At 43.3% G+C, this 439425-nt stretch carries 417 protein-coding genes, 1 tRNA gene and 1 other RNA gene (1 of these 419 only partly in view); 204 read left to right on the top strand and 215 right to left on the bottom strand.

The window, feature by feature from the left end:
* The first annotated feature begins 158 nt into the window (after window positions 1-158).
* Window positions 159-452 carry a GIY-YIG nuclease family protein gene (locus tag EO130_RS13475; RefSeq protein WP_127142020.1) on the top strand — a complete coding sequence of 98 codons (294 nt, stop codon included), beginning with the start codon at window positions 159-161 and terminating at the stop codon, window positions 450-452.
* Between the two features lie 221 nt (window positions 453-673).
* Here the strand turns inward: EO130_RS13475 and EO130_RS13470 are convergent, their stop codons facing one another.
* Window positions 674-1000 carry a YbaB/EbfC family nucleoid-associated protein gene (locus EO130_RS13470; protein WP_127142019.1) on the bottom strand — a complete coding sequence of 109 codons (327 nt, stop codon included), beginning with the start codon at window positions 998-1000 and terminating at the stop codon, window positions 674-676.
* A 168-nt stretch (window positions 1001-1168) separates the two neighbouring features.
* Between EO130_RS13470 and EO130_RS13465 the strand changes: the two genes are divergently transcribed.
* The 3 genes from EO130_RS13465 to EO130_RS13455 all read left to right on the top strand — a co-directional run bounded on the left by EO130_RS13465 (window position 1169) and on the right by EO130_RS13455 (window position 5805).
* Complete coding sequence (locus EO130_RS13465) at window positions 1169-3307, top strand: S9 family peptidase (protein WP_127142018.1); 2139 nt, start codon at window positions 1169-1171, stop codon at window positions 3305-3307.
* 72 nt (window positions 3308-3379) lie between these two features.
* Window positions 3380-4420: a cysteate synthase gene (locus tag EO130_RS13460; RefSeq protein WP_127142017.1), complete on the top strand. Its 1041-nt coding sequence runs from the start codon at window positions 3380-3382 to the stop codon at window positions 4418-4420.
* A 125-nt stretch (window positions 4421-4545) separates the two neighbouring features.
* A complete protein-coding gene (locus tag EO130_RS13455) occupies window positions 4546-5805 on the top strand; it encodes a cysteate-C-fatty acyltransferase (protein ID WP_127142016.1) in 1260 nt (419 codons plus the stop codon).
* Window positions 5806-5831: 26 nt separating this feature from the next.
* Here EO130_RS13455 and EO130_RS13450 read toward each other — a convergent pair whose 3' ends face one another.
* The 6 genes from EO130_RS13450 to EO130_RS13425 form a co-directional block, all read right to left on the bottom strand.
* Complete coding sequence (locus tag EO130_RS13450; protein ID WP_127142015.1) at window positions 5832-6656, bottom strand: hypothetical protein; 825 nt, start codon at window positions 6654-6656, stop codon at window positions 5832-5834.
* Window positions 6657-6768: 112 nt separating this feature from the next.
* Complete coding sequence (locus EO130_RS13445; RefSeq protein ID WP_127142014.1) at window positions 6769-7695, bottom strand: YitT family protein; 927 nt, start codon at window positions 7693-7695, stop codon at window positions 6769-6771.
* A gap of 567 nt (window positions 7696-8262) precedes the next feature.
* Complete coding sequence (locus tag EO130_RS13440) at window positions 8263-9480, bottom strand: permease (RefSeq protein WP_127142013.1); 1218 nt, start codon at window positions 9478-9480, stop codon at window positions 8263-8265.
* 212 nt (window positions 9481-9692) lie between these two features.
* Window positions 9693-10103: a hypothetical protein gene (locus EO130_RS13435; protein WP_127142012.1), complete on the bottom strand. Its 411-nt coding sequence runs from the start codon at window positions 10101-10103 to the stop codon at window positions 9693-9695.
* Between the two features lie 78 nt (window positions 10104-10181).
* On the bottom strand, window positions 10182-10934 hold the full coding sequence (locus tag EO130_RS13430; RefSeq protein ID WP_127142011.1) for an NYN domain-containing protein: 753 nt from the start codon (window positions 10932-10934) through the stop codon (window positions 10182-10184).
* A 389-nt stretch (window positions 10935-11323) separates the two neighbouring features.
* Window positions 11324-11809, bottom strand: coding sequence for a YybH family protein (locus EO130_RS13425; RefSeq protein WP_206513152.1), 486 nt, complete (start codon window positions 11807-11809; stop codon window positions 11324-11326).
* A gap of 241 nt (window positions 11810-12050) precedes the next feature.
* Between EO130_RS13425 and EO130_RS13420 the strand changes: the two genes are divergently transcribed.
* Window positions 12051-12983 (top strand): peptidylprolyl isomerase, encoded by a 933-nt coding sequence (locus EO130_RS13420; protein ID WP_127142009.1) that lies wholly within the window; start codon window positions 12051-12053, stop codon window positions 12981-12983.
* 441 nt (window positions 12984-13424) lie between these two features.
* Here EO130_RS13420 and EO130_RS13415 read toward each other — a convergent pair whose 3' ends face one another.
* Window positions 13425-13619, bottom strand: a complete 195-nt coding sequence (locus EO130_RS13415) for a cold-shock protein (RefSeq protein ID WP_127142008.1) — start codon at window positions 13617-13619, stop codon at window positions 13425-13427.
* Between the two features lie 82 nt (window positions 13620-13701).
* Window positions 13702-14340, bottom strand: a complete 639-nt coding sequence (locus tag EO130_RS13410) for a peroxiredoxin (protein ID WP_127142007.1) — start codon at window positions 14338-14340, stop codon at window positions 13702-13704.
* A 146-nt stretch (window positions 14341-14486) separates the two neighbouring features.
* On the opposite strand from EO130_RS13410, the gene EO130_RS13405 reads away from it, so the two are divergent.
* Window positions 14487-15029, top strand: coding sequence for a YfiT family bacillithiol transferase (locus EO130_RS13405; RefSeq protein ID WP_127142006.1), 543 nt, complete (start codon window positions 14487-14489; stop codon window positions 15027-15029).
* 1 nt (window position 15030) lies between these two features.
* Here EO130_RS13405 and EO130_RS13400 read toward each other — a convergent pair whose 3' ends face one another.
* The 4 genes from EO130_RS13400 to EO130_RS13385 form a co-directional block, all read right to left on the bottom strand.
* Entirely contained in the window at window positions 15031-15573 is a 543-nt protein-coding gene (locus EO130_RS13400) for a GNAT family N-acetyltransferase (RefSeq protein WP_127142005.1), read from the bottom strand.
* A gap of 10 nt (window positions 15574-15583) precedes the next feature.
* Entirely contained in the window at window positions 15584-16144 is a 561-nt protein-coding gene (locus tag EO130_RS13395; protein ID WP_127142004.1) for a thioredoxin family protein, read from the bottom strand.
* A 98-nt stretch (window positions 16145-16242) separates the two neighbouring features.
* A complete protein-coding gene (locus EO130_RS13390) occupies window positions 16243-16617 on the bottom strand; it encodes a PUR family DNA/RNA-binding protein (RefSeq protein ID WP_127142003.1) in 375 nt (124 codons plus the stop codon).
* 76 nt (window positions 16618-16693) lie between these two features.
* Complete coding sequence (locus tag EO130_RS13385; protein ID WP_127142002.1) at window positions 16694-18448, bottom strand: ABC transporter ATP-binding protein; 1755 nt, start codon at window positions 18446-18448, stop codon at window positions 16694-16696.
* A 179-nt stretch (window positions 18449-18627) separates the two neighbouring features.
* Here EO130_RS13385 and nusB point away from each other — a divergent pair, with 179 nt between their 5' ends.
* From nusB to EO130_RS13360, 5 genes are all read left to right on the top strand, one after another.
* Window positions 18628-19575 (top strand): transcription antitermination factor NusB, encoded by a 948-nt coding sequence (gene nusB, locus EO130_RS13380; RefSeq protein WP_127142001.1) that lies wholly within the window; start codon window positions 18628-18630, stop codon window positions 19573-19575.
* Between the two features lie 38 nt (window positions 19576-19613).
* On the top strand, window positions 19614-20090 hold the full coding sequence (locus EO130_RS13375) for a DUF1573 domain-containing protein (protein WP_127142000.1): 477 nt from the start codon (window positions 19614-19616) through the stop codon (window positions 20088-20090).
* Between the two features lie 13 nt (window positions 20091-20103).
* Window positions 20104-20394, top strand: coding sequence for a preprotein translocase subunit YajC (gene yajC / locus EO130_RS13370; protein ID WP_127141999.1), 291 nt, complete (start codon window positions 20104-20106; stop codon window positions 20392-20394).
* A gap of 91 nt (window positions 20395-20485) precedes the next feature.
* Window positions 20486-21835, top strand: a complete 1350-nt coding sequence (locus EO130_RS13365; protein WP_127141998.1) for a Gfo/Idh/MocA family protein — start codon at window positions 20486-20488, stop codon at window positions 21833-21835.
* Window positions 21836-22002: 167 nt separating this feature from the next.
* Window positions 22003-23043, top strand: coding sequence for a Kelch repeat-containing protein (locus tag EO130_RS13360; RefSeq protein ID WP_127141997.1), 1041 nt, complete (start codon window positions 22003-22005; stop codon window positions 23041-23043).
* Between the two features lie 31 nt (window positions 23044-23074).
* Here the strand turns inward: EO130_RS13360 and EO130_RS13355 are convergent, their stop codons facing one another.
* The 6 genes from EO130_RS13355 to EO130_RS13330 all read right to left on the bottom strand — a co-directional run bounded on the left by EO130_RS13355 (window position 23075) and on the right by EO130_RS13330 (window position 27981).
* A complete protein-coding gene (locus EO130_RS13355; RefSeq protein ID WP_127141996.1) occupies window positions 23075-23584 on the bottom strand; it encodes a hypothetical protein in 510 nt (169 codons plus the stop codon).
* A 138-nt stretch (window positions 23585-23722) separates the two neighbouring features.
* Window positions 23723-24106: a nuclear transport factor 2 family protein gene (locus EO130_RS13350; protein WP_127141995.1), complete on the bottom strand. Its 384-nt coding sequence runs from the start codon at window positions 24104-24106 to the stop codon at window positions 23723-23725.
* A 159-nt stretch (window positions 24107-24265) separates the two neighbouring features.
* Window positions 24266-25108 (bottom strand): HAEPLYID family protein, encoded by an 843-nt coding sequence (locus EO130_RS13345; RefSeq protein WP_417935517.1) that lies wholly within the window; start codon window positions 25106-25108, stop codon window positions 24266-24268.
* Window positions 25109-25202: 94 nt separating this feature from the next.
* On the bottom strand, window positions 25203-25538 hold the full coding sequence (locus tag EO130_RS13340; protein ID WP_127141993.1) for a hypothetical protein: 336 nt from the start codon (window positions 25536-25538) through the stop codon (window positions 25203-25205).
* Between the two features lie 275 nt (window positions 25539-25813).
* Window positions 25814-26932, bottom strand: a complete 1119-nt coding sequence (locus EO130_RS13335; RefSeq protein ID WP_127141992.1) for a GNAT family N-acetyltransferase — start codon at window positions 26930-26932, stop codon at window positions 25814-25816.
* Window positions 26933-26997: 65 nt separating this feature from the next.
* Window positions 26998-27981: a transporter gene (locus tag EO130_RS13330; RefSeq protein WP_127141991.1), complete on the bottom strand. Its 984-nt coding sequence runs from the start codon at window positions 27979-27981 to the stop codon at window positions 26998-27000.
* 87 nt (window positions 27982-28068) lie between these two features.
* On the opposite strand from EO130_RS13330, the gene EO130_RS13325 reads away from it, so the two are divergent.
* From EO130_RS13325 to EO130_RS13310, 4 genes are read left to right on the top strand one after another with little or no spacing between them, the layout of a single operon-like run.
* Window positions 28069-28329, top strand: a complete 261-nt coding sequence (locus tag EO130_RS13325) for a DUF4834 family protein (protein WP_127141990.1) — start codon at window positions 28069-28071, stop codon at window positions 28327-28329.
* Between the two features lie 24 nt (window positions 28330-28353).
* Window positions 28354-30939 (top strand): YfhO family protein, encoded by a 2586-nt coding sequence (locus EO130_RS15625; protein ID WP_241244358.1) that lies wholly within the window; start codon window positions 28354-28356, stop codon window positions 30937-30939.
* Entirely contained in the window at window positions 30932-32200 is a 1269-nt protein-coding gene (locus EO130_RS13315) for a glycosyltransferase family 4 protein (protein WP_127141989.1), read from the top strand. The genes EO130_RS15625 and EO130_RS13315 overlap by 8 nt, the downstream gene beginning before the upstream one ends.
* Complete coding sequence (locus EO130_RS13310; protein WP_127141988.1) at window positions 32200-33660, top strand: lipopolysaccharide biosynthesis protein; 1461 nt, start codon at window positions 32200-32202, stop codon at window positions 33658-33660. Before EO130_RS13315 ends, EO130_RS13310 begins: the two co-directional genes overlap by 1 nt.
* 52 nt (window positions 33661-33712) lie before the next feature.
* On the opposite strand, the gene EO130_RS13305 is transcribed toward EO130_RS13310, so the two are convergent.
* The 5 genes from EO130_RS13305 to uvrA (EO130_RS13285) all read right to left on the bottom strand — a co-directional run bounded on the left by EO130_RS13305 (window position 33713) and on the right by uvrA (EO130_RS13285) (window position 45610).
* Entirely contained in the window at window positions 33713-34927 is a 1215-nt protein-coding gene (locus EO130_RS13305; RefSeq protein WP_127141987.1) for a hypothetical protein, read from the bottom strand.
* A gap of 118 nt (window positions 34928-35045) precedes the next feature.
* Window positions 35046-36962: an OmpA family protein gene (locus EO130_RS13300; RefSeq protein ID WP_127141986.1), complete on the bottom strand. Its 1917-nt coding sequence runs from the start codon at window positions 36960-36962 to the stop codon at window positions 35046-35048.
* A gap of 10 nt (window positions 36963-36972) precedes the next feature.
* Window positions 36973-37893 carry a PorP/SprF family type IX secretion system membrane protein gene (locus EO130_RS13295; RefSeq protein WP_241244357.1) on the bottom strand — a complete coding sequence of 307 codons (921 nt, stop codon included), beginning with the start codon at window positions 37891-37893 and terminating at the stop codon, window positions 36973-36975.
* An 80-nt stretch (window positions 37894-37973) separates the two neighbouring features.
* Entirely contained in the window at window positions 37974-42449 is a 4476-nt protein-coding gene (locus EO130_RS13290; RefSeq protein ID WP_164732938.1) for a gliding motility-associated C-terminal domain-containing protein, read from the bottom strand.
* A gap of 383 nt (window positions 42450-42832) precedes the next feature.
* Window positions 42833-45610: an excinuclease ABC subunit UvrA gene (gene uvrA, locus EO130_RS13285; protein WP_127141983.1), complete on the bottom strand. Its 2778-nt coding sequence runs from the start codon at window positions 45608-45610 to the stop codon at window positions 42833-42835.
* Between the two features lie 252 nt (window positions 45611-45862).
* Here uvrA (EO130_RS13285) and EO130_RS13280 point away from each other — a divergent pair, with 252 nt between their 5' ends.
* Window positions 45863-46447 (top strand): RNA polymerase sigma factor, encoded by a 585-nt coding sequence (locus EO130_RS13280; RefSeq protein WP_014034330.1) that lies wholly within the window; start codon window positions 45863-45865, stop codon window positions 46445-46447.
* 253 nt (window positions 46448-46700) lie between these two features.
* Here the strand turns inward: EO130_RS13280 and EO130_RS13275 are convergent, their stop codons facing one another.
* Window positions 46701-47363: an endonuclease III domain-containing protein gene (locus EO130_RS13275; protein WP_127141982.1), complete on the bottom strand. Its 663-nt coding sequence runs from the start codon at window positions 47361-47363 to the stop codon at window positions 46701-46703.
* Window positions 47364-47418: 55 nt separating this feature from the next.
* Here EO130_RS13275 and bcp point away from each other — a divergent pair, with 55 nt between their 5' ends.
* Window positions 47419-47871 (top strand): thioredoxin-dependent thiol peroxidase, encoded by a 453-nt coding sequence (gene bcp, locus EO130_RS13270; RefSeq protein ID WP_127141981.1) that lies wholly within the window; start codon window positions 47419-47421, stop codon window positions 47869-47871.
* Window positions 47872-47934: 63 nt separating this feature from the next.
* On the opposite strand, the gene EO130_RS13265 is transcribed toward bcp, so the two are convergent.
* Window positions 47935-49386, bottom strand: a complete 1452-nt coding sequence (locus tag EO130_RS13265; protein ID WP_127141980.1) for a TonB-dependent receptor — start codon at window positions 49384-49386, stop codon at window positions 47935-47937.
* Window positions 49387-49476: 90 nt separating this feature from the next.
* On the opposite strand from EO130_RS13265, the gene EO130_RS13260 reads away from it, so the two are divergent.
* Together EO130_RS13260 and EO130_RS13255 are read left to right on the top strand one after the other, a co-directional pair.
* Window positions 49477-50241, top strand: a complete 765-nt coding sequence (locus tag EO130_RS13260; RefSeq protein ID WP_127142099.1) for an MBL fold metallo-hydrolase — start codon at window positions 49477-49479, stop codon at window positions 50239-50241.
* A 4-nt stretch (window positions 50242-50245) separates the two neighbouring features.
* The gene (locus tag EO130_RS13255; RefSeq protein WP_127141979.1) at window positions 50246-50743 is read left to right on the top strand and encodes a hydrolase; all 498 of its coding nucleotides are present in this window, start codon (window positions 50246-50248) and stop codon (window positions 50741-50743) included.
* A 49-nt stretch (window positions 50744-50792) separates the two neighbouring features.
* Here EO130_RS13255 and EO130_RS13250 read toward each other — a convergent pair whose 3' ends face one another.
* From EO130_RS13250 to EO130_RS13220, 7 genes are all read right to left on the bottom strand, one after another.
* On the bottom strand, window positions 50793-51452 hold the full coding sequence (locus EO130_RS13250; protein ID WP_127141978.1) for an alpha/beta hydrolase: 660 nt from the start codon (window positions 51450-51452) through the stop codon (window positions 50793-50795).
* 9 nt (window positions 51453-51461) lie between these two features.
* A complete protein-coding gene (locus EO130_RS13245; RefSeq protein WP_127141977.1) occupies window positions 51462-51785 on the bottom strand; it encodes a hypothetical protein in 324 nt (107 codons plus the stop codon).
* On the bottom strand, window positions 51785-53038 hold the full coding sequence (locus EO130_RS13240; protein ID WP_127141976.1) for a dihydroorotase: 1254 nt from the start codon (window positions 53036-53038) through the stop codon (window positions 51785-51787). The genes EO130_RS13245 and EO130_RS13240 overlap by 1 nt, the downstream gene beginning before the upstream one ends.
* Entirely contained in the window at window positions 53035-54957 is a 1923-nt protein-coding gene (locus EO130_RS13235; RefSeq protein ID WP_241244356.1) for a BatA domain-containing protein, read from the bottom strand. The genes EO130_RS13240 and EO130_RS13235 overlap by 4 nt, the downstream gene beginning before the upstream one ends.
* Before the next feature lie 127 nt (window positions 54958-55084).
* The gene (locus tag EO130_RS13230; RefSeq protein WP_127142098.1) at window positions 55085-56092 is read right to left on the bottom strand and encodes a glycosyltransferase family 2 protein; all 1008 of its coding nucleotides are present in this window, start codon (window positions 56090-56092) and stop codon (window positions 55085-55087) included.
* Window positions 56093-56142: 50 nt separating this feature from the next.
* A complete protein-coding gene (locus EO130_RS13225; protein WP_241244355.1) occupies window positions 56143-56838 on the bottom strand; it encodes an SGNH/GDSL hydrolase family protein in 696 nt (231 codons plus the stop codon).
* A gap of 108 nt (window positions 56839-56946) precedes the next feature.
* Window positions 56947-58431: a S10 family peptidase gene (locus EO130_RS13220; protein ID WP_127141974.1), complete on the bottom strand. Its 1485-nt coding sequence runs from the start codon at window positions 58429-58431 to the stop codon at window positions 56947-56949.
* Window positions 58432-58559: 128 nt separating this feature from the next.
* Between EO130_RS13220 and EO130_RS13215 the strand changes: the two genes are divergently transcribed.
* Window positions 58560-59699, top strand: coding sequence for a Gfo/Idh/MocA family protein (locus EO130_RS13215; RefSeq protein WP_127141973.1), 1140 nt, complete (start codon window positions 58560-58562; stop codon window positions 59697-59699).
* A 15-nt stretch (window positions 59700-59714) separates the two neighbouring features.
* Here EO130_RS13215 and EO130_RS13210 read toward each other — a convergent pair whose 3' ends face one another.
* Window positions 59715-60002 (bottom strand): type II toxin-antitoxin system RelE/ParE family toxin, encoded by a 288-nt coding sequence (locus EO130_RS13210; protein WP_127141972.1) that lies wholly within the window; start codon window positions 60000-60002, stop codon window positions 59715-59717.
* Complete coding sequence (locus EO130_RS13205) at window positions 59989-60234, bottom strand: ribbon-helix-helix domain-containing protein (protein ID WP_127141971.1); 246 nt, start codon at window positions 60232-60234, stop codon at window positions 59989-59991. Before EO130_RS13205 ends, EO130_RS13210 begins: the two co-directional genes overlap by 14 nt.
* A 243-nt stretch (window positions 60235-60477) precedes the next feature.
* On the opposite strand from EO130_RS13205, the gene EO130_RS13200 reads away from it, so the two are divergent.
* Window positions 60478-61305, top strand: a complete 828-nt coding sequence (locus tag EO130_RS13200) for a hypothetical protein (protein WP_127141970.1) — start codon at window positions 60478-60480, stop codon at window positions 61303-61305.
* 48 nt (window positions 61306-61353) lie between these two features.
* On the opposite strand, the gene EO130_RS13195 is transcribed toward EO130_RS13200, so the two are convergent.
* Both EO130_RS13195 and EO130_RS13190 read right to left on the bottom strand, forming a co-directional pair.
* Window positions 61354-62118, bottom strand: coding sequence for a TIGR02757 family protein (locus tag EO130_RS13195; RefSeq protein ID WP_127141969.1), 765 nt, complete (start codon window positions 62116-62118; stop codon window positions 61354-61356).
* 1 nt (window position 62119) lies between these two features.
* The gene (locus EO130_RS13190; RefSeq protein WP_127141968.1) at window positions 62120-62788 is read right to left on the bottom strand and encodes an ABC transporter ATP-binding protein; all 669 of its coding nucleotides are present in this window, start codon (window positions 62786-62788) and stop codon (window positions 62120-62122) included.
* Window positions 62789-63101: 313 nt separating this feature from the next.
* Between EO130_RS13190 and msrA the strand changes: the two genes are divergently transcribed.
* The 3 genes from msrA to EO130_RS13175 are packed head-to-tail and all read left to right on the top strand — an operon-like array spanning window position 63102 to window position 64582.
* The gene (msrA, locus tag EO130_RS13185; protein WP_127141967.1) at window positions 63102-63665 is read left to right on the top strand and encodes a peptide-methionine (S)-S-oxide reductase MsrA; all 564 of its coding nucleotides are present in this window, start codon (window positions 63102-63104) and stop codon (window positions 63663-63665) included.
* The gene (gene folE / locus EO130_RS13180) at window positions 63652-64251 is read left to right on the top strand and encodes a GTP cyclohydrolase I FolE (RefSeq protein ID WP_127141966.1); all 600 of its coding nucleotides are present in this window, start codon (window positions 63652-63654) and stop codon (window positions 64249-64251) included. Before msrA ends, folE begins: the two co-directional genes overlap by 14 nt.
* Window positions 64252-64291: 40 nt before the next feature.
* Window positions 64292-64582, top strand: a complete 291-nt coding sequence (locus EO130_RS13175; RefSeq protein WP_127141965.1) for a hypothetical protein — start codon at window positions 64292-64294, stop codon at window positions 64580-64582.
* Between the two features lie 42 nt (window positions 64583-64624).
* On the opposite strand, the gene EO130_RS13170 is transcribed toward EO130_RS13175, so the two are convergent.
* The 8 genes from EO130_RS13170 to EO130_RS13135 all read right to left on the bottom strand — a co-directional run bounded on the left by EO130_RS13170 (window position 64625) and on the right by EO130_RS13135 (window position 72994).
* Complete coding sequence (locus tag EO130_RS13170; protein ID WP_313781450.1) at window positions 64625-65065, bottom strand: type 1 periplasmic binding fold superfamily protein; 441 nt, start codon at window positions 65063-65065, stop codon at window positions 64625-64627.
* Window positions 65066-65194: 129 nt separating this feature from the next.
* On the bottom strand, window positions 65195-67606 hold the full coding sequence (locus tag EO130_RS13165) for a TonB-dependent receptor (protein ID WP_241244354.1): 2412 nt from the start codon (window positions 67604-67606) through the stop codon (window positions 65195-65197).
* A 451-nt stretch (window positions 67607-68057) separates the two neighbouring features.
* Entirely contained in the window at window positions 68058-68573 is a 516-nt protein-coding gene (locus EO130_RS13160) for a DUF6787 family protein (RefSeq protein WP_127141963.1), read from the bottom strand.
* Window positions 68574-68605: 32 nt separating this feature from the next.
* Window positions 68606-69064, bottom strand: a complete 459-nt coding sequence (locus EO130_RS13155; RefSeq protein ID WP_164732937.1) for a DUF6146 family protein — start codon at window positions 69062-69064, stop codon at window positions 68606-68608.
* A 70-nt stretch (window positions 69065-69134) separates the two neighbouring features.
* On the bottom strand, window positions 69135-69776 hold the full coding sequence (locus EO130_RS13150) for a DUF937 domain-containing protein (RefSeq protein WP_127141962.1): 642 nt from the start codon (window positions 69774-69776) through the stop codon (window positions 69135-69137).
* Window positions 69777-69852: 76 nt separating this feature from the next.
* Window positions 69853-70803 (bottom strand): D-2-hydroxyacid dehydrogenase, encoded by a 951-nt coding sequence (locus EO130_RS13145; protein WP_127142094.1) that lies wholly within the window; start codon window positions 70801-70803, stop codon window positions 69853-69855.
* A gap of 8 nt (window positions 70804-70811) precedes the next feature.
* Entirely contained in the window at window positions 70812-71876 is a 1065-nt protein-coding gene (gene serC, locus EO130_RS13140; protein WP_127141961.1) for a 3-phosphoserine/phosphohydroxythreonine transaminase, read from the bottom strand.
* Between the two features lie 71 nt (window positions 71877-71947).
* Complete coding sequence (locus EO130_RS13135) at window positions 71948-72994, bottom strand: acyl-CoA reductase (RefSeq protein WP_127141960.1); 1047 nt, start codon at window positions 72992-72994, stop codon at window positions 71948-71950.
* Window positions 72995-73079: 85 nt separating this feature from the next.
* Between EO130_RS13135 and EO130_RS13130 the strand changes: the two genes are divergently transcribed.
* The 7 genes from EO130_RS13130 (at window position 73080) to EO130_RS13105 (ending at window position 81375) form a co-directional block, all read left to right on the top strand.
* Window positions 73080-73433, top strand: a complete 354-nt coding sequence (locus tag EO130_RS13130; protein WP_127141959.1) for a 4Fe-4S dicluster domain-containing protein — start codon at window positions 73080-73082, stop codon at window positions 73431-73433.
* 50 nt (window positions 73434-73483) lie between these two features.
* Window positions 73484-73612 carry a hypothetical protein gene (locus tag EO130_RS15650; RefSeq protein ID WP_262707328.1) on the top strand — a complete coding sequence of 43 codons (129 nt, stop codon included), beginning with the start codon at window positions 73484-73486 and terminating at the stop codon, window positions 73610-73612.
* A gap of 57 nt (window positions 73613-73669) precedes the next feature.
* Window positions 73670-74764, top strand: a complete 1095-nt coding sequence (gene ychF / locus EO130_RS13125; protein WP_127141958.1) for a redox-regulated ATPase YchF — start codon at window positions 73670-73672, stop codon at window positions 74762-74764.
* Window positions 74765-74831: 67 nt separating this feature from the next.
* On the top strand, window positions 74832-75734 hold the full coding sequence (locus tag EO130_RS13120) for a DMT family transporter (RefSeq protein WP_127141957.1): 903 nt from the start codon (window positions 74832-74834) through the stop codon (window positions 75732-75734).
* Between the two features lie 102 nt (window positions 75735-75836).
* Window positions 75837-77705 (top strand): DNA topoisomerase IV subunit B, encoded by a 1869-nt coding sequence (locus EO130_RS13115; RefSeq protein WP_127141956.1) that lies wholly within the window; start codon window positions 75837-75839, stop codon window positions 77703-77705.
* Between the two features lie 15 nt (window positions 77706-77720).
* Window positions 77721-80348, top strand: a complete 2628-nt coding sequence (locus EO130_RS13110) for a DNA gyrase/topoisomerase IV subunit A (protein WP_127141955.1) — start codon at window positions 77721-77723, stop codon at window positions 80346-80348.
* Window positions 80349-80418: 70 nt separating this feature from the next.
* The gene (locus tag EO130_RS13105; protein WP_127141954.1) at window positions 80419-81375 is read left to right on the top strand and encodes a sterol desaturase family protein; all 957 of its coding nucleotides are present in this window, start codon (window positions 80419-80421) and stop codon (window positions 81373-81375) included.
* 36 nt (window positions 81376-81411) lie between these two features.
* On the opposite strand, the gene EO130_RS13100 is transcribed toward EO130_RS13105, so the two are convergent.
* Window positions 81412-81792, bottom strand: a complete 381-nt coding sequence (locus EO130_RS13100; RefSeq protein WP_127142093.1) for a DNA topoisomerase IV — start codon at window positions 81790-81792, stop codon at window positions 81412-81414.
* A gap of 32 nt (window positions 81793-81824) precedes the next feature.
* Window positions 81825-82235 (bottom strand): helix-turn-helix transcriptional regulator, encoded by a 411-nt coding sequence (locus tag EO130_RS13095; RefSeq protein ID WP_127141953.1) that lies wholly within the window; start codon window positions 82233-82235, stop codon window positions 81825-81827.
* Between the two features lie 284 nt (window positions 82236-82519).
* Between EO130_RS13095 and EO130_RS13090 the strand changes: the two genes are divergently transcribed.
* The 3 genes from EO130_RS13090 to EO130_RS13080 all read left to right on the top strand — a co-directional run bounded on the left by EO130_RS13090 (window position 82520) and on the right by EO130_RS13080 (window position 84732).
* Entirely contained in the window at window positions 82520-83623 is a 1104-nt protein-coding gene (locus EO130_RS13090; protein ID WP_127141952.1) for a M14 family metallopeptidase, read from the top strand.
* A gap of 99 nt (window positions 83624-83722) precedes the next feature.
* Window positions 83723-84202 (top strand): Lrp/AsnC family transcriptional regulator, encoded by a 480-nt coding sequence (locus tag EO130_RS13085; protein WP_127141951.1) that lies wholly within the window; start codon window positions 83723-83725, stop codon window positions 84200-84202.
* A 14-nt stretch (window positions 84203-84216) separates the two neighbouring features.
* Window positions 84217-84732 (top strand): DinB family protein, encoded by a 516-nt coding sequence (locus EO130_RS13080; RefSeq protein WP_127141950.1) that lies wholly within the window; start codon window positions 84217-84219, stop codon window positions 84730-84732.
* Window position 84733: 1 nt separating this feature from the next.
* Here EO130_RS13080 and EO130_RS13075 read toward each other — a convergent pair whose 3' ends face one another.
* Entirely contained in the window at window positions 84734-85060 is a 327-nt protein-coding gene (locus EO130_RS13075; protein WP_127141949.1) for a hypothetical protein, read from the bottom strand.
* 93 nt (window positions 85061-85153) lie between these two features.
* The gene (gene aroB / locus EO130_RS13070; RefSeq protein WP_127141948.1) at window positions 85154-86209 is read right to left on the bottom strand and encodes a 3-dehydroquinate synthase; all 1056 of its coding nucleotides are present in this window, start codon (window positions 86207-86209) and stop codon (window positions 85154-85156) included.
* 91 nt (window positions 86210-86300) lie between these two features.
* Between aroB and EO130_RS13065 the strand changes: the two genes are divergently transcribed.
* Window positions 86301-87473 (top strand): proline dehydrogenase family protein, encoded by a 1173-nt coding sequence (locus tag EO130_RS13065; protein WP_127141947.1) that lies wholly within the window; start codon window positions 86301-86303, stop codon window positions 87471-87473.
* On the opposite strand, the gene EO130_RS13060 is transcribed toward EO130_RS13065, so the two are convergent.
* From EO130_RS13060 to porX, 6 genes are all read right to left on the bottom strand, one after another.
* Window positions 87470-87844, bottom strand: coding sequence for a DUF4258 domain-containing protein (locus EO130_RS13060; RefSeq protein ID WP_127141946.1), 375 nt, complete (start codon window positions 87842-87844; stop codon window positions 87470-87472). The two genes, EO130_RS13065 and EO130_RS13060, sit on opposite strands and share 4 nt — an antisense overlap.
* Before the next feature lie 5 nt (window positions 87845-87849).
* A complete protein-coding gene (locus EO130_RS13055; protein ID WP_127141945.1) occupies window positions 87850-89049 on the bottom strand; it encodes an alanine dehydrogenase in 1200 nt (399 codons plus the stop codon).
* Window positions 89050-89093: 44 nt separating this feature from the next.
* Window positions 89094-89639, bottom strand: a complete 546-nt coding sequence (locus tag EO130_RS13050) for a hypothetical protein (RefSeq protein ID WP_127141944.1) — start codon at window positions 89637-89639, stop codon at window positions 89094-89096.
* A 93-nt stretch (window positions 89640-89732) separates the two neighbouring features.
* Window positions 89733-89867 (bottom strand): hypothetical protein, encoded by a 135-nt coding sequence (locus EO130_RS15645; RefSeq protein WP_262707327.1) that lies wholly within the window; start codon window positions 89865-89867, stop codon window positions 89733-89735.
* 175 nt (window positions 89868-90042) lie between these two features.
* Window positions 90043-90459, bottom strand: a complete 417-nt coding sequence (gene tsaE, locus EO130_RS13045) for a tRNA (adenosine(37)-N6)-threonylcarbamoyltransferase complex ATPase subunit type 1 TsaE (RefSeq protein WP_127141943.1) — start codon at window positions 90457-90459, stop codon at window positions 90043-90045.
* Window positions 90460-90466: 7 nt separating this feature from the next.
* The gene (gene porX, locus EO130_RS13040; RefSeq protein WP_127141942.1) at window positions 90467-92011 is read right to left on the bottom strand and encodes a T9SS response regulator signal transducer PorX; all 1545 of its coding nucleotides are present in this window, start codon (window positions 92009-92011) and stop codon (window positions 90467-90469) included.
* A gap of 37 nt (window positions 92012-92048) precedes the next feature.
* Here porX and EO130_RS13035 point away from each other — a divergent pair, with 37 nt between their 5' ends.
* The 23 genes from EO130_RS13035 (at window position 92049) to EO130_RS12925 (ending at window position 114478) form a co-directional block, all read left to right on the top strand.
* The gene (locus EO130_RS13035) at window positions 92049-93272 is read left to right on the top strand and encodes an HD domain-containing protein (protein WP_127141941.1); all 1224 of its coding nucleotides are present in this window, start codon (window positions 92049-92051) and stop codon (window positions 93270-93272) included.
* A gap of 23 nt (window positions 93273-93295) precedes the next feature.
* Entirely contained in the window at window positions 93296-94333 is a 1038-nt protein-coding gene (lpxD, locus tag EO130_RS13030; protein WP_127141940.1) for a UDP-3-O-(3-hydroxymyristoyl)glucosamine N-acyltransferase, read from the top strand.
* Entirely contained in the window at window positions 94314-95726 is a 1413-nt protein-coding gene (locus tag EO130_RS13025; RefSeq protein ID WP_127141939.1) for a bifunctional UDP-3-O-[3-hydroxymyristoyl] N-acetylglucosamine deacetylase/3-hydroxyacyl-ACP dehydratase, read from the top strand. The genes lpxD and EO130_RS13025 overlap by 20 nt, the downstream gene beginning before the upstream one ends.
* Complete coding sequence (gene lpxA, locus EO130_RS13020) at window positions 95727-96512, top strand: acyl-ACP--UDP-N-acetylglucosamine O-acyltransferase (RefSeq protein WP_127141938.1); 786 nt, start codon at window positions 95727-95729, stop codon at window positions 96510-96512.
* Between the two features lie 4 nt (window positions 96513-96516).
* Window positions 96517-97083, top strand: a complete 567-nt coding sequence (efp, locus tag EO130_RS13015) for an elongation factor P (RefSeq protein ID WP_127141937.1) — start codon at window positions 96517-96519, stop codon at window positions 97081-97083.
* A 5-nt stretch (window positions 97084-97088) separates the two neighbouring features.
* Window positions 97089-98024 carry a UDP-3-O-(3-hydroxymyristoyl)glucosamine N-acyltransferase gene (locus EO130_RS13010; protein ID WP_127141936.1) on the top strand — a complete coding sequence of 312 codons (936 nt, stop codon included), beginning with the start codon at window positions 97089-97091 and terminating at the stop codon, window positions 98022-98024.
* Window positions 98025-98086: 62 nt separating this feature from the next.
* Entirely contained in the window at window positions 98087-98959 is an 873-nt protein-coding gene (sucD, locus tag EO130_RS13005) for a succinate--CoA ligase subunit alpha (protein ID WP_127141935.1), read from the top strand.
* A gap of 383 nt (window positions 98960-99342) precedes the next feature.
* A complete protein-coding gene (gene fabG, locus EO130_RS13000; RefSeq protein WP_127141934.1) occupies window positions 99343-100092 on the top strand; it encodes a 3-oxoacyl-[acyl-carrier-protein] reductase in 750 nt (249 codons plus the stop codon).
* 4 nt (window positions 100093-100096) lie between these two features.
* Window positions 100097-102130, top strand: a complete 2034-nt coding sequence (locus EO130_RS12995) for a vWA domain-containing protein (protein WP_127141933.1) — start codon at window positions 100097-100099, stop codon at window positions 102128-102130.
* Between the two features lie 12 nt (window positions 102131-102142).
* Complete coding sequence (locus tag EO130_RS12990; protein ID WP_127141932.1) at window positions 102143-102958, top strand: prohibitin family protein; 816 nt, start codon at window positions 102143-102145, stop codon at window positions 102956-102958.
* A gap of 199 nt (window positions 102959-103157) precedes the next feature.
* Window positions 103158-104015, top strand: a complete 858-nt coding sequence (gene hisG / locus EO130_RS12985) for an ATP phosphoribosyltransferase (RefSeq protein ID WP_127141931.1) — start codon at window positions 103158-103160, stop codon at window positions 104013-104015.
* The gene (hisD, locus tag EO130_RS12980) at window positions 104015-105298 is read left to right on the top strand and encodes a histidinol dehydrogenase (protein ID WP_127141930.1); all 1284 of its coding nucleotides are present in this window, start codon (window positions 104015-104017) and stop codon (window positions 105296-105298) included. The genes hisG and hisD overlap by 1 nt, the downstream gene beginning before the upstream one ends.
* A complete protein-coding gene (gene hisC, locus EO130_RS12975; RefSeq protein ID WP_127141929.1) occupies window positions 105298-106344 on the top strand; it encodes a histidinol-phosphate transaminase in 1047 nt (348 codons plus the stop codon). Before hisD ends, hisC begins: the two co-directional genes overlap by 1 nt.
* On the top strand, window positions 106344-107480 hold the full coding sequence (gene hisB / locus EO130_RS12970; RefSeq protein WP_127141928.1) for a bifunctional histidinol-phosphatase/imidazoleglycerol-phosphate dehydratase HisB: 1137 nt from the start codon (window positions 106344-106346) through the stop codon (window positions 107478-107480). Before hisC ends, hisB begins: the two co-directional genes overlap by 1 nt.
* On the top strand, window positions 107481-108065 hold the full coding sequence (gene hisH, locus EO130_RS12965; protein ID WP_127141927.1) for an imidazole glycerol phosphate synthase subunit HisH: 585 nt from the start codon (window positions 107481-107483) through the stop codon (window positions 108063-108065).
* A 2-nt stretch (window positions 108066-108067) separates the two neighbouring features.
* The gene (locus tag EO130_RS12960; RefSeq protein WP_127141926.1) at window positions 108068-108484 is read left to right on the top strand and encodes a GNAT family N-acetyltransferase; all 417 of its coding nucleotides are present in this window, start codon (window positions 108068-108070) and stop codon (window positions 108482-108484) included.
* Between the two features lie 3 nt (window positions 108485-108487).
* Window positions 108488-109219, top strand: a complete 732-nt coding sequence (hisA, locus tag EO130_RS12955; RefSeq protein ID WP_127141925.1) for a 1-(5-phosphoribosyl)-5-[(5-phosphoribosylamino)methylideneamino]imidazole-4-carboxamide isomerase — start codon at window positions 108488-108490, stop codon at window positions 109217-109219.
* A complete protein-coding gene (locus EO130_RS12950) occupies window positions 109212-109739 on the top strand; it encodes a DinB family protein (protein ID WP_127141924.1) in 528 nt (175 codons plus the stop codon). Before hisA ends, EO130_RS12950 begins: the two co-directional genes overlap by 8 nt.
* A 245-nt stretch (window positions 109740-109984) precedes the next feature.
* Window positions 109985-110266, top strand: a complete 282-nt coding sequence (locus EO130_RS12945; RefSeq protein WP_127141923.1) for a GIY-YIG nuclease family protein — start codon at window positions 109985-109987, stop codon at window positions 110264-110266.
* Window positions 110267-110371: 105 nt separating this feature from the next.
* A complete protein-coding gene (gene hisF / locus EO130_RS12940) occupies window positions 110372-111127 on the top strand; it encodes an imidazole glycerol phosphate synthase subunit HisF (RefSeq protein WP_127141922.1) in 756 nt (251 codons plus the stop codon).
* Between the two features lie 49 nt (window positions 111128-111176).
* Window positions 111177-111773, top strand: coding sequence for a bifunctional phosphoribosyl-AMP cyclohydrolase/phosphoribosyl-ATP diphosphatase HisIE (hisIE, locus tag EO130_RS12935; RefSeq protein WP_127141921.1), 597 nt, complete (start codon window positions 111177-111179; stop codon window positions 111771-111773).
* 63 nt (window positions 111774-111836) lie between these two features.
* On the top strand, window positions 111837-113000 hold the full coding sequence (locus EO130_RS12930; RefSeq protein WP_127141920.1) for a vWA domain-containing protein: 1164 nt from the start codon (window positions 111837-111839) through the stop codon (window positions 112998-113000).
* Between the two features lie 8 nt (window positions 113001-113008).
* Complete coding sequence (locus tag EO130_RS12925; RefSeq protein WP_127141919.1) at window positions 113009-114478, top strand: magnesium chelatase; 1470 nt, start codon at window positions 113009-113011, stop codon at window positions 114476-114478.
* A 1-nt stretch (window position 114479) separates the two neighbouring features.
* Here the strand turns inward: EO130_RS12925 and EO130_RS12920 are convergent, their stop codons facing one another.
* The 3 genes from EO130_RS12920 to epsC form a co-directional block, all read right to left on the bottom strand.
* Window positions 114480-114962, bottom strand: coding sequence for a hypothetical protein (locus tag EO130_RS12920; RefSeq protein WP_127141918.1), 483 nt, complete (start codon window positions 114960-114962; stop codon window positions 114480-114482).
* A 152-nt stretch (window positions 114963-115114) separates the two neighbouring features.
* Window positions 115115-115999, bottom strand: coding sequence for a cysteine synthase CysM (cysM, locus tag EO130_RS12915; RefSeq protein ID WP_127141917.1), 885 nt, complete (start codon window positions 115997-115999; stop codon window positions 115115-115117).
* Entirely contained in the window at window positions 115992-116783 is a 792-nt protein-coding gene (gene epsC / locus EO130_RS12910) for a serine O-acetyltransferase EpsC (protein ID WP_127141916.1), read from the bottom strand. Before epsC ends, cysM begins: the two co-directional genes overlap by 8 nt.
* 91 nt (window positions 116784-116874) lie before the next feature.
* Here epsC and EO130_RS12905 point away from each other — a divergent pair, with 91 nt between their 5' ends.
* The gene (locus EO130_RS12905; RefSeq protein ID WP_127141915.1) at window positions 116875-117558 is read left to right on the top strand and encodes a DUF2461 domain-containing protein; all 684 of its coding nucleotides are present in this window, start codon (window positions 116875-116877) and stop codon (window positions 117556-117558) included.
* Here the strand turns inward: EO130_RS12905 and EO130_RS12900 are convergent.
* Window positions 117544-117957: a glyoxalase gene (locus EO130_RS12900; RefSeq protein ID WP_127141914.1), complete on the bottom strand. Its 414-nt coding sequence runs from the start codon at window positions 117955-117957 to the stop codon at window positions 117544-117546. The two genes, EO130_RS12905 and EO130_RS12900, sit on opposite strands and share 15 nt — an antisense overlap.
* A 337-nt stretch (window positions 117958-118294) precedes the next feature.
* Between EO130_RS12900 and EO130_RS12895 the strand changes: the two genes are divergently transcribed.
* From EO130_RS12895 to EO130_RS12880, 4 genes are all read left to right on the top strand, one after another.
* Complete coding sequence (locus EO130_RS12895; RefSeq protein ID WP_127141913.1) at window positions 118295-118516, top strand: hypothetical protein; 222 nt, start codon at window positions 118295-118297, stop codon at window positions 118514-118516.
* Window positions 118517-118518: 2 nt separating this feature from the next.
* Window positions 118519-118821, top strand: coding sequence for a type II toxin-antitoxin system RelE/ParE family toxin (locus EO130_RS12890; RefSeq protein WP_127141912.1), 303 nt, complete (start codon window positions 118519-118521; stop codon window positions 118819-118821).
* A gap of 42 nt (window positions 118822-118863) precedes the next feature.
* Window positions 118864-119763, top strand: coding sequence for a DUF72 domain-containing protein (locus EO130_RS12885; protein ID WP_127141911.1), 900 nt, complete (start codon window positions 118864-118866; stop codon window positions 119761-119763).
* A gap of 172 nt (window positions 119764-119935) precedes the next feature.
* The gene (locus tag EO130_RS12880; RefSeq protein ID WP_127141910.1) at window positions 119936-120355 is read left to right on the top strand and encodes an acyl-CoA thioesterase; all 420 of its coding nucleotides are present in this window, start codon (window positions 119936-119938) and stop codon (window positions 120353-120355) included.
* Here the strand turns inward: EO130_RS12880 and EO130_RS12875 are convergent.
* Window positions 120352-121635 (bottom strand): dipeptidase, encoded by a 1284-nt coding sequence (locus EO130_RS12875; protein ID WP_127141909.1) that lies wholly within the window; start codon window positions 121633-121635, stop codon window positions 120352-120354. The genes EO130_RS12880 and EO130_RS12875 overlap by 4 nt on opposite strands.
* Before the next feature lie 129 nt (window positions 121636-121764).
* On the opposite strand from EO130_RS12875, the gene EO130_RS12870 reads away from it, so the two are divergent.
* Complete coding sequence (locus EO130_RS12870) at window positions 121765-122538, top strand: hypothetical protein (protein ID WP_127141908.1); 774 nt, start codon at window positions 121765-121767, stop codon at window positions 122536-122538.
* 14 nt (window positions 122539-122552) lie between these two features.
* The gene (locus tag EO130_RS12865; RefSeq protein WP_127141907.1) at window positions 122553-122906 is read left to right on the top strand and encodes a hypothetical protein; all 354 of its coding nucleotides are present in this window, start codon (window positions 122553-122555) and stop codon (window positions 122904-122906) included.
* A 418-nt stretch (window positions 122907-123324) separates the two neighbouring features.
* Here the strand turns inward: EO130_RS12865 and EO130_RS12860 are convergent, their stop codons facing one another.
* Window positions 123325-124188, bottom strand: a complete 864-nt coding sequence (locus tag EO130_RS12860) for a sigma-70 family RNA polymerase sigma factor (RefSeq protein WP_100818963.1) — start codon at window positions 124186-124188, stop codon at window positions 123325-123327.
* Between the two features lie 244 nt (window positions 124189-124432).
* Here EO130_RS12860 and EO130_RS12855 point away from each other — a divergent pair, with 244 nt between their 5' ends.
* The 3 genes from EO130_RS12855 to EO130_RS12845 all read left to right on the top strand — a co-directional run bounded on the left by EO130_RS12855 (window position 124433) and on the right by EO130_RS12845 (window position 128098).
* Window positions 124433-125944, top strand: a complete 1512-nt coding sequence (locus EO130_RS12855; protein ID WP_127141906.1) for a DEAD/DEAH box helicase — start codon at window positions 124433-124435, stop codon at window positions 125942-125944.
* Between the two features lie 162 nt (window positions 125945-126106).
* On the top strand, window positions 126107-127345 hold the full coding sequence (locus tag EO130_RS12850) for a glycosyltransferase (protein ID WP_127141905.1): 1239 nt from the start codon (window positions 126107-126109) through the stop codon (window positions 127343-127345).
* A gap of 132 nt (window positions 127346-127477) precedes the next feature.
* Complete coding sequence (locus EO130_RS12845; protein ID WP_127141904.1) at window positions 127478-128098, top strand: SDR family oxidoreductase; 621 nt, start codon at window positions 127478-127480, stop codon at window positions 128096-128098.
* A gap of 113 nt (window positions 128099-128211) precedes the next feature.
* Here EO130_RS12845 and EO130_RS12840 read toward each other — a convergent pair whose 3' ends face one another.
* The 3 genes from EO130_RS12840 to EO130_RS12830 form a co-directional block, all read right to left on the bottom strand.
* Entirely contained in the window at window positions 128212-128601 is a 390-nt protein-coding gene (locus EO130_RS12840) for a hypothetical protein (RefSeq protein ID WP_127141903.1), read from the bottom strand.
* Between the two features lie 53 nt (window positions 128602-128654).
* Window positions 128655-130031: a serine hydrolase domain-containing protein gene (locus tag EO130_RS12835; protein WP_241244353.1), complete on the bottom strand. Its 1377-nt coding sequence runs from the start codon at window positions 130029-130031 to the stop codon at window positions 128655-128657.
* Between the two features lie 65 nt (window positions 130032-130096).
* Window positions 130097-130813 carry an NUDIX hydrolase gene (locus tag EO130_RS12830; protein ID WP_127141902.1) on the bottom strand — a complete coding sequence of 239 codons (717 nt, stop codon included), beginning with the start codon at window positions 130811-130813 and terminating at the stop codon, window positions 130097-130099.
* An 83-nt stretch (window positions 130814-130896) separates the two neighbouring features.
* Between EO130_RS12830 and EO130_RS12825 the strand changes: the two genes are divergently transcribed.
* Window positions 130897-133308 (top strand): glycoside hydrolase family 3 C-terminal domain-containing protein, encoded by a 2412-nt coding sequence (locus EO130_RS12825; RefSeq protein ID WP_127141901.1) that lies wholly within the window; start codon window positions 130897-130899, stop codon window positions 133306-133308.
* A gap of 97 nt (window positions 133309-133405) precedes the next feature.
* Here the strand turns inward: EO130_RS12825 and EO130_RS12820 are convergent, their stop codons facing one another.
* Both EO130_RS12820 and EO130_RS12815 read right to left on the bottom strand, forming a co-directional pair.
* On the bottom strand, window positions 133406-134029 hold the full coding sequence (locus EO130_RS12820) for a class I SAM-dependent methyltransferase (protein ID WP_127141900.1): 624 nt from the start codon (window positions 134027-134029) through the stop codon (window positions 133406-133408).
* Between the two features lie 60 nt (window positions 134030-134089).
* On the bottom strand, window positions 134090-134674 hold the full coding sequence (locus EO130_RS12815) for a hypothetical protein (RefSeq protein ID WP_127141899.1): 585 nt from the start codon (window positions 134672-134674) through the stop codon (window positions 134090-134092).
* 230 nt (window positions 134675-134904) lie between these two features.
* Here EO130_RS12815 and EO130_RS12810 point away from each other — a divergent pair, with 230 nt between their 5' ends.
* Complete coding sequence (locus EO130_RS12810; protein ID WP_127141898.1) at window positions 134905-135747, top strand: 1,4-dihydroxy-2-naphthoyl-CoA synthase; 843 nt, start codon at window positions 134905-134907, stop codon at window positions 135745-135747.
* A gap of 561 nt (window positions 135748-136308) precedes the next feature.
* Here the strand turns inward: EO130_RS12810 and EO130_RS12805 are convergent.
* Window positions 136309-137643, bottom strand: coding sequence for a serine hydrolase domain-containing protein (locus tag EO130_RS12805; protein ID WP_127141897.1), 1335 nt, complete (start codon window positions 137641-137643; stop codon window positions 136309-136311).
* Between the two features lie 52 nt (window positions 137644-137695).
* Here EO130_RS12805 and EO130_RS12800 point away from each other — a divergent pair, with 52 nt between their 5' ends.
* The 6 genes from EO130_RS12800 (at window position 137696) to EO130_RS12775 (ending at window position 143271) form a co-directional block, all read left to right on the top strand.
* Entirely contained in the window at window positions 137696-138568 is an 873-nt protein-coding gene (locus EO130_RS12800; RefSeq protein ID WP_127141896.1) for a pirin family protein, read from the top strand.
* Between the two features lie 71 nt (window positions 138569-138639).
* Complete coding sequence (locus EO130_RS12795) at window positions 138640-140088, top strand: FG-GAP repeat domain-containing protein (RefSeq protein ID WP_164732936.1); 1449 nt, start codon at window positions 138640-138642, stop codon at window positions 140086-140088.
* 32 nt (window positions 140089-140120) lie between these two features.
* Window positions 140121-140525, top strand: coding sequence for a 3D domain-containing protein (locus EO130_RS12790; protein WP_127142091.1), 405 nt, complete (start codon window positions 140121-140123; stop codon window positions 140523-140525).
* Window positions 140512-141174, top strand: coding sequence for a peptidoglycan recognition protein family protein (locus tag EO130_RS12785; RefSeq protein ID WP_127141894.1), 663 nt, complete (start codon window positions 140512-140514; stop codon window positions 141172-141174). The genes EO130_RS12790 and EO130_RS12785 overlap by 14 nt, the downstream gene beginning before the upstream one ends.
* A 5-nt stretch (window positions 141175-141179) precedes the next feature.
* Window positions 141180-142631 carry a M14 family zinc carboxypeptidase gene (locus tag EO130_RS12780; RefSeq protein WP_127141893.1) on the top strand — a complete coding sequence of 484 codons (1452 nt, stop codon included), beginning with the start codon at window positions 141180-141182 and terminating at the stop codon, window positions 142629-142631.
* A 40-nt stretch (window positions 142632-142671) separates the two neighbouring features.
* Window positions 142672-143271 (top strand): 3-keto-disaccharide hydrolase, encoded by a 600-nt coding sequence (locus EO130_RS12775; protein WP_127141892.1) that lies wholly within the window; start codon window positions 142672-142674, stop codon window positions 143269-143271.
* A gap of 216 nt (window positions 143272-143487) precedes the next feature.
* On the opposite strand, the gene EO130_RS12770 is transcribed toward EO130_RS12775, so the two are convergent.
* Complete coding sequence (locus EO130_RS12770; protein WP_127141891.1) at window positions 143488-144435, bottom strand: 3-keto-disaccharide hydrolase; 948 nt, start codon at window positions 144433-144435, stop codon at window positions 143488-143490.
* 55 nt (window positions 144436-144490) lie between these two features.
* Window positions 144491-145573 carry a vWA domain-containing protein gene (locus EO130_RS12765; RefSeq protein ID WP_127141890.1) on the bottom strand — a complete coding sequence of 361 codons (1083 nt, stop codon included), beginning with the start codon at window positions 145571-145573 and terminating at the stop codon, window positions 144491-144493.
* Window positions 145574-145787: 214 nt separating this feature from the next.
* Here EO130_RS12765 and EO130_RS12760 point away from each other — a divergent pair, with 214 nt between their 5' ends.
* Both EO130_RS12760 and EO130_RS12755 read left to right on the top strand, forming a co-directional pair.
* Window positions 145788-146039 (top strand): MoaD/ThiS family protein, encoded by a 252-nt coding sequence (locus EO130_RS12760; RefSeq protein ID WP_127141889.1) that lies wholly within the window; start codon window positions 145788-145790, stop codon window positions 146037-146039.
* Window positions 146040-146051: 12 nt separating this feature from the next.
* Window positions 146052-146678, top strand: coding sequence for an NTP transferase domain-containing protein (locus EO130_RS12755; RefSeq protein ID WP_127141888.1), 627 nt, complete (start codon window positions 146052-146054; stop codon window positions 146676-146678).
* Here EO130_RS12755 and EO130_RS15500 read toward each other — a convergent pair.
* On the bottom strand, window positions 146675-146821 hold the full coding sequence (locus EO130_RS15500; RefSeq protein WP_164732935.1) for a hypothetical protein: 147 nt from the start codon (window positions 146819-146821) through the stop codon (window positions 146675-146677). The two genes, EO130_RS12755 and EO130_RS15500, sit on opposite strands and share 4 nt — an antisense overlap.
* A 57-nt stretch (window positions 146822-146878) precedes the next feature.
* A complete protein-coding gene (locus EO130_RS12750) occupies window positions 146879-147505 on the bottom strand; it encodes a GntR family transcriptional regulator (RefSeq protein WP_127141887.1) in 627 nt (208 codons plus the stop codon).
* Between the two features lie 87 nt (window positions 147506-147592).
* Between EO130_RS12750 and treF the strand changes: the two genes are divergently transcribed.
* A complete protein-coding gene (gene treF / locus EO130_RS12745) occupies window positions 147593-149179 on the top strand; it encodes an alpha,alpha-trehalase TreF (RefSeq protein ID WP_164732933.1) in 1587 nt (528 codons plus the stop codon).
* Window positions 149180-149186: 7 nt separating this feature from the next.
* On the opposite strand, the gene EO130_RS12740 is transcribed toward treF, so the two are convergent.
* Window positions 149187-149657, bottom strand: coding sequence for a DUF5004 domain-containing protein (locus EO130_RS12740; protein ID WP_127141886.1), 471 nt, complete (start codon window positions 149655-149657; stop codon window positions 149187-149189).
* Window positions 149658-149800: 143 nt separating this feature from the next.
* Between EO130_RS12740 and EO130_RS12735 the strand changes: the two genes are divergently transcribed.
* The 4 genes from EO130_RS12735 to EO130_RS12720 all read left to right on the top strand — a co-directional run bounded on the left by EO130_RS12735 (window position 149801) and on the right by EO130_RS12720 (window position 154249).
* Complete coding sequence (locus EO130_RS12735) at window positions 149801-150592, top strand: hypothetical protein (RefSeq protein ID WP_127141885.1); 792 nt, start codon at window positions 149801-149803, stop codon at window positions 150590-150592.
* 174 nt (window positions 150593-150766) lie between these two features.
* Window positions 150767-152137, top strand: a complete 1371-nt coding sequence (locus EO130_RS12730; protein WP_127141884.1) for an aldehyde dehydrogenase — start codon at window positions 150767-150769, stop codon at window positions 152135-152137.
* A gap of 584 nt (window positions 152138-152721) precedes the next feature.
* Window positions 152722-153582: a sigma-70 family RNA polymerase sigma factor gene (locus tag EO130_RS12725; RefSeq protein WP_127141883.1), complete on the top strand. Its 861-nt coding sequence runs from the start codon at window positions 152722-152724 to the stop codon at window positions 153580-153582.
* A gap of 304 nt (window positions 153583-153886) precedes the next feature.
* A complete protein-coding gene (locus EO130_RS12720; RefSeq protein WP_127141882.1) occupies window positions 153887-154249 on the top strand; it encodes a DoxX family protein in 363 nt (120 codons plus the stop codon).
* Here EO130_RS12720 and EO130_RS12715 read toward each other — a convergent pair.
* The 12 genes from EO130_RS12715 to EO130_RS12660 all read right to left on the bottom strand — a co-directional run bounded on the left by EO130_RS12715 (window position 154244) and on the right by EO130_RS12660 (window position 164184).
* Entirely contained in the window at window positions 154244-154612 is a 369-nt protein-coding gene (locus EO130_RS12715) for a DoxX family protein (RefSeq protein WP_127141881.1), read from the bottom strand. The genes EO130_RS12720 and EO130_RS12715 overlap by 6 nt on opposite strands.
* Before the next feature lie 37 nt (window positions 154613-154649).
* Window positions 154650-155186 (bottom strand): CIA30 family protein, encoded by a 537-nt coding sequence (locus EO130_RS12710; RefSeq protein ID WP_241244352.1) that lies wholly within the window; start codon window positions 155184-155186, stop codon window positions 154650-154652.
* A 170-nt stretch (window positions 155187-155356) separates the two neighbouring features.
* Window positions 155357-156028: a ferredoxin reductase domain-containing protein gene (locus EO130_RS12705; protein ID WP_127141880.1), complete on the bottom strand. Its 672-nt coding sequence runs from the start codon at window positions 156026-156028 to the stop codon at window positions 155357-155359.
* Between the two features lie 71 nt (window positions 156029-156099).
* Entirely contained in the window at window positions 156100-156522 is a 423-nt protein-coding gene (locus EO130_RS12700) for an OsmC family protein (protein ID WP_127141879.1), read from the bottom strand.
* A gap of 204 nt (window positions 156523-156726) precedes the next feature.
* Entirely contained in the window at window positions 156727-157827 is a 1101-nt protein-coding gene (locus tag EO130_RS12695) for an alkene reductase (RefSeq protein ID WP_127141878.1), read from the bottom strand.
* A 64-nt stretch (window positions 157828-157891) separates the two neighbouring features.
* Window positions 157892-158482 (bottom strand): Crp/Fnr family transcriptional regulator, encoded by a 591-nt coding sequence (locus tag EO130_RS12690; RefSeq protein ID WP_127141877.1) that lies wholly within the window; start codon window positions 158480-158482, stop codon window positions 157892-157894.
* An 85-nt stretch (window positions 158483-158567) separates the two neighbouring features.
* Window positions 158568-159290, bottom strand: coding sequence for a class I SAM-dependent methyltransferase (locus EO130_RS12685; RefSeq protein ID WP_127141876.1), 723 nt, complete (start codon window positions 159288-159290; stop codon window positions 158568-158570).
* A 9-nt stretch (window positions 159291-159299) separates the two neighbouring features.
* Window positions 159300-160997 carry a gamma-glutamyltransferase gene (ggt, locus tag EO130_RS12680; protein ID WP_127141875.1) on the bottom strand — a complete coding sequence of 566 codons (1698 nt, stop codon included), beginning with the start codon at window positions 160995-160997 and terminating at the stop codon, window positions 159300-159302.
* Between the two features lie 187 nt (window positions 160998-161184).
* Window positions 161185-161697 (bottom strand): hypothetical protein, encoded by a 513-nt coding sequence (locus EO130_RS12675; protein WP_127141874.1) that lies wholly within the window; start codon window positions 161695-161697, stop codon window positions 161185-161187.
* A gap of 247 nt (window positions 161698-161944) precedes the next feature.
* Window positions 161945-162373 carry an FKBP-type peptidyl-prolyl cis-trans isomerase gene (locus tag EO130_RS12670; protein WP_127141873.1) on the bottom strand — a complete coding sequence of 143 codons (429 nt, stop codon included), beginning with the start codon at window positions 162371-162373 and terminating at the stop codon, window positions 161945-161947.
* A 110-nt stretch (window positions 162374-162483) separates the two neighbouring features.
* Window positions 162484-163575 (bottom strand): acyltransferase family protein, encoded by a 1092-nt coding sequence (locus tag EO130_RS12665; RefSeq protein ID WP_127141872.1) that lies wholly within the window; start codon window positions 163573-163575, stop codon window positions 162484-162486.
* A gap of 21 nt (window positions 163576-163596) precedes the next feature.
* On the bottom strand, window positions 163597-164184 hold the full coding sequence (locus EO130_RS12660) for an ankyrin repeat domain-containing protein (protein WP_127141871.1): 588 nt from the start codon (window positions 164182-164184) through the stop codon (window positions 163597-163599).
* A gap of 224 nt (window positions 164185-164408) precedes the next feature.
* On the opposite strand from EO130_RS12660, the gene EO130_RS12655 reads away from it, so the two are divergent.
* Together EO130_RS12655 and EO130_RS12650 are read left to right on the top strand one after the other, a co-directional pair.
* The gene (locus tag EO130_RS12655) at window positions 164409-166472 is read left to right on the top strand and encodes a helix-turn-helix domain-containing protein (protein ID WP_127141870.1); all 2064 of its coding nucleotides are present in this window, start codon (window positions 164409-164411) and stop codon (window positions 166470-166472) included.
* Between the two features lie 116 nt (window positions 166473-166588).
* Complete coding sequence (locus EO130_RS12650) at window positions 166589-166912, top strand: hypothetical protein (RefSeq protein ID WP_127141869.1); 324 nt, start codon at window positions 166589-166591, stop codon at window positions 166910-166912.
* A 91-nt stretch (window positions 166913-167003) separates the two neighbouring features.
* Here EO130_RS12650 and EO130_RS12645 read toward each other — a convergent pair whose 3' ends face one another.
* From EO130_RS12645 to EO130_RS12635, 3 genes are read right to left on the bottom strand one after another with little or no spacing between them, the layout of a single operon-like run.
* Complete coding sequence (locus EO130_RS12645) at window positions 167004-167852, bottom strand: MORN repeat-containing protein (protein ID WP_127141868.1); 849 nt, start codon at window positions 167850-167852, stop codon at window positions 167004-167006.
* Between the two features lie 32 nt (window positions 167853-167884).
* Window positions 167885-168715 (bottom strand): DUF2490 domain-containing protein, encoded by an 831-nt coding sequence (locus EO130_RS12640; RefSeq protein ID WP_127141867.1) that lies wholly within the window; start codon window positions 168713-168715, stop codon window positions 167885-167887.
* Between the two features lie 2 nt (window positions 168716-168717).
* A complete protein-coding gene (locus EO130_RS12635) occupies window positions 168718-170649 on the bottom strand; it encodes a hypothetical protein (RefSeq protein WP_164732932.1) in 1932 nt (643 codons plus the stop codon).
* A 242-nt stretch (window positions 170650-170891) separates the two neighbouring features.
* Here EO130_RS12635 and EO130_RS12630 point away from each other — a divergent pair, with 242 nt between their 5' ends.
* On the top strand, window positions 170892-174284 hold the full coding sequence (locus tag EO130_RS12630; RefSeq protein ID WP_127141865.1) for an amidohydrolase family protein: 3393 nt from the start codon (window positions 170892-170894) through the stop codon (window positions 174282-174284).
* Between the two features lie 115 nt (window positions 174285-174399).
* On the opposite strand, the gene EO130_RS12625 is transcribed toward EO130_RS12630, so the two are convergent.
* Window positions 174400-175455 (bottom strand): NAD(P)-dependent alcohol dehydrogenase, encoded by a 1056-nt coding sequence (locus tag EO130_RS12625; RefSeq protein ID WP_127141864.1) that lies wholly within the window; start codon window positions 175453-175455, stop codon window positions 174400-174402.
* A 168-nt stretch (window positions 175456-175623) separates the two neighbouring features.
* Here EO130_RS12625 and EO130_RS12620 point away from each other — a divergent pair, with 168 nt between their 5' ends.
* Window positions 175624-176244: a JAB domain-containing protein gene (locus tag EO130_RS12620; protein WP_127141863.1), complete on the top strand. Its 621-nt coding sequence runs from the start codon at window positions 175624-175626 to the stop codon at window positions 176242-176244.
* Between the two features lie 141 nt (window positions 176245-176385).
* Here EO130_RS12620 and drt3b read toward each other — a convergent pair whose 3' ends face one another.
* From drt3b to EO130_RS12580, 9 genes are all read right to left on the bottom strand, one after another.
* Window positions 176386-178380: an antiviral reverse transcriptase Drt3b gene (drt3b, locus tag EO130_RS12615; protein ID WP_127141862.1), complete on the bottom strand. Its 1995-nt coding sequence runs from the start codon at window positions 178378-178380 to the stop codon at window positions 176386-176388.
* On the bottom strand, window positions 178373-179620 hold the full coding sequence (gene drt3a / locus EO130_RS12610) for an antiviral reverse transcriptase Drt3a (RefSeq protein WP_127141861.1): 1248 nt from the start codon (window positions 179618-179620) through the stop codon (window positions 178373-178375). The genes drt3b and drt3a overlap by 8 nt, the downstream gene beginning before the upstream one ends.
* Window positions 179621-179748: 128 nt before the next feature.
* Window positions 179749-180126, bottom strand: coding sequence for a DUF302 domain-containing protein (locus EO130_RS12605; RefSeq protein WP_127141860.1), 378 nt, complete (start codon window positions 180124-180126; stop codon window positions 179749-179751).
* Window positions 180127-180138: 12 nt separating this feature from the next.
* Window positions 180139-181020 (bottom strand): helix-turn-helix domain-containing protein, encoded by an 882-nt coding sequence (locus EO130_RS12600; RefSeq protein ID WP_127141859.1) that lies wholly within the window; start codon window positions 181018-181020, stop codon window positions 180139-180141.
* Between the two features lie 246 nt (window positions 181021-181266).
* Window positions 181267-181440 carry a hypothetical protein gene (locus tag EO130_RS15495; RefSeq protein WP_164732931.1) on the bottom strand — a complete coding sequence of 58 codons (174 nt, stop codon included), beginning with the start codon at window positions 181438-181440 and terminating at the stop codon, window positions 181267-181269.
* Window positions 181441-181605: 165 nt separating this feature from the next.
* Window positions 181606-182022: a nuclear transport factor 2 family protein gene (locus EO130_RS12595; RefSeq protein WP_206513150.1), complete on the bottom strand. Its 417-nt coding sequence runs from the start codon at window positions 182020-182022 to the stop codon at window positions 181606-181608.
* A 75-nt stretch (window positions 182023-182097) separates the two neighbouring features.
* Window positions 182098-182565: a YHS domain-containing (seleno)protein gene (locus EO130_RS12590; protein WP_127141858.1), complete on the bottom strand. Its 468-nt coding sequence runs from the start codon at window positions 182563-182565 to the stop codon at window positions 182098-182100.
* Between the two features lie 25 nt (window positions 182566-182590).
* Entirely contained in the window at window positions 182591-183136 is a 546-nt protein-coding gene (locus EO130_RS12585; RefSeq protein ID WP_127141857.1) for a carboxymuconolactone decarboxylase family protein, read from the bottom strand.
* A gap of 569 nt (window positions 183137-183705) precedes the next feature.
* Entirely contained in the window at window positions 183706-184428 is a 723-nt protein-coding gene (locus EO130_RS12580) for a cysteine hydrolase family protein (RefSeq protein WP_241244351.1), read from the bottom strand.
* 474 nt (window positions 184429-184902) lie between these two features.
* Between EO130_RS12580 and EO130_RS12575 the strand changes: the two genes are divergently transcribed.
* The gene (locus tag EO130_RS12575) at window positions 184903-185223 is read left to right on the top strand and encodes a hypothetical protein (RefSeq protein WP_127141855.1); all 321 of its coding nucleotides are present in this window, start codon (window positions 184903-184905) and stop codon (window positions 185221-185223) included.
* Window positions 185224-185236: 13 nt separating this feature from the next.
* Here the strand turns inward: EO130_RS12575 and EO130_RS12570 are convergent, their stop codons facing one another.
* The 7 genes from EO130_RS12570 to EO130_RS12540 all read right to left on the bottom strand — a co-directional run bounded on the left by EO130_RS12570 (window position 185237) and on the right by EO130_RS12540 (window position 191957).
* A complete protein-coding gene (locus EO130_RS12570) occupies window positions 185237-186430 on the bottom strand; it encodes a PQQ-dependent sugar dehydrogenase (protein WP_127141854.1) in 1194 nt (397 codons plus the stop codon).
* Window positions 186431-186576: 146 nt separating this feature from the next.
* Window positions 186577-187137, bottom strand: coding sequence for a DUF4251 domain-containing protein (locus EO130_RS12565; protein ID WP_127141853.1), 561 nt, complete (start codon window positions 187135-187137; stop codon window positions 186577-186579).
* 65 nt (window positions 187138-187202) lie between these two features.
* Window positions 187203-188120: an EamA family transporter gene (locus EO130_RS12560; RefSeq protein ID WP_127141852.1), complete on the bottom strand. Its 918-nt coding sequence runs from the start codon at window positions 188118-188120 to the stop codon at window positions 187203-187205.
* 93 nt (window positions 188121-188213) lie between these two features.
* Window positions 188214-188546 (bottom strand): hypothetical protein, encoded by a 333-nt coding sequence (locus tag EO130_RS12555; protein ID WP_127141851.1) that lies wholly within the window; start codon window positions 188544-188546, stop codon window positions 188214-188216.
* 163 nt (window positions 188547-188709) lie between these two features.
* Window positions 188710-189402, bottom strand: coding sequence for a YiaD family glycine zipper/OmpA-like lipoprotein (locus EO130_RS12550; protein WP_127141850.1), 693 nt, complete (start codon window positions 189400-189402; stop codon window positions 188710-188712).
* A gap of 4 nt (window positions 189403-189406) precedes the next feature.
* The gene (locus EO130_RS12545) at window positions 189407-189892 is read right to left on the bottom strand and encodes a lipocalin-like domain-containing protein (protein WP_127141849.1); all 486 of its coding nucleotides are present in this window, start codon (window positions 189890-189892) and stop codon (window positions 189407-189409) included.
* 85 nt (window positions 189893-189977) lie between these two features.
* Window positions 189978-191957, bottom strand: a complete 1980-nt coding sequence (locus EO130_RS12540) for an alpha-ketoacid dehydrogenase subunit alpha/beta (protein WP_127141848.1) — start codon at window positions 191955-191957, stop codon at window positions 189978-189980.
* Window positions 191958-192068: 111 nt separating this feature from the next.
* On the opposite strand from EO130_RS12540, the gene EO130_RS12535 reads away from it, so the two are divergent.
* The 5 genes from EO130_RS12535 (at window position 192069) to EO130_RS12515 (ending at window position 196238) form a co-directional block, all read left to right on the top strand.
* Window positions 192069-193019 (top strand): isopenicillin N synthase family dioxygenase, encoded by a 951-nt coding sequence (locus EO130_RS12535; protein ID WP_127141847.1) that lies wholly within the window; start codon window positions 192069-192071, stop codon window positions 193017-193019.
* A gap of 2 nt (window positions 193020-193021) precedes the next feature.
* A complete protein-coding gene (locus EO130_RS12530; protein WP_127141846.1) occupies window positions 193022-193351 on the top strand; it encodes a translation initiation factor in 330 nt (109 codons plus the stop codon).
* A gap of 144 nt (window positions 193352-193495) precedes the next feature.
* Entirely contained in the window at window positions 193496-194428 is a 933-nt protein-coding gene (locus EO130_RS12525; protein WP_127141845.1) for a DUF1835 domain-containing protein, read from the top strand.
* Between the two features lie 3 nt (window positions 194429-194431).
* Window positions 194432-195319, top strand: a complete 888-nt coding sequence (locus EO130_RS12520) for a nucleoside phosphorylase (RefSeq protein WP_127141844.1) — start codon at window positions 194432-194434, stop codon at window positions 195317-195319.
* A gap of 70 nt (window positions 195320-195389) precedes the next feature.
* On the top strand, window positions 195390-196238 hold the full coding sequence (locus EO130_RS12515; RefSeq protein WP_127141843.1) for a substrate-binding domain-containing protein: 849 nt from the start codon (window positions 195390-195392) through the stop codon (window positions 196236-196238).
* A gap of 209 nt (window positions 196239-196447) precedes the next feature.
* Here EO130_RS12515 and EO130_RS12510 read toward each other — a convergent pair whose 3' ends face one another.
* Together EO130_RS12510 and EO130_RS15490 are read right to left on the bottom strand one after the other, a co-directional pair.
* Window positions 196448-197113, bottom strand: coding sequence for a uracil-DNA glycosylase (locus EO130_RS12510; RefSeq protein WP_127141842.1), 666 nt, complete (start codon window positions 197111-197113; stop codon window positions 196448-196450).
* An 8-nt stretch (window positions 197114-197121) separates the two neighbouring features.
* On the bottom strand, window positions 197122-197265 hold the full coding sequence (locus tag EO130_RS15490; protein ID WP_164732912.1) for a hypothetical protein: 144 nt from the start codon (window positions 197263-197265) through the stop codon (window positions 197122-197124).
* A gap of 84 nt (window positions 197266-197349) precedes the next feature.
* Here EO130_RS15490 and EO130_RS12505 point away from each other — a divergent pair, with 84 nt between their 5' ends.
* Window positions 197350-199521, top strand: a complete 2172-nt coding sequence (locus EO130_RS12505) for an endonuclease MutS2 (protein ID WP_127141841.1) — start codon at window positions 197350-197352, stop codon at window positions 199519-199521.
* Between the two features lie 145 nt (window positions 199522-199666).
* Here EO130_RS12505 and EO130_RS12500 read toward each other — a convergent pair whose 3' ends face one another.
* Window positions 199667-201253, bottom strand: a complete 1587-nt coding sequence (locus tag EO130_RS12500) for a thiol-activated cytolysin family protein (RefSeq protein WP_127141840.1) — start codon at window positions 201251-201253, stop codon at window positions 199667-199669.
* 312 nt (window positions 201254-201565) lie between these two features.
* Here EO130_RS12500 and EO130_RS12495 point away from each other — a divergent pair, with 312 nt between their 5' ends.
* From EO130_RS12495 to EO130_RS12465, 8 genes are all read left to right on the top strand, one after another.
* Window positions 201566-203467: a tetratricopeptide repeat protein gene (locus EO130_RS12495; protein ID WP_127141839.1), complete on the top strand. Its 1902-nt coding sequence runs from the start codon at window positions 201566-201568 to the stop codon at window positions 203465-203467.
* A gap of 82 nt (window positions 203468-203549) precedes the next feature.
* On the top strand, window positions 203550-205226 hold the full coding sequence (locus tag EO130_RS12490) for a DUF885 domain-containing protein (RefSeq protein ID WP_127141838.1): 1677 nt from the start codon (window positions 203550-203552) through the stop codon (window positions 205224-205226).
* Window positions 205227-205417: 191 nt separating this feature from the next.
* Window positions 205418-205903 carry a hypothetical protein gene (locus EO130_RS12485; RefSeq protein ID WP_127141837.1) on the top strand — a complete coding sequence of 162 codons (486 nt, stop codon included), beginning with the start codon at window positions 205418-205420 and terminating at the stop codon, window positions 205901-205903.
* Window positions 205904-206019: 116 nt separating this feature from the next.
* Window positions 206020-207387, top strand: a complete 1368-nt coding sequence (locus EO130_RS12480; protein ID WP_127141836.1) for a hypothetical protein — start codon at window positions 206020-206022, stop codon at window positions 207385-207387.
* Window positions 207388-207545: 158 nt separating this feature from the next.
* A complete protein-coding gene (locus tag EO130_RS12475; RefSeq protein ID WP_127141835.1) occupies window positions 207546-208028 on the top strand; it encodes a hypothetical protein in 483 nt (160 codons plus the stop codon).
* A 175-nt stretch (window positions 208029-208203) separates the two neighbouring features.
* Window positions 208204-208455: a hypothetical protein gene (locus EO130_RS12470; protein WP_127141834.1), complete on the top strand. Its 252-nt coding sequence runs from the start codon at window positions 208204-208206 to the stop codon at window positions 208453-208455.
* Between the two features lie 44 nt (window positions 208456-208499).
* Complete coding sequence (locus EO130_RS15485) at window positions 208500-208646, top strand: hypothetical protein (protein WP_206513149.1); 147 nt, start codon at window positions 208500-208502, stop codon at window positions 208644-208646.
* An 81-nt stretch (window positions 208647-208727) separates the two neighbouring features.
* On the top strand, window positions 208728-209132 hold the full coding sequence (locus EO130_RS12465) for a thiol-disulfide oxidoreductase DCC family protein (protein WP_127141833.1): 405 nt from the start codon (window positions 208728-208730) through the stop codon (window positions 209130-209132).
* On the opposite strand, the gene EO130_RS12460 is transcribed toward EO130_RS12465, so the two are convergent.
* Together EO130_RS12460 and aroC are read right to left on the bottom strand one after the other, a co-directional pair.
* Window positions 209129-210442: a dicarboxylate/amino acid:cation symporter gene (locus EO130_RS12460; RefSeq protein ID WP_127141832.1), complete on the bottom strand. Its 1314-nt coding sequence runs from the start codon at window positions 210440-210442 to the stop codon at window positions 209129-209131. The genes EO130_RS12465 and EO130_RS12460 overlap by 4 nt on opposite strands.
* A gap of 57 nt (window positions 210443-210499) precedes the next feature.
* Window positions 210500-211564 (bottom strand): chorismate synthase, encoded by a 1065-nt coding sequence (gene aroC, locus EO130_RS12455; protein WP_127141831.1) that lies wholly within the window; start codon window positions 211562-211564, stop codon window positions 210500-210502.
* Between the two features lie 193 nt (window positions 211565-211757).
* Here aroC and EO130_RS12450 point away from each other — a divergent pair, with 193 nt between their 5' ends.
* Window positions 211758-212675 carry a UDP-2,3-diacylglucosamine diphosphatase gene (locus EO130_RS12450; protein ID WP_127141830.1) on the top strand — a complete coding sequence of 306 codons (918 nt, stop codon included), beginning with the start codon at window positions 211758-211760 and terminating at the stop codon, window positions 212673-212675.
* Here EO130_RS12450 and EO130_RS12445 read toward each other — a convergent pair.
* On the bottom strand, window positions 212646-215561 hold the full coding sequence (locus EO130_RS12445) for an FAD-binding and (Fe-S)-binding domain-containing protein (RefSeq protein ID WP_127141829.1): 2916 nt from the start codon (window positions 215559-215561) through the stop codon (window positions 212646-212648). The genes EO130_RS12450 and EO130_RS12445 overlap by 30 nt on opposite strands.
* Window positions 215562-215649: 88 nt before the next feature.
* Here EO130_RS12445 and EO130_RS12440 point away from each other — a divergent pair, with 88 nt between their 5' ends.
* Window positions 215650-216150 (top strand): hypothetical protein, encoded by a 501-nt coding sequence (locus EO130_RS12440; RefSeq protein WP_127141828.1) that lies wholly within the window; start codon window positions 215650-215652, stop codon window positions 216148-216150.
* A gap of 99 nt (window positions 216151-216249) precedes the next feature.
* Window positions 216250-217371: a DUF4369 domain-containing protein gene (locus tag EO130_RS12435; protein WP_127141827.1), complete on the top strand. Its 1122-nt coding sequence runs from the start codon at window positions 216250-216252 to the stop codon at window positions 217369-217371.
* A gap of 258 nt (window positions 217372-217629) precedes the next feature.
* On the opposite strand, the gene EO130_RS12430 is transcribed toward EO130_RS12435, so the two are convergent.
* Window positions 217630-218280, bottom strand: a complete 651-nt coding sequence (locus EO130_RS12430) for a rhomboid family intramembrane serine protease (protein ID WP_127141826.1) — start codon at window positions 218278-218280, stop codon at window positions 217630-217632.
* Window positions 218281-218333: 53 nt separating this feature from the next.
* Here EO130_RS12430 and EO130_RS12425 point away from each other — a divergent pair, with 53 nt between their 5' ends.
* Entirely contained in the window at window positions 218334-219251 is a 918-nt protein-coding gene (locus EO130_RS12425) for a lysophospholipid acyltransferase family protein (RefSeq protein WP_127141825.1), read from the top strand.
* On the opposite strand, the gene glmM is transcribed toward EO130_RS12425, so the two are convergent.
* Window positions 219248-220636 (bottom strand): phosphoglucosamine mutase, encoded by a 1389-nt coding sequence (gene glmM, locus EO130_RS12420; RefSeq protein WP_127141824.1) that lies wholly within the window; start codon window positions 220634-220636, stop codon window positions 219248-219250. The two genes, EO130_RS12425 and glmM, sit on opposite strands and share 4 nt — an antisense overlap.
* A 91-nt stretch (window positions 220637-220727) precedes the next feature.
* Between glmM and EO130_RS12415 the strand changes: the two genes are divergently transcribed.
* Genes EO130_RS12415 through EO130_RS12400 form a run of 4 tightly spaced genes read left to right on the top strand, consistent with a single transcriptional unit; the run spans window position 220728 to window position 224970 of the window.
* The gene (locus EO130_RS12415) at window positions 220728-221321 is read left to right on the top strand and encodes an acyl carrier protein phosphodiesterase (RefSeq protein WP_127141823.1); all 594 of its coding nucleotides are present in this window, start codon (window positions 220728-220730) and stop codon (window positions 221319-221321) included.
* A complete protein-coding gene (gene ggt, locus EO130_RS12410; protein ID WP_127141822.1) occupies window positions 221309-222991 on the top strand; it encodes a gamma-glutamyltransferase in 1683 nt (560 codons plus the stop codon). The genes EO130_RS12415 and ggt (EO130_RS12410) overlap by 13 nt, the downstream gene beginning before the upstream one ends.
* 11 nt (window positions 222992-223002) lie before the next feature.
* Window positions 223003-223929 carry an ATP-grasp domain-containing protein gene (locus tag EO130_RS12405; RefSeq protein WP_127141821.1) on the top strand — a complete coding sequence of 309 codons (927 nt, stop codon included), beginning with the start codon at window positions 223003-223005 and terminating at the stop codon, window positions 223927-223929.
* Window positions 223930-223974: 45 nt separating this feature from the next.
* Window positions 223975-224970: an SMP-30/gluconolactonase/LRE family protein gene (locus EO130_RS12400; protein ID WP_127141820.1), complete on the top strand. Its 996-nt coding sequence runs from the start codon at window positions 223975-223977 to the stop codon at window positions 224968-224970.
* Between the two features lie 3 nt (window positions 224971-224973).
* On the opposite strand, the gene EO130_RS12395 is transcribed toward EO130_RS12400, so the two are convergent.
* Window positions 224974-225726, bottom strand: coding sequence for an XRE family transcriptional regulator (locus EO130_RS12395; RefSeq protein ID WP_127142087.1), 753 nt, complete (start codon window positions 225724-225726; stop codon window positions 224974-224976).
* A 183-nt stretch (window positions 225727-225909) separates the two neighbouring features.
* Between EO130_RS12395 and EO130_RS12390 the strand changes: the two genes are divergently transcribed.
* Window positions 225910-227172 (top strand): putative DNA modification/repair radical SAM protein, encoded by a 1263-nt coding sequence (locus EO130_RS12390; RefSeq protein ID WP_127141819.1) that lies wholly within the window; start codon window positions 225910-225912, stop codon window positions 227170-227172.
* Between the two features lie 74 nt (window positions 227173-227246).
* Window positions 227247-228023: a TIGR03915 family putative DNA repair protein gene (locus tag EO130_RS12385; protein WP_127141818.1), complete on the top strand. Its 777-nt coding sequence runs from the start codon at window positions 227247-227249 to the stop codon at window positions 228021-228023.
* On the opposite strand, the gene EO130_RS12380 is transcribed toward EO130_RS12385, so the two are convergent.
* Window positions 228024-228551 (bottom strand): hypothetical protein, encoded by a 528-nt coding sequence (locus EO130_RS12380; RefSeq protein WP_127141817.1) that lies wholly within the window; start codon window positions 228549-228551, stop codon window positions 228024-228026.
* A gap of 83 nt (window positions 228552-228634) precedes the next feature.
* Here EO130_RS12380 and EO130_RS12375 point away from each other — a divergent pair, with 83 nt between their 5' ends.
* On the top strand, window positions 228635-230383 hold the full coding sequence (locus tag EO130_RS12375; RefSeq protein ID WP_127141816.1) for an APC family permease: 1749 nt from the start codon (window positions 228635-228637) through the stop codon (window positions 230381-230383).
* Here EO130_RS12375 and EO130_RS12370 read toward each other — a convergent pair.
* Window positions 230372-231322 carry a nucleoside hydrolase gene (locus EO130_RS12370; protein ID WP_127141815.1) on the bottom strand — a complete coding sequence of 317 codons (951 nt, stop codon included), beginning with the start codon at window positions 231320-231322 and terminating at the stop codon, window positions 230372-230374. The genes EO130_RS12375 and EO130_RS12370 overlap by 12 nt on opposite strands.
* A gap of 110 nt (window positions 231323-231432) precedes the next feature.
* Here EO130_RS12370 and uvrA (EO130_RS12365) point away from each other — a divergent pair, with 110 nt between their 5' ends.
* The 5 genes from uvrA (EO130_RS12365) to EO130_RS12345 all read left to right on the top strand — a co-directional run bounded on the left by uvrA (EO130_RS12365) (window position 231433) and on the right by EO130_RS12345 (window position 240891).
* Window positions 231433-234294, top strand: a complete 2862-nt coding sequence (uvrA, locus tag EO130_RS12365; protein ID WP_127141814.1) for an excinuclease ABC subunit UvrA — start codon at window positions 231433-231435, stop codon at window positions 234292-234294.
* Between the two features lie 20 nt (window positions 234295-234314).
* Window positions 234315-235001, top strand: coding sequence for an LOG family protein (locus tag EO130_RS12360; protein WP_127141813.1), 687 nt, complete (start codon window positions 234315-234317; stop codon window positions 234999-235001).
* Window positions 235002-235016: 15 nt separating this feature from the next.
* Complete coding sequence (locus tag EO130_RS12355) at window positions 235017-237848, top strand: gluzincin family metallopeptidase (RefSeq protein ID WP_241244350.1); 2832 nt, start codon at window positions 235017-235019, stop codon at window positions 237846-237848.
* A 157-nt stretch (window positions 237849-238005) separates the two neighbouring features.
* Window positions 238006-240417, top strand: coding sequence for an alpha-ketoacid dehydrogenase subunit alpha/beta (locus tag EO130_RS12350; RefSeq protein WP_127141812.1), 2412 nt, complete (start codon window positions 238006-238008; stop codon window positions 240415-240417).
* Between the two features lie 96 nt (window positions 240418-240513).
* The gene (locus tag EO130_RS12345; protein ID WP_127141811.1) at window positions 240514-240891 is read left to right on the top strand and encodes a DoxX family protein; all 378 of its coding nucleotides are present in this window, start codon (window positions 240514-240516) and stop codon (window positions 240889-240891) included.
* Between the two features lie 2 nt (window positions 240892-240893).
* Here EO130_RS12345 and holA read toward each other — a convergent pair whose 3' ends face one another.
* Window positions 240894-241895 (bottom strand): DNA polymerase III subunit delta, encoded by a 1002-nt coding sequence (gene holA / locus EO130_RS12340; RefSeq protein WP_127141810.1) that lies wholly within the window; start codon window positions 241893-241895, stop codon window positions 240894-240896.
* A gap of 26 nt (window positions 241896-241921) precedes the next feature.
* Here holA and EO130_RS12335 point away from each other — a divergent pair, with 26 nt between their 5' ends.
* From EO130_RS12335 to EO130_RS12325, 3 genes are all read left to right on the top strand, one after another.
* Window positions 241922-242368, top strand: a complete 447-nt coding sequence (locus EO130_RS12335; protein ID WP_127141809.1) for a type I restriction enzyme HsdR N-terminal domain-containing protein — start codon at window positions 241922-241924, stop codon at window positions 242366-242368.
* 12 nt (window positions 242369-242380) lie between these two features.
* A complete protein-coding gene (locus EO130_RS12330) occupies window positions 242381-243382 on the top strand; it encodes a glycosyltransferase family 2 protein (protein WP_127141808.1) in 1002 nt (333 codons plus the stop codon).
* Window positions 243383-243477: 95 nt separating this feature from the next.
* Window positions 243478-244350, top strand: a complete 873-nt coding sequence (locus EO130_RS12325; protein WP_127141807.1) for an OmpA family protein — start codon at window positions 243478-243480, stop codon at window positions 244348-244350.
* Window positions 244351-244410: 60 nt separating this feature from the next.
* Here EO130_RS12325 and EO130_RS12320 read toward each other — a convergent pair whose 3' ends face one another.
* Window positions 244411-245031, bottom strand: a complete 621-nt coding sequence (locus EO130_RS12320) for an L-threonylcarbamoyladenylate synthase (RefSeq protein ID WP_127141806.1) — start codon at window positions 245029-245031, stop codon at window positions 244411-244413.
* A gap of 227 nt (window positions 245032-245258) precedes the next feature.
* On the opposite strand from EO130_RS12320, the gene EO130_RS12315 reads away from it, so the two are divergent.
* Window positions 245259-245858: a hypothetical protein gene (locus EO130_RS12315; RefSeq protein ID WP_127141805.1), complete on the top strand. Its 600-nt coding sequence runs from the start codon at window positions 245259-245261 to the stop codon at window positions 245856-245858.
* A 2-nt stretch (window positions 245859-245860) separates the two neighbouring features.
* On the opposite strand, the gene EO130_RS12310 is transcribed toward EO130_RS12315, so the two are convergent.
* On the bottom strand, window positions 245861-248086 hold the full coding sequence (locus EO130_RS12310; protein WP_127141804.1) for an alpha/beta hydrolase: 2226 nt from the start codon (window positions 248084-248086) through the stop codon (window positions 245861-245863).
* Between the two features lie 140 nt (window positions 248087-248226).
* Window positions 248227-250557, bottom strand: coding sequence for an ATP-dependent helicase (locus tag EO130_RS12305; protein WP_127141803.1), 2331 nt, complete (start codon window positions 250555-250557; stop codon window positions 248227-248229).
* Between the two features lie 139 nt (window positions 250558-250696).
* Here EO130_RS12305 and EO130_RS12300 point away from each other — a divergent pair, with 139 nt between their 5' ends.
* The 4 genes from EO130_RS12300 (at window position 250697) to EO130_RS12285 (ending at window position 254232) form a co-directional block, all read left to right on the top strand.
* Window positions 250697-251236 carry a DsrE family protein gene (locus tag EO130_RS12300; protein WP_127141802.1) on the top strand — a complete coding sequence of 180 codons (540 nt, stop codon included), beginning with the start codon at window positions 250697-250699 and terminating at the stop codon, window positions 251234-251236.
* Window positions 251237-251248: 12 nt separating this feature from the next.
* Window positions 251249-252535: an amidohydrolase gene (locus tag EO130_RS12295; protein ID WP_127141801.1), complete on the top strand. Its 1287-nt coding sequence runs from the start codon at window positions 251249-251251 to the stop codon at window positions 252533-252535.
* Window positions 252536-252859: 324 nt separating this feature from the next.
* Window positions 252860-253633 (top strand): hypothetical protein, encoded by a 774-nt coding sequence (locus EO130_RS12290; protein WP_127141800.1) that lies wholly within the window; start codon window positions 252860-252862, stop codon window positions 253631-253633.
* A 77-nt stretch (window positions 253634-253710) separates the two neighbouring features.
* Window positions 253711-254232: a DUF7935 family protein gene (locus EO130_RS12285; protein ID WP_127141799.1), complete on the top strand. Its 522-nt coding sequence runs from the start codon at window positions 253711-253713 to the stop codon at window positions 254230-254232.
* A gap of 4 nt (window positions 254233-254236) precedes the next feature.
* On the opposite strand, the gene EO130_RS12280 is transcribed toward EO130_RS12285, so the two are convergent.
* Together EO130_RS12280 and EO130_RS12275 are read right to left on the bottom strand one after the other, a co-directional pair.
* Window positions 254237-255151, bottom strand: coding sequence for a patatin-like phospholipase family protein (locus EO130_RS12280; RefSeq protein WP_127141798.1), 915 nt, complete (start codon window positions 255149-255151; stop codon window positions 254237-254239).
* Window positions 255148-257169, bottom strand: coding sequence for a M1 family metallopeptidase (locus EO130_RS12275; RefSeq protein WP_241244349.1), 2022 nt, complete (start codon window positions 257167-257169; stop codon window positions 255148-255150). Before EO130_RS12275 ends, EO130_RS12280 begins: the two co-directional genes overlap by 4 nt.
* A gap of 115 nt (window positions 257170-257284) precedes the next feature.
* Between EO130_RS12275 and EO130_RS12270 the strand changes: the two genes are divergently transcribed.
* The 5 genes from EO130_RS12270 (at window position 257285) to leuB (EO130_RS12250) (ending at window position 264758) form a co-directional block, all read left to right on the top strand.
* Window positions 257285-259825, top strand: a complete 2541-nt coding sequence (locus EO130_RS12270; RefSeq protein WP_127141796.1) for a DUF559 domain-containing protein — start codon at window positions 257285-257287, stop codon at window positions 259823-259825.
* 201 nt (window positions 259826-260026) lie between these two features.
* On the top strand, window positions 260027-261439 hold the full coding sequence (gene leuC, locus EO130_RS12265) for a 3-isopropylmalate dehydratase large subunit (protein WP_127141795.1): 1413 nt from the start codon (window positions 260027-260029) through the stop codon (window positions 261437-261439).
* 74 nt (window positions 261440-261513) lie between these two features.
* Window positions 261514-262110: a 3-isopropylmalate dehydratase small subunit gene (gene leuD / locus EO130_RS12260; RefSeq protein WP_127141794.1), complete on the top strand. Its 597-nt coding sequence runs from the start codon at window positions 261514-261516 to the stop codon at window positions 262108-262110.
* 29 nt (window positions 262111-262139) lie between these two features.
* Window positions 262140-263657 (top strand): alpha-isopropylmalate synthase regulatory domain-containing protein, encoded by a 1518-nt coding sequence (locus tag EO130_RS12255; RefSeq protein ID WP_127141793.1) that lies wholly within the window; start codon window positions 262140-262142, stop codon window positions 263655-263657.
* Window positions 263658-263699: 42 nt separating this feature from the next.
* The gene (gene leuB / locus EO130_RS12250) at window positions 263700-264758 is read left to right on the top strand and encodes a 3-isopropylmalate dehydrogenase (RefSeq protein WP_127141792.1); all 1059 of its coding nucleotides are present in this window, start codon (window positions 263700-263702) and stop codon (window positions 264756-264758) included.
* A 282-nt stretch (window positions 264759-265040) separates the two neighbouring features.
* Here the strand turns inward: leuB (EO130_RS12250) and EO130_RS12245 are convergent, their stop codons facing one another.
* The 10 genes from EO130_RS12245 to EO130_RS12200 all read right to left on the bottom strand — a co-directional run bounded on the left by EO130_RS12245 (window position 265041) and on the right by EO130_RS12200 (window position 277485).
* A complete protein-coding gene (locus EO130_RS12245; protein ID WP_127141791.1) occupies window positions 265041-266633 on the bottom strand; it encodes an NADP-dependent glyceraldehyde-3-phosphate dehydrogenase in 1593 nt (530 codons plus the stop codon).
* A gap of 160 nt (window positions 266634-266793) precedes the next feature.
* Window positions 266794-268059: a threonine ammonia-lyase gene (gene ilvA / locus EO130_RS12240; protein WP_127141790.1), complete on the bottom strand. Its 1266-nt coding sequence runs from the start codon at window positions 268057-268059 to the stop codon at window positions 266794-266796.
* A 16-nt stretch (window positions 268060-268075) separates the two neighbouring features.
* Window positions 268076-269551 (bottom strand): ketol-acid reductoisomerase, encoded by a 1476-nt coding sequence (gene ilvC / locus EO130_RS12235; RefSeq protein WP_127141789.1) that lies wholly within the window; start codon window positions 269549-269551, stop codon window positions 268076-268078.
* A 24-nt stretch (window positions 269552-269575) separates the two neighbouring features.
* Window positions 269576-270103, bottom strand: coding sequence for an acetolactate synthase small subunit (gene ilvN, locus EO130_RS12230; protein WP_127141788.1), 528 nt, complete (start codon window positions 270101-270103; stop codon window positions 269576-269578).
* A 74-nt stretch (window positions 270104-270177) separates the two neighbouring features.
* The gene (gene ilvB / locus EO130_RS12225) at window positions 270178-271911 is read right to left on the bottom strand and encodes a biosynthetic-type acetolactate synthase large subunit (protein WP_127141787.1); all 1734 of its coding nucleotides are present in this window, start codon (window positions 271909-271911) and stop codon (window positions 270178-270180) included.
* 36 nt (window positions 271912-271947) lie between these two features.
* Window positions 271948-273624, bottom strand: a complete 1677-nt coding sequence (ilvD, locus tag EO130_RS12220; RefSeq protein WP_127141786.1) for a dihydroxy-acid dehydratase — start codon at window positions 273622-273624, stop codon at window positions 271948-271950.
* A 357-nt stretch (window positions 273625-273981) separates the two neighbouring features.
* Window positions 273982-274821: a 5-oxoprolinase subunit C family protein gene (locus tag EO130_RS12215; RefSeq protein ID WP_127141785.1), complete on the bottom strand. Its 840-nt coding sequence runs from the start codon at window positions 274819-274821 to the stop codon at window positions 273982-273984.
* Window positions 274814-275548: a 5-oxoprolinase subunit PxpB gene (gene pxpB / locus EO130_RS12210; RefSeq protein ID WP_127141784.1), complete on the bottom strand. Its 735-nt coding sequence runs from the start codon at window positions 275546-275548 to the stop codon at window positions 274814-274816. The genes EO130_RS12215 and pxpB overlap by 8 nt, the downstream gene beginning before the upstream one ends.
* Window positions 275545-276288 (bottom strand): 5-oxoprolinase subunit PxpA, encoded by a 744-nt coding sequence (pxpA, locus tag EO130_RS12205; RefSeq protein WP_127141783.1) that lies wholly within the window; start codon window positions 276286-276288, stop codon window positions 275545-275547. The genes pxpB and pxpA overlap by 4 nt, the downstream gene beginning before the upstream one ends.
* On the bottom strand, window positions 276289-277485 hold the full coding sequence (locus EO130_RS12200; protein ID WP_127141782.1) for an Nramp family divalent metal transporter: 1197 nt from the start codon (window positions 277483-277485) through the stop codon (window positions 276289-276291).
* 181 nt (window positions 277486-277666) lie between these two features.
* Here EO130_RS12200 and EO130_RS12195 point away from each other — a divergent pair, with 181 nt between their 5' ends.
* A complete protein-coding gene (locus tag EO130_RS12195) occupies window positions 277667-278110 on the top strand; it encodes a hypothetical protein (RefSeq protein WP_127141781.1) in 444 nt (147 codons plus the stop codon).
* Here the strand turns inward: EO130_RS12195 and EO130_RS12190 are convergent.
* The 7 genes from EO130_RS12190 to EO130_RS12160 all read right to left on the bottom strand — a co-directional run bounded on the left by EO130_RS12190 (window position 278107) and on the right by EO130_RS12160 (window position 287952).
* Window positions 278107-278517 carry a hypothetical protein gene (locus EO130_RS12190; protein ID WP_127141780.1) on the bottom strand — a complete coding sequence of 137 codons (411 nt, stop codon included), beginning with the start codon at window positions 278515-278517 and terminating at the stop codon, window positions 278107-278109. The genes EO130_RS12195 and EO130_RS12190 overlap by 4 nt on opposite strands.
* Window positions 278518-278708: 191 nt before the next feature.
* Window positions 278709-280244: a YifB family Mg chelatase-like AAA ATPase gene (locus EO130_RS12185; protein ID WP_127141779.1), complete on the bottom strand. Its 1536-nt coding sequence runs from the start codon at window positions 280242-280244 to the stop codon at window positions 278709-278711.
* Between the two features lie 106 nt (window positions 280245-280350).
* The gene (locus EO130_RS12180) at window positions 280351-282738 is read right to left on the bottom strand and encodes a penicillin acylase family protein (RefSeq protein WP_127141778.1); all 2388 of its coding nucleotides are present in this window, start codon (window positions 282736-282738) and stop codon (window positions 280351-280353) included.
* An 81-nt stretch (window positions 282739-282819) separates the two neighbouring features.
* A complete protein-coding gene (locus EO130_RS12175; protein ID WP_127141777.1) occupies window positions 282820-284802 on the bottom strand; it encodes a protein-disulfide reductase DsbD family protein in 1983 nt (660 codons plus the stop codon).
* The gene (tilS, locus tag EO130_RS12170; RefSeq protein WP_127141776.1) at window positions 284799-286106 is read right to left on the bottom strand and encodes a tRNA lysidine(34) synthetase TilS; all 1308 of its coding nucleotides are present in this window, start codon (window positions 286104-286106) and stop codon (window positions 284799-284801) included. The genes EO130_RS12175 and tilS overlap by 4 nt, the downstream gene beginning before the upstream one ends.
* A gap of 22 nt (window positions 286107-286128) precedes the next feature.
* Window positions 286129-287412, bottom strand: coding sequence for an anthranilate synthase component I family protein (locus tag EO130_RS12165; RefSeq protein WP_127141775.1), 1284 nt, complete (start codon window positions 287410-287412; stop codon window positions 286129-286131).
* A gap of 6 nt (window positions 287413-287418) precedes the next feature.
* Window positions 287419-287952: an NADPH-dependent FMN reductase gene (locus EO130_RS12160; RefSeq protein ID WP_127141774.1), complete on the bottom strand. Its 534-nt coding sequence runs from the start codon at window positions 287950-287952 to the stop codon at window positions 287419-287421.
* 130 nt (window positions 287953-288082) lie between these two features.
* On the opposite strand from EO130_RS12160, the gene EO130_RS12155 reads away from it, so the two are divergent.
* Window positions 288083-289279 (top strand): heparan-alpha-glucosaminide N-acetyltransferase domain-containing protein, encoded by a 1197-nt coding sequence (locus EO130_RS12155; RefSeq protein WP_127141773.1) that lies wholly within the window; start codon window positions 288083-288085, stop codon window positions 289277-289279.
* A gap of 155 nt (window positions 289280-289434) precedes the next feature.
* Here EO130_RS12155 and lpdA read toward each other — a convergent pair whose 3' ends face one another.
* The 11 genes from lpdA to EO130_RS12100 all read right to left on the bottom strand — a co-directional run bounded on the left by lpdA (window position 289435) and on the right by EO130_RS12100 (window position 304637).
* Window positions 289435-290838 carry a dihydrolipoyl dehydrogenase gene (gene lpdA / locus EO130_RS12150; RefSeq protein WP_127141772.1) on the bottom strand — a complete coding sequence of 468 codons (1404 nt, stop codon included), beginning with the start codon at window positions 290836-290838 and terminating at the stop codon, window positions 289435-289437.
* A 386-nt stretch (window positions 290839-291224) separates the two neighbouring features.
* Window positions 291225-292616, bottom strand: a complete 1392-nt coding sequence (locus tag EO130_RS12145; RefSeq protein ID WP_127141771.1) for a BspA family leucine-rich repeat surface protein — start codon at window positions 292614-292616, stop codon at window positions 291225-291227.
* A 57-nt stretch (window positions 292617-292673) separates the two neighbouring features.
* Window positions 292674-294692, bottom strand: coding sequence for a BspA family leucine-rich repeat surface protein (locus tag EO130_RS12140; RefSeq protein ID WP_127141770.1), 2019 nt, complete (start codon window positions 294690-294692; stop codon window positions 292674-292676).
* A gap of 395 nt (window positions 294693-295087) precedes the next feature.
* A complete protein-coding gene (ribB, locus tag EO130_RS12135) occupies window positions 295088-296227 on the bottom strand; it encodes a 3,4-dihydroxy-2-butanone-4-phosphate synthase (RefSeq protein ID WP_127141769.1) in 1140 nt (379 codons plus the stop codon).
* Window positions 296224-297711: an LptF/LptG family permease gene (locus EO130_RS12130; RefSeq protein WP_127141768.1), complete on the bottom strand. Its 1488-nt coding sequence runs from the start codon at window positions 297709-297711 to the stop codon at window positions 296224-296226. Before EO130_RS12130 ends, ribB begins: the two co-directional genes overlap by 4 nt.
* A 3-nt stretch (window positions 297712-297714) precedes the next feature.
* A complete protein-coding gene (lolA1, locus tag EO130_RS12125) occupies window positions 297715-298362 on the bottom strand; it encodes an outer membrane lipoprotein periplasmic chaperone LolA1 (protein ID WP_127142085.1) in 648 nt (215 codons plus the stop codon).
* Window positions 298363-298366: 4 nt separating this feature from the next.
* Window positions 298367-300757, bottom strand: coding sequence for a DNA translocase FtsK (locus EO130_RS12120; RefSeq protein ID WP_127141767.1), 2391 nt, complete (start codon window positions 300755-300757; stop codon window positions 298367-298369).
* Between the two features lie 62 nt (window positions 300758-300819).
* Window positions 300820-301185 (bottom strand): diacylglycerol kinase family protein, encoded by a 366-nt coding sequence (locus EO130_RS12115; protein WP_127141766.1) that lies wholly within the window; start codon window positions 301183-301185, stop codon window positions 300820-300822.
* Complete coding sequence (gene tpx / locus EO130_RS12110) at window positions 301178-301684, bottom strand: thiol peroxidase (RefSeq protein WP_127141765.1); 507 nt, start codon at window positions 301682-301684, stop codon at window positions 301178-301180. The genes EO130_RS12115 and tpx overlap by 8 nt, the downstream gene beginning before the upstream one ends.
* Window positions 301685-301852: 168 nt before the next feature.
* Window positions 301853-303343 carry a Na+/H+ antiporter NhaC gene (nhaC, locus tag EO130_RS12105; RefSeq protein WP_127141764.1) on the bottom strand — a complete coding sequence of 497 codons (1491 nt, stop codon included), beginning with the start codon at window positions 303341-303343 and terminating at the stop codon, window positions 301853-301855.
* 73 nt (window positions 303344-303416) lie between these two features.
* The gene (locus tag EO130_RS12100) at window positions 303417-304637 is read right to left on the bottom strand and encodes an aminotransferase class I/II-fold pyridoxal phosphate-dependent enzyme (RefSeq protein ID WP_127141763.1); all 1221 of its coding nucleotides are present in this window, start codon (window positions 304635-304637) and stop codon (window positions 303417-303419) included.
* Window positions 304638-304787: 150 nt separating this feature from the next.
* Here EO130_RS12100 and EO130_RS12095 point away from each other — a divergent pair, with 150 nt between their 5' ends.
* Window positions 304788-305246 (top strand): Lrp/AsnC family transcriptional regulator, encoded by a 459-nt coding sequence (locus EO130_RS12095; RefSeq protein WP_127141762.1) that lies wholly within the window; start codon window positions 304788-304790, stop codon window positions 305244-305246.
* Between the two features lie 111 nt (window positions 305247-305357).
* On the opposite strand, the gene EO130_RS12090 is transcribed toward EO130_RS12095, so the two are convergent.
* Together EO130_RS12090 and EO130_RS12085 are read right to left on the bottom strand one after the other, a co-directional pair.
* Window positions 305358-306551, bottom strand: a complete 1194-nt coding sequence (locus EO130_RS12090; protein ID WP_127141761.1) for a DegT/DnrJ/EryC1/StrS family aminotransferase — start codon at window positions 306549-306551, stop codon at window positions 305358-305360.
* A 14-nt stretch (window positions 306552-306565) separates the two neighbouring features.
* Window positions 306566-307318, bottom strand: a complete 753-nt coding sequence (locus EO130_RS12085; RefSeq protein WP_127142084.1) for a sulfite exporter TauE/SafE family protein — start codon at window positions 307316-307318, stop codon at window positions 306566-306568.
* A 154-nt stretch (window positions 307319-307472) separates the two neighbouring features.
* Between EO130_RS12085 and EO130_RS12080 the strand changes: the two genes are divergently transcribed.
* Window positions 307473-307557: transfer RNA gene (locus EO130_RS12080), tRNA-Ser, on the top strand.
* 166 nt (window positions 307558-307723) lie between these two features.
* On the opposite strand, the gene EO130_RS12075 is transcribed toward EO130_RS12080, so the two are convergent.
* The 3 genes from EO130_RS12075 to EO130_RS12065 form a co-directional block, all read right to left on the bottom strand.
* Window positions 307724-308554: a ferritin-like domain-containing protein gene (locus EO130_RS12075; protein ID WP_127141760.1), complete on the bottom strand. Its 831-nt coding sequence runs from the start codon at window positions 308552-308554 to the stop codon at window positions 307724-307726.
* Window positions 308555-308575: 21 nt separating this feature from the next.
* Window positions 308576-309319 carry a ferritin-like domain-containing protein gene (locus tag EO130_RS12070; protein WP_127141759.1) on the bottom strand — a complete coding sequence of 248 codons (744 nt, stop codon included), beginning with the start codon at window positions 309317-309319 and terminating at the stop codon, window positions 308576-308578.
* Window positions 309320-309656: 337 nt separating this feature from the next.
* Window positions 309657-309881, bottom strand: a complete 225-nt coding sequence (locus EO130_RS12065) for a hypothetical protein (protein ID WP_127141758.1) — start codon at window positions 309879-309881, stop codon at window positions 309657-309659.
* Window positions 309882-309996: 115 nt separating this feature from the next.
* Between EO130_RS12065 and EO130_RS12060 the strand changes: the two genes are divergently transcribed.
* From EO130_RS12060 to EO130_RS12035, 5 genes are all read left to right on the top strand, one after another.
* A complete protein-coding gene (locus EO130_RS12060; protein WP_127141757.1) occupies window positions 309997-310161 on the top strand; it encodes a Lacal_2735 family protein in 165 nt (54 codons plus the stop codon).
* Window positions 310162-310405: 244 nt separating this feature from the next.
* A complete protein-coding gene (locus tag EO130_RS12055) occupies window positions 310406-311209 on the top strand; it encodes a hypothetical protein (protein WP_127141756.1) in 804 nt (267 codons plus the stop codon).
* Between the two features lie 667 nt (window positions 311210-311876).
* Window positions 311877-312356 carry a hypothetical protein gene (locus tag EO130_RS12045; protein ID WP_127141754.1) on the top strand — a complete coding sequence of 160 codons (480 nt, stop codon included), beginning with the start codon at window positions 311877-311879 and terminating at the stop codon, window positions 312354-312356.
* Between the two features lie 59 nt (window positions 312357-312415).
* On the top strand, window positions 312416-313090 hold the full coding sequence (locus tag EO130_RS12040; protein ID WP_127141753.1) for a DUF6624 domain-containing protein: 675 nt from the start codon (window positions 312416-312418) through the stop codon (window positions 313088-313090).
* Window positions 313080-313427, top strand: a complete 348-nt coding sequence (locus tag EO130_RS12035; protein WP_127141752.1) for a winged helix-turn-helix domain-containing protein — start codon at window positions 313080-313082, stop codon at window positions 313425-313427. The genes EO130_RS12040 and EO130_RS12035 overlap by 11 nt, the downstream gene beginning before the upstream one ends.
* On the opposite strand, the gene EO130_RS12030 is transcribed toward EO130_RS12035, so the two are convergent.
* From EO130_RS12030 to EO130_RS11985, 10 genes are read right to left on the bottom strand one after another with little or no spacing between them, the layout of a single operon-like run.
* Window positions 313424-314179: a sulfite exporter TauE/SafE family protein gene (locus EO130_RS12030; RefSeq protein WP_127141751.1), complete on the bottom strand. Its 756-nt coding sequence runs from the start codon at window positions 314177-314179 to the stop codon at window positions 313424-313426. The two genes, EO130_RS12035 and EO130_RS12030, sit on opposite strands and share 4 nt — an antisense overlap.
* A 3-nt stretch (window positions 314180-314182) precedes the next feature.
* Complete coding sequence (locus tag EO130_RS12025) at window positions 314183-315349, bottom strand: molybdopterin molybdotransferase MoeA (RefSeq protein ID WP_127141750.1); 1167 nt, start codon at window positions 315347-315349, stop codon at window positions 314183-314185.
* Window positions 315349-316341 carry a GTP 3',8-cyclase MoaA gene (gene moaA / locus EO130_RS12020; protein ID WP_127141749.1) on the bottom strand — a complete coding sequence of 331 codons (993 nt, stop codon included), beginning with the start codon at window positions 316339-316341 and terminating at the stop codon, window positions 315349-315351. The genes EO130_RS12025 and moaA overlap by 1 nt, the downstream gene beginning before the upstream one ends.
* Complete coding sequence (moaCB, locus tag EO130_RS12015; protein ID WP_127141748.1) at window positions 316334-317230, bottom strand: bifunctional molybdenum cofactor biosynthesis protein MoaC/MoaB; 897 nt, start codon at window positions 317228-317230, stop codon at window positions 316334-316336. The genes moaA and moaCB overlap by 8 nt, the downstream gene beginning before the upstream one ends.
* On the bottom strand, window positions 317231-317674 hold the full coding sequence (locus tag EO130_RS12010; protein WP_127141747.1) for a molybdenum cofactor biosynthesis protein MoaE: 444 nt from the start codon (window positions 317672-317674) through the stop codon (window positions 317231-317233).
* Window positions 317667-318680: a HesA/MoeB/ThiF family protein gene (locus tag EO130_RS12005; RefSeq protein WP_127141746.1), complete on the bottom strand. Its 1014-nt coding sequence runs from the start codon at window positions 318678-318680 to the stop codon at window positions 317667-317669. Before EO130_RS12005 ends, EO130_RS12010 begins: the two co-directional genes overlap by 8 nt.
* On the bottom strand, window positions 318677-318913 hold the full coding sequence (locus EO130_RS12000) for a MoaD/ThiS family protein (RefSeq protein WP_127141745.1): 237 nt from the start codon (window positions 318911-318913) through the stop codon (window positions 318677-318679). Before EO130_RS12000 ends, EO130_RS12005 begins: the two co-directional genes overlap by 4 nt.
* Window positions 318910-319512: a nucleotidyltransferase family protein gene (locus tag EO130_RS11995; RefSeq protein ID WP_127141744.1), complete on the bottom strand. Its 603-nt coding sequence runs from the start codon at window positions 319510-319512 to the stop codon at window positions 318910-318912. Before EO130_RS11995 ends, EO130_RS12000 begins: the two co-directional genes overlap by 4 nt.
* Complete coding sequence (locus tag EO130_RS11990; protein WP_127141743.1) at window positions 319509-320663, bottom strand: XdhC family protein; 1155 nt, start codon at window positions 320661-320663, stop codon at window positions 319509-319511. The genes EO130_RS11995 and EO130_RS11990 overlap by 4 nt, the downstream gene beginning before the upstream one ends.
* On the bottom strand, window positions 320660-321838 hold the full coding sequence (locus tag EO130_RS11985) for a cysteine desulfurase family protein (protein WP_241244348.1): 1179 nt from the start codon (window positions 321836-321838) through the stop codon (window positions 320660-320662). The genes EO130_RS11990 and EO130_RS11985 overlap by 4 nt, the downstream gene beginning before the upstream one ends.
* A gap of 125 nt (window positions 321839-321963) precedes the next feature.
* On the opposite strand from EO130_RS11985, the gene EO130_RS11980 reads away from it, so the two are divergent.
* The 5 genes from EO130_RS11980 (at window position 321964) to EO130_RS11960 (ending at window position 325507) form a co-directional block, all read left to right on the top strand.
* Window positions 321964-322293, top strand: a complete 330-nt coding sequence (locus EO130_RS11980; RefSeq protein WP_127141742.1) for an ArsR/SmtB family transcription factor — start codon at window positions 321964-321966, stop codon at window positions 322291-322293.
* 44 nt (window positions 322294-322337) lie between these two features.
* On the top strand, window positions 322338-322802 hold the full coding sequence (locus EO130_RS11975; protein ID WP_127141741.1) for a DUF6428 family protein: 465 nt from the start codon (window positions 322338-322340) through the stop codon (window positions 322800-322802).
* Between the two features lie 15 nt (window positions 322803-322817).
* Window positions 322818-323435 (top strand): arsenate-mycothiol transferase ArsC, encoded by a 618-nt coding sequence (locus EO130_RS11970; protein ID WP_127141740.1) that lies wholly within the window; start codon window positions 322818-322820, stop codon window positions 323433-323435.
* A complete protein-coding gene (arsB, locus tag EO130_RS11965; RefSeq protein ID WP_127141739.1) occupies window positions 323435-324487 on the top strand; it encodes an ACR3 family arsenite efflux transporter in 1053 nt (350 codons plus the stop codon). Before EO130_RS11970 ends, arsB begins: the two co-directional genes overlap by 1 nt.
* A 72-nt stretch (window positions 324488-324559) precedes the next feature.
* Window positions 324560-325507 (top strand): TolB family protein, encoded by a 948-nt coding sequence (locus EO130_RS11960; protein ID WP_127141738.1) that lies wholly within the window; start codon window positions 324560-324562, stop codon window positions 325505-325507.
* A gap of 499 nt (window positions 325508-326006) precedes the next feature.
* On the opposite strand, the gene EO130_RS11955 is transcribed toward EO130_RS11960, so the two are convergent.
* Window positions 326007-327197: a TlpA family protein disulfide reductase gene (locus EO130_RS11955; RefSeq protein WP_164732928.1), complete on the bottom strand. Its 1191-nt coding sequence runs from the start codon at window positions 327195-327197 to the stop codon at window positions 326007-326009.
* A gap of 153 nt (window positions 327198-327350) precedes the next feature.
* On the opposite strand from EO130_RS11955, the gene EO130_RS11950 reads away from it, so the two are divergent.
* The 3 genes from EO130_RS11950 to EO130_RS11940 all read left to right on the top strand — a co-directional run bounded on the left by EO130_RS11950 (window position 327351) and on the right by EO130_RS11940 (window position 330095).
* Window positions 327351-327743: a DoxX family membrane protein gene (locus EO130_RS11950; RefSeq protein ID WP_127141736.1), complete on the top strand. Its 393-nt coding sequence runs from the start codon at window positions 327351-327353 to the stop codon at window positions 327741-327743.
* Window positions 327744-327918: 175 nt separating this feature from the next.
* Window positions 327919-328761: a TolB-like translocation protein gene (locus EO130_RS11945; RefSeq protein WP_127141735.1), complete on the top strand. Its 843-nt coding sequence runs from the start codon at window positions 327919-327921 to the stop codon at window positions 328759-328761.
* 689 nt (window positions 328762-329450) lie between these two features.
* A complete protein-coding gene (locus tag EO130_RS11940; RefSeq protein ID WP_127141734.1) occupies window positions 329451-330095 on the top strand; it encodes a response regulator transcription factor in 645 nt (214 codons plus the stop codon).
* 187 nt (window positions 330096-330282) lie between these two features.
* Here the strand turns inward: EO130_RS11940 and EO130_RS11935 are convergent, their stop codons facing one another.
* Complete coding sequence (locus tag EO130_RS11935; protein ID WP_164732927.1) at window positions 330283-332646, bottom strand: TonB-dependent receptor; 2364 nt, start codon at window positions 332644-332646, stop codon at window positions 330283-330285.
* Between the two features lie 242 nt (window positions 332647-332888).
* Window positions 332889-334808, bottom strand: a complete 1920-nt coding sequence (gene dnaK, locus EO130_RS11930) for a molecular chaperone DnaK (RefSeq protein ID WP_127141732.1) — start codon at window positions 334806-334808, stop codon at window positions 332889-332891.
* 231 nt (window positions 334809-335039) lie between these two features.
* Between dnaK and EO130_RS11925 the strand changes: the two genes are divergently transcribed.
* Window positions 335040-336464, top strand: a complete 1425-nt coding sequence (locus EO130_RS11925) for an L-serine ammonia-lyase (protein WP_127141731.1) — start codon at window positions 335040-335042, stop codon at window positions 336462-336464.
* Here the strand turns inward: EO130_RS11925 and EO130_RS11920 are convergent.
* Window positions 336461-336940, bottom strand: a complete 480-nt coding sequence (locus EO130_RS11920; RefSeq protein ID WP_127141730.1) for a nuclear transport factor 2 family protein — start codon at window positions 336938-336940, stop codon at window positions 336461-336463. The genes EO130_RS11925 and EO130_RS11920 overlap by 4 nt on opposite strands.
* Window positions 336941-337010: 70 nt before the next feature.
* Between EO130_RS11920 and panB the strand changes: the two genes are divergently transcribed.
* Entirely contained in the window at window positions 337011-337829 is an 819-nt protein-coding gene (gene panB, locus EO130_RS11915) for a 3-methyl-2-oxobutanoate hydroxymethyltransferase (protein WP_127141729.1), read from the top strand.
* 14 nt (window positions 337830-337843) lie between these two features.
* The gene (locus tag EO130_RS11910; protein WP_127141728.1) at window positions 337844-338554 is read left to right on the top strand and encodes an RluA family pseudouridine synthase; all 711 of its coding nucleotides are present in this window, start codon (window positions 337844-337846) and stop codon (window positions 338552-338554) included.
* Here EO130_RS11910 and EO130_RS11905 read toward each other — a convergent pair.
* Window positions 338544-340088: a hypothetical protein gene (locus EO130_RS11905; RefSeq protein ID WP_127141727.1), complete on the bottom strand. Its 1545-nt coding sequence runs from the start codon at window positions 340086-340088 to the stop codon at window positions 338544-338546. The two genes, EO130_RS11910 and EO130_RS11905, sit on opposite strands and share 11 nt — an antisense overlap.
* A 147-nt stretch (window positions 340089-340235) precedes the next feature.
* Between EO130_RS11905 and EO130_RS11900 the strand changes: the two genes are divergently transcribed.
* Both EO130_RS11900 and leuB (EO130_RS11895) read left to right on the top strand, forming a co-directional pair.
* Window positions 340236-341408 (top strand): 2-isopropylmalate synthase, encoded by a 1173-nt coding sequence (locus tag EO130_RS11900; RefSeq protein ID WP_127141726.1) that lies wholly within the window; start codon window positions 340236-340238, stop codon window positions 341406-341408.
* A 14-nt stretch (window positions 341409-341422) separates the two neighbouring features.
* A complete protein-coding gene (gene leuB, locus EO130_RS11895; RefSeq protein WP_127141725.1) occupies window positions 341423-342541 on the top strand; it encodes a 3-isopropylmalate dehydrogenase in 1119 nt (372 codons plus the stop codon).
* Window positions 342542-342554: 13 nt separating this feature from the next.
* Here the strand turns inward: leuB (EO130_RS11895) and EO130_RS11890 are convergent, their stop codons facing one another.
* On the bottom strand, window positions 342555-343787 hold the full coding sequence (locus tag EO130_RS11890) for a peroxiredoxin family protein (protein ID WP_127141724.1): 1233 nt from the start codon (window positions 343785-343787) through the stop codon (window positions 342555-342557).
* Between the two features lie 129 nt (window positions 343788-343916).
* On the opposite strand from EO130_RS11890, the gene pheT reads away from it, so the two are divergent.
* A complete protein-coding gene (gene pheT, locus EO130_RS11885) occupies window positions 343917-346328 on the top strand; it encodes a phenylalanine--tRNA ligase subunit beta (protein ID WP_127141723.1) in 2412 nt (803 codons plus the stop codon).
* Here pheT and EO130_RS11880 read toward each other — a convergent pair whose 3' ends face one another.
* On the bottom strand, window positions 346329-346856 hold the full coding sequence (locus EO130_RS11880) for a fasciclin domain-containing protein (RefSeq protein WP_127141722.1): 528 nt from the start codon (window positions 346854-346856) through the stop codon (window positions 346329-346331).
* A 216-nt stretch (window positions 346857-347072) separates the two neighbouring features.
* Between EO130_RS11880 and EO130_RS11875 the strand changes: the two genes are divergently transcribed.
* Window positions 347073-347792 (top strand): hypothetical protein, encoded by a 720-nt coding sequence (locus EO130_RS11875; protein WP_164732926.1) that lies wholly within the window; start codon window positions 347073-347075, stop codon window positions 347790-347792.
* Here EO130_RS11875 and EO130_RS11870 read toward each other — a convergent pair.
* Window positions 347789-349417, bottom strand: coding sequence for an ABC-F family ATP-binding cassette domain-containing protein (locus tag EO130_RS11870; protein WP_127141721.1), 1629 nt, complete (start codon window positions 349415-349417; stop codon window positions 347789-347791). The two genes, EO130_RS11875 and EO130_RS11870, sit on opposite strands and share 4 nt — an antisense overlap.
* A 172-nt stretch (window positions 349418-349589) precedes the next feature.
* Between EO130_RS11870 and EO130_RS11865 the strand changes: the two genes are divergently transcribed.
* Entirely contained in the window at window positions 349590-350978 is a 1389-nt protein-coding gene (locus tag EO130_RS11865) for a TlpA family protein disulfide reductase (protein WP_127141720.1), read from the top strand.
* Between the two features lie 58 nt (window positions 350979-351036).
* Here EO130_RS11865 and fsa read toward each other — a convergent pair whose 3' ends face one another.
* The 3 genes from fsa to ffs all read right to left on the bottom strand — a co-directional run bounded on the left by fsa (window position 351037) and on the right by ffs (window position 352664).
* Window positions 351037-351693: a fructose-6-phosphate aldolase gene (fsa, locus tag EO130_RS11860; protein ID WP_127141719.1), complete on the bottom strand. Its 657-nt coding sequence runs from the start codon at window positions 351691-351693 to the stop codon at window positions 351037-351039.
* A 38-nt stretch (window positions 351694-351731) separates the two neighbouring features.
* The gene (locus EO130_RS11855) at window positions 351732-352541 is read right to left on the bottom strand and encodes an SDR family oxidoreductase (protein WP_127141718.1); all 810 of its coding nucleotides are present in this window, start codon (window positions 352539-352541) and stop codon (window positions 351732-351734) included.
* A 24-nt stretch (window positions 352542-352565) separates the two neighbouring features.
* Window positions 352566-352664, bottom strand: an RNA gene (gene ffs / locus EO130_RS11850) — signal recognition particle sRNA small type.
* Window positions 352665-352763: 99 nt separating this feature from the next.
* Here ffs and EO130_RS11845 point away from each other — a divergent pair.
* From EO130_RS11845 to EO130_RS11820, 7 genes are all read left to right on the top strand, one after another.
* Window positions 352764-353810 carry a glutaminyl-peptide cyclotransferase gene (locus tag EO130_RS11845; protein WP_127141717.1) on the top strand — a complete coding sequence of 349 codons (1047 nt, stop codon included), beginning with the start codon at window positions 352764-352766 and terminating at the stop codon, window positions 353808-353810.
* Window positions 353807-354199: an acyl-CoA thioesterase gene (locus tag EO130_RS11840; RefSeq protein ID WP_127141716.1), complete on the top strand. Its 393-nt coding sequence runs from the start codon at window positions 353807-353809 to the stop codon at window positions 354197-354199. Before EO130_RS11845 ends, EO130_RS11840 begins: the two co-directional genes overlap by 4 nt.
* Before the next feature lie 432 nt (window positions 354200-354631).
* The gene (locus EO130_RS11835) at window positions 354632-355366 is read left to right on the top strand and encodes a LytR/AlgR family response regulator transcription factor (protein ID WP_127141715.1); all 735 of its coding nucleotides are present in this window, start codon (window positions 354632-354634) and stop codon (window positions 355364-355366) included.
* Between the two features lie 144 nt (window positions 355367-355510).
* Window positions 355511-355681, top strand: a complete 171-nt coding sequence (locus tag EO130_RS15480) for a hypothetical protein (protein WP_164732925.1) — start codon at window positions 355511-355513, stop codon at window positions 355679-355681.
* Between the two features lie 329 nt (window positions 355682-356010).
* Window positions 356011-358095: a tetratricopeptide repeat-containing sensor histidine kinase gene (locus tag EO130_RS11830; RefSeq protein WP_127141714.1), complete on the top strand. Its 2085-nt coding sequence runs from the start codon at window positions 356011-356013 to the stop codon at window positions 358093-358095.
* Window positions 358096-358127: 32 nt separating this feature from the next.
* The gene (locus EO130_RS11825) at window positions 358128-358796 is read left to right on the top strand and encodes a response regulator (protein WP_127141713.1); all 669 of its coding nucleotides are present in this window, start codon (window positions 358128-358130) and stop codon (window positions 358794-358796) included.
* Window positions 358797-358978: 182 nt separating this feature from the next.
* Window positions 358979-359632: a hypothetical protein gene (locus tag EO130_RS11820; protein WP_127141712.1), complete on the top strand. Its 654-nt coding sequence runs from the start codon at window positions 358979-358981 to the stop codon at window positions 359630-359632.
* An 18-nt stretch (window positions 359633-359650) separates the two neighbouring features.
* Here the strand turns inward: EO130_RS11820 and glyA are convergent, their stop codons facing one another.
* Window positions 359651-360925, bottom strand: coding sequence for a serine hydroxymethyltransferase (glyA, locus tag EO130_RS11815; RefSeq protein WP_127141711.1), 1275 nt, complete (start codon window positions 360923-360925; stop codon window positions 359651-359653).
* Between the two features lie 250 nt (window positions 360926-361175).
* On the opposite strand from glyA, the gene EO130_RS11810 reads away from it, so the two are divergent.
* Entirely contained in the window at window positions 361176-362360 is a 1185-nt protein-coding gene (locus tag EO130_RS11810; protein ID WP_127141710.1) for a hypothetical protein, read from the top strand.
* A 68-nt stretch (window positions 362361-362428) separates the two neighbouring features.
* Here EO130_RS11810 and ytxJ read toward each other — a convergent pair whose 3' ends face one another.
* Complete coding sequence (gene ytxJ, locus EO130_RS11805; protein ID WP_127141709.1) at window positions 362429-362818, bottom strand: bacillithiol system redox-active protein YtxJ; 390 nt, start codon at window positions 362816-362818, stop codon at window positions 362429-362431.
* Between the two features lie 142 nt (window positions 362819-362960).
* Between ytxJ and clpB the strand changes: the two genes are divergently transcribed.
* Both clpB and EO130_RS11795 read left to right on the top strand, forming a co-directional pair.
* Window positions 362961-365561: an ATP-dependent chaperone ClpB gene (gene clpB / locus EO130_RS11800; RefSeq protein WP_127141708.1), complete on the top strand. Its 2601-nt coding sequence runs from the start codon at window positions 362961-362963 to the stop codon at window positions 365559-365561.
* 118 nt (window positions 365562-365679) lie between these two features.
* Window positions 365680-366276, top strand: coding sequence for a TetR/AcrR family transcriptional regulator (locus EO130_RS11795; protein WP_127141707.1), 597 nt, complete (start codon window positions 365680-365682; stop codon window positions 366274-366276).
* A gap of 122 nt (window positions 366277-366398) precedes the next feature.
* On the opposite strand, the gene EO130_RS11790 is transcribed toward EO130_RS11795, so the two are convergent.
* Window positions 366399-367841, bottom strand: coding sequence for a PorP/SprF family type IX secretion system membrane protein (locus EO130_RS11790; RefSeq protein ID WP_127141706.1), 1443 nt, complete (start codon window positions 367839-367841; stop codon window positions 366399-366401).
* A 72-nt stretch (window positions 367842-367913) separates the two neighbouring features.
* Here EO130_RS11790 and EO130_RS11785 point away from each other — a divergent pair, with 72 nt between their 5' ends.
* Window positions 367914-368438: a SixA phosphatase family protein gene (locus tag EO130_RS11785; RefSeq protein WP_127141705.1), complete on the top strand. Its 525-nt coding sequence runs from the start codon at window positions 367914-367916 to the stop codon at window positions 368436-368438.
* Window positions 368439-368440: 2 nt separating this feature from the next.
* Here the strand turns inward: EO130_RS11785 and EO130_RS11780 are convergent, their stop codons facing one another.
* On the bottom strand, window positions 368441-369178 hold the full coding sequence (locus EO130_RS11780; RefSeq protein WP_127141704.1) for a DUF6503 family protein: 738 nt from the start codon (window positions 369176-369178) through the stop codon (window positions 368441-368443).
* 80 nt (window positions 369179-369258) lie between these two features.
* Here EO130_RS11780 and smpB point away from each other — a divergent pair, with 80 nt between their 5' ends.
* Window positions 369259-369720 carry an SsrA-binding protein SmpB gene (gene smpB / locus EO130_RS11775; RefSeq protein ID WP_127141703.1) on the top strand — a complete coding sequence of 154 codons (462 nt, stop codon included), beginning with the start codon at window positions 369259-369261 and terminating at the stop codon, window positions 369718-369720.
* Here smpB and EO130_RS11770 read toward each other — a convergent pair.
* Entirely contained in the window at window positions 369717-370358 is a 642-nt protein-coding gene (locus tag EO130_RS11770) for a protein-L-isoaspartate(D-aspartate) O-methyltransferase (protein WP_127141702.1), read from the bottom strand. The two genes, smpB and EO130_RS11770, sit on opposite strands and share 4 nt — an antisense overlap.
* A gap of 115 nt (window positions 370359-370473) precedes the next feature.
* Between EO130_RS11770 and EO130_RS11765 the strand changes: the two genes are divergently transcribed.
* The 9 genes from EO130_RS11765 (at window position 370474) to EO130_RS11725 (ending at window position 379300) form a co-directional block, all read left to right on the top strand.
* Window positions 370474-371439, top strand: coding sequence for a Gfo/Idh/MocA family protein (locus EO130_RS11765; protein WP_127141701.1), 966 nt, complete (start codon window positions 370474-370476; stop codon window positions 371437-371439).
* Between the two features lie 53 nt (window positions 371440-371492).
* The gene (locus EO130_RS11760) at window positions 371493-372380 is read left to right on the top strand and encodes a 3-hydroxyacyl-CoA dehydrogenase family protein (protein WP_127141700.1); all 888 of its coding nucleotides are present in this window, start codon (window positions 371493-371495) and stop codon (window positions 372378-372380) included.
* 6 nt (window positions 372381-372386) lie between these two features.
* Entirely contained in the window at window positions 372387-373622 is a 1236-nt protein-coding gene (locus EO130_RS11755; RefSeq protein WP_127141699.1) for a DUF1015 domain-containing protein, read from the top strand.
* Window positions 373623-373700: 78 nt separating this feature from the next.
* Window positions 373701-374360, top strand: coding sequence for a YggS family pyridoxal phosphate-dependent enzyme (locus EO130_RS11750; RefSeq protein WP_127141698.1), 660 nt, complete (start codon window positions 373701-373703; stop codon window positions 374358-374360).
* A 14-nt stretch (window positions 374361-374374) separates the two neighbouring features.
* On the top strand, window positions 374375-375703 hold the full coding sequence (locus tag EO130_RS11745) for an exonuclease domain-containing protein (protein ID WP_127141697.1): 1329 nt from the start codon (window positions 374375-374377) through the stop codon (window positions 375701-375703).
* A gap of 3 nt (window positions 375704-375706) precedes the next feature.
* Window positions 375707-376558, top strand: coding sequence for an ion transporter (locus EO130_RS11740; protein ID WP_127141696.1), 852 nt, complete (start codon window positions 375707-375709; stop codon window positions 376556-376558).
* On the top strand, window positions 376555-377478 hold the full coding sequence (miaA, locus tag EO130_RS11735; protein ID WP_127141695.1) for a tRNA (adenosine(37)-N6)-dimethylallyltransferase MiaA: 924 nt from the start codon (window positions 376555-376557) through the stop codon (window positions 377476-377478). The genes EO130_RS11740 and miaA overlap by 4 nt, the downstream gene beginning before the upstream one ends.
* The gene (locus EO130_RS11730; RefSeq protein WP_127141694.1) at window positions 377471-377962 is read left to right on the top strand and encodes a gluconokinase; all 492 of its coding nucleotides are present in this window, start codon (window positions 377471-377473) and stop codon (window positions 377960-377962) included. The genes miaA and EO130_RS11730 overlap by 8 nt, the downstream gene beginning before the upstream one ends.
* Before the next feature lie 3 nt (window positions 377963-377965).
* Window positions 377966-379300, top strand: a complete 1335-nt coding sequence (locus EO130_RS11725; RefSeq protein ID WP_127141693.1) for a GntP family permease — start codon at window positions 377966-377968, stop codon at window positions 379298-379300.
* 43 nt (window positions 379301-379343) lie between these two features.
* On the opposite strand, the gene EO130_RS11720 is transcribed toward EO130_RS11725, so the two are convergent.
* The 13 genes from EO130_RS11720 to EO130_RS11660 all read right to left on the bottom strand — a co-directional run bounded on the left by EO130_RS11720 (window position 379344) and on the right by EO130_RS11660 (window position 391836).
* A complete protein-coding gene (locus EO130_RS11720) occupies window positions 379344-380060 on the bottom strand; it encodes a response regulator transcription factor (protein WP_127141692.1) in 717 nt (238 codons plus the stop codon).
* A gap of 9 nt (window positions 380061-380069) precedes the next feature.
* Window positions 380070-381656, bottom strand: a complete 1587-nt coding sequence (locus tag EO130_RS11715; protein WP_127141691.1) for a sensor histidine kinase — start codon at window positions 381654-381656, stop codon at window positions 380070-380072.
* A gap of 64 nt (window positions 381657-381720) precedes the next feature.
* Window positions 381721-382314: a dephospho-CoA kinase gene (coaE, locus tag EO130_RS11710; protein WP_127141690.1), complete on the bottom strand. Its 594-nt coding sequence runs from the start codon at window positions 382312-382314 to the stop codon at window positions 381721-381723.
* The gene (locus EO130_RS11705) at window positions 382311-383228 is read right to left on the bottom strand and encodes a CdaR family protein (RefSeq protein WP_127141689.1); all 918 of its coding nucleotides are present in this window, start codon (window positions 383226-383228) and stop codon (window positions 382311-382313) included. The genes coaE and EO130_RS11705 overlap by 4 nt, the downstream gene beginning before the upstream one ends.
* 41 nt (window positions 383229-383269) lie before the next feature.
* Window positions 383270-384277 (bottom strand): glycosyltransferase family 2 protein, encoded by a 1008-nt coding sequence (locus EO130_RS11700; RefSeq protein ID WP_127141688.1) that lies wholly within the window; start codon window positions 384275-384277, stop codon window positions 383270-383272.
* Between the two features lie 165 nt (window positions 384278-384442).
* Window positions 384443-385255, bottom strand: coding sequence for an enoyl-ACP reductase FabI (locus EO130_RS11695; protein WP_127141687.1), 813 nt, complete (start codon window positions 385253-385255; stop codon window positions 384443-384445).
* 72 nt (window positions 385256-385327) lie between these two features.
* Complete coding sequence (gene recN, locus EO130_RS11690) at window positions 385328-386980, bottom strand: DNA repair protein RecN (RefSeq protein ID WP_127141686.1); 1653 nt, start codon at window positions 386978-386980, stop codon at window positions 385328-385330.
* 46 nt (window positions 386981-387026) lie between these two features.
* Window positions 387027-387917, bottom strand: a complete 891-nt coding sequence (porD, locus tag EO130_RS11685; RefSeq protein ID WP_127141685.1) for a type IX secretion system protein PorD — start codon at window positions 387915-387917, stop codon at window positions 387027-387029.
* A complete protein-coding gene (gene coaBC, locus EO130_RS11680) occupies window positions 387910-389115 on the bottom strand; it encodes a bifunctional phosphopantothenoylcysteine decarboxylase/phosphopantothenate--cysteine ligase CoaBC (RefSeq protein WP_127141684.1) in 1206 nt (401 codons plus the stop codon). The genes porD and coaBC overlap by 8 nt, the downstream gene beginning before the upstream one ends.
* Window positions 389116-389118: 3 nt before the next feature.
* A complete protein-coding gene (locus EO130_RS11675; protein WP_127141683.1) occupies window positions 389119-389445 on the bottom strand; it encodes a DNA-directed RNA polymerase subunit omega in 327 nt (108 codons plus the stop codon).
* A 21-nt stretch (window positions 389446-389466) separates the two neighbouring features.
* Complete coding sequence (locus tag EO130_RS11670; protein WP_127141682.1) at window positions 389467-390300, bottom strand: outer membrane protein assembly factor BamD; 834 nt, start codon at window positions 390298-390300, stop codon at window positions 389467-389469.
* Window positions 390301-390407: 107 nt separating this feature from the next.
* Window positions 390408-391298, bottom strand: coding sequence for a 4-hydroxy-tetrahydrodipicolinate synthase (dapA, locus tag EO130_RS11665; RefSeq protein ID WP_127141681.1), 891 nt, complete (start codon window positions 391296-391298; stop codon window positions 390408-390410).
* A 4-nt stretch (window positions 391299-391302) separates the two neighbouring features.
* Window positions 391303-391836: a DUF6913 domain-containing protein gene (locus EO130_RS11660; protein ID WP_127141680.1), complete on the bottom strand. Its 534-nt coding sequence runs from the start codon at window positions 391834-391836 to the stop codon at window positions 391303-391305.
* A 115-nt stretch (window positions 391837-391951) separates the two neighbouring features.
* On the opposite strand from EO130_RS11660, the gene EO130_RS11655 reads away from it, so the two are divergent.
* Both EO130_RS11655 and EO130_RS11650 read left to right on the top strand, forming a co-directional pair.
* Window positions 391952-392665: a 5'-nucleotidase C-terminal domain-containing protein gene (locus EO130_RS11655; RefSeq protein ID WP_241244347.1), complete on the top strand. Its 714-nt coding sequence runs from the start codon at window positions 391952-391954 to the stop codon at window positions 392663-392665.
* Between the two features lie 3 nt (window positions 392666-392668).
* Window positions 392669-393580, top strand: coding sequence for a metallophosphatase (locus tag EO130_RS11650; RefSeq protein WP_127141678.1), 912 nt, complete (start codon window positions 392669-392671; stop codon window positions 393578-393580).
* 467 nt (window positions 393581-394047) lie between these two features.
* On the opposite strand, the gene EO130_RS11645 is transcribed toward EO130_RS11650, so the two are convergent.
* From EO130_RS11645 to EO130_RS11630, 4 genes are read right to left on the bottom strand one after another with little or no spacing between them, the layout of a single operon-like run.
* Window positions 394048-394341: a hypothetical protein gene (locus EO130_RS11645; protein ID WP_127141677.1), complete on the bottom strand. Its 294-nt coding sequence runs from the start codon at window positions 394339-394341 to the stop codon at window positions 394048-394050.
* Window positions 394338-396338, bottom strand: coding sequence for an NAD-dependent DNA ligase LigA (gene ligA / locus EO130_RS11640; RefSeq protein ID WP_127141676.1), 2001 nt, complete (start codon window positions 396336-396338; stop codon window positions 394338-394340). Before ligA ends, EO130_RS11645 begins: the two co-directional genes overlap by 4 nt.
* Window positions 396335-397198 (bottom strand): peptide chain release factor N(5)-glutamine methyltransferase, encoded by an 864-nt coding sequence (prmC, locus tag EO130_RS11635; protein WP_127141675.1) that lies wholly within the window; start codon window positions 397196-397198, stop codon window positions 396335-396337. The genes ligA and prmC overlap by 4 nt, the downstream gene beginning before the upstream one ends.
* Window positions 397198-397683: a GNAT family N-acetyltransferase gene (locus tag EO130_RS11630; RefSeq protein WP_127141674.1), complete on the bottom strand. Its 486-nt coding sequence runs from the start codon at window positions 397681-397683 to the stop codon at window positions 397198-397200. Before EO130_RS11630 ends, prmC begins: the two co-directional genes overlap by 1 nt.
* Here EO130_RS11630 and ribD point away from each other — a divergent pair.
* Genes ribD through EO130_RS11610 form a run of 4 tightly spaced genes read left to right on the top strand, consistent with a single transcriptional unit; the run spans window position 397667 to window position 400840 of the window.
* A complete protein-coding gene (gene ribD / locus EO130_RS11625; protein ID WP_127141673.1) occupies window positions 397667-398767 on the top strand; it encodes a bifunctional diaminohydroxyphosphoribosylaminopyrimidine deaminase/5-amino-6-(5-phosphoribosylamino)uracil reductase RibD in 1101 nt (366 codons plus the stop codon). The two genes, EO130_RS11630 and ribD, sit on opposite strands and share 17 nt — an antisense overlap.
* The gene (locus EO130_RS11620; RefSeq protein ID WP_127141672.1) at window positions 398760-399362 is read left to right on the top strand and encodes an HAD family hydrolase; all 603 of its coding nucleotides are present in this window, start codon (window positions 398760-398762) and stop codon (window positions 399360-399362) included. Before ribD ends, EO130_RS11620 begins: the two co-directional genes overlap by 8 nt.
* Window positions 399363-400226 (top strand): DMT family transporter, encoded by an 864-nt coding sequence (locus EO130_RS11615; protein WP_127141671.1) that lies wholly within the window; start codon window positions 399363-399365, stop codon window positions 400224-400226.
* The gene (locus EO130_RS11610) at window positions 400226-400840 is read left to right on the top strand and encodes an IMPACT family protein (RefSeq protein ID WP_127141670.1); all 615 of its coding nucleotides are present in this window, start codon (window positions 400226-400228) and stop codon (window positions 400838-400840) included. Before EO130_RS11615 ends, EO130_RS11610 begins: the two co-directional genes overlap by 1 nt.
* Before the next feature lie 82 nt (window positions 400841-400922).
* On the opposite strand, the gene EO130_RS11605 is transcribed toward EO130_RS11610, so the two are convergent.
* Window positions 400923-401321: an acyl-CoA thioesterase gene (locus EO130_RS11605; RefSeq protein ID WP_127141669.1), complete on the bottom strand. Its 399-nt coding sequence runs from the start codon at window positions 401319-401321 to the stop codon at window positions 400923-400925.
* 202 nt (window positions 401322-401523) lie between these two features.
* Here EO130_RS11605 and dnaA point away from each other — a divergent pair, with 202 nt between their 5' ends.
* Genes dnaA through EO130_RS11590 form a run of 3 tightly spaced genes read left to right on the top strand, consistent with a single transcriptional unit; the run spans window position 401524 to window position 404154 of the window.
* Entirely contained in the window at window positions 401524-402948 is a 1425-nt protein-coding gene (dnaA, locus tag EO130_RS11600) for a chromosomal replication initiator protein DnaA (protein WP_127141668.1), read from the top strand.
* 20 nt (window positions 402949-402968) lie between these two features.
* A complete protein-coding gene (locus EO130_RS11595; RefSeq protein WP_127141667.1) occupies window positions 402969-403421 on the top strand; it encodes a low molecular weight protein-tyrosine-phosphatase in 453 nt (150 codons plus the stop codon).
* Between the two features lie 4 nt (window positions 403422-403425).
* Window positions 403426-404154, top strand: a complete 729-nt coding sequence (locus tag EO130_RS11590) for an SAM-dependent methyltransferase (RefSeq protein ID WP_127141666.1) — start codon at window positions 403426-403428, stop codon at window positions 404152-404154.
* Between the two features lie 48 nt (window positions 404155-404202).
* Here EO130_RS11590 and EO130_RS11585 read toward each other — a convergent pair whose 3' ends face one another.
* From EO130_RS11585 to dapF, 4 genes are all read right to left on the bottom strand, one after another.
* Window positions 404203-404847, bottom strand: coding sequence for a lysozyme family protein (locus EO130_RS11585; protein WP_127141665.1), 645 nt, complete (start codon window positions 404845-404847; stop codon window positions 404203-404205).
* Window positions 404848-405007: 160 nt separating this feature from the next.
* Window positions 405008-406051, bottom strand: a complete 1044-nt coding sequence (gene mltG / locus EO130_RS11580; protein ID WP_127141664.1) for an endolytic transglycosylase MltG — start codon at window positions 406049-406051, stop codon at window positions 405008-405010.
* Window positions 406041-406574, bottom strand: a complete 534-nt coding sequence (locus EO130_RS11575) for a GNAT family N-acetyltransferase (RefSeq protein WP_127141663.1) — start codon at window positions 406572-406574, stop codon at window positions 406041-406043. The genes mltG and EO130_RS11575 overlap by 11 nt, the downstream gene beginning before the upstream one ends.
* The gene (dapF, locus tag EO130_RS11570; RefSeq protein WP_127141662.1) at window positions 406562-407344 is read right to left on the bottom strand and encodes a diaminopimelate epimerase; all 783 of its coding nucleotides are present in this window, start codon (window positions 407342-407344) and stop codon (window positions 406562-406564) included. The genes EO130_RS11575 and dapF overlap by 13 nt, the downstream gene beginning before the upstream one ends.
* 134 nt (window positions 407345-407478) lie before the next feature.
* Here dapF and EO130_RS11565 point away from each other — a divergent pair, with 134 nt between their 5' ends.
* The 8 genes from EO130_RS11565 (at window position 407479) to EO130_RS11530 (ending at window position 418801) form a co-directional block, all read left to right on the top strand.
* Window positions 407479-408876 (top strand): S1C family serine protease, encoded by a 1398-nt coding sequence (locus tag EO130_RS11565; protein ID WP_127141661.1) that lies wholly within the window; start codon window positions 407479-407481, stop codon window positions 408874-408876.
* A 130-nt stretch (window positions 408877-409006) separates the two neighbouring features.
* The gene (locus tag EO130_RS11560) at window positions 409007-410455 is read left to right on the top strand and encodes a glyceraldehyde-3-phosphate dehydrogenase (RefSeq protein WP_127141660.1); all 1449 of its coding nucleotides are present in this window, start codon (window positions 409007-409009) and stop codon (window positions 410453-410455) included.
* Between the two features lie 108 nt (window positions 410456-410563).
* Window positions 410564-411163, top strand: a complete 600-nt coding sequence (locus EO130_RS11555) for a tRNA (guanine-N1)-methyltransferase (protein ID WP_127141659.1) — start codon at window positions 410564-410566, stop codon at window positions 411161-411163.
* A 97-nt stretch (window positions 411164-411260) separates the two neighbouring features.
* Entirely contained in the window at window positions 411261-411947 is a 687-nt protein-coding gene (gene trmD / locus EO130_RS11550) for a tRNA (guanosine(37)-N1)-methyltransferase TrmD (RefSeq protein WP_127141658.1), read from the top strand.
* 116 nt (window positions 411948-412063) lie between these two features.
* Window positions 412064-412414: a 50S ribosomal protein L19 gene (rplS, locus tag EO130_RS11545; protein WP_127142081.1), complete on the top strand. Its 351-nt coding sequence runs from the start codon at window positions 412064-412066 to the stop codon at window positions 412412-412414.
* Window positions 412415-413034: 620 nt separating this feature from the next.
* Window positions 413035-415254, top strand: a complete 2220-nt coding sequence (locus EO130_RS11540) for an NADP-dependent isocitrate dehydrogenase (protein ID WP_127141657.1) — start codon at window positions 413035-413037, stop codon at window positions 415252-415254.
* 252 nt (window positions 415255-415506) lie between these two features.
* A complete protein-coding gene (locus EO130_RS11535; RefSeq protein WP_127141656.1) occupies window positions 415507-417906 on the top strand; it encodes a TonB-dependent receptor in 2400 nt (799 codons plus the stop codon).
* Window positions 417907-417910: 4 nt separating this feature from the next.
* Window positions 417911-418801, top strand: a complete 891-nt coding sequence (locus EO130_RS11530) for a DUF4249 family protein (protein WP_127141655.1) — start codon at window positions 417911-417913, stop codon at window positions 418799-418801.
* 6 nt (window positions 418802-418807) lie between these two features.
* Here EO130_RS11530 and EO130_RS11525 read toward each other — a convergent pair whose 3' ends face one another.
* Window positions 418808-420127 carry a GntP family permease gene (locus EO130_RS11525; protein WP_127141654.1) on the bottom strand — a complete coding sequence of 440 codons (1320 nt, stop codon included), beginning with the start codon at window positions 420125-420127 and terminating at the stop codon, window positions 418808-418810.
* A 57-nt stretch (window positions 420128-420184) separates the two neighbouring features.
* On the opposite strand from EO130_RS11525, the gene EO130_RS11520 reads away from it, so the two are divergent.
* On the top strand, window positions 420185-420421 hold the full coding sequence (locus tag EO130_RS11520) for a DUF6095 family protein (protein WP_127141653.1): 237 nt from the start codon (window positions 420185-420187) through the stop codon (window positions 420419-420421).
* Here the strand turns inward: EO130_RS11520 and EO130_RS11515 are convergent.
* Window positions 420418-421137, bottom strand: a complete 720-nt coding sequence (locus EO130_RS11515) for a DUF4294 domain-containing protein (RefSeq protein ID WP_127141652.1) — start codon at window positions 421135-421137, stop codon at window positions 420418-420420. The genes EO130_RS11520 and EO130_RS11515 overlap by 4 nt on opposite strands.
* 102 nt (window positions 421138-421239) lie before the next feature.
* Between EO130_RS11515 and EO130_RS11510 the strand changes: the two genes are divergently transcribed.
* Together EO130_RS11510 and EO130_RS11505 are read left to right on the top strand one after the other, a co-directional pair.
* Window positions 421240-422328 (top strand): M42 family metallopeptidase, encoded by a 1089-nt coding sequence (locus tag EO130_RS11510; RefSeq protein WP_127141651.1) that lies wholly within the window; start codon window positions 421240-421242, stop codon window positions 422326-422328.
* An 83-nt stretch (window positions 422329-422411) separates the two neighbouring features.
* Window positions 422412-422960: an NUDIX hydrolase gene (locus EO130_RS11505; RefSeq protein ID WP_127141650.1), complete on the top strand. Its 549-nt coding sequence runs from the start codon at window positions 422412-422414 to the stop codon at window positions 422958-422960.
* Here EO130_RS11505 and hisS read toward each other — a convergent pair.
* Both hisS and EO130_RS11495 read right to left on the bottom strand, forming a co-directional pair.
* Window positions 422944-424332: a histidine--tRNA ligase gene (gene hisS / locus EO130_RS11500; RefSeq protein ID WP_127141649.1), complete on the bottom strand. Its 1389-nt coding sequence runs from the start codon at window positions 424330-424332 to the stop codon at window positions 422944-422946. The two genes, EO130_RS11505 and hisS, sit on opposite strands and share 17 nt — an antisense overlap.
* A 138-nt stretch (window positions 424333-424470) precedes the next feature.
* Window positions 424471-424944: a DUF6495 family protein gene (locus EO130_RS11495; protein ID WP_127141648.1), complete on the bottom strand. Its 474-nt coding sequence runs from the start codon at window positions 424942-424944 to the stop codon at window positions 424471-424473.
* 170 nt (window positions 424945-425114) lie between these two features.
* Here EO130_RS11495 and EO130_RS11490 point away from each other — a divergent pair, with 170 nt between their 5' ends.
* Window positions 425115-425579, top strand: coding sequence for a DUF4168 domain-containing protein (locus EO130_RS11490; protein ID WP_127141647.1), 465 nt, complete (start codon window positions 425115-425117; stop codon window positions 425577-425579).
* Between the two features lie 74 nt (window positions 425580-425653).
* Here EO130_RS11490 and rplI read toward each other — a convergent pair whose 3' ends face one another.
* The 3 genes from rplI to rpsF are packed head-to-tail and all read right to left on the bottom strand — an operon-like array spanning window position 425654 to window position 426759.
* Window positions 425654-426106 (bottom strand): 50S ribosomal protein L9, encoded by a 453-nt coding sequence (rplI, locus tag EO130_RS11485; protein WP_127141646.1) that lies wholly within the window; start codon window positions 426104-426106, stop codon window positions 425654-425656.
* A 13-nt stretch (window positions 426107-426119) separates the two neighbouring features.
* Window positions 426120-426416, bottom strand: coding sequence for a 30S ribosomal protein S18 (rpsR, locus tag EO130_RS11480; RefSeq protein ID WP_014031368.1), 297 nt, complete (start codon window positions 426414-426416; stop codon window positions 426120-426122).
* 4 nt (window positions 426417-426420) lie between these two features.
* On the bottom strand, window positions 426421-426759 hold the full coding sequence (gene rpsF / locus EO130_RS11475; protein ID WP_014031369.1) for a 30S ribosomal protein S6: 339 nt from the start codon (window positions 426757-426759) through the stop codon (window positions 426421-426423).
* Between the two features lie 236 nt (window positions 426760-426995).
* Here rpsF and EO130_RS11470 point away from each other — a divergent pair, with 236 nt between their 5' ends.
* Entirely contained in the window at window positions 426996-427688 is a 693-nt protein-coding gene (locus tag EO130_RS11470) for a LytR/AlgR family response regulator transcription factor (RefSeq protein WP_100818563.1), read from the top strand.
* Here the strand turns inward: EO130_RS11470 and priA are convergent, their stop codons facing one another.
* From priA to nadC, 4 genes are read right to left on the bottom strand one after another with little or no spacing between them, the layout of a single operon-like run.
* Window positions 427689-430145, bottom strand: a complete 2457-nt coding sequence (gene priA / locus EO130_RS11465) for a replication restart helicase PriA (protein WP_127141645.1) — start codon at window positions 430143-430145, stop codon at window positions 427689-427691. It lies immediately after the preceding gene.
* 3 nt (window positions 430146-430148) lie between these two features.
* Window positions 430149-430547 (bottom strand): DUF2147 domain-containing protein, encoded by a 399-nt coding sequence (locus tag EO130_RS11460; protein ID WP_241244346.1) that lies wholly within the window; start codon window positions 430545-430547, stop codon window positions 430149-430151.
* A 25-nt stretch (window positions 430548-430572) separates the two neighbouring features.
* Window positions 430573-431553, bottom strand: coding sequence for a YihY/virulence factor BrkB family protein (locus EO130_RS11455; RefSeq protein WP_127141643.1), 981 nt, complete (start codon window positions 431551-431553; stop codon window positions 430573-430575).
* Window positions 431554-432411, bottom strand: a complete 858-nt coding sequence (gene nadC / locus EO130_RS11450) for a carboxylating nicotinate-nucleotide diphosphorylase (RefSeq protein WP_127142080.1) — start codon at window positions 432409-432411, stop codon at window positions 431554-431556.
* 92 nt (window positions 432412-432503) lie between these two features.
* On the opposite strand from nadC, the gene rlmH reads away from it, so the two are divergent.
* Window positions 432504-432977 carry a 23S rRNA (pseudouridine(1915)-N(3))-methyltransferase RlmH gene (gene rlmH, locus EO130_RS11445; protein ID WP_127141642.1) on the top strand — a complete coding sequence of 158 codons (474 nt, stop codon included), beginning with the start codon at window positions 432504-432506 and terminating at the stop codon, window positions 432975-432977.
* Between the two features lie 82 nt (window positions 432978-433059).
* On the opposite strand, the gene serA is transcribed toward rlmH, so the two are convergent.
* Complete coding sequence (gene serA / locus EO130_RS11440) at window positions 433060-434952, bottom strand: phosphoglycerate dehydrogenase (RefSeq protein WP_127141641.1); 1893 nt, start codon at window positions 434950-434952, stop codon at window positions 433060-433062.
* A 346-nt stretch (window positions 434953-435298) separates the two neighbouring features.
* Window positions 435299-435751 (bottom strand): methyltransferase family protein, encoded by a 453-nt coding sequence (locus EO130_RS11435; RefSeq protein WP_127141640.1) that lies wholly within the window; start codon window positions 435749-435751, stop codon window positions 435299-435301.
* A gap of 59 nt (window positions 435752-435810) precedes the next feature.
* On the opposite strand from EO130_RS11435, the gene EO130_RS11430 reads away from it, so the two are divergent.
* From EO130_RS11430 to EO130_RS11415, 4 genes are all read left to right on the top strand, one after another.
* Window positions 435811-436389 (top strand): non-canonical purine NTP diphosphatase, encoded by a 579-nt coding sequence (locus EO130_RS11430; protein WP_127141639.1) that lies wholly within the window; start codon window positions 435811-435813, stop codon window positions 436387-436389.
* Window positions 436390-436537: 148 nt separating this feature from the next.
* Complete coding sequence (locus EO130_RS11425) at window positions 436538-438295, top strand: DEAD/DEAH box helicase (RefSeq protein ID WP_127141638.1); 1758 nt, start codon at window positions 436538-436540, stop codon at window positions 438293-438295.
* A gap of 75 nt (window positions 438296-438370) precedes the next feature.
* The gene (locus tag EO130_RS11420; RefSeq protein ID WP_127141637.1) at window positions 438371-439153 is read left to right on the top strand and encodes a carboxypeptidase-like regulatory domain-containing protein; all 783 of its coding nucleotides are present in this window, start codon (window positions 438371-438373) and stop codon (window positions 439151-439153) included.
* 98 nt (window positions 439154-439251) lie between these two features.
* Window positions 439252-439425, top strand: the 5' end (the start) of a protein-coding gene (locus EO130_RS11415; RefSeq protein ID WP_127141636.1) for an alpha-amylase family glycosyl hydrolase. Its footprint extends 1512 nt past the window's final position; only the first 174 of its 1686 coding nucleotides appear in the window; the start codon lies at window positions 439252-439254; its stop codon lies beyond the right edge, outside the window.

Genomic DNA, 439425 nt, shown 5'->3' with positions numbered 1-439425 from the left:
CGAGAAGTGTATTTGTTTCCTTGGGATCAAAAAAGTGTTGCATTAAAGGATTCTCGATACGTTTCCTTTTGAAACACTCGAACTGACACGATTCCTCGGAATGATTATTTTAACTATTTTAGAAAATCCCAAGTTCTATCGAGAAATTAACAACCACAATGACAACCTACTTTGTGTATATCTTGAAATGCTCAGACAATACGTTTTATACTGGAATAACTTCAGATTTAACAGGTAGGTTGGAATCTCATCAAAAAGGGAAGTATAAAAATAGTTATACATATTCAAGAAGACCTTTGGAGTTGGTTTATTATTGTGAATTCACAGATCCAAACAAAGCTATTTTAGTTGAAAAGCAGATCAAAAAGTGGTCTAAAAGCAAAAAAGAAGCCTTGATTGCAGGCGAATTTGACAAACTTCCGAATTTATCTAAGAAAGATTTCAAGAAATAAAAAGTTCTCGATACGTTTCCTCCGTAAACACTCGAACTGACTGCATATTACCACGATGTCACTTCGAGTGGTTTTGGCGGAGCCAAAATTGTATCGAGAAGTGTATTTGTTTCCTTGTGATCAAAAAAGTGTTGCGGTAAAGGGTTCTCGATACGTTTCCTCCGTAAACACTCGAACTGACCTTTCCAAAAAGAATTGTATAATGAAACGTTAGGGGTATTTTACTTCAAAAAACCCTCCATTCCAGGAATGTTGGGCATACCTTCCTTGGCTACAGCCGCCAATTCAGCTTCATTAATTTTAGTAGCTTTTTCAATGGCTTTATTTAGCGTTAACACCAAATAATCCTCCAGTTGTTCCTTGTCTTCCAATAAAGAATCGTCAATACTGATGGATTTAATCTCACGATTCGCCGTTAAGGTCACCTTGAGCAATCCGTCCGAGGATGCTTCATCAATCATCACAGTGTTCAATCGCTCTTTCGTAGCTTCCACTTTCTTTTGGGTTTCTTTGATTTTACCCATCATTCCCATTAAATCTCCAAACATATCTTCAAATTTTACATGTAATTGTCCGTAGGTTGATCATTGTCTAACAAGTTAAATGGAGTCCAGACATTTTTTCAACGCCTGGACTAGGGACATTATAACTTTTTCGAACAAACAATATTTTCCAAACATAAAATCAAAAGTAGTAAATTGGCTAAAATACTTTCCATGAAACAAATGATTTCAAGATTATCTATTCTGGTATTATGCCTTATTTTTGCCACCGCTTGCAAAAACAACAAAGACGAATCCATGAATATTACTCCCCCTGTAGCTCCAAAGCATCCTACCAAGCTCGAAAAACACGGTGATGTTAGAATCGATGACTACTATTGGATGAACAATAGGGAAGACCAACAGGTGCTCGACTACCTGAATGCGGAAAACGAGTATTTCCAAAAGATGACGGCCCATACCCATAAATTCCAAGAGGAACTTTTTGAAGAAATGAAAGGAAGAATCAAGGAAGATGATGAATCCGTCCCCTACCAATTGGATGGTTATTGGTACATCACCCGCTACGAAGAAGGTAAAGAGTATCCAATTTATTCCAGAAAAAAAGGGAGCTTGGATGCCGAGGAGGAGTTGTTGTTCGATTGCAACCAAATGGCGGAGGGCCACGAATACTTTAACCTTCGGGGAGTTTCCATTAGCCCTGATAATAAATTGGCTTCCTTTGGAATGGATACGATTTCACGACGGCAGTACAACATTCAAATAAAAAACCTGGAATCGGGTGAAATATTCCCTGATATCATTGAGAACACTACGGGAAGTTCTGTTTGGGCCAACGATAACAAAACGCTTTTCTATACCAAAAAAGACCCAGTGACCCTGCGGTCGGATAAAATCTTCAAGCATGTTTTGGGCACCTCAGCTGAGGAGGATGAACTGGTTTTCCACGAAAAGGACTCAACCTACAATACTTTCGTGTACAAAACTAAATCCCGGGATTATATCGTGATCGGTTCCAGCAGCACCCTTACCTCCGAATATCGCTTTTTGGATGCTGATGACCCCAATGGAAAATTCAAGGTATTCTCGCCACGTGAAAAAGGGGTGGAATATTCCATTTCCCATTTTGAGGGCGATTTTTATGTATTGACCAATAAAGACGCCGCGACCAACTTTAAATTGATGAAAACAAGCGAAAACAATACATCATCGGATAACTGGGAGGAATTTATTCCGCATCAGGAAGATGTTTTGTTGGAAGACGTGGAGATTTTTAGGGACTATTATGTAGTAACTGAACGCAAAAACGGTCTCAGCCAAATGAAAATAGCCAAATGGGATGGTTCCGATACTTATTATTTGCCTTTTGATAGTGAAACCTATGTGGCCGGTCCCTCTGTAAATTTGGATTTTGACACTAAAATACTCCGGTACTACTATAATGAGATGGGCGAACCTTACGCCATTATTGATTTTGACATGGAAACCCGAACCAAAACTGTCATGAAGCAGCAAGAGGTATTGGGTGGCAAATTTGACAAGAACAACTACAAAACCGAGCGTTTGTGGGCCACGGCAAGGGATGGCAAAAAAGTTCCTGTCTCTCTTATTTATCGGAAGGATACCCCTTTGGATGGTACCAGTCCCTTGTTGCAATATGGGTATGGTTCTTATGGAGCTACAATGGACCCATATTTTTCATCTATACGATTGAGCTTGCTAGATCGCGGGTTTATCTATGCCATTGCACATGTGAGGGGTGGTGAATATTTGGGAAGGCCTTGGTACGAGGATGGAAAATTGTTACAGAAAAAGAATACATTCACTGATTTTATCGATGTCAGTAAATTTTTGATAGAAAAAAAATATACCAGCTCCGAGCATTTGTACGCCATGGGCGGCTCTGCCGGGGGACTTTTGATGGGAGCCATCATAAATATGGAACCTCAATTGTACCATGGTATCATCGCAGCCGTACCCTTTGTGGATGTGGTCACCACCATGTTGGACGATACGATTCCGCTTACCACCGGTGAGTACGACGAATGGGGCAATCCGAACGAAAAGGAGTATTATGATTACATGAAATCCTATTCACCGTATGATAATGTGGAGGCCAAGGCGTATCCGCATATGTACGTGTCCACAGGTCTACATGATTCGCAGGTGCAGTATTGGGAGCCTGCCAAATGGGTGGCCAAATTGCGAGAGTACAAAACGGATGATAACCTGTTGTTTTTGGATACCAATATGGATGCAGGACACGGCGGGGCATCGGGCCGTTTTGAGGCTTTGAAGGAAACGGCAAAGGAATATGCGTTCATTTTGGACTTGGAAGGAAAAGCCCTTTAAAAATAAAATGTTACATTTGCACCGAACAAATGCCTTATCTTTAAAGGTGTTGTTCCCTACCTAATACCAGTTATGAAGAAACAGATAAATGCGCACAGCAATATCCTAGACCTAATTGGAAGTACCCCCTTAGTTAAGCTAAACAGAATTACTGCCCCCCTTACCGGAAACTTCTATGCCAAATTGGAATGTTTCAATCCTGGACATTCTGCAAAAGATAGAATTGCGGTCCATATTATCGAGGAAGCAGAGCGAAAAGGCATTTTAAAGCCCGGTAGTACCATTATTGAAACTACCTCGGGCAATACAGGCTTTAGCTTGGCTATGGTAAGTATCGTAAAAGGTTACAAGTGTATTTTGGCTGTAAGTTCAAAATCCTCTCCGGATAAAATCGATATGCTGCGCTCTATGGGAGCAAACGTATATGTATGTCCGGCCCACGTGAGTGCAGATGACCCACGCTCGTATTATGAGGTGGCTAAACGTTTGCACAGTGAAACACCGAATTCCATTTATATTAATCAATATTTCAATGAGCTGAATATTGACGCCCATTATTCCAGTACAGGTCCTGAAATTTGGGAACAAACTAACGGTTTGATTACACATTTGGTAGCATGTAGTGGAACGGGAGGAACCATTTCAGGGATAGCGCGCTATCTAAAGGAGCAGAATCCAGATATTAAAGTTTTGGGTGTTGATGCGTATGGTTCTGTGTTAAAAAAATATCATGAAACCGGGGAATTCGATCACAACGAAGTATATCCGTACCGAATTGAAGGCTTAGGCAAAAACTTGATACCCGCCGCCACCGATTTCAATGCCATTGACAGATATGTAAAGGTAACTGACGGTGAAAGTGCCCATATGGCGCGCAAATTGGCTCATACAGAGGGGATTTTCGCAGGTTATACAAGTGGAGCCGCCACGCAGGCCTTGTACCAATTGAATACCGAAGGAGAATTTACCGAGGATAGCAATGTGGTCGTGGTTTTCCCAGACCATGGTTCTAGGTACATGAGTAAAGTATACAGTAATGAGTGGATGGAGAATCAGGGTTTCTTTGATATCCAAAACGCAGAAGTACCAGAAGAAATCAAGTATATTAAATAAACCAGTACCCTGCAATACCTCAACAACGGCGATGAAATTTCATCGCCGTTTTTTTTATGTGAAAATTTCGTTATGCAAGGTTCGTAAAAATCTATACTTTTGCAGATGAATTAATATTAAGGTAGATGAGAGATTTATTCGATAGAATCATTGAGAACAAAGGACCTTTAGGAAAATGGGCCTCACAGGCTGAAGGCTATTTTGTTTTTCCCAAGTTGGAAGGACCAATTTCCAACAGAATGAAGTTTCAAGGAAAGGACGTTATAACGTGGAGTATCAATGACTATCTAGGTTTGGCCAACCTACCTGAAATCAAGAAAGTAGACGGTGAAGCTGCTTTGGAACACGGATCTGCTTATCCTATGGGCGCCCGTATGATGAGCGGTCATACTGATTATCACGAACAACTGGAAAAAGAATTGGCGGAGTTCGTGAACAAAGAAGCTGCCTACCTGTTAAATTTTGGATATCAAGGCTTTATGTCTGTTGTGGACGCTTTGGTTTCCAAAGACGACATCATTGTGTACGATGTGGATTGCCATGCGTGTATCATCGATGGTGTTCGTTTGCACATGGGGAAACGCTTTACCTTTAAGCACAATGATGCTGAAAGCTTGGAGAAGAACTTGGAACGTGCCACCAAGTTGGCCAGCGAGACCGGTGGTGGCATCTTGGTAATTTCCGAAGGAGTTTTTGGAATGCGAGGTGAGCAAGGCATCCTTAAGGAGATTGTAGCACTTAAGAAAAAGTTCAAGTTCCGATTGTTGGTAGATGATGCGCACGGATTCGGAACCTTGGGAAAAACTGGTGCTGGGGCAGGAGAGGAGCAAGGCATACAAGATGATATTGACGTTTATTTGGCCACCTTTGCCAAGTCGATGGCAGGAATCGGAGCTTTTGTTGCCGCCCAAAAGGAAATCATAGAATATTTAAAATATAACTTGCGTTCGCAAATGTTTGCCAAATCATTGCCCATGGTATATGTAAAAGGTGCCCTTAAGAGGCTGGACATGTTGCGTACCATGCCAGAGCTTAAGGCAAAGCTGTGGGAAAATGTGAATGCGCTTCAAAATGGATTAAAAGAGAGAGGCTTTGATATCGGTACAACCACCAGTTGTGTTACCCCTGTGTACTTGAACGGTAGTATCCCCGAAGCAATGGCCCTAGTGAAGGATCTCCGTGAGAACCATGGAATATTCTGCTCCATTGTGGTATATCCTGTGATTCCAAAGGGATTGATTCTGCTTCGTTTGATTCCAACAGCAACACATACAATGCAAGATATTGAGGAAACCTTGGACGCTTTCTCTGCCATTAGGGAACGCTTACAGAATGGAACCTACAAAAGACTTTCTGCTGCCGTAGCGGCGGCCATGGGAGAGTAATTTCTTTATTTACTTACTTTAAATTTTTAATTGCAGCGGACTTTGTTCCGCTGCAATGCATATTGGGTGTTACCACGTCGCCATCTTCCTTGCCTCACCTCGTTTTCATTAAAAGGATTTAAGCTGGTGTCACCGTTGTAGTATTGAAGATAAACCGCAGGTGCCCCTTGGTACGACACCAGTTGCCAAGTACCTGAACTATTTCCGTAGGAAACACCTTGGGCATTTCCGCCATAATCGCCTTCCACACTGAATGAACCATCCGTATTCATGGAAAAAGTACCATTGGCGCAAAAATTCACGTACGTAATGGAACTGGCCATGCTATCGTTTACATAAGAAGTACGCTGATAAAATACCAATTGACTCCCAGAAATGATGTTCAACAACCCTTGGTTGTCAAGTTCAGGGTATTGACCGTCGGTATTTACAGGTGATGGTGGATTTGGTGTGCCATTCATGCTATTTCCCGCAACGCCACTATTGTCTTTCATATAGGGGGTCAAATCAAAACTGCCCAAATTGTGAAGGTCGGAATACTTGTAAAAGGGTTCATTGTATCCGGTGGCGCGCACGCTCATTTGTAATCCAGAGAGATTGGCTTCAAAAACAACAGGCCCATCCAGCCCGAAAATCTGACCATTCAGGCGAGTGTCGGTACCCGTGGCCCGTATGGCAAAACTTGCACCTACCGCGGCCAGCATTCCGTGGTATTCGTCGCCTACCCTTTTAAACTGGATAGAAACACTTTCCGATGTGTTTATAAAAGTTCCAACAAAATTGGAACTCTGCCCAAAAGCGGTGAATATGGATAGGACAAGGGCATAAAAAATCAGAGTACTCTTTTTCATAGGCAGCAATAATAGTTTTAAAGCTATCAAAAAGATGGTTATCCCACAATTAAATTAGATGTTTGACCTCTTTAGGGACCTAAAAAAGTGGAAGATGCTAAAATGGCTTGTTTTAAAGAGGTTTCTTATGCTTTTCCAAAACTTCTGGACTGTAAAGGTCTGGTGCCAAGGTTCTTGTCTTCTCCCGACTCAGATATTTCCTCAGGACGCCTCCTTTCACGCTGTTCACTTCAAACTCAATAATAAAAGCATCCTCATCAATGGTATCCACTATCCGATACACTTTTTTGGAGTCAATTCGGTTGAGTACCGTTTGTATCACTTCTACATTATTGATTTCACCCCGACTACCAAATCCACGTACGCCCCCGTAGATGGTCATTCCCAGTCCTACTTGGTTCAAGAGTTCATCTTGGATTTCTTTTTGTTTGTGGCTTACGATCAATAACCCAATATAGTCCTCAAAGCCTTCGAAGACAAAGTCGATTACCTTTCCAGTGATGATAAAGGTCAATATGGAATAAAGGGCGATTTCAATGGATATGAGCCATGCCGTTATGGCAAACAGAACGGTGTTGAACAACAAGATGATGGTACCAATGGGAATCCCAAATTGATCGTGTAGGTAAATGCCCAATATTTCCGAGCCATCCAATACGGCACCATTTTTTATGGCCAATCCAATGCCGGCTCCTAGGGAAATTCCTCCAAAGATGGCAATGAGCAGTTTCTCTTCGGTCACTGCTTCAAAATTCTCAAAATGGATAACCACTGCAAGCGCCAAAACCGAAATTACCGATTTGATCATCACCCTTTTGGTCAAAGTGAGCCAGCCCAGAATAAAGAAAGGGATGGAAATGATAGGGAGAATATAGGAGATTTCAATGGGAATAAATTCGCCCAACAAGATGGCAATACCGGTTACCCCACCATCCAAAAAGCCATTAGGAAGCAGAAAAGCTTTCAACCCAATACTGGCCAATAAAATGGCCAAGGCTATTTGTAGGTATTCAAATGTGAGGCTACGGATTTTTTTCATTTGGCAACCATTTCTTGCTATGGTCAAGATACAACCTTAGTTTTATTTACGTCTCTTTTTATTAAAATTCACTTAGTGGGCTTTATAAAAGTCAACAAACAATTCACTAGCAAGTTGGTTTATGGGTTTAACGGTGCCTTCAGCCCATCAGAAAGTGATAAAAGGACCAAAATGATGCACAAAAGGCCCAAGAGCAGATTCAACCATCGAAGCAGTTGTGTGGCGATTCGGTATTGCCGTTTTGCATTACCTTCATGAATTGTGATGGGATAATTAAAAATCCAAGGATACTGGTTGAGTTTAAAGATGCCAAAAGCTAGCAAACCTAATATAATGGGGCCAGCCCAAAGAACATCTTTCGAGCAAAAACCGTTCTGATCTTTGGTAGGCCAATTAAAGTAGATTGGAATTTTTTGGGGAAGCTGGGAAAAAAATATGGAAATGAGGATTATAGAGACCAAAATGAGAAAAAAGGTCAGCAATTCGATTGACTTGTCCAATCGTGTTTTTTTGAGGATTATTTTAGGGCGATTCATATTTTAAGTTCTAGGTAACTCAAAGCTAACACTATAGCGTAAATTTTAGAAGCATACCTACCACTAACCAGAAGTAGCAAATTAGTGCAGTCCATTTTAAGGTTTTTTCAAGAACAGGGATTTTCGGGGCCATCTCTTTGTGGTGTTTCACTTTATCACCTTTTACAAAACCAAAATAAATGAGAAGTCCTGTAAGCATAAGAAATATCAAGTTGAGCCAAAAGGTATAATTGATTTCAAAAGGATTCTTTTCCGTGATGTCTTTGCTGGCTCCGTCAGGAATCAATTGCAAAAAGTCAAACCCATAATGCAGGATAAGGGATGCTCCAATCAATGAATTAAACAGCAGGAAAAGGATAAAGAGGGACATTTTCCAACCGTAGTACTTGGCATTGATTCGAAGAACAGGGAAAACTATAAGATCGCTAAAGATAAATGCCATAACCCCGGCAAAGCTTACGCCTTTTCCAAACAATAGCGCTGCCAAAGGAATGTTGCCCATAGAGCCTATAAAAGTGAGGAAAGCGGCCACAGGCCCCATAACAACGTGTTCCAGTAAGGTTAGAAAAGTAAATGTCTGGTGTCCTTCGCCAGTGTTGATAAAAAGTGTCTGAAAAAATGAATCTGGGACAAAAGCGGCAACAATTCCCGCAATGGTAAAACCCACGGTTACATCTTTCCAGACCATTTTCCATTCCATGGCATACTGCTTGCCTACCTTGGCCCAACTTTCCTGGGACCGAAGTTTTTCTGTTAAGGGCTTATCGGACATGGAGGACGAACTGGATGCCTCCAGATGTTCCCTAGCTTTTTTGATGAGTTTTTTGGGGTTGATCAATCGAATGAGCAACCAACTGAAGAGAATCAGTAAAATTCCGCCCACGTATTCGCCTACCACAAATTGCCAGCCCAGAAAAATGGAAATAATGATTCCCAGTTCAATTACCAGATTAGTGGAAGCTAAAAGAAAAGCTATTGAAGACACAAAGCTCGCTCCTTTTTGAAACAGCGATTTGGAAGTAGCCAAGGCTGAAAAACTGCACGAACTGCTTATAAAACCAAAGAATGTTCCCAAGAGCACACTTTTTCCGCCACCACCTCCCATAGTTTGCTGCATGCGCTTTTCCGTTAAAAATATTTGAATAAGGGAACTTATGGCGTATCCTAAAATGAAAGCCCATAAGGCCATCCAAAAAAAGCCAATGCTGGTATACGCTGCTTCGCCCCATTGTTGTAAAAATCCGTTCATTACAGTCTTTTTTACCTATTCCAAAAGACATCTTGGTTCAGTGTGTAGGGTGGATTCAGGAAATAATCCATGGCATAGGTGTTGTTTTGGACAAAAATTGCCTGATTCCCTTGATTTTAAGGTAACAAATACTTGGGAAAGAGAAAACGCATTTGGAAATAATCTGATGAATGTTGAATTAAACCTATCTTGTTTTAAATTCAACTACCAAGTCATTTCTTGTGGTATTGCCCAGTTTTAAACCCGATAAATGCTAAGAGAACCAACAATGCTATCTGAATATAAAAAAAGACTGCGGATAGGGTGTTCAGTAGTAAGGATTCCAGAATAAAATGAATGCCATTTACCATTACTATCAACACTATGGTGGCAATAATCAATATCAGATTTACGGTTTTATTTTTAAAACCCCTGCGCAGGATACGCCCCAGATATACCACGAAAAAGAACAGAGATACCAGTAATAAAAAGATGTTGTAGCTTGGAAATATCAGGTAGGTGTCATGCACGTTTATGTCGATCGTTCCATCCATCACAAAACCTTGCTTTCCAAATAGCAGGAACTGCGTTAATATCACCGCAGTGACTGTGCCCAGAATCCAAAATAATTCTCTTTTTTTCATCACATAAAGCCTTTTTAGTTGCTTTTGAGCTTTTACAGCGCTTTCGGGCAGCAACTTACAAATTTTCTACAGCCTTCCTTATTTTTTGGCTTTCGTGGCGCGTTTTTTATTTTTTACAAAAATGAGCTTGTGTCTGCTTTTTGGGTTTTCCCTTTGCTCAATTTCAAACTGATTGGTAGACTTTATCAAAGGGGTTAGCTTTTCATACCCATAGTTTCTAGAATCGAAGTTCGGCTGCTTTTTCTGAATCAAACTTCCAACATCGCCAAGAAAAGCCCATCCGTCGTCTTCGGATAAGTCGTTTATAGTGGACCTTATTAAGTTGATTTCCTTTTCTGTTATTTTATCAATGGTAGATTCTGAAGAACGCTTTTCTTCGATTTTGTTCAAGCTTTGATTTTTAAGTATTTCAATATAGATGAACTTATCGCAAGCGACAATGAACGGATTTGGGGTTTTCTTTTCACCAATGCCTATCACTTGCATGCCTGCCTCCCTCAATCTGGTGGCCAGCCGTGTGAAATCACTATCGCTCGAAACAAGGCAAAAACCATCTACTTTTGCCGTGTACAGGATGTCCATGGCATCAATTATCATGGCAGAATCCGTAGCATTTTTACCCGTTGTATAGCCATATTGCTGGATAGGGGTAATGGCATTTTCCAATAATAGGTTTTTCCATTTGGTTAAACCAGGTCTGGTCCAGTCTCCATAGATTCTTTTAATGGTTGGATTACCATATTTGGCAATTTCCTCCATCATTTCCTTGACATTGGCAGAGGGTATGTTGTCACCATCAATAAGGACGGCCATGTTTATATTTTGACTCATTTAATTGCTTTTAGTTGAGGAAAACGGCTCAGGGCTGACTCCGTTTTTTAAATTACCGGAAAGATAGTCATTTGCGATGGATTCCTATCGGGACCAGCATATCGAGTTCTGATCACGCAGGCTATTTGGCCGTTAACAACATCGCACTTTACGGTATCATGGTTTCCCTCTTTTTTTTGACAGGACAAATTAAGGTTGATTCATTTACCTCGGAAAAGGTACAGGAGACAAATGCATGCAGCTTTCATTAAAATTGGGAAACAATGGCTTCATTAATACCCTGTGTCAGCTCTCTGTCAAAAGGTTATTTTACAAATAAGTAGTGTGTTTAATCACTCATTATTATGTATGGGTAGCCGGTTGGGCTATAGGCGTGGTTGGCTTACTTTTTAATCAATGGAATTTATGGAGGGGTCAGCATTACTGATGTCGACTACATTTTTCCAATTGCCATCAGATTGCTTTTTCCAAATCTCGACACCTTTATTAAATACAGTTCTAGTATTGCCCATAGTATCAATGGGCATGGTCATATAATTCTTAAAAATAACATATCCGAGGTCACCACTTTTTGAAACATACGCTTCTTGCGGATTCCAGTTGATCTCGAATCCTGGTATTTTTATTGAGCGTTCTACCATGGCTCTGAGAGAGTCAATTCCAATTACCGCGGGCTCATTGGGCGACATCAAAATTGCATCGTCAGCCCAGTATGACAACATTTCATCTACATTTTTGTTTTTTACGGAATTCGCCCAAGCTTTGGAAATTTCCATTAATTTATCGGCTTCGGCATTTTGATCTATAGCTTTTTCTGTACATCCAGTAAGAAGGGATAAAACTAAACCGGTAATAATGAGTCTATAATTTTTCATAAGAAATTGATTAGTGTTCCATATTATCAAATGATGCTTGGCAATGGTCATCTATCTAAAATAATGTTTTTGAATATATTATCCCAGTATTTCCTGATTTTGGCGTAAATGGCGTAAATGGCTTACATCCAAGTCTTTGGAGTTAAATGGTATAACTTTCCAGCTTCAGTATAATCATCTATCTTTGCAGCTTTGGAATTCTACCAACACATCATTTTATAAACCGATTAACAATCATATCATGCAAGACGGAATCTATGCAAAATTCAACACCACTAAAGGTGACATATTGGTAAAACTCACCCACGACAAAACCCCTGGTACTGTAGGGAATTTTGTGGCCTTGGCCGAAGGGGATATGGAAAATAGTGTAAAGCCTCAGGGAAAACCATATTACGATGGCCTAAAATTTCATAGGGTCATTTCCGATTTTATGATTCAGGGCGGATGCCCAACAGGTACGGGGACAGGGGACCCCGGCTATAAATTTGATGATGAGTTCCACCCGGATTTAGTACACGATGCACCCGGAGTACTGTCCATGGCCAATGCAGGGCCGGGAACTAACGGCAGCCAGTTTTTTATTACCCATGTGGCCACACCTTGGCTCGATAACAAGCATACCGTATTTGGACATGTGCAGGAAGGACAGGATGTGGTTGATGCCATTGCGCAGGGCGATAGCATAGATACGTTGGAAATTGTTCGCGTAGGGGAAGAAGCAAAAAATTGGAATGCCATTGAAGCTTTCAGGAAATTCGAAGGAGCCCGTGAAAAAAGGATTGCAGAGCAGAAGGCGAGGGCAGAAGCTGAAATGGACGAATTGGCCGCCGGTTTTGAAAAAACGACTAGTGGATTGCGATATAAAATCATCCAGAAGGGGAACGGAACCAAAGCCGAAAAAGGCAAAACCGTATCCGTACACTACGAAGGGGCCCTGGCTAATGGTCAGGTTTTTGACTCTTCTTATAAAAGAAAACAGCCCATCGATTTTGTACTGGGCATTGGGCAGGTGATTCCAGGTTGGGAAGAAGGTATTGGTTTATTGAAAGTGGGCGACAAGGCCCGTTTTGTCATTCCATCGCACCTCGCCTACGGAAGCACAGGGGCCGGCGGTGTGATACCGCCTAACGCAACTTTGATTTTTGATGTGGAATTGATGAATGTGAAATAAGAAAATTACACAATGATAAATAAAAGAAGCCTTCGTTTCTGAAGGCTTTTTTTATTTAGCTCGGTTAACGCTCAAAAACAAAAGACAAGCGTTAAGGGCGAGTAGGGTAATAAGAATGCTTAAAAAAGTGGTCATGGTCGCTATGTGTTTATTACGTAACAATCCAACGCAAAAAAACCCTACCTATTGCCTTGGTTCTTGTTTAAAACTATTTTTTGGAACCGTTTACGCTCCAAACCAGTAGCATGGCGTTAACGATCAATAAAAACGAAAGTACTCCAAAAAAGGTGTTCATTTATGCGGTTTTAATGGTTATGGGGAAACAGTGTTCACTTGGTAGATAACCAAAAAACGAAAGGGTTGCGTGGCAGGTAAAAAAAATGGGCACAAAAAAACCCGAGCAACAGCTCGGGCTTACCTAGAAAAAAAAGTCTATATTGTTTATTCCGCAACTTGTACGTTAACGGCATTCAATCCTTTTTTACCTTGTTGTAGTTCGAATTCTACAACGTCACCTTCCCTGATTTCATCAATCAAACCAGAAATGTGTACGAAGTGATCTGTGTTTGAACCATCTTCAGTGATAAATCCGTAACCTTTAGAATCATTGAAGAATTTTACTGTTCCTTTACTCATAATATAAATTAAAAAAATTAAATTGACCACAAAGGTACGTTTAATTTATTGGGAATCAGTTTTTTTCTTCAAAATAAAATGATTATGCCGTCGGATCGGGCGTTAATCGTAGGTACGGTTTGATTTCTTCCACACCTTTTGTAAAGATGCCTTTCGCCTCCTCTGTAGGAATGGCAGGGCTTACCACCACTTTTTCCCCATTTTTCCAGTTGGCGGGCGTGGCTACTTTATGGTTTGCCGTCAATTGCAACGAATCGATGACACGCAACAATTCGAAGAAATTACGTCCTGTAGAGGCCGGGTAGGTTAGGGTAAGCTTTATTTTTTTGTTTGGGTCGATAATAAAAACGGAACGCACGGTAAGTGTATCATCGGCGTTCGGATGAATCATATCGTATAGGTCGGAGACTTTGCGCTCCACGTCTGCCACAATCGGAAAATTGACCTCCGTTCCCTGTGTTTCGTTGATATCCTTGATCCACTCTGCGTGAGAGTCAGCACCATCAACACTTAGGGCCATCATCTTTACATTTCGCTTATCAAATTCGTCCTTAAACTTTGCCGCAGTTCCTAATTCCGTTGTGCATACTGGGGTAAAATCTGCAGGGTGGGAAAATAGGATTCCCCAACTATCGCCAAGATATTCGTAAAAATTCAAAGTGCCTTCCGAAGTCACTGCTGTAAAGTCGGGAGCGGTATCTCCCAATCGTAAAGTTGCCATATATGTTCTGATTTTTAGGTTTGAAATTATTACCCTACAAAATTACTAGATTATTTGGTTAATTATGGGAAAATCAGTTAAAAGTGTATTAAAAATACAGTAGGTAAGACCGACGGCTTGTAATTAAAACTTGTTACTTTTAGCTTATGGAAAAAGATACTATGGAACAATTGCGATACCCTATTGGAAGGTTTGAACTTCCCAAGAAGATCACTAAGGAGGATATTGATGCTTGGATATTTGTTTTGGAACAGCTGCCCGAACGACTATCCCGAATGGTGGGACCACTGACCGATGCGCAACTAAACACACCCTATCGACCCCAAGGTTGGACCGTACGACAGTTGGTTCACCACATTTCCGACAGTCATCACAATAGTTACATTCGCTTTAAATGGGCACTTACGGAAGATACTCCTACCATAAAAGCCTATAATGAGAAGGCGTGGGCTGAACTTTTTGATACACGTACGGCACCCATTCAGCTATCGTTGGACCATTTAAGTGCAGTCCATGCCAAACTGGTTTATTTGCTAAAAGGTCTTTCCGAAGAGCAACTACAGCGAGGTTTTATCCATCCGGACGGAAACCAAGAAACTACAGTAAAGGAGAATATCGCACGGTATGCCTGGCACAGTAACCATCATTTCGCGCATATCGAAAATTTGTTGAAACGGGAAGGATGGTAGTTTAGAGGGTCTTGGTCAAGATCCACATCGCCTTCTCACTTGGTCGGACGTGGGGCAGGGTTACCTCACTCTCCCGTTTTATGGTAAAACCGTTCCTTTGATAAAAATGTACAGGTTTTCCCTTTTGCATCGCATCCAACCAAATGGTTTTTTTGTTGAGTTCCCGAGCTTTCGCCTCCACAAATTGGAGCACGGCTTTCCCAATGCCCTTTCCTGCATATTCCTTTAAAAGATAGATTTTTTCTGCCTTTAGGGTGTCGTGGTCGGATAGCTCATCAATCCCGCAATGCTGCACCAACTTTAGGATACCGACCGTATTGTTTTCCCATTGTACTACATAGTGAAGCGCATTGGGATTTTTTAGTTCTGGCTCTACCACTTCCTTCGTGAGCCCATTCGAAATATACGGGTGTGGGTCGTTGTTTTCCCATAAATGCAGGTAGTGTTGGCAGTAGGACCGTACACCGACCGTTAAATAGGTGTCCAAATTCGATTCGGTAACCGGTTCCAAAACAAGCGTGGGATTGGGCAAAGTCGTATTCATCAAAAACGGGTTAATTGGCTTTCCATTTTATATTACATCCAAGACTTGGTTTTTGGTCGTTGTTGACCTCTTTGCCTTTCAAAACGGCATCCATGGCATTTTTGAGGTCTGTGCCGGTAAGCGGTACTCCGTTCCCTGGCCTAGAATCATCCAATTGGCCACGGTATACCAGTTCCATTTGCTCATCAAAAAGATAAAAATCCGGGGTGCAAGCTGCATCGTATGCCTTGGCCACAGCTTGGGTTTCGTCGTACAGATAGGGAAATGTGTAGCCTTCCTCTTTGGCTTTTTCCTTCATTAAATGTGGTGCATCCTGCGGATAATTTTCCACATCGTTGCTCGATATGGCCACAAAACCGATTCCTTTGGCCTGGTATTCCTTGGCAAGCTTTACGATCATGGGGTTGACATGGATTACAAAGGGGCAGTGGTTGCAAATAAACATGATTACAGTGCCCCTTTCGCCCTTCAGTTCTTGTAAGGTCGAAGTGTTGTCCGAAATCGTGTCCAATAGTTCAAAATCTGGTGCCTTGGTGCCCAAGGGAAGCATATTACTCGGTGTCCTCGCCATTTTTACGCTTTTTTAGGGTTGTTATCGACCAAAGGATAAAAATAAAAAACGGCCTGCAAAAATACAGGCCGTTTATATTTTTTTAAAGAGAGGACTCGTTAGATGTCATCAAAACTAACATCGGTAAAACTGCTGTCGGATGTAGTTCCGTTCTCACTAAAGGTATCCTCCTCCTTCTTAAAGTCCTTTTGATGGCGCTCAGAAATCACTTCACTTCCTTTTTCGTCGATGATATAGTCCATCATTTCTTCCATAATTTCCCGGAAGGCGCTAAAATCTTCTTTGTACAGATAAATTTTATGCTTTTTGTAATGGAAAGACCCATCATCGTGGGTGAATTTTTTGCTTTCGGTGATAGTTAGGTAATAATCTCCGGCCTTGGTGCTCCTTACGTCAAAAAAGTAGGTTCTTCTTCCCGCTCTTAAGACTTTCGAATAAATCTCTTCCTGATCCATTGTATCTTTCTGGCCCATATGGTATAGTGTATTTGGTGCTAATGATGAATTATGTCACCAAAAATGTAAAAAAAAAGCTAATTCAGCAACTTTTTTATGATTCTTTACCCGAAAGCTGATTGATGTAGAGCTCCTTGTAATACCCATCGGTATTGTTCAATTCTTCATGGGTACCTTCTTGGATGATTTTGCCCTCTTCCAGCACAATAATTTTGTCCGCATTCTTGGCCGAAGAAACCCTATGGCTCACAATCAAAGTGGTTTTGCTTTCGGAGAGTTGCTTTAGGTTGTTCAAAATTTCTTCCTCTGTCTCCGTATCCACCGCGGAAAGGCAATCGTCGAACAAATATATTTTAGGGTCTTTCAATAGTGCCCTTGCAATGGAAACCCGTTGCTTTTGCCCACCACTCAGGGTGATTCCACGTTCTCCCAGAATTGTATTGTACTTTTTGGCAAAGCCTTCAATGTTCTTATGCACCACTGCTTTTTTGGCGGCCTCCACAATTTCTTCATGGGTGGCATTCTCGTTGCCCAAACGGATATTGTTTTCAATGGTATCGGAAAAAAGGAAGGCATCCTGTGGCACAGCACCAATGGAGCTTCTAAGACTATCCAGATTAAGTTGTTGTACCGGGACACCATCCACCAACACCTCTCCCGAGGTGGTATCGTACAAACGCGCTACCAAATCCAAAATGGTCGATTTTCCGGACCCTGTCTTGCCCAAAATGGCAACGGTTTGTCCAGCTTCCACGGTAAAGGATACATTTTTTAGTGCCGTAATGTTGGTATCCTCGTAGGTGAAGGTCACGTCCCTGAATTCAATATTTCCTTCGATGGGTGTCGATTCCTTTACTTGGTTTTGGATAGAAGGCTCTTCCTTTAAAAATTCATTGATGCGTTTCTGGGAAGCTTCGGCACGTTGTACGATGGAAGTTAACCAACCCACCACGGCAACGGGCCATGTGAGCATATTCACATACAGGATAAACTCTGCAATAATACCAATGGTCTCAATCTCTCCATTAATATATTGACGCCCACCGATATAAATCACAAATACGTTGCTGATGCCTATCAATAGGAGCATTAAGGGAAAAAACCAAGCATTTACCTTGGCGAGGGACATACTAGTATCTTTGCCTTCTTGAGCCAGTGTTCGCAACTCGTTGTTTATCCTGGGCTCAATGCTGTAGGCCTTGATGACCGAAATCCCGGAAAACGATTCTTGCGTGAAAGTGGATAGTGTGGATAAAAACTCCTGCACTTCGGTGCTTCTTTTGTGGATGATTTTACTGATCTGATAAATCAAAACCGACAAAATAGGCAGAGGCAACAAGGTGTAGGCCGCAAGGGTAGGGGCCTTAATAAACATCAAAGGAACCAAACACACGAACAGCGTTAAGGTCTGTATCCCGTACATAATCGCCGGACCGCCATACATGCGTACTTGATTGACATCCTCACTGATACGGTTCATCAAATCACCAATCCTGTTCTTTTTATAGAAGTTAAGGCTTAAAAGTTGATAATGGTCAAAGACCTCATTTTTTAAATCGTACTCAATATAGCGGGATACGTTGATGATGGTCTGCCGCATCAGAAAGGTGAAAAGTCCCGATAACAAAGCGGCTCCAATAATGATCAAAATGTATTGGAGCAACAACCCTTTGGCATCGGACAGGGTAATCACATCGGACATAAAATCCTCTACGGCCTGTATGGATTTGTTGACATACGAAGGCATTACCAACGAGAAAACCCGGGCAATAATGGTGATCAATATGCCCAAGAAGAGCTTGAGCCAGTATTTTTTGAAGTATTTATTTAGGTGTTTCAGTTCCTTCATAAAAAGGTAAAAAGGTGGTTTAGCTACGATGTAAGCGGACAATCCCGCAAATATATACCATACCCAACAAAGTAAATGTTATAAAACTGATAAGAAAGCAAGTTTGGTAGGTAAGAATCAAATATAAGATTACTTTTGCGGTGTGAAAGCCAAACAATGACTTTAAAAGTTCTTTAAACATGTTAACCAGAAGGCACATTAGGGTAAAAGTAATGCAGTGTATTTATGCATTGGTGCAATCCAAGGACGATTCCTTGCAAAAACAGGAGAAATTCCTGAGGGTAAGTATAGAAAACATGTATGTACTGTACCTTCTAATTTTAAGCCTTTTGGCAGAACTCCACCGTTTAGCGGAAAAACATGTAAGCCACTCCTCCAAAAAGTATGTGGCCACGGAAGAGGATAAATATCCCAATCCCGAAAAATTTATCAAAAACCGTTTGTTGCTACAATTGGTGAACAACCAAGCCTTAAAAGATGAACTTTCTAAGCGAAAGTTGGACAATTGGTACTTGAACGATGAATATGTCAAGATTATTCACAAGGCCATGATATCCAGTGATATTTACAAAGAGTACATGTCCACAGCCGATGGAAGTTATGCAGAAGACCGCGATATGGTCATCCAGCTCTTTAAGGAAATCATAGCTCCCAACGAAAAGATATATGATTACTTCGAGGACGATAAATTGACCTGGGTAGATGATTTCCCTATTGTAAACACCTTTTTGGTCAAGCGCCTCAAAAAGGCCAAGCCCGATTCTGGCGACCGTTTCTTTTTGCCGGCACTGCTCAAGGACCAGCAGGATATGGATTTTGCCAACCAATTGTTGACAAAGACCTTGCTCAATGATGCCAAATGGGAAAAGGAAATTGAGGGCAAAACACCCAATTGGGACAACGACCGTATCGCCGAAATTGATTCCATTGTCTTGAAAATGGCCATTTGTGAGCTACTCAACTTCCCCTCGATTCCAGAAAAAGTAACCTTGAACGAATATTTGGAGATTGCAAAGGAATACTCCACGCCCAAGAGCAGCATCTTTATCAATGGGGTGTTGGACAAGTTGGCGAAGGAGTATAAAGCCGACGGAAGACTTCAAAAAATAGGAAGGGGTTTGCAATAAACAATTATTCCGTAATTTTGGGAAAACAAATTTTAATCATGAAAAGAATAACAACAATTTTAAGTTTGATCATGGTAGTTGCCATTATGGGCGTATCATGCAAGGACAAAGCATCTGAAAAGATAGTTGCTGACAATGTTGAAACTGCGGTAAACAGGGATGAAGCCGCCAAAATGGTACCTGTAATGACTTTTGATAAAGTCGAGCACGATTTTGGAACCATTCAAAGAGGTGAAGCGCAAGAAACTACCTTTTCCTTTACCAATACCGGTAATGCACCTTTGATCATTACCGATGCTAAAAGTAGCTGTGGTTGTACCGTGCCAAACCCTCCAAAAGATCCTATCGCACCAGGAGAAAAAGGAGAATTGTTGGTAAAATTCAATGGTTCTGGACAAAACCAAGTTACCAAAACGATTACCGTTAACGCAAATACCGCCAAAGGTTCCGAAATTTTGAGAATCAAGGCATTTGTGCAAGCACCAGGAGCTACACCAGCAGGTCCTGTAAAATAACTAAAAGACCTCAATGGAAAACTTAGGACAATTTTTACCGCTGATTTTGATTTTCGCCGTGGCGTACTTCTTTATGATTCGCCCGCAGATCAAACGTCAGAAGGATGAGAAAAAATTCGCTTCAGAATTGAAAAAAGGTGATAAGATCATCACCAAGAGTGGGCTTCACGGCAAAATCGTGGAATTGAACGATAATGATTTTTCGTGCATTATCGAAACCATGGCAGGCCGTTTAAAGTTTGATCGCTCGGCCATTTCCATGGAAATGAGCCAGAAATTGAACGCACCCGCTGCAAAGAAGTAAGCGTTTACCAAAATTATAATTTTATAAGACGTCCCTTGGAGTGATTATTTCAAGGGACGTTTTTTTGTATCTTATCCCAAATTTCAACAAGATGGGAACAAGAAGACAATTTGTAAAGCGAAGTGGTTTGTATGTTGCAGGTATGGGAGCCTCCATGGTATTCCCTACCGAGATGTTGGCCGCCATTCGAAAAACCATAAGCCCGAACGATAGAATACAGGTTGGATTGATTGGTTGCAAAGGCATGGGCTTTACAGATTTGACATCCTTGTTGAAAAACAGCGAGGTCGATGTGGTCGCTCTCTGTGATGTGGACGAAAATGTACTTCGCGAAAGAACCTCGGATTTAGAAAAGGCAGGCATCAAAAAGCCGAAATGGCACTCAGATTATAGAAAATTATTGGAGGATACCGATATCGACATTGTCATTATTGGTACACCGGACCATTGGCACTGTCTCCAGCTCACCGATGCCATTGATGCCGGAAAGGATGTGTATTGCGAAAAGCCGATTGCCAATTCTGTGGCAGAGAGCCAGGCCATGCTTTCCAAGGTGAACGGTAGTGACAGAATGGTACAGATAGGGCAGTGGCAACGTAGCGAACCCCATTTTGTGGATGCCATCAACTATGTGCACTCTGGAAAGTTGGGACAGATTCGTTTGGTGAAAACCTGGGCCTATCAAGGTTGGATGCAGTCTGTGCCCGTGTTGCCGAATAGCCCCGTACCCAGTGGCGTGGACTACAATATGTGGTTGGGCCCCGCAGAAAATCGGCCTTTCAATAAAAATAGGTTTCATTTTAGTTTTAGATGGTTTTGGGATTATGCCGGCGGTTTAATGACCGATTGGGGCGTACATTTGATTGATTACGCACTTTTCGGAATGAAAGCTTCCGCTCCCAAATCCGTAATGGCCATGGGAGGCAAGTTTGCCTACCCCAACGATGCGGCCGAAACACCTGATACCCTGCAAACGGTGTATGATTTTGGAGAATTTTCCCTGTTATGGGAGCATGCCACCGGAATAGATGGCGGTAACTACGGACGAAATCACGGTATTGCCTTTATTGGAAATAACGGTACCTTGGTGTTAGATCGTGGGGGATGGGAAGTAATCCCAGAGCGTGACCGTCCCAATTGGGACCAAGATTTAGGGCCAAAAATTGAGGCTGTTCCCTTGCAAACAGGCGGGGGCAATGGCTTGGACCTTCATACCCAGAACTTCTTGGAAGCTGTTAAAAATCGCGATAAATCCATCTTAAAAGCTCCTATCAAAGTGGGTTATGATGCCGCCATGGTAAGCCATTTGGGCAATATTGCCTACAAAACCGGGGAACGCTTGTTTTGGGATGCAGCGAATAACAGATTCAACCAAACCGAAGCAGATGCCTTACTGGTGCCCCGATATCATAATGGTTGGGAATTTCCGAAGATGGGATAAGCTATATTTAAGTTAAACCAAGGAAATTAATGTAGGTGCGTACTTTTTGATTAAGTCCATTTTTTAGGCGTATCAACGGAATTATTTCATTACAAAAAGCCGAGCAGCTTATTATTACAAAATCGAATCCGATTTACCCCATAGTTCGTAAATCCAATAACTTAATTATGACCCTATTTAAAAATTGTTCATACTATGCACTTGTTGTATTGTTCATAGGGTGTTCAAGTGGTGACAGCAATGAAATACTAAATCCGGATGCAGCTGAAGAAGAGACAGAGTCCCCAATAGAGAATCCAAACCCAAGCAACGAAGGTGTACTTGATCTGGTGAGCGTTCAGTACGTAGCCGATACTCCAAAGTTAGCTATGGATTTACACTTGGTCTTAGGTAATTCATTGTATTCCATTAAAGGGCAAGACACCTATGTTTTTAATTTCGATACAACGGTTTGGACCTATTTAGGCTCTGATCCAGATTTACCCAATTTTATTGCATCCGGTATCAGTTTTCTGAGAAATGGACTATGGACCATTTTCACATCAAGAGGTTTATACGAGTTCGATTTTAGTCTTCAAGATTGGAAGGCCATTGATGTATTTCCACTAAATGAGAATTTTTATATTTCTGCCTTTTACATTGAAGAACAGGATGCCATTTATTATGTTGACCCAGCCAACGGAAATCGAACCATTTATAAATACCTTTTGGATACCAATGAGTCAATCGCCCAAGGAGGTTATGGCCTCAATGGTAATTTCAGCTTGGTAAGTCCCAATACCTTTGTTCACAACAATGGATATTATATCACATATGTTACAGACGAAGAGGTCTTTGAAGTGCATAAGTTCAGTAGTGATTTTACCAAACTCGAAATGGTAAACAGCTACAATGTTGGCCATTCTTTGGACAATGGTGTTGCTATGCTATTTGAAGACTATATTATTTTTGGATTGGGAGGGGTTTCCAATTTAAACGAAGACCTATCAGTCACTTTTTTGAGGTCCGACCGAAGATTTTATTTCTACGATTTGGTCAATGATAAATTTTTGGATATTCCATCCTATTTTTATGAAGGTCGTATGAATGCTAGCTTGGTAACTTACAATAATGAGTTTTACTTGATTAATGGTTTCACTATAGAAAACAATCAAAACGAGCCTAAACTGTCCATGGAGAAACTAAAGTTTAACCACGTAACGAATTAAACATCTTATTATGGACTCCCATAGCTCCAATTTAGTCTAGCTCAGTCTTTACTTGAAATATTTTGTTCTGACTGTAGATGGTAGTTCCAAAAAGTTTCCATTGTAAATTACCGTTGACACACCAAACAGTGCCACTATCACCCTCTATCCCAACGCCATCGACAGATAGGAGCTCCCAGTCATATCCGCTGACAAATCCACTTAAAAAACTGCTACTTTTAAGCGGAATATATTTATTTCCTTGAACTGAATACTCCAAAAGGAAATGGATGTTCATTGTCCAATTGTCCTCCACCATATGATGTACCATTTTGGAACTATTAAAATTCGCATGGTCGTCCTTTAGATAGATGTTTTGATTTGCCTTATCCGTACTGGATGCTACAATAATCTGTGTGACTCCAATGACCAAAAAGAGAATCTGAAAGGTCTTATACTTGGGGTTAAAAAACCGCTTTCCTTTAGCAAGAAAGCTGAAAAGCAAATAGAAAAAATAGAGAGGTAAGAAAACATTGATCAAGGACCATAACAGATAAATCATAGAACTTTTTTTGATGACATACTGATTTCATGCCTAATTTACAAAATATAGGTAAAATCTGACATGAATATGGAAGACATTAATGGTAGTTCTGTTAAATAAGGGCTGCGATAGAACCAAAGTGATAATCTGTAAAAGTCAATTTTGAGTTTTCTGAATTACATATGAGGTAATAGCTTTCACTTTGATCCCTTTGGCACTGGTAAACCCATAAAAATCCGCAAATCCAAAAACGCCGCCATCTTCCATGGTCATTTCACCGTGAACCGCTGCTTCTTTGCCGTGGGTAACAATACCATTTATGGTGAGCTTTGCCACTTTATTCCCGCTCATATTTTCCAATGCTGATTTAAACGCCGCTTTTCCGGATATAGGGGTATTGCCAACCAAGGTCCAACTGATGTTATCGTCCAAGAATTGAAACACCTGATTAAGTTCGTAGGCTGCGAAATGGACGGTGAGATTTTTTACCAATTCGCTTTTGGGTGAGTTTCCGCAGTTTTTGGGTAATTTTAGTTCCATGACAAACAGTTTATTGAAAATTAAAATTTTGTTTGTAAAAAGTCTGGTTTGGGATTGTGGTGCAGTGACCAAATGTACCATTCCCTTTACCAGACTCTAAACATGCGTCAATTTAATCAATTTGTCCTATGGCTATTAATTTGAGGGCTTTTCAAAAAATTATCTTTTATGATGTCCAGGTTCCCAAATAAGCCGAACAAAAGAACTCAATCTTTCGTTGTCCCTACTGACCGGGATACCCGCAACAATTCCAATCAAAAGGTTGTCCGCAATACCTAAACGCATTTGTGGTCTCATGGTCATATCGAACTTACCGTAGTCTAGGGTTTTATTAAATTCAATCCCGATAAAGTTACGTGTACCCGAAATCATATAATGAAAGCTTGTATTCATGTCATAAATTGTATGAATCGTATTAGAAACAAAATGCTGTTCCACCTTTGGTCCCGTATAGAGCAGGGAGTGAAAGTTATTGCCCCAGCGTTTGGCAACGACCAAAAATGGGTTGTACACGTTTCCACTGATCAGAGGCTTGCCAAAATTTCCAAAGTCGGAAAGCTCAAACTCGTTGATATACCCGATTGCCATCGAGGTGGCCATGGGTTCGTTGACAAAGAACGACCACTGGGCGGCAATTTTAAGACTATTCAAGCTGTTGGAAGGAATCGTGTTGTTGCCAGCACCACTTACCGGAGCATAAAATGTAAAGGGTAGTTCTACTTCCAAGCCCAATCGGTCTACAGGAGCCCATTCATATTCGATAAGAGCCTCATAGGAATCAAATCTTAAATTATCTGTAATTCCCAAACCTATGTTCCACTCTTTTTCTCCTTTTCTTGCCCCTAAATCCCGTATGAGGTCAATATATAAGGGTTCTGCGTGCAAGACCTTATCAGGTTCTTTATGATCTTCCACTTGTTCAATAAATAGGCTGTCCTTTTCAGCATTGGTAATTTGCGCAGCGGTATAACTGCTGAATGCCAATAATAACAGTAATGGCATCAATGATTTTTTGATATGCATTTGATTTGTTTTAAAAGCGTTAAATGTTTCCCATGACCTTTAGGTCATAGGTGATAAACGTCGAGGTAACAAATCAAACTTTTGGAGGTGGACTCTCTAAATCATAAAAACCCATTGTTAGGCGGGCACCATGGTCGAGATATAATTTTTTCTTGAGATTCAATGAATACTTAAGTCCTTCACTGCTCTGGGTTGAATACACCAGTAAATCAATCTTAACATTCTTTTTCTTGTTGTGCTCTTCCGAATCTGGATCATCATATTCCACAAAGGCGTCTTCAAACCCTAAAAATTGCTCAACGATGATTTCAACAATACTTTCTTGGTCATTAAAGGATAGGTCTTCGGGGATGTACTCAGGATTAGGGTCTGCGGTATCCACACAAATATTGAGTAGATAAAGTCCCATTAATCCGCAAAGGTATTTGGTGAGTCTGCTATTTCGTATCCGGCCTATCATACGTAACTTGAAACGCGGATTCGTTTAATTTCTTGTAACGGAATGAAATTTTCTTTGGTCGAAAGTCATTTTAAAGCATCTTTTAATCGACCAATTCTTTAGAGAAATAGATTCTTTTTTTTGACTATTGGAAAACAATGGGTTGGCTATCATTTTTAAACCTGATTGCTGACTTAATCTGCACTACAATGACTTTAGGCTAACATGAAAAGGTTGAGTGTTTGCTAAATATCCTTTACATAGGTCCTGCGTCGCTTAATGACCTTAGGGTCAAAATGCTTCCACATTCGCTGTATGGCAATGTTATCCTCCAATTCCGGGGTACGGATACAGTTCACCACGCCACGCTTTTCAAAGGTGTGATAAAACTCATTAAAAATAATGGAGGTCACGCCTTTGTTTTGGTATTTGGGGTGGATACCGATTAGGTAGAAAATAGCATCCTTGCTGTGTTTTCGGGCGTGAAGCAAGTGAAAAATCCCAAAGGGGAATAGCTTTCCATTGGCTTTTTGCAAGGCTTCGGAAAACGAGGGCATCACAATGGCAAAAGCTACAAGATTATCTTCTTCATCCACCACAAATTTGATGTACTCCGGATTGATAAAGCTGATGTACTTCTTTTTAAAATACTCCTTTTGTATATCGGTAATCTTTACAAAGGAGGACAGTTTGGCGTAGCTCTCGTTGAAGAGGTCGAACATTTTATCCACCCAAGGCATGATATCCGCACTTTTTTCAAAGTTCATTTCGCGAAGTCCGTATCGCTTTTTGATCAACAGATTTGCCTTGGCAAACAGTTTAGGGTCGGCGTTGGCGGCAGGGAATTTACTCTCACGATATTCCTTTTCCTTGGTAAAACCGTGCTGTTCGTAATGCGATTGGTAGTACGGATGGTTGTACCAGGTAACCATAGTGCCTATGTGGTCAAAACCTTCGGTTAGCACACCCACTTTGTCCAAATTGGAGAAGCCCACAGGCCCTTCCATGTACTCCAGATTGTTGGCTTGGCCAATTTCCTTGACTTTGTCCAATAGGGCTTTGGAAACCTCTAGATCGTCTACAAAATCGAACCATCCAAAACGCATCTTTTTAAGTCCTTGTTCTTTGACTTCCAGCCAATTAATGATGGCCGCTACGCGCCCAACGATTTTATTGTCCCTATACGCCAAAAAGAACTGAGCCTCGGCCGTTTTAAAAACAGGGTTGACATCCTTGTCAAAGGAGGCCATCTCATCTTTGATGATGGGCGGTACCCAATACGGAGACCCTTTATATAGGGTAAACGGAAATTTTACGAAGCGCTTAAGGTCGGATTTGGACTGAACCTGCTGAACGGTAACCATAGTTGCAAATTAATCCCAATATTATGAATATTAGTTGCAGTAGAAAAATGAAGTTGTGACAAAACTTAAAAATCGATGGGTCCGTTGCGGTTTTTTCTACGCTTTTTTGATTTTCGCTTGTTGGCGTTCTTTTTAATCTTGCCGTTCATTCCGGATTGCTGTTCAATCACCGGGATAAGTTCATCCTTATGAAAATCCAAACGGTAAGAAAATCCAAGTACCACAAAAATTCTAGAAGGGTCGTTGTTAAAGCCAGAACCCAAATGAAAATCAGCCTGGAAATTAGGATTAATAAGGCGAGCTACTCCCGTTCTTAAAATAATATCCGAATAGCGTTCTCCGGAAATCCCTTGGCCTTCAAAGAAAACACTCCACCGCGGGTCGCGAAAAGCGTGGGTGACCGATAGGGCGTAGCGCCATTCGGGGAAATCGGTGGTGATGCGATCATAAGCGATGTTCGAAATCAAAACGAACCTAGGGGAAAGCCTGCTTTGTGTTTGAATGCCTCCTCGGTAGGAAATTGTGGGTTCGCCTGGATAAAACGGATTGTCACCCACCACAAAATTGGCTCCACCGTACACCGAAACGGCAGGAATCAGGTTTTTCCACTGAAATACATTGTTGGCCCTCCAACTATATAAATTGGGTTTGTTTCGTTCTGGATTTTTAAAGGGATCATAAACCAGATACTTAAGACCCACACGGTTTCTGGAAAAATTAGTCAGTGTTCCCTCGATTCCCAAATCGGGATAGAGAATGTTCTGGGTAATAAAAGAACCTTCGGCAATCACTTCCAATTCCTCAAAAAGCAAACCGTATCTAAAGGCGTAATCGGCCCCAAAAATATTGGAATCCGAGTTAAGGTCGGCATTGTCCTGCTGTTCATAGAGCATACCAATCTCTGCCTGAATTACATTTTTTCCCACAGCGTAGGCACTGGCGGCCCTACCAGGTCGGTTGGAATTGATGACATCGGTATATTGGGCAGATGAAAAAAAGGGTAACAGAACGAAAAGGAATACTGACTTTTTGATCATGGAAAGGTCCATATAACTGGGTTTTTAATACTATTTTAAGATACGTTTTATGGGTTTACGGGACTAACAATGTAACTTTGATTCGATAACTGAGGTTATATGGTTTTATTACAAACGATTTTAATCGTCATATTAGTATACTACGGGCTTAAATTCCTGTTGAAGTGGTTGGCGCCAAAACTCTTGAATTATGCGGTAAAAAAGACCAACGAACGCTTCAATGAGCAGTTTGGCAACCGGCAAGATTTTGATTCTGCGGAGACTAAGGAAGGGGAGACCATCATATCCAAAAAACCGCCCCGACGCTCCAACTCCTCAAAAAAAGTTGGAGAATACATAGATTTTGAGGAAATTGATTAATATTTGCCGAATCAAAACCTATCCATGACTCTTTCTCCAAAAGCCATTATCACCCACATTTGTGTTATTGCTTTGTTCATCCTTGCCTCGCTGGTCTATTTCTATCCGGTATTGCAAGGAAAAGCCATTTTCCAGTCCGATATTGCCCAGTACAAGGGCATGGCCCAAGAACGGGATGCTTATAAAGATTTGACAGGGGAGGAGTCCTATTGGACCAACAGCGCTTTTGGTGGCATGCCAACCTATCAGTTGGGTGCAAATTATCCACATAATTATATTAAGGAGCTGGACCGTTTGATTCGGTTTTTGCCACGACCAGCCGATTACCTTTTTTTGTATTTAATTGGATTTTATATCCTGCTGCTGTGCTTGAAGGTCGATTTCCGATTGGCCGCTCTAGGAGCCGTGGCCTTTGGCTTTTCCACTTACCTGATTATCATTCTTGGTGTGGGCCACAATGCCAAGGCCCATGCACTTGGCTATATTCCCATGGTTTTAGGGGGAATTATCCTTGTTTTTCGAAAAAAGTACATACTGGGCTTCATTTTGACGGCCTTGGCCATGGCGTTGGAAATTAGTGCCAACCACTACCAAATGACCTATTATTTTATGCTCTTGGTATTGGTGATGGGCCTTGTTTATTTGATTTATGCCATTAAAGAAAAGGAATTAAAACACTTTTTTGTCTCCGTGGGCATTTTGATACTGGCCGTGGCCCTGTCTATTTTTACAAATGCCACCAGTCTGATAGCAACCAAAGAATATGCCGATTGGAGTACGCGCGGCAAATCTGAATTGACCATTAACCCCGATGGGAGCGAAAAAGCAATTTCTACGGGCTTGGATTACGAATACATCACCCAATATAGCTACGGAATTGCCGAATCCCTCAACCTATTTGCGCCGAGATTGTTTGGAGGGTCGGGCAACGAGGATTTAGGCAGGGATTCCAAGGCTTACGAATATTTGACCGACCAAGGATTGTCGCCCACCAAAGCCCTGGAGTTTTCCAGCGGACTGCCGTTATATTGGGGTGACCAGCCCATCGTGGCAGCACCAGCCTATGTGGGTGCCATTGTATTTTTCCTGTTTGTTTTGGGTGCTTTTTTGGTCGATGGAAAAAAGAAATGGTGGTTGTTATCTGGCGCCATATTGTCCTTAGTGCTTTCTTGGGGAAAGAATTTTCCAGATTTTTCTAATTATTCGATCATTGGGCATATCCTTTTCGTTCTTTTTGTAGCTGCTATATTTTTTATAAAAAAGAAAGAGTGGAAACCATGGCTGTTATTTGGTGCCATCTTTGCCTTTGTGGTATCACTGAGTCGATACTTTGGCACATTGACTGAATTTATGATCGACTACTTTCCACTGTACAACAAATTCAGGGCGGTTTCCTCAATTCAAGTGGTATTGGAGCTTTGTTTGCCTGTGTTGGGAATTCTAGGAATTCGCGAATTGTTCAAATCATCGGTGGACCAAAAGGAAAAACTAAAAGCTTTAAAGCTAAGTTTCTTTATTTCTTTGGGACTCGGTATCCTGATTTTCTTGCTCAAAGGGTTCTTTGATTTTGAAGGACTCCGTGACGAAACCTATCGCGGATACTTTGGTGATGAATTGATGACCATGATACAGCGTGATCGCGAAGCGGTATACATCAACGACACCATCCGTTCCATTATTTATGTGACTTTGGCCGCGGCTGTGCTTTGGTTCTTCGTCAAGGATAAAATCAATAAAAACATGCTGGTTTTTGCCATGGGTACCTTGATTCTGTTTGATTTGGTAGGTGTTGACCTTAGATATGTCAATGCGGGGGATTTTGTACGTCAGCGACAGGTCAACCAACCGTTTCAGGCCAATCAAATCGACCAAATGATACAGCAGGATGATTCCATCTACCGGGTGTTCGACCCTCAAGAGGGTATCAATGGGGCACGAACGTCCTATTTCCATAAATCCATAGGCGGTTACCATGCGGCAAAACCTAGGGCACTTCAGAATTTGTTTGAATACCATCTGTACCAAAACAACCTACAGGTCTTGAACATGCTGAACGTCAAATATATTATTCAGCAAGACGAGGAGGGAAATAGCTATCCTGCCGTCAACCCCGATGCCAACGGCAATGCGTGGTTTGTGGACCAGTTGCTGCCCGTTTCTTCCGCCAATGAAGAAATTTTAAAGCTCAAGGATTTCAATTCCAAAACGCAGGCGGTTGTGAATACTTCGGAATATCCGGCGTTGACCAAACTACGGTATTCTGTAGATTCGTTGGCACGCATCGATTTAGTGGATTATCGCCCGAATAGCATTACTTACACCGCCAACAATCCAAATGATGGTTTTGCGGTCTTTTCCGAGATGCATTATCCCTCGGGTTGGCATGCGTTTATCGATGGTGAGCCACAAGAGCATTATCGAGTGGACTACGCACTTCGCGGGATGAAAGTCCCATCGGGGCAGCACAAAATCGAGTTCAGGTTTGAGCCTGAGGTTGTGGAAACCGGAAGTCAGATTACGTTGGCCTCCAATATTCTGTTGGGGTTGATTATCGTAGGAGGTCTTGGTTTTACCCTGTTCCGCAGAAAAAAGGAAGAATCCCATGCGTAAAGTCTTGGTCATAGCGTACTATTGGCCTCCCGCAGGGGGACCAGGAGTACAGCGTTGGCTCAAGTTCGTAAAATACCTGCCCGATTTTGGATTTGAACCCATAGTATACGTCCCCGAAAACCCAAGTTATCCGATAGTGGACGAAAACTTGCTTAAAGAAGTACCTTCATCCATCAAAATCCTCAAAAAACCTATCAAAGAACCGTATGGCTGGGCTTCGCTTTTATCTAAAAAGCAGACCAAGACCATCAGTTCGGGAATCATCAAGGAAAAGGATCCTTCCTTTATGGAGAAAGTTCTTTTGTGGATTCGAGGAAATTTTTTCATACCCGACGCACGGAAACTTTGGGTAAATCCATCCATTTCCTATTTGGCAAAGGTGATTGCGGACGAGGGTATCGGGACCATCATCACCACTGGACCACCGCATAGTCTACATTTGATTGGTCTAGGACTCAAAAAAAAATATAATGTTCAGTGGATCGCTGATTTTCGCGATCCTTGGACTTCCATCGGATATCACAAAAAATTACGGTTGACCGAGTCGTCCCGCTTGAAACATGAAGCTTTGGAAAGGGCGGTATTGGTGAAAGCAGATAAAATTGTCGTGACAAGCCATACGACCAAATCAGAATTTAAGACGATTACGCCCAAACCCATCAAGGTAATCACCAATGGCTTTGATGATGAATTGCAACCGTTGGAACTGGATGCCGATTTCACCGTTTCCCATATAGGTTCGTTGTTGACCGGTAGAAACCCCTTCGGATTGTGGCAAGCGTTGCAGGAATTGATTGCTGAAAACGAAGACTTCAAAAAGTCGCTCAAGATACAATTGGCTGGAGTAGTGGGGGAAGAAGTGCTGCAATCCATTGAAGATTTTGGACTCATGGATTGCGTACAACAGATGGGGTATCTTTCGCATGATAAGGTTTTGGAAGCACAGCAAAAATCACAATTATTATTGCTTTTGGAAATCGATTCCGAAGAGACCCGGGGCATTATTCCTGGCAAGTTATTTGAATATTTGAACGCCAAGCGTCCTATTTTGGCCATCGGACCGCATGAGTGGGAAGCAGGCAGTATGGTGGAGCAACACCAAGCGGGGCATATGTGCCTGCACAAGGATGTAGCGTCTTTAAAAAGTGTACTTTTAGAGGCATTTCACAATTATCAAGAAGGAAATTTGAACTGTACTTCGGAAGGGGTGGAGCAGTACCACAGAAGGGCATTAACGGAATCTTTGGCTAAATTTATCTAATGGGCGTCGTTCTAAAGCAATCCATACAAAATACGGTGGTCACCTATTTGGGTTTCCTTTTTGGGGCTATTAACACCTTGTTCTTGTACACGAAAATCCTACCGGATGAATACTATGGGCTGGTTACCTTCATTTTGGCATCGGGCGCTATTTTGATGCCTTTGATGGCTTTTGGGGTGCACAACACCATGGTGAAGTATTACAGTAATCATCTCGAAACGGAAAAGGATGGGTTCTTCACATTGATGTTGTTGATTCCATTGTTGGGAATAGTTCCTGTAGCCCTAATTGGCCTAATATGGTACGAACCTATCGGGAATTGGGTGTCCCAAGTAAACCCCATGGTGAAGGATTACCTTTGGTATGTTTTCTTTGTGGGGCTGGCGATGGGCTATTTTGAGGTATTTTATTCGTGGGCCAAGGTACATCTCAAATCGGTTTTCGGGAATTTCATGAAGGAGGTATTTGCCCGTATTGGAGTTTCTATACTATTGATCCTTTTCTATTTTGAATTGATTTCGCTCGACTTGTTTTTTAAATGTTTGGTGGGAATATATCTGTTGCGTACGGTTATCATCAAACTATATGCGTTCCGACTGAGAATGCCCCGATTGGTTTTTACATTTCCACCGTACACCAAAGAAATTTTATCCTATTCTTTCCTGATCATTTTAGGAGGCTCGGCCGCCTTGATTTTGTTGGAAATCGATAAGGTGATGCTCAATCAGTTTATCAGTATTGAAAATGTGGCCTATTACGGGGTATCGGTATACATTGCTACGGTGATTATTGTGCCTTCACGGGCCATGCATCAGATCACTTATCCGCTTACCGCCGAATTGCTCAACGCTCAAAACACCTTGGGATTGGATCATTTGTACAAAAAAACATCCTTGACGCTTTTTATTGCATCGGGCATTTTGTTTGTACTCATCATTTTAAACCTGAACGATTTGTATTTGATGCTGCCCGAAAATTATCGAAACGGGTTTACCATCGTGTTTTTGATTGGGCTGGCCAAGGTGATGGACTCCCTGTTGGGCAACATCAATTCTATTTTATATAATTCGCAGTATTACAAAACCGTATTGGTCTTTGGTGTCTGTTTAGCTGCATTGACGATTTTTCTAAATTATCTGTTGATTCCCAAATGGGGTTTGGAGGGTGCTGCTGCCGCCAGTTTTATATCCATTTTTATTTTTAATGTGGTGAAGGTGGTTTTTGTGAATATGAAATTTGGGATATTGCCTTTTACCTCGGCTACCTTTAAGGTTTTTGCCACATTGATTCTATTGGCCGTATTGTTTGATTTGGTCCAGTTCCAGTTTCATCCGATTATCAATATTGCGTTGAAGTCCTTCCTAGTGGTGCTGATGTACGTGGGGATTTTGTACCGTTTTAATATTTCGGAGGATGTTACAGGTATTTTATCCAAATGGCTTAAAAAAAATACCCCGTAGTGGATAAATCCGACTACGGGGTAAAACAACTAACCAACCTAAAAAAATCTATTTAATTATTTCTTCGGGAAGAACCTCTGGAGCTTGATGTTCTTGCGCTGCTTTTGCGAGCGTTGGAGCTTCTGCTCACGGTTGCTCTGGAACTTTCTTTTCGGCTTACGGTACTTTTTCTAGTACTTGGCCTTGAACTTCTGGCAACTTCCTTTCTCGAAGAGTTGTCCCTGCTCACCGCTGACCTGTTGTTTGATCTCGATGTGGCCTTCGGCTTTCTATAACTGCTCTGTTCGGAACGTTTGATGGTTCTTCCCGTGGCAGCTGGACTCACTTTTCTGGAGTTGGAACTTCTCTCGTACGAGGTGCGGTTCGCTCTACTGTTGGAAGCCGTTGCTCTTCCCGGTCTATTTACATTATTATTTGACTTTCTATAAGAATTGCTTCTATCATTTCGAGATTCAACTCTTTGTCTTTGTACCGAATTGCTGGAGCGGTTTGCCATGTTATTTCCTCTGCGGGAATCATTTCTGGACACCCTTGCATTGCTTCGGCCATAATCAGCTCTTCTTACGTTATTATCTCTAACGGATACTCTTCTGTCATTACGATAGATATGCTCTCTTCTATATCTATTATCGTTTCGATACACCCTACCCAAGCTGGCATATGCCCTTCTTGTGTTGTGTCGGTAAGGAGCGTAGTACGTATACCTTACAGGTGTGTAATATCTTCTATAGGGTCTTGCAAATACGTTACAGAAACCTACTGCTGGTCTAACAAAGAACCTGTGGAAGGGTCTATACACATATCTTCTATTGTATATATTGATAAATCCTGTATAGTGACTGAAAACGCCTCCGTTATAGTACACATGCAGTCCACCAATTCTACGAACCCTACCGTTGTTGTACCAAATGTCCACATTTCCGATTTGGGAGACACGTCCATAGTAATCGTAAAATATGGGAATGTTCTCTATTTGGATTACAGCTCCATAGTCGTCATATTGTACAAATGGGTTATAATTGAATCCAGAGTTGAAAGTAACCCCAACATTACCTATTTGCGCACCTACGCCTACATTTACTCTATTATCCATGTAGAAGTCGAACTCACCATCGGGGTAAACGGAGAACGTTACACCACCTTCCACAAAAATGAATGAATTTCCATGTCTAAAGTTTGTTGTGGTAGCTACATGGTTGATTGTTTCGGCTTGGATACTCGGTATTCCAAGAACAACCGCTGCTAAAAGGAGTACTAACTTTTTCATACTACAAGGTTTTAAGTTCTAGATGCAACTATTTACATCCACCTTGTGTAATACAATCAGCGTGCCACAAATTGTAAAACGCTGATTTTCAGTAATAATGACTACAAAAAATTACCGTCTATTTTATTATGAACATGGACCTTCGGTTTAATTGGTGTTCCTCTTGGGAGCAATTTACTCCATTTGAACAGTTGTTGATCAATTGCGACTCACCATAGCCTTTTGCAGACAATCTATTTCTATCAATTCCTTTGTTCACCAACCATTCCAGTGTAGATTTAGCCCTTCTTTCGGACAATTGCATATTGTAGTCATCGTTTCCTCTGGAATCGGTATGGGATTCAATATGAATATTTAATTGTGGATACTCTTCCATTGCGTTCAAGATTTTAGCCAGCTCCACTTCTGCATCTGGTCGGATGTTGTGCTTATCAAAATCAAAATAGATAGGCTGTAAGGATAGTCGACATCCCAAATCGTCCACAGGGCAGTCAGGAGGCGTAAGCTGTAAGTTGACCTCCATACTGTCCGTACCGCTTTTGGTTTGCACCACTGTTTCGGACGGTTCGTATTCCTTTTCTGTAAATGATGCCCGAACGGCATATTGATCATTGCAATCCGCCAAGGGGCCAAAGTCGTAACGTCCGTTGACATCAACAATTTTTTGTGCGACCACATCGCTATTGTTATCTAGCAATAGCACTTGGGCGCCTTGTAAGGGTGCGCCGGTCTTAGCGTCCGTTACCATCCCTTGAATGGTCACCTTACAATCCGCAGTAAATGCGAGGATATCATCGGAACTACTTCCTTGTCCACCAAATCGGTTAGAGGAAATGTAACCCATTTTACCGGTTTCATCCATTACATATCCAAAATCATCCAAATTACTATTGATTGGTTTTTTAAGGTTCGTTACAGTAGGGTAGGAGCCTTTTTCGTCTAAGGAAACCACAAAAATGTCCAGTCCTCCAAGCCCAGTATGTCCATCACTTGAAAAGTATAGATCTCCATTCTTACTGATAAATGGGAATGATTCGCGCTGTTTAGTATTTACTTGGTCACCAAGATTTACAGGTTCGCTGTAATTACCATTGGGCAAAATATCCACATACCAAATATCCGAAGCTCCCAAACTACCATTTCTATTGGAAGAGAAATATAAGCGGTTTTCTTCGGGGTTGAGGGCTGGATGTGCGGTTGAATAGGAGTCTTCATTAAATGGAAGTTCCATAACATTGCCCCATGTGCCATCTTCCTGCAAACTTGCTTTATAGATTTTAAGACCTATCAATCGTTGTTTGCCACGTTTCTTTTTACCATTGATGTAATTGTTTCTTGTAAAATAGATGGTTTTACCGTCTTTGGTGAACACTGCGGAAGATTCGTGATATGGGGAATTGATATCTCCCTCCAACTTTTTGATATTTTTTAGGGTGCCGTCTTCCCCAATTTCTGCTTGGAAAAGATCTAAATAAGGAAGACCGTTCCAATCGTGTATTTTGCTTCCTTCCGTGTCGATTGAAGAAGAAGAGAACACAATTTTATCGCCATAGTAAGAGGGACCAAAGTCTGACCCATTCATCCCATCGGTGATATTTTGTACTTGATATTGGTTGTTTGGGGTACTTGCCAGGTATTGAAAAGTGTCCCAATTGGTATAAGTTGAACCTGATGCGGCGATATATGTTTCCATAAGAGATTTGGATTCCTCTAATTGTCCGATGGATTTCAAACTTTGCGCAGCACGATAATAGTATTCCGGTTCGATTTCGTTGGGATAGCTTTTTACCAATTTTTCATACCAATTTGCGGCGTCCGCATATTCACTGTTGAAATAATAGGTGTCCCCGAGTTTTTTATACACCTGGGCAGAGGAATAGCCGTCTTCCACAACGCTGAGGTATATTTTCCTTGCATCGATGTAATCGTAACTATCAAACTCCTCATTGGCTTTTTTTATCTTGCTTTCTTGGGCAAACAAGTTACCGACCATTAAAATTACGGTAAACAGCTGAATACTAATTCTTCTCTTCATATTGATTGGTTTAAAAGAATCTAGGGGTTATTATCCTATCTGATTTTCTGAAAATGTCGAAGCGAAGAAACACTTCATAGGAACCGTTGCTATATTGTTCTAGATCTGTGGACTGATAATCGTAGGCTAAACCCGCAAAGAAGTTGGGTGTTATTTGGAATCCTGCCAGGGCACTTATGGCAGCACTCCAACGATAGGATGCTCCTAACGTAAGCTTTTCATTGATCAAGAAGTTGGCGGAAAGGTCCCATTGCAATGGTGCGCCACTAACGGATTTCACCAATGTTGCAGGCTTAAATTTCAAGTCTTCATTTAGGTCAAATACATAACCTGTAATGAAAAAGTAGTGCAATCGTTCGATTGCAATATCATTGGTATTGGCATTTTGCAGGGAGCTTTCATCAAAGTGTGTGGTGTTCAAAAAATTAGGGACTGACAACCCTGCATAGAACCTATCGGAATTTAAGTAAAGCCCTGCACCAACTTGGGGCCTAAGCCTATTGTCCACATTTGATTGAAAAAAGGGGTCAGACTGTTCGGATAATCTAAGCCTTGTATAATCGATATCCAAAACATCCATACCCGCTTTTAAACCAAAAGCCAATTTATAATTATATGACAGATTGATTGAATAGGAGTAATCTACAGTTACATTGGATTCCATGGCTGGACCGATTTTATCATAAACTATGGAAAGGCCGAGTCCCATATTGTCATACAAGCCGATTGGGGAGTTTACCGTAAAAGTTCCTGTTTCTGGGGAACCCTCCAATCCTACCCATTGTGTCCTGCCCAATAAGCCAAAACTCAGTACTTCTCTCGAGCCTGCATAGGCCGGATTGATTACCTGTGTATTATACATATACTGGGTAAATTGCGGGTCTTGCTGACCGTAGGAGGTTATTATAGCGGAGAGAAACATCAATGCCATTATGCAGTGGTTCCTATTTATTTTAAGATTCGTCATCCTCATTACTATTCTTGGTTCTTTATTGTGATTTTGTTTTTGTCCTAATCGCGATTGATATAGAGATATCCTGTATAACTTTCTTCGCCGGGGTTTTCTGTGCCGGTAAAGGTTAGGATATAGAAGTAGGTTCCACTTGGGAGTTCTCTATCCTGCTGCAAAGTGGCCCTTCCCTCAGAAATTCCGTAGAACAGGTTATTTCCTTGTCCATAACCGTCGGTTTCATACACCTTTACACCCCATCTGTTGAAAATCTTCACATTATTGTTGGGATAGTTTTCGATACCTAAGATTCTGAAGAAATCATTAAAGCCATCTCCGTTGGGTGTAATGCCATTGAAGATTTGGAACCCGATAGCTCCAGCATCCACACAGGCATTGTTTGGAATGGTGATTTCAGTTGGTTCATCCTCGTCATAGGCATCATTGTCTGATAGGTCCTGAAGTTGGAAATCAAAACCGACAAGATCACCGACTACGGTAGCCTGATTGATAAATACACCCGCGTCAACATCAGTTTGCGTTAGGCTATAGGAGAATTCATAGGTCCAAGTTTCTCCCGAAGAAAGGATTCCATCTTCATTCTCATCACTATTTTCTGTAGGACCCGAAATAACACCACCCAATAATGCATCGGTGAGCACCACATTTTCTATATTTCCAATACTACCGTTCAAAACGGTGAAGGTGAATCCGATGGTGTCAACGCAGTTATCGTTGTTACTATCCAATAATGTAGCTTGCTTTATAATACCAATACCATTAAGGCCATCACCAGCACCATCACCTCCATCTCCTCCGTTACTACCATCGGTGCAGGCATTGTTAGGCACAGTAATTTCTGTAGGTTCATTTTCCAAAAAGCTATCGTCATCGGAAAAATCAAATACTTCAAAGTCAAAGCCCAATGGTTCGGCAGTTACTGTAGCTTGGTTGAGAACAGCTCCATTGTCAATATCCTGTTGGGTAATAGCGTACAAAGCTTGGTAAGTCCACGTTTCTCCCACGGAAAGTATACCATCATTATTGATATCGGTATCATTAACTGGGCCACTTATTTCACCTTCGATCAGAGGGTCTGCCAATACCACAGTATCTACATCTGCACCACCATTATTGGTAACGGTAAAAGTGTACAATATACTTTCTACACAGTCATCTTCATTGATATCGGCCAAAACTCCTTCCTTGATCAAACCAATACTTGCACCTCCTTCGGCACAGGCATCTTCAGGCACAGGAGTTCTCGTAGGGTCATCTTCCAACAAATTATCATCATCTGAAAAGTCGGATACTTCAAGTTCAAAATTGATTCGTTCTGCCGTTACTGTGGCTTGATTGATGACAGCTCCATTATCAATGTCATTCTGAGTAATGGCATACACTGCTTGGTATGTCCATGTCTCTCCTATGGATAGGATACTGTCGTTGTTCTCATCTGTACCATCTACTGGTCCTGGTATCGAACCTCCGAACAAGGGATCTTCCAAGCTTACTTCGTCAAGGTCGAATGCTCCGTTGTTAGTAATGGTAAAGGTGTAGAGAATACTTTCCAAACAACCGTCACCATTAATATCAATCAAAACACCTTCCTTTATCATGGCGATACTGGCCACAGCATCGGTACAGGCATCTTCAGGCACAGGGGTTCTGGTAGGCTCGTTCTCCAGTAAATTGTCATCATCGGACAAATCAAACACCTGAAGGTCAAAATTGATTCGTTCTGCCGTTACTGTGGCCTGATTGACGACAGCCCCATTATCAATGTCATTTTGTGTAATGGCATATATGGCTTCGTAGGTCCATGTTTCGCCAACAGAAAGGATATTGTCGTTGTTCTCATCCGTACCATCTACTGGTCCTGGTATCGGACCTCCGAACAGTGGATCTTCCAAACTGACTTCGTCAAGGTCGAAAGCTCCGTTATTGGTCACAGTAAAGGTGTAGAGAATACTATCTATACAACCATCACCAGTAGCATCTATCAAAACTCCTTCTTTGATCAATCCTATGCTTGCTGTTCCATCAGTACAGGCATCATCGGGGACAGGTGTCCTAGTGGGCTCATTTTCTATAAGAGTATCGTCATCGGACAGGTCAAAAACTTGGCTATCGAAGCCTACCGGCTCTGCAATTACAGTAGCTTGATTAATTACGGCCGCATTGTCAATATCTTCTTGGGTGATGCCGTATAGGGCTTCGTAGGTCCAAGTTTCGCCGACAGAAAGAATGCCATCATCATTTGTATCAGTTCCCGCCAATGGTCCTGGTATCGGACCTCCGAACAAGGGATCTTCCAAGCTTACTTCGTCCAGGTCGATACCTCCTGTATTGGTTACCGTGAAGGTGTAGAGAATACTTTCTATGCAACCGTCACCATTATTATCTACCAATGTACCCTGCTTGATCAGTCCAATCACTGCACCGTCCGTGCAAGCGTCGTCAGGAACCGGGGTTCTTGTAGGTTCGTCCTCAAAGAGGTTGTCATCGTCCGAAAGGTCTTGCACCATGGCATCTGCTGCAGTATACCCTGTTACGGTAGCTTGATTTACTACTGCCGCGTTGTCAATATCCTGTTGGGTGATGGCGTACAAGGCTTCATAGGTCCAAGATTCATTGACAGAAAGTATTCCATCATTATTGACATCCGAACCATCTACTGGCCCAGGAATATTACCACCGAACAAGGGATCTTCCAAGGTAATCTCGTCAAGGTCTGCGTTTCCGGTATTGGTTACTGTAAAGGTGTATAAAATGCTTTCTAAACAGCCATCTTCATTGACGTCAACAAGCACACCTTCTTTAATGAGTCCTATATTTGGTACTTGGCATTGGGTCAAGTTGACTATCGTAGGGTCGTCCTCCACAAGGCTATCGTCATCAGAAAGATCTGTAAGGATTACATCTGGTTCGTTTAATACGGTTGCACTAACTTCGGCTTGATTTATTACAGAACCGTTGGCAATATCCGATGGTTGGATTGGATATGCGCTGGTAAATAGCCAGACTTCATCGGATTCCATTTGGTTATTAACATTATCATCACCAGCAACCAAGTCTATGGGAATACCTTCCAATAAGGGATCCGTAATGGTAACATTTTCTAGAGTTTCACCACTAACATTGGTAACGGAAAAAGTGTACAGCACAAAATTACATCCTGCACCAGCATCAACATCGTTTACCGCAAAACCAGTTTTGATAAGGGCAATACCAAAATTTGCTTGACAATCGGCAAGGCTTATGATTGTTGGGTCGTCCTCCAATATGCTATCATCATCAGATAAATCAGATACGGTGTTTAGAGGTTCGCCTTCCACGTGGGCTGTTACCTCGGCTTGGTTAACAACTTGACCATTTAGAACATCGGATGCCGTAATATCGTAGATGGCAAAATAGGACCAGCTTTCATCTGTATCCAAAACATCATTATTGTTGTTATCGCCCGATAGATAGGTTGGAACATCTCCATTTAATAAAGGGTCAGCTATGGCAACATTTTGAAGTGGTTGCTCTCCTACATTGGTTACCGTAAAAGAATAGAGCACGTAGTTACAACCTGCTCCTGCATCAATATCTTCAATGGCCAGTCCCGTTTTGATTAATGCAATGTCGCCCTGACACTGAGTTAGTTCGATTACGGTTGCTTCATCTTCAGCATAGCTGTCATTATCCGATAAATCGGAAATCGATGTGCCAAAACCTTGTACATCGGCCGTGACTTCGGCTTGGTTTACCACCTGGCCATTGTTTATATCTTCTGGCGTAATGTCGTATAGGACGGAGTACTGCCAGACTTCATCGGTATCCAATAAGGTATTCCCATTCGTATCCCCGGCGATGGGGCCTGCTATAGGGTCAACTCCAATAAGTGGATCGATCAGTTCCACATTTTCCAATACTTGACCACCCTCATTGCTGACCAAAAACGTGTATAATATAAAGTTACAACCTGGACCAGCGTCAATTCCCGCAATGGCTATGCCCGTTTTTATAAGTCCAATATTGCCTTGGCAGAAGCTAAGGTCCGTTACCGTTTCATCACTATCATTTATGCCATCGTCATCCGAAAGATCAGATACCGTTACCCCTGGCTGTCCCAAAACATCAGCAACCACGTTGGCTTGGTTTGTAACAGACCCATTGACGATATCCGTTTGTTGAATGACGTAATTGGCCCGATAGATCCAGATTTCCCCAGGTTCCATTTCGCCAATAACGTTAACATCGCCTTCAGCAGGACCTGCCACAAGTCCTCCCAATAAAGGGTCGGTAAGCTGAACTCCAGTGAGTATCTCCCCATTGGTACTGGTATTGGTTACCGTAAAAGTATACTCAATAATGGCGCAACCACTATCAGCTCCGGTGGCATCGCGAGCAACACCTGTTTTAATAAGTAGAATTGAAGGTACGTAAAGATCTTCGTTGGCATTATGGCGGCTAGCCACTGTCATGCCGCTTGCAACGAACACAAACACTAAGGTTGCCGCAACAATGGTGTTACGTTTGATTATTGACACAAGTAGGTTTTTTGAATCATGGTTTTTCATGGGTAGAACTTTTGAGCATGCAGAACAAAATGATTTGATTTAGCAGTTGGAAATTTTCAAACTTTGAACCCGTCCGATTACTAAGGGTGTAAGTATTTCAATTTCCGGCACAAAAGAATGAAAACCATGGTTTTTTGAGGGCACCAATTGACGGATGCCCCTTTTGGATCAACGAATGCCCCTTCCGATCTGACGGATGCATATTACGGCATCCACATTGTAAGAATATTGAGACAAATAAATGGCACTATCAATAACCATTAACAGCCTAACTAAAAATTAAATAAGAAAATTCGGATTAGATGTAAACCTTACAACCCATTTGGACGTTTGGTAATTTCCAAATCATAAGATTAGAGCTTCTCCTTTAGGTAAGATGCGGTATATGACTCTTCACAATCCACAATTTCCTCAGGTGTACCTTCCGCCACCAAATGGCCGCCCATGGCACCACCTTCCGGCCCTAAATCGATAATGTAATCCGCGCATTTTACCAATTCCATATTGTGTTCGATAACGATGATGGAATGTCCTTTGGAAATGAGCTCGTCAAAGGACTTGAGTAGTTTTTTGATATCGTGAAAGTGCAATCCCGTTGTGGGTTCGTCAAAGATGAAAAGTGCTTTTTCCTTTGTGTTTCCCTTTACCAAAAAGGAGGCCAGCTTAATACGCTGTGCCTCGCCACCAGAAAGGGTAGAGGAGGACTGTCCCAAGGCTACATAGCCCAAACCAACATCTTGCAAGGGCTTCAACTTGGCAACGATTTTATCTTGCTTATAGGTAGAAAAATGCGCAATGGCTTCATCAATGGTCAAATTCAGGATGTCATCAATATTCTTTCCTTCAAACTGGACTTCCAAAATATCTTTTTTGAAACGTTTTCCACCGCAGGCATCACACTCTAAATGTACATCGGCCATAAATTGCATTTCTACGGTGATTTCCCCTTCGCCCTTGCACTTTTCACATCGACCACCATCTACGTTGAATGAAAAATGTTTGGCCTGATATCCCCTAAGTTTGCTCAATTTTTGTGCAGCAAAGAGACTACGGATATCATCATAGGCTTTAATATAGGTAACAGGGTTGGAGCGCGATGAACGCCCGATGGGGTTTTGGTCTACAAACTCCACATGTTTGATATGGCTGTACTTGCCTTCCATGGCCGTAAATTGCCCCGCCTTTTCACCATATCCTCCAATTTCTTTTAATATGGATGGATAAACTATCTTTTTCACCAAGGTACTTTTACCACTTCCTGATACACCCGTAACCACCGTCAACATATTTAACGGAAAGGTTACATCGATATTCTTGAGGTTGTTCTCCCTCGCCCCCTTGATTTGAATGTAGTGTTTTGACGTCCTACGTTCAGCAGGAACAGGAATTTCCATCTGTCCACTCAAGTACTGTGCTGTCAATGAATCCGAAATCAGAATACTTTCCCAATTGCCTGTGGCGACCACTTTTCCACCTAAAGTCCCAGCTTCGGGGCCAATATCAATAATTTCGTCAGCAGCCTGCATAATGTCCTCGTCGTGCTCTACCACAATGACGGTATTACCCAAATCACGAAGTGATTTTAAAACACCGATCAAATTTTCGGTATCTTTTGGATGTAGGCCAATACTGGGTTCGTCCAAAATATACATGGAACCGACCAAGCTGCTCCCTAAGGAGGTGGCCAAATTGATACGCTGACTTTCCCCACCGGATAACGTATTCGATTTTCGGTTGAGGGTCAGATAGCTTAAGCCTACTTTATCCAAAAAATCCAAACGGGTAGTGATTTCCTTCAGCAATCTGCTGGCAACGGCTGTGTCGTGTTCCGATAACTGAAGTTCTTCAAAAAAAGGCATTAATTGTTTGATGGGCAGTTCGATGAGTTCCGAAATGGATTTTCCGCCCACTTTTACGTAGTCGGCCTCTCTTCGGAGCCGTTTTCCTTTACAAACGGAACACCTTGTTTTTCCGCGGTAGCGCGATAGCATAACCCGGTTCTGGATTTTATAGCTTTTTTCCTCCAGTTGCTCAAAAAACTTGTGGATACCAATAAAATGGTCGTTTCCGTCCCACACCAATTGTTTTTGTTCTTCGGAAAGTTGAAACCAAGGCTTGTGGATGGGAAAATCGAATTTGTAAGCAGCATTAACCAATTGATCGCGATACCAGCCCATACTTTCCCCACGCCATGGGAAAACCGCATTTTCGTAAACAGATAAGGCGGTATTGGGAATCACCAAATCTTCGTCGATCCCGATAACATCTCCATAGCCTTCACATTTGGGACATGCACCATAAGGGTTGTTAAAACTGAACAGGTGCACGTTTGGTTCCAGAAACTTCATCCCATCCAACTCAAACTGGTTACTAAAGGTCTTGGTTTCTCCCGTTTGAAGATTCTCTATGGCACATTCGCCCTTGCCTTCAAAAAAGGCGTTATCCACCGCATTGGCCAATCGGTTGTAAAAATCTTCATCATCTTTCACAATGATACGGTCCACGACCAAATGAAAAGTTCTGCCAATGTCCTTGGGTGCTTCGTCAATTCGAATGACCTCTCCCTGGTATTTGATTCTGGCATAACCTTGTTTGGAAAAAAGTTCAAGGGACTTGAGGGTTTCCCTATCTTCTGAAATGGTAATGGGGGCCAGTAGAAGCAGTTTGTCCCTTTCGTTCAACCCTTTTATGTAGTTAATCACATCGGTTACCGTATGCTTTTTCACCTCTTTGCCAGAAATGGGGGAGATGGTCTTTCCGATGCGGGCATACAACAATTTCAGGTAATCATAAATCTCTGTTGTGGTACCCACCGTAGATCTAGGGTTGGTGGAATTTACTTTTTGCTCTATGGCAATGGCAGGGGCTATACCTTTAATATAGTCCACTTTGGGCTTGTCCAACTTTCCCAAAAATTGTCGGGCGTAGGATGAAAGACTTTCCACATACCTTCGCTGTCCTTCGGCATAAAGCGTATCAAACGCTAAACTTGACTTTCCCGAACCGGATAACCCAGTGATTACCACCAATTTATTACGGGGGATAACCACATCAATATCTTTTAGGTTATGAAGTTTGGCACCTTTTATGATAATATTTTGTTTGGGATCGACGTTTATATTGACTGCCATTTGTTAAAATTAGGGTTTCAAAGATACGATACACTGCACTTAATACGTATATTGCACCAGTTAACATATAAAAATCGTCAACTCACAACATAGATTTTTAGATCGCCTATCTATTGATCTATATTTGAAGTGTAATTAAAATCCTGATAGGCCTATACAGAATAATTACTTTTTTAAAGCTTAAAACTGAATAACCACTGTCTTCCTTGATTTAGGGAGGGCTGTGATTTTAACCCAAAAAAAGTAATTTGTATGGAACAGCTACAGATTAAAGACTCGATTTTAGTAAAGAATTACATCGACGGAGACGAAAAGGCTCTTGAGATTCTTATCAACAGGCACAACCAAAGAATCACCAGCTTTATTTACAGCAAAGTTTTGGACAGGGATGTTGCAGAGGACATCTTCCAGGACACTTTTATTAAGGTAATCAAAACCTTGAAAAAAGGGAGATACAGCGAAGAAGGCAAATTTCTGCCCTGGGTGATGCGCATTGCACACAATTTGGTTATCGATCACTTCCGTAAGAACAAGCGAATGCCCAAATTCGAGGGGAGTGATGATTTCAACATCTTTTCCGTAATCCACGATGAAAAATTGAATGCTGAGAAGCAAATCATTAAAGATCAAATAGAAAGCGATTTGACTTTATTGATCGATGAGCTTCCAGACGATCAAAGAGAAGTGCTCATCATGCGTATTTACAAGGATATGAGCTTTAAGGAGATATCCGAAAACACCAACGTTAGCATCAACACGGCTTTGGGAAGAATGCGCTACGCGCTTATCAATTTGAGAAAAATCGTTGAAAGAAAGAATATCGTTTTAACGAATTAATCGAGCAATACGTCGAAGCCTGCAATAATTCAATTCTAGCGTCGTTATATAATGGAAACAATTACTTACGCTAGAATATGGAAAACATTTACTCTGAAGAACAAAAATCCGTAAAAACGGTAAAAGCGAGTCAGAAAACTGTTGATTTCTTACTTAGCTTTTCGAAATCGATTCATGTAGTTGACTACAAAAAACACCAGTTTGAAGTAACATTGAATTAATTTAAGGATCAAACTGACGAAAAGAGCCGCAATTAGCGGCTCTTTTTGTTTTTATAATAGTCGTTGATCACCGATTTCCGACCAATCGTTTTGGTAATGACATCCTTTTCCAAGTCCCAGCCCCTAGCCGGCGAATATTCCCGACCATACCAAATGATTTGGAGATGCAGGCGATTCCAGATTTCTTCAGGAAAGAGGCGTTTGGCATCGCGTTCGGTCTGTACCACATTTTTGCCATTGCTAAAGCCCCATCGGTACATGAGTCGGTGAATATGGGTGTCAACGGGAAATGCTGGAATGCCAAAAGCTTGGGAAACTACAACACTTGCGGTTTTGTGGCCCACCGCAGGCAGTTCTTCCAATAGAGCAATGTCGCGAGGAACTTCGCCATTGTATTTTTCGATCAGTATTTTGGAAAGGCCGTAGATTCCTTTCGATTTCATAGGCGAAAGACCTACAGGTTTTATGATTTCCCGAATCTCCTCCTCCGAAAGTTTTACCATATCAAACGGGTTGTCCGCTTTTTCAAATAAGAGTGGGGTAATCTGGTTTACCCTTACATCCGTACTCTGGGCAGACAATAATACGGCAATCAACAAGGTATATGGGTCCTTGTGGTCCAACGGAATTGGGATGGTAGGGTAGAGTTCGTCCAAGGTTTTGATGGTGAAATCAACCTTTTCTTGTTTGGTCATATTTGTTTAACTTTGATTGCGTAAATATTAAACAATAAACTTAATAACAACGCACATGAATATGTTAAAAGTAGGAGATAAAGTACCTGATTTTTCCGCAAAAGACCAAGACGGGAACACAATTAATCTAAGCGATTACAAAGGGAAAAAGCTTGTGGTGTTTTTCTATCCCAAAGCAAATACCCCTGGTTGCACCGCAGAAGCCTGCAATCTACGCGACAATTACAAGGAACTGCAAGCTCAGGGTTACGAATTACTCGGCGTGAGTGCCGATTCGGAGAAAAAACAATCCAATTTTAAGGAGAAGTACGATTTCCCATTTCCTTTATTGGCAGATGAAGACCACACTGTGATAAACACCTTTGGTGTTTGGGGACCAAAAAAGTTTATGGGCAAGGAGTATGATGGTATCCACCGAACCACATTTATTGTGGATGGTAACGGTGTTGTGGAAAATGTGATTGATAAAGTAAAGACCAAGGACCACGCGACACAGATTTTGGCATAGGCTTTTATCGTATACTCAGAAAAATAGCTAAAAAAAGGCGCTACAATCAGCGCCTTTTTTATCTTATTCCTTCTCTTCCAAAACCTTTCGGGTGAACAGGTCCTTTTCCTTTATAATTTCCGCAATACCTTCTGGGAGTTCTTTTTCCCAGCCCTCATCTTTATTGATAATTTTTTTGAGGACATCCCTAGAGAAAATATGAAGTACATCTGGATCATAATCAATAATGTCCATCACTTTACCATTGTATTTGAAGAACTTGTACAACTCTTTCATTCGGGGGTGTACCTTCACGTTGTTGCTGGTAAGGATTTGACCTGTTTCGGGATCTTTCATGGGGTATAAATACACCTTCAAATCCTTGAAGAACAATTTACCAAAGGCTTCCAAAATACCGCCGCTCAAGTGTCGGTAATATTTTTCGTCAAATACATCCACCAAGTTGTTCACGCCCATGGTCAAACCAATCTTCGCCTTGGTGTAATTATTAAAGTATTCCACCAATTTATAGTATTCCTGGAACTTGGATATCAACACCGTATGCCCGAGGGAACAAAGTAGCTCTGCTCGGTCCATAAAATCCTGCTCATCAATTTCGCCAGAAGCTTTTAGGTTGGACAGGGTTATCTCAAAAACAACGATGGCATTTTCCATTTCCACTGTCTGTTCCCGGATAAATATATCGTATGATTTTTGGAACATATCCATATTCACCTTGGTCACCGGCCTGAAGCTACCACGAAGTGCCAAAATATTTTTCTTGTAGAGCACTGCAGCTGGCAATAGGTTGTTTCCATCTGGACCAAACATAACGGCATCCGTCATATCATTTTTAATGAGCTGAAGGCTCATCAAGCGGTTATCGACATCGGTAAAGTTAGGTCCGGTAAAATTGATCATATCAATTTCCAGAGTGTCGTGGTCGATATGATCGTAGAGATATTTTAAAAGCTTTTTGGGCTTGTGGAACTTGAAAAACGCACCATAAATTAGGTTGACTCCCAGAATTCCAAGGGTTTCTTGCTGTAACCTTGCTTCGTTTTGTTTAAAACGGATATGCAAAACGATTTCGTCATATTCTTTTTGGTCCGGATCTAACTGAAACCGAAGGCCTACCCATCCATGTCCCTTATATCGTTTTGAAAAATCGATGGTGGCCACGGTATTGGCATAAGTAAAGAATAAATAGTTGGGATTACTGTCTCTGCTGATACGCTCTTCGACCAATCGCATTTCGTGGTCCAGCATCTTTTTTAACCGCGATTGGGTCACGTATCTTCCATCTTCTTCTATGCCATAAATGGCATCACTGAACGACTTGTCGTAAGCGCTCATCGCCTTAGCAATGGTTCCTGAAGCTCCTCCGGCCCTAAAAAAGTGTCTGGCTGTTTCCTGTCCTGCGCCAATCTCGGCAAAAGTTCCATAAATGTCCCTGTTCAAGTTGATGCGTAGAGTTTTTGCCTTTATGGACGGTATGTTTTCAAAAGCATTTTCGTTGCTTGGTACGCTAGGCATATCCTATATTTTATGTATATGGCAAAGTTACACTCTTCGTGCAATCTATTAAATAAATAAGTTATAATTTTGATTTTAATGGACGACAAGATGACCGTTACTTTTTTGGGTACAGGAACTTCGCAGGGAATCCCTATCATTGGAAGCAAACATCCGGTTTGCCTGAGCCCAAACCCCAAAGACAAACGATTGCGGGTTTCCGTGCTCGTTTCTTGGAGCGATTACAATTTTGTGGTTGACTGCGGTCCGGATTTTAGGCAACAGATGCTTACAAATCCAATAGACAAGTTGGATGGTATCCTTTTTACCCACGAACATGCGGACCATACGGCAGGCATCGACGATATTCGCCCCTTTTTCTTTAGGCAGGGAGATATTCCCATTTATGCACATCAACGGGTAATCGACTCCCTAAAGCGACGATTTGATTATATTTTCGCTGACGAGGACCGATATCCAGGGGCTCCAGCAGTACAAGTATACCCGGTTGAAAAGGATAAAAACATTCCTTTGGGCGGCTTAAATGTGATACCTATTGAAGCGTACCATAACAGGCTCAAGGTATTTGGCTATCGTTTTGGAGAGTTTGTTTACATGACCGATGTGAAAAGGGTGGAAGCAGAGGAAGTGAAAAAAATGAAAGGAGCCAAAGTGTTGGTAGTGAACGCGCTGCGTACAGATCCGCACCATTCCCATTTTAATCTGGAGGAAGCCATTGCCTTTGCCGAAGAAGTCGGGGCCGATAAAACCTATTTTACACATATTAGCCATTTGTTAGGGTTTCATGAAGAGGTGGAAAAAAGTCTTCCCGCTAACATACATTTGGCCTACGATAACCTACAAATTAAGATTTAAATCCATGAAGAGCAGAATTTTTCTTTATCTATTTGTTTTTGCCGCACTATTGGCGCTGTTTCAATATGTGACAGGAAATAATATGCAAAAGGCCTTGAGTTCGGATGTTGAACAGCTCAGAAATGAGGTGACAACATTGGAAGACTCCCTACAGACCATGCATTTAAAGGTACTGGACATGCAATATTTCACCTTGGAAAACAATGATGATGCCTTGGCCTATTATGATCATCTGAATTTGGAAAATCCTTCGCTGTACATTCAGGATAAGTTGCTGGAAACCAATGAGCAAAAAGGGGATAATCCGCTGATTCCTTACGAAGGGATGGAAAGTGACTTTAAAATCAACAAAATTAAAGTGTTGAACCATAAATGGATTTTGGCTGACTTTTCCGATGGTAAATATTGGGGTGACCTTATTATAAAATATGAGCTAAAGGACGACCTAAGTGTAGACTTTACCTTGGCCCAGCATTTACTGTATGCGCCTCAGGAATATTAGATCTTGAATCCTTTTTCCACTGCGCTCAACGTCCAAATTGGCCAAAAACTTAAATTCGTTCCTGCAGCCACTTTTTAAAGGAGAAAAAGTTTTGCTGGGAAACGCCATGGCCTACCGGGAATTCGTGATAGGTGGTGTCAATGTTCAAATTTTTCAGGAATTCAGGTGCCTTTTCTGCCCACTCCAAAGGAATAACTTGGTCCACTTGTCCGTGGGAAACATAAAAGTTGAGTTTGCTGTGGTCCTTCTTTTTGTAGTCACCCACCAGAATCCGCTCGTTGATATACCCGCTTAGGGCAACTACGTTTTTTATCTTTTCCGGGTAGGATAACGCTACGGCATAGCTCAAAATGGTACCTTGGCTAAAGCCTAAAAGTGTAATATTGTTTTCGTCCAGATGATAGGCTTCGATGGCTTCATCTATAAAATTGACGATTTTTTCCCTTGATTCCCTGGCTTGTTCATCATCACTCCATTTTCCCTGTTCTGCATCAAAATTTATGGCATACCACGCATGTCCAAAAGGTTCAAGATCATAGGGAGCCTTTACTGAAATGACCATTAACTCACCAGGTAATTCAGAAGCAAATGAGAACAAATCTTCTTCATTGCTGCCGTAACCGTGAAACATAAAAATGGCCGGTATTTTACCAGAAACTATGGATGAAGGGCGCACTAAGTGTGTAAGAGAAAGTGATTTTGGGAACATTGTTCTATTTTAGGATATGAAGGTAAACCATTTTTGAAAGAATGGACCAAGAACCGGCAATGGTTTTGTCTTTTCATTCAATACTTGTAAAAATCCAAAAACCCATATCACAAGATAAAAGACATATATAAAAACGGACAAATAAGCAATGCCCGAATAGGTGAGCAGAATGGCCAAGGCGTGAAACAGGATATGAATTCCAAAAGCCTGCCGTATATGGAAGCGGGCAAAGGTATTTTTAGGTTCAATGTTCATGGTAATGGCGATTAAACAGCCAATAATGGTGATGTAGGCTACAATTGCCGTAGTTTTTCCGGGGGTGGAATTACTCATTATAATGTAGTTAAATCGTTATGGATAATACCGTACACTTTTCCCTTTAAGGATGCGCCCACGAACATGCTGTTTTTTGAAGTAGAGAGGATATCTTTTGCTTCAAATTCATGTTCACCATCAGGATTGAAGAGGGTAAGGCAAGCTTTGGCGCCTTCTTCCAGCTTTGGTTTTTCAATTTGATATCGACTACGGCCTTTGGTCAATAGGTTAATGGTTTCATCCAAATCAAAGAGCGTGTTCAAGGCACCGAAGGCTGTTTCTAGGCCCAAACTTCCGTTTTTGGCGTTATCAAACTCTACACGTTTATGCTCAACATCCATGGGAACATGGTCCGAGGTCACAAAATCAATCGTTCCGTTTTTTACTCCCTTGATCAACGCCTTACAGTCGGATTTTGTACGTAAGGGAGGGGAAACCTTAAAATTGGTATCAAAACCGACTAACGTTTCATCGGAAAAGAAGAGGTTATGAATGGCAACACTACAGCTTACGTCCAAGCCTTTTTTCTTGGCTTCGGCAATCAGTTTTACCGAACCGGAGGTAGAAATTGTGGGAATGTGAAGTTTTCCACCAGCGTACTCCAACACAAACAAATCCCTTGCAATCTGTAACTCTTCGGCCAAGGCTGGAATACCCTTTAACCCAAGTTTTGTGGAAATCTCTCCTTCGTTGACCACTCCATTTCCTTTGATATGGCCATCTTGTGGAAAAGAATAGACCAAACCATCAAAATTCTGGGCGTATAACAAGGCTATCTTGAGCAAATTAGGATTGGAAATCTGTCTTTTGAAGTCATAGAAGGCAACAGCACCCGCATTTTTCATGTCATACAGCTCCGCAAGGTCGATACCGTCGGCATTCTTGGTCAGTGTGCCCAAGGGATGGATTTTAGTGGGTTTTCCCAGTCCACGTTCCTTTAGGAACACTACATCGGAACTGGTATCCGGCACAGGATAGGTGTTTGGGTTGAGCACAATATCGGTGAACCCGCTTTTGCCGGCCGTTAAAAGTCCGTTGGCAATTGTCTCCCGCTCTTCAAAGCCCGGTTCGCCAAAGCACACACTGCTATCGAACCATCCCAAGGATACATGAAGGTTGTCTTTTTCCACAGTTTTTACCTGGGAAGGAGCTTCCACTGATACACCGATTTTTTCGATAATCCCTTTTTTGATAAGAATATCACGCTTTTTCAAGTGAAGTTCCTTGTTCTCCGGGCATATAATTTTTGCAGACTTCAGCAGAATGTTCATGAAACAAATTTTTGAATGAGTACCTCGACGAGCGCCAGAAGCAACGCTAAAATAACAAACCATTTCCAATAAGCGGCAATGTCGTTTTCCGCTTTTAGATATTCGAAGAGCCCAGGAATGGAGTCCATAGTGTTCACATTTTCCAATGTCCCAAGGTCCAAATATTTGAGCCGACTCTCCGTTCGTGGATAATTAAAACTTATGTTTAGGAGTGTTTTTTGGTTCTGAACGATTTCGTAAATCCCGTCTTCTGTAGGGTTTTGGTCAAACGTTAACCGTACCCGATTGGGATAGGTTTGCTGAAGGGGAATGAACTCATATTCCTCCTTGAAGACCTTTAGAATTTCGTCATTGCCCAGTTCTGCCGGGACATCTACTACTGTGGGTTCACCAATGGTTTGATAGGGTTTGGATTGTTGTAAACTCGATTGGGCCATGTTGTAGAAGGTAGGAACGATCAACGGTGAGTTGATAAAGTTGGAGTTCTCCAATTCCAATGGAACGGTAAAGACATATAAACCGTTGTCACCAATCAAAAACGGATTTCCTCCATCCATGGACAATGCTATAGGTAGACTGGTCTGTACATTAAAATATTCCTTAACAAATGGATATTGGAAATTGGTGACCCGTTGTTCAAAAACATCGCGGTACAACGGATGGTCAAAGGTAATTTTTGTCAATCGCGTTTCTGTCGTCACTTTTTCAGTGAATCGGATAGCAGGCCAAGCGGATAGGAATGTATCGTAGGACACCAAATCGGTATTGATTGCCGGTACAACAATCAGCGAGCCACCTTCATCCTTAAAGGTGCGCAATATATTTTGAAGGCTATTGGGAATGGAAGGTAAGTTATCCAACACCACTACATTTTGGTCATCCAGAACGCTGTAATCCAATTGGGCCAATCGATACTTTTGAAATTCGAACTCATCGTCACGGAACAGGCGGTCCAAATAGTCACTATCCGATTCACTAATCGCCAAGACCTTTACCTTTTTCGTGTCGTTGATGTTGAAATAAAACCGATTATCGTACCCCAAGGCATTGTCCATAATGCTCAGTCGTCCATTCAAAGCTTGGTTTGATGGTATGGTAAATTCCACTCTTGCTGTGCCATCAGGATTAAATTTCGCTGCAGTTTTGGCAATCAGCTCATTCCCATTAAAGAGTGAAATTGGAAGAGGGTCGTCCGTATTGCCCCCGGTAAGGAATACGCTCAAAGCATTTTGATCATTCAATCCCTCGTCCACAAAAACAGAATCGATGGAAACATTTGTAATTTCCTTTGGTTCCATAGGAACGAAGTGGGTCCTAATGGTGGTGTCCAATTCGATATTTCCCTCGGAAATTCTTTCCTGAAAATCAGAGATAATGATCAGGTTTTTAACAGTGCCGTCATTGGATGAAAATAGGCTATTTGCCTTTAGGCCAATTTCGTCCAAATTCAACTGCTTGTAGGAGTAGGGCAGGGACAGCAAAGTGTTTTGCACATCCGACAACTTCACATTGGCAAAGGTTCTTTCATTGGTAAATAGGCTGAACGTACCCTCCTCATCCATGTTTTTTACAACATCTTGAATCGCTTTTTCCAAAAGTGAAATACCATTGGTTTTTGCCTGCATACTAAAGGAGTCATCCAAATACACCACCGTTTCCTTTTGCTGGAGTGCTGTGCTTGAAGAAGTAAAAGGCTGTGCAAAGGCAATGATGATGGCCGCCAATAACAATATACGGGTGATCAACAACAACCATTTTTTAAGGGTGTTGCTCTTTCTTGACTCCGAAACCACTTTTTGCAGCATGGCCACATTGGTAAAAGGGGTTTTGGTAAAACGACGTAATTGGAATAAATGGATTAAAATGGGTATGATTAGAAGAAAAAGTGCCCAAAGAATTTCTGGATGTTTAAACTGCATTCCCATCATTGCTTGGTCAAAGATAGGCATTAAAACATTCCAAATTCAAACTTCATTTATGATTAACGGATTTACAATTTAAAGTTCACTATCATTCTGAGCAAAGCGAAGAACCGCTTTTTAAATCTCAACAAAAAAAGAAATAATCCAGCATCGGGGATTGTCCTAAGTCAGAAAAATAGGTCCGAATCTCTTTTTGGGCTTCTTCGTTTGCCACTGTGATGATGCTCTGCGGGTTATTCAGTTCCTGCAATGCCTCAAAATGAACCAATTGTTTACCATAGATTTTCTTACCTATTTTCTTTGGGTTATCGCACAACCAAATAAAGTCCAGATTTCTTTTCTTTAGTCCTCTGGCAATTTTTTTTCCCTTAAATCCCGCACCCCATATCACTAAGGGTCGTTTTGGGTCATAATTGAGTTTTAAAAAGTAGTGTAGTTTAATGTCCAAAAAGTAATTCTGGGCGTAGTGTTCATGGGTGCGCGAGGTTCGAGTGTCGTAATCGCGCCATAGATGTAGCACTTGGTCGCAGGGAATGATGGTTAAGCCATGTTCATAAAGACGGAAGGTGAGGTCGTAATCTTCAGGGTATCGGTTGGGCTCAAAACCTTGACATTTTTCAAAATCTTCACGGTAGGTCATCCAACAGGGCGAAGGGATTACGCATTCCTTGTAGAGTTCATCAAAATTGGTCCCGGTAGCGGTCAAACGGTTCAACCATGCTTCATAACGTTCGTAACCGTTGCTTATGCCCCTATCTGAAAAGTATTTCACTTGTCCCACAGCAACATGACCTGTTCCGTGTTTTAGTAAAGAAATTACCATGACCTCCAAACGATGGGGTTTCATGATATCATCCGAATCCATGCGGGTTACAAAGTTTCCTTGGCACTGGGCATAGCCTGTTTGTAGTGCTGGAATGATGCCATGTCCTTGATTTTGAAAGATCTTGATACGCTCATCCTGTTGGGCATATGAGGTAAGGATGTCAAAACTTTTATCCGTAGAATGGTCGTTGACCGCTAATACTTCCCAATCTCTATAAGTTTGGTTACGAATGGAATCCAAACATTCGGGAAGGTACTGGGCCGTGTTTTTGAAGGGAATTATGATGCTGACCTTGCCATTTTCCATGTTCAAAGCTAACTAAATTCCCATGCGTATTTGTTTGAATTGAATTTCGATTAGTTTTGATGCAGTGTTTTATCAATGGCATCTTTCACCATGCGCTCCATAATCTCATATCCTGCTTTGGTAACATGTACTTCATCGGTCGTCAATTTGGACGGAAGTCCGTTTCTATCATCCGCCATTTCAGAGAAATAATCCACATACATGACATTTTGTGACTCGGCCATGGCTTTGAGCATAGTATTGAGCTTTGGTATTTTGATATTGGGCTCTTTACCTGGCCTCCATGGATAATCAACGGCAGGCAGTACTGAACAAACAATGGGCTTGATACTATTGGCCTTGGCCAATTCCACCATGGATAGGATATTGTCATGGATTTGCTCCAAGGTCATGGGGCCTGTATTGCCCGCAATGTCATTGGTGCCAGCCAAAATCACTACGACTTTTGGATGTAGGTCAATAACATCTTGGCGAAAACGCAGCAGCATTTGGGGTGTGGTTTGGCCACCAATCCCTCGATTTACATACGGATTCTCCTTAAAAAAATCGGGGTTGGCATCCTTCCACATTTCGGTTATGGAATTGCCCATAAAAACTACACGGTCCTCTCCGTCTGTGGCAGCAGGAAGTTCGGCATTTGCTGTTTGATACTTTTCCAAATTGGGCCAATCTTGCGCGTTGATTTTTGAGCCGCTCGACAATCCTAAGAATGATAACATGATAAAGAGTAGCGTGTTTTTTTTCACGGGATAAGGTTTTTTTAAAAATAGAGAATTTCAATCAAACTCATTCAAATAAAAAAAGCGGCGTGAAAGTATGTCACACCGCTTGTATCAGTTTTACTTTGGTTTGGATTAATATTTCGCGCTCTTTCCGTTGGCTTGGGTACGCAAAATAAACGCCCTAATGTCCTCATTGGCCGTTTTCAAATCCTCTTTTCTCAAATACATCATGTGTCCGGAACGATAGCCTTTAAACTCAAATCGGTCTTTCATTCTGCCACTAGGGTCTACCTGAGACATGGTGTATTTGGCGGCAAAATAGGTGCAGGCGCCATCATAATAACCCGATTGTACCAAAACGTTCAAGTAAGGGTTCTGGGCCATTGCTTGGCGCAAATTGTCCCGAACATTGTCATTACTGTCATCCCAAGGACGTACTGGGCCAAACATATTGTATTTGATGTCTGTTTTAAACCCTAACTCTTCTTGCAAATAATAGTTGATGGCCGGGGTGAAGCTATGCAACCAAGACGTCAATTCTGGAGAATAATCCGGACTTGTGCCCGCCAGTGTTTTGTCGATACCCAAATAGCGGCTATCTAAACGTCCCACGGTGTAACCACCCTTATCCCGCATTAAAGCCTTCCAGAAAAATTGTGTGGGTACATCCAAGTTGTGGTCAATAATATCTTTTGAGTTTAATCCAGAATATCTGGCCATTTTGTCGGCGATGGCTTTACGTTCCGAATCCGGTATAAAGCCACCTTTGGCAATGGCCGGCAATAATTCGTTAATAGTGAATTCTTCCACCTCTGGCAGTACTTCAAGAAGGTCCTTGCTTTGCAAATCGGACGGTAGGGCTTTGTGGTGCCAGGCTGCAGCTGCAAAATAAGGAAGGTTCAAGGCGCTGGAAACCGGGTCGTTGTCACGGAATACTTTGTAATCGGCAGGAGAAACCATGATCACCCCGTTCAAATATATCCACTGTTGGTTTTGTAGCGCCAAGGAAAGCCCCATCACACGGGTACCACCGTAGCTTTCTCCCACAATATATTTAGGTGAACGCCACCTGTTGTTTCGAGTCACAAAAGTATTGAGCCATTCGGCCAAGTATTTCGTATCCGCATTGATTCCGAAGAATTTTTCACGGTCCACCTCTTTCCCTGTTTCAGGAATGGTTCGCGAATACCCTGTATTTGCAGGATTTACGTAAACAATATCGGTAACATCCAAAACGGAATAGGGATTTTCCTTTACTCCGTAGGGCTGCACGGGATAACCTTCGTCATCGATTTTAAGGATACGCGGACCAGTATAGGCCAAGTGCATCCAAACCGAACCGGAGCCTGGCCCACCGTTAAACGAAATCAATAAAGGTCGTGATGCCCTGTCCCGAACATCATTTTTGGTGTAATAGGTATAATGTAGTGCAGCAATGGGTTTTCCCATTTCGTCCCAAACAGGTTGGGTACCAGTAGTAGCCGTGTAATCGATGCGCGCACCATTAATGGTCACGGAATGCTGTGTGGTAATCGCTGTGTCGACAGGAATCTTTCTTTCTTGTGCAAAGGCCATCGATGTGCAAAGCACAAGGCCCAATAGTAAGCATTTTTTCATATGAATTGGTTGAATTAATCTAGTTCATAAAAATAGGGAATTTGATAGTTTTTCCCTTGTTAAAAGAATAGTAATTAAGAATTAGCTCATTATGCTTAATTTTAGGTGAAACCTGAAAACCACATTGCATGAAACCCCTTACCCGAAGAAATTTTAACAGTCTCACCGCAAAAGGAATTGGCGGAGCCGCTTTGCTATCATCTGCTCCCTTTGCCTGTGCCATGGGTGCCAATCAGAATAAGGAAAAACTGGGCATAGCACTGGTTGGATTGGGAAGTTATAGCACTTATCAATTGGCACCTGCCCTGCAGGATACCCAACATTGTTATTTGGCAGGAATTGTAACTGGAACCTCGACCAAGGAACAGATGTGGGCCGATAAATATGGTATACCGGAAAAGAATATCTACAACTATCAGAATTTTGACGACATCGCCAATAATGAGGATATCGATGTGGTATATGTGGTGCTTCCGAATAGTATGCACGCAGAATTCAGCATACGGGCGGCCAAGGCCGGTAAGCATGTCATTTGTGAAAAACCCATGGGTATCAGTGTTGCCGAATGTGATGCGATTATCGATGCGTGCAAGGAAGCGGGTGTAAAACTGGGTATGGGCTATCGTCTGCATTCCGAACCCTACACCCAACAGGTCAAGGAATTTGTTCGTAAAAAGACCTTTGGCGATGTGTTATTTGTTTCGGCTGATGCCGCATACCGCTCTACGGGCAATCCTGACCAATGGCGATTGGACCGTTCACTTTCCGGTGGTGGCGCTCTGGTCAACATGGGTGTTTATGCCATCCAGAGCACGATTTATGGTACGGGGGAGAACCCAATATCGGTTGCAGCACAAGAGTTTAGTACGCGTCCTGATTATTTCAAGGATACCGATGAAACCATAACCGCCCAGTTGAAATTCCCGAGTGGGGCAGTGGGTAACATTACTACCTCGCATAATTTTAACGCAAATGCCATGTATGTTTCAGGTTCTTCGGGATGGTTTCGTTTGCAGCCGGCCAATAACTACGGTCCCTTGAGTGGTGAAACGTCGAGGGGGGACGTCTTAAATTTTCCGCACGAAAGTCAGCAAAAATTGCAAATGGACGATTTTGCACGCCACGTGTTGTTTGGTGAGCCCAACAAAGCTCCTGGTGAAATGGGAAAACGCGATATGATGATTGTTGAGGCCATATACCAATCCATTGCGAATGGAGGAGAAACAATCATGTTGGATTTTGAGCCTGATTATGGGTTTGGGGGTTGAAAAACTATAGCTCTATTACAAAATATCGGTCACATCTTGTCGTCCAACAATAGCCATTATTTCTACAATGTCGCCATTGATTCTATAATAAATACTGTCAGAGCCACAAACACAGCGCTTATAACCTTTTTTGATATGGTCTACAGATTCAAAAGAATAAGGGTTTTGGGCGATAATGTCGAAATAGTTAAAAAAGTTCTCAAAATAGTTATCAGCTTGGGTCACCCCGAACTTTTGAACCCCAAACCGATGAATTCTAATTAAGTCTTCTTTTGCGGTATTACTTAACCTATATTTCGTCATTCAAATTTAACTTGGATTCGTTCAGGATATCTTCCTTGCTATCATTGGTGAACCCACTCTTTTCAGCTTTTTCCAATTTAGCCTTTATCCAATCGATTTGTGCTTGTTGCCTTCTAGCTTGGCGTATCAAATCGTTGACAAGCTCACTTTTACTGGAATATTCTTCACTTTCTACTTGCGATTTAAGCCATTCATCGTTGGGTTTGGTAAAAGAAATACTTTGACGAGCCATGATTTGATTATTTGATGTGATGTAAAAATACACCAAAATAGCATCAACCACAAGAATAATTGATTATGAAGTTGGATATTTAATTTAAATACATGGATTCTTTCAATTAATAAAAGTTTTGAAAACAGTATTATGTAGGTCTTAAACAATTCAATACCAACGTTTAACATAAAAAATAAAAGGGATTTTAACATGACGATCAGTTGAATTTTGTTTTTTTTGTAATAACAAATCTTAGACATTATGAAAAAACTTATCCTACCTACTTTGGTTCTTCTTCTTATGGGATGTGACAAGGAAGATGCTATCCCGAATAACGCACCAGATACCACATCAGACGCTGCCATCAATGCTCTAACGGAGTACGTGCTGGTCAACAAAATTTTCCAGGATGTGGGTAACAGTAATGGAGATGCTATTTTGGGCGCTGAGAACAATACAGCAGGTTCAGCAGGGAAAACTACTTTAAACATGACATCACAAGTGGAAATTACCGTTTCCCCGGCCGATTTTGTGAATTTCCCCAAAACAATTACGGTCGATTTTAAAGATGGTATGTTGGGGCAAGATGGTGTTCTTCGCAAGGGAGTGGTGACCGTTGTTTCCACCAACTGGTATGGACAACCGGAAAGTACCCATACGGCAACTTTTCAAGATTACTACCATAACGACTACAAGGTGGAAGGCACCCACATTGTAGAAAATTTGGGTGCAAACGAGGATGGACATCTGGAATACAGCGTGGAAATCAATGATGGAAAAATAACCACTAAAGTTGGGGACGTCATTCAATATCAAGAAGATTCAAAACGAACTTGGATTTCAGGGAGCGAAACGCCACTGAACATTTGGGATGATGAGTATTTGTTGGATGGGCTGCAAACGGGAATCAGTTCCGCTGGATTGGATTATTCCTTGAGCACCATTGAACCTTTACACTTTGTTTTAGTACCACGGGGCATCAAATCTGGGGTTTTGAGCGTAGACCTAGGCGATATCAAAGATATCGAATTGAATTATACCAATTCCACCATAACGATTTTAGGCACCACGTACCCGTTTACCAAATAACATGCATGGTTTTAAGATCTGCCACTGAAGTTGAGCTGGTATACTAGACTAGAACCTTTCAAAAACCCCCAGCCCAAATAGTGCGAAGTCATATTTTACGGGGTCTCCGGGGTCTAGTTTTCGGAGGTTTTTATCCAGCTCCAACAAGGCTTTGGCATCGTTCTGTTTGCGTTTGAGCAATTTTAGTTTGCGCGCTACATTGCCCGAATGCACATCTAAGGGACAGGAGAGCTTGGAAGGGTCAATATCCTTCCATACTCCAAAATCCACGCCTGTACTGTTGTCCCGTACCATCCAACGCAAAAACATATTGATGCGCTTGGCGGCAGAACCTTTATTTGGGTCGGAAACGTGCTTTTGGGTCCGATGTCGATGGGGCAGCTCAAAAAATACTTCCTTAAACTTAGAAATGGCAGGTTGCATGGAATTCTTGGTCTGGTGGTTGGTAAAAATGGTTTCCAATCCACCGTGATTCATATAGATATGGTGCAAACTGGTTACAAAGTAACCAAGGTCGATACCATTGAACGTGCGGTGAACGAAAGGGGAGAGGCGCTCCAAATCATCTTCGGAATGGTTCATCACAAAATCATAGGGCGTATGGCCCATCAACTCCATCAATCTTGTGGCATTGTTGATAATACTTTTGCGGTTCCCCCAAGCAATGGTGGCCGTCAAAAAAGCACTGATTTCGATATCCTCCTTTTGTGTAAAGCGATGCGGAATTTGTAAAGGATCATCATCCAAAAATCGAGGATGGTTGTATTCCTCAACTTTGGCATCCAAAAATTCCTTGAGCTCCGCTTTGGTCATATCAATCTTTGGAAACTATCAATCCGTCCACCATGGTGAGCTTTCGGTCGGCCATATCGGCCAATTCCATATTATGGGTCACCAATACAAAGGTTTGCCCAAACTCATCCCGCAGTTTAAAAAATAGCTGGTGCAGATTGTCTGCGCTTTCAGAATCCAGATTTCCACTGGGTTCATCTGCCAACACTACCGAAGGATTGTTCATTAACGAACGGGCTACGGCTACGCGCTGCTGCTCTCCACCCGATAAAGCATTGGGCTTATGGTGATAACGGTCTTTTAATCCTAAAAAATCCAGTAATTCCTTCGCACGATTTTCCGCCTCGGCTTTCGGCGTTTTTTTGATAAAGGCTGGGATACAGACATTTTCAAGTGCTGTAAATTCGGGCAATAATTGGTGAAATTGGAAGATAAACCCGATATGTTCATTGCGAAACTGGGCCAAAGACTTGTCGTTGAGTTGGTTCACATCGGTATCGTTGATCAATAAGGTGCTTTCCCCTTTGTTGGTCGGCGTGTCCAAGGTGCCTAAAATTTGTAGCAAAGTGGTTTTTCCTGCACCGGAGGCCCCAACAATGGAAACCACCTCTCCTTTTTGTATGTCCAGATTTACCCCCTGCAATACCTTGAGGTCTCCGTAACTTTTTTGAATATTTGTGGCCTTTATCATAAGTACAACTTCTCTGGTCGAAGATAAGGATTACTGTTGTACCGCAAAGATTGCATTTTCAGCGTACAAATTTGTCGGTTTAAAGGATTTTTGACAAAAATGAATCACAATTTAACGTGAATTAGCTTTTGATATAGGAAGCTTATGTTATCGACCTATCCGTTGGCGGGCAGCTACTATACTTTTAGATTAATATGGGCTGATATTCATTTTATTAAAAGTTAAGGTGTTATCGACAAATTCGACAAATCATTCCATAAATATTTGTTAGAATGTATTATCACCCATAAATATTGTTTAACTTTGAATCAAAATGAATGAACAAAATAATTTAAACTTGGAAATTGCCATTTTTGCCGGAGGTTGTTTTTGGTGCACCGAAGCTGTTTTTCAGCGGTTGAATGGAGTAGAGGAAGTAGTTTCCGGATATACGGGTGGAACAATTAAAAATCCGGCCTATCGAGAAATTTGTACTGGCCGCACTGGACATGCCGAGGGGGTAAAAATCACCTTCAACCCTGAAAAAATATCTTATCCTGAACTTTTGGAGGTTTTTTTTGCTACGCATGACCCAACTACGTTGAACAGACAGGGCAATGATGTGGGTACCCAATATCGTAGTGAAATTTTTTACACAACTCCGGAACAAAAACAATTGGCGGAAGAGTTTATCCAAGTATTGGAAAAGGAAAACGTATTTTCATCACCCATAGTCACGGCCGTATCCGAAGCAAAACCATTTTATTTGGCCGAGGAAGAGCATCATAATTATTATAACGAAAACCGGCAACAGCCCTATTGTCAATTTATAATTGATCCAAAGATCAAAAAACTGAACAACCATTTTTCAAAAAAGCTAAAACATGGCACCTTATAGGAACCTCGAAGAGTACAATATTCAAATTACCAATGAGGTAAAGGAACATTTTACCAAAATAGTGGAAGACATCGGGGAGGATGTCACCCGGGAAGGATTGCTCAAAACCCCTGAGCGTGCGGCAAAAGCTATGCTTTTTTTGACCCAAGGATACAAGCAGGACCCACAGGAAATTCTTAAAGGCGCCATGTTTGCCGAAGATTACGACGACATGGTCATTATTAAAGATATTGAACTGTATTCCCTCTGTGAGCACCATATGCTGCCATTTTTTGGCAAGGCTCATATAGCCTACATTCCCAATGGACATATTGTAGGATTGAGTAAAATTCCCCGCATTGTGGATGTGTTCGCCCGAAGGCTCCAAGTGCAGGAACGTTTAACACACGATATCCTGGAATGTATCAACACTACCCTTAAACCCAAAGGTGTGGCAGTGGTCATTGAGGCTTCGCATATGTGCATGATGATGCGCGGTGTGCAAAAACAAAATTCGGTAACAACTACCTCTGGATTTCGTGGTCAATTTGAAAAAATTGAGACCAGAAACGAATTTTTGAAGCTGGTAAGCTCCGATTTGTCCTAAACAACTTTTTCAATTAAGCGGGAATTGCTATTTTTCCCCTATGGCTGAAGAAAAGGATAATAAGTACCGTAACTTACTTTTGGGCTTGCTGTTTGATGCTATCGGGATGCTATCCTTCGTCATTCCGGGGATAGGGGAGTTTTCCGATGTCATTTGGGCACCAGTTGCCGGGTGGCTTATGACCCGATTGTACAAGGGAGGGGTAGGACAGGCTGCCGGTTTGATTACTTTCGCCGAAGAGCTGGTTCCCGGCATGGATATTATCCCCACGTTTACGCTGACCTGGATATACACCTATCTATTGAGCAAAAAAAAGAGTGCCAAAACTTAATTTGGCACCCTAATCTCCTTAAAATATAAAAGTTGAAGTTATTTATTCGACAGTAATGGCGTAGGTGTCTGTAAAATCTGTTTCACCACCGGCATCGGTCAAGGTCCCATCATTAGGCTTCTTGGGCTCATGCACCAAGCTTACTTCCAAAGTCGCGTTTCCAGCTGCACCGGTCTCCAATGTAAAGGCTAATCCCAATGGATTCCCATTACCGTCTTGGTCATTATAAGTAATACTGCTAATACTTCCGGAAGGGATATAAAACACCTGGTGTTCATCATCTTCTTCCTCAACTTCCTCCGTGATGTCTTCGGCTGGAGATTCGGTTTCATTTAAAAACACTATAGAACCTGTGTAAGTGGTATTCGCCGTCAAATTACCAGAGATGTCGCGAACAGGAGTATTGGGTCCATCACCATCTAGGTCTTGGGTCTGGATAGTAATGTTGGTACCACCTCCTTCAGGAACAAGAGTAATCCTCATAGTTGTGATTGTCTCTTCTTCGTTGACTGGCGCTGGAGCATTATCATCATCAGAACAGGCTACGAATGAAAGTCCGATAAAAGCTAATAATAGAATTGATTTGATTGTTTTCATGATTATTTTAAAATTTTAATAATTGAGTTTTAGTTGTAAAGTAAAGTTTCGCCCCAAATCGTCGGCGAAAAATCGCTGACGGTTCAGGTAGTCCCTGTAATTTGTGTTTAAAAGATTACTTACGGCCAAAGTGGTGGTCAACTTGGTTTTGTTGGAAAACGGAAATTCCATTTTTGATCGAAAACCCAGCAAATGATAAGCGTCTGGAGCCGTATTGATTTCCAAAACCACATCTTCTTGTTGTTGTGGCGAAAACACCATGATGTTATCTGGTGTCTCGTTTTGGCGAAATACATACTGACTTTCCAACGAGGCTTCAAAACCATTCCATTCCGGCTTGGAAAACGTTACCGAGTTTCTCCAGTTGGCAGCAGGAATATTGATTAAGGCAATATCGGTATCCGTATCCTGTCCCTTCACCAAGGAAAATTTATGCTCCGTAATCCAATGATCGGTCCAATTGGAATATGCCGAAAAGTCAACTCCCAAAAGCCGAGCATTGGTCTGACGGTATTCCCAAACTGGAAATGAGCCACGAACCGTAAACTCAACACCGGTGGGCTCCAAAACAATAAAGTTTTGCACCCAATTGGCGTAGGGTTCCAAGAGAATTCCCCAAGTTGAAAAATCCTTTTCCAACGTGGTGGTTATCTTGTGTGATGTTTCGTTTTCGATACGCAAATCACCGAGCTCTATCCTCGCGGCGGAGTGATGCAACCCATCGCTAAAAAGTTCGGATGGATTGGGTGCCCGCTGTGCCAAAGCATAGTTCAGCTTAAGCTGTAGGCCATTCGTGGTGATGTATTTTCCGCCAACCGTTGCTGAGAAATTATGGTAATCCAAAACTGGATTGACCAATAATTGCGTGTCTAAATCCTCAACAATCAAATCCTGAAAGTCGTTATCATATCCACGTTCTTCCCAACGGGAGGTGCGATAAAACTTTTGGGCATCTATCTTGTTGTAATCGTATCGGATTCCAGCATCCAGCAATAACTGATTGGTGACCCTATACTCTCCAATCAAAAAGCTACCAAAGTCAATTTTTTCGTAATCCGGAATCAACCGGCGAACGCCAGTATCAGGATTGGCAAAATTGTCTTGATACCTTCCCATAAGACCCACAAGAATATTGATGTCGTCCTTGGTGTCCCACTTAAAATCAGTGGAAACGGTATGGGTGGTCAGCTCCAAATCGATGGACGGAATATTGTCCCTCTCGCCTCTACGGATATCGTATTCAAACCGTCGGTTACTTTGAAAATCGTACTGTACGTTCAACTTTCCTAAACCCTCAAAACGTTTGTAAAACTTAAGCTTCCCCAAATGATGGGTCACTTCTTGTCTAGGGTTTTGAAGGTCATAGGTAAAAGGTCTTATAATCGACGGTTCACCACTGTTGATGCTTCGTATCAAATCGTCCACGTTTCCGATATGTGATGCTCTTAAAATGGCAATCTCCGTATTGAAATAAGAATACCTAGCATCCCATCCCCAAGTAAAATGATGCTTACCTAGTTGCAAGGAAGCCGCAATTTCTTGGACACCCGTATTGGAAAGGACATAATCGGGCGCTTCGTGATCTCCCAAACGTTTGTAGGAACCTTGCCCTTTGATGAACCAACCGCTCTCGTAGGATTTGGTCAGCTCGGTTACGATATTTCCACCCCTTCCGTTGGATACACCGCTAAGAATCGTTTTTCCATAGATGCTATCTCGGCGCGGAATTCTGGCTTGCTCTGCTACAATGACACCGCCGATGGCATCACCTCCGTATTGAAGGGCCGAAGCTCCTTTGATTACGGAAACCGAACCTGCAGAATTAATATCTAGGGTAGGAGCGTGTTCTGCTCCCCATTCCATATCCTGCATCCGAACACCATCGTTCAGTACCAAAACACGGCTGCCATTTAACCCATGGATTGCCGGCTTCACAATGTTTGCCCCAGTATTGAGAGAAGAAACTCCCCCCAGTTCTTTTAAGGCATCGCCCAAATTGCCGGCACTATAATTTTCCAAGGTATTTAGGTTCAGGGTTTCCTCTTGTGCTGAATTGGTCTTGTCTCGAATAATGTTTCCCACCACTTTGACTTCATCCAATTCTTCCAAGTGATGTTCCAATTTTACTTCAATCTCCGTATCCCCATCGACCCTAACGTTCATCATTATGGTCGAACATTCTGGATGTGACACCTCTAGGGTATAGGTTCCAGAGCAGAGATTGGAAAATGTATATACACCATTGACTGTGGTAATCGACTCCATTTTGGTTTCAAGGATTAAAACCGTGGCACCCTCCAAGGGTGTTTTCTGATGATAATCCATAACCTGTCCGGACAGTGTGTATTCGCACTGTTGGGAATTGCCAAAAATGGGGAAAAACGAAATAAATGCAATGATAATCACTGCCTTGTTGCTAAATACCAATGGAATGTAATTTAGTAAGATTGAATTTTCTCCTGAGAGAATTGAATAACGACGATGGTCTAAGTTGCCACCGGTGGAGCCCTTAAGCTTTGAAATGATGCTTTAATAGGCTTGTAGACATATGCATAATACGCCGTTACATAAGTTAAGTCGGGCGTATTTACTGGTGTGTAGTTGAATGAAGAATTGAATAGAACTTTATTGACAAGCGTAAAATCATGAAAGTCACAATCTAAATGACCGTCATGAATATGATTGGTGCCATAATCAATACATTTCTTTTCATTATGATGCTCATATAAAGTATGCCCCAATTTAATGAACGAAGGAGCTAGAACAGCCACGGTCATTAACAGGGAACCAATGATAAGAATGTGTTTATGAGGTTTCATAACGATACGGCACAAAGTAAACAAGGTGAATCCTCTTTATATGTTAAAAAAACTATAAACTATGAGAGGAAAAAGCCTAATCCCATACGTTTCAACATCTTTTTCTCAAAATTCCAGAAAAATTCATATTGTCCAAATAACCAACCCACGCAGACCAACAAAATCTGGTAGATGGGAAATATCAAAAGTATACGTAATGTCCAATAGATAGCCGAATGTACATTTTCACTATCCAAACCAATCCAATGCACCAATGGGCCTGCCAGTTTTCCGGAAAGACTCCCCGTAATCGCAAAGACGATAAATATGACAATCATTTCCCATTTATAGGTCACCTTCCACTTGTTTTCCAGTTTTTTGAAGCACCAGAGGAAAAATTTTATCGAGACGAAATAGCCAATTAAGGTGACCCCTAGCGTAAACAACCATTCGTAAGCTGTATTATTAAGCCCAAATGCGTGCAACAGGCTTCGAGCAATAAGGTAAGCGGTAAGGAAGACTAAGGAGGCACCTAAGATGGGAAAGAGTACTTGCCAGGTTTTCTGGATTTCCCAACGCTGCTTTAGTTTTTGCATTGTCTCAATAAATTGAGTACAAAAATAAGAATTTATATTCTGGGGAGGAAGGGCCCTAGTCTTTGATTGTACTTTCTTTGAAAATAGATAAAGTAGTTGTACAGCTTATAATTCACCTCATACCCATAGTCAATACTGGGATCGTAATCGATGGGTAACTCATAAAGATTCGGATTCCATAATTGGGGTTGTACCACCCTTTGGTTCCAGTTCATCACCATAACCGCATTTCGGGTTTCCAAGAAAGTTTGCGAATAATATCCTTCCGGTCTGGCAATGGAATTTAGCCAAGTATAAAAACCGGGTTCAATGATGATGATTTCGTATTCGGTCTTATCATCTGAAATTTCCACAGGTTCTTCGTCGGTGGAGTCGAACACGGCTTTTTCTTCTTCAGATACGTCCAACGCCACTTTTTGGGAACCACAAGACATAAGACTAATACAAAGCATCGATAGGCTGAATAGCGCAATGGGAATATTCTTTTTCATACCCCTTAAAATACAAAAAAAGCCACTTGAACTTTCAAATGGCTTTGTTAATTATCGTTAAGCTTGGGCCTTATTTCCCAAAAAGACCGCCCAATACGCCGCCTAGCCCGCTTTTTTTCTGGTTTCCTCCATTAAGTACCATTCCGGCCAGATCATCGATAACGCTGCCATCTCCGTCACTGTCCAAAAAGGTTTCGATAAGGGATTGCTGCTTGGCGGCTGTTTTATTGCCTCCCATCAATCCTCCCAGTAATCCGTTCAAGCCTTCGGGGCTGCTTACATTTTGCTGACGGGTCTGTTTTCCCAAATAACCCAATAAAATTGGGGCCGCAATTTTTAAGATTTGAGAAATCGCACCAGCATCAAGTCCTGATTTACTGCTTAGGGCATTTTCTACTTGAGGCTGCTTGGAACCGAGCACATGGCCCAATATTCCTGCTCCGTCGTCCATCACGTGTTGGTCGACACCGCCTCCAAAGAGACCGCCCAAATCGTCCAAAATACCGCCATCGTGTTTGGAAGAAAGCGCATCCATAAGTCCTTGCGCCCCTCCCGGGGTGGCTGCATTTTTCTTCATGGCTCCCATTAAAAGGGGCATTGCCATGCTCAATACTTCTGCTGTTTTATTTTCGGGTTGCCCTGTTTGTCTGGCAACGCCGCTGACCAATTGTTTGCCCATGGGGCTATTGATCAATTCCAATAATCCTGACATTGTGTTAGTGTTAAGGTTAGAGTGACAATGTACAAAAAAGTGGGGTTTGGACAGATATTTTCCATCCGCAAACCTTTCATTTTTGCAATTTGATAAGTTTTTGCGCCAATTCCATACCAATTCGTTGCTGGGCTTCCATAGTAGATCCTCCAATATGTGGACTCAGGGATATCTTTGGGTTCATCAAAATCTTGATTTCAGGGTTGGGCTCAGATTCAAAAACATCCAAACCTGCGAAGGCCAAATGGTCATTCTCCAGTGCTTCAACCAATGCCACTTCGTCCAACACACCGCCCCTTGAGGTATTAATGATTCCAGATCCTGGTTTCATTAATCCCAATTCTTTCTTCCCGATAACATAGTTTTCTTGGGAGGGCACGTGCAAACTCACAAAATCGGATTGGGAAAGCACTTCTTTCAACTCGATGCTTTGCAATTTGAATTCAATAGACCTTCCATCAAAAAAAGGAATGGATATGGTCGCTTCCTTTGTAGTGTGGTCCGTAAAAAGAACTTCCATACCAAGGGCCAAGGCCATTCTGGCTGTTGCTTGACCGATTCTACCAAAACCTACTATACCCAGGGTTTTCCCTCTTAGTTCAACGCCTGCCGCATAGCTCTTTTTCAGTTGCTTGAACTGACTATCGCCTTCCAAGGGCATGTGCCTATTAGCGTCGTGCAAAAAGCGGACTCCGTTGAGTAGGTGCGCAAATACAAGTTCTGCAACAGATTCAGAAGAGGCCTCTGGGGTGTTAAAAACGGTTATCCCTTTGGATTCGGCATGGGCCACATCTATATTGTCCAAACCTACACCTCCGCGCCCGATTACTTTTAAATCGGGGCAATCGTCCATAAGTTTTTTATCTACTTTGGTGGCACTGCGGACCAAAAGGCCTGTTATTTTATTGCTGTTGATGTAATTGGCCAACTGCTCTTGGGCCACGTGTGTTGTTTTTACCTCAAACCCTTCCTTTTCCAAAAGGTCGATTCCCTCCTGGGCCATTCCGTCGTTTGCTAAAATTTTCACCATTTAGACTATCCTTTCTTTTCCAATTCACTCATAATGTCTACTAGAACTCCTACACTTTCCATAGGCAATGCGTTGTACATGGAAGCCCTGTAACCACCTACAGATCGGTGACCGTTGATCCCACTTATTCCGGCTTCCTTGCACATATCATCAAAAACGTCCTTGAGTTCATCATCGGTAATATTAAAGGTGGCGTTCATAATCGAGCGGTCTTCTTTGGCCGCAATTCCGTAGAAAACTGGGTTGAGTTCAATTTCGGAATAAATAAGATTGGCCTTACGCTCGTTGATTTCTTCGATTGCGGCTATTCCGCCCAAGTCTTTCAGCCATTGCATGGTTAGCATAGAGACGTATACCGCGAAAACGGGAGGGGTATTGAACATGCTTTCCTTGGCCACATGCACGGAATAATCCATCATGGATGGGATTTTGCGGGATACCTTGCCCAGAATATCTTCTTTCACTACGACTAGGGTGGTTCCGGCAGGACCCATATTTTTCTGTGCTCCTGCATAGATTAAATCAAACTGGGAAAAATCCAATTGTCTGGAAAAGATGTCGGAGCTCATATCGCACACCAAAGGCACATCGGTTTTAGGGAATTCCTTGATTTGCGTTCCATAAATGGTATTGTTGGAGGTCAAATGCAAATAATCAAGATCTGATGGGATATCATATCCCTTTGGGATATACTTAAAATTATCTTCCTGTGAGGAGGCCACTTCAACCACTTCACCGAACAGACGAGCTTCCTTTATCGCTTTTTGGCTCCACGTTCCTGTATTCACGTAGCCTGCCTTGGTATCCAAAAGGTTATAGGCAGCCATTAAAAACTGCATGCTTGCACCACCTTGCAGAAACAGTGCCTGATACCCCTTGCCTTCAAGGCCTAAGAGTTCCAGTGCCAAAGCACGAGCCTTTTCCATAATGGCGACAAACTCTTTGCTGCGGTGAGAGATTTCTATAAGAGAAAGTCCAATGCCATCCAGTTCCAAAACGGCTTCGGAAGCTTTTTGCATCACCTCTGCGGGCAAAATGCAGGGACCTGCGCTAAAATTATGCTTTTTCATTTCCTTGGTTTAGGGGTTAAAGGTCTAAAAAAATGTTGGATAAAGGAACGTTTTCCAAGCTTAGGATTTGATTAAAGTTGAAGCAGAAACTCCATCGTGTCGATTCCGTCCGCATAGTCGGTCAAACTTGGCTTTTGGGTCTCACCAAATCCGACATGGTCGTCATGTAAGCCTTTGGAGACCATACATTGGATTTGTTCTTCCATTCCACCCAATTGTTCCATCAATTTGGACTCGTTGTCATAATAGGAATAAAACAACACTGAGATAGGAGAGGCCAAGGCTTCGTCTTCCTTCAAAATCAAAAAGCCGTTGTCCAGAATGTTGAATTCGCTCATCAGATAAACCGCCTTATTGTAGTCGTAATTATTGGCATATTTATGCTGGTTGATGATGTCCTTGTAGGGGTATAGGGCCTTGAACAATACATCAAAATCGTAACCTTTGGGCACAAAGATCTTGGATACATTGCGGCAACCGAGACCATAATATCGAAAAATATCTGCTCCCAAGGCGTTCAATTGCTCCTGACTTTCCCTTCCGGTCAATACAGCTATCGAATTTCTATTTTTTCGGATGATGTTCGGTTTTTTTCCAAAATAGTATTCAAAATAACGGCTGGTATTGTTGCTTCCCGTGGCAATCACAGCGTCAAAATCTTTGAGTTTATCGTCCACAAAGCTGATCTTATCGGAAAAGGAAGGCTCCTGTTCCACTAAGAACCTTACCAGGTAGGGCAGGAGTAGCTTATCGTTGGAGGATTGTTTGGCCAAGACCCTATTGCCCGATAACACTACGCACAAAAAATCATGAAAACCGACTAGAGGGATGTTTCCGGCCATCACAATACCGATGTTTTTCGGCTGCTTGTCTGGATTGAACGAATAGCGGGACATCCAGTCCATGATGTTTTTTTCGGTGAGCAAAGTGCCCCATTGTTGTAGGGCAAACAACAGGTTATCTTCCGTAAACCAGCCATTTTGATGCCCTGCCGTCACAATGACCTCTTTTAGTTCGGCATTGGTTTCCTGCTTGTTGCGGTAATAAGTATCACAAAAATCCGTTAGGAATTCTCCAAGTTTAACAAAAGGTTTTATGGTATTTGTATCTGGTGCCATTAAATTTGTACACTAATTTACTAGGGTTTATTTTTGTCAAAAGTAAGCATGCTGATAAAAATCAGCCCTAAAGGAAAAGAAAATTATGGCAATTATTATAACAGATGAGTGCATCAATTGCGGTGCCTGCGAGCCAGAATGCCCAAACACCGCTATTTACGAAGGTGCAGATGAATGGAGATATAGTGAGGGAACCTCGCTGAAGGGCGATGTTGTACTTCCAAACGGGAAAGAAGTAAATGCCGACGAAGTCCAAGAGCCAGTTAGTGATGAGATTTATTATATAGTTCCTGACAAATGCACGGAATGTCAAGGCTTTCACGAAGAACCACAATGCGCGGCGGTATGCCCAGTGGATTGTTGCGTTCCCGATGAAGACCATGTGGAAACAGAAGAAGAACTGTTGGGCAAGCAAAAATTTATGCATCCCGATGGTTAAGCCATAAAAAACATTAATTTTAGCCCTGAACCTTAGTTCGGGGTTTTTTTATGCAAGAAAAAGAAAAGGAATATAACGGAATTTGGAAACAATTGGGCTGCATTCTGTCCTTGGTGGCCATCTTGGGCATCATGGCGGTATTCATAGTGAGTTTCTATCTATTGCTCCGAAATTACTAATGGCCGGTACCAAAACTTCACCTTATATTTGCAGCCTTAAAAATACAACGTAATTAGATGAAAGCAGGTATCGTAGGATTGCCCAACGTCGGAAAGTCGACTCTTTTTAACTGTTTGTCCAACGCAAAGGCACAGAGCGCCAATTTCCCTTTTTGTACCATTGAGCCCAACATTGGGGTGGTGAATGTGCCCGACCAGCGGTTGGAGAAACTGGAGGAATTGGTAAATCCAGAACGAGTGGTGCCTGCCACTGTGGAGATTGTGGATATTGCCGGTTTGGTAAAAGGGGCCAGCAAAGGCGAAGGACTGGGAAACCAATTTTTGGGAAATATTCGCGAAACCGACGCCATTCTTCACGTACTTCGTTGCTTTGACAACGATAATGTAGTACACGTGGATGGTTCCGTAGACCCTATTCGGGACAAGGAAACCATCGATATGGAACTTCAATTGAAGGATTTGGAGAGCGTTGAGAAAAAACTCGATAAAGTAAAGCGTGCTGCCAAAACCGGCAACAAGGAGGCTCAAAAAGAAGAGACAGTGCTGATGGCCCTAAAGGAAGGCTTGGAGGCCGGTACGTCTGTTCGTGCCATTACCTTAAGTGAGGATGACTGGGAAGAATTTGTAAAGCCGATGCAGTTGATTACCGACAAACCTGTAATGTACGTCTGTAATGTAGATGAAGAATCCGCCACAAAGGGTAACGCGTATGTGGAAAAAGTAAAGGCGGCCGTGGCCAATGAAAATGCAGAGGTCATTTTTCTTGCTGTGGGCACCGAGGCTGACATTACTGAATTGGAAACTTACGAAGAGCGCCAAATGTTTTTGGAGGATTTGGGACTTTCAGAGCCAGGTTCTGCCAAACTTATACGCGGCGCCTATAAACTGCTCAATTTGGAAACCTATTTTACAGCAGGCGTCAAAGAAGTCCGCGCCTGGACCATTCCCGTTGGTGCAACCGCTCCACAAGCTGCTGGGGTCATTCACACTGATTTTGAAAAAGGCTTTATCCGTGCAGAGGTCATCTCGTACGACGATTATGTGAAATACGGTAGCGAAGCCAAGGTCAAAGAAGCCGGCCGCATGAGGGTAGAGGGCAAAGAATACATCGTAAAAGACGGTGATGTGATGCACTTTAGGTTCAATGTGTAGTCCTTGAACATTGTAATCCATCCATTTTTCAGTTTTTCAAGTTTCGGACAAGGTCTAGATTTGTGGCATGTCCAATAAAAGTTTAGGCGTTTTGTACGGGGTTTTGGGAGTGGTGTTGTTTTCTTCCAAGGCCGTGATGGTAAAGCTGGCCTATGGTTACGATGTAGATACGTTGGACCTGCTCCTATTTCGCATGATCTTCTCCTTGCCGTTTTATATTTTCATTCTCTTTTTGATTCGGAAAAAGACAGCTAATATGATCATCGGCACAAAAGATTATGTATGGCTCTTTTTGTTTGGCTTTGTGGGCTATTATTTGGCCAGCTACTTCGATTTTTTGGGATTGAATTACATCAAGGCGGGACTAGAGCGCATCATCTTGTTCGTGTACCCCACCATTGTCGTGTTTTTGAGTTGGCTCGCCTTCAAACAAAAAATAACCAAAGTCCAGACCATTGCCATATTGATTACCTATTTGGGTGTGCTCATCACCTTTTGGGACGAACTGGATGTTGGCGGAAACGAAGTTTTGGTAGGCGGTTTTCTGGTACTGCTCAGCGCCATCACCTACGCTTCCTATTTGGTGGGCAGTGGTTGGTTGATTCCCAAATTTGGCGTGCTCCGTTTTACTTGTTACGCTATGATCGTTTCCACCTTTTGCATTGTGATACATTATCTGTTTGCTGGTGACTGGGGATTTATGGAGTATCCTTGGCAAGTTTATGCTTATGGACTGGCCATGGCCATTTTTGCCACGTTGATTCCCTCGTTTCTGGTATCCGCGGCCATTGAGCGCTTGGGCGCCTCCAATTTTTCAATTTTAGGAAGTTTGGGGCCAGTTTCCACCATTTTGTTGGCCTATGTATTTTTGGATGAAAAACTGACCTATTGGCAATTAGCCGGAATGTCCATTGTGATTTTTGGAGTAACCTACCTCTCCGTTCAAAGTAAAAAGCGTGCTAAAGCCTGATTTATATTAACAATATCCATTTTTTATTGTTGATTACTTTCTGTGTCGTACCCTTTTATTTTTGCTCCGAAATTTTATATTGCAAGGATTAACCCTTTACTAATGGCAGACACCCAATATACTGAGGATAATATCCGTTCGCTCGATTGGAAGGAGCATATTCGCATGCGTCCCGGGATGTACATTGGAAAATTGGGAGATGGTTCCTCTGCGGACGACGGTATTTACATTCTTCTCAAAGAGGTCATCGATAACTGTATCGATGAATTTGTGATGGGAGCTGGAAAGACCATCGAAATCAATATTAAAGATAACACCGTCCACGTTCGTGATTATGGCCGGGGCATTCCTTTAGGAAAGGTGGTGGACGTGGTCTCCAAAATGAATACAGGGGGCAAGTACGATACCCGAGCATTTAAAAAGTCCGTAGGATTGAACGGGGTAGGGACCAAGGCCGTAAATGCACTTTCCGCATATTTTCGTGTAGAATCCTATAGGGAAGGAAAATCCAAGTCGGCCGAATTTGAAACGGGAAACCTGATCAATGAAGAATTTTTGGAAGAATCATCCAGAAGAAAGGGAACCAAGGTCAGTTTTACGCCCGACGAAACCATCTTCAAAAAATACAAATACCGAAACGAGTATGTGGAACGCATGCTCAGAAACTACGTTTATCTCAATCCAGGCCTCACCATCGTTTTCAATGGTGAAAAATTCTATTCAGAAAATGGCCTTAAGGATTTGTTGGAGGACAACAATAACGAGGATGACTTTCTGTACCCTATCATTCACTTAAAAGGGGATGATATTGAGGTGGCCATGACCCACAGCAAGACCCAGTACAGCGAGGAGTATCATTCCTTTGTGAATGGACAGCACACCACCCAAGGAGGAACGCACCAATCTGCATTTCGAGAAGCCGTGGTTAAGACCATCCGTGACTTTTATGGTAAAAATTACGACGCTTCGGATGTGAGGAAATCCATTATATCCGCAGTTTCCATCAAAGTAATGGAGCCCGTTTTTGAAAGTCAGACCAAGACCAAATTGGGTTCTACCGATATGGGAGGGGACTTACCTACCGTAAGAACCTTCATCAACGACTTTGTTGGTACCCAATTGGACAATTATCTGCACAAGAATCCGCAAACGGCGGAAGCTCTTCAAAAGAAAATAGTGCAGGCCGAAAAGGAACGCAAGGAACTTTCGGGCATTCGTAAATTGGCCCGGGAACGAGCCAAAAAGGCCAGTCTCCACAATAAAAAACTGCGTGATTGCCGCATTCACCTGCAGGATATGAAAAAGGACAGGCGGTTGGAGACTACACTCTTCATTACCGAGGGTGACTCTGCATCCGGTTCCATCACCAAATCACGGGATGTAAATACGCAGGCTGTGTTCAGTCTTCGCGGAAAGCCCTTGAACTCCTACGGGATGTCCAAAAAAATCGTGTACGAGAACGAAGAGTTCAATCTATTGCAAGCAGCGTTGAACATTGAAGATTCCATGGAAGACCTTCGTTACAATAATATTGTGATTGCTACGGATGCCGATGTGGACGGAATGCACATCCGTTTGCTCTTGATTACTTTCTTTTTACAATTTTTCCCTGAGTTGATCAAGGAAAACCACTTATATATCCTCCAAACCCCATTGTTTAGGGTCCGAAATAAAAAAGAGACCATTTACTGTTACAGTGAAGAGGAAAGAAGACAGGCCATTGAGAAACTCTCCGGAAAACCAGAAATTACCCGATTTAAGGGATTGGGCGAAATTTCCCCGGACGAGTTCAAAAACTTTATTGGTGATGATATCCGTTTGGAACCTGTAATGCTCGACAAGGCCATGAGCATTGACGCCCTGCTGAAATTTTACATGGGCAAAAATACGCCGGATAGACAAGATTTCATCATAAACAATCTTAAAGTGGAACTTGACCTCGTTGAAGAAAACCAACTACAACCCAAATAAATGCCGCCTTTCTAAATGGAAGAGAACGAAGAACTGAACGATGAAAGTTTAGAAAACCAAGACGAGTCGCAAGATAGCCTGGTGAAGGTCACCGGGATGTACAAAGATTGGTTTTTGGATTACGCTTCCTACGTAATCTTGGAACGTGCCGTACCAGCCATCGAAGATGGATTCAAGCCCGTTCAACGCCGCATCATGCATGCCCTCAAGGAGTTGGATGACGGACGCTACAACAAAGTGGCCAACGTGGTAGGTCATACCATGCAATATCACCCACATGGGGATGCCAGTATCGCCGACGCTATGGTGCAATTGGGCCAAAAAGACCTCCTTATCGACACCCAAGGGAACTGGGGAAACATATTAACAGGGGATGGGGCAGCAGCCTCTCGTTACATAGAGGCCAGATTATCAAAATTTGCCCTCGAAGTGGTGTACAGCCCAAAGATTACGGATTGGCAGCTTTCGTATGACGGTCGAAAAAAAGAACCTGTTCATCTTCCCGTTAAATTCCCGCTTCTGCTAGCACAAGGAGCAGAAGGAATTGCCGTTGGTCTATCTACCAAAATATTGCCGCACAATTTCATCGAGCTCATCGATGCTTCCATTAAACATCTGAAAGGGAAGCGATTCACTTTAGTGCCCGATTTTCCTACGGCGGGCATCATTGATGTCACCAACTATAATGATGGGATGCGTGGTGGAAAAATTAGGGTTCGTGCCAAAATATCCACGCTGGACAAGAACACCTTGGTCATCAACGAAATACCCTACGGCACCAATACATCCTCTTTAATTGATTCCATCCTAAAGGCTAACGATAAGGGGAAAATCAAAATCAAAAGGATAGAGGACAACACTGCAGCCGAAGTAGAGATTTTAGTGCATTTGCCCAATGGAATCTCTCCGGACAAGACGATAGATGCACTCTACGCCTTCACGGCTTGCGAAAGTTCCATTTCGCCATTGGGCTGTGTCATAGAAGATAACAAGCCTTTATTTATAGGAGTCAAGGAAATGCTGGAGCGTTCAACGGACAACACCGTTGAACTACTTAAAGCAGAACTTGAAATACAATTGAACGAACTTGAGGAACAATGGCATTTTGCTTCCTTGGAGCGCATTTTTATCGAAAATAGGATTTATCGGGACATTGAGGAGGAGGAAACCTGGGAAGGCGTTATAGCTGCCATCGACAAAGGGTTGAAGCCACATATTTCCCATTTAAAACGAGAAGTCACCAGAGACGATATTGTTCGGTTGACCGAAATCCGCATCAAACGGATCTCAAAGTTCGATCTGGAGAAAGCACAACAGCTTATCGATAGTCTGGAAGAAAGAATTGCCGAGACCAAGCATCATTTGGAACATTTGGTAGACTATGCCATTGCTTATTTCAAGGAGCTTAAAAAGAAATACGGCGAGGGTAGGGAACGCAAATCCGAGATTAGAATATTTGATGATATCGAAGCCACTAAAGTGGTTATTCGAAACACCAAATTATACGTGAACAGGGAAGAGGGCTTTATTGGAACTTCCTTAAAACGTGACGAATATGTAACGGATTGTAGTGATATTGATGATATTATCGTCTTTACCCAAAAAGGGGAAATGATGGTAACCAAGGTGGATTCCAAGGTGTTTGTGGGGAAAAATATCATCCACGTAGCCGTGTTTAAAAAGAAGGACAAGCGGACTACCTACAATATGATTTACAAAAGTATGAAGGGCGGACCGAGTTATGTGAAACGATTCAACGTTACGAGTATGACACGGGACAAGATATACGAGCTTGCCGGGGACAAACCCACTTCCGAAGTCCTCTACTTTTCGGCCAATCCCAATGGCGAAGCAGAAGTAGTGACCGTGATGCTGCGTCAGTCGGGAAGCATCAAAAAATTGAAATGGGACCTTGACTTCTCCGATGTGTTGATCAAAGGGCGAAGCTCCAAAGGGAATTTGGTTACGAAATACGCCATAAAGCGCATCGAACTCAAAGAAAAGGGCGTTTCGACCCTTAAACCAAGAAAAATTTGGTTTGATGATGTGGTCAACCGCTTGAATGTGGACGGAAGGGGCGAACTGCTTGGGGAGTTTAAAGGAGATGACCTTCTGTTGGTCGTAGATCAAAAAGGCATGGTCAAGACCATTCCACCAGATTTGCTTACCCGATTTAACGATGACATGATCATACTGGAGAAATGGAACCCCCAAAAACCTATTTCTGTGGTGCATTATGTAGGGGACAAGGAACGTTTTTACCTCAAACGATTCTTAATCGAAAACCCCAACAAGGAGGAATTGGTCATCGATGAGGACCCAAAGTCCTATTTAGAGTTGGTATCCACGGATTGGAGGCCCATGCTCGAGATCGAGTTCATAAAACCGAGGGGGAAAGACCCCAAACCCAATTTGGAAGTAAATGTAGAGGAGTTTATAACTGTAAAAGGAATAAAAGCCATTGGTAATCAGCTGACTCCTGAAAAGGTAAAAAGTATTAATATTCTAAACCCGCTACCATATGAAGAACCCGAAGAAACTAGGGCAGAGGATATGGAAGTAGTGGACGAAGAACAAATAGACAATGATGATAGCGATATTGATACAAAGAATGACGGTTCCGATCAAACTACTTTGTTTTAAAGCTTTTTATGGTTAATTTGCTCGTTTAGAATTACACATGTCAAAAGCACACATTGCTTAAAATTTCTTTATGGACTTTACAAACCCCCTGGTCTATGGCGTGCCAGTATTCATTGCCTTTATATTACTGGAATTAACTTATAGCAAAACTCACGATCACGACGAACTTTATAATTGGAAAGATCTCGCTGCGAGTGGTTTTATGGGAATAGGTTCCGCGATTTTGGGGCCCTTGTTCAAGGTTGCCTTTGCCATACTGCTTTTTGAAGGGACGTATGAAATTTTTAATCCCGTGGTTGATGGGGTACGTACCAACATTATGGGCTATGCTTCTTTTGGGTATGCCTGGTACGTTTGGATTTTGTGCCAATTGGCAGACGATTTCACCTACTATTGGTTCCATCGAGCCAACCACGAAGTCCGCATTTTGTGGGCCGCTCATATTGTTCACCATTCCTCGGATAATTTTAATTTGGGAACTGCCATTCGCAACGGCTGGTTCACCATTTTGTACAAGCCCTTCTTTTATATTTGGATGCCTGCCATCGGTTTTCCCCCAGAAATGGTTTTGGTGTGCCTTGGAATAGAGGCTTTGTGGCAGTTTCAATTACATACCGTTTATGTTCCTAAACTTGGATTTTTGGAAAAAATCTTCAACACCCACACCATGCACCAAGTACATCATGCCCAGAATGTGGAGTATTTGGATAAAAACCATGGAGGGTTCTTGAATATATTTGACAAAATATTTGGAACTTGGAAAGAGTTGGATGATGATATTGATGTGAAATATGGGGTCATCCATGCGCCCAACTCTTATAATCCTGTGGTGATTTTGACGCATGAATTCAAAGATATTTGGAACGATGTCAAAAAATCCAAAAAACTATCCCACAAGCTCATGTATATTTTTGGCCCTCCCGGATGGAGCCATGATGGAAGCACGCTTACCGTTAAACAGCAACAAAGATTGTTTGAAAAACACAAAGAATCCAGTCCAGATTTGGCTTACCAACGGCCTAATTAGCATGTGCTGAGAGCAAATCGGGGAAAAGGCAGCGCCCTAATCTTCGATTTTTTCCGCGGTACCCTTAAATTTTTTATTCTCGCCTACAATGTTGTACTCAAAGGTGTAGGAGGAATCAGAGGTGGTGAGTATTTTGATATGGATAGGTCTCTCCTCGGCCTTGTTCTTTGGGTTCAGATTTTTCAGGATATATTCACAATCGTTGATCCAACGGATGGACGAAGAATCTATCTTACCTTCAAACTCATCTATTTCCATTTTTTCCGTCCTCCGAAACACTGTTTCCTTTTCTTCTCCATTGATATTGGCCTTAAAGGAGAAGGAGCCGGTCTTAAAATCTTTACAATTCCGCTCAGGAGGCTGGCCACATGCGAACATGAATACAATAACTAGGGAAGAAAATAGACGTCTTATCATGAGTACAAAGTAACGGAAAGAACGTGAAACCATCAATCCTTTTTTGCGCGAAACGTCTTAAAAGTTCCGTCAGGATAGAAAAACACGATTTTGTTAGGCTCTCCCGCTACAACGGTTTTTTTGGAAGGAGAAGGGAAATCTAGTTCTGGGTTATCAGGAATCAATTTTTCTGGAAAAATATCTTCTCTCTGTTCATTTTTTGATTTCTCGGGACTAGACTCGTCTTTTGGAAAATTTCCTTCTCCTTTCAACAACCAATATAAATCTACCTCAGGGTAGGTGGTTACCAGTTTCATGATGAAATCCAAACTAGGCTTGTTTCTGCCATTGAGCAAATGAGAGATACTGGACCGCTGTACACCAATCTCATCGGCAAAGGCTGAAACGGACAGTTCTAAATAGTCAATAACCTGTTCTATTCTGGCAACAATATCTTTGTTCACAAATGTAAATTTATATACTTCAAAGATAATCGAATTGTTTGAAATGGCTTATATGGTTTACTAATAACAACATCAATAAATAAACTATTAGTTTAATTAACAACAATTAATACGTTGAAAAGTAGTATTTTATATCATTTAAAGTAAATTCTGTTTACATATGTGTAATAGATGGTTGCAGCACAGCTCGGAACTGATACAAATGTATTTTGATTGTTCACATTTTTGTTTACAATTGTAAAAATAGGGATGGTTACTTTTGTAAACTTTAATTCAAACGATACATGCAAGAACATTCCCTTTATAAAGAAAAGTCCATAAAAGGCCGATATATCAATGCTGATTCCATTCAAGGATGTTTTGAAAAAGTGCGCTCACCACTGATTCCAATCGGAAATTCAGTTAAGGGAATAGCACTGCACGCTTTTACACTGGGTAAGGGACCAAAAAAAATACTCATGTGGTCGCAAATGCACGGGAATGAATCCACTACCACCAAAGCCGTCTGGGATATGGTCAATTTTCTGGAATCAGAGGACAAAATGGCTGTAGAAATTCTGCAGAAGTGTACGCTAATGGTAGTTCCTATGCTCAACCCAGACGGCGCAGCAGCCTACACGCGGGAAAACAACAACGAAATCGACTTGAACCGGGATGCCAAAAACTTGAGTCAACCGGAAAGTATTGCCTTACGGCAGTTGTTTGATGCATTCCAGCCCGATTTCTGTTTTAATCTACATGACCAAAGAACTTTGTTTAGCGCAGGACAAAACAACCGTCCCGCGACAGTTTCCTTTTTATCCCCGGCAAGCAAACCAGAACGGGACATTACGCCCAATAGGGAGATGGCCATGAAATTGATTGTCGCTATGAACCGTCGTTTACAAAACATCATTCCAGGGCAGGTGGGAAGATATGACGATGGTTTTAATGACAATTGTGTTGGGGATACGTTTCAAATGTTGGGAGTGCCTACGGTATTGTTCGAGGCAGGACATTTCCCCAATGATTATGAGCGCGAGAAAACACGGGAATTTATTTTTATTTCATTAGTAGAAGCCTTGCTCACGATTGCCAAGGAGGAAATAGAAATGTTTAAGACTGATGATTATTTTTCGATACCTAATAACTACAAACTGTTTTTTGATGTCCTGGTCAAAAATCCAAAGCTGGTCAATGATGCCTTTGCAATTGAACAGTCCGTGGGAATTCGTTTTAAGGAAGTATTGGATGGCAAAACGATAGTTTTTCGTCCAGAGATTGCGGAAATCGGCGTCTTAGAAGGCTTTTATGGTCACCAGACCATAGAATGTATTGATACCAAGGATTTTGGCTTTTCCTTTGAGCGGCAAGAAATACTAGATTTACTTCGAGAATTCAAGAATTAAAAGTAGTTTGGCTTAGGTTCTTGCGTTTTATTTAAAAAATAACCAATTTTATTACGTAAATTTCCTTTTTTAACTAATTTTGCTGCAAAATTTAATGTAATGAATAAAGTTAAACTCGACGAAATAGATCACCAGATATTGGATATGTTGATCGATAACACCCGTACACCTTTTACGGACATCGCAAAGAAATTGCTCATTTCCGCAGGTACGGTTCACGTCCGCGTCAAAAAAATGGAAGAATCCGGTATTATCAAAGGTTCTTCGCTTACACTTGATTATGTTAAATTGGGCTATTCCTTTATAGCCTATGTGGGGATATTTTTGGAGAAAACGCACCAGACCAAATTCGTTTTGGAGCGATTGAGCCAAATACCCTACGTTACCGTGGCGCATATTACCACGGGTAAGTTCAATATCTTCTGCAAGATCAGGGCTAGGGATACCACGCATGCCAAGAACATTATCTTTAAAATAGATGACATCGATGGTATTAGCAGGACCGAGACCATGATATCCTTGGAGGAGAGCATCAACGATAAACGTCGTCTAATGCACACCATTTTCAACGAGCTTTAATCTCTTTTACGTAGATGTTACTTTCGGAACTTCCCACGTCGGAATACAATCCCTTTTACCATACGTATGTGATGGCACTTGGAAATGTTGATTTGTTGGATGAATTAAAGCAAGGAAAGCAGGACTTGCTATCCCTGTTGGAAGAAATCCCCGAAGAAAGACTCACCTACGCCTACGCGGAGGGTAAATGGACCGTGGCAGAGGCATTGGTGCACATGTTCGATACGGAACGGATTTTTCAATATAGGGCGCTTTGTATTGCCAGAAACGATAAAAGCGAGTTTCCCGGCTTTGATCAAGATGCGTATGTTCCTGTTTCAAATGCCAATAAGCGCAGTAAAAGAGAGTTGATTGACGAATATGTGGCCGTACGGGATTCGTCTATTACGCTTTTTGCCTCCTTGGATGAGGAAGCACTCAAAAGGGTAGGGGTTGCCAGTGGTTCAAAAATAAGCGTTCGCGCACTGGGTTTTATAACCAGTGGGCACCAAGCGCACCACATTCGTATTTTGAGGGAAAGATACTTGTAGACTAATAACTGTCTTCGCTTTCCAACTCTTCCGAGGCGGATTCCAATGCTTCAAATGAGTCCTCTTCAAATTCAGGGGTTACCAAATCCTTATCCAATTCCTTTTCAATGGTTTCATCAAAATTGGCAATAAAGTTGGAAAGGCTCTTACTGATTTTAACCAAATAGATGGTATCCTCTGTTCGTACTTCCACGGTTTCCAGCACCTCGCCATTGGGCTTTTTAATGGTGATGATATCGTCGTCGCCATAACCATCTGGATAGGCATCGATTAATCTGGCGGCCACGGCGTGGTCCAGTTTTTTGTAGTCAATCAAAATTCGTTTCATAATGGTCAGTTATTACTTTATTCCTAAGCTAGGAATTTTCGAATTTGATACGATCAAAGAGTTGCGAATACAAAAAAAGAGTATATCAAAGAGCTATTCCTCGTAGTAAGCAAAAGCTTTTGGGAATAATTCCTCAGGAACTTTTATATCGGTAACAGCAGTTCCAATCGCTTGCAGCAGCACAAAATTTACGTTGCCGTGGGAGTTTTTCTTATCGTATTTCAACAATTGCAGAATGGCATCGATATCCTCCTCGTTAAAATCCACACGGTCAAAATGTGCCAAAAACCCTTTTTTGATGTCATCCAATGCTAGCCTCGACAATCCGCGGAGTTCGTGAGACAGGTATCCTTCCAAAATCATCCCCACGGCAATGGCTTCTCCATGGAGGAGGGTCCGCTTGTTCGGGTTATCCAAGCAATAGGATTCGATGGCGTGCCCAAGGGTATGGCCAAAATTCAAGATTTTTCGCAAACCCTGTTCGGTTGGGTCCTGCAGAACCACTTCATTTTTAATGGCAATGGACTTCTGAATGCAGGCAGGATCGGTAAAGTTCTGGTTTTCGGTCAAATCGTTCCAATAGGCTTTATCCTGAATCAACCCGTGTTTTAGCATTTCTGCATAACCACTTTTGGTCTGTCTTTCATCCAGTGTTTTCAAAAACTCTGGAAATACCAGGACCATTTGGGGCTGGTTGATCACCCCGATCTGATTTTTTAAAGAGCCCAAATCCACTCCGGTCTTTCCTCCAATGGAGGCATCTACCATGGAGAGCAGGGTGGTAGGGATGTTGATAAAGTCGATGCCACGTTTAAAGGTAGAGGCCACAAAACCGCCCATATCGGTGAGTACGCCCCCTCCAAGATTGATCAATAAGCTTTTTCGGTCACCATCCAAACGGGAGAGTTGTTCCCAAAGCTGCAAACACGTATGGATGTGCTTGTGCTCTTCCCCAGAAGGAATCTCAAGAACGGCATCAATGGCACTTTCAAACATATCCAAAAACAAGGGCTTGCAATGCAGTTTGGTGTTCTCGTCCACCAAAAGAAAGATCTTGGAATATTTATTTTGGGCAACATGTTGGTTCAGAGCTGCTTTTGCCAATTCGTTGATATGTACCTCGTAGGACTGTGATTTAACCGACTCCATAATTTTAATTACACTGCTAAATAAAGACTATTTTTATATATACGGTTCAGGTTTGCGTACTTATCTTTGAATCTTAAATGGATGATAATTAATGCGACCGAATTTTGAGAATACTGCAATAGCTTTTGAGCTAAAGTCGGACTCCCAGTTGGAGCGAGCCTATTTCTTATTCAAATTGATTTCCAAAGAACCCCTGGTGCGTATTGGTACCGCGGTGACCAATTTTGCCATAAAGGCCCATTTACCCGTTGAGGGGTTGATCAGGGCCACCGTTTTTGATCATTTCTGTGGTGGAGTGAATGAAAAGGATTGTTTGCCCATTATCGATAATATGTACGGTAACGGGGTATACTCGATTTTGGATTATTCCGCCGAAGGAAAATCGGTGGACAATCAATTCGATTTTGCCATGGAAAAGACTTTGGAGATCCTTGATTTTGTAAAGGAGAAGGATGCCATGCCCTTTGCGGTGTTTAAACCCACCGGTTTTGGTCGTTTTAAGCTATTTGAGAAAGTATCCCAAGGAAGCGAGCTATCTGAAAATGAACAAGCAGAGTGGGGCCGTTTGGTGAACCGGTTTGACAGAGTTTGCCAAAAGGCACATCAACTGGATGTGGCCTTGCTTATTGATGCAGAGGAAAGTTGGATGCAGGATGCCGCAGACGACCTTGTGCTCGATATGATGCGCAAATACAACAAAGAAAAAGCAATTGTTTACAATACCTTCCAAATGTACCGTTGGGACCGTATGGGCTATATTGTGAAATTGCACGAAATGGCCAAGGAAGAAGGATTTAAGATTGGCGCCAAGGTAGTGCGTGGAGCCTACATGGAGAAGGAGAACGATAGAGCGGATGAGAAAGGATATGAAAGCCCCATTTGCAAAAACAAAAGACTGACTGATGAAAATTTTGATGCTGCCATTGATTATATGATGGAGCATTTGAAGGACTTCTCCATTTTCTCGGGTACGCACAACGAGAAAAGCACCTTAAAACTGGTGGATTTAATGGAGGACCGGGGCATCGAATCCAACGATGGCCGTATTTGGTTTGGGCAATTATTTGGAATGAGCGACCATATCACCTACAATTTGGCCGCTCAAGGATACCATGCCGTGAAGTATGTCCCCTACGGACCAGTTCGGGATGTAATGCCCTATTTGATACGCAGGGCAGAAGAAAACACTTCTGTTGCGGGGCAAACTTCCAGGGAACTCGCTTTAATTGAAAAGGAACGGAAACGTAGGAAGTTGGAGGATTAGTCAAAGGCGGTTACACTTTCCACCAATACTTCCTCTTTACAATTTTTTGCGGTAAGTTCCCATTCTTGTCCCGCATGCTCGTGTGAAATCACATAGGTTTTACAAGGCTCGGATTTGGTATCACTTTTCCCAAAATCCACGTCGCCTTCTTTTAAGAATGACTGTATTAGTAGGGTGTCACGGTATGTTTCCGGCAAATTCTCTGAGAACGTTATGGGTTTGGACCGCATATCCTTGAGTACCCTACAATTGGGCAAATAGCAAAAATCCAAGCCACCTTCCCCTGTTTTTTTCTTCAGTATAAAAACCAAAAAAATCAATCCTATGGATAGGCCAACCAAGTACCATCCCAATCGTTTCAAAAATGCCATTTCAATTAAAAAATAAGAAAATTAATGTCGTTGTAGTTCAGCCCAAACCAATCGCCTACCGATTTGTTGGTCAAAATACCGTGATACATGTAGAGTCCGTTGCGCAGTCCTTTGTCAAACCTGAGCGAATGTTCAAGGCCTCCTTCTTCACCGATTTTCAATAAATAGGGCGTAAAGATATTGCTGATGGAAATGGAGGAGGTACGCGGATAGCGCGATGGGATATTCGGCACACCGTAATGGACCACACCGTACTTTTCAAAAGTAGGTTTTCTGTGGGTGGTGATCTCCGAGGTTTCAAAGCAACCGCCCATATCGATACTTACATCAATGATTACGGAACCCTTTTTCATATTTTCCACCATGGATTTGGATACCACAATAGGGGAGCGATCCTTTCCACGGGTTGCGCCAATGGCCACATCGCAGCGTTTTAGTGATTTTAATAGGTTTTTGGGTTGCACGGTAGAGGTGTACAAGGTCCGATTCAGATTTGTCTGTAGTTTCCTGAGTTTGCTGATGGAATTGTCAAACACCTTCACATTGGCACCCAATCCCAAAGCGGACCTTGCTGCATATTCGCCCACGGTTCCTGCTCCGATAATGACGACTTCCACCGGTGGAACACCACTAATGTTACCGAACATCAATCCGTTCCCTGTTGACGGGTTCGACATTAGTTCGGAAGCAATGAGAATGGAGGAGATGCCCGCAATCTCGCTCAAGGAACGGACCGCAGGATAATTGCCATCATCGTCGCGGATGTATTCAAAGGCAATGGCCGTTAGTCTTCGCTTGGCCATAACCTCAAAATATTCCTTGTTCTGGGTCTTTATTTGTAGCGCAGAAATAACAATGGTCTGCGGGTTCAACATATCTATTTCTGAAAGGGTGGGAGGTTCCACCTTTAAAATCAACGGACAGGAAAACACTTTTTTGGTGTCCCTTGTGATTTCGGCTCCTGCATTGGTATAGTCAATATCCGAAAAATTGGCCCCTTCACCAGCTCCGGATTCCAACAATACACGATGACCGTTTGCCGTGATAGCGTTTACGGCATCTGGGGTAAGGCAAACCCGCTTTTCTTGGTATTGGTTTTCTTTGGGAATTCCAATGAAAAGTTCGCCCTTTTGTTTAATGACCTCCAGGGTTTCTTCTTGGGGAAGCAGTTGTTGTTTGCTAAAAGGAGAGGAAGCTTGGCTCATATGCAGTAAATCTATTCAAGATACCTAAAGGTATTTGAGCAAATTTACATTTTTTTTGAAGCAGTCTTTCTGCGCTGTTCCAATTTCTCGCGCTCTTTACGCAATTCCTCTTTTTCCTTTAGAATTTGAAGCTCGGTATCCATCGCATCCAAATCAATGCCATGCACGTGTTTATCCACCAGTTTTACCCTGATAAAATACACGATGGGTATAACCACCATAGTCACAGCGATAACATACAGGATCTCATTTTCGTCAATGCGTTCACTGTTGGAGTAATTCAATACCGTGAACAATTGAAAACTGTACATAGCTATGGGGATCAATATAGCGTGGTACCACCAGTTTTTGGAAGTGACGAACCAGATGACCAATAAGAGAAGGGGAACAACTTTGTTCAAGTAATAATAAAATGCCAAACTAACATCATCGAACCCATTGTGACCAAAATCTATACCAAGGAATGTCCATGTTTCGACACCAACTGGCAAATATTTATATCCATAAAATAGTAGAGGAGAAATAGCGATAAAAAGTGCCACTACTCCTTCTATTACAAATTTCTTTCTAATTCTAGCCTTGTCCTTCATTGTTGTAGATAACTAAAAAAAGGACGGATTATTGTAAAAAAAAATAATCCCTTTCCGAAAAAAGGGATTATTAGACAGTTAGGATAAAATCAACTATAATTTCTTAAGCTGACTTTTTTTAATACTAGTAGTTTGGTCTTTGTCAATTTTAACAACGCTAGTCGAAACAGCGGTCATTGCCAAAAATGCAACAGCTAGTAATCCAAAAAAAACTTTTTTAGTGTTCATCGTAAAAGAGTTTTTGGTTAATAAATGAATTCATTCACAAAGCAAATGTAGGAAAATATTTCAACTAACCACACCTTTTATCGATAAAATTGGTTTTTTAACGTAAAAAAATGTCATTTCATCGAAATCGGCTTGCTCTGTGCAATAATTTCTTTGAAGATAGACCGATTGTGTTTTAAGAAACATTTAACTCGATTGAACGCGTGCTTTCTTCGATAAAGTGCAAGAATACCCCCACAGCATCGTCTGGTAACAAGGAGGCAATTTTATCTGGCCATTCTATAAACAACCACGCGTCCGAATTTAAGTAATCCTCGAAGCCCATGTCCAAGGCTTCCATTTCATCCTCGAGTCGATAAAAATCAAAATGATAGGCTAGGGGCACGTCATTTGTATCGCAATATTCATTTACGAGGCCGAAAGTAGGGCTGTTGGCAATATCCACCGCCCCGAGTTCTTTTACCATTGCTTTCACCAAAGTCGTTTTGCCCACGCCCATATCTCCATACAGGCAAAGCACTTTGTTGGGTGCGTTTTGAAGGACCTCTTTGGCTATCTGGTGGATGTCATCCAACTGAAATTGTCGTTTCACGCTATGCTTATTTTGGGTCCAACACTACAAAGGGAACGATCATTTCCTCCAAGGATACCCCACCATGTTGATAGGTGTTCCTGTAATAGCTGACATAATGGTTGTAATTGTTGGGATAGGCAAAAAATAAGTCGTTCTTGGCAAAAATATAGCTGCTGCTCAAATTGATATTGGGCAAATGTATTTCCTGCGGATTTTTGGTGGCAAGCACATCCTTTTCCTGATAGGTAAGGCTTTTTCCCGTTTTGTACCTTAGGTTGAGACTGGTTTCGCGATCCCCGATTACCTTGGACGGCTGCTTAACATTGATGGTGCCATGGTCCGTTGTCAAAATCAACTTCATGCCCAAATCCTGTGCTTGTTGGATGATTTCCAACAAAGGTGAATTCTTGAACCAGCTCAAGGTCAATGAGCGATACGCCTTATCGTTGGAAGCAAGTTCCTTTACCACTTCCATTTCCGTTTTGGAGTGGGACAGCATGTCCACAAAATTATAGACCACTACGGTCAAATCGTTGTCTTTTTGTGCCCTAAAGTTATGGGCCAATTGTTTTCCTTGCTTCAGGTTATTGATTTTGTGGTATTCCCACTTAAGGTCAAGTCCCAAACGTTTGAGCTGTTCACCCAAAAACTCCGCTTCGCGTAGGTTCTTGCCGCCTTCGTCGGTGTCGTTTTTCCACCAATCGGGATACTGTTTTTCCATATCCGCAGGCATCAGGCCAGAAAATAAGGCGTTTCGGGCGTATTGCGTAGCGGTGGGCAAAATACTGAAATAGGCGCATTCCTGTTTCTTTTTATAGTGCACTGATAAGGTTTTCTCGAACGCCAGCCATTGATCGTACCGTAAATTATCAATGACAACCAAAAGGGTTTTATGGCCTTCCAGTTCGGGCTGGATTTTGTTCCTGAAAAGGGTGTGGGACATCACAGGGGCGTCCCCTTCCTTGAACCAACTTTTATAATTTTTGTCCACAAACTTTCCAAACTGGGAGTTGGCCTCGACCTTTTGTGATTCCAATATTTCGAACATCCCCGAATCCTCGATTTGTTCCAGTTCGAGCTCCCAATAAATTAACTTTTTATATAATTCTACCCATTCTTCTTGGGAATTGATCATGGAAAGGTCCATGGCAATTTTTCGAAATTCCTGTTGATAGTTTGCGGTGGTCTTTTCGGATACCAAGCGGGAATTGTCCAAACTCTTTTTTAAGGAGAGTAGAATCTGGTTGGGGTTGACAGGCTTAATGAGGTAATCGGCAATTTTGGACCCGATGGCCTCGTCCATAATATATTCCTCTTCGCTTTTGGTGATCATCACTACGGGTATGGAACCATCGTATTTTTTGATTTCGGTCAAGGTTTCCAATCCAGAGAGTCCCGGCATATTTTCATCCAAAAAAACAATATCAAAAAAGTCCTCCCGTATTTCCTCCAGCGCATCTTGACCACTTTGGCTGGTGACCACCTTGTAACCTTTGCTTTCCAAGAATAGGATGTGTGGCTTTAAAAGGTCTACTTCATCATCGACCCAAAGAATTGTTATCTTGTTCATATAGTGATTATCTTTGTGGGAATTAAAACGAAAAACTTTGGTAAAAACCAATAAGCTTCATGTTTTCAACGATCCAATTTACGGTTTTATTGGAACTCCCAACGAACTAATTTTTAGTCTCATCTCGCATCCTTACTTCCAACGGTTGAGGCGCATATCCCAAATGGGACTATCGTATTTGGTCTATCCCGGAGCACATCATACCCGATTTCATCATGCCTTGGGCAGCATGCATTTAATGACAAAGGCCATTCAGGTGCTAAAGTTAAAAAATGTAGAGATTACAGAAGAGGAGGAAAAGGGCCTACTGTGCGCCATCTTGCTACATGATATCGGCCACGGGCCGTTCTCACATGCCCTAGAGGGTTTTGTGGCCAAAGAAATAAGTCACGAACAAATCTCTTTGCGATTTATGATGGAACTCAACCAAGAGTTCAACGGAGAATTGGATACCGCTATATCCATATTTAAAGGAGATTATCCGAAGTCGTTTTTGAACCAATTGGTGTCGAGTCAGCTCGACATGGACCGTTTGGATTATCTAAAACGTGACAGTTTTTATTCTGGGGTCACCGAAGGAAACATCAATTCCGAACGGCTGATTTCCATGCTCAATGTGGTGGATGGTGACTTAATGGTCGAGGAAAAGGCCATTTACGCCGTGGAGAAGTTTTTGATGGCCCGAAGGTTCATGTATTGGCAAGTATACCTTCACAAAACAGGCTTGGTGGCCGAGCAATTGCTAGTGCGCATTATGCAGCGGGCCAGGTTATTGTTGAGTCAAGGAAAAAATCTTCCCGGCAGTGAGCCGCTATTGTTTTTTTTAAAGAACAATGGTACCTTAAACTTTGACAAACAAGTGTTGGAAACATTCGCGAAATTGGATGACATTGATATTTTGGGAGCACTAAAAAGCTGGCAATCGGACGATGATTTTGTGCTTTCCAAATTGTGCGGTATGTTGTTGGAGCGAAGACTTTTGCACGTCAAAGTGAAAAAGCGGCCCATAGCGCAAGAAAAATTGAAGGAAAAATTGGATTGGATCATCAAAAATCATGATCTTTCCGTTGAAGAAGCTTCCAATTTTGTCTTTGAAGGAGAAATTTCCAATAGGGCCTACAGCAGGGACGAGGCGATTCAGATTTTGAAAAAGAACGGAAAAGTTTCAGATGTGTTAAAGGAGTCGGACCAGCTAAGCCTAAAAGCGTTGGCAAAAACCGTCACCAAATATTACAGCTGTTATCCGAAGAAAGCCGTTTAACAAATTTTGTTACTTTTGCACCAATGAAATTTACAGCTACCCAAATTGCCGGAATCTTAGAAGGGGAAGTTGAGGGAAATCCTCAAATCGCTGTCCATAAACTATCCAAGATTGAAGAAGGCGAAAAAGGCTCTTTGACCTTTTTGGCCAATCCAAAATACACCTCTTACATTTATTCCACCAAAGCCTCCATAACCATAGTAAACAAGGACTTTGTGCCAGAGCAATCCATTTCAACCACTTTGATCAAGGTTGAAGATGCCTACAAATCCTTTTCCAAGCTTTTGGAATATTACAACCAGGTTAAAAACAACAAAGTTGGGGTTGAAAATCCTTGCTATATCTCCGAAACAGCCTCGTACGGTGACGAATTCTATTTGGGAGCGTTCGCCTATTTGGGCGACAATGTAAAAATTGGAAATAACGTTAAAGTCTATCCCAACGCGTATATTGGTGACAATGTACGAATTGGAGATAATGTGGTTGTTTTTGCTGGTGCCAAGATATACTCTGAGACAATCATTGGCAACAACTGCGTGATACATGGAGGAGCCATTATCGGTGCCGACGGTTTTGGATTTACCCCCAATGCCAATGGCGAATACAGCAAGGTGCCGCAGACAGGAAACGTTATCATTGAAGACAATGTGGATGTTGGTGCAGGAACGACCATCGACAGGGCCACTTTAGGGTCTACCATTCTGCGCAAAGGCGTGAAATTGGACAATCAAATCCAAATCGCACACAATGTGGAGATTGGAGAAAACACGGCCATAGCCGCCCAGACAGGGGTAGCCGGTTCTACTAAAATCGGTAAAAATTGTTTGATCGGAGGCCAAGTTGGTATCGTAGGGCACATCACCATAGGGGATAGGGTCCGTATCCAAGCCCAGTCGGGTATTGGAAGAAACGTAAAGGATGATGAAGTGCTGCAAGGATCTCCAGCCTTGAATTATGGCGACTTCAACAAATCATATGTACACTTTAAGAATTTGCCCAAACTGGCAAATCAAATCTCTAACATAGAAAAAAGAGTAAAAGGTGAGCAAACCAAGCAATAAACAACGCACCATAGCGAAAAAAGTGACGCTACAGGGTGTAGGATTACATACGGGTGAAAATGTAATTATGAGCTTTCTTCCAGCCGAAGAAAACCATGGTTATGCCTTCAAAAGAATCGATTTGGAAGGAGAGCCCATCATTGAGGCCGATGCCAATTATGTGGTAAATACCCAAAGAGGGACCAATTTGGAGAAAAATGGCGTTAAGATCCATACCTCCGAACATGTGTTGGCTGCGCTAGTGGGTCTCGATATCGACAACGTACTTATCGAATTGGATGCGCCAGAACCACCCATTATGGACGGTTCTTCCAAATTTTTTGTTGAAGCCCTGGAAGAGGCAGGTATCGTGGAACAGGACCAGGAACGTGAGGAATATGTGGTAAAGGACGTAATTTCCTATAAAGATGAGACCACGGGAAGTGAGATTACCGTTATACCGGCCGATGAGTACCAAGTGACCACCATGGTCGATTTTGGAACCAAAGTTTTGGGTACTCAAAACGCTACTTTGGAAACCATGTCCGATTTTAAAACCGAAATCGCAGATTCCCGCACCTTTAGTTTTTTGCATGAACTGGAAATGCTGTTGGAAAACGGATTGATCAAAGGTGGCGATTTGAATAACGCAATCGTTTATGTGGATAAGGAAATTTCCGAATCTACCATGAAAAAATTGGAAAAGGCCTTCGGCAAGGAAAAGCTTTCCGTGAAGCCCAACGGAATTCTGGATAATTTGACCTTACACCATCCGAATGAGGCCGCTCGGCATAAACTTCTGGATGTAATCGGTGATTTGGCCTTGGCCGGAACCCGTATCCGTGGTAAAGTCATTGCCAATAAGCCCGGTCATTTTGTAAACACACAGTTTGCCAAAAAACTGTCTAAAATCATTAAAATAGAAAAAAGAAATAAAGTCCCCAGCTACGACCTGAACCAAGAGCCACTCATGGACGTGAATGAAATCATGGCAAGATTACCGCACCGTCCGCCATTTTTGTTGGTGGATAAAATCTTGGAGCTCTCCGATAGTCATGTAGTGGGCGTGAAAAACGTGACCATGAACGAGCCGTTTTTCGTGGGACATTTCCCTGGTGCGCCGGTAATGCCCGGAGTGTTACAGGTAGAGGCAATGGCCCAGACGGGAGGAATTTTGGTGCTGAGCACCGTACCGGACCCAGAGAACTACCTTACTTTCTTTATGAAGATTGACAAGGTGAAATTCAAGCAACAAGTAGTTCCTGGGGATACCTTAATATTTAAATGCGATTTGATTTCTCCGATAAGACGGGGAATCTGCCACATGCAAGCCTATGCGTATGCCAACGGGAAATTGGTATCAGAGGCGGAGTTGATGGCACAGATTGTAAAAACAAAAAATACAGATTCGTAGATGAACCAACCATTAGCATATGTTCACCCAGGGGCCAAAATCGCAAAAAACGTGGTTATTGAACCCTTTACCACCATACATAACAATGTAACCATTGGGGAGGGAACTTGGATTGGTTCCAATGTCACCATTATGGAGGGGGCCAGAATCGGAAAGAACTGTAGTATCTTTCCGGGAGCCGTTATTTCTGCGATGCCCCAGGATTTAAAATATCAAGGAGAGGATACCACCGTTGTTATCGGTGATAATACCACCATTCGGGAATGTGCCACCATAAACAAAGGTACCTCCGACCGTATGAAAACAGTGATCGGAAACAATTGCTTGATAATGGCCTATTGCCACGTGGCACACGATTGTTTTGTAGGGGATGGCTGTATCTTCAGTAATAATTCTACCCTGGCAGGACATGTTACCATTGGTCAGAATGTAGTTTTGGCGGGAATGGTAGCGGTGCACCAATTTGTATCTATAGGTAACCATGCCTTTGTAACTGGAGGTTCCTTGGTGCGTAAAGATGTGCCACCATATGTTAAGGCGGCAAGGGAGCCCCTTTCCTATGTGGGCATCAATTCCATTGGATTGCGACGAAGGGGTTTCGAATCCGACAAGATTAGGGAAATCCAGAACATCTATAGAATACTGTATCAACAAAACTACAACAACTCCCAAGCGGCATCCATAATTGAGGCGGAGATGGAGGCGACTCCAGAAAGAGACGAGATTCTTCAATTTATTAGAGATTCGCAACGAGGGATCATGAAAGGTTATTTTAGTTCAAATTAAATTTATGGCAAGTACTTCTGATATAAGAAAAGGGTTGTGCATCCGATACAACCACGACATCTATAAGATTATAGAGTTTCTTCATGTAAAACCAGGTAAGGGACCTGCTTTTGTCCGTACCAAACTTAAAAGTGTGACCACCGGGAAAGTAGTGGACAATACGTTTTCTGCAGGACATAAAATAGAGGATGTTCGAGTAGAGACCCGTTCATATCAATTTTTATATAATGAAGGGGACACCTATCATTTTATGAACACGGACGATTACACCCAAATCGCCTTGCAAAAGGATGCTCTTGATGCTTCCGATCTTTTAAAAGAAGGCGAAGTGGTGACGATCATCTTCAATGCAGAGGATAATATGCCACTTTCTGTTGAAATGCCGGCAAGTGTCGTATTGGAGGTAACCCATACTGAACCGGGAGTAAAAGGAAATACGGCCACCAACGCGACCAAGCCTGCCACCGTGGAGACCGGTGCCAAGATCAATGTACCACTTTTCATCAATGAAGGGGACAAGATAAAGATCGATACGGAGAAAGCGGCTTACTTGGAACGCGCCAAAGAATAGTTGGAATGAAATTCCCCAAAACCTATACCCTAAAGCAAATTTCAGAAATCATTGATGCCGATTTTGTAGGCGATGATGACTTCCCTGTCTTGGGTATGAATGAAATCCACGTGGTTGAAGAAGGCGATATCGTATTTGTAGACCACCCCAAATATTATGATAAAGCGCTTCAATCTAAGGCCACAGTAGTACTCATCAATAAGGAAGTGGAATGTCCCAAAGGGAAGGCTTTGCTGGTCTCAGACGACCCATTTCGGGATTTCAACAAGCTGACGCGTTATTTTAAACCCTTTGAAAGCGCGGCATTCTCGATTTCGGAAAGCGCCAAAATAGGGGAGGGAACCGTAATACAGCCCAATGTTTTTATTGGGAACCATGTTAGGATTGGAAAGAACTGCGTCATTCACCCTAATGTTACCATTTACGATGGATGTGTACTTGGTGACCATGTGACCATCCATGCAGGAACCGTGCTCGGAGCCGATGCGTTCTACTACAAAAACAGACCCGAAGGCTTTGATAAATTGCTTTCCGGAGGAAATGTGGTTGTCGAGGACCATGTGGATATCGGCGCAGGATGCACCATAGACCGCGGCGTAACAGGGTCAACAACCATTGGGAGAGGTTCCAAATTGGACAACCAAATCCAAGTGGGGCACGATACGGTGATAGGCAAAAAATGTTTGATTGCATCCCATGTAGGTATTGCGGGTTGTTGCATTATTGAGGATGAAGTGACCCTTTGGGGACAAGTAGGAATTACGAGTGGAGCCACGATTGGCAAAAAAGCGGTGATTTTGGCCCAATCCGGAATTTCCAAATCCCTCGAAGGAGGAAAGACCTATTTTGGATATCCGGCCGAGGAGGCACGTGAAAAGCTGAAACAGATCGCATCCATCAAAAAGATTCCAGAGATTTTGCAAAAACTCAAAAAGATTTAAGAAATCAATAGATAAAAACTTTAGTAAACCATATTTTTGTATTTCTACATTAAGTTAAACATATGAGCGTCTTAGTAAACAAGGATTCAAAGATAATTGTACAAGGATTTACCGGTAGTGAAGGAACATTTCATGCCGAACAAATGATTGAATACGGAACCAACGTGGTTGGTGGTGTTACCCCTGGAAAAGGAGGTCAACAGCATTTGGGAAAACCAGTTTTCAACACCGTGGAAGAAGCCGTAAAAGAAGTAGGTGCCGATACCACCATTATTTTTGTTCCACCCGCTTTTGCTGCGGATGCCATTATGGAAGCTGCCGATGCAGGAATCAAGGTAATCATTACCATTACTGAAGGTATTCCTGTTGCTGATATGGTAAAGGCCAACGATTACATCAAGGATATGGATTGCACATTGATCGGTCCAAACTGTCCCGGTGTAATCACTCCTGGAGAAGCCAAGGTAGGCATCATGCCCGGCTTTGTTTTCAAAAAGGGAAAAGTGGGAATCGTTTCAAAATCTGGAACACTTACCTATGAGGCTGCTGACCAAGTGGTTCGACAAGGTTTGGGAATCACTACGGCCATTGGAATCGGAGGGGACCCCATCATCGGAACTACCACCAAAAAAGCGGTAGAACTATTGATCAACGACCCAGAAACCGAATGTGTAGTGATGATTGGAGAAATCGGTGGTCAATTGGAAGCAGAAGCAGCCAGATGGTACAAAGAAAGCGGAAGCAAAAAACCTGTAGTCGGTTTTATTGCCGGTGAAACTGCACCTGCGGGACGTACTATGGGACACGCTGGAGCCATTGTTGGAGGTAGTGATGATACGGCCCAGGCCAAGAAAAAAATCATGCGCGATTGTGGCATCCACGTAGTGGATTCTCCTGCTGAAATCGGCGTAAAGGTGAAGGAAGTGGTTGGGTAACCAACCGTTAAAACCATACTAAATCCCGTTTTATGCGGGATTTTTTTTCGTCTAAACATAAAACAACAACTATATTTGACCAGTTTTGGATTTTGAAACTAAAAATAGTTGTAGGTGTCAGTTCGAGTGATTTTGAGAAACGAAAAATCGTATCGAGAACTTTTTAGATGAAAATTCTGTTTCTCGATACAAATTTTACTCTTACTGTCGTGAAATCCACTCGAAATGACGAATTTTAGTAAAACGGATAATAACGAATATTTTAGTCAACAACCATTCAAACACAATCATTGTATGAAATGAGCCATAACAATTTTGGACACTGCTAAAAGTGTTAATTGGCGAATTGCATCTGATAGTTAGAAACAAATAAATATCCACAGATGAAACTTTTGGAAGGGAAAAACGTAATTATAACAGGAGCCAGTAGAGGAATTGGAAAAGGAATTGCCGAAGTATTTGCCAAACATGGTGCCAATGTGGCATTTACCTACAGTTCCAGCGAAGGCCCTGCCTTGGAGTTGGAAAAAGAACTGACCGAAATGGGCGTTAAAGCTAAGGCATACAAAAGCAACGCCGCCAGTTTTGAGGACTCTGAAGCCCTTGTGGCCAAAGTACTTGCGGACTTTGATGGTAGAATCGATGTACTGATCAATAACGCTGGAATCACCAAGGATAACCTATTGATGCGCATGGGCGAAGCTGATTTTGACCAAGTTATCGAAATCAACTTAAAGTCCGTTTTTAATATGACCAAAGCCGTACAACGCACCATGTTGAAACAGCGCAAAGGATCCATAATCAATATGAGCAGCGTGGTAGGGGTGAAAGGTAACGCCGGACAAACCAACTATGCCGCCTCTAAAGCAGGAATGATCGGGTTTACCAAATCCGTAGCCTTGGAATTGGGGTCTAGAAACATTCGTTGCAATGCGATTGCGCCTGGTTTTATCGAAACAGAGATGACCGAGAAATTGGACGAGAAAACGGTTCAAGGTTGGAGAGAAGGCATTCCATTAAAACGTGGCGGAAGCCCGGAAGATGTGGCCAATGCCTGTGTATTCCTGGCATCAGACCTTTCCGACTACGTAACTGGGCAGGTGTTGAATGTTGATGGTGGAATGTTAACCTAAATGAATGGAGTTGAGCACGGTATTCCTTATTGTTCTAGCAGTAGCTGCCGCGCTTACGCTTGTCTATTTTCAGTATTTTTATAAAAACCCGAGAAAGGGTTCACTGAATATAATATTGGCCGCATTGAGGTTCGTAACCTTGTTTTGCGGCCTTTTACTTTTGATCAACCCCAAGTTTGTGAGCAAGGATTTTTTTGTGGAAAAAGCAAACTTGATTCTTTTGGTGGACAACTCCACTTCGATGGAGGATGCGACCACCAAATCTGATATTTCCCAAGTAATCGCAAAATTGAAAGCGGATGATGAGCTTAACAAACGGTTCAATCTGCATCAATATGGATTTGGAAATACGATATCGGCGACCGATTCCATTCAGTTTGACCAAGGAAATACTGATATTGCCAATGCACTTTCTACATTGAACGAAGTTTTTGTGACAGGAAACAATGCTATTGTGCTATTTTCCGATGGAAACCAAACGTTGGGTAGGGATTACGGTTATATCACACTGAATGAGAATACAAGCGTTAACCCTGTAGTGGTAGGCGACACCACTCAATATGAAGACATTGCTGTTGGACTCATCAACGTTAACAAATACGCTTTTCTACGAAATAGTTTCCCGATAGAAACTTCCATTTGGTATCAAGGTACGCGTCCGGTTTCTAGTACGGTAACCATATCCATCAATGGGAGCAGAGTGCATCAAGAGCGTGTCAATCTCAGCGCCACCGTGAACAGTACAACTTTGAACACCTTGGTCGAGGCCCAAAGCGTGGGCATCAAAACCATTAAGGTTGAAGTGGGAGCCTTGGAAAATGAACGCAATATGGCGAATAACTCCAAGGAAACGGCCATTGAGGTCATCGACGAGAAAACCAATGTGGCTCTAGTATCCGATATACTGCATCCCGATATTGGATCGTTAAAAAAATCCATCGAATCCAACGAGCAACGCTCGGTTACGCTTTTAAAACCGACCGCAGACCAATCCCAATTTGAAGAAATGGGCCTGATCATTCTCTATCAGCCCAACCGTAATTTCAGAAATGTGTACACATTTTTGGAAAACTCAGGAGCCAATTATGTTACCATTACAGGAAGTCAAACGGATTGGAATTTTTTGAATGGCATTCAGCAGAGCTTTTCGGTATCGGGCAGTAGGCAATCCGAAGATATTCTCCCTGTTTTGAACAATGCGTTTGCGCTATTTGGCCTTGGTGATTTTTCTGTGGATGGTTTTCCGCCTTTAAAAGGCACTCTCGGCGACATTCAACTGAAAAAGAACAGCGAAACCATTATGTTTCAACAGTTACAGGGTATACAACTTGACAAGCCCTTATTTGTGATTTTGAACGAATCAAATATTAAGGAAGCGGTACTTTTTGGAGAGGATATCTGGCGATGGAGGGCGCAGGTATATCGAAATGACCAAGATTTCAAGAGATTTGATGATTTTATGGGCAGTTTGATGGTGTATTTAAGCTCCAATAAACAACGAAGCCGACTGGAACTGGATTATGAGCTTGTTTTTGACAACGCAAGTATGGCGAAGATCAAGGCCTCCTATTTTGACGAAGCCTACCAATTTAATGGCAATGCGACACTATCCATTGACATTAAGGGGATAGACAACGGTTTTTCTAGAGAGGCGCCCATGTTGTTGAAAGGCACCTTTTACGAAGTGGATTTAAGCGATTTGGAACCAGGGGAGTACAATTTTACGGTCACGGTTAAGGAAGATAACTTAAGTCGTTCCGGCTCATTCCGGATTTTGGATTTTAACCCAGAAAAACAATTGATTTCTGCGGACTTTAAAAAAATGAAGCGCTTAGCGGACAAAAATAACGGACAAGTGTTTTATTTGGACAAACTGGAGGAACTTCAGAACAATTTGATTTCATCACAGCAATTTCTGCCTGTTCAAAAGAGCAGGGATAATGTTGTATCTTTAATAGATTTCCGTATTTTATTGGGGCTGATAATTCTTTCCCTAGCTGCGGAATGGTTCATCAGAAAATATAATGGATTAATATAAATTGAAATAAACATGGATAAATTACCAAAGATTGCTTTGCCAGCATTGGCTGCGATTATTTTCTTGATTATCATCATCTCCAAATCAGCTGTGACCATCGGGTCCGGGGAAGCTGGAGTACTCTACAAAACTTTTGGTGGGGGAGTTGTCACCGATGAGCCTCCCTTGAGCGAAGGATTCCATCTAGTGGCGCCTTGGAACAAGGTTTATCTCTACGAGGTAAGGCAACAGGAAAAGCTGGAAAAAATGAACGTACTTTCTTCCAATGGTCTCGACATTAAATTGGAAGCATCTGTTTGGTTTCAGCCAAAATATGATCAGTTAGGAAAGTTGCACCAAGAAAAGAGTGAGCAGTATATCGATCGCGTATTGCTTCCAGCCATCCGTTCCGCTGCACGTAGTGTTGTGGGGAGATATACCCCGGAGCAATTGTATTCCAGTAAACGTGATGCAATTCAGCAGGAAATTTTTGAAGAGACCCAGAAAATTGTAGATGGGCAATACATTCAATTAAATGAAGTATTGGTAAGGGATGTAACATTGCCACCAACAATTAAAGATGCCATTGAGCGAAAATTAAAGCAAGAACAACAATCGTTGGAGTATGAGTTTAGGTTGGTAACCGCCGAGAAAGAAGCTGAAAAAGTGCGTATTGAAGCACAGGGTAAAGCAGATGCCAACCGAATATTGAGTGCCTCCCTAACGGATAAAATATTGCAAGACAAGGGCATAGATGCCACATTGAAACTAGCGGAATCTCCGAATGCCAAAATTGTGGTTGTAGGTTCTGGTGATGATGGGCTTCCATTAATTTTGGGAAATAACTAATTTCCCCTTTTTTGATTGAAAAATATACCCTATTTTTGGACCATAATGAGAAACAAAAACACACATCATCATTTTTATACTTGCCCTCAAGCGAGATAGAAATGTATTGTTGTTTTTAAAATATATTCTAACCCGTTTGAGAAATCAAACGGGTTTGTTTTTTGTACCCTTTTGGTTTTTCGGACAAAACGATTGAAAAATGACAAAAATTAGAATTGCCGTTCAAAAAAGTGGCCGTTTAAATGAGGATTCCCTGGCCATTTTAAAAGATTGCGGAATTTCCATCGACAATGGAAAGGACCAATTGAAAGCCACCTCCCGAAATTTTCCTTTGGAGGTATTTTATCTTCGCAATGGCGACATTCCACAGTATTTGCGGGATGGTGTGGTGGATATTGCCATTATTGGCGAAAATGTTTTGATTGAAAAAGGAAAAGACATTTCCATCGCAGAGCGTTTGAACTTTTCCAAGTGTCGCGTCTCCTTGGCAGTTCCAAAGGGCGTAACCTACAATTCCATTAAAGATTTTGAGGGTAAAAAAATAGCTACTTCATATCCAAATACGGTCAAGGATTATTTGGCTTCCAAAGGGGTAACGGCTGAATTGCACATTATCAATGGTTCCGTTGAAATTGCCCCGAACATTGGTTTGGCATATGGCATCTGTGATATTGTTTCAAGCGGAAGCACCCTGTTCAAAAACAATTTGAAAGAAGTTGAAGTAATGCTGACCAGTGAAGCGGTATTGGCCGTGTCGCCTACAATTTCCGAAGAGCGTAAAGAGCTGTTGAAGAAAATCCAGTTTAGGATCAAATCGGTACTGCAGGCGCGTCAGTACAAATATGTGTTGATGAACGCCCCTAATGATAAGCTGGACAAAATCATTTCCATACTTCCTGGAATGCGGAGCCCCACGGTTTTGCCCTTGGCAGAAGAGGGCTGGAGTTCGGTGCACACCGTCATCAATCGGGAAACGTTTTGGGAAGTCATCGATGAGCTCAAAGCCGCTGGCGCAGAAGGAATCTTGGTTTGTCCTATTGAAAAAATGGTATTGTAATGCAGCGTATCAACTATCCACAACACACGGACTGGGACGAAATTCTGAAGCGTCCCACACAGACCGTCACCGATATCGAAGAAGTCGTCAACAGTATTTTTAAGGAAGTACAGGCAGAGGGCGATACGGTCATCAAAAAATACACGGCTCAATTTGATAAGGTATCACTGGACTCCCTACTTGTAACCGACAACGAAGTCCAAAAAGCGGGCAACTCTGTCTCCGATGCACTGAAACAAGCCATTCACTTGGCAAAATCCAATATTGAAAAGTTTCACGCTGCCCAAAAAACAGCCAAGATTGAAATAGAAACGATGCCAGGAGTACAATGCTGGCAGGAAAAACGTCCTATTCAAAAAGTGGGATTATATATTCCAGGTGGAACAGCCCCTTTGTTTTCCACTATTTTGATGTTGGCCGTACCTGCAAAACTGGCAGGTTGCCAAGAAATAGTTCTTTGCACTCCTCCGGATAAAAACGGTGAAATCAATCCGGCCATCTTATATACCGCCCAACTCTGTGGTGTGACCCAGATTTTTAAAGTAGGAGGTATTCAGGCCATTGCTGGAATGACATTTGGCACGGAAAGCATACCAAAAGTGTACAAAATCTTTGGTCCGGGTAATCAATATGTGACCGTTGCCAAGCAATTGGCCACCAAATATGGTGTGGCAATCGATATGCCTGCTGGACCAAGTGAATTGTTGGTCGTGGCCGATGATTCTGCCAATGCTGCTTTTGTAGCCTCAGATTTGCTCAGTCAGGCAGAACATGGCGTGGATAGTCAAGTAATTTTAGTGTCTACATCGGAGAAGTTGATTAATGCGGTGGAAAAGGAAATCCAAGATCAAATACAGCAATTGCCAAGAGCAGAGATCGCAAGTAAATCCATGGGCAACAGCAAATTGATTTTGGTAAAAAACGATGAAGAGGCTTTAGGTCTCATCAACGAGTATGGACCGGAACACTACATTGTTTGCGTAGAAAACGAGAATTACTATTTGGAAAATACGATGAACGCAGGGTCTGTTTTTATTGGAAACTTCACCCCAGAAAGTGCAGGCGATTATGCTTCTGGCACCAATCACACCCTGCCTACCAACGGTTATGCCAAGCAATACAGTGGTGTGAATCTAGATAGTTTTATGAAGAGTATGACCTTTCAGAAAATATCGGAAAAAGGAATCCAGGGCATTGGAAGCGCCATAGAATTTATGGCCGAAGCGGAGGGATTACAAGCACATAAAAATGCGGTAACCCTTAGATTAAAAAGTTTGAAATAATGGAAGGGTTTGATTTGAATAAATTGGTCAGAGAGTCGGTTCGCAAGCTGCAACCATACTCTTCCGCCCGGGACGAATATGTTTCTGACGGCTCGGAGATGCTATTTTTGGACGCCAATGAAAACCCATTCGATAATGGGGTCAACCGTTATCCAGACCCTTATCAGCGAAGCTTAAAATCTGTATTGGCGAAGCAAAAAGGGGTGTCGGAAAGTCAAATTCTGCTTGGAAACGGTAGCGACGAGGTCTTGGATTTGATTTTTAGAGTATTTTGTGAGCCCAATCAGGATAATGTCATCACGCTTCCGCCTACCTATGGGATGTACAAGGTGTTGGCCGGCATCAACGCTATCAAGAACAGAGAAGTACTGCTAACAGCTGATTTTGAACCCAATGTAGAGGAAATCTTAAAAGCTGCCGACTCCCATTCCAAACTGATTTTTATCTGTTCCCCAAATAATCCAACTGGAAACTCCTTTAAGGGCGAGTACATCAAAACATTGCTGGAATCCTTTGACGGACTAGTGGTGGTTGATGAAGCTTATATTGATTTTTCAAAAGACGAAAGTTGGGTGTCAGCGCTTCAAACATATCCGAATTTGATTGTGACCCAGACCTTGTCCAAGGCATACGGGCTGGCAGGTATCCGACTGGGGATATGCTACGCATCTGAAGAGATTGTCAGCGTATTGAATAAAATCAAACCGCCTTACAACGTCAACCAATTGACCCAGCAACGAGCCTTGCAACGTGTTTTGAACCAAGATTTGGTCAAGCAAGAAGTCCAGCAGATTCTTGATGAAAGAACTGAATTAATCAAAGCGTTGAACAATTTGGAGTTTGTGTCAGTAATATATCCAACCGATGCTAATTTTGTGCTGGCCAAAGTGGATGATGCCAACAAACGTTACCAACAATTGCTAGAAAAACAAGTGGTGGTACGAAATCGAAGTACCCAACCGCTCTGCGAAAACACATTGCGCTTTACGGTAGGGACACCAGAAGAGAACAAAAAACTGATTGCTATTTTAAAAGAATTGAACTAATGGGCAGAAAAGTACTATTCATTGATCGTGATGGAACCATTATCAAGGAAACTGTTGATGAGCAGATTGATGCCTTCGAAAAAATGGTTTTTTATCCGAAAGTATTCACCTATTTAGGGAAAATTGCCAAAGAATTGGATTATGAATTGGTGATGATCACCAATCAGGATGGCTTGGGTACCGACAGTTTTCCAGAAGACACATTTTGGCCCGTACACAACTTTATCATCAAAGCTTTTGAAAATGAAGGCGTCGTTTTTGATAACGTATTTATAGACAGAACATTTCCAAAGGACAATGCGGACACCCGCAAACCGGGAACAGGGATGTTGACTTCTTATTTTTCCAAGGAGTACGATTTGGCGAATTCCTTTGTGATCGGTGATCGTTTGACCGACATGGAATTGGCCAAAAACCTTGGCGCTAAAGGTATTTTCATTAATGATGAAACCCATTTAGGCACTGGCGAAATCACCGTGAAGCGTGAAGAACTGGATGGTTATATCGCTTTGGAAAGCAACGATTGGGAAAAAATCTATGAGTTTTTAAAACTGGAGAACCGGGTGGCCGAAATATCCCGAAAAACCAATGAAACCGATATCCGAATCAAAATCAATCTCGATGGCACAGGAAAAAGTGATATCAATACCGGTTTAGCCTTTTTTGACCATATGTTGGACCAATTGGCCCGTCACGGACAAATGGATTTGGAAATTAAGGTGGATGGTGATTTGGAAGTGGACGAACACCATACCATTGAGGATACGGCCATTGCTTTGGGCGAATTGTTTTCCAAAGCCTTGGGCAACAAATTGGGCATAGAGCGATACGGTTTTGCCTTGCCCATGGATGACTGCCTGGCACAAGTGGCCATCGATTTTGGTGGACGCAATTGGTTGGTTTGGGACACCGAATTTAAACGGGAAAAAGTGGGGGATATGCCTACCGAAATGTTTATTCACTTTTTCAAATCGTTTACAGATGGCGCCAAGGCCAATTTGAACATTAAAGCAGAAGGCACCAACGAACACCATAAAATCGAAGCTATTTTCAAAGCTTTTGCCAAGTCCATAAAAATGGCGGTAAAGCGCGATGCGGAAAAAATGGTGTTGCCATCAACTAAAGGAATGTTGTAGATGAAAATTGTTATAATCGATTATGGCGCAGGAAATATCCAAAGTATCATGTTTGCCATAAAAAGACTGGGCTTCGAAGCTGTCTTGAGTCATGATGCCGATGAAATCCGAAATGCGGATAAAGTCATTTTTCCTGGAGTGGGAGAGGCCAGTTCAGCTATGGCAAAATTAAAGGCAACTGGATTGGACAAGGTGATTCCGACACTGAAACAGCCCGTTCTAGGTATCTGTCTGGGTATGCAGCTGATGTGCCATTCCTCCGAAGAAGGTAATACCGAAGGTTTGGGTATTTTTGATTTGGATGTGGTGAAATTTTCCAGCAAAGTAAAGGTTCCACAAATTGGTTGGAACCAGATTTCAGACCTAAAGAGCAAATTGTTCACCGATATTCCCGAGAAATCCTATATCTACCTGGTGCATAGCTTTTATGCCCCGATTGGTTCAGAAACCATTGGCGCTTCGGAATATGATGTGGAATACAGTGCTGCTTTGCAGAAAGCTAATTTTTACGGTGTACAGTTCCACCCCGAAAAAAGCAGCGATGTGGGCAGTGAAATTCTGAATAACTTTTTGACCCTAACCTAATTATGGAATTCCAAATATCAACGAATAAGGATAAGTTGGACATCCAAAAGGTGCACGAAGAGGTTACTGCAACCTATTGGGGAAAAGGAAGGAGCATGGAAGAGACGATGATGACGATTGAAAATAGTATTTGCTTTGGCTTGTACAACGATAAGGGAGAACAAATGGCTTACGCCAGAATCATGACGGACGGGCTGGTTTTTGCCTACATCATGGATGTTGTGGTCTTCGACCCCAATAAAGAAAAGGGATTAGGAAAAAAATTAATAAGTCATATTTTGGACCGAGCGGATGTAAGAAATGTAAATACCGTGGCACTCAAGACCATCGATGCCCATCACTTTTATGAAGATTTGGGCTTTAAACGCGTGGGAGATTCAAAAATGTGGATGTCCATAGACCGAATAAAATACAATTAGAGAATGAGATTGATTCCAGCTATAGATATTATCGACGGAAAGTGTGTTCGCCTATCGAAGGGTGATTATAGTACCAAAAAAATATATAACGAAAATCCGTTGGAAGTCGCCAAAGAGTTCGAGGCACACGGTATTCAACATTTGCATTTGGTCGATTTGGACGGTGCAAAGTCCGAACATATCGTCAACTACAAAGTCTTGGAGACCATTGCCTTAAAAACCAATTTACAAATTGACTTTGGAGGCGGCTTAAAAACTGGGGATGACCTACACATTGCATTTCAAAGCGGTGCGCACCAAATTACCGGTGGAAGCATTGCGGTGAAGGACAGGGAAACCTTTCTGAGCTGGTTGTCTACCTACGGAGCCAGAAAAATTATTTTGGGAGCGGATGCCAATAATGAAAAGGTAGCCGTATCCGGCTGGCAGGAAGAATCGGATTTGGATCTGATTCCTTTTGTTCAACAGTATCAATCCGAAGGAATTGAATATGTGATCTGTACCGATATCAGTAAAGATGGTATGTTGCAAGGCCCTGCTTTTGACTTATACCAAAAAATGCTGTCCGAAACCAAAAAAGGCTTAAATTTAATTGCCAGTGGAGGCATATCCTCCTTTGACGAACTCCCCAAACTTGCCGAAATTGGTTGTGAAGGCACAATCATTGGCAAAGCCATTTATGAAGGCAAAATCAGTTTAAAGCAGTTGGAACATTATATTCTTGAAAATGGATAAAGAAAAAGAACTCCAGGAAGAATTGGTTTGGAACGCGGGGTATCGTATGAACGAGAGCCTACGCATGATCAAAATTTGTTTGGAACAGTTGTCAGAAGAGCAGGTTTGGGAAAAACCGAATGAGTCGAGCAACAGTATTGCCAATCTCATACTTCATCTATGCGGAAACATTACCCAATATGGTATTGCCTCCATCCAAAATTTAGAGGACGAACGTAAACGGGACGAGGAATTCTCCACGGAATCCGGTTATTCCAAGGCAGAACTCATCAAAAAATTGGAAGACACCATTTCTGATGCCAAACGAGCATTTTATGATGCTCCGCTCAAAGAACTTCTGCGTAAAAGAAATGTACAGGGCTTTAACTTTTCCGGCGTGGGCAACATCATTCACGTTACAGAGCATTTGTCGTACCACACAGGCCAAATTGCGCTTTGGACAAAGATTTTAAATAATAAGGATTTGGCATTTTACGGAGGAGTTAACCTAAATGCCAAAAATGAAACTAAAAATATATAATGATTAACCACGTCATGCTGAATTCATTTCAGCATCTCATCAAAAATATATAAGTGAGACCCTGAAACAAGTTCAGGGTGACGATATCCTTAAGAAGCGTCATGCTGAACTCGTTTCAGCAGCTCATCATGGATTGAAAAATTAGAGAATGAAAAGAACTCAAAATAAATATAGGGAGTTGCACATGATAGAATGTTAAATCAATAAAAGAGTCATTCCGAACTCATTTCGGAATCTGATATGGTATGAGACATAGTTATGTTTACATAATGACCAACAAATACAGAACAACTTTTTATATTGGAGTAACATCAAATCTAAAGAAAAGAATTGCAGAACATTATCAAGGACTGGGTTCAAAGTTTACAGCAAAATATCAGTTGACTGATTTAGTATATTTTGAAATTTTTACAGACATCATTCAAGCCATTGCAAGAGAAAAACAATTGAAGAATTGGCGTCACGATTGGAAAGTCAACTTAATTAAAGAGCAAAACCCAACTTTAGAAACTTTAGATTATGGATAACGTCATGCTGAACTTGTTTCAGCATCTCATCAATATGGCCAGTGAGACCCTGAATCAAGTTCAGGGTGACTACGAGCCTTTAATGATGTTTTAAACACAAAATTAATGCTAACAAAAAGAATCATACCCTGTCTCGATATCAAAAATGGTAGAACCGTCAAAGGAATCAACTTTGTGGACCTACGCGATGCAGGAGATCCTGTGGAACTGGCGTCGATTTATGCCAAAGAAGGTGCCGATGAATTGGTTTTTTTGGACATTTCTGCAACCGAAGAAAAACGCAAAACTCTGGCCGAATTGGTGTATCACGTTGCGGAGACCATCAATATACCTTTTACCGTGGGCGGCGGAATTTCGTCCATAGAAGATGTGGACATTCTGTTGAAAAACGGTGCCGATAAGGTTTCCATCAACTCCTCAGCGGTAAAGCGACCCGAATTGATTAATGAGCTGGTCGCCAAATTCGGTTCTCAATGCATCGTTGTTGCCATTGATGCCAAACAAATAGTCGGGCAATGGAAAGTTCATTTGGTAGGCGGGAAGGTTCCCACAGAAATCGACCTTTTTGAATGGGCGAAGGAAGTGGAACAACGTGGCGCAGGAGAAATTTTATTTACCTCGATGGATCATGATGGCACTAAAAACGGCTTCGCCAATCAAGCTTTGGCAGAATTATCGGGCTTGGTGAACATTCCAGTAATTGCATCAGGTGGGGCGGGAACCATTTCCCATTTTACGGATACGTTTAAAGATGGAAAAGCCGATGCTGCTCTGGCTGCCAGTGTTTTTCACTTTAAGGAAATCGAAATCAAAACACTCAAAAAAGAACTAAAGGAAGAAGGAATTCCGGTAAGACTATAAAATATACATCTCGACTGCGCTCGATGTGACAGTTTAAGAAAAATTCATAATGCAAATAGACTTCAATAAAAATTCAGACGGACTTGTACCAGCCATTGTTCAAGATGCAACTACCAAAAACGTGTTGATGCTGGGCTATATGAACCAAGAAGCGTTTGAGAAAACCAAAACAACTCAAAAAGTCACATTTTTTAGCCGTTCCAAACAACGCTTATGGACCAAAGGCGAGGAAAGCGGGAATTTTTTGAACTTGGTGGATATGAAAGTGGATTGTGATAATGATACGCTTTTGGTTAGAGTGAATCCCGTAGGACCTACCTGCCACAAAGGAACGGACACCTGCTGGGCCGAAGATAATGTTCAAGGTTATGGTTTCTTGTCAATGCTGGAAAACATCATTGAATCTAGAAAAAATGACCAAGAGAATCCAAATAGTTATGTGGCCTCCTTGTTCCGAAAGGGTATCAACAAAATTGCCCAGAAAGTAGGGGAAGAGGCTGTGGAAACCGTGATAGAGGCCAAAGACGACAACGAAGAGCTGTTTTTAAACGAGAGTGCCGATTTATTGTTTCACTACTTAATCCTCCTACAGGCCAAAGGCTACACCTTGGATGATATTGCCCAAGTCCTTGAAAAGCGACATTAAACAAGTCCGTTAAGTTTTTTCTAAAGCTTTAGTCGTTACAACGAAATACCGTAAATTTATGTGATGGCTATGAATACAAGAAAAGGGTTTCGATTTACTAATTACGAAGCACCGGACCAGACTCCGTTTGAAAAACTCTTTGAGATTTTTCAAGAACTGATCACCCATACTTCAGGTGATGTAGAGGAGGCATTGGACTGGCTTCGCGAACTCGATAAGGAATATGAACTTACCGACGACGATTACACCATTGACGATTTTATCGAAGATTTGAAGTCCAAGGGATATATCCGTGAAGAATTCGATATGGATAATCCCCAAGGTGGTGATGGCGAAGAAGGCGAGGAAAATGGTGGAGGCGGAAATCTATCCATAACGGCCAAACTGGAACGGATGCTCCGCCAACGTGCTTTGGACCAAATCTTTGGAAAAATAAAACGTAGTGGTTCCGGCAACCATAAAACAGGAAAATCCGGAAAGGGTGATGAGCACACAGGGGAGTTTAGAGAGTACCGATTTGGAGATTCATTGGAGCATATCAGTATGACGGAAAGTCTTAAAAATGCCCAAGTGAACCACGGATTGGATAACTTTTCCTTGATTGAGGCCGATTTGGTGGTGGAGGATACGCAACACAAGGCTCAGATGAGTACCGTGTTGATGATCGACATCAGCCATAGTATGATTTTGTACGGTGAGGACCGCATTACGCCCGCAAAAAAAGTGGCGATGGCTCTGGCAGAACTGATTACGACCCGTTATCCAAAAGATACCTTGGATATTTTGGTGTTCGGAAATGATGCCTGGCCCATCCCCATCAAAGATTTGCCTTATTTGAGAGTGGGTCCATACCACACCAATACCGTGGCCGGATTGCAACTTGCCATGGATATGCTTCGCAGAAAACGGAATACCAACAAACAGATATTTATGATTACGGACGGAAAGCCATCATGTTTACGGCTCCCGAACGGTGATTATTATAAGAATAGCGTAGGCCTCGACGAATATATTGTTGAAAAATGCTACGCTATGGCCCAGCAAGCCAGAAAACTTCATATTCCCATAACCACTTTCATGATTGCGGAGGACCCTTATTTGATGCAGTTTGTGCGTGAATTTACCAAAGCAAACAAGGGAAAGGCCTTTTACACAGGGCTTAAAGGTTTGGGCGAAATGATTTTTGAAGATTACGAACAAAATAGAAAAAGAAGAATTAAAGGATAACACAACATATGAATCTGGATCACACCAACATTGCAACGCTAGGTGAATTAAAATCTGCGGGATATACAAGTAGAAGCATTAAAGACGAGCTCAGGGAAAACCTTTTGGAGAAAATAGCCAAAAAGGAGCAGGTATTTGAAGGGGTATGGGGGTACGAGAATTCCGTTATCCCAGAATTGGAAAGGGCTATTCTTTCCCGTCACAATATCAACTTATTAGGGTTGAGAGGGCAAGCAAAAACCCGTCTGGCCCGTTTAATGGTGCAACTGCTTGATGAATGGATGCCCATTGTGGAAGGCTCTGAAATCCACGATGACCCATTGGCGCCAATTTCTAGATATGCCACGGAGCTCATCAAAGAAAAAGGAGATGATACGCCAATCAGTTGGGTGCATAGGAATGAGCGTTTCTATGAAAAATTGGCCACTCCCGATGTTACCGTAGCAGATTTGATTGGAGATGTAGACCCGATAAAAGCGGCCAACCTCAAATTGTCCTACGCGGATGATCGTGTGATTCACTTTGGAATGATACCGAGGGCCAACCGTTGTATTTTTGTCATCAACGAGCTTCCAGACCTTCAAGCAAGGATTCAAGTAGCATTGTTTAATATCTTGCAAGAAGGAGACATACAAATAAGAGGGTTTAAGCTTCGGTTACATTTGGATATTCAGTTTGTGTTTACCGCGAACCCCGAAGATTACACCAACAGGGGAAGCATTGTTACCCCCTTGAAAGATAGGATTGGCTCCCAAATTTTGACACACTATCCTGAGAATATCGAGATTGCAAAAAAGATTACCAAACAAGAAGCCCGATTGGATAAGCGTCAATCTGAATTTGTGTATGTGCCCGAAATTGCGATGGATTTATTGGAACAGATCAGCTTTGAAGCGAGAAAAAGTGAATATGTGGATGCCAAAAGTGGGGTGAGTGCCCGGATGAGCATCACAGCCTTTGAAAATTTATTGAGCACGGCCGAACGTAGGGCGATTATGGCGGGAGACACCAAAACTACACTTCGTTTGAGTGATTTTATGGGCGTAGTGCCATCTATTACTGGAAAAATTGAATTGGTATACGAAGGAGAGCAGGAGGGGGCCGGTTCAGTAGCCGAAAATTTAATTGAAGACGCTATAAAATCCCTATTTCCGAATTACTACCCAAAAATAGACAAGCTTCAGCGCAAGGAAGAAGAAAATGAATATGACGAATTGGTCAGCTGGTTTTTTGATAGCGAAGGTTTCGATCTATTGGATGATGAAAAAGAAGCCGACTACAAATCAAAATTGGATTCCATTGGTCCTTTGAACCATCTGATAAAGGAGTATCAGCCTGAAGCATCCAAGGAGGACAGCTATTTCTTAAAGGAACTGTTGCTTTGGGGCTTGGTGGCCCATAAAAAATTGAGCAAACACCGTTTTCAGCAAGGGTACCAATTTAAAGACCTTTACGGAAGTTACATCCGAGGGCTCTAGCCTAGTGCCAAATGTTCAAATTGTCGTTGTAATTTTCAAAATTATAAACACCCACAAAACGCTTTCTCAGCCAAAAGGTGTAAAGCGTTAAAACCGGCAAAATGCTGTACAGCACTACGGAAAGTGTTGCAATGGGTTTAAAGGTAGACGGGATAACGTGTTGTCCGTAAACATCTATGGAATTTAAAACGGTTATACTGTCATATATCTTGAAAACATAGACAACCATAATCGCATAGAGCGTGTACTCGATATTACGAATCTTTGGGTCGGGAAGTTCGTCTTCTGTAATTTTAAACCAAACAACGTAGAGGTATAGAAAATGAATGGAGGCCAACGCAGGAAATATGTAGTTATCCGCTTTTAAAAAGTAGAATTGATTGGTGTAGACTCCATAAAAACTCAATACAATCAAGCTAACCAAGACGGCTATACTGGCCAAGATATTCCTTTTCCAAGTAATGATTTTTGACAAGGTGTTCATCTTTAACTTCGATTTGGGACTAATACTGTGTTAAAGAACGAGCTTTTCAGGGTACTATTTTAAATAAATCGATGACTCGCAATCAATGTTGGATAATGCGAATAATCCGTCATGAAATAGCAAAAGAGGGATGTTAAAACAGCCTATGTAAATCAGTCAAACAAGTCTGATGACAAATAGCGATCTCCACGATCGCACACAATGGATACTATGGTCCCGCTTTCCAAAGTTTTTGCCAACTTAAGTGCTACCGTTGCTGCGCCACCACTGCTCATCCCGGAAAATATACCTTCCTCCCTTGCCAAACGCTTCGCCATTTCAATAGCTTCCTGCTCACTGACTTCCATTACGGTATCCACTTTTTCAGGATTAAAGATTTTTGGCAGGTATGCTTCGGGCCATTTTCGTATGCCCGGAATTTTTGCATCATCCGTAGGCTGCACGCCCACAATCTGAACCTTTGGACTTTGTTCTTTCAAATAGGTGGAAGTGCCCATGATGGTGCCTGTGGTTCCCATACTGGAAACAAAGTGCGTAACCTCACCATTGGTATCCTTCCAAATTTCGGGCCCGGTAGTTTTGTAGTGCGCTTTCCAGTTATCATCATTGGAAAACTGGTTGAGCATTTTAAAGCCTTCTTCCTTAACCTTGGCTTCGGCATAATCGCGGGCGCCTTCGATTCCCACATCGGCTGGTGTTAGCGTAACCTTAGCACCGTAGGCCCGCATCGTTTGTACGCGTTCCTTGGTAGAGTTCTCGGGCATCACCAATTCAATGTCCAGCCCAAAGAGACTGGCTATCATGGCTAAGGCAATACCAGTATTCCCGCTGGTAGCCTCAATCAATTTAGTTTCTTTGGTAAAATCTCCACGCTCCAGACCGCTCTTGATCATGTTATAGGCAGGTCGGTCCTTGACGCTTCCACCGGGATTGTTACCCTCAAGCTTAAAAAAAAGTTTTACGTTGGGATTGGTATTCAACACCTTGGATAACACCATAGGTGTGTTTCCGATAAGGTCTAGTATGCTATTAGACATTTGGGGTTGTCTTTATTTTGATTTCTGGTTTGTGATAAACAGTCGAGTTGGGAGGTACGGAAGAGGTAATCCAGGCATTACCACCAATAACGGAATTGGCACCGACAACGGTTTCCCCTCCTAAAATAGTAGCATTGGCGTAAATGGTCACATTATCTTCTATGGTTGGGTGGCGTTTTGTTTTTTCCAAGTTCTTGGCCACGTATAAGGCTCCCAAGGTCACCCCCTGATAAATTTTCACATTGTCATGGATTACTGCCGTTTCTCCAATAACGACTCCTGTTGCGTGGTCAATAAAGAAAGATTTTCCGATGGTGGCTCCAGGATTGATGTCCACGCCAGTTTGCCTATGGGCATATTCGGTCATCATTCGGGGAATCAGCGGAATACCCTCTGCATAAAGCTCGTGCGCCAGTCGGTAAATGGCAATGGCGTAAAAGCCTGGGTAGGCCATGTAAATTTCTTGGATGGAAAGGGAGGCCGGGTCACAGTTCAGGATGGCCTCGGCGTCTAAAATCAGGTTTTCCAGAATTTGCGGTAAGTGTTCCACATATTCATTCCAGAGTTCTTCGCTGGGCTTTTCCAAATCCCAGCAGGCCATGTCCATCAGCCTATTGAACTTTTTTTCCAACAATTCTAGATTGACCGCTACGGGGGTATTGGCGTCAAATAGGGTGTTAAAAAGCGTATCCGTGAAATCCTCGGTCTCCTGCTTTAAACGAAAATCCAAATAAGGCAGCTTTTTGTGCCTTATGAGTTTGGCAATAATTTTCTCCTTGTCCATACTGCGGTTTATAGTCTAAAATTAGACAAAACCTTACCAAACCATGGTATAAAAGGCTAACTTTAGAGTAAAAATAACATATTATCGATATATGGCATCCAACGTAACCATCTCCAAAGAAGTGTTCGGTTTTTTGACCGAACTGGATAAAAACAATAACCGAGAATGGTTTGAGGCGAATAAAAAAGCTTTCAAAAAACAACAATCGGAAGTCAAAAATTTTCTTGAGGCGGCCAAGCTCCATCTGAACCATCATGATGAGATTGAAAAAATGAAATTGTTCCGAATTTATAGGGACGTTCGTTTTTCCAAGGACAAAACTCCGTATAAAGCCCATTTCGCAGGATTCTTCTCTCGTTTGGGAGCACATTTGCGTGGGGGATACTATATTCATCTTAAACCTGCGCAATCATTTTTGGGGGTTGGTTTTTGGGCTCCGGAGAAGGAAGACCTATTCCGGATACGCAAAGAATTGGAAATGGACGCGGATGAATTTCGGGAAGTAATTAACCAGCCCGAACTGAAATCAATTTGGGGGGACCTGCAGGGTGACGAAGTGAAAACAGCACCCAAGGGATTTGACAAAGAACATTCAGCTATTGATCTAATCCGAAAAAAACAGTTCGTTTTTATGCGAAACTTTTCGGACGACGAAGTGTTGTCTCCCACATTTTTGAATGAGGTGGACAGGTCCTACAAGGCCATACGACCTTATTTTGATTTGATGAGCGATATCCTCACAACCAATTTAAACGGTGAGTCAATTCTGGAATAAGGCTTCTTCTTCCAAGAGTTGGATTTGGTCCTTGAGTCGCTCCACTACCATATTCATCATACGCTTGTTTAGCGCGGAGGAATTGGTAATGTAGTCCCGGTATTCTTCCACCGTAAACTGGCCAATGACCATTCCCTTAAGGGAATTCCGGAACTTGATGTCCTTTTGGATGGCCCGCTCAATGTACTGGAACTTTTTCTCCAAAGAAAGCTCGTAGAAAACACCTTTATGCTTATTTGCATAATTCTTAAAGGCCTCTACCAACAAATAGTTTTGAAGTTTGAGCACTGGGCGGAGGGTCTTGTTCTGAAAATGTTCATCAAAACCCATTTGGTCATTAAAATGTGCAGATGAGATTGTGGGACGAATGTCCAATCGGCGGTCGGATGTTGAATCCATTGCTGTGATTTTTAATAAAATTACAGAATGATGGATCGCACACTTTTAAATAAGTCAATAGTTGTCAACGATGTTATGAACAAAACGCAGAACGCACGTATTTGATTTTAAAACAACTTTGAAATCCAGTAGATGGCAAGACAAAGTACGCCCACTGAAAATTCAACCAGTACCAAGTACCTGAAGAGTTTGGCAATTTTGATGGATTTCTGAAAATGTAACATGAGTAAAAGATAATATTTTTATTTATTTAAAGGAAAGGATAAGATTGTTAATAGTGGTAATGCCGTTGACGATATAAAAGATTCGTTATCTTCGTGTGTACAAATTATTGGTTATGAACTTTCAAGCGGATAAAATAGAACTAGCAAAAATGTTGTTGTCCACTAATGACCCGGAAATTATTCATTCGATAAAACAAATTTTCAAAAAAGAGGGTTCAACTGATTTTTGGGATCAATTGACCTTAGAACAACAAACAGAAATAAACCAAGCAATTTTGGAAATTGAGAATGGTGAGTTTGTCGATTTTGACCTTTTCATGGCAAAGCATAGGTAACAATGCAGCGAATGGTAAAGGTCTCCAAGACTGCGGAAAGAAAACTTTCACAACTCTTGGGGTTTTTGGAGAAAAAATGGTCAGTAAAGGTTAAGCTGGATTTCATTAAAAAATTGGATAAATGCATCGATTTAATCAAGAATGACCCATACATCTTTCCAGAGTCAGACAAAAAGAGCGGTTTGCACAAGTGTACAATTTCCAAACAGACCTCACTATATTATCGCTTTACTGCTGATACTATATTTATTATCACCATTTTTGATAACCGGCAAAACCCTGCTAAACTGGAAAAGGAAATCTGACTGGACCTTAAAATTATTCAAGCACCTTTACTAAATAATCCAATGAAATTCGGAAAAGTAGACCATCCCGAACATATCGATTTCACGATTCCCCCCGACCATCCAAATACCCAAGTCGTTTTATCGAAAACCAAGACTGGCAGCAAAGCAAAGGTGTATGTGGGATGTGCCAAATGGAACAAGCAAGATTTGAAAAATTTCTACCCACGAGGCACAAAAGATGAACTGGGATACTATTCTACCCAATTCAACAGTATTGAGCTCAATGCGACCTTTTATCGCATCTTTCCGGCGGATACCTATGAAAAATGGCGGGATAAAACACCGGAAGGTTTCAAGTTTTTTCCAAAAATGACCAATGAGGTCAGCCATTTGCACCGTATGAACGACAAGGCACTGGAGGCGGTGGACCGATATTTGGCAGTAACTCCTCTGCTTGGGGACAAACTTGGCACCATCTTTTTACAAATGCACAACAACTTTGGTCCGAAAAACTGGGATAGGGTAGTACGTTTTGTGGAATATTGGCCCAAGGAGTTTCCGTTGGCCATGGAATTTCGCCACACCGATTGGTTCAATGATGAAAAGGTAGCCCAGGAATTGTATCATTTACTGGAAGAAAACAATATCGCCAATATTTTGGTGGATACTGCCGGTAGACGGGACCTTATGCACATGCGATTAACCAACAACGAAGCATTTGTGCGATATGTCGGAGCAAACCACCCGTCCGATTATCCCCGTTTGGATGACTGGATAGAGCGATTGTCTTCGTGGATATCCATGGGACTCGAAAACATTCACTTTTTTGTGCACCAAAACCTTGAGGTGGAATCACCTTTATTATCTGCCTATTTTATTGAGCAATTGAACGCAAAACTGGGATTTGAACTGCATATCCCAAAAACTACGCTGCCTCCCCAAAAAGGACTCTTTGATTAAAAAAGACGAAAAATCCATCAACTTAAAAATCCTGAGGGTTAAAAATTAACTAGTCGATAGTGGTTTACCTACAAATATCCAAAATTCACAATTCATATCAATTTAAAGGCGTAATCAGAACATTCTTAAGGGGATTGGACTAACTTTGTGATTGAATTTAAACGTTTCTACTATGCGATTTCATACAAGAAAATGGGTTAAACCGGAGGATTTGAACGCCAATGGAACCCTATTTGGGGGCAAGGTCCTTGCTTGGATAGACGAGGAGGCCGTATTGTACAGCATCATTCAGTTGGAGAACAAAAAAATCGTGACCAAGTACATGTCCGAGATCAATTTTATGAGTACTGCCCACGAAGGAGACATTATTGAAATCGGGATTGAAGTCATTAAATTCGGGGTCACCTCAATTTCGCTCAATTGTGAAGTACGAAACAAGATGACCCACGAAAGTATTGTTACGGTTGACAATATCATTATGGTCAATCTAGATGAAAACGGCAACCCTAAGCCACACGGCAAAACAAAAATCGAGTACGTAAAGGACCGTTTGGCCAAAAAGGAAAAAGAAGAGGATAAAAATGCTTCTTAATCCATGGTTTGGGCCACAGCTTGAACTTCGTCCAATACCCTTAAAAGGTTCCCGCCCCATAATTTGGAGATTTCCTCTTCCGTATACCCTCTTTTTACCAGTTCCAAGGTAACGTTGAAGGTTTCCGAAGCATCGGACCAACCTTCGATACCGCCACCTCCATCAAAATCGGAGCTGATACCTACATGGTCAATTCCAATTAATTTTACCATATAATCGATGTGGTCCACAAAATCGGAAACATTGACCGCTGGTGGGGCAGAAGCATCGGTTTCGGCCCATTCTTCACCAATGTTCATCACTTTTCGGTAATTTGCGAAAAACTCCTCCCGTTGCGCATCGGTCAAGGAGGAAAATTGTGAGCGCTCATACCAGGCCACTCCTAAAGAATCCGCCACTTTTTTGTATACTTCGGTCATATAGGCCGAACGGGCTTCGTGTTTTTCGGTATTCAAATAGGAACTAAAGGCCACCGTTTGGACAACACCACCATTTTCTTTCATCAACATCAACTGTTCATCGTCCAAGTTTCGGCTGTGGTCGCAAAGTGCCCTGGCCGATGAATGGGAAGCAATAATAGGGGCTTTGGTCAGCGCTATCATTTGCTTCATCGCTTCTTTGGAAGGGTGGGATACATCGATCATGATTCCCACACGGTTCATCTCGGTCACGGCTTTTTTGCCCAGTTCGCTAAGGCCGTTGTGCAACCAAATGCTGTCTCTTTCCCCTGTGTTCGAATCACTGAATTGGCTGTGGCCGTTATGGGAAAGTGACATGTACAGCGCACCACGCTTTTGATATTCTTCAATTTTGGAGAGGTCCTCGCCAATGGGGTAGGCATTTTCCACACCGATCATGGCCACTTTTTTCCCTGAGGCCACAATGCGTCTTACATCGTCCGAGTTCAACGCCAATTCTATCTGGTCTGGCGCTATCTCCTCGCAAAGCCTGTGGATAGCCTCGAACTTTGCCATGGCGTTTTCAGATGCTTTGGCGTATCCTTCCGTGGTCAAGGTATCCTGACCCGTATATACAATCAAAAAAACAGCGTCCAATCCACCTTCTTCCATTTTGGGAAGGTTAATTTGGGTTTCCAAGCGTTGTGTGTAGTTAATGCTGTCGGTAAAGTTCTGCACATTAATATCGTCGTGCGTATCGATAGTGATCACGGCATCGTGAATCCGTTGGGCTTTTTCTTCCAAGCTTTCTGTCTTTTCAGGTTTCTTCTCCGCGCAGGAGACAATAAGGGCAAGAGTCAATAGTAAACTAAAATATTTCATGGTTGGTTTTTTTTACACATACAAATAACGCAATTTGACAACAAAATCCGAATGCTACGGAACAATAAATTGTAATCCCTTGGTATTATCCACACTTTTAAATGTAATAATAACCATTAGCACAAGACATTGGGAACACGTGAACTATTGACTTATTTGGAAAAGTTGGAAATCGGATTGAGCTCGTTCTCTTACGAGGAATTAGGTGTAGTGGAGGCCGGAAAGCTTAAAAAATCGTTTGAGGTATTCAAAATGGGGCTGGAAAACAAAGTTTTTGGGACCTCGGAAATGAAACAGCTCGAAAACATCTACGAAAAAGTAGGCATCCGAAGCCTGGACAAGCGGGAATTTAACGGGGCCGACACGGACAAGTTGCTATCGCTGGTCGGTGCACTGGAAGCCACCTCACTTTCCAAAGAACAACTTGAACTCGTGGATGAGCTTAAAAAATTGGTTCAACATCCAACTACAAAAGCACAGGATCAACATAAAAATACTATGGCCACCGATTTTGAATTTATAGAGAAAAGTTTGCAGGCCGGCTTCTCCTCCCAAAAGATTGACCTTCAACCTGTACTGGAAGACTGTATGGGCCAGATGGAGCTATTGGAAGAACTCGTTCGTATGTTTCAACAGCATGTTTTTGAGTTTATCGGAAGTGCCAAAGTCAACCTTATCAATAAAAATTTTGTGGAACTGGAACTTTCTTGCCAAAAAGTAATGCCTTCCCTGCGCATGATGAAAACCTTTGGCCTTTTGGAAGTGGCACAGCAGATTTCACGTTTGTGCAAAACGGACAGGGATGAGAAACACCTTAATTTTTTATACGATCAGTTCTTGCAGGAGTACCCCAAAATTCAAGAGCAGATAGATTTTGAAATGGAAATATTCAGAACCTTGTAATTCATCCATCAATCATGGCGACCAATGAGCTTCCCAAATACTTGCAAAGCGTATTCTATCCTTTGTTTCAGCACACCAAGGATTTGGAGTGTCAGTTGTTGCTTTTGGATGAAATGTTGGAGGTAGGGGACCATAAGGAAATTCCATTTTTGAACGAATTGGAGTCGCACGAAAACCCCAAAATAAGCAATAAGGCGTTTCAAATTAAGAATGAACTACAGGAAAAATTGGGACTGTTGTCGGAAACCGAACGAAGAAGATTGCCCATGAACCTTTGCTTTATTTACGACGAGTTCAACATTCGTCCCAGCAAGGTGGATAAGGATTTGGATTTTGAGGTAGCATTGGATATTTTGAACATGAAATAAAAAGGGATTTCACCACCCGAAGTAGGTGTTTCACCACAATTTAGGGAACAAACATAATCTTTGAATTGAAATCACGTTATAAAAAGACCCAAACTTAAATTGAGATTACGATGTTGTACGACACCTACGGTGAGGAATACTTGGCTTTTTTGCAAGAACTCAACGAAATTTTGACAGTAAACGAACTTGCTGAACTTGATTACCTATAGTTAACAAACAAACCCAAAATTTGTTACCATGAACAACCAGAACAAAGAAAACACGGCCTACTTGAATTTTATTCAAGATTTAAAAGACTTGCTTACTGACTTTGATATCAGTCTGTTGAGCAGATCTTAATTATTTAAGTGATTATCATGGAAAAGGGGATGCTGATTTTATCAACATCCCCTTTTCTATTCCATATTTCTGAGGCAATTTATCCCAAATAAGATTTTAAAATCTTGCTTTTGGAGGTATGCCGTAATTTTCTGATTGCTTTTTCCCGGATTTGACGTACCCGCTCACGGGTCAAATCAAAGGTGCTGCCTATTTCTTCCAAAGTCATGGAGGGTTGGTCGCCAATCCCATAATACAAACGTACTACATCTGCTTCACGAGGGGAGAGGGTGTCCAAAGCACGGTTAATTTCCGTGTTTAAGGATTGATGCATAAGTCCCTTATCGGGTTTGGGCGAATCTCCAGCGTTCAACACATCATACAAATTGGACGTTTCTCCCTCCTTCAGGGGAGCATCCATGGATACGTGGCGTCCCGTATTTTTAAGGGATTGCTTTACCTCGGAAACGGTCATGTCCAATTCCTTGGCAATTTCCTCCGGAGAAGGTGGCCGCTCATGGGCTTGTTCCAAATAGGAAAAGGTCTTTTTAATTTTATTGATAGAGCCAATTTTGTTCAGGGGCAATCGAACTACACGGGATTGCTCTGCCAAGGCTTGCAGGATGGACTGTCGAATCCACCAAACCGCATAGGATATAAATTTAAAACCCCTAGTTTCATCAAAACGCTTGGCGGCTTTTACCAAGCCCACGTTACCTTCATTAATTAAATCGGGAAGTTTTAATCCTTGATTCTGATACTGTTTTGCAACGGACACCACAAACCTAAGGTTGGCATTGGTCAGTTTTTCCAAAGCAGCTTGGTCACCGGCCCTTATCTTCTGTGCCAACTCAACTTCTTCCTGTGCGGTAATCAAATCGATTTTACTGATATCCTGCAAGTATTTGTCGAGTGATTTGGATTCGCGGTTCGTGACCTGTTTGATAATTTTAAGCTGCCTCATTCTTTTATCTGGTTTACAAGTGTTACAAGCTATCAGTATACATTATAATCTTGATTTTTCCAAGTCCAAATTGTTATTGTTATCAAAATGTTATGAGTAAAAGGTCGAAAAAGTCCAATTGTGGGCAAACGGACCATTGTTGATACTATTTTGATATAATTAACCTCAAGGATTGGTCACAAGCGTAAAAAACCCCTAATTTTGTAGGGTTTTTTATTTAAGAATCCATAATGCCTTTTTCCCTTTGGAAGTAAACAAATCAATCAAAAAGAAAACGCTGTATGGCTATCAGGAGGAAGACCTGAACAAAATCTTCGAGCAATTGGACAAACTTCCGGCAGGTAGTAACATTTTGTACCAATTGCCTACGGGGGGAGGAAAAACCGTGGTGTTCTCCGAGATTACACGAAGGTTTATCCAGCAAACGGGCAAAAAGGTGATGGTTCTCACACACCGTATCGAGCTGAGCAAACAAACCTCTAAAATGCTCAAAGGATTCGGTGTGGCCAACAAAGTCATCAACAGTGAAGTAAAGGAACTGTACGATCAAGATGATTATATGTGCTTTGTGGCCATGGTGGAAACCTTGAACAATAGGCTTCAGGAAGAAAAGGTGAAAATCAACAATGTAGGATTGGTGATTATTGACGAGGCCCACTACAATTCGTTCCGAAAGCTGTTCAAATATTTTGAAAAGTCCACCATTTTGGGCGTAACGGCCACTCCGTTGAGCTCCAACATCAAACTGCCCATGAAGGACAATTACAAGCACCTTATCATTGGGGAATCCATAAAATCATTAATTGAAAAGAACTTTTTGGCCAAGGCCAATCTTTATAATTACGATGTCAGCCTTCGCACCCTAAAACTGGGCATCAACGGTGATTATACCGTAAAATCCTCGGATGAGTTTTACAGTGCCCACAGCATGCTAGGCAAGCTAATGTCAGCCTATGAAGAAATTGCGAAGGGAACCAAAACCTTGATTTTCAATAACGGCATAAACACTTCTCTTTATGTGTACGAGACCTTTAAAAAAGCAGGGTATAATGTGCGGCACCTCGATAACAAAAATACAGCTTCCGAGCGCAAGGACATTCTAGATTGGTTTGCCAAAACGCCCGATGCCATCCTCACCTCGGTGAGTATATTGACCACGGGCTTTGATGAACCTACCGTAGAGACCATTATTCTGAACCGGGCCACACGGTCATTGACCTTATATTTCCAAATGATCGGTAGGGGGTCTAGGGTACTGCCTGACAAAGATGAGTTCAACGTGATCGATATGGGTAATAATATTGCCCGTTTTGGACCGTGGGATGCGCCGGTGGATTGGCAGGAAATCTTCCATTTCCCTGATTTTTATTTGGAAAACATTAAAAACGACGAGGAAATTGAGCGGGATTTTGTCTACGAGATGCCCGAGGAGCTTCGTGCCAAATTCAGCAAGTCGGAGAACATCACCTTTGATGTAAAAGAAGAGTACAAAAAGATATTTGCACAGGGGAAAAAATCAAAAATCGTACTGGAGAAAAGTATTGAACAGCACGCGAAAATTTGTGTGGAAAATAGCGAAGATGTATTCGACGCCCGGATTTTGGCCAAGGAACTCAAGGACGAGATTTCCTATCGGGTAAAACAATATTCCTACTGCATCATGAACAACACCAAGAACTATAAGGAATGGCTTGAGGAAGACTACGAGCGAAAATTGCGTTCCAGCATCTCCAAAATGTTTGCTGCTAAAATGTAGCAGGATTCAGATTCTTGGATACTTAGGTTTTTGGATATTCGATGATTTGATTTTTAGGTTTGAATTTGTCGCTTGTATTTGAACTTGATTTTTGAGCTTGAACTTGATTTTTGAAGTTGAATTTTAATCTTCAAACGTATTCGTCTTCGTACTTTTACCCACATGTCCAAAAAACTCCTTGTAATTGGTTATGTATGGCCAGAGCCTACCACAACTGCGGCAGGAAGTCGCATGCAACAACTGTTGGAAGCTTTTTTAGAGTTGGGCTATCAAATTACTTTTGCCAGCACAGCCAGCAAAACCGGATATAGCTTGGATTTGGAAGCCATGGGTATTTCCGAGACCTTCATTCAGCTCAACCATTCCAGTTTTGATGAATTTATACAACAATTGATGCCCAATGTGGTTTTGTTCGACCGTTTTATGGTAGAAGAGCAATTCGGATGGCGCGTAGCGGAACATGCACCAAAAGCCCTGCGGGTGCTCAATACGGAAGATTTGCATGCGCTTCGAAAGAGTAGGGAAGAGGCTCATAAAAAAGACCAACTTTTTAGGATTGAAGACTGGAAAAATAATCCAACCACTTTACGGGAAACGGCAAGTATCTATCGGTGTGACCTGACCTTAATGATTTCCAGTTATGAAATGGAAATTTTGCAGCAAAAGCTCGATATCCCACCCGAGTTATTGCTCCACATCCCTTTTATGGTGGATATAAAGGAAATATGCTCCAAAAATTTTCCTCCATTTGATGCTAGAAACGGTTTTATCAGTATCGGAAATGGTAAACACGCACCCAATGCAGATTCCCTAAAGGTTTTGAAAAAGGAGATTTGGCCTCGGATTAGACTCCATCTGCCAGAAGCTGAAATCCAAATTTTTGGAGCCTATCTGCCACAACAAATCAACGAAATGCACGATCCCCAAACAGGATTTTACATCAAAGGCTGGGTCGAAAATGCAACCATAGCTTTCCAAAAGGCAAAGATATTGCTGGCCCCACTCCAATTTGGTGCGGGGATAAAAGGAAAATTATTGGATGGCATGCGAACAGGAACCCCAAGCGTAACCACTACCATTGGAGCAGAAGGTATGCATGCTGGCCTCGCATGGAACGGGACCATTGCCGATGATTGGGATGCGTTTGCCCATGCTGCCGTGGAATTGCATCAAAACAAAAAAAGCTGGGAAGGTGCCCAACAAAACGGTAATGCACTGCTCCAACAGTTGTATAACAGGCAAAGCGTACAAAGTAGTTTGGGAAAACGATTGGAACACCTGATTGTGAATTTGGATACCCATCGCTCAAAAAATTTCATTGGAAAACTATTACAGCATCAAACCATGAGCAGCACTAAGTATATGGCCAAATGGATTGAGGAGAAGAATAAGGAGAAGTAGCGTAATTAGTTAAGGCTAAGATTAGCTAAGTTTTCCTAAGCATTTGATATTAAAAATGTTTCAAATGATATATGGCGTTAAAACTGCGTTAAGCATCTTGGATGACTCCTCAATAGTTTTATCTTATCAACTATGGAAAATATTTTAATCGCAGGTGCCACTGGTACAACAGGAGAAAAAGTTGTCAAATTAGTAAAACAAGCCGAAAATTATCGCCCAGTAGCCTTGGTACGTAATAATGAGCAAAAGGAGCAATGGGAATCGCAAGGGGTAGAAACTGTTATGGGAGACCTAACCAAAGATGTATCTCATACCACCAAAGGTATAGATAAAGTAGTTTTTGCGGCAGGCTCTGGAGGTAAAAACGTGGTCGATGTGGACCAAGAAGGTGCCAAAAAGCTCATCGATGCATCAAAAAAGGAACGTGTACGTAAATTTGTAATGCTCAGTTCTATGGGCGTGGACAATCCACGTGGTGAACTTAAGGAATACCTACAGGCGAAGCAAAATGCTGACCAATACTTGGACATCAGCGGTTTAACATTCACAATAGTGAGGCCAGGCGCATTGAACAATGAGGAGGGAACTGGAAAAATCAAACTTTCACAAAAACTGAACGAGCGGGGTGAAATTCCAAGATGGGATGTCGCTCGTACGCTTGTGAAGAGTCTTGAAGATGATGTTGCCAAGAATAAAGTGTTCGAAATTTTAACGGGCGAAACCAAAATAGAAGAAGCTGTACATGAATTCTAAGCATTATTTCCCAAATAGAAATTGGAAGGTATGCAAAGCGACTACAAAGTATATGGCCAAATGGATTGAGGAGAAGAATAAAGGTTGAACCGTTTAATGCTGTCGAAAACACATCAATCCAACAACTGGTCAGTAATAATCAAGGTGTATTCAAAAACATTCTCCAATGGCTCTGTTAACACCCACAAATTGTCATCAACAGGAGTTTGCTGATAACGCAATATGTAATCCTCGTTTTCCAAAGAATATAGTTTAATGGCTTCAAAGCGTAAAGAAGCTGTTGGCATGACCGGTATTGTTTCATTATTTAGTGTAAAGCCAATAATACTAGATGATTGTTTGGCTATTTGGGAAATTTGGTTGTATTCATCAATGTAGAACAAATCCATATTGGAGTTGTTTTGAATTTTGTATGAAGTTTCAAATCCAGAGTTTTCGAAATCGTCCTCACATTGAAATGACATCAAAAACGGGAACAGCACCAACAGAAATAATTTTTTCATGGTTTTTTTATCTTAAAGGTAGATTTAATCTTCCAACTCAAGTTAAGTTGATGTTACTCCTTTGTGAAATTTACTTTTACGCCTCTTTGTTTAAAAAGCATGGCCTTTTCTTCGGGATCAAAGATTATCTGGATACCGGCGGAAACAAATTCAAATTGATGCTCGTCCACAGCATCCAAAGTAAATGCAGACTGTCCCGTAGCTCTGCCCTTTAGCATTCCATCCTCAATGAAAATACTCATGTCCAAAGGAAAATCCGGGGCCGTATAGTTTCCCACATAGACTTCCATTTGTTCTGGGTCAACCTTATAGGAATTGAATTTGGGCAATTCAAAAGGTTTATTGTAGACCGTGCTCAAAACAGCAATGGCAATATCGTTGGTATTCATGTTTGCACCATTGGAGGTAAGGGCGAAGGATACATTGCCGTCATCAAAATGACCGAATAAAGAAGAAAAACCATCTATCCCTCCCGTGTGCCCATAACTAGTTCGCTCATGAAAAGGAAAACTAAACAATCCCAATCCATAACCGTCCGTAATCTTTTTCATGGCTTCCACATGCTCCATATCAAGCAAATCGCCTCCAAATAGTGCATCGCTAAACTTGACAATATCAGTTGGATTGGAAACTATGGCACCAGCGCCAACGGGCACGGACATATCAGTTTCTGGATGTTCTTGCCACTTGTCCAGGTACATGTACGATTTACATTCATTGTCCTTTGTTCCAATCTTTTGGCCCACATAGGTATTGGTAAGCCCTAAGGGCTCTATAATAAATTCTTCAAGTAGTTTGGGATAAGGTTTACCCATATTTTTTTCCAGAATGTAGGTCAGCAACACAAAATTGGAATTGCTGTATTGGTATTTGCTATCGGGTTCAAAATCACTTCCGGCCTTTGCGATAATTTCTACCATTTCCGCTTCGGTCTTTTTCTGTGTCATGTAGGTAACATACGCAGGATCATCGGTAAAATTGTGAATACCGCTACGGTTCCCCAACATTTGTTTGATGGTAATAATTTCAGCATTGGGAATTTCAGGAAAAAAACCATCCAAGGTCTGGTCCAAAGAAAGTTTTCCCGCCGTTACGGCCTTAAAAACCAATACTGCGGTAAATGTTTTGGAAATAGAACCAATGCGATACCTGGAAGCCGCCGTTGCCTTGGATTCAGAAGTCACATCACAATACCCCACCGACCGTGTATAGATTAACTTACCTTCTTGCGAAATGGCAACACTGCCCATGAATTTATTGTTTTCTTCCAGAAGATCAAAATATTGGTCCAGTTTGACAGCATCAAATTCTTGGGACCACACAGAACAACTCAAAAGCATAAGTGCTGCGACCACCGTGGTTTTTCTATGCCGCCATTGGAAAAAAGAAAAATCAACGTGAAAAAGAATGCAACCTGGAAAATGTTTCATGGCATGTTTATTTAGTGTCATTACCAAATTAGAGCATTTCCATGTTAAACCAAAAAAGAACTTGCCTACCTGTCCCTTTTAATGCGATATTGATACGGTTTACGACCTGGTGCATCGGTTTGGAGCTTGGGCAAGCGTTCAAAAAAACCAGAAGCTATCATTTTCTTTTGGAAACGGCTCCGGTCAAGGCGCTCTTCCAAAATCGTTTGGTGCAATTGGTGCAGTTGCGGCATGGTAAATTCTGTTGGCAATAAATTGTAGGTCAGCGGTTCCTCTTGCACATCTTCCTTCAATCGTTCCTTGGCTTTAAGTACAATTGCTCTATGGTCCATCCACATAGGAGGGAGGTCGTTGATGCCGAACCAGCCATAAGCGGAGTCCAAATTACCGATCACCGGTCGGGTCTCTTCAAAATTGACCAGAGAGTAATGGGCCAAGGTAACAAAACGGTCATTCAGCCACGAATCTTCCCTAAAGGGAAAGTTCAGTTCTTCAAAAAATTGTTTCCATTCATCTGTAAACTGACGGTGTTCACCACCAAATACGGACAAAAACTTAAAGTGCGGGTCTTCCAATCCGGTGCGTTCCCTCAGTATACGTACCGTTGCGGCCTCAACTGATTCCGTTCGTAAAATATAGCCACCAGGCAACAACCATTTATCCCCAATCTTTAGCAACAGGCATTTAAGTTGGTCCTCGTGGAATCCAATGATAACCATGTCAACTGAGAGGTTAGGTAAATATAGCTCCTGACCGTTTTCGATAAAAGCAATGATGTCCATAATGTAAAAATACTGATTTGTGTCATTTTGCCACAATTAAATCTTTCTTTATATTTGTGTCACCTTGTCACAAACTATAGGATATGAAAAAAATCTTTCGCATTACGCTAAAAACCCTTGGAATTATTCTATTCATTCTGCTGGTCGGTGGATTATTAGGTTGGTGGTACCTAAGCTCCCAGTTCTTGGATTTCGAAGACGATTACGTACAAAAAACAGATATACCAATGGTCACCATAGGCGGTCATAGTTTTCTGGATCGTAATGAAAATGGCGAGTTGGATATTTACGAAGATAACCGTCAACCAATAGAGGCGAGGGTAGAGGATTTGCTTTCGCAAATGACTGTTGAGGAGAAAATCCATATACTGAAAGGGTCTGGGATGGCCTCTGGTTTGGGCATGGTGGAACCTGGGGAAGGTATTCCCGGTGTGGTGGGTACCATTGTAGCCACACCACGACTTGGTATACCGAGCATCAATCTTTCCGATGGGCCAGCGGGACTTCGAATAGAGCCTAAACGGGATGGCATTGACCGAACATTTTATTGTACTGCATTCCCCATAGCTACGCTGTTGGCTTCCACTTGGAACACCGAATTAGTGGAAAACGTGGGCCAAGCCATGGGAAACGAAGCACTCGAATATGGAATCGATGTGATTCTGGGCCCGGGCGCCAATATTCATAGACATCCTTTTTGCGGACGAAATTTTGAATACTATTCCGAAGACCCACTGTTGACGGGTAAAATAGGAGCCGCAATGGTCAATGGAATAGAATCCAACGGCGTTGGTACGTCGGTAAAACATTTTGTGGCCAACAATCAGGAAACTAATCGAAATTACAACGATACTAGGGTTTCGGAACGGGCCATGCGGGAAATCTATCTGAAAGGATTTGAAATTATTGTTGAAGATGCACAGCCTTGGACCATTATGTCCTCCTACAACAAGGTAAACGGAACCTATACTTCGGAGAGCAAATATTTGCTGACCGATATATTGCGGGAGGATTGGGGCTTTGAAGGCCTCGTAATGTCTGATTGGTTTGGCGGTAACGATCCTGTGTCCATGGTGAATGCAGGGAACGACCTATTGGAACCGGGGACCAAAAAACAATGGAAAGCCTTAACCGCAGGTTACGAGGACGGTACCTTGGATATGGATGCGTTGGATACCTCGGTGAGGCGTATTTTGACCATGGTTTTCAAAAGTAAGAAGATGACAGCATACACCTATGGTGAAAACCCTGATTTGGAAGCCCATGCAATCATCACCCGAAAATCGGCCTCCGAAGGCATGGTATTACTGAAAAACGATGACGTACTTCCTTTGGAAAAGGGACAAAATGTAGCGTTACTTGGGGTATACTCCTATGATTTCATTGCCGGAGGGACAGGTTCTGGGGACGTAAATGAGGCCTATACCGTTTCGCTGGAAGAAGGATTGACCAATGCTGGATTTCGTGTAAGCCCCACTGCAAAGCAAGCCTATCAAAAACACAAGGCAGCTAATGAAGAGGCCTTTGAAAAACCAGAAGGCATGTCGGCCATGTTCAACCCATATCTTCCTCCTGAAATGAGCTATGATAGCAATTTGATGGAAACCATTGCTTCGGAGAGTGATTTGGCCATCATCACCATGGGTAGAAATAGCGGTGAGGGCGGCGATAGGGTCGTGGCGGATGATTTTCTATTGTCCGAAAAAGAAAAGGAAATGCTAAGTGCCACTTGTGATGCCTTTCAAAAAGCAGGAAAAAAGGTCATTGTGGTTTTGAATATTGGCGGTGTCATCGAAACTGCTTCTTGGAAGAACCAACCGGATGCCATTCTGTTGGCTTGGCAAGGCGGACAAGAGGGCGGAAACGCCGTAGCGGATATTTTGACTGGGGACGTTAACCCCAGTGGTAAATTGACCATGACATTCCCTGTTCATGTGGATGATCATGCCAGTAATACCAATTTCCCACAGAACGGATTACCCATGCAAATTAAGGATATGTTGCTTGGCAAGGATGAAGTTCCCGAAGATGAAATGGTACAGAACGTAGATTATACCAATTATGAGGAAGGGATTTATGTAGGTTACCGTCATTTTGATAAGGCAAATCTAAAGGTTTCCTATCCTTTTGGTTTCGGACTTTCCTATACCGATTTTGCGTATGGCGATATGGAAACAGTGCAGGAGAACGATACAATTAAAGTATCTGTTCCCGTAAGCAATATTGGAAAAACCAATGGAAAAGAAATTGTTCAGTTCTACGTTTCCAAGGACTCCACCCAAATTGATAGGCCTACACAGGAACTGAAAGGATTTGCCAAAACAAAATTGTTGGGCACAGGAGCTACCGATACGGTACAGGTGAAAATTCCTGTGAATTATCTGAGGTATTGGAACGAAAATCTGTCCAAATGGGTGCTAGAGCCGGGCCACTACACCATAAAGGCCGCGACTTCCTCCCGAGAGGTAAAGAAAACATCGAGAATTGAATTATAAATTTGAGTGGGTCCCTTTCACAGTAAAGGAACTTGCTTGATTCATGGATAGTGTATTTGGATAAGGGATGTGTGTGTTATCAAAAAACAAACGTCCCTTATTTTTTTCGCCCTAAAAAGCGGATTACCGAACCTGTTCCTACATGGCCGTCACCTTCGTTGAGTTCTATGGTCATTTTTTTAAGTTCCAAGAATTCAACATTGGCGAAATCGGTTTGAAGCTCCTCCAAGGAGAACAAGTAATCTTCATTGTTGGGGCCGCCTACTTTTGGATTCTTCTTTTTAAACGCTAGATGGTCCTTGCTGAAGGCTTCAAAAATGATGGTACCTCCCTTTTTTAAACAACTATTCAACAACTTATGATGGCCCGTACGGATGTTGGGAGGAAAGTGGGCATAGATTAAGGCAATGGCATCAAATTCATCGACTTGATAGCCCAGATTGGGAAGTTCGCCTAGGGCATAGTCAATACTCACATTCTTTTTTGTAGCCAATTTCAAGGCTTTCTCACGTCCTGCTTCGCTAATGTCAAAGGCTGAGACTTTCCAGCCCAACTGCGCAGCATAAACAGCATTCCTACCTTCGCCCTCGGCAGGAAATAAAATGGAACCCGGCTGTAAGTATTCCAGTTTTTCTTTCAAATAGGTATTGGGAGAAGTTCCATAAACATATTCTTGCTGCCCAAATCGGGAGTTCCACATTTTAAGCCAGTCGTTATCCATTTCTCTTGTTGTTGCCCCAAAATTAAAAGGAATCAATCGAAAAGCAGCTAAATAAATGAACTACCGCTTATAAATACCTGTTTTTTCACCACTATTCATATGTCCATAGTTTTGGTATAGTCTCAGGGTATCTCCTTGTGGTGAAATTACTAATGTACGTTCCTCATGGCTGTATTTATTGCCTCCACTGCTCATCATGGAAAATTTAACGGGTACATAGTAGGGGAATATGCCACGAGCGTACTCATGAGTGCCTAAATATTTTTCCGGCAGTTTTATCTTGTACAGGTAGGATTGGGAATAATCCATAAAGGTTTTGTCCACCACAGTCCCTAGTACCATGGAACTGCCATCTTTTAATTGAAACAATTTAAAGATATTGTTCGAATCTATTTCAAAACGATATTCATCATTATAGAGTGCATAGCCGTTGTTGATGGAATATTGTATTTTTCCGTTGGCTCTCGATGCAAAATCATCTTCAAGTTCTGCGGAAACGTATAAACCACTGGCTGATTCCCTGAAAAAAATATGGCTGAATTCAATTGGTTCCATTCGTCGTGAAAAATAGGGGTCTGGATTAATATGCCTTTTGATTATCAAATACCCTAAAATCACCAAACCCAATATTACAACTAGGAACATCCGCAAAGTTTTAAATCGCATCATGAGGTAAATGTAAACGGAAATCACACAGGTCCACCCCACCAATTGACGGATGCCCTGTTTGATCTGACGGATGAGGCGTTTTGGTCAAAATAACTTCAAATTTGAGCTTTTTTGTTAATCAAAAACGAAAGGTAATTGATAAAGCGAAACAGAATCGGTCATGATCGAGAATTTCCGTTATTTTGTGATAAACAAAACAGACATTTATGGAATCACCCAACTGGCAAACGGTTATGGAATTTGAGGATATCACCTATAAAAAATGTAATGGGGTAGCACGGATTGCCTTTAACCGCCCCGATGTACGCAATGCGTTTCGCCCTAAAACTACCAGCGAACTTTATAAGGCATTTTATGATGCTCAGGAGGACACTTCCATTGGAGTTGTACTCCTTTCAGGGGAAGGACCCTCGTCCAAGGATGGCAAATGGGCCTTTTGTAGCGGTGGTGATCAAAAAGCCAGGGGACACAAGGGGTATGTTGGCGAGGATGGTTACCATAGGTTGAATATTTTGGAGGTACAACGATTGATACGTTTTATGCCCAAAGTGGTCATTGCCGTAGTTCCCGGTTGGGCCGTTGGGGGAGGGCACAGCCTTCATGTGGTTTGTGATATGACACTCGCGAGCAAGGAACACGCGATTTTTAAACAGACCGATGCCGATGTGACCAGTTTTGATGGAGGATACGGTTCTGCCTATTTGGCCAAAATGGTAGGACAAAAAAAGGCGAGGGAGATTTTCTTTTTAGGGAGAAATTACTCCGCACAAGAAGCGTATGAAATGGGAATGGTGAATGCCGTTATCCCGCACGATGAATTGGAGGACACCGCGTACCAATGGGCGCAGGAAATCTTGGCCAAGTCGCCAACATCCATTAAAATGCTCAAATTTGCCATGAACCTTACCGATGACGGTATGGTGGGACAACAAGTATTTGCAGGGGAAGCCACGCGATTGGCCTATATGACCGATGAGGCCAAAGAGGGAAGGAACGCCTTTTTGGAAAAGCGCAAGCCCGATTTTGGCAAGGATAAATGGATTCCGTAAATCACCTGTAGACAAGCGATTGGCATTTTACAGGCGGGAGATTGCTCATCATTGCGAAGTTGGGAGTTCTCCAAAAGATTGGAATGGTCCTAAATAAAAAAGAGCCCTGCCACTTGGGTCAGGACTCTTTTACGAGAACACTATATGAAAATGAAAAAATTACTTTAGTTTTTTATTACATAGTAAAAGTACCACCACAGTTCCCGTAAATGAAATTATTGTTGTCAACTAGCCTTTTGCTGTTGTCATCTGCTCCATTCTTGTAATTCAAGGTTAGACCACTGGAGTAAAAGCAAGGTTTTGACAAAGAATAATGGGTTTCAGGCAGTGGTTCAGCCAGACAGCGAGATGCAAACAAAACTCTCAGGATAGGCCAAAATTGAAAAGAGCCCTGCCACTTGGGTCAGGACTCTTTTACGAGAACACTATATGAAAATGAAAAAATTACTTTAGTTTTTTATTACATAGTAAAAGTACCACCACAGTTCCCGTAAATGAAATTATTGTTGTGAAGTGCCCGTATTCTGTGGTTTTTCATGGATTTTAGTATATCTTATCGATTTAAGGTACTGCTTTTACGATGTTTGACAACACCCCGTTCACATCAAATAGGGGTTCTTCTGCCAGTCCAGTGCGTACCACAACCAAATCTTTGGAAGGAATCATAAACACATATTGTCCTTCATAACCATTGCATGAAAACAGGTCTGTAGGCACATCGGGATATTTGCCCTCTGCGTTCAACCAAAAATGGGCGCCATACGTACCGTCAGAGTTAACGGTCGGCGTGGTGATGTAATCCACCCAATCCGAATCGAACAATTGTTCCCCGTTCCAATTCCCCTTATCCAGATACAATTGGCCAAAGCGTGCCCAATCGCGGGTACTGGCCCAGGCATAGGACGAACCCACGTAGTTTCCGGCAATATCAGCCTCCAACACCATGGAGTACATCCCAATTTTATCAATTAAGGCGGAATAGGGAAAATCCAAATATTCTTGATGACTTCGAAACTGCTGACGAAGTATGCCAGATAATAAGTTTGTGGTTCCCGAAGAGTAATTCCAGACCTCTGTTGGCTTGGCGATTGCTTTTTTCTTTTTGGGTTGCTGTGTCATGTCACTGTCCAGAAACAGCATTTTGGTTACATCTGAAATCTTGGTGTAATCCTCCTCCCATTCCAGTCCGCTTTGCATACGCAGCAAGTGATTGAGGGTGATGTTCTTGCGCTCGTCGTCCTTCCATTCCGGAATAGGGGCCGGCCAATCCATCTCCAGTTTCCCTTGATGCTGCAAAATCCCGTAACATGTGGCCAACACGCTTTTCGTCATGGACCATCCCAAAATAGGCGTGTCTTGATCAAAACCGTCCACATAGCGCTCTGCAATAAGATGACCTTTATAAAGGATGAGCATGGTGCGTGTTTTTTGCGTCTCAGGCTCGGCAAACGCCATGGCAATGGCCTTGTTGATTTGGTCCATATTTACTTCCGAAAAGACGGTATCTTTTGGTGCGGCCTGTCCATAGGGATAGGGAATGGTATCCATAACTTGATTTCGCTGTGGACGGAGTGTCATGGCTTCCGGGTCATAATCATCGTTGATCAAAACCGCACCTAGACCATCCCGATAAACAGCGGTCCGCTCCATAAGACCGTAAACCGTAGCAGTGGCAGAGCGTTCAGTGTCATTCACTTCGGTGGAGGCCAGTTCCACCAAAGGGGCTTTGTTGTCAATTTGGTTCATGCTGGCCGCCGAACGGTTTGCCACATATACCCCAGAGGCCACATTCTTGGCGGCATAACCGGATATCATGTTCAATTTGGGATAATTCAGGTACACAATTACTCCGATGGCAATGATCAGGAGCAATAAAACACGCTTAAGTAGTTTCATGGTTATCAGATGTATTTGTAACTTTCAGCATCTAAATATAAACATTAAATATATGTCCAACATCGGATTGATCATCGAAGAGCGCAGCAGGGATATCGGTGATTTTTTGGTCGGGCGCTTGATTCCCTTCCGCAAAAAAAGAATGATCGGCCCGTTTATTTTTATTGATCATATGGGTCCAACGCAATTGGGACCCAAAAAATATATGGATGTGGACCAACATCCACACATGGGACTCTCTACCTTGACATTTATGCTCGAAGGGGAAATCATCCATGAAGACAGTTTGGGCACCCATCAAAGAATCCGACCGGGTTCCGTAAACTGGATGACTGCAGGTAAAGGGGTAACCCATACCGAACGGACTCCAGAAGACCTGCGAAATGGGCATACTTTTACCGCACACGGCTATCAAATTTGGGTGGCCTTACCGAAGGAACTCGAAGACATGGAACCACAGTTTCACCATATCGATGGGAAGGACATTCCCAAATGGACCGATGGCCAAACGGAATTCAAATTGGTGGCTGGCGAAGGATACGACAAAAAATCCCCTGTTCCCGTACATTCCAATCTATTCATGGTCGAAGTCAAAGCTCCCGAAGCTTATACGCTAAATGTAAACGGGCATCTGAAAGGGGAAATCGGTATTTGTATTGTAGAGGGAAGTATAGACGCCTGTGGCGAAAATGTGGGCCAAGGGAATATTTTGGTATCCAAAGTGGAGGATACCTGCAACATAAAACTACATCCCAATACGCATCTATTGCTTTTTGGGGGTGAACCATTTCCTGAGGAACGCCACATTTATTGGAATTTTGTTTCTTCTAGCAAGGAAAAATTGGAGCAGGCCAAACAGGCATGGGACAACAAAACCTTTCCGATGATGGAAAACGATAGTACATACGTCCCTTTGCCCAATTAGTGCCATTGCCACAACCTCTAGACCATAGCCATCCCATGCCAAATCATTCTTTATTTTATCAACTCGTAAGTTTGATTCTTGTTTTGTTATTAGGGTCTTGCAAAAAGGAGAGACCCATAAGTCAAGAAGAACAGCTCTACCAAACCTATTGCGCCAGTTGCCATCTGCCACCCAAAATAGATGCATTGCCCAAGCACATGTGGAAAAACTCGGTGTTGCCAGCCATGATGGAACTAATGGACGTAGAGGGGATGTATCAGGACCCCGATTGGCAGCCAACCGGATTTCGACCTAAAATAAGCTTAGGCGATTGGGCCAAATTGCAACGTTATATCTTGGCGAATGCCCCTGAACAGTTGGAAAGCATACAAATGCCCCAAGCCGATACCTTAAACCAGTTCACTGCCCAACCATATATGGTTGATTCGCTAAATGGGGGCATGGTTACCTATTTAGAATTTAAAAAGGAACCGAATCAAGTATATTTTGGAGATCTAGATGGCAGGTTGGGCTATTTTGATTTCACAACAAAACGTGTCAACCAAATTTTTCAAGGAGCAAGCCCCATCACATGGTACAACGATAAGGATTCCGTGGCATTTATAAGCGAAGTTGGAATTATTCATCCGTCTGAATTGAAAAAGGGCAAAGTGATTCGTAAAACTCCATCAGACACGATCACCATTGCCAATGATGTACATCGACCTGTACATACATTAATGGAAGATTTAAATGGGGATGGGCAACAAGAGTTGGTCGTTAGCGAATTTGGCAATAAAACGGGCAAGCTGTCACTTTTAAAGGCAAACGCACAAGGAGTATATGAGAAGGAAGTATTGTTGAACCTACCAGGGGCCATCCGTACTGTGGCAAAGGATATGGACAATGATGGAAAATTGGACATTGTTGCCTTGATGACCCAGAGCAGGGAAAGCATTACTGTTTTTTATCAGACCGCTGATTTAGTTTTTGAAGCAAAAAATATTCTGGAATTCAGTCCCATTTATGGGACCAGTTGGTTTGAATTGGTGGATTATAACGGAGATGGTCTGGACGACATTATCACCGTACACGGGGACAATGCAGATATCTCCTATGTACATAAGCCCTACCATGGGATGCGCATCCACTTGAACAAGGGCGACAATGTATACGAGGAAGCCTACTTTTATCCACTTTATGGTGCCACAAGAGTGCTTTCCCGGGATTTTGACCAAGATGGGGATATTGATTTTGCCGTAATCAGTACCTTTCCCGATTATACGACCTTTCCCGAACGAAGTTTTGTCTACTTGGAAAACACCGATAGCGCTAACTTTGAATTTACCACAAACATTTTGGAAGACCCTTCATTGGCCCGATGGTTTTTGATGGACACTTCGGACGTGGACAACGACGGTGACGAGGATATTGTTTTAAGTTCCTTAACTTTTGGGTTTACGCCTGTTCCGAAAATATTGACTGAAAGATGGGATACCAACAATGTAGACCTTCTTTTATTGGAAAACCTATTGTATTGAAAAAATTGGCTTTCATAGTATGTGTTGTAATTATGGGCTGTTCTCCCAAAGAACCGCCCAAAGAACCACCATCCAAATACAAATGGTACGGCCATGAGGTTACGGCCTCGGCCTACAATTCCGTATTTTGGCAAACGGATAGCATAAGTCCGGCGGTGGCCGCTTGGGGCGACACCTTGAAACCTGGGATGAAAAGTATTGCGGTATCCCGAGATCTCATCAAAATGGGATTGACGCACAATACGATGGTAAAAATCGATACCTTTCCCGATACATTTTATGTTAAAGACAAAATGCACTGGCGTTGGAAGAATAGAATCGATATCTACATGGGAAAAAATGTAAAAAAAGCAAGGGAGTGGGGCCGTAAGAAATTGATTATCTGCTACGCCGTTCCGTTGGACACCGTTTTAAATACCACCAATGAAAAAAACTAGCTTACTTATAGGCCTTGCTGCATTGGGAATGGCCTGTTCCGTTCAAAGGGAAATTGTGGACATCCCCATTATTTTTGATGAACAACGTATGGAACTGACCAAGGAATATCTATCGGAACGTTACCATCTGGAACAAGAGACACCGGAAATCACCCCGAAAATGGTAGTGCTGCACTGGACCGCTATCCCTTCGCTAAAAAAATCCTTTGAGGCCTTCAACCGGTCCACCTTGCCCAATTGGCGGCCCGATCTGGAAAATGTGAGCGGACTGAATGTATCTGCCCATTTTTTGGTAGATCAAGATGGCACCATTTACCGGTTGATGCCTGAAACCGTTATGGCACGCCATACCATTGGCCTCAACCATTGTGCTATCGGAATTGAAAACGTTGGCGGTACGGACAATATGCCACTGACCAAGGCACAACTGCGGTCGAATATTTTCTTGGTGAATTATTTGGCATCGAAATACGAAATCGACTACGTCATCGGACATCAAGAATATACTTTATTTGAAAACCATCCGCTATGGCTGGAAGTGGATGATGGATACCGAACCGAAAAAACAGATCCGGGAATGGATTTTGTGGAAAACGTCCGAAACGCCACCAAAAAATTTAACTTTAAGCCCGTTCCATCAAAACCGTAAAATACATGAAACGAATACCACTTTTTCTATTCACCTTACTTACCTTTTCCCTTCAAGCGCAAGACAAACTCACTTCGCAGCTCTATGAGACCTATGAGCAGTTTAAAGAACCTAGTCTTGGTGAGCGCCGCATAAAACACACAGATATTCAACCCTTGATTCAAAAATTTAAAACGAATCCAAAATTTGAGGTGCAAAAAATGGGTGAGTCGATTCAAGGACGGGATTTGCATTTGATCAGTATTGGGGAAGGAGAGTCGAACATTTTCCTTTGGTCGCAAATGCACGGGGATGAACCTACGGCCACTATGGCCATTTTTGATATTTTGAACTTTTTGGACGCACCCGATTTTAAGCAAGAAAAGGAAGCGATTTTGTCCAAGTTAAAACTCCATTTTTTACCGATGCTCAATCCAGATGGGGCAGAAGTGTTCACCCGAAGAAATGCGCTGGGCATCGATATCAACCGGGATGCGCTACGGCTACAATCGCCTGAAGGACAAACGCTAAAACGACTTCGCGACAGTTTGGAAGCCGATTTTGGATTCAATTTGCATGACCAGAGCACCTACTATAATGCGGAGCGCACCGAAAAACCGGCCACCATTTCCTATTTGGCAACCGCCTATAATTATGAAAAGGACATCAATGACATCCGCGCCAATGCCATGAAGGTGATTGTGTATATGAACAATATTATTCAAAACTATGCACCGGGACAGGTAGGGCGGTACAGTGACGATTTTGAACCCCGCGCTTTTGGCGACAATATTGCCAAATGGGGGACAAGCCTTATTTTGATAGAATCCGGCGGCTTTCCAGATGATCCCGAAAAGCAGGAAATTCGAAAGCTGAACTACGTTTCCATTCTTTCTGCCCTGTATACCATTGCCAATGGTTCTTATCAAGATATTCCCATAGCCGATTATGAAAAGATTCCAAGAAACGACCGTAAACTATTCGATTTAAAAATTGAGAACGTCACCTATGAGCTTTTGGGGAACAATTACATTTTAGATTTGGGGATTTTCAACCAAGAAGTAGATCTAAAAGATCATCACGAATTCTATTACAAAAGCACGATTGGTGATCAAGGGGATTTGTCTACTTTCTACGGCTACGATACTTTTAATGCAGAAGGTTATACGATTGTCCCGCCAAAAATGGCAAAAATCCAACGTATTGATGACCCTTTGGACATTTTGAAAGACGGAGTGGCCTATGTAAAAACACAACAATCAGAAAAGAGCGCTTTCGTTCAATTTCCATTGCTATTGGTGGATGAAAAATTTGAACTGAAAAACTTTACGCTTCAACCAGGGATGAATCCCACTTTCTTTTTAAAGAAAGAAGAAACGTTGACACACGCCGTCATTAATGGTTTTTTGATCGACCTATCCAAACCTTTGGATGAACAACGCACTGGGAACGGGCTCATCCTCAAAAATGGCCGATAAAAATTCGAAAACAAACTATTTAACCCTATAGCACATACCTATGAACAAACAAATTTTACTAGTAGCATGCCTTTTTGTGGCACAATTGACCTTTGCACAAGAATCCTTTTCATTATTTAACGGAGAAAATCTCGATGGTTGGATCAACCATGGCGAAGAAAAATGGTACGTTGAAGATGGAGAATTGATCTGTGAAAGCGGCCCAAAAGGAGAATACGGCTATTTGAGCACGGAAAAATTTTACAAGAATTTTGAGCTGACCCTAGAGTTTAAACAAGAGGCCGATGGAAATAGCGGCGTTTTTATTCGCTCCACTTTTGATGGGACCAAGGTCAGCGGCTGGCAAGTGGAAGTGGCACCTCCCGGAAAGGATACTGGCGGCATATACGAATCCTACGGACGTGGTTGGCTTATAAAACCAGACCCCGAGAAAGATAAAGCCTTAAAAATGGGGGAGTGGAACACCATGAAGATACGCGTGGACGGTCCCAAGGTAACCTCTTGGCTCAACGGAGTGGAAATGGTACACTTGGAAGACGAAAAAATAGGAGAAGGTGAGGGTGCCATTGCCCTGCAAATCCACGACGGTGGGGGCATAAAGGTAAAATGGCGAAACATTGAACTGATTCCCTTGGATTAAGAACACAAAAAAGCCCGATTTAAACAATCGGGCTTTTTTTAGTTTAAGTCGTATCGGTTTATTTCTCCAATGGAGTCACCTCAAACTTGATTTACGTCAACCTGAACTAGTTTCAGGTTCTCATAACTATAATTCTATCAGTAGGATGAGATTCCGAAACAAGTTCGGAATGACAACGTGTTAGCACTGACCCCCAGCATTATTTTGAAAGTTAAATTATTTTTTCAGCGGAGTCACCTCAAAGCTTCGGAATTCAATAGGGCCATGGTCTCCCTGAATCATGAATGGACCTGGCTCGCCTTCCTTGCTGTCCAATGCACCGCCAGTAATCCCGGGAATCGTAGTATCGGAAATCACCGTTTTTCCATTCAAGGTAATGGTTACCCTTCTTCCTATGAGCGTAATATCATAAGTTTGCCATTCTCCGGCCGACTTGGAAGCATTTTCATTGGGCTCCACAAATCCGTAAATACCCCCCATGTAAATATCGGAGGGCTCATAATCCTTGCTATCCACAATTTGAACTTCGTAACGGCCTCGCAAATAGATGCCACTGTTGCTTCCTTCGGGAAAGCGAAATTCAGCGTGTAATTTGAAATCTTGGAATTTTTCGTCTGAGATCAAATTGGACCCTGATTCTGGACTGGTCAAAATACCATCTTTAACGACCCATTGGTTCTTTTCACCATCTACGTGCCATCCAGAAAGGTCTTTTCCGTTGAAAACAGGTATGGTTTTGCCCCATTTGGGATTCTCTGTGTATTCCAATTTTGGGGCACGAACGCCGGTCCATTCCATAATGGAGCCATCCGTATAGACCATGGTTCCTTTTAGGGTTTCATCTTCCAGCTGACCATGGAAAATCATGTCACTTCCTTTGGGTTCCCATTGGTTGGGGATACTAAAGGTGAATTGGTTATCGCCAAAAGTCTTCACTTCCGCTACGGGCCTTGCACTACCAAAGGCAAATACAAAGCGTCCTACCAAAGTAGCCGTACCCGAATGCCTTATCTCCAACCAAGAAGGGGAGGTCTTTCCCATAAAGTCCATTTCCAAGTCCCATCTGCCCTCCAACGGACTGATATCCTGTGCATCAATGTGACTGGTAACCCCCAACATCAGGGCGCAAATAAGTGTGTAAATCGTTTTTCTTTGGGTAATCATACGTATGTTTAGTTTTGTTGCAGTCCAAGATACGTATTATTCCAAAATGCTCGGTTTATTCACATCCGCCCGTGAAACCCTTGGCGTTAAACTTGGTCTGTACAGCGCCTTGAAGGCCATTGTGGGAAAGTCGGATAACAAGGTTACTTTCTCCACTTCCATCACGTTTGGGCGTGCAATATTCGAAAAGATAATAGCTTCCGGCCTGTTCTTCCACACGCTGGGATATATCGTTGAAGGTATTTTCCAACTCTTCAGAATTGCTGGCAAAAACACTGGCTGTTTTCCCGATTTCGGTCAAAACCTCGGTGTCGATTTCAGCACCAAGTCCGATAGTAAAGAACGAGATGTTCCTATCTGCTTCCGCAACGGCACGCAAGGCATCCGATTCCCGATAGCGCGAAGCTTGATCTGTTCCGTCCGTAAACAATACCACGGATGCTGCATTGATGACCTCGGAATTTTCCCGAAGCAAATTCTCGGCAATATCGGTGGATTTGATTACCGCCCCATACAAATCTGTGGAAGGATCGTTGCTGATATCGGTGGTAATCCCATCTACGGAAGCAGTCAACTCGGCTGCGGATGACGTCAACGGATTGAGTAAATGAAGTTTGTCCTCACCATCGAACCAATAAATGGCCATTTTGAAGGAATCTGTGGCCGGGCTCGGCATTACGCTATTGATAAAACTCGTGGTGGCTGCCTTAAGTTCATCCAAGCTGCTGTCCAGTACACTGTTGCTCAAATCCAACACCAAGAGGGTATTGTTGTTGAACACTTGTGAATTGGGCGAAATCCGTGCAAAGGATTCCGAAGGGGAAATGGAATTGAAACAATCGTCGTTCCTTCCCTGCTCATAAATGGAAAACTGGTCTGCGGAAAGCCCTGAAATGGGATTGCCCATCAGGTCGGAAACCCTAAAAAGAACGGATACCTTTCCGGGGAGGGTAGTGAATTCATCTTGAACGGAAAGTAGCAGTTCGTTTTCACCAAAGCCCAAACAATCATCCGGTTCTTCGCCAAGCCCCAATTCACGATCGTTGATGTCCAAACTGACATCATCATCTGCATTTCCGCAAGAAAATAAGGTAAGGCCAATAGATAAAAGCAAGGCAAGCTGAAGTATTTTTTTCATTTTCTAATAAGTTAAGGTCCTGCATGCACAACGTGGAAATGCAGCGAAAAGTATTTGTTTCCCGCAAAAATCAATTAAAGAAAAGTTAAAAGAAATTGCTCTGTGTTAAAATCGTTCTGTTGCCATCAAATTTTAATATTTTCACCGCTCACAAACCTACCAGCCTATCTAACCAAAAACCCAAATAAACAATAACACTAATAGGTTGATTCGTATGACTATCCTTTTGTTCGGTGCCACCAAAGATATCATTGGCACACCCACTTTATCCGTTCCCACCGCCAGTTTGAGTGGAAAAAAAATACCCAATACCGTGGGAGAACTCAAAAAATTTCTGGAAAGCACCTATCCCGAGCTCAAAAAGATATCCAAAGTGACGGTTGCCGTGAACCAAAATTATGCTACGGACCAGGACAGTATCAATTCGTATGATGAAATTGCCCTGATTCCGCCGCCAAACGTTTAAAACAATTTTCCCATGAACACCAAAACTGACGCCCATGCCGCCGCTCCCAAACTATATGGATTGGTATTGGCAGGAGGTTCCAGCTCGCGAATGGGTCATGATAAAGGAGTTTTGGAGTATCATGGTATGCCACAACGGGAATATGTTTACCAGCTTCTCAACAAGGTCTGCGAGAAAGTGTTTTTGGGGATTCAAAAACATCAACTTGATACGATTCCCAAAGGACTTGCCACCATTGTTGATCTAGATGAAGTTGAAGGACCCTTCAACGGAATCATGAGCGCACATGAAGCATATCCGGAGGTGGCCTGGCTGGTCTTGGCCTGCGATCTTCCCCTAATGGATTTGAAAGCAGTAGAGCAGTTGGTAAAAGAAAGGGACCCAAAAACGTTTGCTACGGCCTTTATGGCAAAGGGTACTACGGAACCGGAACCTTTGGCCTGTATTTGGGAACCTGCGGGACTACGGCGGGCAAAAAAGTATTTGTCTGCATCGGAAGGCAGAAGTCCTAAACGGTTTCTTTCGGAAGTTGATGTAAAAGCGGTTGTGCCGAGTAATGGGCGAGTACTGTATAATGCAAATGCTGTGGAAGACTACGAATGGGCCAAAAACCAATTAAAAGGGCAGGAGGGAAGCTAGTTTTTGGGAGCCATCGGTTTTTGATGGTCCAAATCCAAGGTCTCCAACTCCTGAAAAATACCGCAGGAAACCTGTTTTTTGACCAAAGGGCTAGAGCTCTTTTGTTTTACCCGAAATGCTATTTCCTTATTTAGGAAGTTCATAACCTCTCATTTCATTTAGAACGAAACCCCACTAGTTTTATTTCAATTTTTAGACGCTTACCGTATTTGTGCTTCGATATGTTCCAAAATGGTCATCCAGTGCATCCGGAGAATCAAAGCGGCCGTTGGTACGTTGTCTTCTTGTATGGCCTCTACCACGGAGCGGGTCTGTAAACCCAACTTCTTAAAAAAATAATCGTCTTGTATAAAATCATGTTCATAAAAATGGAGCCGGAGCTTCAAATCCGTCAAAATTTGCAAAAGCACTTTGTTGGGGCACTCTTTAATCAAACTGTTATGAAAATGGAAGCGCGCCGTCAATCCATCAGCCAAACTATCTGCGCCTTCCATTTGTTCCTGTAAGGCGATCAATTGTTGAACGTCATCCACTTTAAAAGGCGTGTTTTCGAGGGCCATCACTTCAAGTTGGGCTACAACTTCTATCAGATTCTTTACTTCCATCTTGGAGAGGCGGGCCACCACAAAACCACGGTTGGGAACTGCCTGTAACACCTGTGCTTGTTCCAATTGGCTCAGCGCCTCACGAATGGGGGTGACACTTATTCCTGTATCTCTTGAAAGTGCTGCTAGATTAATGGTTTTACCAACCTCAATCTCGCCATTTTGAATTTGCTTAAGCAAGTGTGATTTGATTTTATCCCTTAAAACAAGTTTCACCCCCATAAGACGAAGTTAACTATCATATACCATGTAACGTAAACTGGTTGCACTTAATTATTTTATATTTAGGACTTCAAAATTGAGGATGTCATGAAAAAAGTTTTACTGGGTCTGTTTTTGACCATATCCATCATTGGCTGCAAACAATCCAAAACGACCCCACAGGAACCTGTTAGCCTGTATGATACTGAGTTGTTCAAAACTGTTCAAATGTCTGGGGTTTTCGAGGATTCCAAGACCTTTGTGGACCTTGTTCCCAAAAAAGATATAGCTACACTTGAAGCGGAGTATCTTAAAAGTAAAGATAGTCAAGGGTTTAGATTGGATAGTTTTGTGCTAAAAAACTTTGAGGACAGGTCTTTGAAAGGGCTTCAGTTTGAGCTGGATACCACAAAAAACATGTATCGGCATATCTCCAATATGTGGGATGTTTTAAAACGGAATCCGGATAGTGTTATTTCAAATTCATCCCGTATCGCCCTTCCATACAACTATATCGTTCCTGGCGGTCGTTTTCAGGAGATTTATTATTGGGACAGTTATTTTACCTTAGAGGGCCTATTGGTGGACGGAGAAGAAGAAGTAGCCCAAGGCATGGTGGATAACTTTGCGTTTTTGATCGATTCCTTGGGATTTGTCCCCAACGGCACCAGAAATTATTACAACACCCGCTCACAACCGCCCTATTTTGCGTTGATGGTCAAGGCCATTGCCAGAGGCAACGATGCGTTGCTTGTTGAATATTTGCCCCAAATGACCAAAGAATATGAGTATTGGATGGAAGGAGCCCAAACAATCGATAGTCTACAACCGATAAAACGTGAGGTAAACCTTGCCAGCGGCAACACCCTAAACCGATATTGGGACTCAGGAAACACACCACGACCTGAATCCTACAAAGAGGATTATATGCTGGCTCAAAACTTGGGTTCGGATTCGCTAAAACAACAATTGTATAAAAATTTGCGCTCCGCCGCAGCCTCTGGATGGGACTTTAGCAGTAGATGGTTTGGCGAAGAGGGCGGGCTTGCTTCCACGGAAACTATTTCCATACTGCCCATAGACCTAAATTGCCTGCTGTATTTTATGGAGCAAACGATTGCTGAAGCCAACGGCATCAAAGGTAACGAAGAGGCACAACAACAATTTTTGGCGCTCGCTGAGACCCGAAAAGCTATCATTGATGATTATTTCTGGAACGAAAACACTGGTTTTTATCACGATTACAACTTTATGGATCAACAAATGACGTCAAAACTCACCTTGGCTGGTGTAACGCCATTGTTTTTTGAGCTGGCAAGTCCCGATCAAGCGGAAAAGGTTAAGGACGTGATCATGAGTACCTTTTTAAAGGATGGGGGATTGGTCACCACCTTGGAGCACAGTGGGCAACAATGGGATGCCCCAAATGGATGGGCTCCTTTGCAATGGTTGGCAGTGAATGGGCTATTAAATTATGGTTATGTGGATGAAGCCAAGGAAATTATGACCCGTTGGCTTGCCCTCAACGAAAAAGTATATGCCAATACCGGCAAAATGATGGAAAAATATAATGTGGAAGATCTATCCTTGCTTTCAGGAGGAGGGGAGTACCCCACTCAGGATGGTTTTGGATGGACCAATGGTGTAGCGTTAGGGTTTCAAAAAATCCTAGAAGATTTGGAGCGACCGAACTGATCAGTCCTTATCTACGCTCATAAGTATAGGATAAGACCCCGGGTAAATCCTGATCGACCGTTTTAATGATTCTATTGCCGCTCAATTGCACTGTACCAAGAGTGGTGCTGCCTTGGAAAGCCACTTGCACACCATCACTGGCCCATGCACCAGTAGCTTGTACCGTTCCATTACAATCAACAAAATAAAGACCACCAGTTATGGGGGTTATCGAAAAGTTGGATTGTTGAAACTGATAGGTATTATCGGCGTTGATGGTTATGGTACCAGAGATGCAATCCTGCTCATCGATAAGGTTGGAGGAGGAAACGCCATCATCGTTTAGGTCTACTTCACTGCTTACGTTCACCGCTGTCAAGTCCCAAGTGCCCACCAATTCCTCTGGGGAAAAACCGGAACTGTTACCATCATCATCACTACAGGCGGTCAGTAACACCATGCTCGCCAGGCCCAAAAGGAAATACGTTGTCTTTTTCATGCGTTTTGTGCTTTTACAGGTTGAAAATAACACAATTTGAAGAATAATGCTTCCTAAAACGGGCAATTCATCGAATAGAAGGGGTTATTCACACTAAACCGAAGGGCGTATCGTTTTGCTACCAAATGTTATAACCCAATACCATGAAGAAACTTACCCTAAAATTTTTATCGATTGCTTTCGTAGCAACAGCCTTGATTGGATTTCAATCGTGTAGTGAGGACGGTATGCCCAACGAGGGGGAAGCCCTTACGCAAGAAGAACTGCAGACCATTTTGAGTACCGATGACATTGCCGGTGCAGCAGATACCGCCTTGGCCGAGCTTTTTGCGGGAGATACCGCCGCGAAACGAGCAATAGCCAAAGAAGGGGAGTGCTACAGCGCCGAATATTCCGAAACTGGATTTGTGGCCACTTTTAATAATTGTGTGCTCAACGGAACGGACAATGTGAACGGAACGGTAACCGTAACTTACGAAGTAGGGGAAGAGGCATCATCCTTTACCGCCAGTTACCAAGATTTTTATGTGGGCACCGTGAAAATTAATGGTACGAGAACTTTCGAAATTACAGGAAATGGGGAACAGAGCAGTGTTTCCTTTACCGTGGTCAGTGATATGACCGTGGAAATGGAGGACGAGTCCGTGATTTCCGAAAACGGGACCAAAACCTTTACCATTGCCTTTGGCGATAGCTTGGAAAACACCATGATTTCCATTTCCGGAAATTGGACCGTGGTTGCGGATGGGAACACCTATGCCGTTGAAACCTTGGAAGATTTGCAAGGAAGTGCCGCCTGTGAATATTTGACCTCTGGCAGCATGAACGTTTCCAAAAACGGATTGGCCGTAGTCGTGGACTTTGGCAACGGCGACTGCGACGATTTGGCAACGATTATCTATCCGAACGGGGCAACCGAGGAGATTAGCCTATAAATGAAACTTGTCGGTTCGAGTGATTTTTCGAAAGAAAAATTGTAACGAGAACTCATTTTGCAATAAGAAACTGTGTAAGTACAGGGCATGAAAAGCAAAAGCACCGCTTTGATGTCGGTGCTTTTTTGGTTACATGCAACGGAGTTTACTTATATTTAGGGAAATAAAACGGATATGGTCAAACAGCTGGTACAGGCACAACAGAAGTTTTTCGACACCCAAAAAACCAAGGATGTCGCTTTTCGGAAACACTACTTAAAAAAGCTTCACCAAGAAATATTGGAGCAGGAAGACGCCATTTGCGATGCGCTGTATGCCGATTTTAAGAAGCCTGCCTTTGAAAGTCTGGCCACGGAAACCCAATTGGCACTGGCCGAGCTCAAACATGCCATTAAAAATGTGGGCTCGTGGAGCGAGCCGGAACGGGTAGGGGGGTCATGGGTTAATTTCCCGTCCAAAGAGTGGATACAACCCGAACCCTACGGGAAGGTGCTCATCATTTCACCATGGAATTATCCGTTTTTGTTGGCCATTTCGCCGTTGATTGGTGCCTTGGCAGCGGGCAACACCGCCTTGTTGAAGCCGTCCGAGTTCAGTGTGAACACCTCCCAAATGATTTCGCAGATTATCCGTAAAGTATTCCCGCCGGAATATGTGACCGTGGTTGAGGGCGGAGTAGAAGTCTCCACCCAATTATTGGCCGAAAAATGGGAGTATATCTTTTTTACGGGAAGCACCCATGTGGGCAGAATCGTGTATAAAAGTGCTGCGGAACACCTCACGCCGGTGACCTTGGAACTCAGCGGAAAAAATCCCTGTATTGTGGATGCTACGGCCAACATATCGCTAGCTGCCAAACGCATAGCTTGGGGAAAATTCATCAATGCGGGGCAAACCTGTATTGCGCCAGACTATGTATTGGTGCATACCTCGGTAAAACAGGCCTTGGTGAATGCCTTGCAACAGCATATTACCGAATTTTACGGGACAGAATTGGAGAAATCCCCGGATTTTGCCCGTATTGCCACAGAAAAGCACTACAACGAGCTGAAAGCCATGCTGGAAGGACAAACCTGCCTGTTTGGCGGTACTTATACGGATAAGGACCGATTTATAGCGCCAACCTTGGTGGATGAGCCTGCGATGGACAGCACCATTATGGAAGGGGAGATTTTTGGCCCGATTTTACCGCTGATTTCGTACACCGAAGAGGAGGAATTGGATAGCTATATTTCCAAGTACCCAAATCCGTTGGCATTTTATGTGTTTTCCAGCGACAATAAGTTCCAAAAACGTTTGATGGGTAAATATTCCTTTGGTGGTGGAACTATAAACGACACGGTAGTGCACATTAGTAACAAGGAATTGCCATTTGGTGGCGTTGGCCAATCTGGGATTGGCGGCTACCATGGCAGACATACGTTCGATTTGTTTTCCCATAAAAAGTCCATGGTAAAACGTGCGACTTGGTTGGATGTGCCATTGCGCTACGCACCATATTCAATTTCTTTAAAGCTCGCGAAGAAAATAAAGCATATGTTTTAAGGGTTCACCGGCTGCTGTTGATTTAAAAAAAGGAATTGTTACGTTGCAGTGGAGCGGATGTTTTTGGGTTATGTGTGGAGGGTTTGAAATATTCTATTTTACATAACATAAATTATGATACAAATATTATAGTACAGTAAATTGCGTATAGCTTTGCTATTTGATATAAAATCAGTTCTGATGCTTTAGCGTCATAACGATACCGATTTTATGTCAAAGCCATTTACTTTATACATTCCTTGTTTTATTTCCAACGCTCCATATCGGCGTCAAAACAAATCGTCCAATGGATAATCACTTTTTTTCACGCGTACCAGCCACACATGCGTAGCATTGATGAGTTCCAAGAAAAAATAGATAAGTGCATCAATAAATTTACTTCAACCAAGAAAAATTCTTGAACACCAAAGGATGTCATACAGTGTTTTTACCAACAAAACAGGCCATTCTCTATATTTTCAATACAAAAAAGGATAAAAAATCGTCTTTTTATATAGTTTTTTCAAAGAAAATCCACTTTTACTAGGATTTCTGCAAAATATGGTTATCTTATTAGTTAGAACATGTTACACTAAAATACATATATGAGGCAACTAAAAATTACGAGACAGATTACCAACAGGGATTCCAAATCATTGGAAAAGTATTTTCAAGAAATTTCCAAAATTGATTTGATAACAGCGGACGAAGAAGTTGAACTGACCAAAAGAATTCGCGAAGGTGATCAAGCTGCCCTTACCAAATTAGTGAATGCCAATCTGCGTTTTGTGGTATCTACCGCAAAACAATACCAAGGTAGTGGCTTACGGCTTTCCGACTTGATCAATGAAGGAAATATTGGTTTGGTAAAAGCTGCCAAACGTTTTGATGAAACCAGGGGGTTTAAGTTTATCTCCTATGCGGTTTGGTGGATCAGACAGTCCATATTGCAAGCCATTTCGCAAAACTCCCGGCTGGTGCGGTTGCCGCTCAATAAAATTGGTGAAATCAGTAAAATAAAAAAGGTGTTTTCATCTTTGGAACAAACCCACCAAAGACCCCCTAGCGCTGCCGAAATAGCAAATGAGCTCGATATGACTTCCGCGAAGGTAAAACTGGCCATGAAAAACTCGGCCAAACACTTGTCCATGGACGCGCCTTTTGAGAAGGGTGAAACTTCCAACCTTTACCATGTCATCGCATCAAAAAATAGTACGAGCCCCGATGAAAAAATGATACAGGATTCCCTGAGTGCCGATATTGACCAAGCATTAAAAACGCTCCCAGAACGTGAGAGCGAAATCATACGTCTGCATTATGGTCTTGGGGAACGAAGCCCCAAAAGTCTAGGTGAAATCGGTGAACTCTTTGATATCACTCGAGAACGCGTGCGACAGATAAGGGAGAAAGCCATCCGAATGTTGCGAAGGCGTTCACACAACGAAATTTTACAGGCTTACTTGTAAGAGCAACAAGCACGATGTAAAAGAGGCTGTCTGAAAACGGTATAATTTGAACTTTCTCAGGTTGAGCACATTCGAAACCCATTGATTATCAATGTATCAGGTTTTCGACTACCTGCCTGCCGCAGGCGGGCGCTCGAACTGACAAATGAGCTGCTTTTTGACAGCCCTTGTTAGTGGCCTATTTTTATACCCTCTATTGGAACCCATTATCTAAGTTTTTTACCGTTCCCACAGTCAGAACAAGTTTCGATTACTACTTTAGCATTCCATATTTGAGTTAATCAGGTTCCATTCAAAACGAATTATGAATACGTTATCCTATCTCACCCTATTTTCGGGATTCTCTTTTTTGTTTTTTGGTATAGGTTGTTTTGTGTCGAAGAAGATGAAAATGGAATTTGAAAGATACGGCCTGCCCTCCTACCGAAAATTGATTGGGACACTACAACTCTTGGGTGCATTGGGGCTACTCATTGGTTTGGGGTATTCCACTACCCTACAACTCTCTGCCGCATTTGGTTTGTCAATTTTGATGTTTTTGGGTTTTTTGGTGCGACTTCAAATCAAAGATAGCTTTCTGCTAGCTACCCCTTCCCTATTTTACGCCCTTCTCAACGCTTATATCTGCTATCAACTGCTCTCCGTTTCGCGTCAACTTCTGCTATAAGAATGGAAAGGCGATGTACAGACACATCAACAAAAACAAAAAAGCCGGAAAGGATTTTTTCAATGGGTCGTTAATCTTTAAGTGCATGGCCACAGAGCCGGACAACAGGACGGCCAGACCCAATGCTGAAGGTTGACGTAATACTGGATACCAAATGGCCGCTATAAGCCCAAGGGCCAAAATAACCTTAAGGGTTCCCACAAGATAGCACATCCAAACTGGAAGCCCATATACCTCGAATTCTTCGATAATCGTGGTGGCATTTCCTCCGCGCCATTGCGTCGCCTTTTTGTTCTGTACCAACCAAACATTGAGGATGCTGATGGCAACAATACATTGTAATGCAACTGTAAAATAGTCCATGTGCTAGATTTTTAAATTATTTGATCGTATGTATGGATTACTCCAGGTAAATCTTTTCAATTTCCAAGGAGAATGTCTCATCACGCTTATTTCCAATCAAAAAGGCAACTTCGGCCATCACCTTGCCCGAATAATTCGGTTCCGCCAATCTGTAGCCTCTAAACATGGGGACAAAATCATCAAAAAATAGCTTTATCGTTTCCCAATCTCCTGAGGTTTCAAAACTGTTGATATAGGAAAAGCGTTGGTAGGCATTGCTCTTTATTCGAAACTGGTACTTTTTACCATCCCCTTTTAGTTTGATAACGACAGTGGAAAATGGCGAAACATCCTTATTGTCCAACTTATAGTGCACGGAAGAAAAACCGCCATTGTTTTCCGTTGTAACGTACCCTTGGAAAACGCCATTGCCGTCACTGTTGATGTTGATGTTTCCTTGGGATAAACCACCCATAACGCCGTCGTCCACGATAAACCATTGGTTCTTATTGTCATTTTGGCTAAAATCATAAATAAGGGATGAATGGTCTTGGGGCATGATGGTAAAAAATAATAGTAGCGCTAAAACTCTCATATTGTTTAACTAATATAACAAAATATTAAACAAAAATGGAGTTCAGCGTTTAAAGAACGGCAGTTTTAACGGGAATTTAGGGTTATCGCATTGGAATTATGTTGTCTTTAAGGGTATTTACACCTTTTTGATACTAAGCGACTTACCTAACGGAAAAGCTTGCGGGTTATTTAGGAGAGCTCCTCTGCGACCATTTGATCTTTGGAAATACCTAGGGCTTCCAAATCCTTTTGTACGGATTCCATCATCGGTGGCGGTCCACAGAGATAAAATTTGGCATCTTTGTCCGTAATATGCTCTTTGAGGAACTGGGTGTCTATCAAACCATGTGCATGCTTACTGCTCTGTTCTTCCGAAAGGATATTGATAAAGTCCTTCCCCAGCCATTTTTCAAATTCTGATTGCATAATAATATCCCTTTCGCGCTTATTGGCAAACAACAAGCGATTTCCTTCCAACTGTTGCTTTTGGGCCAAATGCCTGAAAATGGCAATAAAGGGGGTCACCCCTGCCCCACCGGCTAAAAATACCCCTGGACCTTCGTAGGAAATAGCGCCCCAAACATCCTCCAACAATAAATGATCACCTTGTTCGAGCGTTTGCAGCATATCCGTTACCCCATTGTGGTCGGGATATACCTTAATGGTAAATTGTAAAAAACCATCGTCGGGAAGTCCCGTAAAGGTAAAGGGTCGTTTTTCTTCCCGCCAACCCTCCTTGTCCAAGGCAACTTCTGTTGCCTGACCGGGCTCAAAAGTGTAGTCGGCAGGGCGTTCTGTCTGGATTTGAAGAACATCGTGGGTGATAAAACCTATTTCTTGAATCTTTACTTTATGTGGCATATATTATTTTTAGGGGTTAACAATGTTGTTTCTTAATTCAGTGATGGCTTTTCGCCATCGAACTTTTAATGCTATTTTTCCAAGGTGACCTTGAGTTCGATATCCGTATCCAAAAGTTTTGAAATGGGACATACTTCTTTGGCCTTGTGTGCTATTTGCTGAAATTGCTCAGCATCGATATTGGGGATATCCCCTTTCAAATCCAAGGCCACTTTGGTAACGGCTCCATCCTCAAAAGTTACGGTGGCATCGGTATCCAAACTGTCGGGCGTAAATCCTTCTTCGCCCAATAGAAAACTTAACTGCATGGCAAAACAGCCGGCATGAGCGGCCCCTACCAATTCTTCGGGGTTGGTGCCTTTTTCGCCATCTTCAAAACGGGTGTGGAACGAGTAGGGCGTACTATCCAATACACCACTAGCAGTGTTCAATGTTCCTTTTCCTTCTTTGCCCGAGCCTTTCCACTGTGCATGTGCTTTTCTTGTAAATTTCATGTGTTATGTTTTTAATGTTAGTATGTAGTTATGTCTTTTGACTGGAAGTTGTCAGTTCGAATGATTTTTCGAAAGAAAAATTTTTTAAAAAACTTCAATTTCAAAATCAAAGAAAGTTCTCAATACCTGCCTTCTCCGCAGGCAGGAAAAAATTCCTTCGGAATTTCACTCGAACTGACAGTTTTAACCTAGAGGGTTTTCAAATTAGGCCTCCTGCTTGATATCGGCCTTGGGATAATCTGTGTAGCCTTCTTTACCGGGAGTATAAAACGTATCCTTGTCCCAATCGGCCAGTTCTAGGTTATGTTCAAACCGCTCTACCAAGTCAGGATTGGAAATGTAGGGTTTACCATAAGCCACCAAGTCGGCATTTCCAGACTCAATTATCCTGTTTCCGGAATCTTGGTCAAATCCTCCATTGATCATTAACGTGCCATTGTACAACGGCCTAAAGTGCTTGGCAATTTCCGTTACCGCAAAAGGAATATCGGAGACATCCGTAAAGGGTTCGGATAAATGGATGTAGGCCAAGTTATAATCGTTCAATTTTTTGATGATGTATTCAAACGTAGGAATGGTATCCTCATCCATGGTCATTCCAAACACCCCATTGAGTGAAGGATTGAACCGGGCACCGATTTTTTCCTCTGGAATCAATTCTTTAATCGCGTCCAAGACTTCAAAAAAGAACCATGCTTTGTTTTCGTGGCTCCCACCGTACTCATCTGTTCTTTTATTGGAAGTACCATTAAAGAACTGATGGAACAGATAACCGTTGGAGGAATGTATTTCTACCCCATCAAATCCGGCTTCAACTGCATTTTTGGCGGCATTCTTAAAATCTTCTACCGTGGTTTTAATATCCTCCTTGGTCATTTCCTTTGGCGTGACGGTGTCCTTAAAGCCATCTGGGGTGTAGGATTGCTCGTTTGGATTCAGTGCTGAAGGGGCCAATGGCAGCTCCCCGTCATGGAAATCGGGATGTGAAATCCGTCCCACGTGCCATAACTGTATAAAGATTTTTCCACCTTTGTCATGCACCCGTTGAGTCACTTTTTTCCAGCCTTCCACTTGTGCCTTGGTATGTATTCCTGGGGTGTTGACATATCCCACAGCACGTTCGGAAACCTGCGAACCTTCGGTGATGATCAGACCTGCTGATGCACGCTGTTCGTAATAGAGTCCATGAAGTTCATCCGTGGGCTTATTTTCATCGTTGGCGGCCCTACTTCGGGTCATAGGTGCCATTACGACACGATTTTTGAGTTGGATATTCTTGTTGTAAGGAGTAAGTAACTGTTGCATATATCTAATTTGATTTATTAGAAATATACAATTCGGATGCGCCAATATGATTGACTTAAATCAATTAGGTTTTTTTTAACGCTCTCATTTTTCTTCGGGCACGGCTAAGGCTCTCTGCAGAAACGCCCAAGTAATTGGCTATTTGATAATTGGGGACACGCCCTTCAATGTTGGGGTAACTTTCACAAAATTCAACATACCGTTCTTTAACGCTTTTTCCCAAAGACGATAGAATACGTTTGCGGAGCGAGATGAACGCGCTGGTGACCAATACCCTAAAATATCGCTCGAAGATGGGGGCTTGCTGAAACAGGATTTGCAGATCATCATAATTAATGGCCAACAAGGTGGAATCTTCCAAGGCCTCAATATGTAATTTGGAGGGTACCCCATTATAAAAGGCATCAAAATCGCCGAGCCACCAATTCTCGATAGCGAATTGAACGATATTCTTATTTCCCTTTTTGTCCAAATAGTAGGCACTTAAACACCCTTTTACTACAAAGTACTCATGATTTACATGCGTATCGGGTTGTATTAAAAATTTACCTTTGGTAACTACCACTTCCCTAAGTTTTGAGGTAAACAAATTCAGGTCTTCGGGTCGTGGGTCTACCAGTTTCTTAACGTGTGCAATGAGAAGTTCATGGGTCATAAAAAAATGGAAAGCAGGGTTTGTGATTTCACTTTAAATAGCTTCGTTTTAATGCAAGAGGTCTAGCTGCGTACATTCCGCTGCACTATTCCCTTATAAAAACCATACAATGCTGCCAGGGTAGGTTATCATCATTTCGCTCCAAAATGAAGCCCGCCGCGTTCATTTCCCTGACCGCCTGTGCCTCGGTCATCTTATGTACAGCCTTAATCGGTACCGACCTGTCTTCGCCTCGGTATTCTATTAAAAATATCTTACCATCAGGCTTTAATGCCTTTTTGATGGAGGCAATCATTTCCTTTGGATAATTGAATTCATGGTAAACATCTACCATCAACACTTTGTCCACACTATTTTCCAGAAGATTCACACCTTGCTCCCCACCCTTTACCAGTTTGATATTCCGAACATCCTGTGCTTCCATATTCTCACGTATCGCTGCCAACATCTCATCCTGAATATCGACTGCGTAAATGATTCCCTTGCTTGCCATGGGTGCCATTTTAAAGACATGATAGCCCGAACCCGCCCCGATATCGGCAATGGCATCTGTGGGCTGTATGTACATATTTTTCAAGAGTGTAGCGGTGTTTTCCTCTTCCTCGCGTTCCGGTCTTTCCAGCCAGCTCATGCCTTGAAAACCCATAACATGGGCTATTTCACGCCCCATGTACCACTTTCCGATACCGTTTGGATCTCCTTTTTTATATACATAGTCTTGGGAATCGTTCTTGGTTTGCCCGTTACAGGAGCACAACAAGAACAGACCTATGACTATTGGCGCTAGGGTTGACTTAGCTCTCAACATAATTTTGATTTAATATCCTGCAGCTTGACCATCTTTTCTGGATTCTGATGCCCCGGTATACACTTGGTTTTCCAAATCAACACCAATGGCTTGATAACCACCAAACATGCCCACACCAAAGCCGATGCGATGGCCTTTTTTGCTTAATTCCCTAAGGGTTTCGGGCGCAAAACCACTTTCAAGATACAAGGTGCCGCCATTGGTCATGGTGGAGCCCGTGGGTTGCGAACTGCCACGGTGACGCATTCGTGGTGCATCCCCTGCCTCTTGTAAGTTCATGCCAAAATCAACAACGTTCACTACAATCTGCGCATGGCCCTGCGGCTGCACTGCCCCGCCCATAAGTCCAAAACTGACCCAGGGCTTACCATCTTTGGTGATAAATGCCGGAATGATGGTGTGAAATGGACGTTTGCCCGGTTCCAAGGCATTGGCATGGCTCTTATCCTGCACATTGAACATTTGTCCACGGTTTTGAAGCACAAAGCCCAATCCGTCCGGTACCATGCCTGAGGCAAATTCGGAATAAATGCTTTGTATGAAGGAAACCATGTTGCCATCTTTATCGGCCACGGTCAGATAAGTGGTGTTCCCTGTTTCTATTTCCATATCACCAGCGGGATAGCTGTCGGCCGCTTTATTGAGGTCTATGAGGTCCCTTCGTTGCGATGCGTAGTTATCGGACAATAGGGCATCCAGAGGAATCTTGTTGAATTCGGGGTCTGCGTAAAACTTGGCCCGATCTTCATAAGCCAACTTCTTGGCTTCTGTAAGTACATGTAGGTATTCGGCACTACCAAAACCCATTTTGGCAATATCAAAGCCTTCGAGAATGTTCAACATCTGCAAGGCAGCGGTACCCTGTCCGTTAGGTGGCAATTCCCAAACGTCGTACCCGCGGTAGTTTATGGAAACCGGTGTTACCCAATTGGAGGTATGACTTGCCAAATCTTCGTAGCTTAAAAATCCTCCGTGTTTTTTCATGTAACGATCAATGGTCTTGGCAATGGAACCTTTATAGAAGGCATCACGACCATTTTTGGCAATGAGTTCGTAGGTGTTGGCCAAATCCTTATTGACAAATACCTCGCCTTTTACGGGTGGCCTTCCTTTGGGCATATAGGTTTGGGCAAAGCCCGGTTGGTCCTTCACCGACTCATAGCTCGATGCCATTTCGTAGGCAATCACTTCAGATACCGGAAATCCATTGTTGCCATAGGCTATCGCGGGTTGTAGAATTTCTTCCATCGATAGTTTCCCAAATTTTTCATGCAATGTGAACCACCCATCCACACAGCCTGGCACCGATACGGGCAACGGGCCATAAAAAGGAACGTAGGTCAGCCCTTGATCCATAAAATAATCGATGGTCAAGGATTGGGGCGCCCTCCCACTTCCGTTTAAGCCATATAGTTTCCCTTCCTCGGCGGACCAAACTATGGCAAACACATCTCCCCCAATACCACAACTTGCGGGTTCCACAAGTCCGAGCACAGCATTGGCCGCTATGGCCGCATCTACGGCACTGCCTCCCTTTTTTAAAATATCCAAAGCAGCTTGGGTGGCCAACGGTTGACTTGTGGCTGCCATGCCGTTTTGTGCCAAAATTTCAGAGCGTGTAGTAAAGGTTTCGCCGGTCAATCGGTCTTGGGCATGCAGCAAGTTCCCAAAAACAATTAGGGCAATCAAGGTAGATAAAATTTTCATTTTCACTTTTTTGGATGCCGTCATTTGGTGGGTCAAAATCATCCAAAAGACCGCATTAGGTTGATTACTGGTTTACATCCCTAAAGATAAGGATTGTATGTCCAATCCATTTAGAAATTAAAGGTTTAGCCATAATTTGGAAGTGATAAGATTATCTGCCATCGATCAGTAACTACCAAGGGACTGACTATTGCGTGCAATGAACTATGTAAAACTCATATAGTTCGGGAACGCTTTGGATGGTAGGTTGATCTGCATAAAGTTCCTCTGCAATCTCGGGGCAATCTGAAAAGTAAGCGGCGAGGGCCTTCTTCTTAAATCCAAGAATACCCTGGGTTACCCGGACCAAAGTAGTGCTTCCCGGTTTGTAAAAAAATGGAATGAAATCCAAATAGGAATTATCGTCATGCACAAAAAATTGTTCCAAATACATCAAATTCTTTGATTTACGTACAACCTTTAAAAAGGTTCGTGATGCCGATGCATTGGTATAATATCTAAATTTAAAAAAGTTGCTTTCTTCCTTAAATGGCATGGATATGAAATGTTCACCTTGAAGACCGTATCCCAATATGTCGTCGGGGCTGTACCTAAAGGTTCTCCCCTTCCCCTCCTTTTTAAACCTGACCTTGTTGTACAATGAAACAAACGGTTCTGGCGAACGGTCTTTAAGGAGACCTTGTATGGTATCGCCGGTCAATTCGATAATATAACCTTGTTGAAATGTTCTTTTCTGGGCAAGTAAGGGATGTAGACCAAAAATAGCAGCAGTATAAGCAAGTAGGGATTTCTTTTCATATCATTTTTTTGATATCCATCCTAAAGTACCACATTTTATAACATGTGACCGGAAAAACTTTTTTTGAAAGACTACGGATCACTTCAGCAAAATAAAAAAAGCCCCGTCATGCAGACGAGGCTTTTTATATGCTAATTGAAATTCTTGCTTACAGAATCTCTACCACTTCAAGGTCAAACACCAAATCGTGTCCGGCCAAAGGATGGTTGGCATCCAAAATGATGTCGTTTTCCTCCACTTTGGCTACCCTAAATTGTTGTTGCTGTCCCTCAGCGTTGGAACCTACCAAGCCCATGCCCACTTCGGGCTTTAGGTCTTCTGGCAGTTGGGTTTTAGATATTTTCTGGAAAAGGGATTCGTTCACTTCGCCGTACGCATCTTTTTTATCGATAGTAATGGTCTTTTTTTCGTTCACGGCCATGTCGATAAGCCCTTTTTCAAATCCAGGTATAAGCTGACCCTGCCCCAAGGCCACTTCCATAGGCTCACGCTCCAACGAACTGTCAAAAACCTGACCGTTGGTCAATTTACCCGTGTAGTGCACTTTTACAGTGTCATTCTCTTTTACTGTACTCATAATTTTTGTTTATAGTTTTAAAATCAAAACGTTGCAAATATACAGGGTATAAAATGGTTTAACGAAAGACTGGTGCATTGGTTTTCCAAAAAGGAGGTTAAAATTGGCGTTTACCCCTCTTTTACCATCATTTTGACCGAAGGTTTATCGACTTGCTTTCCTTTTAGTCCGAATAACGGTCTTAGGAACCACAGTCTTCGAATCAAGAATTCATACAGTAAGTAGCACCCTGCAAAAGTGAACACTGTTATGGCTACAAACTGCAATGCCGGATGAATATGCAAGGGCAAGATCAGCCAAGCGCCACCATACATGACAAACATGTGAATGATATACACAGGATAGGCTGCTTGGCTCAAATAGCCTAATATAGCGCTGGGCCTATTCAAGTATCGGTACCCGAGTCCAAACGCTCCAAAAATCCAACAGTTGGACTCCAATGCCATAAGATACCCTGGGGCCTCCAATTGAAACTCCACATATCTCAATAGGTATAATGCCATGGCCAAAGCGATATAGGCCCATTTCCATTTTTTAACGGTTTCCCAAAAATGGTATCCGCTGTAAACGAACAAATAACCAAAAAAGAAGGCCAAAGCTCCAAGCGCAAATCCATGCCAAGTTTCCGCATACAGGGAATAAATCTGTGGTTTGACCCAAATGGCTTCGAGCATAAAAAAGAGGGAAATCAATAAAGGTCCACCTGGATTGGACATCATTCGGTCCAAAATTCGGTGGAATTTCCCTCCTGTGTTACGTTTCAGCAAGTAAAAAACAGGTAAAAACATCAGCACGTAGACAAAAATATTGCCCAAAAACCATAGGTGGCCCATATGGGGATAATATCCCAAAGGCAGTTTGTAGAATTTCTGGAAGAGGAACATATGCAAGGGAGCAATCGCTACAATTCCAAATAGCAAAGGCAACAAAATCCTTCTCGTCCGCTCTCCTATCAGCTGTTTCCAGTTTCGTTTTCGCATGGCAAAATAGAGCCCCATGCCCGATACAAAGAAAAGGATTGGGATACGCCAAACGTTGAGCATCGTCATCGGGGTCCACAGTCCCTCCAGAGGTTGATCGCTACGCACAAAGCCTACAAACATGGCCCACGGCTGAAAAATAATGGCAATATGGTATATGAGCAGTAGCGAAATGGTAATCACCCGCAACCAGTCAATATCGTATCTACGTGCTGTTTTCATGACTTATCGTTTTTTGATGGTTTATTGTAACATTACCGCAATGGTGGGACGGGTAGCTTCTACCTCTTCCAAGTCCAATTGAAGGCCAATGGGTCCCAATTGTTGCTGCATCATTTCATAGATGGGCTTTACCTCCGCAAAGGAACCGACAATAGTTTCTCGTGGGGTGGCTCCATAATTGTTCTTTAAAGTCTTGTCGGCACCTGCATCCAACAACATTTGGACCGCTTCCACTTTACAAAAGAAGGCAGCCACATGCAGTGCAGTGGAACCATCGTTATTTTTAATGGATAAATCGGCTCCGGCATCGATCAAATTTTGGGCGATATCCTTTTTGTCAAAAGTGATTGCCGTAATCAATGGTGTTGACCCGCTAAGTGGATCTTTTTCATTGATGTCGGTTCCTGCCTCGATATGCTGTCTCACCGCTTCCAGATTTCCTGTGACCACAGCGGCCGATAATGGCATTTCTGGAGCTTTTACTTCGGTCTTGGCACTAGTTTTCTGCTCGGATTTGGATTTTTGCTGTCCACAGGCAGATAAACTTATCGATACAATAAGTAGTGCATACATTACATGTTTCATTGAATTGTTTTTAAAGTTTTTCATGACTTTTCGTTTTAATTGTTGAATAATAAATTTTACACTACAAAGATTCCCCAAAGCCTGATGCAGCACCAATCACCTATGCTGCGATATATATAACCCCCTGCACTGTCCATAAAAATTATGGCGCACGGATATAAATTATGCGGCAAAAGCTGCATTTTTACCATGGGATAGAATCGTTTATCTTTGTTTGTAATGGTACAGCTATCAACCTATAAACCAATATGCTAGATAAACCCAAAGGGCAGAAATTTACCGATGAGGCCAAGGCCATCATTCTCGAACATTTGAGCGATGAGCACTTTGGTGTTTCGGAATTGGCCAAAGCCATGCACATGAGCCGTTCGAGCCTACTGCGCAAGTGTAAAAAGCAGACCCAGTTATCGGCCAGCCAGTTTATTCGCCAGGTCAGACTGGAAGAGGCGATGGAATTGCTCCAAGAAACCGACCTAACCGTTTCGGAGGTTTCCTATCAGGTAGGTTTTGGAAGCGCCTCCTATTTTATCAAGTGTTTTCGTGAGCATTACGGTCATCCTCCGGGTGAAGTTGGCAAGCCAGGATTTCAGGACGAAAAGGTTGAAATAGGCGCTCCCCCTTTTTTAAAAAGATACCGGTGGGCTCTCCTCGCCATCGTACTTTTGATGGGCGGCGGTCTTATTTGGTTACTACTTCCCTCCTCTCCTGCACAAAAAACGACGAAAACTGCGTTTCTGGAAAAATCCATTGCCGTACTTCCCTTTAAAAACGAGAGCAGTGATTCCACCAACCTTTATTTTGTGAATGGTTTGATGGAAGCCTCTTTGGGCAATCTTCAAAAAATCGAGGATTTACGGGTAATTAGCCGTACTTCCGTGGAAAAATACCGGAACACCAATCAGAACATTGGGGAAATAGCGTCGGAGCTCAATGTAAACTATATTGTGGAAGGTAGTGGGCAGAAGGTAGGCGACCAAGTCATGCTCAATATCCAATTGATTGATGCGGTGACCGATACGCAGGTTTGGGGCGAACAATACACCCATCAGTTGGTAGATATTTTCGCGCTTCAAAATGAAGTGGCCAAAAAAATAGCGGATGCCATCAAAGCACAGGTAACACCTTCGGAATTGGAGCAAATTGACAAAAAGCCCACCGAAAACCTTGTTGCGTACGATTACTACCTAAAGGCCCAGGAACCCTTTAATAAAGAGACCGTAGAAGGTCTTCTGGAGGCCATTCCCCTATTTGAAAAAGCTGTGGAAGAAGATCCTGAATTTGCCTTGGCATATGCAGATTTGGCCATAGCCTATTATTATCTCGATCTCTACAAAAAGGAAAAACGATATACTGAAACCATCAACAACTATGCGGACAAGGCCCTACTGCATGACTCCAAACTGACTGAAAGTTTAATTGCAAAAGCCTTGTATTATATGCACATTGGGGATTATCGATTGGCCGTGCCCCATTTGGAAAAGGCTTTGGAATACAACCCCAATTCTTCGGGAGTGGTAAATATATTATCCTCCATTTACTCCAATGCCCTCCCCAATACCGGAAAATATTTGGAATATGCCCTAAAGGGCATTCAGTTGGATGTGTCGGAAAATCATATTACGCAAAGCTATACCTATCTCCACCTTAGCAATGCACTTGCTCAATCCGGGTTTACGGATGAAGCCTTGTTATATATCGACAAGTCACTCGAAATCAATCCCGATAATTATTACGCTCCCTATTTAAAAGCTTATATCCGATATGCCAAGAACAAGGACATCAAACAGACACTGAATACTTTAAAACGTGAATTGAGGAAGGACACGACACGACTTGATATTTTGCAAGAAGTAGCCAAATTGCACTATTTTCAAAAAGAGTTTGACAGTGCCTATCACTATTATAAAGCCTTCAATGACATTAGGAAAGCACAAGGATTGGCAATATATCCGCAAGAGGACATCAAAATAGGCTACACTTACGAAAAAATGGGATATCAGGAGGAAGCGGACCAGCTTTTTGCATCTTACGCCGACTATTGTGAAAATGATCAGTCCATCTATCAACCCGCGAGCATGGCGGTACTATATGCCTATGAAGGTAAATTGGATGAAGCCATTGCGCAATTGGAAGTTTTTGCGGCCAAAGACCACTTTCAGTATTGGATAGTGCTCTTTATGGGATTAGATCCCGTATTCCAAAAACTTGAGGCGCATCCCAAATATGAAGCGGTGATGCAAAAAATAGAAGACCGTTTTTGGGAAAACCATGGGCGTTTGGAGAAAACCTTGCAAGAGAAAAGCCTTCTTTAACCATAGATTGCCCAATTCTGGTATTCCCATGTCATCCACCCAATGATGACCTAGGTCATAAAAGAAGAGGTTGCAATGCCTTAATTTTAAGGTTATTATTTCAAAAACTCAATCTCATGACCGCAGCAGAAAGAACAAAAGGCAACGCATTCTATTGGATTTTGATACTCTTGGCCCTCGTCGTAGGAATTATTTTTTACGGGGGCTTTGTTGATGATTTTAGTCTCAAGTTTTTATTATTTTTTTCAGGGGTTCCATTTTTATTGTTTGTGTCTGGGGCATTTGGTTTGTTATGGCCGAAACTAAAACCGTCCGGCGAGGAAAGCTATATCATCCACTCCTTGGTCTTGGGCCTTTTGTTTTTCATCCTGTTCCTGCTCCACGTGTGGGTGATATTGCCAATTATCTGTCCAGAGTTTAGGGAGTGCTTGGCCATGTAAGCCTTTGTTTTTTGAAGAAAAGTTGACCAACGTAAAAAGGCCTGCTCATTTTCTGAAGCAAGCCTTTTTTTATATCAAAACATATTACAATCTATCTTTTGTTGACCTCTACCAGTTTGTCATCACTCCATTCACCGCCGGCCACAATTTCGCCATCAGCATCGTAGAATTTCCCGGTACCGCTGCGCTTGTCGTCTTTCCACTGCCCCGTGTATTTTTCGCCATTCGGCCAAAAATAGGTGCCATAACCACTACGCTTGTCGTTTTCGTAACTGCCAACATAGTATTCGCCATCAGGCCAATAAAAGGTGCCTTCACCGTGGCGCTGATTGTCTTGCCACTCTCCCTCGTATCGGCTTCCCGTTTCCAACAAGGCTACCCCAAAACCATGGGCTTTTCCGTTTTTTACCTGACCGATGTAATGCAACTGGTTTCCCTTTTGACTCTTAAAGGTCAAATACTCCCCATAGGATTTTTGCTGAAGTTGTTTTTTGAGTCGAACCAATTGTACCTTCGCTTTTTCCAAAGAAAAATTAAGGGAATCATATTTTCTGATAGCCGTCTCTCCCGACCAGCGGGAAACGGGCAAAGTATCTTCTTTTTTCAGTTCATTGCCCAAAGCTGTTTTAAAGCTGGTATCCGAGCTACGTAGTTTTTCCGCCAAAGCAATACGCAACGGAATCACCATGTTGTTTTCCTTACCTGAAGCCTGTAGGTTGGATTGATAGGATGCAATGGCCCCATCATAATCGCCTTCCAACAAAAGTGAATCAATTTTGGCCAATTGCTCGTGCGACTCCAGCTTTTTGGTCAATGTTTGATTTTCCTCTTTTGTAAGGGCAAGCTCTTTTTTCAAGGTAAGGGATTTGGCGACGAAGAAAACTGTTCCACCCGCAAAGGCTGCCAATAGTACGAAGAATGTGTATTTTTTGAATTTCATTTTCAATCACATGGTTCGTTAATAGGTACGTATCAATCGGTTAAATGGACGTCGGGCAACTTATTTTTTACCCTTCTAAAGTCGGGGGAAAAATACATATGGAAGCGCAATGTCCAACCCTGCTGGTAAAATCCACCATTAAGCCTTTCCTGACCTTGGGAGTACATCACCCCGGCAGCAAAGGTCAACCTGGGAGTAACAATGTAACCAACGGTAGTGGTCAATCGCAGATCCTCCATAGGGCTTGCCACCACTTCCTTTCCACTCTGCATAATCAATTCGGCCTCCGGCGAAACGTACCATGTTTTGGGCTGCAACTTGGTATCGTTGAGCGGAATTTTAGCCCGGAACATATACCGCCAGCGGTTTCTGAAAATATACTCGCTATTCTCGGCAAAGCCCTGGGTCCAACGGTGCTCTATTCGAATGCGGTGATAGAGCATGGCCGAATAAAAAGGCATCGCAAACTGGTATTGGTGCCAAATCCGCCATTCGGGAACCACATTTCGGTCTTCCGAATCCTCGTCCGTGTTAAAATTGATGCGCACTACCCCACCCAATCGAACATCGGTCTTCTTGTTGAAGATATAGCCGATGGCGTGCCTATTGTAGATTTGACCAACTTGTCCAAAAAACGAGGTGTTTTTGGTTTCCTCAAGCCTTAAATGCGTCTGTGCGTCCCAAAAGAAACGTTTTCCTATTCTAATGTTACCGTAGGTATTGAACCAAACCTTGGTCTTTGCCTGCTTGTACTGGGAGGTTTCCGGTAACACCTGTGGTTCTTCTTGTTGGGCGTGGCCAACAGGACCTACCAAAAACAATACCACCACTACCCCCAAGAGGCTCTTTCCGACTACTGCCATGCCTATTGGTTTTTAGGGGTTGATGTTACCTGTAAAAGTCGCAGTACCTCCAGTGGCCGCTTTTCCCTTCGCAGTTTACGTTCCAATTTTCGGGTGTCCTTGTTCCGTAGGCCAAAAATGGTTTTATGGGACTGTATGATCTGTTCATTCAATTCCTTTACGTTCCGGCATTCCAAGGAATCTGTAGCCTTCAAAAAATAGGGTATCAGAACTTCCTCGTAGCTTTCCGTAATTCGTTTTTTTACCTGTTCCGCCATCACATTGGCCATAAAAGGGTTCCAAACGGCATTGGTATATTCCTTTTTGATCGCTTCCTGCTGCTGTGGTATGTTTTTCAGGGTTTGGGCCAGGTCGGTCAATGCCATCAAACAGGTTTTGACGCTATTGCCATACGCCAATTTTTCGTCGGGATTCTTCATATCGGCATAGGTGGTCAAAGAGCTGTCCGCTACCTTTTGAAGATTGTCCAACGCATTTCTATAATCCATAGTAAATCCTGAAACAGAATCCACCTCACGCTCCAGTAGATTGTTGAGCTGTATGAGTTCCTCTTCGAGACCATTGAGCATTTGCAATTGCTCCTCATTGGTCAACCTCGATGCCAAAGACCCCTTGATGTACTCCAAGCTCATTCGGGCATAGGTGGCCAAAGCGGCCACGGAAAGTAAATCGTTGCCTTCGTAGCCAAACTCTTCCGAGCTGGGCAGGCTAAAGCTTCGCATTTCCCCGGATTCGTTGGCTGCTACCGTAATTTCCGTATTCGGTTTTCCGTTGGGCCATAACCGTTCAAACATGACCGGAATTTCCTGGTAAGCCACAATATCATTTTCCTGATAGCTGACCAATGCTTGTAAGGGCTCCAGAAAATCCGTGCTTATTTTTTGAGCCACATTATAGTAGAAAAAAGCCTCTGGGTCGGTGCGCTTCACAATATTCAAATGGCTGTTCTGCAAAATGGTACGGCTGAGTCCAGCAGCCAATTTGTAATCCGAGCTAATTTGTTCCAAAGTCTTTTGCTGAAGGGAATCCAGCGGATAAAAAGGGACTTTTACTTGGGCGTCCATTTGGAAACCATGGGACCCCAACCCCTCTAAAACTGAATTGATTTTTTGATAGTAGTCCAGATTTTGGTCCAATAGTTCAGAAATACCGCTTTTAGCCTGTTGCTCTTGCAATACAGCCTCAAGAAGAGCGATAAAACCTTTGTTTAAAGGAATGGTTCTGTAGTTGGGTGCGCTGGTGTCAAATACTTGGATTTCCTTGGAAGCTTGGTCAGTGGTCAAACGAATGTTGACAAGCAGCCCGTCATCAAAAAACCAATCTTCCATATCCTCCACGCGCTCCGTGCCGTAGTAAGACCATTCATCGTGAGCCAAACCATTCCGTAAAAACCTACCCACAAGTACGCTGCTGTCATTTTCTATCTGAAAATTTCGTTGGGGAACGCCCTTATCAAAATCGATACTGCTCTTAAAAGGAATCTTTGCTATCTCGGAGTCCTTGATCTGGTTGATGGTATAGGACCAGTTGCCGTCGGGCTTTCCATCCACCAGCAGCCCTTCTCCCTTTTCTTGGGTACCGCTCACCAAAACACGGTATTCGTAGCCCACTACTTGACTTTGACTGTTGGTCTGGTATTCGCCAAATTCAAACTGCCAAGGGCCATTGGCCCTACCTTGGTCAAAGGCACCGGAAATGCGAAAGGAAGTGTCCTCATTTTCTACCAAGGTTTCCAAGTTGGATTGTTCCCATAAAAAATCACCATTAAAAATGGTGTCCAAATCTGAAATCGTGTATTGATAAACTGCTTGTCCGGAGTAGTTGCCCATCTGAAGTGGGCCCTCAAAGGTTTTTGGTTGCTGCCCAAAGCATAGGAGCGAAAAACCAAAACATAAAGAAACCGAAAAAAGCCATTGTTTACAAGGCTGGATCATGAAGGTTGATATTTGCCATTATTTACGAACCAATCAACCTCTACGGACTTCAAAATTCCTTGTTTTATGAAATTCATGCCTATACGGGACTTTGATTTAGAAATTTTTAATAGTGAGACAAATCAATTTACGATGTGATAACGATGTATACCGGAAACACTGTAAACCCTCATCTAAAAAAACAATATCCCTATACCATTTTTTCATACCTTGTTAGCTATTATCACGCATAAACTGACTATATGAAACGTAACTATTGCCTCTGGGCCATGGCCCTGTTTATGGGGCTCTCTCCCACATTTGCACAAAACGGGGAAAAAGAGACCGACACTACCAAAAAAGCGACCAAGGAGCTGCCCTTGGAACCCGAACGTACCGTCACCTTCACTACAAAGGAAGGGACTTGGCTATCACTTGACGTGAGCCCCGATGGAAAGACCATTATATTTGATATGATGGGCGACCTCTACACCCTTCCTATTCAAGGTGGCAAAGCAACCCGCATTACCGAAGGAATGGCATATGATGTTCATCCGAGGTTCAGTCCCGATGGAAAATCCATCGTTTTTATCTCCGATAAAAGTGGTTCGGACAACATTTGGACCATGGAATTGGATTCCAAAGAAACCAAGCAGATTACGAAAGACGACAATCAGAACTTCTTTTCGGCCGATTGGAGTCCCGATGGTGAATATATCGTCGGTGCCCGTGGTCGAAGGAACATCAAACTCCACATGTACCATAAAGATGGTGGCGGTGGCGCCCAGTTGATCGATGAGCCTGAAAACCTAAAGACCATAGATCCCGAATTCGCACCCGACGGAAAATTGATTTATTTCTCCCGAAGAATGCGTGCCTGGAACTACAACGCCCAGCTGCCACAATACCAATTGGGTACCTACGACATGGAAGACGGCGATTTGGCGACCATTACCTCCCGCTACGGCTCCGCGTTTACCCCCACCCTATCGCCCAACGGTAAATATTTGGTGTACGGTAGCCGTTTTGAAACCGAAACCGGATTGGTGCTACGTAATCTGGAAAACGGGGACGAACGTTGGTTGGCTTACCCCGTACAGCGTGATGAGCAGGAATCCATTGCTCCCTTAGGCGTATTGCCAGCAATGGCTTTTACACCCGATAGCAAGAATCTGGTGACCAGTTACGGTGGAAAAATTTACAGTGTCGATATCGCTTCCAATTCCGCTTCCGAGATTCCTTTTGAAGTGGATGTGAACTTGGAAATGGGACCACAGCTCAAGTTTAAATATCCAATCAAAGATACACCAGAAGCCTTGGTCACCCAAATCCGTGATGGTGTGCCCTCGCCCGATGGCAGTCAGTTGGCCTTTACGGCCCTGAACAGGCTCTACGTAATGGATTTGCCCAATGGAACCCCAAAAAGGCTTACTAAAAACGACTTTACCGAAGCGCAACCTGCTTGGTCACCCGATGGCAAAAATATCGTGTTTGCCACGTGGGAGACGAATGGCGGACATTTGTACAAAGTGAGCGCCAATGGCCGCGGTGGTATTCAAAAACTGACGGATGAAGCTGCCATTTACAGCAATCCTGCTTGGTCGTACAACAGCAACAGGATTGTTTTCCTCAAAGGTTCGGCACAGGTGTACCGTGATGCCATCGGTCCAAGGGCCAGTGGTGCGGAAGAGGATTTGGCCTGGATTCCGGCCGAGGGTGGAAAAATCACCATCATCGACAAGGCGGAAGGACGCTCCAACCCACACTTTACCAAGGTAGATGACCGGATTTACCTGAGCAAGGATAAATCTTTGTTGTCCATTCGTTGGGATGGTACCGATCAAAAAGAGCATTTGAAATTGAGTGGCATCACCACCTTTGGTTCTTCTTCCTTTGGCTTCCATGATCACAATGGAGGTCACAATATCCTGCCTGGTTCAGAACAGTATCAAGCGCCTGAGGATAAATCGTCGGCGCCATCAGAAATTGAAATATCACCCGATGGCACTACCGCCTTGGCAAAAATCAACAATGATATTTATACGGTAATCGTCCCAAAATTTGGACAGACCCCAAAAATATCGGTGGCGGATGCGGACAAAGCGGCCTTCCCTGCCAAAAAACTGACCGTAATGGGTGGTGAATTCCCTGCTTGGCGAAGCGATAGCAAAAATGTACACTGGTCGCTCGGAGCCAGTCATTTTATCTATAACCTTCCTGCTGCAAAAGCCTATGCCGACAGTGTTGCTTTGGCCAAAAAAGAAGCGGAAGAGCTGAAGGACAAGCAAAAGGAGGAAGACAAGGATAAAGACGAGGATAAAAAGGACAAGGAAGAGGAAAAGGTCTTTGAAGCGGATGAAATCAAGGTAAAGGTTAACTATGCCAAAGATATTCCCGAAGGCAGTGTATTGCTCAAAGGGGCTAGGATCATTACCATGAAAGGTGATGAGGTCATCGAGAATGGCGATATTCTCATCGTGAACAACCGCATCAAAGGCGTTGGACCCTCAGGCAGTTTGGAAATGCCCAAAGGCACCGTGGAAATCGATGCCAGCGGCAAGACCATCACCCCTGGCTTTGTGGATACCCATGCCCATATGTGGCCCAACTGGGGCATCCATAAAAATCAGATTTGGATCTATTCCGCTAACTTGGCCTATGGCGTCACCACTACGCGCGACCCACAAACGGCAACCACCGACGTGCTCACCTATGCCGATATGGTAGATGCCGGTATGATGCACGGCCCCCGTGTGTATAGCACCGGGCCCGGTGTTGGCTACTGGTCGTACAAACTCAAATCGTTGGAGCACGCTAAAGATGTGCTAAAGCAATACAGCGAGTATTACAACACCAAGAGCATCAAAATGTACCTGGTGGGTAATCGCCAAATGCGCCAATGGGTGATCATGGCGGCCAAAGAATTGAAATTGATGCCCACCACCGAAGGTGGATTGGACTTTAAACTTAACATGACCCAGTTATTGGACGGCTATCCGGGGCACGAGCATTCTTTCCCCATATATCCCATATATAAGGATGTGGTGCAATCTGTTGCCGAGTCCAAAATGGCGGTGACCCCTACCCTTTTGGTGTCTTACGGCGGACCATGGGCGGAGAACTACTACTATGCCACGGAGGATGTGTACCACGACAAAAAACTGCAATATTTCACGCCTTACGAAGAGTTGGCGCAGAAATCGCGCAGAAGGGCTGCCTGGTTTATGCCCGAAGAGCACGTGTTCCAAAAGCACGCCGAGTTTATGAAGGATTTGGTAGAGGCCGATGGCATTGGTGGCGTGGGAAGCCATGGACAGTTGCAAGGACTGGGTTACCATTGGGAACTGTGGTCGGTGGCTAGTGGAGGTATGAAGAATATCGACGCCTTAAAAACCGCCACGATTTTGGGTGCCGAAGCCCTTGGTTTGGACGGAGATTTGGGCAGTATTGAGGAAGGTAAATTGGCCGATATCCTGATCATGGACGAAAATCCGTTGGAAGACATCCGCAACACCAATACCCTTACCCATGTGATCAAAAATGGAAAGGTATACGATGCCGAAACCTTGAACGAGGTAGCTCCTGTGGAAAAAGCAGCGGCTCCATTCTCTTGGCAGACCAAAAAACCAGAAGGCGTGCCTGGGATGAAGAAGTAATCACTGGCGAATGCCTACCCAAAACCAAAACCGCCCTTTGCGAACCAGTTGCAAAGGGCGGTTTTTATTTGAAGAATGGCTTGTCCAGCAAGTTGATTTGGTCTTGTAAAGCCAACTACTCCTTCAATGATTTCATATCGATGACAAAACGATATTTGACATCGCTTTTGAGCATGCGTTCGTAGGCAGTGTTGATGTCTTGGATGTTGATCACTTCCACATCCGAGGTAATGTTGTGCTCGCCACAGAAATCCAACAATTCTTGGGTTTCGGCAATGCCACCGATCAAGGAACCTGCCACGCTTTTTCGGCCCATGATCATGGGGACGGTGACCAGCATGGGATCCAATGGTCCCAAATAGCCCACTACGACCAAGGTTCCGTTGGTAGCCAAGGTGGCCACGTAAGGGTTAAGATCATGCTCGTAGGGTACGGTGTCGATGATCACATCGAACTGGCCTGCGGCCTGTTCCATTTGGGCTTCATCCGTGGAAATGACCACATGGTCCGCGCCCAATGCCTTGGCATCGTCCATTTTATTGGTAGATCGCGAAAACAAGGTCACTTCGGCACCCAAGGCCGAAGCCAATTTCAATGCCATGTGTCCCAAACCGCCCAAACCGACTACGGCCACTTTGCTGCCTTTGCCCACTTTCCAGTGGCGCAACGGGGACCAGGTGGTGATGCCCGCACAGAGTACGGGGGCGATACCCGCTAGGTCCAGATTTTTGGGAACGCGGAGCACAAAGTCCTCGTCCACTACAATTTTTTCGGAATAGCCTCCATGGGTGGGGCTGTTCAAATGCTTGTCGAAGCCCCCGTAGGTGCCCACCCACTCGGGGCAGTACTGTTCTTCATCGTTTTTGCAACTTTGGCAGCTGCGGCACGAATCCACCAAACAGCCCACGGCGACAATATCGCCCACTTGGTGCTTGGAAACCTTGGAACCCACTTGGGTGACCTTGCCTACGATCTCGTGGCCGGGAACCACTGGGTATTGGGTCATGCCCCAATCGTTGCGGGCAAAATGAAGATCGGAATGGCAGACCCCGCAGTAGAGGATATCAATTTCAATGTCCTTTTCGAGGACCGTTCTTCGGTCGATCTGCATTTGTTTTAAGTCGGCTTCGGCAGACTGGGTGCCAAAGGCCTTAACGGCTATAGTGTCCATACGTGTGTTTTTAGTTGTGGTTTTTTTTAAATGTACGAAACTTTGGGGCAGCGCGCACTGCTTTTTTTGGGAAACCATGGGCAGGCACATCGTTTTCTTTTGTGGCGCCATTTGCATTATTGGCGTGCTTCGCCTAAATTTCCCATCCCAACACATAACTTACCTACCATGAACGTACGGCTTACCAAAGAACAAAAGATCAAGGTGCTCAACTCCGCGGACATATATGCGATCATGCAGCAGGTTTTGTTGCGCGAAAACAAGATTCGCCGCAACCAGGAGCACTTTTGGGTGGTGGGGCTCAACCAGAACAACAAGATCTTGTTTGTGGAGCTCATTGGCCTTGGCGCCAGTAACCGGGTGAATGCCGACCCGCCGGATGTGTTCCGGATGGCGATCTACAAACTGGCCAGCAAGCTGATCTTGGTGCACAACCACCCCAGCGGCTCCCACGAAGTGACCGATGCCGACCTTAACTTTACCGACCACATGCTAAAAGTGGGCAAACTGATTCATGTGGAAGTGCTGGACCATTTGGTGATCACCGAAACCAGTTATACCAGTTTTGAGGACCGTGGGATCATGAACCAATTGCGCAAAAGCGGCTTTTTTGAGATTACTGGACCCGAAAAAAAGGAATTGGAGGAGTTTAAAATAGAAACAGAGAAGAAGCGGGCGGAAAAGGAGAAGGCATTGGATATTGCCAAAAAAATGAAAGAGGATGGTATAGATTTGGACACCATTAAAAAGTATACGGGGTTGAGTAAGAAGGAGATTGGGGGAATTTGAGAATTTAAAAAAAGAAACTAGTGGCTAACGCACCTTGGTGTGTACTCAATTAAGAGCTCATTCCATCGATTTAATTCCGAACGCCTTCAAAAATAAATTCGATAGGGGTATTGTACGGTGCACCACTAGTCTCTAAAATAATCAACCAGAATATGGTGGATTATATTCTTTTTTCTTTAAAACATATTCTAAATTAATATCATCTGTATTCCAATCAATAAACCAATAGTATTTAGAAACATAGTTTCTTATTCTTCCAATCATTTGGGTTGATGGAGCAGATTTATAATAAGAAGAATAGAAAATTTTGATTAGCTCATTTTTATCATTTATTTCTATGTAAGGACATGCGATAAAGTCGAAAAAAAGAAGTACCTGCTCACTTTTACCATCTATCTCTGTAATATTTTCGGTCTTATTTAAGGAAGCAGAAACAAGTTGTTTTTTAAAATTATTGCATTTGGAATCATCTTCAATAAAATAGAGTAATATAATTATTTGAAAATAGTCTAAATCCTCAAGCTTTTGATATTGATTGAAAATTTCCTCAATGAACTTTGTCTTAGGGATTGGATAAATCTTATTCAAATTCACCAATGCCACTAATAAGTTTAAGGCTTCCAAATGAGTTTTAGAATCACGATTTAAAATATTTAATGTGTCTCGGATACCATCAAAAACTTTCTTGGAAATTAGGCGAGAGTCTTCACTTTCAATCTTACTAGACTTCAAGAACCGATTAATTAGAACTACAATTTGGGTAAAAAGTACAGTCACCCTAGGTCTGCAATCCATTGAAATCAAAAAGAAAAGTATATCCAACGTAATTAACAAAGGATTCACCAAACCAGTTAAATAACCTGAATCCTGTTTTAAAATAAAATCGTTATCTAAAACCTGGACCAATCTATTTCTCAAAATTGAAATCGTAATTCCAGTTACATCTTCATAATCGACATTATTTTTTTTAATAATACTTTTGACATCCCTGATTATTCTATTTGATAAGTTAAAAGGCTTATTGAGCCTAATAAATTTAATTTTCTTCTGAGGTTTTCCTTCCTCATCTTCTTCCTGATATTCTTCAATAAATGAACCAAAAAAATCATCTAAAAGCCTTTCCAATTCAATTCTAGCAATAGTAATTCCTGTGATGAAAGGCACATCTATTTCTTCGGTTTTAGAATCATTTACGGATAATTTGTAATATTCAAGTTCTTTGATAAATTCCTTTTTAATCAAATTCGCCTTTTCAAAATCATTTGTAAAAACAAAGTAATCATCCACATATCTTTTTACTGTATAATCCTTATCAATTCTTAAATTATGATCTTGCTTAATGGTCTTAATTACATTCTGTTCAATTCTTTGAAGAATTATCTCGGCAAAAATCCTTGATGTTTCAGGTCCAATTATAATTCCATTTGTTTCATTATAATTTGCCAATTGCATAAGTTTATCAAACTTATTTTCAAAAGAACTTGTTCCAGTATTCTTTTTCGCAAATTCTTTGCCTTTTACTGCCCATGCAATTGAATGAGTATAAATACTTGGGAAGCATTTTGAAACATCAAACCTTAGAAGTTTTTTAAACTTTTTTTCCAGCCTATGGAATTTATATGAATCGTAGAACTTATATAAAAAATCATAGTCTTTATATGTGAAGTAGGAGCTGGAGAAAGCTACTTCACTCTCATAAGGGAGCTTTTCAACTTCAACTCCTGAATCTTTTATCTTTTTCTTTATTATTTGAGAATTTTTCACGTAGAAGTGACTTGCTATTTTATGAGGATACCTAATAGAAATCTTACTTTTTGCGCAAAGACTTAATATCAAAGAATCATATTTATTATAAAACTCGATAAACTTTAATTGCACCTTCGGATGCATAATACTTAAAGTTCTGTAAGCATCAAGTTTCTTAATAATTCTGTAGTTATATGGAAGGAGGTATCTGGCATTTTGAGTAGACAACTTAAACAATTCATCAATAAAACCCGGCACAATCTCTGACTTTGGTCTTTTTGCATATCTATAAAGTCCTAGATTGGAAAATGGAATAGGAACCTCGTACGGCAATACTTCCGTTAACAAGATTCTACTTTTATCAAATTTCTTAACTCTTACTCTAGCCATTATGCCAGCACTTTTTAATCTCTTTTATTCTTTCAGCCTTGAAATTTGGATTTAGTTTTCTGTTTTTCCATCCTGCAGCAAAACTATATTTCGATAAAATACCCTTTTGATTTGCGGTAAAAGAACCATTTATTTTAGAACCGAAATTCTTTCCCTTGGCATTAATTATTTTATGTAAAAATTCGGTTAAATTATTTAAAACAGACTCATCATTTATGAATGGGTAATTAAAATAAAGACCCGCATAAAGCAAGGTTCCTTCAGAAGAATTTTTCTTGATTGGATAATTTCCAGTAAGAAATCTCAATCTATCTTCCAACAAATCAAAATCGTTGTTTTTCAGATAATCTAAAAATGAATATACTATTCTGGTTTTATATTTTTTAACCTTCTTTTTTGCTATCGAAATTGAGATGCTTTTATCAATAAACTCATGCCTAGACTTCTTGCATTCATTTGAAAAAGTAAACTTATACCCCAAATATTCGAAATTCAACATTTTCACAGGAGCATCTCCAAAATTATTCACTTGAAAAATCATGGTTTTCTTTTCATTAAAAGTCAAAGGATTACGAAGTAATCCATCATTTTTTATTTCACGAAGAAGAAGACTTGGATTTTCAGTAGTAAATAATATTATATCATCTACATATCTTGCATAATAATAGACTTTGTCCAATCTGTTAACTTTTCTATCGAAATCACGCAAAAATAGCTCAGATAAGGTTGCACTAATGCCAATACCCCTTGGCAAACCCGGAAATCCTGAAAAAGCATCCAATTCAAAAAAATCCTCTAAAATCTTTATAGCACCACCAGATAAAAGTGTGTCATCTTTTATTTTATCCAATATCCAATCCCTATCAATACTTTCATAAAAACTCTTTAAATCTAATTTGATTATTGACATTGGAATTGCCTCCTGTAGTAAGGCAATAATTTGATTAATTATCAAATTTCTGTCTGCCTGTTTTACTTTATAATATCGCTTTACGGAATCATTAATCCTCCTTAAAGCAAAATCATCCTCAATTTTGCTTACCGTAAAAACTTTATTGTCATTAATACTTGTTTCCTTAACTGAACTGATTTTGTATCCTTCTGCATTTATCAACCTTGATATTTCAGTCATTAATTCAAGGGTTTTAGCTTTCTTGTCGCCAATGCCTTCATACCTTTGATAGTCATCATAGGTGATCAATTTAAGTAAGTCTTTTGCTGAGAAGGAATGACTGAGCATATATATCCAAGTTACACGCTTAAATATAAAAAATTAACACGTAACAGCTTACGGAAAACCGTAACCCCCAAAAAAAAGCCCTAAAGGGCTTTATCAACATTCCAAAAAATCCAAAAATCCAACCCTCCTTAAAAAGAAAGTATCCCTTGCACCCGCTCCAACAACTCCTCCACCATTTCAGGCTTTAACCCATAACCCTGTAGGCTGCCCACCGGGTTTTTAAAGCTCAGTTGAATGGTGTTAGCATCTAGTTCTTGTAATACCAGTTTTAAGGGGATATCGTTAATGGCCAAAGGGTCGTTCGCCATGATCTGGGCAATGTATTTGGGCTCAAAAAATAGCAATTGCAGTAAGGGCGGTATGGTAATCCCGTGTTGGGCTACAATGGCTTGGGTATCAATCTCGTGCAGTAGCAAAAAACCGTGTTCGGTGATCCGCTGCTTTAGGGTGCCGTACACCTGCCCAAAGGGCAGCGGCAGGGTTTGGTGTTCTACATGGGCTTTCATAGGGCGGTGAGTTTAGGCCATGGCGCGGGCAAAGCCCACAGTTTCGCGATAGGTACTGGGCGAGATGTCCGCATTGTTCTTAAAAAAGCGGCTAAAGTAGTGCTCATCGTCATATCCCAGATCGTAGGCAATCTCCTTTACGGTCTTGTTGGTAAGGTACAGCTCGCGCTTGGCCTCGATAATGATCCGTTCACTGATCAGGTTGGTCATGGTCTTGTTAAAGTGGCTCTTGGTCATTTTAGCGAGCGCCTTGGGGCTTATGTTGAGCAGATCGGCATACTCCCCGGCAGAGTGCATGGTCTTGTAGTGCGTTTCTATCAGGTTTTTGAGCTTTTGGAGGATAAAGGGTTCCTTTTCGTCGGGGCTGCCCTCCAAGGCTTCGGGCTGTTGCTTGGCCTTGGCGCGGGAGGTCGTAATCAAAAAAATCTTTAGGTAGGAGACCAACAGCTCGTACTGCGCCAGTTCGGGTGTTTGTACCTCGGCGTACATCTGCTGGATGAGCAGCTCCAGTTGTTTTTGGATATCGTCCGTAACCTGCAGCATGGGCGGGCTGTAAATATTGTTGAACAGTACTCCGTGACAGGCCACCTGCTCGTGGTGCTTATGGATACAGAAAAAATCGGGATGGAACTGCAACACCACGCCCTCCAACGGTTCTTCCTCGGTTAGGGCAAAAGGTTGGTAGGGCGTTACGGCAACTAGGGTATTTGCCGTAAACGTGTACTCCGAAAAGTCCACTTGGGCGGTACCCCTCCCCTTTTTGACCCAGATCAAGGAATACTGGTTCAACCGGTGCAGATCGCAAAACTGGCAGCCGTCCTCAAATTCGGAAAGCTTAAAGGCCAGGTTACCGGTCTGTTCGTCGATGAGCGTGTTGGTGTTGTAGATGTCCATGTATGTTCAGTTATCAGTTAGCAGTTGTCAGTTGGCAGGTCGCGTCCTTCTGCGGTGCTCAAGATCAACCAAGATGTCATTTCGAGTGGTTTTTGGACCGGGTCCAAAAATGGTATCGAGAAATCCTTCTTGCTTGCCAAAACCTGGTTCTCGATACTTTTTCCTTCGGAAAAAACTCGAACTGACGGTTTTAAAAATACTATGTCACTTCGGTTCTTTCGGCGGCGCTCAACATCAATCAAGGCCTCATTTCCAGTGATTTTTGGACCGAAGTCCAAAAATTGTATCGAGAAATCCTTCTTGCTTGCCAAAACCTGGTTCTCGATACTTTTTCCTTCGCAAAAACTCGAACTGACGGTTTTCAAAATTCTGTGTCACTTCGGTTCTTTCAGCGGTGCCCATGATCAACCAAAGTGTCATTTCGAGTGGTTTTTGGACCGGGGTCCAAAAAATGTATCGAGAAATCCTTATTACCACTCACTTTTAAGCGGTCTCGACCGCATTTTTACTATTGAGATTCAAGACTTCTCGACTGCCTGCCCGTCCGGCAGGCGGGCGCTCGAAGTGACATAACTCCAAAAATGACTAAAGTCTTCGCTCCGATTCGGTTATCGGCAGGTCGTTGATACTGGCATAGCGCTTTTGCATCAACCCATGCTCATTGAACTCCCAATTTTCATTTCCATACGCGCGAATCCACGCTCCTTCGGCATTTTGGTATTCGTATTCAAACCGAACTGCAATCTTATGGTCGGTAAAGGCCCATAGTTCCTTTCTCAATTTGTAATTTTTTTCTTTTTGCCACTTTTCCGTCAAAAAGGCGACCACTTCCTCGCGCCCGTTGATAAACTGCGAACGGTTACGCCATTCGGTGTCCACCGTATAGGCCTTGCTTACCTTTTCGGGGTCTTGGCTGTTCCAGGCATCTTCTGCCAATTGTACTTTTTCGTGTGCGGTGGCCTCGGTAAAGGGAGGCAGCGGATATTTTTTCTCGATGTCCATATCTGTGATGTTTTTGCATTAAAAAAAAAAGGGCAGGACCTATGGCGGGGCCCTACCCTTATCAGCTAATTAAAACTACTTGCTGTTTTTGACCGTGGGCCAATTGGCATGTGCTGCCGTTTTGAGCTCCGTGGTGCGTTGTCCCCAATCTTCGTAAGTGTTGAACAGTTCCCCGTTGAACGGACCATTAAAGAAGAGATACAATTTGCCATCGATCACCGTGTAGGTTTCCGGGTTGATGGGAAACTTGGCCTCCTTGGCCCCCACACCCAAAGCACAGTACCCATCGAACTGGGGCAAATACTTGTTGGGCGATTGTTTAAAGGCACTTTGGTTCGCCTTGTTGGCAAAGTAATAGGTGGCGCCATGGTGCTTTACCGCATAGTTTTTGCTCCCTTTTTGGGGTGCGCTGGAAAAATAGGCGACCACATCGTACCCGCCAATGGCAAGGCCGTTATCGTCTACCGGAGGGGTCTGGGCGTTTACGCTGATCACAGCGAAGAACAGCAATCCCAAAAATGCTAGATTTTTAATCGTTTTCATCGTTTCTAATTTTAAAGGTTACTGACTATACCGTTGCGGCTTCCACCACGGGAAAGTCGATATCGGTATTGGCCGTATTGTTGAAATAATTGGTCAAGATGTTCAAGGCTACGTGCGCTACGATCTCGCCCACGGCACCATCGGAAAAACCGGCAGCTTTTACGGTTTCCACATCTTCGGAGGATACCCGTCCGTTTTTGGAAACCAAGGTCTTGGCAAACTGAAGCGCTGCGGCCACTTTGGGGTCGGAGTTGATACCGTCCCTAGCCGATTGAAGCGTAGTGGTGTCGATGCCCACCAACTTTTCGCCGATAAAGGAATGCGCGGAAAGGCAGTAGTTACAGGCGTTGGACTCGGCAACGGTCAAAGCGATGAGTTCGCCCAATCTACCGCCCAAGGACCCTTTGCCCAGGGCATCGCTCAAGTTCAAATAACCTTCCAGAACGGCTGGGGAGTTCCCCATGGTACGCATCATATTGGGAACCATGCCCAATTTGCCTTGGATGCCTTCAAATAATTCTTTGGATCTTCCGGTTGCTTCCTTAGGATCTAATGCTTGTAATCGTGTCATAACTTTCTGTTTTTGATTTATAATTTGATTGTCAACTTTTGACATGACAAAGGTGGGGCGATGAGGATTGCGATAAAATGGACAGATGGCGCAAGTCCTTGGACAATTTTCCCTCGTTGGACAAAAAGTTGGTTTCCGTCGACCCGAACTTGCCTGCCTGCCAGCAAAGGCAGGTTTCAGGTTCTCAGAAACTGGATGGGATTCTGAAATAAATTCAGAATGACGCTTTCTACTTTTTTTGAACTATTCGCTTTAACAAATCCGGTCGCCGTCAACCTGAACTTGTTTGAGGTTCTCATCATCATTTTATAATCAACAGAATGAGATTCTGAAATAAATTCAGAATGACGCTTTCTACTTTTTTTGAACTATTCGCTTTAACAAATCCGGTCGCCGTCAACCTGAACTTGTTTGAGGTTCTCATCATCATTTTATAATCAACAGAATGAGATTCTGAAATAAATTCAGAATGACGCATTTCCATTTTTATGAAGCACAAACCAAAAAAAGAGGCCGAACCTACGGTCCGGCCCCTTGCCACTCCACTTCAACATCAACCACATGAATTGTTATCTCACAGGATGCATTTTGAGCTCTTTCACCAATTCATCGGTGGTAAACACCCGGCTGGAAATCATTTTATAATTGGTTTGGGCCGCTTGGTCGCCGTCCAATCCGGGTAGTTTGGCAGAAGCGGTAGCATCGCCCACCACGGCTACCTCAAAACCGTTTTCCACCAATTCCCTCATGTGCGATTCGGCACACAGGTTCCCGGACATTCCGGCCAAGATTACCTTGTCCACACCTTGTTTACGCAACTGCAAGGCCAGATCATTGGACTCGGAGCCGAACACTTTGTGCGGGCTGGTCACCACTACCCTATCCTTTTCGATATACTTTTTGTAGCGGGGCAACCAATCGGCACCGGAACCTTCAAAACCTTCTACATTAAGCTGGTCCCCACGGTCGAACATGCTGATGTTGTGCATCAATTTTTCAAGGGTTCCCTCAAATTTCCACACATGGTCGTGCTCATAATAATAATGGGGAGAGATAAATACGGGAATGTTGTACTGTTCGCTCAATTTAAAAATGGTCTCCAGGTTCTCAATGGTGTTGTTCTCCTGAACGCTTTGGCCCACGGCGCCCCAGGCCACACCATCTGGACTCAGGAAATCGTTCTGTGGGTCGGTGATCACAATGGCGGTGGAGCCGTCAATCGTGAAACCCGGTTCGGGCAATTGGGCATACACGCCCGTAATAGTAATAATGAACAATGTTACTGTTCGCATCAAATTTTTCATGGTATTTATCTTTTCTGATTAAACTTAAATTTTGATGGAACAAAGTTGCGGCAATAGCCTCTTTGGGAAAATGGACGGACTTCGCCAATGAATGGATAATTTTCCCTTTTTAAATTCCTTTTGATGGACCCAAAAAACGCATCCGTTGATCGGGAAGGGCCATCCGTCAGATCAAAAGGGGCATCCGTCAATTGGTGGCGAAAAATTATTGCACATTGTGTAGCTTGCCTATAAAAATCTAAAGAGTATGACTATAATTGATACCATAAATACCTTACAAATTATTTGTTTGATTCTGTTGGGCTGGATTATTTTCATGGTGGGATGGTTGTTCGGGGCCATCTTTACCAAAAAATACCGTGTTTGAGGCAATACAGCTATTTTTTGACCGTTCGAGAACACTCCAAACCTTCTTAAACCTACTGAGCCATCTATTGGAGAGACACTAGCATTGAACGTATTTTGGCCTATTGCGGCGACAGCCAGTTCACCATCCGTATCGACCGTATGCACACGGGGGAAATCCGTTACTTATGCTGGCACAAAAGCAACAGTATTCTGGCCAAACCCAATTTGATCCTTCGTAATGGAAAGATTACGGAAAGTGAGGAAGGTCTGGCTACCGAATACGAATTCCACTATAAAGAATGTACCTATACCGTGGAACAACTCCGTTCGGAAGACAGCCAATCCGACCTATTCTTCGTAGAAGTAACCGATAAGGACCAAAAAAAAAGTACTTGGAAAATGGAACAAATGTCCATTCCCAAGTACCTTATCTAGTATTTTTAGGGGTTTATCCCTTGTAAGTCACCCTATATATGGCATTGGCCTCGTCATCCGATATGAGGAGGGAACCATCTTTGAGGAACAGTAAATCAACTGGGCGGCCGAAGGCCTCTTGGGCTTCCTCGTCCAGCCAACCATCAATAAAGGGCTCATAGCTTACGGCCTTTCCATTTTCCAATTTCACCATCATAATCCTGTACCCTTTTTTGGACGAACGGTTCCAAGAGCCGTGCTGTGCGATAAGCGCTTGTCCTCGATAGGCTTCGGGGAACATTGGACCTTGCCCAAATTTAACGGCTAAAGGTGCTACGTGCGGACCAAGTGGCTGTACCGGGGGCACAAAATCGGAACAGGGACGCTGGTTCCCATATTCAGGGTCCTTGATAGTGCCGCCATGGCAAAAGGGATATCCAAAATGCTGTCCCACTTCGGTCAATTTGTTCAATTCGCAAGGTGGTACGTCATCGCCCATCATATCCCGACCATTATCGGTAAACCACAGTTCTTGGGTTTCTGGATGCCAGGTAAATCCAACCGTATTCCGGACGCCATGGGCAATAACTTCGCGGTTGCTGCCATCGGGGTCCATTCGGGTAATGGAGGCATAGCGTTTATCCACCGTTGCACTGTCGCAAATATTGCAGGGTGCTCCTACGGGAACGTACAATTTATCATCGGGTCCAAAGGCGATGTACTTCCAACCGTGATGAAATTCGGTGGGATAGTCATCGTAGATCAATTCGGGTTCCTGTGGATTTTCCAACTGGGATTCAATATCCGAATACTTGAACAGACGGCTTACGGCGGCTACATAAAGAGCGCCATCTTTTACCGCTACGCCGTTCGGCTGTTCCAAATCGGTAGCAATGGTGTAGGTTTTGTCCGCCTTGTAATCCCCATCGGTATCCTTGACCGCATAGACCTTGCCCTCGTTACGGGTTCCCACAAACAAGGTGCCGTCCGGGCCCATGGCCATGGAGCGGGCTCCCTCCAAGTTTTCCACATAAGTGTCAATATGGAATCCTTCCGGAAGGTTGAGCCTATCCAATGGTAAATTTCCCGTGTATGCTGTTTCCGTAGTGGGTTCGGCATTCTCTTCCGAAGCTTCTTCTTTATTTTCCGTGTTGCCTTTGCAGGAAAGGACAAGTATGGAAAGTAGTAAAATAGATAAAGACCTGAAGGTCGTATGATTCATTTTCATTTTAATTGTTTAGTTGTTTTGGTTTCTAAAAGCTTAAAGCTATGACAAAATCATGGAAAGCGGAAGCGGTTTGGATTTGGATAGTAAATGGGTGCATTTAAAATATTGATGCCGTGCATAAATACTGCTTCCACGCACCTGACCCCCTACTCTTTTTTCTCGTACTTGGAGACGTTCCCCTGATACCCAATGTTCCTACGATGTGAACTTGAAATGGTCAACAAGGCATTTCCATTGGGGAATAGCTGTGCGTACACTTGGTAGTTCTCCAAATCGTCATTGATGGTAAACCGCATAATTTTTCCGGTCTCTCTTTTATTGGACGAAAAGGAAAGTTCTTTGGGCACACCATCAAACTGGATTCCAGCCTTGTTTTGGTTATAAAGTCCGCCCATTTGCCGTTCACCAAAATACGGAAGGTCCGCCTTAACGGTATCCCCTACCATGCGGAAATATCCACCCGTTGTGGTAATATCGATACGGTTGGCCGTACTTCCAAAGGGCAGCAATCCAGCATTCGCAATACTGTTCATCCCTTGGCTCGGCATGGGCTGTGCCCAAAGAGCCTGAATTTCAAAATTCCGATTCTCGATCATATCGTCCAGCGCGGCTATTTCTTCTGGGGTTGCACTATTCTTGTTGGATGCACAGGCAAGGGTCATCAGCAGTAGCACAAAAGCCCCGATTTTTGCTGTAGTCTTCATCATTATGATTTTTTAGTCGATAGAAAATACAAAAAAACGGTATCAATACCTCGACAAATAACGCAGTCTTAACGTTTGAAGCGCTCAAAGATGGCCAGTGTTTTCTTGGTGTTGATGAAATACACCCCCGTTAACAGGATTACGGCCGCCACTATGGATTGCAGGGTAATCTGCTCATCCAAAAAATACCAACCAAGCAAGAGGGCCACAATCGGATTCACATAGGTGGAGGTGGCCACTTTTTCAGGTGATACCGCTTTGAGCAGGTAGTTGAAAGAGGTAAAGGCCACAATGCTCCCCAAAAATACGAGCAACAGCATGGACACCTGCACCTCGGTGCTCCAGCCCAAAGGTGAGGACCATTCCTCGCCGAAGGCAAGGCTCATCAACCCCAAAATAAGACCCGCAAAAAACATTTGGTAGCCTGTGTTTACAAAATAATTGGTGGGAAGGTCGGCTTTTGCCACAAACAGACTGGCGTAGGCCCAACAGATCAAACAGAAGAAAATGGTAATCATGCCTAAAATGGACCCCTCTTGCGCAATGATCTGTTTTTGACTCACCAAGAGGTAAATGCCCAAAATTCCCAGCAGTACCCCGACCATGGACATGGGCTGTATTTTCTTGCCCTGAAGCATACGCATCAACAGTAAAATAATGAGTGGTTGTGCTGAAATCTCCAAAGCGGCAAAACCCGTATCCACATACTGCAATGCCCAAACCACAAAGCCATTCCCCACACTCAAAAAGAGGATGCCCGCAATAGTTGTGTTCCAGAGTTGCTTTTTGGTAATGTGCAGGCTGATTCCCATGATTTTTGCCAGTAGAAAAATGAAAAGACCGGCCACGGTGAAGCGGCAACCCGCCAGCATAAAGGGCTCCAATTCCAATACTGCGATCTTGTTCAATAAATAGGTTGAGCCCCAAATGACGTAGATGGCAAAGAATGCCAAGATCACCAAGGCGGAATTTGAGGATTTTCCCATAGCAAGCTGGTTTAATTGCCCTGCAATATTACGTATGTTTCCTAAAGAAACCGCTATGGCCGCACCATTTGGAATAAAATAAATCAGGAAATTCTAAAGGGGTTTGTCCAACTCCAATAAATACGAGGCAAAATCACTTTCCAATTTTTTGAAGCGATTAATGTGGTTTTCCACTTCCTTTTGGTCAAGGTCACCAAAGTCAAGGTGTCGTTGCCGGATGATGGACATGATACGGGCGTCGTATTTTTTGAAGTTTTGGATGCTTTTGTTCAATTCGTAAAACTTTTCGAACCGTCGCGGACATTTTGGTTCATGGGTATACGATTTCAACTTTTCGTTCAACCGTTGCACCATTCTATGATTGCGTTCCACCCGCATCACCAGTGCTTGTTGCTCTTTGGTAGTAAATTGGGTTAGGTGGCTCATAAACTGATGTGAAATTTTAACATTAACGAATTGACATCCATTAAGTTAAACAAAATTCATGAAACCGTACGAGGCTTAACTATCTTTTAATGGTTTATTTAACATTCATAAAAAAAGGCCCGGATTTTCCGGGCCTTTCTCAATTTATACGGGATAAAATTATTTAATTCCCTGTTTGCTCACGGGCTTCTTCCTTCAGTTCATCACTGGCAATAATGGCCAACTCTACCCGTCGGTTTGCCGCTTTGCCCGCCGCGGTTTCGTTGCTTTCCACGGGCTGCTCCTCCCCATACCATTTGGTGGTAAAGCGTCCACTGGAAATACCTTTGGAAACCAAATAAGAGGTTACGGCCTGCGCCCTACGTTGCGAAAGGCTCATGTTATATTCCGCTGCACCATCGCTGTCGGTATGCCCTTCTACTAAAATGTTGGTCTTGGGATACTCTTTAAAAATGCCGGCCAATTTATCCAAGGTAGTGGCGGAGGCACCCTTGATATCGGATTTATTGGTATCAAAATAGACACCGTTTTCTCCGCTAAAGGTCACGTTGATTCCTTCACCGACACGTTGTACTTCGGCACCTGGGATTTCTTCTTCGATACGTTCCGCCTGACGATCCATACGATTACCGATGTATCCTCCGGCAGCACCACCTACAACTGCACCGATGATGGCACCCAAAGCGGTGTTACCCTTTCCTACGTTATTACCGATCACACCACCAATTACTGCGCCGCTACCGGCGCCAATGGCAGCTCCTTTTTGGGTGTTGTTCGCATTTTTGACGGCGTCGCAACTAATGATCATGGATAGCGCCATAAAGGCCGCCGCTCCTTTTAAAACTATATTTTTCATCTAATTATCTTTTTGAGAATTCGTAAACAATGGTCACAGGCTGACCATCCACTGAAACATTGGAATTTAAGGTCATGGATTGCTCGGACAGGCTAACAATATTCAAACGGTATCCATAGCCTCCCGAAATATCCTTTCGGTTTTCATCGATAAATTTGAATTGAAGTTGGCTCTGATAGTTTTGTTCCGGTTCCACTACGGACCATCTAAAAAAACGGTCTCCCCCTTGGCAGAGCGAGCTCTGTGCAATGGTATATCGCCCAGTGCTGTTGTTATCCCGAAAGAACCATTGACTGCCTTCGAAGCAGATATCCTCCGCATCGTTGAACAAGGTGGATTTAAATGTTCCAGAATTGTTTTGGTAGTACACATTGTCCAAATTCCAAGTGCCGCTGAACAGATTGCGTTGCGTTCTAGCGCTTTTGGAAACGGAGCACGATGAGAGCAAAAGGCCCATCATGGTCATCAATAAAAGTGATCGTTTCATCATAAGTATTAAGTTAATGTTCAAAAAATATACGATTGGGGACGTATTTCTAGTTGTTAAAGTATTAAAAAAGGTCTAAATCGCCTACTTAATAGTGATATAATTCCAATAATTCGGACGCAAACCTACTTTTTGGCAAATACTTGTTTTCTAGCGCTTTAGCAAATGGAACAGGAGTCTCCAAGCTACCTACTCGCTTTACGGGCGCATCCAAATATTCAAAACAATTTTCCATGACCAAGGCCGAAATATCGCTGGCTATTCCGCCAAAAAGGGTGTCTTCCTGCAGTATGATGAGTTTCCCTGTTTTTTTGACCGAATCATAGATTGCTTCGGTATCCAAAGGTTGAAGCGTGCGCAGATCTATCAGGTCGGCATCAATTTCTGGGTAGTTTTCCAATGTTTCCAAAGCCCAGTGCACTCCAGCGCCATATGTCACTACTGTAATCGCATCACCTTTCCGAAGCAATTTTGCCTTACCAAAGGGAAGTGTGTAGTAATCGGTGGACACATCACCCTTCACGCTTCGGTATAATCCTTTATGTTCAAAGAACAATACGGGATTGGGGTCATTGATCGCGGTATTCAAAAGTCCCTTGGCATCATCGGGAAAAGCGGGGTATACCACCTTAAGCCCGGGAGTTTTGGTAAACCAGGCCTCGTTGGTCTGTGAATGGAACGGACCTGCACCTACCCCTCCTCCGCAGGGCATTCGTATCACGACGTCTGCTTTTTCATTCCAACGATAATGTGTTTTGGCCAGATAATTGACAATCGGATTGAACCCAGAACTCACAAAATCGGCAAACTGCATTTCCACAACGGCCTTCATTCCATTTATGGAAAGACCCATGGCAGTAGAGACAATTGCGGATTCACAAATGGGCGTATTCCGTACACGGCTCCGCCCAAACTTGGGCACAAAACCTTCGGTAATTTTAAAGACACCGCCGTATTCCGCCACATCCTGTCCCATTATGATGAGTTCGTTATGACGGTACATGGATTGCTCCAAACCTTGCGAAATGGCATCGACAAAACGTAGCTCTTCCTTTGTGTTTGATTTAGGTTCAATTATTTGATAATCAAAATCATGGTACACCTCTTTTAACTCTTTTGTTTCATTTGATGAAATTTCAGGTTCATCAAAAGCCATTTGCAAATTAGCATTGATTTCCTCACTGATTTCGTCCTTTATCGCATCAATTACCTCTTGGGAAATCAAACCTTCTTCAAGCAAAAATGCTTCGTAGTTGGCAATGGGGTCTTTTTTGGCCCATTCCTTCATCAATTTGTCCGGAACATACTTGGTGCCACTGGCCTCCTCGTGTCCGCGCATCCGGAAGGTCTTGAACTCCAAAAGTACTGGGCGCGGCCTTCTCCTGATGGCCTTGCACAACTCATCTACCTTGGCAAACACTTCCAAAATATTGTTGCCATCAATAATTCGCGATTCAATACCGTAGCCTTTGGCCCTATCCGCCAAATGCTCGCAATTGTATTGTTCGTTGGTGGCCGTAGACAGTCCGTAGCCGTTATTTTCGATGCAAAAAAGCACAGGAAGATTCCATACTGAGGCTACATTGAGCGCTTCGTGGAAATCTCCTTCACTGGTTGCTCCTTCTCCCGTGAACACAGCGGTCACTCGCTTTTTTCTGCGTAGCATATCGGCCAAGGCAATGCCATCGGCCACCCCAAGTTGTGGCCCTAGGTGCGAAATCATACCAACGATCTTGTATTCCTGGGTTCCAAAATGGAAGCTTCGGTCCCTACCTTGTGTAAAACCGCTCTGCTTGCCCTGCCATTGCGCAAAAAGACGATGCAATGGAATATTTCGAGAAGTGAAGACTCCCAAATTCCGGTGCATGGGCAGAATATACTCACTGGTTTTTAAGGCATGGGTCACACCCACGGAAATGGCCTCTTGGCCAATGCCGCTAAACCATTTGGATATTCTGCCCTGACGGAGGAGAATCAACATTTTTTCCTCTATCATTCGAGGCTTCAACATTCCTTTGTACAGTTCCAGCAACTTTTCTGGTTCCAAGTTGCCCACATGATACATCATATCAAAAAATTAGGTGTGCTAAAAGTAGTAAAAAGGCGTTCAAAACCATTCAAAAATTCCAAAACCCTCAGCTTAATTCCTTATTTTTGACCCTACATCAAAGATGACGATATGAGTGCGATTCCAAGCGTGGACCTGAGCGATTTTGTCTCGGGCGATTCAAAACGAAAAGAAAAATTTGTAAAAGAAATAGGTTCTGCTTTCGAAGACATAGGTTTTGTCGCATTGAGCGGACATTTCCTTTCAGATGAGTTGGTGGACAATCTCTACAAGGAAATCAAAAAATTCTTCAACCTCCCACAAGAGGTCAAGGATAAATACGAGATTGAAGGTATTGGAGGGCAGCGCGGCTATACTTCCTTCGGAAAAGAGCACGCCAAAGGCAAAAAAGAAGGTGACCTTAAAGAATTTTGGCATTTTGGACAATATGTGGAAGACAATCCGACTTTGAAGGCGGAATATCCCGATAATGTTATCGTGGAGGAGCTCCCCGATTTCAACGAGGTAGGCAAGGAAACCTATAAAATGTTGGAAAAAACAGCTAAATACGTGCTCCGAGCCTTGGCACTCCATTTGGACCTGGAGGAAACTTATTTTGATGACTACATCAAAAATGGAAACTCCATTTTGAGGCCCATCCACTACCCGCCCATTACCGAGGAACCCAAAAATGCCGTGAGGGCGGCAGCGCATGGCGATATCAACTTGATTACTTTGCTGATGGGCGCCCACGGAAAGGGACTCCAAGTAAAGGACCACCAAGGCAATTGGGTGGACGCCATTGCACAACCCGACCAATTGATGATCAATGTGGGCGATATGTTGTCAAGGCTTTCCAATAATAAATTGAAGTCTACCATACACCAAGTGGTGAATCCTCCAAGAGAGCTTTGGGGCACCTCCCGCTACTCTGTGCCGTTCTTTATGCACCCCGTGAGCGATATGCCCCTGAATTGTCTGGAAAATTGCATTGACGAAGAACACCCAAAAGCATTTGCGGATATTACCGCTGGGGAGTATTTGCACGAGCGATTGATTGAACTAGGACTGGTAAAAAAGTAAACATGGACCTCAAAGACCAATTGAAGAACCTTTTTCCCGATTACGAACCGGAAGAAACTCCGGACACCAACGAAGAAAAATCATCCTATTGGCTACAGGACGACCCGATTATCTGTAAATACGAAAAACGCAAAGGCAAACCTGTGACCATCATCGAGGGCTACAATGGAGCCAATAGTGACTTTAAAAAATTGGCAAAAGACCTGAAAACACTGCTCGGCGTAGGCGGTAGCTTTAAAAATGAGTCCATCATCATCCAAGGGGATTACAGGGATAAAATCATGGATTTCCTTAAGGAAAATGGCTTCTCAGTGAAGCGGGTAGGTGGATAACCTATGAATTTAACAAAAAATCGGTTAGGTTTTTGTTTCATGTTAAAAACTTGCCTCCCAGGCCAATGTTTTGTGAAAAAATTTTTGAATTCCTGCTTTAAACATTACTTTTATTCTTCCTAACCAACGAAAGCTAAGCTGAAAATGAAATCACTGTTGCATATTACCAACGGGGACAGTTTCACGTCTAGGTTACAATCTTTAGAATTTAAAGGAGATGTAATCACCTGGAGGGAAATGCTTTGCGAAGGCAAGACCCTTTCCTCAGTAGGAAGTGAATCCTTCTGGAAGACCAGGTTCGAGTTCTTGAACAAGAATTACAAAATATCCAAGTCTTGGTTCATTGAAAAAACCTTAAAAGAATACCGCTCACTCTGTAACCACAAGCAACAAGACCATATAGTTCTATGGTTTGAGTATGATTTGTTCTGCCAAATCAATATGTTGGCCGTTCTGAGTTGGCTCAAGACACACCGAAGACATGCCGAGGTATCCTTGGTGTGCAGTGGAAAAGTAGATGGCTCCAGTAAATTGTATGGCCTGAACGAACTCAGCGACGCCAAGTTGATGGAGCTGTACGATAACAGAAAGGTGCTTTCGCAGGACGATATCGAATACGCCGACTACATTTGGCAGCTCTATTGCAGCGATAATCCGATCCGTTTGGAAAACCAGATGGCCAATAACGATTTTCAGTTTGAATACCTCTCAGAGGCCTTAAAAACCCATCTCAAACGCTTCCCTACCATTAAAAACGGATTGAACGACCTGGAAAATCATATATTGGAAGTGGCCAAGGAACAAAAGCCGAAATCCAAGAAGGAATTGATGGGCAATCTTTTGGCCGATCAAGGGTATTATGGGTTTGGAGACACGCAGTACGACCGAATGATCACTTCCTTGAAGCCATTGTTCAGCTCCTTTAATCCGGTCAAACTCACCAAAAAAGGACTTCACGTACTCAAGCAGGAAACCAATTACTATTCAGAACTACGTGATAATCAGATGTATCTAGGTGGTTCTTTAAAGTATAACTTCCTATACAACACGGACACCGAACGAATCCTGAAACTTTAACAAATGGACGCCTCACTGGGCAGTTCAGAGCTCATCCTTAATGCAGATGGGAGCATTTACCACCTCAATCTCCTTCCAGAGGATATTGCGGACATCATTATTACCGTAGGTGACCCTGATCGCGTTAAAGAAGTTTCCAAATACTTTGATGTAGTCGAAATCAGAAAAAACAAGCGGGAGTTTGTGACCCACACGGGTACGTATAACGGAAAACGTATCACAGCTATTTCCACAGGAATCGGAACGGACAATATCGACATTGTTTTTAACGAATTGGATGCGCTGGCCAATATCGATTTTGAGACTAGGGAAGTCAAACAGCAGAAAAGGACACTACATTTTATACGGGTCGGTACATCCGGTTCCTTACAGCCTGATATTCCTGTAGACTCTTTTTTGATCAGCAGCACCGGTATCGGGTTTGATAATCTACTTCACTTCTACGACTGTGGACACATCAAAAACAACACCCTGGAGCAGGCTTTAACCAAATACTTGGACTGGAGCCCTTACCAAATCCATCCCTACGCCGTGGATTGTGATACAGGTTTGGCTGAATTATTCCATGAAAATCGTATACGATATGGGGTAACAGTTACAAATTCAGGGTTTTATGGACCACAAGGAAGGTCGTTGCGCCTAGCGCCCGCCATCAAAGACTTTAATGAAAAATTAGCTGGCTTTTCACACGAAGGCAAGCAGATTACCAACCTTGAAATGGAGACCGCTGGCATGTATGGCCTTGCCAAGTTGCATGGACACCGAGCCGTTTCCCTTAATGTTATCTTGGCCAACAGGGCCACTGGGGAATTCTCCAAAAATGGCCATCAGAGTATTGATGAACTGATTCGGTTCACCTTGGAATGTATCTCTAAAAGTCAACTGGTATAATTTTCTGGGTGGTTTTTTTTGACAGATACCAAATGGCATCCTATTTTTAAGCAACTAAGCACAGAATGATATGAAAAAGGTACGCATTATTGGAGTTCCGGAACACTTTAATCTACCTTGGCACTTGGCCATGGAAGACAACGCCTTCGAAGATCGGGGAATTGAACTGGAATGGACCGATGTACCCGAAGGAACGGGCAAAATGGCCCAAATGCTTCAAGATGGTGAAGCCGATATGGGCATTATCCTCACCGAAGGCATCATAAAGAGTATCTCGCAAGGCAATCCCTCCAAGATTGTGCAAACTTATGTATCGTCCCCCTTGCTCTGGGGCATCCATGTTGCGGCAAACAGCGACCGAAATTCCATCGCATCTCTTGAGCACGACAAAGTGGCCATCAGCCGCATGGGGAGCGGAAGTCATCTCATGGCGTACATCAATGCGCAAAACCAAGGATGGGACACGGAAAAGCTCCAGTTTGAGATCATCCACAACCTTGATGGTGCCGTAGAAAGCTTGACCCAAGGCTCAGGTGCTTATTTTATGTGGGAACATTTCACCACAAAACCGTTGGTAGATAAGGGAATCTTCAAGCGCGTTGGCGACTGCCCTACTCCATGGCCCTGCTTTGTGGTGGCTGCCAACAAGAACTTTCTTCAAGCGAATGAAGGCTTAGTGAAACACATTTTGGAAGTCATCAATACCTATACGGTGGAATTCAAACAAATTCCCAGTATCGATAGAACCCTGTCCAACCGCTACGAACAGCAATTGGAAGATATCCAACAATGGCTCTCCAAAACGCACTGGGGGCAGGAACAGCTCCCCGAAAAGACCATCAATGAGGTACAGGCTAGGCTGCACGACCTGAATTTGATAGAGAAGATTCAGGATTCATCACACTTCCTTTGGAAATAGTTTTTCCAAAAGTGATGTCAAGTCGAACCTGCCTTTGTCGGCAAACAGGCGCGGTCGAGACCGTATACACCAAAAGCGGCTTCGTTTAATTCTCGATTTGAGTTCATCTTGAGTGGAGTCGAGCCCGATTAATTCCATCATTAGTAACCAATATACCTCTCGACTTGAGTTTATCTTGAGCGAAGTCGAAAGACTCGAGGTGACAGGTTTCACCAATCTATTGGCTCTTTCCCCATTTGGGCTAACAATTTGTTCGTAGTGCTAAAATGCTGGTTGCCGAACCACAGACCCCGGTTGGCACTCAAAGGACTAGGGTGCCCCGATGTGAGGATATGATGCTTGGTTTTGTCAATAAGCTTTGCTTTTTTCTTGGCGAATCCGCCCCAAAGCAAAAACACCACCCCTTCCAGTTCACCCGAAACCGTTTGGATGACCGCGTCCGTAAAGCGTTCCCAGCCCCGATTTTGATGGCTCCCTGCTTCATGTGCCCGCACCGTAAGCGTTGCATTGAGCAGCAGCACGCCCTGCTCCGCCCAACGTTCCAAATTGCCGCTTTGCGGATAAGGTTTTTGCACATCCACTTTGATTTCCTTAAAAATATTTACCAAGGACGGCGGGTGCGGAATACCGTCCTTCACTGAAAAGCAGAGGCCATTGGCCTGATTGGGCCCATGGTATGGGTCCTGCCCTATAATCACCACTTTGGTTTCTTGGAACGGACAGTGATCGAAAGCAGAAAAGATATCCTTACCCTTTGGGTAACAGGTGTGGTTTTGATATTCCTGTTTCACGAATGTTGCCAAATCCTGAAAATACGATTGTTCAAATTCCCGGTCCAACTGTACTTTCCAGCTAGGTTCAATGTTCACGTTCATGCCGTTCCTTATTTCTTTTTGGTCAATTTATAGATCAAATAGCCAATGCCGACCACAAAATGCAGCAAAATCACTGCTGCAATGATATAGATTACTGTATTATCACTTCTCATAACGCTCCAATGGGTCCATTGGTTTTCCGTAGCTGTCAAAAGTACACAATGCCGATTGTTTTTACAGGCACTACGGTTACAAAACACTTCAAAATCCTATCTTTGCGCTGCTAGTAGAAAAAGATGCGAAACATTCACTCCAAAACACTTCAAGACCTCGAATTCCCGACCGTATTGACCCAACTCGCTGCACGCTGCAATACCGAATTGGGCAAGGAACGGGCGCTGGACATCCAACCGTATCGAAAAAAACAGGAGTTGATGGATGTACTGGGGCAAACCTCGGAGTATTTGGCCTCTTTTTCCAACGACAACCGCATTCCCAATCATGGTTTTGACCATATCAATAGTGAGCTAGGCCTATTGAAGATTGACAATAGCACGCTGGAGATTACAGGTTTCCGAAAAATTGGGGGGATTTGCAGGACAGTGGAAATCCACCAAAAATTCTTTAAAAAATTCAAGGAATACTATCCTTTGCTCTTTGATAAAGTCAACGGACTGGAGCTGCATCCTGAGATTCCCGATGCCATTGACGCGGTAATCGATAAATTCGGCGAAGTCAAGGATTCCGCTTCCAACGACCTCCGTTTGATTCGAATGCAGATCAATGAAGTACGGAGCAAGATCAACCAAAGCTTCAATAGCGCATTGGGGCGTTATCAATCCTCGGATTTTTTGGATGAAATCCGGGAATCCGTGATGGAGAACCGTAGGGTGTTGGCCGTAAAGGCCATGCACCGCAAAAAGGTGAAAGGCACCGTGATGGGCACTTCCAAAACGGGAAGCATCGTTTACATTGTGCCCGAAGCCACCCTGTCCTACACCCGCGAATTGAGCAATCTGGAGTTTGAGGAAAAGGAAGAGATCCAACGTATCCTCAACCAGTTAACAGACCAGATTCGGCCCTATTTGGAACTGTTGAAAGCCTACCAATCCTACTTGGCGGAAACCGACATTACCGCAGCCAAGGCCAAGTATGCCAACGAAATGAACGGTTTGCTGCCCGAAATCAACGAGGAGCGGGAGCTGTATCTGAGGGATGCCTTCCACCCCCTGCTCTACTTGTCCAACAAACGAAAGAACGAAAAGACCTGGCCACAGACCATTAAACTGCATACGGAAAACCGTATTATCGTGATTTCTGGGCCCAATGCGGGCGGAAAAAGTATCACGCTAAAGACCATCGGACTGCTTCAAGTCATGCTTCAAAGCGGGATGCTGATACCCGTGCACGAGCGTAGCTCCGTCTGCTTTTTTGACCAGATTTTAACGGATATTGGGGATAATCAATCTATTGAAAATCATCTAAGTACATACAGTTATCGGCTCAAGAACATGAACCGTTTCCTGCGGAAGTGCAACGAACGGACCTTGTTCCTCATCGATGAGTTTGGAACGGGTAGCGACCCCGAATTGGGCGGTGCTTTGGCGGAAGCCTTTTTGGAGGTCTTTTACGAGCGTGAAGCCTATGGGGTCATCACCACCCACTACGCCAACCTCAAGGCCTTGGCCAACGAATTGCCACATGCCACCAATGCCAATATGCTGTTCAACGCCAAAACGCTGGAACCCACCTTTCAATTGGTATTGGGCGAAGCGGGCAGCTCCTTTACGTTTGAGGTGGCCCAAAAGAACGGTATTCCCTATTCCTTGATCAACAAGGCGAAGAAGAAAATTGAACGCGGCAAGGTCCGGTTTGATGCCACCATTGCCAAACTGCAGAAAGAGCGCAGCAAAATGGTGGAGACGGGCTCCAAGCTGAAGGAAGAGGAAATCAAGGCGCGTGAAGAATCCGAGCGGTTGGAAAAGCTGAACTCGAAGATCAAGTCCAAGTTGGAGAGCTATCAGGAGATGTACGACCACAACCAACGCATGATCCAATTGGGCAACAAGGTGAACACCGCCGCCGAAAAATACTTCATCGACAAGAAAAAGCGCCCTTTGATCTCTGAAATGCTTCGCATTGTGGAAACCGAGAACAGCAAACGCAGAAAGACCACGGCCAAAAAGGCCAAGGAGAAGCAACAGGAGCAACAGCAGGTGGCCCAAGAACTGGAGCAACAGATCAAAAAGGTGCGGGTAGAGAAGAAGATCAAAAAGAAGAAAGAAATCCAGGCCGAAAAGAACAAACCCCGACCCGTGTTTAAGGTGGGCGACCGCGTGCGCTTGCAGGATGGCAAAGCCGTGGGCAGTATCGATACCTTGGAAAAAGGCAAGGCCGTGGTCAATTACGGAATGTTCACTACCAATGTGAGCGTGGACCAACTGGAATTGGTCGAGGCGAAGAAATAAATCCTCAATATCTGGATGGCATGTATTGTCATTTCGAGTGAGCGTAGCCACGAGAAATCGCTAAGTTATTCCCTAGTTGATGGGAATAAAAACAGCCGGCATCAAATGGTTGAACCCCACTTGAGCGGCCGACTGTCAGCACTAGTTAATTACAGCTAATGGGTGAAAGTGTAATCTGAAGAAGTAAATTATTGGTCACTTCGAAGCACTTTTGACTGCTCAGATATCCATAAGACCTAGGACTTCCCAATGCCCTCCAAACAAAAGCATCCTGAAACTGGAATTCCACTTCCACATCGTGCGCTCCATCCGGTGGACTTTTCACGGAGCGTTGTCCATTGTTTACGGTGTTATAGCCACCAATTACCGTATTGTTGGTTCCCGCGGTTTTATAAATAAACCTGTACCGAACATCAAAAATTGAATTGTTGTCCACGTCAACACTGGCGTGATCATACCTAAATGTTTGGCAACTTTCCACCCGATAATCCGTGGTATACCCCATTTTGGCCAGCGTATTGTCTTTTAAGTACCGAATGGTATAGGCAATGGGCACTCCCGGATTATCTCTACTGTACACCGCATTCTCTCCCGTAATTACACTGTTCAAAGAACCATAACCCGATTCAATATCCGCTAAATTGATGGCCTCGGAGGCTGCTTCGGCATTTCCGCCAATGGTAACCACCGTTATGTTGGACGTTTTTAAAATTTCATCATAGGTCGAGTTGACCGTTCCCACACCACTCACGCCACCAGCGTATTCCAAAACTGCATCCAGCTCAACCGACGTATTCGTATTGGTGGTTTCCATACGCACCATAATGATGCGTCCGTACGAAACGGAACTCACATAGGCTGGTGGTGTATCGGAATCCATGGCAGAAGCAACAGCGGCTTGGCTTACAGAGGTATCAAAAACACTTCCTGGAGAGCTTGGGGTGTCCATCGTCACCGTGTAGAAAACTTGTTTGAACACTACCCCGGCATATCGCTTCTCCGTTGTGCTTTCATATTCAAATTGTGAGGCCAATGATCCCGTGGCCCATTCCACATTCAGGCCAACATCCAAACTAAATTGCTTGGAAGAGTATGAAGTGGAAGCTTGATAAGAAGAATTGGAAGCGTTCACATACCCCTCTTGGTAGGCGTTTGCGTTCCACCACTCCAAAGCATTATCAATACTGGACTGTACGGAGGAGTTTGTGGGATTGTCCACCACAATGTTCCCTTGCGATCCAATTCCCGGTAGGTCCAACCGAAGCGTTACCGGTGCCCGACCCAAGGTCAAAGGGTCTGGAGCGCCATCCAGCATACCTTGGTTGCCCACGACCAAAGCCCCGGGAAAAACAATGCCATTGGTCGGACGCAAAATGGCCACATCATCAAAATTGGACTCCAAATTGTAGTCTTGTGTCCTGCATTCGAAAAGCTGTCCCAATGTAGGGCCTGTATTTATGGTATTATCATTGGTTACGGTACGTTCCGTGGCGCCCCCACCCGTATCTTGAACATTTAAAAGCTCATCGGGATTGTAAGATAGATTTTCAATGTACGCATTGATGGCCTGCAGGTCGTCATTTTCCTCACCGCCATTTTCGCCTCCGTTTTCGCCCCCATTGTCAATGGGAGGGTCCGTTCCTTCATCCTTGCTGCACGAAACAGCGAGGCATAATGTCATGGACCATATCAACAAGGTCCATAAGTTGATTTTTTTTGAAATTGATTTCATAACTAATTGGTTTAAAGGGTTCAACGTTGTCGAAATTAGACCTCAAACCCCTAGCAACCTATTTACTGATATGGACAAAGTATGGACACATAAGGATTTAATACGGTTTAATGGAGATGGACATTGGTTGTACACAAGATATTCATAAAGAGTTTATTAGTTTGAAAATCAATGTTTTATGGTGTTACTAAAAAAGTAAACCCCATCCAAATCCATGGACAATGTATGGACAAGAAGGTTTAGATGCCGATATTGAATGGGTACGATGCTTTGTATTATTTACTACTTTAGAAAGTATTAAAGCATAACCTCGTGAAACACTTCGTCATTATTGTAAGTTTACTTTCCCTTTTTGGGCAATCCATGAACGCCCAAGGCCGGGAAAAAGAATTGGACAGTTTGATCACCCGCACCGAACAACTTCCAGAAACCATTGAAAAAGCGCAACTGCTTTCCCGAATACATGAACGGATGATGTTCACAGACCCCGATTTGGCGCGAGACTACGCACAACAAGCGTTTGACCTTTCGGAAAAACTGAACTATAAAAAGGGAATTGCCAATGGCTATCTTCAATTTGGGAATTATTTTTCCAACCGAACCGAGAACGACTCAGCTACCTATTTCTATGAGCTTTCATTGGAAAAATTCAAGGAAATAAAATCCATCAGAGGACAAATTTTTGCCAACCATTCCCTAGCCGGAATTGAACGTGAAAAAGGAAATTACGACAGGGCCATTAAAATTACCCACCGAAACATCGCACTTTATAATGATCAAAACAGAAACGAGACAGATTTAAAGGAATTCAATCTGATCGGTGCAGAATATGAGGTTTTGGGAAGCGTTTACATGGACAAGGGCAATTATACCCTGGCCCTAAATGAAACCCTAAATGCGCTACGCTTTTTTGAAGAGGTGGGAGACAAGGTACGAAAGGGAGATGCATTGTTGCAATTGGGGCAGATTGAATACAAGCTTGGAAATTTTAACGCTTCCCTTGCCTATGAGGAGGAAGCCTTTGCCATTTATCGCGATGAAGATGATAAGGTATACCAATCCTATGCCGCCAACCATGCGGGATTGGCCGCTGAAGCGCTTGGGGATATGCAAAAGGCTGAGGAGTACCAAAGAGCTGCCATGACATTGGCACAAGAAGTGGGTGTAAAATCAACTTTATCCACTGCATTACGGGATTTGGGTCGAATTTATTCCAAAAAGGGGCTCTTGAATGATGCAAGAACGTTTTTGGAAGAGTCTTACAAGGTATCGGAAAGTACTGGCATACAACTGGACATAGCTTCTTCGCTCAAAGAACTTGCACAAGTTGATTACCAATCCAAAGAGTTTAGCGAAGCCCTTAAAAAAATGGATCGCGTAATTGAAATCGCCGAAAGCATTGGTGCCGTTTCCATCCTTGGACAATCCTACAAGGAACGCAGTCAAATCCACGAAAGCTTGGGCAAATACACCAATGCCATAGCGGACCTAAGAACATATCAAATCATAAACGATAGTATTTTCAACAGTAGAAAGTCCCAGCAAATAGAAGAACTCAAAACCATTTATGAAACCGAAAAGAAAGAAGCCGAAATCGCCCTGCAAGAAGAGGAAATCAATACGCTGAACGCAAAGGCAAAGGTGGACCAACTCACCAAAGGTTTATACGCTGGAGGTATGGCCTCTGCCCTAGCCCTTTCCGGTCTTTTGGTGTTCGGTTACCGTCAGAAAATGAAGAAAAACAAGATTGCCCGCGAAAAGCAGGAGGAAATCTACAAACAGGAAATTGCCCACAAAAAGAAGGAGCTCACCAGTCAGACCCTGAATTTGGTGCAAAAAAATACCTTTATCCAAGAGTTGATGGACAACCTGGAGAACATCAAAAACTCGCCTGAAAAGTTCAAGATGGAGTTTCGGAGGATTGTGATGCTGCTAAAAAAAGAAAATGCCTCGGACAAGGATTGGGAAGTGTTCAAAACCTACTTTGCGGAGGTACACAATGATTTTGACCAAAAACTCAAGACGATCTATCAAGATATTTCAGAAAAGGAAATCCGGTTGGCCGCCTTTTTGCGCATGAACCTGACCACCAAGGAAATTGCGGCCACACTGAATGTGCTGCCCGATAGTATCCTGAAATCGAAATACCGCTTAAAGAAGAAATTGGGATTGGATAAGGACATGGATCTGTCCAATTTTCTTGGTTCCTTGTAGGTCAAATTCATCATCCACTTCATTAGCTGTTGTTTTTGAACCCTATTTAGGCGAACTTAGAGACCAACTAAATAGCAACCCATTGAAAACAACCACCATCACCCTAGCGCTACTGACCTTACTTTGTATCGGTTGCCAAACCGAAAAGAAAAGCGGTACAGAAGAAAACCAGACCGAAACCACATTTACCTCCAACGATTATGGGGACTTGGTCGCCCTGTTCAAGGAATGGCGAACCTTTGAAAATCCACCTCTATTGGACGGAGCTCCCGATTATACCGCGGAGACCTTTGACAAACGCTGGCCAAAGTTTAAAGAATTGCAGTCAAAACTACAAGCTATCGACACCACCAACTGGTCCGTGGAAAACCAAGTGGATTGGATGATCGTATGGGCCGAAATGAACGGCTACGATTTTAACCATCGGATATTGAAACCTTGGGTACGCGATCCTGCCTACTACAAAACGGTTTGGACCGCCAGAAGCGATGTGCCCGCCCACGAAGGACCCACCCATCATGGCACCACGGAGCTCTGGACCTACACTTTCCCCCTTTCAAAAGAAGAAAGGGACAGACTTTTAAATGACATAAAAGTAATTGCTCCGCTGAACAAACAAGCGCAAAAAAACCTGACCGGAAACGCAAAGGATTTATGGATTGCGGGGATTCGGGATATTGAAACCCAAAGCGAGGTATTATCCGAACTTAAAAAACAGCCAAGCCTTGCGGAGGATATCGAATTGATTGGAGTGATCGATAACGCCATATCATCCACCAACGAATTTGCCACTTGGTTACGGGCCGAAGCGGAGACCAAAACAGGTCCCTCCGGAATTGGCAAGGAAAACTATACCTGGTATTTGCAAAATGTCCATTTGGTGCCCTTGACCTGGGATGATGAGGTAATGATCCTAAAACGGGAACTGGACCGCGCGTGGGCCTCCCTAAAACTGGAGGAACATAAAAATAGAAACCTGCCCGAGTTGGTCGCTGCGGATTCCCCCGAAGCTTATGATGCCATGGCCGATGAAGCCGCCAAAAGTTTGATCAATTTTCTGGACCAGCAGGACATCGTTACCGTAAAACCCTATTTTGATACCGCCCTACGCGAGCACTTGGGCGAGTTCATCCCCGAGGAAAAACGCAATTTCTTCACCATAGGTGAACATTACGACCCCAGACCGCTCTATTCCCATTTTTACCATTGGTTTGAACTGGCACGTATGGATACCGAGCCGCACCCCAGTGAAATCCGGAAAGGCCCTTTGTTGTACAATATTTGGGATTCCCGAAACGAGGGAACCGCAACCGCCGTGGAAGAAATGTTTATGCAGGCCGGACTGTACGAAGACAGTCCAAGGGCGCGTGAGATAGTGTATATCATGATTGCGCAGCGTGCAGCAAGGGGCTTGGGCTCCTTATACGCCCACGCCAATGAAATGACCATGGAAGAAGCAGGCGGCATCCATAGCGAATACACCCCAAGGGGCTGGATGAAAACCGAAAAGGAACTGCTCATTTTTGAACAGCACCTCTATTTGCGCCAACCCGGGTATGGCACCAGTTACATCACCGGAAAGTACCTATTGGAAAGTGCCATGGCCGCATACGCCCATCAAAAGGAGGTAAATGGAGAGGAATTTGTGCTTAAGGACTTTTTCGACACCTTGAACGGTATTGGCTGCATTCCCATGTCCTTGGGACATTGGCAGATGACGGGGTCCAAGGAGCATTTAAAGATGATTAAAGCGGATTAGTCCACCCCACCTATTTTATGAAACACAAAACAGTTGTTGGTTGATAACTTCTTACAACTGCGAAGATTACGCTATTGCTTTTGAAGGAAATTTCGGTGAAATTAGTAACCGATGGTGAAATACATTGGTTATAGGCCTTTTTGAAGGTATATGGATGTCTTTTATGTTTCTATAAACAAGTTGGCAACAATATGAGAAAAGACAAATTATTTGGAATTATTTCTGTAGGAATTTTATTTGGAGTATTATTTCCGTTAGGGCTTCACACTTTGATGTTTAAAATCCTAGAAAGAATTTTTTTTTTAACAGATTTAGATATTTTATTATCCAGTGCAATTGCTGCTTACTCAAGTGTTGTATTAGCGGTTGTATTGTTCTTAAAACTAATGAACTATCTCATTAATTCTGAATTGAATGAAAAGAGAAAAATTAAATCAAAAATGACCGCTGGAGTTCTGGCTAATATAGGCTTGTACTTTTTTTGGTTTCTGATTCCATTTACTGACAATAACTTAGGAGAAGAATACCAGAATAAAGTATTTAAATCTTATGAATTACTCAGTACAGAATTTGTTTTTTATGAGATTCTTATAAACCAATTAAGTTCAATTATTTGTTTTGTAATATTAGTAGGAATAATGTATAATAAATTAAATACTGTTGCCAACAATGTATAACCGCAATTACGGCGGATTCGACTACCCTTCGACTGCACTCAGGGCTGGCTTGTAAAGTTAAGCGCTAACCCACGCAACTACTCATACACGAGACCGTTGGCGGTAATTTGAACTGAATGGATTATTTCGATGAACAAAACGACAAATTTTATGACTTCTTAAATCAGACTTTTGATTTAAAGAAGTGTAAAACTTGGGATGATGTTGCTAAGAATATTACTCAACTAAAAGTTAAAAGGACCTATCGTGTATTTGCTAAATTATATCCAAGAAATTTTGATTATTCAACTGAATTAGGAAATTTAAAAAGTACATTTTCTAGTATACATTATTCAACTTTAAAAGCAAATAGAATCATAGGTGAAATTGTTAGATTTTCACTTTATTCTGACAAAATATTAGTATTTCATCCTCTACAGAATCCATCTGTTACCAATCAAAGTATTGACCCTAGAAGAAATGCCAAAAGGTGGTTACCTGATTTTTTAGACGCTTTATACTTTTACATAGTAATTCAAAAATGGGTAAAAGCAGGAATCGTAAAACTAGTAATAAATCCTTGTGAATATGATTTAGACTTAAGAGGTAAGATTGACCAAAAAATAAAAGAAAGAGTACTAAAGTCAAATCCTGATGAATTTTTTGAAATCGGAAAAGAATCAGCAGAGAATCATTTAGCTGAACAATTTGCTATTTACTCAAAAAATAAAACTAAAGACCAAATAATTCAAGATATACTTTCTCTACAAAACCCTATTTTCACTAATAAAGAAGCGGAATCTTTTGCAGTCAAAGTACTTGAACATATATCTAAAACCAATCTTCTATGGGATAAGATTGACAAAAGCATTTTTAATAAAGATGGAATGATTACGCCAACTAAAAGTGGCGGAGCAATAGAAGCTATGCAATATGTCTCTAAATTAACTGGAGGAAATATCTATACACCATCGAAAACAGTTTGGTATCAAATGAAACAAATGGGAGTAAATGACTTCTGGACTAAAACTAATCATTTGTACTCACAAATGCCTTTAACATTTTTAAATAATGTTGATACAGCCTTTGCATTGAAAATAAGACAAGAAGGAAGATTGGAAGGTGTAAGACAAGAGCTAAAAAAAATATATAGTGAACTTTCGAAAATAGATATTAACGAAATTGATGAACAAAAAATACGATTCATTCAAGAAGGTTTCATAGAAGAAATCAAAAAAGCTGAATCTGAATGGGATTTAATAAAAAAACAAGCTGATTTATCGAGAAAATATTGGGCATCAGCTAATGTTGCTGTCCCTCTAATAATAAATGAAGTATCAATTTTACCTTTGGCAGTATCTCCATTAGCTTGGTTATATAAAAATGAAAAAACAGCATCAGATAAACAAAAAGCATTTAGAACGCAAAAACCGATTTCCGTATATTTAGACTTAAAGAACAAGAAACAAGATTTTTTGACTGAATTAAGAAATTGTATAATATAAAAACTACCGCCAACATCGGCTATAGCAAATACGGGTTGACTGCTTAAAAATGAAGATATTACAACTAAATAAAATCACGGTAGGTGGACAAGAAAGCGGTTTAAAAATCCCGCACTTGCCATAGCCATGGCCGTTAGCCACTTTTAAAATCCAATAATTTGAAAACCGATTATAAACTGGAATACTTATTTCCATTGATGTTCCGAATAATCGGCGTGACTTTAACTATTTCAGGGGTTCTTTTGCTTGTTACTTTTCCTTACCGAATTGTTGGCGGAATTTCTCTATTCATCATAGGCTTGACCATGGCTTTTACTCGAAAAGGTGTGATACTGGAATATGAAAACAAAAAAATTAAGGAATACATTGGTCTCTTTTTCATCAAATTGGGGAAATGGAAAAGTATAAGTACCTACACAGATGTTTCGGTTTTAATGATGAACATTAAAAGCACTGGATTTAGCAGGACTGGTTTGGAATTTACTGAAAGAAGCAAAGTCTATCGCATCTATTTTATGGACGAAAATCACCGAGAAAGATTACGAGTAAAGGATTTCGAAAAAATGGAAATTGCAATTTCCAACGCAAAAGTAATCGCTAAAAAAATGGAAAAGACATTTGCTAAGTATAATCCAAAATAAATAACAGTGGCTATCATTATGTATAGCTCATTGCCGTTGGAATTTCCATACGGAAATACCAGCCTGGTTCGCTAACTTAGGGCTATGGCGGAAAAGTCCGGTGGACGTTTTCCGCAACGAAGCCATACACGAACCGTTGGGCAACATATTCAAACGAGGTGTCAAAAATTAAATTTTGAAAAACGGAACTAAAACTATTTACCAAATAATATTAATGATGGTTTTGATCATGATTGGACTGTTTGTATTAACTGTTGTTTTGTTGTTCTTATCAATGGGAGATGATGTGAATCAAAAACAGATGGATTTAAACGGATTTATAAATAGCGTTGTCGGATTTCCAATCGGACAATTTCCGAAGAATATACAGGCGAACGTACGGAAGCCGATACACCACCAGAAGCAGCGATTGCAGAGCAATGGGTAGAGGAGATTAGATCCTTGCCCATCAATGCCAACTATCAACATTGGATGTTCCAACACCCCGATGGCAGGCTGGCTGTAGGATACCGAACCGGAAACTATCTCATTCGAAAAGCGATGGCCAAATCCGGCAAAGATGTGCTTGAGCTTAGTGAACTGCCTCCTGATACCATTTTTGCATTGGCCGGCTATTAGAAATCGCTAGGCTTTGAGGGGATTGCTGCGTATCTTTGGGGTAAAGAAATAGATTCCCGCCTTCGCGGGAATGACAGCACTATGGAAGATAAAAAGATAATACTGTTCGATGGCGTTTGCAATTTGTGCAACAACGCTGTTCAATTTGTCATCAAAAGGGACAAAAAGGACATCTTTCGCTATGCAGCCCTCCAAAGTGACATTGGACAGGAGTTGGTGGCCCAGCGGCAAATCGATACCAGTAAAATCGATTCCATTATTTTGATAGAGCCCGGGGTGGCCTATTATACCAAATCCGATGCTGCCTTGGAAATTGCCCAAGATTTAGGCGGAATCTGGAAACTATCGGCCATCTTCACTTGGATTCCAACCCCCATCCGCGACCGGATTTATGACTTTGTGGCCAAAAACCGGTACAAGTGGTTCGGCAAGCAAGATGCCTGTATGATTCCGACCCCTGAACTTAAAGCCAAGTTTTTGGATTAACTATCTTTTTGTTTTCGATAGTTGTCATCCCAATTCTTTATTTTGGGCTCACCCAATTTACCTACAGACTTGGCAACCAATAAAGAAACAGTGGCATCACCGGAAACGTTCACGACCGTCCTGCACATATCCAACGGTCTATCCACCGCAAAAATCAGTGCAAGTCCTGCCTCAGGAATCCCTGCTTGTGCCAATACGATGACCAACATCACCATTCCAGCGCCTGGAACAGCTGCACTCCCTATCGAAGCAAGAGTTGCCGTAACAATAATTCCCAACTGAGCAGAAAGGCTTAGGTCCATACCAAAGGCCTGTGCTATAAAAACAGCGGCCACGGCTTGGTACAAACTGGTTCCATCCATGTTGATGGTAGCTCCTATGGGCAAAACAAAACTGGTTACCTCTTCCTCAACTCCTAAATGCTCCTCTACCCTTTCCATGGTAACCGGCAATGTAGCGGCACTGGAACTAGTTGAAAATGCCAATAATTGTGCAGGGGACATTCCCTTCATGAAAAATGTGGGTTTGGTCTGGGTAAAAATCCATGCGATCAACAGATACACGCACAACATAAGCACTAGACCTAAAAGCACACAGAAGGCATACCAGGCCAATGCTTGGAATAGGTCCAAACTTGGCGACTCTACCACCAAGGCGGCCAACAGCGCAAACACACCATAAGGTGCGGCCAGCATGATGATATCTATCAATTTTAAAATGACTTCGTTAAAGCCATCGAAGAATTTTTTAACCGGTTCAGCGGTTTTCTCTGGAATCAAAATGAGCCCAATTCCAAAAAAGATAGCAAAGAAAATAACCTGAAGCATATTGCCATTGTCGCTGGCCGCCTTGAATATGTTGCTCGGAACCAAATCTTCAAGCGCCTGCAATGGGCCGGCCTCCTTTTGTTTGTCTGCGGCCGTTTTGATGTTATCGGCATCGCCCTTGTAGTTTTCAACCAGTTCGTTACGGGTTTCCTCCGTAATGGAACCGCCGGGCTTTACCACATTCACGACAAGTAAACCGATAGTAACGGCAATAATGGTAGTGACTACATAAATACCTATGGTTCGCCCTCCCATTTTTGACAGCTTGGAAATATCTTTCAAGTCGGATACTCCTTTGATCAAGGATGCCAAAATCAAAGGCACGGCAATCAGTTTAAGCGAGTTGATAAAAATATTTCCGAAAGGCTTGACCCAATCCGATACAATTTTTGGGCCCCAATCAAATTGAACCATTAACAAAGCAAACAAAACACCCAAGGCCATCCCAATGAGGATTTGCCAGTGTAATTCCAATTTCTTCATAAAATAAAATTATGGTCGGAAAGATACTTTATTGAGAGGAAACCTCCTAACGGGCCATCAGATTTTGTTGGTCCGGGCCAATAAGGTGTAGTCTGCCAACACCAATGCGGTCATGGCCTCCACAATAGGCACAGCCCTTGGCACCACGCAGGGATCGTGCCTTCCCTTGCCTTGGGTGGTTACCTGCTCCCCTTCCTTGTTGATGGTATCATAGGACTGTAGTACGGTGGCTACTGGCTTAAAGGCAACGCTAAAATAAATATCCATCCCATTGCTGATACCGCCTTGGACACCGCCGCTACGATTGGTTTTTGTAGTACCATCCGGGTTAAAAGCATCGTTGTGCTCACTGCCTTTCATGGCGACGCCCGCAAAGCCGCTTCCGTATTCAAAACCTTTTACCGCATTTATGGACAGCATGGCCTCTCCCAATCGGGCGTGCAACTTATCAAAAACAGGTTCTCCAAGACCAATGGGTACATTTTGGGCCACACAAGTGATAACCCCGCCAATGGTATCCCCCTGTTTTTTGATGGATTTGATGTATGCTTCCATCTGTTCGGCCATTTCGGTATCCGGACAGCGCACTGCGTTGGATTCTATGTTGGAAAAATCCAATTCTTGATAGGGTTTCTCCAGCTTCATTTCGCCTACTTGAGAAACAAAGGCATTGATTTTGATATCGCTCAGAAACTGCTTGGCAATGGCTCCTGCCACCACCCTGCTGGCCGTTTCGCGTGCGGAACTTCTGCCCCCACCTCGGTAATCACGGAAACCATATTTTTTATCGTACACATAATCGGCATGAGAAGGCCGATAAGAATCTTTGATGTGTGAGTAATCCTTAGACTTTTGATTGGTATTGTGAATGGCAAAACCGATGGGCGTTCCCGTGGTTTTACCTTCAAACACACCGGAATAGATTTCGACCGTATCCGGTTCCTTGCGTTGGGTAACGATGGCAGACTGACCCGGTTTTCTTCGGTTAAGCTCCTCTTGTACCTTTTCGAGGTCCAAGGATATTCCGGCGGGACAACCATCAATAATGCCGCCCAACGCCTTTCCGTGAGATTCACCAAAGGTGGTGAGCCTAAAAAGTTGTCCAAAGGAATTTCCTGCCATTCGGTATAAAATTAGATTGCCTTCAAAGGTAGCAGATACAAAGCTAATTCAAAAACAAGCTTTTTGCTTAATGTTATTGTAACATAATTCACTTTAAGGTGATATTATTTTAACAATATCCTCATGAATTAATGATTTGGAATTGATTTCTATTTTATTCCTACCAGTTTATTTTGTACTAAACCCTATTCGATTGAAAAGAAGGAAGATAGAATTGGCAGTTATCTCGGATGTTCACTTAGGAACCTACGGCTGCCATGCCGACGAGCTTATCACATACCTCAACAGTATTCAGCCCAAAAAACTCATTTTAAACGGAGACATTATCGATATTTGGCAGTTTAGTAAGCGATACTTTCCGCCTTCGCATCTAAAGGTCTTGCGCAAAATTATTGGAATGGCATCGAGAGGAACCGAAGTGTACTATATCACTGGAAATCATGATGAAATGCTCCGTAAGTTCAGTGATACTTCAATGGGCAACTTTAAGATCATGAACAAATTGGTGTTGAACCTGGACGGCAAAAAAGCATGGATTTTTCATGGTGATGTGTTCGATGTTTCCATTCAAAATGCCAAATGGCTGGCCAAATTGGGCGGATATGGGTACGACCTGCTCATTTTGATCAATAGCTCCCTCAATTGGTGCTTGGCCAAGATGGGGCGTGAGAAATACTCCCTTTCCAAAAAGATAAAGAACAGTGTAAAAGGAGCCGTAAAGTACATCAACGATTTCGAAAAGACCGCCGCAGAACTGGCCATAGAAAATGAATATGACTACGTGGTCTGCGGACACATCCATCAACCCAAAAAAGAGATCTACGAAAACAAATATGGTCGATGCACCTATCTAAACTCCGGCGACTGGGTGGAAAACCTCACCGCTTTGGAATATTCCTTTAAACGCTGGAAAATTTACCATTACAACCACGACCGCCTCTCCCCTTTCTTCATGGACGAAGACCTAAAGGAAATGGACATGAACGATCTTATTGCTTCCATTACCGACAAGGAAGTGAGGATGGAGAACCTGACCGAAGAACAGTTTAGCGAGCGGGAGGAACATATCGACCCTGATTTTTCAGACAATAAGGGCCTGTCTCAAGATTGAGACCGGATGCATCGCTTCCCTTTTCGTCCCATCCTTGATTTGATGCCTACAACTGGTTCCATTCGCCGCAATGATAGTGTCCGTTGCACTCTTATTTATCGCAGGAAACAGCTTTAATCCGCCGACCTGCATACTTACTTCGTAATGTTCCTTTTCGTACCCAAATGAACCTGCCATGCCACAACAACCCGAAGGGATAATGGTGACTTTGTAATTTTCGGGCAGGTTGAGCACATCAAAGGTCACTTTTTGATTGCTCAAAGCTTTTTGATGACAATGTCCATGAATTTTTACATTTCGTTCTTCTTGAGTAAAACTATCCGAAGTAATATGGCCTGCAGCAATTTCTGAAGCCAGAAATTCCTCAATCAAAAAAGATTGCGAAGCCAGTTTGGTCAATTCTCCTTTGTTCTCATGCAATCGTTGGTACTCGTCCCTAAAAGAAAGTATGGCCGAAGGTTCCAGGCCAACAATGGGCGTTCCGGCATCCAAAATGGGCTTAAGCCGTTCCAAATTACGGGCGACCAATTTTTTGGCCTGTTTTAAAAATCCTTTGGACAGATAGGTCCTGCCACTCTCCCCGTAAAAAAGACTTACGTCATACCCCAGTTTACACAACAATTCGATGGCATCCTTACCAATTTGGATATCCAAATATTGGACAAACTCGTCGATATAAAGCACTACCTGTTTTTTGGAAAGGTCGGTCCGCTTAACCCGATACTGTTCCAAGTGACCCTTAAAATTATAACGGCCCACTTTAGGCAAACTCCTTTCTGGTGCCACTCCAGTAGCTTTTTTGATGAAATTCCCAATGGTTTTGGATTCGTACATCCAGTTTGTGATACCTGCAACCCTACTGCCCAGAGCGTTCAATTGGGTATTGTGGGCAAACAGTTTGCTACGCAAGGTATAGCCATTGGCTTCTTGATAATGGTACAAAAACTCAGCCTTCAAGGTAGCCACGTCCACATTGCTGGGACATTCGCTGGCACAGGCCTTGCAACTCAAACATAGGTCAAAGACCTCCTTTAGCTCTTGATGGTCGAAGCGGTTCGTTTTTTCGGAATTGGTCAAAAACTCTCTTAGTGCATTGGCCCTGGCCCTAGTCGTATCTTTTTCATTTTTGGTAGCTTGATAACTTGGACACATGGCGCCGCTCATGTGGTGGCTCTTGCGGCAATCCCCACTCCCATTGCATTTTTCGGCTGCTTTTAGGATTCCCTCATTGTCCGAAAAATCCATTAAGGTGGAAACTTCGGGCTCTTGGCGGTCCACCTCGTAGCGCAAGGACTCATCCATGGGGTAGGCATCCACTATCTTGCCCGGGTTCAGGACTCCATTGGGGTCAAAAAGGGATTTCACCCGCTTCAACAGTTGGTAATTGGTCTCCCCAATCATCAAAGGTATGAATTCGGCCCGTACAATGCCATCTCCATGTTCCCCGCTAAAACTGCCCTGGTACTTTTTGGTAAGTTGGGCCACATCCGTGGTAATTCTGCGGAACAATACCACATCCTCCCGTTTTTTGAGGTTGAGAATGGGCCTCAAATGCAATTCTCCTGCCCCTGCATGTGCGTAGTACACGGCGTCCTGACCATATTCCTTCATGATTTGGGTAAACTCCCCAATAAAATCCTTTAGGTCTTCCAAAGCCACTGCGGTATCCTCGATGCACGCAACAGCTTTTCTATCCCCGACCATATTGCCCAGAAGCCCCAATCCGGCCTTGCGTAGCTCAATGGCTTTGTTGATATCGTCCTCGTACAAAACAGGACTGGCGTAGCTCAACCCTGACTTTTCAATGGTTTTTAGCAGGGCCTCCAACTGCTTTTCTAGATCTTCCTTGGAATCGGCCTTGACCTCCAACATCAAAATTCCTGTAGGGTCACCCTCTACAAAAAATCGGTTGGCCAGCTGTGCACGGTTGTTCTTGGTACAGTCCAAGATAACCTTGTCCATCATCTCGCAAAGGTGCAGACTGTGCTGCATCACAGGGGCCACATCGCTTAGGCAATCCTCCAAGGTATGGTAATGGGTAGCCACCATGGCCGCAAATGGAGGAGGCAGGTCGTCTAACTGTAGGGTAACTTCGGTTGTAAAGGCCAAAGTGCCTTCGCTACCACACAAAAGCTTACTTAAATTGAATTCGTCCGTTTCATCCCCAAAAACTTGATTCTTTAACAATTCGTCCACCGCATAGCCCGTATTGCGCCTATGGATGCTGGGCTTGGGGAATTCAACGGCTATCTGATGCTGGGTTTCAGGATTGGAAAGCTCTTCATAAAGTTGCCGATAAATGTTGGCTTCCAAAGAGCTTCCCGCTTTCTTTTTTTCAAATGTTGCTTTGGAGGTATCCGTAAAACAGGCTTCGCTCCCATCGGACAAGATACATTGCATCGCAACAACCTTATCGCGGGTAACGCCATATTGTATGGATGTGGTTCCAGAGGAATTGTTCCCAACCATCCCTCCAATCATGCAGCGATTGGAAGTAGAGGTGTTCGGACCAAAGAAAAGACCAAAGGGTTGTAGATATTGATTGAGTTCATCCCGCACCACTCCGGGTTGTACCGTCACCTGTTTTTTGTCCTTATCCAAATGGATAATCCGTGTGAAATGTCGGCTCACATCCACCACAATGCCCTCCCCTACGCATTGTCCGGCCAAAGAAGTACCTGCAGTCCGCGGAATTAATCCAATCTTATTTTCGTTTGCGAAAGCAAGTAAGATTTTAATGTCCTTTGGATTTTTGGGGTAGGCCACGGCATGGGGCAGTTTACGATACACCGAAGCATCTGTGGCATAAATGGCTCTGCTCAATTCGTCGAACAACAACTCCCCTTCCAAGGATTTAGAGAGGTCTTTTAACAATTTTTTATTCAACTTGGAATACTTTTTGGGAACTAAAATGGTTTTTAGAACGTAAATGTATTACAAAACTATCTCTATTTTTTAACTTAACGAGAACCTCATGAAGATTACCACATTATTATCCGTTTTATTTTTGTTTGCAACAGTAAGCTTAAGTGCGCAGAACATCTCAGAACATGCTTTGGGATTACGATTGGGTGATAGCGACGGCTTTGGGGCCGAGATTTCCTATCAAAAATCGATTGGACGTTACAACCGTGCGGAATTCAACTTGGGCTGGAGGGACAGCCGCGAGTTTGATGCATTTAAATTGACCGGGGTATACCAATGGGTCCGACCTTTGGATGGAAACTTTAACTGGTACTACGGCGTTGGCGGTGGACTGGGAAGCGTTGACTTTAATAGACCAGAACCGGACTTTACTGATGATAACGATGGTTTGTTCGTGTTTGCGGCGGGTAATATCGGTGTAGAATACGATTTTGATATTCCACTGCTCCTATCCTTGGATTTTAGACCTGAAATTGGTCTAGTAGGGTACGATGGTTTCGATAACGATTTTGATTTTGATATTGCATTGGGTATCCGATACCAATTCTAACCATAAGATTTTTGTTTGACCAGCCCTTGACTTATTGAAAAGCCAAGGGTTTTTTTATGCCACAAACATTGAATACCTTAGCGATCTAAATTTTTTGAAATGAAAAAACTGTTAGCCATATCCTTAGGTGCACTTTTAATAGGTGCTTGTAATTCTGACCCCAAAGGATACGTATTGAGCGGAACCATTACCGGAGAGCCCGAAAATGGAACCCAAATATTTTTGAAAACCACCGATTCCCTAAACCAATTGGTGGATATCGACACTGCCACAGTGGAAAACGGACTGTTCAGCTTTAGCGGAAGCCAGGCCGAGCCGAAAATGTATTACCTTTTTGTGGATAAGACCGGAGGAAATGCCCCGTTGATCGTTGAGAACGGTAACATCGAAATAGAATTCCAAAAGGATAGTATTGGATACGCAGAGCTAAAAGGAACCGAACAAAACGAAATGTTCATGGACTTTTTGGAAGAATCCCGAAAGCTTTCCGAAAGAGCAAGGTCCATGCAGGACGATATGCGCATGGCGGCACAGCAACAGGATACTGCAACGGTAACTGCACTTCGTGAAGAGTTTATGGAATTTCAGGAAGACGCCAAAAACTTCAATCTTGAGTTTGCAAAGAACCATACGAACGCTTACGTATCAGTCTTGATCATTGGCAACCTCTTGGCCACAAAATCAGCCCCGTTGGATGAAATCAAGTCGATGTTCGAGGCCCTTACACCAGAAATGAAGCAAACAGAACCTGCCCAAAAGATTGCGGAGCAGTTGGAAAATTTAAAATCAACCGAAGTGGGTGCCGTAGCACCGGACTTTTCTGCTCCAACACCCACTGGGGATGTACTAGCACTTAGTGATGTGACCAGTAACGCTAAACTTACCTTGGTCGATTTTTGGGCCGCATGGTGCAGACCTTGTCGTGCCGAAAACCCAAATATCGTATCTGTTTATCAAAAATATCATGAAAAAGGTTTTGACGTTTTGGGCGTTTCCTTGGATACCCAAGCCGAACAATGGACCGGAGCCATTGAAGCAGATGGATTGGAATGGAACCACATTTCCAACCTACAGCGTTTTCAAGACCCGATTGCGCGTTTGTACAACATCAACGCCATTCCTGCTGCCTTTTTGTTGGATGAAAACGGTGTTATCGTAGCAAGAGATCTAAGAGGTCCGGCCTTGGAAGAAAAAGTGGCCGAAATACTGGGCAAGAGCTAAGTCAGCCATACCATAATAACAAATAAAGGTCTTGAAGTTTCAAGGCCTTTTTTAATGGAATGAGCTGAAACTAGGATGGATGATTGTCATTCCGTGCTTGACACAAATCTATCCTCATCGGGAAACTGTTATTCCTTACTCGAAACAGAGCCCACCCCAATAGAGCGACTGTCATTCCGTGCTTGACACGGAATCCATTCGCATAGAAAACCATGTCCCCAAGGAGTTACCCGTTGCATTTTAGCTTACCAACTCAAGCTAAATCTTGCCCATCTTATCGAGAACAAAAAGGATGATGATGGGAATGGCCAAGAGCACCACAATCAGAGTATCGGTAACAAAAAGCTCCGGTTTGAACAATAAAGTGGTCGCATAACCTCCTATGGCACCTCCAAAGTGCGCGGTGTGTCCAATATTGCCCATTCGGCTCTTCATGCCCCAAATGGAATACAACAAGTAGGCAATACCCAAAACATAGGCGGGTAAAGGAATGGGAATGAACATAATGCCCAATTGCATGTCAGGGTTGAGCAGTATCGCTGCGTACAATACCCCCATAACCGCACCACTGGCGCCTACGGCACTGTAAAAGGGTTCATCTTTATGAAAAACCAAGGCCAAGAGGCTTCCTGCCAGTAAACTCACAAAATAGATGATCAAAAATTTGATGGAGCCAAACCAACCGATCACCACGGGAGCAAAAAAATAAAGTGTAAACATGTTCAGGAACAAATGGGAGAAATCCACGTGCAAAAAGCCAGAGGTGGCCATCCGTTCCCGTTGGCCTGCTTGTATGGCGCTGATACTGAACTTGTATCGGTCAAAAAAAGCCATATTATTGAAACCACGTAGTGAAACCAGCACATTGGCAGCCATGATGGCTATCGTAGCGATATGTAAATTGAGCATGTAAATAAAGGTTTGGGTTCAAATATAGCTATATTTGCACACAAGAATAGTCTATGCAGCTGGTAGTTTATATCCTTGTTTATCCTTTGCTCTGGTTGATTTCCAGACTTCCCTTCAAAATCATTTATTTTATCTCCGATGGGGTCTATATACTCCTATACTACTTTATCGGGTATCGCAAAAAAGTGGTTCGCCATAATTTGGCCCTTGTTTTCCCTGAAAAATCGGAAAAGGAGCGATTGCTGATAGAGAAAAAGTTCTTTCGGCATATGTGCGACATCTTTCTGGAGATGATCAAAACCTTGGGCATTAGTAATAAAGAAGTTCAGGAGCGCTTCACCGTAACCAATATGGAAGTGCTTCACGAGCTTGAAGCAAGAGGCATAAACACCATGATCATGCTGCCGCATTATGCCAGTTGGGAGTGGGTGGTTTCCTTGAACCTCCAAATAAAGTCCAAAGGCTACGGTATCTACCAAAAAGTACAGAACAAATACTTTGATCAACTCGTAAGAAATCTAAGGGGCAGATTCAATACCCAACTCATTTCCACCAGGGAATCCAGAAAAATATTGAAAGCGGCCAAGGAAAGTAAGGAGTTGCTCATGGTAGGTATTATTAGCGACCAGTCGCCCATGGTTATCAAGGCCAAATACTGGACGGATTTCATGGGAATAGTGGTGCCTGTCCATGTAGGCGGCGAGGAAATTTGTAAAGCCAACGATATTGTCCCGGTTTATCTCAAGACACGTAAAATTGGAAGGGGCTATTATGAAGCTACGGTCAAAGTACTTTCTGAAAACCCGACAGAGGTAGCAGATTACAAAATCACCGATGCATTTTTACGGGAGACCGAAAAGTCCATCCGGGAAGCGCCCGAATATTACTTCTGGACGCATAAACGTTGGAAACACAAGGACAAAGTGCCCGCGGAATTTCAAAAACAACCATTAAAAACGGTCAATTCCTAGATTCCAGCCACTTCCTTGATTTCGGCAATTATCCTATCCGCCAATCCATCGGCTTCGGCTTGGGACTTGGCTTCGGTATAAATTCGGATAATGGGTTCTGTATTTGATTTCCTTAAATGCACCCAATTCTCTGGAAAATCAATCTTCACCCCATCAATGGTCGATACCTCCTCATCCTTGTATTTGAGGTGCATGGCCTCCAACAGCGCATCAACATCCAAGTCTGGCGTCAATTCAATTTTCTTTTTGCTCATAAAATAGCTGGGGTAACTAGCACGAAGTTCGGCAACCGTTCCGCCACGTTCGGCCATCAGCATTAGGAACAAAGCTGTCCCGACCAAGGCGTCCCGTCCGTAATGACTTTCAGGATAAATGATTCCACCATTGCCCTCTCCACCAATAATGGCATTGTTGGCCTTCATCTTGGTCACTACGTTCACCTCTCCCACTGCCGCAGCTTCGTAAGTGCCCCCATGTTTTTCCGTGATATCGCGCAAAGCACGGGAAGAGGAAAGGTTGGATACCGTATTTCCTTTGGTTTTGGATAGCACATAATCGGCACAGGCCACCAGCGTGTATTCTTCACCGAACATTTCCCCATCATTGCTAATAAATGCCAAACGGTCCACATCTGGGTCCACTACAATACCAAAATCGGCCTTTTCCTCCACTACTTTCCTGCAAATGTCCCCCAAATGTTCCTTCAAGGGTTCTGGGTTGTGTGGAAAGTGTCCTGTAGGGTCGCAGTATAACTTCACGACTTCAACCCCCAATTCTTCCAGTAATTTGGGAATGGCAATCCCCCCTGTCGAGTTGACGCCATCAACCACTACCTTAAAATTCGCTTTTTTAATGGTCTCGGCATCTATCAACGGTAGTTCCAGCACTTCATCTATATGGATATCGATGTAGGAATCGTTCTTTGTGATTTCACCCAAATCATCGACCTCTGCAAATTCAAAATCTTCCTTCTCGGCCAGGGACAGAATCTTAGCCCCCTGCTCCGCATCCAAAAACTCGCCTTTTTCGTTCAACAATTTGAGGGCGTTCCACTGTTTTGGGTTATGGCTGGCCGTTAAAATAATGCCGCCATCCGCTTTTTCCAAAGGAACCGCAATCTCTACCGTGGGCGTAGTGGACAATCCCAAATCGATAACATCAATTCCCAATCCCACTAAGGTGGAGACCACCAAATTCTGAATCATTTCTCCTGACAGACGGGCATCCCGACCAATGACTACTTTCAACCTATCCTTCGCGGCGTACGATTGCAACCATGTACCGTAAGCAGCAGCGAATTTCACCGCATCAACGGGGGTTAAGTTATCGTTTGTGCGCCCTCCAATGGTGCCTCGTATGCCGGAAATGGATTTGATGAGTGTCATAATTGTTAAAAAAGTTTTTGCAAATATAATGGGGTAACATCGATTCCATGTTTTGAATTTGTAAATTTCGTTGGAAAAGCAATTTGCCCTGATGAACTTCTTAGCGCATATTTATTTATCGTTCGATGATAAGGAAATCACTCTGGGCAATTTTTTTGCGGACCATATCCGTGGGAACAAGTACAAGCATTTTCCCGATAGAATTCAAAAAGGCATCCTGCTGCATCGGGAGATAGATACCTTTACCGATGCACATCCTATCGCAAGACAAAGCAGCAAGCGCCTCCATAAAAACTACAGCCATTACAGTCGTGTGATCGTCGATATTTATTACGATCATTTTTTGGCCAAGAACTGGACGGATTATTCGAATGTTCCCTTGGCCGATTACGTGGAAAACTTCTATGATTTACTGGAAGACAACTACGATATCCTGCCTATGGCCACCAAACGGATGATGCCCTACATGATTGCCGATAACTGGCTACTCAACTATGCCAATCTAGCGGGAATCCAAAGCGTACTCAACGGAATGAACCGAAGGACCAAGAACAAATCCCGAATGAATTTTGCCATTTTGGACCTGGAGGAACATTACGAGGAATTTGAAAACGAGTTCACCAACTTTTTTAAAGAATTGATTACCTTTTCCAACCAAAAATTTATTGCCCTATGCGAAGACTGATACTCTTTTTGCCCCTGCTCCTATTCATCAACTGTAAACAACAGCCCGCAACACCGACCGGACTTGTCACTGAAAAAGCCATGGTGGTCTCCGCGCGTGAAGAAGCTTCCCAATTGGCTTCGGACATCATGAAAAAAGGAGGAAATGCCTTTGATGCCATGGTAGCCACCGAACTTAGCTTGGTCATAGCCTACCCTTTCGCCGGTAGTGTTGGCGGAGGTGGTTTTATGGTCTATCGCAAAAGCAATGGCGAAGTCGGCGGTATCGATTATCGGGAAAAAGCACCCCTCGCCGCCCACAAGGATATGTATTTGGATTCCTTGGGCAACGTTATCCCCGGCTTAAGTACTTCGGGCGGGACAGCCGTAGGCGTACCGGGAACCGTTGCAGGTGTGTTGGAAGTCCATAGAAAATTTGGAAAATTACCGCTAAAGGAAATCATTGAACCTATCATCGCATTGGCCAATAAAGGCGTTGTGGTCACCGAGAAACAAGCGGAACGATTAGCCGGATATCGGGAGGATTTCATCAAGGCGAATAGCGATAGTACCAAATTTGCGGGACCTTTTACCGCAGGCGACACCATCAAATATCCGACCTACGCCAAAACACTTCAAAAAATCATGGAAGAAGGGCGTGACGGTTTTTACAAAGGAGAAGTAGCCGAGAAGCTGGCCAATTTTGTCCAAGAAAATGGCGGTTTGATTACCGTGGAAGATTTGGAAAAGTACGAAGCCGTTTGGCGAGACCCCATCGTTTTTAACTACAAGGACATTAAGGTGATCTCCATGAGTCCACCGAGCAGCGGAGGCGTCACCATCAATCAAATATTCAAAATGATGGAACCTTACGAGGTGGCCGACTATGGACATAACTCCGCAAAGACCATCCAATTGTTTACCGAGGCCTCACGAAGAGCCTACGCCGATCGCAATTACTATCTGGGCGACCCCGATTTTGTGGATATCCCATACGATATGCTATTGAACGATGACTACATTCAGGAGCGGATGGCCAATTTCTCTTTTGACAAGGCTACCTTGTCCTCTGAGGTGAGCCGTGGCGAGGTCGAGATTGTAGAGAGCGCGCAGACCACCCATTTTTCCATCGTGGATAGTGAAGGTAATGCGGTCTCGGTCACATCCACCTTAAATGGGGGCTATGGTTCCAAGCTGTATTGTGAAGAACTTGGTTTCTTTCTGAATAACGAAATGGACGATTTTAGCGCCAAACCAGGTGTTCCCAATATGTTTGGGCTTATCGGTGCAGAAGCGAACAGTATTCAACCCGAAAAGCGCATGCTCAGTAGCATGACGCCAACCATTGTGGAAAAGGATGGCAAATTATATATGGTAGTAGGGACGCCCGGAGGTTCTACGATTATCACTGCAGTCGCACAAACGATTTTAAACGTGTATGAGTTCAACCTAAGCATGCAAGAGGCCGTAAATGCGCCTCGTTTCCACCACCAATGGCTGCCGGACATGGTGATTTTTGAACCCGAAGGTTTTTCGGATGAACTCAAGGAACAACTAAAGTCAAAAGGATACATCATCAACGAGGAACGCACCCCAATAATAGGTAAAGTAGATGCCATCCGTGTGCTTCCCGATGGAAGATTGGAAGGCGGAGCGGACAAACGTGGAGACGATACCGCCGTTGGATTCTAAATTTCAGCCTTATGCAATTTGATGTTGTGGTATTGACGGACCATAGATATGTGTCCCCAACAAAAAAGACAGCCTATATTGAAAATGTATTGCGAGAAGACCAACTGGTCGTGGATGCATTGCGAAACCAAGGGTTGACCGTAAGCCGAAAAGCGTGGGACGACCCCAATTTTGACTGGTCCACTACCCGATTTGCGCTATTTCGCACCACTTGGGACTATTTTGATCGCTTTGCCGAATTTTCAAAATGGTTAGAGACGGCATCGCAAAAAACACAGTTTATCAACTCCAAGGAACTCATCTATTGGAATATTGATAAACACTATTTGCAAGATTTAGCCATGGCGGGAGTGACCATCCCCAAAACGCTTTTCATTGAAAAAGGCTCAAAGATGACACTTTCCGAAGCTATTGCCAGAGCAAGTCTGGAATGTGGATTATCGACAGATACTTTTATTCTAAAGCCCTGTGTATCAGGAGCGGCCCGCCATACCTATAAAATGGAGAGGGAAGAAATAGGCAAATATGAATCCATTTTTCAGGAACTGATAGCTGAAGAGGCTCTAATGCTGCAGGAATTTCAGCACCACATTGTTTCTGAAGGGGAAATCTCCATGATGCTATTCCACGGAGCCTTCACCCATGCCGTATTAAAAATTGCCAAAGCCGGGGATTTTAGGGTCCAGGATGATTATGGGGGAACCGTGCATGACTACCACCCAACCGATGAGCAGATTGCATTTGCGCAAACTGTAGTACATGCGGCCCCACAATTACCCATGTATGCGCGAGTGGATACTTTTAAGGACAATGAGGGGAATTTGGCCTTGGCCGAGCTGGAAATTTTTGAACCCGAACTATGGTTTCGTTTAAAACCTGAAGCTGCAGACCTATTGGCGAAAGCGATAAAAAATAGCTGTTTGACCCAAGAAGTTTAAGTCAGAAACCCCACTAGCCCACATGCGTTGATACCCTATCTCAAAATGAAAGAAATAAGATACTTATTCATAGTTATGGCCTTTACTGGTATGGCCCAAAAGCAAACGACAGGTGAACTGGTGGCCCTAGACCACGCTTTTTATGATTACTTGGATAAAAATGCAACAATAGAGGTGCTCGCCGACGGGTTTATTTGGTCCGAAGGCCCCGTTTGGGTCAAAGAAGGTGATTTTTTGCTGTTTTCGGATGTTCCGCAGAACACCATTTTCAAGTGGAAGGAGAATGAAGGGATTTCTGAATTTTTAAAACCTTCAGGATATACCGGAATTCTGCCCTACAGTAACGAACCCGGTAGCAACGGACTCATCATAAACAATAAAGGCGAGCTGGTAGCCTGCGAACATGGCGACCGTAGAGTTTCACGAATGCCCTTGTCAAATGGAGGGAAGATTACCATTGCAGACCATTGGGAGGGCAAACGGTTCAACAGCCCCAACGATATTGTACAAACCTCCAATGGCACCTATTATTTTACCGACCCTCCTTACGGGCTTCCCGAGCAACAAAATTCAAATACCCGTGAAATTGATGCCTTTGGGGTGTATAAAATCGACCAAAACGGTCAAGTGAATATGGTCATCGATTCGCTTTCCCGTCCCAATGGGGTTGCCCTCTCGCCTGACGAAAAAATCCTGTATGTCAATCAATCCGACAGTAATGCACCATATATTATGGCCTACCCCGTTCAACCAGATGGTTCACTGGCCAAAGGGCGTATCTTTTTTGATGCATCGTCATTATTGGAAGAAGGGTTGATGGGTTCCTTGGATGGGTTAAAGGTGGCCATAGATGGGACTATTTTTTCCACTGGTCCTGGAGGGGTATTGGTTTTAACTCCAGGTGGACAACTTTTGGGGCGTATCGCCACAGGACAGCGTACGGCCAACTGTGCTTGGGGCGACGATGGTTCGACCCTCTACATGACCGCCCATTCTTACTTGATGAGAATTCAAACAAAAACAACAGGCTTAGGATTCTAAAGGCTATTTGGCAATCTGTTTTTTCAGCTCTTCCATGGATTGTTGTAGCTGTTTCAACAAGCCCGTTTCCGTTGTGGCATCCACATTAAAGGTCAACTTGCTGCTTACCTCCCAAATTTCTTGGATTTGGAACGGTTTGATTTCGTAAGGCGGATAGGTCTCGTTCAGGGAAACCAAGGTAATATTATTTGAATTTGGCTTTCGCTCAATTTTCTTCACCATCACGGAATCTTGAAGCACTACCACGTACATTTTATTGGGACTCACATGGTCGATGTGCTCAATGGCCCGTGCCAAAACCCAATCATTGGGCCTCAAATTGGGGAGCATACTATCACCTTCCACCTGAAAACCCCGATAGGTCGCATTGCGAAATTCGGGAATGGGCATATCAAAGGCAGGTAACTGTCGGTACCAGCTTGTATCGGAAATATTCTGAGGATACCCTGCTGCAGCCTTGGCATTCACCATCACCATGTTGTCGTTATCGGAATTATCCACGGTGACGACCTTGGGAATGACACTGGTTTTTGAAGTGTCCAAATGCTTTTGGTCGCTTTCACCAAATAACCACAATGGGTTGATTTTGAACTGCTTCAAAAGCTCAGTAACCACCTTGCCCGATAACTTGGTCCTCCCCCGCTCGATATCGGCAGTTGTATTTTTCACGCCCAACAATTGGGCGAACTCCGTTTGGGTGTATCCGAGTTCCCTTCGGATATCAGTAAATCGTTTTAGGGTTATTTCATTTTCCATCATCTAGTCAATAATGTCCTGTCGAGCGCAGTCGAGACATTATGCAGTATTTTAATCTCGAAAGCAATGATAAAGACAATCTATTCTCAAATATAGGGTATTTGGATTATTTCCAAAACTTTTTATGGATTATTTCCAATATTTGGATTTTTTCCATATTTTTGATTGGAATATTTCCAAGTTATGAATTTCGACCGAATACGCGAAAAACTGAACATTTTGGCAGACGCTGCTAAATACGATGTGTCCTGTGCCAGTAGTGGAAGTAATAGGACCAACGCAAACAAGGGGTTGGGTAATGCTTCCAAAATGGGAATTTGCCACAGCTATACTGCGGATGGGCGTTGCGTGTCGCTTTTAAAGATTCTGCTCACCAACCATTGCATTTTTGATTGTGCCTATTGTGTAACACGGAAAAGCAATGATGTTCCAAGGGCAGCCTTCAAGGTACAGGAGGTAGTTGACCTAACTATCAATTTTTATAGAAGAAACTATATCGAAGGGCTCTTTTTGAGTTCCGGGATATTTAAAAGTCCCGATCATACCATGGAACGCCTGATTGCGGTGGCCAAAAAGCTCCGCGAAGAAGAGAATTTCAACGGTTACATTCATTTAAAGTCCATCCCTGGGGCAAGTGACGAGTTGATGTACGAAGCGGGGTTATACGCGGATAGACTTTCGGTGAATATTGAGGTGCCCACCGTATCGGGGCTTAAATTGCTGGCGCCGGACAAAAAACACGAGGATTTTACCAAACCCATGGAAAAGGTGAAAAATGAAATCGTTCGATACACTTCGGAACGTAAAATCATAAAAAGCACACCAAAGTATGCCCCTGCTGGACAAAGCACCCAAATGATTGTTGGCGCCTCTGGTGAATCCGATAAGGACATCATGTATTCAGCCACCTACTATTATAAAATGTACCATATGAAACGGGTCTATTATTCAGGTTATGTGCCCGTAACCCACGATTCGCGTTTGCCTGCCATTGGGACCCAAGTGCCCATGTTACGTGAGAACCGGTTGTACCAAACCGATTGGCTATTGCGGTTTTATGGTTTTTCGGTAAAGGAATTACTGAACAAGCAGCATCCTAATCTGGATATGGACGTGGACCCAAAGCTTTCATGGGCCTTGCGCAACCTGCACCACTTTCCTGTGGATGTGAATACGGCAGACAAACGATTGCTTGCACGGATTCCGGGAATTGGATTGCGGTCCGTAGACAAAATTATAAAAGCTAGAAAGTTCCGAAAACTGAACTGGGACCATCTCAAAAAAATGGGAGTGGCCCTCAACCGTGCCCAATATTTTATGGTGTGCGACTCCCGCTACTGGGAACGCCGTGATTTGGATGCGGATAAGATAAAAGGTATGATTCTGCAAAATTCCACCGGGAAATTTCGAGACCAATACAGTACACAATTGTCTTTGTTCAACTAAAAATGGGCAATTGACAAATAGGTCATTTGGAAAGCAAGTTCAAAATGACATCAAAAAACAAAAAAGTATGTGTTATGAATGCTTCAACAACCTTAGTCTATGATGGCAGTTTTAACGGATTTTTGACCGCCGTCTTTGTCGCCTTTGATGAAAAAATCAATGTGGCCGATATTCAAAAGAATAATCAAACCCAAAGCGGGCTGTTTTCGGAGACCGAGACGGTCTTTACCCATGTGGAAAAGGCGAAACGCGTCTGGAACGGTATCCGAAACAAGAGTCACAATGCCATTTCCCATGTGTATTTTGCCTTTTTGAGCGAAACCGAAGGGATAGAGCTTATGTTGTACAATTACATTCAAAAATTAATGCGCGACAAAAACGGAAAGTACTTGGATTACTCTGATTCCACGGTGTTGCACATTGCCCAATTGGCCAAAAAAGTAGGGCGTGAAAAACACCGTATGGAAGCCTTTGTTCGGTTTCAGTTGACCAAGGACGGTATCTATTTTGCCAATATTGAACCGGACTTTGATGTATTGCCGCTCATCTCCAAGCATTTTCGAAACCGCTATGCAGACCAAAAATGGTTGATTTATGATGTGAAGCGCAAATACGGTATCTATTATGACCTAGACCATGTGGAAATGGTATCCTTAAACCTAAAGGACATCCATCACAACAGAACGGTTAAAAGCGATGCCTTTGCCAATGTGGAATACGAATACCAGACCCTTTGGAACGATTATTTTAGAAGTACCAATATTGCGTCACGCATCAATCCTAAATTGCATGTGCAACATGTGCCCAAGCGGTATTGGAAGTATTTAAGTGAGAAGAAAGAGGCAGTTTAATCAGCCCTTCCCCTTCTCCCCCACAAAATGGTCGCTTTTGGCCTTGAAGAGCACATTAAAACTGGTCAAACTGCCATAAATACGAGTTATATACTGTTGTAGGTCCACTTTTTCTTGGTCGTCCAAGTTTTTGCTACTATTGATTTTCTGCTCCATCACCCGGATGCGATCGCGCACCATTACAATCTTATGAAAAAAAGTGTCAATGGGCATTTCCTTATTTGCCGTGCCGTCCCCCGGCTCCAAAATAAGATTGCCTCCTTTCCATTTATCCGCCATCGGTACTTTTTCGTGGGTATCACTCCATTTTTCCAAAATCTTGACCAAGGAGCGCTCCACATCAAAAAAACTGACGCTGTCCACTTCGTCTTCCACACCTTCAATCACTTCAATATCTACATCCAAATCGATGGTTTCCAATCCATTTTCCATAAAAGTAACCCAATAATGTTTGGATGAAACGTTGGTCACTACACCTTTACCATATTCGGGATGCTCGATTCTTGAGCCAATGCCTAAAATTTTCATAATTGCCATTATTTTGTACGTTCAAATTTAGAATTTTTGATTGTTTGCCCTAACTTCGAAGATGGTTTTATAAACCAACTTTCATGGAACCACAAAAAATAAGGGCAAAGCTCGGGGAGTTGGCCTCAACTTCCATCAGTGGTAACGATATCAGTTCATCATGCCTGTACGTATCCGCTTTGGCGGTTTTGCATGCGGGTCAATATGCTTGGATTTCTTTATTGATTGTTGGTGTCGTTCTTTTTTTGTTCCGAAAAATTTATGGTGAAGTCGTAGGAGCACTACCGATGAATGGCGGTGCCTACAACGCATTACTGAACACGACCAGCAAGGGAATGGCATCTTTGGCTGCCTCCCTGACCTTATTGTCTTACATGGCCACAGCTGTCATTTCGGCCAATGAAGCCATGGCCTATCTCAGAAATATTGTCCCGCAATTACCCGTTATTTTGGCAACAATTGGTCTTTTGGCCATTTTTATGGGCTTGGTCATTATTGGTATTGGTGAATCTTCAAAAGTCGCGATTGCTATTTTTATCTTTCATCTTTCTTCACTGGTACTGCTGTCTTCTTTTGCTGGAATATATCTTTTTGAACATGGCTGGGAGGTCTTTAGCGATAATAACGCCCAACCCATAAAGCACGGGGCGTTGCCCATGGCTCTGTTTTTTGGTTTTTCTGCAGCCATGCTCGGTATTAGTGGTTTCGAAAGCTCTGCCAACTTTGTGGAAGAACAAAAAAAAGGGGTCTTTCCAAAAACTTTGCGCAATATGTGGGTCGTGGTTACCATTTTCAATCCATTGATTGCGTTTTTAGCTCTGGCCGTTTTGCCCATTTCTGAAATAGAGTCCAATAGCGAGGCGTTATTATCCATTATGGGAAACCAAGTTAGTGGAGGTTGGCTCTCGTTTTTGGTATCACTGGATGCAGTATTGGTTCTGAGCGGTGCGGTGCTCACTTCTTTCGTCGGAGTCTCCGGTTTAGTGGAACGCATCACTTTGGATAGAATCCTTCCTCCTTTTTTGTTGAAGCGGAACAGCAACGGCAGTACCTATCGTATTGCTATCGTATTTTTTATGCTCTGTGTTTCCATATTGTTGATTACCGAAGGAAATCTGGAAGCCTTGGCTGGAGTGTACACCATAGCTTTTTTATCTGTAATGGCCCTTTTTGGAATTGGGAATATTTTATTGAAAGTAAGGCGTAAGAACCTGCCACGCCCAGAACGTTCTGGATGGCTTTCGTTGTTGATTGCCATACTGGCCGTTATTACTGCACTGGTAGGGAACATTATACTGAACCCAGATTACCTGGCGGTTTTCATGGAATATTTTATTCCTACCATAGCCTTAGTCTTGGTGATGCTGAACCGAACCGCTTTACTAAAACTTCTTTTGCGCCTTATTCGATATTTTTTGGATCCCATCAATCGCTTTATGGTAAAATCTTATCATAGTATCAATCGAGTAATAGACCGTATCAACGATCAGGAGTTCGTGTACTTCACGAAGAAGGATGATGTTTCTGCCTTGAACAAAGTTTTGCTATACATCCGAAATAACGAGCACACCCGTAAATTGAAGATTGTCTCTGTTTTTCCAGAAGGAGAGAAGGCCGCAGACAGTTTTGTTTCTGATTTAAATGTATTGGACAGGGAATATCCTGAAATTAAAATCGAATACATCCAGCTGAATGGGGAGTTTACTCCCGAATTAATAAAGGAACTCTCCAACCGTTGGAATATCCCTATAAATTTTATGTTTATTGGGAGTCCCGGGGACAAATTCCCCTATCCATTACAAGATCTTGGCGGCGTCAGATTAATTATTTGATTTGACCGGACTTTCAGTTGAATGTTTTTTATCATCCTTTGGTCGGCTTTCAAAATCTGCCAATACCTTGTAAAAATCTTGATAAATCGCCTCAGCGTTTACGCTTGTGTAAAAATTAATTTCCCTATTCCCGCTGTCGTGGGATGTTCTCACAACAGTAGTTTTACCCAATTCTGGCCTTAGGAAAGCAGCCGTTAACGCCAAGTCCCAAAGCACCCTGCTCTGGCGAGCACCATCCAAATGGTCGTCCCATCGCTTCAGCAAAAAACGGCCCAACGAACCATTTCCAATGGCATCCGAGAGCTCTTTATAACCAATTTCCATAGCCACAGCTACATTAATAGGCATAATATTCATGGTAACATTGGAATCTAGCAGATAATCCAACGCAAAAGGGTCCATCAGTGCGTTGAAATCGTTTCGTTTTAGAGTTCCCGTTTCAAAATCCATGGTTGTTCCTAACCAATAGACCTCAAGTTTTTCAGCAATTTCTGGTCTAATGAACACGGCGGAGGCTACATTGGTCAATCCGCCCAATACCAAAATAGTTATCCTGTCCTTTTGCTCCGCTTGGGCTATAATTTCATAGGCTGCGGCCGAATGTTGTGCCCTGTCGCCCCAATCGTACATACGGGCCGGCGCTCCACGCAAAGTCCTAATCTGTAGATCCATTTCTCCCAAGAGCTGCTGGTTGAGACGGTGGCTATTTTCCATGGTCCTATCCTCGGCCCAATGACTGGTTTGCCAATGTGCCGCATTCAAAGCGGTAATGTGTACCGTGGTATCCACCAAAACACGTACAAGCGCGTAAAAATCGTCTACCTCGTTGCCGGTATCGGCATCCACGATCACTTGTCGGGTTTGTCCTAAACCAAAGGCGAAACCACCAAAAATTAACATAAGGGTGAAAATGCGGTGCAACAAAAGTTTAGAATTCATTTTTTTGGAAATTTAATCCCTAAACTTACTGCTTATTTTATCAAAATGGTAACGGGCTTTGGCTTCCTTTTTAGATCTCAAATCGCTACATTTGAGGTTTGCTATGATTTATGATCAATTACGAAGAACATATTGAGGTAAAGGGCGCTCGGGTCCATAATCTCAAAAATATAGATGTCACCATTCCACGCGAAAAATTGGTTGTGATTACGGGGCTTTCGGGAAGCGGTAAGTCTTCGCTTGCCTTCGATACCATTTATGCGGAGGGACAACGCAGATATATTGAAACCTTTTCAGCTTACGCCCGCCAGTTCTTGGGTGGATTGGAGCGTCCGGATGTGGATAAAATCGATGGGCTATCACCTGTTATTGCCATTGAGCAGAAGACTACCTCCAAATCCCCACGCTCCACCGTCGGCACCATCACCGAAGTATATGATTTCCTAAGGCTGCTCTTTGCGCGTGCCGGGGATGCCTACAGTTACAATACGGGCGAAAAAATGGTAAGCTACAGCGATGAGCAAATCAAGGATCTGATCATTGAAACCTATAAGGACAAAAAAATCAATGTGCTTGCTCCAGTCATCAAATCCAGAAAAGGACATTACCGAGAACTTTTTGAACAGATTGCAAAGCAAGGGTTCGTTAAGGTAAGGGTCGATGGCGAAATAGTCGACATCACCAAGGGCATGAAGGTCGACCGTTATAAAACTCACGATATCGAGATTGTCATCGACCGATTGAAAGTCGGCGACAGTGAGGATTTTCACAAGCGATTGAGTGAAACCATCAACACCGCAATGTATAGTGGCGATAATGTGCTTATGGTGCTGGAAGAGGGAGAAAAGGTGCCCAGATATTTCAGTAGGGATTTAATGTGTCCTTCCTCGGGCATCTCTTACCCTACACCAGAGCCCAACACGTTTTCGTTCAATTCGCCCAAGGGAATGTGCCCCGAATGCAGCGGATTGGGCCATGTGTATCAGGTAAATGAGAGCAAAATTATCCCGAACAAAAAAGTTTCCATCAAATCTGGCGGACTTGCTCCGCTCGGGGAATATAAAAAGTCTTGGGCCTTTAAGCAGTTGGAAACCATAGCCCAACGCTACAATTTTGATCTATCGGATGCCATTGAAAAGATTCCGCAAGAAGCCATGGATGTTATTCTGAACGGCGGCAAGGAAAGTTTTGAGGTCGACTCCAAAAGTTTGGGCGTCAAACGGCAGTACAAAATCGATTACGAAGGAATCTCGAATTTTATCAAAACCCAGTATGAAGAGGCCAACTCCTCTTCCATAAAACGATTGGCCAAAGACTACATGGACAAAGTTAAGTGCCCATCATGTGAAGGTTCCCGTCTACGCAAGGAGTCGCTTTACTTTAAAGTTGATGGCAAGAACATCGCCGAGTTGGCACAGATGGACATTGCCGAACTAGCTAGTTTCTTCCAGCATTTGGAAGATACCTTGGAGGGCAACCAAAAAATAATTGCGGAAGAAATCATTAAGGAAATCAAGGCACGAGTAGGCTTTTTATTGGATGTTGGGTTGGATTACTTGTCCCTCAACCGCAGTTCAAAATCCCTTTCGGGCGGTGAAGCGCAGCGCATTCGGTTAGCTACTCAAATTGGTTCCCAATTGGTCGGGGTGCTCTATATTTTGGACGAGCCGAGCATTGGTCTGCATCAACGGGACAACGAACGGTTGATTCGTTCGCTGGAATCGCTACGGGACATTGGAAACTCCGTTATCGTAGTGGAACACGACCGTGACATGATCGAAAGTGCCGATCACGTCATCGATATTGGCCCCAAAGCGGGAAAGCATGGCGGTGAAATCATATCACAAGGGAATCCTAAGGAATTGATTGACCAGCATACCCTTACTGCACAATATATCACAGGGGAATTGGAGATTCCAGTTCCGGAAAAAAGACGGAAAGGAACAGGAAAGAAAATTACCCTCTCCGGATGTACGGGGAACAATCTTAAGAATGTGACCGTAGATTTCCCTTTGGGAAAACTAATCGGGGTCACGGGCGTTTCGGGAAGTGGAAAGTCTACTTTGGTCAACGAAACCCTCTACCCTATCATGAATGCCCATTATTTTAACGGCGTCAAAAAACCGATGCCTTATAAAAAAATTACCGGGTTGGAACATATCGATAAGGTAATCGATATCAATCAATCCCCTATTGGGCGAACCCCAAGGTCCAACCCTGCGACATACACAGGCGTTTTCAGTGAAATACGCTCCCTATTTGCCAAGACCACCGAAGCAACTATCAGAGGCTACAAACCTGGACGTTTTAGTTTTAATGTGGCTGGTGGAAGGTGCGAAACCTGTCAAGGAGGAGGTCTTAAAGTCATCGAAATGAACTTTTTGCCCGATGTATATGTGGAATGCGAGACCTGCAATGGTAAAAGATTCAACCGGGAAACCTTGGAAATACGCTACAAAGGGAAGTCCATAGCCGATGTCCTGGAAATGACCATCAACGAAGCGGTGGATTTTTTTGAGAACATACCCAAAATTCATCGCAAACTCAAAACAATAAAAGATGTAGGTTTGGGTTATATATCATTGGGGCAACAGTCTACAACCCTTTCCGGAGGTGAAGCGCAACGGGTCAAATTGGCCACGGAGCTTTCCAAACGGGATACCGGTAACACGTTTTACATCCTCGACGAACCTACTACCGGCTTGCACTTTGAAGACATTAGGGTACTTATGGAAGTGCTCGACCGATTGGTGGACAAAGGCAACACCATTCTGGTGATAGAACATAACATGGACGTTATAAAGATGATGGACCATATTATCGATATTGGTTATGAAGGTGGAAAAGGTGGTGGCGAAGTGGTCGCAACCGGTACGCCCGAAGAGGTGGCCAAGGACAAGACAAGTTACACGGCTCGGTTTTTGAAGAAAGAATTGGAGAGCACCAAACAGAAAATAAAAAGCGCAGTCTAAACAATAGAATTACTATGCAAATGCGAAAGGAACAACATTCCAAGGGATGGAATGAGATAAAGACAAACGATTCATGGGCCATATTCAAGATTATGGGCGAGTTTGTCAATGGATTTGAAAAAATGAGCGTAATTGGCCCCTGTGTATCCATTTTTGGATCTGCCAGGGTTCGTGAAGGGCACCCCTATTATGATTTGGCCGTAAAAATCGCAAAGCGTATTGCCGAGGCGGGCTACGGGGTCATTACGGGTGGTGGTCCTGGAATTATGGAAGCAGGGAACAAGGGAGCCAATTTAGCGGGTGGCACCTCGGTTGGACTGAACATAGACCTACCTTTTGAGCAACATGACAATCCATACATCGATAGTGATAAAAGTCTGGATTTTGATTACTTTTTTGTCCGCAAGGTGATGTTTGTGAAATATTCGCAAGGTTTTGTGGTAATGCCGGGAGGTTTCGGAACATTGGATGAGTTCTTTGAGGCTCTCACCCTTATCCAAACGCACAAAATACATACCTTCCCCATTATTTTGGTCGGAACCGAATTTTGGAAGGGGTTGATGGATTGGATCAAAAGTACATTGGTAAAAGAGGGCAATATCAGCCCTAAAGATTTGGACTTGATCAAATTGGTGGATACCGAGGATGAAGTAATCGAAATCATTGATGCCTTTTACAAAGGCCGAACCTTGAGTCCCAACTTTTAATCTGGTTTCGTATTGGTGAATTTTAAAACGTTTTTCCGAATCCTATTTCTGATTTCAATAGCGTGCCCCCAACTTTGGGGTCAGCACACCAATGAGATTGTGGCCACTTTGGACGGGCCAACAGACCAAATACGCATTCGGCAACACTTCACCTATCACAACCAATCGGACAAGGGGCTTTCCACCCTGTATTTCAATGACTGGAATCATGCTTATTCCAACAAGAACACCGCCCTTGCCAAACGTTTTGGGGAAGAGTTCAATAGAAGCCTGCACTTGGCAAAAGACAGGGAAAGAGGCTATACCACCATTAAGACCATTGTGGACAACAATTATGCTGGACTGGATTGGAAAAGGGAGGGCAATGCGGATATCATCACGGTAAACTTGAACGAGGTCCTTAAGCCCGGTGAATCCATACAGCTATTTTTTACCTATACCATCAAGCTTCCAAGTGCTAAATTTACTGGATATGGGCATCGAGATGATGGAGGTTTTCATTTAAAGGACTGGTATTTTACCCCAGCTGTTTTTGATGGGGAATGGCATTTGTACAACAATATCAACCTTAACGATATTTATACCGATGTTGCCAATACCCGAATCAATTTCACCTTTCCGGAAAACCTGTTTTTGGTGTCCAATTATAGAAAATCCAGCGTGTCCACTTTTCCTGGAGGGCAACATACACAGTTAATCGGAGACAATAGAAAGAATTGTGAAATCATTCTAAACAGGGATGACCGGTTCACCAAACACGTAACGGATTATGTTACTATCTCTACCGATATCGAATCGAACAAATACGAGGAGATTTCACAGGGTATCTCCATTTTAAAGATTGCCCAGTTCCTTCAGGAAAATTTGGGTTCTTTTCCACACGGGCACCTATTGGTTTCGGAATTTGACTATAACCGCTCGCCGCTCTACGGCATCAATCAGTTGCCATCATTTATAAGACCCTACGAAGAACAGTTCCAGTTCGAGATGAAGTTTCTCAAAACGGCTATACGAAGCTACTTGAAAGAATCACTTTATTTGAATCCTAGAAAGGAACGCTGGGTGAACGATGCCATAGGGTACTACTTGATGATCAAGTATGTGGAAGCGTTCTATCCAGACCAAAAACTGATAGGAAAACTTTCCAAAATTTGGGGCGTACGCAGCTTTCACTTGGCAAAAATGGATTTCAATGAGCAATATGCACTTTTCAGCATGCTCTCGGCCCGTAAGAACATCGACCAGGCCTTGACCACCTCCAACGATTCCCTGATTAAATTCAACGAAAGGATTGCCAATGGGTATAAAGCTGGATTGGGCATGTCCTATCTTTCCGCCTATTTGGGTGAAAAAAAGATAGATAGCACCATTTTGGATTTTTACAAAAATTACAAACAGCAACAAAGGGTAAGTGCTTCAAACTTTAGGGAGACTATTGAAAGGTATGCGAACAAGGACGTCAACTGGTTTTTTGAAGAATATGTAGCATCGGACAAAAAAATCGATTTCAAGATCAAGAGTCTGGAAAAAACTGAGGATTCCATCACATTTTTGCTCAAGAACAAACGGGGCACCAATGTCCCCATATCCCTTTTTGGACTGGAAAAGGACTCTGTGGTCTCCCAATACTGGTTTAGCAATATTGATTCCACCAAGAGTTTTACAATACCCCGGGGAAGTGAAGATCGTCTGGTATTGAACTACGATCAAAAAATCCCGGAATTCAACCAGCGAGATAATTGGAAAACCTTGAATGGTTGGTTTTCCAGTAATAAAAAACTAAAGTTTCAATTTTTTAAGGACACCGAGGACCCTTATTACAACCAGGTGTTTTACGTGCCCATCATGAACTTTAACCTCTATGATGGTGTAACCCCAGGGTTGCGCCTGTACAACAAAACGTTCTTGGAGCGCCCGTTTGAATATGACATTGCCCCCACCTACTCCTTTTTGGAGCGCACCATGGTGGGCAAAGTAGGATTCCGGTATCGAAAGTATCATAACAAAACAGGGTTATTTGTAACCAATTATTCGTTTTCGGCCTCCACATCGCACTTCGAACAAAATTCAAGGTTTTCTACGGTGACACCGGCCGTCACCTTTGGTTGGCGACCCAACGATTTGCTATCCAACCGAAGGCAATATTTGTTATTGCGTTACCGAAACGTTTTTAGGAGTATTGACGAAAGTTTGCAGGGTGAATTGGAGACCGACCCGGATTATGGGGTCCTGAACGCCCGATTTACCGATGTGGACAACAGCATAATCAACTACTCTTCGTGGTCCATTGATGCCCAGCACTCTAGCGAATTCAGTAAACTTGCCTTTGAGTGGGAGTATCGGAAACTGTTCCAGAGCAACAGGCAATTGAACCTTCGTTTTTATGCTGGTAAGTTTTTGCGCAACACCACCAATTCCAATTTTTTCAGCTTTGCGCTGGACCGTCCGACAGATTACATGTTCGATCTTGCCTATTTGGGACGATCGGAAGATTCCGGTATTTACAGCCAACAAGTCATCATTGCCGAAGGGGGATTCAAATCAAAGCTAGAGAATCCATTTGCGAACGATTGGATAGCCACCACCAATGCAAGCGCGAACATTTGGAGGTGGATAGAGGCGTATGGCGATCTTGGTTTCATCAAAAACAAAGGAGAGAATACCCGTTTTGTGTACGACTCCGGTATCCGCCTCAACTTGGTGACAGATTACTTTGAACTTTACTTTCCCGTGTATTCCAACAGAGGTTGGGAAATTGCACAAAATGACTATGGTCAACGTATCCGATTTATTGTTACCTTAAGTCCTAGAACGCTTACCGGTCTGTTTACCCGAAAGTGGTTTTGATTATCAATTTGATAATCCAATAGCTTATTTTGTGTGATTTTTTGAAATATCATCATTTATTGTGATAAATTATTGATGGTAATTGATTTTATTAACAGTGTCCTGTATTGCAATTTAGACGGATTTTTAGTAATTTCGCAGAAATCTTAATCAGTCCATGAAACCTAATCCTAGTACAAGCAACGATATTTCTTTCGACGATTTTAAGTCACAGATTCTTCAAGATTATGAGACAGCCGTCACCAGTAGGGAATGCAGCGTGCTGGGACGAAGGGAAGTGCTCTCTGGTAAAGCCAAATTTGGGATTTTCGGGGACGGAAAAGAGCTCCCTCAGCTTGCAATGGCAAGGGCTTTTCAAGATGGTGATTTTAGGAGCGGTTACTACCGCGACCAAACCTTTATGATGGCGTTGGGGCACTTGAGTCCCAAAGCATTCTTTCATGGATTATATGCCACCACCGACCTTGAAAAGGAACCCATGAGTGCCGGTAGGCAGATGGGCGGTCACTTTGTGACGCACAGCTTGAACGAGGACGGAACTTGGAAAAACCTTACCGAACAAAAAAACAGTAGTGCCGACATTTCTTGTACCGCTGGGCAAATGCCACGGTTATTGGGACTGGCCCAAGCCTCCAAAATATATCGCCACGTAGATGGCATAGACCAGACCAACTTCTCCAAAAATGGAAATGAAGTGGCCTGGGGAACCATAGGAAACGCCAGTACCAGCGAAGGTCACTTTTTTGAGACAATCAATGCCGCGGGGGTTATGCAGGTTCCCATGGTGATTAGTGTTTGGGACGATGATTACGGAATTTCCGTACCCTCTGAATTCCACACCACCAAAGGTGATATATCCGAAGCATTGAGCGGACTGCAACGGGACGAGGAGAATAACGGCTATGAAATCCTAAAGGTCAAAGGATGGGACTATACTGCCCTTATCCACACCTTCGAGAATGCATCGGATATTGCACGGGAAAACCATGTGCCCGTGCTTATTCACGTTACCGAACTCACACAACCGCAGGGACACTCTACCTCCGGTTCCCACGAAAGGTATAAGTCCGCAGAGCGTTTGGAATGGGAACGGGAAAACGATTGCAATAAACGATTTAGAGAGTGGATTCTGGAAAATGGAATCAGTACCGAGGAGGATCTAAAGAAACTTGAGCGAGAAATCAAACATAAAGTCCGTGCCGCGAAAAAAGAAGCATGGTCCGAGTTTTTAAAGCCTCAGCTTGTTGCCAAAAAGGAATTGGTACAGCTATTGGAAAAAGTAGCCGGTCAGAGTGCCAATAGGACCTTTATCAACAAATTGAAAAATGACTTGATTGCAATTGAGGAACCTCTAAAGAAAGATTTGGCCTCCAAATCCAGGCAGGCATTCCGCTACCTTTTGGGTGAATCTTCTGCAGAGAAAAAACAGCTTCAGCAGTGGGTCAATCAATTTTTAGCTACCAACGAACCACAATACAGTTCTCATTTGTACAACGAAGTTGGCAATAAGGCTACCAGCATTGCCCCTGTTCCTCCATCATACACTGATGAAACCGCAGAAGTGGATGGCAGAATCATTTTAAGGGACAACTTTGACCGCTTGTTCTCCAAATACCCCGAAGCATTGATTTTTGGTGAAGATACTGGGAATATTGGAGATGTTAACCAAGGGCTTGAAGGACTTCAAAAAAAATACGGTGAACTGCGAATCGCCGATACCGGAATCCGCGAAACCACCATTATTGGTCAAGGGATTGGAATGGCCATGCGTGGACTCCGACCTATTGCCGAAATACAATATTTGGATTACATCCTTTATGCCGTTCAAACCTTAAGTGACGACCTAGCGACATTGATGTACCGTACAGTGGGCAAGCAAAAAGCCCCTCTTATTGTTCGTACAAGAGGTCATCGTTTGGAAGGAATTTGGCATTCAGGTTCACCTATGGGCGGACTGATTCATTTACTACGGGGCATGTATATTTTGACCCCTCGTAACATGACACAAGCTGCGGGTTTCTACAACACCTTGATGAAGAGTGACGAACCTGCCCTTGTGATTGAAAGTTTGAACGGTTATCGCCTCAAAGAAAAGAAACCTTCCAATTTAGGAGAGTTCTGCACCCCTATCGGAAAGGTGGAAACCTTGAAGGAAGGAAATGATATTACTTTGTTGTCCTATGGTTCCACACTAAGAATCGTAGAAAAGGTAGCACAAGACTTGTTGGAGGTGGGAATTGATGCCGAAGTCATTGACGCCCAATCCCTGTTGCCTTTTGATTTGGAGCACGATGTGGTAAAAAGTCTCCAAAAAACCAACAGGCTGTTGGTCATCGACGAAGATGTGCCTGGTGGATGCTCAGCATATCTGCTTCAAGAAGTGTTGGAAAAACAAGGAGGTTACCGCTACTTGGACAGTGCACCACAGACCCTTTCTGCAAAAGCACATAGACCGGCCTACGCTTCGGATGGAGATTATTTTTCAAAACCGAATGCAGAGGATATTTTTGAAAAAGTGTACCAAATTATGCACGAAGTGGACCCAAAGTCGTTTCCCGAGCTACGCTGATTTTTCATGTGGATCAATTCAAAATCGCTTTTCGTTAAATTATGTTGCTTTTTTTAAAACATAATTTATATTTTCACGTGCACTAAATTTCCCCACATGAAAAACAACACTTTGATTCACCTTGGGCTGGCTATTCTTCGAATTGTTCCATCTGCCTTCATGCTAACCCATGGGTATCCTAAACTAATGAATCTCATCAATGGAAACACTGAATTCGCCAATCCTTTTGGTATTGGTCAGGCTCCTTCGCTTTTTTTGACCGTCATAGCCGAATTTGTATGCCCCCTACTTATCATTATCGGATTTAAAACCAGATGGGCGGCAATTCCAACAGCAATTACAATGTTCGTTGCCGGGTTTATGATTCATGGGGCCGACCCCTTTGGCAAAAAAGAAATGGCATTGCTCTACCTTACCATTTTTGTGGTAATTATGTTGCTGGGGCCCGGTAAGTACAGCGTGGATAAAAAATAAGTTTATAGTATTTCGGACAAGAGCTCTTTCAGCAAATCGGCTTGGGTCATATTGCTGGCTCCTACCCCTTTGCCTTTTAAATCCAACTTTCTAAGGCTGGAGATGACTCCACTTACCCTTTTCATGGGGTAATTTCGGGCGGCCACCACATACTCATTTACAAAGTAAGGACTCACACCTAGGACTCTGGCCACGTTTCCGGGAGAATGATCTTGGAGACCATGATATTGCAGTAATTGCGTAAAAAAGGTGTTCAGCAAGGTAACGGTTACCACAAACGGATTATCCTTTGGGTTCTGCGCAAAATAATCGATAATACGGGAAGCCTTTTTCACATCGCGCTCACCAATGGCCTTTTTCAACTCAAAGTTGTTGAAATCTTTACTGATGCCAATGTGCTCCTCAATGAGTTCTGGAGTAATCTCAGTGGTCGGGGGTACAATCAAGGTCAATTTATCCAACTCATTGCTGATTTTGCTCAAATCGGTTCCCAGAAACTCGACAAGCATAATGCAGGACTTGGGGGAAATCTTGTACTTTTTACTGGCCAATGTCCTTCGAATCCAGTCAGCCACCTGATTCTCGTACAACTTTTTACTTTCAAATAGTTCTCCCTTTTTCTGAATGGCCTTATAGAGCTTTTTGCGTTTGTCCAGTTTTTTGTATTTGTAGCAAAGCACCAAAATAGTGGTCTGCTGGGGGTTCTCTGCATAGTGCACCAACTGCTCAATGTTTCGGGATAGGTGCTGGGCCTCTTTAACGATCACCACCTGATACTGGGCCATCATAGGGAACCGTTTGGCATTGGACACCACTTCATCGACCGAGGTGTCCTTTCCGTAAAGTACCATCTGGTTAAACCCACGCTCATCCTCTGTTAGCACGTTTTCTGCTATGTACTGTGAAATACGATCAATATAATAGGGCTCCTCCCCCATTAAAAAATAAATGGGTTTGGGATTTCCCCGTTTAATTTCCGATACGATTTCCTTTACTTTGTCCATTCAAAATATTTCACCAGTTTTGTCCAATGCAAGACCTTAACTTTCCACCTTATTCATTTCGAATCAAAAATAGCCAAAATAGACAGTACATTTTTGACGGTATCCGTAAAAAGTTTGTGGTCCTCCAACCCGAAGAATGGGTAAGGCAGCATGTTTTGCGTTATCTGGTATTTACAAAAAACTACCCCAAGAGCCTTATCAACGTGGAAAAGCAACTGACGGTAAACGAGTTAAGAAAGCGGTATGATGTGGTTGTCTTTAACTCTGACGGTTCCATTTTTTTGTTGATCGAATGCAAGGCCCCAGAAGTAAAGATTACCCAAGCTACCTTTGATCAAATAGCGCGATACAATTACCAATTGAAGGCTAAGCATCTTATGGTTACCAATGGCCTGGACCATTACTACTGCGAAATGGACCATACCAATGAAAAGTATAGGTTTTTAGAGGATATTCCTGATTTTAGCCGTTAATTTGCCTCCGTTTTGAAAATTGCCGTAGTCATACTCAACTGGAATGGAGAGGCCTTGCTCGAGAGGTTCTTGCCCTCTGTCGTGGCATATTCCGAAGGCACGGATATTTATGTGGTGGACAATGCCAGTACCGATGGCTCCGTGGATTTTCTGATAGTACATTACCCAACGATCAAAATTGTTCAGAACAGCACTAATGGTGGTTTTGCCAAAGGATATAATGAAGGTCTCAAACACATCGAAGCTGATGTATATTGTCTGCTGAATTCCGACGTTGAAGTTACGCCCGATTGGCTGGAACCCATCAAAAACACTTTTAGTTCCCAACCAGAAGCAGCAATTATCCAACCCAAAATATTGGATTTAATGCGAAAGGACCACTTTGAATATGCTGGAGCAGCGGGTGGTTTCCTTGATAAATTTGGGTATCCATTCTGCAGGGGACGCATTTTTCAGACCATCGAAAAGGATGAAGGTCAATACGATGATATCCGAGAGGTGTTCTGGGCCACTGGTGCATGTATGTTCATCAAGAGCGATGTGTTTTGGTCCCTGGGCGGTTTTGATGAGGATTACTTTGCCCACCAAGAAGAAATCGACCTTTGCTGGCGAGCCCAGAATGCCGGTCATAAAGTATATTATGTGGGCCACAGCAACGTATACCATTTAGGAGGCAGCACCTTGTCCAACATGAATCCCAAAAAAACCTTTCTCAATTTTAGGAACTCCCTTTATTCAATCACCAAAAACTTACCCAGAAGGCAGGCATGGCCCATTGTGTTTATCCGTTTGCTGCTGGATGCCGTAGCCGCCCTACGTTTTATCTTTCAATTAAAATTCGACCACTGCTTTGCCATCTTAAGGGCACATTTCAGTTTTTATGCTAACTTTATAAAAATGTACAAAAAGCGGGAAAAAGCTAATTTTATATTAAAATACCATGTGACGACGTCCATAGTATGGTCCTATTTCGTACATCAAATAGAGAATTTTAACATTTTAGTAAAAGATTAACGATACCGAAATATGGGAGCCTTGCTTTTTATCTAATTTTGGTTGAGTTTTTCAAATTTGATATATCTAACAATCCTTAAATTATATTCTGAACTATGAAAAAAATCTTTCTAGGAACATTGGCGCTGACCGTTCTATTATCCTCTTGCGTTTCGCAGAAGAAATATGCTGAACTGGAAGCCAAACACAAAGAAACTCAAGACCTACTGAACTCTGCAACCGTTAAATTGAACGATTGCTTGGAAGAAAAAGCAACAGCAGATTCCAGGTTGAAAACCCTCGAAGACCAGAATGCATTCCTAAAAGCAAATAACCAAGAGCTCATCAACAATATGGGCAACTTGACTACTTTGACTACAAAAGGTGCCGAAAACCTTGAAAAGTCTTTGGAAAGCCTTAAGGAAAAAGACCTTACCATCAGAAAACTGCAAGATGCGGTTACACGAAGGGACTCCGTAAACCTTTCTTTGGTACAGAGTTTAAAAGGTGTTTTGGGCAACTTGGATGATGAAGACATCGAAATCAGTGTTGAAAAAGGTGTGGTATTCGTTTCCATTTCCGATAAATTATTGTTTAGAAGCGGAAGCTACAACGTAACCAGTGCTGCAAAAGAAGTACTCGGTAAAGTAGCCAAAGTAGTAAACAACAAGCCTGACTTTGAGTTTATGGTAGAAGGTCATACCGACAACGTACCTTACAGAAGCGGAGTTTTGTTGGACAACTGGGATTTGAGTGCCAAAAGAGCCACTTCAGTTGTTCGTATCCTACAAAACGATTTTGGTGTTGACCCTGCTAGAATGACTGCTGCCGGACGTAGCTACTACGTGCCATTGGTAGGTAACGATACTTCCGCCAATAGGGCCAAAAACAGAAGAACAAGAATCGTTGTACTTCCAAAAATCGATCAGTTCTACAACATGATTGAAGAAGGAATGAAAGATCCTGCTATCGGAGGCACCGGTAAATAAATTATAGCAAAATAGCTAAAAAGAAAAGCGGCCCAAAAGGCCGCTTTTTTCATTTATTCATCAGTAGATTTCCAGACTTCCCTTGCCTTCCCGAATCACTTCAGGCGCATCACCGGACAAATCAATTACCGTCGAGGCCACATTGTCACCATATCCCCCATCGATCACAACATCGACAAGGTTTTGCCATTTTTCAAAAATAAGCTCTGGATCTGTAGTGTATTCCAAAATATCATCATCATCGCGGATGGAGGTAGAAACAATGGGGTGCCCCAAACCAATGACCAAGGCCCTTGCAATGGCATTGTCCGGAACCCGGATACCCACTGTCTTCTTTTTCTTGAAATCTTTAGGAAGATTATTGTTGCCTGGAAGAATAAAGGTGTACGGTCCCGGTAATGTCCGTTTCAGAATCTTAAAAGTGGCACTATCTATTTGCCGCACATAGTCGGAAAGATTGCTCAAGTCAGCACAGATAAAGGACCAATTTGCCTTATCTAATTTTACTCCTTTTATCCGAGCGATACGCTGCAATGCCTTGGAGTTTGTAATATCGCAACCCAATCCATATACGGTATCTGTTGGATAAATGACCAAGCCGCCCTGCCTTAGCACATTTACGACCTTTTCAACCTGCTTCGGGTTGGGGTTTTCCTCATAAAGTTTGATCAATTCCGCCATAAGTCGTCTTAAATGTCCAAAGGGTTGATTACAAAGATACTACATCTTTTAGCTAAATCCTTGCCATAAAACTCCCTGTTGAACCTTTAAAAAGATGCACAACCCTAAGGCATTTTATGCATCCATCAATTGAAAAGGGGCATTCGTCAACTCAGAAGGGGCATTGATCAATTGGCACCCAAAATATTGATGGAATTGTCACACCTTTAGATCAAAATTGAATAGTAATGAAATCCATAACGTATACCTTCTTTCCTATTGGTTTGATTCTTTTGATTATGATGTCCAGTTGTGATTTTTCCGGAAAATCCAAGGAGCATGCCTTTAATCCCTCCAATACATTGAACCAACTGGAAGTGCTACTGACTCAATTGAATGAATTGGATACAACTGACTGTGCCAATTTGGACGAAATCGTGAGCATCAACGAAAAAATGCGGACAATTGTAGAAAATATTCGTTCCGCCGAAAGTTTTGATAAATTGGCGAAAACCTACAAAACCCAACATTCCAATGTGAAATTTACGGTTTCAGAGGATATGGCATTCGGAGTTTTTTCATGGCGGACCAAAATGGATTGCCTAGGCAATCAAATCAAAAATATTGCCCTTTATAAAACAGATAAGGGTTTATTGGCCTCTTCCCTCTACGGCACTCCTAGAATATACCATAAGGTGGGCGGCAGCCCATTTAAAAAAGGGCGCTATATTCTTTATGCCGATACCTTAATTACAGGCTATTCCATTTCCAATGGATATTTGGAAGAAATCCAACTAGGGCCAAAAGAAGCATCTTATGTAAAAAACGAACCTTTTGAGGACGAGTAAAACTATTCCCGAGCGATATTTGCTTTGGTATAAAACCCGATGTCATCCAATATAACAACTCCCAAGGTATCTCTGTCAAAAATCAAATTGATACTTTTCAATTTCTCCAGTTTTAGGCTGTCATTAACGGACATAAAGGACGAAACAGGCACGTAACAACTCTTGAGCTGTACTTCAGAGGGTTCGCCAATCATATCTTTATCCAAAAACTCAAACTTGGTGAACTTTGTTTTTATCATACTAGGGAGTCTATTCGTATCATCCAAGGCAACTGAAGTCGAATTACCAAGGCTATCCGTGAGCATAATACTAAAATTGAATCCAACATCTGGCGATTCCAGCTCCTCATCCTCATCATTGGACTTTAATTCAGAAATATCACCCATGGCCATCGAAAGGGCCAAGGTGTCTGCTTCGCTAAAATTCTTTAAGGAGTCCGATAGCGTTATTCGGTAAACAGGAATGGAATCCATGTTACCGGATTGATACCTCCATCCCAATACCAAAGCATTGTTCTGCTGGCTCCCTCCGTCCCTAGACTTCAATTCGGCTTCTCGCCAAACTTTAAAGTTCTTGGCACCCAAAGCGATGCCACTCGATGTTTTGGTGATATCGATATCGCCTTCAAAATTGACCAATACATCTTTATGGTTGTCTGCGTATTGACTCCGATAGGTTTCTTGTGGCAGCCAGTTATTCACCAAATCTACATTCTTGAGCATAGGTCGGTAATCCCTATTCCCTTTAAGCACATCCTCTGCGAAAGCACTTACATACACCTTTGCCACTTGACGCTGTTCCTCACCGGAGACCAAAGGTTCAAGATTGAGCAGCCATTTCATGGGAGCCCCAAAGTCCGATCGTCCCCAAGTAGAGTTAAACTGTCCATGGTTTGCATGGTTCATGTAAAGACCCGCCTTGAAACCATCAAAATCCTTGGAAAAGGCTAAGCGATGGTATGGCCGCATTCCCCAAAAACTGGTTTCATCCGAATCGTATGCGCCTTGAATGGACAAATAACTGATATCTTTAAGGCTCATTTCACGATTATATCGATAATCCGTTGGCGCGATGGTCACAATACCCTTAATGCCAAAGCCAAAATCAAAGGTTTCGTTACCATTATCGGGAAACCTATCCAGTTTGTTAAAGGCCGCCGCAATGGATACGGCCTCACCCCCTCTTGAATGTCCCACCAACACAACATTGTCCAAATCTACCTTCCCCTTCATGTCGGAATCATCTCCCGTATTCCATTTCCTCCATTGTTCCAAATGTTTCAACAACAACCACCCCCGTGTTGGCATTTCCTTTCCCATAAAATCGCCAGACCAGTGTCCATTGATAAAGTTTTCATCAACCGAAACCCCAATAATTCCCCTGCTAGCTAGAAGCTCCCCTAAATAGGCATAACCACCATCGGAATAATCGAGCATGCTATGATTTCCGTGCACCATCATCACCATTGGGAAGGGTCCCTTACCTTTTGGCATGTACACACGCGCATTCAATGGAAAGCTATCCACTCCAAAACCCCAATACTTTTCGCGCCATTTTTTCTTTTTGCCCTTCCACTCCGGAAGCAATCTCGATGCATCTACGGTGGGAGTTTTTAATTTGACAGCTGTGGCATATTCAGGACGCTTTTTATCAGTTCCGCTACCGTAGGTAAATACTTCCACTTCAAAATTGCCTTTGTTTGATGGATCTTGAATACCCATGTCCGCAAGAGTGGTCACATCTAGGTTTTTCAATTGTGATACATCATCTGCATAAGGGTCACCATCGAGACCGTTAAAACCATAAAAACCCAAAACTGCAAACAAAACACCCCCAGCAGCGAGGACAATGCCCAATGGTTTTCTTTTGTTTTGAAAGATGTTCCAAATACCAAACACAAACAAAGCCGTGCAAACAAATCCGAATACCACCAATGCATAAAACAGCTGTGAAGGCCACCTAAAGGCAAATTCCCTAAGCAAATAGAACGAAATAAGACCTCCCAAGAGTGTAGTAATCAGTGGGAGCGGAACTTTTTTGATAAAAGGAAGAAGCCAAGTGAGCAGCAACTTAAGCGCAATGAGCAAAAGAATGCCCGCCAAGATTCCGGCCAACATAGTCATCCATGCTGGGTAACCAATGGCGTAATGATACCCAGCTACACCAAATAAAATGATCACAAGTATGGCAACGGCAAGAAATACGGGTTGAAACAGTAGTTTTTTCATAAAGGGAGGTTGGTTTGGTCAAAAATTCAAAATACAGCTTTGAATTTAAACAATTTTGTCTACCCATACCGACTTGCCCCGATTATTTGGTGAGTCTTTAAAACTATTTGGTTTTATTATTGGAAACTGAAAAATAATTCCTAGGCATTGTCCAAAACCTCCAGCTTGGCGAAACGTAATAACAATTTTTTTATACCACCTTGGTCAAAATGAATCTCTGCCTTTTTATCGTTGCCCACCCCTTCAATATTGAGGATTTCACCTCTTCCGAAACGAGTGTGGTTTACTCTCGCCCCCACGGTCAGGCCAGGATTAAGATCCGCGTGTTGGCCTGGCGAAGAAATTTCGGGCTTGAGTTTACGTAACTTCCGCAATTGGTTTTCGTTAGGTTTTTGTACACTTGGAGGCGTTCCATTTCGAGGTTTTACCTGTCTGAGCTTGCTCTTGTCCACTTCTCCAAAAATATTTTTGTCGATCATGGACTTATAGCGGTAGCCATCGTTTACTGGCGTAAGGTTTTCCACATATTTTTCTTCGATTTCCTCTAAAAACCTACTGGGTTCAGCATCAATCAATTTTCCCCAACGATACCTGTTTTGGGTGTAGGTGAGAAATGCCTGTTTTTCAGCCCGGGTAAGCGCAACATAAAACAATCTGCGTTCCTCCTCCAATTCGCTTCGGGTATTCATGCTCATGGCCGAAGGAAACAAATCCTCTTCCATGCCTACAATGTACACGTAGGGAAACTCAAGGCCCTTGGCCAAGTGGATGGTCATCAAGGCAACCCTATCATCATCACCAACATCTTTATCCAAATCCGTAGCCAGTGCCACATCTTCCAAAAATTCGGTCAAACTCCCCGTGGCATCGGCAACTTCCTTCTGCCCCTCCACAAAGTCCTTGATACCGTTCAAGAGCTCTTCAATATTCTCCATACGGGCTATGCCTTCTGGAGTACCGTCTTTTTTAAACTCCAACAAAAGACCGGTTTTCTTGGCTACGTGTTCAGCCAAGGTAAATGCATCAGCGCCCTCGTTCATGATCTGAAAACTCTTGATCATGGTAACGAAGTCCGCTAATTTACGTTTGGTTCCTGCGTTAATGTTCAAATTGAGCTTGTCCAGATTGTCCATTACCTCATAAATGGACCGTCCATAATGGTTCGCTGCCACCACTAGCCTATCAATGGTAGTCTGACCAATGCCCCTTGTAGGGAAGTTGATGACCCGCTTTAGCGCCTCTTCATCTTTCGGGTTGACAATCAAACGCAAATAGGCCAACACATCTTTAATCTCCTTTCGTTGGTAAAAGGAAAGTCCACCATAAATCCTATACGGAATATCACGCTTGCGCAAGGCATCCTCAATGGCTCTGGACTGTGAGTTGGTGCGGTACAGAACGGCGAAATCCCCGTTTTGCATCTGATGTTGCATTTTGTTTTCAAAAATAGAACCTGCCACATATCGCCCTTCCTCGGCATCCGTCACACTTCGATGTATTTTTAGGAGTCCACCATCGTCATTGGAGGTCCAAACATTCTTCTCCAGCTGATTCTTGTTGTTGGCGATGATGGAATTGGCAGCATTTACAATATTTTTTGTAGAACGATAATTCTGTTCCAAACGGTAAACGGCCACATCATCATAATCCCGTTGAAAATTTAGGATATTGCTGATGTTCGCCCCTCGGAAGGAATAGATACTCTGGGCATCGTCACCCACCACACAAATGTTTTGGTATCGGTCGGACAAGGCCTTTACGATCAAATACTGGGAGTGATTGGTATCCTGGTACTCATCTACCAAAATATATCGGAAACGGTCCTGATATTTCATCAACACCTCAGGGAATCGTGTCAAAAGCTCATTGGTTCGTAACAAAAGGTCATCAAAATCCATGGCGCCCGCCTTAAAGCAGCGGTCCACATAGTTTTGATAGATTTCGCCCAACCTTGGTCTTTTGGCCATGGCATCAGCCTCCATCAATTCCGGATTTTGAAAATATGCCTTAACGGTAATCAAGCTGTTTTTATAGGAGGAAATCCTGTTCTGGACCTGTTTGTATTTGTACACATCCTTATCCAACCCCATTTCTTTGATAATGGAAGCAATCAAGCGTTGCGAATCTTGGGTGTCGTAAATTGTAAAGTTGCTGGGGAACCCTAGTTTATCGCCATCAAAACGGAGTAATTTGGCAAAAACGGAGTGGAACGTTCCCATCCAAAGGTTTTTCGCTTCGGAATTCCCAACAATGGTGGCAATACGCTTTTTCATCTCGCGGGCTGCCTTATTGGTAAACGTAAGGGCCAAAATATTAAAGGAATCCACCCCCTGCTCCATCAAATGGGCAATCCTGTAGGTCAAAACACGGGTCTTTCCAGAGCCTGCTCCGGCAATCACCATCAGAGGTCCATCCTTATGCAGCACGGGAGCACGCTGCGCATCATTCAATTCTTCCAAAAAATTACTCAAGGGCTTGAAGCTTTAAAAGTAGGTGTGAAATTAGCCATTATTGCTCTTTTGCTAAAATCTAGCTTTCAATATTTATAAACACCAAACTCGGAATTAGCTGCTTTTTTAAATATATTTAGAATCTCAACTAAAATAACCAATGAAATTTCAACACTTATCTCTATCCCTTTTACTTTTTGTCGGATTGTACTCGTTTTCACAACAGACCAAAACAGGTCCCGTCATCGAAGATTATGGTGCTGTTTGGGAAATTGAAAATCCTGATTTTGCAACGGACAAATCATTGGAGTTCAAAGTGGTTTTTGACGTAAAGGATGGACCAGAATCAGATACCGAAGTCAATCAAAACCTGAACACAGTAGCCCGTTTTTTGAATATGCATGCACAACATGGTGTGCCAGCTTCCCAATTGAAGGTAGCGCTCATCGTGCATGGAACGGCTGCCAGGAATTTGTTGGCGGACGAAGGCCATCAAGAACGTTACGGTGTCGGCAATCCGAACCGTAAGCTTTTGGAACAATTAATGGAAGCCAACGTGAACGTGATCATGTGCGGGCAATCCTCAAAAACCAGGGACCTTCCAAAAGAAGAATTGATTCCAGGTGTAAAAATGGCCCTGTCTGCCATGACCGCCAATATTCAATTACAAAACCAAGGATACCGACCAATTAATCTTTAAACCAACACAATTATGAAGAAAATTTTAGCACTTGCCTTATGTACCGCGAGTATGGGCCTATATGCCCAGGACCATGGACTTGAAAATGATATTGCCGCAGTTGAGTCCAAAGTCATAGAATGGCGACGAGATATCCACCAATATCCCGAACTCAGTAACCGTGAGTTTAAGACCGCTGAAAAAATTGCTGCGCACCTTGAATCCCTAGGCATGGAAGTACAAACAGGCGTTGCGCACACAGGGGTGGTAGGGCTACTTAAGGGCGACCATCCTGGAAAAGTGGTTGCGCTTAGGGCTGACATCGACGCTTTACCCGTTACCGAACGCAACGACCTTCCCTACAAGTCGGAGGTGAAATCCGAATACTTGGGCGAAGAGGTGGGCGTTATGCACGCTTGCGGTCACGATACCCATATTGCCATTTTGATGGGTACCGCCGAAGTCTTGGCCAAGAACACGGACAAAATCTATGGGACCATTAAATTTATTTTCCAACCTGCCGAAGAGGGAGCCCCTCCTGGAGAAGAGGGAGGTGCAGCACTTATGGTCAAGGAAGGAGTGCTTGAAAATCCAAAAGTGGATGCCATTTATGGACTTCACATCGGTTCCTACCTTCCAGTGGGGCACATTGCCTACAAACCAGGGGGCGCCTTGGCAGCCGCCCAGCGTTTTGTGGTAAAAATCAAAGGAAAGCAGTCGCACGGTTCCCAACCTTGGGGCGGTGTTGACCCAATTTACGTAGCTTCTAAAATTGTGGATGGATTCCAGTCCATTATTAGCCGTGAATTGGAGCTCACCAAGGAGGCCGCAGTAATCACCGTTGGAAAAATTAGCGGTGGGGTCCGGAACAATATCATTCCCGAAAGTGCCGAACTCATTGGAACTATTCGAACCTTGGATTACGACATGCAAAAGCAGGTAAACGAACGAATGAAGGAAATGGCATCCACCATTGCCAAGGCTTACCGTGCCGAGGCGATAGTAGAAATTGATAAAGGGGTACCTATTACTTACAATGATCCTGACCTAACGGCCACTTCCCTATCCAGCTTGCAGGAAGTGGCTGGCACGGAAAACGTCCATCTAATCAAGGCCATCACAGGAGCAGAAGATTTTTCGTTCTATCAGGAAAAAATTCCAGGCTTCTTCTACATTTTGGGAGGAAAGGACCCCAATGCTGGACCTGACGACCATTTTCCGCACCATACCCCAGATTTCAAAATTGATGATAGTGGCTTGGAGTTGGGTGTAAAAGCCATGACAGAGATTGCATTGGATTATTTGGATAGAAGCAAATAGACCAATCTTACGCTGAATTATAAGCCCCTATATCCAAAATTCAAATTGTGGAGGATATCGGGGCTTGCTATTTGATTTTTTTAGGAATCCATGTAAATGAATTTTTCGCATCATACCCTTTGCAAAATCCAAGACTTCATAATTTTATAAGGTTGATGTATGGGTAAATGTCTATCATCATTATCTTAGCAGCTCCTAAAATCCGATATGTTCATCAAAGAAAGATGGTTTCACACCATCTATTTTTCATGCCGGATTGGAACAAAATTGTGAGAAAACAATAGAATTGAGACCCAAATAATCAAACAAGTAATTGTACTACTTATGAAAAGAAATTTACCCATCATCCTGTTTTTAATAGTAGCCACAGGTGCTTTTGCACAACGAAAAAGTGAGCTTTTTGCTGAAATAGACACCTTGAAATCCAGAATTTCCCAAGTGGAGCAAGAATTGGCCAAGGCCAAGCGTGAAATATCCTCAAGCAGTGCGGAGGCAGAAGCCCTAAGAGCAGAAAATGTAAGTTTGCGGGATGCCAACGCCACGCTTCTGGGCAACTTGAGCAACTTCTCGGAATTATCCAAACAGAATTCGGAAAACGTCAACAAGGCCATGGCCGCACTGGCTCGAAAAGAAAAGCAACTGAGCGGAATCAACGACATGATTTCGGCCAACGATTCCACTGCCATTGTATCCTTAACGCGCATTAAACAGACCTTGGGAGAGAATGCCAAGGTCGCTGTCGAAGGTGGTGTAATCGTTATCAGCAATAGTTTGAACGGACTTTTTGGTTCGGATACATCTACTGAACTCACTGAGGAAGGCAAGACTTGGCTGGCAGGGGTAGCAAATGTAATCAAGGGGAATCCAAATTTTAAGACCGAAATCCAAGGTTTGAACATCACCGGTGAATTTGGTCCTACATTCAATCAAGTAGCTTCCGTAGCATCCGAATTGGTCACAAACTTGGAAATTCCTGCGGAGCGCATTGCCGTTTCGGCCAAGGACGGCAACTTTAAAGAGGGCGTAAACATTAGATTGCAGCCCGATTACAAAGGTTTTTATGCCCAGGCCAAAGAAAGTGCCAAGTCAGCCCAATAACCGAAACACCTTTATACTTTTTGCTGCTTTGATGCGTTCTTGGTAGTGTAAAATCAACAAAAAAACCAGACTACCTTATGAGTGGAGATCAAATCCTTCAGCTATTTGCCTTTTTATTGCCTGCCGTTGTTACCGGAGCAGTGGCCTTCTATTTTTTCAGACTGCATACCCGAAACGAAGATGGCCGCAGACGTTTTCAATTGCACAAGGATTCCCAAAAGGAAACCCTGCCCATTCGTTTGCAGGCATACGAGCGCATGGCCCTATTCTTGGAACGTATTACCCTGAACAACCTTGTGGTGCGTGTGGCACCCACCAGTAAAAACAAAAGTGATTACGAAAACTTGCTGATCAAGCAGATTGAAACGGAATTTGAGCATAATCTCTCCCAACAAATCTACATGTCCGATGCTTGCTGGAGCATCATCAAAACAGCCAAAAATGCGACCATACAGATTATTCGTTCAGCCGGCATGAGCGAAACGGATTCTCCCGATAAACTACGAGAGGACATCCTAAACCAGACCATGGAGAAAGAATCGCCTTCGAGTGCGGCACTAGCCTATGTTAAAAAAGAAGTGAGCGAACTCTGGAAATAAGCAGCTATTCCTGCTTATCGGGCTCTATGGGGCTTGTTTCCTCGTTTTTATTCTTGGCGTACAAATAGCCCCGCTTCCACCATAGCGTCATGCGTTCTTTATTAAAAATAAGGGAATTGGTCGTGAGCACCGTAGGGGTGTAGTAAAAGTTGATCAGTGCATCCTTTTGGTTGGCCACCAATTTTCCGATTCGGATATTTTGATTTTCGATTCGGTCCAGCATAAAACCAAATATGGTAGTGATCAAATCAAATGGGTTTTTGGAGGAAAGGCGGTTGAGGTGGTTGACTTCGGTATGCAGCACTACTACATCTACTTCGGTGGCCCCACGTAGGAGTGCTTCCTCGATGGGCACCAAAGTTCCCAAACCACCATCGGCATATTCACATCCGTTCTTTTTGACCAAGCTCATAAAGGGAGTGTAATTGGAAGAAATCCAAATCCAATCGCAAAACTCGTCATAGGTACAATCGTTGATGGATTTGTATTCCACTTGGTTCAAGGAGAGGTTGGAGACTGTAACCACCACATCCATATGGCTGGATTTAAGTTCGTTGAATTCCTCAACAGTGATAGAGTTTCGAATGAGTTTTCGGAGGTTTTCGCTCTCCCCAAAGGTCTTTTTCCCTTTCAAAAAGTTTCGGAGCACGTTCCAGTGGTTGATGGCAATGGTTTCAACACCGTGCTTTCTTTTGATGATGAAAGGACAATTATTGAAAATACTATCCTGATTCACATTGGAGTAAATATCCTTGATCTTGTCCAATTTATTCAGGGCCAAGTGGGAAATCAAAAGACTACCTGTGGAAGTTCCCACAAACAAATCGTAGTCCCGTTTGGCTTCTTGTATCAAAAATTGGGCAACGCCGCCCGCAAAGGCACCCTTGCTACCTCCTCCCGAAATGACCAATGCCCTCATTCACCTAAAGTTTTCTCCAAATATTGTTTTTCTTCCTGACTTAACAAAGGGTAAAGTCCCCTAATCCGGGCTGTGTTCCCTTCGGATTGCAAAAAGCCATTCAATATTTCCCGGGCAGACTTTTTAAAATGCCAAACGTGATGGCTACAAGCTTCTACTAAATTTTTTAAGGTAGTATCCGTAAAGCCACCGATATTTTTGAGGTATTCAAATGCAAGCAATCGGGTTTCAAAATGATGTTCCGGGCTGGTGTAACCGCTCAATTCATCAAAATACGAAGCTTTGAAATCGGGATTGTACTCAGGTGTCACCAAAGCCAATGTCAACCAAAGTAATCGAATGTTTTTGTTGGGAAACCCTGTGATTTTATCCGTTTCATTGAGGTATTTGCTCCTATTTTGAGGGAAATCTGACCATAACCTGTAGAGGGCTGCTTCGATGGTCGTATAACTGTCATCCTTCAACAAGCTTTCCATTTGCAATCTTAGCTCAGCTGAAATTTTAGGTTGGGAAAGAATAACGGCTTGCCGAACTTTCAAATCACCTGACTCCAGAACGGAACTTAAAAATTCGGGCGATAACTTGGCCCCATAATCCAAAATAAGATGCTCTTTTAATTTGCTGGACCTTATTTTTTTCCAGGCACGCTTCACAATGGACGCTGCTTCCTCTGGTTTCTCCTCAATCTTGTCCTTTAGTTCAAAATAAGTATTGATGGAGCTGTTTTTCTCCTTCAAAAAGGTAATGACCTCTTCGAAGGGAAAGTCGGTGTTTTCCAACCATAGTGTTTCAAAATCGCCAAGAGAGTTGTTGGAAACCTTTTCTATTTCATGCATAAAATTGGGGATGGTTACATTTTTAAAGGCATAAGTGTTCAAATAATTCTGAATCCCTTTTTGAAAGGCTTCCTCCCCTATCCTATCCTTGAGCATCACCAAGGCCCAAGCTCCTTTTTCATAAAACGTTAAACTACCTGCATTGGGATTGCGTAATGCTTCTCCATTATCTTCACCCGAAAAGCGTTCCAAAGCATTGGCCGTTTCCAATAACCTCCAATAAAAATAATCCTCTCCAAAAATGTCCTTTTCCGCCAAATAGGCATAAAAGGTAGCGAAGCCCTCGTGCAGCCAGTGGTGCTCGCTGCTGGTTTCGGTGACCAGATTGCCAAACCATTGGTGCGCGAGTTCGTGAGCGTTGATGTTCACATAGTTTTTGTCCACAAAAGCAGTGGAGTCCACGACATACTGATTCGAAAAAATGGTACAGCTGGTGTTCTCCATCCCTGCATATAAAAAATCCTGCACAGGTACTTGTTTATAGTTTTGCCAAGGGTACGGTATCCCGATTTCGTTTTCCAGAAAATCGAAAATAGTTTCTGTATACCGGTAGGTAGGCTCCACCTTTGCAACATCGGTAGGCTCGTAATAGAGTTCAATAGGTATGTTTGAAGCTGACTCGACTGTTTTTTTGTTATAGTTGCCAATTGCGAAGCCCACCAAATAACTGCTCATCGGTTTTTCCATATCAAATTGCCAAGCATATCCTTTGGAGTCGGGCAAAGGCTCCTTTTTCATAAGTTTTCCATTGGCAATTACGGCATACTCTTGTTCCAGCGTTATTTCAAGGTCAAACTCCACCTTTTCCGTCATGTCGTCAAAACTGGGCAACCAGTGACTGGTGTATTTTCCCTGTCCTTGGGTCCATACCTGCTCGTTGTTCCAAACAGCGTCGTCCCAGCCTAAAAAATATACCGTTTGTTTTGGTTTTGCCACATACTCCAGGGACAACTCATGCAACTCTCCTTGTTTCAGTTCCTTTTTGATGGTGATTTTTTTTTCATCATACACGAAGTCCACGTTTTGGCCATCAAAATAAACTGCAGAAAAATCCATGTTTACCGCATCCAGATATACGGAATCTACATCCTTGATCACTTCAAACTGATAGGTAACATTACCGTGAATACGATTTTCGACAGGTTTGGGTTCAATCAAAACTTGGGCATGCAGAAAGTCCACCTTATCTTGAATTTGGCCGGATAACAACTGCACAAGTAGCAAAAAAATAATTATGGGGCTCAGCTTCATACCATCATCTTATCAAAAGTCCTTCCAAATTACATATTTTAGTTCGATGAATCCCAATTTTCTACAAACTCCCATAGCGTATTTGAAAGGCGTTGGCCCCAATAGGGCGGATGTGCTCAAGGCAGAACTGGGCATTGAGACCTTTAGGGACCTGCTGCACCTTTTCCCCAATCGCTATCTGGACCGGACAAGCTATTATAAGATCAACCAACTTCAGCCCAGTGGTGCCGATGTGCAGGTGATAGGAAAAGTCATTCACATAAAAATGGTAGAACAGAAAAGGGGCAAGCGTTTGGTGGCGACGTTTGTGGATGAAACAGGACAAATGGATCTTGTTTGGTTTAGAGGCCACAAGTGGATCAAGGAAAGTTTAAAATTGAACGAACCCTATGTGGTGTTTGGTAGGGTGAACAAATATGGAAGTTCCTTCTCCATGCCTCATCCCGAAATGGAAACTTTGCAAAAGCATCAGCAAGGGGTAACAATGGTAATGCAGCCCATTTATCCGTCTACCGAAAAATTGAGCAACAAGGGCATTACCAATCGGGTCATCGGTAAAATGATGCATCAGTTGTTTTTGGAGTGCAACGGGAAGTTTCCAGAATCCCTCTCACCAGCCATTTTGGAGGAGTTACGGTTGATTTCGAAAAGTTCTGCACTCTTCAACATCCATTTTCCGAAGAATCAGGAATTATTGGCAAAAGCACAGTTTCGATTAAAGTTTGAGGAATTGTTTTTTGTGCAATTGCGACTCATATCCCAAAATTTACGGCGTAAACAAAAGATCAAGGGAATGCCCTTTGAGGCTGTGGGCGAAAAATTTACCGAATTCTTCGAAAACCACTTGCCTTTTGAACTCACCGAAGCACAAAAACGGGTTATTAAGGAAATCCGGAACGATTTGGGCAGCAATGCCCAAATGAACCGGTTGTTGCAGGGTGATGTGGGTTCCGGGAAGACCATCGTGGCCTTGATGTGCATGTTGTTGGCGATTGACAACGGGTTTCAAGCCTGTTTGATGGCACCGACGGAAATTTTGGCCACCCAGCACTACAATGGGCTCAAAGAGCTGTTGGTAAACATGGATGTAAAGATTGCCCTATTGACGGGTTCCACGAAAAAGTCCGAACGGACCCTCCTCCACAATCAACTGGAGAATGGAAATTTGAACATTCTGGTAGGTACCCATGCCCTTTTGGAAGATAAAGTCCAGTTTCAGAATCTAGGTTTAGCCATTGTGGACGAGCAACATCGGTTTGGTGTGGCACAGCGGTCAAAGTTATGGCATAAAGGAAGCCCTCCCGAGCTCCCTCCCAAAGGGAGGGTCCAAGAAATCAGATATAAATATCAAACTGCAAATCCTACGACCTACAAAATCTTAAAAGAATATCAACAGCAGGGAAAAAAGAATAGTACGCAAGCGGAACACATTCTGTGGGAGCAATTGAGAACCAAAAAACTAGGTTCAAAATTCAGAAGACAGCATGTTATTGACGACTTTATTGTCGATTTTGTCTGCTTATACAAAAAACTGATTGTAGAAGTTGATGGCGGATACCACAATGACCCAATGCAAAAGGAAGCCGATGCCATGCGCACGGCTATACTGAACGATTTTGGGTACAAGGTAATTCGCTTTAAAAATGAAGAAGTCATCGGAGCCCTAGATTCCGTCGTGAAAAGAATAGAGGAAGTGCTCAATAGTCTCCCCGTTGGGGAGGATGGAGGGGCCGTACCCCCCCATGTTTTGGTGATGACGGCCACCCCTATTCCGAGAACCCTCGCCATGAGCCTTTACGGAGACTTGGATGTTTCGGTCATCGATGAGCTCCCACCAGGCAGAAAACCTGTTAAAACCGTGCATCGATACGATAGTAACCGTTTGAAAGTGTTTCGGTTCATCAAAGATGAAATCAAAAGGGGAAGGCAAATCTATATAGTATATCCGCTCATACAAGAATCGGAAGCATTGGACTATAAAGACCTGATGGATGGCTATGAAAGTATTGTGCGCGACTTTCCACAGCCCGAGTATCAGATTTCGATTGTACACGGAAAAATGAAGCCAGTCGATAAGGATTACGAAATGGAACGTTTTGTAAAAGGCGAGACCCAAATTATGATTGCCACCACGGTCATCGAGGTGGGCGTAAACGTCCCCAATGCCTCGGTAATGATCATTGAAAGTGCCGAGCGGTTTGGGCTGTCCCAATTGCACCAGCTTCGTGGACGTGTGGGCCGAGGTGCTGAACAAAGTTTTTGTATCCTCATGACGAGCCATAAACTGTCCGAAGATGCCAAAACCCGATTGCAGACCATGGTACGCACCAACGATGGTTTTGAAATTGCCGAAGTGGACCTGAAACTTCGGGGTCCAGGTGACCTTATGGGCACACAACAAAGCGGTATGCTCAACCTTAAAATAGCGGATATTGTAAAGGATAATCAAATCTTGAAAACGGCTCGCTACTACGCCATTCAATTGCTGAAAGATGACCCTCGCTTGGAAAAAGCAGAAAACGCACCCATTTTAAGCGCCTATTCCAAAATGATGGCCAATACTACCATTTGGAATTATATCAGTTGATGCCGATAAGGTTTGTAATTGGTAGCATACACCCTTATCTAAAAATACTTCATTACTGATTGACAATCAACACTTACCACTACTTTCTTTTCAAAACAAGTGCTTGAAATTGCCGTTGAACATCGTAATTTTATAAAGGACCGAAAATCGGTTTGACATACAATTTTTAACTTCGTAGGCTTACAAATTATGGAAGATACAATGAGCAAGACACTATTTGATAAAGTTTGGGATTCCCACGTAGTAAAGCATATCGACAATGGTCCGGATGTACTCTTCATCGATAGGCATTTGGTACACGAAGTCACGAGTCCCGTAGCTTTTTTGGGATTGAAGAACAGAGGCATCAAGGTATTGTACCCAGAGCGCACCTTTGCGACCGCGGACCACAATACCCCTACACGAAACCAACACTTGCCCGTTAAGGACCCCTTGTCCGCCAATCAATTAAGGGCTTTGGAAGAAAACGCCAATGCACACAACATACCTTATTGGGGGCTTGGCCATGAGAAAAATGGGATTGTGCACGTTATTGGTCCAGAAAACGGAATCACCGTGCCTGGGGCCACCATCGTTTGTGGCGATTCCCATACCTCTACCCACGGTGCCTTTGGTGCCATTGCTTTTGGCATCGGAACCAGCGAGGTAGAAATGGTGCTATCCACCCAATGTATAATGCAGCCCAAGCCAAAACGCTTGCGCATCAACGTAAACGGCGAATTGAACAAGGCGGTAACACCAAAAGATGTGGCCTTGTTCATCATTTCAAAACTATCCACCTCCGGTGCCACAGGCTACTTTGTGGAATACGCCGGAGAAGTATTTAAAAATATGTCCATGGAAGGCCGAATGACGGTCTGCAACCTCAGTATTGAAATGGGGGCCCGTGGCGGAATGATTGCCCCGGACGAGAAAACCTTCGAATACATTAAAGGAAGGGAATATACCCCAAAAGGCAAGGATTGGGATGCGGCCATGGAGTACTGGAAAACCCTCTATTCTGATGAAGATGCCGTTTTTGATAAAGAAGTGACTTTTGATGCCAACGAGATCGAACCCATGATCACTTTTGGTACCAACCCGGGAATGGGCATCGGAATCAGCAAGGATATTCCGTTGGCAGAAACCATCGATGGTTCTCCTGCTACTTATAAAAAATCCTTGGAATATATGGATTACAATGAAGGCGAGGCCATGGTGGGCAAACCTGTAGATTTTGTATTCTTGGGAAGTTGCACCAATGGTCGAATCGAGGACTTTAGGGCTTTTGCTTCCATTATCAAAGGAAGAAAAAAGGCGGATAACGTAACCGCTTGGTTGGTACCCGGTTCGCACAAGGTGGAAGAAGCCATTAAAAATGAAGGCATTTTGAATGTTTTGACAGAGGCCGGATTTGAATTGAGAGAACCAGGCTGCTCCGCTTGCTTGGCCATGAACGATGATAAAATTCCTGCAGGCAAATATGCGGTGAGTACGTCCAATAGAAATTTTGAAGGACGTCAAGGACCAGGGGCGCGCACGCTATTGGCAAGTCCATTAGTGGCCGCTGCGGCTGCCGTTACTGGAAAAGTGACCGACCCAAGGGAACTGATGCAAGAAGAAGTTTTAGCTTAACAATAAACAATGCACAATAAGCAATTAGCAATTCATTGTTAATTGAACATTGATAACTGAAAATTGAAAACAAGATGGCTTACGATAAATTCAACATACTAACCAGTTCAGCGGTACCCCTACCTATCGAAAATGTGGATACCGACCAAATCATCCCGGCCCGATTCCTTAAAGCGACCGAGCGTAAAGGGTTTGGAGACAACCTGTTCCGTGATTGGCGCTATCATCCAGATGGAACGCCAAAGGAACAATTTGTACTGAACAATCCCATCTACTCCGGAAAAATATTGGTGGGTGGCAAAAACTTTGGTTCGGGTTCTTCCCGGGAACACGCAGCATGGGCCGTGTACGATTACGGCTTTCGATGTGTGGTATCCAGTTTTTTTGCTGATATTTTCAGAAATAACTGTTTGAACATCGGAGTTTTGCCCGTTCAGGTAAGCCCCGAGTTTTTGGACAAAATTTTTAAGGCCATTGAAGCTGACCCAAAAGCAGAGTTTGAAGTCAACCTGCCCGAAGAAAAAATCACCATTTTGGCCACGGGCGAAAGCGAAGGTTTTGAGATCAACGGGTATAAAAAAGATAACATGCTCAATGGTTTTGATGATATCGACTACCTATTGAACATTCAGGACGATATTGAGAAATACGCCGAAAACACGCCACTTTAGGTCACTGCTCGGAACACTACGGCACAAAAATGAAAAAACGTACCATAGAAATTATGGACACCACCCTTCGGGATGGTGAACAAACCTCTGGGGTTTCCTTTTCCGCTTCGGAAAAGCTCACCCTGGCGAAACTGTTGTTGGAGGAACTTAAGGTAGACCGCATCGAAGTGGCATCCGCACGCGTTTCGGATGGGGAGCTTCAAGCCGTAAAGAATATTACGGAGTGGGCCGCCGCAGAAGGGTATTTATCCAAAGTAGAAGTATTGACCTTTGTGGATAACGGTATTTCCTTAAAATGGATGCAGGACGCGGGAGCCAAAGTCCAAAACCTATTGACCAAGGGCTCATTAAATCATTTAACCCATCAACTCAAAAAGACTCCAGAACAGCATTTTACAGAAATTGAAAAAGTCATTTCCGAAGCCAATCAACTTGGGATTGACACCAATGTATATTTGGAGGATTGGAGCAATGGCATGCGAAATTCCAAGGAGTATGTTTTTCAGTTTTTGGACTTTTTGACGCAACAACCCATCAAACGCATTTTGCTTCCCGACACTTTGGGCGTGCTCACTCACACAGAGACAGGTTTGTTTTTTAAGGAAATCATCGAACGATATCCGAACACCCATTTTGATTTCCATGGCCATAACGACTATGACCTTAGTGTGGCCAACGTCATGGAAGCACTAAAAGCTGGGGTTCATGGTTTACACCTCACCGTAAACGGCATGGGAGAACGCGCAGGGAACGCACCTTTGGCAAGTACTGTGGCAGTTATCAATGATTTTTTACCAGAAATTAAAATTGGCGTCAAGGAATCCTCCCTTTACAAAGTAAGTAAACTGGTGTCTGCCTTTACAGGGGTTAGCATCCCTGACAATAAACCGATTGTCGGTGATAATGTGTTTACCCAAACTGCTGGCATACATGCAGATGGAGATAGTAAGAAGAATCTTTACTTTAATGACCTTTTACCCGAACGATTTGGAAGAAAACGCAAATATGCCTTGGGAAAAACATCAGGCAAGGCGAACATCCAAAAGAATCTTCAGGAATTGGGATTGACCTTGAACGATGACGAACTGAAAAAGGTTACCGAACGCATTATTGAGCTTGGGGATAAAAAGGAGCGCGTTACAAAGGATGACCTGCCCTACATTATCTCCGATGTACTGGACAACAATCTACATCAGCAAAAGGTCTTCGTCAAATCTTATGTGTTGACACATTCCAAAGGTTTGAAGCCCTCCACTACCCTTTCCATAGAAATCGAGGGGAAAACGTATGAAGAAAATGCACAAGGCGACGGTCAGTTCGACGCCTTCATCAACGCTTTGAAAAAAGTGTACAAAAAAGAAGGCCGCGAATTGCCCAAACTGGTAGATTATGCCGTTCGGATACCGCCAGGCAGTACCTCTGACGCACTTTGCGAGACGGTTATTACTTGGCAAACCAAAGAAAAAGACTTTACTACACGAGGTTTGGATTCAGACCAGACGGTATCCGCTATAAAAGCCACGGAAAAAATGCTGAATCTCGTATAATGAACTTTGAGAATTGTTTTTAGATAACTGATAATTGAAGAAATGAAATTAAACATAGCGCTCTTGGCCGGAGATGGTATTGGCCCCGAAGTAATAGATCAAGCCGTAAAAGTATCCGATGCCGTAGCTGCAAAGTTCGGTCATGAAATCAGTTGGACCCCTGCCCTAACTGGCGCTGCGGCCATTGACGCCGTTGGAGAGCCCTACCCCGATGAAACCCATGAGATATGCGTGGCCGCCGACGCCGTTCTGTTTGGAGCCATTGGCCATCCACGATTTGACAATGACCCTTCTGCCAAAGTGCGTCCCGAACAAGGCCTATTGAAAATGCGCCAGAAATTGGGGCTCTTTGCCAATGTGCGGCCAACTTTTACATTTCCTTCCCTTATTGAGAAGTCGCCGTTGAAAAGAGAGCGTATTGAAGGGACCGATCTGGTTTTCTTGCGTGAACTGACAGGAGGCATCTATTTTGGAAAAAGAGGCCGTGAAGACAACGACAATACCGCTTACGATACCTGCACCTACACCCGTGCAGAAGTGGAGCGTTTGGCCAAAAAAGGTTTTGAAATGGCAATGCAGCGTTCCAAAAAACTCTGTTGTGTGGACAAAGCAAACGTTTTGGAAACATCCCGCTTGTGGAGGGAAACCGTTCAAAAGTTAGAAAAAGACTATCCCGAGGTGGAAGTGTCCTATGAATTTGTGGATGCCGTGGCCATGCGATTGGTGCAGTGGCCGAGTGCCTACGATGTTTTGATCACCGAAAATTTGTTCGGGGATATCCTAACCGATGAAGCCTCTGTGATTTCAGGATCTATGGGGTTGATGCCCTCCGCCTCCTTGGGAGAAAAGACCTCTTTGTTTGAGCCTATCCACGGTTCATATCCGCAAGCGGCTGGAAAAGATATTGCCAACCCGTTGGCAACAGTTTTATCCGCAGCCATGATGTTCGAAACGGCATTTGGGCTTAAAGATGAAGCAGAAGCCATTCGTGAGGTGGTCAACAAATCATTGGCCGAAGGAGTGGTTACCGAAGATCTTGCCGATGGTGGGAAAGCCTACAAGACCAGTGAAGTTGGGGACTGGTTGGCTGAAAATATTTAATCAACCCACAAAAAACCAATAAGAAAGCCCCGAAATTCGGGGCATTTTAATTCGTTATAAAAATAAACTTCAACTATTTCTTTACCACACTAAAATATCGATGCGTCATTCTGAATTTATTTCAGAATCTCATCATTTTAGTATTCCAATCTTAATGAGAACCTGAAACCTGCCTTTGCCGGCAGGCAGGCAAGTTCAGGTTGACCAGAATGCTATTTTGCTTAAAACTTTTTACCGTTCTCGATACTTTTTCCTTTGGAAAAAACTCGAACTGACACTTTTTTACAAAATGTAGTCCGTGCTCAAGAAGTTGCTCACCTTAGCTTCCAATAGTTGCTCCACCGTCTGAACGTTCAAGTTGTTGTCCTTGAATGCCACAAAGGTTCGGATAGAGAAGGAACGCAATGCATCGTGCACGCTCAAAGTTGACTGGGCGGAGTCCTTTCTACCCGTGAACGGATACACATCCGGCCCACGCTGACAAGAGCTGTTCAGGTTCACACGGCATACCAAGTTCGCTAAAGTATCAATCAGCGGCGACAGACTATATACATCCTTTCCGAACAAGCTCACTTGCTGTCCGTAGTTGGATTCTGCCATATCATCCAAAGGTTCCTCAATATCCTGAAAGGAAAGCACTGGTATAATGGGGCCAAACTGTTCCTCTTGATAGACTCGCATATCCTTGGTAACAGGATACAGCACCGCTGGCCAAATATAGTTGTCGAAATGCTTCCCTCCTTTTTTATTGATGATTTTCGCTCCTTTTGCCAAAGCATCATCCAAGAGCTCTTGGATGTAAGCTGGTTTGTCAGGTTCAGGTAGCGGTGTCAACTGTACGCCATCATCCCAAGGATTTCCGAATTTTAATCCATCCACTTTTTCCGAAAAGCGCTTTAAGAACTCATCTTTTACTTCGTCATGAACGTAAACCACCTTCAAGGCGGTGCAACGCTGACCGTTAAAAGACAAGGTTCCGGAAATACACTCATTAATGGTCAAATCCAACTCGGCATCGGGAAGCACAATGGCAGGATTCTTGGCTTCCAAGCCCAAGACCAACCGCAATCGGTTACTTTTCGGATGCTGGTCCTGCAATGCATTGGCTGATTTACTGTTGCCTATCAACGCCAATACATCCACCTTACCCGTTTTCATTATAGGCGCCGCAACAGCTCTTCCACGACCAAAAAGTATATTTACCACTCCTTTAGGGAAACTGCTCTGAAAAGCCTCCAAAAGGGGTGTGATCAAGAGAACACCGTGCTTTGCCGGCTTAAAAATGGTAGTATTCCCCATAATAATGGCAGGAATCAACAAGGCAAACGTCTCATTCAACGGATAGTTGTACGGACCAAGGCACAGCACAACCCCTAGCGGTCCACGACGTATATGGGCGTAAACCCCATCATGCTTTTGGAATTTGGCACAATCACGGTCCAATTGCTTGTAATCCTCAATAGTATCATAAATATACTCCACGGTACGGTCAAACTCTTTGTAGGAATCCGGTTTGGACTTCCCAATCTCCCACATCAACAGCTTTACGACCTGTTCGCGCTTTTGCTCCATTTTCTTTACGAAGGTTTCCATGCACTCGATTCGGTCCTTTACCTTCATGGTGGGCCAAAGTCCTTGACCTTTGTCGTAGGCCGCCAAAGCAGCATCCAACGCCTGCATGGCCTCCTCTTCGCCCATATCGGGTATGCTTCCCAGTGGGGTCGGGGCGTATTCATCCGTTGAGGAAATGGTAGAAACCACAGGACTGGTAGCTCCTTGCCATTGACGGAGTTCCCCGTTTACTAAATATGTTTTTTGGTGTATCTCTTCGGTAATTTGAAAAGCTTCTGGTATTGCTGGTTTAGTTTTCGCCATGAGTAATTATTTTTTAAGCGATTAGTGTTCTTATATGGTCACCCATACCACACAAAGCTAACACAAAAACCATTGAAAATCATGTTGATTCTGTGGAAACGCTTAGTCTTGGACAGGAAACCAAACTTTATCATAATGATGCCTGAAAATGTTGGTGATATCACACCAAATACTGAAAAAGATCAGGCTTATTGTTAAGATAATCCCCAAAGAAGTTATTGTCTTTCATCCGCTGCATTAAGGGTTCAAGATCTTCCGGGGATTTTAGCTCTACCCCTACAATGGCAGGAGCATTTTCCCTGCTCGATTTCTTCGAGTACTCAAAATGTGTGATATCATCGTTGGGCCCCAAAATATCTGCCACAAATTCCTTCAATGCGCCGGGACGCTGAGGGAATCTCACAATAAAATAATGCTTTAATTGAGCGTAGAGCAAGGCCCTTTCCTTGATTTCGGCTGTACGGGTAATATCGTTGTTGCTTCCGCTTACCACGCACACCACGTTCTTTCCCTTAATTTCTTCCTTAAAATCATCCAAGGCAGCAATGGTAAGTGCTCCAGCAGGCTCCACTACAATGGCATCACTGTTGTAGAGATCTAATATGGTCTGGCACACTTTCCCTTCGGGAATGGTTACCATTTTGTACAGATGGTCCTTGCAAATGGGATAGGTCAACGAACCAACTTTTTGGACCGCCGCTCCATCGATAAACTTATCGATGTTTTCCAGCTCCACCAATTCCCCTTGTTCCATGGATTTTAGCATGGAAGGGGCTCCTTCAGGTTCCACCCCTATAATTTTGGTATTTGGCGATAAGGCCTGGAACGTTCCGCAAAGTCCAGATGCCAATCCCCCACCCCCAACAGCAACAAAAACATAATCGATGGGGTTATCAGTCTGTTGCAGCATCTCCAACCCTACAGTTGCTTGCCCTTCTATCGTTTTTTCGTCATCAAAGGGATGCACAAAGGTTTTGCCTTCTTGTTGACTGAATGATTCAGCGGCTTTTTTGGAGTCGTCAAAAGTGTCCCCTTTCAGTACCACATCCACCCATTCCCCTCCAAACATCTTGGTCTGGTCTATTTTCTGTTTTGGAGTTACAACCGGCATGTAAATGGTTCCCTTCACCTTCAAATGGCTACAGGCAAATGCAACGCCTTGCGCATGATTCCCTGCACTGGCACAGACCACTCCACTGTCCAGTTGCTGTTTACTGAGCGAACTGATCTTGTTGTACGCACCACGGATTTTGTAGCTACGCACCCTGTGAAGGTCTTCCCGCTTGAGAAGAATTTTGGCCCCAAGGGATTTGGAATAGCGGATACTTTGCTGCAAAGGGGTCACCTCTGCCACTTGGGCAATGGTCTTTGCGGCTTGATAAATATCCGCTATTTGCGGAAAGTATGTTTCCACCGTTTCGCTCATGGGGCCAATCGTTTTGTTATCCTATGGGCTTCATGGCCGTCATGGAAGCGCGCAATCTGGCGCCAACTACTTCCACATCATGCTCACGGATGGCTTTGTTCACTGCAATCAGTCGAACGTTGTCCACACCCGTATCCTTTCCTTCGCCAAAGTGCTTGCCAATGATATCGGTGTCCACTTTCTTCATAAAATCAGTCAATAAGGGCTTACACGCATGGTCAAACAAATAACATCCGTATTCTGCCGTATCTGAAATAACACGGTTCATCTCGAACAATTTCTTTCTAGCAATGGTGTTTGCGATCAGTGGTGTTTCGTGCAACGATTCGTAGTAGGCCGATTCACCGATGATTCCTGATTCGGTCATGGTCTCATAGGCCAATTCCACTCCAGACTTTACAAAAGCGACCATCAACACCCCATTGTCATAATATTCCTGCTCAGAAATATTCATGTCGCCAGCAGGGGTTTTTTCAAAAGCGGTCTCTCCCGTAGCGGCTCTCCAATCCAATAGGTTTTTATCGCCATTGTCCCAGTCTTCCATCATGGTTTTGGAGAAATGCCCGCTCATAATATCGTCCATATGCTTTTGGAACAAGGGGCGCATAATTTCCTTCAATTCTTCGGCCAAATCAAATGCCTTGATCTTGGCGGGATTCGACAAACGGTCCATCATGTTGGTGATTCCACCCTGCTTCAATCCTTCGGTGATGGTTTCCCAACCATATTGAATCAATTTGGAGGCATAGGCTTCGTCCACTCCTTTTTCTACCATTTTGTTGAACGAAAGAATAGAACCTGTTTGCAACAAACCACAAAGAATGGTCTGCTCCCCCATCAAATCTGACTTTACTTCCGCCACGAATGATGATTCCAATACACCGGCTTTGTCACCGCCGGTTGCCGCAGCATAGGCCTTGGCTTGTTCCAAACCTTTCCCTTCTGGGTCGTTTTCCGGGTGAACGGCAATCAAGGTAGGTACGCCAAATCCTCTTTTGTACTCTTCACGCACCTCGGAACCTGGACTTTTGGGCGCTACCATGATTACGGTAAGGTCCTCACGAACTTGCATTCCTTCTTCCACGATATTAAAACCATGCGAATAGGACAATGTTGCTCCTTTCTTCATCAAAGGCATTACTGTACTTACCACATTGGTGTGTTGTTTATCCGGCGTCAGGTTGATGACCAAATCAGCAGTCGGAATCAATTCCTCATAGGTTCCCACCGTAAAGTTGTTTTCCTTTGCGTTTTTGTAGGATTGACGTTGTTCCTTGATAGCTGCTGGACGCAATGCGTAGGAGATGTCCAATCCGGAATCACGCATGTTCAACCCCTGGTTTAACCCTTGGGCGCCACAACCTACAATTACAATTTTCTTTCCTTTTAATGCGGTAACACCATCCGCGAACTCGCTGGAATCCATAAATCTACATTTTCCCAACTGTGTCAGTTGTTCGCGAAGTGATAGTGTGTTAAAGTAATTTGCCATTTTAAATATTTGATTTTACGCTATTTAGTTTTCTTGAAATTCTTGCAACATCTCGCTGATGGGCATCGTGGCCTTGGTGACCGCAATTCGACCGGAACGAACAAACTGAAGGATGCCATAAGGCTCCAATGCTTCGTGCATTTCATCTATTTCGTGCCGACGCCCTGTTTTGGCCAAGGCAAAAAACTCCCGATTTACGGTGACAATCTGCGAATGGCTTTCCTTGATGATGTTTTGAATCTGTCGTTCGTCGAACAATAAATGTGAAGCAATTTTGAACAGTGCCGATTCCTGATAAATGGTCTCATCATCCGTATGATAGTAGGCCTTTATGACCTCCACCTGCTTTTCTATCTGCCCCACAATCTTTCGGGTCCAATCTTCTGTGGTAAAAACCACAATGGTGAATTTAGAAACACCTTCTATTTCTGATTTAGAGACATTTAGACTCTCTATATTAATATGTCGCTTTAAGAATATTCCTGATATCCTATTGAGCAATCCGACATGATTTTCGGAATATGCCGAGATGGTATACCATTGTTTTTCCATAGTGTTTTGATATGCTTTGTGACTTGTTGGGTTTGACAAATCTTCACCCTACAAGGTTCCTTTTCTACTCATTTTTATTTCAATCTGATGTCCGAAACAGACGCCCCTGATGGAATCATTGGGAACACATTGTCCTCTTTTTCTACTTTCACCTCCAAAAAGTATGGATTTTTGGATGCCATCATTTCTTGTACTGCTTCCTGAAGGTCTCCCCTTTCGGTAACCCTTCTGGCTTGAATATGATAGCCTTCCGCAATTTTCACAAAATCTGGGTTGGTCATTACCGTGGAAGCATAGCGCCTATCAAAGAAAAGTTCTTGCCATTGGCGAACCATTCCCAAGTGATCATTGTTCAGGACCACTATTTTAACGGGCACATTATGTTGAAAAATAACCCCAAGCTCCTGAATGGTCATTTGATAACCTCCATCACCGATAATGGCCACCACTTCACGGTCCATAGCACCCATTTTGGCCCCAATGGCCGCTGGAAGCCCAAATCCCATGGTTCCCAGACCACCAGAAGTGATATTGCTCTTGGACTGTTTAAACTTGGCATATCGACAGGCTATCATTTGATGCTGACCAACATCGGAGACAATCACCGCTTTGTGGTCGGACGCCAAATTGATTTGCTCAATGACCTCGCCCATGGTCAATCCGTCCTTGGTTGGATGAATGTCCTTATTTATCAGGGCGTCATATTCGATTTGGTACATTTTATCAAACTCCGCCTTCCATGCGTTGTGTTCTTTTTTATCCACCAAGGGAAGAATATCACGCAAAGTTTCTTTGGAGTTCCCCAAAACCGCTACATCCACCTTTACGTTTTTGTCCACTTCTGCTGGGTCAATCTCAAAATGAATGACTTTGGCCTGTTTGGCATAGGTGTCCAGATTACCGGTGACCCGGTCATCAAAGCGCATTCCAATAGCAATCAATACATCGCATTCATTGGTGAGCAGGTTGGGGCCATAATTGCCGTGCATTCCCACCATGCCCACATTCAACGGGTGGTCGGTATCCATGGCCGAGAGACCTAATATCGTCCATGCCGCAGGAATTCCTGTTTTTTCCACAAAGGCTTTTAGCTCCGCTTCGGCTTCGCCCAAAATGACTCCTTGTCCAAATACAATAAACGGCTTTTTAGCGCTGTTAATGAGTTCCGCCGCCTTCTCTAAGCTCCCGGCTTCTGGCTTGGGAACTGGTTTGTAGCTTCTGACCTTTGTACATTTTTCATACACAAAATCAAGCTCATCAAACTGAGCATTCTTGGTGATGTCGACCAAAACGGGTCCAGGCCGTCCAGATTTGGCGATGTAAAAAGCTTTCGCCATAATCTCAGGTATTTCTTCTACACGGGTGATTTGATAGTTCCATTTGGTCACCGGAGTTGAAATCCCCACAATATCGGTTTCTTGGAAGGCATCGGAACCTAAAAGGCTTCGTGTTACCTGCCCGGTAATGCAAACCATGGGGGTTGAATCAATCTGTGCATCGGCCAAACCAGTCACCAAGTTGGTAGCACCGGGTCCTGATGTAGCCATGGCCACACCTACCCTTCCGGTTACCCGTGCATAGCCCTGTGCGGCATGGGTTGCCCCCTGCTCATGACGGGTCAAAATATGGGTCAACCTATCTTGAAACTTATACAGCTCGTCATAAACGGGCATAATGGCTCCTCCGGGGTAACCGTAGATTAAATCGACTCCTTCGGCAAGCAAACAGTGGATGATGGCCTCTGCTCCCGTTATCCGAATGGTCTTCTGTGTTGTACTATCTTTTTTTTGTGCTTTCAATGTCTCCATAAGCCTGAATTTAGGGAGATATCCCTTTCGTAATTGTTAGAACAAATCGGTAACACAGCCCTTTGCTGCAGATGATACCGTTTTGGCATATTTGTACAAGCTCCCTGATTTTACCTTTAATTCAGGTTGCTTCCATTCTTTTCTTCTTTTTTCCAACTCTTCGTCGGAAATATTCACGTTAATGGTGTTCTTAACCGCATCGATGGTAATTTCATCACCATCTTTTACCAAGGCAATACCACCGCCTACCTGGGCTTCGGGCGAAACATGCCCCACCACAAATCCGTGGGAACCTCCAGAGAATCGACCATCGGTTATCAGCGCTACGTCCTTTCCAAGTCCCGCTCCCATAATGGCGGATGTTGGTTTCAACATTTCGGGCATTCCCGGTGCGCCTTTTGGCCCTTCATAACGAATGACTACCACGTCACCTTTCTGTACTTTTCCGTTGTGGATACCTTCATTAACGGCCACCTCACTGTCAAATACACGGGCGGTACCCGTGAACTCAAGTCCTTCCTTCCCGGTAATCTTTGCTACGGCGCCTTCGGTAGCAATGTTACCCGTCAAAACCCGAATATGTCCGGTTTCTTTGATAGGGGCTTCTTTTTTTCTGATAATGTCCTGCCCTTCGGCCAAATCGGGAACATCCAATAGGTTTTCGGCCAAGGTTTTTCCTGTAACGGTCATACAATCCCCATGAAGCATGCCCTCTTTCAACATATACTTGAGTACTGCAGGTACACCCCCTACATTGTGCAGGTCTTCCATCAAATACTTTCCACTTGGCTTTAAATCAGCTAGTAAAGGCGTAGAATCACTGATTCTTGTAATGTCTTCCAAGGAGAAATCCACCTCTGCTGCATGTGCTATCGCCATAAAGTGAAGTACGGCATTGGTAGAACCTCCGAGTACCGTCACCAACCTAAAGGCATTTTCCAATGCTTTTTTGGTTACGATATCCCTTGGTTTGATGTCTTCTTTCAATAAATGGTAGAGTGCCGCACCAGCTGCTTCGCAATCTGCTTGCTTCTTGTCATTAACGGCAGGGATTGATGAATTGAACGGCATGGACATTCCCATGGCCTCAATTGCGGATGCCATGGTATTGGCAGTGTACATTCCACCGCATGCACCGGCTCCTGGACATGCCTTGTGAATGACCTCCTTATATTCCTTTTCGTCTATGGCACCGGCCACTTTTTGTCCGTAAGCCTCAAAAGCCGAGATGATGTCCAGTTTTTTATTGTTATGGCATCCTGGTGCAATGGTTCCGCCATACACCAAAATGGATGGACGGTTCAATCGCAATTGGGCCATCAAAGCACCTGGCATGTTTTTATCGCATCCAACCACGGTAACAAGGCCATCATAACTCATGGCATGCATCACGGTTTCGATGGAATCCGCGATAATATCCCTTGAAGGAAGGGAATAACGCATTCCCGGGGTTCCGTTCGAAATGCCATCGCTCACCCCAATGGTATTGAAAATCAGACCAACTAAATTGGATGACTCTACCCCCTTTTTTACGTCAAGTGCTAAATCATTCAAATGCATGTTGCACGGATTACCTTCGTATCCCGTACTCGCAATTCCTATCAAGGGCTTTTGTAAATCTTCGTCTGTCAATCCAATCGCATGCAGCATGGCCTGAGCCGCTGGCAGCGTTGGGTCTTGTGTTACTGTTTTACTAAACTTGTTCAATTCCATTGTTAAAATTCATTCAAATTGCGTTTTCTTTTAAGAAATGCAGTAATTCAAAGATATATGTTTAAAAAGCCCTAGATTTTTAACAGTTGTTCCCTGTTTAAATTCACTGGAAACATAATATACATAAATTACTGTTTTTCAAACTTTTAGATGGTTTAAAAATCCAACATTCAATTAATTTTCTCTGAAATAAAAAAGGCCTGTATCGTGTGGGATACAGGCCTTTTAAGTCAATAGCAAGTCTGTATCACCCCGTTTTTGGGACAATTATGACAGCTACGATGACTTGGTTACTTCTTCTCATAAGTCAATGGTACAAAAAATAATTGTATTCTTCTGGATGCTTTTGGAGTTTTTCTAAATCAGTTTGAACCGCAATTCATCACCGTATTTTTTTTGGGCCAAAATGGAGATGGATGCTTCCGAAAGTTGCAATATTCTGGGATAACCGCCGGTAGTTTGCCCGTCTTTCATCAGAATGATCATACGCCCGGCAGGAGTGAGCTGAATGGTGCCTGGTAAGGTCCCTGAGGTAAGCATGGTGTGTGAATGCTCTGCGATGAGCTCCGAAATTTGATAGGCCATCCGATTGTTTTCTTTGGAAACGTGGTAGGTTTTGGTGAATATCGCTGTCAACTGTTCATCAGACAACAATGAAAATTCTGGTCCCTTATAAACTTTTAGTGTACTGTTTTCAAAATGTTCCTCAATCTTTACTTCTGATATCTTGGGCTCATAAGACTTGGTCTCTTCATATGGAACCTCGTCACCGTCCTTAAGTCGTGCCGATTTGGTAACCGGGTAAAACTGTGAACGACTGTTGAGCAATTTTTCCGATTGAAAACCCCCTTTTACGGCCAAATATCCCCTAAAACCTTTCTCTAGGCGGCCATAGGACAATATATCCCCTTTGTGTACTTGGATTACGGTATAATTATCAATGGGTTCATTGTTCAAGGTGGCGGCTATATGCGCCCCTGACAAACTTATATACGTATCGGTATCAAATTGGAGCGTAGGACCTGTCATTGTGATTTCCAATACTGCATCGTTCTCATCATTCTCCAACAACAGATTGGCTTTTTTTACCGATTCCACATCCATGGCCCCAGCTATGGGAACACCAATATCCCTATGCCCATACCTTCCAAGGTCTTGTATGGTCAAGTAAAGTCCCGGTTTCAACACTTTAAGCATTTAAAACGACTTTTTCAGGTTCATAGATGCCTACTTCGCCCTCAATTTTGTGAAGCTTGTACTCGGCTTTGGAAATACGTTCAAACTGTATCTTGTCTCCCACCTTAACAAAGCAAGGGTCCTCCTTTTTAGGGTCGAACAAATCCACTGGACAGTTACCGATAATGTTCCATCCACCCGGAGAATCTTGTGGATAAATTCCGGTTTGCTTGCTGGCAAGTCCTACAGAGCCCTTCGGAACCTTTAATCTTGGCTCTGCACGACGGGGAATTTCCAAATGGGAAGGGAGTCCGCCTAAATACATAAAGCCCGGCAAAAAGCCTATGCCGTAAACGACATACTGGTACGAGGTATGCTGTTCAATAAGTGCTTCTGGAGATAACCCCAACACTTTTGAAGCCTCCTCCAGGTCCATTCCAAATTCCAGATCATAGCAAACAGGCAGTGTCCATAAATGCTGTATCCGTTCTGTTTTGGATTTAGCCTGTTTTTCATGGCACTCCAAGATCATATTCTTGGTATCCTCAAAATCGATATGGTCTTGGTTATAGACCATGGTCAAGGTATTATAGGCCACAGACATTTCCCAACCTGGGGTTTTCAGCTCCTTAAAAGCGTCCATAAAATCGAGAATGTCCGCCAAAATGGATTCACTCACCTCTTTGGGCCATTCAACTAGAACAGCTCTTTCTCCATAGGGCTTAATACTGATGGGGTAACTTTTCACTTTGCTAATTGCACCTGGTTTCGGGGTAATTCTTTAGAAAGATACATTAATATTTTCAATGCCGAAACCGTATCGCCATGGATACAAAATGTGTCTGCCTGAATTCGACAGGGTTCACCATTCATGGCCAACACTTTACCCTTTTTTATAATGGGCAATATATGCTGTAAAACCGCTTCGGGTTCTTCAATCAATGCATTGGATTCTTTTCTGGAAACAAGCGATAAATCTGGATTGTAATTTCTGTCCGCAAAGGCCTCAAACCGAACCTCAAACCCCTCCTTTTGAGCTACCATTGAGATTTCCGAACCAAAAGGAACAAATAAAACCGCTTTCTCTTTATAATCTTTAATGGCATTCAAATATACTTTTGCCAACTCCTTATCCTTTGCAGTTTGATTGTACAGCGCTCCATGGGCCTTAATATGATGTAGTGTTACTTCTTCTTGCTGTAACACTGCATCAAAATCGGACAATTGTTTTTGAATACTTTGCACTAAATCCTCATTGGAAATATCCATTACCTCCCGGCCAAAATTGGTTTTATCCGGGTATGATGGATGCGCTCCTACCTTGAGCCGATGCCGCTTGGCCAAAGAAACTACCCTGTACATCATTTCAGTATCCCCTGCATGTCCGCCGCATGCAATGTTGCACGAACTGATATATGGGAAAATATCAGCCTCATTGCCAACACCTTCACCTACATCACAATTGATATCTACCGTATACTGTATCATTTAAAACAAGCCTATCACCTTAAATATACTTTTTGCCCCAAGAAATATGGAAAAAAGGACGATTGCCGCACCAAATACATTCTGAACCACAGAATTTCGATGTTCGCCCATCACCGATTTTTTGTTTACAACCCATAGGAGCAAAATGGCCATTACGGGAAGTAAAACTCCGTTGGCCACTTGTGCAAATTGAATGACTTCGATGGGTTTTATATCAAAAGAGAGAAAAACAACCCCACAAAGGAGGACCGTGGCCCAAACTGCCTTAAACTTTTTGTGTTGCATGCCTCCCTCCCAACCAAAACAACTAGCTGCCACGTAAGCCGCAGCCAAGGGTGCCGTTATCGCGGAGGTTATTCCGGCCGCCAGCAACCCCATTGACATGAATAGAAATGCCATTTCGCCAAATAAAGGCTCCAAGGCCTTGGCCATATCCAAAGCATCGTCGATTTCGGAAATGGGAGCGGCCGCAGCGGTAACCAAGATGGCCATGGAAACCAATCCGCCCAACCCAATGGAAATAAGGGTGTCCCAGTTCACTGCTTTCAGATCGCTTTTGGATTTCCATTTTTCCTTGACCAAGGAGGCATGTAAAAAAAGGTTATATGGAACCACTGTGGTCCCTACCAAGGCAATTACCGTAAGTAATCCGTTCTCCGGTAGTTTGGGAACAAACATTCCCTTTACTATTTCCCCAATTGATGGTTGGGTGATGATGGCACAAACGACAAAACTAACGCCCATAATACCGACCAGAGCCACAAATATTTTTTCCAAAGCCTTATAATTGCTAAACCACAACAGTAGAAAAATAATCCCACCCATTATTGCGGGCAAAAAGGATTTTACTTGGGGATGAGGCAACAACTGCTCCAATCCTAAAGTGGCCCCACCAATATTCCCTGCTTCATAGGCGGCATTGCCTACCAAGATAGCACCAAGTACAATGGCGATTACACTGTTTCTGACCCATGGTGTTTGCAGTTCTTCGCGGACCACATCCACCAGTCCACTTTGGGATACAAGACCAATCCTTCCTGCCATTCCCTGCAATACAATCGTAGCAATTACAGACACTAACAGGGCCCACAGCAAAGCATACCCAAAGCTTGCTCCTGCTAGAGTGCACATGGTTATGGTTCCCGGTCCAACAAAGGCTGCTGCCACTAGAACTCCCGGTCCTATTTTTTTAAACATGGATGCTTTGGTTTTGGAGGGCTTAAATTAAAAGGATAAAAGGACAAAACCTGCATTTCATCCGAAAAAGTGCCATTCGTCTAAAAGTGGGATGCCGTACATCGATTTTTTATACGATTTCGAAAAACTGAAAGTTATGGTAATACCAAATCTTATTGAGACCTAAACTTGACTAATACCTATGATATGTAAGGATTGTGGCAAAGGCCTTGACCCCCATCAATATAAAGTTTCCAAGGAATCTTTGGGTGTTACACTCTGTGAAAGACATACAAAGCTTATCAAAAGAGTGATATTGAACAATAACACCCCTATTGAAGCCATTCATTTATTCTATGCCCTCAAAGAAGCCGGTTTACATCCGATGTTGGAATGGTGGGACGGAAAAAAATCGGTGGATATCGCAATTTCCAGAGTGAAACTGAATATTGAAATCGACCAAAACTACAACATGATTACCCACGAACAGGCCATAAACGACTTGGAAGATGCCATGCACTCGTTTAAGAATGGTTTTACCACTGTTAGGATTCCCCATTTGGCCATTAAGTACTATTTGGACGAAACCGTGGAGAATATCATAGGAATTGTAGAAGGACTAAAAGCGAATATAAAGGCCATTTAGTTGGAAAACTGAAGACTGTTCTCCTTTTTGCTTTCCTTGTATTCCAAGATGTTGATGACCACTGTGGCTTCGCCGATATTTTCCAAATCGTTGACGTAGTTTTTACCGCGATTTTCAAAATACTCAGTGTCCCCCGGGTTTAACTTGATCATATCGATTTTACCATTCCCGTACCGTGTAATCATCAAGCCGCCTGTGGTGCAGACCCAACCGTAATTGGTGTTGTGCTTTCTAAAATTAAGGCGTTCTCCGGGCATTAGGCATAAATCCCAAAGTTTTACCTCTTCATTTTCAAAGACCAATCGATTGCTTAGCGATTCTTTGATTTCCTGATGTAGCAACTCATCTATCTTCTCCAGCTCCCAAGGGTCAAAATTTCCCATGGGGTTCAACTCTACAAACTGCATGTTCCCTTATTTTTTTCAAAAACGGAGCGAAATTAGCATTTAAAAGTCTTGCCAACAGGGGTTTTAGCTATATTTAACGTAATCGCTGCATATCTTTTCTTGAAAGGACCTTAAACTATGGATTTGATGATAAACCCATAGTATATTTTTCATTTTCGGATTGCAGGTTGTCCTTTAATACACGGTGTAAATCAGCCCAACCACCCTTCTCTATCCAAACTTCTATATTGAATTGCTTCCGAAATATGGTTTTCCACCACATCCTGGGACCCTTCCAAGTCGGCAATGGTACGAGAAACCTTTAAGATCCTGTCGTAGGCCCTAGCCGACAGATTCAATCGTTGCATGGCTTCCTTCAAAAGATTCTTGGATGAATCGTTCAGTTTACAAAATTCCCGAATATGCTTGGTTCCCATTTGGGCATTGTAATGAATACCTTCAACATCGCCAAACCTTTGGGTCTGGAGGTCTCTTGCGGCTTCCACTCTTTTCCGGATGACCACACTGCTTTCCCCTCTTCTTTCTTCCGACAATTTGTCAAAAGGAACGGGAGTAACTTCGATATGAATATCTATCCTGTCCAATAAAGGGCCCGATATTTTACCTAGATACCGTTGCATTTCTGCTGGTGATGATGTAACGGGGGCATCAGGGTCGTTAAAATACCCTCCAGGACTGGGATTCATGCTCGCCACCAGCATAAAACTACTGGGATAGGTTACCGTAAATTGGGCCCTCGCTATCGTGACTTCCCTATCCTCCATGGGTTGTCGCATCACTTCCAACACACGTCGTTCAAATTCGGGGAGTTCATCCAAAAAGAGAACACCATTATGTGCCAAGGAAATTTCACCTGGCTGTGGATAACTGCCCCCGCCTACCAAAGCAGCACTGCTAATGGTATGGTGCGGGTTACGGAAAGGCCGTTGGCTCATTAAGCCTTTGTTTTTTACCTTGCCCACCACACTGTGTATTTTGGTGGTCTCCAAGGCCTCGTGCAAGGTCATGGGCGGCAAAATGGACGGCAAACGCTTGGCCAACATGGTTTTCCCTGCTCCTGGCGGACCAATCAAAATAATATTATGTCCCCCGGCAGCCGCAATCTCCATACACCGCTTTATGCTTTCCTGACCTTTTACATCGGCAAAGTCAAATTCTGGCAGGTACTGTTGCTCGTAAAACGTTTTGCGGGTATCCACCACGGTTTGTTCCAGAGGAAGGTCGGCATCAAAGAAATCGATAACCTGCTTAATGCTTTCCACGCCATATACTTTCAGTCCATAGACCACAGCTGCTTCGTAGGCATTTTCCTTGGGTAGGATAAAGCCTTCAAAACCTTCTTGCTGGGCCTTTATGGCAATGGGAAGGGCACCTTTTATGGGTTGTAGGCTTCCATCCAAAGAAAGCTCTCCCATAATCAAGTAGTTTTCAATGTTTTCAGAACGAATCTGTCCAGATGCTGCCAAAATTCCTATAGCCAGCGTTAAATCGTAGGCCGAACCTTCTTTGCGCATATCGGCCGGAGCCATGTTGATGGTGATTTTTTTACCGGGAATTCGGTAATCGTTGTTCTGAAGGGCAGCCGCAATCCGAAAATTGCTTTCCTTGATGGCGTTATCCGGTAATCCCACCAAATGATACCCAATTCCTTTGTCGATATTGACCTCCACAACGATGGTGGTGGCCTCTATGCCGAAAACGGCACTTCCGTAAACTTTTGTGAGCATAAACTGTTTCTAATTGAAAAAGACTGAAAATGTAAACAATCTATGTTCAAGAAATGGTGCTCAATTGACGGATGCCCCTTTTGAATTGACGAATGCCCCTGCTGGGTTAACGAAAGGTCAAAATGGACGACGCGGTTTCTTCAATTTCTTGCTTGTTCATCATCATTTTACGGAACTCCCCATTCACGTACATTTGGGCTTGATCCTGATAATGCTCGCTGAACGGATTTCCCGACTGGCCGGTAGGCAAGATGCTGATGCTGTTCTCCACATCGGAAAAATCGATGATTCTTCGAGTGGATGGGCCTGAGTTTACTTTATAAAAACCTGTACTGTCATATGGAAAAGCAAGATTATTGATCACTTCTCGAGTTCCTTCCACAGGAAACGGACCTACGTTGAAATAGCTTCGTAAGGACTCCACTTGCCCAAATGGGTGTGGATGCTCAAGGGTGTGCAGTTTATCCCAGGTCCATTGGCTTGGGTCGGGGCCCAAATCTTCCACTAAAGAATTCCAAGCATCCGAAAAAGACTTCATCACCATGTCCTGTCTGGTTTCCACCACATCCGGAGTATTGATGTTATCCCACCATTTGGAGCTCTCAATGGAAGCACCCCAAGCAATCTGCCTTTTGAACAAGTGGGTGGACAAAAACTGTTTGAACATTTCCGTACCCATTTCATCCTCCACCGTATTTTTGACCATAAAATAGAGACTCCGATGGTACAAGGCCGGACTGGTACTGGTCAAGGAATACTTCCCATCCCAATTCCTCAGCGAATCTACCATCACCAATTGTTCCTCGGTCATTTTGGTCACATCAAACAATTTGATGAGTTCTGTGACCACTTCCGTATTTACGGGTGAGGTGACATCCAATATCATTTCAGAAACGGATTCTTTGTCCCAGTCGTTTTTCGCATCCAATAACTGTACTATGCGCTTGGCGCGATTTTCGGGCAAATAATAGCCGGGATATAGCATACCTGCAATGGAATCGGGTTGATTGTTGGCAGAGTAAACGTAATTCCATGATGGGTTTTCGGCCATTGGATTCTCCGAAAAATCCAGATATCTCAAAGGCTCCTCTTTTCCAGATGTCCCGTCCAACACAAACTTGGTGGACAAACTATCGGGCATTTGATAAAGTTTGGCTGTGGCCCACCAAGCTACATTGCCATCAGCATCACCGTACATTACGTTAAGTCCGGGCGCATGAATATTGGGCAAGGCACTTTTAAATTCTTCCATGTTTTTAGCGTGGCTAAGCCCATATAGCGCATGCATCACCATATTCTTGGGTTTCGTATATATCCAAGACATGCTTATGGGCCGCTCCCCGGATATTTGGTCGGCAATGTTGTTTAGCACCGGACCGTGATGTGTTTTTTTGTAGGAGAAGGCCACATCCTCCCCATCTTTTACCTTAATGGTTTTGTCAACCCATTGATAGGACTTCCAGCCTTCGGCTGTTTTATACTGTGTACTGTCCGATGGATTGGTTTCCTCATAATAAAAATCGATGTCATCATTTTCGAACATCGTAAGTCCATAGGCTATTTTTCGGTCGTGACCCAATAACGGAAACGGAACACCTGCCAAATGATAACCATATTTTTCATAGGTAGGAGTGCTCACGTGGGCCTCATACCAAACCGAGGGCTGTGCAAAACCGATATGCGGGTCGTTTGCCAAAATCACCTTGCCGTTTTTGGTTTTTTGCGGGGCTATCACCCAACTATTACTGCCTTCAAATTGAGGTATGGGCAATTTTTTCAATGCCTCATCCACACTTGCGGTAATTTGGGTTCCCAAGGTGTCGACCGACTCTCCTTTGTAATTTTTTATCCATACGGTAGAAGAATCGGAATCAATGGCCATGTCCTTCATGTAATCGTCACCCAATTTATTCCGTAAACTAGTAAGGAATGGGTCCGTTTTATGGGCCATGGCAAAACTAAAGGCCATATATCCCACCGCATTGTACACATCTTCAATGGTAAAGGGTTCTTTATCTATCCCGGTCAAGTAAAACTCTATGGGCGTGGGACCTTCTTCTATGAAAGCATTGATCCCATCCAAATAGGCTTGTGAAAGCACGATAGGCTCACTGCTTTTGTCCAATCCTTCCAATGTTTCCCTGGTATGCTCATCAATTCCAAGGGAGAGAAAAAACTTATCGGTCTTCACCATATCCTTCCCAAACACCTCGGAAAGTCTTCCTTTGGCCACCCTTCGCAAGAGCTCCATTTGCCACAAACGATCTTGGGCATGCACATATCCCAAAGCCTTAAGGGCATCTGCCTCATTCTCGGCATAAATATGGGGGATTCCGTAGGGGTCGAAATAAGTATTTACCTCACCGGAAAGGCCTGGAAGGGATTTTTCCCCTTCATAATCTGGTTTGAGACTGTTGATAAATAGGGCTACGCCAATAATGACAAGTAGAAGTAATCCTGCTAGAACAAGAAGAATCTTTTTGTACGTTTTCACGAAGATGGGTTAAGTCGATTAGTAGACCTAATGTATAATTATTTTTTTAGATGTTGAACAAAATTGATTGACAAATGTCAATTATTTATTCATGGACAGCTGATGTTTTTCCAAACCGGATTTTAACCATGCTTCATAGGTCTCCACATCCACATATTGGACGGCTTCGTTCAATATTTCCAAATCGGGTGACAACAGCACATAATAAGGTTGCGATGCCGCATTAAAGTTGATGGTTTGGAACGTGCCCCACTTTTGGCCAATGGTTTCAATGGCTTTTACCCGTCCTGAATCGTATTTAAAATCAAACTTTTCCGAATCCGGCAACTCCTTCCTATCATCCACATAAAGTGAAATAAGCACATACTCGTCCTTCAATAAAGGGTACACGCTTGAATCGCTCCATACATTTTCTTCCATTTTTCTGCAATTCACACAGGCCCATCCCGTAAAATCAAGCAAAATGGGTTTGTTCACTTCCTGTGCATAGGCAACGCCTTCCTCAAAGTCCTTAAAACAGTCCAAGCCTAGTGGACAATCACTTTCGGTTTCTACCACACTGTAAAAACCGGGAGGCGGAAATCCACTCAACAATTTCAATGCATTGATGTTGAACAGGCCAAGCGCCAAATACACAGTAAAAGCAAAGCTTATCAATCCAAAGATTTTTCTTGCAGGTGATAGGTTTTTTTTAGGCCCATCGTGGGGAAACCTGAACAATCCAAAGAGATAAAGGGTCATCAATACAAACAAGACCACCCAAATACCTACAAATATTTCCCGTTTCAAAATGCCCCAATTCCCTACCAAATCCGCATTGGATAAGAATTTAAAAGCTAAGGCCAGTTCCAAAAAGCCCAACACCACTTTCACCGTGGTCATCCATCCCCCTGATTTAGGTAGTGAATTCAACCAAGCCGGGAACATGGCAAACAAGGCAAAGGGCAAGGCCAAGGCCAAACCAAAACCGACCATCCCTGAAGTTAAATTGGTAGCTACATTTCCTTCTGCCAAGGTGGTACTGCCCAAGAGTCCACCCAAAATTGGTCCCGTACAGGAAAATGAAACGATGGCCAAGGTCAAGGCCATAAAAAAGATACCCAGTCCCCCTCCTACTTTGGAGGATGCCGAGTCCATCTTATTGGCCCAGGAACTCGGTAAGGTCAGCTCGTAGTAACCAAAGAAAGAAAAGGCAAAGAACACAAAAATGACAAAGAAAAACACATTGAGCCAGATATTGGTGGCGATGGTATTCAATATTTGAGAGTCCACCGAATTGAACAAATGGAACGGTAGACTAAGCAAGAAATAAATCAAAACGATGAAAAAACCATAGAGCAAAGCATTCGCAATACCCTTGGATTTCTGCTTGGTCTGTTTGGTGAAAAACGAAACTGTTAGCGGAATCATGGGGAAAACACAGGGCGTCAACAAGGCTATAAGTCCTCCGATAAAACCAAGCCCAAAGATTACCCAAAGGTTGGATTTACCTTCTGAATCGGTCACCCCATCTTGTTGGAGGAGTTCCTTATTCTTTAAATCGACCTTTAGCGATTCACCAAGAGCCACACTCCGTTCATCCAAGGAGGTCTCTTCTGCCACAAATCCACTTCCATCCAACGAAATTTGGAAGAATTCATCTACTGGGAGACACACCTCTTTACAAATCTGATAAAAGAGGTTTACAGAAATTTGATTTACCTCCGGGTCGAGGAGTTTAATTTTTTGGGTAAAAATGGCCTCTTCCTTAAAAAAGGTCTCATCAACTTCAAAAATATCACTGTATTCGGTGATGGTCTCACTCTCCTCTGTGACCCCGACCAATTCATAGGCTTCACCTACCTTTTCAAAAGTAAACTCACTGGGCAGGGCGCCACCTTCGGCCGTATGCTGGGAGTATACGTGCCATCCCTCCATAATTTTTCCCTTGAACACCAATTCATATTCGGTATCCGATAGCTGGCGAACCTCGTGGCTCCACACCGCAGGATTTTCATCCGTTTGGGCCAGAGCAACGCCTGTGCCAATAAACAATAGTCCAAAAAAGAGTACCAATAATCTCATAGCAACTGTGTAATCTTAATTATTTCGCGGGTCGATTCCTCCACTTTGAAGCGTTCATCCGCCCTTTTGCCAACGACCCAAACAATATCATCCGCGGAACAGAGCAACCATTGTTTTCCTTTGGAAACAACATCCATTTTTTCATCCTTGAAAAACTTGGACAATTTCTTTTTGCCCTGCATCCCAAAAGGGTAAAAATAGTCGCCTTTTTCCCAATATCTTAACAATAAGGGTGGGTTTAACTTTTCCTTATCCAAATAAACCACATTCTTCCCTGCTTTCTCCAACTTTTCAACCGATTCAATTTTTATCGATATCGGCAATTCACATGGGGTTCCGTCCAAATAGACAGGATATGATTCATTTACCCTATTTTCTTTTGGCGTTAGCAACAAACAATTTCTATCCTTCAACAATATATGAGTTTTTGAGACCACTTGCTTCCCACTCATTGCTGAAAGCAGTCCTTGCACATCTTCCCATTCAGAAAATCCATACTCCCGAAACAGATAATATAGATGGGCTTCCAAGGGTTTCAATTGTTTCAGTTCCGATATGCTGATTCTGATGATTTCATCTTCTGACTTGAAGAATTGAGATTTCAATGACTTGATATAGTGACTGATCAAGTCGTTGGTTTGACCCAGATGCTTTTGCGTGGACCGGAAATTTTGCAAAAAAGTTGGGTGCAGCTCCTTGAGCACGGGTACAATTTGATGACGAATCTTGTTTCTGAGGTATTTGCTACTTGCATTGCTGCTATCCTCACGCCATGCAAGACCAGCGGATTGGGCGTATTCCCGAATTTCATCCTGTGAGAAAGGGAGCAGCGGCCTTATGATTTTATCGTTCCTTTCAGGGATGCCCGTAAGTCCCGAAATCCCAGTGCCGCGAGATAAGTTAATCAGAAAGGTTTCCAAATTATCATCGGCATGGTGCGCTGTCAGTACGTAATCAAATCCATCAGTCTCCAAAAGCTCGGCAAACCAGTGGTAGCGAAGCTCGCGTGCCGCCATCTGAACGGAGCCGCCATGATTTTTCATGTGGCTTTCTAAATCAAACTGTTTCACAAAACAATGAGTTCCCATGTTCGATGCCCAATTGTTCACAAAATCCGCATCACCATCACTCTCTTTTCCCCTAAGCCCAAAGTTGCAGTGTGCCATAGCAATATGCAATTTGGTAGCTTTACACAAATGTGCCAATACCACGCTGTCCACTCCACCACTACAAGCAACCAACAGTTTCTTTTCTTTTAGAAAAGAAAAATTTTCGTTGATGTGTTGGTTGAACTTCTGGAGCATTTCGCAAATTTACGAATAAACATTATCCCTCTTCCAAAACCATGCGCATGGCTTTAGCTTTGAGCAGACACTCTTGATATTCCTTTTCAGGGTCCGATTGTGCAGTGATGGCACTCCCTACCGAATACGAAACATATTTTTTGGAGGCATTGTACAAAATACTTCGGATAACCACATTGAAATCAAAATTCCCATGGGGATCAAAATAGCCCACGGTACCACTGTATAGTCCCCGTTTGGTCTCTTCCAAATCTTCAATGATTTTCATGGCCGATATTTTCGGGGCGCCCGTCATACTTCCCATAGGGAAAGTTTCCCTAATGAGGTCAATAGATGACTTGTTTTCCGGAACCTGGGCCACTATGGTAGAAATCAACTGATGTACTTGCTTAAAAGTATAAGGTTTGCAGAGTTCTTCAACCTGAACGGATCCCTTGACCGCACTTTTAGAAAGATCGTTGCGCACCAAATCTGTAATCATGATGTTCTCCGAACGTTCTTTTTTATCCAAGCTAAGGGATTCTTTGATCTGCTCATCTTCCAGCTTGTCCTCACCTCTTCGAGCAGTGCCTTTAATGGGCTGTGAAATCACCTTTGTGCCTATCCTTTTAAGATAGCGCTCTGGAGAAGCGCACATCAAATACTTGTCCGAAAAACGGGCGAATACGGCAAAAGGAGGTTCCGAAATACGATTCAGTTTTTGATAGGTTGCCCAAGGATCCAATTGAAACTCCTCGGCATAAAATTCTTGACAAAAATTGGCCTCGTAAATATCTCCCCTATGCATGTGCTCCAAGAATTGGTGTGCCTTTTCGAAGTAGGCATCCTTATGGATTCGCATCTTTATTTTGATGGTTTCACGAGGCTTCAAAGCGTCACCCTTGCTTTTTGTGTCATGGATTTCGGCAAAATCCGATTCTATTTCATGCCCAATAGCATCCAAATACTTAAAATGGAGCTGTCCATCCTTCAACACTATTAATTTTTGGGGTTGAAAGAATTGTATCATTGGAAAATCCACACCATCGATGTGAGATGAGGTCAAGTCTTCCAATGTATTCTTCAAATCATAAGAAAAATAGCCAAAGAGCCAATCTGGTGTTTGCTTTAAAAATGATTCGATTTCTTGTAAGTCGTTGCAAAATGTTGATGCCCCAACGGCGAGGCAGGCCTCGAAACTGGAATAAGGCTCGTGGTGAGAGTTACTGTCCAGCCAAACCACATGCTCCTGTTTTTTGGACCACTGGAGCAAGGATTCTTTGCACCGAGGTACCGAGCTTATGTTAAATGACCTAGTCGTCCGCAAGGGCTTTTAGTTTAGTGAATCCAAGAACGATTGTACTGCACTCTGGTGCTCGGCCTTAAGGTCTTTATCCAAAATGCCATCCTCGCTAAAATTATCGTAAAAGGAGGGCAATGAAAATGTGGCCACTACCTCGGCTCCAAAGCGTGGCAACATACCCTCAATCACCCCCAGTGAACCTTTTGCCCCCCGTTTACCGCCCGATGTGGACATCAGAAGCACCTTGGTGCCTTCCAAGAAATTCCGTTCCATTCGGGACAACCAATCCAAAAGGTTTTTAAAGTAAGCAGATGGATTCCCGTTATGCTCATTTACCGATAAGATGATACCATCAGCTTGGGCTATATGCCTCTTAAATTGGGTAAGTGCATCGGAGTACCCTTTTTCCTTTTCGAGGTCTTCACTGTACATTGGAAAAGGGTGTTCTGCTAGGTCCAAGGTCTGTACATCATGATTTTCCACCATAGTGGCCGTTAGTTTTACCAATTTAAAATTAATGGAAGTTGAAGAATTGCTCCCGGCAAATGCCAAAATTGCAGCCATAGCCCAATATCGTTGATTGTTTCGCTAAAATACCGCAATTGATACAGAGATGTAACTATTTTCCATATTTTTGGGGCCAGAAACATCCAAACTGCTTGCTAGTTAAGTATATAGGGTGAAGTTGAATTTGATGACAGCCAACGAAAACAGATTGTTTTTTATTGATGCCATGCGTGCCTGGGCCATTTTAATGATGCTGCAAGGGCATTTTATCGATGGTCTTTTGGATCCTGTTTTCAGGGACCCCAACAATCCTGTATATGCGGTCTGGCTATACTTTAGAGGCATCACAGCGCCAGTTTTCTTTACGGTTTCCGGTTTTATTTTTACCTATCTTTTAATTCGATCTCCAAAAAATGGCATGGACAATCCAAGGGTTGCGAAAGGTATACGCCGAGGATTACAATTATTGCTGATCGGATATTTGTTGCGACTCAATCTTGGCGGGCTGCTCAAAGGAGAGGTCTATAGCTCTTTTTATTTGGTGGATGTGCTTCACTGCATCGGACTTTCCATCTTGGGTCTCATTGGAATTTACTTGCTCACGGCCCAAAAGAAAAAATACGTTTTCCCGCTGGTTTTGGTATCGACTACCGTACTTCTCTTTTTGTTCGAAAGGACGTATAAAGAATGGTCGTTCTTCTTTTTGCCAGATTTTCTCGCGAATTACTTTACAAAGGCGAATGGGTCGGTGTTTACCATCATTCCTTGGTTTGGCTACGCCACCATAGGTGCATTTATTTCTGTGCTGTTCACGCAATTCAAAAATCACAGATATTTGTATCCAGCTGCCATTTCCATCGCCTTATCGATTGGCTATTTGTTTATTTATCAATCCACTCCCTTTTTTACGGCCGTGTATGAATTGACAGGATTGGGCTTCCTAAAATTATTGTTGACCAATAACTACCTTTTTATCCGTCTAGGGGATGTATTTGTGGTATTTGCCGTGTTTATGATACTGCGTAAATTAATGACCAACAAAACCGTTTTGAATATCGGGGCAAGCACCTTGTCCATTTATGTGATTCACTTTGTAATTCTTTACGGAAGTTTGACAGGTTTGGGACTGTACCGATTTTTCAATAACTCCCTTGCGCCTGAAATTGTGGTTCCCGGAGCACTCCTATTTATGATAGTCTGCACGTTTTTAGCCTTACAATACAACAGGCACGAGGCGCATATCAAATCCCAGATTTCTTGGGGAATTTCCTTTGCCAAATTGCAAGTTGTAGAAGTTAAGGAGTTGACCTTGCCCCTATTGAAAGAGCTCGTTGGCCGCCTTCATCTTTTCCTAAAGCGTGTTTTACGTACGGTCCGAAGCTAAAAAAAGCATCCAATCCTAAGATTGAATGCTTTTGATTGGTATGATTATATTTCAACCAAACCTTTCTCGATACATTTTTTTTTGCCTGAGTTCAAAAAAACACTCCAAATGACAAGTATTCAACAAAATGAATACCTGCCAATTCGACTTTTTAGTTACACATGCAATGCTCTATCATCTGTGGCTGCCAAGGCAGCTTCCTTAACGGCTTCGGCAAAAGTGGGGTGCGCATGGCTCATTCGTGAAATATCCTCAGCGGAAGCCCTGAACTCCATGGCGGTAACTCCTTCGGCAATCAAATCGGCACAACGTGCTCCAATCATATGAATACCCAGTACCTCATCCGTCTTCTTGTCGGCTAGGATTTTTACAAACCCATCAATATCCATACTGGCTCTAGCCCTACCCAATGCGCGCATGGGAAACTGCCCTGATTTATATTCGATGCCTTCTTCCTTCAATTGCTCCTCGGTTTTCCCGACTGCAGCAACTTCTGGCCAAGTATACACAACCCCTGGAATCAAATTATAATCGATATGGGGCTTTTGTCCGGCCAACAATTCAGCCACCATGGTTCCTTCTTCCTCTGCTTTGTGGGCCAACATGGCACCTTTCACCACATCACCAATGGCATAAATGTTGGAAACGTTGGTTTGTAGGTGATCGTTTACTTCAACACGGCCCCTATCGTCCAATTTCACACCGGCTGCTTCTGCATTTAATCCGTCCGTGTAAGGTTTACGCCCCACACTTACCAGGCAGTAATCGCCCGTAAGGGTGACTTCCTCACCTTTTTTATCGTCAGCTTTTACAATGACCTCGTCACCTTTGCGCTCCACGGATTTTACCTTGTGGGATAGGTTGAACTTTACCTTTTGCTTTTTCATGACCTTGGTGAGTTCCTTGGACAAAGCTCCATCCATACCGGGGATGATCCTATCCATGTACTCCACAACGGTTACCTCTGCACCCAACCTTTTATATACTTGGCCCAATTCCAGACCAATAACCCCACCGCCAATCACGATCATGTGCTTTGGGATTTCTTTGAGTTTTAATGCCTCGGTGGAAGTGATGATACGTTCTTTATCAATTTCGATAAAAGGCAATGAAGCAGGTTTGGAGCCTGTCGCAATAATGATGTTTTTGGCCTCGATGGTTTCCTCTCCATCCTCTTTGGCGATTTTCACATGGGTGGCATCCTTAAAGCTCCCTACCCCATGGTAAACATCAATCTTGTTTTTGTCCATCAAAAACTCGATGCCTTTGGTAGTTTGGTCCACAACACCCTGTTTGCGGGCTATCATTTGTTCCAAGTTGACCTTAACCTCTCCCGGAATTTCTATTCCATGCTCCTCAAAATGCTTTACGGCATCTTCATAATGGTGCGAAGAGTCCAAGAGCGCCTTGGAAGGGATACATCCAACGTTAAGACAGGTGCCGCCCAAGGTTGCATATTTCTCTATTATGGCCGTTTTCATTCCCAATTGGGCACAACGAATGGCCGCCACATAGCCTCCTGGTCCAGAGCCGATGATGGCTACATCATATTGATTCATATTCTATTTTTTGAAAGGATAATTGCTAATCAGATTTGTATGTTACAAAACGATTGTAAAAATACAAATGTTTTTTGGGACGGCATCAATAGACTGTTTCCTAAAATATGTACGGAAGTCGATAGTGTTGTTTTTATTCAGCAGTGGGCATTTTTCAGTTTGTAGTATGAAGTCGGGATTTATGGGTTATTAGTTTAGAGTTGCGGGGTTTGATATTACGAGTTTAGTCTTGTTTTGAACTTGAACTTGAAATTGAATTTTTCCTGATATATGAGATTCCATAACGCACTAATTGGTATGGCACTATGAAACAAAAAAAACCACCGAGGACCCGAAGGTCGCCCGGTGGAAAAATAACCCAACGTAAGACTTGTCAGTATAATTTTTTATTCTGTCGCTTCTTCTTCCTCTTCTTCTGGACAGTCAGCTTCTGCTTGCAATTCCCCAGTCAAGGCCCAATTATGGTTTATGGTAAGGCTTTGAATGGCTTCCACCACCTCTGGTCCGCAAATGGAAAGTCCATCAACACCTACGGTGATGTTCTTTGGGCCCTCATTCTCATCCACATACTCGCTCCAGCCAATCAATGTAGCATTAAGGTTCGCGGCAGACATACCGCTATTGTCCAACATAAATTCCATGGTGAAGACACTTCCGACGTCCCATCCGCCCAAATTCTGGTCAAAAGCGGTAGCACCGTCAAACATATTCTCAACGTCTGTGACCTGTGCCATATCCCAACTGCCAATGTTTTGGTTAAAGGAAGTTGCTCCCAGGAACATGGTACTCATCGCCAATACATTGCCGGTATTCCAATCCCCAATATTCTGATTGAACGAAACTGCATCTTGAAACATCCCTCTCATGTTCATAACATTGCTCGTGTCCCAGCTACCAATACTTTGATTAAATGATGAAGCTCCCGCGAACATAGTCTGCATAGTAGTGACATTACCGGTGTTCCAGCTTCCCATGGCTCCATTGAATGAAGATGCATTTGAGTACATGGATCTCATTGAGGTGACTTCGGAAAGGTCGGGTGTATCCGTGGCAGTGAATCCAGTCAACTTAGAACAGTCAATAAAAGACCTCTCCATCGTCTGCCATTTCTGGGAACCCCATTGCACCACGTTCAGTAGGGATTCCTTGCTTGGACCATCTGCGCTGAACATATGAAGGGCCGGGAACTGCCCCTTGATCGCTACCTTATAGTTTCCGCCAGTACTGTATTCGTGCGTAGGATTTTGTTGCGTTACCACTTCCAGACCCGAACCGTCGCCCCAGTCTACGGTAAAATCATAGTCATAGTCCATGTTGGTACCTATGGTCAGCGTTTGTTCATCGACCACCTCCCATTCAGTAATAAAGGCCGCGGGATCTTCAAAAAGGGTCTCGATGACGTTTGCCACTTCAATGGTAATGCTATTGCTAATCGGATTGGTGATTCCATCGGTCACAGTTACCGTGATGCTATGCTGTGGTTTGGTCTCAAAATCGAGGTTCTTTCCGGTGGCAAGGCTCAACTGGCCATCACTGGTCAACTCGAACAGATCACCATCATTTGCTGTTAAACTAAAGCTAAGTGCGTTCCCATCCGCATCAAAGGCTTTCACAAGTCCGATGATGTCACTATCGGAAATATCCTCGGAAGGGTTAAAACTTTGCGCTACCATAACAGGGCCTCGATTGGTGGCAATGGGATACCCCGCATCGTCCTCGGCACAGGACCAGAAAAGGCCCAGTGCCATGAAGGACAGTATTATGTTTTTGATATTCATAAGTTCTTTTTTTAAGTTTTATTCTTGAATTTTGGATTGCTGTAAGTGCATACACTGTTAAAAGCAAGGTGCTGAACCTCCATCCGTAATATTCCAACCGTTATTGTTTGCCAAAATACTTTCCCTTGCAGAAATGGTCTCAAAATCATTACAATAAGGAATCTCACTAGCCCCCAGGTTTACACCATCCGGGATATTTTCATTACCCAAACTGGCCCAACCACGTAGCGTAGCACTATAGTTTAAGGTACTCATGCCGCTGTTATTAAACATATTAACCATGTTTTGCATACTAAAAATTTCCCAAACACCAAGATTTTGGTTGAAATTGACTGCGCCTGCGAACATCACAAACATGTCAGTAACCTCACGTACATCCCATCCGCTGATATCTTGATTGAAACTAGCAGCCCCATTAAACATCCCAGACATGTTTTCTACGTTGCCTACTACCCATCCACCAATGTCTTGATTGAAAGAATCCGCACCATTAAACATACCAACCATATTGGTAACATTAGTTACGACCCAACCACCAATATTGGAGTTAAAATTAATTGCGCCATCAAACATGGAGACCATGTTTGTTACATTGCCCACATTCCAACCACTCAAATCACCATTGAAGCTGGAAGCTTGTAAAAACACATTTTTCATATTGGTTACATTGGAAACATCCCACTGTGAAATGTCACCATTAAATGTACTTGCAAATGCGAACATGCCCTCCATAGACTTGACTTGTGACAAGTCCGGAGATTTGTTATCACCAAAATTTTCCAAATTAACACATTGTATGAATGCGTATTCCATGGATTGCCATTGCTGCGTTCCCCATTGTACCACATCAATCAAAGCACCTTGACTCAACAAATTGGATTGGTTCATCATTATTGCAGGGAACTGCCCATTAATGGCCACTGTGTAGGTGTCAGCGTTTTCATAGACATGTGAAGGATTTTGGTCCGTACGCTGTTCTATGGTACCGTCTCCCCAATCGATGGTATAGTCGTAGCTAAAATCTGGATTGGTACCAATGATCAATTCCTGTCCATCGGTTTCCACATTCCAAGTGGTGATGAAAGATGCTGGATCGTCGAAAATATCCCCGTCGTCCAGAACATTTATGGTTACGGTAATTTGGACCTCATTAACTCCATCGCTGATGCTTACCACAATGGTGTGCTGCTCAGCAGTCTCAAAATCCAAACTTTGTCCTTCTGCCAAAACGACTTCTCCATTACCGGTCACCGCAAACAAGCCGTCTTCATCCTCTACAATTTCATAGGTCAATGGTTCTCCTTCGGGATCAGTTGCTTCAAGGTTGCCAATGAGCTCGCCTTCAGGAAGCGTTTCAATAATGTCATCAAAAACCCTATCCTCGGCTATGGGCGCCTCGTTAACATCAAGAACATTAATGCTTAAAGTTATCTCTACCGGCACATTGACACCATCACCTACCGTTATGGTAAGGGTATAGTCCTCCTTGGTCTCAAAATCCAATACCGCTCCTTCTACCAAGGTAAGCTCTCCAGTATCAGACAAGATGAAAAGGTCATCGTCGTTCTCAGTGATGAGAAACGTGAGGTCATCCTCTTCAGGGTCCGTGGCCACTACGGTACCTATCACTTCGTCATCAGCAATATCCTCATTGACCTCAAATTCTTGGTTTTCGGCCAAAGGTGGCTGATTTTCTGGGTCTTCTTGGATTACCTTAATAGTTAGAGTCCCCTTCCTTCCTACAACACCATCATGAACATATACATCCAGAACATGTTCTTCTTGAACCGCATAACTTAAGGTTTTACCTGCTGCCAAGAACAGGTTGCCATTTTTGGCTACTTCAAACAGTCCACTGGACTCCTGAATCAAGGAAAATTCCAAAGCATCCTTGTCTTTATCCGTTGCCTGTATCTTACCTATCAATTGACCGTCAGGAAAATTCTCTGGCACGGTAAAGGTTTGGCTGGGCAGAACGGGCGCATTGTTGATCAAAACGGAATCGGGTTCGTTGGGCTCGCAAGACCACAAAACCACGAACGAAACCATGATCAGAAATAAAAATCTAGCTTTCATACTTATATATTTTGAAGGCTAAGGTCTACAATGCCATTGAATTTTTCGGGTGCCAATTGACGGATGCCCCTTCTGATCTGACGGATGCCCCTTCTGATCTGACGGATGCGTTTTTGGGATATCGGTTTTTTGGGTGGGATTTGGGTAATTTAGATGAAAGGAAAGAGACAAGAGTCAGGAATCAAGAAAAAGGGAGCAAAAGTCTATGGGCTGTATAACGATTCATAAAAAAAGAATCGAAAACACCGAATCTATATAAATCAGATTTTAAAACAAAAGAGAACACCTATCCCTTGAATGTTCGTGGTGTTATTATTTTAAAGACGGTACGTTATGCTCTTTGTGCCCTAAAATAAGTATTAAGGTAGTTCATGATTTTGTACAAAAGCCTGTTTTCAATACTTCACGTACTCCACAATTTCCAATCCGTAGCCCACCATACCCACACGTCGCGTTTGGGCAGAATTGGTGAGCAGGCGTATTTTGGAAATGTTGATGTCGTGCAAAATCTGCGCGCCGATACCAAAATCCTTATTGTCCATTTCCACTTTGGGGGCTTTGGTAACCCCTTCGCCCTGCAGTTTTTTAAATTCTGACAATCGGTTCAAGAGGTTCGTGGATTGATTTTCTTGGCTTATAAAAACCATGGCACTTTTCTCCTCTTTGCTCAGTGCATCGAACATCCGTTGCAATGCCTCATCTGGATTATTGGTCAAGGTCCCCAGCATATCGTTGTTCACCAAGGTGGAATTGATTCGCGTCAGCACGGGCTCACCACTCCGCCAATCACCTTTCAGCAGGGCAATGTGGACTTGGTCGTTGGTGGTCTGTTGATAGGCCCTGAGCCGAAACTCACCAAATCGGGTGTTGATGGTAAAAGCTTCCTTCAGCTCTATCAAACTATCGTGTTCCATACGGTAGGCAATCAAATCCTCGATGGACACGATTTTAAGGTCAAACTTTTTGGCCACTTCCATCAACTGTGGCAAACGCGCCATGGAACCGTCTTCATTCATGATTTCCACAATTACCCCTGCAGGTTGCAGACCGGCAAGACGGGCAAAATCAATGGCCGCTTCTGTGTGTCCAGTTCGCCGAAGAACACCACCCTCCTTGGCAATCAATGGAAATATATGTCCAGGTCTGGCCAATTCGTGGGGTTTGGTGGAGGGGTCGGTGAGTGCAAGTACCGTTTTGGCCCTATCACCAGCAGAAATACCTGTGGTAACCCCATTGCCGCGCAAATCTACGGACACCGTAAAGGCAGTTTCCAATGGGTCGGTATTATGGCTGACCATTTTATGGAGCCCCAAATCTTTGCACCTCCCCTCGGTCAAGGGAACGCAGATGAGACCACGGCCATGTTTGGCCATAAAATTGATGGTTTCTGGGCTTATCAGTTCGGCAGCGGCCAAAAAATCACCTTCGTTCTCACGGTTCTCATCATCCACCACAATGATCACTTTGCCTCGCCTAATGTCGGCAATGGCTTCTTCAATGGTGTTTAGTTGTATGTTGTTTTCGTTGGAGATCATTCGTCCTCTGCTTCTTTTTTCTTCTTTTTAAACAATGCTTTTATACGGTCGATAAAATGACCAAAGCCTATCAATCCCTTATCTGCGGTCGCCCTTCGGGTGAGCGATATGCCCAGCGGCAACATGATCATGGTGGGCAGCCAGGCACCAATGGCCGGGTGAATATTTCCTTCCTTGGCATAGTTTCCGGCAAACACCCCGATAAAATAATACGCCAAGAACAAGATAATGGCCACTACCATGGGCAGTCCAAGTCCTCCTTTACGGATGATGGCCCCCAAAGGTGCGCCTACAAAAAATAGGATAATGCAGGATAGGGCAAGTGCATACTTTTGATGCAGCGATAAAATATGGCTGTTGTAAAACTTGTAGCGGCTTTGCAACTCATCTTTTTTGGCGTTTACCGTACTCAGAATACTGGTTACCTCGTTCTGTGCCTTTTTAACCACTTGGAGTTGTTCCCATTGCTGTAGACTCGAAATAAACACATCAATGTCGCGGATGGTATCTTTTTTGGTTTCCGTTTTCTTTTCTGGGACAATGAGTTCCAAGGAATCTACCTTGGGTTCCACGGGGAAGGCTCCCATGCGATTAACCACATTTTTCGAGAAAGCCGTCACTTTTTCGAGATTGTTTTCCCGGAGGGAGTCAATATCCTTGATCAGGCGTCCCACGTTCTTCATTTTGTTGGTAGTGATATTCTGGTCTTCTTCCAAATCCTGATCGTTCAATTCTGAGATGTCGATGTTAATGGTATAGGTCTCGAAATTGGACTTGGCAAACGGATGCTTTCGGCGTTCCGCTGCCTTTTGGGGAATCACCTCTTCATAATAATTCCCATCTTTGAGGACTAATTGGATGATATCCGACTCCTCACTACTGATCAACTCCCCTGTTTTTGCCTTGATTACAGTATTGTTGATGTTTTGATTCGTTTTTTTGTGGATGATAACATTGTCCAGAAAACGGTCCTGCTCGCCATATTTCTTGTCCACTTTGATGTTCATACCTTGGGCGGTGCCCTCAAAATCACTGAAAACACCTTCTGTAATAGCGGCCGCAGGCTTTACCTTGGCAATGTTCCGCCTTAGGTTGAACATTTTTTGTTCGGATTTTGGAATAACATCATTGGCAAAAAAGAAGGTTACCAATCCGAGGAAAAGCACAAAAACAATCAAGCTACGCATGCCACGCTGCAGTGATATGCCGGACGCTTTCATGGCAGCAAACTCATAGTTTTCCGCAAAGGTACCAAAGGTAAGGATAGAAGACAGAAGTACTGTAAGGGGCAAAACCTTATCTACCAGTGTTGGGATAAAGTAGAAAATAAACTTACCAATAATGACCATGCCCAGCCCTTTTCCCGCCAAGTCATCGATGAACAGCCATATTCCTTGAAAAATGAATATGACAATCAGGATGAAAAAAGAACTGAAGAAGTTGTATAAAAATCTTCTTAGTATATACTGGTCAAGTATTTTCAATGCCTAGTTTCTTATAATGTAGTACCCTTTGTCCTCGTATTTTTGCTCGTCAAAGGTAAAAAGCGTACTCGATATGGGCTGATTGGTTTTGAAAGAATTAACGGTAATGGTGGTTTTAGTACCATTGTTCCCAGTCTGATTCAGCTTATAGATATGCTTGGTCTGCGCATCTATGCCCAATAGTATCGATTTGATCTCCGTGTTGGAATCAATGGGAATCAACTTGACATATTGGATTTTTCGGCCCCCGACATTTTGGAGAATATCCCACTGGTAGTTGTGTCCGGTCTTATAAAACGTCAACATTTTGGAAGGACTCACATTATCGTTGTCTTCATTTACATCCTCGATCGTGACTTCCTCGTTCTCGGGAACAACCGTGTACACTTTGTTGCCATCATACAGTTGTTTGGCGCCAAAATAATTGAGCAGGTACTTTTCACCTTGTAGGGTAACATTTCCGTTGGTTTCCTGCTTCAAATCGGCTTCCGTGTTCTCCAAAACAGATTGAAAATCAATATAGATGTTATCGTAGCTCTGCACTTTGTTATATACCTCGTCCAATAGTGCTTTGGCCTTATCAGAGTTTTGGCCGTAGGAAAAGATTCCAGCGGCAAACAAGGCTAAAAATAGGATGCTTTTTTTCTTCATGGTGTTACTTTGCTTCATTTTCCAATAGTTGTTCCAAGGAATACATGTCGGGAATCAAAACCTGTCTTGCTTTGCTGCCTTCAAAAGGCCCTACAATACCAGCGGCTTCGAGTTGGTCGATAATCCTACCGGCCCGATTGTACCCCAATTTAAGTTTTCGTTGGATCAAGGAGGCCGAACCTTGCTGTGCGGTCACAATGACCTCGGCAGCTTCGCGGAACATGGCATCCCTGTCCTCGATATCATTATCAAGACTTGTGCCAGATTCTTCCCCTACATATTCTGGCAGCAGGTGTGCTTCGGGGTAGGCCCGTTGCGATCCAATATAATCCGTAATCTTGGCCACCTCTGGGGTGTCCACAAAGGCACATTGAAGCCTGGTTACGTCATTTCCTTGGGTGTAGAGCATATCCCCACGACCGATGAGCTGGTCGGCGCCCTGTGCATCCAAGATGGTCCTGGAGTCGATTTTTGAGGTCACCCTAAACGCTATTCTTGCGGGGAAGTTGGCTTTAATGATCCCTGTGATCACGTTTACCGATGGCCGCTGCGTAGCAATGATCAAGTGAATCCCAATGGCGCGTGCCAATTGTGCCAATCTGGCAATCGGGGTTTCCACTTCTTTCCCCGCGGTCATGATCAAATCTGCAAACTCATCTATCACCAAAACAATGTAAGGAAGGAACTTATGTCCATCGTTCGGGTTGAGCTTTCTCGCCTTGAACTTGGCATTGTATTCCTTGATGTTTCGCACCATGGCTGTCTTGAGCAACTCGTAGCGGTTATCCATTTCAATACAGAGCGAGTTCAAGGTGTTGATCACTTTGGTGTTGTCCGTAATGATAGCTTCATCGGAATCGGGCAACTTGGCCAAAAAGTGACGTTCAATTTTATTGTAAAGGGTCAACTCCACCTTCTTGGGATCCACAAAGATGAATTTCACCTCGGCGGGATGCTTTTTATAAAGAAGGGAAGTGATTACGGCGTTCAATCCCACCGATTTACCTTGACCAGTAGCACCCGCCATGAGCAAGTGTGGCATCTTTGCCAAGTCTACCACAAAGGTTTCGTTGCTAATGGTTTTTCCAAAGGCAATGGGCAGCTCCATTTCCGCTTTTTGAAACTTGTTCGATGCGATGACCGAACGCATGGAAACGACCGTTGCATTTTTATTCGGCACTTCAATACCCACGGTTCCCTTGCCGGGAATGGGAGCAATGATACGGATTCCCAAGGCTGCCAGCGAAAGCGCAATATCATCCTCCAAGTTTTTGATCTTGGAAATCCGGATACCCGCTTCAGGAACAATCTCGTAAAGTGTCACCGTTGGTCCAATGGTCGCCTTGATCTGGGCAATCCCGATCTTGTAATTTTTGAGCGTGCTTACAATCCGATTCTTGTTTTCCTCCAGCTCTTCTTGGTTGATGGTAATGCCACCCGATGCACCATGGGCATCCAAAAGCTCCAATTGAGGGAATTTGTAATTGCCCAATTCCAATTTAGGATCAAATTCACCGAAATCCTCTACCAATTTGGCGGCTTTGGCATCAGTTTCTTCCTCTTCTTCAACTGGGGTTGTCTCCACTTTTAGGTCGATGTCGGATTCTTCTTCCTCGGGAATATTGACATCGAGCCCTGCTTCATCCAAAGGAGGGATATCCTTTTTATGGGTATACGTATCTATTTTTTCCGGTACGGTATCTTCTGTGGTCAGGGGAATCTGATCTTCATCGTCCTCCATGGAGGAATCCATTGACGGATTCGAAATTTCATCACCTTTGAGTTCCGATTTGATCTGCCGTTTTTGTCTGCGAAAGAAGTTGGCAAAACCTTCTGGGGTAAAATTGAACAAGCGCACCAGAATTACCATCAAAATGAATATTAAAATCAGGAATACCCCGATTTTACCGGTATAATCTTGAAGGAAATCATTCATTTCGTAACCCACAAGACCACCCAACAACGGAAAATCAGCAGCAAAGAACCCTAGGGCAATCGAGCCCCAAATAACGCCTACCAATCCCCAAATCCATTTGGATATCAAACCTTTAAGCTCCAATCCCAGAAATAAATAAAGCCCGGTTACGGCCAATAGAAATGGGAAAACAAAGGAGGCCAATCCAAAGCCCTTGTACATAAAAAAGTGACTCACATTGGCACCAAACTTATTTAGTAGATTACTTGCCTGGGCATTACGATCAGCAAATTGGGACAACATGCTCTGGTCTTCTTGCCATGTGAAGTAAAATGACATGAAGGAGAAGAAAAGTGCAATGCTCAGAACGATCAAAAGACTACCAAAGATGATCTTGTTCTGCTTGGAAAGCTTGAACGAGACCTTTTTAGCGGTATCGGTAGTTTTTTTGGTTTTTGATTTTGTCCTTTTTTTGGCCATCAATAGTGTTTAAGCGGGGCTAAGTTACAAATTTACGTTGCTACTCCTTGTGTTGGATTTTGCTAAAAGATTTTGGGCACGTAGATGATCAAGCCTACAATACTGGCTATAATCGACACTATCATAACGGCGCCAGCGGAAATATCTTTTATCAAACCGATTTTGGGGTCCAGATTCGGTTGGATGTAGTCACAGATTTTCTCAACGGCCGTATTGATACCTTCCACACCCATGACCAGGCCAATGGCCAGTAACTGTATGGTCCATTCCGTTTGGGAAATCTCAAAATAAAAACCGAAAGCGGTTACCACGAGCGCGATAACAAATTGGATTTGGATGCTGGACTCGGTCCGCAGCAACAGGAACATGCCCTTTAGGGCATATCCCACGCTTTTGATACGGTTTTTAAAAAAAGATTCTTTAGGCATCCATCAACGCTTCAAGGGCCGCCTTGTAATTGGGCTCGTCCACGGTCTCGGAGACCTGCTCGGTATAGATTACCTCACCATTCTCATTAACGACCACCACTGAACGGGATAGCAGGCCTTGTAATGGTCCATCGGTAAATTCAACATTGTAGGCTTTTCCAAAGTTTCCGTCTCTAAAATCGGAGAGTGTATCAACTTTATCGATACCCTCTGCACCACAAAAACGTGCTTGGGCAAAAGGTAAGTCCTTTGAGATGCAAAGCACTTTGGTATTACTCAACTCTGCCGCTTCTTGGTTGAATTGACGCACGGATTGCGCGCAGGTTCCCGTATCTATACTGGGAAATATGTTCAATACCACTTTTTGTCCTTTAAAGTCGGACAATTCAACGGTGGACAGATCGTTTTTGACAAGTTTGAAGTTGGGGGCTTGGGTCCCGTTTTCGGGAAGGTTGCCCAATGTGTGTATTTCGTTTCCTTTTAATGTAACAGTTGCCATAATCACAGTTTTGATTTGGAACCAAAAATACTAAAAAACCTTCCACAATCTGGGAATGAAAAGTTGCTTATTTTAGGGCAATTAATTTATTTCTTGATACCTAAATAAATTGAATATATCTGATTTTTAAGTGCCAAACATTCAAATGATTGACATTTTTGATGGCATTTACGCCGAAGTACTGTCAGCCAGTTGCTTGATCTTGATTCGGAAAGCCGCAAACAACAAGGTCATAAACGGACTTAACCAGTTAAAAATCGCATAGAGGGCATATTCGCCGACACCGACTCCCAAAACACCACTGTGATAGGCGCCACAGGTATTCCAAGGCACCAAAACGGAAGTTACAGTTCCGGAATCTTCCAACGAACGACTTAGGTTTTCTGGGGCCAGCCCACGCTCTTCATATGCTTTGGCAAACATTTTTCCCGGTACTACAATGGCCAGATACTGGTCGGAAGCGGTAACATTCAATGCCAAACAGCTACCCACGGTACTCGCAAACAATCCGAACGTAGTCTTAGCCAATTTGAGAAGGGATTCGGTAATACGCTCCAAAGCCCCAATACCATCCATAATACCGCCGAATACCATGGCGCACACTATCAACCAAATAGTGCCGAGCATACCGGACATTCCACCTGAAGAAAACAAATCGTTCAATGCCGGATCGTTGGTGGCAATTTCGGTATCAACGGTTATCGCATTCAAGATACCTTTGTACCCCGTTTCAAAGTTTAGTGCGGTTCCTCCGCCAATGTTGGCCACAATATCCGGTTGAAAAATAAGGGCGAAGACGCCGCCCAGCAAAGTCCCAACCAATAGCGCCATTAGAGGTGGTGCTTTTTTAACAATCATTCCAATGACGGCCAAGGGTACAATGAACAACCATCCATTAATATTGAAGGTCGAGCCGATATTTGCCAACAAGGAGCTGGTATCCGCTTCGCCCGAGGTGTCGATGGTGAATCCTATAATGATAAAGACAATCAAGGTAATCACAATAGTGGGAACAGTGGTATACGTCATGTAGCGAATATGGGAGAACAAATCTCCACCTGCCATGGCGGGCGCCAAGTTGGTCGTATCACTTAAGGGTGACATTTTATCTCCAAAATAGGCTCCGGAAAGCACCGCACCTGCCGTCATTCCCAAAGAAATACCCAGAGCGTCACCAATACCAATCAATGCTATGCCTACAGTGGCCGCAGTCGTCCAGCTACTGCCCGTTGCAATGGAAATAATCGCACAAATAATAACGCTTGCCGCTAAAAATATGGTAGGATTGAGAATCTGTAGCCCATAATAGATCATGGCGGGAATAATGCCGCTTACCAACCATGTTCCGGATAGGGCACCCACCATCAAAAGGATGAGCAAGGCACCTGTGGTAGATCTAACGTTCTCGGCTACCTCCGCAATCATCTGCTCGTAAGACACCTTGTTGAAAATACCAACTATCGCGGCTACGGCGCCGCCCATCAAAAGGATGAATTGGTTGGAACCGCTCAGGGCGTCGTCACCAAAAACAAAAACATTATAGGCCAGCATCGCCACCAAGGCAAAAACGGGTATCAATGCTTCTGTAATGCTGAGTTCTTTGTTTTCTACAATGTGTTCGTCCTCCCTAAACTTTGGTTCTTCCTTTTTGTTTGGCATTTTTGGTCTGAGTTTGTTACAAGGTAATATTACGATTTTGCACCTTGTTGTGCAAACCCGCTATCGGCTACCCTCAGACCAAACTCTTGTCGGTTGACAAAATATCCAGTTTTTCCATGCAATTGCGCATGGTAGTGTAGGTTTTGCGGATATCATTGTCCAAACCAATGGAAAAACGGATGAGTCCTTGGGAAAGTCCCAGTGCTTTTTGCTCTTCTTCGGGTATTTCGGAAGAGGTGGATGTACCCGAAGCGCTGAACAGTGTTTTGTAGAAACCGAGGCTTACGGCCAAATAGCCCAGTTTTTCTTGTTGCATCAGTTCCATGAGGGCATTGGCGCGCTCTACAGAGCCCACATCCAACGTTAGCATGCCTCCAAAACCGTACTCGTGGTTCATTTGGGATTTCATCAATTGGTGGCCTGGGTGACTTTCCAATCCGGGATATACCACTTTAAGACCATCCTTTTCAAACTGTTGGGCCAAATAATGGGCATTTTCACTGTGTTTTTTGATTCGGATGTGTAGGGTACGCATATTTTTCAAAATGGAAGCGGCCCTCAAACTATCCAAGGTACTTCCCAAGAGCATGCCTGCCCCATTATTTACGTCTTTCAGGCTCAAACAGAAATCGGTCGAAGCACAAACGGCGCCCGCAACACAATCGCTACTCCCATTGATGAACTTAGTGAGACTGTGCACTACAATATCCGCTCCTAGCTGCGCAGCATTGATGGTCAGGGGAGAAAAGGTGTTGTCCACCACCAGGGGCATGTCGCTTTTCTTAGCGATTTTGGAAAGGGAAGGGATATCGGCAATTTCCAACAGTGGATTGCTAACAGCTTCACAGTAAATTAATTTGGTTTTGGGGGTGATGGATTTTTCCACCGTTTCCAAATCGGTAATGTCCACAAAGGACACTTTAATGTTGAATTTTTTGACGAAATTCTTCAGGAAGGCGTAGGTTCCCCCGTAAATGGTTCGACTACAAACAATATGGTCATTCGAATCACAAAGCTGTAAAAGCACTGCGGTAATTGCACCCATGCCACTGGCATACACATTGGCCGATTCCGTTCCCTCCAATTGTGCCATGGCCTCTCCTAAATATAGGTTGGAGGGGGAAGAATGACGACTGTACAGGTAACAACCTTCGGTGTTGCCCTCAAAAGTGTCGAACATGGTCTTCGCTGATAGAAAAGTATAGGTTGATGAGTCTGAAATAGAAGGATTTACGCCTCCGAATTCACCAAAATATTGAAGGTCCTGAATATGTTCTGATGCTTTGTAGTCCATAATGTACTGTTTTTGATAAAATTAGAAATAAACCGACCCATTGTCAACACCTATTATGAATTATAGAATTTAAGTCTTTTTATGATAAAATATTAGGATAATATTCAAATATGAATCATTTTAGCCATATTCACCAGAAAAATTATCAGGATGAAACTGGACAAAATAGACATTGAGTTGATACGTCTACTCCAAAACGATAGTAAAAAAACAACCCAACAATATGCCGATTTGCTCCATTTATCAAAAACCGCAGTCTACGAACGTATTCGTCGTCTGGAAAGGAATGGTGTGGTCACCCAATACACCGCCTTGGTGGACAAGGTTAAGGTAGGACGTGATTTTATGGTGCTCTGTCAGATTCGTTTGGTACAACATACCAAGGAAAACGTGATGCTATTTGAACGAGAGGTCTTGCAGCTCAAAGAGGTCTCCGAATGTTTTCACGTAGGCGGCGATTACGATTATGTGCTCAAGATTTATGTGAAGGACATGAAAAGCTATCGGGAATTTATGTTGACCAAACTCACGGCCATTGCGAATATTGGAAACACCCAAAGCTCTTTTGTCATCAATGAGGTAAAGAACAGCCCGTCGGTACACATTTAGGTCGGTTGGTTCCCCTTTTTGACATCTCTATCCGGACTTGCAACTTTTCAGCTCTTGTAAAAACATACTTTGATTGCCATTGATGCCCGCTAGTTCCAGTTAGAATGGTCATTATAAAACCGCCCTAATCGCCTCGGCCATTTGTTTTGCCCTTGCTTTGACCTCAGGTTCCGTCCATCCCAATTTGATCAAACACGAAATGTTCCGGGACATCCATTGGTCTGATTCGGAAAAATCGGCTTTGCTGTAATCGGGCAGGGACTCTACAACGTCTTTGGGTAGTTTGCCCAGCGACTTCAGTTCGGTCAAGTGCCCCCATTTTTTGTAGTAGTGCCAGTTATTGTCAAACCAATAAAAGCAACCATCCACCCCAGCTTCAATCAGCTCTTGATGCGCTATTTGCGCCAATTCCCCTGAAGGCATAAAGAAATTCAGAAAGGAGTAGTTTTCCTCTCCCCCTTCGGGTACGGTTCTAAACACCATCTCTGGGATATCGGACAGGGCTTCCCGCAAAATGGTATAGTTCCGCTTTTGAATGTTCAAAAACTCATCCAATCGGGCCAATTGGGCCACCCCAACGGCTGCGTTCATCTCGGAGATACGGAAGTTGTACCCTAAAAAAGGGTGTTCCTCCGCTCCCCTATTGTTTCCAATGTGGTCATGACCGTGATCGGAGTATTTATGGGCATTTTCATAATAGGCCTCGTTATTGGTGATCAATGCTCCACCCTCCCCACAGGTAATGGTTTTTACATAGTCGAACGAGAAACAGCCCAAATCACCTACACTGCCCAAGGGCTTTCCATGGTAAGTTCCTCCAATAGCTTGACAGGCGTCTTCGAGCAACAATAGCCCATGTTTGTCACAAATAGTTTTTAAAGCATCCAAATTGGCCATGGAGCCGCACATGTGCACGGGCATCACCACTTTGGTTTTTGGGGAGATTGCTTTCTCCACTGCTTGGGGCTTTAAGGTTAGGGTGTCGTCGATATCAACCAGTACCGGGACGGCCCCCAAAGCCAAAATGGACTCAAAACTGGCCACAAAGGTAAAGGTGGGCATGATCACTTCGTCCCCCGCTCCAATTCCTGCACTGGCCAAGGCCACGGTTAACGCTGCGGTTCCACTGCTCACCGCATGGGCGTATTGGGTCTGCATACGATGGGCCAAGCCTTTTTCGAGCTCCAGGGCTTTCCAATGTCCGTTGCGCATCGCATCAAAACCATAGCGCATCAGCACTCCGGAGTCCAGTACGTTTTGTACTTCGGCTCTTTCCTTGTCTCCAAAAAGTTCAAATCCAGGCATAACTCTATTTTATATTAAAAAAACCATAGTTTGATGGCCATTGCCAAGACAGCTATGACCAAAAATGTTTTGATGAACCCGTCCCCTTTTTTTACAGAAAACCTGCTGGCGAACCATGCGCCAGAGCCGTTCCCAATGGCGAGGATAAAGCCCAATTTCCAGTCTATCTTATCGTTGAACGCAAAAACGGCCAATGCCGCCAACATATATACAAACACGACCGCGACCTTGGTGGCGTTGGACCTTACGAGGTTCATGCGATTAAAGTAATGCAAAAAAAGCATCATTAAAAATCCTAGCCCCGCATTGATAAAACCGCCATAAATCCCGAAAAAGAAAAAGACGATCAATGCCACCCAAAGGTATTTGCCCGTAAGCCGTTCCTGCATCTCCTCCAACCGCATCTTTGGCTTGAAAATAATGATGAGTACCACGGCAATCATGACGATGGCCAAAATCCGATTAAAGGTTTCCCCATCAATATCCACAGCAATATAGGCCCCGATGATGGACCCCATGAAGGCGGCAATGCCCAAATACAGATTGAACGGAAAGGTGGAAACACCCTTACTGCGAAAACCGGCCGTACCAAGCGCGGTTTGCACCACAATGGCTACCCTGTTGGTACCATTGGCCACAGCGGGCGGCAATCCCAAAAAGATGAGCGTGGGCAATGATAACAGCGACCCACCTCCTGCTACCGTATTTATAAATCCGACCGCAAAACCTACAGCAATCAATAGTAAATAGTGGTACCATTCGAGCATAGCGGCAAAGGTATAACCATTGTTTAAATCGGCATACTGATTTACGTAAACTTTGACTGGGTTTAAGGTTGCAAATAATATGCTCATGAATTACACAATAATGCAAAAAGGTCTTTTGGGATAAGAAAAAGCTTTATATATTTGCACCCGCTTAGGAGGAATGGCAGAGTGGTCGAATGCGGCAGTCTTGAAAACTGTTGAGGGTCACACCTCCGGGGGTTCGAATCCCTCTTCCTCCGCAACCAGGCGCAAAGCTTGAAAATAAAAAACCGCAGAGTTGACTCTGCGGTTTTTTTATTTTAAGGGTTTAGGCATTTGCAAAATCGTAAGAGGGAGGTTGAAAAAAACCCTTTCACCAATGGCAAAAGGGTTATTCATATTCTATAGCAAGAAAACAATGTTATACTATTCGGAAACGATAAATAGACTTGCGATGGCAACGGCATCGTCACCCGACAGGGGCTCGTCGTAAGCCTCGGTAGATGCTTCCATGCCAAATGGGGCGTCGTTGCCCAATGTGGTGACATCCACGCCACCTTGAATCACATTCTCCTCACCATTGTACACGGCTTGCGTAGCTTCTGGCATTCCAGCACCACGCTCGTTGTTGGTGATCCATCCTTTTAAGCCTCTCAATCTCCGTACCTCGGAGGCGTGCATGGCCTCAACAGCGTGTATCTGTAGGGCCGGGGTCAAAAAGTCGGACCCCAGCAAATTTCCGGCTTGCCCCTTGTACGCTCGCACTCCCGTATCTTCAAACGCTTGTGCCAAGGCCAATAACTGGGCGTAGGCGGTCTCCTGCCCCACTCCGTTTTCGTTAAATGGGTCAAAGGCACCTCCAGCCGTAAAATCAAAAGTGGGTTTCTCCACGGGAGTAACTCCTGCTCCTTCAAGACCTGCAATCAGAAAATCGACATGGGCCTGCTCGTGCTTGGAAATCTGCATATACACCGTTTCGGGCCTACCGCTTGGCAATACGCCAGATTGTAATGCCAAGTCGTAGAACTCGTCCTCCAAATACTCCAAGGTCAGGGCCAATTGCAATGCACCTACCGGGTCGGTTCCGGAATCTTGGGCAAAGGTCTTGTTGGGCATGGTGGCCAACCCAAAGGGAATGGCCCCGAGTACCGCTTTTTTGCCAAGGGAGCCCAAGGTGCCGAACATGGCACGACGCGAAGGTTTTCCCTCCAAAAGTGCTTCGTTTGTAAATCCGTCCAAAAATTTTATAATATCCATTTTGTATCTCTTTTTTAAGGTTTAAGGTAAATTGTTTGCTGTGAAAGGAGTGGTGATAAAGCCAGTATCCCCGACAGCAGCAAGAATAGCAGAGGGGTCCAAGGCAGCTGCCAAACCGTTGTCGGTGGTTACATAATCGTCTCCCGCAAAATCAGCCGAACCTGGATTGAGGAGTGTTCGGATTGCGGAGGCATGCCTTGCCTCAACCGAAACAATCTTACCCGCCAACAGCAAATAACCGGGGTCGCTGATCAAGCGGCCGGCACCATTGTAGGCGGCCACTCCCGTATCTTCCAATACGCTTGCGGTGGTCAGCACCTGTTCGCGATTACCAAAATCGAGGTCACCGTAGTCAAATTCCAGTGTGGGAAGGACCAAGTCCGTGTTTCCATCCACGGCAGCCGTAATGGCGGTTTTGAAAAAGTCCCTATGGTTTACCTCATGATAGTAGAGGTCGGTCAATACTTGGCGCTCCTCATCGGTGATGTTACCATAAAAGGAGTTTACCACTTTGGTGTAGAAATCAGCCTCCAATTGCTCTAAGGCGTAGGCATAGTTGAGAACGCCCAAGTCGCCTTGACCAAGGTCGAAGATATCGGGATTTGGGTTGGGGTCCGGGTCGGGCATCATTGCCATTCCGTTGTCATCGTTGCTACAAGCCACCAATAGGCTGGCCCCTACAACTCCCATACCGCCCAATTTGATGAACTGTCGGCGGTTAGTGGCCTTTTTTACAGGTTTCACTTTGACTATACTTTTTTCCATAAGGCTAATTGTTTAAATGATTAATACAACCTTACTTACGAGGTATATGCAAAGCGGTTTGGTTAAAAGTGTTAAAATTATGTGAAGAAAAATAGGCGGGTCACTTATTGAAAAGATGATATTGTTGGGCAAAAAAAAGGAAAGGCTGTCTAAAAAGCGGTTTACGTGTCAGTTCGAGCGCAGTCGAGAACTTAAGGCATACTGATAAAATAGCTTTAGCCTACCTGTCTGCCGCAGCTAGGCACTCAACTTTACAAAGTTTAAATATTACCGCTTCTAAGAAGCTCGCTTCAAATACATTTTCGTTAGTGTTCCTCTGGCAAGTGGATGGTAACCATCAGTCATTTTCGGGCATGGGGCGGTCCTCGTAGAAGTCCTTGAACGTCTTTTCTGTGGTGTAATCGTCCCTCAGCACCTTGTAGACGGTAATAATGAGCGCTACTTGCCCCAAAACAGTGAGGTAAAACACCCAGTTAAAAGCCAAGTCCATTGCAGCGAATAGTGTCACCGTTACCAAAACAAGGGTTGTCAAACCCAGCCAGTCCATCGCAGAAATCTTCATCCTTTAGGTTTTTTATTGTTTTGTTTAATTTTAACCTAAGATAGTTAAACATTTTGTATCTTTCGCAAAATTGCTGTTAAAAAAAAGACTGTTAATCCTTAAATCTAGAGGCCTCATGTTCGGATTGTTCAAGAAGAAAACTGAAAAAGAAAAACTACAAGAAAAATACGCCAAGTTGTTGAAAGAAGCCCATGCGCTATCCACCACCAACCGAAAGCTCAGCGATGAAAAAGTCTTTGAGGCGGAAGAAATCATGAAAAAAATAGAACAGTTGGATTAAGGTCCACTCTCCCCCATTCCCTCCCCAGTTGTTACTTATCGGATACACGGACACAATAGCGTCCTAATTCTGATGAACCACTACCTGTACATAACTTATATCCCTTGAGGTTAAATCCTGCTTCCAACCTTTGGTTGGAAATGCTTGGCCTGTCAGTTAAAAATGATGCGGCGTATTGGTTTTATGCCTATTTTGGGGATATAGAAGTGTATTTTACGTTTCTGTAAGCAAGTTTAAGCACCCTATGAAAAAACGCATTCTACATTTATTTACATTTTTTCTAATGACAATATTTATGTCGGCTCAAGAATGTGAATATGTTGAATATTATCGAATTGTGGATTCCGCCAAAAAAGATTATTCAAAGCAAGATTTTAAAGAAGCAAACCAAAAATTTAAACTTGCTTTTTCAAAAACTGACTTTCCACTCGGACACGATTTAAGCTACGCCTTGATATCAGCAATTAAGTCAAAAGACGATTATTGGGCAGGATCAATTGCAGAAAGTCTGGCTAAAGGAGGAATTCCTTTGCGATATTTCGGAAAATACCAAAAAGAAAAATGGTATAAAAAATTCAGTTCTGAATTTGAAAATTACTCAACATACTACAAAGACAGTTTAAACCTCGTTTTAAAGGATAAATTGTTATCCTTGCTTGAAAAAGACAGAGAATTCAATAGTAAATACCACGAATGGAGAACACGAGAAACTGAACTGACTTTACAAGAGCTAATCAATGGAGCGAATGAAATACTTGAAGAATTTAAAACTCTGACCGAAAATTATGGATTCCCAAACGAGCGAATTATGGGTTACAATTATGTTCGGAGAAAAAATGCAATTGAACCTTTTCCAATTGAGGCCCTAATAGTACATATTTATCAAAGAGGAGTTCTAATATTTGAGAATGAAATTCCAAAAATTGTTTGTGAAGGTGGGTTACACCCTCAATGGATTGAAACATTGAAAAAAATACGTGGATTTGGAGATAGCACTGGAATAGAACAGGAAATGAAAGCGAGATATGCGAAATATAGAAGAATTTAATAAAATACGTTTCCTAACAGCGTGTAAGCACAATAACATCTGAATTTTCTAATCGGAATTTCAAGCCTTTTTATTAAAATAGTTGCGTCAGCGTAAAGTACTCACGCACTTTTTCGTTACTGTCGCATAAACAAAACCGTTAATGCCACAACACAAAACAGAAGTATGGATAACGAAAGTAAACTTTTCATTATCAAATCAATTCATACTTTAATTTGGGTATTTTTTGTTTCAATAATTATTTACATCCTGTATTCCGGGCTAACGGACAACCTAACATTGTATACCTGGATGGGTATCGGATTGATTATTGGGGAAGGGTTAATTCTCTTACTGTTCAAAATGTCCTGCCCCCTCACCGTCATCGCGCGAAACTACTCGCAATCCCAAAAAGACAACTTTGACATTTTCTTACCCAACTGGCTGGCAAAGCATAACAAACTTATCTTCACATCCATTTTTGTGATAGCACTGATCATGGTGATATATCGGTCGTTAACTTGAGTTCCCAATGAAAGTTCATGAATAGCAGGAATGTCCCGTGCTCCAAAGGAGCATTCTTTAAAATCACTACCTTTAAATTAAAATACTGGTAACCGAAATGTTCTTCGAACCGTAAAACACAAATCATCTGCATTCACTTTTGCCCACCATAAAACAGATACGCATGAAACACATCAAACCCTTTTTTTACCTACTGCTATTCCTGTCAAATGTCCTAGTCGCGCAAGGTCTAAAGCAAGAAAAGATGGAACAGCTCCAATTTTTGGTCGGGGAATGGGTGGGCACTTCAAAAATCTATGAAAACGGAGTTTTGACCAAGGAAGGGGCAGCCTACGAGCATATTTCCTATGACTTGGAAAAGCATATTCTGGTCATTGAGCTGAACACTGAGTTTCTACAACTCCATACGATTGTCCTGTACGACGAAAAAGACCAAAAATATTACTATCACCGATTTTCCAAAGATGGGGCGGCCATTTATCCCGCAGAATTTAAGGAGGGTCAGCTCATTGTATGGAAGAACGATACCACCCGATTTTTCTTCGGCAGCACTCCCAACGGTGGCTTTCGGGAATATGGCGAACAACTGGTCAACGGAAAATGGATAAAAACATTCGAAGACACCTTTATCAATACGCAATGAAAAGCCAAATCCAAAAATCCAAAGGTAGCGGCGCAAGGCCCGCGATGAAACTAGAGCATATGAAACAACTCATTTTATGGTCATTTGTCGGACTCCTTCTATTGAGCTGTAATGGCAACAAAACCATTTCCGAAGAAGAAAAGTCCCAGGTTGTGGACGCATTGAACGAAATCATGGAACTCGACCAGAAATATGCTGGGATTGCATCCAATGAGCTTCGGGAAAAACACGGCAATCAGAAGGCTTGGGAAATTTTTAAAAAGCAACGGGACAGTATCGGACTGCTCAATAAAAATAGAATAAAGGAATTGTACAGTAAATACGGGTACTTGGGGGAGCAAAAAGTTGGGGAAGACGCCGCTACCGATTTTTGGGTGGTAATCCAACATGCAGATAATGACATCCCATTTCAACAGGAAATGTTGAAAGCCATGGAAACGGAAATCGCAAAGGGTAGCAAGGATAAATACCACTATGCGATGTTGGAAGATAGAATCAATGTCAACCTCAACAAACCGCAACGTTTTGGAAGTCAGTTTACCTACAACGATTTGGGGCAGGCCATTCCAAAAAACGGACTGGTGGATTCCACTGCCGTCGACAGTTTGCGCAAAGCGCACTCCATGCCCGATTTTATCGAATACTATAACCAAATGACCGAAATGCACTTCGAAATGAACAAACAATTATTTTTGGACAAGGGCATTACAGAGCCTCAGCTGTATGGAAACTAAAAAAGAACTGCGCAACCGCTGCTGGATAGATATTGATGGAAAAAAGTTTTTTGGTCCGGGACGGGCGCAATTGTTGGTGATGATCGATAAAAACGGTTCACTGTCCAAAGCGGCCAAGGAAATGGGCATGTCCTACCGCAAAGCCTGGTCCATGGTGGAAGATATGAACCAAAGAGGCCAACAACCCTACGTGGAACTGCACAAGGGCGGTACGCAAGGCGGCGGTGCCGAATTGACGGAAAGGGGGAAAAAAGTACTTGCTGCCTTTCAAAACATGAGCGACAAGATTCAAGCAACCTTGGAACAACACACTGAAGAAATGTTGGGGCTGATTTAGATCTTGATACCGAATCCGTGAAGTAGAATCAACCGAAAACCCACATACAGTACCAAAATAGCCGTTAGCACGCCTAAAAACTTCAGATTGAACCGTTTATTGGACAAATAAGAACCGATACTTCCACCAATCACAACGGCAACAATCAATTGTAGCAGCAAATCGTTGTTCAGTTGGAAGGTTCCCGCCATATTCAGGCCAATCAAACCAGCAATGGAGTTCACTAAGATGAACACGGATGCCAGCGAAGCGACCACTCTAGGGTTTTCCCATTTGAGCAGGTTGAGCACTGGCGATAAAAAAATACCGCCACCTATACCAGATATTCCGGAAAGTAAGCCAATGCCACCACCAAGCGCCAACTTCTTTGGATTAGAAAACTTCCTTGAATCCAGTTTTTTCTTTGCAAAGCGAAGTAACATGAAGAATCCGGCCATCACCAAGGCTGCGCCCAAAATCAAGAAGAACGTAGTTTGGGACAAACGTATTTGAGCACCGAGATAAGCAAAAGGAATGCTCATGGCCAAAAAGGGCCAGAACAACTTGAGATCAAAAACCCGATTACGAATAAAAACCAGGGTCCCGATGGCGACCACACAGATGTTTAAAATGAGGGCAATAGAGCGGATTTCATAAAAATCGGTGAGAAAAAGGCTTAAAATAGCCAAATAACTCGACCCACCTCCAAATCCTACGGAGCTATAAAAGAGCGCAATCAGAAAAAAAACGATGGGTAAGTATTCAACGCTCATCGATTAGGAAATTAGCTTACACTTCATCAAATCACCCTTTTTCAACACTTCGCCATCTTCCACAAAAGCAAGTGCATTGCCTTGGGCCATGGATTGAATCATGGAAGAGCCTTGACCATCCAAAACCTCAACCTTACCGTCAAGCACCTGTGCTTTAAGAAAAGAAGGACGTCCAAAACGATTTTCAAAAGCATGCTTTATCGGGAACTGATAGGTCGGTAAACCGGTTTTGGAGTACCCTGATAATTTTTGAAGCAGCGGAAGCACGTACACATAAAAACAGGTCAATGACGAAGCTGGATTCCCAGGAAGTGCAAATACAAACTGATTTTGCTTTCGCCCAAAATAAAGAGGTTTCCCAGGCTTCTGAAACACCTTGTAAAACAACTCGTTGACTCCATTTTCTTCGAGGGATTGTTTTACAAAATCATAATCGCCCACGGATATTCCTCCAGAGACAATCAGCACATCGCAAGACTCCAACGCCGTTTTAATCCCAGCCTTTGTGGCCTCAAAATCATCTTGAAGCTGTATTTTTTGATGGTGCTGAAACCCAAATTGCTGCAGTGCTCCCGCAATTGCATAGCTATTGGATTCGTAAATCTGTCCCTCGGTTTTGGGGTTGCCCGGTTTTACCAATTCGTTTCCCGTTGTGATGATATTCACCCGTGGTTTGGAAAAAACATCCAGCTCGGACCATCCCAAACTGCCCATCAAGGCCAAGGAGGGTGGACTTAGCACATGGCCTTTTTCAAATACGGCCTGTCCCTCTTTCAATTGACCACCTTTTTTACGGATGTTTTGTCCTGCTTTGGGCATCTCATCAAGAAACAACGTGCGCTCTTTCACCGAAGTTTTCTCCTGCATCATGACCGCCGTAGTGTTTTGGGGCACCTTGGCGCCCGTAAAAATGCGAACGGCCTCGCCATCTTTTAAAGAAATATCCTTGGAATCGCCAGCAGCCACTTCTCCTACCAGTTGATACTCTTGATAAAGCCCGCAAAGTGCATATCCATCCATCGCGGAATTGTCAAACTCGGGTACATCAAAAGGGGATGCCGTATTTGTGGCAAGGGCATAGCCAAGTGATTCTTCGAGTGGCTTTGTTTCCCTTTGTAAAGTGATCTTTTGGTCTTCAATAATGCGAAGTGCTTCTTCAATCGTAACCATTAGCCTCCTATTGAAATCATGGAACGGTTTTGCTCATAATGGTCGGCATCCATTTTCACATCCATGCCATCCCTGGAATGTTTTTTGGATTTAATGGCTTCCAAAATGATGTTTTCAATGGGCTCTCCATTTCGAAAAGGGGTCAGCAAGTCGGTTTCGGAGGTGGCAAAGAGGCAATTTTTCATTTTCCCATCTGCCGTCAAACGAATACGGTTGCACTCATCGCAAAACGGATTGGTAATCGTGCTCACAATACCAAAACTGCCTTTGTGGCCTTTTACCCTAAAGTTGGTGGAAGTACTGTGTTTTGGATTATCGAGGGTTTCTATTTCACCGAACTTGCCGCCAACGGTCTTTAAGATTTCTTCCTTGGACACGCCCTTGCTCCAATCCCATTTGTTGCCCTTAAAAGGCATAAACTCGATGAACTTGGGCGTAATTTTTTTATCCTTGGTTAAAGCGATAAAATCATTGATTTCATTGTCGTTCACCCCTTTGATCAGAACAATATTGATTTTGAGGTCCATATCCATGTCCAACGCCATATTTAGGTTCCGCATGATGCGTTCGTAATAATCCCGCTTGGTGATGAAAACGGATTTGGCCTTGTCCAGGGTATCCAAACTAAAGTTGATTTTACGCAGCCCAATTTTCTGGAAGAGCTCCAAGTATTTGTCAAGCACGATGCCGTTGGTGGTCAATTTTAAGGTAACGCCCAGTTTGGCCAGCTCTTCGACCAAATAGCCAAAATTCTTCCGAACCAAAGGTTCGCCGCCCGTTAAACGCACCGTATCCACCCCCAAATCCCGGAATGTACGAGTCATTTCGATGATTTCCTCCAGCGTCATAATGCTAGGTTTTTCCATCAGCTCGATCCCTTCTTCCGGCATACAGTAAAAGCATCGCAGGTTGCATCTATCCGTCAACGAAATGCGCAGATAGGTATGTGGCCTACCAAAATTGTCGATTATTTGTGGTTTTTTGTCAATCATGTCTTTTTCCTTCTATCACTTTAAATGCGTGCAGCACATGGGGGAAAATCGCATCCATCGATTCTGCTGCACCTTTGGTGGAACCCGGCAGTGCCAGAATGAGTTTACCGTCCCTGATGCCCGCGATGGAACGCGAGAACATCGCATACGGCATACGGTTTTGCCCGTAGCTACGCATTTGTTCTTCTACTCCTTTTAGTTTGATGTCCAACATAGGTTCCAAGGTCTGTGGGGTGACATCTCGGGGTCCCACGCCCGTTCCTCCCGTGAAAATCAATAAGTCCGCAGTAGTATGTTCCACTTTTTTGATGATTTCCTCAGCTTCATCGGGAATAATGCTTTTTTGAGCTGTTACTCCCAAAGCCTTCAATTTCTCGATGATAGCCTCCCCTGCCCTGTCTTCTCCTTTTCCTTTGGAAATGGTGTCGGAACAAACGACTACATCGGCAGTCAGTCCTTCTGAGTTGATTTTGAAAGAGGATTTTCCTCCTTTTTTCGATTTGAGACGAATGGTGCTGATTTCAACATTCTTATCAATCGGTTTGAGCATATCGTACATGGTGAGGGCCACAACGCTGGCACCGTGCATTGCCTCCACCTCTACCCCTGTTTTGTAAATCGTCTTTACCGTCATCGAAATGATGATGTCCAAACCATCGATTTTATAATCAATTCCAGTGAATTCAATGGGCAACGGATGGCAATCTGGCAACAGGTCCGGCGTTTTTTTGACGCCCAACAACCCGGCGGCCTTCGCCATTTCAAACACATTCCCTTTGGGAACGTCGTTATTTTGTATGGCATCAATCGTAGCCTGACTGCTCGTTTTTACGATAGCTTCTGCGGTGGCTTCCCGCAAAGTAGTTTGTTTATGAGTAATGTCTACCATTTACTTGTTTACTTTCCATTGATGGGTTTCGTCCTCAAAAATCTCTTTACCGAATACGGGTACTTTCGCCTTGATTTCTTCCACAAAAAAGTTTGTCGCCTCAATAGTAATTTTTCGATGTGCCGACGATGTGAACACAAACAAACACAATTCCCCAACCTTCACCTTACCCAAACTATGGTAAATATGGGCACAGGTAATGTCAAACTTGGAAAAAGCCGCCTCGCGTATGTCGTGGAACACTTTTTCCGCCATTTCCTCATAGGCCGTATAATCGATAGCGGTTACGGTTTTACCGTCCACTTCGTCGGCCCTCACCTGTCCCAGAAAAATACTGTGGGCTCCAATGCTGGTCTTGCTTTGGTGATTGGCCACCGAATGGGCTATTTTTTCGGGTGGAATCGCTCCTTGTACAAATACTTTTTTTGGTTTCTTCTTATGCATCAATTATGGTTTCTATGCCGCCTTCCACATTTTTCAAGTTGTGAAAGCCAAATTCATTTTTGAGTATCTCTATGGCGTTCTTGCTTCGCTTTCCTGACTGGCAGAATACAAAAACTTCCTGATTGTTCGGTATTTCCCTATATCGCAATGTTAAATCGCTCAAAGGAATGTTCAATACTTTTTTCCCTTTTGGTTTGGGCTGCTCGAATACTTCCCGCACATCGAGGTACCAGTGTTCTGCATTTTTCAAATCGCAATCAATATAAACGGGCGCTATTCCGTTCTCGCGAATTTTTTCCACTTCATCGGGACGCTTGTTTATTTTGATGATCTGCTCGCTGCCACGCATCATATTTATCAACTTCAGCTTGCCTGACAATACTTCTCCCGTGCCTAAGATTATTTTAAGGACTTCAGCAGCCTGAAGGGTTCCCAGAATACCCGGTAATACTCCCAACACACCAGTAGCCTCACAACTGATGTTCTCTCGCGTGCTTTTCGGAAACACACAGCGATAGGTGGGTCCATTTTGGTAATTGAAGACCGATAATTGTCCTTCATTCTTATAAATGGATGCAAAAACCCAAGGTTTATTGGCCAAAATACAAGCATCATTGATAAGGTACTTGGTTTCAAAGTTGTCTGTCCCGTCCAACACCACATCGTATTGTTGGATGATTTTCTTGGCGTTTTCCATCGTCAACGGCTCTTCATACACCTTAAACTGTACTTCGCTATTTTGTTTTTCCAAACGTTTCTTGGCAACCATTGCTTTGGGTTTCCCAATATCCAACTCTTGAAAAAGGATTTGCCTATGCAGGTTGGACTTATCGACCCTATCGTGATCCATCAAACCAATGGTACCCACTCCTGCACCAACCAGATACATCGCGGCAGGACAGCCCAATCCTCCAACACCAACAATCAACACTTTGGCATTGCGAAGTTTTTCCTGGCCCTCTGGCCCAACTTCCTTGAGTTTTATTTGTCTGTCGTATCTACTCATCCTCCCGCGAACGGTGGCAACAAGGCCACTTCGTCCCCATCTTTTAGGGTTGTTTTATCATCCAAATTTTGATTTACCGCAATTTGAATCGATTCCTTATCCGTAATGGAAAGACCGTTCAGACACTTCGCTTTTAACTCCGAAGCGGTAAGCGTTCCATCGAATTCCATCACTTCTTCTGACTTTTCGGCGGCTTCGGCCACCAAACCAAAGTATTTTACGGTCACTTTCATAGTTCCATTGTCTTTAATTGCCTAAGGTCTTCTTCGGTATCTACATCGAACCCTCCTTTTTGGAATGCCTCGGTACAGTAGTCGAAATCCTTTGAATGAATCAACTTTTTGGCTCCTTCGTCACCATCCAATTGCAACAACAGCGGAAATGCGGCTTTTCCAAAAATAGCTGGAACGCCAATATGATCCCCATATTTAGAGTAGGTAGCATTTGGCTTTTTCGTTAATTGGGTGTGCACCAGTTTGATTAAATTGACTCGCTCCAAAAAAGGTTGGTCCGATACCAGAAACAGTGCATGGTCCAATGCTTCCTCCGCCATCGCAGCCTTGAGGCCCAATTTGATACTGGATGCCATTCCCTGCTCCCAGTCACCATTTATAACCACTTTGAATCCACTTGTATCGATTTTTCCCTGAATCTCTTCGTGACGAGAACCCAATACCAAAACCCTGTGCTGAAAACCGAGCATACCAACTTGGCCCAAGGTGTGTTCCAAAAGTGTTTTTCCTTTGAATTCCACCAACTGTTTTGGATGGCCCAAACGAGTTGACCCACCTGCTGCCAATACCACTACCGCTATGTTCGCTTCTGTGCTCAAAGGGTTATTTTTTGAAATTGATTTGTTTTGGTATCGTGAATCGGCTCGTTTTTCTGCTTTAAAGGTCGGGGCTCTTTGTGGTTCAATACACTCTGGATTTCCGCCAAAATGGACAATCCAATTTCGGCTGGCGTCTCTGCTCCTATTTCCAAGCCCACAGGTGCATGAATTTTTTTCAAATCTTCTTTGGACACTTCAATGCCTCCGTCCGCCAACTCATTGAGCATGCGTTCGTATTTTTTCAACGGTCCCAAAATCCCGATGTAGGGTATTGCCCTATTTCCCAATAGCAACTTGAGTACCGATAGGTCGTAATTGTAATTGTGGCTCATCAACACAAAGCAGGTGCGTTCGTCCATCTGGATGTTTTGCAGTGTTTCTTCGGGTTTGGCCAGAATTACTTGGCAACTTCCCACAAAGCGTTCTTTTTTGGCATGGGTGGGGCGCCCGTCCATTACGGTTACCCTCCAGCCCAGTATATCGGCTTGTTGGGCCAAAATGCGCGCATCGTTCCCTGCTCCCACCAAAATCAATTTTACCGGGGGCTGATGTTGTTGGATAAACACAAAATGTGTGTTTTCATCTGCTTCAATCTTTCCAAAACATGAGCTGCCTCCTTTGATGACTTCCTTACTTTTTGCCAGCAGGACTTTATGGAGATTCCCTTGGATTTGTTTTCCCAAAACCGCTTGGTTTTCGTTGGCAATCAAACAAGTCCCCAATTGGTTTTGGGTTTTGTTCAAATCAAAAACCACCGAAATTGCCAAGGAAACTTCTTGTTCCGCAGCGGCCTGTAACAACGCACAGGGATTATGCCTATTGGTATAATCGATAGGCTCAAACAGTACTTGAATAATGCCGTTGCACCCCAACTGGGCACCAATGATGGCATCATCTTCATCGCTGGTATCGTAAGTGACCAGTTTATTTTCTTGTCTGTCCAATGCATAAAGAGCCTTTCGGAGCGCATCTCCCTCGAGGCAACCTCCGCTGATGGCCCCTGTGATATTCCCATATTCATCCACCAACATTCGGGCTCCTGCCCTGCGATAGGAAGAACCTTCAACATGCACTACGGTAGCCAAAATACAACGGATTTCCTGTACTCTGAGCTCTTGATACTTTGCTATGATCACATCCAACTCCCTCATACGTTTATGGTTTTAAGTTGGTTAACCGCTTTTTTTATTTCAAAAACTGCTTTTTCAATATCATCCGAAGAAGTGTTTCTACCTGTGCTGATCCGTAAACTGGCCAAAGCTGTAGCATCATCAACACCCATCGCTTTTAATACATGGGACGGATTCACTTGGTTGGAGGTACAAGCAGAACCTCTAGACACGGCCAAGCTGTTCAAATACCGGAGTAGTTTGGTGCCATCCACTCCCTTGAAGGATACATTTGTGGTGTTGGGCAAACGGTTTTCATACTGGCAATTGATGCTTGTCCCTTCGATAGTGGAGAGCCCTTCTTCGAGTTGATGCTGAAGACCTTTGTAATGTTGATGATTTGCTTCCATACAGTCTTGGGCAATGCTACAGGCCTCCCCAAAACCCACAATACCGGGAACATTCAACGTTCCCGGACGGATGCCCTTCTCATGGTTTCCTCCGAAAACATATTTGTCGATGGAGATCACATTATTCTTATTGAGATAAAGTGCGCCAACGCCTTTGGGTCCATAGAGTTTATGGGAGGAAAAAATAGCCATATCGATTCCCAAATCCTGTAGGTCAACAGATAATTTACCAACAGCCTGTGTAATATCAGACATTACGGGCACTCCTTTGGAGTGTGTGAACTCCACTATACTTTTTACGGGATGTATCAGGCCGGTTTCATTGTTGGCGAGCATGAGGCAAACCAAAATCGTTGATGCCTGGATACTATCTTCCAACGTTTCAAGGTCAATATTTCCTTGACTGTCCACATTCAGATAAGTCACCTCAAATCCATCGGCCTCCAAGGCTTTCAGGGTATCCAATACCGCTTTGTGTTCCGTTTTGCAGGAAATGATATGGTTTCCCTTACTTCGATTCCTTTTACAGAATCCGAACAGGGCCAAATTGGCCGCTTCGGTGGCGCCGGAGGTGAACGTAAGTTCTGTGGTCCGACAATTTACAAGCCTTCCTACTTGTCCGCGAGCAGTTTCAACGGCATCATCGGCCTGCCAACCAAAGGAATGGTCACTGCTGGCGTTTCCAAAGTGCACTGTAAAATAAGGCAGCATTACCCTTACCACTTTGGAATCAGTGGGTGTGGTGGCATTATAATCCAGATATATTTTTTCCTTTGGTTTCAAAACATTTACGTTATGTACAGGCATGCATATCGCAATTTAAGAAGAATAACATCGATTCCCTCAAATTTTTCAAACCATTCCACAATAAAAACAATGAAATCTTTGTCATGTATGAAGTTAATCGTAATATTGCAATGAATAAATGTGTTATGGGACTCAGCAAAACAGAGATTTTCACGGACAAACAAAACCAAATTGCGCAATATGCCAAGGTTTTTGGTCATCCGGCCCGGGTAGCCATTCTTCAGTATTTGTATAAGTTGAACGCCTGTGTTTGTGGTGATTTGGTCGATGAAATCGGTTTGGCACAGCCCACAATTTCCCAACATTTAAAAGAATTAAAGCAATTGGGGCTGATCAAAGGCAACGTGGAGGGAACCAGTGTGTGTTATTGCATCGATGCTGACAATTGGAAAAGAATGAAAGAGGTGATGTCGGAATTTCTGAACCAAGATCTTAACCAAAACGATTGTTGCTAAAAAAATTTGAACAGATTAATCGCAATATTACAATAAATAAAGTCATGAAGTTAGAGGAAGTAAAATCAGCATTGGTCCAATTGGACACCATTGCCTTTCAATTGCCCAACGGGACATTGGTCCCCAACCATTTTCATGTGACCGAAGTAGGCAAAGTCACCAAGCATTTTATTGATTGTGGAGGCACTGTCCGCCATGAGGAAGTGGTCAATTTTCAACTTTGGAACGCGAATGATTACGATCACAGGTTGCACCCCGAAAAATTGGTCAACATCATAGAATTGTCCCAAAAAACGCTGGACATAGGCAATTTGGAGGTAGAAGTGGAATATCAAGGACAGACCATTGAGAAGTTTAGCTTGGATTTTGACGGAACCCACTTTTTGCTGACCACCAAGCAAACGGATTGCCTGGCCAAGGACCAATGTGGCATACCTACTGAAAAACCCAGAGTAAAACTTTCCGAGCTTCAACAAACGGGCTGCGCTCCCGGTAGCGGATGCTGCTAACTTCAATCCTTCAACATGGTACTTAACAAAGCATTGCACAATTTTGTTTCTGGCTTAACAACGGATTCCATTTCACAGGAAAGAAAGGAAGCACTCGACCAACTCACCGCATATATTCAGGAAAAGGTGGACAAACAAGCCCCGATTCGACTCAATTTTATCTGCACCCATAACTCCAGACGGAGCCATATGTCCCAAGTTTGGGCCCAGACTATTGGAAATTATTTTAAGGTTCCGAACCTGAGCTGTTATTCGGGAGGAACCGAGGCCACCGCCCTATTTCCGATGGTCGCCAAAACCTTGGAGGATACCGGTTTTAATATTCAGCCGCTTTCGGAAGGAAAAAACCCGGTCTACGCCATCAAGTTTTCGGAAAATGAGCAATCCATTATCTGCTTTTCCAAAAAAATGGATGATGATTTCAATCCGAAGTCAGACTTTGCAGCTATTATGACCTGTTCGCAGGCGGATGAAGGCTGTCCTTTTGTACCAGGGGCCGAAAAACGGATTCCAATCACTTATGATGACCCGAAAGCGTTTGACAACAGCCCGCAACAGGCTGAAAAATATAGTGAGCGTAGCAAACAGATTGCCACCGAATTGTTTTACGTCTTTTCCCAAATTCAGAACTAATGTCCGCAAAGAAATTAAGCTTTTTAGATAAAAACCTGACCCTCTGGATTTTTGCAGCAATGATCATTGGGGTCGGAATAGGTTACTTTGTTCCCAATTTTCCAAGTTTCGTCAATTCTTTCAGCAGCGGAAGTACAAATATCCCCATCGCAATAGGATTAATTTTGATGATGTACCCACCGTTGGCAAAGGTGAAGTATTCCTTATTGCCCAAAGTGTTCAAAAACACTAAAATTTTATCCATATCCCTTGTATTGAACTGGATTATAGGCCCTGTTTTAATGTTTGCGCTTGCCCTCATTTTTCTGAAGGACTACCCAGAATATATGGTTGGCGTTATTTTGATAGGGTTGGCAATATGCATTGCAATGGTCTTGGTTTGGAACGATTTGGCAGAGGGTAGCAGCGAATATGGTGCTGGGCTTGTGGCCTTGAATAGTATTTTTCAGGTTTTTGCATACAGCTTTTATGCCTGGATATTCATCACCGTACTCCCACCTTATTTTGGTTTTGAAGGGGCCATAGTTGATATTTCCATTGGTACCATTGCCGAAAGCGTAGCCATTTATTTGGGTATTCCTTTTTTAATGGGCATTTTGAGCCGTCAAATCTTGGTGAAATTAAAAGGCGAAGAATGGTATACCGAAAAATTTATTCCCGCTATTTCTCCCATAACCTTGATAGCGCTGCTCTTCACCATTGTTGTGATGTTTTCATTGAAAGGAGAATTGATTATTGAGATACCCATGGATGTGGTAATCATAGCGGTTCCTTTGCTGATATACTTTGTTTTGATGTTCATTATCGGTTTTTTCACGACAAAGGCCATGGGTGCCGAATACGATAAAACAGCTTCGGTTGCATTCACTGCTGCTGGTAATAATTTCGAATTGGCCATTGCTGTGGCCATTGCCGTATTTGGTTTAAACTCCGGACAAGCCTTCACTGGTGTTATTGGGCCCTTGGTGGAAGTTCCCGCACTCATATTACTTGTAAAAGTGTCTTTTTGGTTCCGAAAAAGATTTTTTAAAATCTCGGAAGCTCAGGCTTAGAAAGAACTTTTTGAAAATTATGGGAGTTTAGTAACTTCAAACCCATAAAAACTTAAACAAACTAAACACATCATGGGTAAAGGAGTTACTATTCTTGGACTTTTGATTTTGCTGGTATCGTGCAACTCAAAAAATGACGAGGCTGAACTGGGATTGGTCTACAATGTTTTGAGAGACCCAGACATCGACAACTACGAAGTGTACGCGATGAATCTGGATGGTTCCAACAAAACAAACATCACCGATTTCCCCAATGTGGAATGGACCTACTATTCCTTTGAAGATGATTTGTATTTCATTTCAGATAGAGACGCCTGCAAACGTTGCTATTATTTGTACAAGAGCAATTTTAAGGGCGAAAACGTCCAAAAAGTATCGGAACTGGAGTTGGCCGACAGTTGGATGAGCAGCAGAAACGATGGTACGGAACTCATCGTGAAGCCCAAACTCATCATGAAAAACACCTTTTACATTCTAGAAAAAAATGGGAACATTATAAATCGGCTGGATACTGGATTGGGCTTTGCCGCGGACCCTTTGTTTGTAAACGATGGTGAGCAGGTAGTTTTTAGGGGTGGTAAAACGGTGAGCAAGAACATCGATGGTTTTAACGAAGAACTATACATTATCGACACCGACGGCAACAACTTAAAACAATTGACCCACTACCCGGAAAAAGACTCCACGGCAGGAAAATATGGGTATCGGGCCGGTGCACCAAAGCTGCACCCTACGGAAAACTTTGTTACCTACCAAAGTATGCAGAACGGTAAGTACAGTTTGTACGCCGTAAGCTTGGACGGTAGCAAAACCTGGAAACTGACCGACAACCCCCAAAATGAAGGGTGGCATGATTGGAGTCCGGATGGGAAATGGTTGGCCATTGAGCTTTTTGATGATAAACAATCCCAATTCCATATTGGGTTGATGAACTGGGAAACCAAAGAGTTAAAGATTTTGACCGATGATACCTTTACCTATCAACAGGCTCCGAATTTTATTTGGAAATCTGGGGAATAAGGCGGAATACTTTTCGCACAATTTTATATAAGCTCAGCCAAGTCATGAAAAAAAGAAAATTAAATGCTGTCATTTTTATGACTATAGCTCTGGTGTTTGCAATTATTTTTTACTCAAATAGTGTCTTTCCTCAAAATCTAGGCGCCTATTTTAAGCCCAAATATTACGGTCAATTTGGCCCTATTGCCATATGTATTGAGTTATTTATAGCAGGTTTTTATCTCTAAAAAGGCGATAAAAAAAGCAATTTCGCTCTTGCCCTTTTCGCTTTCACCTCCTTATTGGACCCAATATTCAATTTGGCAGGACTTTTTGGTTCCAACGCTCCTATTTATGCAACCATTGTTTTTATAGTTTGTTCTATTTGGTCGTTGTATCTGGCATTTTCCAATACTTTCAATCTTGGACGAATTTCCTTATTGGAGGTCATCGGAAGTTTTGCCTTGGGAGTAATCATTGAGCTTTCCTTTAATTATTTTTATCAATTTTTGTAGATACCTTACTTCTTGCCCAAATACTTCCCAACAAAATCAACCAAGTCCTGACCATGCAAGTTTTTGGCCAACACCTTACCTTCTTTATCCATTAAAAAGTTGGCTGGAATTGTACGTAGCCTTAGCGTATCCATTACCGGGTTTTGATCTCCCTCCAAGTGTGATGCATGAAGCCATCGATGGGCACCGTCTCGTTCTATGGCATTCTGCCAAGCAGTCCTGCTGCTCTCCAGCCCATATGCGACAATCTGGAAGCCTTCATCATGATATTGTTCCCATAGCGGAACAAGTATATTCCTATTCTCCACCCGACATGGGGCACACCAAGACGCCCAAATATCCAATAGCACCAGCTCTTTCCCCTTTCCCAGTTCCAAAATGGAAAGGGTTTCCCCTGTTTGCAAAGGCAAAAGCAAATCCGGCAGGGTATCACCCAAGAGAACGGGCAGCTTTTTTTTATCAGCTATCGTTTTCAATTCGCTGACCCAAGGATGGTTAGGATATACTTCGTTCCATTTTTTGGATTGGGCATGTATCCGTTCGGCGATTCGCTCGTAGTTCCCTTCCGGACTAGCCCATCGAAGGGCCATAAGTGCAGGCACTAGGTGCTCGGTAGCATCAGCGAAATCAATCAACTTTTCCTGATATGCTTTCAAATTTTTCTCCCGCTCTAATAGTCCTTCATCTGTTTCATTTAGGCTATTTTCCGTTCCAAAATGGTATTTAAATGCCTCCATACGCAAATCCCTTAGTTTCAGCATTGTCTCATTCACAGGTGATGGCTCTACAATCGACAAACTCGATTGCATATGTGCTATGTCAGCATCAATTCGCAAAGGGGTGCCGGACTCATACACCAACGGAAAATAATTATCCGTAGCTGGGTTCTCATTGATCAATCGGCTGGCATACCGCTCCCCCTTCCGCTGCACTACGAGCAGTAGTAAGGTGGCATCCTCCATTGCTAAGGATTCCGAAAACGCGAAACTACCATCTTCGGCCACTGCGGCAGAGTCCAGCACTTGTCCCACAAAACTTTGGGCGGCATCACTGAACTTTTCGGGCTGTACCAAGTAAATTGTGGGATTCCAATCTTTCGGATTGGATATCTTCAGGTTTCCCGATAACCATGCTTCCTTGGAACAAGATTGCATCAACAATAAAAAGATGAGGGCGGGTATCAATACTTTTTTCATGCCGATAAAAATAACTATTTCTCCATTTGTCAGCTGATACATACATCCATCACAAAGTAACAGGTAACACGCAGATGGCAAGTTTATAAGCCATGAGTTATTTGAAGAGTCTAATTACGACCAAGTTAGCATTCAACAAAATCGAATAAACAAATGACAACAAAATCCATTTTGAGCTTGATACTGCGACTTGTCCCCGCCATTATTTTACTGCAGACCCTTTATTTTAAGTTTTCCGCTGCACCGGAATCTGTCTTCATTTTTGAACAATTGGGCTTGGAGCCTTGGGGAAGAATTGGTCTGGGCGTGGCCGAATTGATCATTGCCATTCTTATTATGGTACCAAAAACTACTTGGCTAGGGGCCCTATTGGGTATGGGCATTATGGCAGGGGCCCTATTCTCCCATGTGACGAAGTTGGGAGTTGTTGTTCAAAATGATGGCGGCACTTTATTTATATTGGCCTTGGTCACTTTAATTTTCTGTATGGCACTGGTTTGGATTAACCGAAAGCAAATCCCCATTGGTAAGTTATGGGACAAATGACACTAAAAGTCCGATTAAATGCGATTTAAAGCTTTGGCAACTGTTAAATACCGAAAAAATATTCGTTGAAATGCACTTTTTATCCGTTAAAAGTGAAAACCTATGAAAAATTCATAAGTATTCCGGCGGAATGTTTTTGATCTTTGTGATGTATTAACCCCCAAATCTATACATCATGACACGATCTACAATTTACAGCCTACTTGTTTCAGGAATGTTTCTAGTCAGTCAAAACAGTACAGCGCAATCAGACCAAATTAATGACACTATGGAAGGAAGTGTGTCCACAGTTGATGGTTACGTACCTTCCATGTCCATCACCAAAGATGGAAAAACTGCCTATTTCAGCAAGGGAACCTATGAAAAGCCACTTTACGGTGTATTCTCCAAGAAAGAATTGGTGTACCATATTTACCGTGCAGAAAATATCAATGGCGAATGGACGAACATCACCCAATTGGAGGTTTGTCCCAAACACTACTCTGCCAAGCACCCAACCGTAACCGGGGATGGAACACGCCTGTTCTTTGCCTCCAACATGAAAGGAACCTTTGGCAAATACGATATTTATGTGGCCGATATTGCTGCGGATGGCTCCGTGGGCGTATCCAAAAACCTTGGCCCAAAGGTGAACACCAAAGAGGATGAACTGTACCCCAGCATCTACAATGAAACCTTGCTGTTCTTTGCTTCCGAAGGAAGGGATGGCTTTGGCGGATTGGACCTTTATGCCTCCCAAGTGGTAAAGAACACCTTGACCACATCAGTAAACCTAGGTGCCCACATCAACACCAACAGCGATGAGTATGCCATTCAGTTGAGCCCTGAGAAAAAAATGGGTTTTGTGGTCTCCAATAGAGGTTTCAACAATACTGTATCACAATATACAGTGGCCTACGGACGTTCAAGTAAGCGGGATCAGTACAATGATGTTGCTGATGGAGGTACAGGACTCCAAACTGCTATGAATGGGAATGCCTACGACTATGTGGACACCTCATTCCAGGACGAAGACTAATAATTGATTGCCAACGACTTTATTGAATCGGTCAATAAACCTGATTGTGTCTTATGATGTTGTTTCATAGCCGAAATTCAGAAACACTCATGACGATGATAAGAAAGACAGGGGGAAACTGACAGACTATCATTAGAAAACGGGTTGTATTATTTCAATCTGACCGATTTACTTCAAGAATAGGATGCTGATGGGACGGCATCCTATTTTTTTTATGCAATAATTTGAAAATCAATGTTTTGCATATATACTACACTCCCCTTCATTCATCCATCCGCCCTTGAGAGCTTATTCAAAATATGCATTTGAACGAAAATCACTACAAAAATTCCTTTTGGTAGTTAAAAAATTCTAAATTCACTATTGAAATAATACAATCCCAAATCTATTAAGTCATGAACAGAAATTACAACACACTGAAAAAAGGAGTCCCAAAACCTCTTTTCCATCTACTTTTTTAGCGAGACAAACCTCAACTAAACATTTTTTTAGCGCTTGGTCCTATTTGGGTCATACCCATTTTTGAAGAAAACCAATTTGGCTTTCCGGAGGATGCCCTTTGCTGGCATACTATCCGATTTGCTGAGGTTTATCCCAACTTCAAAAGCGGGAGAATGGACACTATTGTCCAAATCTTAACCTACAATACACATGATGTAACAGTATGAATCCCCCAAATCTTTCTTATCATGAAAACAAATTCATTAAAAATTGCCATCATCGATAACGATGATATGCTTGGCGGCATTTACACCCAGTATTTTCAAGACAATGAGCAGTACGAGCTGCATGGAATCTACCCCTCCGTACACACGCTTTTGTCCAATTTTGGACGGTCCCATCCGGATATTATTATCTGTGAAGCCATGCTCAACGGAATATCAGGAATTGATGGTCTGGAGTACTTTTACCGAAAGAACGAAAATTTAAAAGTGCTGATGATGAGCCAAAAAAACGATTTTAAGCTCATTAAGGAGGCTTTTACTAAAGGGGCCAGTGGCTACCTCATCAAACCTATTACCAAAGACAGGCTCTTTAATGCGCTGGATGCGCTTGGGCAACATGGTGTAGCCTTGGAGCTTGATGTGGCGAAAAAAATCATTGATTCGTTCCAGACCAAATCCTTCGAAATGTTCTCCAAAAAAGAGAACGAAATTGTGGAATTGCTCACACAGGGTTTCACCTATAAAATGATTGCCGACAAGCTCTTTGTAACCCCCAGTGCCGTTAATTTTCACATCCAAAACATTTATGTGAAACTCAATGTGAACTCTAAATCCGAAGCCCTTCGGAAGCTTAAGGAAATGGAAATCCAGCAGTTGAACGCTGCATAATCCATGTAGTAATAGAAAAGAAGAGGCTGTCTAAAAAGCGGTAATATTTGGCATTTGTCAGGTTGATCAAAGTCAAAACCTATTGATTATGAATGCGTATTATATCGCCTGCCTGCTGCAGGCGTGCGCTCGAACTGACAGGTAAACTGCTTTTTTAGACAGCCTTTTTTTATTGTTCCATGCCCGACTAAAGCGTAATGTTGGAAAAGCCTATTTTTCCATCTTCAGATTTGGCACTGACCTCGATATCAATAGCTGATATATCCTTCATAACAGGGAGAGTAATTCGGATTTCCCCATTTGCATCGGTTTCCAGCCTTGGGTTCCAATACAGCAATTTATTTTTTTCCTTCTTTCTTTTTGAAAGGCGTTTGTGGTACTCTTGAAAATCAATGGCGGGCGTATACCCTTCAAAACGCAGCGCACTTTGACTTCTGGAAACATGCTCCAACTCATTGCCCATTCTCGTGTAAATGACAAAAACACCAGCAGAGGCCCTGCTGCCGTACATAGAGGCCTCTGGACCCTTCAATAGCTCTACCCTTTCAATATCCCTATCACTGACCAAATCCATTACATCATCCAAAGGACTCGTAGCGGCTGTACCCACTTGGGCAGCACTTCCTTCTTGAGCCAAAGGGAAACCATCCACAACCCATAAAATAGTGCCCGAACCACCCATGACCTTCACGAATGGGTTCAAGGTCTCAGCTCCGCTCACAATAACCCCTGGAAGTTCTGCAAGCAACTGCGGTAGGGTTTTAGGTCTTTCAAAATCTTGATGGTTGATGCGATGTGAAGGAACATCCACCCCGTATTTGGCAGGGGTATGTTTTATCTTTTCCTTGCCCTTCTCTACCACTTCCACTTCTACCAGTTCAATGGTCCTTTCCGAATCCTCATCGCTAAATAACTCCTCATTGGTGGTATTGCCACTGACAGATTTCGTTTCGGTTTTCCTATTCTTGAATGTCCCGTTGAAGGGTACGATCTTTACCAATCTGGATTTCACGTCCTCCCCCTCCGTCCTAGCAACCAATGTTGCTGTTCCCTCTATGTGAATCTGCTCCAGTTTAAGTATGCCTTGAGCATCAGTTTGTGCCTCCCCAGCCCAAACATCTTCTTCGCTTGTCGCCACCAATTGAATTTTGGTATTGGTCAATAGGTTATTGTTCAAGTCGTAGGCGTGGCCCATGATTTCCAATCCTTGTTGATATGGGAATTTTTTATTGCCAATTGTGCTTTCACCTTCGTTCACAACATCTTTCTTGACCTCTCCTGCGGAAGACAACACCTCAAGGTCTTTGAGAAAAGCCTCTTTCCTGTAAAAGGATACTTCCTGCCCCGCCAAAACATCCGAGAAGGTAAAAGGAGTATTGCTTTGGTTGTTTGATTCAGTTCGATTAACGCTGAGGGTCAATTGTGATTTTACAGGCCTGTTTTGATTGTCAGTTACTCGGATTTTGATGGTTTTCAAATCGCTAGGGCTATCTTGCCAAAGGGTGTCAATTGCAATTCGAAGCTTTTCCCTGGCTATCCAAATAGGTCTGGAAGCCAATTCGGAGCCAAGCTGGTCTACCAACTTTAAATTGATGATGCCTTCTGGCAAGTTAGGTTTGAAGAGTTCTACATCCAAACTATTTCCATTAGCGAAATTCAAGCTTTTTTTAAAATAGGTTATCCCTCCTGATGTTCCGATGAGTTCTACTTCTTCGCCAGCACGCAGATCGGAGGGAGTTATGCGTACTATGGCATTGTCCTTATCCAGATTGTTCACGTGCAATAGAAAACCATCTGTTGTTACCTTTGGAAGTGGGAAACGTTTTCCATTTTCCAATTCCAAGGTATATGTTTCGTTCTCTTTTGGAGTTAGTAGGGCCGTGCCCAAGCCAGAGGTGTAAAAGGAGACTTTGGTTACTTCTTGTCCATTTTTATCATAAATTCTTCCGTGCCTCACTTTGTTGGTGACATCCGATGGAACTTTTACAACTATCCTGTTCTTTTGTCCGCTTAAAAATGTACCCCCTTCAGGGATGATTGAAACATTAGCTTCATTTGCCTTTTTCTCTTTGTCCAAAAGCTCCCCTATTCGTATTTGCTCTTTTGCTGCAAAATCAACACCATAGTTTTGGGACCAACGGGTATAAGCCTTTAGCGTATAATTGCCCGGTTCTATTTCATTGGGCAAGTTCAACTGGCCTTCAACCATTGCGTCCTCAATTTTATGGTACTGTCGTTTTATTAGCGTTCCACTGCTGTCCAATAACTCCACCTTCAGAACTCCACTCTTGCTGTACCTTCCAAATTGGCTTTCTGTGGTGAGATATCCTTTAAAAAAAAGAGGTTCGTCAGGATGTAGTTGATTGTTGGCGATTTGAAGTATCACGCGCTCTTTTCGTACTGCCAGTGAATCTTCAAAACTGGCTTGAAAATCGAGCTTTAGATCCTTCCAAGTTTCTTTTGTGAAGTCCGATTGTGAACTTTGTGCCGATACCACGGCTAAGCCAAGCAAAAACAGGATTATAAATGATGCCCTTATCTTATTTTCCATAGCAGAGAAAAGTGATTTTTTGATTGGTGGAACCCACCTCAGATAGCGTAAAGGTCCCATCTGTTCCATATCCACCATTCTAAAAATACAAAAAAATCGTGTCAGTAATACCCTACTTGGATTAGGTCTGGAAATACCCAACAAAAAAAACCCTGACGAAATCGTCAGGGTTTTTCTATTTATACCACAATTGAATTACTTCACTTCTTCGAAGTCTATCCTTCGACTTTGCTCAGGACGGGCTACTTGACTTCTTCGAAGTCTACGTCCTCAACGTTGTCTCCTTCCGATGCTCCGCCACTACCGGCCGTATCATCGGCGCCAGCAGATGAAGCTCCTGCTCCACCGCCTTGGGCTTCAGCCTGTGCTTTGTACATTTCTTCGGAAGCTACTTTCCATGCTTCGTTGATTTTCTCCAAAGCTGGCGTAATCACCGCTAGGTCTTTGCCTTCGTAAGCCTTTTTCAATTCTTCCAAAGCTTCTTCGATTGGCTTTTTCTTGTCATCGGACAATTTATCGCCAAACTCGCTCAATTGCTTTTCGGTTTGGAAAATCATGGCGTCGGCCTCGTTCAATTTATCAGCAGTCTCCTTGGCTTTCTTATCGGCTTCGGCATTGGCTTCCGCTTCTGCTTTCATCTTTTTGATTTCCTCCTCGGTCAATCCTGAAGAAGCCTCGATTCGGATGTCTTGTGACTTACCGGTGGCCTTGTCGGTTGCAGAAACCTTGATAATACCGTTGGCATCAATATCGAAGGTCACTTCAATTTGAGGTGTACCTCTTGGCGCTGGTGGAATTCCATCCAAGTGGAACCTACCAATGGTCTTGTTATCTGCCGCCATCGGACGCTCCCCTTGCAATACGTGGATTTCAACCGAAGGTTGGTTATCCGCCGCCGTAGAGAATACCTGTGATTTCTTGGTCGGAATGGTCGTGTTCGCTTCAATCAATTTGGTGAACACACCGCCCATGGTTTCAATACCCAAAGAAAGTGGGGTAACATCCAACAAGAGTACATCTTTAACGTCCCCTGTCAATACACCACCCTGGATAGCGGCACCAATGGCCACAACCTCATCTGGGTTTACCCCTTTGGATGGTTTTTTGCCAAAGAACTTTTCAACGGCTTCTTGTACCGCAGGGATACGAGTGGAACCACCTACCAAGATGATTTCGTCAATATCGCTTTTTGAAAGTCCGGCGGACTTTAATGCCTTCTCGCAAGGTTCGATTGTTCTTTTGACCAAATCGGCAATCAGCTGCTCAAATTTGGCTCTGGACAATGTTCGTACCAAGTGCTTGGGTCCCGAGGACGTTGCAGTAACGTAAGGCAAGTTGATTTCTGTCTGTGCAGAAGAAGACAACTCGATTTTGGCTTTCTCCGCGGCTTCCCTCAAGCGCTGTAGTGCCATGGGGTCTTCACGAAGGTCCATATCCTCATCTTTCTTAAACTCTTCGGCCAACCAATCGATAATCTTTTGGTCCACATCGTCACCGCCCAAGTGGGTATCACCATCAGTGGCCAATACTTCAAACACCCCGTCACCCAGTTCCAAAATGGAAACGTCGTGCGTACCTCCACCAAAGTCAAACACCACTATTTTTTGATCAGTGTCTTTCTTATCAAGTCCGTATGCCAAAGATGCAGCTGTGGGCTCGTTGATAATACGCTCCACGGTAAGACCTGCGATCTCACCGGCTTCCTTGGTAGCCTGTCTTTGTGAATCATTAAAGTAGGCCGGAACGGTGATTACCGCTCTGGTTACATCTTGCCCTAAATAATCCTCCGCAGTCTTCTTCATTTTCTGAAGAATCATGGCAGACAATTCTTGTGGAGTGTACAAACGACCATCGATATCCACTCTAGGAGTATCGTTGTCACCTTTGGTTACTTTGTAAGGTACCCGTTTGGCTTCCTTGCTCGATTCTGAGTATTTATTACCCATAAATCGCTTGATGGAATAAATCGTTTTGTGCGGGTTGGTCACCGCTTGTCTTTTTGCAGGGTCACCGACCTTGATCTCCCCGCCTTCCACAAAGGCGATCATGGATGGAGTAGTTCGTTTTCCCTCGGCATTTGGAATTACCACGGGTTCGTTACCTTCCATTACAGAGACGCAGGAGTTGGTCGTACCTAAGTCTATACCTATAATCTTGCTCATCGTATCTAAAAGTTATATCTGTTTAAAATTCCTTTTTGTTTCGTTCTTTAAATGTCAATGATTATGCCATGCCACAGAATATGACAAGCTGTCATACAATTGCTAAAACCCCACAAATGAAGGCCTAAATTGAGAGTGCTGCAATTTTAGGTCGAATAGTACTGCAGATATTTAAATATTCGCAATTTTATCCCGTTTAGCTTCCTATATTTGAACTAGTAAATTCAGTCTATGGAGTGCATCAGTGTGTTTGATATGCTAAAAGTCGGCGTGGGACCGTCCAGCTCCCACACCTTAGGGCCTTGGCGTGCTGCCGAACGATGGATTGCGGAACTTGAAGAAGATGGCTTCTTTGAACATGTGCAGTCCATTAAAGCCTATTTATATGGTTCCCTTTGCCTTACTGGAAAAGGACATGCTACGGACATTGCCGTGGTCATGGGGCTTTTGGGCACAGATCCCGTAACAGTGGACATTGACAGTATTTCAGGTAGTATTGACAATATCAAGGCAGAGAAAAAACTGAATTTTGGTGGAAAGAAATGGATTCCCTTCAGTTTTCAAGAAGATATCGTATTTATTCGGGAATTTTTGCCCTTCCACGCCAATGGTATGCGGTTTGAAGCAAAACTTAATGATGGCCAAACCATCAGCGAAACCTATTACTCCATTGGTGGCGGTTTTGTGGTAAAGGAGGAACGAATCCATGCCAAGGAAAACAAGGAAACCTTTAAAACCTTCCCGCACCCTGTCCGCACAGGCGACGAACTGCTCCAACACTGCAATGCCCACAACAAATCCATCTCCCAGATTGTGATGGAAAACGAACTATCCCTACGAACGGAGGAAGAAATAAACGAAGGCATTGCCAAAATTTGGAATACCATGCTGGAGTCCATGTACACTGGTTGCCATACCGAAGGGAAACTTCCCGGAGGCTTAAATGTAAAACGGCGTGCCTTTGAGATTCATCAAAAACTCAAAGGGGAAGTCCCCTACTCCAATCCACAGGAATGGCTGGAAAGTATTCGGGATACCGAGGTGAAATTTCGCCAGATCATCAAATGGGTAAGTTGCTTTGCGCTCAGCGTTAACGAAGTGAATGCCTCTTTGGGCAGAGTGGTCACCGCACCCACCAACGGAAGTGCCGGGGTTATCCCTGCCGTGTTGATGTATTACATGGTCATCGAAAACCACGATGCCAATTTTGACGATGTAAAGCAGTTTTTATTAGTGGCCAGCGAGGTTGGAAGCATCTTTAAAAAAGGCGCCACCATTTCTGCTGCCATGGGTGGTTGCCAAGCAGAAATTGGAGTTTCCTCTGCCATGGCCGCTGCCGGTTTAACGGAGTTGATGGGCGGTTCTCCCGAACAAGTGCTTATCGCCGCCGAAATTGCCATGGAACATCATCTAGGACTCACCTGCGATCCCATCGGAGGCTTGGTGCAGGTCCCTTGCATAGAACGTAATGCCATGGGAGCCATAAAGGCCATCAATGCTGCAGAATTGGCGTTGGACACCGACCCAAAAGAGTGCAAGGTACCTCTGGACAAGGTCGTGAATACCATGTGGGAAACAGCAAAGGATATGAGCTCCAAATACAAGGAAACCTCCGAAGGAGGATTGGCTGTGGGCGTATTCCTCAGTGATTGTTAATCCATACACCCTTCCTTGCCCCGGGTATCGATCAGGTAGATGATTTTCCATTCACCATCAAAATTGATCAGTTGGAAGGAATTGATGCCACAATGGCTAAACTCACCGTTCAACCAGAACTCATAACCTACCCAAGCATTGGCCATGGTCCTATCCACCTGAATGGAGAAGGACGTCAGTTTTTCCTCAAATTGGGTCGTTTCAGGAATGCCGACAATCGATTTCAGAAATTTAGAAAATTCCTCGGTTCTAAATTGGGTCTTACCCTCGGCGTTTCTTCCCGTGGTCTGCAATACAATCCCATCGGCCACGGTACTTTTAATGATGGTGGAATCTTGCTTGTGGAAGCCATCAAAAAAAGTCTCGATGACTTGTTTTACCTGATTTTTATCTTCTTCGCTGGACGGCTTTGGTCCCTGGGCATACCCAAAGGCAAAGATGGCCATCAATACTACGGAACTGAACAGTTTTCTCATTTGATTAGTTTTTTGATTGATGTCTAAATTAAACAAATCTGCTTACTTTTAGCCATCAAACAGAATTACAATGTCTACAGCTAAAAAAGAATATAAAAGGGTAACGGTAAAATCGTTGGTGGATATGAAAAAGCGTGGGGAAAAAATCAGCATGCTTACCTCCTACGATTATTCCATGGCGAAAATTGTGGATGGTGCCCTCGTGGACGCCATTTTGGTGGGTGATTCCGCCAGTAATGTCATGGCCGGCCATGAAACCACCCTGCCCATCACCCTCGACCAAATGATCTATCATGCCACCTCTGTAGTAAGGGCTGCGAAAAGAGCGCTCGTTGTGGTCGATATTCCTTTTGGCAGCTATCAAGGTGATTCCAAGGAAGCTTTGCGCTCCGCCATCCGAATTATGAAGGAAAGTGGCGCACATGCTGTAAAAGTGGAAGGAGGCGAGGAAATAAAAGTGTCCATCAGCCGTATTTTGGAAGCGGGAATCCCTGTAATGGGCCACTTGGGACTCACCCCACAGTCTATTTATAAGTTTGGGACTTACACGGTCCGCGCAAAAGAAGAGGAAGAGGCCGAAAAGCTAAAGTCCGATGCCAAATTGTTGGAAGAATTGGGCTGTTTTGCCATTGTTTTGGAAAAAATTCCGGCCAAATTGGCCAAAGAGGTCGCGGAAAGTGTTTCTATCCCTATCATTGGTATCGGGGCGGGCAACCATGTGGACGGACAAGTGCTGGTGGTCCACGATATGCTGGGCATGACACATGAGTTTCACCCAAGATTTTTGAGGAGGTATCTCAATCTATATGATGAAATGACCCAAGCCGTTTCTCAATACGTGCAGGATGTGAAAAGTCAGGATTTCCCAAGTGAGGAAGAATCATACTAAACTTCAATCAGCAATTGTCAAGTAACAACAATCAACATTCCACCCCCTCTAACCTTCAAGTGCTCTTTGAAGACAACCACTTGATTGTGGTCAATAAACGAGTGGGCGATATTGTTCAGGGGGACAAAACAGGTGATGATCCTTTGAGCGAGGTGGTAAAACAGTATCTCAAGGATAAATACAACAAACCTGGCAATGTGTATTTGGGTGTGGTGCATCGTTTGGACCGACCTACATCGGGCATTGTGCTCTTTGCCAAAACTTCCAAAGCCCTACCAAGGCTCAACAAGATGTTCGCCGAAGGGGATACTAAAAAAATGTATTGGGCCGTGGTCAAAAACCCACCTCCCAAAGAAAGCGACACCTTAACACATTGGTTGGTCCGCAATCCAAAACAGAATAAATCCTATGCGCATAACAACGAGGTTCCCAATAGCAAAAAAGCGGTTTTGGACTACAAGCTAATTAAAAAGCTGGATAGCTACTATCTGTTGGAAATCGACCTGAAAACGGGCAGGCACCATCAAATAAGGGCGCAATTGGCCGCCATTGGCTGCTTTATCAAAGGAGATTTAAAATATGGTGCGGACCGCAGTAACAAGGATGGTGGGATTCATCTGCATGCACGGAGCTTGGTCATCCTTCATCCAGTACAAAAAGAGCCCATAGCGTTTGTGGCGCCTCCACCAGAAGACCCGGTTTGGAAGGCCTGTCTTAGCGAGTAAGCGCCAAAGCCTTTTCCCTGATGATTTCGGAAACCGGTTTGTTCTGCAAATGGCTTTCCAGCCATGAAAGAATATCCAAATACAGGAATGTCCGCTTTTCGTACGGATGGTTTTCGTATTTCTTAAGCTCGTTGTATAGTTTCTGGAACTCCCCCTTTAGATCGGTGGGGTAGATATCGCCAAGATTTCGTAAAAACTTGATCATTTCTTTCTGCACCTCGTGCAAGTCGTTCATTTTCAACAGGAACTTGTAGGTACTCTTCAACTGTACTTCCAAATGGTAGTCCATACCCGCTTCATAATGTGCTACAAGGCTCAATACCCTGGCAAAGCACATGAGGTCTTCGCGCATTTTCAACTTCTTGTTGGAAATGATCTTTTTGAGATAGGCTATACAATTTTTGTTGTCCCCATTGCCAAAATACAAACAGGCAATTTTGTAATAAAGGAGCATCACGTGGTGCTCATCAATCTGTTGCCGGTGTTTTTTGATGCCGTACTCAATGATGTTCACCAAATAAATCCCCTTGTCAAAAGTACCTTCCAAAAAATGAAGGTTCAAATTGTTGGTGTTAATGTACAAAAAGGCCAACGAGCTTATGTTATCATTTTTAGGGAACCTGTCGTCGTTTACCTGTGCTTCCAGTCGTTCCAAGGTTTCCCTAAACTGGGAGGCATATTTCACAAAAAACAGTGATTCCAACAGGTAGTGGTTACCCTTCAAGAAGAAAACCGGATTCAAAGGAATCATATGGTCATTTTCGTAGAAAAGATCTACCCATTTACTGGCATATTTATAGGCTGACAAAAAGTCCTGAATCAAAAGACTATACCATAAATGCGCTTTGTATAACCATAATTTTTCACGAAAACCTAAGTCTTCAATATTGTATTTAGGCAAATGCTCGTCAAAATAGGTTTTTACTTTTTGCAAATCCTCATCGCTGCGCACGTAACCCACTTTTAGCATCATTCCGTACAATTGTAGGGAAAGATTGGAAAGTTTGCTCGTCATTACGTTTTGTGCGCTCAAATGCTTGGCCTCCCTCGCTAACTCGTCCGCCCTATCTGGAATACTACGTGTAATGTATTGTGTTTCGATGATTTTCTCCAACTCCACAATTTCGTAAGCCACGTTCTTTTCCTCGTTCTCTATGGCGAAGCTTTTGGCCTTCTCCAAAATTTTCAAGCTTTGCTTGTAGAGTCCCTTTTGATACAAGATGGTGGCAAAGTCCAATTGTTCCCGAATCTGAATACGCACATTCTGGTTGACCGGATTCAAACGTAGACTCACCAAAATCTGTTTGTACAAATGCGCCTTGAGGTTGGAAAGCTGTGATTTTTTCACAATCCCACTATCCAATATTTGTCGCTCATCATATTTTCGCATTTTATCCAATAGATTGAAGAGGGCCAAAAACTTGGCATCCGTATTTACACCCAATCGGCCTACATACAGCTTAAATTGGCGTTTTTCGGACTTGGAAAGCGATTTTACCAGTACAAACAAAGCATCCTTATGGGCATTTGTCATCGTAAAAAATATTGTTTAAGCAATTGTTTTTCAGTTATTTAGTTGAGTGCAGAAGCCGTTTAACATTGTAACACGTACCTAGCTGCTTTTCGTCTTCTTCCTTGCTTTACTACTTTCGTTAGTCATAGAAAAAATCAGGTTGATAACATGGGTAAAGATAAGGTAGAAATTTTTGACACAACACTAAGGGATGGCGAACAGGTGCCTGGCTGTAAACTGGATACCGAACAAAAATTGATCATTGCCGAACGACTGGACGAACTAGGGGTTGATGTGATCGAAGCAGGTTTTCCCATTTCCAGTCCCGGTGATTTCAAATCGGTGAACGAAATTGCAAAGTTGGTCAAAAATGCAAGGGTGTGTGGACTTACCCGCGCGGTGAAAAAGGACATCGAAGTGGCTGCAGAGGCCATCAAAGATGCCAGAAGACCCAGAATCCATACCGGAATCGGAACCTCCGAATCACACATCAAATATAAATTCAACTCCACACAGGACAAGATTATCGAAAGAGCGGTTGAAGCTGTGGCCTACGCCAAAACCTTTGTGGAAGATGTGGAATTTTATGCAGAAGACGCAGGCCGTACCGATAACGAGTTCTTGGCCCGAATCTGTGAAGCTGCCATTAAGGCCGGTGCCACTGTTTTAAATATCCCCGATACCACTGGTTATTGCCTGCCCGAAGAATACGGTGCCAAAATGAAATATTTGAAGGAGAATGTAAAGGGTATCGATAAAGCTATCCTGTCCTGCCATTGTCACAACGATTTAGGTTTGGCCACCGCCAACTCCATTGCTGGAGTAATCAACGGGGCCCGACAAATTGAATGTACCATCAACGGTATCGGTGAACGCGCCGGAAACACTTCCCTCGAAGAAGTAGTGATGGTAATGAGACAACATCCACACTTGAACCTGGATACCGACATCAACAGCAGATTGCTTTGGGACACCAGTACTATGGTTTCCCAAAAAATGGGAATGCCCGTACAGCCCAACAAAGCCATTGTAGGCTCCAATGCCTTTGCGCACAGCTCGGGAATTCACCAGGACGGTGTAATCAAACGTAGGGAAACCTATGAGATCATCGACCCTAAAGATGTTGGGGTAAGTGAATCCTCCATTGTGCTGACCGCTAGAAGTGGTCGCGCCGCCTTGGCCTACCGAGCCAAAAAAGTGGGTTATGAACTCACCAAACTCCAATTGGACACGGTGTATGAAAACTTTTTAAAATACGCCGACGTCAAGAAAGAAATTGTCGACGAGGATATCCACGAAATTGTGGAGACCAGTAATATAGGGATGAAAAGCCTTGCCTAAACAGCATATATTTTATGACATTTAAAATTGTATTGCTTCCTGGTGACGGTGTAGGACCCGAAGTCTTGGCCCAGGCCGTAAAATGTTTGCATGCCGTTGAGGAAACCTTCAATCAGCATTTTATCTTTAAGGAAGCTCCAGTGGGTGCTATCGCCATTGATAAGAAAGGAGTTCCCCTACCTGATGCTACCCTTCAGTTATGTAGGGAATCGGATGCGGTGCTCTTTGGTGCCATTGGAGACCCTAAATACGACAATAATCCCGATGCCAAGTTTCGGCCTGAACAAGGTTTGCTGCAACTGAGGAAGGAATTGGGGCTTTTTGCGAATATACGTCCCGTGATTTCCCATCCAACCTTATTGGACAAGTCTCCTTTAAAAAAGAACATCATCGATGGTACCGATTTTGTTATCTATCGCGAGCTAACGGGTGGTATCTATTTTGGCGAGAAAAAATTGAATCCAGAAGGAACCAAAGCCTCGGACCTTTGCGAATATACAGAAGAGGAAATTAGCCGAATCGCCCATTTGGCCTTTAAGGCCGCCAAGGGGCGCAAAAAGAAATTGACTCTTGTGGACAAGGCAAATGTGCTGGAATCTTCCAGACTTTGGCGCAAAGTGGTCACCAAAATTGGGGAAAGTTATCCCGAAGTGGCGTTGGACTTTTTGTTTGTAGACAATGCCGCTATGCAAATCATTCTCAACCCCAAACAATTTGATGTTATTTTGACCGAGAATATGTTCGGGGATATTATTTCCGATGAGGGAAGTGTGATAGGCGGCTCGATTGGATTGTTGGCTTCGGCTTCGATTGGAGAGGAAAGCGCCCTTTTTGAACCCATCCACGGTTCTTATCCGCAAGCTAAGGGCAAGGATATTGCCAATCCGATTGCTTCCATCCTATCCGCAGCGATGCTTTTGGAACATCTGGGGCTTACCGAGGAGGCTTGGGCCGTAAAAAAGGCAGTGGACAAGTCACTTAAAAAGGGAATCGTTACACCCGACCTGAATGAGAATAGTCAGTACGGAACCAATCAAGTTGGGGATTTTATCGCACATAACATTGTGGATATCGAAGATGATACCTTAATGAACGATGAGAACATCGATTTAGGAAAATCCACCATTATTTAGTCTCGGCAGCCTTTTAACCCTTATCCGAAGTAAGTTCCTGAATGGTTTTATTGAATTCATCTTTAAACTCAACAAACTTCTCACCCGTTGCAGGTCCGTTGAAACCAGTGTGGATCTTTCTGACCTGCCCATTTTTGTCCATATAAATAGTGGTGGGATACGACAAAATATGGTTCAACATGGGAAGCTTTTCATTGGCCTTTTGTTTGTTGGAGGTACCATATTGCGCCAATAATATAGGATAAGGCACACCTTCCCGTTCCTTTAACCTTTGGATACCCTCAAAAGCCTTTTCTTCCGTTTTTGCATATTCAAAGGCAAGACCAACAATTTGTAGGTCCAGGTCGGGGTTATTTTTGACGAAATCCACGTAAAAACGGGTCTCGTCCAAACAATTGGTACACCAGGTTCCCATAATCTGCACCAAAACGACCTTATCTCTGAACATAGGGTCGTCCAGACCTACCATTTCCCCGTCCGAGTTTGGAAAGGTAAAATCGAATTTATCGTAACCTTCCCTAAAATAGGTGAGCTCGTTTGAATCCGGAAGCTCGAAAGCCTCATTTCTGGCGGCCATAAATTCTTCTACGGAATGATTACCGGAGTAAAACTTCCCGCTTAGCGTACTATCTGTGACCTCGGCAAGAAAAAGGAAGACATGGGAACCATCAAAAGCCGAAAGTTTCATGCTATCGCCTGTCACCACTCCATCCAAATAGCGGTAATCCCCTGTCTTTGTTCTAAAAGTTCCTTTTAATCGGTTGCCGTTCTGCATAAAAATCCCCTTGGCGGCATATTCGTCCTCCGTGTTTACATCAAAATACGTTTCCCAAATTCCAGAAAGGTTTACGGCAGCTTCTTCATTGACCTCAAAACGGTCTTGCTTGCCATGGGTGGCCACGAAAGGAACCCTTCTTTCCTTGCTTTCCTCAATAAATTCACCCGTAATTTGCTTGGCGGTATAGGTGCCAGCAATGTGTCCTTCAAAAACGGGCATTCGAATATTGATGGAATCCCCATTGAAGGTAAACTCGTCAATGGTCACTACCTCTTCGGCATTGAACGCTTTCATAACGTAGTTTCCATCTTCATTTTGGGAAAGCGTAAACTCAAACGGCAACTTTTGTGATTCTGACACCTCGATTTTCGCCAACCAATCACCGGTTGCCAATTTGGGCTTCTCTTCCTTTTTGCATGAAGCGCATAAAATCAAAAGCCCTAGTAACGCTATCCTCATTCTGTTCATAAAGTGAAAGATTTTACCTAAATGTAGGAAATACAATTTAAAACTTACCACTTCCTACGTTTTATGGTTAGTATTATCGTTGAATCTGTTCCCCTATTGTTATATATTTGTGCCCTCTAAAAATGGGGTATGAAGATTTCTTATAACTGGTTGAAGCAATTTTTGCAAATTGATTGGGACGCTCAAAAAACAGGTGAACTATTAACAGATCTTGGTCTGGAAGTTGAGGGCATCACACCATTTGAATCAGTTAAAGGCGGATTAAAAGGAATTGTGGTGGGTCACGTGCTTACTTGCGAACCCCATCCGAATGCCGATAGGCTCAAGTTGACCACGGTGGATATTGGGCAAGAAGCCCCTGTACAGATTGTTTGTGGGGCACCCAACGTAGCTGCCGGACAAAAAGTTCCCGTAGCAACGGTTGGCACCACTCTATTCACCAAAGAAGGCGAGGCTTGGGTCATTAAAAAAGGAAAAATCCGAGGAGAAGTGAGCCAAGGGATGATCTGTGCCGAAGATGAAATCGGTCTGGGTGATAGCCATGACGGAATTATGGTGCTGAATGAGGAATTGGTCCCTGGTACACCTTGCGCCAAAGTTTTCGATATTGAAAATGATGAGGTCTTTGAAATTGGCCTCACTCCCAACCGTGCCGATGCGATGAGCCATTTTGGAGTGGCCCGGGACTTAAAAGCTGGACTGGAGCAGCAAGAAATCCAAAAAGAATTGGTTACCCCATCGGTGAGCAATTTCTCCATTGACAACCGTTCCTTAAAAGTGGATGTGGAAGTTATGGAAAGCGAGCTGGCCCCTAGATATTGTGGGGTTACCATAAACAATCTCGTGGTCCAGGATTCTCCCGATTGGTTAAAAAACAGATTGAAAGCCATTGGTTTGGCCCCGATAAACAATGTGGTGGACGTAACCAACTATGTGCTACACGAACTGGGGCAGCCCCTGCATGCTTTTGACGCATCCAAAATAAAAGGCAACAAGGTAGAGGTAAAAACATTGCCTTCGGGCACCAAATTCACTACGTTGGACGAAGTGGAGCGCGAGCTTCATGAAGACGATCTTATGATATGCGACGCTGAAAAACCCATGTGCATTGCTGGAGTTTTTGGTGGCATTCACTCCGGGGTCACCGAGCACACGACGTCCATTTTCTTGGAAAGTGCCTATTTTGACCCAGTTTCCATTAGAAAAACAGCAAAAAGACATGGGTTGAATACCGATGCGTCTTTCCGGTTTGAGCGTGGAATCGATATCAATTTGACCAAATACGCCCTCAAAAGAGCCGCATTTCTGATCAGGGAGATTGCCGGTGGTTACATCACCTCCGAAATTGTTGACCTGTTTCCTAAAAAACCTCAGGAAAGACAAGTTTTCCTGACCTTCAATAAAATCAACTCCTTAATTGGACAGGAAATCCCGAGGGATACCATAAAGTCCATACTCTCCTCTTTGGAGATTAAAATCAATAACGTGACCGAATCAGGACTTGGGCTAACCATTCCCATGTACCGGGTGGACGTTACCCGCGAAGTTGATGTGATCGAGGAAATCTTGCGTGTGTATGGGTACAACAACATCGATTTTAAGGAAAAACTAAATGCGAGCATTGCCAAAACCTCCCGTTTTGAAAATTATCGTATCCAAGACATAGTCGGAAACTTACTGGCCTCCAAAGGTTTCTATGAAATTATGACCAATAGTTTGGTTGCGAACACCATGAGTTCGGAAGAAGATGGTGCCGTTCAAATGCTGAACCCTTTAAGTTCCGATTTATCGGTGCTGCGTACGTCCATGCTTCATTCCGGGCTTCAAACGGTGAGCTATAACCATAACCGTCAAAAAACCGACCTCAAATTGTTCGAGTTCGGAAAGACCTACCACAAAGTGGATGGTGCTTATCAAGAAAACCAACACTTGGCCATTTTCGTTTCTGGAGATCGCACGCAAAGTAGTTGGGCGGTAGCCACAAAAAAATCAGAATTTTTCTATTTAAAGGGTATCGTGGAAAATGTTTTTGAACGTTTGGGCATTAGGGACTTGGATACCCAACCTTTGTCAAATCCAGGCTGTTCGGAAGGAATATCCTACACGAAAAACGATACTGTCTTGGTTTCCCTTGGATTGGTTAGCAAAGCGGCATTGAAACAATTTGACATTAAACAGGAAGTGTTCTATGCTGATTTGAACTGGGATGCCTTGTTAAAGTTGGTAAGTACCCAAAACGTGGCTTTTAAGGAAATTCCAAGATTCCCAGAGGTAACCCGCGATTTTGCGCTGTTGTTGGATGAATCGGTTTCCTTCCAAAAAGTGTATGATATTGCTTGGAATACCGAAAGAAAGTTACTTAAAAAGGTCAACCTTTTTGATGTATACACCGGGAACAAGCTACCAGAAGGGAAAAAATCCTATGCTGTAAGCTTTACCCTCATGGATGAGAAAAAGACGTTGACAGACAAGCAAATCGATAAGATTATGGGCAAACTATTGGCCCAGTATCAAAAGGAATTGGGAGCGGAACTTCGCTGATTACATCTGGGCAGGTAAAATCACGCTGTCAATTTCGTGAACCACACCCTCGTTTTCCAAATTAAGGTCGGCCGCAGTGATTCTAGCCGTATTGCCTACAGGGTCTGTGAGCACAATGTCATATCCATCCAAATGTGCAGTCAATTTTTTTCCTTGTACGGTAGTAAAGGTGGCTACACCATTTCCTCTACCGATGGCCCGTAACATCCGTGAAGCAGTCAACTGACCTGCCACGATATGATAGGACAGCAAAGATTTTAATGCTCTTTTATCCTCTGCATTGATCATTTCCGACATTTTTTGACTTGAGAACTTCTCAAAAGCTGCATCAGAAGGTGCAAATATGGTGAAAGGTCCTGACTTTTGGAGCAGGCTTCCAAGTTCTGTGGCATTCACCGCGCTGAGCAAAATAGTATGGTTACCTAACCTACTGGCAAACGAAAGTGCATTGGAAGTGCTTTGGGCTGAAGCACTTAAGGAAAACACAAAACAGACTATACAAAGAATCTTCGTTGCGGGGGTACTCATGAGGTTGGTTAAAATTTTAGGGCTCGACTAATTTAGTACGTTTTTACGATTAACTGCCAAAAACTTCGATAAGTTACATCTTTTTCGCTGACATCTGCGGGTTTTTGTAGGCCCTAAATTCCATTTAACAAAAACTTAACATCGGCTTTTTATGACAAATGTCAGTATCGAAAATTCAATTCCTTAAATTTGAGTAGATTACTAAAAAAAAGCTGCATGATTTTGAAAGGAACCAACATTGCCCAAAAGCTTCGAAAAAGCAGGGAAAAAAACGGAAACGGCGAACACATTTTGGCCGAGGTCAGACAAATTTTAAGCAATGATACTCGGAAAGAAGAGCAAATAGCCCAACAATTGAGCTCCAAGAATAGCTCTTATTCCAACGACTTTGATTTTGATCTATTGGAAACGGATAAAATTTTCCATATTGACCAGATTAGGGAGATTTGCATCGACTACCGTCTGCGCTTCTTGGACAGTTCATATTTTAAGGGGAAGATTCCTCAAGCTGCCATCTCCAAAATCAAACATTTGGAGGCAGCGCACAACACCGATATCAAAGGATTTAAGATTATGGCGCCCTCCAAACTGTTCCGTCTGGAGGACAAGGATGATCCGTTGCTGTTTGCCCCTATCGGTAACGATTATTTTTATTTGATCCACAAATGGGGCAACGACCTTCATCCCTTGCGAAAATTGTTCGCTTGGCCATTTAAGAACATTGCCAATCTTATACTTGTGGTGGTTTTGCTCAGCTATCTCGTTACCCTTATGGTACCGGAAGGACTGTTTTCCAAGAAAAGCTCCACAGCCGAATTTTGGATCATTTACTTTTTTATGTTCAAAAGTATTGCCTCCGTGGTCATATTCTACGGTTTTGCCCTTGGGAAAAACTTTAATCCAGCCATCTGGAAAAGTAAATATTTTAACGCTTAGGCAGTTACGGCGTACATTTTTTCACGCTGCTCTTTGATGGATTTGTCCGACATATAGTCGTCAAAGGTTAAGTAGCGATCAATGGCGCCATTGGGCGTCAATTCAATGATTCTGTTCGCCACGGTGTTCACAAATTCGTGGTCGTGCGTGGTGAGCAGAATTGTTCCTTTAAAGTTCTTCAGGGAGTTGTTGAACGCGGTGATACTTTCCAGGTCCAAGTGGTTGGTGGGTTCGTCCAACATCAACACATTGGCGCGGAGCATCATCATTCTACTGAGCATACAACGTACCTTTTCACCTCCGGAGAGCACCGTGCATTTTTTCAACGCTTCCTCACCGCTGAAAAGCATTTTTCCAAGGAATCCCCTTAAGTATACCTCTTCCCGTTCTTCTTCGGTCTTGGCCCATTGACGGAGCCAATCTACCAAATTCACATTATCTTGGAAGAATTCCGAGTTATCAGCAGGCAAATAGGACTGTGTGGTGGTAACCCCCCATTGATATTTTCCGCTGTTGGCCGTTGTTTTTCCTGCAACGATATCGTAAAAAGCAGTGGTAGCACGGGAGTCTTTGGATAGGATGGCCACTTTGTCTCCCTTGGCCAGGTTGATGTTCACATCTTTGAACAATAAATCTCCGTCCTCCGAAGTAGCGGTCAATTTTTCTACATTTAGGATTTGGTCGCCAGCTTCCCGCTCACGGTCAAAGATAATGGCAGGATATCTTCTGCTGGATGGCTTAATGTCTTCTACCTTCAGCTTGTCCAACATCTTCTTACGTGAAGTTGCCTGTTTGCTCTTCGCTACGTTGGCGCTGAATCGCTGTATAAACTCTTGTAGTTCCTTGGCCTTCTCTTCGGCCTTTTTGTTCTGCTGCGCCCTTTGTCTGGCTGCCAATTGGCTACTCTCGTACCAGAACGTATAATTTCCGGAAAACAGATTGATCTTTCCAAAGTCGATATCCGCAATGGTGGTACAAACGGCATCCAAAAAGTGCCTATCGTGAGACACTACGATTACGGTATTGTCGTAATTGGCCAAGAAATTTTCCAACCAATTGATGGTTTCGTAATCCAAGTCGTTGGTAGGCTCGTCCATGATGAGCACATCCGGATTTCCGAATAAAGCCTGAGCCAAGAGAACCCTTACCTTTAACTTGGAATCCAAATCGGCCATATTGGTATAGTGCAGGTCTTCGGTAATTCCAAGGTTGGATAAGAGTGCCGCGGCATCGCTATCGGCGTTCCATCCGTTCATTTCCTCAAATTCGACCTGGAGTTCACCAATCTTTTCCGCGTTTTCATCGGTGTAGTCCGCATAAAGGGCATCGATTTCCTTCTTGATTTTGTACAGGGGCTTGTTTCCCATCACCACGGCTTCCAATACGGTATATTCATCGTAAGCATTGTGGTTCTGCTCCAAAATAGACATCCGCTTTCCTGGTTCCAAATGCACATGGCCCGAGGTAGGATCTATTTGGCCCGACAAAATTTTAAGAAAGGTGGATTTACCGGCACCATTGGCACCGATAATACCGTAACAATTCCCTTGGGCAAAGGTTACATTGACTTCATCGAACAATACTCTTTTGCCAAACTGTACGGATAAATTCGATACTGATAACATGCAACTATCTTTATTTTTTTGCAAAAATAGCTAAATACGATTCCACATTCTAATTTAAGCGCGCATATTTGAACGATGGAAAAATACCGTTTAACAACATTTAACGACCCCTTAACAAGTTTAGCTTCTCGGGTTGCTTACATTTGAAAGTCAATAGAATGGTTCCCTTTATATGGTAAGATTTTTACTCAGCCTCACCTTCGTCTTTTCTATATTATCGTGTTCCAGTACTCCGGAGAACGGCTCTACGGTCTTCTTTGGTGGCGAAATCGTTAATCCGACCAGCAAATATGTGGTACTGTACCACAACGACGCCTACATAGACTCGGTACAACTCGACCACGAAAACCATTTTTTATTTCAGTTGGATAGCATTGAGGAGGGACTTTACCATTTTGACCATAGCCCAGAACTACAATATGTATACCTTTCCAAAGGAGATAGCCTTTTGGCTCGTTTGAACACGGTTGAGTTTGATGAATCCTTAGTTTATTCGGGTACAGGGAGTGTGATCAACAACTTTTTGATTGAAATTTTCCTCACCCATGAGGAAGAGGAGCCTTTGATGAATGACTATTTTAATCTAGATCCCGAAGCGTTCAGTGAAAAAATCGACTCCATGCATGCGGCCAAGATGGCCTTGCTGGAAGAGTTGAATTCGGATAACGAACTTACCCCAAGGGCTTTGGCCATGGCGGAAGCTTCCATCGATTACAATATGTACATCCATAAGGAAAAATATCCGTTTTATCACAAGAAGGAAACTGGCGAGGAAACCATTCACGAACTACCGGAAGCGTTCTACGACTACCGCAAAAACATTGAACTGGACAATAAGGACCTCACCTACTTTAGGCCTTATTTTGATTTTATGAAGTGGCACTTTGGCAATGTAGCTTACATGACTTGTATGGACCAATGCTCCACTAATGAAAAATCGAAGATTGACCGTTTGCACTTTAATAAACATAAACTGGGTTTGGTAGACAGTATTGTAAAGCAGCCGGAGTTACGGGATATACTCTTCAGAAACATTGCCATGGACTTCCTGTTGCGTGAGCACAAACCCAGCGAAGAGGCCACTGCTTTCATTGAAAAGTTCAAGTCCCTTTCTACCAACAACGAGCATCAGGAAGAAATAGACCTGTTGTACACTGGCATCAAGAACCTGCAACCCAACACTACGGTTCCAGATATTGCAGTAAAGGACATCAACAACCAATCGATCTCATTAAAATCCTTGGCCAACGACAAAAAAAATACCGTATTCTATTTTTGGACAGCCGAACAAAAAAAGCATTTTATCAATGTGAATACGCATATCGCAACGCTTGAGACGAAATATCCTCATTATAACTTTGTTGGCATCAACCTAAGGACCAACTTCGACCAGTGGAAGCAGCTTATTGAAGAGAACAAACTCGACACGGACAAGCATTTCCATGGTGACAATTTTAAGGATCTGCAGATGGCCATGATTATTGATGGCCTCAATAAATGTGTTATTGCCAAGGACACCTTAGTAGTAGACGGTTTTGCCAATCTCTACACTTCCCTTTAACTAAAAAAGCCCCGAATTCTCATTCAGGGCCTATTTATTTTTTGCTGTGATCAGCTGATTAGGAGTTTCCCTTCTTGTAATCTTCCAAGAATTTGGCCAAACCAATATCGGTCAATGGGTGTTTCAATAATCCGTCGATAGAGGATAAAGGGCCTGTCATTACATCGGCACCAAGCTTTGCACAATCGATGACGTGCATGGTGTGTCGGATGGAGGCAGCCAAAATTTGGGTCTCAAACCCGTAGTTGTCATAGATCAAGCGGATTTCCGCAATCAAATTAAGACCATCGGTGGAAATATCGTCCAATCGTCCCAAGAAAGGGGATACATAGGTCGCCCCAGCTTTGGCGGCCAGTAACGCCTGCCCTGGTGAGAATACCAAGGTACAATTGGTACGGATACCTTTATCCGAAAAATATTTTAATGCCTTTACCCCATCCTTTATCATGGGCACTTTCACTACAATCTGTTCGTGAAGCTCGGCCAATTCCTCTCCTTCCTTTATGATTTCCTTAAACTCTGTGGCCACTACTTCGGCAGAAACATCGCCATCCACAATATTGCAGATATCTACATAATGTTTCAAAATATTATCCTTTCCGGTAATGCCTTCCTTCGCCATTAGGGAAGGGTTGGTGGTTACACCGTCCAGCACACCGAGTTCTTGGGCTTCCTTGATTTGGTCAAGATTGGCAGTATCAATAAAAAACTTCATTTCTCAATATTTATAATTGGTTTACTAATCCCCTAAAATTACAACTTATAATGGTCGAGGAGCAATTTTTCGTAGACTTTGTCGGGTAAAATCTTTTTTAACCTAAGGGAAAATTTTTGTAAAAATGCACCCACAGGGTTATGTATCTTCGGTTTTTTCTGGTTGATGATCTTGTAAACGGCCTCCGCTACCTGTACGGGGTCTCCCCCACTGTCCACATCCTCATTGATGGTGTTCAAGGTCTGCTGGTATTTTTCCTGATAGGCAGAACCTTCTATAACAGGGGCGTGATATCTACCCGAAGCAATATTGGTGGCAAAATCACCCGGTGCCACATTGGTAATGGTGACGCCAAAATCCTTGGTTTCCATGCGCAAGGCCTCGGTAAGGATGCCCAAAGCACCTTTGGTGGCGGAGTAGAATCCTCGATAAGGCAAACCCATGTATCCCGCAATGGAGGTGATATTGATGATGGCTCCCCCGCCCTGCTTGCGCATTTGCGGCAAAACGGCCTTCATCACATGCACAGGGCCATGAAAATTGGTATCGAATACACGAAGGATCTCTGCATGGGGCGTTTCTTCGATAGGACCCGTAATGCCAACCCCGGCATTGTTGATCAATACGTCCAATCGATTTTCTTTGGAAATGATATAGGAAACGGCCTTTTGGATGCTCTCTACATTCACCACATCCAATTGCACCAGTTCAAACGCCTTAAAATCGGGATAGTTTTTTGGATTGCGCGTAGTACCGTAAACCGTAAACCCTTTTTGGACCAAATAGGTCCCGATGGATTTACCAATACCTGAAGAACCACCCGTGATCAGTACAACTTTTTTATCCATGATCATCTGATTTTTGGGTACAAAAAAAGGCAAGCTACCTACATCGCACCGCTACGACCACATACCCTTGCTGCGTTCCCGCCCTGGGGGATTCTGCAGGAGCTGGTCGTGTAGGACTTGCCCGGCTGCAAATATACGACCTTTTAAATTTGTGGCAATCCCAATTCATTCTTAATTTCGAAGATTCAGGAGTAACAATTTATGATACAAGCAATAAGAAACATGGGCAAACTTTTTTTCGCAACCGGGGCCTTGCTCCTCTTTTTGGCCTGCGGCGGCAGTGCCGATCCAGCCAAGCATTTTTCCATCCAACTGGAAAACAAGGCCATACAGCAGAACCAGCAGCTGGGTGTTGCCCTCAAGAACAAAAAGGACATCGAAGTATCGGACCTTCGTTACTATATTGATGGAAAGGAAATGCCTGTTGAAAACGGCAAACTGACCTTGGACCTTCCTACTTTGGGCAACAAAACATTGATAGCAAAGTTCAATATTGAAGACCAAAAGGTGTCCGTAGAAAAAGAGTTCAGGTTATTGGCCGCCTCGGCCCCAGAAGTATACACCTACGAAATCCTAAACACCTATCCGCACGATACCGGTGCCTACACCCAAGGACTGGAGTTCCACAATGGCATTTTGTACGAAGGCACAGGGAAAACAGGGTTTTCCACCCTTCGAAAGGTCAATTTTGAGACTGGCGAAGTAGTGCAAAAAATCGACATGGATGCTTCTGTCTTCGGGGAGGGCATCACCATTATGGATGGCAAGCTATACCAATTGACGTGGCAAAGCGGCATGGGGTACGTGTACAACATTGAAAACCTGGAGAAAATCAAAAACTTTACCTATGGTAAAAGCCGTGAGGGATGGGGTCTGTGCAATGATGGTGAGAAACTCTATAAAAGTGATGGCACCGAAAAAATCTGGTTTTTGGACCCAGAGACCTTGGAAGAGACTGGATATATAGAAACCGTGACGAACAAATCCATTTTTAACCGCGCCAACGAACTGGAATATGTGGACGGAAAGATCTATGCCAACGTGTACCAAAAGCAGAGTATGATGATCATAGACGCGACATCCGGTGCCATTGAGGGGGTCATTAACTTTGGTGGACTTCAGAGCAGAGTAAAAAGAGGTCCCGAATGGGACGAAGGCAATTCGGTTCTGAACGGCGTGGCCTACCACCCGGAGCGACAAACCTTTTTTGTAACGGGCAAGAACTGGGACAAGCTGTTCGAGGTAAACATCCTTAAAAAAGGCGAATGAAAACCTATTCGGAAGTTTTTGATGTAGTACCTAGCGACCTGGACGACTTAAACCATGTGAACAACATCCGCTATGTGGAGTGGATTCAGGATATTTCCAAAAAGCATTGGATCCATGTTACGGACGGGATTATTCAAAAGTCCTTGATTTGGGTGGTCCGCAACCATAATATTACCTATCATAAATCGGCGCTATTGGGTGATACCATACTTATCAACACCTACATAGAGAGCAATCAGGGGCCCATTTCCACCAGAGTGGTGGAAATCAAAAACAAAAAAACGGACGAGCTACTGGTGAAAGCGGTTACGGAATGGTGCCTGTTGGATGCCAAAACCTTTCGGCCCAAACGGGTGCCGGAGGAAATACAATCCCTTTTTATCCCATAAAACTTATCCATTTTGGTACCAAAACCTACGACTCCTGAATTAAATGGCTGTATTTCATCGAATTTTCGCCCAATCTCCTTAAATGCAATTCCCTAAATTTTGATGCTTACCCAACAAATTGTAATATAGAGTAACCTAAAAACCGGACTAAACCTATATTCTGAACTAACTGAGCACGAAAAACCCCCAATTTACATCTCATTTTCATCTTGATGGAACCCCAAAGAAAGTAAACCTTCAAATGGGTGTTTCGCATTCAAAAACCAATCCTTAAAAAATGGGTGTTTTGTTACACCCCTTTTCGATTTAACGAATTTTTAGGGAAAAATGTAAGAAAAACACCCAATTTAAGATGAAACCCCTAGTTTTTTTAAGGGAAAACTGTAGTGAGTTTTTTTTGTGCCTTAGTAACTTGCAATCAGGAATTTGCACATGGAATACACCTACAACATTATCGATTCGGATGCCTCATCCAAATTGCAATTGCAATTGTATTTGGAGGAGTACGATGATCTTGTTTGTGCCAGCGAGGACACTACTGCTTCGGCGGGTCTCAATTCCATCCTAAAATACAATCCGGACGTAGTGCTTGTCAATTTGGGCGAGGACGGGCTAAGTTACTTTCAAATGGTAACGGAACTCAATCAGTACATGCAGTCCCTTCCTATTATTATAGGATACGCCAAAACCAAAAAATTTGCCTACAACGCCATTAAAAGTGGTTTTTTTGATTACTGGATTCTGCCGCACAACGAATTCGATATCCGTAAGACCATTTTGCGACTGCGCAAATTGCACCCAAAGCACGATACGCCATCCACCATTTGCCTTAAATCCTATAAGGACTACCGCTATTTGGACACCAAAAACATCCTTTATCTCAAATCGGACAACAACACCACGGACTTTTTTATGAAGGACGGCAGTATCATCAGTGCATTCAAGACCTTAAAGTCCTTCGAGGAAAAACTGCCCAAGAATTTTATCCGTGTCCACCAAAGCTACATCATCAATAGTGTATATGTTTCCCGCATCAACTATGGGAAATCCATCTGTAGTTTAAGGTGCGGCGAAGAACAGGAACTCCCCTTCTCCAAAACCTATAAGGACAAAGTGGACAGCCTTAAGAACATGCTCTCCAAAACCTCCGCAAAGGCCCTTAATTAGCAAAATTCTTGCAGATTGTGGTAAAATTCTAACAGATTACCGCAGAATACTACGTCCTTTTTAAATAGAGCGTCCCCATCCCTATTGCCAAATACTTTAGCGGTATAAACCTAATTGTTATACCTAAAAACAAAACCTATAATTATGAAAAAAGTATTTAGCATTTTGGCCCTTGCACTATTGACCACCGGATTTTACGCTTGCGAAACGGAAACCGACGTACAGGATACGGAAGCCATGTTTGAACAACTGACCCTTGATCAGAATGCAACTGATACTGAAACGGCAGAAAAGGACGGAAGAGGTGATGACTAATTCATAATGTTTTCTATCTTAACCAACTTACACAAAAGCATTACACTGATTATTATCCTATTGGTGGCATTATTTTATTGCAGGGATGAGTCCCAAGTAGTCGATAACAATTCTTTGGGAAAAAAAGAAAAGCTTTCAGTAGAATATCAGAAGGGATCCCATGAATACCGAGTACGCCTCGGATTCTCAAAACAGAGCAAAAGACGATTGCAGCAGAGCGCAAACGACAGCCGACAACTGTAAGGAACATTTAACATAACACCCAGCCCCAAACCTTTACTGTTTTGGGGCTTTTTCGTTACCTTGGAACTAGAAACCACTTGGAAAATTTGAAAAAAGGAGTATTCATTTTAGTACTACTGCTAGTTTTGGGCTGTAAACAGCAAGCATCCAAGGATGAAACTGTGCGAAACCCCAAGGTCGACTCCATCCAACAACTGCTGACTATTGCCAAGACCGCCAAAGAATTATCATCAGATGAACGCAGAGCGTATATTCAAGATGCAGAGGTACAGGCCTTGACCCTTTCCAAGGATTCCACCCGATTGGAACAACTCTCCCAGGTATCTCTTGCATATTTGAAATTGAAAGATTCTATGGGATTCCGACAATCCAACGCCAAACTGTTGAAATTATCCGAAGAAGCCGATGCCAGCAAAATATTAGGGTATTCCAATTGGGATTTAGGGGGTTTTTTTGAAACCTATGGAGCGATGGACAGTGCTTTTTACCATTACCGGAAAGCCTTGGAAAGTTTTGATCGATTGCCGAAAGATTCCACATCTAAATCCTTAAAAGCCAGGATGTTATATAATATGGCAAGGGTGCAGGATGCCTACAAGGATTATTTGGGCGGCGAAACCAGTGCCGCAGCTGCCATAGAGATTTTTGATGAACTGGACGACGATTATCGCTTATATAATTCCTATAATATGTTGGGCATTTTGGCCAACGGCTTGGGCAATAGCGAAAAAGCGATTGAGTCCTATAAAACAGCACGCGAATATATCGAGAACTCTGATAGGGTAAATAAAAATCAGTTGATTTGGAAACTGCAAAATAATATCGCTGGTGCCTATCTAAACGAAGAAAATTTCACCCAAGCAAAAAATGTTTACCAAGAACTGCTTTTTAATACAAATCTAAAACAAGAGATTCCCGACCTGTATGAAAAAGCCTTGGGAAGCTACGCTTTTTCAGTCCTCAAAACCGAGAAGAACACTGAAAAGGCCGAGGAATTTTTAAATGAGGCCTTTACAGTTAACGCCGCAACTGGCGACCTCTACGACCGGGCCAGGCTACATTATTACTATTCCGAGGTTTTGGCCGCCAAGGGAGACACCCTCAATGCCATTGCCAATGCCAACGAATCCTACAATATTGCCAAGGAAACCTACAACAACGACCGGGCCTTGGACGCTCTCCGGTTGCTTACCCGATTGGATACGGTACATGCGGCCTCCTATGCCGAGGCGTACTATCAACTCAACGACATTATACAGGTGGAGGAACGCACCAAACGGGATAAATTTGGGCGAATCCGCATGGAAACGGACGACATTATCGAAGAAAATGAAATCCTGACACAGGAAAAGCAAATTTGGGCATTATCGTCCATGCTCTTGCTGTTGTTTGGTGTCACTGCCATGATCATTGTTTCGCTCTATGTGAGCAACAACCGTTTGAAGTTCAAACAGCGACAACAGGAAAGCAACCAAGAAATATATAACTTGATGCTTTCCCAACAAGGAAAACTGCAAGAGGGCAAGCAACTGGCCCAAAAACGCATTTCGGAAGAACTCCACGATGGCATTTTGGGCGAAATGTTGGGTATACGATTGATGCTGAGTGGCCTTAACGATCGTGAGGACCAGGCCTCCATGGAGCAAAGGGCGATGTTCATTGAAAAACTCAAGGCGGTGGAGGAAGAAATCCGTACCATTTCCCATGAGCTGAACAATGAAGCCTACAAAAAATTTCATAATTTTATCGTGTCGTTGAAAGACATGATCAGCGGTATAGAAAAGTCCTCTGGTATTTCCTGTACTTTCGATTACGACAAAAAAGTGCCATGGGACAATTTGCTGGGCGATATCAAGATCAATGCCTTCAGGATAGTCCAAGAGGCGCTTAAAAACTGTGTGAAGCACGCAAAAAGTGAAAACGTGTCCATTTCCTTTTATTTGGTGGATGATAGCTTAAAACTCACCATCTCGGACGATGGTGTTGGTTTTGACCCCAACCGCGCGAAAAAGGGTATTGGCCTGAAGAACATTATATCCAGAGTCAAAAAAATTAAAGGAAAGGTGAATTTTGACAGTAAGCCTGGTCATGGAACCATCATAAAAATACAGATTCCCGCTGCCTATGTGGAATATACCGTTCCACAAAAAACAACAGCGGTAAACGCATAAACATTCCCCCCAAATTAATCGCAATACCTACCATGAAAACACTGAGAATACTAGCCATCGATGATCATGAAATGACCATGCTCGGGTATAAATTCATACTCGAAGGAATCGATTTTGATGGCCACAAGATAATTGTGGACACCGCAACTTCCTATGAAGCAGGCAAGCAACTGATCGAAGAATCCGCCAAAACCTTTAAGTACGATATTTTGTTTTTGGACGTGCAATTGTTCGCCCCGAACGAAGACCAACCCTACTCAGGGGAGGATTTAGGTATCTTGGCCAGAAAGATCGTACCGGAAAGCAAAATTGTTTTCATGTCCTCCTTTAGTGATAACTTTAGGATCAACAGTATCCTTAAATCCGTAGACCCGGATGGCTACCTGGTCAAAACCGACATTGACCCCAAAACATTGGAAGATGCGGTACGGACCATTATGCTGGACCCGCCCTATTACTCTTCCAAAGCACTCGGCGCCATCAGAAAAAAGATGGCCAACAATATTGAACTTGACGAAAAGGACAAGCAGATACTCTACCATTTATCCAAAGGAACCAAAACCAAGGATCTTGAGAAATTTATCAGGCTTTCCCCTTCCTCCATCGAAAACAGGAAACGCCATTTAAGAACCTTGTTCGGTACGGAAAATGAGAACGATTTGGCGTTGATCTTGGCGGCAAAAAATAAAGGCTTTATTTGACCATCAATGAGCTAGAAGCAGCCTTACTTTTTATTTTGTGGTAGGATTTTGTGCTAAAAATCCTTAAAAATCCTACAAACTGGGGGAAATCCATAGAATTTTTAAGGATTATCTGCAATCCAAAATAAAAGATTCATCCTAATTTTATGTAGAAAGAATAGTAGAATTCAATCTGCAAGTATATGTCTTCCCCTAACAAACATAATAACAGATATAGAGCTCCAAGAACCTATGTGGCCACCGACGGACTGGACGACTTTTTAAAGGTTCTGGAAAAATATTTTTTTGCAACGGCCAAAGTGCAGTGCAAGCAAGATTCCAAAAACAATCAAATGGATTTGGTGATACACCTTCACCATAATTTTGGGATTGCGGAATGCCTTCGCCATTTTAACGATGGTGATTGGGGGGCCTATAATTTTGCCGAAGAGTGCAGGTCCAACATTTCCTCATCCTTACAAAAAGCATTGGCCATGCTCAATCGTGAGAGCACGTATCCTACGGATATCTTGGAGCTCTCATTACATTTTGAGGATACGTCCATCATTATCTCAAGATTGTATGAGCACAGCATACCGCAACAGGCAAGCAACATCCTCACCGCAATAGGTAAACATTTTATTTATTTTACCAAAGGATTGACGGAGATGCCCTATGAGATTTTCGTTCCCGTTTTTGAGGATAGTTCTATAAAGAACAACGCTGAATCCAAACCAAAAAATGGGTATTTCGATTACTGGGGATTGTACTATGACAAAGGGCAACAGCATGAAGCCCTCATCTATTACCTGAACCGCAAAAAATTATACGAAGAGAGCATTTTTCTCTTCGAATAACTACTCCATTAGCAATTACTAAGCACTGAACAAAGGTCGCGATTTCATCAAATCGTTGACCTTTTGTTTTATGGCAGCCACTTTGGTTTCGTTTTCCGGGTCGGTAAGAATTTCGTCGATAAAGCCCACAATGGTCTCCATATCGGCTTCTTTTAATCCCCTAGTGGTAATCGCAGAGGTTCCAAAACGGATTCCAGAAGTTACAAAAGGTGATTTATCATCAAAAGGCACCATGTTCTTGTTGGCCGTAATGTCTGCATGCTCCAATACCTTTTCGGCATCTTTACCGGTAATGTTTTTGTTTCGGAGATCGATCAACATCATGTGATTGTCGGTTCCGCCGGAAATTACTTTGTAATCCCTATCCATAAAGGCCTTGGCCATGGCCGCGGCATTCTTTTTCACTTGGACCATATAATGCAGGAACTCGTCGGATAGAGCTTCCCCAAACGCAACGGCCTTAGCCGCGATTACGTGTTCCAACGGTCCGCCTTGGTTACCTGGGAATACGGCCAAATCCAGTAGTGCCGACATTTTTCTTAGATTTCCATTTTTCAGCTTGATGCCAAATGGGTTGTCAAAATCCTCACCCATCAAAATAAGTCCTCCACGTGGACCGCGTAGCGTTTTGTGGGTTGTGGTGGTCACAATATGGCAATGTGGAATGGGGTCGTTCAAAATGCCTTTGGCTATCAATCCAGAAGGATGCGATATATCCGCCAATAGGATGGCTCCTACACTATCGGCAATCTCCCGGAAACGTTTAAAGTCCATATCCCTGGAGTAAGCAGAAGCACCTGCAATGATTAATTTAGGTTGCTCCTTTTCTGCAATTTCTTGGATCTTGTCGTAGTTCAAAAGTCCGGTTTCCTCATCCACCCCGTAAAAAACAGGATTGTACAACTTACCGGAAAAATTTACAGGGGAACCATGGGTCAAGTGCCCTCCATGGGAAAGATCAAATCCTAAAATAGTATCGCCAGCATTAAGGCACGCATGGTAAACCGAAGCATTGGCCTGCGAACCGGAATGGGGCTGCACGTTTGCATAAGCTGCACCGAACAACTCCTTTGCACGATCGATGGCCAACTGCTCTACTTGGTCAACAATTTCACAACCGCCATAATAACGCTTGCCTGGGTAGCCTTCCGCATATTTATTGGTAAGTACGGAACCTGCGGCCTCCATTACTTGTGGACTTACAAAGTTTTCAGAAGCTATCAATTCAATACCTTCCAATTGCCTTTCCTTTTCTTGCGCTATCAGTTCAAAAATCTTTTGGTCTCTTTGCATGTTGCCCATAGTTTAATTAAGGGCGTAAAATTACGAATTGAAAGGGGATTTATCCGCATAAAAAAGCTATTGAGGGGTAATTTTATCAAACGGCAATTAACAATTTCGTGCGTTTACGAAACTTCCGAAAACCGCTTGCTAACAACCTTTTTATCCAAGATATACTACCGTTCATCCTTTTTCGTTTATAGATTGGGGATTTTTGGCACAGCTATTGGATTCCCCATACCAAACCACAAAGTTGACCACTATGAAAAAACTTTTACTCTTACTCACGATTATGGTACTTGGCGCCTGTAGCGGCGTTAAAAAAACCCAAGAGGCCCTGAATACCGGAAATTACACGACGGCAATGAACAAGGCCATTAAAAATTTGGCCGATAACAAGACCAAAAAAGGGCATCAACAGTTCATTGTTTTGCTAGAAGAAGCCTTTGCCAAAAACACCGCAAGGGAACAGCAGGAAATTGCTTTTCTTCAAAATGATGGCAATCCGGCAAATCTGGAGGCCATTTACAACAAATATTTGCAGTTGAAGCAGATACAGCAACAGATACGTCCGCTACTGCCCCTTTATATTATTGATGAAGGCAGAAATGCAGAGTTCAGGTTTGTAAACTACGATAACCAGATTTTGAACACCAAGGATGACCTTTCCGAGCATCTGTACCAGAATGCGCTGAACCTTTTGGGCTCGGCCAAATACAAATCCGATTATCGCGCTGCGTATGATGACTTGAAGTATTTACAGGAAATCAATCCGGGATATCGGGAAACCTTTGCCAAAATGGACGAAGCCTACAACAAAGGCCTAGAGTTTGTGCGTGTGGAAATTGCCAACCAGACCCAACAAATCATCCCAGAGCGATTGGAAGCCGAACTTTTGGACTTCAATGCCTTTGGCATCGATAACTTTTGGCTACAATACCACACCCGACCCTTGCAAAATATCAACTATGATTACGCCATGAATCTGGATTTTATGGAAATCAATATATCCCCTGAACGTATCAACGAGACCCAAGTGATCAAGGAAAGGCAGATCAAAGATGGTTGGGAATACCTCTTGGACCGCGACGGAAATGTAGTAAAGGATAGTTTGGGCAACAAAATCAAAGTGGACAAAATGCGCACCGTTACTTGTAAGTTGTTCCAATTTACCCAATTTAAAAGTGCCCAAATAGGCGCCAAAGTGAGTTTTACGAACCTACGGGATGGGCAAGTGATCAACTCCTATCCCCTGTCGAGCGAATTTATCTTTGAGCATATATTTGCCAATTTCCAAGGCGACAAGAGGGCGTTGGAAGACGATTTGCTATTGTACCTGAATGCAAGAGAGGTACCTTTCCCTTCCAATGAGCAAATGGTATACGATGCCGGTGAAGACCTAAAGGCACGCTTAAAGAGCATTGTCTCCAGACACCAGTTCAATTAAAAGGTTTTGTGTCACATCGAGCGCCTGCACGTCCGGCAGGTGCTCGAAAAGACATAGAATTCTCCCGTTTATAGGCACTTCGTAAAATCCATATCCGAAATGGCACCGTGCGAAGTGTGAAAGGTGACATCTCCGTCCTTGACCACCAATAATTGGGGAGACTCGTGCCTTATCCCAAATTTTTCCGCAATCCTATTGGAAATTTCCCGATGACTCTGAATGGTCAAAAAATAGAGGTCAATATCCAATTCTTGATTGTAAGACCCCTCAAACATATTTAAGACCATACGGCTAATACCACAGGTATTTGAATGTTTAAAGATTACTTGGGGGCGGTTGTTGGACTTTTCCGCTATAGCCTCCAATTGGTCCATCGACTCCAATGGAATCCAAGGTAGTTTTTCCTGTTTCGTTGTCGTGTTCTCCTTTTTTCCAAAGACGCTGTCAAATATTCCCATACTGCAAATTTATAGGATAAGTCGGTAGGGAGCAAAAAGCTTACAACTGACTAAATGTCTTGCTATCACTGGTTTTATCGGACATTTTGACGGTAAGCCCGTGTTGGTAAGGTTGTTGACTTACTAGGTTAAAACGAAAACAATGAATTTTAACAATTTTACCATAAAATCTCAGGAAGCCATTCAAAGGGCCCAACAATTGGCCCAAGAATTTGGGCATCAACAAATAGAAAACGAACACCTGTTCAAAGCCATTGGCGAGGTGGATGAAAACGTGCTCCCGTTTATTTTGAAGAAATTGAACGTGAACACCAACCTCATCAGCCAAATTTTGGACAAGGAACTCCAAAGCTTTTCCAAAGTGACCGGAGGAGAAATCATGCTTTCGCGTGAAGCAGGGAAAACCGTCAACGAAGCCAATATTGTCGCCAAAAATATGGGCGATGAATATGTTTCCGTGGAACACTTACTATTGGCCATTTTTAAATCCAAAAGCAAGATTGCACAAATCCTAAAGGACCAAGGCGTTACCGAAAAGGATTTAAAGGCCGCCATTCAAGAGTTACGGAAAGGTGGAAAGGTGACCTCGCAAAGCGCAGAGGAAACCTACAATTCCTTAGACAAATATGCAAACAACCTCAACCAAATGGCCGATAGCGGTAAGCTGGACCCTGTTATCGGAAGGGACGAGGAAATCCGCAGGGTATTGCAGATTTTGTCCAGACGTACCAAAAACAACCCCATGCTCGTGGGTGAGCCTGGGGTGGGTAAAACGGCCATCGCTGAAGGATTGGCACACCGAATTGTCCAAGGGGACGTACCGGAAAACTTGAAGGATAAGATCATCTACTCTTTGGATATGGGTGCCCTGATCGCAGGCGCCAAATATAAGGGCGAGTTTGAGGAACGCCTAAAGGCGGTCATTAAAGAGGTGACCTCGTCCGATGGGAACATTGTGCTCTTTATCGACGAAATCCACACCTTGGTGGGTGCTGGTGGCGGACAGGGTGCCATGGATGCCGCAAATATCCTAAAACCAGCCTTGGCCCGTGGTGAACTTAGGGCCATTGGGGCAACCACTTTGGATGAGTATCAAAAATATTTTGAGAAGGACAAGGCCTTGGAGCGTAGATTCCAAAAGGTAATGGTTGACGAGCCCGATACCGAAAGTGCCATTTCCATCCTTCGGGGTATCAAGGAAAAGTACGAGGCACACCACAAAGTCCGTATTAAGGATGATGCCGTAATCGGTGCCGTAGAGTTATCACAACGGTACATTACCAACCGGTTTTTGCCAGATAAGGCCATCGACCTTATGGACGAAGCCGCTTCCAAACTTCGAATGGAAATCAACTCCAAACCCGAAGAACTGGATGTGCTCGACCGTAAAATAATGCAGTTGGAGATTGAGATAGAGGCCATTAAACGAGAAGACGACACGACTAAATTGAAATCTTTGAATTTGGAGTTGGCCAATCTAAAAGAAGAACGAAATGAAATCTTTGCTAAATGGGAGAGCGAAAAAACGGTGGTGGACAACATCCAAAAAACCAAAGAGGATATCGAAAACTACAAGGTGGAAGCCGAACGTGCCGAAAGGAACGGTGACTACGGTAAAGTAGCGGAGCTGCGCTACGGCAAAATCAAAGAGGCTCAGGAACGATTGGACAAATTGCAAGAGGAACTGGCGGAACAACAATCCGCAGGTACTTTGATCAAAGAGGAAGTTACTTATGAGGACATTGCAGAGGTAGTGGCCAAATGGACAGGGATTCCCGTGAACAAAATGATGCAGAGCGAGCGCGAAAAGCTATTGCAACTGGAAGACGTGCTACACAAACGCGTGGTGGGACAAGATGAGGCTATTGTTGCCGTATCTGACGCCATACGCAGAAGTAGGGCCGGACTACAGGATGCCAAAAAACCTATCGGTTCGTTCTTATTCTTGGGTACCACTGGTGTAGGTAAGACCGAGTTGGCCAAGACCTTGGCCGCTTACCTGTTCGATGATGAAAACGCCATTACCCGAATAGATATGAGCGAATACCAAGAACGCCACTCCGTGAGCCGATTGGTAGGTGCACCTCCGGGATACGTAGGCTACGATGAGGGCGGACAGTTGACCGAAGCGGTGCGAAGAAAACCCTATTCGGTGATATTGCTTGATGAGATTGAAAAAGCACATCCCGACACCTTCAATATTCTATTGCAGGTGTTGGATGAAGGAAGGCTAACAGATAACAAGGGTCGTGTGGCGGATTTTAAAAACTCCATCATCATCATGACCAGTAATATGGGAAGTCACATTATCCAAGAAAAATTTGAGGATGCCAAGGATATAGAAAGCGCATCGGAGGCGGCGAGAATTGAGGTAATGGGATTGCTGCGCAAAACCATACGGCCTGAGTTCCTCAACCGAATCGATGACATTATCATGTTTACCCCATTGAGCAAAGCTGACATTAGAGCAATTGTGGGACTGCAATTGGCCAACTTGAAGAAAATGTTGACCAAACAGAACATCACCTTGGATGCAACCGAGGAAGCTGTCGATTATTTGGCCGCCAAAGGTTTTAACCCACAATACGGTGCACGCCCCGTAAAACGATTGATTCAGAAAGAGGTGCTGAACAACCTGTCCAAAGAGTTGCTATCGGGCAGAATAACATCAGATAGCATCGTACTCTTGGATTCCTTCGATGATCAATTGGTGTTTAGAAATCAAAATGAGTTGGTAGAATAATACCAAATCCTCAATAGGTAAAGCCCTAACTTTGTTAAAGTGAGGGCTTTTATTTTATAAAATACCGTACAGTATTTGATTTTTTATATCTTAGTTACGACCAACAGCAACCAACAAAATGACCAAGAAGGCAGAACGAACCACCGCTTACATTATTGAGACCGTAGCGCCCATTTTCAACAAGCACGGCTACATAGGCACCAGTATGAGCGACCTTACCGAGGCCACGGGCCTCACCAAAGGTGCCATTTACGGAAATTTTGAAAACAAGGAAGCCTTGGCGCTTTCAGCTTTTGAGCATAACCGAAACATGCTGTTGCAAGCAATTGACAACGCTTTGGAAACAGGTAACGAGGCCTTGGCCAATATCTACTCCCTGCTGAACTTTTATAAGCAGTATGATGCTTTCACCCTACCCATGGGTGGGTGCCCTATCCTCAATGTTGGCGTGGATGCTCAAGGCAACAACAAGCTCCTCGCTGCAGCAGTAAAGGAAACCATCAAAGATATTGAGGGAAAAATGGCTCTTATTCTTGAAAATGGAGCGAACCGAAACGAAATCAAGCTCCCGGTTCCACCTTTACAATTTGCCAAGCAGTTGTTCACGATGATTCAAGGGGCGGTAGCCATGAGCACCATGATGCAAGACCGAAAATACTTGGTCAACACCATTACCTATTTGGAATTTTTGGTGAAGCAAGAACTCAAAAAGTAAAGCCCACCTTCTTGTTTATTGAAGCGCATGTTATTCCAACAAGCAAAACGACGATGAATCCCACAATATTGAATTTGGAAAAGGATTTCTAACTTTGTTCGAAATGAGCTTCCATTCTAAAATCAGTTTCCCTTCACGCGGAATATCCAGGTTTTTTCTGCATACTTACCAAAAAACTTACTATCACGGGCCTTTCTGGCCTCATCCATGGTGTTATAGCGCTCCAAATACACATAATTGTACTTGTTGACACTTCGATAGAACGATTTGGGTTCCAAACCTTTGCCCCGGAGTGTTTTCATGAAGTTTTCAAAATACCGTTGGGTACCATATACGTTGGCAATCAAATAGAAACCGGGTTCGAGCCCTTCTTCGTTTTCCACCTCCTCGTAGCGTTCGTTCGGGCGAACCTCCACCTGCTGCCTTTGTAATTGTTCCAAGCTGTCCTTTTTACGCTGTAATTCCTGTTGTTCCCACAAGCGTTGTACTTCTGCCAGGGAGTCCTTTTCACGTTCCAGTTGTCTTCTGGCCTCTAGTTCACGTTGCTCCTGCTCCAATCGTTGTTGCTCGATTTCTTCCTCCAGTGAATCTGACTCCTCTTCCAATGTCTCTTCAGGCAAGGTTTCTTGCGGCTCTTGTGGCTGGATCTCCTTTGATTTAGTTTTTCCAAAGTGATAAGAAGCAACGATTTCAAAAGTAGTATCCTCTTCACTCAGGGCATTGTCGGTAGCAAATTCCAGCAATCCACCCAAAGAAAATGATCTTGCCAATGTAATCCCCAAACCGCCGGATGCTCCGTAAAAACTATTGTAGCCGCCCTGCACCCAAAATTTAGAGGTGCTGAACAACCCATTCAAACCGAATTGGGTGTCGCCATTGGGTACGGATTTCACGTAAAGGACGGGACGGACAAAACTGTCCCCCAAGCCATTCGAAATCATCAAGGGGAAATCATGGGCAACCGTCCCCGTAACACTCTGAAAGCTATCCATATTTTGCCCATTGGAACCTGATACATTGAAACCCACAGCGTTCTCCAAGGCCAAGCCCAAACTGAACCGATTGACCATCAACCGTAGGCCTGGGGTAAATTGTACTTTAAAACCTTCAAAATCCTCCAAGGCAACAGGGTCCAATCCATCACCTTCCACAAATTGTTCATCGGCGATCGTTTGTTGAAAGGCAAATACGTTGAGTCCGGCCATAAGCTGAACTTGGTCATCCAATTGAAAAGTCTGTGCGAAAGTTAGATTACCGCCCGTGTACAAAAAGACACCAGTATTATGCTGTAAAAAACCGGCCGAAGCCACGGAAACTGGGTTAAATTGATGTGTATAATTGGCGAAAATGGTGGAAGGGTCCCCGTCAATACTTTGCCATTGCCATCGGGTCCATACGGATAGTGAGTTCGGGTTGTTCCAGTCCAAAGCATAAGTGGGATTTAACAAACTCGCATTGAACTGTGTAAGGGAATGTTGTCTAAAATCGGATGGCAAATCAGGCTCTTGCCCCCAAACAAGGGAACAAATTGCAATGGCGAAGAAACAAACCACAAACTTGCGCATACCAGAAAATGAAAATTAAACGTTACTTTTAAAACGAATTAACAAAAACATACGGGAACTTTGAATAGAACTATGCGAACCATCAAACCTCTAATTGCCCTTGCAATTATACTCGTTGGAAGTATCAGCTGCAAAAAAGATACGAAAATTGCAGAAGATCCTGTAATTTCTACCTTCTATTTTATAAGACACGCCGAAAAAGACAGAACAGACCCTGAAAACCCAGACCCAGAGCTAAATCAGGATGGATTGGACAGGGCGATACGTTGGGCCGAAGTCTTCGACCCCATACCTTTGGACATGGTGTATTCCACCAATTATGAGCGTACTTCGATGACGGCTGCACCTACTTCCATCAAAAAAGATATCGATATTAAATACTACGACCCGCGCGAGATGGATATTGAAGTCTTCAAACTGGAGAACGAAGGGAAAAATGTGCTTGTGGTAGGCCATAGCAATACCACGCCTATGCTGGTGAATAAAATGATCGGTATGGAGAAATATGACGCAATGGATGATTCGGACAACAGCAGTTTATTTATTGTCCGCATAATCGATGGAATTCCTACAGATATCCGATTAAAAATGGATTAGGTCTACTCTACTCTGATATTTTCCAACTCGATCTTGCTCAGGAGTTCAAGTGCTCCTTTATCGAACCATTGACCAATTTCCAGTATGTCAGTTCCCTTATTTTTAGGCTTATAGTTCTCGTAGTCCACAAAACGGATACCATTCACATAGCGTTCGTTATAGGCTTTCCTAAACCGCTGACCACCCCCGTTTGTATGAAAGTCATAGGCAAGATAATCGGGCTTAAACGTTTCTTTATCAAACCAATATAAATATGTGTCCTCAAAGTCTTCGCCTCCTCCCTGCTGGTCAAAAGTGATTATTACTTTGTAATAAGGTTTGTTGCCGATCGTCTCCTCTCCTAAAAACTTCATGTTGACAGCGGCATCGTTTAAACCATAGGGCAACCGTACAAAATAATGCACCGAGTTGATGGAATTGGCATACTTCACCGCCATGGTATCGTGCACCTTCACCAAGGAATCGTTCACGTAGCGTTCAAAATCATCACCTCTTTTGATATCGGTGATGGTGGTTGTATCCAAATCCGAAATCCGTTTAAAGACCCTTTGGCCATCCACATTTTCGGAAACATAACGTTTATCCCTAAAATCAAAAGTCACCGTATGGTCGTCAAACAGTTTTCCTCCACTATCGGCTATGGAATTATCTACGATTTCCTGGGCAGTTGGTTGTTCTTTGGCTTCTGGTTTGCATCCAATAGCAAAAACAAGTACTAGAAGAATTAAAAGTCGTTTCATAAGGTTGTTTGGGTACTTATTCGTAAAATCTAGCGTAACATTACAATTTTCTTGGCAAAGAGTTTATATTTTTGTGTCAGATGCAGCAAAATATCAACATAAAAAATAGAAGAGCCCGATTTGATTATGAAATTTTGGACACCTACACGGCGGGTATCGTCTTGGGGGGTACCGAAATTAAATCGCTTCGTTTGGGCAAGGCTTCCATTTCGCAAAGCTTTTGCGAGTTCAATGACAAAGGCGAACTGTTTGTCGTGAATATGCAGATCGATGAATATACCCACGCCAGCCATTTTAATCACGCCCCGAAGGCCGTCCGTAAATTGTTGCTCAACAAAAGGGAGCTCAAAAAACTCCAAAAGGAGGTGGCCACCACTGGACTCACCATTGTTCCGCTCAAAGTCTTTATCAATGACAGGGGTTTGGCTAAAATGAACATCGGCCTGGCCAAGGGTAAAAAATTGTACGACAAGCGGGAAACCATCAAAGACAGGGACAACAAACGCAATTTGTCCCGAATCAAAAAGAGTTTCAATAATTAGTTTTTATCCTCCAACAAGGGAACGAACCGGAACGAACCGAATTCTTTCTTTTCGAATTCCTTTTCTGACTTGCGAACAAACAAGGTCATGATTTGTTCGTTAACCCCTACTGGGATTACCAGCCTACCCCCTACTTTCAACTGTGACAGTAGGGGTTTTGGAACTTCTGGTGCGCCGGCAGTGACAATAATACCATCGTACGGTGCTTCTTCTGGCAATCCCTTGTAGCCATCCCCGAAAATCATTTTTTTAGGGCGGTAATGCATTTTATTGAAGAACAATTTGGTGGTCTTAAACAGTTCCAATTGACGTTCAATGGTATAGACCTTGGCCCGTAAATGCATCAAAACAGCCGTTTGGTAACCGCTACCCGTGCCTATTTCCAAAATCTTATCGTTGGGCTTCACCTCTAATAATTCGGTCTGGAATGCCACCGTATAAGGCTGAGAAATGGTTTGGTCGGCCCCGATGGGAAAAGCTTTATCCTGATACGCATGATCTTCGAAACCACTATCCAAAAACAAATGCCTGGGAACCGTTCGTATCGCCTCCAACACCTTTTTGTCCGTAATCCCTTTAGCGGCAACAACATCCGCCAAGTTCTTGCGCATTCCCCTATGTTTGAGCGTATCCTTCATGCTATCTGGTCTGGTGGGGCGAAGTTAAAAAGTTCCCTAAAAATATCCCCTTAGTTCCGTTCAAAAATTTGTGGAAACTGCCATCATATCCGTATTTTTGACGAAAACAGGTCATATGCTAAAAGTTGGTGTCCTCGGTGCGGGACATTTAGGAAAAATTCACCTCAGGCTCTTAAACCAATCGGATAAATATGAACTTGTTGGGTTTTATGATCCCGATGAGATCAATGCCAAAAAGGTAGCTGCCGAATTTGGATACACCCATTACGACAATATCAACAATTTGATTGACGCCGTTGATGTGGTCGATATAGTGACACCCACCCTTTCCCATTTTGATTGTGCCAAAAAGGCCATTGAAAAAGGTAGGCATATCTTTATTGAGAAGCCAATTACCAACACTTTGGAAGAAGCAGAACAATTGCTCGAACTTTCCAAAAAACACGGTGTTAAGGGCCAAGTTGGCCATGTGGAGCGATTTAATCCTGCTTTTTTGGCCGTGAAGGACAAAATCGAGAACCCGATGTTTATCGAAACGCATCGTTTGGCGGAATTCAATCCGCGTGGAACGGATGTTCCCGTAGTGCTGGATTTGATGATCCACGATATTGATGCGATTTTGAGCGTGGTGCCTTCCGAAGTGGAAAAAATCAATGCAAGTGGTGTTTCTGTCATCAGCCAATCACCCGATATTGCCAATGCACGCATCCAGTTCAAAAACGGCTGCGTGGCCAACCTTACCTCGAGCCGTATTTCGCTGAAGAATATGCGAAAGTCACGTTTCTTTCAGCGCGATGCCTATATTTCGGTTGATTTCTTGGAGAAAAAAGTGGAAGTCGTCAAAATGAAGGACGCTCCCGAAAATCCCGGCGATTTTGATATGATCCTACAAAACGCCGAAGGTGAAAAGAAGCAAATCTATTTTGAAAACCCCGAAATAGATGTAAACAATGCCATTTTGGACGAATTGGAGACCTTTGCTGATGCTATTAACAACGACACAGAACCCGTTGTCAGTTTGGAACAAGGCACCAATGCCCTGCGTGTGGCCCTTCAAATCATTGCATCATTTGATAATTAATCGTCGTCATTCCGGAATACCTTCGGATAGACCACAATTTTAAATACGGATTTATGAAACAAATAGCGGTTATTGGAGCAGGAACAATGGGAAACGGAATCGCCCATGTTTTTGCACAGAACGGATACAAAGTCAATTTGGTGGATATTTCCCAAGCTTCCTTGGACAAAGGGTTGGCCACCATTACCAAAAACTTGGACCGGATGATGACCAAAGAGGTCATCGATGCATCCAAAAAAGAAGCTACACTTGGCAACATTATCACCTATACCAACCTGAAAGAAGGGGTTTCGAACACGGATTTGGTGGTTGAAGCAGCAACGGAGAACTTGGATATTAAACTTCGGATTTTCAAGGATTTGGATGAGGTATGTCAGTCAAAGACCATTTTGGCCACCAATACGTCTTCCATTTCCATCACCCAAATCGGTGCGGCTACGAATCGTCCCGAAAAAGTGATCGGCATGCACTTTATGAATCCAGTTCCCATTATGAGGTTGGTGGAAATCATCCGTGGGTACAGCACTTCGGATGAGGTTACGGAAACCATTATGGAACTTTCCAAAAAACTGGGTAAAACCCCTACCGAGGTAAACGATTACCCCGGGTTTGTGGCCAATCGTATTTTGATGCCCATGATCAATGAATCCATAGAGACCTTGTACAACGGCGTGGCTGGTGTGGAAGAAATCGATACTGTGATGAAATTGGGCATGGCACACCCCATGGGTCCTTTGCAACTGGCGGATTTTATTGGATTGGATGTATGCCTCTCTATTCTGAACGTCATGTACGATGGATTCAAAAACCCAAAATACGCCCCTTGTCCGCTACTTGTTAACATGGTGATGGCAGGCAAACTGGGGGTGAAATCGGGCGAAGGCTTTTACGATTATTCCGAATCCAAAAAGGCCGAAACCGTTTCTGCGCAATTCAAATAAGAATGTATGGCACTTGTAAAACCTTTTAAGGCCATCCGCCCTACAAAGGACAAAGCTTTTTTTGTGGCATCGCGCTCCTACGAAGAATATTCCAAAGAGGAGCTGAAAGCGATATTGCAGTACAACCCGTTCTCGTTTTTGCACATCATCAACCCTGGGTTCAAATTTGAAAAGAACATCAAGGGAAAAGAACGGTTTGGCTTGGTGCACAATCGGTATTTGGAATTTTTGGAGGAAAATGTCTTCCAAAAGGACGAGGAGCCCAGTTTTTATTTATATCAAATCACAAAAAACGATTTTAAAAGTCTTGGTTTTTTCTGTGCTTGCAGTGTGGACGACTACCGTAACAATGTCATCAAAAAGCACGAGGATACCATACAAGACCGAGAGGAGCTCTTTGCCGATTATTTGCATACCGTAGGCTTTAACGCAGAACCCGTTTTGATGACCTACGAGGACAATGAAACCGTGGATGAGATCTTTCAACGCAAAATCGAACGAAAACCCGAGTACGATTTTACCACAACGGACCGGGTGAACCATAAACTATGGAAAATCTCGTATCCCGAGGGGATTGAGAAACTGGAAAAGGCCTTTGGGGGTCTCGATGCACTTTACATTGCCGATGGGCACCATAGAAGCGCATCATCCAGTCTGTTGGCCGACCTGAAAAAATCGGAAAACCCTAATCATTCAGGGGAGGAAGCCTACAACTATTTCATGGCCTACCTGATTCCCGAATCGCAGATGCGTATTTCAGAATTCAACCGCATGGTAAAGGATTTGAACGGCTACTCTAAAAAGGAGTTCCTGATTCAGTTGGATGAGCATTTTCGCATAGAGAAACGGGAGAATGGGCTGTGCAAACCGTCCAAAAAACATGAATTCAGCATGTATTTGGAAGGCGAGTTCTATACGCTGCATTTTCGGCAAACGAATCATGAATTTACCGATGCGCTGAGCCGTTTGGACACCCAAATCCTGTACAAAACGGTTTTGGAGCCCATTTTAGGTATCACCGATTTGAGAAACGATAAACGGATTTGCTACGGTTATGGTAAAAACAACCTCATCCAAATGAAGGATTTGGTGGATTCTGGCAATTTTGCCGTAGGTTTTAGCTTGGTTCCCACAACCGTGCAGGAAATCAAGGCTATTGCCGATGCAGGTTTGGTAATGCCCCCAAAAAGCACGTATATTGAGCCTAAGCTCCGCAGTGGGCTGGCTATTTATGAATTGTAAAACTGTCATTCCTGCGAAAGCGGGAATCCATAAATCTAAAAGATTCCGTACCACGTGCGGAATGACATTAATTAAACTATGTCCGTAAAAGATAACCTTACAAATATAAAATCTGAACTGCCCGAAGGCGTGACCTTGGTCGCCGTTTCCAAAACCAAGCCCAATGAGGACATCATGGAGGCTTACGAAGCTGGACAACGTGTTTTTGGAGAAAACAAAGTGCAAGAGATGGTCCAAAAGTGGGAAGACTTGCCCAAGGACATCGAATGGCACATGATTGGCCACGTGCAGCGCAACAAAGTAAAGTATATGGCCGAGTTCGTCTCTCTTATTCACGGGGTCGATAGCCCGCGCCTATTGAAGGAAATCAACAAACAGGCAAAAAAGCACGACCGCGTAATCCCCTGCTTGCTGCAAATTCACATCGCAGAAGAGGATACCAAATTTGGCCTGGACAAGGCAGAGTTGCACGAGCTTATCGATTCTGAGGAATTTAAAGCCCTAGAGCATATCAAAATTGTTGGTTTGATGGGTATGGCGACCTTTACGGATGACATGAACCAAGTACGCAGGGAGTTTGCCCAACTCAAATCCATGTACGATGACCTTAAGATCAAATTGACCGACATCAACATCCTTTCCATGGGCATGAGCGGTGATTACACGGTTGCCATTGAGGAAGGAAGTACCATGGTGCGGATAGGAAGCAGTATATTTGGGGCTAGAAACTACGCATAAGCAGAAATTTTTCCATGTACGCCATACTCGACATTGAAAGCACGGGAGGAAAATACAATGAGGAAGGCATTACCGAAATTGCCATCCACAAGTTTGACGGGCATAAGGTCGTGGACAAATTCATCTGTTTGATCAATCCGGAACGGGAAATACAGCCATTCGTGGCCAAATTGACCGGTATCAACAATAAAATGCTTCGCTCAGCGCCCAAATTCCACGAAGTGGCCAAACGCATCGTAGAAATTACTGAAGGAACAGTTTTGGTCGCTCATAATGCACAGTTCGATTATCGCATCCTACGTACCGAGTTTAGGCGTTTAGGGTACGATTTTCAGCGAAAGACGCTCTGTACGGTAGACCTTTCCAAACAGCTCATCCCAGAGGCTGAATCCCACAGCCTGGGCAAATTGGCACGCTCTCTCGGTATTCCCATGAGCGATAGGCACCGTGCCAACGGTGATGCCCTGGCGACCTTGAAGCTTTTTAAGTTGTTGTTGGATAAGGATTCTGACAAAAAAATCATCACCGAGGTCATTCGCGAAGAAACCCACGGGGAGCTTTCCCCAAATCAGCTGGACATGGTGTTTGGGCTACCCTCCGAAACAGGTGTTTATTATATGCACGACAAGGATGGAGAAATCATCTTTATTGGGAAAACCAATGATATCAAGAAACGGGTGAACCAACATTTCACCAATGTGGGTAAAATTGCCCGCAAACTTCAAAAAGAGACCAAAAAAGTAACTTACGAAAAAACTGGCAGTGAATTGATTGCCATTTTAAAGGCTTATTGGGAGCAGAAAAAGAACCGACCCCGGTACAACCATGTTTCCACGAAAAAGCTTTTTACCCATACCATAGATTTTAGTCAAAATGGGACAGAACACATTATACTTGATGTAGAAAAAAACAGCTCCTTGGAGCACAAAAAGATGGCGTTCAATGGAACGGATGCTGCCAAGAGCTTTCTGAGTAAAATATCGGATGAATTTGAGCTTTGCCCCTCCTCTTTGGGTAAGGAAGGCTGCATGCCACAGCAAAATAAAGGTACCGTAATGAACTGCAATGAAAAAGTCCATGCCGTTTTTGAGAAATATAGCATCCAAAATAAGGACATTGCATTGACAGACCGTGGTAGGCAAACCGGGGAACGCAGTTTCATTCTCATAAAAAACGGCAGGCTTCAAGGGTTTGGATTTGTGGAACTCAACCACCAAGTCAATAATATTCATATCTTAGAATCGATAATGACCCCAATGAAAAGTGATGAAAACACCACTTTTATCGTAGAGGCCTATTTAAGAAAGAACAACCGATTAAAGACCATACCCCTAACCCACTGATCATTGAAAGACTACAAACCACAGGCCAAATGGAAGAATAAACTTCATGAAGTTATTTATGAGGCGGACACTCCATCGGGCAAGTTGTTTGATATTCTTCTCTTCATCTTGATCATCATCAGTGTTATTTTGGTGATGCTGGAAAGTATAGACGATTTTGATGCCCGTAACCACCGTACCCTTTTGACTTTGGAATGGGTAGTGACGATTTTTTTCACCATTGAGTATATTGCGCGACTGATCAGCATCAAAAAACCTTTAAAGTACGTCTTTAGTTTTTACGGCATCATTGACTTCCTGTCGACCATACCACTTTATCTTTCCTATATTTTGGCAGGATCCCAAGTACTACTGGCGGTAAGGGCGTTTCGCTTACTCCGAATTTTTAGAATATTGAAGCTCGTCAAGTTCATGGGTGAAGCTTCCCAGTTGCAATCGGCCCTAAAAGCAAGCCGTGCCAAGATAGCCGTGTTTATTTATGTCGTGTTGATTTTATCGGTAATCATGGGCACTTTGATGTATATTGTTGAAGGAGAAGATTCCGGTTTCACCAGCATACCCAAAAGTATTTATTGGACCATTGTAACATTGACCACCGTAGGTTATGGGGATATTGCGCCCCAAACCAATCTCGGACAGTTTTTGGCCACGGTGATCATGATTTTGGGTTATGGTATCATTGCTGTGCCCACTGGGATTGTTACCGCAGAAATTGCCCGCAACAATAAACCTGGCGATAAAGGGGATAACAATGGTTTTACAGTCCATGTGAACACCCAAGCCTGTTCAAACTGTTCCGCAGAAGGACATCGCGATGACGCATCCCATTGCTATAATTGTGGACATCCATTATGAAAAAAAAGGTACTGCTGGCAGTGGTAGGTCCTACCGCCATTGGAAAGACCGCTTTGGGCATTCAATTGGCCAAACATTTTGATACCGAAATACTTTCGGCAGACTCCCGCCAATTTTTCAAGGAAATGGAGATTGGTACCGCAGTTCCTACCCAAGAGGAGCTGGCACAAGTGCCACATCATTTTATTCAGCATAAAAATATTTTTGAGCCTTATTCCGTAGGGGATTTTGAAAAAGAAGCCATGGCTCTTTTGGAGGGACTGTTCCACCAAAAAGATAAGGTAGTCATGGTCGGTGGCAGTGGTCTTTACGTGGATGCAGTGGTCAACGGACTGGATGAATTTCCTGAGGTGGACCCTGGTATTCGGGCAGAATTGAACCAAGAACTGGAAAAAAATGGCCTCGGCAGTCTTCAAGAAGAATTGAAGCGTAAGGACCCATCGTATTATAAAATTGTTGATTTGGAGAACCCGCACCGTCTCATACGTGCCTTGGAAGTGTGCAGAGCCTCCGGCAAACCCTATTCCTCGTTCTTGAATCAACCCAGACCAAAACGCCCCTTTAAAACCCTTTATGTTGGTCTGGAGGCCCCACGAGAGGTCATTTATGAACGAATCAACCAAAGGGTAGACCTTATGATGGAAAAGGGCCTACTGGACGAAGCACAGCAACTTTATCCGAACCAAAAACTCAACGCCTTACAAACAGTTGGTTACAAAGAACTTTTTGAATATCTTGATGGGCATTGCACCTTGGAATCCGCTGTTTCGGAAATCAAAAAAAACACCAGACGATTTGCAAAACGACAGCTGACATGGTTGCGAAAAAACAATGATATCCTGTGGGTACCCTACGACGGAAAACCTGAAAAGGTACTGCAGATGATTAAAGACCGACTTAAAACCAACCTCTATGCCTAACGGTAAGACTGTGATAGTGGTGATGGGAGTCAGTGGTTCCGGAAAGACCAAAATAGGGAAACTGCTCGCAAAGAAACTATCCATTCCCTTTTATGATGGTGATGACTTTCATCCCGAAGAAAATATCAAGAAAATGAGCTCAGGGCAGCCCCTAAACGATGCAGACCGAAAAGGATGGCTTGTTCAACTCAACAAACTGGCTCTGGAAAACCGTGAAAAAGGGGCCATTATAGCCTGTTCTGCCCTAAAAAAGAACTACCGGAGCTTATTGCGGGCTGGTATGGGCGATGGTATGGTCTTTGTGTATTTAGAGGGATCATTTGACTTGATCAAATCCCGGTTGGACTCCAGAAAACATCATTTTATGTCCTCCGCCCTTCTCAAATCACAATTCGATACCTTGGAGCCTCCATCCAAAGCGATTACCGTTTCCATTGAGGAAACCCCAGCGAACATCGTTAAAAAAATCATCAAACAACTTTAACTCATGGAAGTTCAGCTTTTTTTGGCCGTTGTCATCGGCATTGCCATCCTATTGTTTTTGATCTTAAAGCTTCGCATCCATGCTTTTGTTGCGCTGCTTATTGGCAGTATCGTTGTAGGGCTTATTGCAGGACTCGATGCAAATCAAATTATATCTACCATACAAAAAGGGATGGGTGGTACCTTGGGTTTTGTGGCTACCGTCGTGGGGTTGGGTGCCATATTTGGGGGAATCTTGGAAGCATCAGGTGGTGCAAAAGCCATCGCTGATTTTATGGTTTCCAAGTTTGGGCTGAAAAAAGCTCCTGCCGCAATGGTAGTCTCCGGTTTTTTGATTGCCATTCCCGTTTTTTTTGATGTAGCCTTTATAATTTTAGTGCCCATGATGTATGCCCTGCAGCGAAGAACGGGAAAATCTTTGCTTCTTTATGCCATTCCGTTATTGGCGGGACTAGCTATAACCCATGCTTTTATTCCACCAACGCCAGGGCCTATAGCCGTGGCTGACATCATCGATGTAGATTTGGGGTGGGTCATCCTCATGGGATTCATCGCCGGAATCCCCACCGCTTTGATTGCAGGTCTTTGGTTTGGACGTCACATCTCAAAAAAAATATTTGTGGCTGCGCCCGAGGAAATAGAAGATGGTACCACACCAAACCTTCCACCTATTGGTCAAACCCTAATGATCATTGGCCTACCCATTATTTTGATACTACTAGATACGATGGTGACGGCGGGTACATTCGGAATTACGAGCACAACCATACTACAACTAATCTCCTTGGTGGGGCATCCATTCTCTGCTTTGATCATTGCCAATTTACTGGCTTGGTACTTTTTTGGACTAAAAAAGGGGTTCACCAAAGACCAACTCCTTAAAATATCCACCAAATCGCTAGCACCCGCAGGTACCATTATCCTGCTAACAGGAGCGGGAGGTGTTTTTAAGCAGGTACTTACCGATACAGGAGCTGGTGAGCTTTTGGCCAATTCGCTTAGCAATGCTGGAATACCCGTTTTGGCCTTTGCTTTTATCAGTGCCGCCATTGTGCGAATCGTCCAAGGTTCGTCTACGGTAGCCATGATTACAGCTGCCGGTTTGGTTTCGCCACTTTTGGCCAATGCCGAAATGAAACCCATGCAACTGGCTTGTATGGTGATTGCCATTGCATCGGGAGCAAGTATTTTTTCCCATGTGAATGACAGTGGTTTTTGGCTGGTAGGACAATATTTGGGCATTACCGAAAGACAAACTTTCCGATCTTGGACGGTAATGACTACTATTTTGGCCTTTGTTGGTATGATTACCGTTTCCTTAGTCTATGTTTTCGCATAAAAAAAGCCACCCAAGGGTGGCTGATCTATTTTAATTCTTACGGTTATTGCTCGTTCTCGGCTTTTACCACAAGTCGGAATCCTTCTCCGTGAATGTTCAGGATTTCTACCAAATCGTCCTTTTTTAGGTACTTTCTTAATTTGGCGATGTACACGTCCATACTCCTTGAGGTAAAATAATTGTCATCCCTCCAGATTTTGGTCAATGCCAATTCTCGGGGCATCAAATCATTTTCATGCAGAGCCAACAAACGCAACAATTCATTTTCTTTTGGCGATAATTTGATGGGTTCTTCCTCTTTATATTTCAAGAAACGAAGTTTTGAATTGAGGTGGAAGTTTCCGATTTCAAATTCAAATTGTTTGCTATCGGCCAGAGAGCTGGAGGCCTTCCGCTGCAGAATGGCCTTCAATTTCATCAACAGGACCTCAGAGTCGAACGGTTTGTTCAAATAGTCATCGGCTCCTGCCTTGTACCCTTTCAGCACATCCTCTTTCATAGTCTTGGCCGTCAAAAATATAATGGGTACATTTTCATTCTTTTCTCGGATTTCCTTGGCAAGGGTAAAACCATCCTTATAGGGCATCATCACATCCAAGATACAGACGTCATAGTTGTCCTTTTTGAATTTTTCAAAACCTTCCATTCCATTTTTGGCCAAAACCACCTCAAAGTCGTTCATGGTCAAATAATCCTTTAGCACGATTCCAAAATTCGGATCGTCCTCTACCAGTAGTATCTTCTTTTTTTCTGTTTCCATTGTTCGTTTTTAAATTAATGGGAGTTTTATAAAGAAGGTGCTTCCTTTTCCTTTTTCACTTTCTGCATAAACCTCTCCTTGATGATCGTCTATAATTCGTTTTACGTAGGCCAATCCTAATCCGTGGCCTTTAACGTTATGTATGTCGCCGGTATGTTCCCGGTAAAACTTTTCAAATACCTTTTTTAACACTGCCTTGCTCATGCCAGCCCCTTGATCTTGGACTTTGATGATGATGCTGCTTTTCACGACTTCCGTGTACACATCTATTTTTGGCGTTTCTGGAGAATACTTTACCGCATTGTCCAAAATGTTCACCACGACATTGGTCATGTGCATATCGTTGGCCAATACCTCAGATCGTTCGGCATCCAAATGGGCGTTTACATAGCCCCCCCGATCCTGAACGATCAATTCCACGTGAGCAATGGCATCCGTTATGATATCATGCATGTTCACCCTATCCTTGGTGATGTCCAGCTGGTTTTTTTCCAGTTTGGATATCCTGAGAACGTTTTCTACCTGTGCATGCATACGTTTATTTTCATCACGAATCATGCCTAGATAACGCAATACCTTTTCCTTATCCTCAATCGACTTTGGATTTCTTATCGCCTCCACCGCCAAATTGATGGTGGCAATGGGCGTTTTGAACTCGTGGGTCATATTATTGATGAAATCAGATTTGATCTCAGAAATCCGTTTTTGTTTGATCAGCTGGTATATCGCACTCGAATAAGCCAGAACTATGACCAAGGTAAATACCAAGGATAACAACGCCATTTTCATAATGGAGCCAAAAATGAACCGCTTCATGCTCGGAAAAGTGAGCAACAAAGAAAAGTTGGAAATCCCTTCGCTATCCTTAAAAATGGGCGCCTTGTACATTTTGGAACCGGAAAACTTGAACTTTCTCGACCTTATCTTGGTGGGATACCCTTGACTGTACACCCCGTATTCATAATCGATGTTTATATTCCGGTTGCTTAGTTCTTGACTCAACAACAGCTCCAATTCCTGCTTGGTCACCCGTTTATGAATGGGGCGCGTTTTGGCCGCTTCCATAAACACGTCTTCCCAGGCCGCTTTATCAATACTACTTAAACCGCCTATTTTTTCAGCTCGCTGTATGGGGGTGAGGCTGTAACTTTTGCCGTCCAACCCGTACTCTTCCTTAAAAATTGCCTTGGTACGCTTGCTGGTAAAATTTCTGATGGTCGTAGTATCTTCACTTCCATCGGTATCAATATCAAAGAACGCAGAGGTTATATTGTAATCTTCTTCCAAAATTCCATGGGAATAAAAAAGAATTTCGTCGGAGTTCAAATCCCGATCCACGAACAAAAAATTCTTATACTGTGTGCTTTTGGGCTCACCAATGCTATCGGCTAGGGAGGCCAAACGGTCTGAGTATTCTTTCATCTCGCGCTTCTCCACCCTACTCGCCACTTTGTCCAGAATGTCCGTAACCGTTCTTGAAAATTGTTCTTCCTTATCGTTTATGGAGGTTTGAATCCAATACACCTGCACAAAAATTATCCCTAACAGGGACAAGCTCATAAGAACAACCAGAAGAACAAATAGCTTCTTGTTCATTGTTGTAAAATTAAAAATTTAACATTTAGCACTTTGAGCGTTTAACCAAAACTTAACATAAATGTTAAAATTTGGATGCCAAGCTTAAAAGTTTGAGGTGTAGTAGGTTAACCTTTTCCTTGGTTTTTTTTAAATCGAGGTTTTCTATGGTAAAATCGGCCAACCCTGCTTTTTTATCATCTTCCCATTGGTGCTGTATCCTATCCCTTACCGATTCCTTTCCCACCTCATCACGTTCTACGACCCTTTGTATACGGGTTTGCTTGGGAGCAGTAATCAAAATCGTGTAATTATATTTATCCGCTGCCCCATTTTCAAAAATTAGGGCGGTCTCCTGAATAACGTAAGGGGATTCCTGACGCTGGGCCCAATCCAAAAAATGTTTTCGTACCGCCGGATGCACTATTCCGTTCAGCTTTTCCAACAACTCACGGTCTTTGAACACCTTTTCCGCTATGAACGTTCGATTTAATCCATCCACCGTATAAGCTTGCTTTCCAAAAAGGTCAATAATGCTCCCTTTCACTTCTTCGGATGTAACCATGAGTCGTTTGGCCTCCTTATCCGAATCGTACACAGGAACTCCCAGCTCCCTGAACATTTGGGCAACCGTGGTTTTGCCGCTGCCAATCCCGCCTGTAAGCCCTACTATCATCATTGTTGTTCCAGTACAAAGTTAACCGCATTCTCTCCCAATTTCACATCATACACCTTTTGTGGACTTTGTGTCAGCTCCAAGAACAAGGTCCGGCTCTCCGAACCTATCAATTGGCCATAATCTGCTACCACTTCAAAATCTGTGGCCGATAATTCCTTTAATCTTTCTATCGATGCTTTGCAAAGCAGAGTGACCGAATCTGGAAACGTCTTAACTTGGTACCCATCGGGAATATTGATTACTTGAATGGGCACCTCAAACACCCTTTCGGAAAACTTGGACACCTTTCCCGTGACTGTGGCACGGCTAGTGGAAAATATCGTATTACCCAAGCCTTTGGGGAAAATCAAATTGATCTCTTTTGTAAAATCGCTCTTTACGTTGGTAAGTTGCAATGGCGCCGTTGCAATGGATTCAATGGTATCGATTTCGTTTTTTGGCCCCTTTACCTCTATGGAATCGGGTTTTACCTCCACCTTCCCTTCCAAAATAAAATTCTGCTCCAACTGAAGGTTCATTTTGGGTTGAACAGGTATTTTCTTGGTTTCCACTTGATAGAGGTCAACCTCCAAAGCCTTCAGGTCCAGCTCCAATAGGGAAACATTTTGGGATAATTGTTGGTCCATCTGTCGTCGCAATGCCTCTTGGCCCAGCACATATTTTCCGTTTTGATACGCCACTTGGGAAACATCAATATCCATTCTTCCCTTAAAAATTTTATAGTATAAGAACTGGAAACCGCTGGTCCGCAGCTTGGCCTCGATTTGTTTACTCGAATTATCGCCCAACAAAAGCGAGTCGGGCAAATTCCGATAATTGAGGACAAAATAAGATCTAGACTCGTAGGTTTCGGACAGATTGCTGATAAACCAGGCCATAAAGGAGCATAGCAAAAACAGTGAAAATACTTTCACTTTCTTTTGATTGAGGCCGTGCAATACCTTTTTGAACACTTTTATTTCTTCTTGAAAAATAGTTTGGGAAATAGTTCCTCTGGATTCTTATTACTAAAGTTAAGCAACATTGTGGACTTGATAAAACCAATTCCATAACCTATAAATTGAACAAATACCGCATAAATTGACAAAAGGGCCACACTTATGCTCCTTGTCTTGATCCAAGCGTCCAAGAACAATACCAAAAAATATGAGGCGTAGAGAAACAAGGGCAACCAAAGTCCTAAAAAAGCCGCCAAAATGGCAACACCAAGTCCCAATATAAACAAGGTAGGAAACCAGTAGGTAGGTTTTGCCGTTCCGGGATGCCATTTGTTCAAGATAGGGCGCACCATACCAAATTTGTTCACCTGGGTGTAAAACTTATTCCAATCGATGCGTCTTTTATGATATACAAAGGCTTTTGGGAACAATCTGCTGCTAAATCCCGTCTTCCAAATCCGGAAGGTCAAATCGGGGTCTTCCCCAGGATGGATTTGACCAAAACCACCCGTCTTTTCGAATGCAGTTTTGGAAATACCCATATTAAAACTGCGGGGTTGAAATTTTCCTACGGTCTTTTTCCCACCACGGATTCCTCCCGTGGTCAGAAAAGAAGTCATCACATAGTTGATGGCCTTTTGAACTACGGTAAACGAGGTGTCGGCAGCATCTGGCCCACCAAAGCAATGAACAAAATCCGCGTTGAGTTCCCTGTCCACTTCGGATAGGTACTGTTGAGGCAGCATACAATCGGAGTCCAAAATGATAAAATAATTCCCCTTGGCCTTTTGCATCCCAAAGTTTCGGGAATCGCCCGGCCCGGAATTCTCCTTATAGTAATAGGAAATCTGAAGGTGCTCACGGAATTGTTCAACAACCGCCTCCGAACGCTCTGTGGACCCATCTTCTACGATAACCACTTCAAAATCATCCTGAAAATCTTGCTTTTGAAGACTTTCCAACAATTCACGAACTTCTTGGGGCCTATTGAAAACCGGAACTACTATGGAGAAAAGAATATTCATTTGAAATAGAAAGAGGCTTTATAAAAAGCTGGTTTTCTGTCAGTTCGAGCGCAGTCGAGAACTTAAAATGTATTGATAATCAATAGGTTTCGACTGCGCTCAACCTGACAAAGTCAAAATATTGCCGCATTTCGTACGGCTCTATCCCTTCTATTTTTTAACGGTTTATTCCGAAAACTCATCGATGATTTCTTGGCTCACCCCTGTGCTGGAGAAACCGCCATCGTGAAAAAGGTTCTGCATGGTCACCTTTTTGGTCAAATCGGAGAAAAGTGATACGGTATAGTTGGCGCAATCATCTGCGGTGGCGTTGCCCAGAGGCGACATTTTTTCCGCATAGTTGATAAAGCCGTCAAAACCTTTCACACCTTGTCCTGCTGTGGTTGGAGTCGGAGACTGGGAGATGGTATTTACCCGAACCTTGTGTTCTTTTCCAAAGAAATAGCCAAAACTTCTTGCTACAGACTCCAAATAAGCCTTATTGTCGGCCATATCATTGTAATCGGGGAAGGTTCGCTGTGCTGCCATATAGGTCAAGGCAACGATACTGCCCCACTCGTTCATGGCCTCAGCTTTGTACAAGGACTGCATTACTTTATGAAACGAAAGTGCGGACACATCCCATCCTTTGGCCGTGAAATCATAGTTTTCATCCGTGTAGGCTCTTCCTTTCCTCACATTGACGGACATTCCAATGGAGTGAAGCACAAAATCCAACTTTCCGCCCAAAATTTCCATGGACTTCTCCACCAAGTTTTTCAAATCCTCTTCACTAGTGGCATCCGCAGGAATAATTTCTGAGTTGGTCTTTTCCGCCAGTTCGTTGATTTTTCCCATGCGCATGGCGATGGGGGCATTGGTAAGCACAAAAGTGCCTCCTTCTTCATGAACACGTTCTGCGGTTTTCCAAGCGATGGAGTTCGGGTCCAACGCGCCAAAAATGATTCCTTTTTTACCTTTTAAAAGATTGTATGCCATAATTTCTTGCAATTGTTGATTGTAAGGCAAAGATATTTAAACTAATTGAAGTTTGGGAAGCACCTATAGGTTTTATTGCAGCAGCTCCTTGGCATGCGCCAAAGCAGATTCCGACAAATTCTTTCCTCCCAGCATCTCCGCCAGTTCCTTTATCCTTTCTTCCTTGTTCAATTGTTTGATATGGGTGCTGGTGCCTCCTTGTGCCTCCTCTTTGTACACTTTAAACTGATGCTGCCCTTTGGATGCCACTTGCGGCAAATGGGTTATGGAAAATACCTGCATGGTGTTGCTCATCTGCTGCATAATCTCACCCATTCGATTGGAAATTTCACCCGAAACTCCGGTGTCAATTTCATCGAACATCATGGTAGGAAGGTTTTCATATTCTGCCAAAATAGATTTGATGGTCAACATAATCCGTGAAAGTTCCCCACCAGAGGCCACTTTCTTTAGCTCGCCGTAGTTGGACCCTTTGTTCGCGGAGAACAGGAAGACCAAATCGTCCTTTCCGTTGGGTTTAAAGGTACTGGACGGATTCAATTCTATTTTGAAGGTGGCCGAAGGCATCCCTAAAGAAACCAAGTTGATTTGTAACCGTTCTTTCAATTTAGGAATGACCGCTTTTCTGCCTTCGCTTATTTTTTTGGCCCATGCATCTACTGTCTCCGTGATGGATGCCACTTCGTTCTTTTTGGCCTTGATTTTGGACTCAATATTGGCCACGGCATCCACTTTTTGGGCCAATTCTTCCCGAATGGAAATCAATTCGGATACGGAATCGGTATGATGTTTCTTTTGAAGATCGTACAATTGTTGTAATTGGCCGTTCACCACTTCCAAACGTTCCGGATTGGCTTCGACCGTATCTTTTAAACGCTCCAGTTCCGTGGCAATATCATCTGTTTCTATCAACACAGATTGAATCCTGTCATTCAAGGCTTTATAATCGGAGCCAAAATCGGAAAGATTCTGGAACGCTCGCTTAAGTTCTGTAAGCCTTCCCACAACGCCCAATCGTTCATCGTTCAGTAATTGGTGTCCTGCAGATAAGTTTTCCATAATCTGCTCCACGTTGCTCAACTGCTCGTATTCCTCTTCCAAAGCCTCTTGCATCCCTTCCTTGAGCTTGGCTGCTTCGAGTTCTTCGAGCAAAAAACTATTGTAGTCGTGCTCCTTGTCCGCATTCGCCTGAAAATCTTCCAATTTTTGAAGCTCCTTGGAAACGTTTCTCAGCTTTTGAAGCGCCTCTGCGTAGCCTGAAAGATTCCCTTCATTCTCCGCCAAGGCATCCAACACTTTCATCTGGAAATCGTTGTCGGCAAGCTGCATGGTCTGATGCTGGGAGTGCACATCCACCAACTGGTCGCCCAAGGCCCGCATCACATCCAAAGTGACAGGGGAATCATTTACAAAAGCTCTAGACTTGCCACTGGGAAGGATTTCCCTGCGGAGGATAGTCACAGCCTCATAATCCAAATCATTCTCCTCAAAAAAGGATTGAAGTTGATAGTTGGAAATCTCGAACTCTGCCTCTATGACACATTTCTGCTCCGTGTTTTTTAGAGATGATAGGTCGGCGCGTTTGCCCAGTACCAAAGAAAGTCCTCCCAATAAAATGGATTTTCCCGCACCGGTTTCTCCCGTTATGGTAGTAAAACCTTTGGGGAACGCCACACGGACGTCATCAATCAATGCATAGTTTTGAATGGATAGATTTACTAGCAATACTGTAGATTTTACCCGTAAAGATAAACCTCTTTGGAGAACTGCACTAGTAATTTATTTCATTCCAAGTACCGGAATAGAATGGAGCCACCTTGTTCAGGGTTTCCTTGAGTTTTACGATATCCACTTTGGGTCCATCGGAAAAAATATTCTGGATTTCCTCAGCTTTGGCATCAAAAAAAGTCTGGATCAAAAAGGCATTGGGCCGTCTGCTGATGAGGGTCTCGAACAACCGAAGGCTCCCTGCAATTATCTGTTTGCCCGTGCTGTTGTTGTCTGCCAAAATATCGAGTCCTTTTCTGTGGTAATTGTACATGGCAATACGATACTCCCGGAACGCGTTGTTCAGCAAATTGTCTACCAACTCAAAGCGGCTGCGGTCGCCTGTCTCTTGACTCCAACCACTAAAACTGGAGCTTTGGGCCTGGGTAACGATGTTCTGTGCCAAACGATAATAATCGTTTCCGCCTTCCAAGGAAAAGGTATCGGCGTCCAATCCCAAGATCATGTACACATAGTACGAAATAACACCGACCAAATTGGAATCGAACGAATTGGGATTGTACACCAAAGGTTCAAATTCCTGGTATTGAAAATTGAAAGCGTTGTCTTTGTAATTGAACACTGGGCTTTCGTAGCTCGTACCAAAAACGGGCCGTGTGGACTGTATTTGGATGTTCGCTTCAAACCGGTCTGACTCATATTGGGTCACTGTAATGAACATCCGGGCACTCACCCTTTCATTCTCCCGATAAACACGGTTGGTCCATTTGGTCTTGTTCACAAAATCATTAAGTGACCGCTCCAAAGTCCTAAAAATCTGTTGATTGGTCTGCCCTACCTGATCAGAGTTTACGGTAACCTGACAGTTGAGTTCCTGTGCGTTACCAGCAAAGGTCGTAATGAGTAAGGCAATGAAAAAAAGTATGCTACGCATGGATCCTGGAGATGATTTCTTCCCAAATGTCCGAGGCTACCTCAGACTTCGTTTTCAAATCAAACGTTTTTATCTCCAAATTCTTATCTATGAAGGTTATTTTATTCGTGCTTCCACCAAAACCCGCTCCATCATCTTTTAGAGAGTTGAGCACAATGCCATTCAAGTTTTTTCTTTTGAGCTTGTCTTTGGCATTTTCAAGCTCATTCTCCGTTTCTAGGGCAAAACCGACCAAAAACTGGTCTTTTTTTACCTCTCCCAAGGATTTTAGAATGTCCGGAGTGCGCTCCAGTTTAATCGACATCTTCCCTTCCTGCTTTTTGATTTTTTCCTTGGCAACGGTAGCTGGTCGGTAATCGGCTACGGCAGCGGCACAAATGGCCACATCTACATCGGCATAACTCTTATGGCAGGCCTCGTACATTTCTTGGGCCGAGGTAACTCGAACCAGATCAATAAAAGCATGATCCACGTTCAAGTGCGTTGGACCGGAAACCAGTACCACTTTCGCTCCCAAGTTGGCGGCGTGTTTGGCCAGTTCAAAACCCATGGTGCCGGTTGATTTATTGCCAAGAAAACGGACAGGGTCAATGGCTTCATGCGTTGGGCCAGCGGTAATGAGCACTCTTTTACCTGTTAACGGCAAACCCTTCGCCAAATCGGATTCAATATAATGAACGATGTTTTCAGGTTCTGCCATACGCCCTTCTCCATGCAAGCCACTTGCGAGTTCACCGGATTCGGCGGGAACTATTCGGTTTCCGAAGGACTCCACCTTTTCCAAAGACGCTTTGGTGGACGGATGCTTGTACATGTCCAGGTCCATGGCAGGAGCCACGTATACAGGGCATTTGGCGGACAAATAAGTCGCCAGCAGCAAATTGTCGCAGGTTCCATTGGCCATTTTGGACAAGGTATTCGCTGTTGCCGGAGCAATCAGCATAAGGTCTGCCCACAGCCCCAATTCCACATGATTGTTCCATGATAGACTTCCGTCCTCTTCGTTCACAAAATCCATTAACACTGGATTTTTGGAGAGTGTGGAAAGGGTGAGCGGAGAAACAAAAGAGCTGGCGCTCTGGGTCATAACTACTTTGACCTGTGCGCCAGCTTTAATCAGTAACCGTACTAGGAAAGTGGTCTTGTACGCGGCAATTCCCCCGGAAATTCCCAAAAGAATATTTTTACCGCCCAGCATTTCCTAGGAGTCTTTCTCTGTATTTCTGTAGTAGATTTTATCTTCCAACCACTCTTGTACCGCAAGGGCATGTGGTTTTGGTAACTTTTCGTAGAACTTGGATACTTCAATCTGCTCCTTGTTCTCAAAAACCTCTTCCAAGCTATCGCTATAGGTAGCGAACTCTTCCAACTTTTCCAACAATTCCTTTTTGATTTCGGAGTTGATTTGGATAGCTCTCTTGGCCGCTATGGAAATGGCTTCGTAAATGTTTCCGGTCTTTTCGTCAAACTCGTTTCTGTTTAGTGTAACTGTGGATACCGGCGCCTTGGTGTTTTTCAAATCTTGCATGTGAGTGGTTTAAAAACTTTTTTATTTGGATAAGGAAGTCGTGAATGCGCCCAATTCCTGCCGGATGGTCTCGGCAAGTTTGTCTGCTTCTTGCTTAAACTTCGTTTCAGGGAAATAACGCATTAAATTGTTATAGGAATCAAGAGCTTCTTCCAATCGCTCTTTCTTCTTGTCCTCTGTACTGTTGACAGCTAATCTTGTAGCCGCTTCAATTCGATAATATAGGGCTTCTTCCCTATATACCGAACCAGGGTTATCGGTAATGAAATTATCGAAGGCCGTAATGGCCGAAATCAACACGGGAAGATTGAACTCTCCCAACTTGTTGAACTGCTTCGCGATTTCGATCTCTTTCTTTTCTTTTTTTGTTGTAAGCTCACGCGCCATGGCATTGGCTTCCTCAAAATATTCAGATTCCGAATAATTGTTGATAAAGGTTTGAAGCTTTAACAGTGCCTTGTCGGTCTCCGTTTGGTCCAACGAATACCTTGGGGATAGATGGTAATAACTTTTTGCCCCCAAGAAACTGGCTTCTTGGATTTTGTCACTTCTTGGGTATGATTTCACAAATCGTTCAAACTGATACCCTGAAAGATAATAATCTCCATTTTTGAAATAACTATCCGCAAAGAAGAACATAACCCGCTCCCCTTGAGGTTTTCCTACATAAGCAGGTGCTATTTGCTCAAAGAGCCGAATCGCTCTTTTATAATCCCCTTCGTTGTATAGCTTCTCGGCCATTTCGTATTTGGCCTTTACGTCAGCCTCCTTAAGTACCTTTTGGTACTCGCTACAGGAAACGAACAGCGCTAATGCACAACAAACTAGGAGTATGGACCTCATTTTCAAAAACATTTTGCAAAATTAGTGATATTGAATGGATATAAAAAAGATTTTTTATCACTCAAATGTAACGGGTGCAAGGGCCAATCCCCAAGAATTTGGGCAAGATTTAACGAATTCTATACCTGAGCCTTGTCCAGTGACTTCAGCCAGACACTGATTTTTTCCTTTAAGGAAGGGCTAGCTTCCACTAGGGGTAGGCGAACTGCCGCAGTGGATACGCCCAAACTTTCAAAAATACTTTTGATTCCCGCTGGATTGCCTTCTTCAAAAATAAGTTGCATCAATGAGGAAAGTTTGTGATGTATCGCATAGGCTTCCTTGACCTGGCCCTCCAATCCCCATCGGATCATATCGGAAAAAAGTCCGGGCAAGCCCTGTCCCAAAACAGAGATCACCCCTGCCCCACCGGCCAATACCGTGGGCAATGCCGTGGCATCATCCCCGGAAATGACCATAAATTCTTCCGGCTTGTTCTTGATGATATTGTCAATTTGTACCATATCCCCACAAGCTTCTTTGATGCCCACAACGTTTGAAAATTCATAGGCCAATCGCAAAGTGGTCTCTGGCAACATATTACTTCCTGTTCGGGAAGGTACGTTATAAAGTATGATAGGAAGCGGAGAGGCCTCTGCCAACATTTTAAAATGTTGATAGATTCCTTCCTGTGTTGGTTTGTTGTAATAAGGTGAAACAGATAGGATGGCATCAAAATCGGAAAGATCTAGTGTTTTTAACTCATGCGCCACAGCCATAGTGTTGTTGCCACCAACGCCGAGTACCAATGGCAGTCTTCCTGCATTCGTCCTCACCACAACATCTACCACCAACTGCTTTTCCGCTTGGGATAGGGTAGCCGATTCGGCGGTGGTTCCCAAGACTACCAAATAGTCTACACCACCTTGTATGTTGTGTTCCACTACGCGTTCCAACGCTTGCACATCAACCGATAAATCTGCTCTGAACGGAGTTACCAATGCCACTCCTGTTCCGATCAATTGTTCCATTTGCTCAAATTTCGTTTAATATCTTTAAATATTTTTTCAACTCGCTCTTGAACAATTTAAAATCGTTCAAGGGGGTGTTTAAAATCAAATCGTTCACCTTGGGGTCTTGGGCAGCCAGCCCAACTTTCAATCGGGCGGGGGTCTTTACCGATAACAGCTTCATCATTAAATTATCGACTTCATAATAATTGATCAACATATCGTATTCCCTGCCCAAAAACTCAAGAACGTAGCCGTTGGCTATTTCACCTTTCCAACCGAGATCCTTGTCCGAATACATTTGTATGGCGTAAGGGGAATTTTTATCATATTCCCGTTTGTACCCAATGATCTTGATGGCATTCGGCCTCAGTTCAAACTCATCAATCAGTTCATAAAAGGCCTCAGCTTTTGGAAAATTATCAACATCCACAATACATCCAATGCTGGTAATCCCCTTCTCCCTGGTCACGGACCTTGGAGGCTTTTCCATTTCCTCCTTTAAATATTTTAGCCCCGATTTAACCTTAAATTTGTCTTGGAGTCCTTTCAAAAACATATTTTTGACAATTTTTACAAAGGTAAATATTCTACCAAGACGACTTAACAAAGATACGCCTGTGAACAATTTTAAATTAAAACAATTTGTTATATTCCTAACTTTTTGTTTTTTGATGGCCTGTAAAAAGGAAAACGCCACCCTGACCGAAATCCAAGGCCGACAAGTCCCAATCGACACCACGTTGGCAATCACCGATTCCATTGCCGACTACATAGCTCCTTACAAAAAACGGATTGACCAAGTATTGGACAGCACCTTGGCCTATGCTCCAAAACCGCTGTTACTCAACGACGGGGAACGCACCTCTTCGATGGGCAACCTAATGGCAGATATTGTCCTGGAACAGGCTGCACCAATTTTCAACTCTCGAAGCGGTAAAACCTTGGACTTTGTGGTCCTGAACGCTGGCGGGGTTCGCTCCATTATTTCCGAAGGAAATGTATCCGCAAGAAATGCCTATGAGGTCATGCCTTTTGAAAATTATATTGATGTGGTGGAACTCAGTGGGTCGGCTACCCGGGAACTCATCAACTTTGTGGCCAAAGCCTCCCGGCGACATCCCGTGGCGGGGATTGAAATCGTAACGAATGCCGACGGCTCCCTAGAGTCCGTGAACATTGGCGGACAACCTTTTGATGAAGGACGGAATTACTATGTGGCCTCTACCGATTACTTGATCAATGGAGGCCCTAGCGTTGGCTTTTTCAAGGAATTTGAATCCAGAACGCCTACCGATTATTTATTGCGCAATGCCATTATCGACTACTTGAACAAGGTGGATACCTTGGAAGCAGTGGCCGATGACCGAATCAAACAATTGAAGTAAGACATGAAAAGAAGGGATTTTATCACCCATACCTCCGCGGCCTCTGCCTTGATTGGCTTGGGCGGACTTAGTTTGAGTTCTTGCTCCTCGTTGGGAAGAAAACAGATTACCATTCTGCATACCAACGATGTGCACAGCCATATCGACGCCTTTCCAGCCACCCACTCCAGACACCCCAATATGGGCGGTGTTGCCCGAAGGGCCACCTTGGTAGAGCAGATTCGCAACGAAAACCCAAACACGCTTTTATTTGATGCCGGGGATATTTTTCAGGGTACGCCTTATTTCAATTTTTATGGTGGGGAATTGGAGTTTACGCTAATGAGCAAGCTGAAATACGATGCCGCCACCATTGGAAACCACGACTTTGACAACGGTATCGACGGACTTTTGGCACAAATGCCACATGCCTCCTTTGAGCTGCTTTCTGCCAACTACGATTTTTCCAACACAGTAATGGACGGTTACGTGAAGCCATACAACATATATAACGTTGATGGGATTAAAATCGGGGTGTACGGACTTGGTATTGAACTGGACGGACTGGTGACCAAAAAATTGTACAAAGAGACCCAATACCTGAACCCCTATGAGATAGCCATAGATATGGAGCGAAAACTCAAAGAGGAAGAACAATGTGATTTGATCATCTGCCTTTCCCATTTGGGTTATGATTACAAAGAACCCAATAGACCCTGCGATACGCGATTGGCACAACAGACTTACCATACCGACCTCATCATTGGCGGGCATACCCATACCTTTTTGGATAAACCCGATGTACGCATTAACCAAAGCGGGAATTCGGTGCTGGTGAACCAAGTAGGTTGCTACGGTATCAATGTAGGCCGTATCGATTTCTTTTTTGATACAGATAAAAAAGCCTCGGCGAAAGGGGTAAGTATTTCGGTGTAGTTTTTCGGAAGTCCGAAGCCCGAAGTCGGAAGTTAGGAGTTAGGATGTCATTTCGAGCTGTCATCCCGAGCGATGGTCATTGAGCGAAGTCGAAATGAGTCGAAGGGCAGTCGAGAAATCTGTATAGGAACCAAGAAATAGGAATCAAGATTCAGGAGAGAAAAGATCATAGAAAATAGACTTGGTTTGATGGGCAGTCGGAAGCCCGAAGTCGGAAGTTAGGGGTTATGAGTTTGGAGTTGGGAGTCAGTGTGCAGTTTTCAGTAGGCAGTGGAAATTGTTGGTTTTGTGAGAAAGTTTGTCAGTTCGAGTGTTTTTTGGCGGTTTTTGTAAAAAAAGAGACAAAAAATGCATCGAGAACTTTTTCCAGTGGGGAGCCAAGAATCAGGAATCAAGAACCAAGAAGGCAGTTTTGTGAACTTGAAACTTGAAACTTGAATTTGAATTTGGGTTTGACTCTCAACTTCCTAAAGATTGGCCTCTACCAAAACCTTCAGTTCTTCCTCCAGACCATAATTTGGGAATGGTTGTCCTGCCCTATCATACCAATATCGTGCATTCCATTCATCCCCCTCTTTTCGATGTAAATAGGCATGAATCCAACTGCCCATGGTCGAATGAAGGTCTTGTGCAATGTTGTGGGACGACTCCCAATCCCCTTGGGCGTCAAACCAAAGCGATTGTAGGGCCTCCGGCCATTCCTTGGGAGGTGCGGTCAGGTCAAGGGTAGATTCAAATGCTTCGTAATCATTCGGGATCATGCGTCCAGTTTTTGTAAAAATTCCTGCTCGGAAATGATGGGCACACCCAAGGTCTCCGCTTTGGTCTTTTTACTGGGTCCCATATTGTCACCCGCCACCAAAAAAGTAGTTTTTGAGGATATGGATGAAGCCACTTTTCCACCATTGTCCTCAATCAGTTTCTTTAGGTCATTACGGCTGATGGTTTCAAACACTCCCGATACCACAAAGGTCTGACCCTTGAGCAATTCAGTCTGGTTTTCCAATTGCGCTTCAGAAAGGGAAAATTGTAATCCATAGGACTTTAATCGGCTTATCAATTCCATGTTTGCTGGCTCCGAGAAAAAGCTGACCACACTTTCGGCGATGCGTTCCCCTATCTCATCCACAGCCACCAATTGCTCCTGCGTGGTGGACATCAATGTATCAATATTCTTGAAAGCTTTGGCCAGTTTTTTGGCCACCGTTTCTCCAACATAGCGAATCCCCAAGGCAAAAAGAACGCGTTCAAACGGAATGGTTTTGGAGGCCTGCACTCCGTTCACCAAGTTTTCAGCGGATTTGTCAGCCATTCGTTCCAAGGGCAGAATTTGCTCCTTGGTCAAGGTGTACAGGTCGGCATAGTTGGCAATGAGCCCTTCCTTGAACAACAGCTCTACGGTTTCACCGCCCAATCCTTCAATATCCATCGCCTTTCTGGAAATAAAGTGCTGAATACGACCCGTAATCTGTGGCGGGCAACCGATATCATTGGGGCAAAAATGTTGTGCTTCGCCTTCCTTTCGAATCAATTCCGTGCCGCATTCAGGGCAGTTTTCAATGTATTGTGTAGGTTGGGAGTCCTTGTCGCGTTTGGTAAAATCAACCTTGGTGATTTTTGGGATGATTTCTCCTCCTTTTTCCACAAAAACGGTATCCCCTTCGCGCACATCCAACTTGGCGATTTGGTCGGCATTGTGCAATGAGGCCCTTTTCACGGTGGTTCCTGCCAGTAAAACAGGTTCCAAATTAGCCACTGGGGTTATGGCACCTGTCCGCCCCACTTGATAGGTAATTTTGTTCAATACGGTCGTGGCCTGCTCCGCCTTGAATTTGTAGGCCATGGCCCAGCGTGGGGATTTGGCGGTGTATCCCAATTCCTCTTGTTGCTGAATGTTGTTGACCTTGACCACCACTCCATCGGTTTCATAGGGCAAATCGTGTCGGTGCACTTCCCAATAGTCTGCAAATTGCATGACTTCTTCTGTAGACCTGCACAATTTGGCCACGGTAGGCACCTTGAATCCCCAAGAGCGTGCTTTTTCCAAGACTTCAAATTGGGAGCTGATACCCAAATTTTCGCCAGCTATGCTGTATAACAAACATTCCAATGGGCGTTGGGCCACAAGGGCACTATCTTGCAACTTTAAACTGCCCGATGCCGTATTTCTAGGGTTCATGTAGGGGTCTTCCCCTGCTTCCACGCGCTCGGCGTTCATTTTGGCGAAGCCTTCGAGGGTTAGAATGATTTCTCCCCTGATATCGAATTTTTTGGGGTAGTCGCCCTTCAATTGCAAGGGAACGGATTTTATGGTTTTGATGTTGTTGGTCACATCATCCCCCTGAAAACCATCCCCACGAGTAACGGCCCTTACCAATTGGCCTTCTTCGTAAGTTAGGCTAATGGAAGCGCCATCATACTTCAATTCACACGTAAACTCCACCGCTGCATCGCCCAAAATTCGTTGGATGCGCTTTTCCCAATCTTCCAAATCCTCCTTAGAGTAAGAATTGTCCAACGAATACATCCGATGCTGATGGAAGACCGTTTCAAAATGTTTGGTGACCATGCCGCCGACCCTCAAGGTGGGTGAAGTCGGGTCCTGAAATTCGGGGTGCTCTGCCTCCAGTTTTTGAAGCTCTTTGAGCTTCATATCAAACTCATAATCCGAAATCGAGGGCTCATCAAGTACGTAATATTTGTAATTGTGCTCCCGTAGCTCTTCCCGCAGGGCATTTATTTTGTCTTGGGTGTTCATTTTTTTGTTGCTTTTAGCATCCTATCGTTGCCAAATAAATCTTTTCGGAGTTCAATTTCCGAAAAATTATGGGCTTGAAAAAGTGCTTTGGTCTCTGCTCCCAGATATTGATTGATTTCGAGGTACAAGTTTCCCATTGCGGATAAATGGTCTTCCGCAAAATTGATGATGGCCTTGTAAAAAAGCAACGGGTCTTCATCCTTCACAAAAAGAGCTGTGTCGGGCTCAAAATCCTTTACGTTCTTTCGAATTTCATCCTTTTCCAACTCCCTGACGTAGGGCGGATTGGATACGATGATGTCAAAAACAAGTTCAGGTTCAAGTTTAAGTTCAGGATTAAGAATGTCCTGGTGCAAAAACGTGATGTCCACTTCATTGGTTTCAGCGTTTTTCCGAGCTACCGTCAATGCACCTTCAGAAACATCCAAGGCATAGACGTCAGCATCGGTCAATTGTTTGGCCAGAGCAATGGCTATGCATCCGCTGCCGGTTCCTATATCAAGCAATTTGAAGTCTCGACTGCGCTCGACTTGACAATCATCCAAAATCCATTGTACCAATTCTTCGGTCTCGGGTCGTGGAATCAGTACATTCTCGTTGACCTGAAGCTCCAAATCCATAAAATGGGCAGTTCCCAATATATGTTGCAGGGGTTTTTCGATCTTCAATTCCGATAAGGCCTCAAAAAGGGGCTGCTCCTCATCCTTGGTCAGAGCAATTCCGGGCTGAATGGCCAAAATGAAACGTTCCATTTTTAGGTAATGCTCAATGCAGGAGTAGAAAAAGGAATCTATTTCTTCTTTGGGATATACTTCGCCCAGTTCTTTATGGAAAATATCTTTGATTTCTTTAAGGAGCATTACAACTTTTTAAGCATCCATACCGGGCAGGAATAATGCCCTGTGTTGCCCATTGGGGCGTCGATATAGTCAAAACCGTTCTTTTTGTACAGTTTTTGGGCAGCTTCCATGTAGGGCATCGTTTCAAGGTAACATGCCTCAAAACCAAACTCTTTGGCCTTGTCCAAACAAGCGGCAATCATTTTTGCACCAAGACCTTTGCCCCTAGCTTCTTCCAAAAAATACATTTTTTGAAGCTCACAGACATTTCCGTCATAATTGTCCAACTTCGCCACACCTGCACAGCCTATAATCCTTCCTTCATGCTCTATTACAAAGTAAGCTGCTTTGGGTACATTATAGTTTGAGTACATGTCATCCAAAGCTTTGTCGGCATAAGCCGTGCCCACTTTGGGAATGCCCATATCCTCAAAAACCTTTCGTATCACTTGGGCCACCTGTGCATTGTCTTCGGGGGTTATTTCACGAATGACCATATCTCCCATCTTTGTGTTTTTATTGTTCTATTTTTGCGGGGTGAATATACATCAAAAATACATCCTTCGCTGCATTGAACTGGCCAAAAAGGGACTTGGGACCACGGCTCCAAATCCCATGGTGGGATGTGTGATCGTTCATCAAAATACAATTATCGGAGAGGGCTTTACCGACCCCTATGGAGGTTCCCATGCCGAGGTGAACGCCATCAACTCGGTGGCGGACAAGGAACTGCTGAAAGAAGCTTCATTGTATGTGACCTTGGAACCTTGCTCCCATTATGGGAAAACTCCTCCCTGTGCAGATTTGATTGCCAAATACCGACTCAAAGAGGTTTTTATAGGCTTGCAGGACCCGCACGACAAGGTTGCTGGCAAGGGTATCCAAAAATTGAAAGAGGCAGGCTGCAAGGTCACGGTGGGTATTTTGAAAGAGCAATGCAGGGAACATCACAAACGATTTTTGACCTTTCAGGAGAAAAAGCGGCCCTATATCATTCTAAAATGGGCGGAGTCTAATGATGGCTTTTTAGCACCGGAAAAGTCGTTGCGAAATAGCAATCCTGAACCTTTTTGGATTTCCAATCCCTATTCTAAGCAATTGGTGCATCAATGGCGAAGCCAAGAACAGGCTATTTTGGTGGGTACCCGGACCGTATTGGAGGACAATCCCAAGCTGACCACCCGCGAATGGTCGGGCAAAAACCCTGTTCGTGTGGTTCTGGACAGGGATTTAAAAATAGATGCTGACCATCATGTTTTGGACAAGTCCGAACAGACAATAGTTTTAACTTCGGTCGATGATGCATCAAAATATGTTGAGGGCGTAAATTATGAAGTGATCGATTTTTCACAGTCCTTGGCCCAACAAATTTGTGAGGTGCTTCATCAGCACGACATTACCAGTGTTATTGTTGAAGGTGGTGCCCAAATGCTTCAAACCTTTATTAATGCCCACATGTGGGATGAAGCCCGTGTATTTAAAGGTATTATTGATTTTAAAAAAGGGTTGCCAGCTCCACGATTACAAGGAACTTTGCAGCATCAAGAACAAATACTGACCGATACCTTATCTATTTATCGCAATGATTAAAAATATTATCCTCGATTTTGGCGATGTGCTCATCAACCTGGACAAACCGGCAACGGCCAAAGCCATGGTACAACATGGGTTCACCGAGATTACACCAGCGCTGGAAGTATTGTTCCAAGACTACGAGAAAGGTTTTTTGAGCTCTTCGGATTTTTTGGACGAGGTCGCTTCGTATTTTCCCAACGCAAATCAAGATTATCTTATCGAAGCTTGGAATTCAATTCTTTTGGATTTTCCGGAACACCGACTGGAGTTTATTGAACAACTGGCAATGGAAAATCAATATAAAATGATTTTGTTGAGCAATACCAACGACCTGCATATGGAACGTGTAAAGGCCCGGATGGGAATGGAGCGTTTCCTTAGGTTTCAAAATGCGTTTGATGTATTTTACCTAAGCTATGAAATAGGGATGCGTAAACCGGATGCCGAGATTTTTGACTTTGTCCTGCAAGAAAACGAACTCTTGCCCCATGAGACCTTTTTTGTGGATGACGTGAAAGAAAATACCGATGCTGCAGCGGAATTGGGAATCAATGTCTGGAACTTGCAGGTGGGCAAAGAGGACATCACACAACTAAAATCAAAATTGTAAATGATATACCTGATTCTGAGCGTGCTCAGCTCCACCCTGATTTTTGTGGTCTTTAAACTGTTCGACGTTTACAAAATCCAAACGCTGTATGCCATTATTACCAATTATGTAGTGGCCTGTACCGTAGGTTTTTTTCTATATGATGGCCCTGTTGGCGTAAGTGACCTTACCAATAAATCGTGGCTTATCGGTCCTATAGTATTGGGAGTTCTCTTCATTGTCATCTTCAACTTGATGGCCCGAACGGCACAGGTCTCAGGTGTTTCCGTGGCATCAGTGGCCACCAAAATGTCGTTGGCCATTCCGGTGGTGATGGGGATGCTCTTGTACGGCGAACGATTGAGCGCATTTCAAATTATTGGGATTGCACTTGCGCTAGTCGCTGTGTATTTGGCTTCAATTAAGGAAAAACATATCCGAATCGAACGTAAAGCTCTTGTGCTACCACTTTTGGTGTTTTTAGGGTCGGGAATCATCGATACCAGCATTCAATATTTTGAAGAAATCCATTTGACCGACCAAGAGATTCCTGTTTTCTCCTCCATGATCTTTGGTTTTGCCGCTTTAACGGGATTCCTGTTTATTGGGATAAAATCGGCAAAGACCCCGTTGAAAATGAACCTTAAAAATCTAGTGGGCGGTATTGCGCTGGGCATACCCAATTATTTCTCCATCTATTTTTTGATTCGCGCCCTGCGAGCCGACATACTGAGCAGCGCGGCCATTTTCACCTTAAACAATGTTGCTATTGTAATGTGCTCCACCCTATTTGGTATTTTGCTTTTTAAGGAAAGACTAAGTATGAAAAATTGGAGTGGCGTGGCCTTGGCCATTATGAGCATAATATTGGTAGCTTTGTTCTGATGGAGAAAAAAGAGGATGTTTACAAGACCGTTACCCAACCTTCCCCTGAGATATTATATAAGGACCGAAAGAGCAAATTCTATGCTGCGGTTTATCCCATTGCTTCGGAGGAGGACGTTAAGCCGATTGTTGAGGAACTTCGCAAGAAACACCATACAGCAAATCACGTTTGCTATGCTTGGCAATTGGGGATAGACCATCCTAATTATAGGGCCAATGATGATGGTGAACCCAACAATTCAGCGGGAATGCCCATTTATGGGCAAATCCAATCCTTTAACGTCACCAACGTATTGATTACTGTAACCCGGATTTTCGGCGGCACCAAACTTGGGGTCGGTGGGTTGATACAAGCCTACAAAACCGCAGCGCAAATGGCTTTGGAAAGTGCCCAAATCGTGAAAAGGACCGTAAAAGTGCAATTGCGCTTACAATTTGGATATCCTGTAATGGATCTAGTAATGCGTACCATTAAACAGAAAGATTTGGATATTGTATCACAAAAAATGGAGCTGGATTGTGAGCTTACGGTTTCTGTTCGTTTGAGCGAATCAGAGGAAACGTTACAAGTTTTCGATGAAATGCATGGGGTAAGTGTACAAATGCTGGTTTGATTGATTCAAGATCGCTCCGCTGTTAGATTCAGAATCGCTTCTTTAAAAGATATAAGAAAAAGTCTCCTGTCTCCAAAAAAAATCAATCCTCCAACTTTTCAAGAATATAATCAGGACATTTAACGGGCCTGCCCGTGTTTTTATCCATAAAGGCCAAAACTGTATGAGCAGTGGCCAATAATTCCCCTGCCTCGTTCACAAGCTCATAATCGAATGCTATTTTCACCAGGGGCTTGGAATTAAGTTGGGTTCGCACCGTTAATAGGTCATCGTAGAGCGCAGATTTCTTGTAGTCAATATGTAAAGAAATTACGGGCAACATAATACCGTTATCTTCCATGCTTTTGTAAGTGATTCCCATGGCTCTTAACCACTCTACTCGGCCCAGTTCAAAATACTGTGCGTAGTTACCATGATAAACAACCCCCATTTGGTCGGTTTCCGCATATCGAACCCGAAAAGAATATGAATTTAGACCCATTTTTAGCTTAAAAATTATATATTTAGAGGCTTGCTTATTTTGAGGGTAACATGCGAAAAAAAAACAATACATTCAATGACAATTTGATTTTTTTTTTAAAAGATTTGTTCACATATTTGTCGCATCCAATGAGCATCTTGCAATCCTTTAGGTGCTTGCTCTTAAGTATTAAAGCTAACCATTAAAACAAGGAAAAACTTCTATGAGTGCTACTGCTAATTCCGTATGGAACAACTGTTTGGCTTTTATCCAAGATAACATCCAACCGCAGGCATTCAAAACATGGTTTGAGCCTATCAAACCGATGAAGCTGACCGATAAGGCGCTCAGTATTCAAGTACCCAGTAAGTTTTTCTACGAATGGCTCGAAGAACATTATGTAAAGCTGTTGAAAGTGGCCCTCACCCGTGAATTGGGGTCCAACGCAAAGCTTATCTACGTTATAAAAATGGAAAACAAGTACGGCAACAAGGAACCTTTTACGGAACAAATTCCGAGTTCCAACCGTACCGCAGTGGGACCCCAGGAATTGGACGTACCGATTACCTCGAAAAGTCCAGAGCTTAAAAATCCATTTGTGATACCAGGGATTCGAAACATTAAAATAGAGTCCCAATTAAATCCCAACTACAATTTTGACAATTTCCTGGAAGGTGATTCCAATCGCTTGGCACGGTCGGCAGGTATGGCCGTGGCCAATAAACCTGGAGGAACATCCTTTAACCCTTTATTGGTTTTTGGTGGCGTAGGTTTGGGAAAGACCCACTTGGCGCATGCCATTGGGGTGGAAATCAAGGATAAATACCCAGAAAAGACAGTACTCTATATTTCGGCGGAGAAATTCACCCAACAATATATAGAGTCTGTAAAAAAGAACACTCGAAACGATTTTATCCATTTTTACCAGTTGATTGATGTACTTATCATCGATGATGTACAATTTCTGTCCGGTAAATCAGGAACCCAAGATGTGTTCTTTCATATTTTCAATCACTTGCACCAAAATGGCAAACAGGTCATTTTGACATCGGACAAGGCACCTGTGGACATGCAGGACATAGAACAGCGTTTGTTGTCCCGTTTCAAATGGGGGTTATCGGCAGAATTGCAAAGCCCGGATTATGAGACCCGGGTATCTATCCTGAAGAACAAATTATACAGGGATGGTGTGGAAATGCCGGACGATATCATCGATCACGTGGCCAAAAACATCAAGACCAATATCCGTGAGCTTGAGGGAGCCATCATTTCCTTGATCGCCCAATCCTCTTTTAACAAGCGCGAGGTGACTTTGGAATTGGCACAACAAGTGGTAGAGAAATTCGTAAAGAATACCAAACGTGAAGTGTCCATCGACTATATCCAAAAAGTGGTTTCCGATTACTTTGAAATGGATGTGGAGACGCTGCAGTCCAAAACCCGAAAGCGTCATATAGTACAGGCCAGACAATTGGCCATGTTCTTCGCCAAAAAGTTTACCAAAGCCTCACTGGCCAGTATTGGCTCCCAAATCGGGAAGCGTGACCATGCCACCGTGCTCCACGCCTGCAAAACGGTGGACAATCTTGCCGAAACCGACAAACAGTTCAGAAAGTACATCGACGATTTGAACAAAAAGTTCTCCTAGAATTTTTACAACCCTAGTTTATGAAAACCAAAGTCTTGATGGTCTGCTTAGGAAACATTTGCAGGTCACCATTGGCTGAAGGTATTTTACGTTCCAAGGTGGATTCGGACAAAGTAGTTGTGGATTCTGCAGGAACAGCAGGGTACCATATTGGCAATCCCCCAGATAAACGCTCCATTGCTGTTGCCCGAAAATATGGTTTGGACATCAGCAATCAACGTTGTAGAAAGTTTTCCAGATTGGATTTTTTGGAATTCGACCTTATTTATGTGATGGACCGAAGCAATTTCTCGGATGTGGCCAACTTAGCCAACAATGCGCAAGAAGCCCAAAAGGTAAAACTCTTGCTGAGCGAGGTGGATTTGGGTTTGCAAGAAGTGCCCGACCCCTACTATGGCGGCGATGATGGCTTTGAAAATGTCTACCAAATGGTCGATCAAGCTTGTGAGGCAATTGCGAAAAAACTAAATTAAACCTATGGAAGCAGAAAAACCAGGTTTGGTCATGGGCAAAGTCTATTTGATACCCACAACCTTGGGCGATAATGCCCCTTTGGAGGTGTTGCCCATATCGGTCAAGGGAACCATCGAGCGGATTGACCATTATATTGTGGAGAACGAAAAGACGGCCAGACGTTTCATCAAGCGTGTAAGTCCGAGTAAATCCCAACCAGAGCTTCACCTGCAATCGTTGAACAAGTACACCAATCCCGAAGAGATTCCCTCGTTCCTAGACCCTTGCATCCATGGATTTGATGTGGGCATCATTTCAGAAGCTGGATGCCCTGGCATAGCCGATCCTGGTGCCGATGTGATTCGGATAGCCCATGAAAGACGAATTAAGGTAGTACCCTTAGTGGGTCCTTCGTCCATTTTAATGGCGATGATGAGCAGCGGCATGAACGGTCAGAACTTTGCTTTTAATGGGTATTTGCCCATCGACAACACCGAACGTAAAAAAATGGTGAAAAATTTGGAACGTGTGTCCCGTGACCAAGGGCAATCCCAAATTTTTATGGAAACCCCTTACCGCAACAACAAATTGCTCAAGGAGCTTTTGCGTACTTTACAAAAATCGACACGGTTGTGCATTGCTTCAGATATTACACTGCCTAAAGAGTTCATTTCTACCAAGAGTGTGCACGAGTGGAGCGAAATAGAGCTGGATTTGGACAAAAGACCCACCATCTATATTATTCAGGCATAAAAAAAGGCCCCGAATTTCGAGGCCTCTTTAGTTGTTTTACATTGCCGATTATACTTTGGCATTTTTCTGTTGCTTGATGTTGGAAATATCGTATCCTGCAAATTTCTTCAAATAATACGAGATACTACTTCCGTAAGCATCAGTTACATCATTCTGTCCATACGATCGTAGATACTTTTTGACGTTGCCTGCCCCGGCCAAATGAGCCGCTGCCAAAATCCCAGATTCCGTGACCTTGATACCACCAATGGTTTTTCCATTAAAGCGTTTAATATCTCGTCTCAAAATCCATTTGTTACGGGCAATATTGGCGGCAAAAGCCCTTTCCTGAAGCTCTGCGTTGCCCAGGAACTCATCCATATCATAAACTCCCATCAAATTCAGGGTGCTGCTACCAAACTGGTATTTTCCCAAATAACCCAATGTGTTTACGCTATGATATTTGCCCTGGGATTCTTTAAAAGCTAGTGCTTCCTTAAAGCCATTAAAAGCTTTACCCAGAAAAGGAGGGGTTACCTCGTCCTCGTCAAGAAGTGTGATGGAATCTTGCGGTGCAAAAAATTCCAAATTGGTCGTTACTTTTAATGAGTCGGGAACTTCAACATCCCCTTTTTTCATTACAGTGTAAGAACCAAAACTTGTCAAAACTACGATCATGGCAAGATGTAGAACAAAACCTATCCATCTTTTCATAATTTTCATATTTGTGATCTCAATACTATATACGTATCAAAAATCAATTTGGCCGGCAAAGATAGGTTGGTATAAGTTAATGGGTACCCTAAAGCTCATAAAGATTTCTTAAATCGACCCTAAAATCCGTTAAAGTGATGAAAATCAACGGTAAAGAGCACTATCGCATCACCTTTTGTTGGTTGAGCCATCGGGTGTATTGCACCTTATTTCGGTTGTGTTGCGCCAAAGTTTTGGCAAATAGGTGGTATCCAAAGTTGGAAACGTCGGCTACAAAATAGAGGTAATCGTGCTTTTCTGGGTTCAAAACTGCATCAATGGAGCTAATGTCCGGCATGGTAATCGGCCCTGGTGGAATCCCTGCGTATTTATAGGTATTGTAGGGAGAATCCATTTCCAAATCGCGGAACAGCACTCTTTTTATAATGGTGTCGTAATTTCCTGTTTCCTTTTTGATGGCATAAATCACCGTTGGGTCGGCCTGAAGCAGCATTCCCCTTCGTATTCTATTAAGGTAAACCCCTGCCACTCTTGGTCGCTCATCCACTTTGGCCGTTTCCTTTTGCACAATGGCGGCCAAAGAGGTCACCTCATTTGGAGTCAGACCCAGTTTTTTTGCTTTTTGTAAACGTTCTTCGTTCCAAAAACGGTCGTATTCGGCTTTCATCCGGTCCCTAAAACCATTTGCCTTGGTATTCCAAAAGAATTCATAGGTGTTGGGAATGTACATGGCCAGTTTGGTGTCCTCATCAAACTTGGTCGATGCCAAAAAATCAGGGTCATTAAGCGTTTGGAGCAAGGAAAGGCTATCTGCCTCGATCTGTTCGGCAATCCTTCCTGCCAAAGATGCGAGTGACTCTTGGTTGTTGAACGATACCTGCACCGGAAGGTTTCTGCTCCGCAGCGTATTGATGATTTCGTTGTTGTTCATCCCTTTTTGAATGGCATACTTTCCCGCCTTAATGTTTGCCGTGTACCCTTTGCGCTTGGCAACAGCTTCAAAAGTGGACAAATCCTTCAACAAGGGCTCCAATGATGATTTGACTTCGGGAAAGGTAGCGTCGGAAGCGATATACACATACGCTTCTTCGTTATTGAATTGGGTGTTGGGGCTGAAAATGGCGTTGTAAATCTGATAAGCGATAAAACCACATATCAACAACCCAAGAATGGCCGTGGCCCAAAGTACTTTTTTAAGATTCATTCCTATTGATCTTTTGATACATTATTTCGTTCTTGAACCCTTCACTGGTCCTGATCCATTCTTTTTTGATTCCTATCTTCTCAAAACCCATTTTTTCGAATAGGTGAAGACTCGCCGCATTATCCTCCAAAATATTGGCATACAGTTGATGTAAATCCAAAGTGGAAAAGGCATAGCTGCACAAAAGCGATAAGGCTTCGGCCCCGGCACCTTTATTTCGGTCCCCAGGTTCCACAATGATAATTCCTATACCTGCACGACGATGTTTAGGGTCAAAATCGAACAAATCAATCAACCCTATACACTGATCTTGAAGATTACTGATGCACAGGCGCAATTGCTTTACTTCGTAAATATCCCTATGCGCATTGTCCAAATACAACTGCAATACCTTTTTGGAATAGGGCTTTAGGGTACCGCTCAACTCCCAAACGGAGGTGTCGTTTTCCAATTGGTACAGGAAATCGAGGTCCGTGGATTCCAGCGCCCTCAAATAAACTTGTTTTCCTTTTAGATTGAGCATTCTATGGTTCCTTTAAACACCTGAATGGCGGGTCCTTTTAAAAAAATATTCCTGTACTTACCGTCCTTTTTCTCAAAGGAAATGGTTAAATCGCCTCCAATGGTATGAATGTGCACTTCGTTGGCCGCCGTCTTACCCGATTCGTGCATGGCCAAGGCCACCGCAGTTACACCGGTTCCACAGGAAAAGGTCTCCCCTTCCACTCCTCTTTCATAGGTCCTTACATCAAAAGCATTGTCTTTGGTCTGTTCCACAAAGTTGATATTGCTTCCGGACTCACCATAAATGCCGTAGCGGAGTTTTTTGCCCTCTTTTTGTACATCGAACTTGTCCAACGCTGTCACCAATTGCACATGGTGCGGGGAACCGGTATCCAGAAAACTGTGGTTTGGTTTTTCGTGGATTTTGTCCACATCCATCATTTTTAAGTTCACAATATCCCCTTCAATGGTTGCATAGTGCAAACCATCCACCGCATTGAAAGTGGTTTCTTTGTCGATAACGCCCAAAAAATAGGCAAAAGCGACCAAACAACGGCCTCCATTGCCACACATACTACTTTCCGCGCCGTCTGAGTTGTAATAAACCATCTTGAAATCCGACATCTTGTCATTTTCCAACAGGATCAAACCATCCGCACCTATGCCAAATCTTCGGTCGCAAAGCGCCGCCACAAGCTTGGTATTGTTTTTGTCGAATACAGATTGACGATTGTCAATAATTACAAAATCGTTCCCAGTTCCTTGGTATTTAAAAAAGGATAGTTCCATAAGCAGCTACAAAGGAACAAATATATGGGATTCTTTAAGGTTTTTTTTGTAGTTAAAACAGCGTTAAACCAACCTGACCGAGAATTGAAAACTTTTAATTTTGATTGAGCTAAATGTTAAATAATTATTGAATTATGAAGAAAATAGCGAGTTTATTCCTAGTCTCCGTATTTGCGGGAGCCATTACACTGGGAGCTTACAAATTATTTTTTGAGAAGGAAAGCTACAAATGGGTCACTTCGGAACAGGAAACACCATTGGTAACCACCAGTAATTTGGATACCTCGGCCAGGGGAGCTGGAATTAATGAGGTTGATTTTACGTTAGCGGCCGAGAAAACTGTGAATTCTGTGGTACACGTTAAAAATATGACCCTAAGTAGAGGACCTTCCAGTATTGCAGAGTTCTTTTATGGATATGAACGCCAACAAACCCCGCAAGTGGGTACAGGTTCAGGTGTTATCATTTCACCGGATGGATATATCGTGACCAACAACCACGTGATTGCCAACTCAAGTCAGTTGGAAGTCACCTTGAACAATAACAAAACGTATGAGGCAGAGGTGATAGGAACAGATGCTGATTCCGATATTGCCCTCTTAAAAATCGATGCGGAAGATGCACTCCCGTATTTGGCCTTTGGAGATTCCGACAATACCAAAATTGGGGAATGGGTATTAGCTGTAGGTAACCCTTTTAATTTGACATCTACCGTAACTGCTGGTATCGTTAGCGCCAAAGCCAGATCGCTCTCACCAAGACGAACCCAGTCTTTTATCCAAACAGATGCTGCAGTGAATCCCGGAAACAGTGGCGGTGCCTTGGTGAACACCAATGGTGACCTTATCGGAATCAATACGGCCATTACATCCCAAACTGGTTCATATGTTGGCTATGCCTTTGCAGTACCCAGCAATATTGCGAAGAAAGTGGTAGAAGACATTATGGAATTTGGAAATGTACAAAAAGGACTTCTGGGTATTTCTGCCGCCAATACGAATTCACCTGCCGCCATTGAAATGGGCCTTGACCAATTGGAAGGAGTTTACATTGCCGGCGTGGAGGAAGAATCCGGTGCCGCAGATGCCGGTTTGATGGAAGGCGATGTCATCAAAAAGATAGATAATATCGAAATCCAAAAATTCTCCGAACTTACCGGGTATCTTTCCGCCAAAAGGCCTGGGGACGTAGTGCAGGTCACTTTGGACCGAGATGGCAAGAGTTTGGTCAAAAATGTGACGCTGAAAAAACAAAACAGCGTTATTCTTCCAGCTACCGCCTTTAGGGTAAAAAACTTGAGCAAGGAAGACATCAAAAAATTCGGGGTGTCCAAAGGTGTAAAGATTACCGATGTTCCACAAGGTTATGAAAGGTATGACTTAAAAGATAAAATCATTGTAGAGGTTGATGGAAACAAGGTCAACGATATTGAGGATGCCAAAAAATATTTTGGAGAGATTTCCCGATATGGACGCACCAGTTTCACCATGATCAACCAGAATGGTGAAAAGGAACACATGATCCTTCAATAAAGTGCCAATAAAACACTTAAAAGCGTCTTTTTAAAAGGACGCTTTTTTTATGTCTAATGCTTTTACGAAAACGTTTGAAATATCTATTTTTGCCGAAAATACACAAACAGTACAACCGCAACCATTTTCCATGAGTGACATTTCTTCCTACGAAAAAGAACTAGCCTTTCAAGCAGATAGGCGAAAAGCAACCACTGAATTCATCAAAATCATTAGCGACCTGTGGTACGACAAGGCTATTGAAGTGGTATTGTTCAAAAATCAGATTATCGATAAAAATGTAAGCGACATCATCAACCTGCACGAATATGCCGGTGAATTTGTTCAAAAACCGATGTCCATTTTTGATTCTGTAGAAATATTAAGGGCCATTAACGACCTTAACCTCCCTCCTGCCAAGCTGGATATTGGCAAATTGACCTATGAGTACAACTCCAGCCAGAATGCCCACCTCAATGTAAAGGCTTTTGTAATCGATAAGCTGAAGGATGCGCAATCCTCCAAGGCCATAAAACCCAAAGATGTGGTACTCTACGGATTTGGGCGTATTGGCCGATTGGTGGCACGTGAACTTATGGCCAAAACCGGACGCGGCAGCCAGTTACGCTTACGGGCCATTGTGGTCCGCGGCGAGCTGAACAGGGAAATGCTGGAAAAACGGGCAGCACTCCTCAAAACCGATTCTGTGCACGGCCCCTTTACTGGAACCGTGGATGTGGACGAAAATAAACAGGCATTGATCATCAATGGTACTACGGTGAAAATCATCAGCGCCAATCAACCCGAAGATATCGATTACACCAAACATGGCATCAGCAATGCATTGATCATTGACAATACCGGTGCCTTTAGGGACAAAACAGCCCTTTCCCGTCATTTAAAATCCAAAGGGGCAAACAAAGTATTGCTAACAGCTCCCGGTAAAGAGGTCCCCAATATTGTGCACGGGGTAAATCACAAAGATTTTGACCCTGACAAGACGAATATTTATTCGGCAGCCTCCTGCACTACCAATGCCATTACACCGATCCTCAAGGTAATTGAGGATTCCTTGGGTATCAAAAAGGGACATTTGGAGACCATCCATGCCTACACCAACGACCAAAATCTGGTGGACAATATGCACAGCAAATACCGCAGGGGCCGTGCGGCCGCGCTCAACATGGTCATTACAGAAACTGGTGCGGGCACGGCAGTAGCCAAAGCACTCCCTTCCCTAAAGGGAAAATTGACTTCCAATGCGATTCGGGTTCCCGTACCCAATGGATCGTTGGCCATTCTTAACCTAGAGGTGAAAAACAAAACCTCCAAAGAAGGCGTGGACACCATTTTAAAAAAATATGCACTCGAAGGTGATTTGGTGGAACAGATCAAATATGCGTTGAGCAATGAACTGGTATCTTCGGACATTGTAGGAACCACAGCGCCATCCATTTATGATAGCAAGGCGACCATTGTGGCGCCCGATGGGAAAAATATCGTACTTTACATTTGGTATGACAATGAGTACGGATATTCCCATCAAGTTATCCGATTGGCGAAATATATCGCCAAAGTTAGGCGTTATACCTACTATTAAGAAGGTACGAATTGTTCAAAGAACCGGCTTTCAGTTTTTTAAATTTGGTTTATTGACGTAATTTCGTCCCGCCCTTAATCTAAATTTAACACGAGAACATAATTGAACATGAAGCATTTACGCATTTTATTCGCCCTACTCATATTTATTCCCGCCTTGTCCATACAGGCACAGGAAGAAGATGCAGCGCAGGACAATACCTTACGAGGACAATTTGAGGAATTGGAAAGTAAGTCAGGAAACTATCGTGCCAACGGTATCCAGTACGAAGTCATTAAGCTATCCGACCTCTATAAAACAAAGAACAACATCTTTGATTCCATAGAAACGGCCAATAAAACCATCAAGGACTTATCGGCTACCATTACAGCCAATGATGCAGAAATCGAAGATTTGAATGCCAAGTTGCAGGAAACCACCAATAAATTGAATGCCGTCACCGAAGAAAAGGACAGTATTTCATTTTTTGGAGCCATGGTCAGCAAAGGAACATACAACTTTATACTGTGGTCCATCATTTTTGGGCTGTTGTTGCTTCTGTTGTTCTTTATCTACCGGTTCAGGAACAGTAATTTCTTGACGCAGCAGGCCAAATCTGCCCTTGCCGACTTGGAGGAGGAATATCAGAACCATAGGCGACGGGCCTTGGAGCGCGAACAGAAAATCAGCAGACAGCTGCAGGATGAGCTGAACAAGCAGAAAAAATAGGTAAAAAGGCTCCCAAATGGGAGCCTTTTCCTTTTTGGCCTTTTTTACAATAGGTTTGATTACTTTTGCGGCACAATAACATTCATCAACAAGATCCATGCGGATTGACATCATCACTGTACTTCCCGAACTTTTACAAAGTCCTTTTGAAGCCTCCATACTAAAGCGGGCCATTGAAAAAGGATTGGTAGAGGTGCATCTTCATAATTTGAGGGACTATGCCTCGGGAAACTACAAGCAAGTGGACGACTACCCATTTGGAGGCGGGGCCGGTATGGTAATGATGGTGGAACCTATCGACAAGTGCATTTCCGAACTCAAAGCACAGCGGGACTATGACGAAGTCATTTATATGACCCCTGATGGAAAGACCCTAAACCAAGGCATGGCCAATGAGATTTCCATGAAAGGAAATATTATTGTGCTTTGCGGACATTACAAGGGAGTGGACCAGCGGGTGAGGGATATGTTTGTAACCCGAGAGATTTCGATTGGTGATTATGTGCTATCTGGAGGAGAATTGGCTGCGGCCATCCTGTGCGATGCCGTCATCCGTTTGCTTCCGGGTGTGTTGAACGATGAAACCTCTGCCCTGACCGATACGTTTCAGGACAATTTATTGGCACCTCCAGTATACACACGTCCAGCAGAGTATAAGGGAAGGGAAGTGCCCCAAATATTGTTGAGCGGCAACTTTCCCAAAATCGAAAAATGGCGCGAACAGCAGGCCTTGGAGCGTACCCGTGAAAGAAGGCCCGACTTATTGGAAAATGAGGGCGACTGAAAAGTAAAAAAACCACTTGCTATTTCTAAATATTGCATTACTTTTGCAATCTCAAAATCAACCTCTGACGAAATCCGTGAAAGTTGATCTTGACACAAACAATTAAAAAGACAAAAATGGAATCCTTAGTAAAATTTGTTGAAGACGAATTTGTTCCAAAAAAAGAATTTCCAAAATTTTCAGCTGGTGATACCATCACTGTTTATTACGAAATCAAGGAAGGTGAAAAAACACGTACCCAGTTCTTCAAGGGCGTGGTAATACAAAGAAGAGGTAGCGGTGCCACCGAGACTTTCACCATTCGCAAAATGTCCGGTACCGTTGGAGTGGAAAGAATTTTCCCTTTAAACATGCCTGCTTTGCAAAGAATTGAAGTAAACAAAAAAGGTAAAGTACGTAGATCAAGAATCTTCTACTTTAGAGGTCTTACCGGTAAAAAGGCCCGTATTAAAGAAGTTAAGGGATAGTTTCATCCCACATTACAAGAAAAAGCACCCGAAACCGGGTGCTTTTTTTATGAACAATTGTTAATAACATCGGTTCATATCGTGTTGATTTTTAATGGCTTAAAAAATTGCCAGAATCAATTTTCCAAACTACTTTAGTAAAAGATATAATACTGATACCCTCATTATTATATCGATTTAAAGTTGACGTTCTTTAAAACTGTGGATATCCTTTGAATTGGTAACACTACTGATCACACAAAGGATTTTCGATTTAGGAAACGCTTTGGCGAACACTAATGAGAAATAGAATTTTATGTGCGAATGGAAGAGCAATTTTCCATTTTGATAAAGTCTAGGAAATCACAGTATACTACTTTGCAGAATGTAGATTAGTTGAAAAATTAAGAGCATAGCAAAGCAAACGTCGAAAGGGCAAAGGTGCATTCGAAATGATTGTAGTTTGGTACCACCAAACATTTCCTGAGTCCTATCTGAAAGCCATCTCCTTGGTAAAAACAAGGAAATGGCTTTTGTTTTTTAACAAATTCGCAGCAAAAGCCCACACTTTTAATCACTTCCATTCTTCCTTCACCGTCCATAAATTGTATATTTGCAACCGCTCAAACAAATACATATAAATGGCTAAACTTTATTATACCAAAACAGATGAGGCTCCTGCCTTAGCGACATTATCCTTCTTACCCATTGTAAAATCCTTTACCGAAACTGCTGCTATTTCCGTGGAGACCAAGGACATCTCTTTGGCCGGTAGAATTGCAGCCATGTTTCCGGAATTATTGACCGAGGAACAACAAGTTCCGGACGATTTGTCCATTTTGGGAGAACTTGCCAAGACCCCAGAGGCCAATATTATCAAACTGCCCAATATTAGCGCCTCCATCCCTCAGTTGAAGGAAGCCATCGAAGAACTACAAGCCAAAGGCTACCCGCTACCCGACTACCCAGACGAACCCAAAACGGATGAGGAAAAGGCCATCAAAACTAAATACGACAAAGTTAAAGGTAGTGCCGTAAACCCAGTACTGCGAGAAGGAAACTCGGACCGTAGGGCACCGAAAGCCGTAAAAAATTACGCCAAGGCACATCCACATACCATGGGCAAATGGTCATCCGATTCCAAGACCCATGTCGCTACCATGTCACATGGAGACTTTAAATCCAATGAAAAGTCATTGACCATGGAAAGCGCCGGGGATGTTCGCATTGAGTTGGTGGATAACCAAGGAAACACTACCATACTCAAGGACAAAATTTCCCTTCTAAAAGGTGAAGTCATCGATGCCACTGTGATGAGCAAAAAAGCATTGGTAGACTTCTTGACCAAGGAAATCGCAGATGCAAGGGAAAACAACCTATTGTTATCACTCCACTTTAAAGCCACTATGATGAAGGTCTCCGACCCCATCATTTTTGGTCATGCTTTGGAGGTATACTTCTCCGAATTGTTCAAAACCTATGGAGATACCTTCCAAAAGTTGGGCATCAACCCAAATAATGGATTGGAAACTTTACTGGACAAAATTGGGGAACTGCCCGAAGACCAGCACAAAGAAATTGAAGCAGCCATTAAAGCCAGTATCGAAAATGGACCTGATTTGGCCATGGTGAATTCTGACAAGGGAATTACCAATCTTCACGTACCAAGCGATGTAATCATTGACGCTTCCATGCCCGCCATGATTCGAAATTCAGGTAAAATGTGGGACAAAAATGGAGAACTTCAAGATACCAAGGCAATCATTCCTGATAGCAGCTACTCTGGCGTTTACCAAGCGACCATTGATTTCTGCAAGGAGCACGGTGCCTTCGACCCCACTACCATGGGGACAGTGCCCAACGTAGGTTTGATGGCCCAAAAGGCCGAAGAATATGGTTCGCATGACAAAACCTTTGAAATCCAGACCGCCGGAACCGCAAGAGTGGTAGATGCAACTGGAAAAACCTTGATTGAGCACAAGGTGGAAGCAGGCGATATATGGAGAATGTGCCAAGTGAAGGATGCGCCCGTTCAGGATTGGGTGAAATTGGCCGTTTCCCGAGCTAGGGCCACCAACGTTCCTGCTGTGTTTTGGCTGGATGCAGAAAGGGCCCACGATGCTGAATTGATCAAAAAGGTGAACCAATATCTAAAAGATCATGATACCGATGGATTGGATATCCGAATTCTATCCCCTATCGAAGCGACCAAGTTCACTTTGAAGCGCATGAAAGAAGGAAAAGACACCATTTCCGTTTCCGGCAACGTATTGCGGGATTATTTGACCGATCTTTTCCCTATTTTGGAAGTGGGAACCAGTGCCAAAATGTTGTCCATTGTTCCATTGATGAATGGTGGTGGATTGTTTGAGACCGGTGCTGGAGGTTCTGCCCCAAAACACGTAGAACAATTTTTGGAAGAAGGTCATTTGCGATGGGATTCTTTGGGAGAGTTCTTGGCGTTGGCCGTTTCCTTGGAATTTTTTGGGGAAAAGAACAATAACAACAAAGCATTGGTATTATCAGAAGCCTTGGATAAAGCTACCGAGGAATTCCTGAACCAAGATAAATCGCCATCACGAAAAGTGAATGAGCTAGATACCCGAGGAAGCCATTTTTATCTTGCTTTGTATTGGGCAGAACAATTGGCCAAACAAGACAAAGATCAAGAATTAAAAGCGATATTCTCCAAGGTGTACAAAGCCATGTCCACCAACGAGCAGAAAATCGCCCAAGAACTGATCAATGCCCAAGGTTCGCCCGTGGATATCGGAGGGTATTACCTTCCAAACCCAGAAAAAGCAGCGAATGCCATGCGTCCCAGTGCAACTTTGAACCAGATTTTGAGCTCGATTGGGTAGGTAAAATAACATAACTACAATTCTTTAGGTCGTCTAAAAAGCAGTTTGCCTGTCGGTTCGAGCGCAGTCGAGAACTTAGGACATTTTGAAAATCAATGGGTTTCGACTGCGCTCAACCTGACAAAGTTCAAATATTACCGCTTTTTAGATGGCCTATTGTTGTTCCTGGACCAAAATGTTAAAATATCGTTGGTTTCCCATTTTCTTTTCTCCACTCTTCCGTAAATGCTTATTTTTAAAAAAATCAATCGAATGCCCAGACATTATCTCGCTTTGTTGCTAGCCCTGTTTGGGCATTTTTTTGTGATACATGCCCAAGAACGCTACACCCTAAGCGGCACCATTTCGGAAGCTTCCAGTAATGAGACCCTTATTGGGGTAACGGTTGCCATATCCGAGCTACGAACAGGAACAACCACCAACGAATACGGTTTCTACTCCATCACCCTGCCCGAAGGCGAATACCAGGTCATCGTGAGCTATTTAGGTTTTCAAGAAGTAGTGCGCACCATCAATTTAAACCAAAACCAAAAGCTGGATTTTAAACTGGAAGAAAAAGCAGAAGAGCTCGCCGAGGTGGTCGTTACCGATGATGTGGAAAAACTGGACATCAGAAAACCTCAAATGAGCGTTACTTCCCTTTCCTCCAATACCATAAAGCAGGTTCCGGTGGTCCTGGGTGAAGCCGATGTCATCAAATCCTTGGTATTACTGCCTGGAATCACCAATGCCGGGGAGGCTTCCTCTGGCTTTAATGTTCGTGGTGGCGCGGTAGACCAAAATCTTATTTTGTTGGATGAGGCCATAGTTTTCAATTCTTCCCACCTATTCGGTTTCTTTTCGGTGTTTAACCCAGACGCCATTAAGGATGTAAAACTGTTCAAGGGCGGTATTCCTGCTCGCTATGGCGGAAGGGTATCCTCTGTGTTGGAAATCTTTCAAAAAGAAGGAAATAGCAAAGAATTTAAGGTCAATGGTGGGATTGGGGCGGTAGCCAGTAGATTGTTGGTGGAAGGACCTATTCAAAAAGACCGCACGGCATTTTTGATTGGTGGTCGTGCCTCATACGCCCATTTGTTCCTGCCCCTGTTCGACGTAAATAGCAAGGCCTATTTCTACGACCTGAACACCAAAATCAACCATAAAATCAATGACAATAACAGTGTTTTCCTTTCGGGTTATTTTGGACGGGACTTATTTAACGTGAGCGAACGCTTTGTGAACATTTACGGCAATGCCGTTGGGAATCTCAGATGGAACCATTTGTTTTCCGATAAGCTTTTTTCCAACCTCTCCCTCATCTATTCTGATTATTACTACGGTCTTGAACTTGATTTTGTCGGGTTTGAATGGAATTCCGGCATTCAGAACTTTAACGTCAAGTACGACTTAAAACATTACCTAAGCGATAAACTACAGATGAATTATGGTCTGAACAGTATCTACTACGTATTCAATCCAGGTAAAATTGTACCCAACAGTCCCGATTCCGGTATTATTGAAGAGCAGTTGACCAAAAAGTACGCCAACGAAAATGCGGTCTATGTGGATATTGAACACCAAATAAGTGAGAATCTTAGTGTTGAATATGGTCTTAGGGCTAGCCAGTTCAACCGTTTTGGGCAGGACGAGTTCTTTGTTTACCAGAACAACAACCCTGTTGAATTTGACCCCTTTACCCTTACGTATCGGGAAGCAAATCCCATTGATACCATTAGCCCCGGCCGAGGTGGAACCTTAAAGTCATTTTTTAATTTGGAGCCTAGGGTTTCCATGTCCTACACCTTTAAAGAGAACAATTCCATAAAGGCAAGCTATACCCGATTGGCACAGTACCTTCATTTGTTGTCCAATACCAGCTCCCCTACTCCTTTGGATGTGTGGACGCCCAGCGGACCGTTCGTGGAACCTCAACTACTGGACCAGTATGCGATGGGCTATTTTAGAAACATAAAAAGTGGGGCCTATACCTTGGAAACCGAAGTATTCTACAAGGACATACAAAATCGTATTGATTACATTGATGGGGCCAACCTAATCGCCAACAATGCGATTGAACAGGTAATCCTCAACGGACAGGCAAGGGCCTACGGTCTGGAAATCCTTTTCCGAAAGAACGAAGGCCAGTTTAAGGGATGGCTCGCTTATACACTATCTCGGTCCGAACAACGGACTCCCGGCCGGACACTGAATTTTGACACGGGACGCTCCAACTTGGAAACAGGAATCAATTTTGGCGATTGGTACAGTACACCTTTTGACAAAACACACGATTTATCCCTATACGGCAGTTTTGAGTTGAATGACAAATGGAGTTTTAATGCCAATTTTGTCTATCAAACAGGGCAACCTACCAACTACCCCATAGGTCAATTTGAGTTTGAAGGTTTGAGCGTACCCTACTACGGTTTACGGAACAAGGAAAGGTTGCCAGATTATCATCGTTTGGATATATCGGCCATTTTAACCCCAAGAAAGAATAAAGGGAGGAAAGTGCAATCCGAATGGGTATTCAGTATTTATAATGCCTACAATCGGATGAATGCAGCCTCCATAAATTTTAGGGAAAATGAAGATACGGGACGAAATGAAGCCGTCCGAACGGCCATTTTTGGTATTGTACCCTCAGTAACCTATAACTTTAAATTCTAGTGAGATGAAGAAACTTATTGCTCTTATGGTTATCGCTTTGGCCATGGCATCTTGCGAGGACGTCATCGAGGTGGATTTGCCCGAGGTAGAAACCAGACTCGTGGTGGATGGGCTGTTACGTGTGGATAAAAGTCAGGAATTCATAGATGTTCGCATACAAATGCGGGAAAGCAGCAATTTTTTTGAGGATAATCCTCCGGCCCAGGTCGAGAGTGCCCTCATTTATTATGGCGTGCTGGACAATGGTAACTTTGAGACCATCTCTTTCAGCAATCTTACTGAGGAGACACCGGGCTCCGGGATATACGTGCCGGACCCCACGTTTATGACGGACCAGCGCATACGTGCAGCCGCTGCGGAACCTGGAGTAGTGTTTGTGTTGCAGGTCACGCATAAGGGTCGAAGGTATTTTGCGCAGACCGAATATACCCCAACCGTTCCCATAGACAATCTGGAACAGGGAACCGACACCCTCTTTGATGAGGAAGAGACCGAAATTATCGTCACCTTTACCGATAATGGGGATGAGGACAACTTTTATGTCTTTGATTTTATGAACAGTGAATTTTTGGTGGTGGAAGATGAATTCTTTCAAGGACAGCAATTCTCCTTTTCCTATTTCTATGATAATGAAATTACCGCTGGCGAAACCGTAACGGTAAGTATATTGGGAGCTACGGAGGAATTCTACAATTATATGGATTTGGTCTTGGAGCAGACAGAAAACAATGGTGGGGTATTCCAAACGCCCGTAGCCACGGTGCGAGGGAATGTATTCGACATTACCGGGCTTGACAATATCACTATTTTGGACAATGTAGAGCGTCCCAACGATTATGCACTTGGGTATTTTGGCGTCGTACAAGAATTTACCCAAACTATTACTATTGAGTAATCCCTTTTAAAGTAAGGCATACAGTAATAAAATCATTGCCAAACCGACCATCCCTTGAATCAATGTACCCAAAGTATGACCCTTCAACGCGGTCTTGACTTTCATATGGGAAAATTGGGAGACCACCCAAAAATAACTGTCGTTGATGTGCGAAACGGTCATGGCGCCCGCACCAATGGCCAAAACGGCCAAAGCCTTATCCATAATCGAAATCAAACCAAAAGTTTCCAATAAGGGCGCAATAATGGCCGAAGTGGTGATGATGGCTACTGTTGAGGAACCTTGGGCGGTCTTGAGCACCGCTGCAATTAGGAAAGCAATCAAAAGTCCACCAACTCCTGTGCTGGATTCCAAATGGATGATGGAAGCAATATCCATGGTTCGCAAAATGGCCCCGAAAGCCCCTCCTGCCCCTGTGATCAAAACGATGGCACCAGCTTGCATGAACGCTTCGGGTACCCAGCCTTTTTTCTCTTCCTGTGGCACCTTTCTACCCAATGCAAAAGCAAAAAAGACACCAATCAACAACGCAATTACGGGACTGCCCAAAAAGTTGAACATTTGGAACAACCATCCTTCACCCAAAGGATGGGTTGGATAATCCACGATGGATTTCATGGCTATCAAGATAATCGGCACCAACAATGGCAAAAAAGCCTGGTAGGGCTTTACGGTGGACAACACTTCTTCCTTCTGCTCCATATCTTCGGCACGCTCTTCTTCCTGTAACGATTTCCCGATAAACCGCGCCCAAAAATAACCTGATATCGATACAGGTATGGCCACCAAAAGTCCAAAAATGAGCACCATGCCCAAATCAGCTTCCAAAATGGCCGCTGCGGCCAAAGGCCCCGGAGTGGGTGGTACAAATACATGAGCGGAATACAAGCCTGTGGCCAAGGCGATGGCAAACACTAAGGCAGGTATGCCCGTTTTTTTACTGATGGCCTTATTCAAGGAAGAAAGTATGATGTAGCCCGAATCACAATATACCGGAATGGAAATAACGAATCCAGCCAAATTGATGGCCAAAGGAGAACGCTTTAATCCAATTACTTTTAAGATACTATTGGCCAGAACTTGAGTACTTCCCGTTTTTTCCAGATAAATCCCGATGACCGTTCCAAAAGCGATGACCAGACCTATGCCCGAAAGCGTGTTTCCGAAACCTTCTGCCATGGTGGACATAATATTTACCGGCGCAAGACCCAGCAAAAAACCTGAGGCCACGGCTGCAATGGTCAACGAAAAGATGGGGTGCATCTTAAATTTTACGGTGGCTACAATAATAAAAAGGACCACAACCCCAAGAACTAGCATTTCCATGATTGATTTTTAATGCAATACCCACTAAATATAAGCTAATATTCCTACTTTGGTCCCATGAGGCATACGAACAAGGAACTTCTGGTAAAAGGTATCAAGTCATTCGGGTTTACGGTCCTCTCCATGTTTATGGGGCCATTTCTGATTTACCAAGCTTTTAAAAATGAGGGACATCCTTTTTATTGGCCCGTACTCGTCTTGGGCATTGCATGTGCTATTTTAGCCATCTATTTGGGCTTTCGCTCCGTAAAGATTGTCATGGATGCCATTTTTGGCGAAAAGACCAAGGATTAGTTATTGGTCTTTTGTGGGGTACTTTTCCACTTATTGGTCAGTTGGGCATAATCGTAGTCCAATACCGATTTTTGACGCTCCAATCGACTCGCAGCAAAGGCTCGCTGCAAAATATCCTCTATCAAATAATCCTCATGGACCTCTTCGGGCCTAAACTCCTCCTTTAAGCTTATCTTGAACAGGCTGGCCGTGGTATTGTACCAAAATGCACGCCATCCGCTACGAAGATCTTTGACCAAATCGAAAGCCGTCGTGCCCGTTTGCCTATGGATCAATTTGACCAAAATCTGCCCTTCGGTACGGGTCAATTTTTTCAATTCTTCGGAAAACTCACCTTCAATATACTTTTGCACCTTCCGGGTATATCGCCTTTGGTGCCTTCTTTTTTTGATGAGATCAAGGCTATCGTTCAGCTCCACCAAGCGTTCTGCGGCCAATTTGGCGTAAGGATATACCTTTAAGGTTTTTCTGCGCAAAATGTAATATCGAAGTTTATCTTCTTGACTGGCAAAGTCCAATTGCCCGAAAAGATAGACTTCGTCCAGTTCAATGGAGCTCATTAAAATGGAATCCCCCTCAAACCTCACATAATAGTCCTCAATGGAATCATTGGCAATGGAATCCTTTGGGTAAGTCAGCGAATCCTTTTGCGGTTCCTGAGCAAACCCGTAGGCAGCAATCGCCAGAAATACAACAAGAAAAGCGTTACGTAACATCACAATTCTTTCTCAATAGTCCAGCCAAAAGTAAGGATAAAGGTATGATTTGGCTATTAAATAAAAGTGAATATTAGTATGTTTGTGTACTAAATCAGATACATGGCAAAAGAGAAAATCATCAACGAAAAATCCCTTGAATTTTTAGAAAGATATTTGAACAATGCCTCTCCCACAGGCTATGAACTAGCCGGGCAAAAAATCTGGATGGACTATGTGAGGCCCTATGTGGATGAGTTTATTACAGATACTTATGGAACGGCGGTAGGCGTCATCAATCCAAATGCCAAATATCGCGTGGTCATCGAAGGCCACTCCGATGAAATTTCCTGGTACGTCAACTATATCACAGATGAAGGATTGCTCTACGTTATCCGAAACGGAGGTAGCGACCACCAAATCGCGCCATCCAAATGGGTGAATATCCATACCAAAAATGGTATCGTAAAAGGAGTTTTCGGGTGGCCTGCTATCCACACTAGAAACAAAGAGAAAGAGGAACCACCAAAGTTGGACAACATTTTCATCGATATAGGTGCCAAGGACAAGAAGGAAGTGGAGAAGATGGGCGTTCATGTAGGATGCGTGATCACCTATCCCGATCAGTTCGAAATTTTGAACAAGGACAAGTTTGTTTGCAGGGCACTGGACAACCGGATGGGCGGTTATATGATCGCAGAGGTGGCCCGCTTGCTCAAAGAGAACAAAAAAGAACTTCCCTTTGGCTTGTACATCACCAATTCGGTACAAGAGGAGATTGGGCTACGCGGTGCGGAAATGATCACACAGACCATAAAACCGAACGTGGCCATTGTAACGGATGTATGCCACGATACCACCACCCCAATGATCGATAAAAAGACGGAAGGCGAGACCAAGATTGGTGACGGTCCGGTAATTGCCTATGCGCCTGCGGTACAGAATAAATTACGCGAGCGTATTTTGGAAACTGCGGAAGCCCATAAGATTCCGTTCCAGCGCAATGCATCCTCCCGATTCACGGGAACCGACACCGATGCGTTCGCCTACAGTAATGGCGGTGTTGCGTCAGCTTTGATTTCGTTGCCGTTACGCTATATGCACACCACGGTAGAAACAGTTCATAAGGATGATGTAGAGAATGTGATCCGGTTGATTTACGAAACCTTGTTGAACATCGAGGAAGGAGAAACGTTCAGTTATTTTGATTAACCGAGCAAGTTTCTCAATAAAACCTATTAAATTAAGTCATCCCGAAGCAGCTTCGGGGTGACTTTTTTTTATCTTTATGTACCATGGACGAACTTGTGGACATATTGGATAGTAAGGGAAAACCAACGGGCAAATCCTGTTTAAAATCGGAAGCGCACCGCAAGGGATTGTTGCACCCTACAGTCCATGTTTGGTTATATACCTCCGATGGTCGGGTTTTGATACAACAACGTGGCAAAAATAAGGCTACGCACCCTCTGCTTTGGGACGTTTCGGTGGCGGGGCATGTATCATCCGGGGAACCAATCGTTACTGCGGCAATACGTGAGGTCAAAGAAGAAGTAGGCTATCAAATTACGGAAGAGGATTTGGAATCCATCGGTACTTTTAAGGCCATTCATAAGATTGCAGAGGATTTTATCGATGCGGAACTCCATCATATTTTTTTGTGCGAACTCGAGACCCCTTTCAAAAATCTTATCAAACAGGAAAGCGAAGTGGAAGCACTGGATTTGATCCCGCTTTTCAGATTTGCCGAAGAAACCTGGGGCTTGGCCAACACGGGCAAATACGTGCCGCACGGCCCTACCTATTACAAAAAGATCATCAAGGCCATTAAAGCTCGGACCTGAGCTGCTCCACAAAAGCCTCTACGCTATCCAACGCATACGACTTTTGGTCGCCGGTCTTCATATTTTTGACCACAAACTTGCCATCGGTCAATTCTTGGTCTCCTAGAAGAATGGCATAGGGTACTCCCCTTTTATCGGCATATTTGAACTGTTTCTGCACTTTGGTATCCGTGGGGTACAAATCAGCCCTGAGCCCGTGTTTGCGCAATCCCGACACCAACTGCAAGGCTGCTCTTCCCTCTTTTTGTCCAAAATTGAGGCAAAGCACATCTAATGACGTATCCAAACTGTCAGGGAACAGGTTCAATTCTTCCAGAACCAAATAAATACGGTCCAATCCGAAGGAAATCCCAACACCGCTCACATCTTTAAGTCCGAAAATCCCGGTGAGATCGTCATAACGGCCTCCCCCTCCAATCGACCCCATTTGGACACCTTCTGGCGCAGCCACCTCAAAAATGGCTCCGGTATAGTAGTTGAGTCCGCGGGCAAGTGTCACATCCAATTGAAGTGTGGCCGATTGCAGACCTAACATATCAACCGTAGCGATGATTTCTTCCAATTCGGAAACTCCCAACATACCCACTTCGGAGTCCGCTAGGATGGTTCTGAGTTGTTCCAGCTGCTCGGATACCGTTCCCGTCATCTCGAACAAAGGTTGTGCCTTGGCAATGGCTGCCTCGGAGATGCCTTTTTCCATCATCTCGGCTTTTACCTTCTCCTCTCCTATCTTGTCCAACTTGTCCAAAGCCACGGTAAAATCCACCAGCAATTGTTGCGCTCCAATGACCTCGGCGATACCCGATAGAATTTTACGGTTGTTGATTTTGATGGTTGCCCCTTTCAGACCCAAATCGGTAAAAACAGCATCATAGAGCTGCACAAATTCCACTTCCTGCAGCAAGGAATTTGCCCCGACCACATCGGCATCGCATTGGTAAAACTCACGAAAACGGCCCTTTTGGGGTCGGTCGGCACGCCATACCGGCTGAATTTGGTACCGTTTGAACGGAAAATCGATATCGTTCTGATGCATCACTACGTAGCGGGCGAAAGGCACGGTAAGGTCGTAGCGCAGGGCTTTTTCGGAAATTTTTGGCGTTAAGGAAGCTGAATCTTTGGAACTATAGGTCACATCGTCCACCTTGGAGATAAAATCCCCCGAATTCAGGATTTTAAAAATCAAGCGGTCGCCTTCATCACCATATTTTCCCATAAGTGTCTCCGAATTCTCAAAAGACGGGGTCTCGATGGGTTGAAAACCAAAGGTTTCAAAATGCTTTTTGATGCTTTGGATGATATAGTTGCGCTTGGCCACCTCAGCGGGTGAAAAATCTCGGGTTCCTTTAGGTATGGATGGTTTTTTTGCCATGTGATCTTAGATTCTCGTGCAAATATACGGTTGATGGTAGAATGGTGGAAAGCTAAAGATCAAAGATTCTTCGCTTACCATGCGCTTGAAGGTTGACAAAAGAGCAAATCCCTTCATTTCTTGCTCCTTAATTCTAATTCAGTGCTCTATAATCTGCTCAAACCATTGGTACAGCTCCCCTTTGGTGATAACAGCCCCTTGTTTGATAAGTTCAAATTTATCGACATTCTTGTCCTCACCATAGGCCTTGGAAGCGGATAGGTATTCCACAAAATCCGATTGATAGTTTCGTTTGAACCAACCAAAGCCTACCTCGGTCCTCAGGTCGATTTCGGGGTTGAGGATTTTAACGGAAAGTAATTTCATTTCCTTTTCTGTCAAATGAAATAGGTGCATGTGCCTTTCAGAAATATTCTCCAAGTATTCCACCCTGTTCAGCACACCTTCCCAAATCAAATCGCTAAACACATCGATTTCCTCCTCGGCCACTTCGGGTTTTTTCTTTTTAAGCGTATCCCACTCTTCTGCTGTGATGGACTGTGTCGCCAAAAAGTTGATGAATTCGGGGTGGAGCTCTTCCAATTGCTCCTTGGTCAATCTTCTGTACTTCATGCCGCAAAAATATAAAAGGCTAGGCAGAACCACCCTGTTTTTGCCCCAAGAATACGGTCAAAAAGCAGTTTATACGGGAGTTCTTTAAGTTTACCTTAACCTATGAGGTTTGGCAAGCCCTTTTAATTATTGTAGTTTCGGAAATTCACATGTAATAAAAAGAAGACAGCATGACATTTTTGAAATCAATGAAAACGCTAGTGGTAGGTATGGTCATTTTGGGGGCAAGTGCCTTTTCACAAATTACAGCACAGGAACAGGTAGAGGTAAGCGATGCAGAACTACATAAAATTGCCGCTGCATTCCAAGATATCCAAAAGGTGAACATGGAGGCCCAACAACAGGTTATGGAAACGGTAAAGGAAAGCGGTTTTGACCCAAATCGTTTCAACGAGATGTACCAAGCGTCCGCTTCCGAAGAAAAAACAGTGGATGCCAGCGATGAGGAGAAACAACGCTTTGGTGAGGTGATGGGTAAAATTCAGCAAATGCAAACGGGTTTCATGAAACAAATCCAAGAAATCATCAGCAATGAAGGCTTGAGCATGGAACGTTACGAACAAATAGCTATGGCACTACAAACGGATGCCGATTTACAAGGTAGATTACGAGCCGCTTTGGAACAAAAGGCTTAATGTTATTTAAGAATAAGTATGTAAAAAAGCCCTTTGAAAATTCAAAGGGCTTTTTTTGTATGATATGAAGTGGATTACTTTGCTTCCGCAACCACTTCAAAAGGGAATTCTACAACAACTTCCCTGTGTAATCTGATAATAGCCTCATAAGGACCAGTTCTTTTGATAGCTCCACCTTTAATGTTGATGAATTTTCTATCAATCTGGTGTCCCTCTTTGTCCAAAGCAGCGGCAAGGTCGATATTGGTTACAGAACCGAACAATTTATCTCCGGCACCTGCCTTGGCAGTAATACGGATTTCCAATTGTTTCAACGCATCGGCCACTTTTTGGGCCTCGTCAATAATCTTCTTCTCCTTGTGAGCTCTTTGCTTAAGGTTTTCGGCCAAAACTTTTTTGGCAGAAGGAGTGGCCAAATCAGCCAAACCTTGTGGGATAAGGAAATTTCTGCCGTAACCGTTCTTTACGGTAACGATATCATCCTTAAATCCCAAATCCTGTACATCTTCTTTTAGAATAAGTTCCATTCTCTGGTGTTTTTTATTTCAACATATCGCCAACGTACGGCATTAACGCTAGGTGACGGGCACGTTTTACGGCCTGCGCCACTTTTCTTTGGTATTTCAGGGAAGTACCGGTAAGTCTTCTAGGAAGCAGTTTTCCTTGCTCGTTTACCAACTTCATCAAGAAATCCGGGTCTTTGTAATCGATATACTTGATACCTGATTTCTTGAACCTGCAATACTTCTTTTGCTTGCTGGTCTCAATGTTAAGCGGGGTCAAATATCTGATTTCCCCGTCTTTTTTCGATTTTGCTTGTTGCTCGATAGATGCCATACCCTTATGCCTTTGCTTTTAGTTTGTTTCTTCTTTTTTCCGCCCAAGCAATTGCATGCTTGTCCAATTTAACGGTCAAAAAACGCATGATGCGCTCGTCTCTTCTAAACTCTAGCTCATATGGGCCAATAGCCTCTCCTGGAGCTTGGAATTCGAACAAGTGGTAAAATCCACTTTTCTTGTGCTGAATGGGATAGGCCAACTTTTTAAGTCCCCAATCTTCTTTGGAGACCATTTTGGCACCATTCTTAATCAAGAAATCTTCAAATTTCTTGACTGTTTCCTCTATCTGGGTCTCAGATAGAACGGGATTCAAAATGAAAACAGTTTCGTAATGGTTCATGATAATATATTTTTAAAGGAGCGCAAAATTAATAATAATTCCTTCACCCTGCAAGAAAAGTAAAAAAACTTCGTTAAAGTTCAAGAGTTATCAACAGTTAAAAACCCAATAAACCTAAATAACACATATGGCAATTTACACAACAAAATAGACCATGTTTACATCTTTTGTTGTCCGTAAGCGGCTTTTTTATGTAATTTTCCCATGATTTAAAACCCTACAAATCACCCCATTCTATGAAATTAAAAAGTATAATTGTAGACGATTCCTCGATGCAGCGCATGGCCGTTGCAAAGTTGGTCAACAATCATCCACACCTCGCTTTGGTTGCTGAGTACAGCAACGCCATTGAAGCCAAAAATGGCCTAAAAAACCACGAAATCGACCTTATCTTTTTAGATGTTGAAATGCCAATCATCAGCGGTTTTGACCTTTTAGAGGCCTTAGAGAACCCACCACAGGTGATCCTTATCACAGGAAAACCTGATTATGCCCTAAAGGCATTTGATTACGATGTGACCGATTACCTTCACAAACCCATCACCCTGGCCCGTTTTGAAGCCTCCGTAAAAAGAGCTGTTGCCAAATACGAGCAAATGAACCGGGTAGATGAGGACGAAGAGCACATCTTTGTAAAGAGCAACCTTAAAAAGCGTAAGGTTATCCTAAACGACATTAAATGGATAGAGGCTCTGGGAGATTACATCAAATTGGTGACCGACGAAGCCAATATCGTAATCCTATCCACCATGAAATCTTTCGAAAAGCAACTGCCTGCCGAAAAATTTCTACGTATCCATAAGTCTTATATTGTGAATCTGGAGAAGATTGAAAAATTCAACAGTAAAAATGTTGAAGTAGGGGGCAGACAGATTCCTTTGAGCAGAAACAAAAAAACAGAACTAGCCGAAGCGCTGGCCAATGTATAATCAGATGTGGTCCACATTGTAGACCAGTCGTACACTTTTATACTTGGAAATAGCATTAAAGGATTTTTCAATTCTTTTAATGCTATTTTTTGTTGGGGCCAATGGCTGTTTTCTTGGAACCTTGATCAAAATGTTTTTGAGATAGTCCCTTCGGATTCTCGCTACGGGCGGATATTCGGGCCCAAGAATATGGGCACCCAGCACATTGCGCAATGATCCCGCCATCCAGTCTGCTGCCTCGTTCAATTTATTGAAATCCTTATCCTTGAGCGTTATTTTAATCAATCGGACCAAGGGTGGATACTTGAACTGCTCCCTTTCATAAAATTGCTCTTTGAACATACTATCGTAACTGTTCGTGGTCACCTGTTGCAATATTTGATGGTACGGATTGTAGGTCTGAATGAGCACTTTGCCGCGCTTTTGGGTGCGCCCTGCCCTACCCGCCACCTGTGTGAGCATTTGAAAACTGCGTTCATGCGCCCTGTAATCGGGAAAATTGAGCATGGAATCCGCATTCATGATGCCCACCAGGCTCACGTTTCTGAAATCCAGTCCCTTGGTCACCATTTGGGTACCTACCAGAATATCCATTTCCTGATTTTCAAAAGATGAAATGATTTTTTCGTAGGCATACTTTCCCCTCGTAGTGTCCAAATCCATTCGCCCCACGGCAACATCAGGGAACAGTTGTCCCAATTCCTGCTGAATCTGTTCCGTTCCAAAACCTTTATTATCCAAGGTGTGACTGCCACAAGCTAAACACGCCTGTTGCAATGCCATATGGTAGCCACAATAATGGCAACGCAATTGATTTCTATGCTGGTGATAGGTCAGACTTACATCGCAATTGGGACATTGGGCCACATGACCGCAAGTGGTACACTCCACCACAGGGGCAAAGCCCCTTCTGTTTTGAAAAAGAATGATCTGCTCCCCCTCCTCCAAAGCTTCTGTTATCGCCTTGATCAAAATTTCGGAAAAATGGCCCTTCATACGGCGTTTTCGTGTAGCTTCCTTGATGTCCACCAAATTGATCTCTGGCATCAGCACCTCCCCAAACCGATGGGCAATGGAAGCATAGCCATATTTTTTAGTCCTGGCGTTGTACATACTCTCAATGCTCGGCGTAGCGGAACCCAAAACAATATGGGCATTGTGCATGGAAGCCAAAACCACCGCAGCATCCCGGGCATGATAACGTGGAGCCGGGTCAAATTGTTTAAAAGAATTTTCATGCTCTTCATCCACCACCACCAATCCCAAATTGGTAAAGGGGAGGAACAGTGACGAACGTGCACCAATGACAATTTGGGCCTTCTCGGCATTCTTCAGCACATTGTTCCACACCTCTACCCTTTCGTGAATGCTGTATTTGGAGTGATAAACTGAGACTTGATGTCCAAAATAGCGTTGCAACCTGTGGATCAATTGGGAGGTCAAAGCAATTTCTGGAAGCAGATATAAGGCTTGTTTCCCCTCTTCCAGACATTTTTGAATCAATTTGATGTATACCTCGGTCTTTCCGGAGGAGGTAACTCCGTGAAGCAGTACTGGTTTATGCTCTTGAAAGCCTTGATGGATATCCTCCAAAGCCTGCTGTTGGTATGCATTTAAATTGACATTAGCTGAAGATTCGGAATGCTCATCAAACTCCACCCGATCTTTTCGGATGTGGTACTCTTCCAAAACCTGTTTGTCCACAAGAGCCTTGATTACGGTTCGGGACGCCCTACTTTCCTTTTCGAGTTCGGCAACGGGTATGGGTTTGGAGCTTTTCGCCTTTAGTTGGAACAAGGAAAGTACAACTTGGCTCTGCTTAGGGGCCCTGGTAAGCTCATTTAACAATTCCGCCAACTGCCCTTCATCATCATACTGTTCCGAAAGCTTCACGTAGCGGACCAATTTAGGCTTGTATTGCTCGTACAATTCCTCTTTTTGAACCACCACGCCTTTATGGACCAAGGTATTGATGAGCTTCAACACATGTTTCTTGTCCACAATATCACTGACTTCGGAAATTTTTAAAGCTGTTTGATGCTGCAGTGCCTCGTACACCAAAAACTCATCATCGCTGAGTTCCTGTTCGTCCACTTCGGCGTTTTTGTTGGGCAGAATCAGAGTTTCGCTCTCCAGCATAAAGGCACTGGGCAAGGCACTTCGAATCACCTCTCCCAAAGTGCACATGTAGTACTTCGCCACCCATTCCCAATGCTTAAGTTGCACTTGGTTAACTACCGGACGTTCATCCAAAATCTGATAAATCTCCTTGGGTTCGTAGGCTTCCGGGGCATTTTGGTGGATGCGGTAGGCCAAAGCCGTATAAATCTTGGATTTCCCGAAGGGAACGGCCACGCGCATGCCCTCCTGTAAAAAATCCGCTTCAGCCTTTGAAATTTTATACGTGAAGAGTTTCTCCAGAGGAATGGGCAAAACAACTTCCAAAAAATAGTCCATAACCTAATGCTCTATCACCCGGTGCCATGTTTGGGTTCGGTACAAAAAGGCCAAATAACCACGTACTTTTAATCGATTGGCATTGTCCTCATCCAACCATACCCTACCCCTAAAGGTCATGGCCTGTTCGGGGTCGAAGAGTTTGTCACCTTTGTATACACCATCCTTTTTTTCCTCGAAATCCTCCATGATCTTCATGCCAAGAATGGGTTTGTTCTTACGCTCTCCCTCACATTTGGTGCATACCGCATCTTTTTTTCCTTCCTGTAAAATTTTCACCACCTTAGCATGTAACAATCCATCGTCCTTATAAATTTCAATGATTGCTTTTTCCACCCCATCACGGTCGTCAATGGTTTTCCACTTTCCAAAAACGGTCTGTGAAAATGTTATCTGACCCATCAGAAAACATAGTGCGAAAATCCATTTATGCGTCATTTTTCTGCCTTTCATGTCTTTTTTTAAGGGAATTTAGGGTTGCATTGAGCTCAAAGCCCAACAATAAAATGTTTGAATTTAACCAAATAAACACCATAAGGATCAATAATCCTCCCAAAGCGCCATAAAGTTCATTGTATCGGGCAAATTCGTCCACGTAGATACCAAAAAGATAGGAAGTAAGCAAGAACAAAAGGGTCGTCATTAACGCTCCGGCGGAGAAAAAACGGGCCTTTCGCCCCTCTGCCGTTCCAAAATAGTACAGTATGGCCGTGGTGATATAGGATAGGAACAGGAAAAAGAGCACCTTGGCGATCTGTATGCCTATGGTATCTCCCTTTTCCACATCATAGCCTAAGGTTTTGCCCAAATATTCACTGGTGTATTCCACAATATAAAATTCAAAATATACGAAGGCCACTGCACCAACGATCAACAGTATGGAAAGAATGATCCCTACCAAGAGCGCATAGGCATACTGACGGAAAAAATTTCGGGTCAGTTCCACATGATAGGAATTTTCAAAGCCCCCAAAAATGGCACTTACACCATTGGCCATCAGAAAAATGGACAGAATAAAGGCAGAGGACAGCAACCCGCCTTGCTTTTGGTCCTTGATCTGCTGATAAATTTCGCCGAAGTAATCACTGGTGGCAGAAGGCAAAAAGGATTCCAAAAAATCCAAAAATTGGGCATCAAAGTTCTCATTGCCCACACTTACGTAGGGAATGATAAAGGGAACCAAGGTCAGCAAGAAAATAAGCAGCGGAAACAGCGCCAAAAAAATACTGAACGCAATGGAGCTGGCCCTGGAGGACAAGGTTCCTTTAACAATACCCACCAAATACATCTCGATCAAGTCATACAAAGAGAGTCCCTCAAAAGCGTTGAGCTTTATCCTTTTCAATACCCGTACCATCCAATTGATCACGGGTATCTTTTCCAACTGCTCTTCGATGGCTGCTGACATTTAAACGGCTTTTAGGCTTAGGTCCATATTGTACACGGAATGGGTGAGCGCTCCGGAGGAAATATAGTTCACGCCACATTCGGCATAGGTTCTAATGGTTTCTTCGGTAATGCCCCCAGAGGATTCGGTAAGGCACCGGTCCCCTATCCGTTTGACGGCTTCACGGGTATCATCATAATCAAAATTATCCAAGAGAATGCGATAGACCCCATCCGATCGGAGGATTTCGTCCACCTCATCCAAATTTCGGGCCTCTACGATAATTTTGAGGTCCTTTCCATGTTCCTTCAGATAATCCTTTGTTTTTTGGATGGCCTTGGTAATGCCCCCCGCAAAATCGATATGATTGTCCTTGAGCATGATCATATCGTAAAGGGCAAACCGATGGTTCTCCCCTCCTCCAATGTTAACGGCCCATTTTTCGAGGGCACGAATCCCAGGCGTGGTTTTACGGGTGTCTAAAATTTTGGTGTCCGTACCGTCCAAAAGAGAGACAAAATCCTGGGTCTTGGTGGCGATGGCACTCATGCGCTGCATGGCATTGAGCACTAAACGCTCAGCCTTTAAAATGCTTTGCGAACTGCCTTCCACATAAAATACCACATCCCCGTATTTGACGGGGGAACCATCCTCCATCAAAATCTCCATCTTAAGTTGTGGGTCGACGCAGTGGAAGACCTGTTGGGCAAAGGCCACGCCGGCAATAATGCCCTCATCCTTGACCAAAAGTTTTGCCTTCCCCTGCGCCGATGCAGGAATACAGGCCAAGGAACTGTGGTCGCCATCGCCAACATCTTCCCGTACGGCGTTGGCAATGATCAGATCCAGTTCGTGTTGAAATTGTGCTTCGGAAATCATCCAAATGGGGTTTTCACGAAAATAGTAAAAACATTGTTCTATGTCCACGACTTTGACATGCATAATTTAAGGGGAAACGTTTATTTTTGGGCATGCAGATTACCTTAATGGCCATTGGCAAAACAGATAAAGCTGAACTTGAGTCACTTATAACCGTTTACGAAAAACGGTTGAAGCATTACATCAAGTTTCAAATGGAAATCATTCCCGATATCAAAAACCGGAAGAACCTTTCGGAAGCCCAACAAAAGGAAAAGGAAGGGGAATTGATCTTGGCGCAACTACAGCCCACTGATGCTTTGGTACTGCTGGACGAGAAAGGAAAGCAATACAGCTCTGTGGATTTTGCCCAGTTCCTTCAAAAAAAGATGAATAGTGGTATCAAAAATCTGGTTTTGGCCATTGGAGGTCCTTACGGATTCAGTGACGCTGTTTATGCCCATAGTTCGGGCAAAATTAGCCTTTCCAAAATGACCTTTTCCCACCAAATGGTGCGCTTGTTCCTAGTGGAGCAGATTTACAGAGGATTCACGATTTTACGAAACGAACCTTATCACCATCAATGAGATAATTTGGAGGCAAGAGCCAAGAACCAAGACCAAAACAGTCCTTGTTCCTGTTTCTTGAAGCGCAGCGGTCTTTCTTCTTTTAATAAAGCACCCTAAACTTAATGGTGTTCTCGATTTTCTTCAACGCCTTGATCACGTCTTTGTCGTACTCCTTGTCCAAATCGGTAATCACATAGCCCACCTCGCTGTCGGTCGATAGGTATTGACCTGAAATATTGAGACCATACTGCGCCAATATCTCGTTGATTTTGGCCATAATGCCCGGTACGTTTCGGTGAATATGTAAAAATCGATGCGCCTTATTCTGTTTGGGCAATCGAATATTGGGGAAATTCACGGAGTCCACGGTGTTTCCCGTGTTGATGTAATCCATGATTTTGTTTGGTACAAATTCGGCAATGTCACGCTGTGCCTCCTCGGTACTTCCTCCAATATGGGGGGTTAAAATCACGTTGGGCAGTCCTTGCAACGGAGTTTCAAAGGGTCCATTGCTCTTGGGCTCCGATGGATATACATCGATGGCCGCTCCACCTAACTTCCCACTTTTCAAAGCATTGGTCAAAGCGTCAATATCCACCACAAATCCCCTAGATAGATTAATGAGCTTGGCGCCATCCCTCATTTGGTTGATTTCGCGTTCCCCTATGAAGTTTTTGTTGGCTTTATTATCGTCCACATGCAAGGTCACCACATCGGAAACGCTCAACAAGTCTTCCAAGGTGTCGCATTTTACGGCATTCCCCAAAGCCAATTGGTCATTTACATCGTAATAATATACTTTCATCCCCATAGCTTCGGCCAAAACGGACATTTGCTTGCCTATATTTCCGTAGCCAACGATTCCGAGATTCTTTCCACGTACTTCTTGCGAACCAGCGGCGGTCTTGTTCCATTCGCCGTTATGGATTTCGGTACTACGTGGAAAAATGCTTCGCATGAGCATAATGGTTTGTCCCACGGCCAATTCCACAACCGAACGTGTGTTGCTGTAAGGTGCATTGAACACCACAACGCCTTTCTTTTTACTGTATTCCAAATCGATTTGGGTGGTGCCGATACAAAAGGCTCCAACAACCAATAATTTATCGGCAGCGTCCAACACTTTTTGGGTCACCTGCGTTTTGGAACGGATGCCCAGTACATGGACTCCCTTGATTCGTTCAATGAGTTCATCCTCGGAAAGGCTGGTCTTGATCAACTCTACGGAAAAGCCTTCCTCCGAGAGATTTTCAAAGGCAGCGGGGTGCACATTTTCCAACAAAAGGATCTTAATTCTGTTCTTGGGGTATGATAAGTTTCTTGGCAAATCGTTCACAAATAAAAATTCATCTAGGTTCGGTGCAACGTGGTCGGCATTGTTTGCCGCCTTTTCCCGATGCACATTTTCAGTGTAGGCGAAAAATTTATGGGCTATTCCGGCCTCGCGCATCACATAATCGCTGTAACCGTCGCCAATCACCTGGACCTCGCCATCCAAATCCAGATTCTTCAAACATTCTATTTTTCCATTATGGGCGGCCAGAACATTGGTCTCATCAAAACCGATAATGTTCCCCTCCGTATCAAACTTAAAGGTATTGGCATAGACCCTTTCCGATGGAATATTATATTCTTCCACAATGGGATCGATAAATTCCTTGAAGCCACAGGATATCACATAAATATCGTCCGAGAACTCATGAAAAAACTGTTTATTGGCTTCAATCGATTTGGATATTTTCTGACGGAGTTCCTTTACCAAATCCTCCAAGTCGCTCTTATTGGCACTCAGCAAACGGATTCTTCGCTCCAGCGACTCCGTGAAAGAAATATCGCCATCAATCCCCAAATTGGTGATTTTTTGGATTTCCGATACAATTTCCTCCCTTTTCGGATTGCCTTGCAGGGTCATTTCCGCCAAAACATCCAACGCCTCAACACGTGTGAGCGTGCTATCAAAATCGAACACATATTTGCGTCCAGTGTGTACCATGGGGTGGGTTCAAAAAAATTAAAGGGTAAAATTAAACATTAATTCCATCCTTATAATCGGAACTTATCAAAAACCTTACACATTTACGGATAAATCAAAAAACCACTACGATTTGTTCGAAATGGCACCCAAATCCTACCTTTTTGCAAGTTGGTACCGTAAAGGAATAAAGCTCAAGGGCAAGTGCAAGTTCAAGTGAAAGGCCTTTTTCCAATTCAATAATTAAAGGAATTGCACTAATGCTCACGAATTAATTTAGTAAAAACGGATGGTTGGACGCCTAGATTTTAGAACTTATGTCCTGTCAAATGCCTCCTATTTACTATCCCCTGTCCCGTAGAGTTGATTAAAACCACCGTCGTGTCAGCTTGCAATAAATTGAATATTCCTGACCAAACTGTTTTTTGAGGGCTTCCTCCTCGGGTTTTATTTGAAAATGGTTCATGTAGGAGACAAAGCCCGCGGCCAACAAGGTGTTGAAGGCATTACCCAGCTTTAGGCCAAAGGCCAATAAAAACAACAACATTCCCAAGTACATCGGATTTCGGGTAAAGTTATAGATGCCATTGGTAACCAGTTTGCTACTTTTATGGAGGTGCAATGGGTCTGTTGTCGTCTTGTTGATGAAAAACTGAATGACGGAAATCAAGATCACCACTAGTCCAAGACCAAACAAAAACAACATCAGCAAGCGTTTGCCGAAAAAATCAAACTCTCCTACGGGCAACAATAGGTCCGAAACATACATCAAGCCTCCAAAAATCAACATCACCAAAGCCGGTGGTACTTTCAATTTCATCATAACTGGGTTAAAGCCCGAAATTACTACTTTTGAAACTCACACAGAACCCTTTTATATTGAAACTAGTATTCGCCACCCACAACGATCACAAATTAAAGGAAGTACAGCAACTTTTGCCTGACCATATAGAATTGTTGTCGTTAAAGGACATCAATTGTTTGGAGGAAATCCCTGAAACGGGCGATACTTTGGAGGAAAACGCCCAAATAAAGGCGGATTATGTGACCCAAACCTTTGGTTTGGACTGTTTTTCCGATGATACCGGATTGTTGGTCAACGCATTGAACGGAGCACCGGGTGTGTATTCCGCACGCTACGCTGGGGAGCAAAAAAATGCTTTGGACAATATGGAAAAGTTGTTGTCCGAATTAAAAGGTGACACTGATCGCTCGGCGCACTTTAAAACCGTGGTCCATCTCAACCTTAAAGGAGAGAGTTATACGTTTGATGGCATTGTAGAAGGACAAATTACCTCGGAAAAGCACGGAAAGGGCGGTTTTGGCTACGACCCCATTTTTAAGCCCAATGGATACGACCACACCTTTGGGGAGTTGACTTCCGCTGTCAAAAATGCCATAAGCCACCGGGGGCGGGCGATTGAAAAATTGGTGGAATTTTTAAAAAAGAGGACGTAGTAGCTTGCACCGATCAAAATAAGTGTACCTTTGCCGCTTTATTAACGCCGCCGGTATGGGCAAGGTGTTGCGATGGGCTTGAACGGGTTATATACAAAATCGCTCTATGCAACACAACATATTTGCGATTTAAGGTATAAACACCGTTATGACAAAGTTTGAAAACTTGGGGTTAAACCAACCCCTATTGGATGCTATTTCCGATCTTGGATTTGAATCCCCCTCTGAAGTACAAGAAAAATCAATCCCAGTTTTATTGGAGCAAGACACCGATTTGGTGGCCCTGGCACAAACAGGAACTGGAAAAACCGCTGCTTTTGGATTTCCGATGATCCAAAAGATCCAAGCAGAAAGCAGAACTACGCAGGGATTGATACTATCGCCTACTCGTGAGCTATGCTTGCAGATCACCAACGAATTAAAGCTCTACTCCAAATACATCAAAGGACTGAATGTGGTTGCCATTTATGGTGGTGCCAGCATTACAGAACAGGCCAAACAAATTAAGAGAGGTGCGCAAATCGTTGTGGCCACTCCCGGCCGTATGAAGGATATGATCGGCCGAAACATGGTCGATATCTCCAAAATCGATTACTGTGTGCTTGATGAGGCCGATGAAATGCTGAACATGGGCTTTTATGAAGACATCAAGGACATCTTATCGAACACCCCAAAGGAAAAGCTTACATGGCTATTTTCGGCAACCATGCCCAAAGAAGTGGCTACGATTGCCAAAAAGTTCATGCACCAGCCGGTAGAAATTACCGTTGGTTCCAAAAATGCAGGCGCCTCTACCGTACAGCATGAATATTATGTAGTGGGTGGGCGCGACCGTTATGCGGCCCTAAAACGTTTGGCAGATGCCAATCCGGGCATCTTCTCCGTGGTTTTTTGTAGAACCAAAAGAGATACCCAGCGAGTGGCCGAAAAATTGATCGAAGATGGTTACAATGCCGGAGCTTTGCATGGCGATTTGAGCCAAAACCAACGCGATTTGGTAATGAACTCTTTTCGGAAAAAGCAAGTGCAAATGTTGGTGGCCACCGATGTTGCTGCCCGAGGTATCGATGTGGATGATGTGACACACGTGATCAACTATCAATTACCTGATGAGATCGAAACCTATACGCACCGTAGCGGACGTACAGGTCGTGCCGGCAAATCCGGTATTTCCATGGTCATCATTACCCGTTCTGAGCTTCGGAAAATAAAGGCTATCGAGAAAAAAATACAGCAAGACTTCGTCGCCAAAAAGATTCCTGATGGAATTGAAATCTGCGAAATCCAGCTTTATCATTTGGCGAACAAAATCAAGGAAACCAAAATAAACAAAGAGATCGATAGCTACTTACCTGCCATCAACGATGTTCTGGAAGGTATTGATCGTGATGAGCTCATCAAAAAAATTGTTTCCGTAGAGTTTACCCAGTTTTACAACTATTACAGTAAAACCAAGGACCTCAACAGCCAAGATTCCGGTAGGGATGGAGGCAGTGACAAGGGAGATATTCCATCGGAAGGCTCCGTGCGTTACTTTATCAATGTTGGGGAACGCGATGGCTACGACTGGATGAGCTTGAAAGATTTTCTCCGTGATACCTTAAACGTAGAAAAAGAGGACATCTTCAATGTGGATACCAAAGATTCCTTTTCATTCTTTAATTCGGATGCCCAACTTACAGAGTTGATTCTTCAAACCTTTACTGAGTTTAAGATAGACGGCCGTTTTATCAATGTAGAGGTCTCCATAAGCCCAGGCGGAGGCGGTGGCAAAGGCGGTAAAAAGCGTCGTGGCCGAAAAGGAGGCAGTGGTGGCCACAGAAAGGGAGGCAACAAGTCTTTTAAAGGAGGGAAAAAAGGAGGATACAGCAAAAAAGGAGGCAAGAAAAGACAAGGCTTTTATTAGTTAATTCTATATTAAAAGGTAGGTCGCTGCTGTTTATTTTCCTTTGTTTAGTATTTTTATCATTCCATAAATTGCATGAAAAGAGTACTACTTATACTATGTTCCCTAATCCCGCTGCTCGGTCTATCACAAGTTGAAGGCGATGCCGCCCAAGAAATCCAAGAGTTTACCGCGACGGTGATCAATGCCCAAACGGAATTTCCCTTGGAAAGCGTGCACGTCGTGAACCTGAACCAAGTTAAGGGTACCATCACCAATCCCGATGGAAAATTTACCATTCCCGCAGCGGTAAATGATACCCTGTATTTCTCATATTTGGGTTTTAAGACACAAAAGGTAAGGGTGACCAACGATATGTTGCGCTTTGGCAATACGGAAATCGCCCTCACCGAGTTGGCTTACGCCTTGGAAGAGGTGGTGGTGAGACCCTATCAGCTAACAGGATATTTGGAAATTGATGTAAAGAATCTTCCGGTGAACAATGCCTATCAATACAGCATCTCGGGACTAAATGCTAGCTATGAGGCTGGAAACAAGAGCCCCAGTGCCGTAACCAAGGTATTGGGGGCCATCCTGAACCCGGCTGACCTGTTGCGGAACCTTTTTGGCAAAAAACCACGCCAGATGCGCAAGCTGCGGCAAATAAAAGAAGATGACAATATCAGGGACCTATTGGCCTCTAAATTTGATCGGGAAACACTGACCGAACTTTTGCAACTTGAAAAAGTGGACATCGAGGACATCCTCAACAATTGCAACTATTCCAAATCCTTTATCAAAACGGCAAACGACCTTCAAATTTTGGATGCCATTTCCAGCTGCTACGAAGAGTACAAAGTGCTGAACCGAAACCAATAACCGATTACGTTATCAACCGATTGGGCAAGTCTAAGGACGGCGTAAATAAATTTTCTAATTACGCTTGCATTTTATAGCTTTAGACAAAATCCCATTTCATGAAAAAACTGCTTGTTGTTTTGTTTTCTATACCCCTTTTTATTGGCTGCAAGAAAGTTAAAAAAGACCCTGAAGTCGCAACACAGGTAGTTGAACAGGAAACCCCTAAAAAAGAGGTGCCTTTTGTCTGGGAAGGAGCGAATGTTTATTTCCTGCTCACGGACCGCTTCAAC

Source organism: Flagellimonas marinaquae (assembly GCF_003992675.1).
GTDB lineage: Bacteria > Bacteroidota > Bacteroidia > Flavobacteriales > Flavobacteriaceae > Flagellimonas > Flagellimonas marinaquae.
This window is presented reverse-complemented; position numbering and strand designations above follow the sequence as displayed.

What these genes read in the sequence shown, in the direction of transcription:
- EO130_RS13475 (WP_127142020.1), top strand. Translation starts at nt 159, where the DNA reads ATGACAACCTACTTTGTGTATATCTTGAAATGCTCAGACAATACGTTT.
- EO130_RS13470 (WP_127142019.1), bottom strand. Translation starts at nt 1,000, where the DNA reads ATGTTTGGAGATTTAATGGGAATGATGGGTAAAATCAAAGAAACCCAA.
- EO130_RS13465 (WP_127142018.1), top strand. Translation starts at nt 1,169, where the DNA reads ATGAAACAAATGATTTCAAGATTATCTATTCTGGTATTATGCCTTATT.
- EO130_RS13460 (WP_127142017.1), top strand. Translation starts at nt 3,380, where the DNA reads ATGAAGAAACAGATAAATGCGCACAGCAATATCCTAGACCTAATTGGA.
- EO130_RS13455 (WP_127142016.1), top strand. Translation starts at nt 4,546, where the DNA reads ATGAGAGATTTATTCGATAGAATCATTGAGAACAAAGGACCTTTAGGA.
- EO130_RS13450 (WP_127142015.1), bottom strand. Translation starts at nt 6,656, where the DNA reads ATGAAAAAGAGTACTCTGATTTTTTATGCCCTTGTCCTATCCATATTC.
- EO130_RS13445 (WP_127142014.1), bottom strand. Translation starts at nt 7,695, where the DNA reads ATGAAAAAAATCCGTAGCCTCACATTTGAATACCTACAAATAGCCTTG.
- EO130_RS13440 (WP_127142013.1), bottom strand. Translation starts at nt 9,480, where the DNA reads ATGAACGGATTTTTACAACAATGGGGCGAAGCAGCGTATACCAGCATT.
- EO130_RS13435 (WP_127142012.1), bottom strand. Translation starts at nt 10,103, where the DNA reads ATGAAAAAAAGAGAATTATTTTGGATTCTGGGCACAGTCACTGCGGTG.
- EO130_RS13430 (WP_127142011.1), bottom strand. Translation starts at nt 10,934, where the DNA reads ATGAGTCAAAATATAAACATGGCCGTCCTTATTGATGGTGACAACATA.
- EO130_RS13425 (WP_206513152.1), bottom strand. Translation starts at nt 11,809, where the DNA reads ATGAAAAATTATAGACTCATTATTACCGGTTTAGTTTTATCCCTTCTT.
- EO130_RS13420 (WP_127142009.1), top strand. Translation starts at nt 12,051, where the DNA reads ATGCAAGACGGAATCTATGCAAAATTCAACACCACTAAAGGTGACATA.
- EO130_RS13415 (WP_127142008.1), bottom strand. Translation starts at nt 13,619, where the DNA reads ATGAGTAAAGGAACAGTAAAATTCTTCAATGATTCTAAAGGTTACGGA.
- EO130_RS13410 (WP_127142007.1), bottom strand. Translation starts at nt 14,340, where the DNA reads ATGGCAACTTTACGATTGGGAGATACCGCTCCCGACTTTACAGCAGTG.
- EO130_RS13405 (WP_127142006.1), top strand. Translation starts at nt 14,487, where the DNA reads ATGGAAAAAGATACTATGGAACAATTGCGATACCCTATTGGAAGGTTT.
- EO130_RS13400 (WP_127142005.1), bottom strand. Translation starts at nt 15,573, where the DNA reads ATGAATACGACTTTGCCCAATCCCACGCTTGTTTTGGAACCGGTTACC.
- EO130_RS13395 (WP_127142004.1), bottom strand. Translation starts at nt 16,144, where the DNA reads ATGGCGAGGACACCGAGTAATATGCTTCCCTTGGGCACCAAGGCACCA.
- EO130_RS13390 (WP_127142003.1), bottom strand. Translation starts at nt 16,617, where the DNA reads ATGGGCCAGAAAGATACAATGGATCAGGAAGAGATTTATTCGAAAGTC.
- EO130_RS13385 (WP_127142002.1), bottom strand. Translation starts at nt 18,448, where the DNA reads ATGAAGGAACTGAAACACCTAAATAAATACTTCAAAAAATACTGGCTC.
- nusB (WP_127142001.1), top strand. Translation starts at nt 18,628, where the DNA reads ATGTTAACCAGAAGGCACATTAGGGTAAAAGTAATGCAGTGTATTTAT.
- EO130_RS13375 (WP_127142000.1), top strand. Translation starts at nt 19,614, where the DNA reads ATGAAAAGAATAACAACAATTTTAAGTTTGATCATGGTAGTTGCCATT.
- yajC (WP_127141999.1), top strand. Translation starts at nt 20,104, where the DNA reads ATGGAAAACTTAGGACAATTTTTACCGCTGATTTTGATTTTCGCCGTG.
- EO130_RS13365 (WP_127141998.1), top strand. Translation starts at nt 20,486, where the DNA reads ATGGGAACAAGAAGACAATTTGTAAAGCGAAGTGGTTTGTATGTTGCA.
- EO130_RS13360 (WP_127141997.1), top strand. Translation starts at nt 22,003, where the DNA reads ATGACCCTATTTAAAAATTGTTCATACTATGCACTTGTTGTATTGTTC.
- EO130_RS13355 (WP_127141996.1), bottom strand. Translation starts at nt 23,584, where the DNA reads ATGATTTATCTGTTATGGTCCTTGATCAATGTTTTCTTACCTCTCTAT.
- EO130_RS13350 (WP_127141995.1), bottom strand. Translation starts at nt 24,106, where the DNA reads ATGGAACTAAAATTACCCAAAAACTGCGGAAACTCACCCAAAAGCGAA.
- EO130_RS13345 (WP_417935517.1), bottom strand. Translation starts at nt 25,108, where the DNA reads ATGCCATTACTGTTATTATTGGCATTCAGCAGTTATACCGCTGCGCAA.
- EO130_RS13340 (WP_127141993.1), bottom strand. Translation starts at nt 25,538, where the DNA reads ATGGGACTTTATCTACTCAATATTTGTGTGGATACCGCAGACCCTAAT.
- EO130_RS13335 (WP_127141992.1), bottom strand. Translation starts at nt 26,932, where the DNA reads ATGGTTACCGTTCAGCAGGTTCAGTCCAAATCCGACCTTAAGCGCTTC.
- EO130_RS13330 (WP_127141991.1), bottom strand. Translation starts at nt 27,981, where the DNA reads ATGGACCTTTCCATGATCAAAAAGTCAGTATTCCTTTTCGTTCTGTTA.
- EO130_RS13325 (WP_127141990.1), top strand. Translation starts at nt 28,069, where the DNA reads ATGGTTTTATTACAAACGATTTTAATCGTCATATTAGTATACTACGGG.
- EO130_RS15625 (WP_241244358.1), top strand. Translation starts at nt 28,354, where the DNA reads ATGACTCTTTCTCCAAAAGCCATTATCACCCACATTTGTGTTATTGCT.
- EO130_RS13315 (WP_127141989.1), top strand. Translation starts at nt 30,932, where the DNA reads ATGCGTAAAGTCTTGGTCATAGCGTACTATTGGCCTCCCGCAGGGGGA.
- EO130_RS13310 (WP_127141988.1), top strand. Translation starts at nt 32,200, where the DNA reads ATGGGCGTCGTTCTAAAGCAATCCATACAAAATACGGTGGTCACCTAT.
- EO130_RS13305 (WP_127141987.1), bottom strand. Translation starts at nt 34,927, where the DNA reads ATGAAAAAGTTAGTACTCCTTTTAGCAGCGGTTGTTCTTGGAATACCG.
- EO130_RS13300 (WP_127141986.1), bottom strand. Translation starts at nt 36,962, where the DNA reads ATGAAGAGAAGAATTAGTATTCAGCTGTTTACCGTAATTTTAATGGTC.
- EO130_RS13295 (WP_241244357.1), bottom strand. Translation starts at nt 37,893, where the DNA reads ATGGCATTGATGTTTCTCTCCGCTATAATAACCTCCTACGGTCAGCAA.
- uvrA (WP_127141983.1), bottom strand. Translation starts at nt 45,610, where the DNA reads ATGGCAGTCAATATAAACGTCGATCCCAAACAAAATATTATCATAAAA.
- EO130_RS13280 (WP_014034330.1), top strand. Translation starts at nt 45,863, where the DNA reads ATGGAACAGCTACAGATTAAAGACTCGATTTTAGTAAAGAATTACATC.
- EO130_RS13275 (WP_127141982.1), bottom strand. Translation starts at nt 47,363, where the DNA reads ATGACCAAACAAGAAAAGGTTGATTTCACCATCAAAACCTTGGACGAA.
- bcp (WP_127141981.1), top strand. Translation starts at nt 47,419, where the DNA reads ATGAATATGTTAAAAGTAGGAGATAAAGTACCTGATTTTTCCGCAAAA.
- EO130_RS13265 (WP_127141980.1), bottom strand. Translation starts at nt 49,386, where the DNA reads ATGCCTAGCGTACCAAGCAACGAAAATGCTTTTGAAAACATACCGTCC.
- EO130_RS13260 (WP_127142099.1), top strand. Translation starts at nt 49,477, where the DNA reads ATGACCGTTACTTTTTTGGGTACAGGAACTTCGCAGGGAATCCCTATC.
- EO130_RS13255 (WP_127141979.1), top strand. Translation starts at nt 50,246, where the DNA reads ATGAAGAGCAGAATTTTTCTTTATCTATTTGTTTTTGCCGCACTATTG.
- EO130_RS13250 (WP_127141978.1), bottom strand. Translation starts at nt 51,452, where the DNA reads ATGTTCCCAAAATCACTTTCTCTTACACACTTAGTGCGCCCTTCATCC.
- EO130_RS13245 (WP_127141977.1), bottom strand. Translation starts at nt 51,785, where the DNA reads ATGAGTAATTCCACCCCCGGAAAAACTACGGCAATTGTAGCCTACATC.
- EO130_RS13240 (WP_127141976.1), bottom strand. Translation starts at nt 53,038, where the DNA reads ATGAACATTCTGCTGAAGTCTGCAAAAATTATATGCCCGGAGAACAAG.
- EO130_RS13235 (WP_241244356.1), bottom strand. Translation starts at nt 54,957, where the DNA reads ATGCAGTTTAAACATCCAGAAATTCTTTGGGCACTTTTTCTTCTAATC.
- EO130_RS13230 (WP_127142098.1), bottom strand. Translation starts at nt 56,092, where the DNA reads ATGGAAAATGGCAAGGTCAGCATCATAATTCCCTTCAAAAACACGGCC.
- EO130_RS13220 (WP_127141974.1), bottom strand. Translation starts at nt 58,431, where the DNA reads ATGAAAAAATGCTTACTATTGGGCCTTGTGCTTTGCACATCGATGGCC.
- EO130_RS13215 (WP_127141973.1), top strand. Translation starts at nt 58,560, where the DNA reads ATGAAACCCCTTACCCGAAGAAATTTTAACAGTCTCACCGCAAAAGGA.
- EO130_RS13210 (WP_127141972.1), bottom strand. Translation starts at nt 60,002, where the DNA reads ATGACGAAATATAGGTTAAGTAATACCGCAAAAGAAGACTTAATTAGA.
- EO130_RS13205 (WP_127141971.1), bottom strand. Translation starts at nt 60,234, where the DNA reads ATGGCTCGTCAAAGTATTTCTTTTACCAAACCCAACGATGAATGGCTT.
- EO130_RS13200 (WP_127141970.1), top strand. Translation starts at nt 60,478, where the DNA reads ATGAAAAAACTTATCCTACCTACTTTGGTTCTTCTTCTTATGGGATGT.
- EO130_RS13195 (WP_127141969.1), bottom strand. Translation starts at nt 62,118, where the DNA reads ATGACCAAAGCGGAGCTCAAGGAATTTTTGGATGCCAAAGTTGAGGAA.
- EO130_RS13190 (WP_127141968.1), bottom strand. Translation starts at nt 62,788, where the DNA reads ATGATAAAGGCCACAAATATTCAAAAAAGTTACGGAGACCTCAAGGTA.
- msrA (WP_127141967.1), top strand. Translation starts at nt 63,102, where the DNA reads ATGAATGAACAAAATAATTTAAACTTGGAAATTGCCATTTTTGCCGGA.
- folE (WP_127141966.1), top strand. Translation starts at nt 63,652, where the DNA reads ATGGCACCTTATAGGAACCTCGAAGAGTACAATATTCAAATTACCAAT.
- EO130_RS13175 (WP_127141965.1), top strand. Translation starts at nt 64,292, where the DNA reads ATGGCTGAAGAAAAGGATAATAAGTACCGTAACTTACTTTTGGGCTTG.
- EO130_RS13170 (WP_313781450.1), bottom strand. Translation starts at nt 65,065, where the DNA reads ATGAGGATTACTCTTGTTCCTGAAGGAGGTGGTACCAACATTACTATC.
- EO130_RS13160 (WP_127141963.1), bottom strand. Translation starts at nt 68,573, where the DNA reads ATGCAAAAACTAAAGCAGCGTTGGGAAATCCAGAAAACCTGGCAAGTA.
- EO130_RS13155 (WP_164732937.1), bottom strand. Translation starts at nt 69,064, where the DNA reads ATGAAAAAGAATATTCCCATTGCGCTATTCAGCCTATCGATGCTTTGT.
- EO130_RS13150 (WP_127141962.1), bottom strand. Translation starts at nt 69,776, where the DNA reads ATGTCAGGATTATTGGAATTGATCAATAGCCCCATGGGCAAACAATTG.
- serC (WP_127141961.1), bottom strand. Translation starts at nt 71,876, where the DNA reads ATGAAAAAGCATAATTTTAGCGCAGGTCCCTGCATTTTGCCCGCAGAG.
- EO130_RS13135 (WP_127141960.1), bottom strand. Translation starts at nt 72,994, where the DNA reads ATGGCACCAGATACAAATACCATAAAACCTTTTGTTAAACTTGGAGAA.
- EO130_RS13130 (WP_127141959.1), top strand. Translation starts at nt 73,080, where the DNA reads ATGGCAATTATTATAACAGATGAGTGCATCAATTGCGGTGCCTGCGAG.
- EO130_RS15650 (WP_262707328.1), top strand. Translation starts at nt 73,484, where the DNA reads ATGCAAGAAAAAGAAAAGGAATATAACGGAATTTGGAAACAATTGGGC.
- ychF (WP_127141958.1), top strand. Translation starts at nt 73,670, where the DNA reads ATGAAAGCAGGTATCGTAGGATTGCCCAACGTCGGAAAGTCGACTCTT.
- EO130_RS13120 (WP_127141957.1), top strand. Translation starts at nt 74,832, where the DNA reads ATGTCCAATAAAAGTTTAGGCGTTTTGTACGGGGTTTTGGGAGTGGTG.
- EO130_RS13115 (WP_127141956.1), top strand. Translation starts at nt 75,837, where the DNA reads ATGGCAGACACCCAATATACTGAGGATAATATCCGTTCGCTCGATTGG.
- EO130_RS13110 (WP_127141955.1), top strand. Translation starts at nt 77,721, where the DNA reads ATGGAAGAGAACGAAGAACTGAACGATGAAAGTTTAGAAAACCAAGAC.
- EO130_RS13105 (WP_127141954.1), top strand. Translation starts at nt 80,419, where the DNA reads ATGGACTTTACAAACCCCCTGGTCTATGGCGTGCCAGTATTCATTGCC.
- EO130_RS13100 (WP_127142093.1), bottom strand. Translation starts at nt 81,792, where the DNA reads ATGATAAGACGTCTATTTTCTTCCCTAGTTATTGTATTCATGTTCGCA.
- EO130_RS13090 (WP_127141952.1), top strand. Translation starts at nt 82,520, where the DNA reads ATGCAAGAACATTCCCTTTATAAAGAAAAGTCCATAAAAGGCCGATAT.
- EO130_RS13085 (WP_127141951.1), top strand. Translation starts at nt 83,723, where the DNA reads ATGAATAAAGTTAAACTCGACGAAATAGATCACCAGATATTGGATATG.
- EO130_RS13080 (WP_127141950.1), top strand. Translation starts at nt 84,217, where the DNA reads ATGTTACTTTCGGAACTTCCCACGTCGGAATACAATCCCTTTTACCAT.
- EO130_RS13075 (WP_127141949.1), bottom strand. Translation starts at nt 85,060, where the DNA reads ATGAAACGAATTTTGATTGACTACAAAAAACTGGACCACGCCGTGGCC.
- aroB (WP_127141948.1), bottom strand. Translation starts at nt 86,209, where the DNA reads ATGGAGTCGGTTAAATCACAGTCCTACGAGGTACATATCAACGAATTG.
- EO130_RS13065 (WP_127141947.1), top strand. Translation starts at nt 86,301, where the DNA reads ATGCGACCGAATTTTGAGAATACTGCAATAGCTTTTGAGCTAAAGTCG.
- EO130_RS13060 (WP_127141946.1), bottom strand. Translation starts at nt 87,844, where the DNA reads ATGGCATTTTTGAAACGATTGGGATGGTACTTGGTTGGCCTATCCATA.
- EO130_RS13055 (WP_127141945.1), bottom strand. Translation starts at nt 89,049, where the DNA reads ATGAGCCAAGCTTCCTCTCCTTTTAGCAAACAACAACTGCTTCCCCAA.
- EO130_RS13050 (WP_127141944.1), bottom strand. Translation starts at nt 89,639, where the DNA reads ATGAAGGACAAGGCTAGAATTAGAAAGAAATTTGTAATAGAAGGAGTA.
- EO130_RS15645 (WP_262707327.1), bottom strand. Translation starts at nt 89,867, where the DNA reads ATGAACACTAAAAAAGTTTTTTTTGGATTACTAGCTGTTGCATTTTTG.
- porX (WP_127141942.1), bottom strand. Translation starts at nt 92,011, where the DNA reads ATGAACAAGATAACAATTCTTTGGGTCGATGATGAAGTAGACCTTTTA.
- lpxD (WP_127141940.1), top strand. Translation starts at nt 93,296, where the DNA reads ATGAAATTTACAGCTACCCAAATTGCCGGAATCTTAGAAGGGGAAGTT.
- lpxA (WP_127141938.1), top strand. Translation starts at nt 95,727, where the DNA reads ATGAACCAACCATTAGCATATGTTCACCCAGGGGCCAAAATCGCAAAA.
- efp (WP_127141937.1), top strand. Translation starts at nt 96,517, where the DNA reads ATGGCAAGTACTTCTGATATAAGAAAAGGGTTGTGCATCCGATACAAC.
- EO130_RS13010 (WP_127141936.1), top strand. Translation starts at nt 97,089, where the DNA reads ATGAAATTCCCCAAAACCTATACCCTAAAGCAAATTTCAGAAATCATT.
- sucD (WP_127141935.1), top strand. Translation starts at nt 98,087, where the DNA reads ATGAGCGTCTTAGTAAACAAGGATTCAAAGATAATTGTACAAGGATTT.
- fabG (WP_127141934.1), top strand. Translation starts at nt 99,343, where the DNA reads ATGAAACTTTTGGAAGGGAAAAACGTAATTATAACAGGAGCCAGTAGA.
- EO130_RS12995 (WP_127141933.1), top strand. Translation starts at nt 100,097, where the DNA reads ATGGAGTTGAGCACGGTATTCCTTATTGTTCTAGCAGTAGCTGCCGCG.
- EO130_RS12990 (WP_127141932.1), top strand. Translation starts at nt 102,143, where the DNA reads ATGGATAAATTACCAAAGATTGCTTTGCCAGCATTGGCTGCGATTATT.
- hisG (WP_127141931.1), top strand. Translation starts at nt 103,158, where the DNA reads ATGACAAAAATTAGAATTGCCGTTCAAAAAAGTGGCCGTTTAAATGAG.
- hisD (WP_127141930.1), top strand. Translation starts at nt 104,015, where the DNA reads ATGCAGCGTATCAACTATCCACAACACACGGACTGGGACGAAATTCTG.
- hisC (WP_127141929.1), top strand. Translation starts at nt 105,298, where the DNA reads ATGGAAGGGTTTGATTTGAATAAATTGGTCAGAGAGTCGGTTCGCAAG.
- hisB (WP_127141928.1), top strand. Translation starts at nt 106,344, where the DNA reads ATGGGCAGAAAAGTACTATTCATTGATCGTGATGGAACCATTATCAAG.
- hisH (WP_127141927.1), top strand. Translation starts at nt 107,481, where the DNA reads ATGAAAATTGTTATAATCGATTATGGCGCAGGAAATATCCAAAGTATC.
- EO130_RS12960 (WP_127141926.1), top strand. Translation starts at nt 108,068, where the DNA reads ATGGAATTCCAAATATCAACGAATAAGGATAAGTTGGACATCCAAAAG.
- hisA (WP_127141925.1), top strand. Translation starts at nt 108,488, where the DNA reads ATGAGATTGATTCCAGCTATAGATATTATCGACGGAAAGTGTGTTCGC.
- EO130_RS12950 (WP_127141924.1), top strand. Translation starts at nt 109,212, where the DNA reads ATGGATAAAGAAAAAGAACTCCAGGAAGAATTGGTTTGGAACGCGGGG.
- EO130_RS12945 (WP_127141923.1), top strand. Translation starts at nt 109,985, where the DNA reads ATGAGACATAGTTATGTTTACATAATGACCAACAAATACAGAACAACT.
- hisF (WP_127141922.1), top strand. Translation starts at nt 110,372, where the DNA reads ATGCTAACAAAAAGAATCATACCCTGTCTCGATATCAAAAATGGTAGA.
- hisIE (WP_127141921.1), top strand. Translation starts at nt 111,177, where the DNA reads ATGCAAATAGACTTCAATAAAAATTCAGACGGACTTGTACCAGCCATT.
- EO130_RS12930 (WP_127141920.1), top strand. Translation starts at nt 111,837, where the DNA reads ATGGCTATGAATACAAGAAAAGGGTTTCGATTTACTAATTACGAAGCA.
- EO130_RS12925 (WP_127141919.1), top strand. Translation starts at nt 113,009, where the DNA reads ATGAATCTGGATCACACCAACATTGCAACGCTAGGTGAATTAAAATCT.
- EO130_RS12920 (WP_127141918.1), bottom strand. Translation starts at nt 114,962, where the DNA reads ATGAACACCTTGTCAAAAATCATTACTTGGAAAAGGAATATCTTGGCC.
- cysM (WP_127141917.1), bottom strand. Translation starts at nt 115,999, where the DNA reads ATGTCTAATAGCATACTAGACCTTATCGGAAACACACCTATGGTGTTA.
- epsC (WP_127141916.1), bottom strand. Translation starts at nt 116,783, where the DNA reads ATGGACAAGGAGAAAATTATTGCCAAACTCATAAGGCACAAAAAGCTG.
- EO130_RS12905 (WP_127141915.1), top strand. Translation starts at nt 116,875, where the DNA reads ATGGCATCCAACGTAACCATCTCCAAAGAAGTGTTCGGTTTTTTGACC.
- EO130_RS12900 (WP_127141914.1), bottom strand. Translation starts at nt 117,957, where the DNA reads ATGGATTCAACATCCGACCGCCGATTGGACATTCGTCCCACAATCTCA.
- EO130_RS12895 (WP_127141913.1), top strand. Translation starts at nt 118,295, where the DNA reads ATGAACTTTCAAGCGGATAAAATAGAACTAGCAAAAATGTTGTTGTCC.
- EO130_RS12890 (WP_127141912.1), top strand. Translation starts at nt 118,519, where the DNA reads ATGCAGCGAATGGTAAAGGTCTCCAAGACTGCGGAAAGAAAACTTTCA.
- EO130_RS12885 (WP_127141911.1), top strand. Translation starts at nt 118,864, where the DNA reads ATGAAATTCGGAAAAGTAGACCATCCCGAACATATCGATTTCACGATT.
- EO130_RS12880 (WP_127141910.1), top strand. Translation starts at nt 119,936, where the DNA reads ATGCGATTTCATACAAGAAAATGGGTTAAACCGGAGGATTTGAACGCC.
- EO130_RS12875 (WP_127141909.1), bottom strand. Translation starts at nt 121,635, where the DNA reads ATGAAATATTTTAGTTTACTATTGACTCTTGCCCTTATTGTCTCCTGC.
- EO130_RS12865 (WP_127141907.1), top strand. Translation starts at nt 122,553, where the DNA reads ATGGCGACCAATGAGCTTCCCAAATACTTGCAAAGCGTATTCTATCCT.
- EO130_RS12860 (WP_100818963.1), bottom strand. Translation starts at nt 124,188, where the DNA reads ATGAGGCAGCTTAAAATTATCAAACAGGTCACGAACCGCGAATCCAAA.
- EO130_RS12850 (WP_127141905.1), top strand. Translation starts at nt 126,107, where the DNA reads ATGTCCAAAAAACTCCTTGTAATTGGTTATGTATGGCCAGAGCCTACC.
- EO130_RS12845 (WP_127141904.1), top strand. Translation starts at nt 127,478, where the DNA reads ATGGAAAATATTTTAATCGCAGGTGCCACTGGTACAACAGGAGAAAAA.
- EO130_RS12840 (WP_127141903.1), bottom strand. Translation starts at nt 128,601, where the DNA reads ATGAAAAAATTATTTCTGTTGGTGCTGTTCCCGTTTTTGATGTCATTT.
- EO130_RS12835 (WP_241244353.1), bottom strand. Translation starts at nt 130,031, where the DNA reads ATGAAACATTTTCCAGGTTGCATTCTTTTTCACGTTGATTTTTCTTTT.
- EO130_RS12830 (WP_127141902.1), bottom strand. Translation starts at nt 130,813, where the DNA reads ATGGACATCATTGCTTTTATCGAAAACGGTCAGGAGCTATATTTACCT.
- EO130_RS12825 (WP_127141901.1), top strand. Translation starts at nt 130,897, where the DNA reads ATGAAAAAAATCTTTCGCATTACGCTAAAAACCCTTGGAATTATTCTA.
- EO130_RS12820 (WP_127141900.1), bottom strand. Translation starts at nt 134,029, where the DNA reads ATGGATAACGACTGGCTTAAAATGTGGAACTCCCGATTTGGGCAGCAA.
- EO130_RS12815 (WP_127141899.1), bottom strand. Translation starts at nt 134,674, where the DNA reads ATGTTCCTAGTTGTAATATTGGGTTTGGTGATTTTAGGGTATTTGATA.
- EO130_RS12810 (WP_127141898.1), top strand. Translation starts at nt 134,905, where the DNA reads ATGGAATCACCCAACTGGCAAACGGTTATGGAATTTGAGGATATCACC.
- EO130_RS12805 (WP_127141897.1), bottom strand. Translation starts at nt 137,643, where the DNA reads ATGAAACTACTTAAGCGTGTTTTATTGCTCCTGATCATTGCCATCGGA.
- EO130_RS12800 (WP_127141896.1), top strand. Translation starts at nt 137,696, where the DNA reads ATGTCCAACATCGGATTGATCATCGAAGAGCGCAGCAGGGATATCGGT.
- EO130_RS12790 (WP_127142091.1), top strand. Translation starts at nt 140,121, where the DNA reads ATGGGCTGTTCTCCCAAAGAACCGCCCAAAGAACCACCATCCAAATAC.
- EO130_RS12785 (WP_127141894.1), top strand. Translation starts at nt 140,512, where the DNA reads ATGAAAAAAACTAGCTTACTTATAGGCCTTGCTGCATTGGGAATGGCC.
- EO130_RS12780 (WP_127141893.1), top strand. Translation starts at nt 141,180, where the DNA reads ATGAAACGAATACCACTTTTTCTATTCACCTTACTTACCTTTTCCCTT.
- EO130_RS12775 (WP_127141892.1), top strand. Translation starts at nt 142,672, where the DNA reads ATGAACAAACAAATTTTACTAGTAGCATGCCTTTTTGTGGCACAATTG.
- EO130_RS12770 (WP_127141891.1), bottom strand. Translation starts at nt 144,435, where the DNA reads ATGATTACCCAAAGAAAAACGATTTACACACTTATTTGCGCCCTGATG.
- EO130_RS12765 (WP_127141890.1), bottom strand. Translation starts at nt 145,573, where the DNA reads ATGAAAAAAATACTTCAGCTTGCCTTGCTTTTATCTATTGGCCTTACC.
- EO130_RS12760 (WP_127141889.1), top strand. Translation starts at nt 145,788, where the DNA reads ATGACTATCCTTTTGTTCGGTGCCACCAAAGATATCATTGGCACACCC.
- EO130_RS12755 (WP_127141888.1), top strand. Translation starts at nt 146,052, where the DNA reads ATGAACACCAAAACTGACGCCCATGCCGCCGCTCCCAAACTATATGGA.
- EO130_RS15500 (WP_164732935.1), bottom strand. Translation starts at nt 146,821, where the DNA reads ATGAACTTCCTAAATAAGGAAATAGCATTTCGGGTAAAACAAAAGAGC.
- EO130_RS12750 (WP_127141887.1), bottom strand. Translation starts at nt 147,505, where the DNA reads ATGGGGGTGAAACTTGTTTTAAGGGATAAAATCAAATCACACTTGCTT.
- treF (WP_164732933.1), top strand. Translation starts at nt 147,593, where the DNA reads ATGAAAAAAGTTTTACTGGGTCTGTTTTTGACCATATCCATCATTGGC.
- EO130_RS12740 (WP_127141886.1), bottom strand. Translation starts at nt 149,657, where the DNA reads ATGAAAAAGACAACGTATTTCCTTTTGGGCCTGGCGAGCATGGTGTTA.
- EO130_RS12735 (WP_127141885.1), top strand. Translation starts at nt 149,801, where the DNA reads ATGAAGAAACTTACCCTAAAATTTTTATCGATTGCTTTCGTAGCAACA.
- EO130_RS12730 (WP_127141884.1), top strand. Translation starts at nt 150,767, where the DNA reads ATGGTCAAACAGCTGGTACAGGCACAACAGAAGTTTTTCGACACCCAA.
- EO130_RS12725 (WP_127141883.1), top strand. Translation starts at nt 152,722, where the DNA reads ATGAGGCAACTAAAAATTACGAGACAGATTACCAACAGGGATTCCAAA.
- EO130_RS12720 (WP_127141882.1), top strand. Translation starts at nt 153,887, where the DNA reads ATGAATACGTTATCCTATCTCACCCTATTTTCGGGATTCTCTTTTTTG.
- EO130_RS12715 (WP_127141881.1), bottom strand. Translation starts at nt 154,612, where the DNA reads ATGGACTATTTTACAGTTGCATTACAATGTATTGTTGCCATCAGCATC.
- EO130_RS12710 (WP_241244352.1), bottom strand. Translation starts at nt 155,186, where the DNA reads ATGAGAGTTTTAGCGCTACTATTATTTTTTACCATCATGCCCCAAGAC.
- EO130_RS12705 (WP_127141880.1), bottom strand. Translation starts at nt 156,028, where the DNA reads ATGCCACATAAAGTAAAGATTCAAGAAATAGGTTTTATCACCCACGAT.
- EO130_RS12700 (WP_127141879.1), bottom strand. Translation starts at nt 156,522, where the DNA reads ATGAAATTTACAAGAAAAGCACATGCACAGTGGAAAGGCTCGGGCAAA.
- EO130_RS12695 (WP_127141878.1), bottom strand. Translation starts at nt 157,827, where the DNA reads ATGCAACAGTTACTTACTCCTTACAACAAGAATATCCAACTCAAAAAT.
- EO130_RS12690 (WP_127141877.1), bottom strand. Translation starts at nt 158,482, where the DNA reads ATGACCCATGAACTTCTCATTGCACACGTTAAGAAACTGGTAGACCCA.
- EO130_RS12685 (WP_127141876.1), bottom strand. Translation starts at nt 159,290, where the DNA reads ATGTTGAGAGCTAAGTCAACCCTAGCGCCAATAGTCATAGGTCTGTTC.
- ggt (WP_127141875.1), bottom strand. Translation starts at nt 160,997, where the DNA reads ATGAAAATTTTATCTACCTTGATTGCCCTAATTGTTTTTGGGAACTTG.
- EO130_RS12670 (WP_127141873.1), bottom strand. Translation starts at nt 162,373, where the DNA reads ATGAGTACAGTAAAAGAGAATGACACTGTAAAAGTGCACTACACGGGT.
- EO130_RS12665 (WP_127141872.1), bottom strand. Translation starts at nt 163,575, where the DNA reads ATGAAAACAGCACGTAGATACGATATTGACTGGTTGCGGGTGATTACC.
- EO130_RS12660 (WP_127141871.1), bottom strand. Translation starts at nt 164,184, where the DNA reads ATGAAAAACTTTAAAAACAATTCAATGAAACATGTAATGTATGCACTA.
- EO130_RS12655 (WP_127141870.1), top strand. Translation starts at nt 164,409, where the DNA reads ATGCTAGATAAACCCAAAGGGCAGAAATTTACCGATGAGGCCAAGGCC.
- EO130_RS12650 (WP_127141869.1), top strand. Translation starts at nt 166,589, where the DNA reads ATGACCGCAGCAGAAAGAACAAAAGGCAACGCATTCTATTGGATTTTG.
- EO130_RS12645 (WP_127141868.1), bottom strand. Translation starts at nt 167,852, where the DNA reads ATGAAATTCAAAAAATACACATTCTTCGTACTATTGGCAGCCTTTGCG.
- EO130_RS12640 (WP_127141867.1), bottom strand. Translation starts at nt 168,715, where the DNA reads ATGGCAGTAGTCGGAAAGAGCCTCTTGGGGGTAGTGGTGGTATTGTTT.
- EO130_RS12635 (WP_164732932.1), bottom strand. Translation starts at nt 170,649, where the DNA reads ATGATCCAGCCTTGTAAACAATGGCTTTTTTCGGTTTCTTTATGTTTT.
- EO130_RS12630 (WP_127141865.1), top strand. Translation starts at nt 170,892, where the DNA reads ATGAAACGTAACTATTGCCTCTGGGCCATGGCCCTGTTTATGGGGCTC.
- EO130_RS12625 (WP_127141864.1), bottom strand. Translation starts at nt 175,455, where the DNA reads ATGGACACTATAGCCGTTAAGGCCTTTGGCACCCAGTCTGCCGAAGCC.
- EO130_RS12620 (WP_127141863.1), top strand. Translation starts at nt 175,624, where the DNA reads ATGAACGTACGGCTTACCAAAGAACAAAAGATCAAGGTGCTCAACTCC.
- drt3b (WP_127141862.1), bottom strand. Translation starts at nt 178,380, where the DNA reads ATGGCTAGAGTAAGAGTTAAGAAATTTGATAAAAGTAGAATCTTGTTA.
- drt3a (WP_127141861.1), bottom strand. Translation starts at nt 179,620, where the DNA reads ATGCTCAGTCATTCCTTCTCAGCAAAAGACTTACTTAAATTGATCACC.
- EO130_RS12605 (WP_127141860.1), bottom strand. Translation starts at nt 180,126, where the DNA reads ATGAAAGCCCATGTAGAACACCAAACCCTGCCGCTGCCCTTTGGGCAG.
- EO130_RS12600 (WP_127141859.1), bottom strand. Translation starts at nt 181,020, where the DNA reads ATGGACATCTACAACACCAACACGCTCATCGACGAACAGACCGGTAAC.
- EO130_RS15495 (WP_164732931.1), bottom strand. Translation starts at nt 181,440, where the DNA reads ATGACACTTTGGTTGATCATGGGCACCGCTGAAAGAACCGAAGTGACA.
- EO130_RS12595 (WP_206513150.1), bottom strand. Translation starts at nt 182,022, where the DNA reads ATGGACATCGAGAAAAAATATCCGCTGCCTCCCTTTACCGAGGCCACC.
- EO130_RS12590 (WP_127141858.1), bottom strand. Translation starts at nt 182,565, where the DNA reads ATGAAAACGATTAAAAATCTAGCATTTTTGGGATTGCTGTTCTTCGCT.
- EO130_RS12585 (WP_127141857.1), bottom strand. Translation starts at nt 183,136, where the DNA reads ATGACACGATTACAAGCATTAGATCCTAAGGAAGCAACCGGAAGATCC.
- EO130_RS12580 (WP_241244351.1), bottom strand. Translation starts at nt 184,428, where the DNA reads ATGCGAACAGTAACATTGTTCATTATTACTATTACGGGCGTGTATGCC.
- EO130_RS12570 (WP_127141854.1), bottom strand. Translation starts at nt 186,430, where the DNA reads ATGAAAATGAATCATACGACCTTCAGGTCTTTATCTATTTTACTACTT.
- EO130_RS12565 (WP_127141853.1), bottom strand. Translation starts at nt 187,137, where the DNA reads ATGATGAAGACTACAGCAAAAATCGGGGCTTTTGTGCTACTGCTGATG.
- EO130_RS12560 (WP_127141852.1), bottom strand. Translation starts at nt 188,120, where the DNA reads ATGGGAAAATCCTCAAATTCCGCCTTGGTGATCTTGGCATTCTTTGCC.
- EO130_RS12555 (WP_127141851.1), bottom strand. Translation starts at nt 188,546, where the DNA reads ATGAGCCACCTAACCCAATTTACTACCAAAGAGCAACAAGCACTGGTG.
- EO130_RS12550 (WP_127141850.1), bottom strand. Translation starts at nt 189,402, where the DNA reads ATGAAAAATATAGTTTTAAAAGGAGCGGCGGCCTTTATGGCGCTATCC.
- EO130_RS12545 (WP_127141849.1), bottom strand. Translation starts at nt 189,892, where the DNA reads ATGATGAAACGATCACTTTTATTGATGACCATGATGGGCCTTTTGCTC.
- EO130_RS12540 (WP_127141848.1), bottom strand. Translation starts at nt 191,957, where the DNA reads ATGATGTATCATGTGGGCAACTTGGAACCAGAAAAGTTGCTGGAACTG.
- EO130_RS12535 (WP_127141847.1), top strand. Translation starts at nt 192,069, where the DNA reads ATGAGTGCGATTCCAAGCGTGGACCTGAGCGATTTTGTCTCGGGCGAT.
- EO130_RS12530 (WP_127141846.1), top strand. Translation starts at nt 193,022, where the DNA reads ATGGACCTCAAAGACCAATTGAAGAACCTTTTTCCCGATTACGAACCG.
- EO130_RS12525 (WP_127141845.1), top strand. Translation starts at nt 193,496, where the DNA reads ATGAAATCACTGTTGCATATTACCAACGGGGACAGTTTCACGTCTAGG.
- EO130_RS12520 (WP_127141844.1), top strand. Translation starts at nt 194,432, where the DNA reads ATGGACGCCTCACTGGGCAGTTCAGAGCTCATCCTTAATGCAGATGGG.
- EO130_RS12515 (WP_127141843.1), top strand. Translation starts at nt 195,390, where the DNA reads ATGAAAAAGGTACGCATTATTGGAGTTCCGGAACACTTTAATCTACCT.
- EO130_RS12510 (WP_127141842.1), bottom strand. Translation starts at nt 197,113, where the DNA reads ATGAACGTGAACATTGAACCTAGCTGGAAAGTACAGTTGGACCGGGAA.
- EO130_RS12505 (WP_127141841.1), top strand. Translation starts at nt 197,350, where the DNA reads ATGCGAAACATTCACTCCAAAACACTTCAAGACCTCGAATTCCCGACC.
- EO130_RS12500 (WP_127141840.1), bottom strand. Translation starts at nt 201,253, where the DNA reads ATGAAATCAATTTCAAAAAAAATCAACTTATGGACCTTGTTGATATGG.
- EO130_RS12485 (WP_127141837.1), top strand. Translation starts at nt 205,418, where the DNA reads ATGAGAAAAGACAAATTATTTGGAATTATTTCTGTAGGAATTTTATTT.
- EO130_RS12480 (WP_127141836.1), top strand. Translation starts at nt 206,020, where the DNA reads ATGGATTATTTCGATGAACAAAACGACAAATTTTATGACTTCTTAAAT.
- EO130_RS15485 (WP_206513149.1), top strand. Translation starts at nt 208,500, where the DNA reads ATGTTCCAACACCCCGATGGCAGGCTGGCTGTAGGATACCGAACCGGA.
- EO130_RS12465 (WP_127141833.1), top strand. Translation starts at nt 208,728, where the DNA reads ATGGAAGATAAAAAGATAATACTGTTCGATGGCGTTTGCAATTTGTGC.
- EO130_RS12460 (WP_127141832.1), bottom strand. Translation starts at nt 210,442, where the DNA reads ATGAAGAAATTGGAATTACACTGGCAAATCCTCATTGGGATGGCCTTG.
- aroC (WP_127141831.1), bottom strand. Translation starts at nt 211,564, where the DNA reads ATGGCAGGAAATTCCTTTGGACAACTTTTTAGGCTCACCACCTTTGGT.
- EO130_RS12440 (WP_127141828.1), top strand. Translation starts at nt 215,650, where the DNA reads ATGAAGATTACCACATTATTATCCGTTTTATTTTTGTTTGCAACAGTA.
- EO130_RS12435 (WP_127141827.1), top strand. Translation starts at nt 216,250, where the DNA reads ATGAAAAAACTGTTAGCCATATCCTTAGGTGCACTTTTAATAGGTGCT.
- EO130_RS12430 (WP_127141826.1), bottom strand. Translation starts at nt 218,280, where the DNA reads ATGCTCAATTTACATATCGCTACGATAGCCATCATGGCTGCCAATGTG.
- EO130_RS12425 (WP_127141825.1), top strand. Translation starts at nt 218,334, where the DNA reads ATGCAGCTGGTAGTTTATATCCTTGTTTATCCTTTGCTCTGGTTGATT.
- glmM (WP_127141824.1), bottom strand. Translation starts at nt 220,636, where the DNA reads ATGACACTCATCAAATCCATTTCCGGCATACGAGGCACCATTGGAGGG.
- EO130_RS12415 (WP_127141823.1), top strand. Translation starts at nt 220,728, where the DNA reads ATGAACTTCTTAGCGCATATTTATTTATCGTTCGATGATAAGGAAATC.
- ggt (WP_127141822.1), top strand. Translation starts at nt 221,309, where the DNA reads ATGCGAAGACTGATACTCTTTTTGCCCCTGCTCCTATTCATCAACTGT.
- EO130_RS12405 (WP_127141821.1), top strand. Translation starts at nt 223,003, where the DNA reads ATGCAATTTGATGTTGTGGTATTGACGGACCATAGATATGTGTCCCCA.
- EO130_RS12400 (WP_127141820.1), top strand. Translation starts at nt 223,975, where the DNA reads ATGAAAGAAATAAGATACTTATTCATAGTTATGGCCTTTACTGGTATG.
- EO130_RS12395 (WP_127142087.1), bottom strand. Translation starts at nt 225,726, where the DNA reads ATGGAAAATGAAATAACCCTAAAACGATTTACTGATATCCGAAGGGAA.
- EO130_RS12390 (WP_127141819.1), top strand. Translation starts at nt 225,910, where the DNA reads ATGAATTTCGACCGAATACGCGAAAAACTGAACATTTTGGCAGACGCT.
- EO130_RS12385 (WP_127141818.1), top strand. Translation starts at nt 227,247, where the DNA reads ATGAATGCTTCAACAACCTTAGTCTATGATGGCAGTTTTAACGGATTT.
- EO130_RS12380 (WP_127141817.1), bottom strand. Translation starts at nt 228,551, where the DNA reads ATGAAAATTTTAGGCATTGGCTCAAGAATCGAGCATCCCGAATATGGT.
- EO130_RS12375 (WP_127141816.1), top strand. Translation starts at nt 228,635, where the DNA reads ATGGAACCACAAAAAATAAGGGCAAAGCTCGGGGAGTTGGCCTCAACT.
- EO130_RS12370 (WP_127141815.1), bottom strand. Translation starts at nt 231,322, where the DNA reads ATGAATTCTAAACTTTTGTTGCACCGCATTTTCACCCTTATGTTAATT.
- uvrA (WP_127141814.1), top strand. Translation starts at nt 231,433, where the DNA reads ATGATCAATTACGAAGAACATATTGAGGTAAAGGGCGCTCGGGTCCAT.
- EO130_RS12360 (WP_127141813.1), top strand. Translation starts at nt 234,315, where the DNA reads ATGCGAAAGGAACAACATTCCAAGGGATGGAATGAGATAAAGACAAAC.
- EO130_RS12350 (WP_127141812.1), top strand. Translation starts at nt 238,006, where the DNA reads ATGAAACCTAATCCTAGTACAAGCAACGATATTTCTTTCGACGATTTT.
- EO130_RS12345 (WP_127141811.1), top strand. Translation starts at nt 240,514, where the DNA reads ATGAAAAACAACACTTTGATTCACCTTGGGCTGGCTATTCTTCGAATT.
- holA (WP_127141810.1), bottom strand. Translation starts at nt 241,895, where the DNA reads ATGGACAAAGTAAAGGAAATCGTATCGGAAATTAAACGGGGAAATCCC.
- EO130_RS12335 (WP_127141809.1), top strand. Translation starts at nt 241,922, where the DNA reads ATGCAAGACCTTAACTTTCCACCTTATTCATTTCGAATCAAAAATAGC.
- EO130_RS12325 (WP_127141807.1), top strand. Translation starts at nt 243,478, where the DNA reads ATGAAAAAAATCTTTCTAGGAACATTGGCGCTGACCGTTCTATTATCC.
- EO130_RS12320 (WP_127141806.1), bottom strand. Translation starts at nt 245,031, where the DNA reads ATGGCGGAATTGATCAAACTTTATGAGGAAAACCCCAACCCGAAGCAG.
- EO130_RS12315 (WP_127141805.1), top strand. Translation starts at nt 245,259, where the DNA reads ATGAAATCCATAACGTATACCTTCTTTCCTATTGGTTTGATTCTTTTG.
- EO130_RS12310 (WP_127141804.1), bottom strand. Translation starts at nt 248,086, where the DNA reads ATGAAAAAACTACTGTTTCAACCCGTATTTCTTGCCGTTGCCATACTT.
- EO130_RS12300 (WP_127141802.1), top strand. Translation starts at nt 250,697, where the DNA reads ATGAAATTTCAACACTTATCTCTATCCCTTTTACTTTTTGTCGGATTG.
- EO130_RS12295 (WP_127141801.1), top strand. Translation starts at nt 251,249, where the DNA reads ATGAAGAAAATTTTAGCACTTGCCTTATGTACCGCGAGTATGGGCCTA.
- EO130_RS12290 (WP_127141800.1), top strand. Translation starts at nt 252,860, where the DNA reads ATGAAAAGAAATTTACCCATCATCCTGTTTTTAATAGTAGCCACAGGT.
- EO130_RS12285 (WP_127141799.1), top strand. Translation starts at nt 253,711, where the DNA reads ATGAGTGGAGATCAAATCCTTCAGCTATTTGCCTTTTTATTGCCTGCC.
- EO130_RS12280 (WP_127141798.1), bottom strand. Translation starts at nt 255,151, where the DNA reads ATGAGGGCATTGGTCATTTCGGGAGGAGGTAGCAAGGGTGCCTTTGCG.
- EO130_RS12270 (WP_127141796.1), top strand. Translation starts at nt 257,285, where the DNA reads ATGAATCCCAATTTTCTACAAACTCCCATAGCGTATTTGAAAGGCGTT.
- leuC (WP_127141795.1), top strand. Translation starts at nt 260,027, where the DNA reads ATGAGCAAGACACTATTTGATAAAGTTTGGGATTCCCACGTAGTAAAG.
- leuD (WP_127141794.1), top strand. Translation starts at nt 261,514, where the DNA reads ATGGCTTACGATAAATTCAACATACTAACCAGTTCAGCGGTACCCCTA.
- EO130_RS12255 (WP_127141793.1), top strand. Translation starts at nt 262,140, where the DNA reads ATGAAAAAACGTACCATAGAAATTATGGACACCACCCTTCGGGATGGT.
- leuB (WP_127141792.1), top strand. Translation starts at nt 263,700, where the DNA reads ATGAAATTAAACATAGCGCTCTTGGCCGGAGATGGTATTGGCCCCGAA.
- EO130_RS12245 (WP_127141791.1), bottom strand. Translation starts at nt 266,633, where the DNA reads ATGGCGAAAACTAAACCAGCAATACCAGAAGCTTTTCAAATTACCGAA.
- ilvA (WP_127141790.1), bottom strand. Translation starts at nt 268,059, where the DNA reads ATGAGCGAAACGGTGGAAACATACTTTCCGCAAATAGCGGATATTTAT.
- ilvC (WP_127141789.1), bottom strand. Translation starts at nt 269,551, where the DNA reads ATGGCAAATTACTTTAACACACTATCACTTCGCGAACAACTGACACAG.
- ilvN (WP_127141788.1), bottom strand. Translation starts at nt 270,103, where the DNA reads ATGGAAAAACAATGGTATACCATCTCGGCATATTCCGAAAATCATGTC.
- ilvB (WP_127141787.1), bottom strand. Translation starts at nt 271,911, where the DNA reads ATGGAGACATTGAAAGCACAAAAAAAAGATAGTACAACACAGAAGACC.
- ilvD (WP_127141786.1), bottom strand. Translation starts at nt 273,624, where the DNA reads ATGGAATTGAACAAGTTTAGTAAAACAGTAACACAAGACCCAACGCTG.
- EO130_RS12215 (WP_127141785.1), bottom strand. Translation starts at nt 274,821, where the DNA reads ATGCTTAAAGTGTTGAAACCGGGACTTTACTTGACCATACAAGACCTT.
- pxpA (WP_127141783.1), bottom strand. Translation starts at nt 276,288, where the DNA reads ATGATACAGTATACGGTAGATATCAATTGTGATGTAGGTGAAGGTGTT.
- EO130_RS12200 (WP_127141782.1), bottom strand. Translation starts at nt 277,485, where the DNA reads ATGTTTAAAAAAATAGGACCGGGAGTTCTAGTGGCAGCAGCCTTTGTT.
- EO130_RS12195 (WP_127141781.1), top strand. Translation starts at nt 277,667, where the DNA reads ATGATATGTAAGGATTGTGGCAAAGGCCTTGACCCCCATCAATATAAA.
- EO130_RS12190 (WP_127141780.1), bottom strand. Translation starts at nt 278,517, where the DNA reads ATGCAGTTTGTAGAGTTGAACCCCATGGGAAATTTTGACCCTTGGGAG.
- EO130_RS12185 (WP_127141779.1), bottom strand. Translation starts at nt 280,244, where the DNA reads ATGCTCACAAAAGTTTACGGAAGTGCCGTTTTCGGCATAGAGGCCACC.
- EO130_RS12175 (WP_127141777.1), bottom strand. Translation starts at nt 284,802, where the DNA reads ATGAGATTATTGGTACTCTTTTTTGGACTATTGTTTATTGGCACAGGC.
- tilS (WP_127141776.1), bottom strand. Translation starts at nt 286,106, where the DNA reads ATGCTCCAGAAGTTCAACCAACACATCAACGAAAATTTTTCTTTTCTA.
- EO130_RS12160 (WP_127141774.1), bottom strand. Translation starts at nt 287,952, where the DNA reads ATGGCTGCAATTTTGGCATTTGCCGGGAGCAATTCTTCAACTTCCATT.
- EO130_RS12155 (WP_127141773.1), top strand. Translation starts at nt 288,083, where the DNA reads ATGACAGCCAACGAAAACAGATTGTTTTTTATTGATGCCATGCGTGCC.
- lpdA (WP_127141772.1), bottom strand. Translation starts at nt 290,838, where the DNA reads ATGAATCAATATGATGTAGCCATCATCGGCTCTGGACCAGGAGGCTAT.
- EO130_RS12145 (WP_127141771.1), bottom strand. Translation starts at nt 292,616, where the DNA reads ATGAATATCAAAAACATAATACTGTCCTTCATGGCACTGGGCCTTTTC.
- EO130_RS12140 (WP_127141770.1), bottom strand. Translation starts at nt 294,692, where the DNA reads ATGAAAGCTAGATTTTTATTTCTGATCATGGTTTCGTTCGTGGTTTTG.
- ribB (WP_127141769.1), bottom strand. Translation starts at nt 296,227, where the DNA reads ATGATCTCCAACGAAAACAACATACAACTAAACACCATTGAAGAAGCC.
- lolA1 (WP_127142085.1), bottom strand. Translation starts at nt 298,362, where the DNA reads ATGAAGAAAAAAAGCATCCTATTTTTAGCCTTGTTTGCCGCTGGAATC.
- EO130_RS12120 (WP_127141767.1), bottom strand. Translation starts at nt 300,757, where the DNA reads ATGGCCAAAAAAAGGACAAAATCAAAAACCAAAAAAACTACCGATACC.
- EO130_RS12115 (WP_127141766.1), bottom strand. Translation starts at nt 301,185, where the DNA reads ATGCCTAAAGAATCTTTTTTTAAAAACCGTATCAAAAGCGTGGGATAT.
- tpx (WP_127141765.1), bottom strand. Translation starts at nt 301,684, where the DNA reads ATGGCAACTGTTACATTAAAAGGAAACGAAATACACACATTGGGCAAC.
- nhaC (WP_127141764.1), bottom strand. Translation starts at nt 303,343, where the DNA reads ATGCCAAACAAAAAGGAAGAACCAAAGTTTAGGGAGGACGAACACATT.
- EO130_RS12100 (WP_127141763.1), bottom strand. Translation starts at nt 304,637, where the DNA reads ATGGACTACAAAGCATCAGAACATATTCAGGACCTTCAATATTTTGGT.
- EO130_RS12095 (WP_127141762.1), top strand. Translation starts at nt 304,788, where the DNA reads ATGAAACTGGACAAAATAGACATTGAGTTGATACGTCTACTCCAAAAC.
- EO130_RS12090 (WP_127141761.1), bottom strand. Translation starts at nt 306,551, where the DNA reads ATGCCTGGATTTGAACTTTTTGGAGACAAGGAAAGAGCCGAAGTACAA.
- EO130_RS12085 (WP_127142084.1), bottom strand. Translation starts at nt 307,318, where the DNA reads ATGCTCGAATGGTACCACTATTTACTATTGATTGCTGTAGGTTTTGCG.
- EO130_RS12075 (WP_127141760.1), bottom strand. Translation starts at nt 308,554, where the DNA reads ATGGATATTATAAAATTTTTGGACGGATTTACAAACGAAGCACTTTTG.
- EO130_RS12070 (WP_127141759.1), bottom strand. Translation starts at nt 309,319, where the DNA reads ATGGAAAAAAGTATAGTCAAAGTGAAACCTGTAAAAAAGGCCACTAAC.
- EO130_RS12065 (WP_127141758.1), bottom strand. Translation starts at nt 309,881, where the DNA reads ATGAAGATTTCTGCGATGGACTGGCTGGGTTTGACAACCCTTGTTTTG.
- EO130_RS12060 (WP_127141757.1), top strand. Translation starts at nt 309,997, where the DNA reads ATGTTCGGATTGTTCAAGAAGAAAACTGAAAAAGAAAAACTACAAGAA.
- EO130_RS12055 (WP_127141756.1), top strand. Translation starts at nt 310,406, where the DNA reads ATGAAAAAACGCATTCTACATTTATTTACATTTTTTCTAATGACAATA.
- EO130_RS12045 (WP_127141754.1), top strand. Translation starts at nt 311,877, where the DNA reads ATGAAACACATCAAACCCTTTTTTTACCTACTGCTATTCCTGTCAAAT.
- EO130_RS12040 (WP_127141753.1), top strand. Translation starts at nt 312,416, where the DNA reads ATGAAACAACTCATTTTATGGTCATTTGTCGGACTCCTTCTATTGAGC.
- EO130_RS12035 (WP_127141752.1), top strand. Translation starts at nt 313,080, where the DNA reads ATGGAAACTAAAAAAGAACTGCGCAACCGCTGCTGGATAGATATTGAT.
- EO130_RS12030 (WP_127141751.1), bottom strand. Translation starts at nt 314,179, where the DNA reads ATGAGCGTTGAATACTTACCCATCGTTTTTTTTCTGATTGCGCTCTTT.
- EO130_RS12025 (WP_127141750.1), bottom strand. Translation starts at nt 315,349, where the DNA reads ATGGTTACGATTGAAGAAGCACTTCGCATTATTGAAGACCAAAAGATC.
- moaA (WP_127141749.1), bottom strand. Translation starts at nt 316,341, where the DNA reads ATGATTGACAAAAAACCACAAATAATCGACAATTTTGGTAGGCCACAT.
- moaCB (WP_127141748.1), bottom strand. Translation starts at nt 317,230, where the DNA reads ATGGTAGACATTACTCATAAACAAACTACTTTGCGGGAAGCCACCGCA.
- EO130_RS12010 (WP_127141747.1), bottom strand. Translation starts at nt 317,674, where the DNA reads ATGCATAAGAAGAAACCAAAAAAAGTATTTGTACAAGGAGCGATTCCA.
- EO130_RS12005 (WP_127141746.1), bottom strand. Translation starts at nt 318,680, where the DNA reads ATGAGTAGATACGACAGACAAATAAAACTCAAGGAAGTTGGGCCAGAG.
- EO130_RS12000 (WP_127141745.1), bottom strand. Translation starts at nt 318,913, where the DNA reads ATGAAAGTGACCGTAAAATACTTTGGTTTGGTGGCCGAAGCCGCCGAA.
- EO130_RS11990 (WP_127141743.1), bottom strand. Translation starts at nt 320,663, where the DNA reads ATGAGGGAGTTGGATGTGATCATAGCAAAGTATCAAGAGCTCAGAGTA.
- EO130_RS11985 (WP_241244348.1), bottom strand. Translation starts at nt 321,838, where the DNA reads ATGCCTGTACATAACGTAAATGTTTTGAAACCAAAGGAAAAAATATAT.
- EO130_RS11980 (WP_127141742.1), top strand. Translation starts at nt 321,964, where the DNA reads ATGGGACTCAGCAAAACAGAGATTTTCACGGACAAACAAAACCAAATT.
- EO130_RS11975 (WP_127141741.1), top strand. Translation starts at nt 322,338, where the DNA reads ATGAAGTTAGAGGAAGTAAAATCAGCATTGGTCCAATTGGACACCATT.
- EO130_RS11970 (WP_127141740.1), top strand. Translation starts at nt 322,818, where the DNA reads ATGGTACTTAACAAAGCATTGCACAATTTTGTTTCTGGCTTAACAACG.
- arsB (WP_127141739.1), top strand. Translation starts at nt 323,435, where the DNA reads ATGTCCGCAAAGAAATTAAGCTTTTTAGATAAAAACCTGACCCTCTGG.
- EO130_RS11960 (WP_127141738.1), top strand. Translation starts at nt 324,560, where the DNA reads ATGGGTAAAGGAGTTACTATTCTTGGACTTTTGATTTTGCTGGTATCG.
- EO130_RS11955 (WP_164732928.1), bottom strand. Translation starts at nt 327,197, where the DNA reads ATGAAAAAAGTATTGATACCCGCCCTCATCTTTTTATTGTTGATGCAA.
- EO130_RS11950 (WP_127141736.1), top strand. Translation starts at nt 327,351, where the DNA reads ATGACAACAAAATCCATTTTGAGCTTGATACTGCGACTTGTCCCCGCC.
- EO130_RS11945 (WP_127141735.1), top strand. Translation starts at nt 327,919, where the DNA reads ATGACACGATCTACAATTTACAGCCTACTTGTTTCAGGAATGTTTCTA.
- EO130_RS11940 (WP_127141734.1), top strand. Translation starts at nt 329,451, where the DNA reads ATGAAAACAAATTCATTAAAAATTGCCATCATCGATAACGATGATATG.
- EO130_RS11935 (WP_164732927.1), bottom strand. Translation starts at nt 332,646, where the DNA reads ATGGAAAATAAGATAAGGGCATCATTTATAATCCTGTTTTTGCTTGGC.
- dnaK (WP_127141732.1), bottom strand. Translation starts at nt 334,808, where the DNA reads ATGAGCAAGATTATAGGTATAGACTTAGGTACGACCAACTCCTGCGTC.
- EO130_RS11925 (WP_127141731.1), top strand. Translation starts at nt 335,040, where the DNA reads ATGGAGTGCATCAGTGTGTTTGATATGCTAAAAGTCGGCGTGGGACCG.
- EO130_RS11920 (WP_127141730.1), bottom strand. Translation starts at nt 336,940, where the DNA reads ATGAGAAAACTGTTCAGTTCCGTAGTATTGATGGCCATCTTTGCCTTT.
- panB (WP_127141729.1), top strand. Translation starts at nt 337,011, where the DNA reads ATGTCTACAGCTAAAAAAGAATATAAAAGGGTAACGGTAAAATCGTTG.
- EO130_RS11905 (WP_127141727.1), bottom strand. Translation starts at nt 340,088, where the DNA reads ATGACAAATGCCCATAAGGATGCTTTGTTTGTACTGGTAAAATCGCTT.
- EO130_RS11900 (WP_127141726.1), top strand. Translation starts at nt 340,236, where the DNA reads ATGGGTAAAGATAAGGTAGAAATTTTTGACACAACACTAAGGGATGGC.
- leuB (WP_127141725.1), top strand. Translation starts at nt 341,423, where the DNA reads ATGACATTTAAAATTGTATTGCTTCCTGGTGACGGTGTAGGACCCGAA.
- EO130_RS11890 (WP_127141724.1), bottom strand. Translation starts at nt 343,787, where the DNA reads ATGAACAGAATGAGGATAGCGTTACTAGGGCTTTTGATTTTATGCGCT.
- pheT (WP_127141723.1), top strand. Translation starts at nt 343,917, where the DNA reads ATGAAGATTTCTTATAACTGGTTGAAGCAATTTTTGCAAATTGATTGG.
- EO130_RS11880 (WP_127141722.1), bottom strand. Translation starts at nt 346,856, where the DNA reads ATGAGTACCCCCGCAACGAAGATTCTTTGTATAGTCTGTTTTGTGTTT.
- EO130_RS11875 (WP_164732926.1), top strand. Translation starts at nt 347,073, where the DNA reads ATGATTTTGAAAGGAACCAACATTGCCCAAAAGCTTCGAAAAAGCAGG.
- EO130_RS11870 (WP_127141721.1), bottom strand. Translation starts at nt 349,417, where the DNA reads ATGTTATCAGTATCGAATTTATCCGTACAGTTTGGCAAAAGAGTATTG.
- EO130_RS11865 (WP_127141720.1), top strand. Translation starts at nt 349,590, where the DNA reads ATGGTAAGATTTTTACTCAGCCTCACCTTCGTCTTTTCTATATTATCG.
- fsa (WP_127141719.1), bottom strand. Translation starts at nt 351,693, where the DNA reads ATGAAGTTTTTTATTGATACTGCCAATCTTGACCAAATCAAGGAAGCC.
- EO130_RS11855 (WP_127141718.1), bottom strand. Translation starts at nt 352,541, where the DNA reads ATGGATAAAAAAGTTGTACTGATCACGGGTGGTTCTTCAGGTATTGGT.
- EO130_RS11845 (WP_127141717.1), top strand. Translation starts at nt 352,764, where the DNA reads ATGGGCAAACTTTTTTTCGCAACCGGGGCCTTGCTCCTCTTTTTGGCC.
- EO130_RS11840 (WP_127141716.1), top strand. Translation starts at nt 353,807, where the DNA reads ATGAAAACCTATTCGGAAGTTTTTGATGTAGTACCTAGCGACCTGGAC.
- EO130_RS11835 (WP_127141715.1), top strand. Translation starts at nt 354,632, where the DNA reads ATGGAATACACCTACAACATTATCGATTCGGATGCCTCATCCAAATTG.
- EO130_RS15480 (WP_164732925.1), top strand. Translation starts at nt 355,511, where the DNA reads ATGAAAAAAGTATTTAGCATTTTGGCCCTTGCACTATTGACCACCGGA.
- EO130_RS11825 (WP_127141713.1), top strand. Translation starts at nt 358,128, where the DNA reads ATGAAAACACTGAGAATACTAGCCATCGATGATCATGAAATGACCATG.
- EO130_RS11820 (WP_127141712.1), top strand. Translation starts at nt 358,979, where the DNA reads ATGTCTTCCCCTAACAAACATAATAACAGATATAGAGCTCCAAGAACC.
- glyA (WP_127141711.1), bottom strand. Translation starts at nt 360,925, where the DNA reads ATGCAAAGAGACCAAAAGATTTTTGAACTGATAGCGCAAGAAAAGGAA.
- EO130_RS11810 (WP_127141710.1), top strand. Translation starts at nt 361,176, where the DNA reads ATGAAAAAACTTTTACTCTTACTCACGATTATGGTACTTGGCGCCTGT.
- ytxJ (WP_127141709.1), bottom strand. Translation starts at nt 362,818, where the DNA reads ATGGGAATATTTGACAGCGTCTTTGGAAAAAAGGAGAACACGACAACG.
- clpB (WP_127141708.1), top strand. Translation starts at nt 362,961, where the DNA reads ATGAATTTTAACAATTTTACCATAAAATCTCAGGAAGCCATTCAAAGG.
- EO130_RS11795 (WP_127141707.1), top strand. Translation starts at nt 365,680, where the DNA reads ATGACCAAGAAGGCAGAACGAACCACCGCTTACATTATTGAGACCGTA.
- EO130_RS11790 (WP_127141706.1), bottom strand. Translation starts at nt 367,841, where the DNA reads ATGCGCAAGTTTGTGGTTTGTTTCTTCGCCATTGCAATTTGTTCCCTT.
- EO130_RS11785 (WP_127141705.1), top strand. Translation starts at nt 367,914, where the DNA reads ATGCGAACCATCAAACCTCTAATTGCCCTTGCAATTATACTCGTTGGA.
- EO130_RS11780 (WP_127141704.1), bottom strand. Translation starts at nt 369,178, where the DNA reads ATGAAACGACTTTTAATTCTTCTAGTACTTGTTTTTGCTATTGGATGC.
- smpB (WP_127141703.1), top strand. Translation starts at nt 369,259, where the DNA reads ATGCAGCAAAATATCAACATAAAAAATAGAAGAGCCCGATTTGATTAT.
- EO130_RS11770 (WP_127141702.1), bottom strand. Translation starts at nt 370,358, where the DNA reads ATGAAGGATACGCTCAAACATAGGGGAATGCGCAAGAACTTGGCGGAT.
- EO130_RS11765 (WP_127141701.1), top strand. Translation starts at nt 370,474, where the DNA reads ATGCTAAAAGTTGGTGTCCTCGGTGCGGGACATTTAGGAAAAATTCAC.
- EO130_RS11760 (WP_127141700.1), top strand. Translation starts at nt 371,493, where the DNA reads ATGAAACAAATAGCGGTTATTGGAGCAGGAACAATGGGAAACGGAATC.
- EO130_RS11755 (WP_127141699.1), top strand. Translation starts at nt 372,387, where the DNA reads ATGGCACTTGTAAAACCTTTTAAGGCCATCCGCCCTACAAAGGACAAA.
- EO130_RS11750 (WP_127141698.1), top strand. Translation starts at nt 373,701, where the DNA reads ATGTCCGTAAAAGATAACCTTACAAATATAAAATCTGAACTGCCCGAA.
- EO130_RS11745 (WP_127141697.1), top strand. Translation starts at nt 374,375, where the DNA reads ATGTACGCCATACTCGACATTGAAAGCACGGGAGGAAAATACAATGAG.
- miaA (WP_127141695.1), top strand. Translation starts at nt 376,555, where the DNA reads ATGAAAAAAAAGGTACTGCTGGCAGTGGTAGGTCCTACCGCCATTGGA.
- EO130_RS11730 (WP_127141694.1), top strand. Translation starts at nt 377,471, where the DNA reads ATGCCTAACGGTAAGACTGTGATAGTGGTGATGGGAGTCAGTGGTTCC.
- EO130_RS11725 (WP_127141693.1), top strand. Translation starts at nt 377,966, where the DNA reads ATGGAAGTTCAGCTTTTTTTGGCCGTTGTCATCGGCATTGCCATCCTA.
- EO130_RS11720 (WP_127141692.1), bottom strand. Translation starts at nt 380,060, where the DNA reads ATGGAAACAGAAAAAAAGAAGATACTACTGGTAGAGGACGATCCGAAT.
- EO130_RS11715 (WP_127141691.1), bottom strand. Translation starts at nt 381,656, where the DNA reads ATGAACAAGAAGCTATTTGTTCTTCTGGTTGTTCTTATGAGCTTGTCC.
- coaE (WP_127141690.1), bottom strand. Translation starts at nt 382,314, where the DNA reads ATGATGATAGTAGGGCTTACAGGCGGGATTGGCAGCGGCAAAACCACG.
- EO130_RS11700 (WP_127141688.1), bottom strand. Translation starts at nt 384,277, where the DNA reads ATGAATATTCTTTTCTCCATAGTAGTTCCGGTTTTCAATAGGCCCCAA.
- EO130_RS11695 (WP_127141687.1), bottom strand. Translation starts at nt 385,255, where the DNA reads ATGGCATACAATCTTTTAAAAGGTAAAAAAGGAATCATTTTTGGCGCG.
- porD (WP_127141685.1), bottom strand. Translation starts at nt 387,917, where the DNA reads ATGCGTAGCATACTTTTTTTCATTGCCTTACTCATTACGACCTTTGCT.
- coaBC (WP_127141684.1), bottom strand. Translation starts at nt 389,115, where the DNA reads ATGCTGGGCGGTAAAAATATTCTTTTGGGAATTTCCGGGGGAATTGCC.
- EO130_RS11675 (WP_127141683.1), bottom strand. Translation starts at nt 389,445, where the DNA reads ATGCAAGATTTGAAAAACACCAAGGCGCCGGTATCCACAGTTACACTA.
- EO130_RS11670 (WP_127141682.1), bottom strand. Translation starts at nt 390,300, where the DNA reads ATGTTTTTGAAAATGAGGTCCATACTCCTAGTTTGTTGTGCATTAGCG.
- dapA (WP_127141681.1), bottom strand. Translation starts at nt 391,298, where the DNA reads ATGGAACAATTGATCGGAACAGGAGTGGCATTGGTAACTCCGTTCAGA.
- EO130_RS11660 (WP_127141680.1), bottom strand. Translation starts at nt 391,836, where the DNA reads ATGTTTTTGAAAGGACTCCAAGACAAATTTAAGGTTAAATCGGGGCTA.
- EO130_RS11655 (WP_241244347.1), top strand. Translation starts at nt 391,952, where the DNA reads ATGGCCTGTAAAAAGGAAAACGCCACCCTGACCGAAATCCAAGGCCGA.
- EO130_RS11650 (WP_127141678.1), top strand. Translation starts at nt 392,669, where the DNA reads ATGAAAAGAAGGGATTTTATCACCCATACCTCCGCGGCCTCTGCCTTG.
- EO130_RS11645 (WP_127141677.1), bottom strand. Translation starts at nt 394,341, where the DNA reads ATGATCCCGAATGATTACGAAGCATTTGAATCTACCCTTGACCTGACC.
- ligA (WP_127141676.1), bottom strand. Translation starts at nt 396,338, where the DNA reads ATGAACACCCAAGACAAAATAAATGCCCTGCGGGAAGAGCTACGGGAG.
- prmC (WP_127141675.1), bottom strand. Translation starts at nt 397,198, where the DNA reads ATGCTCCTTAAAGAAATCAAAGATATTTTCCATAAAGAACTGGGCGAA.
- ribD (WP_127141673.1), top strand. Translation starts at nt 397,667, where the DNA reads ATGACCATATCTCCCATCTTTGTGTTTTTATTGTTCTATTTTTGCGGG.
- EO130_RS11630 (WP_127141674.1), bottom strand. Translation starts at nt 397,683, where the DNA reads ATGGGAGATATGGTCATTCGTGAAATAACCCCCGAAGACAATGCACAG.
- EO130_RS11620 (WP_127141672.1), top strand. Translation starts at nt 398,760, where the DNA reads ATGATTAAAAATATTATCCTCGATTTTGGCGATGTGCTCATCAACCTG.
- EO130_RS11615 (WP_127141671.1), top strand. Translation starts at nt 399,363, where the DNA reads ATGATATACCTGATTCTGAGCGTGCTCAGCTCCACCCTGATTTTTGTG.
- EO130_RS11610 (WP_127141670.1), top strand. Translation starts at nt 400,226, where the DNA reads ATGGAGAAAAAAGAGGATGTTTACAAGACCGTTACCCAACCTTCCCCT.
- EO130_RS11605 (WP_127141669.1), bottom strand. Translation starts at nt 401,321, where the DNA reads ATGGGTCTAAATTCATATTCTTTTCGGGTTCGATATGCGGAAACCGAC.
- dnaA (WP_127141668.1), top strand. Translation starts at nt 401,524, where the DNA reads ATGAGTGCTACTGCTAATTCCGTATGGAACAACTGTTTGGCTTTTATC.
- EO130_RS11595 (WP_127141667.1), top strand. Translation starts at nt 402,969, where the DNA reads ATGAAAACCAAAGTCTTGATGGTCTGCTTAGGAAACATTTGCAGGTCA.
- EO130_RS11590 (WP_127141666.1), top strand. Translation starts at nt 403,426, where the DNA reads ATGGAAGCAGAAAAACCAGGTTTGGTCATGGGCAAAGTCTATTTGATA.
- EO130_RS11585 (WP_127141665.1), bottom strand. Translation starts at nt 404,847, where the DNA reads ATGAAAAGATGGATAGGTTTTGTTCTACATCTTGCCATGATCGTAGTT.
- mltG (WP_127141664.1), bottom strand. Translation starts at nt 406,051, where the DNA reads ATGAATCTTAAAAAAGTACTTTGGGCCACGGCCATTCTTGGGTTGTTG.
- EO130_RS11575 (WP_127141663.1), bottom strand. Translation starts at nt 406,574, where the DNA reads ATGCTCAATCTAAAAGGAAAACAAGTTTATTTGAGGGCGCTGGAATCC.
- dapF (WP_127141662.1), bottom strand. Translation starts at nt 407,344, where the DNA reads ATGGAACTATCCTTTTTTAAATACCAAGGAACTGGGAACGATTTTGTA.
- EO130_RS11565 (WP_127141661.1), top strand. Translation starts at nt 407,479, where the DNA reads ATGAAGAAAATAGCGAGTTTATTCCTAGTCTCCGTATTTGCGGGAGCC.
- EO130_RS11560 (WP_127141660.1), top strand. Translation starts at nt 409,007, where the DNA reads ATGAGTGACATTTCTTCCTACGAAAAAGAACTAGCCTTTCAAGCAGAT.
- EO130_RS11555 (WP_127141659.1), top strand. Translation starts at nt 410,564, where the DNA reads ATGAAGCATTTACGCATTTTATTCGCCCTACTCATATTTATTCCCGCC.
- trmD (WP_127141658.1), top strand. Translation starts at nt 411,261, where the DNA reads ATGCGGATTGACATCATCACTGTACTTCCCGAACTTTTACAAAGTCCT.
- rplS (WP_127142081.1), top strand. Translation starts at nt 412,064, where the DNA reads ATGGAATCCTTAGTAAAATTTGTTGAAGACGAATTTGTTCCAAAAAAA.
- EO130_RS11540 (WP_127141657.1), top strand. Translation starts at nt 413,035, where the DNA reads ATGGCTAAACTTTATTATACCAAAACAGATGAGGCTCCTGCCTTAGCG.
- EO130_RS11535 (WP_127141656.1), top strand. Translation starts at nt 415,507, where the DNA reads ATGCCCAGACATTATCTCGCTTTGTTGCTAGCCCTGTTTGGGCATTTT.
- EO130_RS11530 (WP_127141655.1), top strand. Translation starts at nt 417,911, where the DNA reads ATGAAGAAACTTATTGCTCTTATGGTTATCGCTTTGGCCATGGCATCT.
- EO130_RS11525 (WP_127141654.1), bottom strand. Translation starts at nt 420,127, where the DNA reads ATGGAAATGCTAGTTCTTGGGGTTGTGGTCCTTTTTATTATTGTAGCC.
- EO130_RS11520 (WP_127141653.1), top strand. Translation starts at nt 420,185, where the DNA reads ATGAGGCATACGAACAAGGAACTTCTGGTAAAAGGTATCAAGTCATTC.
- EO130_RS11515 (WP_127141652.1), bottom strand. Translation starts at nt 421,137, where the DNA reads ATGTTACGTAACGCTTTTCTTGTTGTATTTCTGGCGATTGCTGCCTAC.
- EO130_RS11510 (WP_127141651.1), top strand. Translation starts at nt 421,240, where the DNA reads ATGGCAAAAGAGAAAATCATCAACGAAAAATCCCTTGAATTTTTAGAA.
- EO130_RS11505 (WP_127141650.1), top strand. Translation starts at nt 422,412, where the DNA reads ATGGACGAACTTGTGGACATATTGGATAGTAAGGGAAAACCAACGGGC.
- hisS (WP_127141649.1), bottom strand. Translation starts at nt 424,332, where the DNA reads ATGGCAAAAAAACCATCCATACCTAAAGGAACCCGAGATTTTTCACCC.
- EO130_RS11495 (WP_127141648.1), bottom strand. Translation starts at nt 424,944, where the DNA reads ATGAAGTACAGAAGATTGACCAAGGAGCAATTGGAAGAGCTCCACCCC.
- EO130_RS11490 (WP_127141647.1), top strand. Translation starts at nt 425,115, where the DNA reads ATGACATTTTTGAAATCAATGAAAACGCTAGTGGTAGGTATGGTCATT.
- rplI (WP_127141646.1), bottom strand. Translation starts at nt 426,106, where the DNA reads ATGGAACTTATTCTAAAAGAAGATGTACAGGATTTGGGATTTAAGGAT.
- rpsR (WP_014031368.1), bottom strand. Translation starts at nt 426,416, where the DNA reads ATGGCATCTATCGAGCAACAAGCAAAATCGAAAAAAGACGGGGAAATC.
- rpsF (WP_014031369.1), bottom strand. Translation starts at nt 426,759, where the DNA reads ATGAACCATTACGAAACTGTTTTCATTTTGAATCCCGTTCTATCTGAG.
- EO130_RS11470 (WP_100818563.1), top strand. Translation starts at nt 426,996, where the DNA reads ATGAAATTAAAAAGTATAATTGTAGACGATTCCTCGATGCAGCGCATG.
- priA (WP_127141645.1), bottom strand. Translation starts at nt 430,145, where the DNA reads ATGGACTATTTTTTGGAAGTTGTTTTGCCCATTCCTCTGGAGAAACTC.
- EO130_RS11460 (WP_241244346.1), bottom strand. Translation starts at nt 430,547, where the DNA reads ATGGGTCAGATAACATTTTCACAGACCGTTTTTGGAAAGTGGAAAACC.
- EO130_RS11455 (WP_127141643.1), bottom strand. Translation starts at nt 431,553, where the DNA reads ATGTCAGCAGCCATCGAAGAGCAGTTGGAAAAGATACCCGTGATCAAT.
- nadC (WP_127142080.1), bottom strand. Translation starts at nt 432,411, where the DNA reads ATGATTTCCGAAGCACAATTTCAACACGAACTGGATCTGATCATTGCC.
- rlmH (WP_127141642.1), top strand. Translation starts at nt 432,504, where the DNA reads ATGCAGATTACCTTAATGGCCATTGGCAAAACAGATAAAGCTGAACTT.
- serA (WP_127141641.1), bottom strand. Translation starts at nt 434,952, where the DNA reads ATGGTACACACTGGACGCAAATATGTGTTCGATTTTGATAGCACGCTC.
- EO130_RS11435 (WP_127141640.1), bottom strand. Translation starts at nt 435,751, where the DNA reads ATGAAATTGAAAGTACCACCGGCTTTGGTGATGTTGATTTTTGGAGGC.
- EO130_RS11425 (WP_127141638.1), top strand. Translation starts at nt 436,538, where the DNA reads ATGACAAAGTTTGAAAACTTGGGGTTAAACCAACCCCTATTGGATGCT.
- EO130_RS11420 (WP_127141637.1), top strand. Translation starts at nt 438,371, where the DNA reads ATGAAAAGAGTACTACTTATACTATGTTCCCTAATCCCGCTGCTCGGT.